Origin of the sequence: Ensifer sp., from assembly GCF_031989085.1 — a bacterium.
GTDB lineage: Bacteria > Pseudomonadota > Alphaproteobacteria > Rhizobiales > Rhizobiaceae > Ensifer.
Genome location: NZ_DALZXU010000001.1, coordinates 788,254 through 1,238,717 on the forward strand (window position 1 = coordinate 788,254; position 450,464 = coordinate 1,238,717).

436 protein-coding genes, 3 tRNA genes, 2 pseudogenes and 1 riboswitch (1 of these 442 running past the window's edge) are annotated in these 450,464 nt (G+C 62.9%); of the genes and pseudogenes, 234 read left to right on the top strand and 207 right to left on the bottom strand.

The annotated features are described in order from the left end of the window. On the top strand, positions 1-1,398 hold the 3' portion of the coding sequence (locus tag RTP54_RS03795; RefSeq protein WP_312361109.1) for an FAD-dependent oxidoreductase. 651 nt of this gene lie to the left of the window's left edge; only the last 1,398 of its 2,049 coding nucleotides appear in the window; the start codon falls outside the window, past its left edge; the stop codon is at positions 1,396-1,398. 57 nt (positions 1,399-1,455) lie between these two features. Here RTP54_RS03795 and RTP54_RS03800 read toward each other — a convergent pair whose 3' ends face one another. Then, the gene (locus RTP54_RS03800) at positions 1,456-2,097 is read right to left on the bottom strand and encodes a PRC-barrel domain-containing protein (protein WP_112809426.1); all 642 of its coding nucleotides are present in this window, start codon (positions 2,095-2,097) and stop codon (positions 1,456-1,458) included. A 364-nt stretch (positions 2,098-2,461) separates the two neighbouring features. On the opposite strand from RTP54_RS03800, the gene RTP54_RS03805 reads away from it, so the two are divergent. Next, on the top strand, positions 2,462-3,559 hold the full coding sequence (locus RTP54_RS03805; RefSeq protein ID WP_312361111.1) for a hypothetical protein: 1,098 nt from the start codon (positions 2,462-2,464) through the stop codon (positions 3,557-3,559). A 59-nt stretch (positions 3,560-3,618) separates the two neighbouring features. Here the strand turns inward: RTP54_RS03805 and RTP54_RS03810 are convergent, their stop codons facing one another. The 5 genes from RTP54_RS03810 to RTP54_RS03830 form a co-directional block, all read right to left on the bottom strand. Then, positions 3,619-5,343, bottom strand: a complete 1,725-nt coding sequence (locus RTP54_RS03810; protein ID WP_112808733.1) for an IlvD/Edd family dehydratase — start codon at positions 5,341-5,343, stop codon at positions 3,619-3,621. Positions 5,344-5,424: 81 nt separating this feature from the next. Then, positions 5,425-6,309 (bottom strand): SMP-30/gluconolactonase/LRE family protein, encoded by an 885-nt coding sequence (locus RTP54_RS03815; protein ID WP_312361115.1) that lies wholly within the window; start codon positions 6,307-6,309, stop codon positions 5,425-5,427. After that, positions 6,306-6,944, bottom strand: a complete 639-nt coding sequence (locus RTP54_RS03820; RefSeq protein WP_312361118.1) for a 2-dehydro-3-deoxy-6-phosphogalactonate aldolase — start codon at positions 6,942-6,944, stop codon at positions 6,306-6,308. Before RTP54_RS03820 ends, RTP54_RS03815 begins: the two co-directional genes overlap by 4 nt. A 16-nt stretch (positions 6,945-6,960) precedes the next feature. Next, complete coding sequence (locus RTP54_RS03825) at positions 6,961-7,881, bottom strand: 2-dehydro-3-deoxygalactonokinase (protein ID WP_312361120.1); 921 nt, start codon at positions 7,879-7,881, stop codon at positions 6,961-6,963. Then, the gene (locus tag RTP54_RS03830) at positions 7,878-8,648 is read right to left on the bottom strand and encodes an SDR family oxidoreductase (protein WP_312361122.1); all 771 of its coding nucleotides are present in this window, start codon (positions 8,646-8,648) and stop codon (positions 7,878-7,880) included. Before RTP54_RS03830 ends, RTP54_RS03825 begins: the two co-directional genes overlap by 4 nt. 172 nt (positions 8,649-8,820) lie before the next feature. Between RTP54_RS03830 and RTP54_RS03835 the strand changes: the two genes are divergently transcribed. The 12 genes from RTP54_RS03835 to RTP54_RS03890 all read left to right on the top strand — a co-directional run bounded on the left by RTP54_RS03835 (position 8,821) and on the right by RTP54_RS03890 (position 20,845). After that, a complete protein-coding gene (locus RTP54_RS03835) occupies positions 8,821-9,615 on the top strand; it encodes an IclR family transcriptional regulator (protein ID WP_312361124.1) in 795 nt (264 codons plus the stop codon). Positions 9,616-9,810: 195 nt separating this feature from the next. Further along, positions 9,811-10,551: a helix-turn-helix transcriptional regulator gene (locus RTP54_RS03840; RefSeq protein WP_112808721.1), complete on the top strand. Its 741-nt coding sequence runs from the start codon at positions 9,811-9,813 to the stop codon at positions 10,549-10,551. 169 nt (positions 10,552-10,720) lie between these two features. Next, positions 10,721-11,476, top strand: a complete 756-nt coding sequence (locus RTP54_RS03845) for a LuxR family transcriptional regulator (protein WP_312361129.1) — start codon at positions 10,721-10,723, stop codon at positions 11,474-11,476. Positions 11,477-11,987: 511 nt separating this feature from the next. Next, positions 11,988-13,163, top strand: a complete 1,176-nt coding sequence (gene apbC / locus RTP54_RS03850; RefSeq protein ID WP_312361131.1) for an iron-sulfur cluster carrier protein ApbC — start codon at positions 11,988-11,990, stop codon at positions 13,161-13,163. 403 nt (positions 13,164-13,566) lie between these two features. After that, positions 13,567-14,544 carry a magnesium transporter CorA family protein gene (locus RTP54_RS03855; protein ID WP_312361132.1) on the top strand — a complete coding sequence of 326 codons (978 nt, stop codon included), beginning with the start codon at positions 13,567-13,569 and terminating at the stop codon, positions 14,542-14,544. 17 nt (positions 14,545-14,561) lie between these two features. Then, positions 14,562-16,463, top strand: coding sequence for a potassium transporter Kup (locus RTP54_RS03860; RefSeq protein ID WP_112808713.1), 1,902 nt, complete (start codon positions 14,562-14,564; stop codon positions 16,461-16,463). 238 nt (positions 16,464-16,701) lie between these two features. Further along, positions 16,702-17,877 (top strand): cell wall hydrolase, encoded by a 1,176-nt coding sequence (locus tag RTP54_RS03865; protein WP_312361135.1) that lies wholly within the window; start codon positions 16,702-16,704, stop codon positions 17,875-17,877. Between the two features lie 297 nt (positions 17,878-18,174). Then, positions 18,175-18,534, top strand: a complete 360-nt coding sequence (locus RTP54_RS03870) for an AtpZ/AtpI family protein (protein ID WP_162703437.1) — start codon at positions 18,175-18,177, stop codon at positions 18,532-18,534. A gap of 59 nt (positions 18,535-18,593) precedes the next feature. After that, complete coding sequence (locus tag RTP54_RS03875; RefSeq protein ID WP_112808709.1) at positions 18,594-19,346, top strand: F0F1 ATP synthase subunit A; 753 nt, start codon at positions 18,594-18,596, stop codon at positions 19,344-19,346. An 81-nt stretch (positions 19,347-19,427) separates the two neighbouring features. Further along, positions 19,428-19,655, top strand: a complete 228-nt coding sequence (locus tag RTP54_RS03880) for a F0F1 ATP synthase subunit C (protein WP_025426100.1) — start codon at positions 19,428-19,430, stop codon at positions 19,653-19,655. A 76-nt stretch (positions 19,656-19,731) separates the two neighbouring features. Continuing rightward, the gene (locus tag RTP54_RS03885) at positions 19,732-20,346 is read left to right on the top strand and encodes a F0F1 ATP synthase subunit B (RefSeq protein ID WP_112808707.1); all 615 of its coding nucleotides are present in this window, start codon (positions 19,732-19,734) and stop codon (positions 20,344-20,346) included. Positions 20,347-20,359: 13 nt separating this feature from the next. Continuing rightward, positions 20,360-20,845, top strand: a complete 486-nt coding sequence (locus tag RTP54_RS03890) for a F0F1 ATP synthase subunit B (RefSeq protein WP_112808705.1) — start codon at positions 20,360-20,362, stop codon at positions 20,843-20,845. Between the two features lie 968 nt (positions 20,846-21,813). On the opposite strand, the gene RTP54_RS03895 is transcribed toward RTP54_RS03890, so the two are convergent. Then, positions 21,814-22,464, bottom strand: a complete 651-nt coding sequence (locus tag RTP54_RS03895; protein WP_312361149.1) for a ribonuclease HII — start codon at positions 22,462-22,464, stop codon at positions 21,814-21,816. A gap of 448 nt (positions 22,465-22,912) precedes the next feature. After that, positions 22,913-24,070, bottom strand: a complete 1,158-nt coding sequence (locus RTP54_RS03900; protein WP_112808669.1) for a PA0069 family radical SAM protein — start codon at positions 24,068-24,070, stop codon at positions 22,913-22,915. A 190-nt stretch (positions 24,071-24,260) separates the two neighbouring features. Between RTP54_RS03900 and RTP54_RS03905 the strand changes: the two genes are divergently transcribed. Beyond that, positions 24,261-24,788, top strand: coding sequence for a glycosyl transferase (locus tag RTP54_RS03905; RefSeq protein WP_112808667.1), 528 nt, complete (start codon positions 24,261-24,263; stop codon positions 24,786-24,788). Between the two features lie 303 nt (positions 24,789-25,091). On the opposite strand, the gene moaB is transcribed toward RTP54_RS03905, so the two are convergent. The 4 genes from moaB to RTP54_RS03925 form a co-directional block, all read right to left on the bottom strand. Beyond that, on the bottom strand, positions 25,092-25,634 hold the full coding sequence (gene moaB, locus RTP54_RS03910; RefSeq protein WP_312361153.1) for a molybdenum cofactor biosynthesis protein B: 543 nt from the start codon (positions 25,632-25,634) through the stop codon (positions 25,092-25,094). Further along, a complete protein-coding gene (locus tag RTP54_RS03915) occupies positions 25,631-26,545 on the bottom strand; it encodes a 4-(cytidine 5'-diphospho)-2-C-methyl-D-erythritol kinase (protein WP_312361155.1) in 915 nt (304 codons plus the stop codon). The genes moaB and RTP54_RS03915 overlap by 4 nt, the downstream gene beginning before the upstream one ends. A gap of 7 nt (positions 26,546-26,552) precedes the next feature. Then, positions 26,553-28,385, bottom strand: a complete 1,833-nt coding sequence (locus RTP54_RS03920) for a tetratricopeptide repeat protein (RefSeq protein WP_312361158.1) — start codon at positions 28,383-28,385, stop codon at positions 26,553-26,555. A 164-nt stretch (positions 28,386-28,549) separates the two neighbouring features. Continuing rightward, positions 28,550-29,566, bottom strand: coding sequence for a polyprenyl synthetase family protein (locus RTP54_RS03925; protein ID WP_112808659.1), 1,017 nt, complete (start codon positions 29,564-29,566; stop codon positions 28,550-28,552). 108 nt (positions 29,567-29,674) lie between these two features. Here RTP54_RS03925 and RTP54_RS03930 point away from each other — a divergent pair, with 108 nt between their 5' ends. The 6 genes from RTP54_RS03930 (at position 29,675) to RTP54_RS03955 (ending at position 33,569) form a co-directional block, all read left to right on the top strand. Continuing rightward, positions 29,675-29,896 (top strand): DUF2007 domain-containing protein, encoded by a 222-nt coding sequence (locus RTP54_RS03930; RefSeq protein WP_112808657.1) that lies wholly within the window; start codon positions 29,675-29,677, stop codon positions 29,894-29,896. 37 nt (positions 29,897-29,933) lie between these two features. Beyond that, the gene (locus tag RTP54_RS03935; protein WP_312361163.1) at positions 29,934-30,725 is read left to right on the top strand and encodes a methyltransferase; all 792 of its coding nucleotides are present in this window, start codon (positions 29,934-29,936) and stop codon (positions 30,723-30,725) included. Positions 30,726-30,801: 76 nt separating this feature from the next. After that, complete coding sequence (locus RTP54_RS03940) at positions 30,802-31,668, top strand: S49 family peptidase (protein ID WP_112816780.1); 867 nt, start codon at positions 30,802-30,804, stop codon at positions 31,666-31,668. Between the two features lie 92 nt (positions 31,669-31,760). Next, complete coding sequence (locus tag RTP54_RS03945) at positions 31,761-31,952, top strand: hypothetical protein (protein ID WP_112808653.1); 192 nt, start codon at positions 31,761-31,763, stop codon at positions 31,950-31,952. Positions 31,953-32,061: 109 nt separating this feature from the next. Further along, positions 32,062-33,024 (top strand): glycine--tRNA ligase subunit alpha, encoded by a 963-nt coding sequence (locus RTP54_RS03950; RefSeq protein ID WP_112808651.1) that lies wholly within the window; start codon positions 32,062-32,064, stop codon positions 33,022-33,024. Beyond that, complete coding sequence (locus tag RTP54_RS03955; protein WP_312361169.1) at positions 33,021-33,569, top strand: AAA family ATPase; 549 nt, start codon at positions 33,021-33,023, stop codon at positions 33,567-33,569. The genes RTP54_RS03950 and RTP54_RS03955 overlap by 4 nt, the downstream gene beginning before the upstream one ends. Before the next feature lie 98 nt (positions 33,570-33,667). Here RTP54_RS03955 and RTP54_RS03960 read toward each other — a convergent pair whose 3' ends face one another. Then, positions 33,668-33,871 (bottom strand): hypothetical protein, encoded by a 204-nt coding sequence (locus RTP54_RS03960; protein ID WP_112808647.1) that lies wholly within the window; start codon positions 33,869-33,871, stop codon positions 33,668-33,670. A 353-nt stretch (positions 33,872-34,224) separates the two neighbouring features. Here RTP54_RS03960 and RTP54_RS03965 point away from each other — a divergent pair, with 353 nt between their 5' ends. The 5 genes from RTP54_RS03965 to RTP54_RS03985 all read left to right on the top strand — a co-directional run bounded on the left by RTP54_RS03965 (position 34,225) and on the right by RTP54_RS03985 (position 40,948). After that, complete coding sequence (locus RTP54_RS03965) at positions 34,225-34,773, top strand: LemA family protein (RefSeq protein ID WP_312361172.1); 549 nt, start codon at positions 34,225-34,227, stop codon at positions 34,771-34,773. Between the two features lie 88 nt (positions 34,774-34,861). After that, positions 34,862-36,130, top strand: a complete 1,269-nt coding sequence (locus tag RTP54_RS03970) for a 3-phosphoshikimate 1-carboxyvinyltransferase (protein WP_112808643.1) — start codon at positions 34,862-34,864, stop codon at positions 36,128-36,130. Positions 36,131-36,237: 107 nt separating this feature from the next. Further along, a complete protein-coding gene (locus RTP54_RS03975) occupies positions 36,238-38,151 on the top strand; it encodes a DUF2207 domain-containing protein (RefSeq protein WP_409517113.1) in 1,914 nt (637 codons plus the stop codon). Between the two features lie 114 nt (positions 38,152-38,265). Beyond that, entirely contained in the window at positions 38,266-40,431 is a 2,166-nt protein-coding gene (gene glyS / locus RTP54_RS03980; protein WP_312361178.1) for a glycine--tRNA ligase subunit beta, read from the top strand. Between the two features lie 13 nt (positions 40,432-40,444). Next, on the top strand, positions 40,445-40,948 hold the full coding sequence (locus RTP54_RS03985; RefSeq protein ID WP_312361180.1) for a DUF523 domain-containing protein: 504 nt from the start codon (positions 40,445-40,447) through the stop codon (positions 40,946-40,948). Positions 40,949-41,080: 132 nt separating this feature from the next. On the opposite strand, the gene RTP54_RS03990 is transcribed toward RTP54_RS03985, so the two are convergent. The 5 genes from RTP54_RS03990 to RTP54_RS04010 all read right to left on the bottom strand — a co-directional run bounded on the left by RTP54_RS03990 (position 41,081) and on the right by RTP54_RS04010 (position 47,899). After that, positions 41,081-41,608, bottom strand: coding sequence for a plant virulence effector HPE1-like domain-containing protein (locus RTP54_RS03990; protein WP_312361182.1), 528 nt, complete (start codon positions 41,606-41,608; stop codon positions 41,081-41,083). Positions 41,609-41,714: 106 nt separating this feature from the next. Continuing rightward, on the bottom strand, positions 41,715-42,986 hold the full coding sequence (gene purD, locus RTP54_RS03995) for a phosphoribosylamine--glycine ligase (protein ID WP_312361184.1): 1,272 nt from the start codon (positions 42,984-42,986) through the stop codon (positions 41,715-41,717). A 148-nt stretch (positions 42,987-43,134) separates the two neighbouring features. Next, positions 43,135-45,498 (bottom strand): putative bifunctional diguanylate cyclase/phosphodiesterase, encoded by a 2,364-nt coding sequence (locus RTP54_RS04000; protein WP_112808631.1) that lies wholly within the window; start codon positions 45,496-45,498, stop codon positions 43,135-43,137. Continuing rightward, positions 45,495-46,535: a spermidine/putrescine ABC transporter substrate-binding protein gene (locus tag RTP54_RS04005; RefSeq protein ID WP_112816773.1), complete on the bottom strand. Its 1,041-nt coding sequence runs from the start codon at positions 46,533-46,535 to the stop codon at positions 45,495-45,497. The genes RTP54_RS04000 and RTP54_RS04005 overlap by 4 nt, the downstream gene beginning before the upstream one ends. Before the next feature lie 164 nt (positions 46,536-46,699). Continuing rightward, positions 46,700-47,899, bottom strand: a complete 1,200-nt coding sequence (locus tag RTP54_RS04010) for an MFS transporter (RefSeq protein WP_112808626.1) — start codon at positions 47,897-47,899, stop codon at positions 46,700-46,702. A gap of 108 nt (positions 47,900-48,007) precedes the next feature. On the opposite strand from RTP54_RS04010, the gene RTP54_RS04015 reads away from it, so the two are divergent. From RTP54_RS04015 to ubiA, 3 genes are all read left to right on the top strand, one after another. Beyond that, on the top strand, positions 48,008-48,823 hold the full coding sequence (locus tag RTP54_RS04015) for an AraC family transcriptional regulator (protein ID WP_112808624.1): 816 nt from the start codon (positions 48,008-48,010) through the stop codon (positions 48,821-48,823). Positions 48,824-48,986: 163 nt separating this feature from the next. Further along, the gene (locus RTP54_RS04020) at positions 48,987-49,793 is read left to right on the top strand and encodes a MipA/OmpV family protein (RefSeq protein ID WP_112816772.1); all 807 of its coding nucleotides are present in this window, start codon (positions 48,987-48,989) and stop codon (positions 49,791-49,793) included. A 74-nt stretch (positions 49,794-49,867) separates the two neighbouring features. Continuing rightward, positions 49,868-50,827 (top strand): 4-hydroxybenzoate octaprenyltransferase, encoded by a 960-nt coding sequence (gene ubiA / locus RTP54_RS04025; protein ID WP_312361187.1) that lies wholly within the window; start codon positions 49,868-49,870, stop codon positions 50,825-50,827. A 374-nt stretch (positions 50,828-51,201) separates the two neighbouring features. Here the strand turns inward: ubiA and RTP54_RS04030 are convergent, their stop codons facing one another. Beyond that, on the bottom strand, positions 51,202-51,768 hold the full coding sequence (locus RTP54_RS04030) for a DUF6101 family protein (protein WP_112808618.1): 567 nt from the start codon (positions 51,766-51,768) through the stop codon (positions 51,202-51,204). A 325-nt stretch (positions 51,769-52,093) separates the two neighbouring features. On the opposite strand from RTP54_RS04030, the gene RTP54_RS04035 reads away from it, so the two are divergent. After that, positions 52,094-54,544: a DUF1217 domain-containing protein gene (locus RTP54_RS04035; protein WP_312361188.1), complete on the top strand. Its 2,451-nt coding sequence runs from the start codon at positions 52,094-52,096 to the stop codon at positions 54,542-54,544. 9 nt (positions 54,545-54,553) lie between these two features. On the opposite strand, the gene RTP54_RS04040 is transcribed toward RTP54_RS04035, so the two are convergent. From RTP54_RS04040 to RTP54_RS04050, 3 genes are all read right to left on the bottom strand, one after another. Beyond that, complete coding sequence (locus RTP54_RS04040) at positions 54,554-55,987, bottom strand: FAD-binding oxidoreductase (protein ID WP_312361189.1); 1,434 nt, start codon at positions 55,985-55,987, stop codon at positions 54,554-54,556. Positions 55,988-56,031: 44 nt separating this feature from the next. Continuing rightward, complete coding sequence (locus RTP54_RS04045) at positions 56,032-57,006, bottom strand: L-threonylcarbamoyladenylate synthase (RefSeq protein WP_312361191.1); 975 nt, start codon at positions 57,004-57,006, stop codon at positions 56,032-56,034. Positions 57,007-57,086: 80 nt separating this feature from the next. After that, a complete protein-coding gene (locus RTP54_RS04050) occupies positions 57,087-57,686 on the bottom strand; it encodes a DUF6656 family protein (protein ID WP_112809422.1) in 600 nt (199 codons plus the stop codon). Between the two features lie 316 nt (positions 57,687-58,002). Further along, a riboswitch (cobalamin riboswitch) is annotated at positions 58,003-58,205 on the top strand. A gap of 105 nt (positions 58,206-58,310) precedes the next feature. Between RTP54_RS04050 and RTP54_RS04055 the strand changes: the two genes are divergently transcribed. Next, positions 58,311-59,555, top strand: a complete 1,245-nt coding sequence (locus RTP54_RS04055; RefSeq protein WP_312361194.1) for an aromatic ring-hydroxylating dioxygenase subunit alpha — start codon at positions 58,311-58,313, stop codon at positions 59,553-59,555. A 1-nt stretch (position 59,556) separates the two neighbouring features. Next, on the top strand, positions 59,557-60,654 hold the full coding sequence (locus tag RTP54_RS04060; protein WP_112816768.1) for a hybrid-cluster NAD(P)-dependent oxidoreductase: 1,098 nt from the start codon (positions 59,557-59,559) through the stop codon (positions 60,652-60,654). A 49-nt stretch (positions 60,655-60,703) separates the two neighbouring features. On the opposite strand, the gene RTP54_RS04065 is transcribed toward RTP54_RS04060, so the two are convergent. Continuing rightward, positions 60,704-61,765 (bottom strand): GH25 family lysozyme, encoded by a 1,062-nt coding sequence (locus RTP54_RS04065; protein ID WP_162703431.1) that lies wholly within the window; start codon positions 61,763-61,765, stop codon positions 60,704-60,706. A gap of 407 nt (positions 61,766-62,172) precedes the next feature. On the opposite strand from RTP54_RS04065, the gene RTP54_RS04070 reads away from it, so the two are divergent. Next, on the top strand, positions 62,173-62,616 hold the full coding sequence (locus tag RTP54_RS04070; protein ID WP_312363161.1) for a BA14K family protein: 444 nt from the start codon (positions 62,173-62,175) through the stop codon (positions 62,614-62,616). A 64-nt stretch (positions 62,617-62,680) separates the two neighbouring features. Here the strand turns inward: RTP54_RS04070 and RTP54_RS04075 are convergent, their stop codons facing one another. Beyond that, positions 62,681-63,670 carry a transporter gene (locus RTP54_RS04075; RefSeq protein WP_312361195.1) on the bottom strand — a complete coding sequence of 330 codons (990 nt, stop codon included), beginning with the start codon at positions 63,668-63,670 and terminating at the stop codon, positions 62,681-62,683. 197 nt (positions 63,671-63,867) lie between these two features. Between RTP54_RS04075 and RTP54_RS04080 the strand changes: the two genes are divergently transcribed. From RTP54_RS04080 to RTP54_RS04095, 4 genes are all read left to right on the top strand, one after another. After that, positions 63,868-65,646, top strand: a complete 1,779-nt coding sequence (locus RTP54_RS04080) for an acyl-CoA dehydrogenase (RefSeq protein WP_312361196.1) — start codon at positions 63,868-63,870, stop codon at positions 65,644-65,646. 10 nt (positions 65,647-65,656) lie between these two features. Next, positions 65,657-66,409, top strand: coding sequence for a crotonase/enoyl-CoA hydratase family protein (locus RTP54_RS04085; RefSeq protein WP_312361198.1), 753 nt, complete (start codon positions 65,657-65,659; stop codon positions 66,407-66,409). A 462-nt stretch (positions 66,410-66,871) separates the two neighbouring features. Beyond that, a complete protein-coding gene (gene mcpU / locus RTP54_RS04090; RefSeq protein ID WP_312363162.1) occupies positions 66,872-68,944 on the top strand; it encodes a methyl-accepting chemotaxis protein McpU in 2,073 nt (690 codons plus the stop codon). A 302-nt stretch (positions 68,945-69,246) separates the two neighbouring features. Further along, entirely contained in the window at positions 69,247-71,457 is a 2,211-nt protein-coding gene (locus tag RTP54_RS04095) for a methyl-accepting chemotaxis protein (RefSeq protein ID WP_312361199.1), read from the top strand. Between the two features lie 53 nt (positions 71,458-71,510). Here RTP54_RS04095 and RTP54_RS04100 read toward each other — a convergent pair whose 3' ends face one another. Continuing rightward, on the bottom strand, positions 71,511-72,761 hold the full coding sequence (locus tag RTP54_RS04100) for a class I SAM-dependent RNA methyltransferase (protein WP_312361200.1): 1,251 nt from the start codon (positions 72,759-72,761) through the stop codon (positions 71,511-71,513). Continuing rightward, positions 72,758-73,528, bottom strand: a complete 771-nt coding sequence (locus RTP54_RS04105) for a TlyA family RNA methyltransferase (RefSeq protein WP_312361201.1) — start codon at positions 73,526-73,528, stop codon at positions 72,758-72,760. Before RTP54_RS04105 ends, RTP54_RS04100 begins: the two co-directional genes overlap by 4 nt. A gap of 247 nt (positions 73,529-73,775) precedes the next feature. On the opposite strand from RTP54_RS04105, the gene RTP54_RS04110 reads away from it, so the two are divergent. Continuing rightward, the gene (locus tag RTP54_RS04110; protein ID WP_312361202.1) at positions 73,776-75,989 is read left to right on the top strand and encodes a HAMP domain-containing methyl-accepting chemotaxis protein; all 2,214 of its coding nucleotides are present in this window, start codon (positions 73,776-73,778) and stop codon (positions 75,987-75,989) included. 87 nt (positions 75,990-76,076) lie between these two features. On the opposite strand, the gene dxs is transcribed toward RTP54_RS04110, so the two are convergent. The 5 genes from dxs to RTP54_RS04135 form a co-directional block, all read right to left on the bottom strand. Continuing rightward, positions 76,077-77,990 (bottom strand): 1-deoxy-D-xylulose-5-phosphate synthase, encoded by a 1,914-nt coding sequence (dxs, locus tag RTP54_RS04115; protein WP_162703523.1) that lies wholly within the window; start codon positions 77,988-77,990, stop codon positions 76,077-76,079. Between the two features lie 237 nt (positions 77,991-78,227). Further along, the gene (locus RTP54_RS04120) at positions 78,228-79,151 is read right to left on the bottom strand and encodes a pirin family protein (protein ID WP_112808589.1); all 924 of its coding nucleotides are present in this window, start codon (positions 79,149-79,151) and stop codon (positions 78,228-78,230) included. 110 nt (positions 79,152-79,261) lie between these two features. Next, complete coding sequence (locus RTP54_RS04125) at positions 79,262-79,513, bottom strand: exodeoxyribonuclease VII small subunit (protein ID WP_112808587.1); 252 nt, start codon at positions 79,511-79,513, stop codon at positions 79,262-79,264. Between the two features lie 2 nt (positions 79,514-79,515). Further along, positions 79,516-80,445, bottom strand: a complete 930-nt coding sequence (locus RTP54_RS04130; RefSeq protein ID WP_312361204.1) for a histone deacetylase family protein — start codon at positions 80,443-80,445, stop codon at positions 79,516-79,518. Between the two features lie 63 nt (positions 80,446-80,508). Continuing rightward, the gene (locus RTP54_RS04135) at positions 80,509-81,483 is read right to left on the bottom strand and encodes a zinc-dependent alcohol dehydrogenase family protein (RefSeq protein WP_312361205.1); all 975 of its coding nucleotides are present in this window, start codon (positions 81,481-81,483) and stop codon (positions 80,509-80,511) included. 16 nt (positions 81,484-81,499) lie between these two features. Here RTP54_RS04135 and RTP54_RS04140 point away from each other — a divergent pair, with 16 nt between their 5' ends. After that, positions 81,500-81,901: a thioesterase family protein gene (locus RTP54_RS04140; RefSeq protein WP_312361206.1), complete on the top strand. Its 402-nt coding sequence runs from the start codon at positions 81,500-81,502 to the stop codon at positions 81,899-81,901. Between the two features lie 38 nt (positions 81,902-81,939). Here the strand turns inward: RTP54_RS04140 and RTP54_RS04145 are convergent, their stop codons facing one another. Genes RTP54_RS04145 through RTP54_RS04165 form a run of 5 tightly spaced genes read right to left on the bottom strand, consistent with a single transcriptional unit; the run spans position 81,940 to position 86,487 of the window. Beyond that, entirely contained in the window at positions 81,940-83,127 is a 1,188-nt protein-coding gene (locus RTP54_RS04145; protein ID WP_312363165.1) for a thiolase family protein, read from the bottom strand. Continuing rightward, entirely contained in the window at positions 83,111-84,604 is a 1,494-nt protein-coding gene (locus tag RTP54_RS04150) for an AMP-binding protein (RefSeq protein ID WP_312361208.1), read from the bottom strand. Before RTP54_RS04150 ends, RTP54_RS04145 begins: the two co-directional genes overlap by 17 nt. A gap of 3 nt (positions 84,605-84,607) precedes the next feature. Beyond that, on the bottom strand, positions 84,608-85,171 hold the full coding sequence (locus tag RTP54_RS04155; protein ID WP_112817386.1) for a biotin transporter BioY: 564 nt from the start codon (positions 85,169-85,171) through the stop codon (positions 84,608-84,610). A gap of 36 nt (positions 85,172-85,207) precedes the next feature. Next, complete coding sequence (locus RTP54_RS04160; protein WP_312361210.1) at positions 85,208-85,813, bottom strand: energy-coupling factor transporter transmembrane protein EcfT; 606 nt, start codon at positions 85,811-85,813, stop codon at positions 85,208-85,210. Beyond that, positions 85,807-86,487, bottom strand: coding sequence for an energy-coupling factor ABC transporter ATP-binding protein (locus tag RTP54_RS04165; RefSeq protein WP_112808573.1), 681 nt, complete (start codon positions 86,485-86,487; stop codon positions 85,807-85,809). Before RTP54_RS04165 ends, RTP54_RS04160 begins: the two co-directional genes overlap by 7 nt. Before the next feature lie 116 nt (positions 86,488-86,603). Between RTP54_RS04165 and RTP54_RS04170 the strand changes: the two genes are divergently transcribed. Then, the gene (locus RTP54_RS04170; protein ID WP_112808571.1) at positions 86,604-87,803 is read left to right on the top strand and encodes a winged helix-turn-helix domain-containing protein; all 1,200 of its coding nucleotides are present in this window, start codon (positions 86,604-86,606) and stop codon (positions 87,801-87,803) included. Between the two features lie 77 nt (positions 87,804-87,880). After that, positions 87,881-89,296 (top strand): metalloprotease TldD, encoded by a 1,416-nt coding sequence (gene tldD / locus RTP54_RS04175; protein ID WP_312361214.1) that lies wholly within the window; start codon positions 87,881-87,883, stop codon positions 89,294-89,296. A gap of 49 nt (positions 89,297-89,345) precedes the next feature. Here the strand turns inward: tldD and RTP54_RS04180 are convergent, their stop codons facing one another. Continuing rightward, entirely contained in the window at positions 89,346-90,611 is a 1,266-nt protein-coding gene (locus RTP54_RS04180; RefSeq protein ID WP_312363167.1) for a D-alanyl-D-alanine carboxypeptidase family protein, read from the bottom strand. 309 nt (positions 90,612-90,920) lie between these two features. On the opposite strand from RTP54_RS04180, the gene RTP54_RS04185 reads away from it, so the two are divergent. Continuing rightward, positions 90,921-91,970, top strand: a complete 1,050-nt coding sequence (locus RTP54_RS04185; RefSeq protein ID WP_312361216.1) for a polysaccharide deacetylase family protein — start codon at positions 90,921-90,923, stop codon at positions 91,968-91,970. 21 nt (positions 91,971-91,991) lie between these two features. On the opposite strand, the gene pdxH is transcribed toward RTP54_RS04185, so the two are convergent. After that, positions 91,992-92,612 (bottom strand): pyridoxamine 5'-phosphate oxidase, encoded by a 621-nt coding sequence (gene pdxH / locus RTP54_RS04190; RefSeq protein ID WP_112808567.1) that lies wholly within the window; start codon positions 92,610-92,612, stop codon positions 91,992-91,994. 140 nt (positions 92,613-92,752) lie between these two features. Here pdxH and RTP54_RS04195 point away from each other — a divergent pair, with 140 nt between their 5' ends. From RTP54_RS04195 to RTP54_RS04210, 4 genes are all read left to right on the top strand, one after another. After that, on the top strand, positions 92,753-93,205 hold the full coding sequence (locus RTP54_RS04195) for an RT0821/Lpp0805 family surface protein (protein ID WP_112808565.1): 453 nt from the start codon (positions 92,753-92,755) through the stop codon (positions 93,203-93,205). A 214-nt stretch (positions 93,206-93,419) separates the two neighbouring features. After that, positions 93,420-94,475, top strand: coding sequence for a DnaJ C-terminal domain-containing protein (locus RTP54_RS04200; protein ID WP_312361219.1), 1,056 nt, complete (start codon positions 93,420-93,422; stop codon positions 94,473-94,475). A gap of 205 nt (positions 94,476-94,680) precedes the next feature. Next, positions 94,681-95,499 carry an enoyl-ACP reductase FabI gene (gene fabI, locus RTP54_RS04205; protein ID WP_077498066.1) on the top strand — a complete coding sequence of 273 codons (819 nt, stop codon included), beginning with the start codon at positions 94,681-94,683 and terminating at the stop codon, positions 95,497-95,499. 49 nt (positions 95,500-95,548) lie between these two features. Further along, entirely contained in the window at positions 95,549-96,133 is a 585-nt protein-coding gene (locus tag RTP54_RS04210) for a histidine phosphatase family protein (RefSeq protein WP_112817390.1), read from the top strand. 115 nt (positions 96,134-96,248) lie between these two features. Here the strand turns inward: RTP54_RS04210 and RTP54_RS04215 are convergent, their stop codons facing one another. Continuing rightward, positions 96,249-96,509, bottom strand: a complete 261-nt coding sequence (locus tag RTP54_RS04215) for a DUF1344 domain-containing protein (RefSeq protein ID WP_112808559.1) — start codon at positions 96,507-96,509, stop codon at positions 96,249-96,251. A 296-nt stretch (positions 96,510-96,805) separates the two neighbouring features. Between RTP54_RS04215 and RTP54_RS04220 the strand changes: the two genes are divergently transcribed. The 3 genes from RTP54_RS04220 (at position 96,806) to ribB (ending at position 102,335) form a co-directional block, all read left to right on the top strand. After that, positions 96,806-99,985 carry an EAL domain-containing protein gene (locus tag RTP54_RS04220; protein ID WP_312361228.1) on the top strand — a complete coding sequence of 1,060 codons (3,180 nt, stop codon included), beginning with the start codon at positions 96,806-96,808 and terminating at the stop codon, positions 99,983-99,985. Between the two features lie 121 nt (positions 99,986-100,106). Then, on the top strand, positions 100,107-101,204 hold the full coding sequence (gene aroC / locus RTP54_RS04225; RefSeq protein WP_312361230.1) for a chorismate synthase: 1,098 nt from the start codon (positions 100,107-100,109) through the stop codon (positions 101,202-101,204). A 30-nt stretch (positions 101,205-101,234) separates the two neighbouring features. Further along, complete coding sequence (gene ribB, locus RTP54_RS04230; RefSeq protein ID WP_112808557.1) at positions 101,235-102,335, top strand: 3,4-dihydroxy-2-butanone-4-phosphate synthase; 1,101 nt, start codon at positions 101,235-101,237, stop codon at positions 102,333-102,335. Between the two features lie 131 nt (positions 102,336-102,466). On the opposite strand, the gene RTP54_RS04235 is transcribed toward ribB, so the two are convergent. Beyond that, positions 102,467-102,997, bottom strand: coding sequence for an invasion associated locus B family protein (locus RTP54_RS04235; RefSeq protein WP_112808555.1), 531 nt, complete (start codon positions 102,995-102,997; stop codon positions 102,467-102,469). Positions 102,998-103,352: 355 nt separating this feature from the next. Here RTP54_RS04235 and coxB point away from each other — a divergent pair, with 355 nt between their 5' ends. From coxB to rnhA, 13 genes and pseudogenes are all read left to right on the top strand, one after another. After that, positions 103,353-104,237: a cytochrome c oxidase subunit II gene (gene coxB, locus RTP54_RS04240; protein WP_112808551.1), complete on the top strand. Its 885-nt coding sequence runs from the start codon at positions 103,353-103,355 to the stop codon at positions 104,235-104,237. Positions 104,238-104,257: 20 nt separating this feature from the next. Next, entirely contained in the window at positions 104,258-105,946 is a 1,689-nt protein-coding gene (gene ctaD, locus RTP54_RS04245) for a cytochrome c oxidase subunit I (protein ID WP_112808549.1), read from the top strand. Between the two features lie 98 nt (positions 105,947-106,044). After that, positions 106,045-107,001 (top strand): heme o synthase, encoded by a 957-nt coding sequence (locus RTP54_RS04250; protein ID WP_112808547.1) that lies wholly within the window; start codon positions 106,045-106,047, stop codon positions 106,999-107,001. Further along, positions 107,001-107,141, top strand: coding sequence for a hypothetical protein (locus RTP54_RS04255; RefSeq protein ID WP_053250651.1), 141 nt, complete (start codon positions 107,001-107,003; stop codon positions 107,139-107,141). Before RTP54_RS04250 ends, RTP54_RS04255 begins: the two co-directional genes overlap by 1 nt. An 11-nt stretch (positions 107,142-107,152) precedes the next feature. Further along, positions 107,153-107,752, top strand: coding sequence for a cytochrome c oxidase assembly protein (locus tag RTP54_RS04260; RefSeq protein WP_312361234.1), 600 nt, complete (start codon positions 107,153-107,155; stop codon positions 107,750-107,752). A 64-nt stretch (positions 107,753-107,816) separates the two neighbouring features. Further along, the gene (locus tag RTP54_RS04265; RefSeq protein ID WP_112808543.1) at positions 107,817-108,695 is read left to right on the top strand and encodes a cytochrome c oxidase subunit 3; all 879 of its coding nucleotides are present in this window, start codon (positions 107,817-107,819) and stop codon (positions 108,693-108,695) included. Between the two features lie 98 nt (positions 108,696-108,793). Next, on the top strand, positions 108,794-109,288 hold the full coding sequence (locus tag RTP54_RS04270) for a L,D-transpeptidase family protein (protein WP_312361235.1): 495 nt from the start codon (positions 108,794-108,796) through the stop codon (positions 109,286-109,288). Then, complete coding sequence (locus tag RTP54_RS04275; protein ID WP_112808539.1) at positions 109,285-109,668, top strand: DUF983 domain-containing protein; 384 nt, start codon at positions 109,285-109,287, stop codon at positions 109,666-109,668. Before RTP54_RS04270 ends, RTP54_RS04275 begins: the two co-directional genes overlap by 4 nt. Beyond that, positions 109,637-110,401 (top strand): SURF1 family protein, encoded by a 765-nt coding sequence (locus tag RTP54_RS04280; RefSeq protein WP_112817396.1) that lies wholly within the window; start codon positions 109,637-109,639, stop codon positions 110,399-110,401. Before RTP54_RS04275 ends, RTP54_RS04280 begins: the two co-directional genes overlap by 32 nt. Before the next feature lie 51 nt (positions 110,402-110,452). Then, positions 110,453-110,818 (top strand): annotated as a pseudogene (locus tag RTP54_RS04285) (DUF1304 domain-containing protein). Positions 110,819-110,821: 3 nt separating this feature from the next. Further along, positions 110,822-111,829, top strand: a complete 1,008-nt coding sequence (gene ispH / locus RTP54_RS04290) for a 4-hydroxy-3-methylbut-2-enyl diphosphate reductase (RefSeq protein WP_312361236.1) — start codon at positions 110,822-110,824, stop codon at positions 111,827-111,829. Between the two features lie 37 nt (positions 111,830-111,866). After that, positions 111,867-112,847, top strand: a complete 981-nt coding sequence (locus RTP54_RS04295) for a homoserine kinase (RefSeq protein WP_312363169.1) — start codon at positions 111,867-111,869, stop codon at positions 112,845-112,847. After that, the gene (rnhA, locus tag RTP54_RS04300) at positions 112,844-113,311 is read left to right on the top strand and encodes a ribonuclease HI (protein ID WP_112817397.1); all 468 of its coding nucleotides are present in this window, start codon (positions 112,844-112,846) and stop codon (positions 113,309-113,311) included. Before RTP54_RS04295 ends, rnhA begins: the two co-directional genes overlap by 4 nt. A 46-nt stretch (positions 113,312-113,357) precedes the next feature. On the opposite strand, the gene RTP54_RS04305 is transcribed toward rnhA, so the two are convergent. Together RTP54_RS04305 and RTP54_RS04310 are read right to left on the bottom strand one after the other, a co-directional pair. Further along, positions 113,358-113,843 (bottom strand): peroxiredoxin, encoded by a 486-nt coding sequence (locus RTP54_RS04305; RefSeq protein WP_112808529.1) that lies wholly within the window; start codon positions 113,841-113,843, stop codon positions 113,358-113,360. Between the two features lie 142 nt (positions 113,844-113,985). Then, entirely contained in the window at positions 113,986-114,834 is an 849-nt protein-coding gene (locus tag RTP54_RS04310; RefSeq protein WP_312361239.1) for a protein-disulfide reductase DsbD domain-containing protein, read from the bottom strand. A gap of 180 nt (positions 114,835-115,014) precedes the next feature. Here RTP54_RS04310 and RTP54_RS04315 point away from each other — a divergent pair, with 180 nt between their 5' ends. Next, positions 115,015-115,608, top strand: coding sequence for a YqgE/AlgH family protein (locus tag RTP54_RS04315; RefSeq protein WP_409517088.1), 594 nt, complete (start codon positions 115,015-115,017; stop codon positions 115,606-115,608). Between the two features lie 114 nt (positions 115,609-115,722). Here the strand turns inward: RTP54_RS04315 and RTP54_RS04320 are convergent, their stop codons facing one another. From RTP54_RS04320 to thrC, 4 genes are all read right to left on the bottom strand, one after another. Next, positions 115,723-118,632 (bottom strand): EAL domain-containing protein, encoded by a 2,910-nt coding sequence (locus RTP54_RS04320; RefSeq protein WP_312361241.1) that lies wholly within the window; start codon positions 118,630-118,632, stop codon positions 115,723-115,725. After that, positions 118,632-119,243, bottom strand: a complete 612-nt coding sequence (locus tag RTP54_RS04325; RefSeq protein ID WP_112808523.1) for a GNAT family N-acetyltransferase — start codon at positions 119,241-119,243, stop codon at positions 118,632-118,634. The genes RTP54_RS04320 and RTP54_RS04325 overlap by 1 nt, the downstream gene beginning before the upstream one ends. Before the next feature lie 192 nt (positions 119,244-119,435). Continuing rightward, on the bottom strand, positions 119,436-120,737 hold the full coding sequence (locus RTP54_RS04330; RefSeq protein WP_112808521.1) for a M16 family metallopeptidase: 1,302 nt from the start codon (positions 120,735-120,737) through the stop codon (positions 119,436-119,438). Positions 120,738-120,753: 16 nt separating this feature from the next. Then, a complete protein-coding gene (thrC, locus tag RTP54_RS04335) occupies positions 120,754-122,154 on the bottom strand; it encodes a threonine synthase (RefSeq protein ID WP_312361242.1) in 1,401 nt (466 codons plus the stop codon). 279 nt (positions 122,155-122,433) lie between these two features. Between thrC and RTP54_RS04340 the strand changes: the two genes are divergently transcribed. Next, on the top strand, positions 122,434-122,982 hold the full coding sequence (locus tag RTP54_RS04340; protein WP_112809412.1) for a hypothetical protein: 549 nt from the start codon (positions 122,434-122,436) through the stop codon (positions 122,980-122,982). Positions 122,983-123,057: 75 nt separating this feature from the next. Here the strand turns inward: RTP54_RS04340 and RTP54_RS04345 are convergent, their stop codons facing one another. After that, entirely contained in the window at positions 123,058-124,164 is a 1,107-nt protein-coding gene (locus tag RTP54_RS04345; RefSeq protein ID WP_112817402.1) for an ABC transporter substrate-binding protein, read from the bottom strand. A 228-nt stretch (positions 124,165-124,392) separates the two neighbouring features. After that, positions 124,393-125,088, bottom strand: coding sequence for an HAD family hydrolase (locus tag RTP54_RS04350; protein WP_112808515.1), 696 nt, complete (start codon positions 125,086-125,088; stop codon positions 124,393-124,395). A gap of 179 nt (positions 125,089-125,267) precedes the next feature. On the opposite strand from RTP54_RS04350, the gene RTP54_RS04355 reads away from it, so the two are divergent. From RTP54_RS04355 to RTP54_RS04365, 3 genes are all read left to right on the top strand, one after another. Further along, positions 125,268-125,936, top strand: coding sequence for a GntR family transcriptional regulator (locus RTP54_RS04355; RefSeq protein ID WP_112808514.1), 669 nt, complete (start codon positions 125,268-125,270; stop codon positions 125,934-125,936). Positions 125,937-126,158: 222 nt separating this feature from the next. Further along, positions 126,159-126,752, top strand: a complete 594-nt coding sequence (locus RTP54_RS04360) for a biotin transporter BioY (RefSeq protein WP_312361246.1) — start codon at positions 126,159-126,161, stop codon at positions 126,750-126,752. Continuing rightward, positions 126,749-127,204, top strand: a complete 456-nt coding sequence (locus RTP54_RS04365; protein WP_112817404.1) for a DUF1284 domain-containing protein — start codon at positions 126,749-126,751, stop codon at positions 127,202-127,204. The genes RTP54_RS04360 and RTP54_RS04365 overlap by 4 nt, the downstream gene beginning before the upstream one ends. Here RTP54_RS04365 and RTP54_RS04370 read toward each other — a convergent pair. After that, positions 127,184-127,864, bottom strand: a complete 681-nt coding sequence (locus RTP54_RS04370; protein ID WP_112808511.1) for an ArsR/SmtB family transcription factor — start codon at positions 127,862-127,864, stop codon at positions 127,184-127,186. The genes RTP54_RS04365 and RTP54_RS04370 overlap by 21 nt on opposite strands. 80 nt (positions 127,865-127,944) lie before the next feature. Here RTP54_RS04370 and RTP54_RS04375 point away from each other — a divergent pair, with 80 nt between their 5' ends. The 3 genes from RTP54_RS04375 (at position 127,945) to RTP54_RS04385 (ending at position 129,886) form a co-directional block, all read left to right on the top strand. After that, complete coding sequence (locus RTP54_RS04375; RefSeq protein WP_312361249.1) at positions 127,945-128,265, top strand: NIPSNAP family protein; 321 nt, start codon at positions 127,945-127,947, stop codon at positions 128,263-128,265. Between the two features lie 4 nt (positions 128,266-128,269). Next, positions 128,270-128,617: an antibiotic biosynthesis monooxygenase gene (locus RTP54_RS04380; protein WP_312361251.1), complete on the top strand. Its 348-nt coding sequence runs from the start codon at positions 128,270-128,272 to the stop codon at positions 128,615-128,617. Positions 128,618-128,755: 138 nt separating this feature from the next. Next, positions 128,756-129,886 (top strand): site-specific DNA-methyltransferase, encoded by a 1,131-nt coding sequence (locus RTP54_RS04385; RefSeq protein ID WP_112808508.1) that lies wholly within the window; start codon positions 128,756-128,758, stop codon positions 129,884-129,886. A 141-nt stretch (positions 129,887-130,027) separates the two neighbouring features. Here the strand turns inward: RTP54_RS04385 and RTP54_RS04390 are convergent, their stop codons facing one another. From RTP54_RS04390 to mutY, 3 genes are all read right to left on the bottom strand, one after another. Then, positions 130,028-130,951 (bottom strand): hypothetical protein, encoded by a 924-nt coding sequence (locus tag RTP54_RS04390; protein WP_312361254.1) that lies wholly within the window; start codon positions 130,949-130,951, stop codon positions 130,028-130,030. A 78-nt stretch (positions 130,952-131,029) separates the two neighbouring features. Then, complete coding sequence (locus tag RTP54_RS04395) at positions 131,030-131,647, bottom strand: HAD family hydrolase (protein WP_112809411.1); 618 nt, start codon at positions 131,645-131,647, stop codon at positions 131,030-131,032. A 22-nt stretch (positions 131,648-131,669) separates the two neighbouring features. Beyond that, positions 131,670-132,758, bottom strand: a complete 1,089-nt coding sequence (mutY, locus tag RTP54_RS04400; protein ID WP_312361256.1) for an A/G-specific adenine glycosylase — start codon at positions 132,756-132,758, stop codon at positions 131,670-131,672. A 93-nt stretch (positions 132,759-132,851) separates the two neighbouring features. Here mutY and RTP54_RS04405 point away from each other — a divergent pair, with 93 nt between their 5' ends. From RTP54_RS04405 to RTP54_RS04415, 3 genes are all read left to right on the top strand, one after another. Next, complete coding sequence (locus RTP54_RS04405) at positions 132,852-133,358, top strand: DUF721 domain-containing protein (protein ID WP_112808504.1); 507 nt, start codon at positions 132,852-132,854, stop codon at positions 133,356-133,358. 221 nt (positions 133,359-133,579) lie between these two features. Then, on the top strand, positions 133,580-134,434 hold the full coding sequence (locus RTP54_RS04410) for a DsbA family protein (RefSeq protein WP_112817407.1): 855 nt from the start codon (positions 133,580-133,582) through the stop codon (positions 134,432-134,434). 102 nt (positions 134,435-134,536) lie between these two features. Next, entirely contained in the window at positions 134,537-137,998 is a 3,462-nt protein-coding gene (locus RTP54_RS04415; RefSeq protein WP_312361259.1) for a chromosome segregation SMC family protein, read from the top strand. Positions 137,999-138,003: 5 nt separating this feature from the next. Here RTP54_RS04415 and RTP54_RS04420 read toward each other — a convergent pair whose 3' ends face one another. Beyond that, complete coding sequence (locus RTP54_RS04420; RefSeq protein WP_312361261.1) at positions 138,004-139,824, bottom strand: caspase family protein; 1,821 nt, start codon at positions 139,822-139,824, stop codon at positions 138,004-138,006. A 365-nt stretch (positions 139,825-140,189) separates the two neighbouring features. Between RTP54_RS04420 and ppdK the strand changes: the two genes are divergently transcribed. Further along, positions 140,190-142,856 carry a pyruvate, phosphate dikinase gene (ppdK, locus tag RTP54_RS04425; protein ID WP_112808497.1) on the top strand — a complete coding sequence of 889 codons (2,667 nt, stop codon included), beginning with the start codon at positions 140,190-140,192 and terminating at the stop codon, positions 142,854-142,856. Positions 142,857-142,994: 138 nt separating this feature from the next. Here the strand turns inward: ppdK and RTP54_RS04430 are convergent, their stop codons facing one another. Beyond that, on the bottom strand, positions 142,995-143,276 hold the full coding sequence (locus RTP54_RS04430; protein ID WP_112808495.1) for a hypothetical protein: 282 nt from the start codon (positions 143,274-143,276) through the stop codon (positions 142,995-142,997). Positions 143,277-143,633: 357 nt separating this feature from the next. Beyond that, positions 143,634-144,023 carry a hypothetical protein gene (locus RTP54_RS04435; protein WP_112808493.1) on the bottom strand — a complete coding sequence of 130 codons (390 nt, stop codon included), beginning with the start codon at positions 144,021-144,023 and terminating at the stop codon, positions 143,634-143,636. Between the two features lie 259 nt (positions 144,024-144,282). Here RTP54_RS04435 and RTP54_RS04440 point away from each other — a divergent pair, with 259 nt between their 5' ends. Beyond that, the gene (locus RTP54_RS04440) at positions 144,283-145,191 is read left to right on the top strand and encodes a DUF1499 domain-containing protein (protein ID WP_312361265.1); all 909 of its coding nucleotides are present in this window, start codon (positions 144,283-144,285) and stop codon (positions 145,189-145,191) included. 24 nt (positions 145,192-145,215) lie between these two features. On the opposite strand, the gene RTP54_RS04445 is transcribed toward RTP54_RS04440, so the two are convergent. Genes RTP54_RS04445 through RTP54_RS04460 form a run of 4 tightly spaced genes read right to left on the bottom strand, consistent with a single transcriptional unit; the run spans position 145,216 to position 147,537 of the window. Next, the gene (locus tag RTP54_RS04445) at positions 145,216-145,848 is read right to left on the bottom strand and encodes a DUF4166 domain-containing protein (RefSeq protein WP_312361266.1); all 633 of its coding nucleotides are present in this window, start codon (positions 145,846-145,848) and stop codon (positions 145,216-145,218) included. Next, a complete protein-coding gene (locus RTP54_RS04450; protein WP_312361268.1) occupies positions 145,845-146,303 on the bottom strand; it encodes a thiol-disulfide oxidoreductase DCC family protein in 459 nt (152 codons plus the stop codon). The genes RTP54_RS04445 and RTP54_RS04450 overlap by 4 nt, the downstream gene beginning before the upstream one ends. Beyond that, the gene (locus RTP54_RS04455) at positions 146,300-147,223 is read right to left on the bottom strand and encodes an MBL fold metallo-hydrolase (RefSeq protein ID WP_312361270.1); all 924 of its coding nucleotides are present in this window, start codon (positions 147,221-147,223) and stop codon (positions 146,300-146,302) included. Before RTP54_RS04455 ends, RTP54_RS04450 begins: the two co-directional genes overlap by 4 nt. 17 nt (positions 147,224-147,240) lie before the next feature. Next, positions 147,241-147,537 carry a cupin domain-containing protein gene (locus tag RTP54_RS04460; protein ID WP_112808483.1) on the bottom strand — a complete coding sequence of 99 codons (297 nt, stop codon included), beginning with the start codon at positions 147,535-147,537 and terminating at the stop codon, positions 147,241-147,243. Between the two features lie 214 nt (positions 147,538-147,751). Between RTP54_RS04460 and RTP54_RS04465 the strand changes: the two genes are divergently transcribed. Beyond that, a tRNA-Gln gene (locus tag RTP54_RS04465) sits at positions 147,752-147,826 on the top strand. A 243-nt stretch (positions 147,827-148,069) separates the two neighbouring features. Here RTP54_RS04465 and RTP54_RS04470 read toward each other — a convergent pair. Both RTP54_RS04470 and RTP54_RS04475 read right to left on the bottom strand, forming a co-directional pair. Beyond that, the gene (locus tag RTP54_RS04470) at positions 148,070-148,504 is read right to left on the bottom strand and encodes a hypothetical protein (protein WP_112808481.1); all 435 of its coding nucleotides are present in this window, start codon (positions 148,502-148,504) and stop codon (positions 148,070-148,072) included. 350 nt (positions 148,505-148,854) lie between these two features. After that, positions 148,855-149,328 carry a hypothetical protein gene (locus RTP54_RS04475; RefSeq protein ID WP_112808479.1) on the bottom strand — a complete coding sequence of 158 codons (474 nt, stop codon included), beginning with the start codon at positions 149,326-149,328 and terminating at the stop codon, positions 148,855-148,857. 243 nt (positions 149,329-149,571) lie between these two features. Between RTP54_RS04475 and RTP54_RS04480 the strand changes: the two genes are divergently transcribed. The 3 genes from RTP54_RS04480 (at position 149,572) to RTP54_RS04490 (ending at position 151,575) form a co-directional block, all read left to right on the top strand. Continuing rightward, positions 149,572-149,648 (top strand) — tRNA-Pro (locus RTP54_RS04480). A gap of 289 nt (positions 149,649-149,937) precedes the next feature. Further along, positions 149,938-150,357, top strand: a complete 420-nt coding sequence (locus RTP54_RS04485) for a hypothetical protein (RefSeq protein ID WP_112808477.1) — start codon at positions 149,938-149,940, stop codon at positions 150,355-150,357. Positions 150,358-150,714: 357 nt separating this feature from the next. Further along, positions 150,715-151,575, top strand: a complete 861-nt coding sequence (locus RTP54_RS04490) for a glycosyltransferase family 8 protein (RefSeq protein WP_312361274.1) — start codon at positions 150,715-150,717, stop codon at positions 151,573-151,575. A gap of 51 nt (positions 151,576-151,626) precedes the next feature. Here the strand turns inward: RTP54_RS04490 and RTP54_RS04495 are convergent, their stop codons facing one another. Beyond that, positions 151,627-151,806, bottom strand: coding sequence for a hypothetical protein (locus RTP54_RS04495; RefSeq protein WP_112808473.1), 180 nt, complete (start codon positions 151,804-151,806; stop codon positions 151,627-151,629). Between the two features lie 207 nt (positions 151,807-152,013). Between RTP54_RS04495 and RTP54_RS04500 the strand changes: the two genes are divergently transcribed. Both RTP54_RS04500 and RTP54_RS04505 read left to right on the top strand, forming a co-directional pair. Next, entirely contained in the window at positions 152,014-152,973 is a 960-nt protein-coding gene (locus RTP54_RS04500; protein WP_312361276.1) for a bile acid:sodium symporter family protein, read from the top strand. Between the two features lie 351 nt (positions 152,974-153,324). Beyond that, on the top strand, positions 153,325-153,591 hold the full coding sequence (locus tag RTP54_RS04505; RefSeq protein WP_312361278.1) for a hypothetical protein: 267 nt from the start codon (positions 153,325-153,327) through the stop codon (positions 153,589-153,591). Positions 153,592-153,623: 32 nt separating this feature from the next. On the opposite strand, the gene RTP54_RS04510 is transcribed toward RTP54_RS04505, so the two are convergent. From RTP54_RS04510 to RTP54_RS04530, 5 genes are all read right to left on the bottom strand, one after another. Continuing rightward, entirely contained in the window at positions 153,624-153,815 is a 192-nt protein-coding gene (locus RTP54_RS04510) for a hypothetical protein (RefSeq protein ID WP_409517114.1), read from the bottom strand. Between the two features lie 152 nt (positions 153,816-153,967). Further along, on the bottom strand, positions 153,968-155,473 hold the full coding sequence (cysN, locus tag RTP54_RS04515) for a sulfate adenylyltransferase subunit CysN (protein WP_112808465.1): 1,506 nt from the start codon (positions 155,471-155,473) through the stop codon (positions 153,968-153,970). Further along, complete coding sequence (gene cysD / locus RTP54_RS04520; RefSeq protein WP_312361282.1) at positions 155,473-156,426, bottom strand: sulfate adenylyltransferase subunit CysD; 954 nt, start codon at positions 156,424-156,426, stop codon at positions 155,473-155,475. Before cysD ends, cysN begins: the two co-directional genes overlap by 1 nt. Before the next feature lie 44 nt (positions 156,427-156,470). Further along, positions 156,471-157,226 (bottom strand): phosphoadenylyl-sulfate reductase, encoded by a 756-nt coding sequence (locus RTP54_RS04525; RefSeq protein WP_312361284.1) that lies wholly within the window; start codon positions 157,224-157,226, stop codon positions 156,471-156,473. A 250-nt stretch (positions 157,227-157,476) separates the two neighbouring features. After that, positions 157,477-159,390, bottom strand: a complete 1,914-nt coding sequence (locus RTP54_RS04530) for a methyl-accepting chemotaxis protein (protein ID WP_312361286.1) — start codon at positions 159,388-159,390, stop codon at positions 157,477-157,479. Positions 159,391-159,751: 361 nt separating this feature from the next. On the opposite strand from RTP54_RS04530, the gene RTP54_RS04535 reads away from it, so the two are divergent. Together RTP54_RS04535 and RTP54_RS04540 are read left to right on the top strand one after the other, a co-directional pair. Next, positions 159,752-160,141 carry a DUF6152 family protein gene (locus tag RTP54_RS04535; RefSeq protein ID WP_112808457.1) on the top strand — a complete coding sequence of 130 codons (390 nt, stop codon included), beginning with the start codon at positions 159,752-159,754 and terminating at the stop codon, positions 160,139-160,141. Beyond that, positions 160,138-160,617, top strand: a complete 480-nt coding sequence (locus tag RTP54_RS04540) for a DUF2214 domain-containing protein (RefSeq protein ID WP_312361288.1) — start codon at positions 160,138-160,140, stop codon at positions 160,615-160,617. The genes RTP54_RS04535 and RTP54_RS04540 overlap by 4 nt, the downstream gene beginning before the upstream one ends. A gap of 35 nt (positions 160,618-160,652) precedes the next feature. Here RTP54_RS04540 and betA read toward each other — a convergent pair whose 3' ends face one another. Beyond that, positions 160,653-162,305 (bottom strand): choline dehydrogenase, encoded by a 1,653-nt coding sequence (gene betA / locus RTP54_RS04545; RefSeq protein ID WP_312361290.1) that lies wholly within the window; start codon positions 162,303-162,305, stop codon positions 160,653-160,655. 125 nt (positions 162,306-162,430) lie between these two features. Between betA and RTP54_RS04550 the strand changes: the two genes are divergently transcribed. Then, the gene (locus RTP54_RS04550; RefSeq protein ID WP_312361291.1) at positions 162,431-162,781 is read left to right on the top strand and encodes a hypothetical protein; all 351 of its coding nucleotides are present in this window, start codon (positions 162,431-162,433) and stop codon (positions 162,779-162,781) included. Between the two features lie 8 nt (positions 162,782-162,789). Here RTP54_RS04550 and betB read toward each other — a convergent pair whose 3' ends face one another. The 3 genes from betB to betI are packed head-to-tail and all read right to left on the bottom strand — an operon-like array spanning position 162,790 to position 166,389. Further along, a complete protein-coding gene (betB, locus tag RTP54_RS04555; RefSeq protein WP_112817426.1) occupies positions 162,790-164,253 on the bottom strand; it encodes a betaine-aldehyde dehydrogenase in 1,464 nt (487 codons plus the stop codon). A 1-nt stretch (position 164,254) separates the two neighbouring features. Then, a complete protein-coding gene (gene betC / locus RTP54_RS04560; protein WP_312361293.1) occupies positions 164,255-165,790 on the bottom strand; it encodes a choline-sulfatase in 1,536 nt (511 codons plus the stop codon). Then, positions 165,787-166,389 (bottom strand): transcriptional regulator BetI, encoded by a 603-nt coding sequence (gene betI / locus RTP54_RS04565; RefSeq protein WP_312361294.1) that lies wholly within the window; start codon positions 166,387-166,389, stop codon positions 165,787-165,789. Before betI ends, betC begins: the two co-directional genes overlap by 4 nt. Positions 166,390-166,534: 145 nt before the next feature. On the opposite strand from betI, the gene RTP54_RS04570 reads away from it, so the two are divergent. Next, positions 166,535-167,083, top strand: a complete 549-nt coding sequence (locus RTP54_RS04570) for an HdeD family acid-resistance protein (protein WP_112809410.1) — start codon at positions 166,535-166,537, stop codon at positions 167,081-167,083. On the opposite strand, the gene RTP54_RS04575 is transcribed toward RTP54_RS04570, so the two are convergent. Continuing rightward, positions 167,080-167,658, bottom strand: a complete 579-nt coding sequence (locus tag RTP54_RS04575) for a TetR/AcrR family transcriptional regulator (protein WP_312361296.1) — start codon at positions 167,656-167,658, stop codon at positions 167,080-167,082. The genes RTP54_RS04570 and RTP54_RS04575 overlap by 4 nt on opposite strands. A gap of 88 nt (positions 167,659-167,746) precedes the next feature. Here RTP54_RS04575 and RTP54_RS04580 point away from each other — a divergent pair, with 88 nt between their 5' ends. From RTP54_RS04580 to RTP54_RS04595, 4 genes are all read left to right on the top strand, one after another. Continuing rightward, a complete protein-coding gene (locus RTP54_RS04580; protein WP_312361297.1) occupies positions 167,747-168,148 on the top strand; it encodes a hypothetical protein in 402 nt (133 codons plus the stop codon). A gap of 34 nt (positions 168,149-168,182) precedes the next feature. Continuing rightward, positions 168,183-168,620 carry a DUF3995 domain-containing protein gene (locus RTP54_RS04585; RefSeq protein ID WP_162704371.1) on the top strand — a complete coding sequence of 146 codons (438 nt, stop codon included), beginning with the start codon at positions 168,183-168,185 and terminating at the stop codon, positions 168,618-168,620. 201 nt (positions 168,621-168,821) lie between these two features. Next, positions 168,822-170,618: a GGDEF domain-containing protein gene (locus RTP54_RS04590; protein WP_312361300.1), complete on the top strand. Its 1,797-nt coding sequence runs from the start codon at positions 168,822-168,824 to the stop codon at positions 170,616-170,618. Between the two features lie 113 nt (positions 170,619-170,731). Continuing rightward, positions 170,732-171,730 carry an NAD(P)H-quinone oxidoreductase gene (locus RTP54_RS04595; RefSeq protein ID WP_312361301.1) on the top strand — a complete coding sequence of 333 codons (999 nt, stop codon included), beginning with the start codon at positions 170,732-170,734 and terminating at the stop codon, positions 171,728-171,730. Between the two features lie 315 nt (positions 171,731-172,045). On the opposite strand, the gene RTP54_RS04600 is transcribed toward RTP54_RS04595, so the two are convergent. Further along, positions 172,046-172,525, bottom strand: a complete 480-nt coding sequence (locus tag RTP54_RS04600; protein ID WP_312361302.1) for an NUDIX domain-containing protein — start codon at positions 172,523-172,525, stop codon at positions 172,046-172,048. 96 nt (positions 172,526-172,621) lie between these two features. Beyond that, positions 172,622-173,359, bottom strand: coding sequence for a DUF3750 domain-containing protein (locus tag RTP54_RS04605; RefSeq protein ID WP_312361303.1), 738 nt, complete (start codon positions 173,357-173,359; stop codon positions 172,622-172,624). A gap of 72 nt (positions 173,360-173,431) precedes the next feature. Here RTP54_RS04605 and RTP54_RS04610 point away from each other — a divergent pair, with 72 nt between their 5' ends. Continuing rightward, positions 173,432-174,439, top strand: coding sequence for an asparaginase (locus RTP54_RS04610; protein WP_312361304.1), 1,008 nt, complete (start codon positions 173,432-173,434; stop codon positions 174,437-174,439). A 67-nt stretch (positions 174,440-174,506) separates the two neighbouring features. Here RTP54_RS04610 and RTP54_RS04615 read toward each other — a convergent pair whose 3' ends face one another. Next, entirely contained in the window at positions 174,507-175,259 is a 753-nt protein-coding gene (locus RTP54_RS04615) for a DeoR/GlpR family DNA-binding transcription regulator (protein ID WP_312361305.1), read from the bottom strand. 93 nt (positions 175,260-175,352) lie between these two features. On the opposite strand from RTP54_RS04615, the gene RTP54_RS04620 reads away from it, so the two are divergent. After that, complete coding sequence (locus RTP54_RS04620; protein WP_112817437.1) at positions 175,353-175,724, top strand: DUF4406 domain-containing protein; 372 nt, start codon at positions 175,353-175,355, stop codon at positions 175,722-175,724. 87 nt (positions 175,725-175,811) lie between these two features. On the opposite strand, the gene RTP54_RS04625 is transcribed toward RTP54_RS04620, so the two are convergent. Further along, on the bottom strand, positions 175,812-176,543 hold the full coding sequence (locus RTP54_RS04625; RefSeq protein WP_312361306.1) for a DUF4198 domain-containing protein: 732 nt from the start codon (positions 176,541-176,543) through the stop codon (positions 175,812-175,814). Between the two features lie 140 nt (positions 176,544-176,683). On the opposite strand from RTP54_RS04625, the gene RTP54_RS04630 reads away from it, so the two are divergent. Continuing rightward, positions 176,684-177,304: a glutathione S-transferase family protein gene (locus RTP54_RS04630; RefSeq protein ID WP_312361307.1), complete on the top strand. Its 621-nt coding sequence runs from the start codon at positions 176,684-176,686 to the stop codon at positions 177,302-177,304. 146 nt (positions 177,305-177,450) lie between these two features. Here RTP54_RS04630 and RTP54_RS04635 read toward each other — a convergent pair whose 3' ends face one another. Beyond that, on the bottom strand, positions 177,451-178,377 hold the full coding sequence (locus tag RTP54_RS04635; protein ID WP_112817440.1) for a bestrophin family protein: 927 nt from the start codon (positions 178,375-178,377) through the stop codon (positions 177,451-177,453). Between the two features lie 175 nt (positions 178,378-178,552). Here RTP54_RS04635 and RTP54_RS04640 point away from each other — a divergent pair, with 175 nt between their 5' ends. After that, positions 178,553-179,131: a dihydrofolate reductase family protein gene (locus RTP54_RS04640; RefSeq protein ID WP_312361309.1), complete on the top strand. Its 579-nt coding sequence runs from the start codon at positions 178,553-178,555 to the stop codon at positions 179,129-179,131. Positions 179,132-179,165: 34 nt separating this feature from the next. Here RTP54_RS04640 and RTP54_RS04645 read toward each other — a convergent pair whose 3' ends face one another. Both RTP54_RS04645 and RTP54_RS04650 read right to left on the bottom strand, forming a co-directional pair. Beyond that, positions 179,166-179,552 carry an MmcQ/YjbR family DNA-binding protein gene (locus RTP54_RS04645; RefSeq protein WP_112832627.1) on the bottom strand — a complete coding sequence of 129 codons (387 nt, stop codon included), beginning with the start codon at positions 179,550-179,552 and terminating at the stop codon, positions 179,166-179,168. Then, positions 179,549-179,752 carry a hypothetical protein gene (locus tag RTP54_RS04650; RefSeq protein ID WP_112808418.1) on the bottom strand — a complete coding sequence of 68 codons (204 nt, stop codon included), beginning with the start codon at positions 179,750-179,752 and terminating at the stop codon, positions 179,549-179,551. Before RTP54_RS04650 ends, RTP54_RS04645 begins: the two co-directional genes overlap by 4 nt. A 90-nt stretch (positions 179,753-179,842) precedes the next feature. Between RTP54_RS04650 and RTP54_RS04655 the strand changes: the two genes are divergently transcribed. After that, positions 179,843-180,784 carry a LysR substrate-binding domain-containing protein gene (locus tag RTP54_RS04655; RefSeq protein WP_312361310.1) on the top strand — a complete coding sequence of 314 codons (942 nt, stop codon included), beginning with the start codon at positions 179,843-179,845 and terminating at the stop codon, positions 180,782-180,784. Positions 180,785-180,806: 22 nt separating this feature from the next. Here RTP54_RS04655 and RTP54_RS04660 read toward each other — a convergent pair whose 3' ends face one another. Further along, positions 180,807-181,466, bottom strand: a complete 660-nt coding sequence (locus RTP54_RS04660) for a glutathione S-transferase family protein (RefSeq protein ID WP_312361311.1) — start codon at positions 181,464-181,466, stop codon at positions 180,807-180,809. Between the two features lie 207 nt (positions 181,467-181,673). Here RTP54_RS04660 and RTP54_RS04665 point away from each other — a divergent pair, with 207 nt between their 5' ends. The 4 genes from RTP54_RS04665 (at position 181,674) to RTP54_RS04680 (ending at position 187,032) form a co-directional block, all read left to right on the top strand. After that, positions 181,674-182,039, top strand: coding sequence for a hypothetical protein (locus tag RTP54_RS04665; RefSeq protein ID WP_312361312.1), 366 nt, complete (start codon positions 181,674-181,676; stop codon positions 182,037-182,039). A 152-nt stretch (positions 182,040-182,191) separates the two neighbouring features. After that, a complete protein-coding gene (locus RTP54_RS04670; protein ID WP_312361313.1) occupies positions 182,192-183,568 on the top strand; it encodes a PepSY domain-containing protein in 1,377 nt (458 codons plus the stop codon). 169 nt (positions 183,569-183,737) lie between these two features. Beyond that, positions 183,738-186,071 carry an EAL domain-containing protein gene (locus tag RTP54_RS04675; protein ID WP_112808409.1) on the top strand — a complete coding sequence of 778 codons (2,334 nt, stop codon included), beginning with the start codon at positions 183,738-183,740 and terminating at the stop codon, positions 186,069-186,071. 172 nt (positions 186,072-186,243) lie between these two features. Then, a complete protein-coding gene (locus RTP54_RS04680) occupies positions 186,244-187,032 on the top strand; it encodes a L,D-transpeptidase family protein (RefSeq protein ID WP_112817446.1) in 789 nt (262 codons plus the stop codon). A gap of 159 nt (positions 187,033-187,191) precedes the next feature. On the opposite strand, the gene RTP54_RS04685 is transcribed toward RTP54_RS04680, so the two are convergent. After that, entirely contained in the window at positions 187,192-187,668 is a 477-nt protein-coding gene (locus RTP54_RS04685) for a MarR family winged helix-turn-helix transcriptional regulator (protein ID WP_312361314.1), read from the bottom strand. Positions 187,669-187,785: 117 nt separating this feature from the next. Here RTP54_RS04685 and RTP54_RS04690 point away from each other — a divergent pair, with 117 nt between their 5' ends. Further along, complete coding sequence (locus RTP54_RS04690; protein ID WP_312361316.1) at positions 187,786-188,208, top strand: organic hydroperoxide resistance protein; 423 nt, start codon at positions 187,786-187,788, stop codon at positions 188,206-188,208. A gap of 138 nt (positions 188,209-188,346) precedes the next feature. On the opposite strand, the gene RTP54_RS04695 is transcribed toward RTP54_RS04690, so the two are convergent. Both RTP54_RS04695 and RTP54_RS04700 read right to left on the bottom strand, forming a co-directional pair. Continuing rightward, complete coding sequence (locus tag RTP54_RS04695) at positions 188,347-188,559, bottom strand: alkylphosphonate utilization protein (protein WP_025426258.1); 213 nt, start codon at positions 188,557-188,559, stop codon at positions 188,347-188,349. Between the two features lie 97 nt (positions 188,560-188,656). Beyond that, positions 188,657-190,219 carry a helicase HerA-like C-terminal domain-containing protein gene (locus tag RTP54_RS04700; RefSeq protein ID WP_112808402.1) on the bottom strand — a complete coding sequence of 521 codons (1,563 nt, stop codon included), beginning with the start codon at positions 190,217-190,219 and terminating at the stop codon, positions 188,657-188,659. 358 nt (positions 190,220-190,577) lie between these two features. Between RTP54_RS04700 and RTP54_RS04705 the strand changes: the two genes are divergently transcribed. Further along, complete coding sequence (locus RTP54_RS04705) at positions 190,578-190,970, top strand: DUF2780 domain-containing protein (protein ID WP_112808400.1); 393 nt, start codon at positions 190,578-190,580, stop codon at positions 190,968-190,970. Between the two features lie 87 nt (positions 190,971-191,057). On the opposite strand, the gene RTP54_RS04710 is transcribed toward RTP54_RS04705, so the two are convergent. From RTP54_RS04710 to wrbA, 3 genes are read right to left on the bottom strand one after another with little or no spacing between them, the layout of a single operon-like run. Then, positions 191,058-191,702 (bottom strand): MBL fold metallo-hydrolase, encoded by a 645-nt coding sequence (locus tag RTP54_RS04710; protein WP_312361326.1) that lies wholly within the window; start codon positions 191,700-191,702, stop codon positions 191,058-191,060. Then, positions 191,702-192,910 carry an MFS transporter gene (locus RTP54_RS04715; RefSeq protein WP_312361328.1) on the bottom strand — a complete coding sequence of 403 codons (1,209 nt, stop codon included), beginning with the start codon at positions 192,908-192,910 and terminating at the stop codon, positions 191,702-191,704. The genes RTP54_RS04710 and RTP54_RS04715 overlap by 1 nt, the downstream gene beginning before the upstream one ends. Next, the gene (gene wrbA, locus RTP54_RS04720) at positions 192,910-193,542 is read right to left on the bottom strand and encodes an NAD(P)H:quinone oxidoreductase (RefSeq protein ID WP_312361330.1); all 633 of its coding nucleotides are present in this window, start codon (positions 193,540-193,542) and stop codon (positions 192,910-192,912) included. Before wrbA ends, RTP54_RS04715 begins: the two co-directional genes overlap by 1 nt. A gap of 128 nt (positions 193,543-193,670) precedes the next feature. Between wrbA and RTP54_RS04725 the strand changes: the two genes are divergently transcribed. Continuing rightward, the gene (locus RTP54_RS04725) at positions 193,671-194,579 is read left to right on the top strand and encodes a LysR family transcriptional regulator (protein WP_312361331.1); all 909 of its coding nucleotides are present in this window, start codon (positions 193,671-193,673) and stop codon (positions 194,577-194,579) included. Positions 194,580-194,589: 10 nt separating this feature from the next. On the opposite strand, the gene RTP54_RS04730 is transcribed toward RTP54_RS04725, so the two are convergent. From RTP54_RS04730 to RTP54_RS04740, 3 genes are all read right to left on the bottom strand, one after another. Beyond that, positions 194,590-195,750: an MFS transporter gene (locus RTP54_RS04730; RefSeq protein WP_112808391.1), complete on the bottom strand. Its 1,161-nt coding sequence runs from the start codon at positions 195,748-195,750 to the stop codon at positions 194,590-194,592. A 115-nt stretch (positions 195,751-195,865) separates the two neighbouring features. After that, positions 195,866-196,702 (bottom strand): aldo/keto reductase, encoded by an 837-nt coding sequence (locus RTP54_RS04735; RefSeq protein WP_312361334.1) that lies wholly within the window; start codon positions 196,700-196,702, stop codon positions 195,866-195,868. A gap of 86 nt (positions 196,703-196,788) precedes the next feature. Continuing rightward, positions 196,789-197,970, bottom strand: coding sequence for an MFS transporter (locus RTP54_RS04740; RefSeq protein ID WP_312361336.1), 1,182 nt, complete (start codon positions 197,968-197,970; stop codon positions 196,789-196,791). Positions 197,971-198,109: 139 nt separating this feature from the next. Between RTP54_RS04740 and RTP54_RS04745 the strand changes: the two genes are divergently transcribed. Further along, complete coding sequence (locus RTP54_RS04745) at positions 198,110-199,003, top strand: LysR family transcriptional regulator (protein ID WP_312361338.1); 894 nt, start codon at positions 198,110-198,112, stop codon at positions 199,001-199,003. A gap of 33 nt (positions 199,004-199,036) precedes the next feature. Here the strand turns inward: RTP54_RS04745 and tam are convergent, their stop codons facing one another. The 4 genes from tam to RTP54_RS04765 all read right to left on the bottom strand — a co-directional run bounded on the left by tam (position 199,037) and on the right by RTP54_RS04765 (position 202,380). Then, complete coding sequence (tam, locus tag RTP54_RS04750; RefSeq protein WP_112832632.1) at positions 199,037-199,810, bottom strand: trans-aconitate 2-methyltransferase; 774 nt, start codon at positions 199,808-199,810, stop codon at positions 199,037-199,039. A 12-nt stretch (positions 199,811-199,822) separates the two neighbouring features. Further along, the gene (locus RTP54_RS04755; protein ID WP_077504090.1) at positions 199,823-200,485 is read right to left on the bottom strand and encodes a haloacid dehalogenase type II; all 663 of its coding nucleotides are present in this window, start codon (positions 200,483-200,485) and stop codon (positions 199,823-199,825) included. 180 nt (positions 200,486-200,665) lie between these two features. Further along, positions 200,666-201,226: a phosphatase gene (locus RTP54_RS04760; RefSeq protein WP_112817457.1), complete on the bottom strand. Its 561-nt coding sequence runs from the start codon at positions 201,224-201,226 to the stop codon at positions 200,666-200,668. A gap of 113 nt (positions 201,227-201,339) precedes the next feature. Beyond that, positions 201,340-202,380, bottom strand: a complete 1,041-nt coding sequence (locus RTP54_RS04765) for a zinc-dependent alcohol dehydrogenase family protein (RefSeq protein WP_112817458.1) — start codon at positions 202,378-202,380, stop codon at positions 201,340-201,342. 160 nt (positions 202,381-202,540) lie between these two features. Here RTP54_RS04765 and RTP54_RS04770 point away from each other — a divergent pair, with 160 nt between their 5' ends. Beyond that, a complete protein-coding gene (locus tag RTP54_RS04770) occupies positions 202,541-203,422 on the top strand; it encodes a branched-chain amino acid aminotransferase (RefSeq protein WP_112817459.1) in 882 nt (293 codons plus the stop codon). 21 nt (positions 203,423-203,443) lie between these two features. Here RTP54_RS04770 and RTP54_RS04775 read toward each other — a convergent pair whose 3' ends face one another. From RTP54_RS04775 to RTP54_RS04785, 3 genes are all read right to left on the bottom strand, one after another. Beyond that, positions 203,444-204,325: an aminoglycoside phosphotransferase family protein gene (locus RTP54_RS04775; RefSeq protein ID WP_312361341.1), complete on the bottom strand. Its 882-nt coding sequence runs from the start codon at positions 204,323-204,325 to the stop codon at positions 203,444-203,446. Between the two features lie 114 nt (positions 204,326-204,439). Further along, positions 204,440-204,769, bottom strand: a complete 330-nt coding sequence (locus tag RTP54_RS04780) for a hypothetical protein (RefSeq protein WP_312361343.1) — start codon at positions 204,767-204,769, stop codon at positions 204,440-204,442. Positions 204,770-204,937: 168 nt separating this feature from the next. Then, positions 204,938-205,282 carry a hypothetical protein gene (locus RTP54_RS04785; RefSeq protein ID WP_312361344.1) on the bottom strand — a complete coding sequence of 115 codons (345 nt, stop codon included), beginning with the start codon at positions 205,280-205,282 and terminating at the stop codon, positions 204,938-204,940. A gap of 215 nt (positions 205,283-205,497) precedes the next feature. On the opposite strand from RTP54_RS04785, the gene RTP54_RS04790 reads away from it, so the two are divergent. Together RTP54_RS04790 and RTP54_RS04795 are read left to right on the top strand one after the other, a co-directional pair. After that, positions 205,498-206,100: a superoxide dismutase gene (locus RTP54_RS04790; RefSeq protein ID WP_112808371.1), complete on the top strand. Its 603-nt coding sequence runs from the start codon at positions 205,498-205,500 to the stop codon at positions 206,098-206,100. Positions 206,101-206,220: 120 nt separating this feature from the next. Next, the gene (locus RTP54_RS04795) at positions 206,221-207,105 is read left to right on the top strand and encodes a metallophosphoesterase (protein WP_312361346.1); all 885 of its coding nucleotides are present in this window, start codon (positions 206,221-206,223) and stop codon (positions 207,103-207,105) included. On the opposite strand, the gene RTP54_RS04800 is transcribed toward RTP54_RS04795, so the two are convergent. Then, complete coding sequence (locus tag RTP54_RS04800) at positions 207,071-207,766, bottom strand: YafY family protein (RefSeq protein ID WP_312361347.1); 696 nt, start codon at positions 207,764-207,766, stop codon at positions 207,071-207,073. The genes RTP54_RS04795 and RTP54_RS04800 overlap by 35 nt on opposite strands. A gap of 132 nt (positions 207,767-207,898) precedes the next feature. Here RTP54_RS04800 and RTP54_RS04805 point away from each other — a divergent pair, with 132 nt between their 5' ends. The 4 genes from RTP54_RS04805 (at position 207,899) to RTP54_RS04820 (ending at position 211,023) form a co-directional block, all read left to right on the top strand. Continuing rightward, positions 207,899-208,537: a LysE family translocator gene (locus RTP54_RS04805; protein ID WP_112808365.1), complete on the top strand. Its 639-nt coding sequence runs from the start codon at positions 207,899-207,901 to the stop codon at positions 208,535-208,537. Positions 208,538-208,744: 207 nt separating this feature from the next. Next, positions 208,745-209,191 (top strand): c-type cytochrome, encoded by a 447-nt coding sequence (locus tag RTP54_RS04810; RefSeq protein ID WP_112808363.1) that lies wholly within the window; start codon positions 208,745-208,747, stop codon positions 209,189-209,191. A 169-nt stretch (positions 209,192-209,360) separates the two neighbouring features. Beyond that, the gene (locus RTP54_RS04815) at positions 209,361-210,275 is read left to right on the top strand and encodes a cytochrome c (RefSeq protein ID WP_312361348.1); all 915 of its coding nucleotides are present in this window, start codon (positions 209,361-209,363) and stop codon (positions 210,273-210,275) included. A gap of 73 nt (positions 210,276-210,348) precedes the next feature. Then, positions 210,349-211,023 carry a nitroreductase family protein gene (locus RTP54_RS04820; protein ID WP_112817462.1) on the top strand — a complete coding sequence of 225 codons (675 nt, stop codon included), beginning with the start codon at positions 210,349-210,351 and terminating at the stop codon, positions 211,021-211,023. Positions 211,024-211,033: 10 nt separating this feature from the next. Here RTP54_RS04820 and RTP54_RS04825 read toward each other — a convergent pair whose 3' ends face one another. From RTP54_RS04825 to RTP54_RS04835, 3 genes are all read right to left on the bottom strand, one after another. After that, positions 211,034-211,615, bottom strand: coding sequence for a DJ-1/PfpI family protein (locus RTP54_RS04825; protein WP_312361350.1), 582 nt, complete (start codon positions 211,613-211,615; stop codon positions 211,034-211,036). 10 nt (positions 211,616-211,625) lie between these two features. Continuing rightward, positions 211,626-212,129: a GNAT family N-acetyltransferase gene (locus RTP54_RS04830; protein WP_025426285.1), complete on the bottom strand. Its 504-nt coding sequence runs from the start codon at positions 212,127-212,129 to the stop codon at positions 211,626-211,628. A 257-nt stretch (positions 212,130-212,386) separates the two neighbouring features. After that, a complete protein-coding gene (locus RTP54_RS04835; protein ID WP_312361353.1) occupies positions 212,387-212,800 on the bottom strand; it encodes a helix-turn-helix domain-containing protein in 414 nt (137 codons plus the stop codon). A 259-nt stretch (positions 212,801-213,059) separates the two neighbouring features. Here RTP54_RS04835 and bla point away from each other — a divergent pair, with 259 nt between their 5' ends. Next, entirely contained in the window at positions 213,060-213,953 is an 894-nt protein-coding gene (gene bla, locus RTP54_RS04840; protein WP_312361354.1) for a class A beta-lactamase, read from the top strand. On the opposite strand, the gene RTP54_RS04845 is transcribed toward bla, so the two are convergent. From RTP54_RS04845 to RTP54_RS04865, 5 genes are all read right to left on the bottom strand, one after another. After that, on the bottom strand, positions 213,950-215,650 hold the full coding sequence (locus tag RTP54_RS04845; RefSeq protein WP_312361355.1) for an ABC transporter ATP-binding protein: 1,701 nt from the start codon (positions 215,648-215,650) through the stop codon (positions 213,950-213,952). The two genes, bla and RTP54_RS04845, sit on opposite strands and share 4 nt — an antisense overlap. A gap of 92 nt (positions 215,651-215,742) precedes the next feature. Beyond that, a complete protein-coding gene (locus tag RTP54_RS04850; protein ID WP_312361357.1) occupies positions 215,743-216,213 on the bottom strand; it encodes a hypothetical protein in 471 nt (156 codons plus the stop codon). A 105-nt stretch (positions 216,214-216,318) separates the two neighbouring features. Next, the gene (locus tag RTP54_RS04855; RefSeq protein WP_312361359.1) at positions 216,319-218,652 is read right to left on the bottom strand and encodes a glucose/quinate/shikimate family membrane-bound PQQ-dependent dehydrogenase; all 2,334 of its coding nucleotides are present in this window, start codon (positions 218,650-218,652) and stop codon (positions 216,319-216,321) included. 413 nt (positions 218,653-219,065) lie between these two features. Then, a complete protein-coding gene (locus RTP54_RS04860) occupies positions 219,066-219,365 on the bottom strand; it encodes a DUF6958 family protein (protein WP_312361361.1) in 300 nt (99 codons plus the stop codon). Then, the gene (locus RTP54_RS04865; RefSeq protein WP_312363173.1) at positions 219,349-219,858 is read right to left on the bottom strand and encodes a hypothetical protein; all 510 of its coding nucleotides are present in this window, start codon (positions 219,856-219,858) and stop codon (positions 219,349-219,351) included. The genes RTP54_RS04860 and RTP54_RS04865 overlap by 17 nt, the downstream gene beginning before the upstream one ends. A 170-nt stretch (positions 219,859-220,028) precedes the next feature. On the opposite strand from RTP54_RS04865, the gene RTP54_RS04870 reads away from it, so the two are divergent. Beyond that, a complete protein-coding gene (locus RTP54_RS04870) occupies positions 220,029-220,661 on the top strand; it encodes a TetR/AcrR family transcriptional regulator (protein WP_312361363.1) in 633 nt (210 codons plus the stop codon). Positions 220,662-220,705: 44 nt separating this feature from the next. On the opposite strand, the gene RTP54_RS04875 is transcribed toward RTP54_RS04870, so the two are convergent. Continuing rightward, positions 220,706-222,211: a protein adenylyltransferase SelO family protein gene (locus RTP54_RS04875; RefSeq protein WP_312361365.1), complete on the bottom strand. Its 1,506-nt coding sequence runs from the start codon at positions 222,209-222,211 to the stop codon at positions 220,706-220,708. Between the two features lie 164 nt (positions 222,212-222,375). Further along, a complete protein-coding gene (locus RTP54_RS04880; protein ID WP_312361367.1) occupies positions 222,376-223,332 on the bottom strand; it encodes a homocysteine S-methyltransferase family protein in 957 nt (318 codons plus the stop codon). Between the two features lie 240 nt (positions 223,333-223,572). Between RTP54_RS04880 and RTP54_RS04885 the strand changes: the two genes are divergently transcribed. Then, positions 223,573-224,190: a TetR/AcrR family transcriptional regulator gene (locus tag RTP54_RS04885; RefSeq protein WP_112807235.1), complete on the top strand. Its 618-nt coding sequence runs from the start codon at positions 223,573-223,575 to the stop codon at positions 224,188-224,190. A gap of 3 nt (positions 224,191-224,193) precedes the next feature. Here the strand turns inward: RTP54_RS04885 and RTP54_RS04890 are convergent, their stop codons facing one another. From RTP54_RS04890 to gstA, 5 genes are all read right to left on the bottom strand, one after another. Continuing rightward, the gene (locus RTP54_RS04890) at positions 224,194-224,721 is read right to left on the bottom strand and encodes a DUF1697 domain-containing protein (protein WP_312361370.1); all 528 of its coding nucleotides are present in this window, start codon (positions 224,719-224,721) and stop codon (positions 224,194-224,196) included. Positions 224,722-224,737: 16 nt separating this feature from the next. Continuing rightward, the gene (locus RTP54_RS04895) at positions 224,738-226,846 is read right to left on the bottom strand and encodes a S9 family peptidase (RefSeq protein ID WP_312361371.1); all 2,109 of its coding nucleotides are present in this window, start codon (positions 226,844-226,846) and stop codon (positions 224,738-224,740) included. A 162-nt stretch (positions 226,847-227,008) separates the two neighbouring features. Next, positions 227,009-227,221, bottom strand: coding sequence for a tautomerase family protein (locus RTP54_RS04900; RefSeq protein WP_112807229.1), 213 nt, complete (start codon positions 227,219-227,221; stop codon positions 227,009-227,011). A gap of 10 nt (positions 227,222-227,231) precedes the next feature. Continuing rightward, entirely contained in the window at positions 227,232-227,627 is a 396-nt protein-coding gene (locus RTP54_RS04905) for a nuclear transport factor 2 family protein (RefSeq protein ID WP_112817471.1), read from the bottom strand. Further along, positions 227,624-228,238, bottom strand: coding sequence for a glutathione transferase GstA (gene gstA / locus RTP54_RS04910; RefSeq protein ID WP_312361372.1), 615 nt, complete (start codon positions 228,236-228,238; stop codon positions 227,624-227,626). Before gstA ends, RTP54_RS04905 begins: the two co-directional genes overlap by 4 nt. A 135-nt stretch (positions 228,239-228,373) precedes the next feature. Between gstA and RTP54_RS04915 the strand changes: the two genes are divergently transcribed. After that, positions 228,374-228,775: a helix-turn-helix domain-containing protein gene (locus RTP54_RS04915; RefSeq protein ID WP_312361374.1), complete on the top strand. Its 402-nt coding sequence runs from the start codon at positions 228,374-228,376 to the stop codon at positions 228,773-228,775. A gap of 19 nt (positions 228,776-228,794) precedes the next feature. Here the strand turns inward: RTP54_RS04915 and RTP54_RS04920 are convergent, their stop codons facing one another. Next, positions 228,795-229,715 (bottom strand): LysR family transcriptional regulator, encoded by a 921-nt coding sequence (locus RTP54_RS04920; protein ID WP_162704373.1) that lies wholly within the window; start codon positions 229,713-229,715, stop codon positions 228,795-228,797. A gap of 149 nt (positions 229,716-229,864) precedes the next feature. Between RTP54_RS04920 and RTP54_RS04925 the strand changes: the two genes are divergently transcribed. The 3 genes from RTP54_RS04925 to RTP54_RS04935 all read left to right on the top strand — a co-directional run bounded on the left by RTP54_RS04925 (position 229,865) and on the right by RTP54_RS04935 (position 231,532). Beyond that, the gene (locus RTP54_RS04925; protein ID WP_312361375.1) at positions 229,865-230,137 is read left to right on the top strand and encodes a DUF2798 domain-containing protein; all 273 of its coding nucleotides are present in this window, start codon (positions 229,865-229,867) and stop codon (positions 230,135-230,137) included. A gap of 142 nt (positions 230,138-230,279) precedes the next feature. After that, on the top strand, positions 230,280-230,657 hold the full coding sequence (locus RTP54_RS04930) for an SH3 domain-containing protein (RefSeq protein WP_312361377.1): 378 nt from the start codon (positions 230,280-230,282) through the stop codon (positions 230,655-230,657). Positions 230,658-230,770: 113 nt separating this feature from the next. After that, a complete protein-coding gene (locus RTP54_RS04935; protein WP_312361378.1) occupies positions 230,771-231,532 on the top strand; it encodes a class I SAM-dependent methyltransferase in 762 nt (253 codons plus the stop codon). A 58-nt stretch (positions 231,533-231,590) separates the two neighbouring features. Here RTP54_RS04935 and RTP54_RS04940 read toward each other — a convergent pair whose 3' ends face one another. Continuing rightward, positions 231,591-233,750, bottom strand: a complete 2,160-nt coding sequence (locus RTP54_RS04940; RefSeq protein ID WP_312361379.1) for a right-handed parallel beta-helix repeat-containing protein — start codon at positions 233,748-233,750, stop codon at positions 231,591-231,593. Positions 233,751-234,025: 275 nt separating this feature from the next. Continuing rightward, positions 234,026-234,913 (bottom strand): VOC family protein, encoded by an 888-nt coding sequence (locus RTP54_RS04945; RefSeq protein WP_312361380.1) that lies wholly within the window; start codon positions 234,911-234,913, stop codon positions 234,026-234,028. A 305-nt stretch (positions 234,914-235,218) separates the two neighbouring features. On the opposite strand from RTP54_RS04945, the gene RTP54_RS04950 reads away from it, so the two are divergent. Both RTP54_RS04950 and RTP54_RS04955 read left to right on the top strand, forming a co-directional pair. Then, entirely contained in the window at positions 235,219-235,641 is a 423-nt protein-coding gene (locus RTP54_RS04950; protein WP_112807215.1) for a universal stress protein, read from the top strand. A gap of 64 nt (positions 235,642-235,705) precedes the next feature. Continuing rightward, positions 235,706-236,050 carry a TraR/DksA family transcriptional regulator gene (locus RTP54_RS04955; RefSeq protein WP_112807214.1) on the top strand — a complete coding sequence of 115 codons (345 nt, stop codon included), beginning with the start codon at positions 235,706-235,708 and terminating at the stop codon, positions 236,048-236,050. A gap of 51 nt (positions 236,051-236,101) precedes the next feature. Here the strand turns inward: RTP54_RS04955 and RTP54_RS04960 are convergent, their stop codons facing one another. Next, positions 236,102-236,515, bottom strand: coding sequence for a GNAT family N-acetyltransferase (locus tag RTP54_RS04960; protein WP_312361383.1), 414 nt, complete (start codon positions 236,513-236,515; stop codon positions 236,102-236,104). A gap of 293 nt (positions 236,516-236,808) precedes the next feature. Between RTP54_RS04960 and trhA the strand changes: the two genes are divergently transcribed. Continuing rightward, complete coding sequence (gene trhA / locus RTP54_RS04965; RefSeq protein WP_112807210.1) at positions 236,809-237,471, top strand: PAQR family membrane homeostasis protein TrhA; 663 nt, start codon at positions 236,809-236,811, stop codon at positions 237,469-237,471. A gap of 56 nt (positions 237,472-237,527) precedes the next feature. Here the strand turns inward: trhA and RTP54_RS04970 are convergent, their stop codons facing one another. Together RTP54_RS04970 and msrB are read right to left on the bottom strand one after the other, a co-directional pair. After that, positions 237,528-238,052 carry a hypothetical protein gene (locus RTP54_RS04970; protein ID WP_112807208.1) on the bottom strand — a complete coding sequence of 175 codons (525 nt, stop codon included), beginning with the start codon at positions 238,050-238,052 and terminating at the stop codon, positions 237,528-237,530. Positions 238,053-238,166: 114 nt separating this feature from the next. Further along, on the bottom strand, positions 238,167-238,574 hold the full coding sequence (gene msrB, locus RTP54_RS04975) for a peptide-methionine (R)-S-oxide reductase MsrB (protein WP_112807206.1): 408 nt from the start codon (positions 238,572-238,574) through the stop codon (positions 238,167-238,169). 631 nt (positions 238,575-239,205) lie between these two features. On the opposite strand from msrB, the gene RTP54_RS04980 reads away from it, so the two are divergent. The 8 genes from RTP54_RS04980 to RTP54_RS05015 all read left to right on the top strand — a co-directional run bounded on the left by RTP54_RS04980 (position 239,206) and on the right by RTP54_RS05015 (position 245,981). Next, a complete protein-coding gene (locus RTP54_RS04980; RefSeq protein WP_312361384.1) occupies positions 239,206-241,566 on the top strand; it encodes a putative monovalent cation/H+ antiporter subunit A in 2,361 nt (786 codons plus the stop codon). Next, positions 241,563-241,982, top strand: a complete 420-nt coding sequence (locus RTP54_RS04985) for a Na(+)/H(+) antiporter subunit B (RefSeq protein WP_312361385.1) — start codon at positions 241,563-241,565, stop codon at positions 241,980-241,982. The genes RTP54_RS04980 and RTP54_RS04985 overlap by 4 nt, the downstream gene beginning before the upstream one ends. Beyond that, positions 241,982-242,359, top strand: a complete 378-nt coding sequence (locus RTP54_RS04990; protein ID WP_312361386.1) for a Na+/H+ antiporter subunit C — start codon at positions 241,982-241,984, stop codon at positions 242,357-242,359. The genes RTP54_RS04985 and RTP54_RS04990 overlap by 1 nt, the downstream gene beginning before the upstream one ends. A 7-nt stretch (positions 242,360-242,366) precedes the next feature. Beyond that, positions 242,367-243,932 carry a Na+/H+ antiporter subunit D gene (locus tag RTP54_RS04995; protein WP_312361387.1) on the top strand — a complete coding sequence of 522 codons (1,566 nt, stop codon included), beginning with the start codon at positions 242,367-242,369 and terminating at the stop codon, positions 243,930-243,932. Further along, positions 243,932-244,405, top strand: coding sequence for a Na+/H+ antiporter subunit E (locus tag RTP54_RS05000; protein WP_112807247.1), 474 nt, complete (start codon positions 243,932-243,934; stop codon positions 244,403-244,405). Before RTP54_RS04995 ends, RTP54_RS05000 begins: the two co-directional genes overlap by 1 nt. Further along, entirely contained in the window at positions 244,402-244,785 is a 384-nt protein-coding gene (locus RTP54_RS05005; protein WP_312361388.1) for a cation:proton antiporter, read from the top strand. The genes RTP54_RS05000 and RTP54_RS05005 overlap by 4 nt, the downstream gene beginning before the upstream one ends. Then, positions 244,785-245,144 carry a monovalent cation/H(+) antiporter subunit G gene (mnhG, locus tag RTP54_RS05010; protein ID WP_312361389.1) on the top strand — a complete coding sequence of 120 codons (360 nt, stop codon included), beginning with the start codon at positions 244,785-244,787 and terminating at the stop codon, positions 245,142-245,144. The genes RTP54_RS05005 and mnhG overlap by 1 nt, the downstream gene beginning before the upstream one ends. 405 nt (positions 245,145-245,549) lie before the next feature. After that, positions 245,550-245,981: a MucR family transcriptional regulator gene (locus RTP54_RS05015; RefSeq protein ID WP_112807192.1), complete on the top strand. Its 432-nt coding sequence runs from the start codon at positions 245,550-245,552 to the stop codon at positions 245,979-245,981. Between the two features lie 758 nt (positions 245,982-246,739). On the opposite strand, the gene RTP54_RS05020 is transcribed toward RTP54_RS05015, so the two are convergent. The 3 genes from RTP54_RS05020 to RTP54_RS05030 form a co-directional block, all read right to left on the bottom strand. Further along, the gene (locus RTP54_RS05020; RefSeq protein ID WP_112807190.1) at positions 246,740-247,162 is read right to left on the bottom strand and encodes a SufE family protein; all 423 of its coding nucleotides are present in this window, start codon (positions 247,160-247,162) and stop codon (positions 246,740-246,742) included. 188 nt (positions 247,163-247,350) lie between these two features. Beyond that, positions 247,351-248,058, bottom strand: a complete 708-nt coding sequence (locus RTP54_RS05025) for a hypothetical protein (protein WP_312361390.1) — start codon at positions 248,056-248,058, stop codon at positions 247,351-247,353. A 243-nt stretch (positions 248,059-248,301) separates the two neighbouring features. Further along, on the bottom strand, positions 248,302-248,757 hold the full coding sequence (locus RTP54_RS05030; protein WP_112807186.1) for a DUF5330 domain-containing protein: 456 nt from the start codon (positions 248,755-248,757) through the stop codon (positions 248,302-248,304). Between the two features lie 635 nt (positions 248,758-249,392). Between RTP54_RS05030 and RTP54_RS05035 the strand changes: the two genes are divergently transcribed. The 4 genes and pseudogenes from RTP54_RS05035 to RTP54_RS05050 form a co-directional block, all read left to right on the top strand. Continuing rightward, positions 249,393-250,964 (top strand): HAMP domain-containing sensor histidine kinase, encoded by a 1,572-nt coding sequence (locus tag RTP54_RS05035; protein ID WP_312363176.1) that lies wholly within the window; start codon positions 249,393-249,395, stop codon positions 250,962-250,964. Beyond that, on the top strand, positions 250,936-251,901 hold the full coding sequence (locus tag RTP54_RS05040) for a peptidoglycan-binding domain-containing protein (RefSeq protein ID WP_312361392.1): 966 nt from the start codon (positions 250,936-250,938) through the stop codon (positions 251,899-251,901). Before RTP54_RS05035 ends, RTP54_RS05040 begins: the two co-directional genes overlap by 29 nt. Before the next feature lie 121 nt (positions 251,902-252,022). After that, positions 252,023-252,382 carry a DUF1491 family protein gene (locus RTP54_RS05045; RefSeq protein WP_312361393.1) on the top strand — a complete coding sequence of 120 codons (360 nt, stop codon included), beginning with the start codon at positions 252,023-252,025 and terminating at the stop codon, positions 252,380-252,382. 56 nt (positions 252,383-252,438) lie between these two features. Further along, positions 252,439-252,642: pseudogene (locus tag RTP54_RS05050) on the top strand (MerR family transcriptional regulator); the annotation flags it as partial. 753 nt (positions 252,643-253,395) lie between these two features. Here the strand turns inward: RTP54_RS05050 and RTP54_RS05055 are convergent. Further along, complete coding sequence (locus RTP54_RS05055; RefSeq protein ID WP_312363178.1) at positions 253,396-254,469, bottom strand: DUF2336 domain-containing protein; 1,074 nt, start codon at positions 254,467-254,469, stop codon at positions 253,396-253,398. Between the two features lie 294 nt (positions 254,470-254,763). Between RTP54_RS05055 and RTP54_RS05060 the strand changes: the two genes are divergently transcribed. From RTP54_RS05060 to RTP54_RS05070, 3 genes are all read left to right on the top strand, one after another. Next, on the top strand, positions 254,764-255,477 hold the full coding sequence (locus RTP54_RS05060) for an SH3 domain-containing protein (protein WP_112817487.1): 714 nt from the start codon (positions 254,764-254,766) through the stop codon (positions 255,475-255,477). A 134-nt stretch (positions 255,478-255,611) separates the two neighbouring features. Continuing rightward, entirely contained in the window at positions 255,612-255,896 is a 285-nt protein-coding gene (locus RTP54_RS05065; protein WP_112807172.1) for a hypothetical protein, read from the top strand. Positions 255,897-256,209: 313 nt separating this feature from the next. Beyond that, complete coding sequence (locus tag RTP54_RS05070; RefSeq protein ID WP_312361394.1) at positions 256,210-256,383, top strand: hypothetical protein; 174 nt, start codon at positions 256,210-256,212, stop codon at positions 256,381-256,383. 165 nt (positions 256,384-256,548) lie between these two features. Here RTP54_RS05070 and RTP54_RS05075 read toward each other — a convergent pair whose 3' ends face one another. The 3 genes from RTP54_RS05075 to RTP54_RS05085 all read right to left on the bottom strand — a co-directional run bounded on the left by RTP54_RS05075 (position 256,549) and on the right by RTP54_RS05085 (position 259,999). After that, complete coding sequence (locus RTP54_RS05075) at positions 256,549-257,094, bottom strand: DUF1254 domain-containing protein (protein ID WP_312361395.1); 546 nt, start codon at positions 257,092-257,094, stop codon at positions 256,549-256,551. Further along, a complete protein-coding gene (locus tag RTP54_RS05080; protein WP_112807166.1) occupies positions 257,087-257,674 on the bottom strand; it encodes a DUF1214 domain-containing protein in 588 nt (195 codons plus the stop codon). Before RTP54_RS05080 ends, RTP54_RS05075 begins: the two co-directional genes overlap by 8 nt. A 120-nt stretch (positions 257,675-257,794) precedes the next feature. Continuing rightward, complete coding sequence (locus RTP54_RS05085; RefSeq protein WP_312361396.1) at positions 257,795-259,999, bottom strand: transglycosylase domain-containing protein; 2,205 nt, start codon at positions 259,997-259,999, stop codon at positions 257,795-257,797. 262 nt (positions 260,000-260,261) lie between these two features. Between RTP54_RS05085 and RTP54_RS05090 the strand changes: the two genes are divergently transcribed. Both RTP54_RS05090 and RTP54_RS05095 read left to right on the top strand, forming a co-directional pair. Continuing rightward, entirely contained in the window at positions 260,262-260,729 is a 468-nt protein-coding gene (locus tag RTP54_RS05090; RefSeq protein WP_112807245.1) for a YcgN family cysteine cluster protein, read from the top strand. A gap of 105 nt (positions 260,730-260,834) precedes the next feature. Beyond that, positions 260,835-261,344, top strand: a complete 510-nt coding sequence (locus tag RTP54_RS05095) for a GNAT family N-acetyltransferase (protein WP_312361397.1) — start codon at positions 260,835-260,837, stop codon at positions 261,342-261,344. A gap of 21 nt (positions 261,345-261,365) precedes the next feature. On the opposite strand, the gene RTP54_RS05100 is transcribed toward RTP54_RS05095, so the two are convergent. Beyond that, on the bottom strand, positions 261,366-261,701 hold the full coding sequence (locus RTP54_RS05100; RefSeq protein ID WP_112807160.1) for an MmcQ/YjbR family DNA-binding protein: 336 nt from the start codon (positions 261,699-261,701) through the stop codon (positions 261,366-261,368). A gap of 323 nt (positions 261,702-262,024) precedes the next feature. Continuing rightward, on the bottom strand, positions 262,025-262,165 hold the full coding sequence (locus RTP54_RS05105; protein WP_312361398.1) for a hypothetical protein: 141 nt from the start codon (positions 262,163-262,165) through the stop codon (positions 262,025-262,027). A gap of 1,056 nt (positions 262,166-263,221) precedes the next feature. Here RTP54_RS05105 and RTP54_RS05110 point away from each other — a divergent pair. The 12 genes from RTP54_RS05110 to RTP54_RS05165 all read left to right on the top strand — a co-directional run bounded on the left by RTP54_RS05110 (position 263,222) and on the right by RTP54_RS05165 (position 277,305). Beyond that, a complete protein-coding gene (locus RTP54_RS05110; protein WP_112807158.1) occupies positions 263,222-263,476 on the top strand; it encodes a hypothetical protein in 255 nt (84 codons plus the stop codon). A gap of 42 nt (positions 263,477-263,518) precedes the next feature. Next, positions 263,519-264,190 (top strand): two-component system response regulator FeuP, encoded by a 672-nt coding sequence (gene feuP, locus RTP54_RS05115; protein WP_112807156.1) that lies wholly within the window; start codon positions 263,519-263,521, stop codon positions 264,188-264,190. Further along, positions 264,180-265,565 (top strand): sensor histidine kinase, encoded by a 1,386-nt coding sequence (locus RTP54_RS05120; RefSeq protein WP_112807154.1) that lies wholly within the window; start codon positions 264,180-264,182, stop codon positions 265,563-265,565. Before feuP ends, RTP54_RS05120 begins: the two co-directional genes overlap by 11 nt. A gap of 170 nt (positions 265,566-265,735) precedes the next feature. Then, positions 265,736-266,179: a hypothetical protein gene (locus RTP54_RS05125; RefSeq protein ID WP_112817491.1), complete on the top strand. Its 444-nt coding sequence runs from the start codon at positions 265,736-265,738 to the stop codon at positions 266,177-266,179. Positions 266,180-266,270: 91 nt separating this feature from the next. After that, the gene (ccmI, locus tag RTP54_RS05130; RefSeq protein ID WP_312361399.1) at positions 266,271-267,419 is read left to right on the top strand and encodes a c-type cytochrome biogenesis protein CcmI; all 1,149 of its coding nucleotides are present in this window, start codon (positions 266,271-266,273) and stop codon (positions 267,417-267,419) included. Beyond that, positions 267,416-267,868 (top strand): cytochrome c maturation protein CcmE, encoded by a 453-nt coding sequence (gene ccmE, locus RTP54_RS05135; RefSeq protein ID WP_065782179.1) that lies wholly within the window; start codon positions 267,416-267,418, stop codon positions 267,866-267,868. Before ccmI ends, ccmE begins: the two co-directional genes overlap by 4 nt. Further along, positions 267,865-269,853, top strand: a complete 1,989-nt coding sequence (locus RTP54_RS05140) for a heme lyase CcmF/NrfE family subunit (RefSeq protein ID WP_312361400.1) — start codon at positions 267,865-267,867, stop codon at positions 269,851-269,853. Before ccmE ends, RTP54_RS05140 begins: the two co-directional genes overlap by 4 nt. Further along, positions 269,850-270,305, top strand: coding sequence for a cytochrome c-type biogenesis protein CcmH (locus RTP54_RS05145; RefSeq protein WP_112807146.1), 456 nt, complete (start codon positions 269,850-269,852; stop codon positions 270,303-270,305). Before RTP54_RS05140 ends, RTP54_RS05145 begins: the two co-directional genes overlap by 4 nt. Before the next feature lie 211 nt (positions 270,306-270,516). Then, positions 270,517-272,073, top strand: a complete 1,557-nt coding sequence (locus tag RTP54_RS05150) for a Do family serine endopeptidase (protein ID WP_112807144.1) — start codon at positions 270,517-270,519, stop codon at positions 272,071-272,073. Between the two features lie 136 nt (positions 272,074-272,209). Continuing rightward, positions 272,210-272,911 (top strand): response regulator transcription factor, encoded by a 702-nt coding sequence (locus tag RTP54_RS05155; protein WP_112807142.1) that lies wholly within the window; start codon positions 272,210-272,212, stop codon positions 272,909-272,911. Then, positions 272,908-274,314, top strand: a complete 1,407-nt coding sequence (locus tag RTP54_RS05160) for a sensor histidine kinase (protein WP_112807140.1) — start codon at positions 272,908-272,910, stop codon at positions 274,312-274,314. Before RTP54_RS05155 ends, RTP54_RS05160 begins: the two co-directional genes overlap by 4 nt. Positions 274,315-274,347: 33 nt before the next feature. Beyond that, positions 274,348-277,305, top strand: coding sequence for a bifunctional [glutamine synthetase] adenylyltransferase/[glutamine synthetase]-adenylyl-L-tyrosine phosphorylase (locus RTP54_RS05165; protein WP_312361401.1), 2,958 nt, complete (start codon positions 274,348-274,350; stop codon positions 277,303-277,305). On the opposite strand, the gene RTP54_RS05170 is transcribed toward RTP54_RS05165, so the two are convergent. Further along, positions 277,284-279,644: an ATP-binding protein gene (locus RTP54_RS05170; RefSeq protein WP_162703328.1), complete on the bottom strand. Its 2,361-nt coding sequence runs from the start codon at positions 279,642-279,644 to the stop codon at positions 277,284-277,286. The genes RTP54_RS05165 and RTP54_RS05170 overlap by 22 nt on opposite strands. A 184-nt stretch (positions 279,645-279,828) precedes the next feature. Continuing rightward, complete coding sequence (gene pepN, locus RTP54_RS05175; protein WP_312361402.1) at positions 279,829-282,477, bottom strand: aminopeptidase N; 2,649 nt, start codon at positions 282,475-282,477, stop codon at positions 279,829-279,831. Between the two features lie 421 nt (positions 282,478-282,898). On the opposite strand from pepN, the gene RTP54_RS05180 reads away from it, so the two are divergent. Continuing rightward, positions 282,899-283,837, top strand: a complete 939-nt coding sequence (locus tag RTP54_RS05180; protein WP_112817497.1) for a DMT family transporter — start codon at positions 282,899-282,901, stop codon at positions 283,835-283,837. Between the two features lie 9 nt (positions 283,838-283,846). Here RTP54_RS05180 and RTP54_RS05185 read toward each other — a convergent pair whose 3' ends face one another. From RTP54_RS05185 to RTP54_RS05205, 5 genes are all read right to left on the bottom strand, one after another. After that, on the bottom strand, positions 283,847-285,139 hold the full coding sequence (locus RTP54_RS05185) for an MFS transporter (protein ID WP_312361404.1): 1,293 nt from the start codon (positions 285,137-285,139) through the stop codon (positions 283,847-283,849). 211 nt (positions 285,140-285,350) lie between these two features. Beyond that, positions 285,351-285,506 (bottom strand): hypothetical protein, encoded by a 156-nt coding sequence (locus RTP54_RS05190; protein ID WP_167590825.1) that lies wholly within the window; start codon positions 285,504-285,506, stop codon positions 285,351-285,353. A 57-nt stretch (positions 285,507-285,563) separates the two neighbouring features. Then, positions 285,564-285,740, bottom strand: coding sequence for a hypothetical protein (locus tag RTP54_RS05195; RefSeq protein WP_112807130.1), 177 nt, complete (start codon positions 285,738-285,740; stop codon positions 285,564-285,566). A 142-nt stretch (positions 285,741-285,882) separates the two neighbouring features. After that, on the bottom strand, positions 285,883-286,779 hold the full coding sequence (locus RTP54_RS05200; RefSeq protein WP_312361405.1) for a uracil-DNA glycosylase: 897 nt from the start codon (positions 286,777-286,779) through the stop codon (positions 285,883-285,885). 41 nt (positions 286,780-286,820) lie between these two features. Continuing rightward, the gene (locus RTP54_RS05205) at positions 286,821-288,119 is read right to left on the bottom strand and encodes an Hsp70 family protein (RefSeq protein ID WP_312361406.1); all 1,299 of its coding nucleotides are present in this window, start codon (positions 288,117-288,119) and stop codon (positions 286,821-286,823) included. A gap of 482 nt (positions 288,120-288,601) precedes the next feature. Between RTP54_RS05205 and RTP54_RS05210 the strand changes: the two genes are divergently transcribed. Further along, entirely contained in the window at positions 288,602-290,266 is a 1,665-nt protein-coding gene (locus RTP54_RS05210) for an electron transfer flavoprotein-ubiquinone oxidoreductase (protein WP_112817500.1), read from the top strand. Positions 290,267-290,353: 87 nt separating this feature from the next. On the opposite strand, the gene RTP54_RS05215 is transcribed toward RTP54_RS05210, so the two are convergent. Continuing rightward, the gene (locus RTP54_RS05215; protein WP_312361407.1) at positions 290,354-291,253 is read right to left on the bottom strand and encodes an alpha/beta hydrolase; all 900 of its coding nucleotides are present in this window, start codon (positions 291,251-291,253) and stop codon (positions 290,354-290,356) included. Between the two features lie 95 nt (positions 291,254-291,348). Here RTP54_RS05215 and RTP54_RS05220 point away from each other — a divergent pair, with 95 nt between their 5' ends. From RTP54_RS05220 to RTP54_RS05230, 3 genes are all read left to right on the top strand, one after another. Next, positions 291,349-291,915, top strand: a complete 567-nt coding sequence (locus RTP54_RS05220) for an ABATE domain-containing protein (RefSeq protein ID WP_312361408.1) — start codon at positions 291,349-291,351, stop codon at positions 291,913-291,915. Between the two features lie 282 nt (positions 291,916-292,197). Beyond that, positions 292,198-293,196 (top strand): ABC transporter substrate-binding protein, encoded by a 999-nt coding sequence (locus RTP54_RS05225; protein WP_112817503.1) that lies wholly within the window; start codon positions 292,198-292,200, stop codon positions 293,194-293,196. 118 nt (positions 293,197-293,314) lie between these two features. Continuing rightward, positions 293,315-294,202, top strand: coding sequence for a proline/glycine betaine ABC transporter permease (locus RTP54_RS05230; RefSeq protein ID WP_312361409.1), 888 nt, complete (start codon positions 293,315-293,317; stop codon positions 294,200-294,202). Between the two features lie 63 nt (positions 294,203-294,265). Here the strand turns inward: RTP54_RS05230 and RTP54_RS05235 are convergent, their stop codons facing one another. Beyond that, positions 294,266-295,177, bottom strand: coding sequence for a DMT family transporter (locus RTP54_RS05235; RefSeq protein ID WP_312361410.1), 912 nt, complete (start codon positions 295,175-295,177; stop codon positions 294,266-294,268). A gap of 151 nt (positions 295,178-295,328) precedes the next feature. Between RTP54_RS05235 and RTP54_RS05240 the strand changes: the two genes are divergently transcribed. Further along, on the top strand, positions 295,329-295,796 hold the full coding sequence (locus tag RTP54_RS05240; RefSeq protein WP_112807112.1) for an Lrp/AsnC family transcriptional regulator: 468 nt from the start codon (positions 295,329-295,331) through the stop codon (positions 295,794-295,796). A gap of 142 nt (positions 295,797-295,938) precedes the next feature. Then, positions 295,939-296,862 (top strand): diacylglycerol kinase family lipid kinase, encoded by a 924-nt coding sequence (locus RTP54_RS05245; protein WP_312361411.1) that lies wholly within the window; start codon positions 295,939-295,941, stop codon positions 296,860-296,862. A gap of 48 nt (positions 296,863-296,910) precedes the next feature. Here the strand turns inward: RTP54_RS05245 and RTP54_RS05250 are convergent, their stop codons facing one another. Both RTP54_RS05250 and RTP54_RS05255 read right to left on the bottom strand, forming a co-directional pair. Then, a complete protein-coding gene (locus RTP54_RS05250; RefSeq protein WP_312361412.1) occupies positions 296,911-298,413 on the bottom strand; it encodes a glycosyltransferase family 39 protein in 1,503 nt (500 codons plus the stop codon). Next, the gene (locus RTP54_RS05255; RefSeq protein ID WP_112807105.1) at positions 298,406-299,383 is read right to left on the bottom strand and encodes a glycosyltransferase family 2 protein; all 978 of its coding nucleotides are present in this window, start codon (positions 299,381-299,383) and stop codon (positions 298,406-298,408) included. Before RTP54_RS05255 ends, RTP54_RS05250 begins: the two co-directional genes overlap by 8 nt. 135 nt (positions 299,384-299,518) lie before the next feature. Here RTP54_RS05255 and RTP54_RS05260 point away from each other — a divergent pair, with 135 nt between their 5' ends. After that, positions 299,519-300,472 carry a lysylphosphatidylglycerol synthase domain-containing protein gene (locus RTP54_RS05260; protein WP_312361413.1) on the top strand — a complete coding sequence of 318 codons (954 nt, stop codon included), beginning with the start codon at positions 299,519-299,521 and terminating at the stop codon, positions 300,470-300,472. Between the two features lie 22 nt (positions 300,473-300,494). On the opposite strand, the gene RTP54_RS05265 is transcribed toward RTP54_RS05260, so the two are convergent. From RTP54_RS05265 to RTP54_RS05285, 5 genes are all read right to left on the bottom strand, one after another. Then, positions 300,495-301,997, bottom strand: a complete 1,503-nt coding sequence (locus RTP54_RS05265) for an AMP nucleosidase (RefSeq protein ID WP_112807101.1) — start codon at positions 301,995-301,997, stop codon at positions 300,495-300,497. A 77-nt stretch (positions 301,998-302,074) separates the two neighbouring features. Beyond that, positions 302,075-302,395 (bottom strand): YnfA family protein, encoded by a 321-nt coding sequence (locus tag RTP54_RS05270; RefSeq protein WP_112807099.1) that lies wholly within the window; start codon positions 302,393-302,395, stop codon positions 302,075-302,077. 94 nt (positions 302,396-302,489) lie between these two features. Continuing rightward, positions 302,490-302,666, bottom strand: coding sequence for a hypothetical protein (locus RTP54_RS05275; RefSeq protein ID WP_162703324.1), 177 nt, complete (start codon positions 302,664-302,666; stop codon positions 302,490-302,492). Between the two features lie 13 nt (positions 302,667-302,679). Next, complete coding sequence (locus RTP54_RS05280) at positions 302,680-302,853, bottom strand: hypothetical protein (protein WP_025426369.1); 174 nt, start codon at positions 302,851-302,853, stop codon at positions 302,680-302,682. A gap of 283 nt (positions 302,854-303,136) precedes the next feature. After that, positions 303,137-303,478 (bottom strand): DUF2147 domain-containing protein, encoded by a 342-nt coding sequence (locus RTP54_RS05285; protein ID WP_112807097.1) that lies wholly within the window; start codon positions 303,476-303,478, stop codon positions 303,137-303,139. 129 nt (positions 303,479-303,607) lie between these two features. Between RTP54_RS05285 and RTP54_RS05290 the strand changes: the two genes are divergently transcribed. Both RTP54_RS05290 and RTP54_RS05295 read left to right on the top strand, forming a co-directional pair. Further along, positions 303,608-303,784 (top strand): hypothetical protein, encoded by a 177-nt coding sequence (locus tag RTP54_RS05290; RefSeq protein WP_312361415.1) that lies wholly within the window; start codon positions 303,608-303,610, stop codon positions 303,782-303,784. Between the two features lie 289 nt (positions 303,785-304,073). Then, positions 304,074-304,340, top strand: a complete 267-nt coding sequence (locus RTP54_RS05295) for a tetratricopeptide repeat protein (RefSeq protein WP_112807095.1) — start codon at positions 304,074-304,076, stop codon at positions 304,338-304,340. 66 nt (positions 304,341-304,406) lie between these two features. Here the strand turns inward: RTP54_RS05295 and RTP54_RS05300 are convergent, their stop codons facing one another. The 3 genes from RTP54_RS05300 to RTP54_RS05310 form a co-directional block, all read right to left on the bottom strand. Beyond that, positions 304,407-305,528: a pyridoxal phosphate-dependent aminotransferase gene (locus RTP54_RS05300; protein ID WP_312361417.1), complete on the bottom strand. Its 1,122-nt coding sequence runs from the start codon at positions 305,526-305,528 to the stop codon at positions 304,407-304,409. A 135-nt stretch (positions 305,529-305,663) separates the two neighbouring features. Continuing rightward, positions 305,664-306,038, bottom strand: coding sequence for a PilZ domain-containing protein (locus tag RTP54_RS05305; RefSeq protein ID WP_312361419.1), 375 nt, complete (start codon positions 306,036-306,038; stop codon positions 305,664-305,666). 204 nt (positions 306,039-306,242) lie between these two features. After that, positions 306,243-306,767: a hypothetical protein gene (locus tag RTP54_RS05310; RefSeq protein WP_312361421.1), complete on the bottom strand. Its 525-nt coding sequence runs from the start codon at positions 306,765-306,767 to the stop codon at positions 306,243-306,245. A 151-nt stretch (positions 306,768-306,918) separates the two neighbouring features. Here RTP54_RS05310 and RTP54_RS05315 point away from each other — a divergent pair, with 151 nt between their 5' ends. The 3 genes from RTP54_RS05315 to RTP54_RS05325 all read left to right on the top strand — a co-directional run bounded on the left by RTP54_RS05315 (position 306,919) and on the right by RTP54_RS05325 (position 311,085). After that, positions 306,919-309,138, top strand: coding sequence for a caspase family protein (locus tag RTP54_RS05315; RefSeq protein WP_312361423.1), 2,220 nt, complete (start codon positions 306,919-306,921; stop codon positions 309,136-309,138). Positions 309,139-309,295: 157 nt separating this feature from the next. Beyond that, positions 309,296-309,385 (top strand) — tRNA-Ser (locus RTP54_RS05320). 662 nt (positions 309,386-310,047) lie between these two features. After that, entirely contained in the window at positions 310,048-311,085 is a 1,038-nt protein-coding gene (locus tag RTP54_RS05325) for a porin (protein WP_312361424.1), read from the top strand. Positions 311,086-311,312: 227 nt separating this feature from the next. On the opposite strand, the gene RTP54_RS05330 is transcribed toward RTP54_RS05325, so the two are convergent. Further along, a complete protein-coding gene (locus RTP54_RS05330; protein WP_312361425.1) occupies positions 311,313-312,209 on the bottom strand; it encodes an alpha/beta hydrolase in 897 nt (298 codons plus the stop codon). Between the two features lie 302 nt (positions 312,210-312,511). Further along, positions 312,512-314,584 (bottom strand): lytic transglycosylase domain-containing protein, encoded by a 2,073-nt coding sequence (locus RTP54_RS05335; protein ID WP_312361427.1) that lies wholly within the window; start codon positions 314,582-314,584, stop codon positions 312,512-312,514. Positions 314,585-314,879: 295 nt separating this feature from the next. On the opposite strand from RTP54_RS05335, the gene dapA reads away from it, so the two are divergent. Then, positions 314,880-315,764 carry a 4-hydroxy-tetrahydrodipicolinate synthase gene (gene dapA, locus RTP54_RS05340; RefSeq protein WP_112811807.1) on the top strand — a complete coding sequence of 295 codons (885 nt, stop codon included), beginning with the start codon at positions 314,880-314,882 and terminating at the stop codon, positions 315,762-315,764. Next, positions 315,764-316,243: an SsrA-binding protein SmpB gene (smpB, locus tag RTP54_RS05345; protein WP_112811806.1), complete on the top strand. Its 480-nt coding sequence runs from the start codon at positions 315,764-315,766 to the stop codon at positions 316,241-316,243. The genes dapA and smpB overlap by 1 nt, the downstream gene beginning before the upstream one ends. An 81-nt stretch (positions 316,244-316,324) precedes the next feature. On the opposite strand, the gene RTP54_RS05350 is transcribed toward smpB, so the two are convergent. Then, complete coding sequence (locus RTP54_RS05350; protein ID WP_112811805.1) at positions 316,325-316,906, bottom strand: NYN domain-containing protein; 582 nt, start codon at positions 316,904-316,906, stop codon at positions 316,325-316,327. Between the two features lie 470 nt (positions 316,907-317,376). Here RTP54_RS05350 and rpoZ point away from each other — a divergent pair, with 470 nt between their 5' ends. The 8 genes from rpoZ (at position 317,377) to era (ending at position 324,197) form a co-directional block, all read left to right on the top strand. Beyond that, positions 317,377-317,784 carry a DNA-directed RNA polymerase subunit omega gene (gene rpoZ / locus RTP54_RS05355; RefSeq protein WP_025426382.1) on the top strand — a complete coding sequence of 136 codons (408 nt, stop codon included), beginning with the start codon at positions 317,377-317,379 and terminating at the stop codon, positions 317,782-317,784. A gap of 103 nt (positions 317,785-317,887) precedes the next feature. Further along, positions 317,888-320,113, top strand: coding sequence for a RelA/SpoT family protein (locus RTP54_RS05360; protein WP_112811804.1), 2,226 nt, complete (start codon positions 317,888-317,890; stop codon positions 320,111-320,113). Between the two features lie 200 nt (positions 320,114-320,313). Beyond that, positions 320,314-320,466, top strand: a complete 153-nt coding sequence (locus RTP54_RS05365; protein WP_065787305.1) for a DUF3563 family protein — start codon at positions 320,314-320,316, stop codon at positions 320,464-320,466. A gap of 213 nt (positions 320,467-320,679) precedes the next feature. Then, a complete protein-coding gene (locus RTP54_RS05370) occupies positions 320,680-321,213 on the top strand; it encodes a DUF2062 domain-containing protein (protein ID WP_409517089.1) in 534 nt (177 codons plus the stop codon). Further along, positions 321,210-321,629, top strand: a complete 420-nt coding sequence (gene acpS, locus RTP54_RS05375; RefSeq protein WP_312361437.1) for a holo-ACP synthase — start codon at positions 321,210-321,212, stop codon at positions 321,627-321,629. Before RTP54_RS05370 ends, acpS begins: the two co-directional genes overlap by 4 nt. A gap of 170 nt (positions 321,630-321,799) precedes the next feature. Further along, positions 321,800-322,543 (top strand): signal peptidase I, encoded by a 744-nt coding sequence (lepB, locus tag RTP54_RS05380; RefSeq protein WP_112811811.1) that lies wholly within the window; start codon positions 321,800-321,802, stop codon positions 322,541-322,543. After that, positions 322,543-323,259 (top strand): ribonuclease III, encoded by a 717-nt coding sequence (gene rnc, locus RTP54_RS05385; RefSeq protein WP_112811801.1) that lies wholly within the window; start codon positions 322,543-322,545, stop codon positions 323,257-323,259. Before lepB ends, rnc begins: the two co-directional genes overlap by 1 nt. 8 nt (positions 323,260-323,267) lie before the next feature. Next, positions 323,268-324,197, top strand: coding sequence for a GTPase Era (gene era, locus RTP54_RS05390; protein WP_112811810.1), 930 nt, complete (start codon positions 323,268-323,270; stop codon positions 324,195-324,197). A 71-nt stretch (positions 324,198-324,268) separates the two neighbouring features. Here era and RTP54_RS05395 read toward each other — a convergent pair whose 3' ends face one another. Further along, positions 324,269-325,246 carry a glycerophosphodiester phosphodiesterase family protein gene (locus RTP54_RS05395; protein ID WP_312361440.1) on the bottom strand — a complete coding sequence of 326 codons (978 nt, stop codon included), beginning with the start codon at positions 325,244-325,246 and terminating at the stop codon, positions 324,269-324,271. 171 nt (positions 325,247-325,417) lie between these two features. Between RTP54_RS05395 and RTP54_RS05400 the strand changes: the two genes are divergently transcribed. The 4 genes from RTP54_RS05400 (at position 325,418) to RTP54_RS05415 (ending at position 331,203) form a co-directional block, all read left to right on the top strand. Next, on the top strand, positions 325,418-326,458 hold the full coding sequence (locus RTP54_RS05400) for a glutathione S-transferase family protein (RefSeq protein WP_312361442.1): 1,041 nt from the start codon (positions 325,418-325,420) through the stop codon (positions 326,456-326,458). A 292-nt stretch (positions 326,459-326,750) separates the two neighbouring features. Continuing rightward, positions 326,751-328,007 (top strand): SAM-dependent methyltransferase, encoded by a 1,257-nt coding sequence (locus RTP54_RS05405; protein ID WP_112817518.1) that lies wholly within the window; start codon positions 326,751-326,753, stop codon positions 328,005-328,007. A gap of 167 nt (positions 328,008-328,174) precedes the next feature. Further along, a complete protein-coding gene (locus RTP54_RS05410) occupies positions 328,175-330,481 on the top strand; it encodes a Tex family protein (RefSeq protein ID WP_112817519.1) in 2,307 nt (768 codons plus the stop codon). 404 nt (positions 330,482-330,885) lie between these two features. Further along, entirely contained in the window at positions 330,886-331,203 is a 318-nt protein-coding gene (locus RTP54_RS05415) for a hypothetical protein (protein ID WP_112811796.1), read from the top strand. An 87-nt stretch (positions 331,204-331,290) separates the two neighbouring features. Here RTP54_RS05415 and rkpK read toward each other — a convergent pair whose 3' ends face one another. The 3 genes from rkpK to RTP54_RS05430 form a co-directional block, all read right to left on the bottom strand. Beyond that, a complete protein-coding gene (rkpK, locus tag RTP54_RS05420; RefSeq protein WP_112832643.1) occupies positions 331,291-332,604 on the bottom strand; it encodes a UDP-glucose 6-dehydrogenase in 1,314 nt (437 codons plus the stop codon). Between the two features lie 65 nt (positions 332,605-332,669). Further along, positions 332,670-333,692: an NAD-dependent epimerase gene (locus RTP54_RS05425; RefSeq protein WP_312361445.1), complete on the bottom strand. Its 1,023-nt coding sequence runs from the start codon at positions 333,690-333,692 to the stop codon at positions 332,670-332,672. A gap of 69 nt (positions 333,693-333,761) precedes the next feature. Then, positions 333,762-334,094 (bottom strand): ArsR/SmtB family transcription factor, encoded by a 333-nt coding sequence (locus RTP54_RS05430; protein WP_112810077.1) that lies wholly within the window; start codon positions 334,092-334,094, stop codon positions 333,762-333,764. 49 nt (positions 334,095-334,143) lie between these two features. On the opposite strand from RTP54_RS05430, the gene RTP54_RS05435 reads away from it, so the two are divergent. Beyond that, the gene (locus tag RTP54_RS05435; protein ID WP_112810076.1) at positions 334,144-334,626 is read left to right on the top strand and encodes an SRPBCC domain-containing protein; all 483 of its coding nucleotides are present in this window, start codon (positions 334,144-334,146) and stop codon (positions 334,624-334,626) included. Between the two features lie 13 nt (positions 334,627-334,639). Then, complete coding sequence (locus RTP54_RS05440; protein WP_112810075.1) at positions 334,640-334,996, top strand: hypothetical protein; 357 nt, start codon at positions 334,640-334,642, stop codon at positions 334,994-334,996. Positions 334,997-335,012: 16 nt separating this feature from the next. On the opposite strand, the gene RTP54_RS05445 is transcribed toward RTP54_RS05440, so the two are convergent. Further along, positions 335,013-335,750, bottom strand: coding sequence for a L,D-transpeptidase (locus RTP54_RS05445; RefSeq protein ID WP_162704378.1), 738 nt, complete (start codon positions 335,748-335,750; stop codon positions 335,013-335,015). A 247-nt stretch (positions 335,751-335,997) separates the two neighbouring features. Between RTP54_RS05445 and recO the strand changes: the two genes are divergently transcribed. The 5 genes from recO (at position 335,998) to RTP54_RS05470 (ending at position 341,878) form a co-directional block, all read left to right on the top strand. Then, positions 335,998-336,744 carry a DNA repair protein RecO gene (gene recO / locus RTP54_RS05450; protein ID WP_112810103.1) on the top strand — a complete coding sequence of 249 codons (747 nt, stop codon included), beginning with the start codon at positions 335,998-336,000 and terminating at the stop codon, positions 336,742-336,744. Positions 336,745-336,758: 14 nt separating this feature from the next. Beyond that, complete coding sequence (locus RTP54_RS05455) at positions 336,759-337,268, top strand: PaaI family thioesterase (protein WP_312361449.1); 510 nt, start codon at positions 336,759-336,761, stop codon at positions 337,266-337,268. A 190-nt stretch (positions 337,269-337,458) separates the two neighbouring features. Then, positions 337,459-340,281: a DUF2339 domain-containing protein gene (locus RTP54_RS05460; RefSeq protein WP_312361450.1), complete on the top strand. Its 2,823-nt coding sequence runs from the start codon at positions 337,459-337,461 to the stop codon at positions 340,279-340,281. A 9-nt stretch (positions 340,282-340,290) separates the two neighbouring features. Continuing rightward, positions 340,291-340,947, top strand: coding sequence for an HD domain-containing protein (locus RTP54_RS05465; RefSeq protein ID WP_312361452.1), 657 nt, complete (start codon positions 340,291-340,293; stop codon positions 340,945-340,947). 79 nt (positions 340,948-341,026) lie between these two features. Continuing rightward, positions 341,027-341,878 (top strand): MOSC domain-containing protein, encoded by an 852-nt coding sequence (locus RTP54_RS05470; RefSeq protein ID WP_312361453.1) that lies wholly within the window; start codon positions 341,027-341,029, stop codon positions 341,876-341,878. Between the two features lie 123 nt (positions 341,879-342,001). On the opposite strand, the gene RTP54_RS05475 is transcribed toward RTP54_RS05470, so the two are convergent. After that, positions 342,002-342,925 (bottom strand): phytanoyl-CoA dioxygenase family protein, encoded by a 924-nt coding sequence (locus RTP54_RS05475; protein WP_112817526.1) that lies wholly within the window; start codon positions 342,923-342,925, stop codon positions 342,002-342,004. A gap of 128 nt (positions 342,926-343,053) precedes the next feature. Between RTP54_RS05475 and RTP54_RS05480 the strand changes: the two genes are divergently transcribed. The 5 genes from RTP54_RS05480 to nadC all read left to right on the top strand — a co-directional run bounded on the left by RTP54_RS05480 (position 343,054) and on the right by nadC (position 349,129). Next, on the top strand, positions 343,054-343,920 hold the full coding sequence (locus tag RTP54_RS05480; RefSeq protein ID WP_112810071.1) for a helix-turn-helix domain-containing protein: 867 nt from the start codon (positions 343,054-343,056) through the stop codon (positions 343,918-343,920). 106 nt (positions 343,921-344,026) lie between these two features. Then, positions 344,027-345,265: an MFS transporter gene (locus RTP54_RS05485; protein WP_312361455.1), complete on the top strand. Its 1,239-nt coding sequence runs from the start codon at positions 344,027-344,029 to the stop codon at positions 345,263-345,265. Positions 345,266-345,434: 169 nt separating this feature from the next. Further along, positions 345,435-346,514 (top strand): quinolinate synthase NadA, encoded by a 1,080-nt coding sequence (gene nadA, locus RTP54_RS05490; protein WP_112810069.1) that lies wholly within the window; start codon positions 345,435-345,437, stop codon positions 346,512-346,514. Between the two features lie 54 nt (positions 346,515-346,568). Beyond that, complete coding sequence (locus RTP54_RS05495; protein ID WP_312361456.1) at positions 346,569-348,167, top strand: L-aspartate oxidase; 1,599 nt, start codon at positions 346,569-346,571, stop codon at positions 348,165-348,167. A 53-nt stretch (positions 348,168-348,220) separates the two neighbouring features. Continuing rightward, on the top strand, positions 348,221-349,129 hold the full coding sequence (nadC, locus tag RTP54_RS05500) for a carboxylating nicotinate-nucleotide diphosphorylase (RefSeq protein ID WP_312363182.1): 909 nt from the start codon (positions 348,221-348,223) through the stop codon (positions 349,127-349,129). Positions 349,130-349,241: 112 nt separating this feature from the next. Here nadC and RTP54_RS05505 read toward each other — a convergent pair whose 3' ends face one another. From RTP54_RS05505 to RTP54_RS05545, 9 genes are all read right to left on the bottom strand, one after another. Then, entirely contained in the window at positions 349,242-349,640 is a 399-nt protein-coding gene (locus tag RTP54_RS05505; RefSeq protein ID WP_312361457.1) for a hypothetical protein, read from the bottom strand. Between the two features lie 145 nt (positions 349,641-349,785). Further along, a complete protein-coding gene (locus RTP54_RS05510) occupies positions 349,786-350,778 on the bottom strand; it encodes an NUDIX hydrolase (RefSeq protein ID WP_112817531.1) in 993 nt (330 codons plus the stop codon). Beyond that, positions 350,765-351,304, bottom strand: coding sequence for a tyrosine phosphatase family protein (locus RTP54_RS05515; protein WP_312361459.1), 540 nt, complete (start codon positions 351,302-351,304; stop codon positions 350,765-350,767). The genes RTP54_RS05510 and RTP54_RS05515 overlap by 14 nt, the downstream gene beginning before the upstream one ends. A 1-nt stretch (position 351,305) precedes the next feature. Further along, entirely contained in the window at positions 351,306-351,914 is a 609-nt protein-coding gene (locus tag RTP54_RS05520) for an HD family hydrolase (RefSeq protein WP_312361460.1), read from the bottom strand. Beyond that, positions 351,911-352,756, bottom strand: coding sequence for a folate-binding protein YgfZ (locus RTP54_RS05525; protein WP_312361461.1), 846 nt, complete (start codon positions 352,754-352,756; stop codon positions 351,911-351,913). The genes RTP54_RS05520 and RTP54_RS05525 overlap by 4 nt, the downstream gene beginning before the upstream one ends. 103 nt (positions 352,757-352,859) lie before the next feature. Then, the gene (locus tag RTP54_RS05530; protein ID WP_312361463.1) at positions 352,860-353,630 is read right to left on the bottom strand and encodes a hypothetical protein; all 771 of its coding nucleotides are present in this window, start codon (positions 353,628-353,630) and stop codon (positions 352,860-352,862) included. 16 nt (positions 353,631-353,646) lie between these two features. Beyond that, positions 353,647-353,916 (bottom strand): hypothetical protein, encoded by a 270-nt coding sequence (locus tag RTP54_RS05535; protein ID WP_112810062.1) that lies wholly within the window; start codon positions 353,914-353,916, stop codon positions 353,647-353,649. A 159-nt stretch (positions 353,917-354,075) separates the two neighbouring features. Then, positions 354,076-354,522: a TIGR02301 family protein gene (locus tag RTP54_RS05540; protein WP_112810098.1), complete on the bottom strand. Its 447-nt coding sequence runs from the start codon at positions 354,520-354,522 to the stop codon at positions 354,076-354,078. Then, the gene (locus tag RTP54_RS05545; protein WP_112810061.1) at positions 354,522-354,968 is read right to left on the bottom strand and encodes an NUDIX hydrolase; all 447 of its coding nucleotides are present in this window, start codon (positions 354,966-354,968) and stop codon (positions 354,522-354,524) included. The genes RTP54_RS05540 and RTP54_RS05545 overlap by 1 nt, the downstream gene beginning before the upstream one ends. Before the next feature lie 61 nt (positions 354,969-355,029). On the opposite strand from RTP54_RS05545, the gene RTP54_RS05550 reads away from it, so the two are divergent. Further along, complete coding sequence (locus RTP54_RS05550; RefSeq protein ID WP_312363184.1) at positions 355,030-355,809, top strand: SOS response-associated peptidase; 780 nt, start codon at positions 355,030-355,032, stop codon at positions 355,807-355,809. Positions 355,810-355,821: 12 nt separating this feature from the next. On the opposite strand, the gene RTP54_RS05555 is transcribed toward RTP54_RS05550, so the two are convergent. Next, positions 355,822-355,968 carry a hypothetical protein gene (locus tag RTP54_RS05555; RefSeq protein WP_162703548.1) on the bottom strand — a complete coding sequence of 49 codons (147 nt, stop codon included), beginning with the start codon at positions 355,966-355,968 and terminating at the stop codon, positions 355,822-355,824. Positions 355,969-356,385: 417 nt separating this feature from the next. Here RTP54_RS05555 and cysS point away from each other — a divergent pair, with 417 nt between their 5' ends. The 8 genes from cysS (at position 356,386) to rarD (ending at position 363,515) form a co-directional block, all read left to right on the top strand. After that, positions 356,386-357,777, top strand: coding sequence for a cysteine--tRNA ligase (gene cysS, locus RTP54_RS05560; protein ID WP_312361465.1), 1,392 nt, complete (start codon positions 356,386-356,388; stop codon positions 357,775-357,777). A 107-nt stretch (positions 357,778-357,884) separates the two neighbouring features. Then, positions 357,885-358,265 (top strand): VOC family protein, encoded by a 381-nt coding sequence (locus RTP54_RS05565; RefSeq protein ID WP_312361467.1) that lies wholly within the window; start codon positions 357,885-357,887, stop codon positions 358,263-358,265. Between the two features lie 12 nt (positions 358,266-358,277). After that, positions 358,278-358,769 carry a GFA family protein gene (locus tag RTP54_RS05570; protein WP_312361468.1) on the top strand — a complete coding sequence of 164 codons (492 nt, stop codon included), beginning with the start codon at positions 358,278-358,280 and terminating at the stop codon, positions 358,767-358,769. Continuing rightward, complete coding sequence (locus RTP54_RS05575) at positions 358,766-359,242, top strand: GFA family protein (protein ID WP_312361469.1); 477 nt, start codon at positions 358,766-358,768, stop codon at positions 359,240-359,242. Before RTP54_RS05570 ends, RTP54_RS05575 begins: the two co-directional genes overlap by 4 nt. Next, entirely contained in the window at positions 359,239-359,736 is a 498-nt protein-coding gene (locus RTP54_RS05580) for a GFA family protein (RefSeq protein WP_112810056.1), read from the top strand. The genes RTP54_RS05575 and RTP54_RS05580 overlap by 4 nt, the downstream gene beginning before the upstream one ends. Positions 359,737-359,738: 2 nt before the next feature. After that, positions 359,739-360,701 carry a prolyl aminopeptidase gene (gene pip, locus RTP54_RS05585; protein ID WP_312363186.1) on the top strand — a complete coding sequence of 321 codons (963 nt, stop codon included), beginning with the start codon at positions 359,739-359,741 and terminating at the stop codon, positions 360,699-360,701. Between the two features lie 26 nt (positions 360,702-360,727). Beyond that, a complete protein-coding gene (cimA, locus tag RTP54_RS05590) occupies positions 360,728-362,344 on the top strand; it encodes a citramalate synthase (protein ID WP_312361470.1) in 1,617 nt (538 codons plus the stop codon). 232 nt (positions 362,345-362,576) lie between these two features. Then, a complete protein-coding gene (gene rarD, locus RTP54_RS05595) occupies positions 362,577-363,515 on the top strand; it encodes an EamA family transporter RarD (protein WP_112810054.1) in 939 nt (312 codons plus the stop codon). A 76-nt stretch (positions 363,516-363,591) separates the two neighbouring features. On the opposite strand, the gene RTP54_RS05600 is transcribed toward rarD, so the two are convergent. Further along, positions 363,592-364,212: a TIGR00730 family Rossman fold protein gene (locus RTP54_RS05600; protein WP_312361472.1), complete on the bottom strand. Its 621-nt coding sequence runs from the start codon at positions 364,210-364,212 to the stop codon at positions 363,592-363,594. Between the two features lie 243 nt (positions 364,213-364,455). On the opposite strand from RTP54_RS05600, the gene RTP54_RS05605 reads away from it, so the two are divergent. The 4 genes from RTP54_RS05605 (at position 364,456) to pssA (ending at position 370,044) form a co-directional block, all read left to right on the top strand. Next, positions 364,456-366,249 carry a LysM peptidoglycan-binding domain-containing protein gene (locus RTP54_RS05605; protein ID WP_312361474.1) on the top strand — a complete coding sequence of 598 codons (1,794 nt, stop codon included), beginning with the start codon at positions 364,456-364,458 and terminating at the stop codon, positions 366,247-366,249. Between the two features lie 208 nt (positions 366,250-366,457). Continuing rightward, complete coding sequence (locus RTP54_RS05610; protein ID WP_312361475.1) at positions 366,458-368,350, top strand: ABC transporter ATP-binding protein/permease; 1,893 nt, start codon at positions 366,458-366,460, stop codon at positions 368,348-368,350. A 112-nt stretch (positions 368,351-368,462) separates the two neighbouring features. Beyond that, positions 368,463-369,161: a phosphatidylserine decarboxylase gene (locus RTP54_RS05615; RefSeq protein WP_112810050.1), complete on the top strand. Its 699-nt coding sequence runs from the start codon at positions 368,463-368,465 to the stop codon at positions 369,159-369,161. Positions 369,162-369,171: 10 nt separating this feature from the next. Beyond that, positions 369,172-370,044: a CDP-diacylglycerol--serine O-phosphatidyltransferase gene (gene pssA / locus RTP54_RS05620; RefSeq protein WP_112810049.1), complete on the top strand. Its 873-nt coding sequence runs from the start codon at positions 369,172-369,174 to the stop codon at positions 370,042-370,044. 107 nt (positions 370,045-370,151) lie between these two features. Here the strand turns inward: pssA and RTP54_RS05625 are convergent, their stop codons facing one another. From RTP54_RS05625 to alr, 5 genes are all read right to left on the bottom strand, one after another. Further along, positions 370,152-370,892, bottom strand: a complete 741-nt coding sequence (locus RTP54_RS05625) for an SDR family NAD(P)-dependent oxidoreductase (RefSeq protein WP_112810048.1) — start codon at positions 370,890-370,892, stop codon at positions 370,152-370,154. Positions 370,893-370,904: 12 nt separating this feature from the next. Next, on the bottom strand, positions 370,905-372,395 hold the full coding sequence (purF, locus tag RTP54_RS05630) for an amidophosphoribosyltransferase (RefSeq protein WP_112810047.1): 1,491 nt from the start codon (positions 372,393-372,395) through the stop codon (positions 370,905-370,907). Positions 372,396-372,539: 144 nt separating this feature from the next. Beyond that, positions 372,540-373,163 carry a CvpA family protein gene (locus tag RTP54_RS05635; RefSeq protein WP_112810046.1) on the bottom strand — a complete coding sequence of 208 codons (624 nt, stop codon included), beginning with the start codon at positions 373,161-373,163 and terminating at the stop codon, positions 372,540-372,542. A gap of 134 nt (positions 373,164-373,297) precedes the next feature. Beyond that, entirely contained in the window at positions 373,298-374,701 is a 1,404-nt protein-coding gene (radA, locus tag RTP54_RS05640) for a DNA repair protein RadA (protein ID WP_112810045.1), read from the bottom strand. Between the two features lie 157 nt (positions 374,702-374,858). Next, complete coding sequence (alr, locus tag RTP54_RS05645) at positions 374,859-375,998, bottom strand: alanine racemase (RefSeq protein ID WP_312361480.1); 1,140 nt, start codon at positions 375,996-375,998, stop codon at positions 374,859-374,861. Between the two features lie 155 nt (positions 375,999-376,153). Between alr and RTP54_RS05650 the strand changes: the two genes are divergently transcribed. The 3 genes from RTP54_RS05650 to RTP54_RS05660 all read left to right on the top strand — a co-directional run bounded on the left by RTP54_RS05650 (position 376,154) and on the right by RTP54_RS05660 (position 378,093). Beyond that, on the top strand, positions 376,154-377,011 hold the full coding sequence (locus RTP54_RS05650) for an AraC family transcriptional regulator (RefSeq protein ID WP_112810043.1): 858 nt from the start codon (positions 376,154-376,156) through the stop codon (positions 377,009-377,011). Between the two features lie 123 nt (positions 377,012-377,134). Beyond that, on the top strand, positions 377,135-377,791 hold the full coding sequence (locus RTP54_RS05655; protein ID WP_312363188.1) for an AzlC family ABC transporter permease: 657 nt from the start codon (positions 377,135-377,137) through the stop codon (positions 377,789-377,791). Continuing rightward, entirely contained in the window at positions 377,788-378,093 is a 306-nt protein-coding gene (locus RTP54_RS05660) for an AzlD family protein (protein WP_112810042.1), read from the top strand. Before RTP54_RS05655 ends, RTP54_RS05660 begins: the two co-directional genes overlap by 4 nt. Before the next feature lie 18 nt (positions 378,094-378,111). On the opposite strand, the gene RTP54_RS05665 is transcribed toward RTP54_RS05660, so the two are convergent. Beyond that, positions 378,112-379,614 carry a replicative DNA helicase gene (locus RTP54_RS05665; protein ID WP_112810041.1) on the bottom strand — a complete coding sequence of 501 codons (1,503 nt, stop codon included), beginning with the start codon at positions 379,612-379,614 and terminating at the stop codon, positions 378,112-378,114. A 331-nt stretch (positions 379,615-379,945) separates the two neighbouring features. Between RTP54_RS05665 and RTP54_RS05670 the strand changes: the two genes are divergently transcribed. From RTP54_RS05670 to RTP54_RS05680, 3 genes are all read left to right on the top strand, one after another. Next, a complete protein-coding gene (locus tag RTP54_RS05670) occupies positions 379,946-380,389 on the top strand; it encodes a MarR family transcriptional regulator (RefSeq protein WP_312361482.1) in 444 nt (147 codons plus the stop codon). Positions 380,390-380,517: 128 nt separating this feature from the next. After that, positions 380,518-382,086 (top strand): MFS transporter, encoded by a 1,569-nt coding sequence (locus RTP54_RS05675; RefSeq protein ID WP_312363189.1) that lies wholly within the window; start codon positions 380,518-380,520, stop codon positions 382,084-382,086. Between the two features lie 5 nt (positions 382,087-382,091). Then, positions 382,092-383,156, top strand: coding sequence for an HlyD family secretion protein (locus tag RTP54_RS05680; protein ID WP_112810093.1), 1,065 nt, complete (start codon positions 382,092-382,094; stop codon positions 383,154-383,156). 134 nt (positions 383,157-383,290) lie between these two features. Here RTP54_RS05680 and rplI read toward each other — a convergent pair whose 3' ends face one another. The 6 genes from rplI to RTP54_RS05710 all read right to left on the bottom strand — a co-directional run bounded on the left by rplI (position 383,291) and on the right by RTP54_RS05710 (position 387,618). Next, positions 383,291-383,866 carry a 50S ribosomal protein L9 gene (gene rplI, locus RTP54_RS05685; protein ID WP_112810039.1) on the bottom strand — a complete coding sequence of 192 codons (576 nt, stop codon included), beginning with the start codon at positions 383,864-383,866 and terminating at the stop codon, positions 383,291-383,293. A gap of 31 nt (positions 383,867-383,897) precedes the next feature. After that, entirely contained in the window at positions 383,898-384,851 is a 954-nt protein-coding gene (locus RTP54_RS05690) for a DUF2232 domain-containing protein (protein ID WP_112818468.1), read from the bottom strand. Between the two features lie 197 nt (positions 384,852-385,048). Continuing rightward, positions 385,049-385,297, bottom strand: coding sequence for a 30S ribosomal protein S18 (gene rpsR, locus RTP54_RS05695; protein ID WP_025426448.1), 249 nt, complete (start codon positions 385,295-385,297; stop codon positions 385,049-385,051). A gap of 27 nt (positions 385,298-385,324) precedes the next feature. Then, the gene (rpsF, locus tag RTP54_RS05700) at positions 385,325-385,771 is read right to left on the bottom strand and encodes a 30S ribosomal protein S6 (RefSeq protein ID WP_112810037.1); all 447 of its coding nucleotides are present in this window, start codon (positions 385,769-385,771) and stop codon (positions 385,325-385,327) included. 284 nt (positions 385,772-386,055) lie between these two features. Beyond that, positions 386,056-386,568, bottom strand: coding sequence for a ClbS/DfsB family four-helix bundle protein (locus RTP54_RS05705; protein ID WP_312361488.1), 513 nt, complete (start codon positions 386,566-386,568; stop codon positions 386,056-386,058). A gap of 6 nt (positions 386,569-386,574) precedes the next feature. Further along, the gene (locus tag RTP54_RS05710; protein WP_312361490.1) at positions 386,575-387,618 is read right to left on the bottom strand and encodes an aldo/keto reductase; all 1,044 of its coding nucleotides are present in this window, start codon (positions 387,616-387,618) and stop codon (positions 386,575-386,577) included. Positions 387,619-387,864: 246 nt separating this feature from the next. Here RTP54_RS05710 and fabD point away from each other — a divergent pair, with 246 nt between their 5' ends. The 7 genes from fabD to gmk all read left to right on the top strand — a co-directional run bounded on the left by fabD (position 387,865) and on the right by gmk (position 394,839). Then, positions 387,865-388,809, top strand: a complete 945-nt coding sequence (gene fabD, locus RTP54_RS05715) for an ACP S-malonyltransferase (protein WP_112818465.1) — start codon at positions 387,865-387,867, stop codon at positions 388,807-388,809. Positions 388,810-388,836: 27 nt separating this feature from the next. Further along, on the top strand, positions 388,837-389,574 hold the full coding sequence (gene fabG / locus RTP54_RS05720) for a 3-oxoacyl-[acyl-carrier-protein] reductase (RefSeq protein ID WP_077498685.1): 738 nt from the start codon (positions 388,837-388,839) through the stop codon (positions 389,572-389,574). Between the two features lie 334 nt (positions 389,575-389,908). Beyond that, the gene (locus tag RTP54_RS05725; protein ID WP_003531676.1) at positions 389,909-390,145 is read left to right on the top strand and encodes an acyl carrier protein; all 237 of its coding nucleotides are present in this window, start codon (positions 389,909-389,911) and stop codon (positions 390,143-390,145) included. A gap of 219 nt (positions 390,146-390,364) precedes the next feature. Beyond that, positions 390,365-391,630, top strand: coding sequence for a beta-ketoacyl-ACP synthase II (fabF, locus tag RTP54_RS05730; RefSeq protein WP_112818464.1), 1,266 nt, complete (start codon positions 390,365-390,367; stop codon positions 391,628-391,630). Between the two features lie 367 nt (positions 391,631-391,997). Beyond that, entirely contained in the window at positions 391,998-393,185 is a 1,188-nt protein-coding gene (gene mltG / locus RTP54_RS05735) for an endolytic transglycosylase MltG (RefSeq protein ID WP_312361493.1), read from the top strand. Positions 393,186-393,288: 103 nt separating this feature from the next. After that, positions 393,289-394,176 (top strand): YicC/YloC family endoribonuclease, encoded by an 888-nt coding sequence (locus RTP54_RS05740; protein ID WP_312361494.1) that lies wholly within the window; start codon positions 393,289-393,291, stop codon positions 394,174-394,176. A 3-nt stretch (positions 394,177-394,179) separates the two neighbouring features. Beyond that, positions 394,180-394,839, top strand: coding sequence for a guanylate kinase (gmk, locus tag RTP54_RS05745; protein WP_112810031.1), 660 nt, complete (start codon positions 394,180-394,182; stop codon positions 394,837-394,839). Positions 394,840-395,166: 327 nt separating this feature from the next. Here the strand turns inward: gmk and rsmA are convergent, their stop codons facing one another. The 6 genes from rsmA to lptF form a co-directional block, all read right to left on the bottom strand. Continuing rightward, entirely contained in the window at positions 395,167-395,994 is an 828-nt protein-coding gene (gene rsmA, locus RTP54_RS05750; RefSeq protein ID WP_312361495.1) for a 16S rRNA (adenine(1518)-N(6)/adenine(1519)-N(6))-dimethyltransferase RsmA, read from the bottom strand. Continuing rightward, positions 395,994-397,022: a 4-hydroxythreonine-4-phosphate dehydrogenase PdxA gene (gene pdxA, locus RTP54_RS05755; protein WP_312361496.1), complete on the bottom strand. Its 1,029-nt coding sequence runs from the start codon at positions 397,020-397,022 to the stop codon at positions 395,994-395,996. Before pdxA ends, rsmA begins: the two co-directional genes overlap by 1 nt. Positions 397,023-397,037: 15 nt before the next feature. Further along, on the bottom strand, positions 397,038-397,979 hold the full coding sequence (locus RTP54_RS05760) for a peptidylprolyl isomerase (protein WP_162704517.1): 942 nt from the start codon (positions 397,977-397,979) through the stop codon (positions 397,038-397,040). A gap of 185 nt (positions 397,980-398,164) precedes the next feature. Next, complete coding sequence (locus RTP54_RS05765) at positions 398,165-400,513, bottom strand: LPS-assembly protein LptD (protein ID WP_312361498.1); 2,349 nt, start codon at positions 400,511-400,513, stop codon at positions 398,165-398,167. Next, positions 400,513-401,595, bottom strand: coding sequence for an LPS export ABC transporter permease LptG (gene lptG, locus RTP54_RS05770; RefSeq protein ID WP_112810026.1), 1,083 nt, complete (start codon positions 401,593-401,595; stop codon positions 400,513-400,515). The genes RTP54_RS05765 and lptG overlap by 1 nt, the downstream gene beginning before the upstream one ends. Then, positions 401,592-402,761: an LPS export ABC transporter permease LptF gene (lptF, locus tag RTP54_RS05775; RefSeq protein WP_312361500.1), complete on the bottom strand. Its 1,170-nt coding sequence runs from the start codon at positions 402,759-402,761 to the stop codon at positions 401,592-401,594. Before lptF ends, lptG begins: the two co-directional genes overlap by 4 nt. A gap of 325 nt (positions 402,762-403,086) precedes the next feature. Between lptF and RTP54_RS05780 the strand changes: the two genes are divergently transcribed. Beyond that, positions 403,087-404,577 (top strand): leucyl aminopeptidase, encoded by a 1,491-nt coding sequence (locus tag RTP54_RS05780; RefSeq protein ID WP_312361503.1) that lies wholly within the window; start codon positions 403,087-403,089, stop codon positions 404,575-404,577. Positions 404,578-404,618: 41 nt separating this feature from the next. Then, a complete protein-coding gene (locus RTP54_RS05785; RefSeq protein ID WP_312361504.1) occupies positions 404,619-405,068 on the top strand; it encodes a DNA polymerase III subunit chi in 450 nt (149 codons plus the stop codon). A 79-nt stretch (positions 405,069-405,147) separates the two neighbouring features. On the opposite strand, the gene RTP54_RS05790 is transcribed toward RTP54_RS05785, so the two are convergent. Next, complete coding sequence (locus tag RTP54_RS05790; RefSeq protein WP_112810021.1) at positions 405,148-406,074, bottom strand: Gfo/Idh/MocA family protein; 927 nt, start codon at positions 406,072-406,074, stop codon at positions 405,148-405,150. A 211-nt stretch (positions 406,075-406,285) separates the two neighbouring features. Between RTP54_RS05790 and RTP54_RS05795 the strand changes: the two genes are divergently transcribed. Beyond that, positions 406,286-407,128, top strand: coding sequence for a GNAT family N-acetyltransferase (locus RTP54_RS05795; protein ID WP_312361505.1), 843 nt, complete (start codon positions 406,286-406,288; stop codon positions 407,126-407,128). A 42-nt stretch (positions 407,129-407,170) separates the two neighbouring features. On the opposite strand, the gene RTP54_RS05800 is transcribed toward RTP54_RS05795, so the two are convergent. Further along, the gene (locus RTP54_RS05800; protein ID WP_312361507.1) at positions 407,171-409,060 is read right to left on the bottom strand and encodes an ABC-F family ATP-binding cassette domain-containing protein; all 1,890 of its coding nucleotides are present in this window, start codon (positions 409,058-409,060) and stop codon (positions 407,171-407,173) included. A gap of 325 nt (positions 409,061-409,385) precedes the next feature. Here RTP54_RS05800 and RTP54_RS05805 point away from each other — a divergent pair, with 325 nt between their 5' ends. The 3 genes from RTP54_RS05805 to RTP54_RS05815 all read left to right on the top strand — a co-directional run bounded on the left by RTP54_RS05805 (position 409,386) and on the right by RTP54_RS05815 (position 410,580). After that, positions 409,386-409,673, top strand: coding sequence for a hypothetical protein (locus RTP54_RS05805; RefSeq protein ID WP_312361508.1), 288 nt, complete (start codon positions 409,386-409,388; stop codon positions 409,671-409,673). A 69-nt stretch (positions 409,674-409,742) separates the two neighbouring features. Continuing rightward, complete coding sequence (locus tag RTP54_RS05810) at positions 409,743-410,021, top strand: hypothetical protein (RefSeq protein WP_312361510.1); 279 nt, start codon at positions 409,743-409,745, stop codon at positions 410,019-410,021. An 88-nt stretch (positions 410,022-410,109) separates the two neighbouring features. Continuing rightward, positions 410,110-410,580 carry a MarR family winged helix-turn-helix transcriptional regulator gene (locus tag RTP54_RS05815; protein WP_112810017.1) on the top strand — a complete coding sequence of 157 codons (471 nt, stop codon included), beginning with the start codon at positions 410,110-410,112 and terminating at the stop codon, positions 410,578-410,580. A 66-nt stretch (positions 410,581-410,646) separates the two neighbouring features. On the opposite strand, the gene RTP54_RS05820 is transcribed toward RTP54_RS05815, so the two are convergent. Then, positions 410,647-411,654 (bottom strand): GGDEF domain-containing protein, encoded by a 1,008-nt coding sequence (locus tag RTP54_RS05820; RefSeq protein ID WP_312361511.1) that lies wholly within the window; start codon positions 411,652-411,654, stop codon positions 410,647-410,649. 327 nt (positions 411,655-411,981) lie between these two features. Here RTP54_RS05820 and RTP54_RS05825 point away from each other — a divergent pair, with 327 nt between their 5' ends. Further along, complete coding sequence (locus RTP54_RS05825) at positions 411,982-414,636, top strand: AMP-binding protein (RefSeq protein ID WP_312361512.1); 2,655 nt, start codon at positions 411,982-411,984, stop codon at positions 414,634-414,636. Here RTP54_RS05825 and RTP54_RS05830 read toward each other — a convergent pair. After that, entirely contained in the window at positions 414,577-415,089 is a 513-nt protein-coding gene (locus tag RTP54_RS05830; RefSeq protein ID WP_312361513.1) for a DinB family protein, read from the bottom strand. The two genes, RTP54_RS05825 and RTP54_RS05830, sit on opposite strands and share 60 nt — an antisense overlap. A 141-nt stretch (positions 415,090-415,230) precedes the next feature. Here RTP54_RS05830 and RTP54_RS05835 point away from each other — a divergent pair, with 141 nt between their 5' ends. After that, positions 415,231-415,920 carry a glutathione S-transferase family protein gene (locus RTP54_RS05835; RefSeq protein WP_112810013.1) on the top strand — a complete coding sequence of 230 codons (690 nt, stop codon included), beginning with the start codon at positions 415,231-415,233 and terminating at the stop codon, positions 415,918-415,920. 103 nt (positions 415,921-416,023) lie between these two features. Beyond that, positions 416,024-416,446 (top strand): nucleoside-diphosphate kinase, encoded by a 423-nt coding sequence (gene ndk, locus RTP54_RS05840; protein WP_025426476.1) that lies wholly within the window; start codon positions 416,024-416,026, stop codon positions 416,444-416,446. Positions 416,447-416,521: 75 nt separating this feature from the next. On the opposite strand, the gene RTP54_RS05845 is transcribed toward ndk, so the two are convergent. Next, complete coding sequence (locus RTP54_RS05845) at positions 416,522-417,028, bottom strand: hypothetical protein (RefSeq protein WP_312363191.1); 507 nt, start codon at positions 417,026-417,028, stop codon at positions 416,522-416,524. Continuing rightward, on the bottom strand, positions 417,028-417,582 hold the full coding sequence (locus RTP54_RS05850) for a CGNR zinc finger domain-containing protein (protein ID WP_312361514.1): 555 nt from the start codon (positions 417,580-417,582) through the stop codon (positions 417,028-417,030). Before RTP54_RS05850 ends, RTP54_RS05845 begins: the two co-directional genes overlap by 1 nt. A gap of 66 nt (positions 417,583-417,648) precedes the next feature. Here RTP54_RS05850 and RTP54_RS05855 point away from each other — a divergent pair, with 66 nt between their 5' ends. Continuing rightward, entirely contained in the window at positions 417,649-418,545 is an 897-nt protein-coding gene (locus tag RTP54_RS05855; RefSeq protein WP_312361515.1) for a branched-chain amino acid ABC transporter permease, read from the top strand. A 17-nt stretch (positions 418,546-418,562) separates the two neighbouring features. Here the strand turns inward: RTP54_RS05855 and RTP54_RS05860 are convergent, their stop codons facing one another. The 5 genes from RTP54_RS05860 to RTP54_RS05880 form a co-directional block, all read right to left on the bottom strand. Beyond that, on the bottom strand, positions 418,563-419,027 hold the full coding sequence (locus RTP54_RS05860; RefSeq protein WP_112810010.1) for a molybdenum cofactor biosynthesis protein MoaE: 465 nt from the start codon (positions 419,025-419,027) through the stop codon (positions 418,563-418,565). 4 nt (positions 419,028-419,031) lie between these two features. Then, positions 419,032-419,292, bottom strand: coding sequence for a molybdopterin converting factor subunit 1 (gene moaD / locus RTP54_RS05865; protein WP_112810009.1), 261 nt, complete (start codon positions 419,290-419,292; stop codon positions 419,032-419,034). Then, complete coding sequence (gene pgsA / locus RTP54_RS05870; RefSeq protein ID WP_077498627.1) at positions 419,289-419,876, bottom strand: CDP-diacylglycerol--glycerol-3-phosphate 3-phosphatidyltransferase; 588 nt, start codon at positions 419,874-419,876, stop codon at positions 419,289-419,291. The genes moaD and pgsA overlap by 4 nt, the downstream gene beginning before the upstream one ends. Before the next feature lie 201 nt (positions 419,877-420,077). Then, positions 420,078-422,102 carry an excinuclease ABC subunit UvrC gene (gene uvrC, locus RTP54_RS05875; RefSeq protein ID WP_312361517.1) on the bottom strand — a complete coding sequence of 675 codons (2,025 nt, stop codon included), beginning with the start codon at positions 422,100-422,102 and terminating at the stop codon, positions 420,078-420,080. Continuing rightward, positions 422,099-422,863, bottom strand: coding sequence for an SDR family oxidoreductase (locus RTP54_RS05880; RefSeq protein ID WP_112818443.1), 765 nt, complete (start codon positions 422,861-422,863; stop codon positions 422,099-422,101). Before RTP54_RS05880 ends, uvrC begins: the two co-directional genes overlap by 4 nt. 365 nt (positions 422,864-423,228) lie before the next feature. Here RTP54_RS05880 and RTP54_RS05885 point away from each other — a divergent pair, with 365 nt between their 5' ends. Then, entirely contained in the window at positions 423,229-423,867 is a 639-nt protein-coding gene (locus RTP54_RS05885) for an outer membrane protein (protein WP_112810006.1), read from the top strand. 48 nt (positions 423,868-423,915) lie between these two features. Here the strand turns inward: RTP54_RS05885 and RTP54_RS05890 are convergent, their stop codons facing one another. The 4 genes from RTP54_RS05890 to RTP54_RS05905 form a co-directional block, all read right to left on the bottom strand. Next, on the bottom strand, positions 423,916-424,506 hold the full coding sequence (locus tag RTP54_RS05890) for a glutathione S-transferase (RefSeq protein ID WP_112810005.1): 591 nt from the start codon (positions 424,504-424,506) through the stop codon (positions 423,916-423,918). A gap of 109 nt (positions 424,507-424,615) precedes the next feature. Then, positions 424,616-425,332 (bottom strand): ribonuclease T2 family protein, encoded by a 717-nt coding sequence (locus RTP54_RS05895; protein ID WP_312361521.1) that lies wholly within the window; start codon positions 425,330-425,332, stop codon positions 424,616-424,618. A gap of 2 nt (positions 425,333-425,334) precedes the next feature. Beyond that, positions 425,335-425,781 (bottom strand): hypothetical protein, encoded by a 447-nt coding sequence (locus RTP54_RS05900; protein ID WP_312361522.1) that lies wholly within the window; start codon positions 425,779-425,781, stop codon positions 425,335-425,337. A gap of 47 nt (positions 425,782-425,828) precedes the next feature. Further along, positions 425,829-426,701 (bottom strand): 23S rRNA (adenine(2030)-N(6))-methyltransferase RlmJ, encoded by an 873-nt coding sequence (locus RTP54_RS05905; RefSeq protein WP_112810002.1) that lies wholly within the window; start codon positions 426,699-426,701, stop codon positions 425,829-425,831. 69 nt (positions 426,702-426,770) lie between these two features. Between RTP54_RS05905 and RTP54_RS05910 the strand changes: the two genes are divergently transcribed. The 5 genes from RTP54_RS05910 (at position 426,771) to RTP54_RS05930 (ending at position 434,552) form a co-directional block, all read left to right on the top strand. Then, positions 426,771-428,906, top strand: a complete 2,136-nt coding sequence (locus tag RTP54_RS05910; protein WP_312361523.1) for a molybdopterin oxidoreductase family protein — start codon at positions 426,771-426,773, stop codon at positions 428,904-428,906. A 15-nt stretch (positions 428,907-428,921) separates the two neighbouring features. Beyond that, positions 428,922-429,815: a cation diffusion facilitator family transporter gene (locus RTP54_RS05915; RefSeq protein ID WP_312361525.1), complete on the top strand. Its 894-nt coding sequence runs from the start codon at positions 428,922-428,924 to the stop codon at positions 429,813-429,815. Positions 429,816-429,860: 45 nt separating this feature from the next. Continuing rightward, on the top strand, positions 429,861-430,457 hold the full coding sequence (locus tag RTP54_RS05920; RefSeq protein ID WP_112834084.1) for an NUDIX domain-containing protein: 597 nt from the start codon (positions 429,861-429,863) through the stop codon (positions 430,455-430,457). A 103-nt stretch (positions 430,458-430,560) separates the two neighbouring features. Next, positions 430,561-433,170, top strand: coding sequence for a bifunctional lysylphosphatidylglycerol flippase/synthetase MprF (gene mprF / locus RTP54_RS05925; protein ID WP_312361529.1), 2,610 nt, complete (start codon positions 430,561-430,563; stop codon positions 433,168-433,170). Beyond that, positions 433,167-434,552 (top strand): AcvB/VirJ family lysyl-phosphatidylglycerol hydrolase, encoded by a 1,386-nt coding sequence (locus RTP54_RS05930; RefSeq protein WP_312361531.1) that lies wholly within the window; start codon positions 433,167-433,169, stop codon positions 434,550-434,552. The genes mprF and RTP54_RS05930 overlap by 4 nt, the downstream gene beginning before the upstream one ends. A gap of 7 nt (positions 434,553-434,559) precedes the next feature. Here RTP54_RS05930 and purN read toward each other — a convergent pair whose 3' ends face one another. Further along, positions 434,560-435,234, bottom strand: a complete 675-nt coding sequence (purN, locus tag RTP54_RS05935) for a phosphoribosylglycinamide formyltransferase (protein WP_112809996.1) — start codon at positions 435,232-435,234, stop codon at positions 434,560-434,562. Beyond that, positions 435,231-436,301, bottom strand: coding sequence for a phosphoribosylformylglycinamidine cyclo-ligase (gene purM, locus RTP54_RS05940; protein ID WP_112809995.1), 1,071 nt, complete (start codon positions 436,299-436,301; stop codon positions 435,231-435,233). The genes purN and purM overlap by 4 nt, the downstream gene beginning before the upstream one ends. Before the next feature lie 260 nt (positions 436,302-436,561). Here purM and RTP54_RS05945 point away from each other — a divergent pair, with 260 nt between their 5' ends. The 4 genes from RTP54_RS05945 (at position 436,562) to ppx (ending at position 442,206) form a co-directional block, all read left to right on the top strand. Continuing rightward, complete coding sequence (locus tag RTP54_RS05945) at positions 436,562-437,683, top strand: AI-2E family transporter (protein ID WP_112809994.1); 1,122 nt, start codon at positions 436,562-436,564, stop codon at positions 437,681-437,683. A 46-nt stretch (positions 437,684-437,729) separates the two neighbouring features. After that, positions 437,730-438,419, top strand: coding sequence for a DnaA regulatory inactivator HdaA (gene hdaA / locus RTP54_RS05950; protein WP_312361535.1), 690 nt, complete (start codon positions 437,730-437,732; stop codon positions 438,417-438,419). Between the two features lie 65 nt (positions 438,420-438,484). After that, positions 438,485-440,671, top strand: coding sequence for an RNA degradosome polyphosphate kinase (locus RTP54_RS05955; protein ID WP_112818431.1), 2,187 nt, complete (start codon positions 438,485-438,487; stop codon positions 440,669-440,671). 11 nt (positions 440,672-440,682) lie between these two features. Continuing rightward, positions 440,683-442,206 carry an exopolyphosphatase gene (gene ppx / locus RTP54_RS05960; protein ID WP_112809991.1) on the top strand — a complete coding sequence of 508 codons (1,524 nt, stop codon included), beginning with the start codon at positions 440,683-440,685 and terminating at the stop codon, positions 442,204-442,206. A 57-nt stretch (positions 442,207-442,263) separates the two neighbouring features. On the opposite strand, the gene RTP54_RS05965 is transcribed toward ppx, so the two are convergent. Then, positions 442,264-443,622, bottom strand: coding sequence for an esterase-like activity of phytase family protein (locus tag RTP54_RS05965; protein WP_312361537.1), 1,359 nt, complete (start codon positions 443,620-443,622; stop codon positions 442,264-442,266). Between the two features lie 114 nt (positions 443,623-443,736). Continuing rightward, positions 443,737-444,657, bottom strand: a complete 921-nt coding sequence (locus tag RTP54_RS05970) for an AraC family transcriptional regulator (RefSeq protein ID WP_312361538.1) — start codon at positions 444,655-444,657, stop codon at positions 443,737-443,739. On the opposite strand from RTP54_RS05970, the gene RTP54_RS05975 reads away from it, so the two are divergent. Then, entirely contained in the window at positions 444,656-445,063 is a 408-nt protein-coding gene (locus tag RTP54_RS05975; protein WP_112809990.1) for a DUF2000 family protein, read from the top strand. The genes RTP54_RS05970 and RTP54_RS05975 overlap by 2 nt on opposite strands. On the opposite strand, the gene RTP54_RS05980 is transcribed toward RTP54_RS05975, so the two are convergent. From RTP54_RS05980 to RTP54_RS05995, 4 genes are all read right to left on the bottom strand, one after another. Continuing rightward, positions 445,035-446,111, bottom strand: coding sequence for an adenylate/guanylate cyclase domain-containing protein (locus RTP54_RS05980; RefSeq protein ID WP_112818479.1), 1,077 nt, complete (start codon positions 446,109-446,111; stop codon positions 445,035-445,037). The genes RTP54_RS05975 and RTP54_RS05980 overlap by 29 nt on opposite strands. Before the next feature lie 171 nt (positions 446,112-446,282). Continuing rightward, positions 446,283-447,434 carry a ribonuclease D gene (gene rnd / locus RTP54_RS05985; protein ID WP_112809989.1) on the bottom strand — a complete coding sequence of 384 codons (1,152 nt, stop codon included), beginning with the start codon at positions 447,432-447,434 and terminating at the stop codon, positions 446,283-446,285. A gap of 78 nt (positions 447,435-447,512) precedes the next feature. After that, positions 447,513-448,913 carry a multicopper oxidase family protein gene (locus RTP54_RS05990; RefSeq protein ID WP_312361541.1) on the bottom strand — a complete coding sequence of 467 codons (1,401 nt, stop codon included), beginning with the start codon at positions 448,911-448,913 and terminating at the stop codon, positions 447,513-447,515. A 101-nt stretch (positions 448,914-449,014) separates the two neighbouring features. Continuing rightward, the gene (locus RTP54_RS05995) at positions 449,015-450,253 is read right to left on the bottom strand and encodes an MFS transporter (RefSeq protein WP_112809987.1); all 1,239 of its coding nucleotides are present in this window, start codon (positions 450,251-450,253) and stop codon (positions 449,015-449,017) included. Positions 450,254-450,464: the final 211 nt, after the last annotated feature.

Genomic DNA, 450,464 nt, shown 5'->3' on the forward strand with positions numbered 1-450,464 from the left:
ATCGTCGGCATGCGCATGGTCGCGGACGAGGATTGGGACAAGGGCCTTTCGAAGGCGGAGGGCATCGAGATCGCCCGCCGTCTGGCAAATTCCGGCAAGGTCGATTTCCTCAATGTCATTCGCGGCCACATCGACCATGACGCGCCGCTCACCAAGGTAATCCCGATCCAGGGCATGGCGGCCTCGCCGCATCTCGATTTTGCTGGCGAAGTTCGGGCGGCAACCAAGTTTCCGGTGTTCCATGCGGCCCGCATCGCCGATGTCGCGACCGCCCGCCACGCGATCGCCGAGGGCAAGCTCGACATGGTCGGCATGACGCGCGCCCATATCGCCGATCCGCATATCGTCCGGAAGATCAAGGAGGGCAGGGAGGCCGAAATCCGTCCCTGCGTCGGCGCTACCTACTGCCTCGATCGTATCTATGAGGGCGGCGGCGCACTTTGCATTCACAATGCCGCAACCGGACGCGAGGCCATCGTCCCGCATGTCATCTCAAGGAGCGATGGTGCAAAGCGGAAGGCCATCGTTGTCGGTGCCGGACCGGCCGGTCTCGAGGTGGCGCGCGTGCTGGCCGAGCGCGGCCACGCTGTCGAGATCCTCGAGGCCACTGGTCAGGCAGGCGGTCAGATCCTGCTTGCCCAGCGCAATCCGCGGCGAAGAGAACTGATCGGCATAGTCGACTGGCGGCTGTCGGAGCTGGAGCGGCTCGGCGTGCCCATCCACTACAACGTCTTTGCCGGTATCGATGACATTCAGGAACGCGCGCCCGATCTCGTCGTCGTCGCCACCGGCGGCATCGCGCAGAACCCGGCGCTTGAAGCCGGCGACGACCTGGTCATATCGAGCTGGGATATCATCGCCGGTGCAGTCAAGCCCGAAGGGCCGGTACTGCTCTATGACGACAACGGCGCCCATAGCGGCATGACCGCCGCCGAGCTGATTGCGCGCGCCGGCGTCGAGCTGGAAATCGTGTCGCCCGAGCGCATGTTTGCACCGGAAGTTGGCGGCATGAACCATGTGCCCTATGCCAAGACGTTCGCCGATCACGATGTGCGCGTGACGATCAACACGCGCCTCCGCTCGGTTCGGCGCGAGGGCAACGGGCTCGTGGCGACGCTAGGATCGGACTTTTCAGACAGCGCGTCGAGCGAGCGACGGGTCGCGCAGGTCGTGGTCGAGCACGGCACTGTGCCGATGGATGACCTGTATCGCGAATTGAAACCGCTGTCCCGCAATCTCGGCGCCGTCGACTACAAGGCGTTGCTGCGCGGCGAAAACCCGATTCCGTCGCGCAACCCGGCCGCCGGCTTCGACATGTTCCGCATCGGCGACGCGGTCGCCAGCCGCAACATTCATGCCGGTATCTACGATGCGCTGCGTTATGGCGTTCTGATCTGAAAAAAGAGCGGCGGTGAAAACACCGCCGCTCCATCTCCTGGTCGTCGCTGATCCAGCTTACTGCTGGGTACCCTCAGCCGGTGCCGGCTGCATCGGAGTAGCCGGTGCCGTTCCGGTGGTCGAGGAGGTCGTCGATGCATCAACCGGCTGGTTGGCATTCTGCTCGGCAACCTGCTGCGCCTTGGTCTTGAATTCCGGAGCCGCCTTCAGCGTTTCAGCGGTTTCCGTGGTCGTCAGTTTCAGAGCATCAGTGTTGGCCTGCTCGGAGATCTGGATACGATCGAACGGGACCGCGACATTCTTCTCGCCGAGGCCAAGGAAGCCGCCGACACCGATCACCGCGGCCTCAACGCCGCCGTCCTTCTTGATGATCAGGTCGTTGATCTCGCCGACCTTCTCGTCGCCGGCGTTATAGACGGTCTGGCCGACATAGGTGCTGGTCGCGATCTGGTCGCTGGCCTGCTCGGTTATGTAGGTGCCGTCAGACTGTGCCATGGCTGCAGGCGCTTCGGTGGTCGCAGGCGCGGTCGTCTGGGCCTGGTCCGCAGGGGCCGTCGCATCCGGAGCCGGCTGGATTTCCATGGTCTGCGGTTCAGCGGGCTTAGGCTGGGTCGCGTCCTGTGCGAAGGCCATCGGGGCAAATGCAACACTTGCGATAAGCGCACCGGCCGCAACGGAAGATACAAGTTTCTTGGTCATGTCAAAATGCCTTTCCTTGACGTTGTCGATCAAGGCGCGGTCCTGAGTATCGCCAGGTTTCCACCGCACCGGTGATACCTAAGCAACGCCTCGCGGCAGAAACGGTTCCAGAAAAATTGTGGGCACGGTGCCGGAAATTCAGGAAGTCATGCGGCGAATTCCCGTGGCGAAGGCTTAATATCTTTGGCCCGCGGCGCACGTCATTGGCACATATCCGGGCGCCAGCCCCAGCTCAGCGTATTTTAGTGTTTTATTAATTTCTTCTGTACATTCACACAATCTTGAGTGTTCTTACCTATACTTCCAAAAGCACAGGGAGAGTGTCCTTAACGATATTCCGGCCTGTCGATCTGGACGGTCTTTCATGTTTCTGCCGCAGCGATTTCTCTCGATTTCCCTGATTTCCATCGTGGTGATGGTGTGCCTCGTGTCGATCGAGCGCCGCCTGTTCGGCATCAGCTATTTTTCAGAACGAATGCCCGAGACCGAGCCCTACAACCTCTGGCATGCCTGGGTAGCGCTCAGCCTCTCGCTTGCGGCCATTCACGGGTTTACGCGGGACGCATCCTGCTTCGGGGTGCCGGTGCTTCGGCTCGCCCTACGCCGCGAGTTCGGGGTCTGCATCGGCAGTCTGGCTCTTGCGGTTGCCGTCGCTGTGCTTTTCTGTCTCGATGCAGATACCTTCAGCGCGCTCGCGCGGGAGGACAACGTCTTCGAGTGGCTGTCTGCCCTGCTGATCTTCGCTGCCAGCGCGTTTTTCGCCGCGGCGGCGACCGGTCAGTTGCGGGCGGCGCGCGGCGGAGCGGGTCGCGTGGCATGGCTCGCCGCCGGCGGTGCCGGGGGCTTCGGCCTCGTCCTCTTCGTCGTCGGCATGGAGGAAATCTCGTGGATGCAACGGGTCTTCATGATCGAGACGCCCGGTGCGCTGCTCGCTCTCAACAAGCAGCAGGAGTTGAACCTGCACAACATCTCGACCGGCCTCTCCGAACTCATCTACTATAGCGGCAGTTTCGTGCTGCTGACGCTTGCTCCCTTTATCTGGCTCTATCTCCGCAAGGGTTTTTCCCTCGGGCGGCTTGAAGCTTTTGCTCCAAGTGTGCTGGTGCTTGTGGCAAGCGCTCCGATGGCGGCCTTCAACAGCGACAACTGGAGCATGCTGCCGACCCAGATGATGGTGATGATGACGGTGATCATCCTGCTGGTAATTGCCGATCTCGCGCTGCGGAGTGGGCTCTGGCGCGAGTTCGTCGTTTTGACTGCCACAGCGATCCTGATCGTCGCCATCCAGCAACTGTTCGTGCTCCAGGCGCACAAACTCGTGCGTATCTGGGACCCGACCGAGTACAAGGAACTGTTCATCGCCTTCGGTCTGGCGATCTATGGCTATCAGACCTGGGCGCGCCTGCGGGCATTGGCGCCGACGGCCGAATTGCCCATCGGCCGGCGGGCAATAGCTGGATAGCGGAGATCCCGCCGAACGGGCGGGGTCTCGTTGTCGATGCCCGAGGGTAGCAGTCGCCCTCAGTGGCTTTCGCGCAGAACCTCGCTGCCGCTTGCGCCGACGAGGAAATCGAGGTCCGCACCCTTGTCTGCCTGCAGCACCGTGTCCTGGTAGAGCTTGTAGTAGCCGCGAGTCCATTTCTGCTCCGGCGGCTGCCAGGCGGCCATGCGGGCGGCGAACTCTTCCTCGCTGATCATCAGGTTGAGTTCACCCTTCAGCGCGTCGAGGCGGATACGGTCGCCTGTCTTGACGATCGCGAGCGGACCGCCGGCGTTCGATTCCGGGCTGACATGCAGCACCACGGTTCCAAACGCCGTGCCCGACATCCGGGCGTCGGACACGCGCACCATGTCGCGCACGCCCTTCTCAACCAGCCGTCGCGGGATCGGCATGTTGCCGACTTCGGCCATGCCCGGATAGCCCTTGGGGCCGCAGCCCTTGAGCACGAGGATCGTATCCTCGGTCACCGGCAGATCGGGGTCGTCGATCTTGGCCTTCAGGTCCTCGATCGTCTCGAACACATAGGCCGGCCCCTCATGCGCCAGGAGATGTTCGCTTGCCGCCGACGGCTTGATGACGGCGCCGTTCGGCGCAAGGTTGCCCTTGAGCACGCGAATGCCAGCCGCGGCCCTCAGCGGATTGTCGAGCGGGCGGATGACGTCGTCGTTGAAGACTTCGGCATCTTCCCAGTAGCGGCTGATCGGCATGCCGAAGACGGTGGGCGCATCCGGATGCAGCAGATGCTGGATCCGGTTCATGACCGCCGGCAGGCCGCCGGCATAGGCGAGGTCCTCGATCAGGTACTTGCCCGAAGGCATGCAATTGACGATGCAGGGCACCTGGCCGCCGACCCGGTCGAAATCCTCAAGACAGAGATCGACGCCAGCCCGGCCGGCAATCGCCAGCATGTGCACCACCGCATTGGTCGAGCCGCCGACGGCGGCGTTGGCGATGATGCCGTTCTCGAAATTCTTCCTGGTCAGGATCTTCGACAGGCGCAGGTCCTCGTGCACCATTTCGACGATGCGCTTGCCCGTCATGTGCGACAGCGCCATGCGGCGCGCATCGACGGCTGGAAGTGCCGCATTGGTTGGCAGCGACAGGCCCATCGCCTCGACGATCGAGGCCATGGTGGTGGCCGTGCCCATGGTCATGCACACCCCGGGCGAGCGCGACATGCCGCTTTCGGCCGCCATGAATTCCTGAACACTCATCTCGCCGGCGCGAACGGCCTCCGAGAATTTCCACACGTCGGTGCCGGAGCCGATGTCCTTGCCCTTCCACTTGCCGTTCAGCATCGGGCCGGAGGAGACGACGATTGTCGGCAAGTCCACCGACGCAGCGCCCATCAACTGGCCCGGGGTCGTCTTGTCGCAGCCGCCGAGCAAGACGACGCCGTCGATGCCGTAGGCGCGGATCGCCTCCTCGACATCCATGGCGAGCAGGTTGCGAAACAGCATTGCCGTCGGCCGCATCTGCGTTTCGCCGAGCGAGGACACCGGAAACTCGACGGGAAAGCCGCCAGCCTCCCAGACGCCGCGCTTCACGCCTTCCGCCAGAATGCGCAGGTGGCTGTTGCAGGGCGTGAGTTCCGACCAGGTGTTGCAGATGCCGATGATCGGGCGCCCGTCGAAGACGTGATCGGGAAAGCCCTGGTTCTTCATCCAGGAGCGATGGATGAAACCGTCCTTGTGGGTGCCGCCGTACCAGTGACGGCTGCGCAGTTCTTTCTTCTTGTCGCTCATGCGCGCTTCCTCCTCACCATGCGATCAATCGCGTGGATGAATTGTATGATTTTTTATTGGCCTTTTGCCAGGGGATTCGGTTCAGAGCCGGAACGACGGCTCAAAGCGGCCCTTGACGCTGACGCCGAGTTCGAAGGTCTTGCCGGCATGCGGATCGGCGGCGCGCTGAGCGTCGTCAAGATCCTGCCAGGCAGACGTCACCAGCATGCGGTCGGCCTTCGGCCCGATGAAGGCGGTGCAGCTTGGCTGCGTTGTCGGCATGGCATGGCGCGCGACCCTTTTGCCGTCGGGGCTGTAGACGTCGACCGTGCCGCTGCCCCAGCGCGCATTCCAGATCAGGCCATCGGCATCGCAGACCGAGCCGTCGATGCCGCCAACCTCGCCACTGCCGTCGACGAGGAGGCTCGGCTCGCCTGTCGGCAGGCCGGTCTCGGCATCGATGTCGACGCGCATCAGGTGGTTGATATCGGTATCGACGAAGTAGGCGACGGTGCCGTCAGGTGAAAAGCAGATGCTGTTGGGAATGGTGATCCGGTCGTAGAGCCTGGTCACCTTCGTGCCGGCGACGTGATAGATCGCGCCCGCACTTTTTTCGGCGGCGCGGCCCATGGTGGAGACCCAGAGCGCGCCGGAGGCATGGACGCGGCCGTCGTTCGAGCGATTGCCGGGCTTGTCTTCGAGTGTCGCCAGCAGGCTGAACACGCCCGTCTGCGTGTCTCTCACGAACAGCCCCTGGTCGGAGGCGACCAGCTGCCGCGAAGGGTCGATCACGGCAAGCACACTGCCGAGGAACGGCAGCGCGTGCACAGTCTTGCGGCCGCTCTCAAGGTGCAGTTCATGCAGTTCCTGGCCCTTGATGTTGAACCACCAGGCGGTGCCGCTGCCCGGATCGTAGGTCGGGCCTTCTCCGAGCATCGAGGGGGATTGGCAAAGGATGCTGCCGGAAAAGGCAATCGTGTCGCTCATCGACCCGCTCCATAGACGGCGTCATAAGCGCTGACGGTCGCGATGGCGCGCTTGCCGACGTCGGCAGCGCTCATGCCCGGCTTGTAAAGGCTCGATCCGAGCCCGAAGCTTCTGATGCCGATCCTGGCGTAGTCGGCGAAGTTCTCTTCCGAGACGCCGCCGACGGCGGCAACCTCGACATCCGTCGGCAGCACGGTGCGGATCGCGGCGATGCCGGACGGGCCGAGCACGCTTGCCGGAAAGAATTTCAGGCCCGTAGCACCCGCTGCCGCGGCTGCAAGCGCTTCTGTCGGGGTGAAGACGCCGGGCATGGTCACCATGCCCTTTTGCGCTGCCAGCCGGATCACCACCGGCTCGACATTGGGGCTGACCATCAGCCGGCCGCCGACATCCGCAAGTCGCTCGACCTGCTCTGTCGTCAGCACCGTGCCGGCGCCGATCAGGCAGCCTTCCGGCGCCATCTTCACCGCCGTCTCGATCGACCGGAACGGGTCGGGCGAATTGAGCGGGATCTCGATCGCGGTGAAGCCCGCTTCGATCAGCGTGCCGACGACGCCTTCGGTTTCCTCGGGCTTCAGGCCGCGCAGAATGGCGACCAGCGGGTACTTCATCGGCGGGAAGGGGATACGGTTCATGGCAGCAGTCTTTCGGTCAGAGGGGCCAGATTGCCTGGGCGGCAGTCGAAAGGCCGGCGCGCACGGCCTCGTCGGCATCGACGATCCGTGGGCTAAGGTCGAGGCTGGTGAGTGCGGCGCGGTAGAGCGCGCCGAGGGATCCGGAGGCGACAAGGCAGACGCTGTCGACGGTATCGACTGTCGCCAGGGCGCCGGCAATCTCGAGCCCTATCAACGTGCCCGAAAGCGTCGCCTTGGCGTCGGTCGCTGTGGTTCCGTGAAGCAACTGGCCGGCGCGCACGCCGAAGGTCAGGTTGGTGGCGAGCGCCGGATTGGCACGCGCTGCGGCAACCGCGTCGAGAAACGCTGGATGCTCGCCCGAAAACACCTGCGCATCGGCGATCGAGTGGGTAAGGATCGAGTGCTTCGAGACGACGTCGAACAACTCGCCGGTCATGAAGGTCGAGAAACCGGTGACCTTGCCGTCCTCGAGGCGCACCCACTTGCTGTGCGTGCCGGGCATGCAGACGAGGTGGCGGCCGTCACCGAGGCTTGCCGCGGCGCCGAGCAATTGCGTTTCCTCGCCGCGCATCACGTCGGGATGCCGAGTGTCGCGCTGGGCGAGGCCGGGCAGGATGCGGATGTCGCGGCCGACGTCGGGCACTGCAACCGCGCCGCCGGCGATTTGCGAAAGAGCGGCGGGCGTGTTGAGATAGCCGGCCTCGAGCCAACCCTGTTTGGCGCCCGCCATGCCGCAGATGATCACCGGCAGGTGGCCGGGTGCGTCAACCGCCGAAAGATGCGCCTCCAGAACACGCGAAAAACCGGTCTTGGCAGCGGTCGTCATGCCTTCGCCGCTGCGGCGCTCCGCAAGCACCGTGCCGTCTTCGGCAATGATCCAGAGCCGAAAGCTCGTGGTTCCCCAGTCGACTGCGGCATAATAGGCTGCCGTCATCACAGTGCGCCTCCATCAATGATCATCGTTTGGGCGGTCATGCCCGCAGAACAGTCCGAAGCCAGATAAAGGCAAGGTCCGATGAGATCCGAAGCGGTCAGGCTTCGCTTCAGGCATTGCTTTTCCAGCATCGCCGCGATTGCCGCCTCGTCAAGCCAGAGCTTCTTCTGGCGCTCGGTCACGATCATGCCGGGCAGGATCGCGTTGACGCGGATGTTGTCGTGGCCGAGCTTGCCGGCGAGCGACTTCGTCAGTCCGATGATGCCGGCCTTGGCCGTCGCGTAGGCCGGAATTTCCGCCATATTGAGCAGGAAGGCGATGGACGAGAAGTTGACGATCGATCCGCTGCCGGCCTGACGCATATGGGGCGCCACCGCCTGGCTCATGAAGAACAGGTGCCTGAGATTGACGGCCTGGCTCTCATCCCAGCTCTCTTCGGTCACGGCTTCAAGCGGCTGCCGGTCGTCGCGGGCGGCATTGTTGACGAGCACGTGGATTGCGCCGAGGGCAATTGCCGCCGTTTCGGCAGCCTGTCTCACCGCGGTTATATCGCGCAGGTCCGCGTGAATGAAGGAAGGCCTGGAGCCTGTCTCGGCGAAAAGCTTGTCAACGAGGTCCAAGCCCGCCCTCTCGTCGATGTCGACGAAGGCAACCTTCGCGCCCTGGTGGATGAAACCTTCGACAAGGGCCGCGCCGATGCCGGCGCCGCCGCCGGTCACAAGCACACAGCGATCCCGCAGGTCGTGGAACTGGGCCGCAGACAACGGCATATGGCACTCCCCCTTCGCGCAACAGCGCGTTCGCCACTCTATCCGTTCCAAAATGTGGAACTTGATTTTATTATATGGAATTATCGGGCGGCGATGGCTATTTTGTCAAGATCGGATGGCGCCCTTGCGCTTCTCCGCCGAATGAAGCGGACCGCAGGTTTGGAGAACGGCGATGGATAGGGATGGCGAGACGATGGGCACCGGCACGCTCGGCAAGGCGATGGCCGTCCTCGAGGCGGTGGTCACCGCCGAAGGGCCGCAGCGCTTTACCGATATTCTTGCGCGGTCCGGGCAGCCGCGCGGCACCCTGCATCGCTTGCTCAGCCATCTGGTCGAGGAAGGCCTTCTCGTGCAGCGGCGCGATCTCAGCTACGAGCCAGGGCTGCGGCTATTGACGCTTGCCTACCGATCCTGGTCCGGCAATCGTTTTCGTGACGTCGCCGAACCGCATCTGCGCAGCCTGCACGCGCTGACAGGCGAAACGGTCCATCTCGGCATCCTCAGGCAAGCCGAAATCGTCTATGTCGACAAGGTCGAAAGCCAGCAGACGGTGCGTATGAGTTCGCAGATCGGCAAGGCTTCGCCTGCGTATTGCACCGGCATCGGCAAGGCGGCGTTGTCGCTGCTGCCGCAACCGGAGCTTGAACGCATCGTCTCGGGAATGGCTTTTCATGCGTTCACGCCGCACACGCATCGCTCGGCCGAAACGCTGCTTGCGGAAATTGTCGACATTCGCCGTCAAGGACATGCTTTCGATCGGGAAGAACATGAGGTAGAGATCCGCTGCGTGGCTGCGCCGATCCGTGTTTCGGGCAGCGATCTGACGGCTGGAATCTCGGTTACGGGGCCAGCCTATCGGGTCAGCATGGAGCAACTGACCGCCTGGTCAGGGGCGGTTCGGGAAGCGGCGGCGGCGATCGGGGAGGAGGCCGCGATTCGCCTCGGTCCGGGCCGCGGTGGACCTTGAGTTCACTTTACGGTAAATTAGAAACATCGACTGGACGTAGTGTCCCAAGCTCGATAACGTTAATATATCAGGCTCGTTGTGCGTTTTTTCAGCGACGGGGCCTGGTCTTGTCATTGATAGAAATTTTGACGTGATCTTCATGCGGCGTCAGCGGCCGTGCTCCTCCCCGGAGCCGGATGTGGAGAAGGGCGGAAGATGATCGATTTCAGCGCGAATATGGCGTCGTTGAAGCTCCCCGACGGGCGCTCCGTGCGAGGGCCGATCTGTTGCGAGGACGATATCAGGCGGGTGATCGGGCAAGTTGCGGATGCCTATGGTTTCCGCGGTTTCCTCGTGCTTGCCGTTCCGGACACCGGCTGCAGCAGTCTTGAAGAAAACGCGATCATGACGACCTATCCGGGCGAGTTCCTGAAGGGCTACGACAGTGCCGGCCTGATCAATGGCAGCCCGGTGATCCAGCGGCTGCGCCGCAGCACCATCCCGTTCACCTATGATGCCCATCAACTGGCGCGCCGCCGCGCCGACGGCAAGGGCGATGCGGCGATCTGCGTCTTCGAACAGGCGGGCATGCCGCGTGGCATCTATCTTCCGGTGCACGACGCCGGCGGCCACCGCGCAGCGATCGCCTTCGGCGGAGATCGGCCGGTGGTGTCGAACGACGAAATGCAGGAGCTGAACCTTTGGGCTGGCATTCTCTACAGCAAGCTGGCCGAGGTGCGTGAGCGTGAGCGCCGCGGGTCTGGAAGCCTGTCGCGCCGCGAGGTCGAATGCCTGCGCTGGGCGGCCGCCGGCAAGACCACGAGCGAGATGGCGCGAATCCTTGCGCTATCGGAGTACACGGTGAACCACTATCTCAACCGGGCGACGCGAAAGCTGGATTCGGTCAACCGCGTGCAGACGGTCGCCAAGGCGATGCGCGCCGGATTGATCAACTGAGAATTGGCACATTGCGCACAGCGAAGCTGGCTGCTGCGACGTGGCGCGGTTCGTTTTCGGGGAAATACACAGGCTTTTGGGCGCGTAGGGCAGGGAATCTCGATCATCTGTTGGCATTGGCCCACGGGTCGGTCTATCAGATAATTGATGAATGCCATGGAACGCGCGAATGCAGGATACGATGACCACCGGGACGACTGACGCAGATCTGCCCCGTGGCGGTGACTTCGCGTCCGAGATCGCAAAGCTGGAGACCCAGTTCGACATCATCCGCTATATGCGGCGGGTCACGCAGATGTTTGGCTTCAAAACCTTTCTCATCTGTTCGATCCCGTCCATCGATGTCGAGCGCCTGGCCGCGACCACCGTCATCTCCAACATGCCTGCCGAACTGCTCAACAAGTATGACAGCCTGTCGATGCTGCGCTTCAGCACCGGCGTCAAACGGCTTCGGGAAACGACGACCCCGTTCCAGGTGACGCTCGAGGCGTGGGAAGACGAGGGTGGCAAACCCGATTCGGCCCGCGAATACATCACGATGCTGCGCGAGAACGCCATCTTCCAGGCGAGCTACTTCCCCGTCCACGATGCCGAGGGCGGCCGCGGCGCCGTCATCCTGATGGGCCCGGAAGCCGAGCTGCCGATGACGGTGACCATGGAACTGCAGATGATCGCGATCCATGTCTACAATCGGCTGGCCGAGATCGGCTCCGTGTGGAAGAACAGCAGCGCGTCGCTCTCCGAGCGCGAGATCCAGTGCCTGAGCTGGACGGCTGCGGGAAAGACCAGCGCCGAGATCGCCGGCATTCTCGGCCTCTCCGAGCACACGGTGAACCACTATCTCAACCACGTCACCAAGAAGCTCGATGCGGTGAACCGCACGCAGGCCGTCGTCAAGGCGATGAAGAAGGGCTACATCAGCTAGCCTTGTTCGCCACGGGGTTCGCGATGTTCGAACCCTCGCCATCTTGGCGCTGTGGCCACGAAATGCACCGCTCCTGTGCGAATTTGGGATCATTGCTCATAAACTGGGCAGAAGCTCCGTGTTCGTGAACCCTCTAATGATCCTCATATCTATCTGAAAATACTCACTGTTCTTGTTCTTTTCGAATCTGGCACGCATCCTGCATTGGTAGGGGCATGTCCAGAGGGGACTAAAAACAAGACAGCGCCCAAGAAGGTCGCGACAAAAAGGGCCGCCACCCAACCCCGCATGATCCCGGATCGCCGTTACGATCTCGGATTATGCTTGTGATCCCGGATGTACGGACACAAGGGCACGGGTGGCGGCCCTGCTTTTTGTTTTTGCGTAATGTCGCATTGGCGAAGCGCTCCGCCTCGATTATCTAAGACATGACAACGTTATCTCGGAGATAACGAGCCGATCCCGGAGATAACGAGGTTATCTCGGCGATGGCGAGGAATGAGAGGGCGCGATGCCGGAAGTCACCAGAGACGTGGTTCTTGATAAGCTGCGCACCGTGCGCGGTCCTGACATGGAGGGCGATATCGTCGCGCTCGGGCTGGTGTCGGACGTCTTCATCTCGGATGGCAAGGCCTATCTCTCGATCACCGTACCGGCCGATCGCGCCAAGGAGCTGGAGCCGATGCGGGCCGCGGCCGAGCGTGTCGTGCGTGAAATTCCCGGCATCAGTGCCGCCATGGTCGCGTTGACGGCCGACCGCAAGGCCGCATCCGGAGCCGCCCCGGTGCAGCGTCCGCAACCGGCCGCTGCGCCGGCTGGCCATGCCCATGTCGGTCATTCCCATGGGCAGCGCCCTGCAGGCGGTGCGCCCGCCAAGGCCGGTATTCCGGGTGTCGGCGCCATCATCGCCGTGGCCTCCGGCAAGGGCGGTGTCGGCAAATCCACCACATCCGTGAACCTGGCGCTGGCGCTGAAGGCCAATGGCCTCAAGGTTGGTCTTCTCGACGCCGACATCTACGGACCGTCGATGCCGCGCCTCCTGAAGATTTCCGGACGGCCGCAGCAAATCGAAGGCCGGATGATCCGGCCGATGGAAAACTACGGGCTCAAGGTCATGTCCATGGGCTTCCTCGTCGACGAGGAGGTGGCGATGATCTGGCGCGGCCCGATGATCCAGTCGGCGCTGCTGCAGATGCTGCGCGAAGTCGCATGGGGCGATCTCGACGTGCTTGTGGTCGACATGCCGCCGGGCACCGGCGACGCGCAACTGACGATGGCCCAGCAGGTTCCGCTTGCCGGCGCTGTCATCGTTTCGACGCCGCAGGATCTGGCGCTCATCGACGCCCGCAAGGGACTGACCATGTTCCGCAAGGTCGAGGTGCCGGTGCTCGGCATCATCGAGAACATGAGCTACTTCGTGGCGCCGGACACCGGCAAGCGCTACGATATCTTCGGCCATGGCGGCGCGCGCAAGGAGGCCGAGCGCATCGGCGTTCCGTTCCTCGGAGAGGTGCCGCTGACCATGGGGATCCGCGAGACGTCGGACGCGGGCACGCCGCTGGTCGTCTCCGACCCTGACGGCGAGATCGCGCGGATCTATCGCGACATCGCCACCAAGGTCTGGGCGGAGGCGTCGGCCGCCCGCGACGACAAGACCCGCGCAATGCCGAACATCGTCTTCGAATAGACCACGACCGACCACGGCGTGCGATCACGCCACACGAGCCTGTCGCGGCAAGGGCCGCACGCGGCAGGCCCCTTTGAAACAATGGCACAATTTTGTCCGCGGACCGATTTCGATTCGCCGGGACATGCAGTAGGGTGACGCCGGAACGATAGGCGACACCGTGCCATGGATCGAGGGGGCATTGATTTTGCGTCTGTGTTGCGCCATATGCCGTGCCGCACTTGCGAAGGTGCCCAACTTAGCGCCCTCTCGCCGGAGACCGTGTTCTCCCGCGATGACCGAGTTGAGGATTTTGTCCTGACTGGGAACGCTCTGTCCGATGGATTTCGACTGTGGGAATAATGTGGCGCCGATCGGGTTGCTCACTTTCGTTCGGCTACGCGCCAGCGGGAAGGGCGCCTGAATGATCACCGGCTATTGTTCCAATGGCGAGACCGTCACTTTTTCGGTGGCAGACAAGCCCGTCGCCCTGCGTCCCGACATCGTCTGGATTGATCTCGTAGAGCCGAGCAAGGACGAAGACCTGATGATGGAGGCGCTGCTTGGCATCTCCATTCCGACACGCGATGACCTGAAGGACATCGAGCCGTCGAGCCGGCTCTATATCGAGGCCGACGCCGTGTTCATGACGGCGTCGCTGGTCTATCGCTCGGAGACCGAGATACCCGATCTCACCGACGTGGCCTTCATCCTGCACGGCGGCCGTCTGGTGACCATTCGCTATGCCGAGCCACGCGCTTTCGTGCTGTTCAAGGCGGCGATGCATCGGATTCCGGGCGGCTGCCCGAGCGGCGTGGCGATCCTGACCCGGCTGCTCGAAACGATCGCCGACCGCACCGCCGAAATCCTCGAGCAGGCCGTCGGCAAGCTCGACGACCTGTCGCTGCAGGTCTTCGGCGACAAGGCCGTCGTCAAGCGCCGGCCGCCGCATTTTCTCGAAGCGCGCCTGCGCGACGTCGCCGGCCATCACCGGCTGGTGGCCAAGACGCGCGACAGCCTTGCATCGCTTTCTCGGCTTTTGACCTTCGTCTACACGGTGCCCGTGGTTCAGGCGGACAAGGATAGCCGCGAGCTTTGCCGCTCGATCTCGCGTGACATCCAGACCCTGTCGGAGCATGCCTCCTTCATCTCCGGCAACATCACCTTCCTGCTCGACGCCTCGCTCGGCCTCATCAATGTCGAGCAGAATGCCATCATCAAGATTTTCTCGATCGCATCCGTGGTATTGTTGCCGCCGACGCTGGTCGCCTCAGTCTACGGCATGAACTTCAACGTCATGCCTGAGCTTCAATGGCAGTTCGGCTATCCCTTCGCCCTGGTCGCTATGGTGATATCCGCCGTGATACCGTTTTTCTTCTTTCGCTGGAAAGGCTGGCTTTAATCGCCAGTAGGACACGCATGACCCAATCCCATGCCCCTTCCGCACAAGGGTCGAAGGACCTGCGCCGGCTGCTCGTCCTCGGCCTCGGCTCCATCGGTGTTGTCTATGGCGACATCGGCACCAGCCCGCTCTACGCGTTTCGCGAAGCCTTGCGCCCGGTCTCCCACGATGGCGTGACGGATGTCGAAATCATCGGCCTGATCTCACTGATGATCTGGACGCTGACGATCATCGTCACCATCAAGTATGTGCTGTTCCTGCTGCGGGCCGACAACCAGGGCGAGGGCGGGACGCTGTCATTGCTGGCGCTGTTGATGAAGACGGGCAACGGCCACACGGCGATCCTGTTCTTCATGGGCATTGCCGGTGCCGCGCTGTTCATCGGCGATGCGATGATCACGCCTGCGCTGTCGGTGCTTTCGGCGGTGGAAGGCCTGAAGCTGGTGACACCGGCGCTATCGGATTATGTCGTTCCCATCGCCGTCGTCATTCTTCTTCTGATGTTCGCCGTCCAGTCCAAGGGAACGGCTGCCGTCTCCAACTTCTTCGGCCCGATCACGCTTGTCTGGTTCCTGGTTATGGGCGGCATCGGCCTCGTTCATATTTCCGACGACCTGTCGATCTTCAAGGCGTTCAATCCCTATTATGCCTTCAGCTTCATGTTCAACGAGGGCTATGTCGGCATCATCGTGCTCGGTGCCGTGTTCCTGACGGTGACGGGTGCGGAAGCGCTTTATGCCGACCTTGGCCATTTCGGCCGCCGCCCGATCCAGTGGGCCTGGTTTCTGATCGTCTTTCCGGCGCTGACGCTCAATTATCTCGGCCAGGGCGCGTTCGTCCTGAAGAACCCGGAGGCGATGTCCGACCCGTTCTTCCTGATGTTCCCGAAATGGGCGCTGCTGCCGGTCGTCATTCTGGCGACCTTCGCGACGATCATCGCCAGCCAGGCGGTGATAACGGGCGCCTTCTCGCTGACGCGCCAGGCGATCCACCTCGGCTTCCTGCCGCGCATGGCGATCTTCCACACCTCGGAAACCCATACGGGCCAGATCTATCTGCCCAACGTCAACACGATGCTGATGTTTGGCGTCATGGCGCTGGTCTTCGTGTTCGGCTCTTCCGAATCGCTGGCTACCGCCTATGGCATCTCGGTGACGGGCGCGATGGTGGTCACCACCGTTCTCTCCTTCGAGTTCCTGCGCGCGCGCTGGAAGTGGTCGGCGCTCTGGGCCGGTGCGGTTCTGCTGCCGCTGTTTGCGCTGGAATGCGTCTTCCTCGGGGCCAACATGCTGAAGATCCATGACGGTGGCTATGTGCCGGTGATGATCGCCGCCACCTTCATCGTCATCATGTGGACCTGGAAACGCGGAACGGAGATCCTGCACGCCAAGACCCGCCACATCGACATTCCGCTCGCAAGCTTCGTCAAGTCGATCGAGCGCAAGAGCGAGCACGCCCCGGTCTCGGTGCCGGGAACGGCGGTGTTCCTGACGAGCGACCCGGAATCGACCCCGGCCGCGCTGCTGCACAACATCAAGCACAATCACGTGCTGCATCAGCAGAACTTCATCCTGACCATCCGCACCGCCAATACGCCGAAAGTGCCCAAGGCCGAACGGGTCAGCGTGCAACCGCTGTCGGAACGCTTCACCCTGCTCGAAATGCGCTTCGGCTTCATGGAGACGCAGAACGTTTCGCAGGCACTCGGCCTCTTCCGCAAGTCGGGGCTGAAGTTCGACATCATGTCGACGTCATTCTATCTCGGACGGCGAAAGCTGGTGCCCGACGCCCAGTCCGGCATGCCCCATTGGCAGGACCGGCTGTTCATCGCGCTCGCCAACGCCGCGATCGACCCGTCCGATTATTTCCGCCTGCCGACCAACCGCGTCGTCGAACTCGGCTCGCACGTCATCATCTGACGCCATGAGCCCGATAAGGCCCGCGAACGGCCGGGATGCCGGCCCTTCCTGTCTTTCAGCGAGCACGCATTAACCAAACATCAAGGTTAATGCTTCATTTTCAAGGCTCGAACGAAGCGTCGCCGACAGAGCGTCCGGCAGCTTCATTGTCCTAGCGTCCCGCGCGGAAACTGTCCGTTGGCTCATCGCCGGCGCGGGCAGAGCCGTGCCTTCGGTAAGCGTTGCGTGGAGTGGATTGGTGCGTAACAGTAAAAAACTGCGTCGCGAATCTCGTGTGAACGTCTCCGCCTGGCTGGCTCCGGCCATTATCGGTCTGGCGGTCTATATCGGTTTTCCGACTGTCGCGGCCTATTCGGACCTCGCGACCTTTCTCTCCGGCATCAACCGTGGCGGCGAACGCTGGCGAATGTACATGACGCCGTCGCCTGCCGGCTCGATCCACGAGGTTGAAATGGTCTTTACCGATCCGGTCACCACGGGCGCGCTCGATGGCGGCGCCGGCATCGATCTGCCCGATGGCAGCCGTGTCGCATTGACGGCGGAAAACAAGCACGCCGGCACGCCGGACGAGGACCGCGTCAACCGCCGCGGCAAGAAGGGCCGCATCGTCGCGGTCACGCCGATGACGCCGCCGAAGGATTTTACCGCCGGCTCCATCCTTCAGCGCACCAGCTCGCTGGTCGAGCCCGGCTTCGAGGGCGCCGAAAAGATGGTCTTCGCCAAGCCGACGATCAAGGGCAAGGAGATCGAGATCGCCACGGCCTTCTATAAGAAGAAGCCGCCAAAGGCCGATCCCGGTGTCTCGCCGATGCTGGCAAAGCTTGTCACCAACGACAAGTCCGACATTCTTGCGACTGCCTATGTCCGGCCCGAGCCGGACTATGCGCGTGAATCGCCCTTCGATTCGATCCTGCGCGAGGACAAGAACGCCGGGCGCTTCATTCCCGATATCTCGCCTGAAGATCACGCCTGGGCTGCAACCGCGCTGCCAGCGGGCGTTTTCGGCAAGGAAGAACAGACATGCCTGGCCGAAGGCATCTATTTCGAGGCACGCAGCGAACCCTTGAAGGGGCAGGCGGCCGTCGCGCAGGTGATTCTCAACCGGGTGCGCAATCCGACCTATCCGAAGACGATCTGCGGCGTCGTCTACCAGAACAAGGCGTGGCGCAACCGGTGCCAGTTTTCCTTTGCCTGCGACATGATCCGCGACCTGGTCTATTCCCGCTCGCACTGGAAGGAAGCAAAGGAAGTCGCCATGGCGGTGACTGCCGGCAAGATCTGGCTGCCCGAAGTCGGCTCCGCCACGCATTACCACGCGACCTATGTGAACCCTGCCTGGGCAAAGACGATGAAGCGTGTCGGCAAGATCGGCCTGCACATCTTCTACCGCACCTATGGCGGCGGCTGGAGCTGACGCCGTTCTGTTCTTTAGCCTTGGCGCACAAGCATCGATCGCGGGTCGGAGATTCTGGCCCGCGATCTGCCGATTCCTGGGATTGTCTGACCTTCGGCAGCCGGGGATGCAGTCAAGTCGATGAAATTGTTGAAAAATATTGTCCACGCCGAAGCGCGTGGCACGCCTTGACTATGCGGAAGCCTAAAACTATGTTGCGCGCGACTTCAAATGGGGCTGAAACGTGGCTTGAACGACAGCCCTTTGTATGGCCGAAATCACGGTCGAGACCGTGTTGGACAACAAGGGAGTGGCCACGTGACGGAGAAACCCGAGGAAAGTCTGGAAACGAGGCTCAAGCAGCTCGGTGACAAGATCGAGGCCAAAAGGCCCGCTTCGTCAGACGCAGCAGAGGCCCGTGCCACCGCAAGCCGCAAAGGCTACGCGGCGGCAATGAAGCTCTCCAGCGAGTTCATCGCTGGTATCGTTGTCGGGGCGTTTCTGGGCTATCTTTTGGACCACTTTGCGGGTACAGGGCCGTGGGGCATGATCATTTTCCTGCTCCTTGGCTTTTGCGCCGGTGTGTTGAATGTACTGCGGTCGGCGGGAATGGTGGCAACACTCGACTCGGTCAAGCGCAGTTCGGGGAATGACAAGACGGACGGAGATGGCGCCTGAGGCGTCGCCCGGAGTAACGGTATCCGCTCTAACGGCGGGCAGAACGAAAGAGAAGCGCGGTGTCAAACGATCCGACCCACCAGTTCCTGATCAACAAGATTGTCCCGATCGAAATTGGCGGAATTGACTTTTCCTTCACCAATGCGTCGCTTTTCATGGTTGCGACCGTGGGTGCCGCTGCCGGCTTCCTTTACCTGACGACGTCGCAGCGCGGGCTGGTCCCGACGCGCCTGCAGTCGGTTTCGGAAATGTCCTATGAATTCATCGCCTCGATGCTGCGCGAAGGTGCGGGCAACGGCGGCATGAAGTTCTTCCCGATGGTGTTCTCGCTGTTCATGTTCATCCTGACGGCGAACCTGCTCGGCATGTTCCCCTACTTCTTCACCATCACCAGCCAGATCATCGTCACCTTCGCGTTGGCGCTCTTCGTTATCGGCACCGTCGTGTTTTACGGTTTCTACAAGCACGGCTTCGGCTTCCTCAAGCTCTTCGTGCCCCATGGCGTGCCCGGTGTGCTTCTGCCGCTGGTCGTCGCCATCGAAATCATCTCGTTCCTTTCCCGTCCCATCAGCCTCTCGGTCCGTCTCTTCGCCAACATGTTGGCCGGCCACATCACGCTGAAGGTTTTCGCGGGCTTCGTGACCTCGCTGAGCGCCCTTGGCGCGCTCGGTATCGGTGGCGCGATCCTGCCGCTCATCATGACCGTCGCTATCACCGGTCTTGAATTCCTCGTCTGCTTCCTCCAGGCCTATGTCTTCGCGGTACTGACCTGCATGTACCTCAACGACGCTGTCCATCCCGGAAGCCACTAAGGAATACAGTCGCTTGCTTCCGGCCGGTCCTCCGCCGGAAGCGCAATCCTAAGCCGCAACACCATTCGAAGGAGTTCAATCATGGAAGCGGAAGCAGCAAAGTACATCGGCGCAGGTCTGGCTTGCCTCGGTATGGCCGGCACGGCTCTCGGCCTCGGCAACATCTTCGGCAGCTACCTCTCTGGCGCGCTGCGCAACCCGTCGGCTGCTGACGGCCAGTTCGGCCGCCTCGTATTCGGCTTCGCCGTTACGGAAGCTCTGGGCATCTTCTCGCTGCTCGTAGCCCTGCTCCTCCTCTTCGCCGTCTAATAACGGCTGGAGTTTCGGCCGCGGCCCGTCAAAGGGTCGCGGCCGCGCATATTCTTGAGTGCACCTGGAGGTGAGCATGTTTGTGACCGCGGCCTATGCCCAGCAGTCAACCACCACTGAAGGCGCCGAAGCACACGATGCCGCTGCGGCCGGTGAGGTGCACACCGAAACGGGTGTGGCCCACGAAGGCGAGGCTGGCTCCGGCGTGTTCCCGCCCTTTGATTCGACCCATTTCGCATCGCAGCTGCTTTGGCTCGCGATCACGTTTGGCCTCTTCTATCTCTTGATGTCGAAGGTCATCATTCCGCGCATCGGCGGAATTCTGGAAACCCGTCACGACCGGATCGCTCAGGATCTCGACGAAGCGTCGCGCCTGAAGGGCGAAGCTGACGCCGCAATCGCTTCCTATGAGCAGGAATTGGCAGCTGCCAAGGCCAAGGGTCATCAGATTGCCGACGGCGCCCGCGAAGCCGCCAAGTCGAAGGCCGTCGCCGATCGCAACGCCGTCGAGGCCGATCTGTCCAAGAAGATCACCGCTGCGGAAGACCGTATCGCCGATATCAAGACCAAGGCACTTGCGGACGTCGGCGCCATCGCCGAAGAAACTGCAACCGCCGTCGTCAAGCAGCTCATCGGTGGCACCGTCACCAAGGCTGAGATCGTCGCTGCCGTCAAGGCATCGGGTAACTGAGGAGCACTGAACCATGCATCTTGATGCGACCTTCTATGCCCTCGTCGGCTTGATCCTTTTCTTCGTCCTGATTGCCTATCTCAAGGTTCCGGGCATGATGGGCAAGGCGCTCGACGCCCGTGCCGACAAGATCACCAACGAACTGGCGGAAGCCAAGCGCCTGCGCGAAGAAGCCCAGGCCCTCGTTGCCGAGTACCAGCGCAAGCGCAAGGACGCCGAAGCGGAAGCTGCCGGTATCGTTGCCGCCGCTCAGCGCGAAGCCGAAATGCTGACCGCCGAAGCCAAGCAGAAGACGGAGGAATTCGTCGCCCGCCGGACCGCGCTGTCGGAACAGAAGATCAAGCAGGCCGAAAGCGACGCGATCAACGCCGTTCGCTCCGCAGCCGTCGATCTGGCCATCAGTGCTGCCGAAAAGGTTGTCGCTGCCAAGGCTGATGCCGGCGCGCAGAATGAGCTGTTCAAGAAGGCACTTGGCGAAGTCAAGTCGCGCCTGAACTAAGCTTCGGCCACATACACGATCTGAAAGCCTCGCCTCGTGCGGGGCTTTTTTCATTTCCGGGCCGGTTCCTTGGAGCGTATGAACTTCAGCCCCACATGCGGTTGCGGTGGGCTCGGGTTTCCCAGGCAGTTCGCCAACTCACCTCCGACCCAGACTGGCGATACGACACCGGCGCACGCGCGAAAGACCAATCCGGGCGCAAGCGGCGAGCTTTCCCTCTAGACTGTGCGAGGGTGGCGTTTATCCGCGCGCTGCCGCGGCACCGAAGATCCCTTGGCGCGTCCCCGATCGCCTTGCGCGCAGATGAGCGATGATGCAGCCTTTGGGGCCGCTTGACCGCAACGGTTAAGGGCGGCCGCGGCATCACGCGTCACGGTGCCTTGCGGCAACGCCGCATGCAGGCTTGCGCTGGGCTGTGCTCGCGTCCGGCGGCGATTGGTGGGAGAGACGCTGGCCCGGCTTTGCTGATGTCGCCCGCCAATCCTTGCGCAGCGGCCGGAAGCTCATGCAGCGCTAATGGCAGAGCCCGTGGCATCGAGCGCCGTGCAATGTGCCACTGTCGCGTATCTGCAGTGCGCGCCAATCGCTGCCGCGGTAGGCGAACTTGGCGCGCAGCATCATGCGGTAGCGAGCCGCCTGTTACCCGTTAATCCTTGCGCAGTGGGCGAAAGGGCGTGCGATGCGGCAGGTGGGTTCCTTTGGTGTTAATAGCCCCGCAATGCGTCAGGTTTACCTCACCGGCATGGACGGCAAATCGTCGCCGCGGCGGGCGATATCGGCGCGCACGGTGTCGCCTGACGCCCGTCAATCCTTCTGCAGCCGATGGAAGCACATGCGGGGCAGCGGCCAGCTTTCCTCAGGCGTTGATCGCGTCGCAATGCGCCAAGGTTGTCTAACCGGCACGGACGGCAAACTGCCGCCGTAGTGGTGACAACGGCGCGCATCACCATTCGGTGGCACGCCGCCCGTCAATCCTTGCGTAGTGGGCGAAAGCTCATGCGATGCAGCGGGCAGGGGCCTTTGGCATCGATCGCCTTGCGGTGCACTACGGTCGAATAGCCGGCATGGACGGCAAAGCCGTATCCGGGATGCGCGAGGTCGGCCCGTTCCATCATCCGGTCGCGCGTCACTTTGGCGACGATTGACGCGGCCGCGATCGACAGCGAACGGGCGTCGCCCTTGACCACGGCCTTGGCGTGGCAGCCAAGGCCGGGTGGTACGTCGCGGCCATCGACCAGCACGAAACGCGGCGTTACAGACAGGCCGTCGACGGCCTTGCGCATGGCCTCAAGGCTCGCCTTGCGAATGTCGATGGTATCGATGGTTGCGGCGGACGACGAAGCGATGGAAACGGTGGCGGTCGCCAGGATCTCGTCGAACAGTTTTTCGCGCGAGGCGGCGCTCAGCTTCTTGCTGTCATTCAGGCCCTGCGGGATGGCATCGGGGTCGAGGATGACAGCGGCAGCGACGACCGGGCCTGCAAGCGGTCCGCGTCCGGCTTCGTCGGCACCTGCGACGGGCCAGGCCCCATCCTTGCGGGCCGCCAGTTCGAAGCTGAAATCCGGCTCAAGGACAATTTCCGGGAAAAGGGGAGAATCGGTCGATCTGCGATGTGACATGCGGCGAAACTCGCATGATCGACCGATTCTCTTCAAGTCCCCCGATCTGAGTGCGGCAGCAGTCGGGGGGTATGCCAGCGCCGTCCCGAGGCACGAGGGAGACGCCGGAATTCAGATTTGCCGTCAGGCGACGACCATGACGGCCTGTACCTGCATTGTTTGGCGCCGCTGCCTGGCGACATCGTGGCAGCCGTCGGTCCAGGAACCCGGCCATCGCGCCAGCACCGGCAATTGCCGGTGTCCGGTCCAACGACCGAGGGATGGTCGAGACAGTCACTGTCCGCCCGTCATGTCACGTTCTTGCACGCCCTCTCTCAACACGTCCTGCGTCCAGCGGCATACGCAAAACCCGATGCCACCAGAGCGTTTCCAGTTCCAATGGAAGCGCAAAAGCAATCCAACTCATTGCTCTTTGCCTCCCTGGGCGGAAAATCACTTCACACCTCTCCTAAAGCAGCGAAAGCTGGACTCCGGTCCCGAGCGGCGGAACGAAGATGTCGTCACGCAACTGCCGGCGGTTGAGGTTGAGCCCAAGGCGTTTGGCGGCAAGCTCGAACCGTCGGCCAATCTGCCAGGCATAGGGGCCGGCTCCCTTCATCCGCTTGCCGAACTCAGCGTCGTAGTCCTTGCCGCCGCGCATCGAGCGGATCAGCGACATCACGTGGCGATAGCGGTCCGGATAGTTCCGCAGCAGCCAGTCGCGAAAGAGCGGGCTGACTTCGAGCGGCAAGCGCAGCAGCACATATGTCGCCTCCTGAGCACCTGCCGAGCGGGACGCTTCCAGAACCCTCTCGATCTCATGGTCGTTCAGTGCCGGAATGATCGGCGAGACCAGGACGCCCGTCGGGATGCCGGCTTGCGAGAGCGAACTCATCGCTTCCAGGCGCTTGGAAGGGGTCGAAGCGCGCGGTTCCATGGTGCGCGCCAGCTTCCGGTCGAGCGTCGTCACGGAAATGCCGACCCGCGCAAGGCCTTTTTCCGCCATCGGCGCCAAGATATCGATGTCGCGCGTCACCATCGCAGACTTGGTCACGATCATGACCGGATGGTTGGCGGCCTGCAGCACCTCGAGGATCTGGCGCATGATCCGCCACTCCTTCTCGATCGGCTGATAGGGATCGGTGTTGGTGCCGATCGCGATCGGCCGTACCTTGTAGTCCGAGCGGGCAAGCTCGCGCTCAAGGAGGCGCGGCGCGTCGGGCTTGGCAAAGAGCTTCGCCTCGAAATCAAGGCCTGCCGAGAGCCCCATGAAGGCGTGCGTCGGACGGGCAAAACAATAGATGCATCCATGCTCGCAGCCGCGATAAGGGTTGATCGAGCGATCGAATGAAATATCGGGAGAATCGTTGCGGCTGATCACCGAACGCGGTTTTTCCACCTGCACTTCGGTCTTGAAGGGCGGAAGGTCTTCGAGGCTCTCCCAACCATCATCGAAAGCTTCACGCGCCTGCGGTTCGAAGCGGCCGGATATATTGAGCCCGGCACCGCGCCCACGGCGCCGGTCGACATCGATCCTGAGACCGTTCCCGCTCATCATGGCTTCGGCGACCTCTGCCGTGTTGGCGGGGGCTAGAGCCCCCTGCCTGATTTCAGACAGCTCGTTCATCGGAATCTCCGAGGGATCTCTGGAGTTTTGATCCCGTTTTGTTCTGATTATTTTCCTATCGCGATTAAGGGAACAATTCAAGAACAAAAACACTGGAGCTGAAAACACCGATTGCGCGCGTTATCGGGGGGAGAGGGAAGGGCGCTGACGTCGCTGTAGCAATCTACGCTGCAATGCGGTAGGAAAAGCGATGCTGACGATCATCATGGAAACGCGCGACAACGAGACGGAACTGGCACAGACGCTGTCGGTGCTCGTGGCTGGCGCCGTGGAGGGTCTGGTCAGCGACGTCATCATCCTCGATCACGGCTCGAGCGACGGTTCCGCGCATGTGGCGGATGCGGCCGGGTGCCGCTTCTGCGTCGATTGGGATCTGGGTGAGATCGTGCGCTCTGCGCGCGGCGAGTGGCTGATGCTGCTCGAGCCCGGTGCCCGGCCGATCGGGCGCTGGGTGGACGAACTCGTCGAATATGTCTCGCTGCACAAGAGCCCGGCGCGTTTTTCACCGTCGCGGCTGCACCGCAAGCCGTTGCTGCATCGTCTGGCGCGGCGCGGCAAGCCTCTGGAGGCGGGCTTCCTGCTGCGCAAGGGCGACGCGCTTGCCGTTGCACGCGGAAAAATGCAGCTGAGCGAGATGACCAATATTCGCGCGGTGCGAAAACTTTCGACCGAACTCGTCCCTGCCTGGGTTGCCGTCGACAGCAGGCAGAGCGCCTGAAGATTGGGCTGCAGCCAACAAAAAAGGTGCCTGTCCAGCGGACGGCACCTCCAGGCGGCTACCAAATATCCTTGTTAGCAAATACCTGTCCGAGCGACCGGGCGAGCCGCGCGTCGTATGGTTATGTTCCCATCGCTTGGGGGACATCAGCGATGGGCTCGTCTTTGCTCCGGTCGAAGGACTTGCTCGGGTCTCTTTGCGATCCTTCAATGCGAGCTGACGAAAAAAGGTTTACCAGGTAGCAGCCAGCCTGGCAGTTCCCCAGGGAACAGGCGGTCGCCGGTCGCGTCGCTGCCGTAAGGATCAGCCGCGTTTCAAATGCTCGGAGAGGCGCGGCATGATCTCGACGAAGTTGCACGGCATGTGCCGGTAGTCGAGCTGCTGCCTGAGGATACCGTCCCATGCATCCCTGCAGGCGCCGGGCGAGCCCGGCAAGACGAAGATGAAGGTGGCGTTGGCGACGCCACCGGTCGCGCGCGACTGGATCGTCGAAGTGCCGATCTTGTCGTAGGAAATCCGATGGAAAACTTCGGAGAAGCCATCCATGCGCTTTTCGAACAGCGGCTCCAGCGCCTCCGGCGTGACGTCGCGGCCGGTAAAGCCGGTCCCGCCCGTCGTGATCACCACATCGATCGCGGCGTCGAGCGTCCAGGCTTCCACCTGATCGTGGATCGCTTTCCTGTCATCGGGCACGATGGCGCGCGCCTGGAGGCGGTGGCCGGTGTCCAGCACCCTGGCTTGCAGCGTGTCTCCGGACTTGTCGTCGGCAAGCGTGCGCGTGTCGGAGACCGTCAGGATGGCGATGCCGACGGGAATGAAAGGGCGGTCGTCTTTGGTTCCGGTCATCTGTTGGCTCTGCCTCTTGTCCTTGCCGAAAGAACGTACCATTCGGGATGCGCAGCAGAAAGCGCGTGCGCTGCACGCGAAGCGCGCTCGTCGCTGTCGAACAGACCAAAGCAGGTGGCACCCGAACCGGACATGCGCACCAGAGCCGCTCCGCTTGCGGCCAGCGCCCCGGATACGTCGGCGATGACAGGCTGCAACTGGCGGGCGGGCGGCTCCAGATCGTTGCGCATCCCGGCCAGGGCTGCCAGCCAGTCCACGGTAGATCCACGGACTGCCGGAACGACAAGCGGCGGGTTGCTCTTGTTTTCCAGCATCCGAAAGATCACCGGCGTCGACACGGCGACGCGCGGATTGACCAGCACGATCGGGAAGGAAGGAAGGTCCGGCGTGGGGGTGATCTCTTCGCCGATCCCCCTGGCGACAAGCGGTCGGCCGTCGAGGCACATAGGCACATCGGCACCGAGCTTGAGTGCGAGGGCGGCGAGCGATGCCGGCTCGATCCGAAGGTCCCAAAGGTCGATGAGCCCGCGCAGGGTCGCCGCCGCATCGGCGGACCCGCCACCGATGCCGGAGGCGATCGGCAGGTTCTTTTCGAGGTGGATATGGACTGGCGTCGTTTCGACGCCCTGCGCCGACAGCACCTGTCGCAGCAGGTCGCGTGCCTTGAGCACCAGGTTGCCGCTCTGATCGTCAACGGGTGCCGACAGTTCGGCGGCGAAATGGCCGGACAGGGTAAACCTGTCCTCGCTCGATGGAACGAGACCGATCCGGTCGCCGCGATCAGCAAAAGTGACAAGGCTTTCGAGGAGATGATGGCCGTCGGCCCGTTGGCCGACGACATGCAGTGCCAGATTGATCTTGGCGGGCGCCGCCCGTGTCAGCGCAAAGCCCGCAATCCCGCCTTGAAGCATGCTGCGATCAGGATTTCTTGTCCGGCGCGGGCGCTTCCGGGGTCACCTTCTTCGGCGCCGTCTCCTTGGCGTTGGCAGAGGCCGGCACGACTTCCTTCAGCGCCGGCAGCCCGTTTTCGATCTTGACCTTGATCTTCGGGATCTCGGCTTCCTCGGGCTTCAGCTCAAGCGTCTGCGTCCACTGGAACACCGCTTCGAGCTTGCGGCCGACGCGCCAGTACGCATCACCGAGATGATCGTTGATGGTCGGATCGCCAGCCATCAGCTCGGCGGCTTTCTCAAGCTCGACCACCGCATCGTCGAAGCGGTTCATGCGGAAATAGGCCCAGCCGAGCGAATCGACGATGTAGCCATCATCCGGCTTCAGCTCGACCGCCTTGCGGATCATGTCGAGGCCTTCTTCCAGGTTGATGTTCATGTCGACCCAGGAATAGCCGAGATAGTTCAGCACCTGCGGCTGGTCCGGGTTGAGTTCCAGCGCCTTGCGGAAGTTCGGCTCGGCCTTCTCCCACAGCTTCTGGCGCTCATAGGCGATGCCGCGCTGGAAGAACACGGTCCAGTCGCTGCGCTTCGGCACGGGACCGATCTGGTCAACCGCCCGGTCGTAGAGTTCGCCCATCTCCTTGTAGTCCTTGGCGTCGGAAAGCACGCTGCCATAGGCGAGATAGTTGCGGATATTCTTCGGGTCGACGTCGATCAGCGCCTTCAGGTGCTTCTTGGCTTCATCGACCTTGCCGATGGAGGCAAGGCTGAGGCCGAGCTGCAACTCCGACAGGCGGCGCATCGGCGAGGCCTCGGGCACGCTCTGGTAAAGCTCGATCGCTTCCTTCGGCTTCTTCAGGTTCTCGGCGATGCCGGCGAGCATCACCAGGATATCTGCACTGTCAGGGTCGAGACGGCGGGCCGTCTGCAGGTAGAGCGAGACGATGTCTTCGGCGCCCTCGCGGTTGAGCGCACCACCGATGGAAAAGAGCACGGCCGCCGCCCCTTGCGATGCGGTCTTGACCTGCTGCTCCTGCGGCACGCCGGTTTCGATGCTTTTCCTGAGCGCTTCGAGCGGCGTGTAGTTGTTGACCATGTTCTCGCCGACGGCGATCGTGTCGAGCGCCTTCTGCTTGTTGTTTTCCCGTGCTTCGAAGCGGGCAAGCGCCTCGACTGCCCGCATGAAGGTGTCGGGTGCGGCGGCGCCGCCTTCGCGATCGAGGATCGCGTCGTTGAGCTTGGCGCGCGCCGTGGTCTTGTCGCCGGAGGCGATGGCAATCGCGCCGGCATGGTAGTTCTTGAACACGCGGAACCAGTCCGGTCCATCAAGTCCATTGACCTCCGCCAGCGCTTCCTTGGGCTTGCCCTGGCCAAACTTGGCCCATGCGGACAAAAGACCGTTCATCAGCCGGTCGAGATCGTTGGGGCCTTCGTAGTTCAAAAGCTTCTGCGCGTTGCGATACTCGCGCTTGCGGATCGCCTCGATCGCGCGGATCACGGTGGTAATACGCTCGACGGCGGGGTCCGATTTCAGCTGCTCGGCGATCTTGGCGCCTTCGTCGAACTTGCCGGCCATCAGCAGCGTGATCATCAGCCGCTGCTTGACGTCGTTGTTGCCGGGTTCGAATTGCAGGGCGATGCGATAGAGTTCGTTGGCGGTCGCAAAATCACGATCGGTATCAGCTGTGCGGGCAGCGAGAAACGCGCCGGAAAAAGTGTTGACGGACGTGATGTCGAAAGGTTCGGTCTCTTCGACGGCGGCCTTTTCCTCGGCGAAAGCCTGGTAGCTGCTGCCGACCGTGGCAAAAGCCATCAGTGCAGCGCCGGAGAGAAGGCGCAGGATCGTCTTTTGCCGCATGTCAAACCTTTCATAGCCGATCTCTCGGCCTTGCGCACGACTGAGGGTTGTTTTGGAATCAGCCACGTATTGCCCGGCACAACTCTTGAGGAACAGAATGGCTTTTTTGGCGCAATGCGGCAAGAAATTCCTCTTGGGTGTTCGGGCCGGGCAGCCGTACCGGGTCAGCTGACCCGGTCGATGCAGAAGTCGATGACCTCGGTGAGTGCCGATTTCCACGGCGAAACCGGAAGCGGCGCCAAGGCATCACGCGCGATCGTGCCATAATGCTGCGCCCGGGCAATGGTGTCGCTCAGGCCGCCGTAGCGCTTGATCAGGCCGAGCGCCTTTTCGAGGTTGGCGTCGCTGCTGTCGCCACCTTCGATCGCCTCGCGCCAGAAGGCGCGGTCTTCCGGCGTACCCCGGCGATAGGACAGGATCACCGGCAGGGTGATCTTGCCCTCGCGGAAATCGTCGCCGACATTCTTGCCGAGCTCACTGGCCGAGCCGCCATAGTCGAGCACGTCGTCGACGAGCTGGAAGGCGAGGCCGAGATTCATGCCGTAGGATTTCAGCGCGTTGCGATCGGATTTGCTGGTCTGGGCGACGATCGGGCCGACTTCGGCAGCAGCGGCAAAGAGCGCTGCCGTCTTGGCGCGGATGACCTGCAGATAGTCGTCCTCGGTCGTTTCCATGTTTTTGGCGACGGAAAGCTGCAGCACCTCGCCCTCGGCGATGACCGAGGCTGCGGTCGACAGCACGTCGAGCGCATCGAGCGAACCGACATCGACCATCATGCGGAAGGCCTGGCCGAGCAGGAAGTCGCCGACGAGCACGCTTGCCTGGTTGCCCCAGATCGTGCGTGCGGTGGATTTGCCGCGCCGCAGGTCGCTCTCGTCGACAACGTCGTCATGCAGAAGCGTGGCCGTGTGCATGAACTCGACGCTGGTGGCGAGCTTGACGTGGGCATCGCCCTCGTAGCCGAACATCGCCGCCGAAGCGAGCGTCAGCATCGGGCGCAGGCGCTTGCCGCCCGACGAGATCAGGTGGTTGGCAACCTCAGGAATCATCTGGACGTCGGAACCGGCCCGCGACAGGATGAGCTGGTTGACGCGTTCCATGTCGGGAGACGTCAGATCAACGAGCGGCTTGACGGACGCCTGTTTGTTTTTGCTGTCTTCCAGCGGTATCACTACGCCCAACACCGGGACTCCTGTTTTCATTGTCGCTTTCGACAATAGGAAGGGGGGGCACGTGCGGCAAGAGGCGAATTGTCCCGCTTGCTGAAATAGGACAGGAAAAACCGCTGGATGAAGGAATTGATCCGCACCAACGACGTCGTTCTGCTCTCTTTCGTCGAGAGCCTGATGAAGGACGCCGGTATCAACAGCCTGATCGCCGATCAGGGCATGAGTATTCTCGAGGGATCCTTGGGTCTGTTGCCGCGCCGTTTCCTGGTGTCGGACGACGATGCCGAAGCCGCCCGCCGCATCCTGGTCGAGGCCGGTCTGGAAGCGGAGTTGAGGGCATGATTGCTGGCGCATTGCCGTCCATGACAGGCGCTCTGCCATGAGCGAAGAACCGATGGCGCCAGTCGCCACTGAAACGGTGGATGCGTTCCACCGCGGCCGGTTCCATGTGGTGCAGCCGCTGGGGCAGGGCCATCGCTCCGGCATGGACGCGATGCTGCTAGCCTCCCTGGTCGCCTCCGACCGCGCCTGCCGCGTCGCCGATCTGGGCGCCGGAGCGGGCGCTGCCGGCATGGCGGTCGCCTCGCGGCTCGATCTGGCCGAGGTCGTGCTGGTGGAACGGTCACCCACCATGGCGGCCTATGCGCGCCGAAGCCTGGCGCTTGCCGAAAACGGACGTTTCGCCGCGCGCCTCAGCGTGATCGAGGCCGATGTCGCGCTTGCCGGCAGGGCGCGCCGCGCCGCCGGCCTGCCGGACGATGCCTTCGACCATGTGATCATGAACCCGCCCTTCAACGACGCCTCCGACCGCCGCACGCCCGACAGCCTCAAGGCCGAGGCGCATGCGATGAGCGATGACCTCTTCGAGATCTGGATCAAGACGGCGGGCGCGATCATGAAGCCGGGTGGGCAATTGTCGCTGATCGCTCGGCCGGAATCGATCGCCGACATCATTGCGGCCTGCCGCCGCCGTTTCGGCGGCATCGAGATCACGGCGCTGCATCCACGTGCCGGGGAGAATGCCGTGCGCATCCTCGTCACCGCGATCAAGCAGAGCCGAAAGCGGCTGGTGCTGCGCGCGCCATTGATCGTGCACGAGGAGGGAACCCACCGCTTTTCCGCTGATGTCGACGACCTCAACAACGGGCGGGCGGCCTATCGACGCCGCTGATTTACCGTATGCGGCATTGCGTTTGGGCGGTCAGTGCATACATGCAGTCACACGGTTTCGTATTGCAGGAGTTGACATGGCCGGGTTCTTCAAAAGGCTGATGCCGAAGCGTTTTCGGCGGGATGGCATCGCGATCCCCGTGGTGCGCCTTCACGGTGCCATCATGGCCGGCGGCGGCCAGTTTCGCCCGGCGCTCAATATCGCCTCGGCAGCGCCTCTTCTGGAAAAGGCCTTTGGCGTCAAGGACGCACCGGCCGTTGCGATCTCGATCAATTCGCCCGGCGGATCGCCGGTGCAGTCGCGGCTGATCTATCAGCGTATCCGCGACCTCGCTCAGGAAAAGAAGAAGCGCGTGCTGATCTTCGTCGAGGACGTGGCGGCATCCGGCGGCTACATGATCGCGCTTGCCGGCGACGAAATCATCGCCGACCCGACCTCGATCGTCGGCTCCATCGGCGTTGTCTCCGGCGGTTTCGGCTTCCCGGAGCTGTTGAAGAAGATTGGCGTCGAGAGGCGCGTCTATACCGCCGGCGAGAACAAGGTCATGCTCGATCCGTTCCAGCCGGAGAAGGAACGCGACATCGAGTTCCTGAAGAGCTTGCAGCTCGATATCCACGATACCTTCATCCAGATGGTGAAGGCCCGTCGCGGACAGCTGCTGGCCGATCATCCCGACGTCTTTTCCGGCCTGTTCTGGACCGGGCGGCGTGGATTGGAGCTCGGTCTGATAGACGGTCTCGGCGATCTGCGTGGCGAAGTGAAGAAGCGTTACGGCGAGAAGGCGCGGCTCGAGCTGATCCAGCCAGCCCGCAGTCTTTTCGGGCGCCGCCAGACGGGCGCATCGATTTCCGGCGATATCGCCGCGCCGCTCGCTGCTTCCGCGATGGCGGGTCTTGCAGAAGCAGTAGAAGAAAGGGCATTGTGGGCGCGCTTCGGACTTTGAGGCGCGACCGGCGCAAAGGGTCTGCAGCGCCGCGTGTCTTGTCAGGCGCGCAAATGTGGCTTCAGCATTTGAATATGCAGTAGAGAGGAAAAATGCCGCAGCTTATCCTGCTCCTGATCGCAGGCTTCGTCCTTTGGATCGGCTACCGCAAGTTCATTGCGGACGCACAGAAACTGACTCGCCAGCGCGATCAGACGCGCCGCGAACAGCAGACGGGCGCGAGCGGGACCCTGGTCAAGGATCCCGAGACCGGCGAATACCGGCTGAAGCGCGACGACGACTGAGGTTTTCGCGCATCTTTGCCTATACGCAGATCGGCTTGGGCGCTTGACCCCTGTCGCCCGTCGTGGCACCTGTCCGGCTCTCATTTCGTGAAGAATTCGGACGTTCCCCATGACCACCGCCTCGCTGCCCGACCACATGAACCCCAAGCGCTCGTTCCAGGCCCTGATCCTGACGCTGCACAATTATTGGGCCGACAAGGGTTGCGCCGTGCTGCAGCCCTACGACATGGAAGTCGGCGCCGGCACCTTCCATCCGGCAACGACGCTGCGCGCGCTCGGTCCCCGTCCGTGGCGGGCTGCCTACGTTCAGCCGTCGCGCCGCCCGACCGACGGCCGCTATGGCGAGAACCCGAACCGCCTTCAGCATTATTATCAGTATCAGGTGATCCTGAAACCGAACCCATCGAACCTGCAGGAACTCTATCTCGGCTCGCTCGAGGCAATCGGCCTTGATCCGCTGCTGCACGACATTCGCTTCGTCGAGGACGATTGGGAAAGTCCGACGCTCGGCGCCTGGGGCCTTGGTTGGGAATGCTGGTGCGACGGCATGGAAGTGTCGCAGTTCACCTATTTCCAGGCGGTCTGCGGCATCGAGTGCTCGCCGGTTGCCGGTGAGCTGACCTATGGTCTCGAGCGGCTGGCGATGTATGTCCAGGGCGTCGACAATGTCTATGATCTGAACTTCAACGGCCGCGAAGGCGCCGAGAAGATCAGTTACGGCGACGTCTTCCTGCAGGCGGAACAGGAATATTCCCGCTACAACTTCGAATACGCCAACACAGCGATGCTGCATCAGCACTTCATCGATGCGGAAACGGAATGCCAGGCGCTTCTGGCAGCCGGCGCGCCGGGTGACGGCAACAACAGCCACCTGCACAAATGCGTCTTCCCGGCCTATGACCAGTGCATCAAGGCGAGCCACGTCTTCAACCTGCTCGATGCGCGCGGCGTGATTTCGGTGACCGAGCGCCAGAGCTACATCCTGCGTGTGCGCACGCTGGCCAAGGCTTGCGGCGAGGCATTCCTGTTGACCGATGCCGGCGGCGCCAACCTCAATCGGGACGCCGCTTGACCATCGACCAAGCCAGCCGCATCGTTCACATCAATGGCTGGCCGGGCACCGGAAAGCTCACCATCGCGCGCCATCTCGCCGAACATCTCGGCGCGAGGCTCGCGGACAATCACACGCTGATCAATCCGGCCGAGGCGCTGTTTGCGAGGGGCACGCCGCTCTATCGCTCGCTGCGGGCGACCGTCAGGACGGCGGTCCTCGACCATGTTCGCCAGGCCGAGGCTCAGCAATCGTTTCTCTTCACCGATGCGCTGTCGGACGACGAGTTCGACAGCCGGGCCTTCGACGACTACGCGACACTGGCAGCCGATCGCGGCGCTCGCTTCGTGGCCGTCGTTCTCGACTGCTCTATGGAGGAGAACCTGAAGCGGCTGACGCGCGCTGGTCGCTCCAAGGCACACAAGCTGACCGATCCCGATGTGTTGATGGATCTGAGAAGCCGGCATGTTCTGTTGAAGGGCAAATGCGACCAACTGATCGAGCTGGACGTCACCGCGCTCGGCGCTGACGAAGCGGCGCGCGAAATCCTGATGCGGATGGCTTGACGTCATAGCACCTGCCTCAAGTGGAATCAGGCGACGCAGGTGCCCCAGACTTAATGTGCCAGAGCGCACCTTGTGCGTTCAAGGCAGCGCACGGCGCTCTAGGCTTCAGCGGCCTGGCGCGGGCAGCCGCTTTTCTTCGATATCTGTTCCAGTGTGGGGTAGGGGCTGTCCTGAGACTGGCTGGAATAGGTCTGCAGCGCACGGCGGACGCCTGAGGGTCTTTCGATCGAACCGAGGCTCGCATAGGCAACAAACAGCGCTGAAAAAGCGACGACGTTGGTGAGGGTTGCGAGCGTTTTCATGGTCTTCACTTCGTCTTCGGGGTTATTCGATATCCCGACTATCGCCGATCACCCGGATCCTCGCCGTTCCCGATGGAACAGGAGTGAGTGTGTTTTGGCGTCGAGATGGCCCCCCGCTGTGAACGGTTCGTTCACAGCCTTTGGCCGGTATGTCGCAAGGGGTGTCCTTCTTTGTCCGGATGCTGCATAAGGCGCGCTGGAGCCGAGGAGCCGGTTTATCGCTCCACGCATGGAGCGCGACGGGATAAGGGCGCTTTAACGCGTTAGACTTGCTGCATAATTTTGCCCTTAAATCGATTCCGGTTTAAGACGTTATGCAGTAGTCTCTGCCGAGCTTTTTTGGAGGGTATCCCATGATTGGTCTGGCCATCGGCGTCGCCGTGATCCTGTATCTGGTTTTCGTCTATAACGGCCTCGTCAAGGCGCGGCAGATGGCCGAGGAAGCCTGGTCCGGCATCGACGTGCAACTGAAGCGGCGCGCCGACCTCATCCCCAACCTGATCGAAACCGTGAAGGGCTATGCCGCCCACGAAAAATCGACGCTCGAGGAGGTCATTGCGATGCGCAATCGCGCGCAGGCGGTGCCATCGGGCGATGTCGAGGGGCGGGCTGCCGCCGAAGGGGCCCTGTCGCAGGCCCTTGGGAAGCTCTTTGCTCTTGCCGAAGCCTATCCGGACCTGAAAGCGAACGAGAATTTCGCCGAGCTGCAGCGTTCGCTGGAGACGATCGAGGGCGAGATCCAGATGTCGCGCCGCTACTACAACGGTGCTGCGCGCGACTTGAACGTCAAGGTCGAGAGCTTTCCGTCTAACCTCATCGCCAACGCCTTCCGCTTCGTCAAGGCGGGCTATTTCGAGATTACCAACGAGGCGGACCGCGCGGTGCCGCAAGTCAAGTTCTGATCGGGCGTTACCCGATACTGCCACTAGATGATAAGAGACACGCCTGCCGAGCCCGAAAGCCCGGCCAATCGCATCAAGAGACCCGAGCATGAGTGAACCCGTGAAGAAGCTGACCATCCTGCCGACCGACCATCCGCTGCGCGGCAATGTGCGCCCACCGGGCTCGAAGTCGATCACCAACAGGGCGCTACTTCTTGCAGGGCTTGCCAAGGGCACGAGCCGGCTGACCGGCGCGCTGAAAAGCGACGACACACGCTATATGGCCGACGCGCTCAGGGCGATGGGCGTCGAGGTCAACGAACCCGATGATACCACCTTCGTCGTCACCGGCACCGGTCGGCTTGCCTCGCCTTCGGCACCCCTTTTTCTCGGAAACGCCGGAACCGCCACGCGCTTCCTGACGGCCGCGGCCGCTCTCGTCGATGGCCCTGTGGTCGTTGACGGCGACCAGCACATGCGCAAGCGACCGATCAAGCCGCTGGTCGATGCGCTGCGCACGCTCGGCGTCGAAGCGACGTCGGAAACCGGCTGCCCGCCCGTCACCGTCAACGGCAAGGGTGGCTTTCCGGCGGGTCGCATCGAGATCGATGCCGGCCTTTCCAGCCAGTATGTCTCGGCGTTGCTGATGGCTGCCCCCGGTGCCAAGGGCCCGGTCCGTATCGAGCTTGCCGGCGACGAGATCGGCGCGCGCGGCTATATCGACCTGACGGTCGCCGCGATGCGCGCTTTCGGAGCCAAGGTCGAGCAATTGAGCCCCTCCGTGTGGGAGGTCGCGCCGACCGGCTATAGCGCCGCCGATTTTGCCATCGAGCCGGATGCGTCGGCTGCGACCTATCTCTGGGCCGCTGAAGTCTTGACCGGCGGCGCCATCGACCTCGGCGTGCCGGCGTCGGTATTTTCGCAGCCCGATGCACGCGCCCACGACGTCATCGCCCAGTTCCCGCATCTTCCAGCCGTCATCGACGGGTCGCAGATGCAGGACGCGATCCCGACGATCGCGGTTCTGGCCGCGTTCAACGAGACGCCGGTGCGTTTCGTCGGTCTTGCCAACCTGCGCGTGAAGGAATGCGACCGCGTCCGCGCCCTGTCGCTGGGCCTGACCGCCATCCGCCCGGGGCTGGCGCATGAGGAAGGCGACGATCTGATCGTCTCTTCCGATCCCGGCCTTGCCGGGCAGACATTGCCGGCCTCCATCGACACGTTTGCCGACCATCGCATCGCCATGAGCTTCGCCCTTGCCGGGCTGAAGATCCACGGCATTGCCATCGAGGACCCCGGTTGCGTTGCCAAGACCTACCCGGCCTATTGGGACGCGCTGGCCTCGCTCGGCGTCGCCTACACCGGTGACCGTCCTTGATATCGCGCCTCAAGCCTGGTCGGGAAAAGCACAAAACCATGAAATCGTTCCTGAAGATCGATCGAAAGGTCTGAGATCGTATGGCCCGTTTCGTCGCCCTGGTTGGCATGTTGTTTTTCCTGCTGGCGACGGCGGGCGCCGGGCGGGCGGACGAGGTATTCTCGTCCTATCATTCGGTGATCGACGTCGCCAAGGACGGCACGCTGACGGTCACCGAAACGATCACGGCCAACGCCGAGGGCAACCAGATAAGGCGGGGGATCTTCCGTGATCTGCCGCTGACCTTCACCGACGCGAAGGGACGGCGCAGCAAGGTCGATTTCAAGCTGCTTTCGGTCGAGCGCGACGGCGAGGAGGAGCCCTACCGCACGGAATCGATCTCGGGCGGCATCCGCATCTATACGGGATCTGCCGAGGTTCTTCTGCCGCACGGCCAGCATACGTTCCAGTTTACCTATGAGACGAGCCGGCAGATCCGCTTCTTCGACGACCACGACGAACTCTACTGGAACGTGACCGGCACCGAATGGGCCTTTCCGATCGATGAGGCGAGCGCCACTGTCAACCTGCCGGAAGGCGTGCGACCGCAGGCGCTCGACATCTTTACCGGCGGCTATGGCGCCACAGGCAAGGATGCGCGGGTATCGGAGGAAGGCAGCGAGATCTTCTTTGCGACCACCCGGCGGTTGGAGCCGAGGGAGGGGTTGACGATCGCGGTGAAGATGCCGAAGGGCAGCATCGAACAACCATCCGCAAGCCAGGAAAACGCCTGGTGGATGCGCGATCACATGGCGCTGTTGATAGCCGGAGCGGGCCTGGTCGTCGTCGCGCTCTATTATGGCCGCGCCTGGCTGAAGGTCGGGAAAGACCCGGCCCGCGGCGTCATGGTGGCGCGCTGGGATGCGCCGGAGGGCATTTCCCCGGCACTCGTCAACTACATCGACAACCGGGGATTTTCCGGCGAAGGCTGGACGGCCCTGTCGGCCTCTGCGCTCAGCCTGGCGGTCAAGGGACATGTCGTTCTCGAGGATCTGAAGAGCGCGATCGTCATCGCTACGACCGGCAAGGGACGCGGCGAAAAGCTGCCGACCGGCGAGGCGAGCCTGATGAAGGCAGTCGATGCCGCCGGCGGAAAGCTGAAGATCGACAGGGCCAACGGCACGAAAGTGCAGGCAATCGGCGCCGACTTCCGCAATGCCATGGAGCGCGAGCATCGCGGCAAGTATTACCTGGAAAACACCGGTTATATCGTCGCTGGCGTGCTGCTTTCGGTTCTGGCGATCGCAGCCGTATTCCTGTTCGGCGATCTCAGCGAGGACAGCATCCCGCTGGTGATCGTCCCGGTCTTCATCGCGTTTTTCGTGTCGATCCTTGCCGTCTCCGTCGGCAAGTCGCTGCGCCGCGAAAAGAGCCTGATGAGCCGCATCATGTCGATCGTGGTGCTTGCCTTCATCGGCTTTGTCGCCTTCACCATCTTCTCGAGCATTCTCGCAGTGGTCTTTTATAGTGCCACGGAGGCCGACGAACTGCCGCTGCTGTTTGCGATCGGCGGCATCGTGCTGCTCAACGTGTTGTTCTTCTTTCTGATGGGCGCGCCGACGCCGCTCGGCAGCCGGCTGATGGATGGCATCGACGGCCTCAGGCAATACATGACCCTTGCCGAGAAGGACCGGATGAACATGCAAGGGGCGCCGGAAATGTCGCCCCGGCATTTCGAGACGCTGCTGCCCTATGCCGTTGCGCTCGGCGTGGAAAAGCCGTGGACGCAAACCTTCGATCGCTGGCTGCTGGCGGCGGCCGCCGGCGCCGCGGCAGCAAGCGCCTACCAGCCGGCCTGGTATCATGGCGATGGTTTCGGCTCGACCTCATTCGGGGATCGCATTGGCGGCTTTGCCGGTTCCATGGCCGACACCATGACCTCCTCTCTGCCACCCCCGCCGAAATCTTCATCGTCGGGCTTTTCGACCGGTGGCGGCTTTTCCGGTGGTGGCGGCGGCGGCGGCGGTGGCGGCGGCTGGTGATCTCGCCGAAAGCCTCGCGGCCGCGGGGTCAAATTCATTGCCGCACTTGGTGACATTTTCGCCAGAGCTTGCTAAGTCGGCGGCAACCGTCCGGAACAGAAAAAGTCATCTCCCATGCCCGATCTTCTTATCGAACTCCGCTCCGAGGAAATTCCTGCCCGCCTGCAGCGCAAGGCGGCCGGTGACCTCAAGAAGCTCTTGACCGACGCACTCGTCGAAGCGGGTTTGACCTATGAGGGTGCGCGCGAATACTGGACGCCGCGCCGGTTGACGCTCGACATCCGTGGCCTCAACGCCCGTTCCGCCGATGTGCGCGAAGACCGCAAGGGTCCGCGCACCGACGCCAACGAAAAGGCGATCGAAGGCTTCCTGCGTGGCGCCGGCCTGTCCTCGATCAGCGAGGCGCATGTCCATAGCGATCCGAAGAAGGGGGATTTCTACGTCGCCCACATCGTCAAGCCGGGCCGCCCCGCCGAAGAGATCGTCGCCGAGGCGATGCCGGAGATCATCCGTAACTTCCCCTGGCCGAAGCCGATGCGCTCGGGTGCCGCCTCCGCCAAGCCGGGGTCGCTGCGCTGGGTCCGGCCGCTGCAGTCGATCGTCTGCACCTTCGGTTCCGAAACCGATGAAACCCATGTGATCCCGTTCGAGGTCGACGGCATCGTCGCCTCCAACGTCACCTATGGCCACCGCTTCCATGCGCCCGATGCAATCACCGTGCGCCGCTTTGCCGACTATGCCGAGAAGCTGGAGCGGGCGAAGGTCGTGCTCGACGGCGAGCGCCGCAAGCAGATGATACTCGCCGACGCGCACAATGTCGCTTTTGCCAATGGTCTCGAACTGGTCGAGGACGAAGGCCTGCTCGAGGAGGTCTCCGGCCTCGTCGAATGGCCGCAGGTCCTGATGGGGAGCTTTGAAGAGAGCTATCTCGAAATCCCGTCGGAAATCATCCGCCTGACGATCAAGACGAACCAGAAGTGTTTCGTCACCCGCGCGCCGGGCGCCGAGACGCTCTCCAACAAATTCATCCTCGTCTCCAACATCGAGGCGAAGGACGGCGGCAAGGAGATCGTGCACGGCAACGGCAAGGTCGTTCGCGCCCGCCTGTCGGACGCCACCCACTTCTGGCACCGCGACCAGGGCAGCCTGCCTGACCTCGAGACCTTGAAGCCCTCGGCTGAAAAGTTCGGCCTCGATCTTTCAAAGCCGCTAGACCAGCGCATGGCCAAGCTCGACGCGCTCAACGTCACCTTCCATGCCAAGCTCGGCACCCAGGGCGAGCGTGTCGCGCGCATCCGCGCACTCGCCGCCGAACTTGCCAAGGTGACCGGCGCCGACGGCAAGCTGGTCGACCGTGCCGTGGTGTTGGCAAAGGCCGACCTGCGCACCGAAGCCGTCGGCGAGTTCCCCGAACTCCAGGGCATCATGGGCCGCAAGTACGCGCTGCTCCAGGGCGAAGACGCCTCTGTCGCCGCAGCGATCGAAGATCACTGGAAGCCGAACGGCCCGTCTGACCGCGCGCCGACCGATGCCGTTGCCGTCACCGTGGCGTTGGCCGACAAACTCGACACGCTCGTCGGCTTCTGGGCGATCGACGAAAAGCCGACCGGCTCGAAGGACCCTTACGCCCTGCGTCGCGCCGCCCTCGGCGTCATCCGCCTGATCCTCGAAGGCAAGGCGCGCCTGCCGCTCGTGCCGTTCTTCGAGATCGCGCTGACTGCAATCAGGGCGCAGAAGCCGGCGCTGACCGGTGATGTTTCGGCGGATCTGCTTTCCTTCTTCCACGATCGTCTCAAGGTCTATCTGCGTGATCTCGGCGCCCGTCACGATCTGATCGACGCGGTTCTGACGCCGGACGCAGACGATCTCCTGATGATTGCCCGCCGCGTCGAGGCCCTGACTGCCTTCATCACCGACGAGGAGGGCAAGAACCTGCTCGCCGGCACCAAGCGTGCGACGCAGATCCTCGCCGCCGAGGAGAAAAAGGGTACGGCAGTGGCCGATGCGGTCGACGCTGGTCTTTTCCGCCTCGATGCCGAAAAGGCGCTGCACGCCGCAGTCGAGCTCGGCTCCGGCGAGGCCCGCGACGCGATCGCCAAGGAAGACTTCCGCTCGGCCATGCAGGCCCTGTCGAAGCTGCGCGAGCCGGTCGACCAGTTCTTCAACGACGTGCTCGTCAACGACGACGACGTCTCGATCCGGGCAAACCGCCTGGCGCTGCTCGGGCTTGTTCGCTCGGCAACCGGCACGGTTGCCGATTTCTCCAAGATCGCGGGATGAACGGGAGGGGCGCATGACGACGAAGATCCTCGTCAGCGCCTGCCTCATGGGCCACGCCGTGCGCTACGACGGCCAGTCGAAGCCGCTTCTCCATCCGGCGATCGATCGCTGGCGCCAGGAAGGGCGGCTGGTCACCATCTGTCCGGAAATGTCGGCCGGCATGCCGGTGCCGCGCCCGCCGGCCGAGATCGCATCGGGACTGTCTGGTCCTGACGTGCTCGACGGTGCGGCAATTGTCGTCGAAAACACCGGCCGCGATGTCACCAGAGAGTTCCTCGAGGCTGCGGAAAATGCACTGGCGCTTGCGCGCGAAACCGGCTGTCGCTTCGCTCTGCTGATCGACGGCAGCCCGTCCTGCGGGTCGGGTTTTGTCTATGACGGCACGTTTTCCGGCGCGCGCCATAAGGGGCAGGGGGTTACGGCCGCGCTGCTGGCGCGAAACGGCATCGAAGTCTATTCCGACAGGGAGATCGAAGCCTTGATCGAGCGTGTCGACGGACCGCACGAGACCGACTGAAAGGCCAGGACAAAAAAGAATGCGCCCCTGCTTCTCTCAGGGGCGCATTCTCTCGCCTTAGCAGCGAATTTGCCCGTCAGCCTTCAAATGCTGGAGCGGCTGAGGGGGCAGGGAACGTTTAAGTTTCGACCTTCAGTTTAGCCGAAGTTCGAGGCTTGCCGGATCAAATTGCCGTGAGCCGGCCACTACTGCCGAGGCGGCGATCGCCGGTTTGCCTTCAGTGATGGTCGCCACTGCCGCAGTTTTGGCAGTCTCGTCGATTGCCGGTGGAACGACGGCATGCGCACTCTGGTCGGCCAGATCGCCGAGAGCCGCGGCGGTCGCCATATCAGCGTGATCGGTTGCAGCCGCATCGGTCTTGACCGCGCTCTCCGCCGGCTTGCTGACGAAAACGACCGGCGAGCCGCCGAGCCATGCTTCGGTGCGCACAAGCCGCATCTCGCCGTTGATTTCCTTGAGCTCGACCTTCTCGCTGCCTTTCTCGATTTCCGGCACCACATAGGTGACCTTCTTCTTGATCTGCAACGGCGGGCACTGCGGGCAGGAAACGGTCGCGACGCTGGAATTGACAGCCTGTCCGGAAACGACGTCCTCGATCGACGATGCCCAGGCGCTGCCTGCAGCAAGTGCAACGGCGGTGGTGATCAGCAGCATGCGCATCGGACTTCTCCCGAGATTGTTCTCGGTGAGAATATGCGTTCTCTCTTACCTTCCCGTCAGGAGAATTGGTAAAAATTGAATGATCCGGCGTATTTGATGTCGCCGATCAGGCCTTTTCGCGGGCGACCGCGCGCCAGCCGATGTCGTGACGATAGAAACCGTTGTCCCAGGAAACGCCGTCGACCGCCGCATAGGCTAGCGCCTTGGCCGCGCTGGCGCTTTCTCCGATCGCGGTCACGTTCAGCACCCGCCCGCCGGTCGCGACCAGGCCGCCGTCCTTCATCGCTGTGCCGGCATGAAACACCTTGGTTCCGGCCGAAGCATCCGGAAGCGCCGCGATGGGCGTGTTCTTGTCGTAGGCGCCCGGATATCCCTTCGACGCCATCACGACGGTCAGCGCGGTCTCGTCGCGCCATTCGGCGTACATGCCCGCAAGCGTACCGGTAGCAGCCGCATGGAGCAGCGGCAGCAGGTCGCTTTTCATCCGCATCATCAGCACCTGGCATTCCGGATCGCCGAAACGCACATTGTATTCGATCAGCTCCGGCCCCTTCGCCGTGATCATCAGCCCGGCGAAGAACACGCCGGAAAAGGCATGGCCGCTCTCTGCCATGCCGCGCATGGTCGGCTCGATGATTTCCTTCATCGTGCGTTCGGTCATTTCGGGCGTCATGACGGGGGCTGGCGAATAGGCGCCCATGCCGCCGGTGTTCGGGCCGGTGTCGCCGTCGCCGACCCGCTTGTGATCCTGCGCCGAGGCGAGCGCCAGCGCGGTCTTGCCGTCGCTGAGGCAGAAGAAGCTCGCCTCCTCGCCGTCGAGATAGGCTTCCACCACCACTTCCGCGCCGGCAGCGCCGAAGGCGCCGTCGAAACAATCGTCGATCGCGGCAAGGGCCTCGTCCAGTTCCATGGCGACGGTTACGCCCTTGCCGGCGGCAAGGCCGTCCGCCTTGATGACGATCGGCGCGCCCTCAGCGCGCACATAGGCCTTAGCGGTTTCCGCGTCGGTAAAGCGGCCATAGGCGCCGGTCGGGATCGCGTATCTGGCGCAAAGATCCTTGGTGAAGCCCTTCGAGCCTTCAAGCTGTGCCGCCGCAGCCGACGGGCCGAAAACGGCGATGCCGGCAGCGCGCAACACGTCCGCCAGACCCGCCACCAGCGGACCTTCCGGCCCGACGACGACGAAGTCGATTGCTTCCTTCAGACAGAAGGCCACAACATCAGAATGATTGTCGGTATCGAGCGCAACGAGTGTCGCTTCCTCGGCAATGCCTGGATTGCCCGGCGCGGCATAGAGCCTGGTTAATCTGGGGGACTGTGCGATTTTCCATGCGAGCGCATGTTCGCGTCCGCCCGATCCGATCAGAAGAACCTTCATTGCCTGCCCCCGACATGCCGAAATTGTTGCGTTGCGGTTAAGGCGAGGCGGCTTTCAGGTCAAGAGGGCAGGGGGCGCGCAGGCACGATTCCCGTTATCCGGCGCAGCGTCCATGGGAAACCCGCATGACGGCAGGCGTCAGGCGCAGCTAGGCGATTGCCTGCTGGCTCCGGCGATCGTCGGGCGCATTGCCGTAGCGGGCAGTGCGCGTCAGCGCCCAGATGCCGAGGTCCTCGAGAGGCAGCGGCTTGCTGATGAGATAGCCCTGAAAGAGATCGCAGCCCGCAGCCGTCAGCATCGAGAGCTTCTCGGGTGTATCGACGCCTTCTCCGACTACGGCGACGTCCTTGGCGTGGCACAACGCGATCAGGGCCTTCAGGACCGGTAGCGATTGCGAGGCCGTCAGGTTCGAGACGAGTGCCCGGTCGAGCTTGATCGTGTCGGCGGTGTATTCGATAATCTGCTGCACCGAGGTGTAGCCCGCGCCGAAATCGTCGATCGACAGGCGGAAGCCCTTGCTGCGCAGGTCGTCGATGTTGCGGCGAAGCTGATCGCTGAACTTGACCGCGAAGGTTTCTGTCAGCTCGATCTCGATCGACTGCGGCTGCAGCCCGTGGCGGTGCAGGCAATCGGAGAAATAGTCCGCGATCGCCTTCGAATGCAGTTCGGCCGAAGAAATGTTGATGGCGAGGATCGTGTCGGGCCCGAACAGAGCTTTCAGCTGGTGGCAATCGGACATCGCCTGGTTGATCACCCACCAGTCGATCTTGGTGAACAGGCCGGAGCTTTCGGCGATGGGCACGAATTCGTCGGGCGTCACGTTCCCGAGCACCGGCGAATACCAGCGAAGCAGTGCTTCGCAGCCCATCACCCGGCCATCCGGATCGACGATCGGCATGTAGACCAGGTGGAACTGCTCGTCCGGATCGAGCGAGCGCAGCTCGTCCTGGATCTGGCGCAGGCGGGTGCGTTTGTCGTGCAAGGCGCGCGAGAACCGGGAAGAGCGGTTCTTGCCGCTGGTCTTTGCCTGGTACATCGCCGCGTCGGCGTTCGAGATCAGTTCGGCGAGGTTGGTCGCATCATCGGGGCAGATCGCCGCGCCGATGCTGGCGGTAACCGGATAGCTCTTCCCGGCAACGTCGAAGCCGTCCTCGAACAGCGCGAGGATTGCGGCGGACACTTCCCGTACCGTTCCGTCTCCCGGTCGCGAGCGGACCAGCACTGCGAATTCGTCGCCCGAGAGCCGCGCGAGGATCGCGGGTTTCTGGCCGCGCCGCGCGGTGATCGCCTCGACATTCGCGGCGATCCGCATCGCCAGGGTTTTCAGGAGCTCGTCGCCGATCTCATGGCCGTGTTTGTCGTTGACGAACTTGAAGTTGTCGATGTCGATGAACAGCAGGCTGCATTTTTCGTCCGAGACGATGGCCTCGCGCACGATGCCGGCGGCCACGGCATTGAAATGGCCGCGATTGCTGATGCCTGTCAGCGTGTCGGTCCAGGAACTGCGCTGCACGAGCTTCAGCGACTGCTCCGATTGACGGTGCAGCTCCCTGATGTTTTCTGTCAACCGGCCGATCTCACCCTTCTCGTCCATGTTGCGGATTTCGTCATGGGCGCCGACCATGACGGCCATGACGTTGGCATCGAGCGTGGCGATCGGGTCGGTGATGAAACGCCGGATGAGAACGATGATCAGCCAGATCGAAAACAGGCTCATCGCCACGGCGCCAAGCGCCAGCAGCATTTTCTGCTGTGCCATCAGCAGGTCGAAATGATTGTCCGAAACCGTCAGCGTCGCATAGAGCGAAGGTCCGAGATGCACGCTTGCCGAGAGGTCGTCGGTGACCGCCAGCGGCCACGGTTGAAGCACGACGTCCGCACCGTATTCCTGCTTGAGCGTCTGCTGCATGTCGAGGAAACGATCCGGCTGGATCGCCACCTGAACCAGGAGCGCGCTCGACTTCTTGCTCGGCAGCGGCCGGGTGAAGGTCACGGGATCGAGGAAGTAGGAATAGACGATCCGCGCCTTGTGTCCGGCGTCATATATGTAGGTCCAGTCGGCGAGCTTGTCCTCGCGCACCAGTCGTCGCGCCAGGTTGAGCTGCGCCTCGTCGATCTCGGCGAAGGGATCCCAGCTGTTTTCGAAGTAGTATTCCGATTGCAGGTCCGATGTCAGGATCGCCAGCGACACGTAGCCCATCGGATCGTCGGAAAGCGACTTGACGCTTTCCTGCAGTCGCACGCCGAGCGCGTTGGCGCGATAGTTCTTGTCGGTTTCCGAGATGTACTGGCGCAGCGAGTTGCTGTTCAGAAGCGCATTGAGGAAGCCCTTGCTGCGGCCGATTTCATTCTGGAACACGGCGGCTGCGTGTTCCAGGCGCTGAGACAGTTTGGCGTGTTCGAGTGCTCGGATGGAGCGGCTCTGGGTGACATGGACCGAGATCGCCGCCAGCAGATAGCCGGCCAGCACCACGGGGAAGATCAGGATGAGTGCGCGCTTGCCGAGGGTCACTGGAAATTCGCCAATGTGCTGATGATGCGCCGGCGCAGGAGCACCGACGTCGTTGACAGTTCCTGCTGGTACTGGCTCTTGGCCAGAATGTCCGGCGACGGATAGATCGTCTCGTCCGCACGCATCGCATCGGGCAATTGCGTGAAGGCGGCCTTGCTGGCCGTCGGCATGTTGAGCGCGATCGCATTGGCGGCAGCACTTCCGGGCGAGCCGATATAGTCGAGGAAGGCCAGCGCGCGGGCCTTGTTCGGCGATTTGGCGACAACCGACATGCAATCGAGCCAGGAGAGCGTGCCTTCCTTCGGCACCACGTAGCGCCAGGTCCCGGGCGTGCCGGCTTTCTCGTTCAGGACATGCTGGTCGCCGCTGTAGCCAAGCGCCAGATAGATGTTCTTGCCGATCGCCTGGTTCTGGATCGAGCTGATGACATACTCATAAGTCAGGACTGCCGGTGCCTGCTGCTTCATCATGTTGAAGGCGGTCTTCAGCGTTTCCTGCTCGTTGGTGTTGATCGATTCGCCGAGCAGCATCAACGGGGCGACGAAAGCCTCGTTGTGGTCGTCATACATGGCAATGTGCTTGGTGAGCGCCGGTGCGGGCTGCATCAGGTCGCGCCAGGATGTCGGCGCGTCGGGCAACTTGTCCGACCGATAGAGAATGCCCATCGTGCCCCAGAGATAGGGGAGGCCATGGTTGGAGCAGCGCTTGCGCCAGCTCTCGTCATAGTCCCTGAGCGAGGCGACGTTGTTTTCGTCGACCGCTTCCAGCACGCCCTTGCGCCCGAAGATTGCTGCGCCGTTTTCGCCTGTGACCACCAGGTCGACGATGCTGTTCGGATCGGCCAGAACCTCGTCGCGGGTATCGCCGCTGTCGTAGTAGACCTGATGGATTCCGACGCCGGTGATCGCCGTCCAGCGATCGAGGATCGCCTGGTCGATATAGGATTCCCAGATCAGCAGGTTCAGCGTCTCGGCTTGCCCCGCCGTCGCCATCAGCAACGTCGTCAAAAAGGCAGGAATCGCCGCTCGCCCTCGCATTGTCTACCCCTGCCCATTCCCCATCCAGCGACCGTAGCGCGCAAAAATTGATGAATGATTACGCAGGGCTGCGGGAATTAGCATGGCCTCACGCAGGCTATTGCGGGAAACACAACGGGCGCCGCATGACGGCGCCCGTTCGATGGTCCAGTGCGGAGTGCTGGCTAGTGCCGCGCCGGCATCTTCGGCAGCAGGATCGTCAGAATGCCGAGCAGCGGCAGATAGGAGCAGACGGTGTAGACGAACTCGATGCCCTGCCGGTCGGCGAAGATGCCGAGGAGCGCTGCCCCCATGCCGCCGAACCCGAAGGCGAAGCCGAAGAAGACACCGGCGATCAGTCCGACGCGGCCCGGCACCAGTTCCTGCGCGAAAACGACGATCGCCGAAAATGCCGAGGAGAAGATGAAGCCGATGATGATCGACAGCACGCCGGTCCAGAAGAGGTTCGCATAAGGCAGCATCAGCGCAAAGGGAATGACGCCGAGGATCGAGAACCAGATGACGAAGCGCGCACCGTAGCGGTCGCCGATCGGCCCGCCGAGGAACGTGCCGGCGGCGGCAGCGCCCAGGAACAGGAACAGCATCAGCTGCGCCTCCTGTACGGAAACGCTGAACTTCTCGATGACGAAGAAGGTGAAGTAGCTGGAGATGCTCGCCATGTAGACGTTCTTGGTGGCGGTCAGAAGCACCAGCACGGCGACAGCCCAGACCACGCGGTTCTTCGGCAGCGGCAGCGCTCGGCTCGGAGCCGGCTTCATCATCGACGAGCGGCGGTGGCGCACATACCATGTGCTGACCCAGGAGAGCACGAAGAAGCCGATGATCGCCACGATCGAGAACCAGCTGAGGCTGCCCTGACCGAAGGGGATGACGATGAAGGCGGCAAGCAGCGGCCCCATGGCGCTACCGGCGTTGCCTCCGACCTGAAACAGCGACTGCGCCAGGCCATGCCGCCCTCCCGAAGCGAGACGGGCGATGCGCGAGGACTCCGGGTGGAAGATCGCCGAGCCGACACCAATCAGGCTGGCCGCCAGAAGCAGCATCGTGAAGTCATGGGCGTTGGCGAGCAGGATCAGGCCCGAGCAGGTCGACAGCATCGCAACCGGCAGCGAATAGGGCAGCGCCCAGCGATCGGTGATGATGCCGACGGCCGGCTGCAGCATCGAGGCCGTCAGCTGGAACGTGAATGTCAAAAGCCCGATCTGCACGAAATCGAGCGAATAATTCGCCTTGAGCAGGGGATAGAGTGCGGTCAGCAACGACTGCATGATGTCGTTCAGCATGTGGCAGAAGCTGACTGCCAGGATGACGGAGAATGCCGTCTTTTCAGGGGTGATGCCCCCGCTCGATGTAACCGTTGCCATGGATTTGTCCCTGCCGTCTCGATGGTTGTGTGCGGCGTGGGATATCTCTACTGATCTTGCTCGTGGCCTGCTTTTGTGATGTGGTCGACTTCTTTCGAGAGTGGGCCAATGCCGATCTATCGCGTCACCTTGCCTGAATTGCCCGACGCCGACCACTTCAGGAACCTGGACTGGATCGAGACCGGGAACTCCGCAGTGCTCGCGCTTGGCCGCGACTATCGCGCGGGTCTGACCGTTCCGTTGCACAGTCACACCCGCACGCAGTTGTGGTGGGCGCGCCAGGGCGTCGTCCTCGTGCGCACCGCCCACGGGCGCTGGCTCGTGCCGCCCGGCCACGCGCTTCTCATCCCGGCCGGCGTCGAGCATTCCACAGAAATGATCAGCGACGTGCGCATGCACTCGATCTATTTCGCGCCGTCCCTGTTGCGCGCCGAGCGGCCGATGGTCATGGAGATCACACCGCTTGCCGGCAGCCTCGTCGACGCATTGGTCAGCGTCGACAGCGAAACGATGTCGGAGCGTCGCGAACAACTGATCATGGACCTGCTCCTCGAGGAGATCGGGCTTCTGCATGAGCGCCCGCTCGGCCTGCCTTTCCCGCGCGAGCAGAAACTGGCGCTGCTCTGCCGGCAGTTTCTGGAGGCACCCTCGGCGTCGGCCAGCATCGACCAGTGGGCGAGCCGCCTCGGGCTCAGCCGGCGCACGTTCACGCGGCTGTTCCGCAACGAGACGGGCGTCAGCTTCGTCACCTGGCGCCAGCAGGCCTGTATCTTTGCATCGCTTCCGCGCCTTGCCGACGGCGAGCCGATCACCAACGTCGCGCTCGATGCCGGCTATGAGAACGTTGCGGCCTTCACCACGATGTTTCGGCGCATGCTCGGCAGCGCCCCGAGCCACTATCTGAAAATGTACCAGGATCGGTGACGTATCGGCTGCATGGCAAACGGGAGCTGAATTGACCTGGTTAACGGAATCGTAGGATCAAAGGGCAATAAGTCGCCCTCGTGTCCTTGAAATTGCGCCAATGTCCGGCGCCGGGGCACGGTTCAAACTTCGCCCCGGCGAATGATTTTTCCGGAGTTGTTCCTTGCGTATCCGTTCTCTTCTCCTCCTTTCTGGAACTCTTTTGTTGTCCGCAGGCAGTGCCGCGGCCGCTGACGGCCCGTACTTCTGGTCCGGCGACTGGTATCTGAAGGTCGGCGCCACCGGCTTTCTCGGCCCGAAATACGAAGGTGCGTCCAAGCGCATGTTCCAGGCGGCGCCTCTCGTCTCGCTCGGCAAGGCCGGAAGCACCGTTCGCTTCTCCTCGCGCAACGACAACATGTCCTATGCGCTGCTCGACCAGGGCGGCTTTCGTGCCGGCGTCGTCGGCAAGCTCATCTTCGAACGGGATTCCGGCACTTCCAGCGATCTGAACGGGCTTGCCCCGGTCAAGTTCGGTGGGGAGCTGGGTGGCTTCGCCGAAGTCTACCCGGCCGACTGGCTGCGCGTGCGCGCGGAAGTCCGCCAGGGTATCCGCAGCCATCACGGCGTCGTCGCCGACGTGACCGCCGATGCCTTTACAGACGTCAGCAGCAACGTGCGCGTTTCCGCCGGTCCGCGGATGACGGCCGCCACCAGCGACTATTTCGGCGCCTATTACGGTGTCAACGATGCGGAATCGGCCGCCTCCGGCCTCAGCCCCTATAGCCCGCATGGCGGCATTCACTCCGCCGGCGTCGGGGCTGCGATCAACTGGCAGGCGACGGAAAAACTCGAGACCGGAGCCTATGCCGAATACCGCAGGCTGATGGGGTCTGCCGCCGATTCCAGCCTCGTGCGCGAACGCGGCAGCCGCAACCAGTTCCTCGTCGGCGTTTCTGCCACCTACCGTTTCGACTTCACGCTTCACTGAATGATGCGTCCGCCGTCGGGACGGTGCGGCATCGAGCCGCTTGACCGTCCCGACGTGGAGCGTCAAACAGGGGCATGAACACGTCTTCCGCCGATTCCGGGCGCGTCCACGACGCGCCGTCGAACAACTGGGTCTATCGCGTGCTGCCGCGCGCGCTCTGGCCCTACGCGCAACTTGCCCGCTGGGATCGTCCGATCGGCTGGCAGCTGCTGATGTGGCCATGCCTGTGGTCGGTCGCGCTAGCCTCCGGCACCGCGGCCGCGGCGGGAGAGTTCTCGGCCGGGCGGTTCGTCTTCCACAGCTTCCTCTTCATCGCCGGCGCCATCGCCATGCGCGGGGCCGGCTGTACGTTCAACGACATCATCGACCACGACATCGACATGGAAGTGGCGCGGACACGCTCGCGACCCCTGCCATCCGGTCGCGTTTCACGCTTTCAGGCAAAGGCCTTCATGGTGTTGCAGGCGCTCGCCGGGCTGTTGATCCTGCTGCAGTTCAATGCCTTCACCATTCTGCTCGGCATCCTGTCGCTGGGGCTCGTCGCGATCTATCCCTTTGCCAAGCGCTTCACCGACTGGCCGCAGTTCTTCCTTGGCCTTGCTTTTTCCTGGGGGGCGATCATGGGCTGGTCGGCCGAGTTCGCTGCACTTTCGCTGGCGCCGGTCCTGCTCTATGGCGCCGCCATCGCCTGGACGATCGGCTACGACACGATCTACGCCTATCAGGACCGGGAGGACGATGAACTGATCGGCGTCCGCTCGACGGCGCGCCGCTTCGGCGACAATCCCCGTCCATGGCTGATCGGGCTCTACGGGCTGGCGGTCGTCCTGATGCTGCTTGCGTTTCTCGCAGCCGGCGCGGGGCTCTTTGCCTATGCGGGTCTGCTGGTCGCCGCCGTGCTGCTCACCTATCAGATCCTGGTTCTGAACATTCACGATCCGGCCCAATGCCTTGTATTGTTCAAGTTCAACGGCGTCGTCGGGCTCATCGTCTTTGCGGGGCTGGTCGCGGCGCTTTTTGTCCGCCTGATGTGAAAAATCCTCCGTGTTGACGGAGGATCGGCAGTTCAGGCGGATGGACGAGGGTGGTCCTGGTTTCCGTCGAAAGGTCGAGCGTGCGGGATGTTCAGGCCCAGCTGACTTCGGCCACGGCCTTGCGCGTCTTGGCAGCGGTCCGCGCACGGAAAATGCCAGCGATGGCCTTGATGGTGGCGGCGAGCGACTTGCGCATCAGGTATCTCCTTCTTTCGTGACCCTGGCTAGGAGCCGGATATGGCATGAAGAAGGCGAAGCGGCTGTTTCCGAAGGAACATTCCGATTTCTGATGGCTGCCAATCGGCGATGCGCCGAAAACAAAAAACCGGTCGCAGGGAACGACCGGCTTTTGCACTGGAGGTATTCGGACAGGCCTAGCTTCGGGCGATGATTTCGCGTCCGTCGATCTTCATGGCGACGCCAAGTCGGCCGGTGGAGCGACGCACCAGGAAACGCGGCCGGCGGTCGGCGAAGAAGGAGTGACGGCGTCGCGGCTTGATCGGCGCGGTGCGCACGTCGCCCAGATGCTCTTCGAGTGCGCGGGCGACGCCATCGGCTTCGACCATCAGCATCGGAATGCGATAGGCTTCGGCCCAGGCGCGCCAATCGGCGGCGATATCGGAAAGATCGTGGGCGACGAGCAGCGGTACGCAAAGGTCCGGATCGTCATGATGAAGTTCAAGCGTCACTGTAACGTCTCCGTCGCCGTGGTCGATCGCGCGTGCCGCGACCCCTTTGAATGCCCGCGCCGGCAATGCGATCGAAAGCGGCAGGCCGCTTGATGGTAGCACCTTGCGCAGAACCGCGCCACGCTCGTCCAAGCTGATCGTTACATTGCCTGTGTGGCCGCGCAGGACGTAGCTAGCCTGCTGAGGAAAACGCTTCGGGTCGAGCCGGAGCGTGTTTTCGACCCATGCGGGTTGAGAGAGTGTATTGCGCATTTCAATCGCCCTTGTTTTACCTTGAGAGCCGGTTTCCGGTCTTCTCGTCGGGACTTTTCGTCCTCTGTGGGCTGGAGAATAGGCGGCCCTCCTTCCGGCCAACTTAAAAATCGCGGTTAAGAAAACTTTGCGTTTTTCGATGGTTAGCAAAAGCCGACCGGCCAAGGTTTCCGTTTCGTCAACGCCGGCGCTCGCATTTTCGGCAATGGCGCGGCGCGGGCGGCGAAAAGCCACACACAAGCCTGTCGTGCAATCATGCCGTGTCAGAATTCTGTTTTGGGGATTGGTGCGACCTGTCCCTCGGTTAAGCGACGGGGCAGCAGCCATGGTTTCGACCTATCTCAACTACAGCCGGATTACGAGCGACCTGAGGGCCAGCCTCGATCGGGTCGCCCAAAGGCCGCTGGTCGCGCGAGAGGCCGAATACTACAAGGAAAACATCGGCAATGTGAAAACGGTCGACGAGTTCCTCGGCGATTATCGGCTGTATTCCTATGCGATGAAGGCCCATGGCCTCGAGGACATGATCTACGCCAAGGCCTTCATGCGTCAGGTGCTGGAAAGCGACCTGAAGGACAGCAACAGCTTTGCCAACCGCCTGACGGATGACCGCTATCAGAAGTTCGCCCAGGCGTTCAACTTCAGCACATCGTCGGCGGCCGCGCAGACGACGGCCCAGCAGGATGCGCTGATCGGCCTCTACAACGAGCGGGTCGCCAATCTCGACACTGTGCTCAAAGGAGACAACGCCTATTTCAATGCGGCGATGGATCAGGTCACCGACGTCGACCAGCTGCTTGGCAACGAACGCCTGCGTTCATACGCGTTCGGCATCTTCGGCATCGATGCGCGCAACTATTCCTACGATCAGGTCCGCTACGCGCTGACGGCCGAGCCTTCGGACCTGACCAATTCCCATACCGCGGCGCAGACCCGACGCGCCGAAGTCAGCAAGACGTTGACCGATTTCGACACGCGCGCAATCGCGATGAACGACAACAACAAGCTGACCGCGGAACTTGCGGAGGCACCGGCTGCCGACAAGCCCGCGATCCAGGCGAAGATCGACGCCAACAACGCCACCATCGCCGACCTCAACACCAAGCTGCCGCCGGTCGGTAGCGAATCGAATGCGATGATCAATCAGCTGTCGACGGAATTCAGCATGCTGGACCGGCAGATCGCCATGCTCGACCGTTATCGGCAGCTGAACGGCGCCTTCAACTTCGAGGCGGATGGCAGCGTGGCGGCGGGCGGCAAGGCGATTACCGACGAAAAGAAGAAGATGCTGAACGAGGCATACATCTTCAGCAGTCCGCGCCTGACCCCTTCGGGAGCGGTCCTCAACCGGGATTACTTCGAGCAGAAGATCGGTTCGATTACGACCGTAACCGAACTCCTCGCCGACTCGCGCATGGTGAACTACGTCAGAACGGCGTTCGGCTTGCCCATCACGGCGGTGAACGCGACGATCGAAAACATCCTCACCAGCGACATCAACGACCCGAACAGCTACGTCAACAAGTTTGGCGGTGAATACAACAAGGCCTACAAGGCCCTGCATGCCGCCTTCAATTTTCAGCCGGACGGGACGCTGGCTGCCGGCACCAAGGCCCAGACGACCGAACAGACCAATACGACCACCAGCGGCTACATGGTCCACTACAACGACGCCGACGACGAAGCGGACGAGGGCAAGATCAGCCGCTACAAGCTGCAGATCAAGACGATGAGCTCGGTCGACGATCTCGTCGGCAACAGCGAGCTGCGCTCCTTTGTGCTGAGTGCCTTCGGTCTGGAAAAGGAAGGCCTGACGCCGCGCAAGCTGAAGGAGGTGCTGATCAGTGACCTCAACAATCCGGCAAGCTATGCCAATTCCCTGCGCGACGAACGCTACGTCAAGCTGGTGAAGGCTTTCAATTTCAATCCGGACGGCACGCTCGGTTCCCCCAAGCTGGCGCAGAACGAGGCCGACATCGTCAACACGGCCAAGGCCTACATCGTCGAAAAGTCGCGCTTCGGCACGGAAGACGAAAAGAAGGCCGCCAAGACCAAGGCGGAAGAGGAAAGCAAATACTACACGACGCAGATCCAGAAGATCGAGACGCTCGACGATCTTCTCAAGGACAAGCGGCTGGTCGATATCGTGCTGATCGGCGCCGGCATCGATCCGGAAAGCGTGACGACCGACTACCTCAAGAAGATGTTCACCTCCGACCTCAACGATCGCAAGAGTTTCATCAACACCGATCCGAACGGCATGAAATACCGCGAGATCGTCTCCGGTTTCAACTTCGACAAGGACGGCAAGATCGTTACGGGCGAAGCCGGGCAGATCCAGACGCGGCGCGGTCTGACCATGACGTTCGATCTCTATCTCAACCAGACGCTGGAGGAGAGCGAAGGTGAGGACAATGCCGGTGTCCGCCTGGCGCTCTATTTCAAGCGCAAGGCGCCGGAGATCACCACTCCCTACGACCTGCTCGCCGACAACGCGCTGATGCAGGTCATCCGAACCGCCTACAGCATGCCCGAAGGGTTGAAGAGCGCCAAGATCGAGACGCAGGCCGCCTATATCGAGCGCCTGATGGACATCAAGGATCTTCAGGACCCGGCGGAACTCGAGAAGCTGATGAAGCGCTTCACGGCCTTGTATGACGTCGAGAACAACACCGACGTCAATCCGGGTCTCGCCATCCTGACGGGCGGCGGTGGCGGCGGCATCAGCGCTGACGCCCTCTTCTCGCTGGCGCAGTTGCGCGCCGGCGGCCGATAAAAGCGGCTATCAGTCCGCCCGCAGCACCTTGTCGGGGTTCATGATCCCGGCGGGATCGAAGGCGTGCTTGATGCGGCGCATCAGCTCTATCTCGATTTCAGGGCGCACCTCGGCAAGCTCGTCGCGCTTCAACTGCCCGATGCCGTGTTCGGCCGAGATCGAGCCGTTGTAACTGGCCACGATACCGTGAACGATGGCGTTGATCTCTCGCCAGCGATCGAGAAAGGCCTGTTTGTCGGCGCCGACCGGTTGCGAGATGTTGTAGTGAATGTTGCCGTCGCCCATATGGCCGAACGAGCAGATCCGCGCGCCCGGTATCGCCTTGATGACGGCGGCGTCGGCCTCCTTCATGAAGGCAGGGATGCTCGACACCGGAACCGACACGTCATGCTTGATCGAGCCGCCTTCGGGCTTCTGCGCCGGTGACATGCTTTCGCGCATGTGCCACAGCGCCTTGCGCTGTTCTTCGCTGGTCGCGATCACCGCGTTCTCGACCAGCCCGGCGGCGATGCCCTGTTCCAGCAGTTCATGCACCATGCGCTCGGCGCTTTCGGCGGAATCGGACGTGGAAATGTCGATCAGCGCGTACCAGGGGTGAACTGTTGCCATCGGGTCGCGCACGCCGGGGATATGCCGGGTCGTGAACTCGACGCCGAGGCGCGGCATCAGTTCGAAGCCGGTGAGTGCCGCACCACAAAGGCTCGACGCCTTGTTGAAGAGGGCAAGCGCATGCTCGACACTGCCGACGCCGGCAAAGGCGACCTGGTGGCCGAGCGGCCTTGGAAACATCTTGAGAACGGCACCGGTGATGACGCCGAGCGTGCCTTCGGCGCCGATGAACAGGTCGCGAAGGTCGTAGCCGGTATTGTCCTTCTTCAGCCGCCTCAGCCCATCCCAGATCTCGCCGGTCGGCAGCACGACCTCGAGGCCGAGGCAGAGCTGGCGCATGTTGCCATAGGCAAGCACGGCGGTGCCGCCGGCATTGGTCGACAGGTTGCCGCCGATGCGGGCCGAGCCTTCAGAGCCCAGCGACAACGGAAACAGCCGGTCGTGCTCTTCCGCCGCCTTCTGGATGTCTGCAAGGATGCAGCCGGCGTCGGCCACGATGACGTTGCCGATCGGGTCGATATCGCGGATCCGGTTCAGCCGCTGCAGCGACAGCACGATGTCGGCCTTGCCCTCGCGGGGGATCTGTCCGGCCACGTGTCCGGTGTTGCCGCCCTGTGGCACGATTGCCGTGCGGGTGGCGCTCGCAAGCTTCATGATGCGTGACACCTCCTCGACGGTGCCGGGGCGCAGCACCATCGGTGTCGTGCCCTTGTAGAGCCCGCGCGATTCCACGAGGTAGGGGACAAGGTCGGCCGGGTTGGTCAGCGCGTTGGCGCTGCCGACGATATCGATGAAGGAGGCGATCAGTTCGGGAGAGGGGAGCGTCGTCGTCATGGCCCTGCCTTCGCAAATGCGCCCGCAGGCGCCTGGTATCCTGGTCAGTCTCTGGGAGCGGCGGCGCGCTGCAGCCGATCGAGGATCGCTTCTCCCAATCCTTCGGACGGGATGGGGCCGAAGGCGATGGTTGCAGCACCGCTCGCATCCGCCCGCTTCATATAGTCGAACAGATTGGCGGCCGCCTCGCGCAGGTTGGCCGTCGGGCTGAGATCGAGCACGAGCGCCGCCTGTTCCTCGCCGGGCAGCGCCGATCCGCCGAGGCGGATCAGGGCTTCTCCCGGGCGCACGTCGCGGGCATCGAGCCGGACAGCGGCACCCGGCGCGTAATGGGAGGCGAGCATGCCCGGAGCCTCGATCGTCGCGCCGGCGCTCTCAGGCCTTGCGACGGCAAGACCTGTCAGGTTTTCGATATCGGATACGTCCAGACCGCCGGGACGTAAGAGCCGAAGCGCGCCGTCCTCGACCTTGATGATCGTCGACTCGAGCCCGATCTGCGCCGCGCCAGCGTCGAGAATGAGCTTCAGTCTGGGGCCGAGATCGGCCTCCACATGGGCAGCGCTCGTCGGGCTGATCTTGCCCGATGTATTGGCGCTCGGGGCGGCGAGCGGGCGGCCGAAGCGCTCGATCACCCGGCGCGAAAAGCCGTCGGGCATGCGGATGCCCAGCGTGTCGAGGCCGGCCGAGGCAAGCGCATGGACCGAGCTTGCGGCGCGCTGCGGCAGGATCAACGTTAGTGGGCCGGGCCAGAATGCCTCTGCCAGTTGTCGGGACAGGGGATCGAACGTCACATGCGCTTCGGCCATCGCCATGTCGGACACATGCGATATCAGCGGGTTGAAGCGCGGACGCCCCTTCATTTCGTAGATGCGGCCGATGGCATCGGGATTGGTGGCGTCGGCCGCAAGGCCATAGACCGTCTCGGTGGGGATGGCGACGGGCTCGCCTTCGGCAAGAACCGCGCAGGCGCGCTCGATCGCCCGTTCCGGCTCGGTCCGTGTATCGATGATTTCGGCCATATCGCTTCCCTTTCCGTGGCTTCCTTAAAGGAGCGCCGGCGAAAACAGAATGATTTTCTTTATGGAGGCGTCGCCGCCGCTCAGAGGCTGCGGATGATGCGCCGCAGCGCCTCGTCGCGCGCACCGAGCATCAGCACGTTCTTGAGCGCCACCTTTGGATCATCGGTGCGAAAGATGAGGCCGTTGTCGCTGACGCTGCGGTTGATCGTCATCTGTCCTTCCTGCGCGTCGGGTTCGATTGCGACGGCGAAGTACATCCGCGAATAGCCGGTCTGGATGCGTTCGAAGAAGTGTTTTTCGTCGCCGAGGTCGCAGAAGAAATTGGCGAAGTAGAAAGACCAGGTGACGTCCTTGGATTGGGCGAGATGTGTCCTCGCCGCCGTCACGTGGCAGTAGCCCAGATGCGGCCGCCCGGCGAGCGTGCGGTGGAAGATCATCTTGGGAAACTGGATCGAGGTATGGAAGCCGTTCATCCGCTTGTGCGTCGTTTCGCCGGCGGTCGTCAGCTTGTGGCCGGTGCGATTGGCAACTTCGTCATAGCTCAGATAACGCCGCTCGCGTTGCGACCACTGTCGCCGTTCGATACGGCCGGTGCGCAGGAATTCGGTGTGGACCGCCGTCTTCGCGGCGATCGTGGGCAGCTTCTCGGCTGCGGCGTCGTAATATTTGAGCTTTGCCATGAACTTCAATGCGCTGTTTGCCGGTTCTGCCGGTTTCTCCGTCAGGCGACGCTAATGCATTATGGTTAAGAGACTATTTCGACCGCGGCCGGGAAACTGGTACCACGGTGGGGGACGGCATGTCGCAAACCGGCGAAGACACCGCCCTTTCGCGCCGGTATCGCCGGAAAAAGCGACAGATGCCCAAAATTTCGTCTAACCGATTGTTTGCAAGGGGAAATAGTCGATGCCGAGGCGTTTATGGCACAGCATGCACTGTGTCGTCTTTCAGGAATCCGATGTCGTTAACCGGCAGCTGCGACGGTGGCTTCCGCGATTAGATATGCCTACTCAAGGTGCCGCCTTTTAGGGAAGGCGGAGAATTGGGAAGCCGGTCAAAACCCGGCGCTGCCCCCGCAACGGTGGTGGAGCGAAAGCCACGGCAGAAAGCCACTGGACGGGTCCGTCCGGGAAGGCGCCGGGCTGGTCCTTGCGGATAGCTCCTGAGCCCGGAAACCAGCCTTGACACGAACAGACCGTAACGGGTTGCGGCGGGCAGCCGGATCGGAGCCGTCATCGCACAGGCAATGCGCCTGCGCGGGTTCCAGTCCTGCCTCCGCGAAACAAGGCGAACGAGGACAGGACATGGACATCAAGGGCGATATGCTCCGCAAGCTGAAGGGTCGACGCGACGGCTACAGCCTCGACCGGGCCTTCTACATCGACCCCGACTATTACAGGCAGGATCTCGAAAACATCTGGTACAAGGACTGGCTGTTCATCGGCCACGACTGCGAGATCCCGCGCGCCGGCAACTATTTCACCGTCCAGGTCGGCGACTACCCCGTCGTCATCGTGCGCGACCGGCAGGGCACGATCCGCGCCCTGCACAATTCCTGCCGGCATCGCGGCTCGCGGGTCTGCTCGCAACACAAGGGGGCTTCGGCCAAGCTCGTCTGTCCCTACCATCAGTGGACCTACGAACTCGACGGTACGCTGCTCTTTGCCCGTCAGATGGGCGAGGATTTCGACAAGGCCGCGCATAGCCTGAAGCCGATCCATTGCGAAACCGTCGGCGGCTACATCTTCATCAACCTGTCCGAAAAGCCGATGGATTTCGGCCCGTTCCGCGACATGGTTGCGCCCTATCTGGCGCCGCATCGTCTCGGCGAGACAAAGGTCGCCTTCGAAAGCACGATCATCGAGAAGGGCAACTGGAAGCTCGTCTGGGAAAACAACCGCGAATGCTACCATTGCGCCGCCAACCATCCCGAGCTTTGCCGCACCTATCCCGAGGCCCCGTCGGCAACGGGCGTGCAGGGCGCCAAGGATGATCCTGTCATCGCCGCCCACTGGGCCAAATGCGAGGCGACGGGGCTGCCAAGCGAGTTCCGCATGTCCGAGAGCGGCCAGTTCCGCTCGGCGCGCATGCCGTTGATCGACGACGCCGAGAGCTACACCATGTCCGGCGCGCGCGCCGTACGTCGGCAACTGTCGGCTGATGTCAGCCAGAAGCATATCGGCACGCTGCTCCTGTTCCACTACCCGTCGACATGGAACCACGTGCTCGCCGACCATGCCATCACCTTCCGCGTCCTGCCGCTCGGGCCTGAATTGACGCAGGTGACGACCAAGTGGCTCGTCAACAAGGACGCGGTCGAAGGCGTCGACTACGATCTGGAAGAATTGACCCACGTCTGGACCGAGACCAACGACCAGGATCGCCAGATCGTCGAGGAAAACGCCTTCGGCATTCGCTCGCCGGCCTATCAGCCGGGGCCCTATTCGCCCGATCATGAAGGCGGCGTGATGCAGTTCGTCGAGTGGTACTGCAACTTCATGGAACAGCGCCTGCAGGGCGACGCCATGCCGCTCTTCAGGGTCGCCTGACATGCAGATGGCATCCTCCTTCCATCACTTCGACGAGCTGCACGTCTGGATCGACCGGCAGAACATGCTCGAATGCACATCGGCGGTCGTCGAGACCGCCGATGTGATGACCTTTACGTTCCGCGCCGAGAAGCCTTCATGGTTTCGTTATCTGCCCGGGCAGTTCGTCACGCTCGAACTGCCGGTGGCGGACGACGAACCGGTGATGCGCACCTACACGCTGTCGTCAACGCCCTCGCGGCCGCTGTCGATCGCCGTCACCGTCAAGGCACAGGCCGACAGCATCGGCACGCGCTGGATGTTCGATCACCTGAAACCCGGCATGCGGCTGAAGGCTTTCGGACCGCTCGGCGACTTCAGCTTCGTGCGCCATCCCGGCGAGAAGTATCTGTTCATCTCTGCGGGCTCCGGCGTCACGCCGATGATGTCGATGACGCGCTGGATGGCCGACTGCATTCCCGAGACCGACGTCACCTTCATCTCCTGCGCCCGCCGGCCGGACGACCTTCTGTTCCGCTCGGAACTGGAAGTGCTGGCCCGCCAGATGTCCGGGCTGAACCTTGGCTTCGTGGTCGAGGGGCACGAGGCCCGGCATGGATGGCATGGGCTGCGTGGCCGCATCGACGGCGCCAAGCTGCCGCTGCTTGCGCCCGACTTCATGGAGCGCACGGTGTTCTGCTGCGGTCCGGAGCCGTTCATGCGTGGCGTGCGCGAGCTGTTGAAGGCGGCTGGCTTCGACATGAGCCGCTACCATGAGGAAAGCTTCCAGCCGGCGGCAGCGCCGGCCGCCGAGGAGATCGCGGTCAGGGCAGGAGCGGCATCAGACGGCGAGGCCCAAGGCGCCAAGGTGGTGTTCACCATGAGCGGCAAGGAGATCGAGGCCAAGCCCGGCCAGACGATCCTGCAGGCGGCGCGCGCCAATGGTGTGCGGATCGGGGCTGCCTGTGAAGGCGGCATCTGCGGCACGTGCCGGGTGATGAAGGTCGCGGGAGAGGTCGAGATGAACCACAATGGCGGCATTCTCGACGACGAAATCGATGAGGGTTACATCCTCGCCTGCTGCTCGCGGCCGCTCGGGGACGTCCAGATCGAAGCCTGACCGTGGGCGAACATGAATGAGAGCAGCGGCGCTGCTGTTGCGGGACCCGTCAGCGGCCGGCCGCCGCCAGTCGCACCGCCCGCTCGTGCCGACCGAAATCGATCGATCCCGTCGCCATCATGTCGACGCCTTCGCCGGCAGCGCTTGCGGCGTCGGCGCGGCTGATGAGCAAGGGCGCCTCGATCGTCGCCGTTGCCCGGGCCACACTCGACGCGCCGACCCCTTCATCGGCCTTTGCGATCAGGATCAGGGGCATCGGTTTTTCCGGTAGCAACGTGCCCCCGGCCCAGACCGATCTGAGGGCGGCGCTCGTCATTGCGGCGACGTTGACGTCGATGTCGTCGAGCGTGCCGGGAACGCGGTAGGGGCAACGGCGCTTGCCGCAATTGATCCCCGAGGAGAATTGCCACAGCGCGTAGCTGTCCCAGTTGCCCATCGGAAAGACATTGCGGATATCGGGCTTGTAGCGCGCATACCAGAGCGGCAGGCGTGACAGAAGCCGGTGCTTTTCACGGTTGGCGGCGATGTATTTCGCCGTCACGTGATTGGTGTAGAGCATCGGGTAGCGGCCGGTGCGGGTCTTGATATGTCCGGCAAAGATCGCCGCGTCTTCGAGCGACATGTACTTGTCCGGGTCGATGCCTTCGAGATCGAGCACCATCAGTTCGTCGTCGCGTGGGCTCGCATAATCGAGGAAGTGGTTGGCCTGGTCGACCGGATTGCCGGGCCGGGCGAGATGGTAGGCGCCCCACAGCATGCCGTGCGAGCGGGCGATCATCCGTCGGGTCTGGTAGAGTTCCCGGCTGACGGCATATTTGCGCCACATCGTCTTGCAGTGAGCGAAGGTGTCGCCGTTGTGATCGCCGGTGCAGGAGAAGCTTTCGGGCAAGCCGTCGGAGGCCTTGGCGATGAAGCCGGAGATGCGCTTGTCGACGAGCATGGCCTCCCAGTCGATGCTGTTCAGCTCATAGGCATCGACGACGATGGCGTTGGATTTCGTCTTCCAGGGTTCGAGCTCTCCGGCGCGTGCGTTCGCCGCCGCGAAAACCAGACCCAGAAGGGTCGCGAGGCGCAGAATCATCCGTGACGTGGAGATATGCCGCTTTGCCATTCAGAGAGATTGCCGACACTACAGTTAATGGATCGTAAATCCCGGTCCCCGCGGCGACTGTGCTTGAGACGGTGGCGAATGTATAGAGACTTATGGATGTATATTAGGGATTGCTTCGATATCTGTTTCGAAGCCCGGCGCCAGGGGCCTTAGCGCCTCCACCCTGGTCTGGCGTTGCCTATCACGATAGTCGCGCCAGCCTCTCACGATAGTCCGTTTTGCATTGCCTGAACATGGAACAAAACCCGACACTTAACCGTTATGAATCGGTTTCATTGCTCTCGTTGAGCCATCGCCCGGAGCGGTATCGACATCAGGATGAAATCGGGTGAAGCTTTCGGTTGTGCTGATGGTCGCTTGCGCCGAGTGGCGCGCGCGGCGTCCTTATGGAGGTTTATATGAGAACAATGAGTGGCAAGTGGTTTTCCGCTGTGGTTGCTGCGGCCGTCTTAATGACGTCGGCGGCTCCGTCACAGGCCTTCATGCCGGCTCCGCCGCGCGTTGAGCGGCATAGCGAAGCCACCGAGATTCAGTATCGCCGGCCCGGATACGGGTCTGGGTACGAACGGCGCGGTAATTACTATTATTACAATGGCTATCGCGGGTATAACTATCGCCGTCCGGGCTACCGTTACTACAATGGCTGGTGGTATCCGATGGCCGCCTTCGGCGCCGGTGTAATCATCGGTGGTACGGTTGCCCAGCCGCCGCGCTACCAGCGGCCGGCCCCCGTCTATGGCAGCCGTCACGTGCAATGGTGCTACGACCGCTATCGCTCTTACCGGGCATACGACAACACGTACCAGCCCTATGGCGCGCCGCGCCGGCAGTGCTACTCGCCCTACAGCTAAGACGGTCAGGAAACACACTGCGATGAAGGCTGGGCATCGCCCGGCCTTTGTCATGTCGGCAAGGTCACAGAATACCGATCCGCCAGAGGATCCACCACGCTAGCCCCATGGAAAGCGCGATGAGCAGTGCCGCATAGAGCGTGCCGCCGCCATCGGCAAAGGGCAGTGCGCCGGTGTTCATGCCGAAGAAGCCTGTGACCAGCGTCGGCGGCAGCAGGAAGGCTGTCATCAGCGACAGGATGTAGAGGTGGCGGTTGGTTTCGGACGAAATCTTGCTGTCGATTTCCTCGTGCAGCAGCCGGGCACGTTCCTGCAGCGCAAAGACGTCGCGATCGACCGCCTCCAGCCGGTCCGAAAGGCGCTCGGTGGCGTCGATGAAGCCGGGCGGCACCTCGTCCTCATCAGACGCGCCGGCGCGGCGTAAAAGGGCAAGCACCGTGCGCAGGTGCCGGTGAAGGCGAACGACCGTCCGGCGCAGCGGCGCGAGACCCGGCTGCTGCCGGTGGCCGGCCTCGCCATAGACATGGTCCTCGATCACATTCAGCTCTTCCGTCAGCTCCAGCACCAGCGAGATCAGCGTGCGCTGGAATTCCACCACCAGCATTTCGAAGAGATCGATCGGCCGCGCGCATTTCGTGCTCTTCTCGACCGCGGCCTTGACCCGGTCGATGCTGCGCAGCGGGTGCAGCCGGGTGGTGATGATCACCCGGTCGCTGACGGCGAAATGCAGCCAGCCGATGGTCTTCGTCACCGCGTCGAAGGTCCGCTCGAAATCGACCAGCGTGCCGTGAACGATATCGTCGGACACGGTGATGGCGGCCTGGGTGTCGTGGCTGGTCAAGGTCGTGACAGCGGCCACGGGCAGGCCAGCGATGCGCTCGATCAGCGCCGGCGTGCGCGCGTCCGAAAGCGCCAGGTGCAACCAGATCCAGCCGTCACCGTTGATAAGACCGTCGATTGCGGCATCGTTGGCGATGCGCTGGCATCGGCTTTCGCCCGGCAGGAAGCGGTAGGCCCAGACGAGGCCGGGTATTTCTGGGGAAATCAGGTTCATGTGAACGCCTTGGCGAGGGCCATATCCCTTGGCTTCTATGCGCCGTTGATGACAGTTTTGTTACGGTGCCGCCCGTGACGCCAGCGGCGGCATGAGGGGGTGAATTGACGTTGACGTTTACGTAAAAATCAATAGTGTTCGGCCAAACGAAGATGCGCCGGAGCTGTCAACGCGCCCCGGCATCTGGGAGGATCAGCATGTACAAGGCACCCGTCGACGAGATCTCATTCACCCTGAAGCATGTGGCCGGCATGGCCGGCGCGCTGGAAAGCGGCGCCCTCGGCGATCTCGGCGAGGATCTGGTGGATGCTATCCTGTCGGAAGCCGGACGCTTTGCGACCGAGGAAGTGGCGCCGCTCGGCGACGTCGGCGACAGGCAGGGCTCGCGCCTTGTCGATGGCAAGGTCGAGACGCCGGACGGCTGGCGCGATCTTTACCACAACTGGATCGGCGGCGGCTGGAACGGCCTGACGGCGCCGGAAGAATTCGGCGGCCAGAACCTGCCGCACATGCTGCATGTGGCGGCCATGGAAATGTGGAACGCCGGCTCGATGGCCTTTGCGCTCGGGCCGACGCTGACCATGGGCGCCGTCGAGGCGCTGGAGAAGCATGGCTCCGAGGCACTGAAGGCCACCTACCTGCCGAAGATGGTGTCCGGCGAATGGACCGGCACCATGAACCTGACGGAACCGCATGCCGGCTCCGATCTCGGCGTTCTGAAGACGCGGGCCGAGCGCCGCGACGATGGCAGCTATCGCATTTTCGGCCAGAAGATCTTCATCACCTGGGGCGAACACGACTTCACCGACAACATCGTTCATCTCGTGCTGGCACGGTTGCCGGATGCGCCCGCCGGCACCAGGGGCATTTCGCTTTTCCTCGTGCCGAAATTCCTGGTGAATGCCGACGGCTCGCTCGGCGAGCGCAACGACCTGTTCTGCCATTCGCTCGAACACAAGCTCGGCATTCACGGCTCGCCCACCTGCACCATGATCTATGGCGACGGCAGGTTCGGGGCTGAGAAGGGGGCTGTCGGCTACCTCATCGGTGAGGAAAACCGTGGCCTGGCCTGCATGTTCACCATGATGAACAACGCCCGCCTTGCCGTCGGCATGCAGGGCGTTGCGATCGCCGACGCTGCCACGCAGAAGGCGATCGCCTTTGCCAAGGAGCGTACCCAGGGCAAGGCGCCCGGCTGGTCCGGCCAGGGCATGAGCCCGATCATTGAGCATCCCGACGTTGCCCGCATGCTTTTGACCATGAAGGCCCTGACGCAAGGCTCCCGCGCCATCGCCTATGCCTGCGCCCACGCGGTGGACATGGGCCATGTCGAAGGTGACAGGGCCCCCTACTGGCAGGAGCGCTCCAGCCTTCTGACGCCGATCGCCAAGTCATTTGCAACCGATGCCGGCGTCGACGTCGCCTCGCTCGGCGTCCAGGTGCATGGCGGCATGGGTTTCATCGAGGAAACGGGTGCGGCCCGCTATCTGCGCGACGCCCGCATCGCCCCGATCTACGAGGGCACCAACGGCATCCAGGCGATCGACCTCGTCACCCGCAAGCTGCCGCTTTCGGGCGGTGCCCATGTGCGCGGCTTCATTGCCGAGCTGCGCGAGATCGCTTCTGCGGTCAGCGCCTCCAACCGCGAAGGCTTCGGCCAAACCGCAGCGCGGCTCGATACGGCACTCGACGATCTCGCCGGTGCGACGGAGTGGCTGCTTGCCGCCGTCTCGGCCGGCCAGCTCTCCGAGGCGCTCGCGGGCGCGACCGCCTATCAGCGCCTGTTCGGCCTCGCTCTCACCGGCGCCTATCTCGCCAAGGGCGGCCTTGCCGAAGCGTCCGATGGCAGGGACGAGCAGCGCATCGCGCTCAGCCGGTTTGCCGCCGAAAACATGCTGGCGGAGACGTCCGCCTTGAAGGATCGTGTCGTTACCGGCGCTGACAGCCTGGCTGCCGCGCGCGCCGTCTTGGGTTGAGGGAAAAATCATGACTGACCACGTACTTATCGAACGTCCGGAGGCCTATCCGGGCGTACAGGTCATCCGCCTCAACCGGCCGGAAAAGAAGAACGCCATCACGCGTGACATGTACGCGAAGATGACCCATGCCCTGACCGCCGCCGGCAGCGATCCCGCCGTTCGCGTCACCGCGTTTCTCGGCACCGACGGCTGCTTTTCGGCCGGCAACGACATGGCCGACTTCCTGGCGTTCGCCATGGGCGGGACGATGGGCACCGAGGTCATCGATTTCCTGAAGGCGTTGGCAAGCGCTGCCAAGCCTGTCGTCTCCGGTGTCGACGGCCTGGCGATCGGCATCGGCACGACGATCCATCTGCACTGCGATCTGACGATTTCCTCCGCCCGCTCGGCCTTCAAGACGCCGTTCGTCGATCTCGCGCTCGTGCCGGAAGCCGCGTCCAGCCTGATCGCGCCGCGCGTCATGGGTCATCAGCGCGCCTTCGCGCTCCTGGCTGCCGGTGAGCCGCTTGAGGCGCGTGACGCGCTCGAGGCGGGGCTGATCTGGAAGATCGTCGGCCAGGATGCCGTCGAAGACGAGACGCTGTCTCTGGCCGCCCGCCTTGCCAAGAAGCCGCCGGAGGCGCTTCGCATTGCCCGCGATCTCGTGCGCGGCGACCGCAGCGACGTGCTTGCCCGTATCGACGAGGAAGCCACGCATTTTGCTGCCCAGCTTAAAAGCGCAGAGGCAAGGGCGGCCTTCGAAGCCTTCATGCGTCGCTGACGCATCCTGGGTTAAGTCGAACGCCTTTGCGAAGCAGGCATATGCGATAAAAATCAGGGTCTTGTGGCTCGATGCCCCCGCGCTGGCGATCACCGCCGGCGCGCTTTGTCGTCGCCGTCCTTCAGGGGCGGAGCTGGCAAATTCGGGGCGGTCTTTTAGGCGAGCGATTGTAAAGATCAGGTTGCCGCCGGCATCGCGAACTTGCACATGTCAATTTTAATCGCTTCTTAAATAGCCATCGCTAGCGTTCGGCGCGATAGGCCTACCCTTACGAGGGCGGCCCCGGCCGCATGACGCATGGCTGCTCCCGCCTCTTAGGCATGTTCAACGTTTTCCCGAGGCTTGACTGTCCGCCATCCCGGCGGCTGGGCGATGCTGCGCGCGAAAATCATCGAGAGCTCATGTCCGGCGAAGCACGCCGGCCCCTGTTAGGAGCCCATCTTGTCCAAGCGATCGAACCTCATGACGCGCATTCTGGTTGCCGCGTCCGGTGTCGTGGTCACCGCCTTCGTCGGCTTTTCCGTCTATATCGACAGCCTCCAGTACGACACCACGACGAAGGCTGTGGAAGAAAACATAGCGTCCTCCGGCGATCAGGCCGCGCAGAGCGTCGCCAAGTGGCTGAACGGCCGCGTCACCCTGACGGCGATGGTGGCCGATGCCGCTGGCCGCGCGGCTGACGACGCCGGTGTCCAGCCGATCCTCAAGAACGATGTGCTGACCAACGAATTCATGTCGACCTATGTCGGCAACGAGGCGGGCAAGTTCATCACCTGGCCTGACAACCCGATGCCGGCGGGCTACGACCCGCGCCAGCGTCCGTGGTACCAGCAGGCGGTCAAGGCCGACGCACGCGTGCTGACCGAGCCCTATGTCGACGCCTCGACCGGCGACCTCATCATCAGCGCGGCCATCCCGGTCAAGCGTGACGGCAAGCTCTACGGCGTCGCCGGCAGCGACTTCTCGCTCGAAACGCTGGTGCAGATGATCAAGGGCATCGACGTTGGCGGCGAAGGCTTCGCCTTCCTCGCCAGCAAGGACGGTCAGATCCTCGTGCATCCGGACGCCAAGCTCGTCACCAAGACGCTGTCGGACGCCTTCCCGACCAACACGCCGACGATCAGCTCCGGCATCATGAACACAGAGCTGGACGGCAAGCCGATGATCGTCAGCTTCGTGCCCGTCGAGGGGCTGCCCTCGGTCGAATGGTATGTCGGCTTCGTCATCGACGCCGATGTCGCCTATTCCGCCATCGACCAGTTCCGCATTGCGGCCACCGTCGCGACCCTGCTTGCGGTCGGCGTGATGCTCGTCTTCCTCGCGACCTTCCTCAACCGCCTCGTCATCCGTCCGGTGACCGATATGACCGGCGCGATGGAAAAGCTGGCTTCGGGCAACCACAACGTCGAAATCCCCGGAGAAGAGCGCACCGACCAGATCGGCTCGATGGCCGCCGCTGTCGCCGTTTTCAAGGCCAATGCGGTCGAGCGCGCGCGTCTCGAAGATGAAGCGGATGCCAATCGTTCGCTGTCGGAGCGCGAGCGCCTTGAGCGCGAGGCGCAGAAGGCCCGTGACGCCGCCGAGATCCAGCAGGCCGTCGACGGTCTGGCGACCGGTCTCGGCCGTCTTGCCGACGGCGATCTCGCCTATCGCATCGACAATCCCTTCGCCGATCGTCTCGACCGCCTGCGTGCCGACTTCAACAATTCGGTCGCCAAGCTGCACGACACGCTCTGCGCCGTCGGCGCCAACGCCCGCGGCATCGATGCCGGCGCGACGGAAATCCGCTCGGCCGCCGACGATCTCGCCCGCCGCACCGAACAGCAGGCAGCCTCCGTCGAAGAGACGGCAGCAGCGCTTGAAGAGATCACCACCACGGTCAAGGATTCCGCCCGTCGCGCCGAGGAAGTCGGCGCGCTGGTCGCCCGTACCCGGGCGGGTGCGGAAAAGTCCGGCGAGGTCGTCGCCAATGCGGTCGAGGCGATGCATGCGATCGAGAAATCGTCAGGCGAGATCTCCAACATCATCGGCGTCATCGACGACATCGCCTTCCAGACCAACCTGCTGGCGCTGAATGCCGGCGTCGAGGCGGCGCGGGCAGGGGATGCCGGCAAGGGCTTTGCGGTCGTCGCCCAGGAAGTGCGCGAGCTTGCGCAGCGTTCGGCCAATGCGGCCAAGGAGATCAAGGCGCTGATCACCACCTCGGGCAACCAGGTGCGCAGCGGCGTGACGCTGGTCGGCGATACCGGCAAGGCGCTGCAGACGATCGTTTCCGAGGTGCAGGAGATCAACAAGCATGTGAGTGCGATCGTGACGGCGACGCGCGAGCAGTCGACAGGCCTTCAGGAGATCAACACCGCGGTCAACACGATGGACCAGGGCACGCAGCAGAACGCGGCGATGGTGGAAGAGCAGACGGCGGCAAGCCATGGTCTGGCGTCGGAAGCAGCCTCTCTCAACGCGCTTCTCGCCCAGTTCAACCTCGGCAACACCCAGAGCGCCTATGCGCCGGCGCCCCGTCGTCGCGCAGCGTAAAGCTGCGATAGCGGCACGAACAATGAGAAAAGGCCCGGGAAACCGGGCCTTTTTGCATGATGCGTCAGGAATCTCGCCGGATTTGGCGTCATGTCCTTGCTTTTTTAAGCTTTGATAAAGCGCTCACGCATACCGTTTGCGAGCTGCGAAATGACTTCGCCCCGCATGTCGCCTCCAGGTCTTCACCACCGCGACGTGTTCCAGACACCTGTCCCATGCTGCGCGTACCGGCGAACCCGCGACGCTATCGATGATTTGGCCGCGCGCGACCGGAACGGCGCAAGCGCGAGGGGAGACATACGGTGATTCTCAAGACTGCAACGGCACGAAACATGTTTGCCATTGTGATGACCGGCCTTTTGACCTGCATGGTCACTGCCGCCATCGTGTTCTGGCTATCCTACCAGCAATTGCGTGAGCGCAGCATCGCCGAGATGACGAGTGCCGCTTCCGCCAGTGCCCGCAGCGTCGAGACGAAATTCGCCGAAGGCAAGACGCTCGCCAACAACATCCGGTCAGCGCTTTATGCCGTGAAGGGCACCGGCGCGCCGTCGCGCGCAGACATCGAAACCCTCATGAAACGGCTGATCATCGATAATCCGCTCGCCGTCGGCATGAGCACGGGCTGGGAGCCCAACGCTTTCGACGGCAAGGACGCCGACTATGTCGGCAAGCCCGGCCATGATGCGACAGGCCGCTTCGTCCCCTACATCGCCCGCTCCGGCGATAAGGTGATCCACGAGGCACTCGCCGACTACGACAAGCCGGGGCCGGGTGACTATTATCAGATCCCGAAGAAAACCGGTCTCGACATGGTCACCGAGCCCTATGTCTATCCGATCAACGGCCAGGACGTTCTGATGACGTCGATCATGGTGCCGTTGAAGAAGGACAGTGCCTTCATCGGCGTCGTCGGCGTCGACATGGCGCTTGGCGAACTCTCCACCGAACTTGGCAAGCTGAAACCGTTCGGCACCGGTTTCGTGTCGCTCATCAGCAAGGACGGCAGCATCATCAGCCATCCCGATGCCGCGGTTCTCGGCAAGGTGATGAAGGACACGCCCTTGCAGGCCGAAGGCTGGGGGCAGTTGCTTGCAAACACCGGCCACGCCTTCGCGTTGAAACACACTGACGGTAGCGAGCACCTCGCCGTCGCCGTGCCGGTCAATCTGCTTCCGGACACTGTCTGGTACGTGGTGGTCTCGGTTCCCGAAGCAACCGTCTTTGCCGGTCTATCCCAGCTCGCGATGATTTCCGTCGCCGTTATAGCGGTCGCCGCATTGGTGATGATCCTGGTCGGCTGGACGCTGGCCACCCGGTTCCGCAAGCGTGTGGCCAACGTCATCGGCGTCACCGGCAAGATCGCTGCGGGAGAGACCGATGTCGATCTGTCCGAGGCTGAGCGCAAGGACGAGATCGGCGATCTCGCCCGTTCGCTTCGGGTGTTGCGCGACGCCACCATCGCCAAGCTGAAGCTGGAAAACGAAGCGGATGCCAATCGTTCTCTGTCGGAGCGCGAGCGTCTGGAGCGCGAGGCGCAGAAGGCCCGTGACGCCGCCGAGATCCAGCAGGCCGTCGACGGTCTGGCGACCGGTCTCGGCCGTCTTGCCGACGGCGATCTCGCCTATCGCATCGACAATCCCTTCGCCGATCGTCTCGACCGCCTGCGTGCCGACTTCAACAATTCGGTCGCCAAGCTGCACGACACGCTCTGCGCCGTCGGCGCCAACGCCCGCGGCATCGATGCCGGCGCGACGGAAATCCGCTCGGCCGCCGACGATCTCGCCCGCCGCACCGAACAGCAGGCAGCCTCCGTCGAAGAGACGGCAGCAGCGCTTGAAGAGATCACCACCACGGTCAAGGATTCCGCCCGTCGCGCCGAGGAAGTCGGCGCGCTGGTCGCCCGTACCCGGGCGGGTGCGGAAAAGTCCGGCGAGGTCGTCGCCAATGCGGTCGAGGCGATGCATGCGATCGAGAAATCGTCAGGCGAGATCTCCAACATCATCGGCGTCATCGACGACATCGCCTTCCAGACCAACCTGCTGGCGCTGAATGCCGGCGTCGAGGCGGCGCGGGCAGGGGATGCCGGCAAGGGCTTTGCGGTCGTCGCCCAGGAAGTGCGCGAGCTTGCGCAGCGTTCGGCCAATGCGGCCAAGGAGATCAAGGCGCTGATCACCACCTCGGGCAACCAGGTGCGCAGCGGCGTGACGCTGGTCGGCGATACCGGCAAGGCGCTGCAGACGATCGTTTCCGAGGTGCAGGAGATCAACAAGCATGTGAGTGCGATCGTGACGGCGACGCGCGAGCAGTCGACAGGCCTTCAGGAGATCAACACCGCGGTCAACACGATGGACCAGGGCACGCAGCAGAACGCGGCGATGGTGGAAGAGCAGACGGCGGCAAGCCATGGTCTGGCGTCGGAAGCAGCCTCTCTCAACGCGCTTCTCGCCCAGTTCAACCTCGGCAACACCCAGAGCGCCTATGCGCCGGCGCCCCGTCGTCGCGCAGCGTAAAGCTGCGATAGCGGCACGAACAATGAGAAAAGGCCCGGGAGACCGGGCCTTTTCTATTTCTCCAGCGTGGCAACGGCCTCGACATGGGCCGACCAGAGGAACTGGTCGATCGGTGTCACCGAGGTGATGCGGTAGCCGGCGGCAACAAGGATCGCGAGATCGCGGGCAAGGGTGATCGGGTTGCAGGAGACGGCGACGACCTTCTTGACGCCGGAGCGGGCAATCTCCTGGCACTGCACGTCTGCACCGGCGCGCGGCGGGTCGAAGACGATGGCGTCATAGACCTTCAGTTCCTGCGCCATCAGCGGCCGGCGGAAGAGATCGCGCTTCTCGATCGTCACCGGCTTCAGCCCTTGCGTATTGCGAGCAGCAAAGTCGAGCGCCTTCAGCGCCTTGTCTTCGCCTTCGACTGCGTGCACGCGGGCCTTGCGGGCCATGCGCAGCGCGAAGGTGCCGCTGCCGGCAAAGAGGTCGGCGACACGCTTTGCCTTGCCGATATGCGCGAGCACCAGGGCCGCCATCACTTCTTCGGCCGCAAGCGTCGCCTGGGTGAAGCCGCCGGGCGGCGGCGACACGGCGACGCCACCGAATTCGATGATCGGCTTCGTCGGCTCGACGATGATCTCGCCATTGAGGCTGACGCGGGCAATGCCGCGTTCGCCGAGAACAGTCTCGACCGTGCGCCGGCGTTCGCGGTCGCCAAATCCCTTGATGCCGTCGACCGAGAGATCGAGGCCGGAGAGCGTTTCGAGGACGGTAATGCGGAACGGTTCGGCGTTGACGGCCATGGCCGCGCCGATCTTGCCGATGGTGGCGAGCCGCGAGACGATGCCCGGGCTCGCGACGGGACATTCCGAAATTGCGACGATGTGGTGGCTTTCCGCCTGGTTGAAGCCGAGAAGCAGATCCTTCTCGGTCTTGCGGGCGGTGAAGACGGCGCGGCGGCGCTCGCCCGGATGAGCCGTGATCAGCGGCGCGACCTCGGGCTTCAAGCCTTTGGATTTCAGAGCGTTGATGACCTGGTCGCGTTTGAACGTCTGATAGAGGGGATCGGCGGCATGTTGCAGCGTGCAGCCACCGCAGGTGCCATTCTCGCCGTCCGGGCCGAAATGGCGACAGTGCGGTTCGACCCGCTCGGGCGACGCTTCGCGCAGCGAGATCAGCGTGCCGTGAGACTTGTTGACCGCAAGGGCCGCACTTTCGCCCGGCAGCGTGAAGGGGGCATAGACCGGACCGTCCTCGGTCTCGGCGATGCCGTCGCCCTGCGCGCCGAGGCGGGCGATCGTCAGGGTCTGCGTGCTCATGGCTTCCTGCCCGCCAGCAGGAATTCGACGTTGCCGTCTCCGCCTGCGATCGGCGAGGGGATGAGGCCAAGACTCTGCCAGCCCATGTCCTCGACCAGCCAACGCTCCAGCTCGGCGGCAACTGCCGGCGCGCTGTCGGGGTCCTTCAAGAGGCCGGCCTTGCTGATGGCATCGCGGCCTGCCTCGAACTGCGGCTTCACGAGGAGGATGCAATGGGCGCCGGAAAGCGCCATTTCGAGTGCCGGCGGAAGCGCAAGCTTCAACGAAATGAAGGAGACGTCGGAGACGATGAAGGTGACGTCGCGGTTGTCGATGTCGTCCTCGGTCATCGCCCGGGCGTTGAGGCCCTCGATGCTTGTGACGCGCGGATCGCTCTCGATGCGCGGATGGATCTGGCCGTGGCCGACGTCGATCGCAACCACATGCTCGGCGCCGCGCTTCAGCAGCACTTCGGTGAAGCCGCCCGTCGATGCGCCGATATCGACGCAGCTTTCGCCCGAGGGATCGAGCCCGAAGTGATCGAGCGCAGCCGTGAGCTTCAGCGCCGCGCGCGACACATAGTCCTGCGCCGGATCGTCGATGGTGATGGTCACGCTTTCGGCAAAGGCGAGCGACGGCTTGGTGACCGTGCGGCCGTCGACCTTGACGGTGCCACGCTGGATCGCGTCGCGAGCGCGGGCACGGCTGGCAACCAGTCCGCTGTTGAGCAGCAGCTGGTCCAGGCGCACCCTGTTCTTGTGTTCTTCATTCTGACGATCTTCTGACATGCGTTTCTCATGGAGGGTTGCCGGCCGGATGGCAAGCCCCTTCACTGCACAGCAGGCCCGCGCGGGCAGGGCATTCGGAAATAAAACCCCTAAGGAAATAGGGTAATATTCACGCGTCCTTAAATGATCCGTGGCAATTCTGCCGAATGTCGCACGCTGCATGATGCAGGCCCCCGTCCCAAAACCGGATTTCCCGACACCTCTGATCATCCCCCACCTGACGCTATCAGGCGCAAGGAGCCCCCGCATGTCCCGCTTCCATCTCAGGCTTTCGCACCGCATCGGCCTGCTCGTTCCGATCGCGGTCGCCGGCATTCTTGCCATTGTCGGCATCTTCATCGTGGAGCGGGATATCGAGGAGGGTTATCGCCAGCAGGTGCAGGTCCACCGGGACGCCGACCGGGCGCTGCTGGTGCTCGAAAGCCAGTTCCTGCAAAACCGCCGCGCGGAGAAGGACTTCCTGCTGCGGCGCGAGGAAACATATGCCGCCTCGCATCAGGAGATCGCCGCCAAGGCAACCGAGACGATCGCTACGCTCGGCAACCTGCTCGACAGCCAGTCGACGCGGGCACAGCTCAAGCTGATTTCCGAGGGTTACGAGCGCTATCTTGGTGAATTCGCGGCCGTTGCCGAAGCCAACCGTTCGCTCGGTCTCGAACCTTCGGCCGGCAAGGAAGGCGCCATGCGCGCGGCAGTCCACACGATCGAGCAGGCGTTGAAGTCCGTTTCAGACAAGGGGTTGCTCGCGAGCATGCTGACGATGCGACGCCACGAGAAGGACTTCATCATGCGGCGTGACCACAAATACGTGGAGAAGCATGCCGAAGAGGTGAAGGCCTTCGCCGGCTTCCCGGCCGAAACCTTCGGTGGCAAGGAGAGCCAGAGCAAGATCCTCGCCGCCCTGCAGAATTACAGCGTCGCTTTTGCCGACTACGCCGCGCTGGCGGAAAACGAGACCGCCTTGCGCACGCGGATGTCGGAGACGTTTTCGACCGTCGAGCCGATCTTCGAACAGATGGCGACGGCCATCGCTGCAGAGAAGGTGGAGGCCGAGGCCGAGAGCGCCTCGATGCAGGCGTTCGTGGAAAACATCGCGCTCGGCGCTATCCTCGCTGCAATCGCCATCATCGCGGCCACGGTCTTCCTCGTCGGCCGCACGATTTCCAAGCCGATCGTCGCCACCACCCGGTCGATGACCCGTCTCGCCGAGGGCGACACGGTGTCGGCCATTCCCTATGCCGGCCGCAAGGACGAAATCGGTGAGATGGCCGGCGCTGTCGAGATTTTCCGGCAGGCGGCGATCGCCAACCAGAGGCTCGAGGCGGAAGCCGCCGAAAACCGCGCCCGCGCCGAGGCGGAGCGCGCGCGGCTCCAGGAAGAGGCCGAAGCGTCGGCGCAGGCGCGTCTGCGCCAGGCAACATCAGGCCTTGCCGGTGGCCTGCAACGCTTGGCGGCCGGCGATCTGGCCTTCCAGTTGAACGAGCCGTTTGCACCTGACTTCGAGCAGCTGCGCCATGACCTGAATTCAGCCGTGTCGCGCCTCGGCGATGCGCTGGCGGCGGTTGCCGATTCCAGCGGCTCGATCGACGGCGGCTCGCGCGAAATCAGCGAAAGCGCCGATGACCTGTCGCGCCGCACGGAGCAGCAGGCTGCCTCGCTGGAGCAGACCGCGGCCGCCCTCGACGAGATCACCGCCAATGTCACCTCCTCGACCCGGCGGGCTGAAGAGGCGCGCATCGTCGCCGGTGAGGCAAATGCGAGCGCCGAAAAATCCGGCGTCGTGGTCGCGAGTGCCGTGGAGGCCATGCGCCGGATCGAAAGCTCGTCCGGCCAGATCTCCAACATCATCGGAGTCATCGACGAGATTGCCTTCCAGACCAACCTGTTGGCGCTCAATGCCGGCGTCGAAGCGGCGCGCGCTGGCGAGGCCGGCAAGGGGTTTGCCGTCGTCGCGCAGGAAGTGCGCGAACTGGCCCAGCGTTCGGCGAAGGCTGCCAAGGAGATCAAGGAGCTCATCCGCAATTCGAGCGTCGAGGTCGAAGGCGGCGTCAAGCTGGTGCGCGATACCGGTCAGGCGCTGAAGGCGATCGGTGAACACGTCGTCACCATCAACCAGCACATGGACGCGATCGCGCTGTCGGCGCGCGAGCAATCGGTGGGTCTCAGCGAAGTCAACACTGCCGTCAACCAGATGGACCAGGTGACGCAGAAAAATGCGGCGATGGTCGAGGAGGCCAATGCCGCCAGCGCCCAACTCGCCAACGAAGCCGGCCGCCTGCGCGAACTGATCACCCGCTTCACGCTGCCCGGCCGCGCGAATGCCGCCACGGCGGCAAGCGATCTGCGCGCCATGGCCCGCACGATGGCGGCGCCCTCGGCGCCGGCGCGTGCGGCGGTTGCCGCCCGTCCGATGTCGCGCGGCAACGCGGCGGTGGCCCAGGACGACTGGCAGGAATTCTGATCGTCGCCGACGCTCGACAGGAAAACAAAAGACCCCGGTTCATCGCCGGGGTCTTTTTTATTTCAGATGTTCGTCGGTCGCGCGGGTTCAGCCAGCGGCGCCGATGCCGATATCCTGCTTCTGGCCGAGCGCCTTGAACACCGTCGAAACGATGCCGGCGCGGTCGAGCCCGGCGGCGGCATACATCGCTTCCGGCTTGGCCTGCTCCATCCAGATGTCGGGCATGACCATCGGGCGAACCTTGAGCCCGCCGTCGAGCAGGCCGTCTTCCGCGAGGAACTGCAGCACATGGCTGGCAAAGCCGCCGACGGCGCCTTCCTCGATGGTCACGAGCACCTCGTGGTGGCGCGCGAGCTGGCGGATGAGGTCATGGTCGAGCGGCTTGGCAAAGCGCGCATCGGCAACCGTGGTCGAAAGGCCGGCCGCGTCGAGATCTTCGGCCGCCATCAAACAGTCGGCAAGGCGGGTGCCGAAGGAAAGCAGTGCCACCTTGGAGCCCTGCTTGACCACACGGCCCTTGCCGATTTCGAGGATCTGGCCGCGCTCGGGCATTTCCACGCCCACGCCTTCGCCACGCGGATAACGGAACGAGATCGGGCCGGCGTCGTAGGCCGCCGCCGTGCGCACCATGTGCTTCAGTTCCGCCTCGTCAGCAGCCGCCATCACGACGAAGCCGGGCAGGGTGGCGAGATAGGTGGTGTCGAAGGAGCCGGCATGGGTCGGCCCGTCGGCGCCGACGAAGCCGGCGCGGTCGATCGGGAAACGCACCGGCAGGCCCTGGATCGCCACGTCATGGACAACCTGGTCGTAGCCGCGCTGCAGGAAGGTCGAATAGAGCGCAGCAAACGGCTTGTAGCCTTCGGATGCGAGGCCGGCCGCGAAGGTGACGGCATGCTGTTCGGCAATGCCGACGTCGAAGCAGCGCGAGGGATGGGCGAGCGCGAACTTGTCGAGCCCGGTGCCCGACGGCATGGCGGCGGTGACCGCGACGATCTTGTCGTCAAAACCGGCTTCCTGCGTCAGCGCTTCGGCAAACACCGAGGTGTAGGCGGGGGCGTTCGGCTTGGCCTTGGCCTGCGCACCGGTGATGACGTCGAACTTGTTGACGCCATGGTATTTGTCGGCGGCGGCTTCCGCAGGCGGATAGCCCTTGCCCTTCTGCGTCACCACATGGATCAGCACCGGGCCCTTGGCGTTGTCGCGCACGTTGCGCAACACGGGCAGCAGGTGCTCGAAGGAGTGACCGTCGATCGGGCCGATATGGTAGAAGCCCATCTCTTCGAACAGCGTGCCGCCGGTGACATAGCCGCGCGCATGCTCGACGGCGCGGGTGATCGCCCGGTCGACCGTCTTGCCGAGATAGGCCGTCAGCTTCTTGCCGACCTCGCGGATGCCCATATAGGTGCGGCCGGAGGCGAGACGCGCGAGATAGGCGCTCATCGCGCCGGTCGGCGGCGCGATCGACATGTCGTTGTCGTTGAGGATGACGATCAGGCGGGCGTCGAGCGCCCCCGCGTTGTTGAGCGCCTCATAGGCCATACCGGCCGAGAGTGCGCCATCGCCGATGACGGCGATGACGTTGCGGTTCACGCCGTCGAGGTCGGCGGCGACCGCCATGCCGAGGCCGGCGGAGATCGACGTCGAGGAATGCGCGGCACCGAAGGGGTCGTATTCGCTTTCGGCGCGGCGGGTGAAGCCGGAAAGGCCACCCTCCTGGCGCAGCGTTCGAATGCGATCGCGGCGGCCGGTGAGGATCTTGTGCGGGTAGCACTGATGCCCGACGTCGAAGATCAACCGGTCATGCGGCGTGTTGAAGACCTTGTGGATGGCGATCGTCAGCTCGACGACACCCAGGCCCGCGCCGAGGTGACCGCCGGTGCGCGAGACCGCATCGATCATCTCTGCCCGAACTTCGCCGGCAAGCTGCGGCAGGTCCCTGTCGTCGACCTTCTTCAGATCGTCGGGATAGGTCACCTTGTCGAGCAAGGGGGTTGCCGGCATCGGGTTGGTTGGCAGTTGTGTCACGCTGCATGCCTCATGCGCACCGCACGGATCGGGTGCGCGGATAGTTGGTGGTACCGTCAAAGCGGCTCTTTAGACGCAATTGTTGCTGAATGCAAAAGTAGGCTTTCCTGCGTCGTCATCCAAGACACTACCGCATGATTCCCTGAATCGAAATCGATTTAAGGCAACATGCGGCAACACGAAGCGGTAATCCGTCGCGTTTATCCCCTGCGCTCAGCCGGTGGGCAGAGGCACGAATTCCTCCTCGTCGCCGGGCACGATATCGAAGCGGCCGGTCCGCCATTCCTCCTTGGCCTTCTCGATCCGCTCCTTTGACGACGACACGAAATTCCACCAGATGTGGCGGGCCGAGCCGAGCGCGGCACCGCCGAACAGCATGATATGACAGCCGAGTGGACCGGCGGTGACGGTGATGTCGTCGCCCGGACGAAACACCAGCAACTGGTTGTCGGCAAAATGATCGCCGGCGATGATCGCCTCGCCCGAGAGAATATAGAGCGCGCGCTCTTCCCACCGGGCGGCAAACGGTGCGCTCTTGCCGGGGGCGATGTTGAGGTCGACATAGATCGTGTCGGTGAAGACCGAGACCGGCGACTTCTGTCCCTCGAAACTGCCGATGACGACGCGGGCATCGATGCCGCCGTCCTTGAGCTGCGGCAGGTTGTGCCTTTCGGTATGGTCGAAGATCGGATCGATCTCTTCCTTGTGTTCGGGCAGCGCCAGCCAGGTCTGCAGACCTGAGATGGAGCGTTCGTGCCCGCGCTGGTTTTCGGGCGAGCGCTCGGAGTGAACGATGCCGCGCCCGGCCGTCATCAGGTTCACGTCGCCGGGGCGGATCACCATTTCCGTGCCGAGGCTGTCGCGATGCTTGATCTCGCCGTCAAAAAGATAGGTGACGGTCGAAAGGCCGATATGCGGATGGGGGCGGACGTCGATCGCCTCGCCGGCACGCAGCAGCGCCGGGCCCATGCGGTCGAAAAAGATGAACGGCCCGACCAGCCGCCGCCTGGCGGTCGGTAGCGCCCGGCGGACTTCCAGGCCGCCTATGTCGCTGGTGCGCGGGATGATCAGATGTTCGATGGCGTCGCAGGCGGGCTTGTCGCCGGCAAGCGGATCGGGACCAGGAAAGAAGGACATGGTGGGCGCTCCCGTTGTTCAAAGGCTCAGACCCTAGCCCCGAACCCGGCTAGCCGGTAGGGGCGAGGGAAAGACGCAGCGTTTCCCGACGTCGACCAATCCCGGGCGGGTTATTCCGCGTCGAGCGGCTCCACGCCCTGTGGCTTGCCGGCGCGGTCGAGCCTGATCTTTTCGATCCGGTCCTCGGCCGCCTTCAGCAGCGCGCCGCAATGATTTTTCAAGGCTTCGCCGCGCTCGTAGATCTCGATCGACTTGTCGAGCGCCACATCGCCGCGCTCCAGCGCCGAGACGATGCGCTCGAGCTCCTCGACGGCTTGCTCGAAGGAGAGGGCCGAAACATCCGGTTGCGTGGTGGTGGTCATGATTACCCTCTCATCAATCTCAGGATATGCAGGCCAGCCGACTCGGCCAGCCCCTGCAGGTCATAGCCGCCCTCGAGCAGGCTGACCATGCGGCTGCCGGCGCTGCGGTCGGCGATCTCGTGCAAGCGACCCGTTGCCCAGTCGAAATCCTCGGCGACAAGGTTGATCTGCGCCAGGGGATCGCGGTGGTGGGCGTCAAAGCCGGCCGAGATCAGGATGAAATCCGGCCGGAAGTTGGTCAGCGCCGAAAGCACGCGCGACCGGAACGCCTCGCGAAAATGCTCGCTGCCGACATTGGGCGAAAGCGGGGCGTTGACGATGTTGCCCTTGACGCCGGTCTCGTCCTTCGCCCCGGTGCCGGGATAGAGCGGCATCTGGTGGGTGGAGCAGAAGAGAACCGATGGATCGTCCCAGAAGATGTCCTGGGTGCCGTTGCCGTGATGTACGTCCCAGTCGACGATGGCGACGCGCTCGGCGCCGTGGGCTACCTGCGCATGCCGGGCAGCGATCGCAACGGTGTTGAAGAAGCAGAAGCCCATCGCCTTGTTCTTTTCGGCGTGGTGGCCGGGCGGGCGGCCGGCGACGAACGCGTTGTCGGCCTTGCCGGTAAAAACCGCATCCACCGCTTCGACGGCGCCGCCGATGCCGGTCAGCGCTGCATCGAGGCTGAACGGGCTGGCATAGGTATCGGCTTCGAGGTCGTTGATGCCTTCTTCGGGGATCGCGCGCTTGACGGTGCGCAGGTGCTCTTCCGGGTGGGCGAGCAGCACAAGGTCTTCGCTCGCCTTCTTCGCCTTGACGCGTTTGAGTTCGGCGAAATTAGGGTGCTCGAGCGCAAGGTTCAGCGCCTTCAGCCGGTCCGGCCGTTCGGGATGCCCCTCCGGAACCTCGTGTTCCAGGAAGACCGGATTTTCATAAAGCAGCGTGGTCATGCGCCGAAACTAGTGCTGCGACCGGCCAAGGTCCATGGCACGCGCGATGGAAAGTCCCGATTTTCAACAGCGCGTGTCGAGCAGCAGCTTGCCGTCGCGTTTGGCATCCGCCTGATGCGCAAGCGCCTCGTCAAGACGGCTGAGCGGATAGGTCTGCGCGATCCGGCTCGAAAAGAGACCGGATCGCAGACCGGCAAAGCTCGCAGCGAAAGCCGCTTCGATGGATGGCCTGCCGGCGGCATGCACCCAGGTCCTCAGCCACAGGAAGGAGAAGCGCACGTCCGCCCGCGCCTGGATCGCCGGGATAGGCACCGGCACGCCGCTCAAGGCGCCGTACTGGATGAAGGCGGCCCCGGGTTGCAGCGTCTGGCCGATCAGGTCGCCGGCAAAAGGCCCACCGACTGCGTCGAGAATGGCGTCGAAAACCAAAGGCGAGGGGATATTGCCTTCGTCGGCAACGACGATTTCGCCGGCCGTCTCGGCAGCCAGCCGCACGGCGCTGCGTTCGCTGCGCACGATCCCGACCGGTTCGGCGCCTTCACCTGATATCAGCTTCATCAGCATGCCGCCGATCGCCGAACCAGCTGCGGTAACGCCGATCCTGCGGCCGGCCAGCGATCCGAAATGCGCTCTCAGCGCTTCGATCAGCCGAAGCGCCGTCAGCGGATTGACGTAGCTCACCGCCGCCTGGCGGTCGTCGATATCGTCGGGCACCAGGAAGCACCAATCGGCGGGCCGCAGCAGATATTGCTGCCAGAGGCCGCTCGCACCGATCGGGATCACCCGGTCGCCGGGCTTCAGGGTCGTAACGCCGGCACCGACGCGCGAAACCGTACCGACGCCTTCGAAGCCGGGCACGAAGGGCAGGCTGGTTCGCGCGCTATAGGCGCCGGTGACGGGGATGAGGTCGGAGGGGTTGATCGCCGCGAGGCACAGCGCGATCTCGACCTCGCCTGGGCCGGGCGGCAGGCGCTCGGCATCGACGAGCGCAATCACTTGTCGCGGATCGCCGAACTGGCTAACGAGGGTGGAGCGCATTTGAAGAGGACCTCGCATGGACGGCAGGGAGAGGGACAACGTCACGGAAATCCGCATTCCGTTTCGCGATATAGACATGCATGGCCACATGCACAATGCCGCCTACTATGCCCATGCCGAAGCCGCCTTGTCCCATCTCTGGCGCCACCGCCCGTCGGTCGTGCATGAACCTGCCTATCTCGTTCGCCGCTCGGCCTGCGTCTTTCATCGCGGCTTGCGCTTTGACGAACCCGCCCGCTTCGTCGTGACCGTTGCCAAGATCGGCGGCAGTTCGGTGAGTTTTGCCGTGCGGGTGGAGGCGGGCGGCCAGCTGGCGGCCGAACTGGAGATCGTCTGGGTCGCCGTCGATCGCGAGCGGCACACGCCGCTGGCCGTGCCGGCGGCAACGCGCGAATGGCTCGGCAGCTACATTCTCTGAGGCGCTCTTGCTCTGAGATGCTCTTGGGCCCTGCAGGGCTATTCGACCAGCCGCAGGCTGCGCAGCAGCGCGACGCCGCCCATGCCGCCGCCGATGCCCATCATCGCCAGACCTTCGGTTTCCTGGCGGGCCGCCAGCATCTGCGTGAACAGCCGCACCACGAGGATGGCGCCGGACGCGCCATAGGGATGGCCGAGCGCGATGGCGCCGCCATCGAGATTGACCCGCTCCGGCGAGATGTCGAGCTGGTCGAGGCTGCCGAGCACCTGCGAGGCGAAGGCTTCGTTGAACTCGATGAAGTCGACCGCATCGACGTCGAGCGTCGGATTGCGTGCCTTCAGCTTAGCCATCGCCGGCACCGGCCCGAGCCCTAGCAGATCGGGATGCACGCCGGCGGTTGTGGCGTCGATGAATTCGAGCGCGAAGGAAAGCTTCAGGCGCTGCGCTTCCGCAAGGCTGGTGACCAGCACCATCGCAGCCCCATCGTTGATCGGGCAGGCATTGCCTGCCGTCACAGTGCCATCCGTGACGAAGACGGGTTTCAGCCGTTGCAGGGTCTCGAGCGAGGCGTTGGCGCGCGGACATTCGTCCGCATCGACGATGCCGGCTGTGGTCTGGATCGGCACGATCTCGCGCGAAAACCGGCCGGCAGCCTGGGCGGCGACGGCGCGCCGCTGACTTTCGAGCGCAAAGTCGTCCTGCCGTTCACGGGAAATGCCGCAGGCGGTGGCGACGTTTTCGGCGGCAACGCCCATATCGGGATCGCCGATCTCGTCCGGCGCCATGCGCGAGCGCTTGATCGGATGCGGCTCTTCGCCAGGGATCGTCGGCGGCCGCAGGCGAATATGGGCGCGGCTGGCGCTTTCGGTACCGCCGGCGAGATAGAAGCTGCCGGCGCCCGATTGGATGAGCCGGGCGGCGAGCGTGATGGCCTCCAGGCCGGCACCACACTGCCTGTCGATGGTGAGCCCCGGCGTCGAAACCGGGAGCCCGGCTTCGAGCGCTGCCAGCCGCCCGAGATTGCCGGCGCAGTTGGCGGCATTGCCAACGATGACGTCGTCGATCCGCTCGGCAGGCAGGCCCAGGTCGTCGAGGATACGGCGGATGAGCGGTGCGGCGAGCCGCGCCGGTTCGACCTCGGCAAGCACGCCGCGCACGCGTCCGACAGGCGTGCGCAGTGCGGCCACGATCACCGGCGTGCGCGAAGGGTCAGGCGAAGGTCTCAAGGGCATCATGTCCATCCACGATCCATTGCTTGAGGGTGCCGGCCGCCACCTTACCAGATTGCGTCATCGGCAAGTGACGGCAAAGCCAGATTCTCCTGGGATGTTTGTAGCGCGGCAGATTGCGGTCGAGATGACCGCTGAGTGCTGCTGGCTCGATCGCTGCGCCGTTCGGTTCGATCACCGCCACGAGTTCGCTGCCGAGATCGGGATGATCGAGGCCAAGCACGCAGGCTGCGTGCACGCCGGCGTGGCCGACGAGTGTGGCTTCGACCTCCTGAGGGTAGATGTTGTTGCCGCCTGACAAAACCATGCCGCCTGAGCGCCCGACCAGATGCAGCGTGCCATCGGCGCCGAGGAAACCGAGATCGCCGACGGTTGCGAGCCGGCCCACGCGCCTGAGGCCGGCGCCATCGCCGGCGCCGATATAGCCGCTCGAAATCAGGTCGCTGTCGACGAAGATCGTGCCGGTTTCGCCTGGCGGCAGCGGGCGCTCATTTTCGTCGAGCACGACGAGGCCGACGCCTCGAAAGGCGCGGCCGACGGCGGTCGCCGATGCGGTGTCGTCACGGCCGGCAACGCTGATGAAGCCGAGTTCGGACGCGCCGTAATATTCTATGACGTCGGCCTGCGGGAAGGCGGCCGCCGCGGCTTCCCGGTCGGCCGGTGTCAGCTTGGCACCGGCAACGGTGATCTTCTGAACCGAGGTCGATTTGGACGGTGTCGTGCTGAGCCGCCGCAGCATTGTCGGCACCAGCACGAGCCGCCTGACCTCGAGCGCTGCGATAGCGCCGGACGCGCGCGTCGCATCGAAATGCTGCATGCCGATGAATTCAGCGCCGGCAATCAGCGTCTCGGCGAGCGCATAGAGCGTCAGCCCATGGGCGAGCGGGCCGGGCGCAAAGGTGCGGGTTTCGTGGTCGAGACCGAAAAACGCCTGGCCGGTCGCAAGGCTGCGCCGCCAAGAGCCGCGATCGCGCACGATCGCCTTCGGCATGCCTGTCGTGCCGGAGGTGAAGACGATGAGAAACGGCTCGTCATCGGCGCCGATGGCAAGCGGCGCGCTGCCGCTTCCCGAGCCGATTGTGAAGCCTGCACTTTCGCCCGTCGTCGCATCGAGCCGCAGCCCGTCGCCATCGGCGCGAACGATGACATCCGGCCTGAGACGCGCACGCATCGCATCGCGGGTGACATCGGGCAGATGCGGATCGATCAGCGCCACGCAATGGCCGCCGGATGTTGCGGCGAGGAAGGCTGCGGCGAAAAGCGGGTGGTTGCCGATCTCGAGTGCGATCAGCCGTGTGGCGCCGGAAAGCACGCTGTCATGGGCCGTGCCTGCCGTCAGTTTCCCGAAGATGGAAACGAGTTGGCCGGTGCAAAGCGCAAGCTCGGCGAATGTGAAGACCCGGCCCTCCATACGGAAGGCCGGGGTGTCAGGGGTTCGCTCCGCATGGCGCGCGATGGCGGCGGCAAACGGCATCGGTCAGGCGCGGACAGGCAGCAGCGGATAGCCGGCAAAGACCGCCCGTGCGGCAAGCGTCGCGATCGCGGCCTTCAGGAAGTCGCCGGGCAGGAATGCGAGCGAGCCGGTGGCAACGGCCAGGAGAGGCGTGCCGGTGACGGCCGATACCCAGGGCATGCCGATCGCATAGAGCACGACGATGCCGCCGACCACGGAAGCCAGGAAGAAGCCGACGAACTGGCGGACCTCCGGCTGGCCTTCACGGACGAAGCGCTGCGCGATCAACCCGGTCACAAAGGTGGCAACGACCCAGCCGAGGATGAAGCCGCCCGACGGGCCGGCAAAAACGGCGAGGCCACCACGGCCGCCCGACAGAACCGGCAGGCCGATGGCGACGAGCAGAAGGAACAGGAGGAAGGCGAGCGCCCCACGCTTGGCGCCCAGGATGCAGCCGGCCAGCATCACGCCCATCGATTGCGCGGTGATCGGCACGGGGATGAAGCCGAGCGTGATCGGCGGGATCAGGCCGAGCACGACGACGATCGCGGCAAAGAGGGCGATAAGGACGAGGTCTCTGGTGTTCATGCTGTTCCAGTTCCTTGCTTATTAGGATGGATGAATTTATTGGCGCCGAAATCCGCGGGCGTCAATCGCTGCGGCGATCGTATCCGCATCCTTGAGCGTCAGGATGATCAGCGGTCCGATGATCGTCAACGGCCGCACCGGCAACCCGCGCGCCCTGTGCGCCTCGCGGATCGCCTGGTAGCGCGCGAAAATATCCGGCACGAAGCGCAGCACGAGCCCGAGCGCCAGGCTGACGTCGGCAGCGCGCACCCATCCGAGGCGCTCAAACGGCGTCAGGAGCGCAGTGACCTCGTCCATGAATTCGCTGATCGTCGTCGTCGCCGTCACGGTGGCGGCGAAGAGCACCAGCGCCATCAGTCGCAGGGTCAGGACGGCCACGTCGTTCAAGGGGAGAAGGAAAAGGTTTACGGCCGCGAGAAAGAAGATGGTGAAGAAGACGAAGCCAACGCGCTTCAGAGCTTCGCGCCACGACAGACCGACGGAAAGATAGAGCCCGGCCGAAATGACAAACGCAGCCAGTTGTACGAACAGCGAGCCGCTGAGGAAAAGCAGGATGCTGAGTGCCACCAGGGCCAGGAGCTTGGCGCGCACTGGAAGCCGGTGCAGCCAACTATTGCCGTCGATATGCAGGCTCGTCAGCATCCGACGATCTCGTGGTAGCGTCGGATCGTCTCGTGCGGGCTGCCGTCGGCGGCAAGGCGCCCCTCATGGAAGAGCAGCAGGCGCTCGACATTCTCAACCAGCGGCAGGTCATGGGTGATGACAAGCGTATCCTCGTCCAGCGTCGCGATCGTATCGGCAACGCGGCGGCGGTTGCGGAGGTCGAGCTGGTTGGTCGGCTCGTCGAGGATGAGGATCTTCGGGTCGGTGACGACGACGCTCGCCATCGCAATCAGCTGGGTCTCGCCACCGGAGAGTTCGTGCACCCGGCGCCGCGCCAGATGTTCGACGCCGAAGCGCGACAGGACGGCTTGCGTTCGCCGATCGATTTCCTCGCTCTTGAGGCCGCGGTTCTTCAGCCCGAAGCCGATGTCGTCGGCAACGACGGGCATGATCAGCTGGTTCTGCGGGTTCTGGAAGATGAAGCCGGCTTCCGAAAGAACGGCGCGTTCGTCCTTGACCGTATCGAGACCGTTGACGGTCACCTGACCTGCTGAAGGCTTCACCAGGCCGTTGATCAACCGCGCGAACGTGGTCTTGCCGGAGCCGTTGAGGCCGATAATGCCGACACGCCGTTCGGTGATCTCAAGCGTCAGCGGCTGCAGCGCCACCCGTTCGCCGAAGCGGACCGAGCAATCGGTAAAGCGGATGTCCATCCCGTCCCTCGCGGTTTGCGGTCTGCTCTATAGGCTAAGACGACGGAGAAGGGCAATGCTGCTGTGCAGCATGCTGCCCATTTGAAATATGGGAATAAAAGCCTACTCTTTCTCTCATGACGATTCGGCTCACGAACAGCGATGCCCGGCGCATCTTCCTCGCAAGGCAGGGCCTTTCCGGCGCGCCGCACCGCGCGCTCGGCAAGGACGGCCTCCTGAAGCTGATCCATGACATCGGCTTCGTGCAGGTCGACAGCATCGCGACTGTGGAACGCGCACACCATCAGATCCTGTTTTCGCGCAACCAGACCTATCGCCGCGAACACCTGACATCGCTTCTTGAAGATGACGGCGAATTGTTCGAGCACTGGACCCATGACGCGTCGATCATCCCCAGCAGCTTTTACCGCTACTGGAAGCACCGGTTCAAATGGGAAGGTGAGACCATCGTCGAGCGCTGGAGCAAGTGGCGCGGCGAAGGTTTCGAGAAAAGCTGCGACGACACCTATGAGCGCATCGCCAAGGGCGGCCCGGTGCTTGCGCGCGAGCTCAAGGAGGCCGAGCACACGTCGGGCGGTTGGTGGAACTGGCATCCCTCGAAGACCGCGCTCGAAATCCTTTGGCGCACCGGCAAGCTGGCGATCGCGCGGCGCGAGAATTTCCAGAAGGTCTATGACCTGACCGAGCGGGTGATCCCGCCGCACCATCACGGCGCCGAGGTGGAGCATCACGAATTCATCGACTGGGCCTGCCGCAGCGCGCTGGAACGCCTGGGTTTTGCCACCCACGGCGAGATCGCCGCCTTCTGGGACCTGGTCTCCCCCGAAGAGGCGAAGACCTGGGTTGCCGAGCATCGCGACGAACTGATCGACGTCACGATCGATCCGATCGACGGCGGCAAGCCGCGATCGTCCTATGCGTTTTCCGGCTTTGGCGACACGCTCGGCGATATTCCCGATCCGCCGGGGCGCGTGCGTGTCCTGAGCCCCTTCGATCCCTTGCTGCGCGACCGCAATCGCACCGAGCGGCTGTTCGGATTTTTCTATCGCATCGAGATCTTCGTGCCCGAGCCCAAGCGGGAATATGGCTATTACGTCTTTCCGCTGATCGAAGGCGATCGGCTGATCGGCCGCATCGACATGAAGGCCGACCGCAAGCGCGGAAGCCTCGACGTGCGCCGGCTCTGGCTGGAGCGCGGCGTCAAGGCGTCTTCGGGCCGCATGGAGCGCATCGACGCAGAGCTCGAGCGTCTCGCTCGCTTCACCGGCGTGGAGCGTATCGAACGGCTCGACGGCTGGAACGCATCGCTCTCCTGATCGATATTTTCCTTGGCTTGAACCGCTCGCCTTCCTAAATGGAGGCCATCGAACCTATGACGCGGGAGCGCACGACCATGAACACCGATCTGATGAGCCTCTTCGATGCCGATGAGGCGGCGATCCGCAAGGTTCTGTCGCAGACGCTTGCCGGCGCCGACGACGGCGAACTGTTCCTGGAGCATGCCCAGGCCGAAGTGCTGTCCTTCGACAACGGGCGGCTGAAGGGCGGCAGCTTCAACACCGACCAGGGTTTTGGCCTGCGCGCGGTCGCCGGCGAGGCGGTCGGTTACGCCCATGCGGGCGAACTGTCGCTTTCGGCACTTCGCCGTGCAGCGGACGCTGTCGGCCAGGTGACGCGCGGCTATGCCGGCTCTTACGCGGCGGCTCCCCAGCGCACCAACAAGAAGCTCTATGGTGACGAAAACCCGATCGGCGAGCCGAGCTTCGAGGCGAAGGTCGCGTTGCTGCAGGAGATCGACGCCTATCTGCGTGCGCGCGACCCCAAGGTCCGGCAGGTGACGGCCTCGATTGCCGCAAGCTGGCAGCTGGTCGACATCCTGCGTGCCGACGGTCACCGCGTTCAGGACATAAGGCCGATGACGCGCATCAACATTTCCGTGGTTGCCGGTGACGGCGACCGCCAGGAGAGCGGTTCCTACGGTATCGGCGGGCGTCGCGGCTTCGGCGATTTCATCACCGAGGAAAACTGGAAGAAGGGCGCCGACGATGCGTTGCGCCAGGCGCTCGTCAATCTCGACGCAATCGACGCACCTGCAGGCACCATGGACGTCGTGCTGGCGTCGGGCTGGCCGGGCGTCATGCTGCACGAAGCCGTCGGCCATGGCCTCGAAGGCGATTTCAATCGCAAGAAGACCTCGGCCTTTGCCGGACTGCTCGGCGAGCAGGTTGCAGCCAAGGGCGTGACCGTCGTCGACGACGGCACGATCGAGGCTCGCCGCGGGTCGATCTCGATCGACGATGAGGGAACGCCGTCGGGTTACAATGTGCTGATCGAGGACGGCAAGCTCGTCGGCTACATGCAGGACCGCCAGAATGCCCGGCTGATGGGCATGCAGCCGACCGGCAACGGCCGGCGCCAGGGCTATGCTCATGTGCCGATGCCGCGCATGACCAACACCTACATGCTCTCAGGCGACAGGACGCCCGAGGAAATCATCGCCTCGGTGAAGAGGGGTATCTACGCCGTCTCCTTCGGTGGCGGCCAGGTCGACATCACCTCCGGCAAGTTCGTCTTCGGCTGCACGGAGGCCTACATGATCGAGAACGGCAAGATCGGCGCCCCGGTCAAGGGAGCTATGCTGATCGGCAACGGCCCCGACGCGATGAAGCGCGTGACCATGGTCGGCAACGACACCCAGCTCGACACCGGCATCGGCAACTGCGGCAAGGCCGGGCAGTGGGTTCCGGTCGGCGTCGGCCAGCCGCATCTGCGCATGGACCAGATCACCGTCGGCGGCACCCAGGCGTAAAGCCCATGGCGGTCTTCGTGCTTCCGTCCCCGGAGACCGCCTGCCGCACTCAGCCGCGTGATGGCAGCAGCATGCAGTCGTAGGAGCGTTTCTTCAACGCGCTGCAGGCTTCGGCCGCCGCGTCCCGGCTGGTAAAGCCGACGAAGCGGGCGCGGTAGACGGTGCCGGCGCCCTTGCCGACGGCTTCGGTGTAAGGCGAGGCCTGCGCCAGTCTTTCGCCTCCGGCCGCTTGGGCCTGCGCGAGCAGCGCACGCGCCGCGTCGGCCGAAGGGGCCGCCGAGATCTGGATCTGCCAGCCGCTGGCAGCGCGAACCGCAACTGGTTCTTCGACCGCGGCCATGACCGTCGGGCGCTCTGCCGGAACGGCCGACGTGGACGATGCCGCGATCAGGGCCGCGACGCTGTCGCCCTTGGCGCGATGCGGGGCGGTAAAGGGCAGCGGCACGTCCGACATCGTGGCGGCGGACGCGATTTCGACTTCAGCCGGCGCCGTGCCGCGCGTCCTGGCGGCAGCCACCAGCTGGCGGCCCGTCGATGCCTTGCCGAGATGGCGGTTGAGCAGGGCCGCCATCTTGTCGTCGCGGCTGCGCGCCGTGCGGCCGCCCAGGACGACGCCGATCACGCGGCGGTTGCCGTCCCTGACCGCGCTGACCAGATTGAAGCCGGAGGCATTGGTGTAGCCGGTCTTGATCCCGTCCATGCCGTCATAGCGGTACATCAGATTGTTGTGGCCGCGGATCTTGCGACCGCGAAACGTGAAGCTCGGAGTGGCAAACAGCCGGTATTCCCGGGGATAGTCGCGCATCAGCGCGACCGCGAGCGTCGACATGTCGCGCGCCGTCGTAACCTGCTTGGATGCGGGCAGGCCGGAGGCGTTGATGAAGACGGTGCGGCTCATGCCCAGCTGACGCGCCTTGGCCGTCATTTCCCTGGCAAAATTCTGCTCCGAGCCGCCCAGCTTCTCGCTCATCGCGGCGGCAGCGTCATTGGCGGAGCGGACGATCATGCCATAGACCGCCTCGCGCACGGTAATGGTGCTGCCGGCTTTGAGGCCCAGCTTCATCGGCGGCTTGGCGGCTGCAGCCCTCGACACCTTGATCTGGCTGTCCCAGCTGATCTCGCCGCGCCGGAGCGCCTCGAAGGTGAGGTAGAGCGTCATCATCTTGGTCAGCGATGCCGGGTGGTTGAGCGTATCGGCATTCTCCGATGACAGGACCTTGCCCGTGCGCGCATCGAGCACCAGCGAAGCGTTGCCGGCAAAGGCCGGCGCAGTGCTCAAGGTCAGAGCACACATCGCCACGAGCAGGCGGCGGATAATGTTCATGTCGGTCCCCATCGAAAAGCGCCGCCGGGCAGGCGCTGAGCTGTGTCGTTTTGTGACAAGGGCGTGTCTTTGCTGCAACTTTGAGGCAGAATGCGATTTTTCCCTACGACTTTCGTCGCGGTGGTAAACGAAAAATGAACGTCACACGCCTTCAGCAAGGTTTAACGCTGCTTCCGTTAACGTCCCAGGTGACGCGTCTGATCTGACGCGCGAGGATGCTGCTGCAACACACTCTCTCTCGGTCGATCCTGATCGGAGGCGCCGTGCTGCGGCCGACGGGGTAGGGTTGAGCAGACTGATATGGCGGGTGGCTTCAAGGCTGACATCAAGACGCGGGCGCGACGCGCGGCGATAACAGCCGGGCTCGAACTGGCAGGCGGTCTCGGACGCGCCGGCCTGATGCCGGGCGCGCGCGGGCGCGGCGCCATCTTCACGCTGCATCACGTCCGACCAAAGGTTCCGCGCGCCTTCGATCCGAACGCTCATCTCGAAATCACCCCGGAGTTTCTCGATGGGGCCATCACCCGGCTGAAGCAGGGCGGCTATCGTTTCATCGCTCTCGACGATCTGCCAACGGTGCTTGCAGTGGGAGATGAAGCGCCATTTGCCTGTTTCACACTCGATGACGGCTACCGCAACAATCTCGATCACGCCTTGCCGGTCTTTGCCCGGCACGGCGTTCCGTTCACGGTTTTCGTGTCCGGCGGCTTCGTCGATCGCAGCCACACGCTTTGGTGGGAAACGCTCGCCGATCTGCTTTCGGCGACCGGCCGCTTCCGATTCGATTTCGGCAGAGGCATGGAGACGCTCGACGTTGAAAGTCATGCGGACAAGCAGGCGATGTTCGCCCGCATCGCAAGCCATATTCACAGCCGCGAGGAAAGCGGGGCGGTTGCAGCGGTCGATGCGGCAGCGCTGGAGCAGGGGATCGATGCCTTCGCCATCGCCAAGGCGTTGACGCTCGATGAGGCCGGCTTGCGCCGCCTTGCCCAAGGTCCGCTCGCGAGCCTCGGGGCGCATACGATCAGCCACCGCGCCATTGCGCGGCTCGACGATGACGAGGCCGTCCGGGAGATCGAGGCATCCGCCGCCCGCGTCGAAAAGATCACGGGCAAAAGGCCGCGTTGCTTTGCCTATCCCTATGGAGACCGCCCGGCTGTATCACCGCGCGATCACCGGCTTGTCGCCGGCCTGGGGTTCGAGGTCGCCGTCACGACCATGCCGGGCACGCTAACGGCGGCGGCGCCGCTGCACGCCTTGCCGCGCATTTCGCTTAACGGCCATTTCCAGCGGCCCCGTTACGTCTCTGCGCTCGCCTCCGGCATTCCGTTTCGCCTCGGCGGCCGCTGAAGCCGCATCGTCGATCGCCCGTCAGGGGTACATCCGCACCTTCTCCCAGCCGCCCTCTGGCGTCTCGCGTCGGAATTCCAGCCGGTCGTGCAGTCTGAACGGCCGGTCGTGCCAGAACTCGATCGAAGTCGGGCGGATGCGAAAGCCGGACCAGTATTGCGGACGGGGAATGTCGCCGAGCGCATGGCGGGCGGTGTATTCGGCGACCGCCTTTTCCAGCGCGAAGCGGCTCTCGAGCGGGCGGGACTGTTTCGATGCCCAGGCGCCGATGCGGCTGCCGCGCGGCCGCGACTTGAAGTATTCGTCCGCCTCGGCATCCGAGACGATCTCGACAGGTCCGCGTACCCGCACCTGGCGGCGAAGCGATTTCCAGTGGAAACACATGGCAGCCTTGCGGGCGCTGAGCACTTCCTGGCCTTTCTGGCTCTCGAAATTCGTGTAGAAAACGAAGCCGCGCGCGTCGAAATCCTTCAACAGAACCATGCGCACATTCGGCAGTCCGTCCGGGTCGACGGTCGCCAGTGCCACGGCGTTGGGGTCGTTGATCTCGCTGCCTTCCGCATCCTTCAGCCATGTGCCGAAAAGGGAAAAGGGCTCATTTGCTTCCGTGAAGTCACCGCTTGTTAACTCATTCACCGCCATATTGCCTTCTAACGCCGTGATGTCTGGCGCGGAAACGCTTCGGGATGAGCCCGAGCGGTGTTTCCGCATCGAAAATGTCAGAGCCTGCTTGTTGACTTCCTCGGGAAACGTGCGGCTCTTGCGAGTCTGACAGGATTGCCGTGCAAGACATAGCAAAGTGGATCGATGGCAAGAAGGGTTTTTCCTTCTCGGTGATGCGTGGCGCGGCAATTTGCCTGCCAGTGTTGATCCTTTCCGGTTGCATGGGGGCCGGCTTCGACATGTTCGGAACGAGCGTCGATCGCACCGTATCGACAGGCACCGTTCCTGTCGCCAAAACCTCCGACGGCCTTTCCGACGCGGTCCTCGTCCGCAATGCCGTAACCTCGGCCGAGCTCGGGCAAGGGTCGCTCAACCCCATTCCCTGGGCGAATTCGACGTCCGGCAGCGCCGGCGTCATCAGCAGCATCCAGGAAGACAACGCCAGCGGCATGCTGTGCCGTCGCTTCACCACGACCCGCCATTCCTATGAGGGCATCGCCAAGTTCGACGGCAGCACCTGTAAGCTCGGCGATGGCGAGTGGTATCTCACCAGCTTCGGCCCTCGCGCCTGAAATCGCATGTTAACCACATTTCGGCAAACCGCGGCACGAAGGCTTCGTTCTCGGTCCTGACCGGCTTCGCGGTCCTTGCGGCTAACCGATCTTTAGCAAGTTCTGCCCATCCTCGCCGCTGAACGGGACAGCCATCGCGGCATGTTTTCCCCGGTTTGAGGCATAAGGCGGGCATCTGGGAGAGGCCGCCGATCAGAGAAGATGGTAGCAAACCATGCGTGATCCCTATGCAGTTCTCGGCGTCCGGCGCACCGCTGGTCAGGACGAAATCAAGGCGGCGTGGCGCTCGGTCGCCAAAGCCATCCATCCCGATCACAATCAGGACGACCCGACCGCGGCCGAGCGCTTTGCCGAGGCCGGCAAGGCCTATGAGCTGCTGCGCGACCCCAAACTGAGAAGCCGCTACGACTACGCCCGGCGCGAAGCCGAGTTGCGCCGCATGGAGGCGATGAAGGCGAAGATGCGCCCCGAGCCCGAGGAGCAGCCTGTGGGAGCGGAGACCGCCGAGGAAGCCGCCTCTCAGATCTTCGGCGCTGAGCCGCGCGCGAGAACCGCAAGGCCGGCCCCGAAGCCCGCCGCGGCGAAGGCGCCGGAACGGCCTGCCGCATCGCCTGAACCGAAGCCCGAGCCTGCAGTCGAGCTGAAGCCGGATGCCGTGGCAAAGACCGAGCCGCCGCTGATGCAGCGCGCGGCAGCCCCCGCCGCCGAGCTCGTCGCCGCCATTGTCCGGCGCATTCGCGGCCGCGCCGCCAAGACCGCCGACAAGGTTCCTGACCTCGCCGTCGACCTCAGCGTCTCGATCCAGGACCTGATCGATCGCCAGCGCCTGTCGCTCGAGCTGCCGGACGGCGAAGCCGTCAAGGTCCAGATACCGCCGGGTGCGGTCGACGGCCAGACGATCCGTCTGGCGGAGCAGGGCTATCGCGTCACCGGGATGACGCGCGGCGACGTCGTCGTCACCTTGCGCGTCGATCAGAGTGGGCCATTCCGCACCAATGGGCTTGACCTGCTGACGACATTGCCTGTCGATCTGCAGAGCGCGGTGCTCGGCTGCGAACACACGATATCGACGCCGATCGGCGAAGCGACCGTTGTCGTTCCGGCCTGGTCCGGGTCGGACAAGGTCATCCGTATGGCAGGTTTCGGGTTGCCGGGCGCCTATGGCACGCATGGCGATCTGCTCGTCGAGTTGCGCCTCGTCCTGCGTGACACGCCTGACGACAAGGTCACGGATCTGATGAAATCGCTGCGCGACGGCCTGTATTTGTGACCGTTTTCTAACAGTCTGACCCAATATTACGGGGACTAACAGTTCCTGATCCCGGCCGCGCTTGAACCACCCGGGCGGCTATGCCATAGGCAATTCTCGACAATTTGCCGCACGTGCGCTAACCGCGCCGGCTTGGCCTATTTGAATTTTGTGAAGTCTGGCGTCGGCCGTTGTCGATGCCGGCATTTAGTATTGGGGACAATGCATGGCTCAGGCATCGGGTTTGATGAAGGGCAAGCGTGGCGTCATCATGGGCGTCGCCAACAACCGTTCGATCGCATGGGGGATCGCCAAGGCGATCCACGCCCAGGGCGGCGAAGTTGCGCTGACCTATCAGGGTGATGCACTGAAGAAGCGCGTCGAACCGCTTCTGGCCGAAATCGACGGCTTCATGGCCGGCCACTGCGACGTCAGCGACGAGGCCTCGATCGACGAGGTGTTCTCCGCGCTTGAAAAGCACTGGGGCAAGATCGATTTCGTCGTGCACGCCATCGGCTTCTCCGACAAGGACGAACTGACCGGCCGCTACGTCGACACGTCGCCGGAAAACTTCGCCAAGACGATGCAGATTTCGGTCTATTCGTTCACCTCGGTTGCCCGTCGCGCTGAAAAGCTGATGACGGACGGCGGCTCGATGCTGACGCTGACCTACTACGGCGCCGAGAAGGTGATGCCGAACTACAACGTCATGGGCGTCGCCAAGGCGGCACTCGAGGCAAGCGTCAAGTACCTCGCGGTTGATCTCGGCCCGAAGAACATTCGCGTCAACGCGATTTCTGCTGGTCCGATCAAGACGCTGGCCGCTTCCGGCATCGGAGACTTCCGCTACATCCTCAAGTGGAACGAGTATAACGCCCCGCTGCGTCGCACCGTCACCATTGAGGAAGTGGGCGATGTCGGCCTCTACATGCTGTCCGACCTGTCGCGCTCGGTTACCGGTGAAGTCCACCACGCCGACAGCGGCTACCATGTCGTCGGCATGAAGGCCGTCGACGCCCCGGATATCTCCGTTATCAAGGATTGACCGGCGCCGCCGACCGGCCCGAATAGCCTGCTGCCCGGAGCGAAATGTAGTGCTGATCTATGTGATCCGTCACGGACAAACAGACTGGAACGCGGAAAGCCGCCTCCAGGGGCAGAAGGATATCCCTCTCAATGATACCGGCCGCCAGCAGGCGACCGGAAACGGGGTGGCGCTGGGCGCCATCCTCGGCGCTGACGCCGAGCAGTTCGACTTCGTCGCCAGCCCGCTTGGCCGCACCCGTGAGACCATGGAACGCCTGCGCCAGGCCATGGGCCTTGACCCCATCCTCTACCGTACCGACGACCGGCTGAAGGAAGTGTCCTTTGGCGACTGGGAAGGCTTCACGCTGCCGGAGCTGAAGCGCTCCGTGCCCGAGCGCATCGCCGAGCGACGCAAGGTGAAATGGGACTTCATTCCGCCGGGCGAGGATGCCGAAAGCTACGAGATCTTGTCCTGGCGCATCGCCGCCTGGCTCAAGGACGTGAACAGGCCGACGGTCTGTGTCAGCCATGGCGGCGTCATCCGGGCGCTGTTCAAGCTGTTTGGCGAGATGGACGAGGATGAAGCGGCATCGGCCGCCATCCCGCAGGATCGTCTGTTGCGCATTGCCGGCAACACGATCGGCTGGATCTGAAATTTCAAAACATTTCCGATGAAGGACAGCTGCGCGCTTGTCCTTTTGAGGCGCCGGCGATGCCCGACCGGAAAGCTTGCGCCCCGCGTAAGGCGGGGCGGCGTTGCCATAAGTCCTACTGGATGATCTCGAGATCGTTGATCACACGCTTGCCGTCGACCTCGGTATAGAACACGACGACTTTTACGCCGGCGGTGAGGCCTTCGAAGTTGAACTCTTCCGGTGCCTGGTAGCTCTTTCCGTCGTCCAGCTGAAGGCTGAGCCGATCTGTATCGACACCGGTAATGACGGCTTCGACGTCGGCGCTTTCGGCAAGTGCCGACAAAGGCGAAAGCAAGCCGGCGGTGGCCATGAGCGCGGCAATGACAAAACGCATCTTTCTTGCCCTCTTCAATGTATCTGCGATTCTTCTTGTCATCACCCTTTGATCCCCGATTGTGGCAAAAATTGCCTTGCACCGTAGCTTTTGACAGGCATTTCCCGTGTTTCGGGTTGCCCGGCCGGCAGAGGGAGACTGAACGCCAAACGTGCAGTTTTCAAGCGTTCCGGCGCTGGAGCCGACGGCGCTTCCGCATTGTATCCCCATGAATTATGGGGTTTTCCAAAGAAATGTCACGAAAGCCAATCTTAAGACTCCCTCGCTACCTTTGGTTGGGGATCGAGGGAATTAGAGTGAAGATTGTTGACGTTCTGCGCCAACGCATTCGGGCGGCAGCCAGATTTGCGAAACCATCGCTGATACCGGCTGCTATCGCGGGCATCGTTGTGTTCAGCGGCGGCCATGTCTACGAGCGCCAAAATCGGGAAAACTTTCGAAGCGATCTGGCGATCGATGTGGAAAACGAGCTGAACCTGATCGCCAACCGTCTCCAGTCGGAGATCAATACCAACATCGCCGCGCTCAACGGCTTCGCCAACAGCATCGGCGTTCATCCGGAGATGTCCGCCGACGATTTCACCATCATGTCGACCAAGTTGCTGCTGCAGAACCCGCAGATGGTGCGCGCATCGGCAGCGCCCGGCGGCGTGGTGCGCAACGCTTTCCCGCGGGAAAGCCAGCAATGGTTCGTCGGCACCGACTTCAACAAGTTCGGGGCGACCCGTCGTGCCGTCGAGCGGGCGTCGTCGACGGTCAGGCCGGTCATGATCGGCCCGGTCCGCCTGCCGAGCGGGCGCAGCGGCTTCGAGCTTTTCCTGCCGGTCTTCGCCAAGATACAAGGACGTATGGAGCGCTGGGGTTACGTCGAGGCGATCATCGACGAGAAAGCTCTCTATCGATCCGCTCGTCTGCTGGAAGAGGGTGTCGAAACGCCGGAGTTTACCAGCGATCATCGTCACGTCGACGTGCATCTGGCGATCCGCGATATCTCGGAGCCGGAGCGTATCCAGGACGCGTTCTTTGGCGACGACGGCGTTTTTCGAACGTCGCCGGCCAAGCGTCAGCTGGCCCTGCCGGGCGGGGTCTGGGAACTGGCGGCAACCCCGATCGGCGGCTGGGATCAACTGCCGGAAAACAGCCGGGACCTGCGTCTGGCGATCGCAGCGGCGGTCGCGGTCGTCGTCATTCCCATTCTGCTGACCGGCGGGCTCGTCAACGAGCGCCAGCGCAACATTGCCAAGCTGAGGGCGCGCGAAGGGGAGGTGATGACGCTGTCGCATCGCCTCAACCTGGCGCTCGAAGCCTCCAAGATCGGCATCTGGGAAATCGACCAGGAAACGCAGGAGCGCTCCTGGGACGATCGCATGTTCCACCTGCACGGGCTGACCGTCCACGAGGACGAGCCGACTTACGACGAATGGCGCGCAACAGTTCACCCCGATGATGTCGGCATCGCTGCCAATGCGCTTTTCCGCAGCCTCGACGAGGGGCTCGAATACCGATCGCAATACCGGGTGGTGCTGGCTGACGGTAGCATCCGCCACATCCGCAATGTCGGTTCCGGCCATCAGGGCGTGGACGGCCGCTCGAAGATCACCGGCATCAGCTGGGACGTGACGGACGATGTGCTGAAGAACGAACGGCTCGCGGCCGCCAAGGCCCAGGTCGACCAGCAGAACCTGGAGCTCGAGCAAGCCCTGAAGGGGCTCTACGAGCGCGAGCAGGATCTGGAAAAACTGTCGCGCCGGCTGGACCTTGCGCTCGACAGCTATCGCTGCGGCATGTGGGAGGCCGATCTCGACAACAATGTCGCCTATTGGGACGAGCGCATGCACCAGCTCTACGGGCTGGTCTACACCGATGGCGCCACCAACGAGGAAATCTGGCTCGATGCCCTGCATCCCGACGATCGTGGATCTGCCCTGCTCGCGGTCAACACGGCGATCGGCGCGCGCGAGACCTATGTCCATCAGGCGCGCGTGGTCATGGCCGAAGGCGCGGTTCGTTACATTCGCTCGGTTGGCAAGCTGCATATCTCTCCGGAGGGACGGCGAAAGCTGGTGGGCATCGCGCTCGATGTGACCGACGACGTGGTGATGACCGAGCAGTTGCGCGCCGCCAAGGCAATGGCCGACGCCAAGAACGCCGAGCTCGAGCAGGCGCGTATCCGCATCGAACACAATTCGCTGCACGATCCGCTGACGGGGCTCGGCAACCGCCGGATGCTCGACAAGGCGCTCGAGCACTTGACCGGCGCGGGCGCCGATGCGCCCCAGAGCATTGCCATCCTCCACATCGATCTCGACCGCTTCAAGCAGATCAACGACACGCTCGGCCATGCGGCCGGCGACGCGATGCTGGTCCATGCGTCGGAGATCCTGCGCTCGAACATCGCACCTGGCGATATCGTGGCGCGCATCGGCGGCGACGAGTTCGTGGTGGTCATAACCGGTGCGCCGGGTGATGCGGCGCTGGCGGCCCTGTGCGACCGGATCATCGCGGAAATGCGCCAGCCGGTCGACTACAACGGTTTTCCCTGTCGCTTCGGCGTCAGCATCGGCGTTGCCGTGGCGCGCCAGGTCCATGCAGACGCGCGCAAGCTGCTCGTCAACGCCGACATGGCGCTCTACCGCGCCAAGGAAAACGGCCGCAACCGCTATCAGTTCTTCACGCAGATCCTCCAGGCCGAGGTCGTCACCGCCAAGCGCGTCGCCGACGAAATCCTCGAAGGCATCGAACGCGACGAGTTCGTGCCCTGGTATCAGCCGCAATTCGACGCTTCGACGCTGGCACTTTCCGGGGTGGAGGCGCTCATCCGCTGGCGTCATCCGCGCCAGGGTATCCTGACGCCGGACAAGTTCCTGGCAATCGCCGACGAACTGAACGTCACCGCCGCCCTTGACCGTCTCGTGCTTGAAAAATCGCTGGCCGACCAGATGCGCTGGGCCGCCGCCGGCCTGAGGGTCCCGAAGATTTCCGTCAATGTCTCGGCCAAGCGTCTTCAGGACGAACGGTTGCTCGCCTCGCTCGAGGGGTTGAGCATCGTGCCGGGCCAGCTTTCCTTCGAACTGGTGGAATCGATCTTCCTCGACGAGAGCGACGACATCGTCACTGCCAATATCGAGGGCATCAAGAAGCTTGGCATCGACATCGAGATCGACGATTTCGGCACCGGGCATACCTCGATCGTCAGCCTGTTGAAGATCAAGCCGAAGCGGCTGAAGATCGACCGCCAGCTGGTGGTTCCGGTTCTCAGCGCCCGGACCGAACAGGCGCTGATCCGGTCGATCATCGACATCGCCCGTTCGCTGGGGATCGAGACGGTGGCGGAAGGCGTGGAGACGATGGCGCATGCCGAGATGCTCGGCATTCTCGGCTGCGACCTGTTGCAGGGCTATGCCTTCTCCAAACCGCTCAGCGCCGAAAACTTCCTGGCATTCGCGACGGAGCGCGGGCTCAAGCTCGCCTCCTGAAGCGACTGCAAAATCCCGGTGCGCATCGGAAGGACTTTCCCCTGTCCCGGCTTTCCACTATGAGGGTTGCGCCCGTACATGAAAGATGTACGGCCGTTGCTTCTCAGAGTTCGGTTGCCTCATGTCTCACAACACGTTCGGTCATCTCTTCCGCGTCACCACCTGGGGTGAAAGCCATGGACCAGCACTTGGCTGCGTGGTCGACGGGTGCCCTCCCGGCATTCGTTTCACGCTCGCCGAACTGCAGGCCTGGCTCGACAAGCGCAAGCCGGGCCAGTCGCGCTTCGTCACGCAGCGCCGCGAGGAGGACCTCGTGAAAATCCTCTCCGGCGTCATGCTGGACGAGGACGGCGAGACGATGATCTCGACCGGTACGCCGATCTCGATGCTGATCGAAAATACCGACCAGCGCTCGAAAGACTATTCGGAAATCTCCAAGCGCTATCGCCCGGGGCATGCCGACTACGCCTACGACGTCAAATACGGCATTCGCGACTATCGCGGCGGCGGCCGGTCGTCGGCACGCGAAACGGCAGCGCGCGTCGCTGCCGGCGGCATTGCCCGCAAGGTCGTTCCGGGCCTCGTCGTGCGCGCGGCACTCGTCCAGATCGGCAAGCACAAGATCGACCGCGCCAACTGGGATTGGGCCGAGGTCAACAACAATCCGTTCTTTGCTCCCGACCCGGCGATCGTGCCTGTCTGGGAAGCCTATCTCGATGGTATCCGCAAGTCGGGATCGTCGATCGGCGCCGTCGTCGAGGTGGTGGCCGAGGGCGTGCCTGCCGGGATCGGCGCACCGATCTACGCCAAGCTTGACCAGGACATCGCTTCGAACCTGATGTCGATCAACGCCGTCAAGGGCGTCGAGATCGGCAACGGCTTCGGCGCGGCCGAAATCACCGGCGAGGAAAACGCCGACGAGATGCGCATCGGCGACGACGGCCAGCCGGTCTTCCTCTCCAACCATGCCGGTGGCATCCTCGGCGGAATTTCGACCGGACAGCCGGTCATTGCCCGCTTTGCGATCAAGCCGACCTCGTCCATCCTGACCGAGCGCCGCTCGATCGACAGCGACGGCAACGAGGTGGATGTGCGCACCAAGGGGCGTCATGATCCTTGCGTCGGCATCCGCGCCGTACCGATCGGCGAGGCGATGGTTGCCTGCACGATTGCGGATCACTACCTGCGAGACCGCGGCCAGACCGGCCGGCTCAAGTAATTAGGCCCAAGACAAATCGGGAAGATCATCATGTCCTATGACCAGAAGCGCGTCGTCGATGCCATCAGGGCCTTCGAGGCCGGCGAGATCGTCGTCGTCACAGATGATGACGGTCGCGAGAACGAAGGCGACCTGATCGTCGCCGCGGTTCATTGCACGCCCGAAAAGATGGCCTTCATCGTGCGCCACACCTCGGGCATCGTCTGCACGCCGATGCCGCGCGAGGAGGCAAAGCGGCTCAATCTGAATGCCATGGTGGCGGAAAACGATTCTGCGCACACCACCGCGTTCACCGTCTCGGTCGACTTCAAGCATGGCACCACCACCGGCATCTCGGCCGACGATCGCACGCTGACCGTGCGCAATCTCGCCAACCCGAATGTCGGACCGACCGATTTCGTGCGCCCCGGGCATATCTTTCCGCTGGTCGCCCGCGAAGGCGGCGTCCTGATGCGTTCGGGCCATACGGAGGCTGCCGTCGATCTGTGCAAGCTCGCAAGCCTGCCGCCGATCGGCGTCATCTGCGAACTGGTCAATGACGACGGCACGGTGACGCGTGGACCCCAGGTCAGCGCCTTTGCCGAAAAGCACGGCCTGAAGCAGGTCTCGGTCGCCGATCTCATCGCCTATCGCCAGCGCAAGGAAACGCTGATCGAGCAGGGCGGCTCGTTCGACATCGAGACGCCCTATGGCAAGGCCAAGGGACATTCCTATTCTCTGCCCTGGGATCCGATGCAGCACCTGGCCGTGATTTTCGGCGACATTCGCGACGGCGTCGACATCCCGGTCCGCCTGCACCTTGAAAATGTCGGCGCCGATGTTTTCGGCAAGGACTGCCAGATCGATCGGATCATGAAGCGCATGGCCGAAGAGGGCAGGGGTGTCATCGTCTACCTGCGCGAAGGCTCGGTCGGCGTCGGCGTGTCGCAGACCGCACGAAAGGGCAAGCATGACCGCGAAGCCCATGACGAGGCGCAGGCTCGCGAAAGCGAATGGCTGGAAATCGGTCTCGGCGCGCAGATCCTGAAGGATCTCGGCATCAGTTCGATCCGGCTGCTTGCCTCGCGCGAGCGCCACTATGTCGGTCTCGAAGGTTTCGGCATCAAGATTGCCGCGACCGACATCATCTGACGCTCAGGCGATTGCCGCTCTCAAGACGTTTCAAGCCCGGGCCAGCGCCCGGGCTTCTGCTTGTCTGGAACCCGGAAACGAAAAAGCCGCGCACGGGGCGCGGCTTTCGAAAACAGTAGGCGGCAGGCGGATCAGGGCAGGGCGTCGTAGCCTTCGCCGAACCCCTTCAGGTCGACGGGGATGCCGATGCCTTCTTCGGGAGACTGGAAGACGATGAACGTCGCCGTCGCGCCGGCGCGGAAAGTCTTCAAGAGTTCGTCCTCGAGCACGACTTCGGCGTAGCAGCCGTCCGAGAAGCAGCGCACGAAATAGGCGCGGCCGATATCCTTGCCGTCGACATTGAGCCCAAGGCCGTTCGGCAAGAGCACGCCGAGCGGCGCCAGAACGCGCAGGATCTTCGCCTTGCGGTCGGCAGTCTTGAGGACCACGACCGAGAGGCCGACTTCCGGCCGGTCTTCGGCGATGACGTTCTGCATCAGGGCGCATTGGTCGGTCGAGGCACCTGCTGGCTGATCGCAGACGATCGACCACGCCCCATGGTTTGACTTGACCGTTCCGGGCGCGCCAGCGGGTTGTTGGGCAGCGCTCGCCGTGGGGAGGGCGAGGACGGCAAATCCGAGAGCGGCAAGAGCCGACAGTCGGGAGAAGAGGGGCAGGCCCATGTAAACCTCAAAACGTCGAATCATCAGGGCTATTCTTGGAGCGCGCGGGGAGAAATGAAAAGCCCTGCGGGGTACATTCCAGCGCCATATGGCGGAAATTGGGCTCGCGGAACGCCATTGTCGCGCTGACGTGGCGCAGTTGCGTCTTCAATGGCGCGGATTGGCGCATATAAGTCGATTCGCCGGGGGTTCGAAGGGGCGCCTGTGAGAAAAGTCGTATTTGTGCAAAAATGCCGCATGGGGTTGATTGCACAGATGTTGCGGCGTTGGGCAAACTGTGGTTTGAAGCGCTGCAGTATCGCAGGGATTCTGCGTTCCGGTTTGATCCTGATCAAGCGCATTGGGGAGACATATTGTGAAAAACAAGGCCTATGCAGTTATGGCAGCGCTTGCCTGTCTGCTTTTTGCTTCGAGCGCCTACGCTGACAAGCCTGTCGAATGGCAGACGAACTTTCAGGCGGCTGCTACGGGCATTATGGAAGAAATCACGTGGTTTGAGCACTACACCCTGTGGTTCATCATTCCGATCACTCTCTTTGTCCTCCTGCTGCTGATTGTTGTGGTGGTCAAGTTCCGTGAGAGCGTCAATCCGGTTCCCTCCAAGACCAGCCACAACACCGCTATCGAGGTTGTCTGGACCGTCGGTCCGGTCATCATCCTGCTGTTCCTGGCCATTCCGTCCTTCCAGCTTCTGACCGCGCAGCTGACGCCGCCGGCCAATCCGGATCTGACGGTCAAGGCAACGGGTAATCAGTGGTACTGGTCCTATGAATATGAAGTCGGCGAAAGCCCGCTCTCCTTCGACAGCCTGCTGATGAAGGAAGAGGATCGCGCCAGCCTCGGCAAGGAAGACAAGGTCGAATATCCGCGTCTTCTCGCTGTCGACAACGAAGTCGTCGTTCCGGTCGGCAAGACCGTTCGTCTGCTCGTCACGGCTGCCGACGTCATTCACGCTTTCGCGATGCCTGCCTTCGGCGTTAAGATCGATGCCGTTCCCGGCCGCCTGAACGAGACTTGGTTCAAGGCTGACCGCGAAGGCCTCTACTACGGCCAGTGTTCCGAGCTCTGCGGCAAGGACCACGCCTATATGCCGATCGCCGTCCGCGTTGTTTCGCAGGAAAAATACGACGCCTGGCTCGCAGCCGCCGCTACCAATATCGGCGATGCGAACAAGGCGCTCATGGCGTCCATCGACGGCGCGGCCAAGGCCGTTGACGTCGCCGCCAACGCCGCACAGTAATCGGAAGGGGAGCTCGACCCATGGCTGGCACAGCCGCTCATCACGACCACCGCCATGATCACTCCGATCATGGCCACGCAGATCACGCGCACAAGCCTTTGAGCTTTTTTCAGCGCTGGTTTCTGTCGACCAACCACAAGGACATCGGCACGCTCTACCTGATCTTCGCGATCTTCGCGGGCATCATCGGCGGCACGCTGTCGATCTTCATGCGCGCCGAGCTGCAGGAGCCGGGCATCCAGATCTTCCACGGTCTGGCACAGATGGTCTACGGCTTCGAGGGCGACGCTGCCATCGACGGCGGCAAGCACATGTTCAACGTGTTCACGACCGCGCACGCGCTCATCATGATCTTCTTCATGGTCATGCCGGCGCTGATCGGCGGCTTCGCCAACTGGATGGTTCCGATCATGATCGGCGCCCCGGACATGGCGTTCCCGCGCATGAACAACATCTCCTTCTGGCTGATCATTCCGGCCTTCCTGCTGGTCCTGCTTTCGATGTTCGTCGAAGGTCCGGCAGGCGCCTATGGCGCAGGGGGCGGGTGGACGATCTATCCACCGTTCTCGACATCGGGCATGCCCGGACCGGCGATGGATCTCGTGATCCTCGGTCTGCACATCGCCGGCGCTTCGTCGATCCTCGGTGCGATCAACTTCATCACCACGATCCTGAACATGCGCGCTCCGGGCATGACGCTGCACAAGATGCCGCTGTTTGCATGGTCGGTTCTCATCACCGCCTTCCTGCTGCTGCTCTCGCTGCCGGTTCTGGCAGGTGGCATCACCATGCTTCTGACGGACCGCAACTTCGGCACGGCCTTCTTCGCGCCTGAAGGCGGCGGCGACCCGATTCTGTTCCAGCACCTGTTCTGGTTCTTCGGTCACCCGGAAGTGTACATCCTGATCCTGCCGGGCTTCGGCATCGTCAGCCACATCGTTTCCACCTTCTCGCGCAAGCCGATCTTCGGCTACCTCGGCATGGCCTACGCCATGGTCGCGATCGGCGCCGTCGGCTTCATCGTGTGGGCACACCACATGTACACCGTCGGCATGTCGCTCGACACGCAGCGCTACTTCGTCTTCGCGACGATGGTTATCGCGGTTCCGACCGGCGTGAAGATCTTCTCGTGGATCGCGACGATGTGGGGTGGTTCGATCCGCTTCACGACCCCGATGGTCTGGGCGATCGGCTTCATCTTCCTGTTCACCGTCGGTGGCGTTACGGGCGTACAGCTCGCCAATGCCGGCCTCGACCGTTCGCTGCACGACACCTACTACGTGGTTGCCCACTTCCACTACGTTCTGTCGCTCGGCGCGGTGTTCGCCATCTTCGCTGCCTGGTACTACTGGTTCCCGAAGATGACCGGCTACATGTACTCCGAGTTCGTCGGCAAGCTGCACTTCTGGGTCATGTTCATCGGTGTGAACCTGATCTTCTTCCCGCAGCACTTCCTCGGCCTCGCCGGCATGCCGCGCCGCTACATCGACTATCCGGATGCCTATGCCGGCTGGAACATGGTGTCGTCCTACGGCTCGTATGTCGCAGCCGTCGGCGTTCTGATCTTCCTCTACGGCGTTGCCGAAGCCTTCGCCAAGAAGCGCGTCGCTGGCGACAATCCGTGGGGCGAGGGTGCAAACACGCTCGAATGGCAGCTGTCTTCGCCGCCGCCGTTCCACCAGTGGGAACAGCTCCCGCGCATCAAGTGATGAGCAAGAAACAGAAGCCGCCGGTTCCGGCGGCTTCACCCCGCCGGAAAACCGGCAACAGACGGCCCCTATGGGCAAAAGACGATCAAGGACGAGACATGACGGTCATCGACAATCACGAAGCAATGGGCATGGATGGCGCGCCGCGCCTGTCCGAAGCCTCTGCACGCGATTATTTCGAGCTACTGAAGCCACGCGTCATGTCGCTCGTCGTCTTCACCGCGCTTGCGGGCCTCGTGCTCGCACCCGGCCATATCAATCCCTTCATCGGTTTCATTGCGATCCTCTGCATCGCCGTCGGGGCTGGCGCCTCCGGCGCGCTCAACATGTGGTATGACGCCGATATCGACGCGGTCATGACCCGCACCGCCACGCGCCCGATCCCGGCAGGCAAGATCCTGCCCGAGGAAGCGCTCGCCTTCGGTCTGACGCTCTCCGCCTTTTCCGTGATCATCCTTGGGCTTGCCGTCAATTGGCTCGCAGCCGGGTTGCTCGCCTTCACCATCTTCTTCTACGCCGTTATCTATACGATGTGGCTCAAGCGCTCGACGCCGCAGAACATCGTTATCGGCGGCGCTGCCGGCGCCTTTCCGCCGATGATCGGCTGGGCCTGCGTCACCGGCGGCGTGTCGGTCGAGAGCATCGTTCTCTTCCTCATCACTTTCCTTTGGACGCCGGCGCATTTCTGGGCGCTCGCGCTGTTCAAGATGGGCGACTACGGCGCGGTCGGCGTGCCGATGCTGCCCAATGTAGCCGGCCAGGCGACCACCAAGAAGCAGATCGTCATCTATGCGGTGCTGACGGCGCTGATCGGCATCTGTCCCACCTTGCTCGGTTTTGCGAGCATCGGTTACGGCGCGGTTGCGGCAGCACTTGGCCTCGGCTTCATCTGGTATTCGATCGGCGTGCTGCGCATGCCTGAGACGGATGAGCGCATGCTGCCGGCGAAGAAACTTTTCGCCTTCTCGATCATGTATCTGTTCGTGATCTTCTCCGCCCTGATGGCGGATCACCTGATCGTCAATATCTGGCTGAATGCCGGGAGTGTTGCCTGATGGAAACCGTCAAGCTGAACGAAGCCCAGAAGAAGTCTCGTCGCGGTCGCAACATTGCGCTCGGTGTCGTGCTGGCTGGCCTCGTCGTCCTCTTTTACGTCGTCACGCTGATCAAGTTCGGCAACGGCATGGTCAACTGAGGAGCCGCGATATGACGACCTCCGAGAACCCAGAGCTGAAGCAGCGCTCGAACGGCGTCATCGTCGGCACCTGCGTTGCCTTCGTCGTCGGCATGACCGGGATGGCCTATGCGGCCGTGCCGCTCTACGACATGTTCTGCCGTGTCACCGGCTACAACGGCACCACGCAGCGCGTCGAGCAAGCGTCTGACGTCATCCTCGACGAAAAGGTCAGGGTCACCTTCGACGCCAACACGTCGGGTGGTCTGCCCTGGGAGTTCAAGCCCGTACAGCGCGACATCGACGTGCGTATCGGCGAAACGGTGCAGGTGATGTACCGCGCCAAGAACCTTTCGTCGAAGCCGACGACGGGTCAGGCGACGTTCAACGTCACGCCGATGCAGGCCGGCGCCTACTTCAACAAGGTTCAATGCTTCTGCTTTACCGAGACGACCCTGCAGCCGGGAGAGGAGATGGAGATGCCGGTGGTATTCTTCGTCGATCCGGACATGGTCAAGGCGGTGGAGACCAAGGACATCAAGACACTGACGCTTTCCTACACCTTCTACCCGCGCGAGCCGTCGAAACCGGTCGCCCAGGTGAAGACGGGCGAAACTGAGAACAAACTTTGACTGGAGGCCTGTTTCGGCTAAGCCGGAAGGGCGACAAGAGAAAGACCTATCGGGGATTACTGACATGGCCGATGCGCATCAGAAGAATCACGACTACCACATCATCGACCCGAGCCCCTGGCCGTTGCTTGCCTCGATTGGCGCATTCGTCATGGCCTTCGGCGGTGTCGGCTACATGCGTTATCTCTCGGGCGGCTCGTTCAAGCTGTTCGGCGCCGAGCTTGCCAATCCGTGGGTCTTCTTCATCGGCCTCGTTATCGTTCTCTACACCATGTACGGCTGGTGGTCTGACACGGTGAAGGAAGCCCACGAGGGTCATCACACCCGCGTCGTCTCTTTGCACCTGCGCTACGGCATGATCATGTTCATCGCTTCGGAAGTGATGTTCTTCGTCGCCTGGTTCTGGGCCTATTTCGACGCGAGCCTGTTCCCGGGCGAAGCCATCCAGGCGACCCGCACCGCCTTTACCGGTGGCGTCTGGCCGCCGAAGGGCATCGAGGTTCTCGACCCCTGGCACCTGCCGCTCTACAACACCGTCATCCTGCTTCTTTCCGGCACGACGGTAACCTGGGCGCACCACGCTCTGCTGCACAACGATCGCAAGGGCCTCATCTCCGGCCTGTCGCTGACGGTCGTGCTCGGCGTGCTGTTCTCCTACGTTCAGGTCTACGAATACGCGCACGCTCCGTTCGCCTTCAAGGACTCGATCTACGGCGCAACCTTCTTCATGGCGACCGGTTTCCACGGCTTCCACGTTCTCGTCGGCACGATCTTCCTGCTCGTCTGCCTGCTGCGCGCGCTGCGCGGCGACTTCACGCCGAAGCAGCATTTCGGCTTCGAGGCGGCTGCCTGGTACTGGCATTTCGTTGACGTCGTCTGGCTGTTCCTCTTCTTCTCCATCTACATCTGGGGTGGTTGGGGCGCGCCGATCGCTCACATGTAAGACGGATAGAGCGCATGCTCTTGACGATGAGGCGGCTGCAACCATGCAGCCGCCTTATTTTTTGTCTGTCTTGCGTGTGGCAAGCGAGGGGAGGCGGCATGGCAATGCGGGTGGCGACGATGACGGTGGCATGGCTCCTGGCGGGCTGCGCCCCAGCGTTCTCAGGCGATATCGCCGACCGGGTGGTGGTGCACAAGGAAAAGCGCGTCCTGCAGCTCTACCGCGGGAGCGAGATGCTGCGTCAATACGCGGTTGCCCTCGGTGGCAACCCTATCGGCCATAAGCAACGGGAAGGCGACCGGCGAACGCCCGAGGGCCTCTATGTTCTCGACTGGCGCAACAACAAGAGCGGCTATCACCTTTCGATACACGTCTCGTACCCTCGACCCGAGGACGCAGCGGCTGCGGCCGCAAGCGGCGTCGATCCCGGCGGCATGATCATGATCCATGGTCAGCCCAATTATTTCGGCTGGCTGGCGTTTTTGACGCAGATGTACGATTGGACGGATGGCTGCATTGCGGTTACCAATGCCGAAATGGACGAAATCTGGGACATGGTTCCCAACAACACGCCGATCGAGATCAATCCGTGAGCGACGACAAAGCCCTCTATCCGCCGGTCGACCCGGTCATGACAGGCATCAAGGGCCTGTGCCCACGCTGCGGCCAGGGCAAACTCTTTGATGGCTTCCTGACGGTCAAGCCCGTCTGCGCCAGCTGCGACCTCGACTATCGCTTTGCCGATTCCGGCGATGGCCCCGTCGTCTTCGTCATCCTGATCGTTGGCTTCGTCGTCGTCGGAGCAGCGCTTTGGACGGAGATCAATTTCAATCCGCCGCTCTGGCTGCATTTCCTGCTGTGGATACCGTTGGCGATTGCCTTCAGCCTGGGGCTGACGCGCATGCTGAAGGGCATCCTCATCAACCTGCAGTATCGCAACAATGCGCGGCCGGGCGAGATCGATCGTGGCTGAAGTCTTGACCAAGAAAGCCAGCCTTGCCGGGCGCATCGGTGCCTTCATCCTGCTTGCAACCACCTTCGCCATCCTCATCTCGCTCGGCACCTGGCAGATGCAGCGGCTGCACTGGAAAGAAGGCCTGCTTGCCGCGATTGCCGAACGTCGCTCGGCACCACCGGTCACGACGGCCGAGATCGAAAGGATCCTGGCCGAAGGCGGCGACATCGATTACCGGACCGTCACCGTGCCCGGCCGGTTCGACCATGGCAAGGAGCGACACTTCTTTGCGACCTACAACGGCCGCACCGGTTACTATGTCTTCACGCCGCTGATGCTCGATGACGACCGTTTCCTGTTCGTCAATCGCGGTTTCGTGCCCTTCGAACAGAAGGATTCATCGACCCGACTGGCGGGCGAGCTTCCGGCCTCGGTCGCGATCCATGGCCTCGCCCGGGTCAGGCTCAGCGAAAAACCGTCGTCGATCGTTCCTGACAATGACGTCGCCAAGAACATCTTCTACTGGAAGGACCTCGACACGATGGCATCGTCGGTAGGGCTTCCCGCCGACAAGGTGCTACCGTTCTTTGTCGACGCCGATGCCACGCCCAATCCAGGGGGCTTGCCGATCGGTGGCGTCACGCAGTTCGACCTGCCCAACAGCCATCTGCAATACGCGCTGACCTGGTACGGTCTGGCCGCGGCACTGGTGGTCGTCAGCGGTGTCTTCATCATCAGGCGCAAGCCATAGGCGGCCCGTCGGGGCCGTGCTATCCCTGACGAAGGCAGTTGGGGAAACATGATGGGTTTGATATCGACGATCCTGATCGCGCTGACAGCGCTGCTGCACCTGGGCTTTCTGGTGCTGGAGATGTTTCTGTGGACCTAGCCGCAGGGCCGCTCGGTGTTCCGCATGACGGCCGCGCAGGCGGAGGCGACGCGGGTGCTCGCCGCCAATCAGGGGCTCTACAACGGCTTTCTCGCCGCCGGGCTCTTGTGGTCTCTCATGCAGCCGGACGCGTCATTTGCGTTCGAGTTGAAGGTGTTCTTCCTTGTGTGCGTGATCGTTGCCGCTATATATGGCGCGTGGTCGGTCAAGCCGCGCATCCTGCTGATCCAGGGCGGCCCGGCTATCGCAGCCCTTGTTTTCGTTCTACTGGCATCCTGATCCATGGCATCATCCGCGGCAAAATCCCCGATCACCATCCGTCTTTGCGGGCCGCGCGGCTTCTGCGCCGGCGTCGACCGGGCGATCCAGATCGTCGTGCTCGCGCTGAAGGAGTTCGGCGCGCCGGTCTATGTTCGCCACGAGATCGTGCACAACCGCTATGTGGTCGAGGGGCTCGAGGCCAAGGGTGCGATCTTCGTCGAGGAACTCGACGAGATCCCGCCGGAACATCGCAAGCAGCCGGTGGTGTTCTCCGCCCACGGCGTGCCGAAATCAGTACCCGCAGATGCCGACAGCCGCAATCTCTTCTATCTCGACGCCACATGCCCGTTGGTCTCCAAGGTCCACAAGCAGGCGATGCGCCACAACCGCCTCGGCCGCCACGTGGTGCTGATCGGCCATGCCGGTCATCCGGAAGTGATCGGGACGATGGGGCAGTTGCCAGAAGGTGCTGTCTCACTGGTCGAGACGATCGAGGATGCCGATGTCTACATGCCAGCCGATCCCGACAATCTCGGCTTCGTCACTCAGACGACGCTTTCGGTCGACGACACTGCAGGCGTGATCAAGCGGCTGCACGAGCGCTTCCCCAATCTGACGGCGCCGGCGGCCGATTCGATCTGCTATGCCACCACCAACCGCCAGGAGGCGGTCAAGCAGGCGGCACCGGGGTGCGACCTGTTCCTGGTCGTCGGCGCCCCGAATTCGTCCAACTCCAAGCGGTTGGTCGAAGTGGCGCTGAAGGCGGGTGCGAAAAAGTCGGTGCTGGTGCAGCGGGCGTCCGAAATCGACTGGGATACGGTCGGCGATATCTCCACCGTCGGTCTGTCGGCGGGTGCCTCGGCGCCGGAGGTGATCGTCAACGAGATCATCGAGGCTTTTCGCGAGCGCTACGACGCCGTGGTCGAACTTGCCGACACGGTCGAGGAGAACGAGAATTTCCTCGTCAACCGCGAGATCCGTCACGTGCCGCTGACGGCTGCCGACATGGCCTTCGTCAACGGCGAATAAGCCGTACATCTTGCCCGCATATTGAAAGTGAATGACCGTGGCAGTTTATACCGATATCACGGAAGACGAGCTGAGCGCCTTTCTCGAGGCCTATGACGTCGGCCAATTGACCTCCTACAAGGGCATCGCCGAGGGCGTCGAGAACTCCAATTTCCTGCTGCACACGACCAAGGGCTCCTACATCCTCACGCTCTATGAAAAGCGGGTGAACGCGGATGATCTGCCATTCTTTCTGGGGCTGATGCATCACCTGGCCGACCGCGGGCTTTCCTGCCCGTTGCCGCTGCCGCGCGCCGACGGCGCGCTCCTGGGCGAACTTTCCGGTCGTCCGGCCGCCGTCATTTCGTTCCTGGAAGGCATGTGGCTGCGCAAGCCCGAGGCCAGGCATTGCCGCGAAGTCGGCAGGGCGCTGGCCGAGATGCATGTCGCAGGCCAGGGCTTTGGCCTCAAGCGCGCCAACGCGCTCTCCGTCGACGGATGGCGGCCGCTGTGGATCAACTCCGAGGCGCGTGCCGACGAGGTGCAGACCGGCCTCAAGGACGAGATTTCAGCCGAACTCGCGCATCTCGAGAACCATTGGCCGAAGACGCTGCCGGAGGGTGTCATCCACGCCGATCTCTTCCCGGACAATGTTTTCTTTCTCGGCGACCAGCTTTCCGGCCTGATCGACTTCTATTTCGCCTGCAACGACTATCTCGCCTATGACGTCGCCGTCTGCCTCAACTCCTGGTGCTTCGAGAAGAACGGCTCCTATAACATCACCAAGGGCATGGCGCTGCTTTCGGGCTACGAGAGCGTGCGCAAGCTGTCGGCAGACGAGGTCGAAGCCTTGCCGCTGCTGTGCCGCGGCTCGGCGCTGCGCTTCTTCCTGACGCGCCTCTATGACTGGCTGATGACGCCTGCCGGCGCTTTGGTCGTCAAGAAGGACCCGCTGGAATATCTGACGAAGATCCGCTTCCACCGCGCGATCGTTTCGAGTGCCGAATATGGCCTGCGTCTCGAAGGGGCCTCAGCATGAAGCAGGTACAGATCTACACCGACGGTGCATGCTCGGGCAATCCGGGGCCGGGCGGCTGGGGCGCGGTGTTGCGCTACGGCGAGGTGGAAAAGGACATGTGCGGCGGCGAGGCGGAAACGACCAACAACCGCATGGAGCTTCTGGCGGCGATCTCGGCGCTCGACGCGCTGAAGAGCGAGTGCGAGGTCGACCTGCATACCGACAGCAAATATGTGATGGACGGCATCTCCAAGTGGATCCACGGCTGGAAGAAGAACGGCTGGAAGACCGCTGACAAGAAGCCGGTGAAGAATGGCGAACTCTGGCAGGCGCTGGATGCCGCCAACCGCCGTCACAAGGTGACGTGGCACTGGGTCAAGGGCCATGCCGGCCATCCGGAAAACGAACGTGCCGATGAACTCGCCCGCAAGGGTATGGAGCCCTTCAAGAAGAAGCGCCGTCCGGATTCTCTGCTGGTAAAATGAAAAACGGGCCGTAAAGGCCCGTTTCCATTTGTATTGTCGTCTGAACTCAGAGTTGTTCCAGGATCGCAGCAGCGCCCGATACGGTCGCCTGGCCGGGGCTTTCCTCGAGGTTGAGCTTCGTGACCACGCCATCCTCAACGAGCATGGAGTAGCGCTTCGAGCGAATGCCGAGCGTGCCGGCCGACAGGTCAATGTCCATGCCCAGCGCCTTGGTGAAGGCGGCATTCCAGTCGGAGAGGAAGTGGATCTTGCCCATGCCGCCCGACGTGGTCGCCCAGGCACCCATGACATGCAGATCGTTGACCGCGACGACGGCGATATCGTCGATACCGCGTGCCAGGATCGCGTCGCGGTTTTCCAGATAACCTGGCAGGTGGTTGAGCGAGCAGGTGGGCGTAAACGCACCCGGCACGGCAAAGAGCACGACGCGCTTGCCCTTGAAAAGCTGCTCGGTCGTCACTTCCACCGGACCATCGGCGGTCTTTTCCTTGAAGGTCGCGGTGGGCAGCTTGTCTCCGACGGCAATGGTCACGGCATTCTCCTTGCGTTGCGCTTATGGCCAGGCCGGCATTCCGGCAGGGCGTTTTCGCGGCTCTGAATTGTCTTGCGTCCGACTGTTTCCTTCGGTCGTCTCTGGAGACAACTGCCTGAAACGCCTGGACTATAGAGGGGCGTCAATCAAAGGCAAGGGTCGTTTCCATGGCTCGGGCCCCGGCGCGAACCGTCAGGATGACCGGCTTTCCCTCGAGCGTGTTGTCCTTGGTCGAAAGCCGAACGGGGATCTCGGCCTCAAGTTCGGCGCCTCGCGTCGTGGCGATGACCGGCTTGCCGAAGGAGACGCCGGAAGGGCCCGCGAGAAACAGGTCGCGATGATCCGTTGCCGTATCCGGGGGCAGTCGCAACGAAAGCCGCACCGTTGACGTCTGTACGTCGTAGACGGCCGTCGTCACCGCAAAATCGTCGGCGGGCGCTTCCGGCAGGGCCGCGACAGCACCTTCGATGCGGGCGGCATCGAGCGGGTTGTCAAAGTCGCCGTGCTTGAGCGTCAGGTCGAGCTCGCCCTGCACCGGGATACAGATGTCCTCGCAGATACCGAGAAAGACGGAGGCGCGGATGTTCACGTCGCCCTCGCCGGAAACGCGCTTTAGCGTCAGCGGGAACGACACGGACTTGTCGTACCCGATATAGCGCACCGTGCCGTCGTCGAAGGTCTTGGGAACGGGGAAGCCGATCTTTTCGAGGACGATGCCTTCGGCCGGGTCAAGGGTGATCTGCGGGGGGATGCCGCTGGCGCCCGGTTCGCGCCAATAGGTCTTCCACCCGGGGTTCAGCTTGATTTCGAGGCTGGCCGGGATCGTGCCGTCCTTATTTAAAGGTGCTGCAACGATCCGGATCATGCCGCCCGTCGACGTCACCCATTCGCTGGTCGCTGCCTGCGCCACAGCCGGCAGAAAAAATGCGGCAAGCAGGCTTGCCCTGCCGATGCGCTGGACCATGTTCTGATATGTGGGGCGTTTGATCATGGCCAAAGCCATATCGCTTTTGGCCGCAACGCTCCAGACGCCCCTTGGGCGCGCAGATCATAAATGTTTGATCAGACATGGCACGGCAAACGCGGTACGTGCATTATTTGGCGGTCGCGACGTTGAAGCGCTTTTCATTTCGCGGCGAATTGGTAGGCTGTCCCCATTATGGCAATAACCATGGCACAGAAGAAGCGGGAACGTGGTTTCCTTGACGGTCAGTTCCTGATCGCCATGCCTGGGATGTTTGACACGAATTTTGCCCGGACCGTCATCTTCATCTGCGCCCATTCCGACGACGGCGCCATGGGGTTCATCCTCAACCGGCCGCAGCAACTGACCTTCCCCGACGTCCTGATGCATCTTGAAATTCTTGACGAGGACGAGGCGATCCGGCTGCCGGCGATGACCCGCGACTTCCAGATCCAGGCCGGCGGGCCGGTCGAGACCGGGCGTGGTTTCGTGCTCCACTCCGACGATTATCTGAGCGATTCCAGCATTCCCGTCAGCGACGATATCTGCCTGACGGCGACGCTCGACATCGTGCGCGCGATTTCGCGCGGGGAGGGGCCGCACCGCGCCACGATGATGCTGGGCTATGCCGGCTGGGGCCCGGGGCAGCTCGAGGCAGAGATTACCCAGAACGGCTGGCTGACCTGCCCGGCGCGCGAGGAGCTGATCTTCGACAAGGGGCTCGGCGACAAGTACGACCGCGCCTTGGCTTTGATGGGCGTAAGTCCGGCGATGCTGTCGATCGAGGCCGGCCACGCCTGATACAAGGCGATCAATTACCGAAACATTTCTGTAAGACGCGCACGCCGCCAAGGCGGGGGCGCTTCGGCTTGGGCTGCGCTCAATTCGCAGCCCGGTATCGCTTGCGATTGACCGTCAGGCCCGCTTCATCAGCGGAAAACGCTCCTTCAACAGCCGCTGGATCGATTCAGAACCGATCGGCGGGCCGAACAGGAAGCTCTGGCCGTAGTCGCAACCCATCTGGGATAGCTGGATCGCGTCCTCTTCGGACTCGATACCCTCGGCGACCACCTGCATGTCGAGTTCGCGCGCCATGGTGATCACCGAGCGCAGCAGGATGCCGCGCTTGTCGCTCGGGTCGCGCACCAGCGCCTTGTCGATCTTGATCGTGTCGAAGGGGAAGCGGGTGAGATAGGAGAGCGAGGAGTGGCCCGTGCCGAAGTCGTCGAGCGCCAGCTTCAATCCGGCTTCCTTCAATTTCTCGAGGACGAGGCGTGCCTGCTCCGGGTTCTCCATGACGAGGGACTCGGTGAGTTCCATCTTCACCTTGGCCGGGTCGCAACGGTTCTTGTTGAGCACTGCGCGAACGTCGTCATAGAGCTCGTTGTTGAGCAACTGGGCACTCGAAAGATTGATCGACACGAAGATCGGCAAGTCGCCGGTCTGGATCTGCCATTCGGTAAGGTCGCTCGTTGCCTTGTCGAAGGCGAACATGCCGAGCTGGTTGATCAGGTCTGAATTCTCGGCGATCGGGATGAATTCGGTCGGCGAGACATTGCCGCGCTTGGGGTGGTCCCAGCGCATCAGCGCCTCGAAACCGGCAATCTCGGCGTCGCTGAGGCGGACGATCGGCTGGTACACCAGCGACAGTTCCTTGCGTTCGATGGCGCGCTTGAGATCGGCTTCCAGCTGCATGCGGTCCGAACCGGAGGTTCTGAACGCCGGGCGGAAGGGCTCGACGCGGTTGCCGCCTTCCTTCTTGGCGCGGAACATCGCCAGCTCCGCATCGTCGATCAGGCCGGCAGCACTCTGCTCCTGCTCGAGCCAGGAGACGAGGCCGATGGAGGCAGTGAGGTTGATTTCCCGGTTGCCGTAGTTGAGCGGCACCATGATCGCCTTGCTGACCGCATCGGCGAAATCGGCGACCTTGGCCGGGTCGCGTTCCGACATCAGGATCAGCCCGAACTGGTCGCCGCCGAGGCGCGCAAGCGTATCCTGCGGCCGCAGCAGCCGGCGCAGGCGGCGCGTCAGTGCGATCAGGATGTTGTCGCCGGCCGCAATGCCAAGCAGGTCGTTGACCTGCTTGTAGCGGTCGATGTCGATCGCAAGCACGGTCGGGCGTGCCGTCGTCGCGCTGTCGGACATCAGGAGGATGGACTGCAGCCGGTCGAGGAAAACCTGGCGATTGGGCAGGCCGGTCAGGTTGTCGTGCAGCGCGTTGTGCAGCAGGCGCTCGACCGAGTTGCGCTGCTCGGTGATGTCGATGATCGTGCCGACGCAGCGGATGATTTCGCCATTGGCGCCGAGCACCGGCCGAGCACGGATCGATAGCCAGTGATAATGGCCGTCCTCGGCGCGCACGCGGAATTCATGGTTGAGCTTGCCGCGGCGGTGTTCGAGCAGCACGTCGAGCGTGGCGCGGAAGCGATCGCGATCGTCCGGGTGCAGCCGCGGCAGCCAGTTGCGCAACGGCCCGTGCATGGATCCCATGGAGAGCCCGAGCTGCAGCGAGATGTCGGGAATGGTGACGACACGGTCGCGCGCCACGTCCCAGTCCCAGACCGTGTCCCCCGAACCCGTCAGTGCCAGGGACTGGCGTTCGAGATCGGAAAACAGCCCCTGCTGATAGGCGCCACCGGCAAAGGCATGCTGCATGACGGTGAAACCGATCAGCAGCACGATGAGAACGAGGCCGCCGCCAAGCGCCGGCTGGACGATATCATTGGCCAGCTGTCCGGTGACGGTCAGCCACGCGCCGAACAACCACACCAGAATGAGCAGCCAGGCGGGCACAAGCAGGATCGCGCGGTCGTAGCGGTTGAAGCCGAGATAGGCGATCAGCACGATGCCGACGGTCGCCGTCAGCGCGAAGGAGAGGCGGGCGATGCCCGACGCAATCGCCGGATCGTAGACGGCCACGCCGAAGAGAAGGCCGAGGCCGAGGATCCAGGCGAGCGTCGCATAGCCCAGATGCTGGTGCCAGCGATTGAGGTTGAGATAGGTGAAGAGAAAGATCACCAGGCCCGCCGCCAGGAAGACTTCCGTGCCCGCGCGCCATATTCGCTCGTCGCCTGCCGTCACGCTGATGAGCTTGGACAGAAAGCCGAAGTCGACGCAGATATAGGCAAGGACCGCCCAGGCAAGTGCGGCCGTCGCCGGCAGCATTGACGTTCCCTTAACCACGAACAGGATGGTCAGGAACACCGCGAGAAGGCCGGCGATGCCGAGCACGATGCCGCGGTAGAGCGTGAACGCGTTGACCGTGTCCTTGTAGGCGTCCGGCTGCCAGAGATAGATCTGCGGCAGTTCGGGCGTCGCCAGTTCTGCGACGAAGGTGATGACGGCGCCCGGGTTGAGCGTGATCTGGAACACGTCGGAATCGTCGCTCGGCAGCCGTTCGAGTGCAAAGCCCTCGCTCGGCGTGATCGACAGGATGCGCTGCGAGCCAAGGTCGGGCCAGAACAGCTTGGAGTTCACCAGGCGGAAATGCGGTGCGACGATCACGCGGTCGAGCTGTTCGCCCGAGACGTTGGCCAGCGCGAAGACCGCCCAGTCGCCCTGGTGGTTTTCGGTACTGGAGCGCACTTCGATTCGCCGCACGATGCCATCGGCGCCCGGCGCCGTCGAAACCTGGAAGGCTTCGCTGCGGCCGCTGTAGATCTCGGTCGTTGCCGTCAGGTCGAGTGCGGTGTCTTCGCGCGAGATCTTGACCGGCTCTAGCGCGTGGGCAATGCCTCCGAAGGCGCAGAAAAGCGTGGTGAGCGCGATCAGGAACGCTGCCAGCTTCGAAACTGACCATGCGAAGGGCGAGCGGGCGAGAGGCATCAAAGGGGCAATTTCCTGTTCGGTACGGCATCGTCGGACAGGAGGGAGAAAAGCACATGGTCCCGCCATTGCCCGTTTATCCTCAAGTACTGTCTCAAGTAGCCTTCACGCTCAAAACCGGCCTTTTCAAGGAGCCGGATGCTTCTTGAGTTCTCCGGAATACAGGCTGCTTCAATACGGTGCAACTCAAGGCTCGAAAAGATATAGGGAATAGCCAGCTTGAGGGCGGCGAACATGTGGCCGTGGCCGGCATGGCATGCGCCCATCCAATAGCCGATCATGCAGTTTTGCCCGGCACCGCGGCGGATATGGCCGATGGTCAGCCCGCCGAGCAGGATCTCGGCAGGCTTGTGGAAAAGAAACAGCGGTACGGCCTGACCGGAGGCGAATTCCTGCTCGTTGCGGATGACGCGGCCGCGAAAGGCGCTTTCGGTCATCTCGTCCGCCCGCCAGCTCGGTTCCCACGGCTCAAGAAAACTGCGGCTTTCGCTGCGCAGCTGATACCATTGGCGGTAATCGGCATAGCGGGGGAGGCGGAGGAGGTAATCCTGATTGGCAATCTCGACCGTCTCGGGCTGCCGCGACAGGAACCGAAAAACCGATCGTGTCATGTGTGCCTCCGAGGCCTTCCGGTTGAACGCGCGGAAGATCCTTAACCGCCCGGCGCACAGTGCCCCTCGCGCTGCCGCAACTCCAAGCGTTGCACAAGTTTGCGCACAAATCGAATCCGATTTTACGAAAAGTCGCAAACACTTCGCCGACCGGGCGCAAACAATTGGCCCGGTCGAAAGCCTGCGGCCGTATCAGCTCGCGACGGCGTGGGGGACGCTGGTTTTTCCTGTCAGTGTCGACAGGATGTCGCTCATCGGCGCCAACTGCTCAAGCGGGCCGATTGCCGACAGCGTCGGCGTGGTGTCGAAGAACAGGCGACCGGCGAGATCCGTCAGGCGCTCGATGGTGATGCCGGACAGGCGCTCCATCAGCTCCTCGTTCGGGATCGGGCGGCCGTAAAGCATCATCTGCCGGGCGATCTGTCCGGCGCGCGCCGCCGGGCTTTCCTGGCCCATCAGCAATTGCGCACGGATCTGGGCACGGGCGCGCTCGATTTCCTGCTGTTCGATGTTCATCGACGACTTGCGCAGCTCGTCGACGATCACGGGCATCAGTTCCGGCAGGTTTTCGCCGCCGGTTGCAGCATGAACACCGAAGATGCCGGTGTCGGAGAAGCCCCAATGGAAGGCATAGACCGAATAACACAGGCCGCGATGTTCGCGCACTTCCTGGAACAGGCGCGAGGACATGCCGCCACCAAGAATGTTGGCGAGGATCTGCGAACAGTAGAAATCGCGGGCGTGGTAGGCCTTGCCCTCGAAGCCGAGCAGGATCTGCGCGTCCATCAGGTCGCGGGTTTCGCGGCTCTCGCCACCGGTGTAGATCGCGGTCTCGAGAACCGGCGTTGCCAGCGGCGTGCGCGGCAGCGTCGCGAAGCGTTCCTCGACCTGGCGAACGAAAGCCTCGTGCTCGACGGCGCCGGCGGCCACGACGAACATGCGGTCGGTGGTGTAGTTGCGTCCGAGATACTGGCGGATCTGGTCGGCGGAAAACGACATCACCGTGTCCGGTGTGCCGAGGATCGGGCGTCCGACCGTCTGGTTGCGATAGGCGGTTTCGGCGAAGCGGTCGAAAACGACGTCGTCAGGCGTGTCGTCGGCAGCGCCGATCTCCTGCAGGATCACCTGCTTTTCGCGACGCAGTTCTTCCTCGTCGAAGCTCGACTCGGTGAGGATGTCGGCCAGGATGTCGACCGCCAGCGGCACGTGATCCTTGAGGACGCGTGCGTAATAGGAGGTTGTTTCGGTCGAGGTCGCGGCGTTGACTTCGCCGCCGACATTCTCGATTTCCTCGGCGATCTGGCGGGCGGTGCGCCGGCCGGTGCCTTTGAAAGCCATGTGCTCAAGCAAATGGGCGATACCATGCTCGCCCACGGTTTCGTTGCGTGAACCCGATTTGATCCACACGCCGAGCGCCACGCTTTCGAGATGCGGCATCTGCTCGGTCACCACCGTCAACCCGGAAGGGAGCCGGGTGCACTCAACTTTCATCATACGTTTCTTCTCGTTCTTACCCCTGGAGACGGGTGCGCTCGCCGATAAAGGTCTCGACGCTCTTCAGATCCGCATCCAGGATATCGAAACGCTCCTCCCTGTTCATCAGGTCAGCAAGCCACGTCGGAAGCGCCGGGTCAATACCACTGGCCGATTTTACGGCGGCAGGGAATTTCGCCGGGTGAGCCGTTGCAAGCGTCACCATCGGGGCCGACGGCTTCTCGTGCTTGGCCGCCACGAAGACGCCGATGGCGCTGTGCGGGTCGAGCAGGTAGCCGGTTTCCTGCAGGGTGCTGGCAATGGTCTTGGCGACCTCCTTCTCCGACGCGCGGCCGGAGCGGAACTCCTTGCGGATCGCCTTCAGCGCACTTTCGCGAATGGCAAACGAGCCCGATTGCTTGAGGCTGTCCATCGCCGAGCGCACTTCGGCCGGGTCGCGGTCGTTCGCCTCGAACAGCAGCCGTTCGAAATTCGACGAGATCTGGATGTCCATCGACGGCGAGGTGGTCGCCTTGACCTCGCGCATTTCGTAGCGGCCGGTCTTCAGCGTGCGGGCCAGAATGTCGTTTTCGTTGGTGGCGACAACGAGCTTGTCGATCGGCAGGCCCATGCGCTTGGCGACGTAGCCGGCGAAGATGTCGCCGAAATTGCCCGTAGGCACCGTGAAGGAGATCTTGCGGTCCGGGCCGCCGAGCGCGATCGCGGTCGTGAAGTAGTAGACGATCTGGGCCATGATCCGCGCCCAGTTGATCGAGTTGACGCCCGAAAGCTTGACGCGATCGCGGAAGGCCGCGTCGTTGAACATGCCTTTGACGAGGTTCTGGCAATCGTCGAAATTGCCCTTGACGGCGATCGCATGCACGTTGCCGGCCTTCGACGTCGTCATCTGCCGCTGCTGCACCGGCGAAACCTTGCCGTGCGGGAAGAGGATGAAGATGTCGGTGCGCTCCCGTCCGGCAAAGGCGTCGATGGCCGCGCCACCGGTATCGCCCGATGTCGCCCCGACGATGGTTGCCCGCTGGCCGCGCTCGGCAAGCACATAGTCCATCAGCCGCGCGAGCAGTTGCATCGCCACGTCCTTGAAGGCGAGCGTCGAACCGTGGAACAGCTCCATGACGAAGGCATTGGGACCGGTCTGGACGAGAGGCGCGATCGCCGGATGGCGGAACGTGGCATAGGCTTCGTCGATCATCTCGCGAAATTTCGCTGGCGGGATCTCACCGTGGATGAAGGGCTCGAGGACGGCAAACGCGATATCCTGGTAGGACTTGCCGCGCAGTGCCCGGATCTCTTTCTTCGACAGCGTCGGCCATTTCTCGGGAAGGTAGAGACCGCCGTCGCGCGCAAGGCCGGCAAGCAGCGCGTCGCAGAAGCCGAGGGGAGCGGCCTCGCCGCGCGTCGAGATATACTTCACCATCCTAATCCTTCGTCCTGCCTTCGGATCGCGGCGACCCTATGCCAGCCGGCCGCGGTGCGTCTGTCTTATTGCGTCAGTCCTTGACAAAGTCCCCACGCATTCTTGTCACCCGTGCAATTTCCGATCCGAGCGTCATCTCGGAAAAAACCGATCGAGGCGGCCGACCCGATCGATTTTTCAATTCGCCGCTGCTATAGACGATGCCCGAAGGCCACGAAAGGCCTTCCGGCCGAGATTTCGGTCAAGGAGTCTCAACCGGTTCAGCAGAGGTTGTTCAACGTGTTTGGCAAAGTATCCCGGCCTGTCCTCGCAATATCCTTACTCGCGGTCCTCGCCGGCTGTAACAAGACGCAATCCGGCGGAGCGATCGAAACTGGTGGCAGCGCTGCCGCCCCGACGCCCGCCGTCGTCCAGGCCTCTTGTCCGCAGGTGGTCTTGAGAGACGGAACGTCCTCGTTCCGCACCTATGCCAAGGGCGGCAAGGACGATCCCACCAAGGTCATCTATCAGGTGTCGCTTGCCGACACGACGCGGCAATGCGTGCTGAGCGAGACGGCGATGACCGTGACCGTCGTGGTGCAGGGCCGTGTCGTCAGCGGGCCCGCGGGCGGCCCTGGAAAGGTCACCATGCCGATCCGCGTGGCGGCAACCGACGAAGACAAGACGCTCTATTCCGAACTGGTCCAGCACACGGTCGAAGTACCGGCAACAGGCTCGACCCAGTTCGTCTTCACCAAGGCTGATGTCACGCTGCCGGCCGGTGCCGGCTCGACCGTCAAGGTCTTCGTCGGCTTCGACGAAGGTCCGCCGGCCAAGCGCAAGAAGTAAGCGGCCGTAGCGACTGCCTGAAACGAAAAACGCCGGGGCTAGCCCCGGCGTTTTCATTTGCAGCTTGCTGCGCGATTATTCGGCCGGAACGCTCTTGCCGCCTTCCCACTTGTAGAGCGAGAAAGCCTGCGAGGTCAGGTCGCCCGCTTCGCCGTAGGTGACCTTGCCGAGCACGGTGTCGATGGCCTCGCCCGACTTGATGGCGGTCGCAACCGCTGTCGCATCCTCGGCGGAGCCGGCCTTCTCGATGCCGGCCTTCAACACCTGCATGGCGGCATAGGCATTGAGGGTGAAGGCTTCAGCCGGAATGTTCTTGGCCTTCAGCGCTTCGACCGCCGGTGCCGACGCCGGGTTGCGGGTCGCGTCGCTGGCGTTGGTGTAGATCGTGCCTGCAGCCGCTTCCCCGCCGATTGCCCAGAATTCGGTGTTCGACAGGCCGTCGCCGCCGAAGATCTGTGCGGTCACGCCCTGATCGCGCATCTGGCGTGCGAGCAGGCCGCCTTCCGGATGGTAGCCACCGAAGTAGACGACATCGACCTTTTCGGCCTTCAGGCGGGTGACGATGGCGCTGAAGTCCTTGTCACCAGGGTTGAGGCCTTCATAGACGACCTCAGTGATGCCGCCGGCGTTGATGCCCTTCTTGAAGCCGTCGGCGAGACCCTTGCCGTAAGGCGCCTTGTCATGCAGGACCGCGATCTTCTTGTCCTTGAGGTTCTTGACCACATAGGCGGCAGCAACTTCGGCCTGCTGGTCGTCACGACCGCAGGTGCGAAGCACGTTCCAGAGGCCGCGCGTCGTCAGGTCAGGCGTGGTCGCCGTCGGCGTCACCATCAGGATGCCGTTTTCGGCCAGAACGTCGGATGCTGCCATCGAGGTGCCCGAGAGCACAGGACCGACGACGAAGCGGATGCCTTCGCCGGCTGCCTGGTTTGCCACAGACACGGCCTGCTTCGGGTCGCCGGCATCGTCCATCATCTTCAGGACGATCTTCTCGCCGTTGATGCCGCCGGCCTTGTTGATCTCGTCGGCGGCCGCTTCGGCGCCGTTCTTGACCTGCTCCCCATAGGCCGCGACCGGGCCGGTCAGCGGCGTGATGACGCCAACGGTGATATCGGCAAAGGCGAGCGGGCCGAAGGCGACGCTCGCCGCCAGGGTCAGGCCCGTCAACATTGAAAGACGCATGGTGTTTCCTCCTAGAAATACCCCTTGTGGGGCTTGGCTGATATGGCCCTCGTGCGCGGTGCGAAAACCGGGGAGATCTTCGGAGCGACAGCGACGACACATCAATGTGACATCGTGTCCCTCGGCGCCTAATCGGACGCCCGCCGTGATGGCCGAGAGCTTTTTCCCGCCCCGGCATGATCCGGGGCGAAAGGGGTTTGCGGGCGGTCCGCGCCCGGGCCTTGCCGATCAGGCCGTCATCGATTCCGACCACTCGGAAAGAGCGGCGATCACGCCCGGCAGCGCCGACATCCGCGAAATCACCGTTTCGGCGCCCGCCTCTGTCAGCTGGTCGGCATGTGAGGGATGGGTGTGCGAGCCGCCGGTAAAGCCGACGACGCGCATGCCGGCCGCGCGCGCACCATGAATGCCGTGCACCGAATCCTCGATGACGAGGACGCGGGAAGGGGCGACGCCCATCTGCTTGGCGCCGTGCAGGAAGATGTCAGGCTTCGGCTTGACGCGGTCGGCGCCGAGGTCGCGGGCGGAGTAGATGTGACGGCCGAAATGGTCCTTGATGCCGACCTTGCCGAGCATCATGGCAAGCCTGGCCGAGGTCGAGTTGGAGCAGATGCAGTGCGGCAGCGTCAGCTGCGCCAGCATCGGCTTGACGCCGTCGATGATGTTGAGGTCGCGCGCGAGGCGCTCGTCGAGGATGGCATCGACCTTGCTGATGAGCTGGGCCGAAAGCGGGACGCTCGCTTCCTTTTCGATCTGCAGCAGCGTGTTCTGCCAGGTCATGCCGGCGAAGCGCTCTGCCATTTCCTCGACGCTGATCGGATAGCCTGCTTCGGTCAAAAGGGCCGCTTCGACTTCCGAGGCGATGATTTCTGAATCGACGAGAACGCCGTCGCAATCGAAGATGATGAGATCGATACCGTTCATTTAAGTCAGTTCCCTGGGAGAAGGAGGCGCCGCAGGCAGGGGGAGGGTCTCTTTCGCGGCGCGTGCTTTTGTACGCGGAAGGTTTATACGATGGCGGCCAAAATCTCAACCTTTGGAAATCGTCGAAAGGCCGCTGTCGCTTGCTCGACAGGCCCTGCCGGCCCCTCTAGATGTAGCCGATGGACAAGCAACGGGACGATACGATCGCAAGCCGCATCAGCCGGGCACTGGCCGAGAGGATCATCTCGGGCGTGCTTTCGCCGGGAGAGCGCCTGCGCCAGGATCATATCGCCGAGGAATTCGGCGCCAGTCACGTGCCGGTGCGCGAAGCGTTCAGGCTGCTCGAAGCCCAGGGGCTTGCCGTCAGCGAGCCGCGCCGCGGCTTTCGCGTGGCGGCGTTCGACCTCAAGGAGGTCCGTGAGGTTGCCGAAATGCGGGCGGTTCTCGAAGTGCTGGCGCTGCGTCACGCTATCCCGCATCTGACCGCTGCCATCCTCGAGCGTGCCGAGGCTGCCACGGTCGCCGCCGATACGTCACGCGACGTCCGGTCCTGGGAGGCCGCCAATCGCGCCTTCCATCGGTTGCTCCTCGAGCCCTGCGGCATGCCGCGGCTGCTGGCCTCGATCGACGATCTGCATGCGGCGAGCGCCCGCTTTCTGTTCTCGGCCTGGCGAACCAGTTGGGAAGCGCGCACCGACCACGATCACCGCGCCATCCTTGCCGCCTTGCGCGAAGGGCGCGGCGACGAGGCGGCAAAGATCCTCGAGCGTCATGTCGGCTGGATCGGCAAGACACCGGTGCGGACCGCCGCAGGCGAGACGCGTGAGGCGTTTTCGATCGTCGGATAGGCGTTCGACCACAATCGCGGCCTTCGTGCCAGCGTCCAGGCGTAAAATTATCTATAGTTTTATTTCGTTGTTTCGCAGGAGGTTGCGGGCATCCGTGCGCGATCGCCTGTGACTTATCAGTGTTGTTCCGGATTGACCGGGCGGTAGTGGAGCGGTATCGGGTCATTATTATAGATAGAATAGAAAATTATCTATAATTTGAAAACAACCACGGAGACCCAGATGTCCAGTCTTGCTTCCGCCCATGCGCCTCTCTTCGATCCGCTCCGCCTTGACGGTAAAACCTGGCCGGTGAAGGCCTTGTTCGTGCTGCTTGGAACCGGCTTCCTTGCTCTTTCCTCGCAGATCAGCGTGCCGATGATCCCGGTGCCGGTAACCATGCAGACCTTCGCCGTCACGATGATCGGCGTCGTCTATGGCTGGCGGCTCGGCGTCGCCACCATCCTTGCCTGGCTGGCCGAAGGCATGGCCGGCTTGCCCGTCCTGGCCAATGGCGCCGGCGGTCTTGCCCATTTTGCCGGGCCGACGGCCGGTTATCTCGCGGCCTTCCCGCTGGTCGCAGGTCTTGCCGGCTGGCTGGCGCAGCGTGGCTGGACCGGCGATCGGCTTGCGCTGAGCTTCTGCGCCCATTTCGCCGCTAACATGCTGTGCCTTGCCGTCGGCGCCGCCTGGCTCGCCACGCTGATCGGTTTCGAGCAGGCGATCGCGCTCGGTGCCGCACCCTTCGTGCTCGGTGCCGCGCTGAAGTCGGCACTCGCCGCAGCCGTGTTGAAGGCCATCAAGCGCTATGCGCAAAAGCCGACGGACCTCGTTTGACCGTCCGGCTGCGCGGGCATCACCTGTTGTGCCTGCTGACCTTCGTGGGCGAGGGCTATACGCCCTCGTTCACCCGCAACTATAGGCGGATCGCAGAGCGCCTTTCCGCCGGTGAAGCCGTCACTGTGGTCGATGGCCCGGACGATATCTGCGGGCCCATGCTGTGCGAAGCCGGCGCCCATTGCCATGACGAGAGCATCTCACGGCGCGACAGCCTCGCGCTTGCGGCGGTTTCGGATAGTCTCGACCGGCAGGTGACGGCAGGATCGGTGCTGGTGCTCGATGCCGGCAGGCTGAGGCGGTTGCGTTCCGCCTTCGCCGAAGGGAAGACGACGGCCGCCTGCGCCGAATGCGAATGGGCCGGCCTCTGCAGCCGCGTAGCTGGAGGTGGTTTCCGGGATGTGCTCGTGCGCGCCGCCGATGATCCCTGCCTATTGCGGGAAAAGGTTTGAGAAGGCTTTCTCACCGCTATCGGTGAAGCGGATGATGCGGCTGTCGTTTTCGCGCTTTGCCCAGCCCTTGTCGATGAACAGCGCCAGCAACGCCTCGCCGAGCGTGCCTGCGAGATGCGATCGGCGCTCGCTCCAGTCGAGGCAGGTCCGGCAGATCGGCCGCCGGGATTTCTTCAGGGACGAATAGTTGATGCCGAGCGCCTCGATGCGGACCTGGCCGGCATCGGTCAATGCAAGATCGTCGCCGGCGACCTCGATCTGCTTGGCGGCGATCAGGCTGTCGAGCATGCGCACGCCGTAGTCGCCGGCGAGGTGGTTGTAGCAGACGCGGGCCTTGCGCAGCGCCGGGTCCTTCGGGCCGGGACGATGCCGGTTCATGCCGCGGCTGGCGGCAAAGCCCATGAGGTTTTCAAGCATCAGCCCGACCTCGTCTTCGGCGAGCTGATAGTAGCGGTGCCGGCCCTGTTTTCGCTGGCTCAAAAGACCACCGGCCTCCAGCTTGGCAAGATGAGAACTGGCCGTCTGGAGCGTGATGCCGGCATGGCCGGCAAGCTCGGTCGGCGTCAGCGCCCTGCCGCCCATCAATGCCGTCAGCATGTTGGCGCGGGCCGGGTCGCCGATCAGCGAACCGATGAGAGCGATGTCTGGACCTTCTTTCATACTTCGATGGTAATCGAAGCATCGATGCCCGGCAAGCGGGCATAGTGGGCTCATCGAAAGACACCGACGAGGAGCCCAAAATGATCACCTGCTTCATCCGCTATGAGATCGATCCCTTCAAAAAAGAGGAATTCGCCGCCTATTGTCGCACCTGGGGCGAGGTGATCCCGCGTTGCGGCGCCGATCTCATCGGTTACTTCGGGCCGCACGAAGGCTCGGCGACGACGGCCTATGGTGTCTACAACATCGAGAGCCTTGCCGCCTATGAGGCCTATCGCACCCGGCTCCTTGCCGACCCGCTCGGCCGTGAAAACTATGCGTTCGCCCGAAAGGAACGGTTTATCCTCAACGAGAACCGGATTTTCCTGAAGAACGTTTCGTCACCAACTGGAAGGGATTGAGCTCATGATCGCCGTCATCTTCGAAGTCCTGCCGGCCGAAGGCTGTCGTGAGACCTATCTCGGCATCGCCGCCGACCTGCGCCCGCTGCTCGACGGCATCGACGGCTTCATCTCGATCGAACGCTTCCAGAGCCTTGCCAACCCCGACAAGGTTCTGTCGCTGTCGTTCTGGCGCGACGAGACCGCCGTTAAGGAATGGCGCAACGGCGCAGAGCATCGCGCCGCCCAGGATGCCGGCCGAAATGGCGTCTTTGCCGACTACCGTCTGCGCATCGCCTCGGTCGTGCGCGATTATGGCCTGAACGAGCGCCATCAGGCGCCGCCCGATAGCCGCGCCTTCCACGCGGCGTGACGACGATCGGCAGGCGAAGCGACTGGCCCGGCATCGCAATTTCGAATTTTTTCCGGATGGCCTTCAGGCTTTGGTAACCATCTTCGGTAACCATAAGCTCCATAGTCCGTCCCGAGTAAGCGTATTTGCGAGTTGTCCATGTCATCAGTTGTTTCGCTTGCCGAAGTCTCCCGTGCCGCCCGCCCGCTGGGCTGGCTCGATTCCATCATCAAGGGTGACTGCGTGGCCGCGCTCAATGCGCTTCCCGACAATTCGGTCGATGTCGTTTTCGCCGACCCGCCCTACAACCTCCAGCTCGGCGGCATGCTGACCCGCCCCGACCAGTCGGTGGTCGACGCCGTCGATGACGAGTGGGACCAGTTCGCCTCCTTCGAAGCCTATGATGCCTTCACTCGCGCCTGGCTCCTAGCCTGCCGCCGCGTGCTGAAGCCGACCGGAACGCTCTGGGTCATCGGCTCCTACCACAACATCTTCCGCGTCGGTGCCATCCTGCAGGACCTGCATTTCTGGATCCTCAACGACATCATCTGGCGCAAGACCAACCCGATGCCGAACTTCAAGGGCCGCCGGTTCCAGAACGCCCACGAGACCCTGATCTGGGCGACGCCGAACGCCAATGCCAAGGGCTACACCTTCAACTACGATGCGATGAAGGCGGCCAACGACGATGTGCAGATGCGCTCCGACTGGCTGTTCCCGATTTGCTCGGGCCATGAGCGCCTGAAGGGCGACGACGGCAAGAAGGTGCACCCGACGCAAAAGCCGGAAGCGTTGCTTGCCCGCATCATGATGGCATCGACCAAACCCGGCGACGTCATCCTCGACCCCTTCTTCGGCTCCGGCACGACCGGTGCCGTTGCCAAGCGTCTCGGCCGTCACTTCGTCGGCATCGAGCGCGAACAGGACTATATTGACGCGGCATCGGCGCGCATCGACGCCGTCGAGCCGCTAGGCAAGGCCATGCTGTCGGTATTGACCGGCAAGAAGGCCGAGCCGCGCGTCGCCTTCAATACGCTGATCGAAAGCGGATTGATCAAACCCGGCACGGTGCTCACCGACGCCAAGCGGCGCCACAGCGCCATCGTGCGTGCCGACGGTACGCTTGCCTCCGGCGGCGAAGCCGGCTCCATTCATCGCCTGGGCGCTAAGGTCCAGGGTCTCGATGCCTGCAACGGATGGACATTCTGGCATTTCGAAGAAGGGAACACCCTGAAGCCCATCGACGAACTCAGAACCGTCATTCGAAATGACCTGGCAAAACTGAACTGATCAACCAGTTCCGTCAGGTCCTTCGAAGAGCGCTCCGACCGGTTTTTGTACCTTCAGTCCCGCAAGGAACGCTTTAAAAACGCCCGGAAACCGCAAGGTTTCCGGGCGTTTGTATGTTGGTTGCAGCAAGGCGAGATCCGGCTATGCCGGCAGGCGCGCCGGTTCGCTGGCCGGGCGCAGACGAAAGAGTGCGCGCGTTCCCTTTTCCTCAAAACCCACAGCCGCGAACGCCGGACCGAGAACCGGCATGTCTTCAGCGTAAAGCTGAACCATGGCCGCCCGTATCGCCGGGCAATATACGCTCACGCGCTTGAGCAAGGCGGCGACGAGTGTGGAGAGCCCGGCGGCGCTGCGCGCAGCCCGATGCGTAACGGTTATGCACATTTCGTCACCAAGGGGAAAGGCATAGGCTTCCGCGACCAACCCATCCGTATCGAGGAGCACTTCGGTGTAAACGCTGCCATCGCGCGCGGCCATTTCCTCACCGACCATCGCCGCGTCCCAGGTCGTCGTGCAGCCTGTCTCCCCACATTGCTTGACCCCGGCTGCGGTGTAGAATTCGGCATACTGCGAGGTCAGTGCGTCCGACAGGGGAACTCGCACTTCCATCGTGGAGGCGGGCGGGAGTTCGTCTACGCTTCGCCAGTGATGTTTCGGGGCATGCCAGATCCTGAACAGCTCCTGATGGACCTTGGCCCCGATGTCGGCGGCGATGCGTTCCTGAATGTCGCCCGTGGTCGCCGCCCAGTAGATGCCTTCTGCGCCGGAATCCACCCCGGCCGCAAGCAGCAGTTGGCTAAGGCAGACGGTGTCCTGGTCTGCTGCGTGGAAGGCGACACGCCTGCCAAGCAGCGCGTCCTCCTCACGGCTTTCGCCGATCTGTACCCATGCGATCACGCGGCGGTTGCGCCGAGCCAGGACGACAGGATCCTGGGCAAATTGATGCCTGTAGTCTTCGAGCGATACCGCGTCGCGGAAGTCCGCGTCCGCGGCATCGTAAATTTCCGCAACAAGCCGATCGAGCCCATCGCTGTCGCGAACCCATTCCAAGTCGTAGTCGACCATGTATCCACCTTCCGCATATGCACTCATAGGTGGTATTGTCGATTTGTGGCGAAATTTGAACGAGCGGCGAGCGGCTCGTCAGCGCTGGATGCCGTAGGCGGAAAGATCGGCCTTCAGCTTCTCCGGATCGGTGAAGTGCACCGCGTGCCAGCCGGCGAGACGCGCGCCCTCGACGTTGGGCATGCTGTCATCGATGAACAATGTGGCCGACGGGTCGAGGTCGAAGGTGCGGGCATGAGTTTCGTAGATCGCCACGTCCGGCTTGATCAGGCCGACGTCGCCCGACACGGTGACGCCGCGCGGCATCGTCAGGAACGGATAGAGCTGCTGTGCCTCGCGGAAGGTGTCGGAGGCGAAATTGGTCAGCATCGTCACGTCGCGGCCCTCGGCAATCAGGTTCTCCATCAGCGAGACCGTTTCGACATAGGCATGCGGCACCATTTCCTGCCAATGCTTGCGGAAGGCGCGGATCTGTTCTTCGCGATCGGGGTGATCCTTGATCAGCAGCGCTTCTGCCTCTTCCCAGGAGCGGCCGCGATCCTGCTCGATGTTCCAGTCATGGGTGCAGACATTGGCGAAGAACCACTGGCGCTCGGCCTCGTCGGGGATGATGCGGCTGAAAGGCAGGTTCGGGTCATAATGGATCAGCACCTTGCCGATGTCGAAGACGATGTGGCGGATTTCGCTGCTGCTCATGACCTGTTCCTCTTTGACCTTCTCAGCGCTCGGCCCTGAAGGCATCCGGGATCGCCTGCGCGATCGCTTTTTTCATAACTGTCGGCAATGCCTGCGCTTTCAGCGACGAGACCGGCTCCCACCAGCCGTCGTTTCCGGTTTCGGCGCGCGCGACATTGGCGCGATAAACCGACAGGCGCAACTCGAAATGCGTGAAGACATGGCTGATCGTGCCGCAGTCTTCCCAGGCAGCTTCAAAGGGTTGCGCTGCGAGCGACGTGTCGCCATCCTGCCGCGCCGTCCAGGCGGTGCCGGGGACTTCGGTCATGCCGCCGAGCAGGCCGGTTTCGCCACGCTTGCGCAGGTAGACGGTATCGCGGGCATCGATCGCCACGAAGGCGGCGCCGAGCCGGAGCGGCCTGTCCTTCTTCTTCGCCTTGCGCGGAAAGGTCTCGGGATCTGCGACGGAAAGGGCCCGACAGTGCGGCCGATAGGGACAAAGCGAACAGGCCGGCCGTTTCGGTGTGCAGATCGTCGCGCCGAGATCCATCATCGCCTGTGCAAAATCACCGGGTCTGTCGGCCGGCGTGAGCGCTGCGACGAGGCCGCGCATTTCCGGCTTTGCCGCCGGCAGCGGCGTTTCGATCGCATAGAGCCTCGAAATCACCCGTTCGACGTTGCCGTCGAGCACGGCGCTCTTTCGATTGAAGGCGATGGCGGCAACGGCTGCGGCCGTATAGTCGCCGATGCCGGGCAGGGCCTTCAGCCCTTCCTCCGTGTCGGGGAAGCGGCCGCCATGGTCGCGCGCAACGGCCTCGGCGCATTTCTTCAGGTTGCGGGCCCGCGCGTAATAGCCGAGCCCCGCCCAGGCCTTCATCACGTCCTCGTTGTCGGCCGCGGCCAGATCCTCGACCTCGGGCCAAAGCGCCAGGAACTTCTCGAAATAGGCCTTCACCGCCTGCACGGTCGTCTGCTGCAGCATGACTTCCGACATCCAGATATGGTAGGGATTGGCGACCACGCCGTGTCGCGCCATCGACGGCGAGACCCGCCACGGAAGCTCGCGGTGGTGCCGGTCGTACCATTCAAGAATGAGCGGGGCGGCCTTCGCCGCCGTGATCGTATTGTCCATGATTTGCCGGAGGTTCCTTTTCAGGCTTATACTTGGCGAAGGCGAGCCGGCGCATCAAGGCTCAATCGACATTGCATACAGAAAGTCGCGTTCGTGAGTGAACAGAAGTCCCGCAGGGGTGTCATCCAGATCGCCGAAGTCGCCAACGGCCTCATCGATCCGGTGCTTGCCAAGCGCGCCGGCATCAACACCATGCTGCTCGGCTCCTGGGATGAAATCGCCGGCGCCGATTTTGCCGATTGCACCCGGCCGGAAAAGATCGCCTGGCCGCGACGCGCCTCGGAAATCGCCGGCGAAGGCGGCCACCAGCCGGGCGTGCTCACCGTCGCCTGCGAGGGCGCGCGCGCCCTGTTTCTCACCCATGCCCAGGGCGAATTGATCCAGCGCATCAACGGCTTCTTCGGCTTTTATGCGATCGGGCAGCTGCGCATCGTGCAAAAGCCCGTCTCACCGCCGCCCAAACGCAATCGCACCCCGCGTCCACTCACCGGCGAACCGGCCCGCAAGCTCGAAACCATGGTCGAGGGCATTGAGAGCGAAGAGTTGAAGGCCGCGCTGCGGCGGCTTGGGACCGCCGTCATGTCGCCGCGCCGGCGCTGATCCCCGCGATCTCAACGCTTCGTTTCCTCCGGGCATGTTCGTGCACGTACGGCTGTGATTATACCCGGACCGTCTCACGCCTTGGCGCGACATGCCTTCAAGGGCGCACCATCAGCCGGTCACAATTCTTTGAATTCTGTTGAGAAGCTGCCCCTTGCCGCCCTGCGCGCGGCAAGATATCGAATCCGCACTGCAATTCCCTCCGAACACGGGTAAAATTCATGTCCGCTTCTGCAATGAACCTTTCCAAGCGCCTGCTCAGCGGCGTTGCCATCGCGACTGTCGCTCTCGTGCTTGCTGCCTGCAGCGACGAGAAGAAGGAGCAGGCTGCGGCGACCCCGACCGAAACCACGGAAACGGCTGCCAAGACCGATGCCAAGCCTGCTGATGCCAAGCCTGCCGATACCATGACCACCGCGTCGACGACGGCGACTGCGCCGGCGACGACCGAAGCCAAGCCTGCCGGCACCGAAGTCGCCCAGACGACGGCCGCTCCGGCCGCCAAGGTCGAGCTTCCGACGTCGGAAGGGTCGGTCGACGCTGCCAAGTTGATGGAACCGGGCGCACTGCCGGAAATGGCCATCGGCGATGCCAACGCGCCGGTCACGATCGTCGAGTACATGTCGATGACCTGCCCGCATTGCGCTGCCTTCCACAACAACACCTTCGAAGCGATCAAGACGAAGTATGTCGACAGCGGCAAGGTTCGGTTCGTTCTGCGCGAATTCCCGTTCGATCCGCGCGCGGCTGCCGCTTTCATGCTGGCGCGTTGTGCACCTGAGGGCCAGTATTTCCCGATGATCTCGATGCTGTTCAAGCAGCAGCAGCAGTGGGCTGCCGCCCAGAATGGTCGCGATGCATTGCTGCAGATGTCCAAGCTTGCCGGTTTTACACAGGAGAGCTTCGAGTCCTGCTTGACGAACCAGAAACTTCTGGATGATGTGAACGCAGTTATGCAGAAGGGCGCAAAGGACTTTGGCGTACAATCGACGCCGACCTTCTTCGTCAATGGAGAGCACTATTCTGGGGATATGTCGGTTGACGTCATGTCGGCCCTCATCGACAGCAAGCTCTGATCCTTCGCTTTTCCTGAAAACGGGCGACGGCGGTAGCCGCTCGCCCGTTTTTTATGCCCGCAGGTTGGATGACAAGGGGCGTTCTGCGCCAGCGTCTACCGCATGAAGTTCAACAAGCTTCGCCTGCTCGGCTTCAAGTCTTTCGTCGAACCCAGCGAATTCATCATCGAGCGCGGCTTGACCGGCATCGTCGGCCCGAATGGCTGCGGCAAGTCGAACCTTGTCGAAGCATTGCGCTGGGTGATGGGGGAAAACTCCTACAAGAACATGCGCGCGTCCGGCATGGACGACGTGATCTTTTCCGGCTCGGGCAATCGTCCGGCGCGCAACACCGCCGAAGTCGGCCTTTATCTCGACAACAGCGATCGCACGGCACCTGCCGCCTTCAACGACAGCGACGAAATCCAGGTGACGCGCCGCATCGAGCGCGAACAGGGGTCGGTCTATAGGATCAACGGCAAGGAAGCGCGCGCAAAGGATGTGCAGCTCTTGTTTGCCGACGCCTCCACCGGCGCCCGTTCGCCGTCGATGGTCGGCCAGGGGCGCATCGGCGAACTGATTTCGGCAAAGCCGCAGGCGCGCCGCCAGCTGCTGGAAGAAGCGGCCGGCATTTCCGGTCTGCATTCGCGCCGGCACGAGGCCGAGCTGCGGCTGAAGGCTGCCGAGACCAATCTCGAGCGCCTCGATGATGTGACCTCACAGCTCGAAAGCCAGATCGAGAGCCTGAAGCGTCAGGCCCGTCAGGCAAATCGCTTCAAGATGCTGTCGGCCGATATCCGCAAGCATGAGGCGATCCTGTTTCACATCCGCTGGGTCCAGGCCAAGGAGGCCGAGGCCGAGGCGACCAGCCAGCTCAACCAGGTGACGGCGCTGGTTGCGGAAAAGGCGCAGGCGCAGATGCAGGCGGCCAAGGATCAGGCGATTTCCAGCCTGAAACTGCCGGAGTTGCGCGAGAACGAGGCGAAGCTCGCCGCCGCCCTGCAGCGCCTGCAGATTGCCCGCTCGCAGCTCGAAGAAGATGCCGGCCGCATCCTGCGCCGCCGCGACGAGCTGCAGCGCCGCCTGGCGCAGCTGGCCGAGGATATCGCCCGCGAGGAACGCCTGGTTGCCGACAATGCCGGCATCATCGCCCGCCTCGACGAAGAGGACGAGGAACTGCGCGAGGCGCTTGGCGAGGCTGATGATCGGGCGAGCGAAGCCCGGGAGCGGCTCGAAGAGGCTAACGAGAAGTTGTCCGCAAGCGAAGCGGATCTGAGCCGGCTGACGGCCGAGCGTGCCGAGGCGCAGGCCGGCCGCAACCAGCTCGAGCGCGCGTTGCGCGATCTGTCGGAACGCCAGGCGCGGCTGGCGCGCCAGTTGTCCGACCAGGCCCGCGATCTCGACGAACTCGACCGACAGATGGCATCGCTGCCCGACCCGCACGAAAAGCAGGGGCAGGTGGAGGTGGCCGAGGCGGCGCTTGAAGAGGCCGAAGCGAACGTCGCCGATATCGAGGAGGCGCTCGCCGAAACCCGTCGTGCCGAGGCAGACGCGCGCCCACCGGTCGATCGGGCGCGGGCCGTGCTCAATGGCATCGAGACCGAGGCGCGCACGATCCGCCGGATGCTCGAAGCGGCAGGCGGCGGCGACTATCCTGGTGTCGTCGAGGAGATGAAGGTCGATCGCGGCTTCGAGACGGCACTTGGAGCCGCGCTCGGCGACGATCTCGATTCGCCGCTCGACAATGCGGCTCCCGCCCACTGGCGCACACCGGGCGACCATTCCGGCGATGCCCCTTTGCCGCCGGGCGTGCGCTCCTTGATCGAGCACGTTCGCGCGCCGCAGGCGCTGGCCCGTGCCTTGAGCCAGATCGGCATCGTCGACAGCGAAGCGGAGGCCGAGCGGCTGATGCCGGCGCTGAAGCCCGGCCAGAGCCTGGTGACGAAACAGGGTTCCGTCTGGCGCTGGGACGGCCATGTGACCGGCTCCGAAGCGCCGAGCGCTGCGGCGCTGAGGCTCGCCCAGAAAAACCGCCTTGCCGAGCTCGATGCTGAAGCCGATGACGCCGGCGAAGCACTGAGCCGAGCCGAGGCCGATCTTGCTGCTGCCGGTTCGCGCATCCGCGCCGAGGACGAGCGGCTCAGGCTTGCGCGCGACGCGCAGCGCATGATCACGCGCCAGCTGGGCGAGGCCCGCGATGCGCTGGCTGCCGCCGAGCGCGCCTCCGGCGATCTCTCGCGCCGCCGTGCTGTTGTTGCCGAGACCAAGAGCCAGCTCGAAAGCCAGCTGGAGGAAGTCGCCGAGCAGATCGAGACCGCCAACGACGCGCTTGCCGATGCGCCCGACCTTTCCGAGCTAGAGCTGAAACTGCGGACGCAGACGGCGGATGTCGCAGCCGACCGCGCCGCGGTTGCCGAACGGCGCGCCGCCCATGATGGCCTGGCGCGCGAGAACGAGGCGCGGCAGCGTCGCATTGCGGCAATATCGGGCGAACGCCAGACCTGGAAGGCGCGGGCCGCGAGCGCAGACGAGCACATCGCCACCCTCAGGGACCGCGAGGCGGAAGCCCGCGAAGAGGTCGAAGACCTGATGGATGCGCCCGACGAGTTCGACGACAAGCGGCGCGCGCTGATGAACGAATTGCAAAAGGCTGAAGCGTCACGGCGCGAGGCCGCCGATATTCTTGCCGAGGCCGAAGGGCGCCAGCGCGAGGCTGACCGCATGGCCGCGACGGCGCTGTCTGAGCTGGCGGAATCGCGTGAAAAGCGCGGCCGCGCCGAGGAGCGGCTGGTGTCTGGCCGCGAGCGGCGCGTCGAGATCGAGGCCCGGATCCAGGAGGCGCTGTCCTGCGCTCCGCACGAAGTGATGCGATTGACCGGGCTTGCCGTCGACGAAGCGTTGCCCGACATGCGCAATGTCGAGCGCGAGCTGGAACGACTGAAGATCGAACGCGAACGTCTTGGCGCCGTCAATCTGCGCGCCGAAGAGGAACAGAAGGAGCTGTCGGAGCGTCTCGCCCTGCTCCTGAAGGAACGCGACGACGTCATCGAGGCGATCCGCAAGCTGCGCAGCGCCATCCAGAACCTCAACCGCGAGGGGCGCGAGCGGCTGATCGTCGCATTCGACGTGGTCAACGCCCAGTTCCAGCGGCTTTTCACCCACCTCTTCGGCGGTGGCACGGCCGAACTGCAATTGATCGAGAGCGACGACCCGCTTGAAGCGGGCCTTGAGATCCTCGCCCGCCCACCGGGCAAGAAGCCGCAGACGATGACGCTGCTGTCGGGCGGCGAGCAGGCGCTGACGGCGATGGCGCTGATCTTTGCCGTCTTCCTCACCAATCCGGCGCCGATCTGCGTGCTTGACGAAGTCGATGCCCCGCTCGACGATCACAATGTCGAGCGCTATTGCAACCTGATGGACGAGATGGCGGCGTCGACCGAGACCCGCTTCGTCATCATCACTCATAACCCGATCACCATGGCCCGCATGAACCGCCTGTTCGGCGTGACGATGGCAGAGCAGGGCGTGTCCCAGCTCGTTTCCGTCGATCTGCAAACCGCGGAGCGGCTGAGGGAAGTGGTGTAGGCGGGTCACTCGAATTCGAGAATGAGACCGCCGGTTCCGTCGGTCGACCCCATGTCATCCCAGGTGTCGACATAGACGGACTTCGTGTCGACCTTTCCGCGGCGATGCGCGTAGTACATGCCGATATCGTCGCCCTTCTTGTCTTCGTTCGGCATGTCGGCGAACCACTTCGTGTAGGTCATGCCGGTGCCGTTATCCCACCGCCAGCCGCCCTTCGGCTCCTTGCCCTGGGGGTCCTGCGTGAGGCCGATCCAGGGACCCATCTTATAGCTGACGTTTCCCCTTGGGTCGTAGCCCACCTGAAAGAAGCTTTGATCGGCATTGAACAGCGACGCCACGAAGGCGTTCTCCTCCTCGGAGGAAATCGCCGCCAGATGCGCCCCGCAGCCGCTGGCGATCCCGCGCGCATAAACCGCCAGGATCGTGCCGGTTCTGACTGCCACATAGAGATGCCCGCCGAACACGCCATAGACGGTATCGAAATGACGCAGGCAGGTGAGGGCCTCCAGAACACGCTTGTCCGGTTCGAGGCCCTCGAGGTTGGCAACGTCGTAGCGCCGGGCTTTCGGCGCGCTATAGAGGCCCTCCGCGCTGTCATTGACGGCAATGCCGAGGGATTCTGCCGTGCGTTCGGTGATGAAACCACTCGCCGGCTGCCTTTCGGTGCTCTGGAAGAGTTTGATCGCCTCCCGTGTCAGTCCGCCGAAAACGCCGTCGGCGGTGCCGACGGTAAAGCCCTTGGCGACGAGTGCCAGCTGCACGTTCCGTCGCCGGTCCTTGTCGGGCAGAAGTCGCGCTTCGACCGATTGCGGCAGATGCGACTGGTTGCGGACTGCCGCGGGCTCGATCTGCGCCAGCGTCTGGCGTCCGAGGTCGGCATATTCGCCGCTGCGATGCTTTTCGACAAAGAAGTGCCAGATCCGTGGTGTCCCGACCCGAAGCGCCTTCTTGAAATCCCTTTCCGCTTCGAGTGCATCGGGATCTTCTGCCGGAACCGGTAGTGCCGGTGCGGCTGCCTCGATCCGTGGGGCCGCTTGCTCTTGCCCGAAGTAGAATTCGAGCGACAGCGAGGAGAGGATCTGCGGTGACTGTTTGCCGTCGGTATCCTTGCGCACATCGCGCACCACGCGCTTGAAGGCAGTGCCGACCTCGAGCCCGGCGCCGGACAGATTGGCAATCAGGGCGCGGGTGAAAGGTGAATGGCCGTCGGTGCCGTCGGCGGCCACCTGTCCCGGCGCTGCTGCAAACGCAACGAGAGTGCCGGAACCTTGCGTTTCGATCGGTGCGAGACCGCGGGTGGCACTGCCGCGCGTGGCGCCGTCGACATCGACGTTGAGTTTGTTGGCCAGCGGATTGTTGCGGCAGGCGTCGAGAAAGACGAGCGATATCCGCGCACGCTTTTCGAGCGCATTGATGATCTCTGTGAGAGCCACGGTTTCCGCCGGAACGTCGAACTCGCTTTCGAGCCTGGCGTCGGTGCCGATCAGGAAATTCTCGCCGCGAAGCTGCATGCCATGCCCGGCAAAATAGAACAGCGCTGTGTCCTCTGGCCCGATGTTGCGGGAGAAACGCGACAGCGCCTCGGCAAAATGACGGCGATCGGCATTGACCACCAGTTCCGCTTCAAAACCCTGGCTCTTGAGAAAGTCGCTGAAGGCTTCGGCGTCGCGCGCCGCGTTCGGTAGCGTGCCGGCAACGGCGTAGTCGCTCATGCCCACGACCAGCGCCATCCGTTTGCCGGCGTTTTCAGCCAAGGCGAAGCCCGGGGCGAGCAGCAGCAGCAGGAGAGAAAGCACCGAAAAGCCAAGCTTCGCACGACATTCCATGGCATTCCTCCAAGCCTTCAGGATTGAAACGAGCCGGTAGCGTGGGATGTTCGCCGATGGCGCCCGCATCGTCTCATTATATTAGATGTTGATCATTGAAGCGGCAACGGGCTGCTGGCGATCTGTGCTGCCCTTCGTTGAGATCCGACGGAAGAAAGTGGTTTTCAAATGTGGGCGCGGCGGCCGATGAGATCGCCCCGCAATCGCGCACGTCGCCGCTCTGCCGAACGTTACGTTTTTTGCCGCATTGCAGTCGCCGACTGATAAAATGATGCGCTGCAGCATAAATCTTCGGCGAGTGCATTTCCAGGCTGAAGCATATACTGTAAATCGTCATAAAAGACTGTTTTGGGTGGAGAGCAGGCATGACGAAATGGGTTTACACCTTCGGTGGGGGCAAGGCCGAAGGTCGGGCGGGCGATCGTGACCGGCTGGGTGGCAAGGGCGCGAACCTTGCGGAAATGTGCAGCCTCGGCCTGCCGGTGCCGCCGGGACTGACGATCATCACAGATGCCTGCAACAGCTATTTCGACAATGGCCGCGAAATACCCGCCGGGTTGCACGATCAGGTCCGCGAAGGCATTCGCCGGATGGAGGAGATCACCGGCCGGGTCTTTGGTGACATCAACCGTCCGCTGCTGCTTTCCGTGCGTTCCGGTGCCCGTGCGTCGATGCCGGGCATGATGGACACGGTCCTCAATCTCGGCCTCAACGATCAGTCCGTACATGCGCTCGGTCACGATGCCGGCGATGCGCGCTTTGCCTGGGACAGCTATCGGCGTTTCATCCAGATGTATGGCGACGTCGTCATGGGCGTCGATCATGACGTGTTCGAAGAGATCCTCGAGGACGAGAAGGCCCGCCTCGGCCACGAGCAGGATACCGAGCTTTCCGCGGTCGAGTGGCAGCATGTCATTTCCCGCTACAAGGAAGCGATCGAGGAAGCGCTCGGCGAGCCCTTTCCCCAGGACCCGGAAATCCAGCTGTGGGGCGCGATCGGCGCCGTGTTTTCAAGCTGGATGAACCCGCGCGCCATCACCTACCGCCACCTGCATTCCATCCCGGCGGCCTGGGGCACGGCGGTCAACGTCCAGGCGATGGTGTTCGGCAATCTCGGCAATTCGTCGGCAACCGGCGTTGCCTTTACCCGTAACCCATCGACGGGAGAGAACGAGCTTTACGGCGAGTTCCTCGTCAATGCCCAGGGTGAGGACGTGGTCGCCGGCATCCGCACGCCGCAAAATATCACCGAGGCCGCTCGTATCGCGTCGGGCTCCGACAAGCCGTCGCTTGAAAAGCTGATGCCGGAAGCCTTTGCCGAGTTTCGCGCCATCTGCGACAAGCTCGAGCGGCACTATCGCGACATGCAGGATCTCGAATTCACCATCGAACGCGGCACGCTCTGGATGCTGCAGACCCGCTCCGGCAAGCGCACGGCCAAGGCCGCGCTCAAGATCGCCGTCGACATGGCGGACGAGGGACTGATCTCGACGAACGAAGCGGTCGCCCGCATCGATCCGGCCTCGCTCGACCAGTTGCTGCACCCGACGATCGATCCGCATGCACGCCGCGATATCATCGGCTCGGGCCTTCCAGCGTCGCCGGGGGCGGCGACAGGAGAAATGGTCTTCACCTCCGAGGAGGCGGTCCAGGCCGACAAGGAAGGCCGCAAGGTCATTCTCGTGCGCATTGAAACCAGCCCTGAAGACATTCACGGGATGCATGCCGCCGAGGGAATTCTGACGACGCGCGGCGGCATGACCAGCCACGCCGCGGTGGTCGCGCGGGGGATGGGCACGCCATGCGTTTCCGGCGCGGGCAGCATTCGTGTCGATCTGCGCAACGAATTGCTGATCACCCCGAGCGTGACGCTGAAGAAGGGTGACATCATCACCATCGACGGCTCTTCGGGTCAGGTGCTGAAGGGGGCGATCGCCATGCTCCAGCCGGAACTCTCCGGCGATTTCGGAAAGATCATGGCCTGGGCGGATGCGAGCCGCCGCATGACCGTGCGCACCAACGCCGAAACGCCGGCCGACGCGCGTGCTGCGCGCTCCTTCGGCGCCGAAGGCATCGGTCTTTGCCGCACCGAGCACATGTTCTTCGAGGACGGGCGCATCAATGTCATGCGCGAGATGATCCTTGCGGAAGACGAGGCAGGCCGGCGCATGGCGCTTGCCAAGCTGTTGCCGATGCAGCGCTCGGACTTCGTCGAACTCTTCTCGATCATGCACGGCCTGCCGGTGACCATTCGCCTGCTCGACCCGCCTCTGCACGAATTCCTGCCGAAGACCGACGAGGAAATCGCCGATGTCGCCGGCGTGCTTTCACTCGATCCGTCAGCCCTGCGCCAGCGCGTCGATCAGCTGCACGAGTTCAATCCCATGCTCGGCCATCGTGGTTGCCGGCTCGCCATCTCCTATCCGGAGATCGCCGAGATGCAGGCTCGCGCCATCTTCGAGGCGGCCGTCGAGGCCGCGCGCGAAACCGGTGCTCCCGTCGTGCCTGAAATCATGGTGCCGCTCGTCGGCCTGCGCGCCGAGCTCGACTACGTCAAGGAACGCATCGATGCGGTGGCAAAGGCCGTGATCGGCGAGGCCGGCATCGAGATCGACTATCTCGTCGGCACGATGATCGAGCTGCCGCGCGCAGCCCTTCGGGCCCATGTGATTGCCGAGGCCGCCGACTTCTTCTCCTTCGGCACCAACGACCTGACCCAGACGACCTTCGGCATTTCGCGCGACGATGCCTCGCAGTTCCTGGCGACCTATCAGCAGAAGGGCATCATCGAGCAGGATCCTTTCGTCTCGCTCGATTTCGACGGGGTCGGCGAGTTGATCCAGATTGCTGCCGAACGTGGACGCCGCACCAAGAACGGGCTGAAGCTCGGCATCTGCGGCGAACACGGCGGTGATCCGGCCTCGATCCGTTTCTGTGAGGATGCCGGCCTCGACTACGTCTCCTGTTCGCCGTTCCGCGTGCCGATCGCCCGGCTGGCAGCTGCGCAAGCGGCCATCAACGGCAAGGCGTGAAGCGACAACGACGCCCTTGAAAGATCAGCGCCCCGGAACCGTGATGTTCCGGGGCGCTGTCGGATCTGGAAACGGCTGCATCGTTTTCTCCCTGAACCCGGTCCGGTCCAACGAGCAAAGCAGTCTGGTGTTGGCCCGTTAATTTCCCTGCACGATAACAGGGCGCGTTACCACGACCGGGCGGCTCCAGCCCCATATCATCACATCGTTGTCATAGCGAAAGGCGCGCGACTCGGCGCGGCGGTCGAGTTCGATACGCTGCAGGCAGGTGGCAAAGGCGTCGGTGCCGCGCCGAAAGCCGTAGGAGGCGCAGGTGTTGCCATCAGCGGCGCGTCGTTCTTCCGGTGTCATCGTCTGGCAAGCCGCGAGCATCAGCCCCGCGGCGGCAAGGATCAGCAGTTTGGTCTTCATCGTCTTCATGCCTCCTGAGCGGACGCAGATCGGATCGGCGAAAGCGCTTCGTTGCGTGTGCCCGTACCTCACAATGGCAAGGTCGTCGGGCACGCCGCGTCGCTCGGCACTTCGCCACCGGCTGCGGGACAGAGCTCTGCCGCATGGTGAGCCGTCATGTCCACCCTGATTATTTCGGGGATCTGCACAAAGACCCGCGTGGCGGCTCTTGCAATCGGCGGTCGAGGCTTGGCAAGGGCCAGAAACCCGAGCCGGGGTTTCGGGCAGAAAGACACCACACGGATATTGCGGTCACGATTCAATTGCATACGGGCATGATGAGCCCGCCCGCAGCCCGCCGTCAATCCGTTTCCTTACCGTGAAGGATCAGATGCGCTCGAGCACGCCGACGAAGGATTCGGCAAAGCTTTTCAGGTCCTGGGTGTTTTCGCCGGGGGGCTCGAGCCGGATTGTCGAGCCTTCCTCTTCGAGGCAGACGAACAGGATCGGCGATGTCTCGCCGTCGGCTTCGCCGATGCGAAGCACCGCGATGCTCAAGCAATTCTCGATCAGGCCAGAGGCTGGAAGCGCGAAGAGGAATTCGCCGCCGACATTGTCGGCAACGGTGCGGATGAAAGCGGTGAAATCGTCCTTGCTTCCGGAGAAACCGTCGAGGGAAAGCTCCAACTCCAGCAGCGCCATCGGTATGCCGCTGTCGGCTGGCGAGGGCGGTGCGGCATGGGTGGCGGGTGCCACGGCTACCTGCGATGCGACCATGATGTCTCTCCGTCTTGCCGTGCCGGATCTGTTCCCGGTCGTCGGCCGTTGCCTCCGATTGACGTTGCACGACAGATTTGCCGCCGTGCGAGCATATTCCTGATGTCTGATAGGTGGTTAACGAGAATGGCGATTTTGCGGCAGGGGCGCCCGGGTGTCCACCCCCCGCCGCGCGCCGGTGTCTATTGCCTGTTTTCACGGCCCCGGCCATGGTCTAAGAATGCAGGTCTGTTTCGATGCAGGGGATTGATTCCGTTACATGATGGTCCGGTACGAGCGCCCCTATTCCCATGCCGCCCATTGGGCGCGCCGCTTTGCCCGCATCGCCTTTGCGATCTTCGCCCTGTCCCTGGCTGCGCATCGGTTCGGTCCGTTGACCACGCCGCATTTCCTCGGCCTTGTCGGGCTGTCGGGCGCCTTCGCGCTGCTTGGCGTCCTGTTGGCGCTGGTCGGGCTCGCGCGTCTCTGGCAGGTGGCTGCGATCGGCGGCCTCGCTTCGGCATCGGCGCTCGTCTATGCGGCGCCCACGCTCGCCTTCATCGGCTATGGTGCCACCCAATATCTGACACGGCCGAAGATCTACGATGTCAGCACCGACACGGTGACGCCGCCGCCCTGGCTAAAGGTGCCGCAGACGGAGGAAAGCTGGCTGAAACGCAATCCGGCCGTCACGCCTGAAGACCGCGAAGCACAGATCGTCGCCTATCCCGGCCTGACCGGGAGACGGTATGACGGCGCGCTCGACCGGGTGTTCCAGGGCGTGCGCAACGTCGTGGAGAAGACGCGCGTTGGCGTGACCCAGGAACTCGGCGTCGAGAATGCCCGCGCCGACCTGGAGGATCTGGCCGTTCGGCCGAATGCCGGGGCGGATGCTTCTGCCGAACCGGAGAATATCCCCGTGCCGGAATCCCGGCCGGAGGTCGCACTCGAAGGTGCAATTCCCGGGCGGCGCGCGAGCGATGTCGTGCTCCAGGGCGAGTGGCGCACGCTGATTGCAGGTTTTCGTTTCGACGTGCTGATCCGCCTGCGCGAAGAGGCGGAGACGACCTTCGTCGATCTGCGCGTCGCCTCGCGCTACGGCCAGCACGACCTCGGCATCGGTGCCGCCTTTGCCGACCAGTTCCTGCGGGCGCTCGATGCCGAGTTGCTCGGCATTGCCGGCGACTGACCGGAAAAGACTTGCCTGGACGCCTCAGTCTTGGGTGAGGGCTCCGGCACTGTCGGATCTTGCCGGCATGTTCGTCTTGATCGGCGCTGCCGGCTCGAGCCAGCCGCGATAGCGCACGATCAAGCCGGTCAAGGGGCTTTCGACTTCGACATGGAAGTGAAACACACCGTCGCGATCCTCCTCGAAAGTCCGGCCACCCGACGCGAGAAATAGCGGAAGCGGAAGGCCGAGAACGGACCAGCCACGAACCTTGAGGTGCAGGCGGTCTGCTTCGGGCGCCAGGCTGCAGAGAATGCGAAACGGCCCCAAATCCTCTGCGAGCAATCGTTCTTTTCGTTTCTCGACTTTTTGCAGGGAACTGCGCAGAACCTTGTCGCCGAAGCGCCGGCTCCAGATTTCGCGGCAACTGGAGCAGGCGAAGTGGATCTCGACGGGCACATCTTTCCCGGCGGCGGGAAAGCCGGCGATGAAGGCTGCAAGGCGGGCCAGTGGCGCCCGACCGCGCTCGACGGTCGCACGCCCCCTGAAGGCAACGTATCCGTCCGACGTCTCATGCACGGCACGGATCGCCGCGGGCAGGCGGTCCCAATCCCGGCCGAGAACCTGTCGGTAGAGGCTTTGCCGATGGATTGAACGTTCGGCTTGCGGATGCGTCATGCGATGAAGCGCCCGCGTTCTTCCACAGTCGGCACCATGCAACTCTGCCGGCGCCCGGCGATCCGGTAACGGTTACGTGCAACCAGATCGTAAATCGGATCGCGAAGCGCTGCAGGCAGGATGCGGCAGATGTTGACCAACGACCACGGCAGGCCGAGGCCCGCAAGCGTGCGGATCGACCCATCGGACTTGAAGCGTGCGATGCCGTCCTCGATCAGCATATTGCTCTCATAGTTTTCGTCATCGAGGCCGTAGTGCCGGTAGAGCGCCCGACCGAGCGGCGATTGTGCCGTCAGGTAGCGGTAGCGCGCCTTGCGATCATGGCGCAGCATGAAGCGTACCCAGCCCGAGCAGAAGATGCATTCACCGTCAAAGACGATCACCGGCCGATCGTCGGGAAAGGATGGGACCGACGGGTCGTTGCGGTAGCTGTGGGCTTGCCGGCGGGTGCTCATCCGGCCCCGCCCGGTGCCAAGCGATAGTCGCCGAGAAGGGAAGGCGGACCGTCGGTCACGACACGCCCCTGCTCGACCAGATCTTCCAGATGCGCCAGCACCGAAAGGGCGGCCGCGCCATGCAGGCGCACGTCGGTCGAGGCATAGATCACCTTGACCATGTCGGGGATGTTGCCGTCGCCGGCGCGCACGCGTTCGAGCACCGCGCGCTCGCGCATGCGGCGGTGGGCGCGCAAGCCGCGCAGGAACGCCGCCGGCTCGATGACCGGGCCGCCGTGACCGGGCAGATAGAGCCGATCGTCGCGTGCAAGCAGCGCCTCCAGCGAGGCCATATAATCCGCCATGGCGCCATCCGGCGGCGCGACGATCGTCGTCGCCCAGGCCATGACGTGATCGGCGGAAAAAACCGTACCGGTGCCCTCGAGCGCAAACGCCATGTGGTTGGCGGTGTGACCGGGGGTGGCGAGCCCCGTCAGCACCCAGCCGTCGCCCTCGATCCGTCCACCGTCGGTGAGGCTGACATCCGGCGAGAATTCCATATCGGAACTCTCGGCAAAGGGGTTGATCTCGCCGACATGCAAGGGGCGTGCGGCGCGGTGCGGCCCTTCGCCGACGATCGTTGCACCGGTTGCGGCCTTCAGCCGGCGCGCCAGCGGCGAGTGATCGCGGTGCGTGTGGCTGACGGCGATGTGCGTGACCTCCCGGCCCGCAAGTGCCGCCATCAGCGCCTGAAAATGCGCTTCGTCGTCCGGCCCCGGATCAATGACCGCTACCGATCGTCCGCCAACGATATAGCTGTTGGTGCCGTGGAAGGTGAAAGGCCCGGGATTGTTGACGGTGATGCGCTGAATGCCGTCGGCAACGATCACGGCTTCCCCGTGCGCCGGCTTGAAATCGAGATCGAAGGCCGGCCCCTGCATGCGCCTGTTCCTGGCCTTCACTTGTATTCGATCTCGATGAAGGCCATCGGTTCGCTGCCGGCATTGACGACGTTGTGGGCCATGCCTGCCTCACGCCGGTAAGCGGCCCCCTTGGCGATATCCACGCGCCGGCTGCCGCCTTCTTCCTCCAGCAGGAACTGGCAATCGGTCATCGGCACGACGACATAGCCGAGACCATGGACATGATGCCCGGTGTCGGCGCCGGGCTCGAAATCCCACCGTGTAATGCGCACCACCGCGTCGTCGACAAGGATCGTAGGCATGGCTGGCGGGCGGGCGCGAAACTGGCTCATGAAGGTCTCCATTCGCGCCGCAGAATAGGAGGTGACAGTGGGGAAGGGAAGGGCGCCGCCGCGCTGAGCGCCGGTCTTTCACTGGAGGTGGAGAGAATGTGCGCGGACAAAGCCGAACAAAACCGTTCAAACGGCAAACTTAATCATTGTGACGCGGCACGAGCTTTGATAATCAGGCGCTCGATTTGACGAGTTTATGTTTCGTCAACTCCGTTGGGGCGTCGCCAAGCGGTAAGGCACCGGTTTTTGGTACCGGCATTCCCAGGTTCGAATCCTGGCGCCCCAGCCATCTCTTCATCGCAGACATCGCACCTGTCGTTCGCTTCCGCTGTAGCGTCCCGCTGACGTTTGGGGTCCTTCAATTTTCCTGGCCCGCACTTCGTTCGTGCGTGTCGCAGCGCTACACGGCTGCCCGGATGGCCCCAACAACGGTCGCGCTCGGTTTCGGCGCGGCCGCGTCCCTTGGGATGCAAAAAACCCGCCGACTGACGTCGACGGGTTTGCAAAAGTCTGGCGTTTGTCGCTACGGCGATCAGCTTGCCGGTGTGGCCGGCTTGTCCTGCTTGGCGCCGCCGAGGAATTCCTCGCACCAGCTCGGGCCGTCGGCGCGCTTGTGATCGCCGACGAGGCGGATCGAGCGGATGACATAGTCCGAAGAAACGGTCAGCTGCACCGAGCAGCTCAGGTATTCCGTGCGGGCCGAAGAGATCCGCTTGCCGCGCTTGCCGTCCTTGCCGGTTTCGTACTGGGCCGCGACCTTGCGGGTCTTGTAGCCGCCCTTCCAGTTGTAGACGGTGGAGCTGCCGCTTTCGACATCGGAGAGCGGTGGGCCGTAGAGGGCGAAGAAGCCGCCGGCCGGCTGGCCGAGCCAGCGCGATTCCACCGCGTTTCTGGAGATCCCCGTCGTGGTGGTGCAGCCTGCGAGCGCAAGCGCGAGGCCTGCCACCGTCATCATGCGGAAGTTCATGTCTTCGTCCCTTTGGCTCTCGTTCGGAAATAGGTGTGTCGCGCAAGCTCAATCCCCTGAGTTTGCGCGCTTTCCGCTGAGCCTCTAGCGCCAAAATCCGGTAAAGAAAATCCGCCGTCCGCATTCTGTTTAAGGAAATTGCGAAGCGTTGCAGAAAGTCCCTATCTGGCCCGGCAACCTCACGGCAACGTGATGGATCACGGCTGCTTTTCGGTGAGCACGACCAGGGCATCGGGCATGAGACGTCATGCCCGAAGAACGAGGCGAATCACCATGCGGGGGCGGGCGCGGGCAAGAGAAGGGTTTGCGCTGGCACGGGCTGCTCCGGGCGACCCGCCTTCGCTTTACACCTACTCGCCAATCAGCTTGCAGCCGATTTTGGTGGCGTTGCCGGCGATCGCCTTCAGCGGGCCGTCATAGACGTCGCAGTCGAGCAGGTTGTCCGGACCGCTGCGGCGGGCCGAATAGACGTTGATGTTGACGAGGGGCTCGCCATCCTTGACCCAATGCAGGCGGGTCTCGATGTCGCCCTTGCCTGGGATCGCCACCACGGCGGGCTCGCCGTCACGCTCGGCTCTGTCTTCGCCAAGGTTGATCATGCCGATCTGGTCGGCATGTTCTTCGGCGCCGGTAGCCGGCTCGCCGGAATAGTAGGCAGCGATCACGACCCCCTCCTTGAGCGCCTGGAGTTTGCTCGCCGCCGCCTGCGAGAAGGTCAGGTCAACCTGGAAGCCCCATGGGCCGGCGATATCGGCAGCGGCCGGCCCGGACAGAAGGCTGATCAGGATCATGGCTGCAAGCGGCACGGGACGGATGGTCGACACGGTTGCACTCCTTTGGGGCAGCAGGCAAAACCTGAGGCGGACGCGACAGACAACCAATCTGTACGTCACGCGTCAATAGCTCGGGCGTTTGCCTTTTCTGGGGCCGTGACATCCGGTGCTGTGTGCAGGAAGGGTTGTGCTCGGGTTATCCACCGGCTCAGCTTTTTTTCGAGGACCGGACGGTTTTTCGAATTAGGCGCTTGTGCAATCCAAATGCCTGTTCTATAGAGGCGCCGCTGGTCACGGAGTGTAGCGCAGTCTGGTAGCGCACCACGTTCGGGACGTGGGGGTCGCAAGTTCGAATCTTGCCACTCCGACCAGCTAAATCAATCCCTTATTGTCATTCATCCCGATACTGCATCTCGATGCGGCATGGCAGGTGCGTGTGGACAGATCCGCTGTCAATCGCATCAGCGACACCCGATCGGCTTTCTCAATCGGACCTCCGCTCAGCCGCAGTGCTGCCTTCCGGCCGGCTTGCGGCGCTTTGCCCTCCGAGTTGCGCATCCTTGCGAAAAGGCTGCATGACCGGATGTTCGGCTTGCACGACTGCAACTTGTGAATGTAGTCTGTATCCCTCAATTGTCGTCTTTGTCTGGGGGTAGGGGAATGTTTATCAAGCGGGTGATCGTCGCATCAGCGCTGGTTCTTGCGAGCCATGGTCTGGCGCAGGCACAGAGCTGCGAGAAGAACTTCAAGGTATCCGGCGTGCCGCTGGTTACGGCCATCAGTTACAAGACCTGGCAGGAGTTCGCCAAGCTGAAGCCCGAAGCTGCCTTGCAGCGTTTGGCCCAGGGCGTCGCTGCCGAGGGATTTTCGGGCATCAAGGTCGACAGGTCGCTCGGTACAGTCGACGCCTATCAGGAGACGACCGGTTCCGGTCGCATCCAGACCTTGCGTGTCGTCGCACGCAAGCGCGGTGCCGGCACGCGCGTCGATGCCATCTTCGATATCCAGGCAGGGCAGGTGACCTCCAAGGACATCGTGCGCGACGGTCTCTGCAACATCATCCGATCGGCAACGCAGTAGTTGCTGGCGACCTGGCAGAGCGCATGCTTGGTTGACGTCCACAGAAAATACGTGGTCCTGCGCAAAGCTTTCTTGACACCACGACGAAGTATGCGAATGCGTTGTAACAAAGAAGAATGCATCGATTCAGTATCTTTATTCAAGGTAATAAATGTCTGATTAATATACGTAATATTTCCATTGAGCATTGCCCGTAGATAACGCGTCTGGCTGCGTCGTAACCGGGCCAATGATCTTCCAATTCATGGCGAACAAAAAGGCTGCGGGCGTTGCCCCGTTCAGTCGCGACCTTGCCTGTCACTGAAAGTTGCATGCTGCCGTTTCGGCAGGGCATTGCGTTGTTGGAAATGAAATCGAATGATTGTCGCCTGCTCGATCGATCGGCACTTCGCGGAACTCGCCGGGGTGATGCTTTATTCCCTTGAAAAGAATGGCGGCGTCCCCGATGCCGAAATCTATATTCTGAGCGACGGGCTGCGGCCCTCCGACAAGGCGATGTTGCAGGAATGTACCAAACGACCGCTGCGCTTTGTTGATGTCGAAGGCGACATTCTCTCCAGAATTTCCAAGCTGAAGACGACGAGCTATTGGAGCCGGGCAACCTATGCGCGGCTATACCTGCCGGAACTGCTCGCCGGGCAGCATCGTCGCATGCTGTATCTGGATGCCGACACGCTGGTCAAAAAAAGCCTGTCGCCGTTGTTTGAAATGGCACTGGATGGAAAAGCCGTCGCGGCCGTTCCTTACGATGACCCGACCCGATTCAACCTGTCGCTGTCCCGGGGGCTCGCCATGCCCTATTTCAATGCCGGGGTACTGCTTGTCGACATCGATGCCTGGAACGCGCGCGACTATACCGGTCGCATCACTGCGATGCTGAAGGACAGTTCGTTCAAGTTTCTGGACCAGGATGTGCTGAACGTCGCTGCGGAAGGCGACTTTGTCTTGCTTGCCGACCACTGGAATGCGCGCAAGGGATGGGACGATTACTCCGACGCGTCGATCGTGCACTTCATCCACGCCAAGCCGAACACCGAAGAATGCGTGCACCCGGAAAAGGCGACCTTCCTCGCCTATAGAAGGCATACGCCCTGGCGCAAGGTCCGGCTGAGGACCAAACACGACCGGCGGATCCGCACGCTGCTGCTTTCCGTCCGGAAAAAATGGCAACGGTTCTCCGCCGCTTTCCGGCCGAGCATCTTCAGCAAAGCCGACTAGCGGCGCTCGGGTGGACCGGCAGGGCGCTGCCGGTCATCGCCGACGACCTGCTTAGCCCCGCTTTTCCAGCGCCTTCAGAACCGACTGGCCAACCGCCTGTGCCTGCAGCATAGAGGAAAAGTTGCCCTCCGCAGGATGGGTGACGCCGCGGTATCTGACGACGAAGCACCATTTGCCGTTCGCTCGCTTTTCCACGGTCACGGTCGTTTCTGGCTTTTTCTCCGTGGTCATCTTTTTCTCCTCGATTTCGGGGCGTCGTCGCCTGAAAGCTGGATATCCCCCATGCTGCCATGGATGTCCAGATGTGTGCCGCTCGTGCCGGCAGTCATGGCGAAGGCGACACAAAATTGCGACGTCAGCGCGTTTTTTATTCGAAGTATGTTGAGGCGGCCGCCCGCCGCGCCTAGACAGCCTTTCATTACGCCAAGGAGTAAAGTTTTGAAGGCAGTCGCATCGTTTTCCCAGTTTGTCGGACGCACATTCGCGCTCTGGGTCATAGTTTTCGCCGTTCTCGGTTTCGTCTTTCCCGATATTTTCAAGCAGGTAACGCCCTATATCGTCACTCTGCTCGGCATCATCATGTTCGGAATGGGCCTCACGATTTCGCTCGATGATTTCAAGGAGGTCGCCAGGCGCCCCCTTGAGGTCGGTATCGGCGTCATCTCGCAGTTTCTGATCATGCCGCTGCTTGCGGTCCTGTTGACGGCGATCATTCCGATGTCGCCGGAAGTGGCAGCCGGTGTCATTCTCGTCGGCTGCTGCCCGGGTGGCACGTCGAGCAACGTGATGACCTATCTCTCGAAGGGGGATGTCGCGCTATCGGTCGCCTGCACCAGCGTCACCACGCTGCTGGCGCCAATCGTCACGCCCTTCCTCGTCTGGACGTTTGCCAGCCAGTACCTGCCGGTCGATGCGGCGGCGATGTTCATGAGCATCGTCAAGGTCGTGCTCCTGCCGTTGGCGCTCGGCTTTCTGCTGCAGAAACTGCTTCCCGGCGTGGTCAAGGCGGCGGTTCCGGCCCTGCCGCTCGTCAGCGTCGCTGGCATTGTCCTTATCGTCGCAGCCGTTGTCGGCGCCAGCAAGGGTGCGATCGCCAGCTCCGGCCTGCTGATCTTCGCCGTTGTCGTCCTGCACAATGGCCTCGGCTATCTCCTCGGCTTCTTCGCCGCCAAGGCAGCCGGTCTTTCGCTTGCCAAGCGCAAGGCGATCGCCATCGAAGTCGGCATGCAGAACAGCGGCCTCGGGGCAGCCCTGGCCAATACCTACTTCTCGCCGGTGGCAGCGGTTCCAAGCGCAATCTTCAGCGTCTGGCACAATATTTCAGGTGCGCTGCTTGCCAATTACTTTGCAAGCCGCACCGAAGACGACAGCGCTGAACCGGCGATCAGTACACGCTGATAGTCGGCAGTTCTATGAAAGATTGGAGAGGGCTCGCAAGGGCCCTTTTTCTTGCGCCGGGGCCGCGCAAGAGCCGCGCAGGCGCGGGGTGGGCGGACTGTTTCACGGCGTCAGGAAACGGTGAAACAGCCCTATCGATCATCATGATCGACGCGCCAACTTACAAATGCGCCGACACATTTGAACCCCTGAATTTTACGGGCCGTGCAGATGGTGAAGCAATTGCCAGGCGTGCGCCATTTCCACGCAACATGGGCCGTGCAGACAGTCGTTGCAGTCCGCTGTCCGACGGCGTGCGCAGACAGACACTGCGGTCGCAGACTGCCCGTAACGCTTAGAGGACATGCGCGCTTGATCCGTCTCTACCTCCATTATTGTCCAATTGGAGACGGCCTGTTCACGAATAGGCGTCTTATCGGAGTGAACAATAAAGGCGATATTGTTCTCAACAATCGTTCTCCCCGTGAGGCTCAAATGTTGAAGGAACGGATATTCACATTTCGCGAAATCGCCATATGGACTGCCATCCTCGGTAGCGTGGTCGGCTATCAGCTTTGGCAGCGCGCAGATCCGGCTCCGTTGACGATGGCGCTGCCGGGCATCGAGCAACGGTCGTAACTTTCGCAAGCGCGCCGAAGTGGGTTGCGGCGCTATTCCTCGGGCATACCGTTGCGGCGCGCTGCCTGGAGCAACTCGATCTCCCTGGCCGCCAGGCCAAATTGGCCCTGAAGTCGCTTGGCTTCGTCTGCATCGAGCCGATACTTTCGCGCAAAGGCCTCGATGGTCACCGCCCGTCCAAGAAAATCTCGGCGCGGCGCGTCCTCCCGTTCCTGGTCCAGCATCATGGCTGCTCCTCCTTCCCGGTCCCTCGGATGTAGTGCAGCAAGGTTTTTCGGAAAGAGTGGCGGCAACAATTCGATGGATACCGCCGAGGCCGACAGCGATAAACAAAAGGGCCCTCGCGGGCCCTTTTCCTTGATGTTGGTGATCGGCGTCAGCCGTCGATCGTGTCGATGATCTCGCTGGCCCTGCCAGCGCTGACGCGGCGCACTTCAGCATCTTCACGACGGCTGACGAACAGCTCGGTCGCCATCAACTGATCGGCGAGATCGGCCGGCAGCGACAGGATCACGCGGGCGTCTTCGGTATGGATACCACCGAGCGCCGAGCGCTTCGCCGTGATCATGCCGCCGGCCACCGTGTTGTTGGTGTCCGGATCGATCAGGATGAACGCACCCGTCGTGCGGTTCTGCTCGTAGGGGTCGAAGACGGCCTGTTCGTCGAAGGCAAGATGAACCTTGCCGATCGCGTTCATCGGCAGCTGCTCGGCCTGTTCCCACTTGCCCGTCTTCAGGTCCAGCTGGCTTGCCGGCTGCACCTGGACGCGCTGGCGGCGGCTGCCGCTCTTCAGCCAGTAGCGTTTTCCCGGCTGGACGCCGTCCGGCTGCAGCGCCACGATGTGCGCGTCGAAGGAAAGCCCCGTCAGCGGCTGGCTGTCGATGGCGACGATCATGTCGCCGCGCGAAACGTCGACCTGGCGGTCGAGAACCAGCGTGATCGCGTCACCGGCCACGGCCGCGTTGCGCACGAGGTCGAACGTGACGATCTTGGTGACGTTGGCGACCATGCCCGAGGGCAGGATGACGACGCTGTCGCCCGGCTTCACCGAACCGCCGGCAACCGTTCCCTGATAGCCGCGGAAGCTTTCGCCGGGGCGGGAGACGCGCTGGACCGGCAGGCGGAAGCCAACGGTCTGCGAGGAGCGTGTCGTTGCCAGCTCCAGCACTTCGACCAGGGTCGGCCCATCGTACCAGGGCATCGAGGCGCGACCGTCATAGACGACGTTCTCACCCTTCAATGCCGAAAGCGGGATTGCCGTGACCTGACGGACGCCGAGCGACAGGGCCAGCTCGCGAAACTCGTGGCTGATCTGGTCGAACCGGGCGCGGTCATAATCCGTCAGGTCGATCTTGTTGACCGCCAGCACGAACTGCTTGATGCCCATGAGCGTCGCGATCGTCGCGTGGCGCCGGGTCTGCTCGAGCAGGCCGACGCGAGCATCGACGAGCAATATCGCAAGGTCCGCCGTCGAGGCACCGGTTGCCATGTTGCGCGTATATTGCTCGTGGCCGGGCGTGTCGGCGACGATGAACGAGCGTCGGTCGGTCGAGAAATAGCGATAGGCGACGTCGATGGTAATGCCCTGTTCGCGCTCGGCCTGAAGACCGTCGAGCAGCAAAGCGAAGTCGGGCAGGCCGAGATCGTTCTGCTTGCCGTTGGAATCGCGCCTGAGCGTGGCAGCCTGGTCTTCCTTGACCGCCTTGGTGTCCCAGAGCAGACGGCCGATCAGCGTCGATTTTCCATCGTCGACAGAGCCGCAGGTGATGAGACGAAGGGGACGGCTGTCGCGTGCGGCGCGCGCCGTTTCTGTGGCCGGAAACGTCACGACGTGGCCGGCTGCGTCTTCCTGAACGGCATTCGCGGTTGCTGGTGCGGTCATCAGAAATATCCTTCGCGTTTCTTCTTTTCCATCGAACCGGATTGGTCACGGTCGATGGCGCGGCCCTGGCGTTCGGATACGGTCGCGGTTTCGAGTTCGGTGATGATGTCGTCGAGCGAGGTTGCCTCGGAGCGGATGGCGCCGGTCAGCGGGAAGCAGCCGAGCGTGCGGAAGCGGATGACCTCCTCGCGCTTGGTTTCACCCGGCAGCAGTTCGAGGCGCGGGTCTTCAGCAAGGATCATCATGCCGTCGCGTTCGACAACAGGGCGCTTCTTGGCGAAGTAAAGCGGCACGATCGGGATGTCTTCGGCCTGGATGTAGCGCCAGATATCCACCTCGGTCCAGTTCGACAGCGGGAAGGCGCGCACGCTCTCGCCCTTGCGCACCATGCCGTTGTAGACGTTCCAGAGCTCGGGACGCTGGTTGCGCGGATCCCAGCGATGGTCCGGGGTTCGGAACGAGTAGATCCGTTCCTTGGCACGCGAAGCCTCCTCGTCGCGGCGCGCGCCGCCGAAAGCGGCATCGTACTGGCCGGCGTCGAGCGCCTGGCGCAGCGCTTCGGTCTTCATGATGTCGGTATAGAGCGCCGAACCGTGGCTGAACGGCGTGACGTTCTCTGCAGCGCCACGCGGATTGACGTGCTCGATCAGGTCGAGGTCGTAGCGCTTCACGATCTCGTTTCGAAACCCGATCATCTCGGCGAACTTCCAGCCGGTGTTGACATGCAGCAGCGGGAAGGGAACGCGGCCGGGATAGAAAGCCTTGCGCGCCAGGTGCAAGAGCACCGATGAATCCTTGCCGATCGAATAGAGCATGACAGGGCGCTCGAACTCGGCGGCCACTTCACGGAAGATGTGGATCGCTTCGTTTTCCAGCGCCTTCAGATGCGGATCAAGCGGCGGCTTGGTGCTCTGCGGGTTGTGCAGTTCCGTTTCCGGATGGGTCAGGGGCATTTCAGTCTCCGGGAGGATTTTGTCTTTGATGCGCGCGCCTGCCCTCAGGCGGCGCTGCTCGTGTTCGGGATGGTCGAGGCGGCTGCCTCCGGGACGTGAAGGCCGCATTCGCGCTTCTCGTCGTTTTCCCACCACCATCGGCCGGCCCGTTCGGGCTCGCCCGGCTTGATGGCGCGGGTACAGGGCTCGCAGCCGATGGAAGGATAGCCGCGGGCATGCAACGGATTGACGGGAACGGCGTGGGCGGCGACGTAGGCACGGATGGTTTCGATGTCCCAATCGGCCAGCGGATTGATCTTGATCAGGCCGCGCTCGGTATCGGCTTCGGCAAAGGGCGTTGCCGCCCTGTTGCCGGACTGTCCGCGGCGCAGTCCGGTGATCCAGTAGCTGGCGCCTTCGAGCGCGCGCGCAAGCGGTTTAAGCTTGCGTGCGTCGCAACAGGCGTGCCTCGCTTCGACGCTGTCGTAAAAGCCATTGGCGCCGTACTGCGCCGCATAGGCGTCGACATCTGCTAGCTCCGGGTGAAAGCGCTTGATCAGGATGCCATAGGCCTCTTCCGTCTTGTCGATCAGCGCCACCGTCTCGTTGAAGAGGCGACCGGTCTGCAAGGTCGAGACGTCGATAGAAAGGGCGTTGCTGCCGATGGCGGCGGTGATCACCTGATCTTCGATGCCGAGCGACGTCGTAAAAACCGCGCGTCCTTCAAGACCGGCAACGAATGCCAGCCGGCCGGCGAGATCCAGGCCTTCGAGCGTTTCGTTCAGGGCTTTCGCGGTGGCATTGAGGGGTGACGTGGTCATGGCTGCGTCCTGTTCCAACTTGGTCGGAATATCGCAGGCGGGTGCGCCAAGGGACAGAAATAGCGGTTTCTAATGCTGCGCGTTTGGAGCAAATCTGCCTCTCAGATCGAAAAGCAGCGAAAAACACAAGATAAGCTAGTAAATTACTAGACTTTATACTTCCGCTGGCGTCTCCGGTCCGGTCATTACATGAGAAAAGCGCGGGCCTTTCGGTCCGCGCTTCCATTCATCACCTGCCGATGCGTATCGGTCAGAACTCTGCCCAGCCCTTCTCCTGCTCGGCAGCAGGGCTGCGATAGGCGGCGGCAAGCCGGCGGCCAAGCGCGCGCGCCGGGGAGGGGGGCGCAGGCGCGGCCGAAGCGGTCGCTACGCGAGCCGCCGGATGCCCCTGAGGATTGCCGGTCCTGAAGCGCGTCAGCAGCTCGCTGAGCGCGCCCGCCTCGCGCGCAAGGCTGTGGCTTGCAGCCGTCGATTGTTCCACCATCGCGGCATTCTGTTGCGTGCCCTGATCGATGGAGTTGACCGCGGTGTTGATCTGCTGGATGCCGGCCGACTGTTCGCGGGCGCTCTCGACGATCGCCGTCACATGCACGCTGATTTCCTGCACTTCGGCAATGATGCCTTCGAGCGCGGTTCCCGTCTCGCGCACCAGGCTGACACCGGACTTGACCTGGGCGCCGGAGGTGGCAATCAGAACCTTGATCTCCTTTGCGGCCTGGGCCGAGCGCTGTGCCAGCTCGCGCACTTCCTGGGCAACGACGGCAAAGCCCTTGCCGGCTTCACCGGCGCGCGCGGCCTCGACGCCGGCGTTGAGCGCCAGGAGATTGGTCTGGAAGGCGATATCGTCGATGACGCCGATGATGCTGGAGATCTCGCGGGATGAAGCCTCGATGCCGCTCATGGCGGTAATGGCATTGCCGACGATCTCTCCGGATTTTTCCGCCGCCCCCCGGGTCCGGGTCACCAGGCTGCCTGCCTCCTCAGCGCGTCTACTTGCATCCGCAACCGTTGTTGCGATCTGGTCGAGTGCAGCCGCCGTCTCCTCGACGGAGGCTGCCTGCTGTTCGGTTCGTTTCGACAGGTCGCCTGCCGCCGCGCGAATTTCGCTGGCGCCGGCATTGATGCTGCGGGCATTGTCGCCGACAGAGCGCAGGGCATCCTCAAGGTTGTCGACCGAACTGTTGAAGTTGGTGCGAAGCGCGTCCAGCCGTTCGGCAAGTTCGGTGCCGATGCGATAGGTCAGGTCGCCTTCGGCCAGGCGCTGAAGCCCGAAGGCGAGCGATTCTACCGCCGCCTGGACTTCGGCCGTTTCCCTGGCCTTCTGCGCCTCCCGTTGCTCGCGCTCGCGTTCAGAAAGCGAGCGGTTTTCCTCGGCCTGCTGCTCCAGCCGCTGTCGTTCAAGCGCATTGTCGCGGAAGACGGCGACGGCGCCTGCCATCTGGCCGATTTCGTCCCGGCGGCCTTCGCCGGATATGGCCGCCTTGAGGTTGCCGGCGGCGAGCTGGCGCATGGCTTCGCGCAGTCGCGTCAGCGGCCGGAAGAGACCGGAGACGACGAACCACACGGTCGCTGCGAGGATTGCAAGGGCGAAGCCGGCAATCACCGTCTGCCAGAGCGTCAGCGTGTCCTTCTCTGCCTTGGCCGCCTTGAGTTCGCTGTTGGCTTCGGAGAGCTGCAGCTTGATCAATTCGCCGATCGGCGCGGCGAGAGGATCGACGGACGCGTAGAGCCGGGTGTCGACGAATTTTGCCAGCTCCGCCTTGTCCTGCCGCTCCATGATCGCCATCAGGTCCCGGATCGAGGCGTCGCTTGCAACGCGTGCGCCGTCGAAGATTTCAGTCAGCTTCTTTTCCTCCGTCGTCAGCTTTGTTGCTTCATACGTGCGCCATTGCGTATCGATGCTTGAAAGCGCGGTCCCAATGGCGTCCTTGCCGGCGTTCCAGCCGAGCGCGCCGCTCCTGACCTTGTGCGTGGTGTCGACGATTTCGACGGCATACATGTCGGAGACGGTTTTCAGCTGATCGACCGGCAGGAGCCGATCGGCAACGATGGATTCGGTGCGGTTTGAGATCGAGGTCATCGCGTTGAATGCCGTGACGATCATGACCAGCATGGCCACGGCGAGCAGCGACAAACAAATGAGCAGGCGTGCTTTGATTGTCATGGGAACGCTCTTCGGTTGCCCGCAAGGCAAATTCGTCCTCGTCCGATGACTGCGGACGCGCCGCATAGCCATCAGGTGGCGTGCTTGCCTTGGCAAGGGAGATGACGATGGTTCGATGGAGCACGCAGATCGTTGCAGCCGATTGCCGTCATGGCACATCCGCCAAGCGTTCACTCCGTCTAATATAGACATAACAACCGGAGATTAAGAATCGCTAAATTGTAAGCTGTCGAGCATTTTCAGTGCAACCGCCAGTTCGCGATTGCGACGTCTCTTCAAGAAGTGTTGAACGACGGGCACTTTCCCATCTGCTGCTTCGGGTCCAATCTTTCGGCCTTCAAGGCAAATGAGGGAGTGGCAGATGTTCGCATCCTTTCCCCGCCGCGCGGTTGTCGCAAGCATGGCGGGCATGCTGCTGGCGGGCGCCGCCTATGCCCATCACGGCTGGTCCTGGGCCGAGGCCGACCAGATCGAGCTTTCGGGCACGATCCGCGAGATCTCGATGGCACCGCCGCATCCGACGCTGCACGTCGAAACCGGAACGGATGGGCTCTGGCGGATAGAGCTCGGCAATCCCCGGCAGACGGAACGGTCCGGCTTCGTCGAAGGTGTTGCCAATGTCGGCGATCAAATCGTCGTACTCGGCAATCGTTCGCTCGACCCGGGCGAAAAACGCCTGAAGGCGGTCCGCGTCAGCGTTGGCGGCAAGACCTTCGATATCTACCCGGATCGCATCCGGACCGGTGGATGAGCGCGGCCGAGCTGCTGGAAGGGATCGCAGCTTTTCCGTTGGCGACGGCAATGCGTCGCTCGGCGATCCTCTATCTTGTCGTCAATGCCACCCACATCCTCGCGGTTGCGCTTCTGGTCGGCGCGATCGTGCCGCTCGATCTGCGGCTGCTCGGCTTTTTCGGCCACGCCTCGCTTGCTGTGCTTGGGCCGTTTCTGTCGCGCGCGGCGGCGGTCGGGCTGGCGCTGGCGATCGTGACCGGCTTCTGTCTCTTCAGCGTGCGGCCGTCGGCCTATGCCGGTAATCCGGCATTCCTCACAAAGCTCGCCTTGCTCGCGGTCGGTGCAGTCAACGCCATGATCCTGCAGTCGAGCAGCGTCTGGCGGGCAGCCGTCGATGGCGACCGTGCTGTCGGCGCCGTCCGCCTCTCAGCCGGTATTTCGCTCATTGTCTGGCCGGGTGCTTTGCTCGCCGGCCGCTGGATCGGCTTCCTCTGAGGTCACCGCTCCAAGCCAGCCGCCCTCGACCGATCCTACCTGTCGCTGATTGCCCAGCGTGGATTGATCCATGGCTCCTGGTTGGACCGGGCAAGCGGCTGCCTGCCGAGGATATGATCGGCGGCCTTTTCGCCGGTCATGATCGAGGGGCTGTTGAGGTTGCCATAGGTGACGTGCGGGAAGATCGAACTATCCGCGACGCGCAAACCGTCGACGCCGATGACCCGGGTCTCCGGGTCGACCACGGCCATCGGGTCGTCCTTGGCGCCCATCCGGCAGGTGCCGCAGGGGTGATAGGCGCTTTCCAGATGCTCGCGCAGGAAGGCGTCGATCTCGTCGTCCGTCTGCACCTTCTCGCCCGGCTGGATCTCCGGCCCGCGATACTGGTCAAAAGCCTGTTGGCCGAAGATCTCGCGGGTGAGGCGCACGCAATGGCGGAATTTCTCCCAGTCTTCCGGGTGGCTCATATAGTTGAAGCGGATCACCGGATCGGCCATCGGATCGGAGGAGCGCAGGGTAACGTTGCCGCGCGACTTCGACAGGTTGTAGCCGACATGCACCTGGAAGCCATGGCTCTTGGCCGCCGCCTTGCCGTCATAGCTGATGGCGACCGGCAGGAAGTGGTACTGTATGTCGGGTTGCCTGACACCCGGCGCCGAGCGCAGGAAGGCGCAGGCCTCGAACTGGTTGGAAGCGCCAAGCCCACCTTTCGACAGCAGCCACTGCGCGCCGGCGACGCCCTGCCAGAACCAGGGGAGCCAGGAGTAGAGCGACACCGGCTTGGTCGATACCTGCTGGAAATAGAACTCCATATGGTCCTGGAGATTGGCGCCGACGCCGGGTCGATCGACCTTGACCTCGATGCCCATGTCCTTCAGGTGCTGCGCCGGGCCGATGCCCGAGAGCATCAGCAGTTTCGGCGAGTTGAAGGAAGAGGCCGAGACGATCACCTCGCGGTTCGCCCTGACGATCTCGATCTTGCCGCCGCGCTCGATCTCGACGCCGGTCGCCCGGCCGTTCTCGATCACCACCTTGCGGGCAAAGCATCGGACCAGGGAAACATTCGGTCGCTTCATCGCCGGCCGGAGATAGGCATTGGCCGCCGACCAGCGGCGCCCCTGCCAGACGGTCTGCTCCATCAGCCCGAAGCCTTCCTGCTTGGAGCCATTGTAGTCGTCGGTAAGCTCGAAGCCCGCCTGCTTTCCGGCCTCGATGAAGGCGTGAAACAGCGGGTTTTTCACCGGCCCGCGCTTGACGTGCAGTGGCCCGTCGGTGCCGCGCCAGCCGGCCTCGCCGCCATGCGAGTGCTCCATGCGCTTGAAGTAGGGAAGCACGTCGGCATAGGCCCAGCCGCGTGCGCCGAGATCCTCCCAACGGTTGAAGTCTTCGGCATGGCCGCGCACATAGACCAGCCCGTTGATCGAGGAGGAGCCGCCGATGACCTTGCCGCGCGGCGCGGTTATACGCCGGTTGTTGAGGTTCGGCTCGGGCTCGGAGTGATAACCCCAGTTGTAGCGGTCCATGCTCATCGGCCAGGCAAGCGCTGCCGGCATCTGGATGAACGGCCCGATATCCGAGCCGCCATATTCGAGCACGAGCACGGAATTCTTGCCGTCTTCCGACAGGTGGTAGGCGAGCGCCGATCCGGCCGAGCCAGAACCGATGATGATGTAATCTGCCTGTTGCATTGGTGGTCCGTTCGATTCTTTAACTCTGCCTTGAACTTGGTGACGTGGAGAGGTTTGGACAGATTGAGGTTAAATGCAGCCTTTGATAGTTAGGATGCCTGGTCTCAATCAGAGGGATTGTTCCAATGCGATCAAGAAGCTTTAGCGACGCTATCGCGGATCGCCTGAAGCAAGTCGAAGACGAGCGCGCCAGTATTGAAGCTTTTCGGGAAAAGGCGGCAGTCAACACCGTCAACGTCTATCGCGATACACGCGACACGACCGGGCCGGTTTTGGAAATGCTTCGCGCCCGTAACAGAAGATACTTCGTCGGGTTGCTCGTTTTCATCGGAGTGGTTCCCCTTCGTGTCTTGTTTGGCCTTCCTCTCGAAATATGCCTGACGATTTCAGCAGTGCTTGGCTTTTTCTATTGGCGCCACATTGAGCGCCGCTACCGCAGATCGAAGCTTCTTCCGAAGCTCCGACACTACGATTGATTTTATCTTCAATACGGCGCCTGCACCGGCCCCATGCCGACATAGACGGTCTTCAACTCGCTGTAGTGGTTGAGGGCGGCAACCGAATTCTCGCGTCCGAAGCCGGATTGCTTGGAGCCGCCGAACGGGATCTCGACCGGGCAGAGATTGTAGGTGTTGATCCAGAGCGTGCCGGCCTCGAGCTGGTCGACCACCCGGTGGGCGCGGGTGATGTCGGCGGTGAAGACGCCGGCCGAAAGACCGAATTCGGTGGCATTGGCGCGAGCGACGACCTCCGCCTCGTCGTCGAAGTCGAGCACGCACATCACCGGCCCGAAGATTTCCTCGCGCGCGATCGTCATCTCGTCGGTGACGTCGGCAAAGACGGTCGGCTGGATATAGGTGCCGTCGGCGCTGACGGCATTCGGGATGCCACCGCCGGTGACGAGGCGCGCGCCTTCCGACTTGCCCTTTTCGATATAGGAAAAGACCTTGTCGCGCTGCGCGCCGGACACCATCGGTCCGAGCTGGGTCGCCTCGTCCATCGGGTCGCCGATGACGATCGCCTCGGTGCGGGCCTTCAGGCGATCGAGGAACGCGTCCTTGATGCCCTTCTGCACGAAGACGCGGGTGCCGTTCGAGCAGACCTGGCCGGTGGAATAGAAGTTGCCCAGCATGGCGCCGCCGATGGCGCTTTCCAGATCGGCGTCTTCGAAGACGATCAGCGGCGACTTGCCGCCGAGTTCCATCGTCACGTGCTTGAGTTCGGCGGCGGCTGCACCCGCTACCTTCTTGCCCGTCGGCACCGAGCCGGTCAGCGAAACCTTGGCGACGTCCGGATGGTTGACGAGCAGCGGGCCGGTGGTGCGATCGCCCTGGATGACGTTGTAGAGGCCCTTCGGCAGGCCGGCCTCGATCAGGATCTCGGCGATCTTCAGCGCGCCGAGCGGGGTGTTTTCCGATGGCTTGAAGACCATGGCGTTGCCGGCGGCAAGTGCCGGGGCGCCCTTCCAGCAGGCGATCTGCTGCGGATAGTTCCAGGCGCCGATACCGACGCAGACGCCGAGGGGCACGCGCTTGGTATAGGCGAAGTCGCCGCCGAGCGGGATGTAGTCGCCATTGAGCGCCGTGGCGATGACGCCGCCGAAGAACTCGAAACTGTCCGCACCCGATGTCGGGTCCGCGACGATCGTCTCCTGGATCGGCTTGCCGGTGTCGAGCGTTTCGAGCTCGGAAAGTTCGCGGTTGCGCTCGCGCATGATCTCGGCGGCGCGCTTGAGGATGCGGCCGCGGGCGGTCGGGCTCATGGCCGCCCATTCCGGCTGGGCGCGCTTAGCAGCGGCGATCGCTTTCTCGACGATGCCAGGCGTTGCCGCGTGCAGCCGGGCAATCACTTCGCCGGTCGCCGGATAGATGCTCTCGATAACGGTGCCTGAGATATCCTCGACATATTCGCCGTCGATGAAGTGCGAGGCTTGCGGTTGGGCTCTCATGTCATTCTCCTCGCGGATAGCGTTTGGATTCCTCGAGATTGTCGAGGTTCATATGGTTGCGCATGTAGCGCTCGGATGCCTTCTGCAGCGGCTGGTGATCCCATGGATAGTAGGCGCCATTCCGCAGCGCTTCGTAGACCACCCAGCGACGGGCCTGGCTTTCACGCACGGCCGCGTCGAAGGCTTCCATGTCCCAGTGGGCGGCGCACATGTCCTGGAACGCCTGCAGCGTTGCCGCCTGCACCGGCGTTTCGGGATTGGCGGCCAGGTTCTTCAGCTCCAGCGGATCGGCTTCGAGATCGTAAAGCTGATCCGGGTCGAGCGCGCAGTGGATGTATTTCCACTTGCCCTCGCGAATGGCGACCAGCGGTGCGTAGGAGGCTTCGGCCGCATATTCCATCAGTACCGGCTCGGTTCGTTCCTCGCCGTTGATGAGGGGCACCAGGCTGACGCCGTCCGTCCACGGCTTCACCGCGTCCATGGAGATGCCGGCGAGGTCGCAAAGCGTCGGCGTCACGTCGAGGTTCGACGTCGGTGCCAGGTGCAGGCCGGGTGCCACGCCCGGACCGGCCACCATCAGCGGCACGCGGGCCGAGCCCTCGAAGAAGTTCATCTTGAACCACAGGCCGCGCTCGCCCAGCATGTCGCCATGGTCCGAGCAGAACAGGATCAGCGTGTTGTCGAGCATCCGGGTGCGCGTCAGCGTGTCCAGGAGCTCGCCGACCTTCTCGTCGAGATACGAAATATTGGCGAAATAGGCGCGACGCGAGCGGCGGATATTGTCTTCTGTGAGGTCGAAATTGCCGTAGTCGCAGGAGTGCATGATCCGCTTGGAATGCGGGTCCTGCTCTTCCTCCGCCAGCATGCCGACTTCGGGCAGAAGATGGGCGCAGTCCTCGTAGAGATCCCAGAATTTTTTGCGCGCGACATAGGGGTCGTGCGGATGGGTGAAGGATACGGTGAGGCACCACGGGCGGCGGCCGGCATCGTCGTTTTCGCGCGACAGCTGGTAGAGCTTCTGGTTGGCGAGGAAGACGACTTCGTCGTCATATTCCATCTGGTTGGTGATCTCGGCGGTGCCCGCTCCGGTGACCGAGCCGAGATTGTGATACCACCAGTCGATGCGTTCGCCCGGCTTGCGATAGTCCGGCGTCCAGCCGAAGTCGGCGGGATAGATGTCGGTCGTCAGTCGCTCCTCGAAGCCGTGCAACTGGTCCGGTCCGACGAAATGCATCTTGCCCGACAATGCGGTGTAGTAGCCGGCGCGGCGCAGGTGATGGGCATAGGTCGGGATCGACGACTGGTATTCGGCGGCGTTGTCGTAGACGCGGGTGCGGCTCGGCAATTGCCCGGCCATGAACGAGGCGCGGGCCGGCGCGCAGAGCGGCGACGACGTGTAGTTGTTGCGAAAGCGGGCGGAGCGCGCGGCAAGCGCCTTCATGTTCGGTGCATGCAGGAATTCCGCCGGGCCGTCGGGAAAGAACTTCCCGTTCAGCTGGTCGACCATGATGATCAGGATATTCGGTCTGGCGGTCATATGGCCCGTCCTTGGCGGTGGAGCTGGTCGAGGTGCGAGGTGACGTAGTCTTCCGTCAGCGCGATCGAGGCTTCGATGCCGATCGGCGCGGAGCGCAGACTCTGGCGGATGTAAAGCCCGTCGATCATCGCAGCAGCGCCTTCGGCAATGCGTTCCGCGTCATCCGTGGGGCAAAGGACTTTCAAGCTCGCCATCAGGTTTGAGCGCAACCGCCGGGCATAGACGACGAGGAAGCGGCGCACGTCCTCCGAGCGCTGCGCTTCGGAATAGAAGGCGAGCCAGGCGGCGATGGTGTCGGGCGCAAACTGGCTTGCCTGGAACGACACCCTGATCAGGGCGCTCAGTTTTTCGCGCGGCGTTGCCGCCGCATTGAGCGCCGTCACCGTATCGTCGCGCAGCTGCCTTAGAAGGCTGCGCACGGTCTCGATCAGCAATTGCTCCTTGCTGCCGAAATAGTGATGGGCAAGGGCAGGGGAGACGCCGGCGCGGCGGGCAATGTCTGACATGGTGACGGCAAGCGTGCCCTGATCGCCGATCACGCGCAGCGCCGCATCCACCAGCGCCTTGCGGCGCACCGGTTCCATTCCGACCTTGGGCATCCGTCTCTCCCTTGACGATTGCAAGTTTATTTTTGATTGACTCATCAATCAATAAAAATCTGCGATGTTTTTCCTTTCTTTTTGCCGAGAAATCCGGCTCAATCCGGTGGTGGCGTTCAGGATAATCGAAGAACTGGAGGTTGAAATGACCTATGCATTCGATCCGGCAGGCAAGGCGGCGGTTGCCGGAAAATGGGGATGGTTCGTCGCACTCGGCGTGCTCTTGATCATGTGCGGCGGTCTTGCCTTCGGCAACCTGCTGATGGCGACGGTGGCCTCGGTCTATTATGTCGGGCTGATCATGCTGATCGGCGGCCTGTTCAATCTCGCCCATGCTTTCCAGGTCAAGGGCTGGGACAGCGTGCTCTATTGGGTCTTGAGCGGTGCCTGCTACGCGATTGCCGGGCTCTTCGCCTTCATCAATCCGGTGCTGGCCTCGTCCGTGCTAACCTTCCTGATGGCGATCGCGCTCGTTGTCGCCGGGTGCTTCCGCATCTGGGTCAGCTTCAAGCTGAGGCCGATCCAGGGCTGGGGATGGGTCGCGCTCGGTGGTCTGGTGACGCTGGTCGCCGGACTGATCATCGCCGCCGGCTGGCCGGTCAACAGCCTTTGGATCCTCGGCCTGTTCCTGGCGGTCGACCTGGTGATGCAGGGCCTGTCGCTGATTGCCTTCGGGGTTCTGGCAAAAGGCTAGACGCCCCGCCGGCTCTCGCCCTCAAGAAGCGCCGAAAGCAGCGCATGCATTTCGGCGCGCAGATCGACAAGCTCGCCGGAGGCGAGCGCCTCCAGGCCGATCAGGCCGCCGTAAAGAATATTGGCGCCGCTTCGGCTTGATGCGGGGGAGTGGCCGCACCGCGCAAGCAGTAAGGCGACATAGGCGAGCCGTTGCTCGTCCACCGCCTTCAGCACCGCTGCGGCAGCGCCGTCGTAGCGCGCCCACTCCCGGATTGCGCCTTCCGCTGGCACGCCGCCATAGGCGAGATTGCGGTCCCCGGTCGCCTCGTCGACCAGCCGTCTCAAGCGTTCCTGTCCCGAGCCGCCCGCGCCCTCGACATCGGCGATGATCGCGTCCGTGGCCTGTCCGGCCCAATGGGCGAGCATCTGTGCCTTCAGATCCGGCACGTCCTTGAAATGCCAGTAGAAGGAGCCCTTGCTGACCTTGAGGTCGCGGGCGATCGCTTCGGCGCGGATCGCCTGCACACCGCCTGAAGACAGTGCGCGGAAGCCGGCCCTGATCCAGTCGTCACTCGAAAGTGTTGCCTTTGTCATCATGTCGCACCCATACGCCACCGTATTGACTGGCGCAAGCCGCGCCGGTACATACGCTGACGTATGGTGGATTTTGGGAGACGACATCATGAATCTCTGGCTTCTTTCGGCCGCCGCCCTTTCCTTGGTGACAACAGGCGTTCACGTGCTGGCGGGCGGGCCCGACGTGCACGATCCCTTGCTGGCGCTCGATATGCCGCCGATACTCAAGGTCTATGTCTCGTTGCTCTGGCACGCGTCATCGGCGGTTCTTGCCGTCAACAGCATCGCATTGCTGTGGGCGTCGATCCGCCGCCGCCACCGCGAGGCGCTCGCCGCGGCAGTCGTGGCGCAATATCTCGCCTATGCCGGTCTCTTCATGGGTTACGGGCTCGCCTATGTCGGCAGCCTTTGGCAGACGCCGCAATGGGTGGTCTTTCTGTTGATTTCGGCGCTCGCGCTTCTGAGCCTGCGTCCGGCGCATTCACGGCCCGACACCTCGGCCGCCTGAACATGGCCGCCCAAACCTTTGATGGAGCATGACGATGGCGACGCTTGCGCTGGCATGGGCAATCTGCCTTGTTCTCACGGGCGTTGCAGCCCTTCACGCCTATTGGGCCCGGGGCGGGCTCTGGCCGGGTCGCGATGAAGCGTCCCTGTCAAGAGCCGTCATCGGCGCGCGCGGACTGGAGGTGATGCCGCCGGCCGGGTTGACGGTAGCAGTCGCGATCCTGATCTTCGTTGCAGGCCTGTTTCCGTTGATGTTCGTTTTCGGCCCACCCCTGGGTTTGCCGACGAACCTCATCAGGATCGGGATGGCGACGCTCGCCTTCATCTTCCTCGCGCGTGGCGTCTTGCCCTTCACCCGTCTCTTCCGCAGCCGCCACCCGCAAGAGCCATTCGCCACGCTCGACCGCCGCCTTTACGGGCCGCTGTGCCTGCTGATCGGTGCCGCCTATGTCGTCGTTCTCGCGACGGCCTGAACTCGCCGTCCGCGCGTTCTCCGCAAGTTCGCAAAGCCTGATGAAATTGCTGATTTCATTAGGGAGTTCGACAATGCTCAGTGCTGGCGACGATGTCATGTAGCTTTCATCAAAGCTTCATATTGGGGAAAGACTTCGTTGACCGTTGGCCACCATTCTGCGGCCGTCCGATCGTTCGTTCTCAAGTCTTTGGAGCCCGGCATGTCCGCCGCCCCCGCCGAATTTCTCTCGCTTCGCCGGTTCGGCGACGACCAGATCGTAACGCTTGCAAAGCTTGTGATCGAAAGCGCCTTCCAGCCGATCGTCGAAGCGGCGACTGGCGCCGTCTTCGGCTACGAATCGCTGATGCGCGGCTTTCAGAAGCTCGGCTTTGCTTCGCCGTTGGAACTGCTCGACAAGGCGGAAGAGGCGGGGCAGCTGCTGGCGCTCGAACACATGGTCAGCAGCCGGGCTGTCGCCGCCTTCGCGACCTTGCCGGAATTTTCTACCCGCACCCTGTTCCTGAATTTCGATTCCCGCCTGGTCGGCGGTGAAAACGCCATCGTCGAGCGCCTCGTCAATCACCTGAAGCGCGCCAACATCGCGCCTTCGTCCTTGTGCTTCGAGCTGTCGGAGCGTTTCGACAGCGGCAAGATGCCGGATTTCTCGGCGCTCGTGCGAGAGCTCCGCCTTGCCGGCTTCAAGCTCGCCATCGACGATTTCGGCGCCGGCTTCAATGGCCTCAAACTGCTCTGCGACCAGCCCGTCGACTACGTGAAGATCGACCGGTACTTCGTTTCCGGTATCGATGCCGATGCCCGCAAACGCCATCTCGTGCGCCACACCGTCAACACCGCCCATGTGCTCGGCACCCGCGTGATTGTCGAAGGCGTGGAAACCGAAGCGGAGTTCCAGACCTGCCGCGATCTCGGCTGCGACCTCGTCCAGGGCTATTTCATCGCCCGGCCGACGACGCACCTGAGCGAATTGCAACCGGCCTATCCGCATCTCGCCTTGAACGGCGGCGGTCACCGCTCGTCGGCCACGCTCGACAGCATTCTCATCCGCAAGCAGATCGAGCAGTTGCCGGCGGTACGCGAAAGCGACGAACTCGAATCCGCCTTCGATCTCTTCCGGCTCAATCCGCGCCAGGCGTTCTTTCCGGTGCTCAACGCCAATGGCGAGCCGCGCGGCATTCTGCACGAGTATCACGTCAAGGAGCTGATCTATCACCCGTTCGGCCGCGATCTCCTGAAGAACCGGCTCTACCAGCGCCGAATCTCGCATTTTGCGAGCCCGGCGCCGATCGCCGATCTCGACACGCCGGCCGACGAGATGTTGAAGATCTTTGCCGGCATGGACGGCAGTGACTGCGTGATCCTGACCGAGAACATGCGCTATTCCGGCATCCTGTCGGCATCCTCACTGTTGAAGATCATCAACGAGAAGCAGTTGAAGACGGCGCAGGAACAGAACCCGCTGACCGGGTTGCCCGGCAATCGCGCCATCCGCGATTACGTCCAGGATGCGATCCTCGACGGCGACCAGCCGCGCTACTTCTGCTACTGCGACTTCGACAATTTCAAGCCGTTCAATGACACCTACGGCTTCCAGAAGGGCGACCTGGCGATCTCGCTGTTTGCGGCCTTGCTCAGGCGGCACTTCATCGGCGAGGAGAAATTCCTCGGCCATGTCGGCGGCGACGATTTCTTCATTGGCATCAGCGGTTGTTCCGTCGACGATCTGCAACTCGTCCTTCAGCGCCTGCTTGACGATTTCGCCACCGATGTGCGCCAGCTCTACCTGCCGGAACACCAGGCGGCGGGACAGATCCACGGCCATGGCCGCGACGGCACGGCGAGGGATTTTCCGCTGATGCGCTGTTCGATTGCCGTGCTCGGATTGCCGGAAGGTTTCGTCTACTCGGACGGCCAGGCCGTCAGCGCCCGCATCGCCGAAATCAAGTCGCGCGCCAAGGCCAGCCCCGACGGTCTGGTTCTGGAGGCGCTGGGCGTCTGACGGCGGATGGCCCGTCGCTGATTGGCGCGGCGGCGCGGCCGGATCAATATCGGTCTTTTCGGAGCCGACGTCCGGCGCTAGGTATGGGGCTTCAGACATCTCGAGGTTTAGCCATGCCCATGCCGACTGAAATGACCTACGTCGACCTTGCCTCCCCCGGTGGCCCGGAAAACATGGCGCTCGCGAAGGGGCCGCTGCCGACGCTCAAACCCGGCGACATTCTGCTGCGCGTCAAAGCCGCCGGCATCAACCGGCCCGACGTGCTCCAGCGCAAGGGCGATTATCCGCCGCCGCCCGGCGCAAGCCCCGTTCTCGGGCTGGAAGTTGCCGGCGAGATCGTGGCGGTCAGTGAGGGCACGCAAGGTTTTGCCGTCGGCGACAAGGTCTGCGCACTCGCCAATGGTGGTGGCTATGCCGAATATGCGGCGGTACCGGCAACGCAGGCGCTGGCCTGGCCGAAAGGCTATGACGCGGTGAGGGCGGCGGCGCTGCCGGAAACCTTCTTCACCGTCTGGGCCAATGTCTTCGACATGGCGGGGCTGAAGGCTGGGGAGACGATCCTCATCCACGGCGGATCGAGCGGCATCGGCACGACCGCGATCCAGCTGGCAAGGGCATTCGGGGCGGAGGTCTTCGTCACCGCCGGCAGCACTGACAAATGCCGGGCTTGCGAGGCGCTCGGCGCAAAACGCGCGATCAACTACCGCGATGAGGACTTCAAGTCCGTCGTGCTCGAGCAAACCGGCGGTCGCGGTGTCGACGTCATTCTTGACATGGTCGGCGGCCGCTATTTCGATCGCAACATCGGATCGCTTGCCAAGGATGGCCGGCTGTCGATCATTGCGTTCCTGGGCGGAGCAAAGGTCGAGGCGGCGAACATCGCGCCGATCCTGACGAAGCGCCTGCATGTCATGGGCTCGGCGCTCCGCCCGCGCACGGGCGCAGAGAAACAGGCGATCCGCGACGGATTGGTGGCGAAGGTCTGGCCGTTGCTGGAGGCGGGCAAGGTGGCGCCGGTCATCCATGCGGTGCTGCCGCTCGAAAAGGTCGCGGACGGACATCGGATGATGGAAGAGGGCGACCATATTGGCAAGATCATCATGACCATGTGATGCGGTCGTAACCTTCCGCCATGACCTCCCTCGTCAGAACGGCCTTTGCATTACGACCTTCGTCGACCTTGCAATCCCGCAGAAATCACCTACCTTGAATTTATCGGTAACGAACAGAAAGGAAGGTGATCCAATGTCTAATGAGATTTCGGTCGTCGTGACAGGCATGGGAGAGGTGAACACGTCGAGGCAACCTTCGACCTGATCCCCGCCTTCCTTCGGGTCCCAAACCCGGGCCAGCCACTTGGCCAAAACTCATGGAAGGGTCGCCTCGCGCGGCCCTTTTCCATTTTCAGCGCGCCGCATCTTGTCCCCTCAGCGTTCGGCGGTGGCGGCCTCTCGGATCAGCAGCCAGGCGCTCGGTTCGTTGTCGACGAACTCCTCACGAATGTGCTTCAGGACCTTGCGTTGACCGGCAAAGGGCACCATTCGGATTGCATCCTCAAACGTCAGCCATTTGAATTCGCTGTGTTCCGCATTGAGCGTTACGGTCGCGCCCGGTGATACGTAACCGACAAAGACTGGCAACAGGCTGATGGCGTCGCGGTCGGCCTCGTAGAATTGTTCGCAGATATCGGCGGAATAGAAGCGACTGGGCTTGAGCCCGGCTTCTTCCTCAACCTCGCGCAGCGCCGCGTGCCGGGCGGTCTCGCCCGCCTCGATCGCGCCGGCGATCTGGCACCATTCTCCGGCCAGCGATCCGTTGCGGCGCAGGAGAAGAACCTCGTGCGTGCCGCCAGCTTCGCGCAGGATGACGACGGAGACGGCGAAGCTCCGGATCGGGATTTCATGCATGGGGCGGTCCTCGTCGCAATGGCGGCGGGACCATGTATTGTCTCCTTCCGAACTTCAAATGCATTGTGGACCGGTGCGGGCCCGCGCTGTGGCCGGTCAGATGCCGAAACGCCCGAGCGCCGGGATCTTGATGCCCGGATTGGCGATGTCGATGCCGGCGACCAGACCGAAGAAATGCAGCTCCAGGCCGCTGCGCATGCCCGCCGAAATGCCCGCGATCCCGTAAAGGGTCGCATGCAGGTCACGCCCGTCGGCGTCGATCTGGAGCAGCTTTCCTTCCGGCAGATAGTCGCGCCCGACCGCATCCGGTGGCAGGACCGCATTCAGTTCCGGCACCGAACGCAGCACATGGGCAACGAAGGTGTTGGAGTTCGGCCCCGGCCAGATCCTGTAGCCGCCGGCGGACGAATAGGGGTAGGCGGCGATCGCCGCTTCGATCTTCGGGATCAGCCTGTCCGCTTCGGCCCCTTTCGCGGTCGCGACCAGCCTCGGCTCGTTCGAATACCAGCGGGCATCCGCCGGATAGCCGTTCCTGCGGATCGGCTTGCCCCACCCGACCTTGTCGTAGCGGTTGTAGGCTGCGGCCCCCTGTTCCTTGGTGACGATCCAGGCGTGGCTGGCGACCGCACCTTTCAGTCCGCCGGTGGTGGCGGAGAAGATGTAGACGGCCGCATCCGGGCTTTGCGCCGGCTTCGGCAGGATGCCTGCCGACGACCAGTCTGCGTCGCGCCAGCTCTGCGGGCGTTCCTTCATGTACCACCATCCGGCCGATGCAAGTGCCGGCAGAAGGTAGATCACCAGAAAGGCGGCAACGAGCCTGCGGACGAATTTCATGGATGCCCCGGTTTCCTGTCGTTCGATTCCTGCTAAATGCATGCACCAATCTAGGAAATTTGAGGGCAAGGCATGTCGAATCCCGTTCTCGTCGAAGTCACGCGCGGAAATCTGGTCGAAAGCCGCCACCGCGGCCTGGTTATTGCCGTCGACGCCGACGGCCGGACGATCTTTTCGCTGGGGGATACCGAGAGCGGCGTGTTCCCGCGCTCGGCCTGCAAGGCGATGCAGGCGCTGCCGTTGATGGAAAGCGGCGCGGCCGACGCCTACGGCTTCGGCAACAAGGAGCTGGCGCTTGCCTGCTCCTCTCACTCGGGCGAGCCGGAGCACGTGGCGCTTGCCGCAAAGATGCTGGCCGCTGCCGGCCGCGACCTCTCTGCGCTCGAATGCGGCGCCCACTGGTCGTCCGACCAGAAGACGCTGATCGGCCAGGCGCGCTCGATGGAAGCGCCGACAGCGCTTCACAACAATTGCTCAGGCAAACATTCCGGCTTCATCTGTGCCTGCTGCCACTCCGGCACGGAGGTCAAGGGCTATGTCGGCTATGAGCATCCGCTGCAGCAGGAAATCCGCGGTGTTATGGAAAGCCTGACCGGTGGTGTCCTCGGCCGCGACAATTGCGGCGTCGATGGTTGCTCGATCCCGACCTATGCGGTGCCGCTGAAGGGGCTTGCGCATGGCTTCGCCAAGATGGCCACCGGCGTCGGCCTTGCGCCGGAGCGTGCCCGCGCATCGAAGCGGTTGATCGAGGCCTGCATGGCCGAGCCCTTCTACGTCGCCGGCACCAAGCGCGGCTGCACGCGGCTGATGGAAACGGCGCCCGGTCGGATCTTTGCCAAGACCGGAGCGGAAGGCGTGTTCTGCGCCGCGATCCCGGAAAAGGGCATCGCCATATCGGTCAAATGCGAAGACGGCGCCACCCGCGCGGCCGAGGCGATGGTGACGGCCACGCTTGCCCGCTTTTTCCGCGACGAGCCAGAGGTGCAGGCGGCGCTGATGGCGCAGGCCAACCACACCATGAAGAACTGGAACGGCATCCCGGTCGGCGACGTCAGGGTGACGGACGCTTTCGCGGCCTGAAACCTGCAGGTCTGGCAACATGCGGGCAGGACATTGCTCGCGTTGCGCAGCCAATGCTGTTCCACCCTCAGGCGGGCAGTAGCGTGACGCCCTTGTCACGGTAGGGTTCGAGCGCGCCGTCGTCCATGTCTGCCTCCACGATCAGGCCGGCAATATCCTGTGGGCTCGCCACGCGATGCGGCGAAGCCGCGCCGAATTTCGATGCCGTCGCAATGACGAAGGCCTCGGCTGACTGGGCGAGGATGGCGCGCTTGACGGTTGCCTCCTCGTAGTCTCCGGTCGAAAAGCCGTGGGCCGGATGGATCGCGGTAACGCCGAGAAAGAAGACGTCGATGCGAATGGCCGCAATCGCCGCCACTGTGGCCGCCCCCGTCGCTACCATCGAGTGCTTGTAAAGCCGGCCGCCAATCACGATCACCTCGGCCTCATGTCTCTCCAGTTCGGCGGCGATCGTCGGGCTGTGGGTGACGACGGTCAGCCGCATGTCGCGCGGCAGCGCCCGGGCGATCTCGGCGTTGCTGGTGCCGCCGTCGAGAAAGATCGTTTGCCCCGATGACACGAGCCCGGCCGCCTTCTGGCCCAGACGTCGCTTGACGTCGCCCCCGATCGCCAGTCGTTCGGCAAAGTCCGGCAGGGGCGGGACCAGCGGCAGTGCGCCGCCATGGACCCGCTGCAGCAATCCCTCTGCCGCCATCTCGCGGAGGTCGCGGCGGATCGTATCTTCGGAAAGCTGCAGCTCATCGGCCAGTCGCTTGGCGACGATTTCACCATCACGGTTCAGTCGCGCCGAAATCAGAGCCCGTCTCTGTGTGGTCAGCATTCTTTCACTCCTTGACTCTTCACGATATTGCACGAATTATCATGAATATTCCAGAAATATCTGGATGTATCGTGCAATAGTGAGGAGAAAATCATGCTGATTTTGATCGCGGGGCCATACCGCTCCGGTACGGGCGACGATCCGGCCAAGATGGCGGACAATCTGAAACGGCTGGAAGAGCCATCCTATGCTCTGTTCAGGGCCGGGCACGTGCCGATGATCGGGGAGTGGGTGGCGTTGCCGGTCTGGCGCGCGGCCGGCGGTGCGAGGATCGGCGACGACCTTTACGAAGAGATCTTCCATCCCGTCGCAGGACGGCTGCTGTCGCTCTGCGACGCCGTGCTGCGTCTGCCGGGCGAAAGCAAGGGGGCGGACAACGATGTGCGCATCGCCAACGAGCGCGGCATCCCGGTCTATTACAGCCTGCAGGATGTTCCCGGTTGCGGCGAGGCGCGGGTCGCCTGAATGGAGGCGGTCCCGGCGGTCAAGGCCGACGGGACCGTCGCTTGTCATCGCGCGCGCCGAGGGGCGACGCCAGCGCGGAGCCAACGACTATTCGTGCACGTGCGGCTCGGCGACGAAGGTCAGCGTCGCAGTCAGACCCTTCTTGTCGGCGGCGGTATCCCCTTCCAGGGGAATGGCATGGCTGACGGCAAGAATATTCACGCCGGCATTGCGCAGCGCCACTTCGGTTTCGCCTTTCGCGTCCGTTTTTTCGGTAACGAGCTCCGGCAGTCCGGCGTAGTCGATGGTGATTTCCTTGCCTTCGAGCGGCTTGCCGTCAAGCAGCAGGCGGACGCGAAATTTCTCGCCCGGCTTCAGGCCGATCGGGTTGTAGAGCGGCACGATCTGCAGTGGCTGGGCCGGGAAGGCGGGCATGTCGCCATGCACGTGCACGAGCGCGATGCTGTATTTCACCGAGTGACTGGCCTGCTTGGCGCCGGGAACCTCGCTCTTCGGCTTGTTGACCCATTTGCCGTCGGAGCCCTCGCTCCAGTAGCCGTTGTCGAATTCGAGCGCGAGCAGGGCCGGTTCGCCGTCGAGCTTCAAAAGCGCATGGCTGCCGGCCGGCTCGATCGTGACCGGCAGGGCCTTGCCGTCTTCGCCGAGCGCAGAAACGGATTTCACTTTGGATGGGTCATAGGCTTCGTCGGCGGGGCCATGGCCGTAGATGACGGCCAGATCGCCCCAGCGCTCGCCGATCCAGGCGCCGTGGGCAAATGCCGGCGTGGTTGCGGTGGCCAGCAGGCCGGCGGCAAGCAGGGAGGAAATGAAGGCTTTCATGAGCAACTCCGAAATAATGTTATAACGTAACGTTCACTTTGTATTGAAGTCGGATTTGGCTTGTCAACCGGGGCGACTTCATTTCTTCTGCGGCGCGAAAGACGGCCTCACGGCCGAGGTTGAATGGCAAGGAGAGTAACGTGCTGAAATTGTTCTACACCCCGGGAACCTGCTCGCTGGCCTCGCACATCGCGCTGGAGGAGACGGGCGTCGATTACACGGCCGTGCCAATCGATTTTTCCAAGGCCGAGCAGACCAAGCCCGATTATCTCGCGGTCAACCCGAAGGGCCGCGTGCCGGCGCTCGTCACCGATCGGGGCACGATTACCGAGACGCCGGCGATCCTGACCTATATTGCCCAGAGCATGCCGCAGGCGAAGCTGGCGCCGCTTGACGATCCCTACGAATTTGCACGGATCCAGTCGTTCCTGAGCTATCTCTGCTCGACCGTGCATGTCGCCCATGCCCACGGCCGGCGCGGTTCGCGCTGGGCCGACGACCCGGCGGCCCACGAGGCGATGAGAGCCAAGGTTGCCACCAACATGACGGATTGTTTCCAGCTGATCGAAACGTCCATGCTCGCCGGTCCGTTCGTTGCCGGGGACAGCTACTCGATCGCCGACCCCTATCTGTTCACGATTGCCGGCTGGCTCGAGCCGGATGGCGTCGACCCGGCCCGCTTCCCGAAAATCCTCGATCATCGCAATCGCATGACGCAGCGGCCAGCGGTCGCCCGGGTTCTCGAGGTGCTGAAGGGCTAGGTGCGCGGCCGCCGTCCGGCCAGTCTCTCCGGCAGGTCGAGCGGAGGTTCGTCCGCCCAGGCGGCGAACTCCTCGTAGCTGATCTTGTCGTCGATGATGGCGCGGACGAACAGCCAGCAATAGGCTGCCGGAACTAGGCCTGCACGCTACATCAGCATGTAATCCTTCGGCTTCGGCAGTGGAGGCAGGTCCGTCTCCCCCAGCGCTTCGCGCAGGTTGATCTCGATCGTATCGGCAAGCGCGACGATGGGCAGGTCGTTCGGCAGGGTGCCGAACGGTTCTTCAAGTTCGTCGCCGAGCGCATCGAGACCGAAGAAGGTGTAGGCGACGAGTGCCGTGACGAATGGTGTCGCCCATCCGAGCGCGTCGGCGAAGCCAAAGGGCAGCAGGAAGCAGAAGAGATAGGCGGTGCGGTGCAGAAGCAGCGTGTAACCGAATGGAACCGGCGTGTTGCGAATGCGCTCACAAGCGGCAAGCATCGCCGACATGCGCCCGACCGTGGCATCCAGCATCATAAATTGGATATCGCTGATCCTGTCGGTGGCGCGAAGCTCGGCGAGAATGGCGCCCATTTCGCGCAGCAGCAGGTCGGGAGCGTTGCGGCTGGTCCCGTAAGCGGGCAACAGGTCTGGCGGCAATCTCTGCAGCGCCTTGTCCGTCGGGCTGCCTGGCCTGAGGTGGCAGACCAGCGTCTGCGCAAAGGCGATCGCCAGATTGAGCAGCTGCGCACGCGCGTTGTCGCCGCCGTCTCGTCCCCTTTCGTCGAGGATCAACGTCTGGCGGGCGAGATCGCGGGAGACGAAGATCAGCTGTCCCCAGTCCTTGCGGGCCTCCCACCAGCGGTCGTAGCAGGCATTGTTGCGAAAGCCGAGAAACACGGAAAGGGCAATACCGAGAAGCGCGAAGGGGCCGCTGTTGACGCTCGGAACCGCATCGGGGAAGGCCTGGTGCGACCAGACGACGGCAGCCGACAGCGCAAAGACGAACAGCACCTGCGGGAAGATCCGCTGGATCACCGAACCGCGCAGGATGAAAAACAGCTTGAGAAGACTGGGGCGGTCGCGAACGATCATCGGTGAATACCCGTACGGCAAGGATCAGGCATCGGTATAGGCGGGCGGCGAAAATTGGAAGAGTGCGCGATGTCGCGCCGCTTCGGATGATCGGACCCCGATATTATTTCCGGCACCGTGTCGGCGTGCCGGCGTCCCGCTCGTCCTTGCCATGAGGATGGTAGAGGAGACGACGATGCGCAAGGTTGTTGCCGGCATGCAGATGTCCATCGACGGCAAGATCGATGGTCCCGATGGTTATGCCGATTGGGTGGAATCCTGGTCGGACACGTTTGATCTCCTGCCCGAGATCGATGCCTGTGTGCTGGGAAGGGGCATGTACCAGGGCTACGAGCAGTACTGGACGGCCATCAAGGCCGACCCGCTGAGCCCGCTCGAACTCAGCGGCCAACTGCCGACGGCGGAGGAAATCGAATACGCCGATTTTGCCCTGAGCACGCCGCACTATGTGCTGTCCGGGACGCTCGACGGCGTCCGTTGGGCAAACACGACGGTGTTGCGCGATGCGGGCGACGTCGATGCTCTGCGGCGGAAGCCCGGCAGGATCATCTATGTCGTCGGCGGCGCGCAGACGGTGTCCGGCCTGCTCGACCGTGGACTGATCGACGAATTGCGCCTGACCATTCATCCCTTGGTGGCGGGCGAGGGCAAGGCGCTGTTTGCAACGATCGCCGGGCGTCATCGGCTGAAGCTGACGGATGCGCAGTCGCGTGCCGACGGCACCGTCAGCCTCGTCTACGCCGTCGGCAGTTGACCTCAGCCATGGCGGTGCCCGACGCTGGCTTCCTCTAGCCGGGGAAGCCAGCCGACAGTTTGCGCGGCGCTTTCTCGCGCCAGGCGGCAATCAGCCTTTGCGTCAGGCTGGCGTCGTCGATCGCCTGCAGGCGCACCAGCATGGCCGGCCAACCCTTGTAGTGATCGGTTTGGAAGAACAGCGCCGGATCGAGCTCCAGCAACATGTCCTTTTCCTCCAGCGCGCACATGACCACGAGGGTTTCGGCATCCTTCATGCGCGCGAAACTCTTACCCTTCACGAGCAGTGCGGGTGTGCCGTAGGAGGTGCCGAGCGACACCTCCGGCAGGCCCGCGGCTTCAGCCAGTTTCGCCACCCGGGTGAAGGGGCCTTCGAGGTCTGCGACCATGCCGGCACCGGGCGCTGCGGGCGGATGGCTCATCGTCCACCTGCCGGCGTTCCGTCGCAGTCGGCGGCCTTGGGCCAGGGCCAGCCGGGGAAGGGCAAGTCGCCCAATTCGCGACCGTCCATCCGTTCGAGGTCGGGATGTCGCAACGGATCGCGCGCCCAGAAGAGCAAGGTGTCCTGTCGGCTTTCGCTCAGAAATCGGGTCGGTTTCAGCAGGGAGAAGATATTCAGCATGGCGGACCGTCCTTTCCATGACTGAGAGCATCTGCCTGTCCGGCCAATCTTTCAATTGAGATTGCCGAAGATCAGGTTTAGAAAAACTAAATGAGAGAACTGAACGCCATCCACCTGAACGGCTTGCGTGCGGTCGAGGCGGCGGGGCGTCTCGGCTCGCTGGCTTCAGCTGCCGACGAGCTGGGAGTGACGCCGGGCGCCGTCAGCCAGCAGATCGCCAAGACCGAGGCCCAGCTCGGGCGTATCCTGTTCGAGCGCACGGCGCGCGGGCTGGTGCCGACGGATTTCGGGCGGCTGTTCCTGCCGCGCCTCAGCGGCGCTTTCGGCGAGCTGGCAGAGGCGGTCTCATCGGCGCGTCGACGGGATGAATCGGTGCTGACGATATCGGTGGCCCCGGTCTTTGCCGCCCGCTGGCTCGTCTATCGGCTCAACCGTTTCGCCGAGCGCCACCCGGACATCCGCCTGCGCATCGACGCGACCACCAGATTGGTCAATCTCGACACGTCGGATGTCGATGTCGGCATTCGCGTCGGCGACGGGCGCTGGCCCGGGGTCAGGTCGGAGTTGCTGTTGGAGCAGGAGGTGTTTCCCGTCTGCTCGCCGGCGATGGCGGAAAGCCTGCGTGAGCCTGCAGATATTCTAAAGATCCCAGCCGTCATCGACGGTCATTCGATGTTTACGTGGGAGATCTGGCTTCGCGAGGTCGGGCTTTCCGGCGCCGAACTCGGGGTCCGCCATATCTTCAACGAGGCTTCGCTCGTGCTCGACGCGGCGATCGCCGGCCAGGGCGTGATGCTCGCCTGGCAGACGCTAGCCGGCTTTGCGGTGACCGAGGGCCGCCTCGTCGTTCCCTTCGGCATTCGCGCCAGTACCGGCTTTGGCCACTATTTCGTCAGCTCGCCCGCAAGGCGCGAGAGCAAGGCGGCCGCGGCCTTCAAGCGCTGGGTGCGCGACGAGGTCGAAGAGGGCATGCGGTTGCTCGACCTCAAGGCGCCACGCGCCAGTTTTGTGCGACCCCCGACGGACCGCTGATGTCGCTCTGATCGCCGCAGACCTATGCGGCCTCGTGTGACCGGGCCTCCATCATCGCCTTGAAGGCCGGGCGCGACTGGCATCGCTCGAGCCATGCCTTGACCCTGGGGTGCAGGTCGAACAACACGGTCTGGCTCATGGCATAGCGGAAGACTTCCGACAGGTTGAGGTCGGCGACGGTGAAACGCTCACCGACGATATGGTCGCGGCCATCGAGGTGGTTTTCGAGAAAGGCGAAGGCCTTGCCCAGGGCGGCGACGGCCGTCGTGATCTTGGCCCTGCCTTCGTCGGAGTTTTGGGTGCCGGCGTCATGGGTCAGGATGATGCGAACGGCGTGCGGCTCGACCTCGGTGGCCGCCCACATGGTCCAATTGCCCATCAACCCTTCTTCGCGCAGATCGGCCGGTGCCAGCGGTCCGCCATACTTGCGGGCGAGGTAGAGATTATTGGCAAGCGATTCCGTCAGCACTAGGCCGTCGTCTTCGATCGCCGGGATCAGGCCCATCGGGTTGATGGCGAGAAAGCTTGCCGACCGGGTGTTGACGGGCGCGTCGGCTGCCAGCGGATCGGCCAGCCGGTATGCCTGCACGACCGGAACGGACTTGAAGGCGATGCCGAGTTCGCCCGCCATCCAGTAATTGCGCGACGCGCGCGAGCGATAGACCCCATAGATCGTCAGCATGTTCGGTTCCTCCCCGTTTTCCTGTTCCACGTCATAGGCAAACGCGCGGGCCAGAAGAAGTGGCAGGCGCAGATACCGGACATGAATTCTTTTGATGAAACGATTGCTGCGGCGCCTTGCCCGCTTGTCATTCAAGCCTTCGCGCTCTAGCAATCCCCACAACGATCGGGGGCTTGATTGACGCGACAGCGGCGAGAATGGGTGAGGATGGACCTGCCGGCGCGCATCTTGTGCGCGCTGCTGCTCGTCCTTTCCATCCTGGCTCAGCCGCCCGCCAGCGCTGCCATGCCGGCCACGCCGGAAATGGTGGCCTATATGCTGCCCGACGGATCGTTTGCAGACCTCTGCCTGACCGGGCACGACGAGCCCGATGGCAAGGGCGGCACCAGAAGCCATGGCTGCCAGTCCTGCTGCATCGCTACACCCGTGGCCCTGCCGACTCCGCAGGCGTTCCACGGCAGGCGCTCGTCCGAGGTTTTTGCGCGCTCGCTGCTGGCAGCCGAGCTTTTGCTTGCCCGACCAGTGCTACTGACCGGCCTGGGGCCGCGCGCGCCACCACAAATCCCCGCCTGATCTCAGCCTGACGGCTTGAGCCTCAGACAGCGGCGCCGCCATCGAGAGTAGCTCGACAGGCGCGGCCGCCCCTGGTCCGGCTCAGCCGACGCATTCACTCATCAGCAAGGGGAAGTCGCTGTCTTCATGTCGACCTTCCCCGGGGGACACCCATGACGACTGCATCTTTTTCCGGCGCCAAGCGATTGCCCGATGTTGCTGCGCGCGGCATTTCGCTCTATCGCGCCATCTGGCGCTGGCATTTCTTCGCCGGCCTGCTGGTCATTCCCTTCATGATCAGCCTCGCCGTGACCGGTGGGCTCTATCTCTTCAATGACGAGATCGACGAGACCCTGTTTGCCTACCGCAACATTGTTCCCGTCGGGGAGGCCACGTTGCCGCCATCGGCCATTGTTGCCAATGCCATCGAGGCCGTGCCCGGTAGCGCGGCCGTTGCCTATCGCACGCCCGCTGGCGCCGACCGGTCGGCGCGCGTGACCGTGGGTGTCGGCCCGGGCCGGATGATGGTCTATATCGATCCCTATACCGCCGACATTCTCGACATGGTCGCACCGAACGACGAGTTCAATCGGGTGGTCGAGGATCTGCACAGCCTCGACTATTTCGGCAAGCGCGTGGAAACGATCATCGAGATCGCGGCCGGCTTTGCGATCCTGCTCGTTTTCACCGGCATCTATCTCTGGTGGCCGCGACAGCAGACCGGGGGCGTGATCAGTGTGCGCGGCACGCCGGCGCGGCGGGTATTCTGGCGCGACCTGCATGCCGTCACGGGCATCGCGTCGGCGCTACTGATCGTCTTTCTCGCCTTTTCCGGCCTGCTCTGGTCCGGCTATTGGGGATCGACCGTCAACGGAAAGCTGACGGCGGCCGGCATGGGCTATCCGGTCCAGCTCTGGGACGACGTGCCGACCTCGCAGAAGGTGTCGACCGATGTTCTCTCCAAGGCCGGCTGGCTCGTGGAAAACGCCCCGGTCCCGATGTCGACCACCGGCGGCAGCCCGCTGCCACCCATCGGTATCGATAGGGCCGTCGCCATTGTCGACGGGGCGGGCATGCTGCCCGGCTACGAGCTGGCAATGCCGGGCGACGACACCGGCGTCTATACCGCAGCGATTTTTCCGGCGGATCTTTCGCGCGAACGCACGATCCATATCGATCAATATTCCGGCAAGCCGTTGGTCGATATCGCCTTTGGTCAGTATCCGCCGCTCGGCAAGGCGATCGAGTGGAGCATCAACGTCCACAAGGGGCAGGAATGGGGGCTGTTCAACCAGATCCTGATGCTCGTGACCTGCGTGGCGATCATATTCGTGTCGGTCTCGGCGGTCGTGATGTGGTGGAAGCGGCGCCCGGCAGGCCGCATAGGCGTGCCGCCGATGCCACCGCGACGCAGCGTCTACGCAGGATTGTGGCTGATGGCGCTGGTGTTCGGCCTGGCCTTTCCGCTGACGGGCATCGCCATCGTTGTGATGATCATTGTCGACCAGGCGCTGATGCTGGTTCCGGCATTACGCCGAATTCTATCCTGATCTGGCATGGGGCGGCTCGCGCCGCCCCATGTTTCCGGCTATGCTGGGAGGCGAAATGCAACCTCAACACGATTTCATCCGGCTTATTTAGGGAAGACTAACCTTTCGCTGCCTATCGTAGGTTGGAGAAAATCAGACCGCTTTCGACAGTGCGCTCCGGAGGCCTTGCTTGGCGAAGAACCCGTCCCGCAATCCGCGCTATGCGGCCCTCAACGCGGGCGGCAACCAGGACACGCGTCGCCTGATCGATGCGAGCAATCGTCTGGCCGACGAGATGAGCCGGATCTTCCCGGCCGATCCCGATATCGCCGACCGGCACTACTGGCTGGAAACCATCATCAATCACGTGCCCGACTATATCTACGCCAAGGATATCGAGGGCCGGTTTCTCATCGCCAACCAGGTGACCGTCGCCGACAATGGCCTGGAGGCTCTGAGCGACATCATCGGCAAGACCGATTTTGACCTGCATCCGCCGCATCTGGCCAGGATCATAGCCGACGTCGAGCGCCGGGTGATCGAGACCGGCGAGCCGATCTTCGGCATCGAAGAGCGTGCGCTGATCAGCAAGGGGCGCGACCGCTGGCTGATGACCTCCAAGGTGCCGCTGCGCAACAAGGCCGGCAAGGTCATCGGCATCGTCGGCGTGTCCCGCGACATTTCCGATCGAAAGGCCTCGGAACGGCTGCTGGAGGGGCAGGCGCATCTCCTGGAGATGATCGCCAACGGCCGGCCGCTGGAAGAGTTCTTCCGGGAACTGATCCTGCTGATCGAGGCGCTGGTGCCGCGCATCCGCGGTTCGATCCTGATGCTTTCGGCCGATGGTCGCCACCTGCTCCATGGCGCGGCGCCGAACCTCGACGAAACCTATTGCGGCATGATCCACGGCCTGGAGATCGGGCCGAAGGCGGGCTCCTGTGGCACCGCCGCCTGGCGCGGCGAACAGGTGATCGTTGCCGATATCTTCGAGGATCCGCTGTGGGAGGATTGTCGCGAGGTCGTGCGGCCTTACGGCTTCAGGGCCTGTTGGTCGACCCCCATCCACTCTCGCGAGCGGAAGGTGCTCGGAACATTCGCCCTCTATTCGGAAGCGGTCTGCGTTCCCGACGACCAGCAAAAGGAGCTGATCGCCATGGCCGCGCATCTGGCGGGTATCGCGATCGAGCGCAAGCAGGCGGAAGACCGCATCAGCTTCATGGCGCACCATGATGCGCTCACCGGTTTGCCGAACAGGGCGTTGTTCGAAGAGCAGGTCGCCGAGGCGCTGGAAACGTTGCGCGGGACCGCGCAATGGGCGGTGCTCGCCTTCCTCGATCTCGACAACTTCAAGCTCGTCAATGACACGCTCGGTCATGCAGCCGGCGACGAACTGCTGAAGGTGACCGCGGTGCGCATGCGCGCGTCGGTGCGCAAGTCCGATATGGTCGTGCGCGTTGGTGGCGACGAGTTCATCCTGCTCCTGAACGGCTTGCCCTGCGAGCGCGATATCGTGCTCGCCCGCCTGGAGGATATTCGTGCGGCAATCGCGGCCCCCATGCAGATCAACGGCCACAGCCTTCAGATCACCTGCAGCATGGGCGTTGCCTGTTTCCCCAATCAGGGCAGGACGGTGGGTGAATTGCTCGCCAACGCCGACATGGCGATGTATCGGGCTAAGGAGCTCGGTCGCAACAATCTGCAGGTCTTTACCGAGGAGATGGCGGCCAAGGCGCACGAAAAGCTGCTGAAGCAGGCGGAGCTGCGCCAGGCGATCGCCCGCGACGAGTTCCTGCTGCATTTTCAACCGCAGTTGAACCTCGAGACCGGTCGTGTGTTCGCCGCCGAAGCGCTGCTGCGCTGGCGCCATCCCGAGCGCGGCATGATTTCGCCCGGCGATTTCATTCCGCTTGCCGAAGAAACCGGGCTGATCGTGCCGATCGGCGATTGGGTGCTGCGCGCCGCCTGCCGCCAGTGCAAGGCGTGGCATGAGGCCGGTCTGCCGCTGTTGATCGTCAGCGTAAACGTGTCCGCGCGCCAGTTTCGCGAACGAAACTGGGCGACCCGTGTCGAGGCGGTGCTGGCCGAGACCGGGCTTGCGCCCCGGTTCCTCGAGCTTGAGCTCACAGAGAGCCTGATCATGCAGGACGTGCCGGGGGCGCTTGCAACCATGCACGAGCTGGAGGCGATCGGCGTCCATCTGGCGATCGACGATTTCGGCACGGGTTATTCGAGCCTCAGTGCCTTGAAACGCTTTCCCGTCCGCCGCCTGAAGATCGACCGCTCCTTTGTCGAGGATATTCCGGCCGATGCCGACGACATGGCGATTACCGCTGCGATCATATCGCTGGCGCAAAATCTCGGCCTCAGGGTCATTGCCGAGGGCGTCGAGACCCAGGCGCAGGTGGATTTCCTGCGCCGCAGCGGGTGCGACGAGATCCAGGGCTATTTCTTCAGCCGGCCGCTTGCGCACGCCGACTTCGAAGCGTTGTTGCGACAGCCTGCCATCAGGGCCGAAGCGCTCTGAGCAACGACACCCCTGCGCTGTCGGAAACGTGATCCGGCGTTTGCTGACACAAGCTTCGGTCCAGCCGTAGATGCCAACCTTCTTGAATTGGGCGGGTCTGCGCGAATCGTTTCGTTAATCAATTTCGTGCAGCACTCCAGTTCGTCGCCGCACTCAAGCCTTTCAGAGTTCGATGTCCTCTTCAGCCATTTTCTCCCGCCGCCAGTTCCTGCGCACCTCCGGCATCGCACTTGCCTCGGCAGGTCTCGCGAGCTGCACGTCCTCGATGAACACCGACCGATTCCGTCAGGAGACGGCGCCGGTGTTCCGCAACCCCGCGCTTGAAGGGCGCTGGGTCGATCCGCGCGACGGGCGCGTCCTTGAAGGTCCGATCAATGAGGGGCTGCAGCCGACGGGCCTGCCGCCACAGAGCGCCTATTACGGCGACATCTATGCCGCTGTCGACGATGGCGGCTACCAGATCCCGGCCGTGCCATACCGCCAGATTGATGCGCGCTTCTACCGCCAGGAAGTCAGCGACCCGTTCGGCGAGCGCCCGGGCACCATAGTGGTCGATACCGGCGACCGGTTTCTCTATCTGATCCAGCCAGGTGGGCGCGCCTTGCGCTACGGCGTTGGTCTCGGCCGCGAAGGATTTGCCTGGAACGGCCGCGGCGTCATCCAGTGGAAGAAGAAGTGGCCAACCTGGACACCGCCCGATTCGATGATCGCCCGCCAGCCGCAGCTGGCGCGGTATTCCGCCAGCAATGGCGGCATGGCACCGGGGGTCAGCAATCCGCTGGGCGCCCGCGCGCTCTACATCTTCCAGAACGGTCAGGACACGTTGTACCGCGTGCACGGTTCGCCCGAGTGGAAGTCGATCGGCAAGGCCGTGTCCTCGGGCTGCGTGCGCATGCTCAATCAGGACGTCATGGACCTCTATGATCGCGTGCGCGGCAAGGCGCCGATCCTCGTCGTCTGATCGGCGCTGCTGGCACATGCTTCAGAATTGACCGGGTGCTAAGACAAGGCGCCCGAGAGATGGCGCCGGTTTTTGCATAGGCAAATCAGGCGCGCGTCACGCGGTCAGAGAGCCTCGATACATCTGAAATGGAAACGTGCCCGGCCTTCGGCGCTGCGGTCAGCCTTCGCTGGCTCCAGTGGAAAGCCGCCGCGTCAGCTGATGCAGGGTTTCCCTGATCTCGCCGGCTTCCTCCAGGCTGCAGCCCGACATCTTGCCGATATCGGCGAGAATGCCGAAGGCCTCGGTCTTGAGATCGCGGCCCTTGTCGGTCAGGCTGACGATCACCTGCCGCTCGTCACCGGGATCGCGCTTCCGCCCGACATACCCGGCCGCCTCCAACCGCTTGAGCAGGGGCGACAGCGTGCCTGAATCCAGGCCGATCTCCTCGCCGATCCGCTTCACCGTCATTTCGTCCCGTTGCCAGAGCGCCAAAAGCACGAGGTACTGCGGATAGGTGAGGCCGAAACGGTCGAGCAGGGGCTTATAGGCCCGGTTGAAGGCGTGCGCGGCGGAGTAGACGGCAAAACAGAGCTGTTTGCCGAGCGTCAGCGCCTCGTCGGAAAGCGCTTCGAATTGTGCCGCCTTGGTCGTCATGGCACTATTGTCGCAAATTCGGGCCTGAAGTGCAATTTGCAAAATTAATTTGCGTGCAATTTAATTTTGCGATATCAAATCTGCATCGACAACGGAAATGCAACGGAGACCCCGCCAATGCCTATTCTTTATCGCACCACCGCATCCGCAACCGGCGGCCGCGCCGGCCAGGCCAAGAGCGCCGATGGCGTTCTCGACGTTACGCTGACCGTTCCGAAGGAACTGGGTGGCGATGGCGCCCGCGGCACCAATCCCGAACAGCTCTTCGCTGCCGGCTACTCCGCCTGCTTCCTCGGCGCGCTCAAGTTCGTCGCCGGCAAGGAGAAGGTAAAGCTTTCCGACGACACCACGGTGACGGGAACGGTCGGCATCGGCCCGCGTGAAGACGGCACCGGCTTCGGTATCGACGCTGCGCTCGAGATCACGTCGCCGGGCGTCGACAAGGCGGTTCTCGAAGATCTGGTCCAGAAGGCGCATATCGTTTGCCCCTACAGCCACGCGACCAAGGGCAACATCGACGTCAAGCTGACGGTCGCCTGAGGCCTTTCTCCCATCCGGAAACAAGAAAGCCCGGCGGGTCGGTTCCCGCCGGGCTTTGTCTTATTGCCTGGTTGCCAGCGCGCACAATCGAAGGACGGGGAGGGACGCGATCGTCTCCTTGATCCGCCGGCGGCGGCATCAGGCCTTCTTCAGGAATTCGGTGCGCAGCACGAGGCCCTTGATCTTTTCGACCCGGCACTCGACCTCGTCGGGATTGTCGGTGAGCCGGATGCCCTTGACCACCGTGCCGCGCTTCAGCGTTGTCGAGGTGCCCTTGACCTTCAGGTCCTTGATGAGGGTGACGTTGTCGCCGTCGTTGAGGATGGCGCCGTTCGAATCTTTCACGTCCATGGTCTGTTCCTTTCAAAAAGCGGCGACGCCCTGATCCGGAGGGACCAGGGCGTGTCGAAATCGTCATTCGTGTCGACTTGGTCGACGAAGTTCGCCGTCAGCGCCTGCTGAGGCTGCCGAGGATGCCGCGCACGAGCGCGCGGCCCACCTGAGTTGCAACTGTGCGGGCGACCGATTTCATCGCCGCTTCCACCACCGTCTCGCGCTGGTATCCTGATGACTTCGGGCGGGCCTGTTTTCCGGCGGGTGCCGCCGGCTCGTCGTCGCCGAAGCCCGGAAGTGTCCAGCGGCTACCCCCGGTGTTGGCCTCGACCGGTTCCGGCTCGGACTGCTGCTGCGCTTCGGCTGCCTTCTTCGCCCGCGCCGTCAGCATTTCATAGGCGGATTCCCGATCGAAATCTTCGTCGTACTGGCCGCGCACGGGGCTGACGTCCATCACCTTTTGCCGCTCCTCCGCCGTCAGCGGGCCGACGCGCGATTGCGGTGGGCGCACCAGCGTGCGTTCCACCATTGACGGCGCGCCCTTGCCCTCGAGCGTAGAGACCAGCGCCTCGCCGGTGCCCAGATTGGTGATGACGGTCGCGCAGTCGAACGCGGGGTTGGGCCGGAAGGTGTCGGCGGCGGTCTTGACCGCCTTCTGGTCGCGCGGCGTATAGGCGCGCAGCGCATGCTGCACGCGGTTGCCGAGCTGGCCGAGGATCGTTTCCGGTACGTCGAGCGGGTTCTGCGTGACGAAATAGACGCCGACACCCTTGGAACGGATTAGGCGGACGACCTGTTCGACGCGCTCCGTCAGCACCTTCGGCGCATCGTTGAAGAGGAGATGCGCCTCGTCGAAAAAGAAGACGAGCTTCGGCTTATCGGGATCGCCGACTTCCGGCAGTTCCTCGAAAAGCTCCGACAGCAGCCACAGCAGGAAGGTCGCATAGAGGCGCGGGTTCATCATCAGCTTGTCGGCGGCCAGCACCGAGATCGCACCGCGCCCGTCATTGGTCGTGCGCATGATGTCGGTGATCTTCAGCGCCGGTTCGCCGAAGAAATGTTCCGCACCCTGCTGTTCCAGGATCAGGAGTTCGCGCTGGATCGAACCGACCGACGCCTTGGAGATGAAGCCGAACTGGTTGGAAAGCTCGGTGGCGTTCTCGCCCATGTAATTGAGGAGTGCCTGCAGGTCCTTGAGGTCCAGAAGTGGCAGTCCGCCCTTGTCGGCGATCTTGAAGGCGATGTTGAGGACGCCTTCCTGTGCGTCGGTCGCGTTCATCAAACGCGACAGCAGGAGAGGGCCCATTTCCGACATGGTGGTGCGGACGCGGTGACCCTTTTCGCCGTAAAGATCCCAGAAGATCACCGGGAATTCCTGGAACTCGTAGGGGTTTGTCGGCAGGCCGATCTGTTCGGCACGCTTGGTGATGAAATCCTTCGGCTCGCCGATCGCGCCGATGCCCGAAAGGTCGCCCTTGACATCGGCGCAGAACACCGGAACACCCGCGTTCGAAAACCCTTCCGCAAGAATCTGCAGAGTGATGGTTTTGCCGGTGCCGGTTGCGCCGGTGATGAGCCCGTGGCGGTTGCCGAATTTCAGATCGAGGTACTCGCCTTTGTTGATCGTATCGTCCGGCTTGCGGCTGGCGCCGATAAAGAGCTTGCCTTCTTCCACCATGTGGGCTTCATCTCCGTTTCATCAATGAAAGCGGGCGGTTCGCGGCTAACCTGCCGAGGCCCGTCATCGAAATGTGGCTCGCCCCTGTTATAGGCGGTGGCGCCTCACCCGGCAACAAGGCGATTGCGGCGCGCAACCGCGAAAGACGCCGGTACGGCAGAGCCGATCGGTCGCATTGCCAAGCGATCGCGCGCGTGAAACGATCGCCGCGACCTTGTGGAACCGTGTTGCGGCGGACGGCGCAAAGGACCGCTTGAATGCCGGTGGATTGCCCGGCATTCCGTCCATCGTCGCTTGTTATTTGAGATGTGATCATTTACCTTGACGTCAACGTCAAAATTCAATGAGGGAGTTTTCCATGAATGAACTGGTCACGCGCGTAGCGGAGAATGTCGGTCTGGAGCCTGCGACGGCTGAAAAGGCTGTCGGCATGATCCTCGGTTTCCTGCAGCGCGAAGCAGCTGACGGTCCGGTCGCCCAGATGATCGCATCGATCCCGGGCGCGACCGACCTGATCGCCCAGTACAACGGCGAAGGCTCGGGCGGCGGCGGTCTGCTCGGTGGTCTGATGTCGGCGATCGGCGGCGGCGGTGTCATGGCGCTCGGCCAGCAGTTGATGAGCCAGGGCCTCGGCATGGGCGAGATCACCTCGCTTGCCAAGGAAACCATCGCATTCGCCAAGGAAAAGGCCGGCGCCGACGTCGTCGACGAAGTCGTCGCCTCGGTCCCGGGTCTCAGCCAGTTCGTCTGATCCCGTTCCGACGTGATCAAGAAAAACCCACCGGCGCCCGCGCCGGTGGGTTTTTTTGTTGCAGGACGTTGCCGCCGCGATCGAGGTTCAACCGTCAGCGCCGTGTTCCAGTCGGCGCATCATCGCATCGATCTGTCGCTCCGTTTCCCTTGCACTTGTTTGATGAAACGGCTGCCCCTTGGCCAGGCTCGGCACCAGCACGTCGAAGGAGAGCGTCTTGATCAGCGCCAGCGAGGCGAGATAGGCGAGCCGGTCGCTGCCGGGCAGGACGGCGCCGATCCACCGCCCTTCCGTGAGGAAGACCGTGTCGCCGCTGAACAGATACCGTCTTCGGCCATCGTCCCAGAGAAAGCAGGCCGAGCCCGCCGTGTGCCCCGGCGTGGCGACGACTTCGAAATCCGCGAAATGCGCCTCATGGTCGGCAAAGCCACCACCCATACGGCAATGGGCGAGGATCTGCTGTCGTTCGCGTTCCGGCCCGAACAGCGGTGCGTTCAGGTTCTCGCAGGCCCAATCGCAGGAGGGCATCGCCTGGTGGTGGTGGTTGATGTATTGCCGGGCGAACGGGCCGGCCGCCAGCAACCCGTCGGCCTCTTCGGCCAGCCGCCGCGAGGCGTAGACGAGGAGGTTGCCGCCCTGACGGCGAAGAACGAAGGCGCGACCAGTGAAGTCCGGTGCAAAGCTCAACCGCTCGGCGCCGGCAGCGTAGAGGGTGTCGAACAGATGCTCCATCACGCTTTCCCTTTAGCGGTGTTCCGAAGAACGCGATCGAGGGTGGTGGCAAGAAAGACTGACAAGGCCGCACCCGCGGCGATGAAGGCCGCGCCCGACGTCCAGCCGTAGGCGTCGATTGCGGCTCCGACCGCGACCGGACCGACGAGCTGCCCGAGATTGCTGCCCTGCATCAACAGACCCATCGCCATCGGCGCGAGCGCCGGCCGGGGCGACAGCATCGGGACTGTCGAGATCAAGGTTGCGGGGATCAGGCCGCCGACGGCCGAAAACAGTACACACAGTGCAAAGGTTAGCGTGTCACCGGATTGAGACAGGAAGATCCAAATGCCGGTGGCCCCCATCAGCGTTGCGGCAATGATGACCAGACGGCCGCGGCCGACGCCCCGAGACAGCATTGTGCCTGCTGCAAGATTGCCGATGACATTGGCAAAAGTGATCAGGGCACCGAGCACCCCGGCCGTTCCAAGCGACACGTTCATGCGCGTAACGAGCAGGATTGGCAGGAAGCTCGACAGTGTGAAGGACATCAGGCTGAAGAGGGCAAAAAGGGAAAAAAGCAGGACGGGTCCGCGGCTTGTCAGCGTCGTCGTCGCATCGGCACGCAATCCGGCGACGGAGGCGCGTGGCCCGGCCAGCGAGGGCGAAATCACCGCGATGACGGTCAGCAGGCTGACAAGCGCGACGAGGCCGTTGACCCACCAGATCGTCTGCCAGCTTTGAAACAGCGGCCCCGAAAGCATGGCAATCGCCATGCCCGCCGGCATGAAACAGCTCCAGAGTGCAAAGACGATATCGCTGCGCGCGGGAGCGACGATGCGCATCAGGATCGCCGGGCCGGCGACGACCACGAGCAGGAAACCGAAGCCCTCGAGGATGCGCGACAGGATCAGCAGCGTGAAATTTGGGCTCGCTGCGCCGATCAGGATGCCGACGAGCAGAATGCTCATGCCGACGGCAAGCATGCGCCGGTCACCGACGGCGGCAACCATGGCGCCCGCCGGCATGCCGCCGACCACGCCGACGATCGCAAAGACGGAGGTGATCCAGCCGAGTGCCGTCAGGTCGAGCCCGAGATCGGCCATGAGCAGCGGACCGGCGATCAGCCCTTTGCCGACCTGCATCGCTGCGACCATGCCGGCCGCAACGACAGCGGTGACGGCGATCCAGTCGGTTCTGTGCGAGCCGGAAGCAATGACCGCCGACATCAGGCAAGCTCCGCCACGCGCGCCCTGCCGGCAACCAGCGCCGCCGCCAGTTCGGCGACGTGGCGGCCCTGGAAGCGCGCGCCATCGAGTTCGTTGGCGCTCGGCTGCCGGTCGCCGCCATGGCCGTCGTCGGCAAGCGTCGAGGCGCCATAGGGCGAGCCGCCGCTGATCTCGTCCATGCGCATCTGCCCCTTGAAGCTGTAGGGCAGGCCGACGATTACCATGCCGAGATGAAGCAGCACGGTGTGCGTCGCCAGGATCGTCGATTCCTGGCCGCCATGCTGGCTGCCGGTCGAGGTAAAAACGCTGCCGATCTTTCCGACGAGCGCGTCTCTGGCCCAGACGCCGCCCGCCTGATCGAGAAAGTTCTTCATCTGCGCCGCCATGTTGCCGAAGCGGGTCGGGGTGCCCAGAATGATCGCGTCGTAGTCGGCGAGTTCGGCCACGTTTGCGATGGGCGCATCCTGGTCGCGCTTGTAGCCGGACTTGATCGCGACGGCGTCGGGCACGATCTCCGGCACCCGCTTCAACGACACGCTTGCGCCCGTGGCGCGGGCACCTTCGGCGACGGCCGCGGCCATCGTCTCGATGTGGCCGTAGGATGAGTAATAGAGCACGAGGATCTTGGCCATGTCGTTTTCCCTTGTTCCGCTTGCGCCGACGTCGGCGTGTTTGCTGCTGCTGGTGTCAGGGAGAATGGCGGCTTTGATTGATCTGAAAAGTGAGATAAAATGCATCAAACTGATCTATAGGATCGATCATGATTGATGCTTTGACCCTCGACCAGATGCGGACATTCGTGGTGGTGGCCGAAAGCGGCAGCTTCCGCTCCGGGGCCGCCAGGCTTTCGCGCGTCCAGTCCGCCGTCAGCCACGCGATCGCCAATCTCGAAGCCGGGCTCGGCGTTTCGCTGTTCGATCGTTCCGGTCACCGGCCGGTCTTGACACCGGAAGGACGTGCCTTGCTGGCCAACGCCCGCGATATCCTGCTGCGCGTCGATGCCATGCGCGCCCGCGCGCGTGGTCTTGGCGAAGGGATCGAGCTGGAACTGTCCCTGATCGTCGATACGTTGTTCCCGATCGCGACCGTCGGCGCTGCGTTGAAGGAAATGCGGGTCGCCTATCCGTCCGTCGCCATCCGACTTGCGGTCGCGCCGCTCGGCGCACCGCTGGACGGTCTGATCGAGCGGCGCTTCACGCTCGGCATCATGGTGGGCGAGGATTTTCGCGATCCGGCCATCGGCCGGCAGGCGCTGGCAGACGTTCACCTGACCGCGGTCGTCTCCGCCGGGCATCCCCTCGGCCTGAGCGCTGTCAACGGCGTGCTCGGCAGCCCGGAACTCGCCGACCATCTGCAGATCGTCCTGTCGGACCCTTCGCAGCGCTCCGAGGGGCGCGACTTCGGCGTGATTTCGCCACAGACCTGCCGCGTCGGCAGCCAGGATGCCAAGCATGCGATGATCCTCGCTGGCCTCGGCTGGGGGCGGCTGCCGCTATGGCAGGTGGAGCGGGATCTGGCCGAGGGCCGGCTCGTCCGCTTGCCGACGGCCTCGCTCGGCCGCAACAGCCAGGTGGCGGCGGAAGCCTATCTTGTTCACCGGATCGATGAGCCGCTCGGGCCGGCGGCCCGCGTCTTTGGCGAGGCGCTTGCCCGGCTTTGCAGGGCCTGATCGCCGGCTGCTATCGCCGACCGGCGACGGCGAAGATCAACGTGGACACCACCAGCACCAGGCCGACGCCGAGCGGACCGGCCGCGGGATTGATCAGCGTCATGAGAGAGCCGGTGGCGCCCGAGCCGGCCGCACTGCCGGCGGCATAGGCAAGCGCGAAGGCGGCGCTTCCGGCCACCAGCATGCTGCCGCGATACTGCTCGCCGAGCATGGTCAGCGCCGCCGTGTAAAGCGCGAAGCTGGCAGCGCCGATCAAGGCGAACAGCGCCAGAAGCAGCGGCGCGGACGCTACAAGCGGAATGGCGAGATAACCGGTCGCCGCCACGGCCGCCGCCGAGATTGCGACGCGTCGGCGGGGCAATTTGTCGAGCAGCACCCCGATGAAGGGCTGCGCCAGCGCTGTCGGTACGGCGAGCACGGTGACGCTCAAGGCGGCAAAGGCCTGGCTGTGGCCGGTCTTGACGAAGTAGACAGGCATCGCCGAGATCGCGGCGATATCGGCAAAGCCGAACATCAGCACCATCAGGATCAGGATCGGCGCATGCCGGAAGAAGGCGAAAAGATCGCGCGTCGACGACGGCTCAGGCCGTGTCCGTGCCCCCATCGTCAACAGCCCGGTGAGGAAGGCGACAAGCGCTATGTAAATGGCGAGCAGCGCAAAGCCGAGCCCGCCGCTGGTGCCGAGAAGCGGGATCGCCAGCGGCCCGGCGGCAAAACCGCCGCACATGCCAGCGCCATAAAGGCCTGACACCCGTCCGCGCAGCCGGTCCGGACAGGCCGTGTTGAGCCACGCTTCGCCCAGCATGAACACCATGCTGACGAAGAAGCCGAGCGCGAAGCGGGCGATGAACCAGACCGGAAGCGACGACGTGGACGCAAGCGTCGCCAGGCAGAGCGAACAACCGCAGAGGCTGGCGATGATCAGCCTGTCGGCGGAGGCAAGCCGTGTCAAATGTCCGAGCAGCAGGGTCGCCGCCGCAAGCCCGGCGGCAAAGCCCATGGCATTGAGGCCAATCGTGGCGGCAGAGACGCCGCGGCCCTCGAGCGAAAGCGAGATCAGCGGATAGGTGAGCCCTTGCGCGACGGAAAAGGCGGTGACGCCCAAGACGACGGCGATGATCGCCGGCCAGTCGGGAGCGAAGTCGCCCACCTCAACGGTTTTCGACGTCATCGGCCCCTCCCTCAGACGGTGCGTCTCCTCGGGAGATCGGCTCCCGCCAAGGGATCTGCATAGATCATCCGCCGCCGGTTGGGAACTCGACCGGCGACGGATCGGCAAACAATTGTCAGGCGGCCCTATCCCAGACCGGTGACAGGCCCTCGGGGCTGACGATGCGGCCATCCGGGCGGGCGAGGCCGTGGATTGCCGCCATCTCGCCGTCGCCGAGCGCGAAGTCGAAGATGTCGAAGTTTTCCTTCAGCCGCTCGATCGTGGCCGTCTTGGACAGCGTGATCACGTCCTTCTGCTGCACCAGCCAGCGCAAGGCCACCTGAGCGGCGGTCTTGCCGTGGCGCGCGCCGATTTCCTTCAAAAGCGGATCGTTGGGGATCTTGCCGTTGGCCATGGCGTAATAGGCCGTGATCGACATGCCGTGCTTGCGGGCGGTATCGAGCACCTTCGTCTGGTCGAGATAGGGATGGTATTCGACCTGGTTGGTGGCGATGGGCGCATCGCTGAGTTTCACCGCCTCTTCCATCTGAGCGGTGTTGAAGTTGCTGATGCCGATATGGCGAACCTTGCCGGCCTTCTTCACCTCGTTCAGCGCGCCGATGCGTTCGGCCATCGGAACGTCGCTACCGCCCGGCCAATGCAGCAGAAGCAGGTCGACGTGATCGGTCTTCAGCTTCTGCAGGCTTTCGTCGACCGAAGCGACAAAGTCGCGGTGGGCGTATTTGTCGACCCAGACCTTGGTGGTCAGGAAGATGTCGGCGCGGGCGACGCCCGATTTGTGGATGGCTTCGCCAACCTCGGCCTCGTTGCCGTAGATCTGGGCGGTATCGACGTGGTGGAAGCCGAGTTTCAGCGCTTCCGGCAGCACGCGCAGCACGTCGGCGCCGGGCATGCGAAAGGTGCCGAAACCGAGCGCCGGGATATTGGCGCCGTTGGAATTGACCGAGTGCATGGGGAACTCCTTGTTTTCAAAGTGCGCCCGGCCAGCGGCCGGGCGGGAAAGAGGCGAAGCTATAGGTGGGCCAGATGGCCGCCTGGTCAAGCCGGCTGGGCGACGGTTTCTGCCTTGCGGTCGAGTACGCCGCTCAGAAGCGTCAGGAGAAGGGCGCCGACCACCAGGACTGAACCGACCATCGGCGTCATGCCGAGGCCGAGCGACGAGGCGACGATGACGCCGCCGAGCCAGGCGCCGATGGCGATGCCGAGGTTGAAGGCGGCGATGTTGAGCGCCGAGGCGACATCGACGGCGCCGGGACGGTGCTGCTGGGCGAGCTGCACGACATAGAGCTGCAGGCCGGGGACGGTTGCGAACGACAGGAAGCCGAGGCTCGCCAGCGTCACCAGCGTCAGGACCTGCGACGTCGCCGTGAAGGTGAAGAGCGCAAGCACGATGGCTTGCGCCAGGAACAGGCCGACCAAAGCCTTGACCGGATCGCGGTTGGCGATCTTGCCGCCGGCGATGTTGCCGATGGCGATCGCGACGCCGTAGAGCACCAGGATCAGGCTGACGGCGCCCGCGGAAAAGCCGGTGATCTCCTGCAGGATCGGCGCCAGGAACGTGAAGGCGACGAACGTGCCGCCGTAGCCGAGTGCGGTCATGGCAAAGACGATCAGCAGCCGGCCGGAGCCGAGAACGCGGACCTGGTCGATCAACCTTGCGGCCGGTGCCTTTGTCAGCGTGTTGGGCAGAAGGGTCGCGATGGCTGCAAGGGCGATGACGCCGAGCGCGGTCACGGCCCAGAAGGTGGCGCGCCAGCCGAAGGTCTGGCCGATCCAGGTGCCGAGCGGCACGCCGGTGACGATCGCGACCGTCAGGCCCATGAACATCATGGCGATGGCGGAAGCGCGGCGATCCTCGGGCACGAGGTCGGCGGCAATGGTGGCGCCGACCGAGAAGAAGACGCCGTGGGCAAAAGCGGAGATGACGCGGGCGACGAGCAGCAGCTCGTAGCTCGGCGACAGGGCGGCTGCGGCATTGCCGATGATGAACAGTGCCATCAGGCCGACGAGCAGCGGCTTGCGCTCGATCCGACCGGTCAGCGCCGTCAGGACAGGCGCCCCGAAGGTGACGCCGAGCGCGTAGACGCTGACGATGAGGCCGGCAAGCGGCAAGGTGATGTGGAGGTCGTCTGCAACCGTTGGCAACAGGCCGACGATGACGAATTCGGTGGTTCCGATCGCATAGGCCGCGACCGTCAGGGCAAAGAGCGCAATGGGCATGGCAAGACCTTTTCCCGTCCGGCTGGGAGGGGCCGGGCGTTTTGGCGTTGATGTGTTGAGCGGAATATGAGGGCGGAGAGCTTGCGCGATAATCCGCATAATCGGATAAATGGCTATGAATTGATTTCAAAGGCGAGTGATGGACAATCGGGCTGGTGAAATGGAAGTGTTCGTCGCGGTCTGTGAAACGCGCAGCTTCTCGGCTGCCGGCCGGCGGCTGAGGCTATCGCCGTCCGCCGTGAGCAAGCTGGTCACGCGCATCGAGGACCGGTTGGGCACGCGCCTGCTGGTTCGCTCTACCCGGACCCTGCAGCTGACGCCGGAGGGCGAGGTCTACCTGCAGCGCGCCCAGCGCATCCTCACCGAAATTGCCGAAACCGAACAGCTGGTGGCTGCCGGCGGCAGGCTTTCGCCGCGTGGCCTGTTGCGAGTCAACGCCTCGGTTGGCTTCGGCGAACGCTACATCCTGCCGCTCGCGCCCGAGTTCCTCGAGCGCTATCCGGATGTCAGCCTCGATCTGACCCTGACGGACAGTCTGATCGACGTAGTCGGCGAACGGGCCGACGTGGCGATCCGCACCGGCCCTTTGCGCGATTCGTCGCTCAAAGCCCGCAAGCTGTTGGAGAGCCGGCCCGTGGTCATTGCCTCGCCGGCCTATCTCGAAAGGCATGGCGTGCCGCGGACGCCGGCCGACCTGCAAAATCACAATTGCATTCGCTTCAATTTCCGCCGCAGCGTCGACGAATGGGCGTTTCGTGCGCCTGGCCAAAGCGCGATCGAGCTTCTGTCGGTCTCCGGAAACCTTCATGTGTCGAGCGGCGCGATCGTGCAGCAACTCTGCCTTGCCGATGTCGGCATCGGCCGTATCGGCCGCTTCCACGCAGAGCCGGATCTGGCGGCGGGACGACTGGTGGCACTTCTGGAGGATTACCGGCCCGACGAAATCGAGACGGTCTACGCCGTCTATGCTGGCCACGAACATCTTGCCGCCCGCATCCGGGCATTCATCGATTTCCTGGTCGAGCGGATCTGATGCCGGCCGGCCATGTGCGTCCGGCCGACCAACCTAGTCGGCCTTGACGGCGACGACGAAAAACCGGGGAAAACGCAGGAGCACCCGGCCGTCGCTCAGGGCCGGGTAGGCCTCACGGATCCGGTCCGTGTAGGCTGAGGAAAAGGCGTCGCGCCGCTCCGGCGGCAGCGCGTCGAGATAGGGGCGCAAGCCCGTGCCCTTCACCCATTCGACGATCGCTTCGGCGTTTGCCAGCCGGTGATAATAGATCGTGTGCCAGACTTCGATGTGGGCGGCGTGCTTGGACAGGCGCTCGACGTAGGCCGATGGCGCCGGCAGCGGATTGCGCCGGATCGTGCGGCCGGCGAAGGCATCGGCGAATGCAGCGCTGCGAGCCGTTTCTTCCATCAGCAGATGGGTCGCCTGATCGACATTGTCGGGCATCTGGACGGCAAGCGTGCCACCGGGCGCAAGCGAAGCCGTCAGTCTTTCGAGAATGTCGAGATGGTTCGGCAGCCACTGGAAGACGGCATTGCCGTAAAACAGCGAAGCGCCCTTGGGGGGAGCCCAGGTCGCGAGATCGGCCTTCTCGAAGGTCAGGCCCGGCAGCCGCTTTGCGGCCGCAAGCAGCATGTTGTCGTCGCTGTCGAGGCCGGAGAGGGTGGCGTCCGGAAACCGCTGGTGGATCAGTTCGGTCGAATTCCCCGGACCGCAGCCAAGGTCGAAGGCTGGGCCAGACGGCAGGTCCGGAACCTGCGCGAGCAGGTCGCGCGCCGGGCGCGTGCGTTCGTCTTCGAATTTCAGGTATTGCGATGCCGACCAGGCCATGGAGACAAATCCTCAGATACCGAATTGCAGGCTTTCCAGCGAAGGCAGGATCAGGGCCGGGCCCTGGTCGCGATACTCGTCGGGCATGTCGGCGCGGTTGATCCACACCGTGCGAAAACCGAACTTCGTCGCGCCGGCGATGTCCCAGCGGTTGGACGACTGGAAGGAGACCGCATGCGGATAGAGCCGGTAGCGGGTGGTGACGAGATCGTAGACCGCTGGCGCTGCCTTGTAGGTCTTGACCGTGTCGACCGAGAAGACGTCGTCGATGACGATCTCGAGCGCCGCGTTGCGCACGGCGGCAGCCAGCATGTCGGGAGAACCATTGGAGAGAATGGCAAGCCGCGCTCCGCGTTCCTTCAGCCCCTTCAGGACGGCAGGAACCTCCGGGTAGCAGTCGAGCGTCCAGTAGGCGTCGAGCAACGGCTTCCGCAACTTGCGATCAGCCGAGGGAAAGCGGGAAAAAGCGTAGTCGAGCGACTGCTCGGTCAGCTGCCAGAAATCCTGGTAGGCGCCCATCAGGGACCGCACCCAGGAATATTCGAGTTGCTTGGCGCGCCAGAGTTCGGAGAAGGCCTGTCCGTCCGGGCCGATTTCGGCGGCGTGGCGCCGAACCGCCGCATGCACGTCGAAAAGCGTGCCATAGGCATCGAACACATAGGCCGCGTGGGACATGCTTTCCTCCCGTCCGTCATCTTCGGCGGTGCTTTAACAAGACCTGTCTTCCAGTCAAAGCACGCCCCGAAAACAAGGGCTTACCGCATCGTGCCGGCGGAGGCACGCAAGCGAAGTCAGTTCTTTTGCGTGATCATGTCAAAGATTTGTGCATCGCACAACGACATTGCGTAAGCCGTATCAGCCCTTGCCGGGTTTCCAGACCTTGGCGGGGAAGCGCAGGGCCTGTTTGGCAAGCTTGCCTTTGAGCCCTAGCGCCGCATCGCAAAGGCCGACCACGTGCCGGTTCGGCTTTGCCTCCGGCCGCAACGCATGCAAGGCGGCAGCCGCATCCTCAGGCGCCATGTAGCGGGCAAGAATGCCAAGGCTGAGCGCCGTTGCACGACCGATGCCGCGCAGGCAATGGACCAGCAGGTGAGCGTCGGCGGGCAGTCCGTCGATGAACGTGAAGGCCGCTTCGATTGCTTCTGCCCGCGCGGCATCGGGCGCGTCGGGATCAGTGGCATCGCCGAAGTAAAGTTCGAGATGCCTTTCCGGCGGCAGGTCGATCATCGACAGCAGCCGGCTTGCCGGCGCCCGCATCGAGATCAGATGCGTCGGCGCCCAAAGTGCCCGATTGTGCCGGGCTTCGGTCTGCGAACTGATGATCATCCGAACGGGCCACCCCTGCGGGTGGGCCGGATTGGCTGTGAGAACAGGGCTGTAGAGTTCTTCCCCGGTGGCAGCTGCCGCTAGCGCCATGACAGGACCTCGTCGTGATTCTTCCTGCGATGATTTTGCCCTGAAACCAGGTTTCGCTTAAGAGCAAAATCGTGTCACCATGCGGATGCAAACAACCTTCGAGCGGAGCACGTTCAGAAGCGGGTGATTACGCTGATGCCAAGATCGGTGGCGCGGTCCATCGAGACGAGGGCAGGGACCGCGTCTTCGAGGGAAATCTCGCGCCCGATCAGTTGTTGCGGCTGCAGCTTGCCGCTGTCGATCATCTGGAGCATGGCGTCGTAGCGCCAGGCCTGCATGCCGTGGCTGCCGTAGATTTCAAGCTCGTGGCCGATCACCTGCGCCATCGGGATTACAGGCGTCGCATGATCGGCAAGCATCAGGCCGACCTGCACATGGCGTCCGCGGCGCCTGAGGTTCTTGATCGAGTTGAAGCAGGTGACGGGATGGCCGAGCGCGTCGATCGACACATGCGCGCCGCCACCGGTAATCTCCCTGACCGCGCCGGCGACATCGTCCGTGTCGCGGCCATTGACGGTGGCGACAGCGCCGAGCGTCCTGGCGAAGGCGAGCTTGTCCTCGGCAATGTCGATGGCGATCGGATGTGCGCCGAGGGCGGCCGCGATCATGATCGCCGACAGGCCGACGCCGCCGCAGCCGTGAACGGCCACCCATTCGCCACCCTTGACCCGCGCCTGGTCGGCTACGGCGCGAAACGAGGTGGCAAAGCGGCAGCCGAGACTGGCGGCGGTCTTGAAGTCCATGCTCTCCGGCAGGTGCACCAGGTTCTGGTCGGCGAAATCGAGCGCGACATATTCGGCAAACGAGCCCCAATGGGTGAAGCCCGGCTGGAACTGCGCCTCGCAGACCTGCTGGTTGCCCGATCGGCACTCGCCGCAGCGGCCACAGCCGGAAACGAACGGCACTGTCACCCGGTCGCCGACCTTGTAGCGCATCACCCCGCGGCCGGTGGCCGTGACGACGCCGGCAAGCTCATGGCCCGGCACGTGCGGCAGGCGGATGTCGGCGTCATGTCCCATCCATCCATGCCAGTCCGAACGGCATAGACCCGTGGCCTCGACCTTGACCACCACGCCGTTTTCGCTCGGCGTCGGATCGGCAAGCGCGCGGATCTCGGGCGTCTTTTCGAAGGCGTCGTAGTACATCGCTTTCATCGGGGCATGGCTCCATGGCTGATCGTCGGGCATTCTGGCATGTGGCTTCGGGTGGTTCCAGAATGGACGCCATGACATTTTTTGATGTACCCATTCACCCCCATGCTGCTTTTTCGAGCTATGCGGATGCTCAGAAAGACAAAACGTGAAGGAGACGCCGATGGCCGTCGATACATCCCCCCGCTCAGTGACCTGGACCTATGTCGACGGCGAATGGCTGTCGGGCAATCCGCCGCTGATCGGCCCGACCTCGCACGCCATGTGGCTCGGTTCGACCGTGTTCGACGGCGCGCGCGTCTTTGACGGCATCGCGCCGGATCTCGACCTGCACTGCCAGCGCGTCAACCGCTCGGCCATCGCGCTCGGCCTGAAGCCGACGATGAAGGCGGAAGAGATCGAGGCGCTAACGTGGGAAGGCGCCAAGAAGTTCGACGGCCAGACGGCACTTTACGTCAAGCCGATGTACTGGGCCGAGCATGGCGCCGCAGGCGTCGTCGCTATCGATCCGGAATCGACCCGATTTGCCCTTTGCCTGTTCGAGGCGCCGATGGGCAACGGCCATGGCGGCTCGTCGCTGACGCTGTCGCCGTTCCGCCGGCCGACGCTCGAATCCATGCCGACCGACGCCAAGGCCGGCTGCCTCTATCCCAACAATGCCCGCATCCTGACCGAGGCGCGCTCGCGCGGCTTCGACAATGCGCTGGTGCGCGACATGCTCGGCAACATCGCCGAGACCGGCTCGTCCAACGTCTTCCTCGTCAAGGACGGCGTCGTCTTCACGCCGGCTGCCAACCGCACCTTCCTGGCCGGGATCACCCGCTTCCGCGTCATCACGCTGTTGCGCGAGGCCGGGTTCGAGGTTGTCGAGGCGACACTGTCGATGGCCGACTTCCAGGGCGCCGACGAGATCTTCACCTCGGGCAACTATTCCAAGGTCCTGCCGGTGACCCGTCTCGACGATCGCGACCTGCAGGCGGGCCCGATCGCCGCCAAGGCCCGCGATCTCTATATGGATTGGGCCCATTCGAGCCAGGACGCCTGAGGCCGAAAGACGTGGCGCGGGTCAGCTTGCCCGTGCCACCGATGCCGCCCATGCCTCGACGCTGCGCAGCATCGTCGGGGCATGTTCAGGATCGTCCACGAGTTCGGCCAGTTCCGAAAGTCGATGCATGCCGGTGAGAACTGCGATGCGTTTCCGGTCGAGCACCCGGCCGGTCAACTCCTCGTATGTTTCGACAATCCGCGATGTCAGATCCGGCGAAATGAAGTTCGAATAGATAAACTCGCGGTGAAGCGGGCCAATCCCCGAATCTGCAAAATCATAGATGCCGTTCAGTCGGCGCTTCGCATGGTCAAAGGCCATGTTCCAGCCATGGCCGTCGAAGAAGCCGTAGGTCGTGCCATGCGGATCGGGTCCCAGGCTCTCGAAGGATGAGATCGTCGCGGCGGCGAGCGCGCGAAGATCCGGCGCAAGAGCCGGCAGCGCCTTGGCCCGGATTGCTTCCACCGTTTGCCACGGTTCGACGCGCCCGGCGCCTGCAGCAGCCATATGTTCATCATCGAGCCGATGCAACTCGGCGTAAAACTGTCCAAGGTCCCGGCCGAGCTGGCGGCGCTCCGCCTCAGCGAGCCTGTCGTAGTCGTCGGTAACCAGATGCTCGCCTTTCAGCTTCCCGTGCACCGAGAAAAGCGGCTGGCCCCGGTGGAGTTCGAGATCCGGAACGGCCATCGACACACTGGGACGGACGAGCGCAAGCAGGGACGCTTCCTTGACCAATGCCTTTTCCGCGACCGCGTGGCGCGGGAACTTGAAGATCAGGCGGTCATCGACATCGACGGCGGTCGAGTGCCAGCCGTCGGTTGCAAGCGTGAATGTCGACCCGGCAAGGTCAGGAAAGGTGGCCAGGATCGTGTTGCGCAGGCTGTCGAGGGTCTGATGTTCCATAATGTTCCTTGGCTACGTGAGCTTTGCTTTCTGTTCCTTCGGCAGTCAACGGCGGTAATGGCGGGCGGGGCGCCGGCGGTTGCCATCGGCGCCCCTAAATCCTTGAAAGGGCGCCTAGCGTCCCTGCATGATCTTGATGAGGTTGACCGTCGGCTGGCTGGCGCGCACGTCGGCATATGTCAGACGGCCCGTGGCCAGCGCACTGACCATGCGCTTGCAGGTGAGCGTTTGGACCTTGTTGACGGGGACGCTCAGCAGCAATGCGCCGGCTTCAAGTTCGGATTTCGTCCATCTCGCGGCGAGGCAGTCTTTCAGAACAGCGCGCTGCAGGGCTGGGCTTCCCTGAACCGCCGTCTGCACCTTCTCGTATTCACCCTGGCTTGGCGCGCAGGATGCAAGGGTCAGAAGGGCAACGGCGAATGAAGCAAAACGTATCGATCTCATGGCAATCTCCGGTTGGAGAATTGCCGGTAAGTGTAGCGCTGGCGATTCGCAACTCATTGTAGCGCTCAGCGAAGCGATATCTGCCGGTCGTTGGATGGACGACGCCGGCGGCCATTTGCATCAGCGCCTGTGTGCACAGGCGCTGATGGCCAGATCGCGGACGGCAACCTACTTGTCGGCGGGCGGCGCCACGACCGTAACGGTGTCACCCGCCAGTTCGCCACCGATTTCCACGGTCTTCTTTTGTTTGTCGTAGACGCATATCTGGGTCACGGCATTTTCGGCACCCTTCGGCTTGCCGGAAACCAGCGCCAACCCGAAACTTTCCGAGCCGAACGGGTCGACGACGACGACCGGCTTGTCGAGGGAAGGGGCGGCCGCGATGCATTTTTCCGATACATCGGCCCGGAACTCCTCCCAGGCATCGCCGGAGGATGCTTGCGCGCCGGTTGCGGCAAACCCGGTGGCGGCGACGAAAGCAAGGGTCAGGATCGGGCGATGCGGCATGTTCATTCCTTGATCTCCACTGGTTGAAGTGCGCGCACGCTGCCCGCCAAACGTGGCGCCAATGTGCCCGGGCACTTGGCGCCTTCAAAATGATCTTGAAAGTATATTCCGTGGGTTGAGGAAAATTTGGCATTGCATCGGTTGCCTCCGTGAAGGCCGGTGCCTATGTTCCCGCTCACAGATTTCCCTGATGAAATCCCATGCCAAGAGGAGATGCCCACATGGCTTTCGAATTGCCGAACCTTCCCTATGACTACGATGCGCTGGCGCCCTACATGTCGCGCGAGACGCTCGAGTACCACCACGACAAGCATCACCTCGCTTACGTCACCAACGGCAACAAGCTTGCCGAGGAAGCCGGCCTTGCCGACCTGTCGCTCGAGGAAGTCGTCAAGAAGTCCTATGGCACCAACCAGCCGCTGTTCAACAATGCCGGCCAGCACTACAACCACATCCATTTCTGGAAGTGGATGAAGAAGGGCGGCGGCGGCACCAGCCTGCCGGGCAAGCTCGACGCGGCCATCAAGTCGGACCTCGGCGGCTACGACAAGTTCCGTGCCGATTTCATCGCAGCTGGCACCGGCCAGTTCGGTTCGGGCTGGGCCTGGCTCTCCGTCAAGAACGGCAAGCTGGAGATCTCCAAGACCCCGAACGGCGAAAACCCGCTCGTTCACGGTGCGTCGCCGATCCTCGGCGTCGACGTCTGGGAGCACTCCTACTACATCGACTATCGCAACGCCCGTCCGAAGTACCTCGAAGCGTTCGTCGACAGCCTGATCAACTGGGACTACGTCCTGGAAATGTACGAAGCGGCTTCCAAGTAAGCCGTTCCGCATACCGCTTTCGAGGCCCGGCGCTTGCGCCGGGCCTTTTCGTTTGGGGGCAGCGACCGGCACGCGCTTGCGTCACCAAAGTGTCATCGCATGGCGCTAGGGAGAGGCATCATGCACGCAGACACCCAGCCTCTCCTCCGCTTCGGCGTCATCGCCGACCCGCAATATGCCGCCGTGGAACCGAACCTCGTCCTCGGCCGCCATTATGCCAACAGCCTGACCAAGCTCGCCGAGGCGATCGACACCTTCAATGGCGAGGACCTCGCCTTCGTCGTGACGCTCGGCGATATCATCGATCGCGACTGGCAAAGCTTCGACGCCATCCTGCCGCTGTATGAAAGGCTCCGTCACCCCAGGCATTTCCTGCTCGGCAATCATGATTTCCGGGTCGAACCCGAGCGGCTCGCTGAGGTTTTTGTCCGTGTCGGCATGCCGGCGGCCTATCAGGCCTTTGCGGCGGCCGGCCATCGGTTCGTGCTGATCGACGGCAATGAGGTCAGCCTCTTCGCCCCGCCGCCGGGCGATCCGCGCCTTGCCGACGCCGAGAGATGGCTGCAGGCGCTGAAGGCTGCGGGTGCAGACAATGCCCAGCCGTGGAACGCCGCGCTCGGCGATCGGCAGCTCGCCTGGCTGGAAGGACAATTGCGCGCGGCGCAGGCGGCCGGCGAAAAGGTGGTGGTGATGGGACACTATCCGGTCTATCCGCCCAACGCCCACAACATGTGGGATAGCGACCGTATCCTCGATCTCTTCGCCCGCTTCGACAACGTCGTCGCCTATTTCTGCGGTCACAACCATGACGGAAACTATGGCCTTGCCGGCGAAACGCATTACGTCACCGTCAAGGGCATGGTCGAAACCCCTGATACGACGGCCTATGCGATCGTCGATGTTCACGAAGACCGGATGGAGGTCCGTGGCTACGGCCGCGAAATTGACCGCACACTGTCGTTGATGCCTGTCATGCCCCGCCTGGCAGCGACCGCCAGCCGCTAATCCAGAGATCCCGCAGACCTTCGCCTTCTCCGGGGAAGTAGGCGTCGATCTCTTCGCAGTGCTCGAAACGATCGGCGCGGAAGTTGCGGATCGCCTGGCGCAGTTCGCACCAGGCGACGATGTTGGCGGTTTCCGAATAATAGATGAGCGCGATCGGACGGATCGTGCGTTCTGTGGCGCGGCCAAGTTCGTCGCGATAGTCGACGCCGAGCTTGCGTTCGTCCCGGATCGCCCGGCGCACCAGGGCGAGATCGACGCCAGCCGGGGAGGGCGCGACTGTTCCCCAGGCATGCAGCGCCTGATTGCGAAAGGCAAGCCTGAGCGGCTCGGGCACGGCGCCGGTGATCTTCTGGTTGACGCGGCCGGCGGCCGCCTTCAATTCCTCGTCTCCGGTGCGCGCCAGCAGCGCCAGCGCCAGCACGATCGCCTCGGTTTCCTCGATCGAAAACATCAGTGGTGGCAGGTCGAAGCCGGGGCGCAGGATGTAGCCGATGCCGCGCCCGCCCTCGATCGGCACGCGCATCGCCTGAAGTGCGGCGATATCGCGGTAGATCGACCGCGGCGTCACCTCCAGCGTTTCTGCCATCTGGGCGGCCGTGAGCGGTTTGCGGGCCAGCCTCAGGATCTGGATGATCTCGAACAGGCGCGAGGCCTTGCGCATCGAAAAAACTCCGCCGTTCCCAAACGCTCCTGACAACACCCTGTCAGTTGACGCCGCTTATAGCATCCGGCAACGGATTGAAAAATAAGCAATCCACTCACGAAACGATCGAACGCACCCAGGACAACTGACATGAGTTACGCGGAAAATCTCTGGCTTTTCTTCACTCTCCTCTTTGGCATCATCATCGTGCCGGGCATGGACATGATCTTCGTTCTGGCGAATTCGCTGACGGGTGGGCGAGCTTCCGGCCTGTTGGCGACAGCCGGCATCATGGCCGGCGGCGTGTTGCACACGCTCTACGCGGCACTTGGTGTCAGCGTGATCCTCCATCTGGTGCCGCAACTGTTCAACGTCCTGCTCGTCGGCGGTGCCATCTACATCGCCTGGATCGGATATTCGCTGATCCGCAGTTCCATCACCATCGGCGGCATCGACGGCACCGGGAGGCTGTCGCGCTGGGCGAGTTTTCGCCAGGGCGCGCTCACCAGCCTGATGAACCCCAAGGCCTATCTGTTCATGCTGGCGGTCTATCCGCAGTTCCTGAAGCCGCAATTCGGACCCGTCTGGTCGCAGGCCGCCGTCATGGCGGTGATGATCGCGGCGACCCAGCTTGCCGTTTATGGTGGCCTGGCGCTCGCTGCCGGCCGCGGTCGGGATTTTCTCGTCGGCAGCCCCGCAGCGACGGTCCTGATCGGCCGCATCGCCGGCATTGTTCTGGTGCTGGTGGCGGCGTTGACGGTCTGGCAGGGATGGGCCGGAACGCGATAATGCTTCAAGTATAAACATGATTATTATAATCATGTTATAAGTTCGAAGAAGGTAAGGTGGCCGTCAACGGTCCTGAAGCGCCAAATTATGCTGCTGTGACAAGGACATCAAAAAAATGTTACTTCCGTCGAAAGGCTAAAATGCCATCATGCCGGCGCATTCAACACGAAGGCCGCGAAGGCGGATTCGAATGACCGGGAGATCACGATGAAGATACGCGCCCTTATGCTTGCCGCCGCGCTCGCGGGCCTCGGCGTTACCGCCGTCACGGCGGCGGACGAACCGCAGGCGGTCCGCCAGCAACTGATGAAGAAGGTCGGCGCGGCCACGGGTGCGCTCGCGGGCATCGCCAAAGGCGAAAAGCCCTATGATGCCGAGATCGTCAAGGCATCGCTGACCACCATCTCCGAGACGATGAAGACGTTCCCCGATCACTTCCCGGCCGGCTCCGAGACCGGGATGGAAACGGAAGCCAGCCCGAAGATCTGGGAAAACATGGACGATTTCAAAGCCAAGGCGGCCAAGCTCGGCAGCGACACCGCAGCAGTGCTCGCGCAGCTTCCCGCCGACCAGGCCGGCGTCGGCGCAGCGCTCGGCGGCATCGGCAAGGATTGCGGCAGCTGTCATGAGACCTATCGTCTGAAGAAGAACTGACGATAGGTCATTCTCCCCGGGGATCTGCGGATGGCGCGGCGGCCTTGCCGGCGCGCCATGATGCCGTTGGCGCCAGGCGCGCCGCGGCAGCGGCCTCTTGGTTGTCTTGAGTGATGAAGAGCCCTTTCGATCCCACGCGGTTCAAGGGTTGCCGTTGAAAGGGAGCTTGATGGGCCGACGGATCAGGAAACTTGTCTCGGGTCTGGTGGTTCTGGGCCTGGTCGGTGGCGGTGCCTTCTGGTGGCTGACGAAGCCGGCGCCCTGGCCGGCAGCGCATTGGGAAGGGCTGGGCGAACCGGATCTTGCCAATGGCGAACAGGTCTTCTGGGCCGGCGGCTGTGTCAGCTGTCACGCCAAGCCGGGCGGCGAGGGCGATGCCCGTCTTGTTCTGTCGGGCGGCGCCCCGCTAAAGAGCCCGTTCGGCACGTTTCATGCGCCGAACATCTCGCCGGACGAAACCGCCGGCATCGGCGCGTGGACGCTGGCCGAATTCGGCAATGCGATGACGCGCGGCGTCGGGCGAAACGGCGAGCACCTCTATCCGTCGTTTCCCTACGCATCCTATGTCCGGATGACGCCCAAGGATATCAATGACCTCTGGGGCTACATGAAGACGCTGCCGAAGGCGAGCGACGTCGCGCCCGGCCACGAACTGCCGTTCCCCTACAATCTGCGGCTGGCGCTTGGCGGTTGGAAGCTGCTGTTCCTCACCGATACGCCGCGCGCAGCCGTCGATACGGCCGATGCCAAGCTCGCGCGCGGGCAATATCTGGTCGAAGGCCCCGGCCATTGCGGCGAGTGCCACACGCCGCGAAACGCGCTTGGCGGCTTTGAGGCGAGCCAATGGCTGGCGGGCGCCCCCAACCCGGAAGGCGAGGGCCGCATCCCCAACATCACACCCGGTTCGAAGATCATCGGCGGCTGGAGCGCGTCCGATATCGCCTCCTATCTCGAAAGCGGCTTCACACCGGAATTCGATTCCGTCGGCGGCTCGATGGTCGAGGTGCAGAAGAACATGGCGAAGCTCTCCGCTGCCGACCGTGAGGCGATCTCCGCCTACCTGAAGGCCGTCCCGGCGCTCTGAGGGTGGGACCGGCCGCTTGATTCCCGTAGACCGGTGCGCTCTAACTCTTGCCAAAAGCAGGAGGAGATATTCGATGCGTGCCCATGAGACCTTGCCCTACGACCAGTGGATCGAGCGCAGCCCCGAGGAAATGGTGGCGCGTGCGGCGGATTTCTACGCGGACGTCAACCGTAGGCGCACGACGCGCTATTTCAGCGATCGGCCGGTGCCGCGCGCGGTGATCGAGACCTGTCTGCTGGCCGCCGGCACGGCGCCGAGCGGCGCGAACCACCAGCCCTGGCATTTTGCCGTCATCGAAAGCCCCGATATCAAGGCGAAGGTGCGCGAAGCGGCGGAAGAGGAAGAGCGTGTCTTCTACCAGGAGAAGGCTCCGCAGGAGTGGCTCGATGCGCTGGCGCCGCTCGGCACCGACGACGAAAAGCCCTTCCTTGAGACCGCGCCCTATCTCATTGCCATCTTCTCGCAGAAGCGCGGCGGGCCCAATCCGGGCGACATGAAGAAGAACTATTACATCAACGAGAGCGTCGGCATTGCCACCGGCATCCTGATCACTGCCTTGCATCATGCGGGGCTTGCGACCCTGACCCACACGCCGGCTCCGATGAATTTCCTCAACGAGATCTGCGGGCGGCCCGACAGCGAGAAGCCGTTCCTGATCCTGGTGGTTGGTTATCCCGCGCCGGACGCGACCGTTCCGGTCGCCGGCAAGGTGAAGAAGCCGCTCGAGCAGATTGCAACCTGGCTCTGAGGTCGCCTGTTCATGCGGCAGTCGTTGCGGCCGCATGTTCGCGACCATGGAGCGTCGCATAGTGGTCGAGTTCGGCTGACCCCAGGCCGAGCGCGCGAAAGATTTCGACCGCAAAGGTGACGGGTGCAGTCCCGGCCGCCGTGACGACGCGGTTGCTGCTGACTGCCTGCGGTTGATCGCGATAAAGGCCATGCCCTTGGTAGCCGTCGAGCGAGGCGAGGCTGTCGGCGCTGTTTGCCGTGTGGCTCGACCGGTCGAGAATCCCGCTCGCCGCCAGCGCATCGACGCCGCCGCAGATCGCCGCAATCAGCCGTTTCTCCCGATGGAACGAGCGGATCGTGGCGGAGAGATCGGGAGCGTCGGTGGTTCCCCAGATCGCGCCGCCACAGATGACCAGCCCGTCAAAGCCTGCGGGGTCGAGCGCGTCGGCCGACAGGTGCGCCGAGACGTCGAGGCCACCCATCGACGTCACCGGCGCGCCATCAGGGGTGACGACCTCGATATCGACACCCAAATGCGCCCGCGCCGTTGCCATCAACAGCGCGCATTCCCAATCCGCGAAGCCTTCGTGAAGTACGATTGCAAGCCGCATCGCCCCGTCCTCAGCCAAGTTTCTGCATATAGCGCATGCCCGTCACCGGACGAGGCACGAAGCGTTCGGATTCGTAGAAATGATGGGCCTTGAAATTGCCGGTCGCAGCACTGACCGACAGGTAGTCGCAGCCGGCCATTTTTGCCTGCTCGCGTGCCTTTGCGACGAGATGGCGGCCGATGCCGGTGCCGCGATTGTCGGACCGCACGAACAGATGATGCAGCTCCATGCCGCGCGCGCCTTCAGCAGCCCGGTAGATCGGCACGAGGATGGCGTAGCCGATCAGCCGGTTGCCGGCCTCTGCGACAAGGGCAGTGATCCAGGGCGTGCGGCCGAAGAGGTCGCGCTCGAGCTGTTCCGGGGTGATCGGGGCCGCATCACCGTGATGGGCGGCGAGTTCGGCGATCATCTCGCGCAGTTCGGGAAGGTCGCGCTGCTTGGCGCAACGGATCGTCACCATCGGCGGGCGCGTCGATGGCAGCGGATGGAGAGAGGGTATGGCGGTCTGTAGCATTGTCGGCTCCTCATGGTTTTCTCGCCATCAGGTGCCGTGAAAAACAAAAGCCGCCTGATGGCGGCCTTGTTGAATATGATCAGCAGGCCGCTCCTATGGGAACAGCCAAAAATACACGCGGCAAATGGGTGCGCTCTTGATCATGCGCGTAGATTGTCCGTTTCCGCGCATTTGTCAACGAGGAATTTTGCGCAAGCGCTGGAGATCGGGGCGATAACCTCTGTTCGACGTCGGCCCATTCTGCCATGCGCCGCCACTCAATGATCGCTGCCGCACATCGAATGGTCGGCAAGCGCGCGGATGACGTAGCAGTCGCCGATGGTATGATCGCCGTTGCAGGCGACGATGCGTTCGAGTTCGCGCTCCAGCTTCTGCAACTGGGCGATCTTTTCACGCACGGTAATGAGATGTTCCTTGGCGATACGGTCGGCTTCACCGCAGGGGCTCTCCGGGTGCTGGCTCAATGCCAGCAGATCGCGGATCGATTCGATCGACAATCCCAGGTCGCGCGCATGGCGGATGAAGGCGAGACGTTCCAGTTCGCGCTTCTCGTAGCGCCGCTGATTGCCTTCCGACCGCTCGGGTGCGGCAATCAACCCCATCTGCTCGTAATAGCGGATCGTCGGAATTTTCACGCCGGTGCGGCGGGAGAGATCGCCGATGGAATACATGTGCAGGCTCCAAACCTATAGCTTCTGGAGCATTAGATAATCGCTTTGCGGCAGCCGTCAATATCCTGTTGGCTCGAAGGACTGGTTCGCCTGCAGCGCGGGCGCTGGCACGCAGAAGAAGTCGGCACAAGGACGCCACAATCGGCACCTAGCGATCACTGCAGAATTCGAATCGGCATCGTGTTGATCCGGATGCTTGTTTTGCAACAGTCAGTTGGAACGTCGGCATGGAATGGCGGCGCTCGACGGAAGGAACCCCGTGACGCAGCTCATCAATCGCCGTCAATTGCTCGTCGGCTCAGCGCTCATCTACCCCGCAATCGCCTTCGGGTCGGTGGCCAAGGCGTCCACTGCTTCAGCCGGCGACGACATCGAGGCACGCCTGGCCGAACTCGAAAAGCGCACTGGTGGCCGGCTCGGCGTTTCCGTTCTCGACACGGCAACCAACATATCGTTCGGCTGCCGCGAGGATGAGCGTTTTGCCATGTGCTCGAGCTTCAAGGCGCTGGCCGCCGGCTTCATTCTTGCGCGCGTCGACCAGGGAGCCGAAACGCTCGATCGCCGCATCGTCGTCGCGCAGAAGGATATCATCGCCCATTCGCCGGTGACCGAGAAGCATCTCGGTGGCGAGGGCATGACGATCGCCGACCTCTGTGCCGCGACGATGACGACCAGCGACAACGCGGCCGCCAACCTCCTGCTGGAAAGTTTCGGCGGGCCATCGGCGCTGACGGCCTGGTTGCGCATGATCGGCGACGAGACCACGCGTCTCGATCGCAACGAGCCGACGCTGAACGAGGCGAAGAAAGGCGACCCCCGCGATACGACGACGCCGGCCGCGATGCTGGAAACGCTCGGCAATCTCGCTTTCGGCCCCGCACTGACAGCCGACTCGCGCAAGCGCCTGATCGAATGGATGGTCGCCAACACCACCGGTGATGAGCGTATCCGGGCCGGCTTGCCGAAGGGCTGGAAGGTCGGCGACAAGACGGGTACCAACGCAACCGGCTCGGCGTCCGACATCGCCATCGTCTGGCCCGAGGGGCGGGCGCCACTCTTGATCGCGGTCTATATCGCCGAAGCGACCGCGCCTCTTTCCGTGCTGAACACTGTCTTTGCCGATGTCGGCCGGATGGCGGCGGAATTGGTCTAGCTGTCGGTTGCCACCACGTCCTTCGTCGCCTCATCTTCCGCCGCGCGCCGTTTCCTCAGGCGGATGACCTGGTCATCGACGCCGATGACGCTTTTGCGGTGGGTGATGGCAATTACCGTCACCTGGCCGCAGACGGCGCGGATATGCGCCATGATATCGCGCTCGGTCGCCTCGTCGAGCGCCGAACTCGCTTCGTCGAGAAACAGGAACTCCGGATCGTCGTAAAATGCGCGCGCAATCGCGATGCGCTGGCGTTCGCCGCCGGAAAGCTTGAGGCCACGTTCGCCGACCGTCGTGTCGAACCCTTCGGGCAACGCCTCGATGAAATCGAGGATGGCGGCCTTGCGGGCGGCTGCGACCATGCGTTCGTGATCGCGCGGCCGCCCGAGAGCGATGTTGGTGGCAAGGCTTTCATTGAGCAGGACGATGTCCTGCGGCACGACGCCGACCTTCGCGAACCAGTCCGTGCGGGCGATGCTCGTCAGGTTCCGGCCATCGACATCGATGCGGCCCGCGGTCGGCTCGATCGACTTCAGCACCAGCTTGAACGCGGTCGATTTGCCGGCGCCCGTGGGGCCAACGAGATAGGTGATGCGCCCGCGCTCCGCCGTGAAGCTGAGCGCCTCGAGGCCGCGGCTCGCTCCATAGGAAAAACCGACATTATCGAATGTCAGGCGTCCGTCGGTGGGGGCAAATGGCGCGGATCGGCTCGCATCGGCTTCGTCTTCCGCATGCCACATGGCAGCAAACGGGCCGAACCGAGCCTTGGATTCCATCAGGGTGCTGACGGCGCGTCCGATCATCTCGAAGGGCGAATTCAACTGAAGCAGCAGCATGTTGAAAAGAACGAGGTCGCCGGTCGAAAGCTCCCCGGCCTGCAGGCGTGGAACGAGCAGAACGAAGGTGACACCAAGTTGTAGCCCCAACGCTGCAGCCGAGGCAGCGCCGCCCAGGGCTTCGGTCCCGAAGAACCGGCGCCATCCGTCCCGCGAGACCGCTTCCTTCTCGATGAAACGAGCGTTCATCCAGCGCTCGCTGCGGAAGTGCCGCAATGTCTCCATCGCGTTCATCGCGTTGCCCGTGAACTTGGCGTTTTCCTGCGAGGCCTTCATCGCGGTTCCGATGTGGCGGGCGGCGATCTTTGAAGTGTAGTAGCGCAGTCCGATGAAGACGCAGCCATAAAACAGCGCCACAAGGATGAGTTCGCTGCTGATCGTCGCGCCGAGCATGACCAGCGTCACGCCGATCTGCAGCGTGCCCGGGATGAAGCCGCCGAGAAGTGTCGTCGAGATATTGTTGAGCGCCCGTTCGCCGCCGACGCCCGCCTGCTGGATCTGTGCCGGGTTATGTTCGACGTAGAAGGCTGCGGTCTTCGTCAGCAGCCGATCGAAAAAGGCAGTCCGGACGATGAAGCCGAGTGCCTGGCCCTGACTGGCGGCGAGGTACATCACGCCGTTTTGCATAGCAGTCGAGACCGCCATGACGAGCGCATAGAGCAGGAAGCCGCCGATGACGGAAGCGAAAGGGTCCCCCAGTGCGTCGATCTGCCTTGAAAACAGATATGGGCCGGCGACGAAACTCACCGAAGCCACCAACGTAATCGTGACCAGCAACAGGATCGACGGCCATTCAGTTCGCCAGTAGCGCGCAAAGATAATCGCCATCGGCTCGCCCGCAAGGCGCCAATCGTCCCTCATGTCGCTGTTCTCCTGAGAATCGGCAGGCGAGCAATGTCGCGTCTCTCATCGGCCGGTTCAAGGAAAAGTTGAGATTCTTAAGCGGGTTTATTTCAGGCTGCGGCACTTCCATCTGAGATGTCGGATGCCGTATCATTGCGCTGCTGCTCGATGCCGAGCGCCCGCTCGATCGCCTTGCGAATTTCCTCCTCGATCGCCGCGCGCTCTGTCGGATCCATCGCCTTGAGCTCGTCTTCGCAGATGCCGTGCGCTTCCAGGATCTGCGCGCGGATCTGCTCGGCCAGGCTCATCTTGGCGCGCTTCAGGAATTCGTCGCTGACCGAGCCTCCGGACGCCGTCTCGTCGCCCGAACTGATCGAAGGTCTGGTTTGGTCTTCCCGCACCGCGCTGTTCCAGAGCGCGCTCGACAGGGATGCGGACACCGACGCTTTCGCCGGCGCGACCGTCGGCGAAAGCCGCGGTCTCGCATCGCCGGGGGCGTTTTCCTCGAGCGGGCTGGCTGTTCCCGCATGCGCGCGGCGCTGGGAGAAGTAGTAACTCGAGATGCTGTTGTCGATTTTCAAGGGAATCTCCCGGAACCTGATGTCCGGGAGACGCTGCTGTCGATGGCTTGCGCGGAGCTTGCCGATGCAACCCAATAGCGAGAATTAGGGATGCCTGCTCGCGGTTCAGGGCAGCGTATAGGCGATGACGTAATCGCCTGGCTTGGTGCCGACCGAACCATGGCCGCCGGCGACGATCAGCACATACTGCTTGTCGCCGACCGTGTAGCTCATCGGTGTCGACTGGCCGCCGGCCGGAAGCCGGGCTTCCCAGAGTTGATCGCCCGTCTTCAGGTCATAGGCGCGCAGATAGTCGTCGACCGCAGCCCCCAGGAAGGCGACGCCACCTTTGGTGATCATCGGTCCGCCGATGCCGGGAACGCCGACCTTGAAAGGCAGCGGCAGCGGCGTCATGTCCTCGACGGTGCCGTTCTTGTGCTTGTAGGCTATCTTGCCGGTCCTGAGATCGGCACCGGCGACATAGCCCCATGGCGGCGCCTGGCAGGGGATGCCGAGCGGCCCCAGGAACGGACCCATGAAGACGCCGTAGGGCGCGCCGTCATTGCGGTTGAGGCCCTGTTCTGATCCCTTTTCGTCCTGGCCTTTCGGCGGGATCTGGTCGCGCGGAACGAGGCGCGAGGTGAAGGCGAGATAGGTCGGCATTCCGAACATTACCTGGCGTTCCGGATCGACCGCGACAGAGCCCCAGTTGAACGTGCCGAAATTGCCGGGATAGACCAGCGTCCCTTCCAGTGACGGCGGCGTGTAGCGCCCCTCGTATTTGAGCGAGCGGAACGAGATGCGGCACGCGAGCTGGTCGAACATCGTCACGCCCCACATGTTGCGCTCCTGCAGCGGCGCGGGCATGAAGGTCAGGCCGGACACCGGCTGTGTCGGGGCGGTGAAATCTTCCGGGATTGCGCCCTTGGGGGCTGCAACTTCCTCGACCGGGATGATCGGCTCGCCACTCCGGCGATCGAGCACGTAGATATCGCCCTGTTTCGTCGGCCCGACCAGCGCCGGCACCACGGTGCCATCCTCCTTGGTGATGTCGAGCAGGGCCGGTTGCGCCGGCACGTCCATGTCCCAGAGGTCGTGGTGCACGGTCTGGCGCACCCAGCGCACGGCGCCGGAGGTGATATCGAGTGCGACGATCGAGGAGGAGTATTTCTCCACATGCTCGCTGCGCCCCATGCCGAGCTGGTCGGGAACCTGGTTGCCCATGGGGACGTAGACCATGCCGAGCCCTTCGTCGTAGCTGAATACCGACCAGCTGTTGGGTGAGTTCGTGCTGTAGGTCTGACCCTCGGGAAGCGGGGTGGTGACATCGGGATTGCCGCTATCCCAGTTCCAGATGAGGGCGCCGGTGTTGATGTCGAAGGCGCGGATGACGCCGGATTGCTCCTGGGTCGAATAGTTGTCGTTGACCGCGCCGCCGATGATCAGCTTGCCGGCAACGGCGATCGGCGGCGATGTCGAATAGTAGTAACCGGCCGGATTGTACTTCATGCCCTTTTCGAGGTGCAGCACGCCATTATCGGCAAAGCTGGTGCATACGGCGCCTGTTTCGGCGTCGAGCGCGATCAGCCGAGCATCCGACGTCGGCAGGTACACCCGTTCGGCGCAGGCGCTGCCGGCGGCGGCGGCCGGGTCGGCCCAATAGGTGACGCCGCGGCAGGTCTGGTGCTGCCGGTCCGGGTTCATGCCGGAGTTGCTGTCATACTTCCACTTTTCCTCGCCGGTTGCCGCATCGAGCGCGATCGCCCAGTTGTGCGGCGTGCAGGCATAAAGCGTGTCCTTCACCTTGATCGGCGTCACCTGATAGGTGGTCTCGCCGACGTCATCGGGACGTCTGACGTCGCCGGTCTGGTATTGCCAGGCAACCTTGAGGCTTGCGACGTTCTCCGGCGTGATCTGGTCGAGCGGCGCGTAGCGCTGGCCGAACGGCGTGCGCCCGTACTGATGCCATTCGCCCGGAGGCACGTTGCCGCCGAGCGGCGGGTTGGCGGCGATGACGTCGCTCGGCAGATCGCCGCGGATGTCGTGTGGATCCTGGGTGATCGAGTAACCGGCAATCCCGATCGACACCAGGACGGCGAGCGCCAAGGGCCACACGCCGGCGGAATAGCGCTCGCCGGTCGGGCTCTCGAAGCCGAGCGGACGACGGATCGCCGGCAGCATCAGCCACAGGCCGAGCAGCACGATGAGCCCGCCGCGCGGCCCGAGCTGCCACCAGTCGAAGCCGACTTCCCAGATAGCCCAGGCGAGCGAACCGAGGATGACAAGCGCGTAGAGCCAGATGGCGGCAGCCTTGCGCAGGAAGAGGAGGACGCCCGTCAGCAGGAAGCCGACGCCGGCGATGAGATAGTAGGGACTGCCCCCCAGCATCAGGAGCTTGGCTCCGCCGCCGCCGAGCGCAAGGCCGATCAGAGCGAAGACGGTGGCCGTCAGAATAAGCATAGCGGAACTCCCGAATTGAAGACCGGCGCCGTGGAGTGGCTTTTCATTGCGGCGGCCCGGATGAAGGGACGCACCGGAAAGGTTGGTAGCGGGGTCGGCGGTCGCGAGGGGGGCCGCGGCCGTCAGATCGGGCAAGGGCGCGTCTCCGACGGCCCGTCCCCTAGCACCTAACGCGGCCAACGTGCCTTTCAATGGTCATGATTTCGCAATGCAAAATTTTGGTGACCGCAATGAAGTTGCGCCCCGCCGAGGCGATCGGAACGACGTTTCCCGCCGGGCATGCGAGATCGTGCTGAAAGGTGGTCAAGACCGGGGTGGGGCAATCTCAGCAGGAGTGCGAAGCGGTTTTCCGTCGGGCAACAGGTGGAAACAAGGAGGTTGATGCTTCCTGTTTCGCTCGGACCGGCAATGATCTAGACGATCCGCAGGCGCAAGGGCTTGGTATTTTCCCGGCGCAGCACGCCCCTGGCCTCGAGATCGAGCTGGACGGCCTTCAGCCACCAGCCGGCTTTCGCGCCACCCGGGAAGAGATCTTCTGGCAGTAACGGCAGCAATTTCTGCTTTGCTTGCGCAACTGTGAGCGGTACCTGCTCGCTGGAGAGCGCGGTGAGCAGCGCCTCCTTCATGGCGTCGTACTTGATCTTGTCGACCCGCGTGACGTGCCCGGGAGAAACAATGTTGCGGATCTCGATCTTTTCACGTTCCATGGCCATCAAGCGCTCCCTTCACGTAATCGACCTTGGGCGCACGGAATGCCATCGCCGCCCATGCGCCTATGAGCTTCAGCATGAACCTTCCCGAATGTCCTGTATGATTGGGCAGGTCTGGCGCGATGGTGACGCCTTCGCGGCGATCTCGCGTCATCACCCGCATTTCTACCGGCGGCCGCGCGCTCGGATCGAAGCGGTCCCGGTAAAGCGTCAGCCAATGCCCGCCAGTGAACTCGAGAAACATCGGCGTGTTGCAGCAGGTGGCGACAACGCGTCGGGTTTTCGATGTCGCCGTCAGCCGATGTTCGCCGAGCCGATCGGCGCCCTTCGCGCAGGCGATCCGGTCCTTGCGGAAAAGAACGTAATCCGTGGATCCGTCACTGTTGCGCACGCGGCCAGCACCGGGCAGCGCCTCGAACAGCCCGCCCGCTTTCCGGCAGCTTTCGCAATAGCAGGCCGTCGATACGATCGGCCTGCCGACCGCGCGCAAGTGCACCTGCCCACAATGGCATCGTGCATTCAGGGTTCGGCTTTCGCTCCCGCTCACCCGCAATCTCCATGGGTTCATCAAAATCAAACTGTACCGTCCAGTTTGATTTGTCAATGCGGTCGTGCTAGCCGTGAACCTGTGTTATCGCGTGCTCATAAGAGGGAACGTGGGTGAGAATGACGGAGCCTGCCAAGCCGCGAATGACGAGAAAGCGCCAGTCGATCCTGGCCGCTGCCACCGATCTTTTCCTGCAGCGGGGCTTCCTGGCTACAAACATGGACGAGGTGGCGGCGATCGCCGGCGTGTCGAAGCAGACGGTCTATGCCCATTTCGGCACCAAGGAGGCTCTGTTCCTCGAGATCGTCACCGGCATGACGGGCGTGGCCGGTGACGAGTTGCAGGAGCAGGTGGCCGACCCTGTCGACGGGCGTCCGATTGAGGCGTTTCTCCTGGATTTCGCCGAGCAACAGCTGGCGATCGTCATGACGCCACGGCTGATGCAGTTACGGCGCCTGGTGATCGGCGAGGCGGAACGGTTTCCGGAGCTTGGCAAGCGATTGCACGCGAAGGGGCCGGGCCGGTCGATCGCACGGCTCATGAAGGCCTTTGCGCACTATGGCGAGACCGGCGACATCGAGGCGGCCGACTTGGCGGCCGCTGCCTCCTTCTTCAACTGGCTGGTGATGGGCGCGCCCGTCAACGATGCCATGCTGCTCGGCGATCAGGCCATTCCCGACGCAGAAGCGCTTCGCGTGCATGCGGTCGAAAGCGTGCGGATCTTCCTGTCGGCCTATGGCCGTAAGCCATAGGCAACGAAAGCGGGAGGCGGGGAAGAGCGCTCGTCGATCTTGCCTCAGGTGCCGCAGAAGGTTTGCTGCACCTCTTCTTCCGGCTGCGGCGGGTCGGCATAGGCAGCAAAGCGCGGCTGGTCCTCGTATGGTCTGGACGTTACGTCGACAAGCGCCTCGAACAGTGAGAAGTCGGCTTCCTCGGTGGCCGCGACAATCGCCTGCTCGATCCGGTGGTTGCGCGGGATGAAGGCCGGGTTCACCGCCCTCATTGCCGATGCCCGTTCGTCGGAGGCGCCCGATTCCCGCGCAAGACGCTTTCGCCAGTCGGAAAGCCAGGTCGTCAGGCCCGCAGGGTCGGCAAACAATGAGGCGAGGGTCGCGTCAGCCGCCGGGTCGGCGGCACTGTCGCAGAGTTTTCGGAAGGTGAGCGTAAAATCCGCTTCGCCCTGGTGCATCGCCGTCAAAAGCGCCTGGACAAGATCGAGATCGCCTTCCTCTTCACCGACAATCCCAATCTTGCGACGCATGCCGTCGAGCCAGTGACGCTGGAAGATGGCGCCGTATTCGCCGAGCACATCGTTGGCAAGGTCGACCGCCGTTGCCGCCACCGGATCGAACAGCGGCACCAGCGTCTCGGCGAGCCGCGTCAGGTTCCACTGGCCGATCGCCGGCTGGCTGGCATAGGCGTAACGCCCGAACTGGTCGATCGAGGAGAAGACCTTTTTCGGATCGTAGGCGTCCATGAAGGCGCAGGGGCCGAAGTCGATCGTCTCGCCTGATATCGTCATGTTGTCGGTGTTCATCACTCCGTGGATGAAGCCGACATGTAGCCACCGGGCAATGAGCGCCGCCTGCCGCGCCACCACCGCCTTGAAGAAGGCTAGATAAGGACGCTCGTCATTTTTGGCGTCCGGGTAGTGGCGGTCGATCGCATAGTCGGCGAGCGCCTGCACCGAGGCCATGTCGCCGCGCGCCGCAAAGAACTGGAAGGTTCCGACGCGAATGTGGCTTGCCGCCACGCGGGTAAAGACGGCGCCCGGCAGGATCTGCTCGCGATAGACCGGCTGGCCGGTGACGACGGCGGCAAGTGCGCGCGTTGCCGGGATGCCGAGCGCGTGCATCGCTTCGCTGACGATGTATTCGCGCAGGACCGGCCCGAGCGCCGCGCGTCCATCACCGCGGCGCGAAAAAGGGGTCTGCCCCGGCCCCTTCAGCTGGATGTCGCGCCGTCTGCCGTTGCGGTCGATGACCTCGCCGAGCAGGATCGCGCGACCATCGCCAAGCTGTGGCACGAAGGTGCCGAACTGGTGGCCGGCATAGGCCATGGCAAGCGGTGCTGCACCCGCAGGTACGCTGTTTCCGGAAAAGATCTGCGCCCCATCGCGCTCTAGGGTGCCGATGTCAAGGCCGAGCTCTTCGGCAAGCGGCCGGTTGAGCTTGATCAGCCACGGCTCGGCAACTGGCGTCGGATCGACCCGCGCGAAAAACTGCTGCGGCAGCTGCGCAAAGCTGTTGTCGAAGGGGAACGCATCGGTATCTGCGGATGGCGAAGGAGGCACGTAGTTCATGGTTCGGCGATCAGCGGTTCCTGCCGGGACATTCCGGCCGCCGCCCTTTCGAACCAAGTCTACACGAGCCGTCACCGTTTCGCGAGGGTTGGCCGGTAGAGGGGCGGTGCCCTCCCGCGAGAGGTCTTCGCGGGAGGGCTGGGAGGGCGAGTGCCGTCGTCGCTTCAGGCGCTCAGCGCCGTTGGCGACAGGCAGGCCTCGCAAATCGCCGCGATATGGCGATGGTCGGTGCCGCAGCAGCCGCCCAGAACGCGCAAGGCTGGCAGGCGATCGGCCAAGGTGCGGTAGCGTTGCCCGAGGTCGGCCGGATCGCCGGCATCGAGCGTCACGCTTTCGTCGAGTTCGCTGTGGCTCTTGGCCGATGCATTGGCGCGAATGCCGCCGATCCTGTGCACCCAGGCGCTGCCCGTATCGAGGCTGGCCTCGAAATGATCCGGATGGGCGCAGTTGATCATGTAGTAGTGCGGAAACCGACCGGTGGCCGCATCGACCGTTTCGATCGCGCTCCTGAGCGTGCGGCCGCTCGGCAGTCGCCCGTCGGTCTCCACCGTGAACGAGATGACGCAGGGCATGCCGTGGCTTTGCGCCGAGCGGGCAATGCCGATCGCCTCGTCGACATTGGTAATCGTATAGGCTGAGATCATGTCGGCATCGCTGACCGCAAAGGCGGCCACCTGTGCGGCATGGTAGTCCTCCGCCTCGTCGGGGCTCATCCGGCCCGCCCGGTAACCGTCGCCACGGGGCCCGATGGCGCCGCTCAGCACGATCGGCGCCTGTGGCCTTTCGTATTCGGAGCGCAGCTCCGTCAGCAGGTAGATGGCGTCCTGGTTGAGTTCGGCCAGCGCTTTGGCATCGTAGCCGAGTTTCGAGCCCCAATCAGCGCTCGCCCGCCAGGTCGCCGAATCGAGCACGAAGCCTGTGCCGTGATGCTGCGCGATGTCGAGGTAGCGCGTGTAGTAGCTTAAGAGGCGTCGCCGCCCTTCCGATGTCGAAAGCAGGACGAAGGAGGCAAAGTGCGGGAGCGCGACGCCCTCATGAAAGATGAGCGTCGTTTCCATGCCGCCGTCGCTGAGAAAGGTTCCACCTTTCATGAGCGGCAGGCTGCGTCGGTATTGGGCCATGTCGGTCTCCACCCGTTTTTGGTCGCGTTGGATCCCGGCGGAGCGCTCCCATTCCCGCAAGGATGGTTAACGTTCTGCCTCTTTATCATCTTCTAAACTAGTCGGCTTAAGGTATACTATTGTTAATATACGTAAGTATCTCAGTGAAATCATAGGGTTGATTGTTTCGTTTGCTGCGGGCGCTGCTCGCTGGTCGTGGAGTTGTTGGCGAAAACTGTACCGACGGTAGGGAACCGGCTAATGCGAAAGGGTGAGGAAACACGCGCCAAGATCCTGGACGCCGCCGAAATCTCGGTACTGGCGAAGGGGTTTGGCGGAACCTCGATCGATGAGTTGATCGCCGAGACCGGCATCACCAAGAGCGGTTTCTTCTACCATTTTCGCGACAAGAACGAGCTGGCAAAGGCGCTGCTCGAGCGCTACGTGGAGAACGACGAGCGGATTTATGACGAGATCTTCAGCCGTGCGCGCGAGCTATCCGACGATCCGCTACAAGCGTTTCTGCTCGGTCTGAAGCTGCTGTCGGAACTGCTGTCCGACCTGCCGAACGGTCATCCCGGCTGCCTTGTTGCGGTGATCTGCAGCCACGAGCGCGCCTTCGATCGCGATATCCAGGAGATCAACCGGCAGGCTGCGCTGATGTGGCGAAGGCGTTTCGGAGCGATGTTTCGCGATATCATGCAGGTCTATCGACCGCGCGAGCCGCTGGATGTAGATCAGCTTGCCGACATGGTTTCGACGGTGATCGAGGGCGGCATCATCCTGTCGAAGGCGCTGAAGGAGCCGCAGAACCTGCCGGCCCAATTGCTGATCTTCCGAACCTTCGTCCGGCTGCTGTTCCAGCCGGCGACGCTGTGAACATCAGCCCTTGTCGTCTTCCATCGCCTTTGCCAGTTCGGCGAGTTTGCGCACGGTGTTGAGGTTGCGCGCCGTGCCGGTCCTGAGCGCCGGCAGCTTGAGCTTCGACTGACCGGCGCCGTTTGGAAAGTGGATGTAGATTTCGTGACCGGCGACATGCACCTCTTCGCCATCGGGTGCGACAAGCGCGTCGAGGGCGTTCGCCGGTGCCGCATTCGCCAGGAAGACGACATGCAGAAAATTGCCTTTGGCATCGGGGAAGGGCGAATTCTGCGCAATCGAATGCAATTGCCCGGCGTCACGGATCATCACGCCCGGCGCCTTGCCGAGCTTTTCGCGAAGGGCCGCCTCGAGCCTTGCGGCCGCGTCCAGGGCCGGCAAGTCCGAGCGGAACAGCACGTTTCCGCTCTGGATGTAGGTCTTCACATCGCCGAAACCGATCTCCTCGCAGAGCGCTCTGAGATCGGCCATCGCCAGCTTGCCGGTACCGCCGACATTGATGGCGCGGAGAAGGGCGACGTGAACGGCCATGGTCTCGTCCTTGATCTTACATCCTGCCCGCGACCTTGATGGCGAAGGCATATTCGAAGGCAATCTCTTCCAGCCGCTGGAAGCGGCCGGAGGCGCCGCCGTGACCGGCGTCCATGTTGGTCTTCATCAGGATCGGTTCGCTGCCGGTGGTCTTTTCGCGCAGGCGCGCCACCCATTTCGCCGGTTCCCAATAGGTCACGCGTGGATCCGTCAGCCCGCCGAGCGCCAGGATCGCCGGGTAGGGCTTGGCCCCGACATTGTCATAGGGCGAGTAGCCGGCGATGATGTCGTAGAATTCGCGGCTGTCGATCGGATTGCCCCACTCCGGCCATTCCGGCGGCGTCAGCGGCAGGGTGTCGTCGAGCATCGTGTTGAGCACGTCGACGAAGGGTACGGCTGCGATGATGCCGGTGAACTTTTCCGGCGCCATGTTGGCGATCGCGCCCATCAGCATGCCGCCGGCCGATCCGCCTTCGGCGACGATGTTCGCGTAAGAGGTGAACTTCTCCTGATTCAGATAGTCAGCGGCGGCAACGAAGTCCTTGAAGGTATTGGTCTTCTTGGCCATCTTGCCGTCTTCGTACCACGAAAAGCCCCGGTCCTTGCCGCCGCGGATATGGGCGATGGCATAGACGAAACCGCGGTCTGCCAGTGAAAGGCAGTTGGTGTTGAACCCGGCGGGAATGGTGATGCCATAGGCGCCGTAGCCATAAAGCAGGCACGGTGCCGAGCCGTCGAGCGGAGTGTCCTTGCGATAAAGCAGCGTCACCGGCACCTTGGTTCCGTCCCACGACGGCGCGAAAACGCGGCGGGTGACGTAGTCGTCGGGATTGTGTCCCGATGGCACTTCCTGGGTCTTCAGGAGGGTACGTTCACGCGTCGCCATGTCGTAGTCGAAAAGCTGCGACGGGGTTGTCATCGACGAATAGGAAAAGCGGATGACGTCGGTGTCGTATTCGGCAGCGCCCGAAAGCCCGAGCGAATAGGCCTCCTCGGCAAAGGCGATCGCGTGCTCCTCGCCGGTCTTGCGGTCGCGCACGACGATTTCCGGCAGGCCCTCGCGACGTTGCAGCCAGACGAGATGGCGGGCATAGGCCATATGGCTGAGGATCAGCGTGCCGGGCTTGTGCGGTACGAGCTCGCGCCAGTTCTCCTTGCCCGGCGCATTGACCGGCGCTTCCATGATCTTGAAATCCTTGGCGCCGTCGGCATTGGTCAGGATGTAGAAGACGTCGCCGCCTTCGGTCATCGCGTATTCGAGGCCGGTGACGCGGCCGGCGACGAGCTTCGGCTCGGCAGTCAGGTCGGTGGTCGAAAGCAGCCGGTACTCGCTGGTCTCGTGATCGTGGATGTCGATGTAGATGACGTCGTCGAGCAGCGAGCCACCGACCGACATGAAGAAGCCCGGATCCTTCTCCTCATAGACCAGCCGGTCGTCGGATTGAGGGGTGCCGACGATGTGGTGGAAGATCTTCGACGGGCGATGATTGTCGTCGAGCACTGTGTAGAAGAAGCTCTTGCCGTCGGGTGCCCAGGCGCCGCCACCGCCGGTGTTCTCGATCACGTCGGCAAGATCCTCGCCGGTCGTCAGATCGCGCACCTTCAGCGTGAAATATTCCGATCCCTTGTCGTCATAGCCCCACAGGCCGCGGGCGTGATCGGTCGAGTGATCGAGGCCGGCAAGGCGGAAATAGGCTTTGCCTTCGGCTTCCTTGTCGCCGTCGAGCAGAACCTGACGGATCGTCTCATCCTTGCCGTCGGCATTGCGCGGAATGCGGAAATAGCGCGGCTGCTCGCCGCCGGTGACATAAAGGCTGCCATAGGCGAAGGGACCGTCCTTCACCGGAATCGAGCTGTCGTCTTCCTTGATGCGGCCGCGCATCTCGGCAAACAGCGTCTTCTGCAGCGCCTTGGTGTCGTCCATCGCCGCGTTCATGTAGGCGTTTTCGGCCTCCAGATGCTTGCGGATTTCGGGATCGAGGATCGAGGGATCCTTGAACATCGCCTGCCAGTTGTCGTCCCGCAGCCAGGCGTAGTCGTCGGTGCGGGTGATGCCGTGGCGCGTATCTGTCACCGGCTTTTTGGCGGCAACGGGGGCTTCGGGCAGGTTCTTGAAAACGGACAAGGCATGTCTCCGGGATTTCTGCGGCGGGAGACAATGAGATAGAGAGCGCGGCTGCGCCGATCAAGCGGAAAGGGTCTCGCGTCCGGCCCGTTGCCCGCTATTCCTTCTCTCCCTGTGTTGGGCAGAGGGAATGGCAAGCGCAGGGCCGGATGCGATGTGGCGCTAGCCCTTCGCCTTCACCTGGCTTCGATATTCGTCCACTGGCAGGCCGCCGACGCCCCAGTCTTCGAAGGCCACTTCGTCGATGACGACGAAGGTGGTGGCCGGGTTCTTGTCGAGCACGGTAACGAGCAGATCGGTGACGCCCTTGATGAGTGCGGCCTTCTGTTCGCGGGTCGCGCCTTCGCGGGTGATCTTGATGTTCACATAGGGCATGGATGGCTCCTTAGCCTTGTTGTCGAATGTCGTAATGAAAGACCTTGGCGATGATCTGCCAGCGGCCGTCGACGAAAATCAGCGACAGGAAGTCGGTAAACGCCTTCTCGCCGATGGCGCATTGTACCTTGGCCAGCGCCGTCACGGGTCCGGCAAACTCGATCGAGACGATCCTGTCGGCGCGCTCTTCGCCGCGGCTTGCCGGTGACGGGCGTTTGTCGACAACGGGGAAGTACCTGTTCATGTCGAGTTCGAGCAGCTCGCCCCCGGTCGCCGTGGCATAGTGGGCCTTGGGATGAAAGACCTCGCGAAGGATCGCCGTGTCGCTGAAATGCAGGCCGTCGAAATAACGTCCGAGCACGTCGATGACGGCTGCGAAGCGCGGATCGCTGTGGGTGCCGCTCATGCCGCAATCAGCCCTTCGGCCCTCATTGCCGCCTGCACCGCCGGGCGTTGGCCGACCCGCTGCATATAGGCCGTCAGATGGGGGAAGGCACCGAGCGAAATTCCGGTGACGCTGGTCCAGTTGACGACGGTGAAGAGATAGGCGTCGGCAACGGAGAAGGCTTCGCCAAGCACATGGGCGCGACCGTCCGACAGCAGCGCCTCGACGTTGGCGAGGCGCTTTGTAACCTGTGCTGCCGCGGCCTGCTTGGCGTCGGCGCTCGCGGTCTTGCTGAACAGGGGCGAAAACGCCTTGTGCAGTTCGGAGGCGATGAAGTTCAGCTGCTCCTGCAGGCGTGTGCGCTCAAGGGTGCCGTTGGCGGGGGCCAGTCCGGCATGCGGAAAGCGGTCGGCGATGTACTGCACGACGGCCGCACCTTCGGTGACGACATCGCCGGTCTCCAGCACCAGCGCCGGCACATAGCCCTTGGGGTTGATCGCCGTGAAATCGGCGCCGCTTTCGGTAAGGTGGGTGGCGGTGTCCACCTTGACGATCTCGAAGTCGACGCCGGCTTCACGCAGGCTGATATGGGGCGAGAGCGAGCAGGCGCCGGGGGCGTAGTAAAGCTTCATGGTCACATTCCTTTTGCAACGGTGGTCTTTGTCGAAGACGGCGGAACCTAACCCCAAGCGATAACTTTTGTATATGAGGTAACTTTATGTTACTGACGTTTCCGGTTTCCCTGGGGTAACTGGAGAATTTCGCCCATGAGCTTGAAAATTCGAAAGAATAGGGCTGCTGCATTGCCGCCGAGCTGCCCGGTGGGCGAGTGCATGGTCATGCTCGGCGGCGCCTGGGCGCCCAACATCATCTGGTATCTGAGCGGCGGTCCTCGCCGCTTCAGCGAGCTGAAGATCGACATCCCCGGGATATCGGCCAAGGTGCTGAGCACGCGGCTGAAGGACATGGAAGAAAAGGGCGCGATCGAACGGCGGATCATGCCGACATCGCCGCCCTCGGTCGAATACCGGCTGAGCGAGCTTGGGCAGGAGTTCGTGCCGGCAATCCACGCGATTGTCGAGGTCGGCTACAAGCTCAAGCTCCGCCGCGAGGCAAAGCTTGCAGAGGAAGCAGCCGTGGCGAACGCCGGGCAAGCGATGCCGGCCTGACGGCGCGCGATCGTGACCGCTACCACCGGCCCTTGAGCTTTTGTGCGGCGTGCTCGATGAAGGCGCGTACCTTCGGTGTTTCGGCCTGGCGGTCGACGAAGCAGGCGTAGAAGTCGAATGGCTCGTGGTCGGCCTTGGCAACGCCCACTGACGGTGTGCCGCCAAACAGCGGAACCAGCAGGCCGCGGGCAATCAGGTCCGTGGCGATGAAGGCGCCGAGCCGCGTGATGCCGGCACCGGCGATCGCCATTTCCGCCAGCGTGTCGATGTCGTTGCTGACGATCGTCGCCTTCAGTTCCGGTTCGAAGCGAAGCCCGTCGCGCACGAAGCTCCATCGAAAGATCCGCCCGTGCCCCGCATAGCGGTAGACGAGGCAGTCGTGGTGGATCAGGTCTTCCGGCTGCTCGGGCAAACCGCGCCTTTCGACATAGGATGGTGCCGCACAGATGACCATCGGCACCGAGGCGAGCTTGCGTGCGATCAGGCCCGGCTCCAGCTGCAGCCCGAAGCGCACGCTGATATCGATGCCTTCGCCGATGTGATCGATCTCGCGGTCGGTGACGACGAGTTCGACCGAGACTTCAGGATGGCGAGCAGCAAAGGACGGCACCAGCGGCGCGACCACATGGCGGCCGAAGGCGACTGAGGATGCGATCTTCAGCGATCCCCGAGGCTCCGGGTTCAGCGATGCCACCGCAACAGCCGCGAGTTCGAGATCGTGGACGACGCTGCGCACCCGGTCGAAATAGATCCGGCCGCTCTCGGTCAGGCCCAGTTGCCGCGTCGTGCGGCTGAGCAGGCGCGTGCCGAGCGCTCGCTCGAGGCGGGCGATATTCTGGCTCGCAGAGGCCGGCGTGATCCCAAGCTTGCGCGCCGCGGCGGCGATGCTGCCTTCCTCGACGCTCCTGACGAAACTCTCGACGCCGCGTAACGTATCCATAATGACATCCATCGAATGGTGATAGGCATTCGATGGTTTTGCCTAATTCTGAACAAGGCTGCAATGGCCTACCTGCGCGGGGCGCCCTCCGTATAGTGGCTGCCATCCCGCACGGATGATCGCTGCGGATAGGCCATGGAGGTCTTCTCGTGGAAGATACGATACCCTCGCTGCGGGTGGCGCGTAGCCGCAAGCTGTCGCCGCGCGCCGTCCCCATCGTCTTTGCCTTCTTCATGTCGGCGATTATGGCGTTCCTGATGTGCTGCGTCATCGTCGGCGTCAACACAGGCATAGACGCCGGCTACCCAGGCCGTGTCCTTGGTACCTATGTCCTGGCGATGCCGGTCGCCTTCCTTTGCGTGCTGGCCGTCCGTCCCTTCGTCCTGAAGCTCGTCGGTGCCGTCTGCCGGGTATCCGGCTGAGCGCATTCAGCCGTCCCCGATCGTGGGGACGGCCATCCGGATGGTATCCACGCGTTCGTCCGCTTCCGGATCGCGTGCCTGTTCAGCCGCAATTCAGCCTTGCGCCACTATGCTGCGATCATCGTTGATGGAGGGGTTCGTGATGACCGGCTTTCGAAGGATCCTGATTTCGCTGGCGGTGGTGGCCGTCGGAGTTGCCGCGAGGGTGGAGATCGCCTCTGCCAGCACCTTCGTTGCCTGGGAGGTTTCCGGCGTCGCCTGGAACGACGTGCTCAACGCGCGCGCCTGGCCATCCTCCTCGTCTGCCGTGCGCGCCGGCTATCCGAACGGAACCAGGCTGCAGATGACCGGCCGCTGCATGAACGGCGTCGACCTCCGGCGGATCGCGCGCTGGTCGGCGCAACGGCAGAGCAATGCGGTACGCGCCACCTGGTGCCAGATCTGGCACGACCCGCAGCAGAACGGTCGCTGGCAAGAGGGCTGGGTCTACGGAAAGTTCATCCGGCCCGCCCGCTTCTGACGAGCCTCGGCTCATGACAGGTGCGGCAGATGTTGCACGCGCACGACATCCAGTCGGTACGTGTTGCTGTATAGGATAGGTTTTTCGTCGATTGCAGCAACTTGGACCGATGCATGTTGAACAATACTTACGGCAACCTTGCCTCGCATGTTTATAATTTAGACAAATATATTGGAAAGTCCTTTGGCGACGTCGAGTACTATCTCGAGCGGCTGAAGGCGTGTTCGGGGCCGATCCTCGAGCCTGCCGTGGGCAACGGCCGCGCTTTGATCCCGCTGCTCGAAGCCGGCCTCGACGTCAGAGGCTTCGATGCCTCGCGGGACATGCTCGGCTATTGTCATGCGCATTGTGCCGAACGGGGGCTCGCAGCGGATCTGTCGCAGCAGACCTTCGAGGCCTTCGCCTATGAGGAGCGCTTCGACGCGATCGTCGTGCCCGCCGGCTCCCTGCAACTGATCGCTGACCATGGAACCGCAATCGCCATCCTCGCGCGTTTCCTCGATCATCTCAGGCCGGGCGGCCGACTGATCTTCGACCTCTATCCGCATGATCTTCCGGCCGATATCAAGCCGACCATCAGGAGTTGGCAGACGGAAGCGGGCGACCTGCTGACCTTGACCAGCCAGCGGGTCAAAGCCGACGTCATCGCACAGACGACGGTGTCGCACCTGCGCTACGAGCTGTGGCGCGAGGGCAGGCTTGCGTCGAGCGAGCTTGAATTCTTCACCATGCGCTGGTGGGGCGTCGAGGAAATGGCGCTGACGTTGCGCGCCGCCGGCTATGTCGATCTCGTCGTTTCCGGAAATTACCACTTCGGTCGTGCGCCAAGAGATGGCGACGAGGTCGTCACCTTCGAATGCCGCCGGCCACGGTAGCGGCAGCCGCGCCGCGAAGAAAGCCACGCCCCCGGGGTCGAGGGCGTGGCGGCAGCTGTTAGCGGCAACGGCTGGCGGCGTTGGCCTGATCCAGCCTGGTGCCGTTCACCGTCAGCACCGAGCCCGGCGACTGGGTGATGGTTCCGGCCGACCAGCCGGTGTCGAGCACGCAATCCTTCGGCGTGTTGGTCACCGTGACATTGCCCTTTATGTCCTCGGCCGGGCCCGAGAAGTGCAGGCCTGCGATGCCGGCATTGTCGACCGACATGTTGTTGAATACGACGTTGCTCACCGGGCCGCCCAGGAAGCCCCAGCTGTCGCCGTAGATATGGGCCCCGTAGGTGCCGGCATTGGTGATCCTGACGTCCTGGAACGAGATGTTGGAGACCGGGTTGAAGAAGATGCCGGCCTTGAGCGCGCGGTCGACCTGCAGGCCTTTCACGTTCACATTCGTCGTCTCCACGTTGAGATTGGGGCTGGCAACGAGCATCAGCCCGTTGATGCCGCCAACGAGCCGCATGTCGTTGATGAGGACGTTGGACGTGCCCTGCAATGCCACGAGATCCATGTCGCGGTCCTGCTTGGAGTTGTCGACGGTCACGCGGTCGAGCTTGACGCCCTTGCCCGCGACCAGCAGTACGCCTTCACGGCGCGAGTTGCTGATCGTCACGTTGTCGAGCGTGACATTCTGCGTGGCGCTGACCAACTCGTGTTCGGTCCTGCTGATCTTCTTGAACTCACCGCCGGCGAACACGCCATAGGTGACCTTGTCTATCGTGGTGTCGCGTACCGTCACGTTGTTGCTGCCGACGGAGCTGACCGCCGCATATGGAGCCTTGTTCGGGCTGTAGATCGAGAACTCGCAGCTCGTATTGTTCTCGCAGATGTAGAGGTCGTGGATGCGGCTGTTTTGCACCACCGCGCCGTTGACCCGCGTGAAGCGAATGCCGTCATGGTTCGTGGCGGAGATGTCGACATTGTCGATGGTGACGTTGGCCGCGTCGGTTGCAGCGATGCCGGCAAGGCCGCCGCGGATCGACAGTGATGCGATGCGGCTGCCGGACGCCATGGTGACGACGTCCTGCGCCGGGTTGTAGCCGGTCAGCGTCGTGGCAGCGCCCCGGTTGACGAAGGATGTGGTGGCGCCGCTTCTGGCGCCGCGCACGGCAATGGAGCCGCCGCCGCCGACGAGCGCCTGGCCGGAGCCGAGCGTCAGCGACTGGTTGAGGCCGAGATTGCCGTCGGCAAGGATGAGAGCATCCGCGCCGGCCGAGGCGATCAGTGCGTTGATAGCAGTCGCATCGCCATTGGCCGAGGAGATGTTGACGACCTTGCCGGTGTTGCGTCCGTTGACGACGAACTGCGCAGCTTCGACGTCGCCGGTCGCGCCAGCATGGGTGCGGATCTTGGCTGAACGCTCGACGCGCTGGAGCATCGGATCGAAGGCATCGCCTGATTTGGCAGTCGCGCCGAACGGTATGCGCAGACGCGCCATCACGGCGCCCTTGAGCTTGTCCTCGTTGTCATAGGTGCCGGTCACGCCGAGCGAGACGGTCGAGCCCTCGGAAAGGCCGGGCAGGTCGGAAAAGGTCAGCTCGGCGCGCAGCTTGGCGCCGAACATGTCGCCGAGGTTCTTGCCGCCATACCAGTAGCTGCCGCCGAAAACCTTCAGCTGGACGTCGGATCCTTCGTCGAAAACGGGCAGACGGCCGCCGATTTCGGCGTCGAGACCGCGCCGGCCGCGCTCCTTGCCTTCCTGCATGACCAGCACATGGTCACGAACATAGGCGGCGTTGAAGGCGCTGAGCGTCTTGGCCCCCGACAGCGGCAGATAGAGGTTGCTGCGCATCTCGAGATCGCCGCTGAGCGCTTCGAGGCCGAAGGACACCTGGTTGAAGGAGTTGCCGTATTCGCTCTTCAGATAGTCGTAGTAGCCGTAGGCGCCGATGACCCACTGATCATTGGCGCGGAAGCGGTAACCGGCGCCGATCGAGCCCTGGCGGACCTTGTCGCTTTCGATCGTTCCGCGTGTATCGATGAAAATGGCATTGCCGGAGTCGAGCAGGAAGGGCAGGAAGAAGCCGCCGCTGGCAGCCGAGCCGCCGCTGAAGAAACCGCCCTCGATTTCGGCCTGCGGCCGGAAGTCCACGGCAAGGGCAGGGGACGAAAGCATCGTGCCGCTTGCAAGAGCAAGCGCTAAAATAGTGTTGTTTTTCATATTATTAACTCCGCATACACCGGGCGCTGGCGCGCCTTGGCGGTGCGGATAAATTATACGACTGTATTACTCAAGTTTAATGATCGGTTATCCCGGATCTTTCCAGCGGCGTGATGACGCAGCGCATCGGTCGCCCGCGCCATCACAATCCTGGCGCTAGCAGGCAGCGTGCCGTCGAATTGTTCCGCCGGCCGATCGGGCCGGCTGAATTGGCCATTGGTGTTCCGCTCAGGCCGTGGAAGACCGGAAGGGAGGAAGACGACGTCCAGGCGATATCAGGCGGCGAGCTTGAGGCCGATGCCCCAGGGGTCGACGAGACTGTAGGTGTCGCCGTTGCGGTCGACGGCGATGCCCAGCGTGTCGAGCTTGGCCACCGCCCTGGCGCGTTCCGTCGCGTCCTTGAACTGGATCGTGTAGTCCGAAAGACCCGTCATCTGCGTCTCGCGCTTCGGTGCGCCGCGCGAGTTCCAGATATTGGCGGCCACGTGATGATGGTACTTGCCCGAGCCGAAGAAGCTCGCGCCAGGATAGCGCGCCATCAGCCCGAGGCCGAGCACGTCGCGAAAGAAGGCATCCGCCTCGGGAATATCGGAAACCTGCAGATGAATGTGGCCGATGCCGGTGCCTTGGGCCATGCCGTGCCATTCGTCCTTCGGTACCTCGTCGTAGAGCGCCTGCAGGTTCAGCGGCAGCGTATCCATGCCGACGGTGCCGTCAGGCTTGAAATTCCATTCGGAGCGCGGACGATCACGATAGACCTCGATGCCGTTTCCTTCCGGATCGGCGAGGTAGATCGCCTCGCTGACGAGGTGATCGGAAGCGCCTTGCAGGCCGACATTGTTGTGGGCGGCATGGGCGAGCCAGCGGCCGAGTTCCTCGCGGTTGGGCACGAGGAAGGCCGTGTGGAAAAGACCGGGCGCATTGCGCGGCGCCTTCCTGGCGTCGCCTGACGTGGTCAGCGTCAAGAGCGGCCGGCCACCGACGCCCAGGGTCTCGCCGCTGGCGCTCGTTTCGAGTGGTTTCAGCCCCATGATCCGTTGATACCACGTGGACACCATCGGCAGGTCCGCGACCACCAGGTGCGAATGGTCCACATGCGCCGGCATCGCCAAGGCATGGTCGGCGGCAATCTCGGTAGGCTGCATGGTCTGGCTGGATGTCATGTGTTGCTTCCTTGGGACTGAAACCGGGAGCCCTGCCGCGTGCTCAGCTTCGCTGAAACTGTGAGGTGAATATGGGCCGAACCTGGCGTTCACGAAAGACTGTCAGTCGTTTGATGTTGTGTTCGATGAGCGTTGACAGTGGCCCCTGTCGCCCTAGCTCTTTTGTATAGGGCAATGCGGTCGCGGCGCTTTCGATTTGATTTCAATCAATGCCGGAAGAGCCATCTGGGCTCAGTCTTGGAAGTGAGGGATTTGCCCCCGCATCTGGCGCGGCGATCCGGGTAGGCAACGCAAAGGAGCGCAGTATGTACAAGAAGATCATCGTCCCGATTGCCATGGATCAGTTGGAGCATGGCGAAAGCGTGCTCGGCATTGCCGAGAAGCTGATCGATGAAGGGGGCGAGATTATCCTGCTCAATGTCGTCGAGGATCTGAACGCCTATGCCCAGGGCTACATGATCGTTGATTTTCCGCTGGAGATGGTCGAGGAATCGCGCAAGCACGCCTTGAAGACGCTGGAAGCGATGAAGGCCAAGCACGGGATCAACGGTCGTATCGAGATCCGCACTGGAGGCGCCGCCGGCACGATCAATGCGCTTGCCAAGGATGAAAATGCCGATCTCGTCATCATCGCCTCGCACCGGCCCGGTCTGATCGATTATTTCATCGGCTCGACCGCCAGCCGGGTCGTTAGCCATTGCCCCTGCGCCGTTCTCGTCGATCGTTGAGCCGCCAGCAAACACGAACAGGAGCGTGGCGCGTCCGAACGCCACGGCTTCGAGGAGCTTTCCCATGGACAAGCCTGCGCTTGACGCCTTTCGTGAACGGCTCAGCAGCCGCAAACGCGAACTCTACGGTCGGTTGGTGAAGATCGAGCACGATCTCGATGAGCCGATGAATGCGGACGTGCCCGACCGGGTGACCGAACGGGAAAACGATGAGGTGCTGGAAGGGCTCGGCCTTGCCGGTCAGGAAGAAATCCGCGGGATCGACGCAGCACTCGATCGCATAGCGGCCGGAACCTTCGGAACCTGCGTGCGCTGTGGCCTGCCGATTTCCGCCGAGCGGCTCGATGCCGTGCCTCACACTCCGCTTTGCCAGGAATGTGCCGCCGAGGTCGCGGCCGGCGCAAAGTGACGATCGCTTAGGCCCGATCTAGGGCCGGGTGCTCCCGGCGCGCCGCCTGCCTCAGGCCGCGCGGACACCCGCCAGATCGAGCTTCAATCGTGGCAGAAAACGTCCCGGGATGACCGTTGAAGCGATGACGCCGTCATCGATCGCGCCGAGGCGGCGGTAGAAATCCGCAGCTCCCGGATCGGCATCGATGGTCATGATCGTCGCGCCCTTGCGCCGGGCTGCCTCCACGCTCCAATCGAACAGTTTTCGACCGATGCCGCTACCGAGAGCCTCGGGCTCGACGAACAGCTTGTCGAGTTCGGCAATCTCGCCGTGGCATAGGACCTGCGCGATGCCGACGATCCTGTCACGCCGTATTGCGATCTGCAGCTCCGACTGCTGAAAGTCGTCTGCCGTCACCGTCAATGCAGGGCGGCAGGCGGCCATGAAGGTTGCGTCATAGCCCCAGATGGCCTTGGACCTCATGCACAGCTCCGTCAACAGTTCGGCCTGGTCTGGATGCGGCATGCATAGCGTCGTCATCGGGCACTCCGGGGCGTTTGTTGTCCAAATCTTCGCGAAATGTGGTTGCAGTTCGGGCATAAGACAAGGGTGAGCCCGGTTCGCAAACACGTCATGACTTTGTTGTAATGCGTTGCAAAAGTTGATGCTTTCACCTTCGCCTTGCTCTTTGCCAAGGCGTCTGGCTGTGGCAGGATAAGGCAAGCAAGAAAGTCGACCGCCGCTTTAACGCGCAGGAAGGTCGGAAGTGGGGGCACGTGGAATTCGCCGGCGTCAAGTGGAACTACGATCGATCTGAGCTGATCGCCGACGGGATCGTGCATGGCGTTGGCCTTGCCGCGGCACTCGTCGGCGTTACCGCGCTGATTTTCTACGCGGTGCTCTGGAGTTCGGCCGGCCAGCTTGCCGCGGCCGCGATTTATGGCGCGGGACTGTTGGCGACCCTGTCGATTTCGTTTCTCTACAATCTCTATCCGGTTTCGCGGACCAAGTGGTTCCTGCGCCGCTTCGACCACTCGTCGATCTTCGTGCTGATCGCCGCCACCTATACGCCCTTCCTGCAGCGCGGCTGGGAGGATCCCTTCCTGTTTGCGATGCTGATCGGCATCTGGGCGATCGCAATCCTGGGCGTGGTGATCAAATGCCTCTTCCCCGGTCGTTTCGACCGCTTGGCGATCCTGCTTTATCTCGCGATGGGATGGAGCGGCGTGCTTGCCGTCGGGCCGCTGCTGTCGGCGCTATCGCCAACGACACTGGTGCTGATCCTCATCGGCGGCATCATCTATTCCGCCGGCGTGATCTTCCATGTCTGGGAGAAGCTACGCTTCCAGAACGCCATCTGGCACGGCTTCGTCGTCACCGGTGCCGCCGTGCATTATTCGGCGGTCATAAACTGTCTGGCCGGCACGACGATATCGTGATCCCGTTCGCACCGGGCGTTTCGAGCAACAGTTCAAGTTGAGTGAATGATCGCCGGTCAGTTCGGTGCGGCCACCGGTGCAGCTGCCACGGGCGTCTGCTGACATCCTTCCGCGGGCCTCAGTGCTTCTGCCATGCGCGAAATCACGCCATCGAAGCTGGTCAGCCGTGATTTGCGATACTGGAGACGGAAATACGCGGCGCTGCCGTCGCAGAGCGCAATCGCGCGTGTGTAAAACACCTCTTCGCCGCGCACGCCCGAAAAACTCGCCCAGGCTGCGGTGACGCGCGAGTAGGAAATCCGCCACTGGTCTTCCCGCTCGCTCGCCATGCGATCATTGACGTCGATTTCAAAATCGCCGGCCACCAGTTCGCTGCCGAAAACCGCGAGCGTGGCGCCGTTGTCGTCGGCATGGAAGCTGACGCCGTCGCCATTGTCGGCTTCGCCCTGTTGTTTGAAGCCGGGCGGGATGTCGAGGATATAGCCGAAGCGCGGGTTTGCGTAGGCGTGCCAGTCATTGTCCGCTGCGGCCGGCAAGGCGGCCGGGAACAGAAATACGAATGCAGCCAAAATGCGACGCATGCGGATCTCCTCCCGACTTGCCTCGTCCGTTGCGGTATTAATAGCACATCCGCGACCGGGCTACTGTTTCTATCGGAACAGCGCCAGGGCCGCGACTGCGCCTGTCTGTTTGCGTTAATCCTCGATGAACGTCATTGCGTGGCCGTTGAGGCAATAGCGCAGCCCCGTGGGCGGCGGACCGTCGGGAAAGACATGGCCGAGATGGGCATCGCAGTCGGCGCAGCGGATTTCTGTGCGCACCATGAAATGCGATCGGTCCTCGATCTCGCGGATCGCCTGGTCGTCGATCGCTGCGAAATAGCTCGGCCAGCCGCAGCCGGAATCGAATTTGCTGTCGGAGCGAAACAGCGCCCTGCCGCAACAGACGCATTCGTAGGTGCCGACCTTCTTGTTGTCGAGGTACGGGCCGGTGAAAGCGCGCTCGGTGCCGTGCTCGCGGGTGATGCGGTATTGCTCGGGCGACAGTTGCGCGCGCCACTCCGCATCCGTCTTGATCACCTTCGGCGTCCGTGTGTCTCTCATCGAAGATCTCCCTGTGATTTCCTGCGTGTATATAGGAGCGTCGACGTCGTCCCGCAAATCACGCTCGCGTGCCATCCTGTGTCGGAACGCGCCCGCGCTGTGGTGCCCGTTTGCGCGGGCGCCTGCGGGCTGCATCTTCAATCGCCGTCGCTGGTCGGCAAGGGTTGCCAACCGGGCACCGGACCACAGTCGACCTGATGTCGCGTCATGCTTTCACGAGCAGGGCTTGAGCTTGCGACCGCACGCGCTTGCGTGCCGCAATCGGATCGTTGCGTTGCGTCAGCAAGAAGTCATTCGACGGTCAATATTGCCAGACAAAAAGTATATGCTGCGCCATCATCGCCACTTTGAATTTCCGTTGGTAGTCTAAAGCGGCTGGCGGCGATCGCACATGAGTATCCATTGCCGACGAACGGATAGTCCATCCCGAGAAAGTTGCATGAACTGACCGCCGAAACGGAAGATATCCACGCTTATCACAGAAAAAACCGTCGATTTTCCGGTTGTTTGTCGGGATTCGGAACAGATGACGCCGATTTTACCGATTTGGGGTTGAGGCGCATCGACCCATCTTTTATGTCGGAGGTTCGTTTGATCCGACAATCAAATTGCAAAGGAGCGCGCCCGGAAGATGGATGCTGCCGCCCTGACATTGCTGGCCCTGTCGCTTCCGTTTCTCGGTGCGCTCGTCGCTCCGCTGCTGACCCGACTTCTGGGACACAACGCGGCCTGGCTTCTCGCGCTTTTTCCAGCTGCGATCGTTCTGCATTTCCTGCGCTTCTGGCCGGAAGTCGCGCGCGGTGAAATCGTCACTGGTGGTTATGAGTGGATACCGTCCTTCAATGTCAGCTTCTCCTGGCTGATCGATGGCCTGTCGCTGACCTTCGTTCTGCTGATCGCCGGCATCGGCGCACTGATCGTGCTTTATTCCGGAGGTTACCTGAAAGGGCACCCGCAGCAGGGGCGTTTCTTCTCGTTCATCCTGATGTTCATGGGCTCGATGCTCGGGCTTGTGGTCTCCGACAGCTTCCTGATGCTCTTCGTTTTCTGGGAGCTGACCTCGATAACGTCGTTCCTGCTGATCGGCTTCGATCATTCGCGCGAGGCAGCCCGGCGCGCGGCGCTGCAGGCCCTCGTCGTTACGGGGGGAGGCGGGCTGTTTCTGCTTGCCGGCCTCTTGATCATCTGGAACGTGACCGGCGTCACCCAGCTTTCGCTGCTTTCATCCTTCGGCGCGGAGATGCGCGAAAGCCCGTTCTATCTGGCGGCACTTTTGCTTGTGCTCGGTGGAGCCTTCACCAAGTCGGCGCAGTTTCCGTTCCACTTCTGGCTGCCCAATGCGATGGAAGCGCCGACACCGGTGTCGGCCTACCTGCACTCCGCAACCATGGTCAAGGCAGGGGTGTACCTGCTGATGCGCCTCAATCCGGTGCTTGGCGGCACGACGGAATGGCAAATGCTGCTGCCGCTCTTCGGTGGCACCACGCTCGTCATCGGTGCGGTTCTCGCATGCCGGCAGACCGATCTGAAGCTGATGCTGGCCTACACCACCATGGCATCGCTCGGCCTGCTCGTGATGCTGACCGGCCTTGGTTTTCCGCACGCCATCGAGGCGGCGGCGCTCTATCTCGTGGCGCATTCGCTGTTCAAGGGCGCGCTGTTCATGGTTGCCGGCATCATCGACCATGAAACCGGCACGCGCGATGTGACGAGGCTTGGCGGCTTGCGCTCCGCCATGCCGCTGACATTCGTCATTGCGCTTGCCGCAGCCCTTTCCATGGGGGGACTGCCGCCATTTTTCGGCTTCCTCGCCAAGGAAGAGATCTACTACGCGCTGGCTGGCCCCGACCGTCGCGCGATGGTCTTCGCCGCCCTTGCCATCCTCGGCAACGCACTGATGTTTGCCGTCGCTTTCGCGGTTGCGCTGAAGCCTTTCGTGGGCACAAGGGTCGAAACGCCGCGACCCGCGCACGAGGCGCCGCTGCTGCTCTGGCTCGGTCCGGCGCTGCTCGCAGCCAAGGGATTGTCGGCCGCCCTGTTGTCCGATCTCACCCATGAGCTCGTGTCGACACCGATGGCGACGGCGATTGCCGGCGCGCCGCGTCAGGTCACCATCTCGGTGATACCCCATGTCGGCGTGCCGCTCGCCCTGTCGCTCGCAACGGCCCTGCTTGGCATCGTCTTCTATCTCAACCTTTCGCGCCTGCGCAGCTTCGTTGCGACAATCCTCGCCGATATCGGGTGGGGCCCGGATCGCGGCTTCGATCAGTTCATGCGCGGTCTCGTCCGCTTTTCGGTCGCGCTGACGCGTCGCCTCCAGTCCGGTCGCCTCGACGTCTACATGACGACGACATTCGTAGTGGTCGCCGCCGTCCTCTGGGGTGCGCCGCTTTATTATGGCGAACTGCCCAACGCGCCGTTCTTTGCCGGCGACGTGCCGCTGCATGAACTGGCGATCATGGCGATCGCCGTCATCGGCCTCCTGGCCGTCGTGCTTGCCGCCGACCGGCTGACCGCGATCGTCTCGCTCGGTATCCAGGGTTTTGCCGTCGCCGTCATCTTCCTGCTCTACGGTGCGCCGGACCTGGCCTTTACCCAGTTCATGATCGAGACCCTGTCGGTGGTGGTGCTGGCTCTGGTGATGACCCGGCTCAGGCTCTCGCCGTCGGACCACCGCCCGCTCGGCCAGAAAATCCCCGATGTTGCCGTTGCGCTCGCCTGTGGTCTCGGTTTCGGGTTGATGCTGCTGAAAGTGACCGGCATTCCCTTCGATGCCTCGCTGACCGAGTTTTTCAATCTCTACTCAAAGACGATCGCGCACGGCGCCAATGTCGTGAACGTCATCATCGTCGATTTCCGCGGCACGGATACACTGGGAGAAATCGCCGTCGTCATGATCACCGGTCTTGCCATCCTGTCGCTGGTTCGCCTCAGGGCCGGCTCGATGCGGCGCATCGCCGACAATGACCCGGATGCGGAGGATCGCGCATGAAGTCCCTGATTTTCCGGGCCGTGGCGCCGTTTCTGACGAGCCTGATGGTGCTGTTTTCGATCTTCGTGCTGTTGCGTGGCCACAACGAGCCCGGCGGCGGCTTCATCGGCGGTCTGATCGCCGTATCGGCGCTGGCGATCTATGGTATCGCCTGTGGCGTCGAAACCGTGCGTCGCGCCATCTATTTCCATCCGATGGCGATCGCCGGTGCGGGCCTTTTTGCCGCCACCATCGCCGGCGTGATCTCGATGGCAGCGCGCGTGCCGTTCATGACCGGGCTTTGGATCTATCCGTCCCTGCTGGGCGTGGAGGTTCCGCTGTCGACGGTGACACTGTTTGATTGCGGTGTCTATCTTGTCGTCGTCGGCGCCATCAGCTCGATCGCGCTGTCGCTCGAAGAGCGGGGAGGTGAATGATGGAAGCGTGGTTTGCGCTGCTCGTCGGCATCTTTTTTACCGTTGCCATCTACCTGCTTCTGTCGAAGTCGATCATCCGCGTCCTGCTCGGCGTGGCGATCCTCGGCAATGGCGTCAATCTTCTGATCTTCACCGGCGGCCGACTGACGCGCGGCGTGCCGCCCGTCATTCCTGAGGGAGCCGATGCGCTCGCAGGGCCCGCCGCCAATGCGTTGCCGCAGGCGCTGATCCTGACGGCGATCGTCATTTCCTTCTCCTTCTTCGCTTTCCTGCTGGTTCTGGCCTGGCGCGCATACGAAGAGCTTTCGACGGATAACACCGACGAGATGCGCGTCGCCGAGCCACAAGGCGAGGCGGCGCCGCCGCTTGGATACTGACAGACCCATGGCTGTTTCGACTTCCCCTCCTGCCGATCTCTCTGCCGCACTCGTCCTCGAGCCGGTCGCGGCCGCCGACTGGCTGGTGATCCTGCCGGTTGCCTGGTGCCTGGCGATCGGTGCCTTGCTCGTCATGTTGCGCCGACCGATCGGCCTGCATCCGTTCATCGCAGTGGCCGGACTCGCCGGCCTCGTGGCGATCGATGGGCTGCTCCTGCAACATGTGATCGCGAACGGTCCGGTGACGATGGTGATGGGCCGCTGGCTGCCGCCCTTCGGCATCGCCTTTACTGTCGATCTGACCGGCGCGCTGTTTGCGTTGACGGCAGCCGTCGTCGCGCTCGCGGGCGGTGTCTATTCGCTCGCCGACGTCAACGACAGCGGCCGGCGCTACGGGTTCTACCCATTCCTGATGCTGCTGATGGCCGGCGTTTCCGGCGCGTTTCTGACGGGCGATATCTTCAACCTCTACGTCTGGTTCGAGGTGTTGCTGATCTCGTCCTTCGGCCTCATCGTGCTCGGTTCCGAGCGCGAGCAGATCGACGGCGCCGTGAAGTACGGTTTCCTCAATCTGGTCGCGACGACGCTGTTCCTGGTCACGACAGGTTATCTTTATGCGAGCTTCGGCACGCTCAACATGGCCGACATTGCCCAAAAAGCGGAAGGCCTGCGCGGCACCGCGCCGTTGATGACGCTGACGGCCTTGTTCCTGCTGGCCTTTGGCATGAAGGCGGCGGCCTTCCCCGTCAACGTCTGGCTGCCTGCCTCCTACCATACGCCACGCGTCGTCGTTTCGGCGCTCTTTGCCGGCCTCCTGACCAAGGTCGGCATCTACGCGCTGATCCGCGTGACCGTGATGCTGCTGCCGGTGGAGCGGGAAGAGCTCAGCCTCGTCATTGCCGCCGTCGGGGCGCTGACGATGCTGGTCGGCGTTTTCGGCGCGCTCGCCCAATCGGATTTCCGGCGCATGCTCGGCTATCTCGTGATTTCGGGCATCGGTTCGATCCTTGCGGGCATCGCCGTCGGCGGGCCGGGCGGTATCGGTGGCGCCATCTTCTACGCCCTGCATTCGATGCTGGTAATGACCGCGCTCTACTTCGCCTCGGGTGTGGCGGCACAGTTGGGCGGTAGTTTCTCGCTGTCGTCGCTTGCGGGCCTCTATCGTCGCCATGCGGGCTTTGCGGCGATCAGTCTGATGCTGGCCTTTGCGGTGTCGGGCCTGCCGCCGTTCTCGGGTTTCTGGCCAAAGGTGATGCTGGTCAAGGCAGCACTCGATATCGGAGCCTGGTGGCTTGCCGCGGCGCTGCTCGTGACCGGTTTCCTGACGACGATCGCGACCGGCCGCTTCTTCCTGCTGGCCTATTGGCGCGACAAGGCCGATGACGGGCTGGCCGGTACGGTCAAGGCCCGGATCCCGGCGGCGATCCTGCTGCCGCTCGTGGCGCTGACACTGCTTACCTTGACGATCGGCCTCTATCCCGAGCCGCTGCTGGCCACCATCCAGGATGCCGCTGCGGGCCTCTCCGAACCGTCCGCATATCTGAACTCGGTCTTCCCGGGGGGCGTGCGATGATCAAGTTTCTCTGGATCAACCTGATCTTCACCGCGGTCTGGGCCGCGATCAGCGGCAGTCTCAGCGTGCCGAATCTGTTGCTCGGTTTTGCCGTCGGAAGCCTGTCGCTGTGGCTCATCCGGCGCGAATTGCAGCCTGTCGCCTATCCGGTCCGGCCGCTGAAGATATTGCTTCTCACGGCCCTGTTCTTCAAGGAACTGGCTGTCTCGGCAACCAAGGTCGCAGTGCTGGTGATCCAGCCCAAGATGCGACTGAAGCCAGGCATCTTCTCTTACCCGCTGACGGTGCGCAGCGATTTCGAGATTGCGCTGCTTGCCAACCTGATCACACTGACGCCCGGAACGCTTTCAGTCGACGTCTCCGACGATCGCAAGACGCTCTATGTCCATGCACTCGACTGCGCCGATCCCGGCGGCCTCCGGCGCGATATCGCCAATGGCTTCGAGCGCCGGATCAAGGAGGCCTTTGAATGACGATGCCGGCTCAGATCCTTGCTGCCGCAACCGGCTTTGCGCTGGTACTTCTGTCCATCGCGCTGCTGGTAACGGTGTGGCGCATCATCCGTGGCCCGACGCTGCCCGACCGGGTTCTGGGCCTCGACATGCTGGTCGCCATAGCCATTGGCCTGATAGCGGTCGTTGCCATTCGCACGGGCTTCAATCTCTATATCGACATCGCCATTGCCCTCGGCCTGGTCGGCTTCCTTGCGACTGTCGCCTTCGCCCGCTTCGTTCTGGCGCGCGGTCTTGCGCCGGAAGCGGCAGGAGCGGCGCCGGACACGCCGCGCAACGTCCGCCGCGGCCCGATGCCGCAAGCGAAAGTTGCCAGGCGCAAACACAAGAGGGCGCGCTGATGGCATCTGCGTTCGAGACGATCATCACGCTCTGCGTCGCTCTGCTCTTGGTCAGCGGGGCCATCTTTTCGCTTTTGGCCGCGATCGGGATCGTGCGTTTTCCCGATCTCTACACCCGCATGCATGCCGCCTCGAAGGCCGGTACCGTCGGCTCGGGCCTGCTGCTTTTGGCCGCGGGACTGCATTCGCTTGATGTCGCTATACTGTTCCGGGCGCTTGCGGGCTTCTTCTTCTTCGTACTGACCGCGCCTATTTCCGCCCATCTCTTGGCAAAGGCTGCGCATCAGGCGGGTTACAGGCTGACGAAACAGTCGGTCGTAGATCAGCTTCCGCAAAAGGAAGAGCCGCGCCGGCATTGAGCGGCAACGTTTCTGTTTTTGTATTTCAGAACATTCCGATAGACCGCGACCATGCCAGCAATTTCGAAATAAAGTTGCTAGTGGCGGCCAAATTTATGTTTGGTATTTTCGCGGATCAATGTTAATCGAGTAAATGTAAAGTGTCGTTGTGGAAAATACTTAGAGCTGAAATTCCAGCTTGAGTTGTGAATATTGGCTTTTGCTTTGAGAGGTTGGTTGTTCCAGCGACTCGGCAATAGGTTTCGTGATCAAAATTCCAACTCTTGATATTGCGGCAAGAATTTGTCCTTGCCGAACTATTGATGGTCTATCCCAAGGCAGCGAAGGCTTCCCGACGGCATTTGCATGCATTCCTCCCCCCGAAACTTGTTTTGGGATTGTGCCGAATTCCGATAGGAGAAAGAAATGACTGAAACAACGCTTGGCGCGAGCCATGAACTTCTGGTTGAGCTGACAGCTGAAATCGTTTCCGCTTATGTCAGCAACCATGTCGTTCCGGCCGCCGAGCTTTCCGTGCTGATCGCTGACGTCCATTCCGCGCTCAACAACACGGCGGCACCCGCGCCGGTCGTGATCCCCGTTGAGAAGCCGAAGCCGGCCGTGTCGGTCCGCAAGTCCGTCCAGGACGATCAGATTACCTGCCTCGAATGCGGCGGCACCTTCAAGTCGCTGAAGCGTCACCTGATGACACATCACAGCCTGTCTCCGGAAGAGTATCGCGAGAAGTGGGACCTGCCGACCGACTATCCGATGGTTGCGCCCGCCTATGCCGAAGCGCGCTCGCGCCTGGCCAAGGAAATGGGCCTCGGCCAGCGTCGCAAGCGTCGCGGCAAGTAATACGCGCACCGTTCGTTGCCGAACCGCGCGCTGCGCCGGTCCGGTTTGACCGACGGTCCAGAAACACAAAGGCCGGGCTGAAGCCCGGCCTTTGTGTTTTGTCGACTATGAAAATATCCCTACATGAAACTCTGCCGTGACGTCGGCACTCGGGGCCGTGCCTTCGACCTACCTCCTGACGGGAAAGGAGTGCTATCAGGAATAGACCAGTAATATCAGAGAATTTCGTCTCAACGCCTTCCAGTCTTGAGTGCCGTGGCAAAGGGTGGAAAGAGCCCTGTCCTCCGATACGCAAAGTCGGCAGGAATAAATTCCGATGCTAAGGGGCCAGTTGTGCGCTGTCGCCGCTGGGGGCGAACGCGGTTTTTCAGTCGTTGTCGGCCAGCTGAAAGTCGCCTGGCGCACGCGGGACCGCAAGGCCACCCTGGCTTTTGGGGGGCTGTGCTATCGACGCGGTTCATCACCGCCTCGCGCAAAATCCGACCGACGACGGCTTCGTTCGCGCCGCTGAGCGAATGCCGCTTCGGCGTGGCTGCCTGCACGCCAAGCGCCGCAGGCGCCGCATCATGCCGCAGATCACCCGACGCGATCTTGCCAGCGACCTGCGTCCGAGGTCGACCGGCTCTCCGTCACCCCGGGTTGCGCGTCGTGGACCGGCGGTATGTCGCCGATGTCGATGGGGTATCGCGGCGCTCGATGCCCGCGCGAATTCGGCTTGCCCTGGCGTTTGCGGAGGCTGTCGAGCGGCCGTACCCGGCTCAGGCGGCGAGGCGCGCTTCTGCCTCTGCCTTGATACGTCGGATCATCGAGCGAAGGCCGTTTGCGCGCTGCGTCGACAGATGCTCGATCAGGCCGATCTTGCCAAAGGTTTCGAGCGCGTCCAGCCTGGCAATTTCCGAGGCGTGCTTGCCGGAGTAGATCGCCAGGACGATGGCAACCAGTCCGCGCACGATATGTGCGTCCGATTCGCCTTCGAAGATCAGCAGCGGATCGTCCGGGTCGCCGGTCGTGCGCGTTGCAAGCCAGACCTGGCTGGCGCAGCCCTGCACCTTGTTCTCACTGGTGCGCTCGGCCTCGGGCATTTCGGGCAGGGCCTTGCCGAGCTCGATCACATAGCGGTAGCGATCCTCCCATTCGTCAAGAAAGGCGAAATCGTCGATGATCTGGTCAAGCGTGGTCATGGTCCGGTCCGATTGTCGATCTCACCGGGCAGCGTTCGTCGCCGGGTGATGTCGATGCCTGTGCTCGATCCTGGCGGCCATTTCGGTGTCAGGACGTCGTGCCACTCATATAGGCGATGGTAACACGGATGAGAACCGCGAATTGCCACTGCTTTGCCGTAAGGCACGATTGGGCGGCAGATGTGCTGTCAGATCGAAACGCTCGTCGGAATCGCGAGCGTGGGGGCGGCCCCGCCTGCCATTCTCGCCTGGTCGAGAGATGCGACCGAAGCGGCGAGGGCGGCGCCCACCTTCCTCGCATCGTCCGCGTCACTGCCGGCGCCCTTGGCGCGCAGATCCTGTTCTGCCTTCCGCAGGATCTGCTTGAGCTGTTCGGCAAGTGCCTTGAACTCCGCAACCGTTCTTGCGTCTGATCTGTCTTCCGCGTTGTCGGCTCCAAATTCACGGTAGGCGCGTTCCGCGAAGGATGTTGGCGTGCTGTCTTTGCTGCCTTTGGCTTCCTGTGTGCCGGCATCTGCCGCATGTTCGGCATCGGCGTGCATCGCTGCTGCCGCCGCTGATGCTGCAGCGGTCGCCGCGGATGCGGCACCTGTTGCAGCGCCATCGCCCGTGGGCATGCCGGGCGAGCCGCCGCCGGCGAACTGTTGTGCCGCGGCACCCAACTGCTGGGCCAGCTGCTTTGCAAGTCTTGCGAGCGTCTCGGGATCCGACGCCCAATACCGCAGCATCTGCAGCTGTTCCTTGATCTCATCCAGCTTCTTCTTGGCCAGCGCCTTGCGGCTGGCGGCGACTTCGTCGTCAACCCGCAGCAGCTTGAGAGATAAGGATCCGGTATTTTTTTCCAGCGGCGCGGCATCGATGCCAACGGGCGATCCGGCGGTCGCGCCACGTGCCACGCCCGTATTTGAAAAGAACCCGTATATTTGCATCGGGGGCAGTCTCCGCTGAATGTGCGGCGACCTAAACAGCCATGTCTTGTGCGAGCCTGTCGCAAGACCGCCCTTCGGTTGCATTCCGAAAAAGAAAACGCCGCGAGGGGATGGGATCCTCGCGGCGGCCGCGACGGGGCGGCAAGTCAGGCAGTGTCAAAGGATGTCTCTGCAATGGTCGCGCGCAGCGACCAGCACAGCGGGAAGAGTTTACTGGACGAGCGTTGCCTTGGGGTCGAGGCGCTTTTCCGGGACCGGCGTGCGCTTGAATACGGGAGCGGCGTCGGCAGCGGTCTGTTCGGCTGGCGTGGCCAGTTCAGCATCCGTTGCGGCCGGCTGGCCGACCGTACCGGTCTTCACCTTGGCATCGGGCTTGATTGCATCGGTTTCGGCGAACTGCGTGTCCAGGAATTCATAGGCAATGCGGGCGCCTTCGCGGGCCCGATGGCCGAGAGCGACGAAGGTTTCAGCACCCTTCTCGCAAACCTCGGGCTTCTCGATGCAGATGGCGCTGATGTAATGGAACGCCTCGTTGGCGGCCGAGAAGGTATCGCCGAGCTCGACCTTAGGGCCGTGCTCCAGCTTCTCGGCGCTCGACGGATCGAGGAACGGCAGCAACACCAGAACCATCGAAAACCAGAATGTCGCCTTGATGAGAAACCACATGTTCTGCCCATCCTGTATTCGGCTGCCGCGGCCCCCGGTCTTCTAGCCGGTTTTTCCGCTTTCGGCATCCTGGAGCGCCGCAGTATCCCCTGATACCCGTTCACGCCCGCCGTCGTTTCATCTGGACCGCCGTCTTTCGTCGTTCGGCCCTTTGTTGAGGCAGACACTAGGCAGAGAATCACAAGGGCGCTTTTCAAAAACCCGCAGCATTTGTTTCGAATTTTAATGAAACGCCTGCTCTTTGCGATTTGCAGTGCATTTGTGTCGCATTTTAGCTTTTGCCGTTAAGGTTCGTGGCAGCGGGGCGCCGGCAAAGCCCGAAAGCGTGGGCCACGGCACCGGAGCGGCTTGCCCAAATCCTTAACGTGAGACGGAAAATGCACCAAAATCCGTTGCTTACGCCCCGTTAACCACAAGAAATGAAGGTCGCCGGAATTGCCTCAAATCGGGATTTTTCAGGCATTTGGCGCCGTTCCCAGACGGTCCCGTTTATTCTTTCATTAAGCCGGGGATGCGAGATTCCGACATGTCACGAGGCAGTTCGAATGGCGGCCCGCATGAAGCGGAAAACGGTCACGCGCAGTCTCGCAAGAACAACAAATGTGGCAGGGTAAGGCGTGAGCGTATTGCGTGACATGGTTGGCAGATGGACGTCCTGCGTGGACGAGGCCGCTGCCCTATGGTTGCCCCGCCGCGAGGCAGGCTCGGCCGTCGGCCGTCGCGACCTCAAGCGCCTGCGCATCGTTGCCGCCGTTTCGCTGACCGCGCTTCCGACCGTGCCGTTGGCGCTCGCGCTCGCCATGCCCGTTTCCTCCGCATTGCCGCTCGGCACGGCTCTCTGGGCCTCCGCCTCGCTGCTGGCTGCTGCGGCGGCCATCGCGCGCGGCCGCGGCAAGCAGGATGACGAGGCGCTCGACGCTGCCGCCTACGTCCTTCCTGATCTTTCCGCCGCCTACGATCTCTTCGCCGGCCTCGTCACGGTGCACGACCTGCGCGGCAACGTCCTGTCGGTCCATGGGCGGGACGCTGCCGAGCATCTGACGCTGATGCGCGATCCGGCCGGTCGAGGCTTCATCGAGCAGATCCACGTCTCCGACCGCATCACCTTCCTGAGCGCGATCGACACTCTGCGCCAGGGTGGCGAACGGGCGACCGTCAACATCCGTATCGAACGCCGGTCACTGCCGCCGGAAGGCGAGCAATTCGTCTATATGTGCTGTGAACTGGCACCGCTTCTCGACGGCAACGGCGCACTGACGGCGATCCTCGCCCAGTCGCGCGACGTGTCGCAGGAGGCGCGGCTTCGCGCCGAAGCGGCCGCAAGAACCGCAGAGGCTGAATCGGCCAACGACGCAAAGACCCGTTTTCTGGCCGCCGTCAGCCACGAGCTGCGCACGCCGCTCAACGCCATTCTCGGCTTCTCCGACGTGCTGACCGGAGAATATTTCGGTCGCCTCGAAAACGATCGCCAGCGCGAATATGTCGGCCTGATCCACAAGTCGGGCGAACATCTTCTGTCGGTGGTCAACACCATGCTGGACATGAGCAAGATCGAGGCCGGCCGCTATGAGCTGGTTCCCGAACCATTCCGCGTCGCCGAGGCGGTCGCCGCCTGCGAAGCGATGCTGTCGCTTCAGGCACAGGAAAAAGGCGTCAAGCTCGCCAGCCGCGTCACCCGCGCCGTCGGCGAGATCAATGCCGACCAGCGCGCTTTCCAGCAGGTTCTGATCAATCTCGTCGGAAACGCCATCAAGTTCACCGACCAGGGTGGTCTGGTGACCATCGACGCCGAGGTGGTAGGGGCGACGCTGAAGCTGACCGTCAGCGACACCGGCATCGGCATAGCCGCCGACAAGCTGCAGATGCTGGGGCAGCCTTTCGTCCAGATCCAGAACGATTACACCCGCCGCTACGAAGGCACCGGTCTCGGTCTTTCGTTGGTGAAGGGGCTTGTGGCGCTGCATGGCGGCGAGATCGGCATTCGCAGCCGCGAGCGCGAGGGCACCGTAATCACCGTGACGCTGCCCATGGACGGCTCCGGCATCGTCGAGGCGAACCGCGAGGAGCAGCATTCGGCGGTCACCGTCGAATTTCCGCCGCGGCTGAGAGATAGTGACACGCAGCCGGCTGCCGATGGCGACCGGCTTGAAAGGACGGGTTTGAACGAGGATCGGGGATATGGCGCCGCGCAAGCGAAAACAGCCTGAACGCAAGAAGGCGGCGCGCACGGCGCCAGGCCTTGCCATGCGTGGGTTGGCACTCGCCGGCCGCGGTGCTGCGCTTGCCGGGCGGCTGGTCGCCCGTCACCCCTTGAGTGCAGGTGGCACGGCTGCCTTTGTCGTCGTCTTCTCCTTCGTTGCCGCCAATGCCATGTGGTACCAGCACGGCGTCCACCCGTCGCCCCTGCTGCGCACTCGCGTACCGCTTGTGAGCCCGCAGACGGCCGAGCGTATCGCAGCCGCTGAAGGTGCCGAGATCGAGCCGCGCAACGTCACGACCTTTGTCATCAAGCGCGAAGACGAAAAGAGCGCCGAAAGCGTCGAGGACGTGATCGCAGCCGCAGCATCCGAGACGACGATCGAAAAGCCGTCGCCCGAGCGTGTCGCCACCGTGCCGGATACGTCGGCTTCGCCGCTTGTCGCCGACGTTCAGAAAGAGCTGGGCCGTATCGGCCTTTACGATGGTGTGCCCGACGGGCGCCCGGGACCGCTGACGGCGGCTGCCATCCTCAGATTTGAGAAACAGTCAGGACAGACAGGGACCGGCATCGCGAGCGCCGAGTTGCTGCGCGCGCTGCGCGCCACGTCCGGTCAGAAGCTGGCGGCCGTCATGCCCGCGAGCCGGCCCTATGCCGACCCGAAGCGGGCGGTTGCCGACGTCGACCCGGTCGCTGCCGCCATTCGCTCGGCCGAGGGCGACAAGATGTTGACCCCGAGGGCCGAAATCCCGGTTTCGAGCGAAATGGTGCTGAACATCCAGAAGGGGCTGAGCAATCTCGCCTATGCCGACATCGTCGTAGACGGGGTCGCCGGCGATCAGACACGCGCCGCGATCCGCCATTTCGAAAAGCACTACCGCTTGCCGCAGACCGGCGAGCCCAATCCCAAGGTGCTGAAAAAGCTGAAGGAGATCGGCGCGCTCTGACGCGTCGTCGCTTTCAAGGGCTAAGTCGCGGGCAGTGCAGGTCGCACGTTCGGCGGTGACCATGGCGCGCTGGCGCCGCAACCGATTTGCAAGCGCATGCCCGCCCGTGTACAGCCTCTGCATGCGCCTCAAATCCGATATCTTCGTCTCCGCCCTTGTGCGCCGTGCCTTCGCGCTCGGGGGCTACGCGGCCGTCCTGCGCAAGGGTGCCGAGGATGCCGGTGCGATCTTCATCCGCCAGCGCACGCGCATGGGCACCGAGACGCTGTTTGCGCCGGCACCGCAGAATTTTTTTGCCGACGACGCCGATGGTGGCCGCAAGTTCGAGACCCGTTTGAAGGATAGCGATGGCGATGCGGTGGAGGATGCGCTTGCCCGCGAGATCCGGTTCGATCCGGATTGCTGGATCGTCGAGATCGAGCTGGACGATCGCTCCGACCTGTTCGACGTCGTGCCGGACGAGGCGAAAGGCCGCTCTTGAAACATCCGTGAGAGCTGCTTGACTCTCCACCTGGTGGAGGCCGTAGGACGCTTGTCATGGATGATCAGATCTACTCAATCGGCGAACTATCGCAGCTTTGCGGCATCTCCGTCAGGCGCCTTCGCTTCTACTCGGACAAGGGCTTGCTGCCGCCATCGGCGCGGACCGAAAGCGGCTACCGGATGTATTCCGGCGCCGACCTTGCACGGCTCGACCTCGTCCTGGCCCTGCGCGACGCCGGTGTCAGCCTCGAACAGATCCACAAGGTTCTGGGCAAGCGGGAAAGTCTGGCAGAGACCCTGGCGCTTCGGCTTAAGACGATCGAGGCCGAAATCAGGACCAAGCGCCGGATCGCTGCCGCCCTGCGCGCCACGCTGGCCATCCATGATCCGACACCCAACGATCTCAGGAGGTTATGGACCGTGACCCGACTTTCGCAGACTGAATTCCGCGCCGCCGTCGAACGCTTTTATGACGAGGTGACGGGTGATGCCGGTATGGATCCCGCCTGGAAGAAGCAGATGGTCGACGCCGGCATGCCTGATCTGCCCGACGATCCGACGCCAGAGCAGCTCGATGCCTGGAGCGAACTGATGGGCATCCTGTCAGACACGGACTATGTGAGGGCGATGCGCGCCGACATGGCGGCCATGTGGAACGGCGATTTTGATCCCGTCGCCTATGCAGAAGCGTCGAACGCCGTCTTTGCGCGCGTGCGCGCCGCACTTGCCGAGGGGCTGGAGCCGAACTCGGCGATCGGCAAGGAAATCGCCGAGGATTGGCTGGACCGATCGGCACGGGCGATGAAGAAGGAACCGGACCGTGCCTTCCTCGACTGGCAATTGAACGCGTATCGAAAGCATCACGCCCGCTCGGCGCGCTATCAAGAACTGATGGCGATCCTCCAGGGCGAGAAAGCGCCGCATCCGGCCGGACGCGAATGGAACTGGATCGTCGATGCGTTGAGGCAACGTCTCGGAGGGGACTGGGCGCTGGCCCTGTCAGCGGTCGATCTACCGGCGGCCGAACACCCGTTGTGTCTTGAAGCCACCAAGGGCGCCTGCGACCTTGCGTGCTGCCGGTTGCCGCGCATCGTTGGCATGATCATCGGCAAGATAGGCCTGATGGCGCGGTGCCGGCCCTTCGTCCCGTTCCTCTGATTGCAGCCAGCTGTCGAGTTTCTCGCGGCTTGACGTCGGATCCATGGAGCCGGTCAGGGCTTCGGCACGCGTGGTGCCGCCGATGCGCTCGGCGAGGTGTGGGTAAAGCGATTGCAGCACGAAGGTCAGGTCGTCGCCTGGCAGCGACAGGGCGATCAGGCTCGTGGCCAACTGCTGGCCGGAGACGTCCAGAAGAATGCGCTCGACCAATGGGCCGCGGGCATCGAGAGCGGTCGCCAGCGCCCGAGCGAAAAGAATGATTTCGCCGCTGCGCGCAAAGCGAACCAGGAGCGCACCATGGGTGGAGCTGATCGGCACGATCGTTGATGCGGCTTGAGCGGCCTCCGACGAGCCGGCGCGGGCGAGCGCCTTGATTTCGGCGCGCAGGGTCTCCTCGCGCGCGGTTCGTTCAGCGTCGGGTGCGGGCGCTGGCGGGAGAGAGGGCTCGTTGAGCTCGCGCTGACGCAACTCCGGGCGGGCGGAAAGCCCGGCCGGATTGTGGTGTTCGACCAATGCATCGATCACGGAGGGGGAAAGAGTGGTGCGCCGCGCGATCGCGCCGGCATGGGCAGCACTCTGCTGGCGGATAACGGCAATCAGCGTTCGGTCCGACACCGCCTGCGAGCGGGTGAGGAAAATCGCGGCGATCGAGATCGGCATGCTGCCGATCAAGGCGGCGACCGGCTCGGGAACATGCGGGCACTGTGACAGGGCGGCGGCGGCCTGGCGGCGCGCTTCGCTGCTGGAACCGAGGAACAGGGGTTCGAACAATTCGGAAAACTGTTTCATGTCGGATTTGCGCGGGATCCGCAGGCTTTCGAAACCGCTGACGGTTGCCATCAGGACCACGTCCTTCAAGCGGCCCGTTTGCGGCCTTTCCAACTCACGAAACCGATCCGTCACGATAAATCCTTGCACGCAAAACATGATTGCCATCGCCGGCGACCCGGAACGGCACACGTCACTAAAAATAAAAGAAAAGCGTTAGCGCACTGTTAACTATGGACGTTGGGGCTTTATTCAGGCTTGCGGCGCCGACAAGTTCATCCGTTTTGTGCCGTTTCGGCCCGAATGCGCCACTTGCTGTGGGCATGGCCCGATGCAGCCTTAAAAAATCCACAAGCGGCTTTAAGTGATCGCGGTGACGGTGAAGGGCTCCGGACGCCCGCCGACGCAAGAAGGCTTGTTGAAGAGGGGCCTTCCGATGGGAGACAGCTTATTGTGAAGAAAGTCATGTTGCGCGCGATGACCATATGCGCGCTTTTTCTGGCGCCGGCGATCGCCGAGGCGGCGGAAGGATTTGCAACCGCCAACGTCAATATGCGGTCCGGGCCGAGTACGCGTTATCCGGCGGTGTCGATGATCCCGGCGGGTGAATCCGTCGAAATCCACGGCTGCCTTGCGGATCTGCCCTGGTGCGACGTCTCCTTCTATGGCGGCCGAGGATGGGTCGCGGGACGCTATGTGCAGGCGAATTACCGTCGCAACCGGGTCTATGTCGAGCCGCAATACTACCGGCCGCTCGGCATCCCGACGGTGGTCTTCCAGTTCGATCGCTACTGGGACCGCAACTATCGCGGCCGCGACTTCTATCGCGACCGCGACCGTTGGCGCCGCGGGCCGGACTGGGTCGACGACACCCGCAGGCCGCGGGACTGGGAGCGCCAGCGCGACCGGGATCGCCGCGAATGGGAGCGCGATCGCGCCCGCCAGGAGCGTGAGTGGACGCGCGATCAGCGTGAGCGGGATCGCGACCGGCAGAACTGGGAGCGCAACCGTCGCGACGGGGAGCGCTGGGATGATCGTGACGGTGATTATGGCCGTCGCCCCGGCGACGACAATCGCGGTGACTGGGACCGCCGCCGCGAGCGGGACGGCGCACGGCAGGATCCGGTGATCCGGTGCCAGGCGATGGACCCATCCTGCGTGGAATGAGGCGGTGACATCCTGACCTTTCTGACGGGCGGCGCGAGCCGCCCGTTTTTGTTCGTGCCGCCGCTTTCGACAGGCCGCCTCGGAACCAATGCGGCCCCGAAGCGTTGAGACCGGGCAAGAGAAGGAGCGTTGCAATGGTTGAAAAGAAACTGCAGGCAGTCCGTGACACGGTCGAGGGCGAAGTCGAAGCGTCGGCAGCGCGGATCGAACTGGAGGCGCAGATCGCCGAACTGCGCGCAGAGATTGCTCGGCTGACCGATAGCGTGTCGGCAATCGGTAGCGGTGCCAAGGCTGTTGTTCAGAGCGAGGCGGAGGTGATGGCGGAGAGGGTGCGTGAGCGCGTCCGCGAAGAGCCGATTTCAACGCTTCTGGCGGTTGCCGGCGCTTCCTTCCTTTTCGGCCTGCTGTCCAGGCGTTGAGGCACCGTCCGTACCGCCAAAGCTGTTACCCCGGATACAGTGTTTCGTTTTTCCGGGGGACATACTGCAACCAGGTTAGGGGCATGGATGTGGCGTTAACCATCTATTAACCAGCCTATGGCTCAATCGAACCGGACCGTCTATGATTGGTCTGTACCACTTGAGCAGCAGCAACCTCCGGGCGACCGGAAGAAGGAGTAGACGAGAAAAGCGCGCCTGTCCGGGCAAGCCCGGGAAAATGCGCTGGCCCCCGAAAGGGCAGGGTGAAATCTGTACGGTAGTTCATCCGTCTCAAGCCTTTATGGAGACGAGCATGGCAGACGTGATCAGAATGGAGGACCGCAAGGTCCAGATACCTCCACGCAGGCCTCCGGCCATATCGGGCGGAGCGAAAGTGCTTCTCTTTACCGGAATTCGCTATGAGCGTCTCGATGGCCGCGATCCGCAGCCGACGGCGCCTGACGGACGCCGAATCAAGAAGCAGTAAAGGCGTTCCCATTGCCGTGTGCCGGCCACTTTTGGCTCGGCTTGAGCGCGGGTTAGCTCGTGCGCTCTGCGCTCCGCATCAGCGGTCGCATTCATTTTTCCACGATCTTTTGGCAGATACGGCGATGCTCGATGTTCGCCAGTCCCGCGACCGGATGGCGTCAGCCTAGCGACGGAACGGCTCGCAGCTCGATTCCGCCAGAAAATTGCGGACCTGATCCTCGAAGCTGTCAAGCGGCGCCATCGCGCGCAGCACCGCATAGCCGTCCTCTTCCTTCATCTCCACCATGATCGATTGCGCCAGGGCTTCAGGCGGCGTCTTGCGCAGTTCCACCAGCTGGATCGGCGTCGCGACCACGAGGTCGAGCCGACCATTGACGGCGGTGTGGTCGTTCATGCTGAAGACTTCGTTGGAGCCGCTGTCGAACACCGAAAGCGACCAGAAGGGCACGGAGCCGCTGGCGAGGAAGCGCGCCGGTCCGTCGGCGATCGAAAAGCTGCAGACGGCCGTGCGCAGATACGGGTCGTCATTGCTGAGACCGGTCGGCCCTGGCGTGCTCGTCAACGAGAAGAAGCTGTCCATCTCGAGAAGGCCCAGAACCCGCGTATAGGCATCGCGACCGGTGAACTGCGGCAACACCAGCACGATGATGATGTGCAGGAGGGCCGCACCGACGAGGCCGAGCAGGGCCGCGAACAGGACACTACGCATCGCCGCATCCCGTCTTGACCACCTTCGGCATGGCAAGATCGATCAGGCCGGACGAACCTGCCGTCGGTGTGTCGAGCAGTGTCAGCACCAGCCGGAAGGTGCCGGAATGCCGCAGTGCCAGCCAGTTGTCAGGTTGGGCATTCGGCGAAACGTGGATGGTGAAGGAGCTGTCCTCGGCACGCAGCACGGTCCAGGAGTTGAGCGCCGAGGGCAGATCCGAGCCGGGGCGCAACGGCACGCCGTCGGCGTTGACCGCATAAAGCGTCCAGAACCGCGCCTGCGGCGTCAGCCCGGAAACATCGTAGGAGCAGGCGGCCGATAGCTTTTCGCCCCTGTCGTCCACCTGGGCCGCGAACATCAGCCCCTCGGCGCCGCCGTAAAGGAGTTCGCCGGCCCGCGCGCGGTGTGCCTTGGCGTAAGGATCGGCATTCTCGGTTTGCGCCTCAGGGAAGGCGACCCACGAACCGATCGAGATCGCGCCGAAGCCGACCGTCGCCTTCAGCGCCCAGACGGCCGAAGCGATGCCGCCGCCGAAGGCGATGGCAAGGGCAAGGGCGACGAGGAGGGGAATTCGGAACAAGGGCGGCTCTATCGAATACGGTTATGCGTCGGCGCGACGGCGAGCGTCGCCCATGTCTCGCCCAAACGGACGCGCGACGCAACGGCGTTCATTGCGCCGGCATTGCGGAGACCTGCCCGTTCAATTGCTTGCGGCATGCGTCAGACCTTGTTGCGCAGACGCGCCGTCGGCGGGCCCGAGGACTGCGACCTTGCCGCCGTTCCGGTCCGGTGCCTTCAATGCCGGCGCTTTCTCGAAAGTTTCGCCGACGGATCGCAACAGTCGCGTCACATCCGCCGAAAGCGACCGGGGCCGCACCAGCGGCGGCAGCGCATTTTCGTCGGGCTTGGCATTGGCGACCTGCGGCTGCTTGCTCGGGGCAGGCGCAGGCGTGGTGATCCCCGGAATATGGCGATGCTCGATGCCCTGTTCGGCATAATCCATCAGCCGCTTGAAGGTCATGGCGGGCAGGGAGCCGCCGGTCATGTTGTTGGTCGATGTATAGTCGTCGTTTCCGAACCAGACTGCCGTGGTGTAATCGCCGGTATAGCCGACGAACCATGCGTCGCGGTAGGCCTGGGTCGTACCGGTCTTGCCGCCGGTGACGATACCGTTGTCGAGCGCTGCCTTGCGGGCCGTGCCGATGACCGGAATCTGCGTCAGCATCGAATTCATCGAAGCGCTGGCCTGCTCCGACAGGACACGCTTGGCCGGAGGCTCGTCGCGGGAAAAATCGTAGAGGATGTCGCCGTCGTAATTGAGGATCTGGCTGATGCCGTGCCGGCGCGATTGCAGGCCGCCGGCGGGGAAGACGGCGTAGGCCGTTGCCTGGTCGAGCACGGTCACTTCCGACGTGCCGAGGGGCATCGTCTTGTCGGCGCGCAGCGGCGTCTCGATGCCCATGCTCTTGGCCGTTTGCACGATCAGGTCCGTGCCGAGCTTGTCCTTGGCGAGACGCACCGGGATCGTGTTGATCGACTTGGCGATCGCGGTGAGGATGGTGACGCGGCCGGCATAGCTGCGGCCGTAATTTTGTGGCGACCAGCCGCGCCAGGTGATCGGCGCGTCGACGACGATCGTCTCCGGCGTCATGCCTTTTTCCATTGCCGCCGCGTAGGTATAGACCTTGAAGGAAGAGCCCGGCTGACGTAGCGCCCGCGTCGCGCGGTTGAACTGGCTCTCGCCATAGTCGCGGCCGCCGACCATCGCCCGCACTGGCCCGCCGTTTTCGACCATGACCAGCGCGCCCTGCTTCACATGGAAGCTTTCACCATACTGGCGCAGGCTGGACTCGACCGAATCTTCGGCCGCGTTCTGCAGGCCCATGTCGATGGTGGTGCGCACGATCAGCGAATGCTGGGCGAACGGGCGGGCGATGCGCTGCACTTCGTCGAACGCCCAGTCGAGGAAGAAGTCCGGCGCCTTGACCTGCGCGCGGTCGACGACGGTGGCCGGGTTGAGCCGGGCGGCAATCACCTGGCCCTCGGTCATCAGGCCGCCCTGGACGAGGTTGGTCAGAACCTCGTTGGCACGGCCGCGGGCGGCAGGCAGGTTGACGTGCGGCGCGTAGCGCGCAGGTGCCTTGAACAGGCCGGCGAGCATGGCCGATTCCGCCAGGTTGACGTCGGTGATCGCCTTGCCGAAGTAGAACTGAGCCGCAGCCGCCGCGCCAAACGTGCCGCCGCCCATATAGGCGCGGTCGAGATAGAGCCGCAGGATTTCCTTTTTCGACAGGTTGGACTCGAGCCAGATCGCCAGAAACGCTTCCTTGATCTTGCGCTCGATGGTGCGCTCGTTCGACAGGAACAGGTTCTTGGCAAGCTGCTGCGTCAGCGTAGAGCCACCCTGGACGACGCCGCCGGCGCGCGCATTTTCCGTCATCGCGCGGGCAAGGCCGAGGAAATCGATGCCGTAGTGATCGAAGAAGCGGCGGTCTTCCGTTGCAAGCACCGCCTTGATGAGGTGGTCGGGCAACTCGTCGATCGGCACCGAATCTTCGTGAATGATGCCCCGATGGCCGATTTCATTGCCGTAGCGGTCAAGGAAAGTGACGGCGAAATCGCTCTGCGCCCGCCAGTTGCCCTTGGTTTCCTCGAAAGCCGGAAGTGCGAGCGCGAGCATCAGCACCGAGCCGGCCGTGCCCCAGGTCATGCCTTCGCCGAGAACTTCGAAAACCGCCTTCTTCCAGCCGGTCACGCGGAAGCGGCGGAAGAAAATCGTTGTGTCTTCCCACCATTGCGAGAGTTTGAAACCGGCATTCCAGACCGTCGAATCGATCCAGGAATCGATTCTCAGAAAGATGTGCCGTTTTTTCGGCCGGTTATCGTCTTTCCTCGGTTCCCGCACGGTCTCAACGTCCTGAAGGCTTCTGGCATCATGCCGACGCCGGGCGATAGTTGCACGGCCATAAATTCCAATCTACTTGCATATCGCGCCGGCGGCCTTAAAAAACCGGCAATTTTCTGCGAAATTTCTCTTCTGCATATTTCCCTTGGTCGTCGCGGATGACAGGACATAGGCAGCAACTCAAGCCGCGACCGTCGCCTGTGCCCGCCTGACCGGACGTGCGACGCAGTAGCGCGATGGATTTGACGAAAGTGTGATGACCATGGGCGAAATGCCTTTCTGGAAGGCGAAGAGCCTTGATGAGATGAACAATGCCGAGTGGGAAAGCCTCTGCGACGGCTGTGGGCTCTGTTGTCTCAACAAGCTCGAGGATTGGGAGACGGCCGAGATTGCCTGGACCTCGATCCGATGCACGCTGCTCGACGGAGAGAGCTGTCGGTGCAAGGATTATCCGAACCGCCAGGCAACGGTGCCCGATTGCATCCAGCTGACGCCGGACGCGGTGCGTGAAATAACCTGGCTGCCGCCGACCTGCGGCTACCGGCTGGTGGCGGAAGGGCGTGACCTCTACTGGTGGCATCCGCTCTTGTCGGGCGATCCGGATACCGTGCACACGGCCGGCATTTCGGTGCGTGGCCGCACCGTTGCGGAAGACGGCATCGACATCGAGGATTATGAGGATTACCTGGTGACCTGGCCGCTGGAAGTCGGGGAGAAAAGCCTGGGTTGACAGTGCCTTGGCGGCTTTCGCGGAATCAATCCCGCAGGCTCGTCATTGCGGGCGCGGGTCGGAGCGGCTAGAGATCCCCGGTCGCCATCATTCCCAGGCATTCCGATGATCAGCACCGACCGCCTCGTTCTGCGCAGACCGCAACTGGAGGATTTCGAACCCTATCGCCAGATGTGGCTCGATCCCGAGATCCTTCGCCATATCGCGCCGGGTCCGTTTTCCGATGAGCGGATGTGGACGCGCTTCCTGCGCCAGGAAGGCGGCTGGCAGTTTTTCGGCTTCGGCTATTTCGTGATCGAAGAGAAAAGCTCCGGCCGTTTCGTCGGGCAGGTCGGCTTCCAGGATCTGCACCGCGAGATTTCTCCAGCCCTGACCGGCACGATGGAGACCGGCTGGACGATCGCGCCGCAGGCGCAGGGGCGGGGTTACGCGAGCGAAGCCGCGCAGGCGGCGTTCGCCTGGGCACGGGAACACCATGTGGGGCGCCGTGTGACGGCCATTGTCAGCCCGGCCAATGCCGCATCGCTCCGGATCGTGGAAAAGCTCGGCATGCGGCCCTTCGCAAACACCGAATACCACGACAAGCCCGTGACGCTGTTCGACTACACTCTTTGAAACGGTGAGCGTCTGGCCGCGTCAGTGGCGGCCGTTCTTTTTCACCAGGCTTTTGGGCGCGACGTTGCGCCAGGCGGTTTCCATCGACTGACGAATGAGATCGTCGTCCGCCTCGACGAAGTAGAACGACGTCCAGCCCTTGCTTCCCCATCCGCCGGGAACCGCGGCGCAGATGCCAGGCTCCATTTCCAGCAGCATGCGCTGCTGGTCCGGGGTGAACTTGAAGACCGCCCTGCCGGCCTCTGGCAACGACATGAAGATGCGCTTGCCCACGCGGAAGTCCCGCGTGCCGAAATGGGCATTTTCTTCCGTTCCCGGCAGGCTCAGCGCCAGTTTTTCGATCTCGTCGGTCAGCATGAAAAAAGAGTAACACGGTTTTTCCGATTGGCCAAAAGCGCGGGGATCGCCCCGGAGCCGACCGAAGGAGCGGCCTTGCCGGCGGCCGCGCGATCAAATCTCCTGTCATGCCGGCGTGTTTGATAACGGCAGGAAAGCCGTCGGAGCGAGGCTTGCGCGCGGCCTGATCCCGCCGCAATCACGCGTCTGTTCCAGCCCGGGGCACGAGCCTTTTCCTCGTTCGCGAACCGTAAAAAAGATCGCCCGCGGCGTTAGCTGCGGGCGACCTGAAGGTCTATGGAAATTGTGCTGTCGCGCGCTTGCGCTCGGGCTCTCGCCGACGCTTACTCAGCCGGCTGAACGGGCTTTTGTGGCGTCTGGCTGGCCGTGCGCATTTCGCGCCATTCGCTTTCGAAACGGTCCAGCAGCGACTGCGGTACCTTGGACTGCTGAGATGCCTGCTGGTTGTTTACGAGCGTCTGCATCCGATCCTCCCGGGCCTGTTGCAATTTCATGACAAGTTGATGGGCGGACAATTTCACATCGTAAACGCTTTGTAAATCAGTAGCTTAAATCATTTAAACGATTGAAAAATATTTAAATCGATTAATTTTTCGGTGATCCACAGTTGCATTCGTGCGGCGTCGATCGGTCGCCCGGTTTCCGGCCGAACGTCCTGGTGTGGACCTCGTCCAAAGAAGGTCTTGGCAAGCAGGCGGACATGCCGGAGCCTGCTCAACGACCGTTGCCGCAGGCTTGTAAAAGGAGCGGCGCCGTGGCGCGTCGTAGCCGGACAAGGCAAAACAAAGGCTTGGGCGGTTGGCCGGACTCTGTGTCCGAGCGTGTTCACTCAACCCGGCAAGCAGCGGACTCAACTTTGAAGGATGCGCGGCCAAGGGATTCAAAGCGCTGGAGAATTGCGCCTGCTTCAAGTCTTGCCGTTGGCAGATACGAAGGCATTACGCCAATCTGCTCCCTGACCGACCGCTTGACGATAGCAGAAAGGGTTTAACAAATGGCTGACTGCCGGCGGGAAGGGTGATGCCGCCTGTTGCACGACAGCAATACTGTCGCCGCCAGTTTGCTGTCGAAGCCAACGGAAACTTGGCGGCGAGACTGGATCTTTTCCGGACCCGCCCGAGATACTTGCGCTATGCCATCGCGCAGGCGCGCTTTCGTGCCGCCGCGCGGCGGGCGGACGCAGTAACCCTCCCACTGCGTCCGCCCGCATTTCCTTAGGCGTTGATAAACCCACTGGAACCGCCAGGTGGCGGGCACCGACGTCTGATGCCGTGGCACACCCTGGTCCGTTGCAAGATCCTTGTGCCGACATCCTGCTGGTCAAAGCTGCTGGCCCGGGTGCGTTTTCGGCCGTTGGGTTTCGCAGGCGAGGGAATCGTTGCAATCTGTGGTCAGGTCGACGTGGATGCGTGCATCCGCTGGCGGCCGTTCGCCGGGCGGGGTGGCCGACATTCATTTGCCATTCAGCCTCTATCCGTTATTGCTTTGGCCATGATGCTTCCCAAGTCGAAAGTGCGTTCATGTCTTCACCAGTGATCATAGCCGCGCTTGCCGCAGGTCTTGCAGGCTTTGCGCCGCCTCAGATCAGCGGACCCACGGACCTTGTCGTGCGTGTGGCCGGCGATTGCAGCGCGGCCGCTCAGCAGGTCGTGTCGGAAACCGGCGGCGAACTGTTGTCGGCGCAACCGACGTCCGATGGCCAATGCGTGATCACCGTGCTCGTACCCGGCAATGGCGGGCGGCCGAAGAAGGTGACCGTAAGGGTGCCGATGTAATTCGCGCGTGACGACGCTGCGAAAGAGGGGAAATAGTCAAGAATGCGCATTCTGGTAGTCGAGGACGACGTCAACCTGAACCGGCAGCTCGCCGAAGTTCTGAAGGAGGCCGGCTACGTCGTGGATCAGGCCTATGACGGCGAAGAGGGGCACTATCTCGGCGACGCCGAGCCTTACGATGCGGTGATCCTCGATATCGGCCTGCCCGAAATGGATGGCATTACCGTGCTTGAGAAATGGCGTGGCGGCGGCAAGACCATGCCGGTGCTGATCCTGACGGCGCGCGATCGCTGGAGTGACAAGGTCGCCGGCATCGATGCCGGTGCCGACGATTACGTCGCCAAGCCTTTCCATGTCGAGGAAGTGCTTGCCCGCATCCGCGCCCTGATCCGTCGGGCCGCGGGCCATGCCAGTTCGGAGATCGTCTGCGGTCCGGTGCGGCTCGACACCAAGGGGTCGAAGGCAACCGTCGACGGCACGGCGCTGAAGCTGACGTCGCACGAGTTCAGGCTGCTCTCCTATCTGATGCACCACATGGGCCAGGTCGTGTCTCGCACGGAGCTGGTCGAGCACATGTATGATCAGGACTTCGACCGCGATTCCAACACGATCGAGGTTTTTGTCGGCCGACTTCGCAAGAAGATCGGCAACGACCTGATCGAGACGGTGCGCGGCCTCGGCTACCGCATGCAAGCGCCCGGCAATGGCAATTAGATCCCTTACGGCCCGTGTATTGGCGGTTTCGACCGTCTGGGCCGTCGTCGCCCTGGTGGTGATCGGGGTCGTCATCTCGGCCCTTTACCGTCAGGGCTCCGAGCGCGGTTTCAAGGACCTTTTGCGCGCCCAGCTCTTCAACGTCGTCAATTCGATTTCGGTCAATGAGAAGACGGTGCTTGCCGGCAGTCCGCAGTTAGGCGACCTTCGGTTCTCGCAGCCGCAGACCGGCTGGTACTGGATCGTGGATCCGATCGGCGAGTTCGATACGCCCCCCTTGATCTCGACATCGCTCGGCAATGCGAAGCTGCCGATTGCCAGCGTCGACGAAGTGCCCTTCGATACCGGCTATGTCCGCTTCTATACGACCAAGGACCCCTTCGGTAACGAAGTCGAAGTGGCCGAGACGGAGGTCGTTCTCGACATTCAGGGCCACACCGCCCGTTTCCGCGTCGCCGGCAACCGCGACGTGCTGGAGGCGGATATCAACCGCTTCACCCGCAATCTGACGATAGCGCTCTCCATCTTCGGTCTGGGCGGGCTCGGCATGAACGCGTTGACCATTCTCTTCGGCCTCCGTCCGCTGGACCAGGTTCGCCGCTCGCTGGAGAAGGTCCGGGCGGGCGAAAGCGAAAGGCTCGACGGCGCGTTCCCGCGCGAGATCCAGCCGCTTGCCAACGAAGTGAACGCGCTGATCGACAGCAATCGACGCATCGTCGAGCGCGCCCGCATGCAGGTGGGAAACCTCGCCCATTCGCTGAAGACACCGATTGCGGTCCTTCTCAACGAGGCGCGTGTGCTGGAGGCGTCTCATGGCGAGCTCGTCCGCACGCAAGTTGATGCGATGCAGATGCAGGTTCAGTCCTATCTGAGCCGCGCGCGGATCGCCGCGCAGCGCGAGTCCGTGCTTGCCCGCACCGAGGCGCAGCCGGCGCTGGAGCGGCTGGTGCGTGTGATGCGCAAGCTCAATCCGGAGAAGGAAGTGCATCTGTCGATCAATCCGCCCGGCCTGGTGCTGGCGATGGAACTGCAGGATGTCGAGGAAACCGTCGGAAACCTGCTCGAAAACGCCGCCCGTCATGCCAAGGGCGAAGTCTGGTTAAACGTTCGTGCGGCGCCGGGCGAGCAGCATGCCAAGGAAGGCGGGCGTCATTGGATCGTGCTCGACGTGGACGATGACGGGGCTGGTCTCGACCCGGACCAGATCGCGCTGGCCATGAAACGCGGCAAGCGTCTGGATGAAAGCAAGCCGGGAACGGGCCTTGGGTTGTCGATCGTCAGCGAGATCGTGCGCGAGTACCAGGGCACGCTGACACTGTCGCGGCGGGAAGAGGGCGGGCTGAGGGCCGAGCTCGTGCTGCCGGCTGCGGTTTAGGGGCCACACTCGGGCGCGAAAGTGTCGGCTGGGCCGCCGTCCCGGTTGCCTCTGTCAACCGGGAATGCCAAAAGAAAATCAAGGGGAAGCCCCTTCGGTCCACATTGACGGAGCCGGGTCGGCTTCGCAGCGGGAAGTGCATGTCGCGGATCATGAGGAACCAGGCAGAAATGACACGAACTATTGTCGTCAGCGGCAGGATCGCGGTGATCGCGTCGGCGGTGGCTCTGGCCGGCTGCAGCACCACGTCGGGCGGGCAGTCCGCAGCGGCAGGGCTGGGCGCGAGCGCGACCCCGAAAGTGTCTTCGACCACCTATATCGCAGCGCTCCAGGGGGGCGTTATCGGTCGGCTGAGCAACCTCGATATCGGAACATCCGACCGCCAGCGCGCGCTTGAAGCCGAGTACCGTGCGCTGGAGGCAGCGCCAGGCGGCCAGCCGGTCAATTGGCAGGGACGCAGTGTCACCGGATCCGTGGTCGCCAACGCGCCCTATCAGGTGGGCTCGCAGAATTGCCGCCAGTATAGCCACACCGTCACCGTCAAGGGACAGCCGACGACGGCGCGGGGTGCCGCGTGCCGCAATCCGGACGGCAGCTGGACGCCGCTCAGCTGACCGGATTTCCGGTTGCGGCGAAACGCCTCAAATATCTGTCATTGCAGGTTTTCGAGTTGGAATGGCATGGGTGGCATAGTATTGAGCATCCATGTTGTTCTGGATCCTTGTCGCCACCCTGACGGCGGCTGTCGCTGCCGTGCTCATCCTCCCGCTGCTGCGGGCGGCAGCACCCGCGTCGTCTCCCCACAGTCATGATATCGAAGTCTATCGCGATCAGCTCGAAGAGCTGACGCGTGATCAGGAAAGCGGCCTGATCAACGGCGACGATGCCGAGCTTGCACGTGCCGAGGTCGCGCGTCGATTGCTGGCCGCCGGCGAGATCGATCGTGCCGCGGAGCCGGCCGCGCCGACGCGCCGCAGCGTCAACGTTCTGGCGCAGGCCTTCGTGCTGCTCTGTCTTCCCGCCATCGGGCTCTGTCTTTACTTGCTTACCGGCAGCCCGGGTGTTCCGGCGCAGCCGCTGGCCGCGCGCCTTGCCGATCCCGGTTCCGACATCAACATTCTGATCGCACGGGCAGAAAACCATCTGGCGCAAAACCCTGATGACGGTGCCGGCTGGGAGGTGCTTGCGCCGATCTACATGCGCAACGGTCGCGTCGAGGAGGCGGTTGCCGCCTATGATAGCGCCGTGCGCCTGCTCGGGCCGACGCCGGCACGGCTCGGAGGCTATGCCGAGGCGCTGATCACGCTGTCGGGCGGTCTGGTGACCACCGAGGCACAGGCGGCGCTGCGCAGATCGCTTGCCATCGATCCGAACGATCCGCGCTCCGAGTATTATCTGGCCCTCGGCCTGAAGCAGGAAGGCAAGAAGGACGAGGCGCTGGCCGCGTTCAACCGGCTGATCGCCGGCTCTCCGGCGGATGCGCCGTGGGTGCCGCTGGTCAAGCAGCACGTGGCGGAGCTTTCGGGCGGAGCTGCCGGAAGTGTTGCAGCGGCGGCGCCTGGAAACCCGAGCGCTGACGATATCGCTGCCGCGCAGGATATGAGCGCCGGCGACCGCCAGGAGATGATCCGCGGCATGGTCGAGAGCCTCGCCAGCCGTCTCAAGGAGGATCCTGCCAATCTCGAAGGCTGGGCGCGGCTGATCCGGTCGCATGTTGTGCTTGATCAGAAAGATCAGGCCGCTGCCGCCCTGAAGGAAAGCCAAAAGACCTTCCCCGCGGATGGCGACGAAGGAAAACAATTGCTGGCGCTCGCCCGGGAACTCGGGATCAAGACGGACGGAGAAACGCAATGACGCGCAAACAGAAGCGGCTGGCGATCATCGGCGGCGGCGTCGGCTTTCTGACGTTGGCCGTCCTGCTGGTGATGTTCGCCTTCAGCCAGGCAATCGCCTATTTCTATGTGCCAAGCGATCTCGCCAAGGCCGACGTGCCGCCGGGAACGCGCATCCGCCTCGGCGGTCTGGTCGAAGCGGGATCGGTCAAGCGCGGCGACGGCAAGACCGTGACCTTTACCGTCACCGATACACTCGGCCAGGTGCCAGTGACCTACACCGGTATCCTGCCGGACCTGTTCCGCGAAGGGCAGGGCGTGGTGACCGAAGGCACATTCGTCGCTGGAAGCTCCGTCTTCGTTGCGGATTCCGTACTTGCCAAGCATGATGAAACCTACATGCCCAAGGACGTCGCCGATCGCCTCAAGGCGCAGGGTGTCGAACTCAGCGGGAAGGAAACCGTTCGATGATCATCGAACTCGGACATTACGCGCTGGTTCTGGCGCTGGCGACCGCCTTCGTCCAGGCCGCCCTGCCGATCATGGGCGCCCGGCTCAACGATCGCGCCCTGATGGAGCTTGCGTCGAGTGCGGCACTCGCCTGCTTCCTGCTCGTCGCCTTCTCCTTCGCGGTGCTGACCTTCGCCTACGTGACCTCCGATTTCTCGGTTCGCAACGTCTGGGAAAACTCGCATTCGCTGAAGCCGCTGATCTACAAGATCTCGGGCGTCTGGGGAAACCATGAAGGATCGATGCTGCTCTGGCTCCTGATCCTTGTGTTCTTTTCGGCGCTGGTCGCCACATTCGGCCGCAACCTGCCAGAAACGTTGAAGGCGAACGTGCTCGCTGTCCAGGCCTGGATTGCGGTGGCCTTCACGCTGTTCATCCTGCTGACGTCGAACCCCTTTGCCCGCCTGATCCCGGCGCCGGGCGAAGGCAAGGACTTGAACCCGATCCTGCAGGACATCGGCCTCGCCATCCACCCGCCCTTGCTCTATCTCGGCTATGTCGGCTTTTCCGTCTGCTTCTCCTTTGCCATCGCCGCCCTGATGGAAGGCCGCATCGATGCCGCTTGGGCGCGCTGGGTGCGCCCATGGACCCTTGCCGCCTGGACGTTCCTGACGGCAGGCATCTCGATGGGCTCCTACTGGGCCTATTACGAGCTTGGCTGGGGCGGCTGGTGGTTCTGGGATCCGGTCGAGAACGCGTCCTTCATGCCGTGGCTTGCCGGCACAGCGCTGCTGCATTCCGCGCTCGTCATGGAGAAGCGTGAGGCTCTGAAGATCTGGACCGTGCTGCTGGCGATCATGACATTCTCGTTGTCGCTGCTCGGCACCTTCCTCGTGCGCTCCGGCGTGCTGACGTCGGTCCATGCCTTCGCCACCGATCCGACGCGCGGCGTCTTCATCCTCGCGATCCTCGTCTTCTTCATCGGTGGCGCATTCTCGCTGTTCGCCTTCCGCGCGTCGCGGCTGAAGTCCGGCGGCATCTTCGCGCCGATCTCGCGCGAGGGCGCTCTCGTCTTCAACAACCTCATCCTGACGACGGCGACGGCAACTGTCTTGACCGGCACACTTTATCCGCTGGTGCTCGAGGCGCTGACCGGCGACAAGATTTCGGTCGGGCCGCCCTTCTTCAACATGACCTTCGGACTGTTGATGCTGCCGCTTCTGTTTGCAGTCCCCTTCGGTCCGCTGCTGGCATGGAAGCGCGGTGACCTCGCGGGCGTTTCCCAGCGGCTGTTTGCCGCCGTCGCAGTCGGCCTCTTCTTCGGCTGCATCTACTATTACGTCATGAACGGCGGCCCCATCCTTGCGCTGTTCGGCATCGCGCTCGGCGTCTATGTGATCGTCGGCGCGCTGACGGACCTGGCGTTGCGCTCGGGACTCGGCAAGGTAGCGGGCAATGTTGCCTGGAGACGCTTCTCCGGCCTGCCGCGCTCGGCCTTCGGCACGGCGCTTGCCCATATCGGTCTCGGCGTCACGCTGATCGGCATCGTCGCTGTCACAGCCTTCGAGACCGAAACCGTGGTCGAGATGAAGCCGGGCATGACGGTGGATGCCGGTGGCTACACACTGCGCTTCGACGGCATGCGCAACGGCAGCGGTCCGAACTATTCCGAAGAATCCGGTCATTTCACCATCATGAGCGGCGGCGTCGTCGTTACCGACATCTGGTCGTCCAAGCGCCTCTATCAGGCGCGGCGCATGCCGACGACCGAGGCCGGTATCCGCACCTTCGGTCTCAGCCAGCTCTATGTCTCGCTTGGCGACCAGATCAGTGAAGGCGGCATCGTCGTGCGCATCTGGTGGAAGCCGATGATCCTGTGCATCTGGGGCGGCACGCTGTTCATGATGGCGGGCGGGTTCGTGTCACTCAGTGATCGTCGCCTGCGTGTCGGCGCGCCGACACGCGCCAAGCGACCGAAAACCATCCCGGTGGGGGCGGCCGAATGAACCGTTTCCTGCTGGCGTTGTTTCTGCTCCTGGCGTCGTTCGGTCCGAGCTTCGCCGTCAATCCGGACGAGGTTCTGGCCGATCCGGCCCTTGAGGCGCGGGCACGGGCACTTTCAGCCGAGCTGCGCTGCATGGTCTGCCAGAACCAGTCGATCGACGATTCCAATGCCGAGCTTGCCAAGGACCTGCGCGTGCTGGTGCGCGAGCGGCTGGTCAACGGCGATAGCGACGCGGCGGTGATCGACTATGTCGTTTCGCGCTACGGCGAATTCGTGCTTTTGAAGCCGCGGCTGGAAACCAAGACCATGATCCTCTGGGGCATGCCGATCCTGCTTCTCCTTGCCGGTGCCGCGACGCTGCTGGTGGCTTCGGTCAAGCGCAGTCGTCAATCGCGGGGAACGCCGCTATCGGACGACGAGAAGGAAAAGCTGAAGAAGCTGCTTCAGCCCTGATCCCTATGGGCGAGGCGCTGTCGCCTCGTCCCAACATTACCAAAAATTCACTTTCCGGACAGAACTCAGTAAGGTCCCATCCGTTACATCTTTCGTCATCGGCTGTTCCTCCAGTCAGCCAACAGCGAGATCGCCACCCCCGCGGCGACCCTCGAAATCACGATGTCGAAGCCGCCTGTCCGCGGCTTCCAGGAAAGAAAAGGCAAAACGGATGTTTACGACCAAATCCCTGCGTCCCTCTCTCAAGACTGTCCTGAAGGCTTCGACGGTTGCGGGTCTTGCGGCCGTCATGTTGACCTCCGGCCTGCCGGCCACGATCACCCAGTCCTTTGCCGATCCCGTCAAGGTCGATGCGCCCCAGGTGCCCAGCTTTGCTAACGTCGTCGAGGCCGTTTCTCCGGCCGTCGTCTCCGTGCGTGTTCAGTCGCGCGCCAAGCCGGTTGCCGACGATGGCAACAACTTCACTTTCGATTTCGGCGGCCGCGGCCTGGATGAGCTCCCCGACGATCACCCGCTGAAGCGTTTCTTCAAGGAATTCGGCCCGCGCGGCGATGAGCGCGCAGAGCGCGGTCCCGGCCGTCGCAGTCCGCATGGCGAAGGTCGCCTGCGTCCGACGTCTCAGGGCTCCGGCTTCTTCATCTCCGAAGACGGCTACCTCGTCACCAACAACCACGTCGTTTCCGATGGTGCCGCCTTCACGGTCATCCTCAACGACGGCACGGAGCTTGATGCCAAGCTGATCGGCAAGGACAGCCGTACCGATCTGGCCGTGCTGAAGGTCGATGACAAGCGCAAGTTCACCTATGTCAGCTGGGCAGACGATAACAAGGTCCGCGTCGGCGACTGGGTCGTCGCGGTCGGCAACCCCTTCGGCCTCGGCGGCACGGTGACATCCGGCATCATCTCGGCCCGTGGCCGCGATATCGGCTCCGGCCCCTATGACGATTATCTGCAGGTGGATGCAGCCGTGAACCGCGGCAACTCCGGCGGCCCGACCTTCAACCTCTCGGGCGAAGTTGTCGGCATCAACACGGCGATCTTCTCGCCGTCGGGCGGCAATGTCGGCATCGCCTTCGCCATCCCGGCGTCCGTCGCCAAGGACGTCGTTGCCGACCTGATCAAGGACGGCTCGGTTTCGCGCGGCTGGCTCGGTGTTCAGATCCAGCCGGTGAGCAAGGATATCGCCGAATCGCTCGGCCTGTCCGAAGCCAACGGCGCCCTCGTCGTCGAACCGCAGGCCGGTTCGCCAGGCGAGAAGGCCGGCATCAAGAAGGGCGACGTCGTCACGGCGCTCAACGGTGACACCATCAAGGATCCGCGCGATCTGGCCCGCAAGGTCGCCGGCATCCGCCCGGGCACCACGGTCGATGTCGCGCTGTGGCGCAACGGCAAGTCCGAAACCGTCAAGCTGGAGATCGGCACGCTGCCGAAGGACGACAAGGAAGCGGCCAAGGACGAGGGCGCCCAGTCCGAGGAAACCCAGCCGTCTAGCGAGCAGGCGCTCGCCGATCTCGGCATGACGGTCGTGCCTTCCGAGGACGGCAAGGGCGTGACGATCGCCTCGGTCGACGAGGAATCCGATGCCAGCGACCGCGGTCTGAAGCAGGGCGAAAAGATCGTTTCGGTCAACAATCAGGAAGTGAAGTCGGCCGACGATATCCTCAAGGTGATCACCACCGCCAAGAAGGACGGTCGCAGCAAGGCGCTCTTCCAGATCGAGGCCGAGGGTGGCAGCCGCTTCGTGGCGCTTCCCATCGACCAGGGCTGATCGCGGCAGCGAATGAATGACCAGGGCGCCGCGATATCTGAGCGATTTCGCGGCGCTTGCCGTTTGGGGCGAAGTGATCGCCATTCCGGTTGTCGGAAAGCCCGAAACCGGTTGAGACAGACAGGGGTCCGGGACTATGGTCACGCGTATGAAGATTCTGATCATTGAAGACGATATCGAGGCTGCCGCCTATCTGGCAAAGGCGTTCCGGGAAGCCGGGATCGTCTGTGACCACGCCAGCGATGGCGAGAGTGGCCTCTTCATGGCGAGCGAGAACAGCTACGACGTGCTCGTGGTCGACCGCATGTTGCCGCGCCGAGACGGCCTGTCGGTGATCTCGGAGCTGCGTCGCAAGGATATCCACACGCCGGTGCTGATCCTGTCGGCGCTCGGCCAGGTCGACGACCGGGTGACGGGCCTGCGCGCCGGCGGCGACGATTACCTGCCGAAGCCCTATGCCTTCAACGAGCTTCTCGCCCGTGTCGAGGTGCTCGGCCGCCGCAAGGGAACGCCGGAACAGGACATGGTCTATCGGGTCGGCGACCTCGAGCTCGACCGCCTGTCGCACTCGGTCCGCCGCCAGGGCAAGGAAATTCCGCTGCAGCCGCGCGAGTTCCGGCTGCTCGAATATCTGATGAAGAATGCCGGCCAGGTCGTCACCCGCACGATGCTGCTCGAAAACGTCTGGGACTACCACTTCGACCCGCAGACCAACGTCATCGACGTGCACGTCTCGCGGCTGCGCTCGAAGATCGAGAAGGACTTCGACCTGCCGCTGCTGCGAACCGTGCGGGGTGCCGGCTATATGATCAAGGATGACCGGACCGCGACCGCATGAGCAAAATCGGCGTCCTGTTCCGGACAACTGCGGTTCGGCTGTCTGCGCTCTACCTGATCCTCTTTTCGCTCTGCGCCGCCTTTCTCGTCTTCTACGTCACCGGCATGTCGGAGCGGCTGCTGCAGCAGCAGACGCGCGATGCGGTGACGGCGGAGGTGACGCAGATCGAGCAGGTCTACACCCGCGCCGGGATCAACGGCCTGCTGCGCTCGCTCGAGAGGCGCGCGCGCCAGCCGGGTGCCAATCTCTATGTGATCGCCGGCCCGAGCGGTGAAATCCTTGCCGGCAATGTCGCCAGCCTCGAGCCCGGCCTACTCGATCGTGAAGGCTGGACCGACAAACCCTTCGCCTACCAGCGCTATACCGACGAAACGCGCCAGGACAGCCATGTGGCGCTTGCCCATGTGCTCGTGCTCGACAACGGCCTGCGCATCCTGGTCGGCCGTGACCTGCAGGAGCCGCAGAAGTTTCGCGCCCTCGTGCGCCAGGCGCTCATGGTGGCGCTCGGCATCATGGGGATCGGGGCGCTGATCATCTGGTTCGCCATCGGTCGCAACGCACTGAAGCGCATCGACCGCATGTCCGAGGCTAGCACCAAGATCATGGCGGGCGATCTGTCGCAGCGCCTGCCGATGAGCGGTTCCGGTGACGAATTCGACCGGCTTTCGGAATCCCTGAATGCGATGCTCGAACGCATCGAGAAGCTGAACGAAGGCCTGCGCCAGGTCTCCGACAATATCGCCCACGACCTGAAGACGCCGCTGACGCGGCTGCGCAACAAGGCGGAAGCGGCATTGGCGCGCAAGGGCACGAGCCAGCGCGGCGCGCTCGAGGAAATCATCGGCGAATCGGACCAGCTGATCCGCACCTTCAATGCGCTCTTGATGATCTCGCGCGTCGAGGCAGGTTCGGCGGCAGCGGAGATGAGCGAGGTCGACCTGTCGCAGATCGTGTCGGACTGCGTCGAACTCTATGAACCGGTCGCCGAAGATGTCGGTTTGCGGCTGGAGGCAGATGTCGAGCCGGGCATGGTCATTTCGGGCAATCGTGAACTCGTCGGCCAGGCGCTCGGCAACCTGCTGGACAACGCGCTCAAATACGCTGAAGGCGCCACCGATCCGCAGATCAAGGTTTCGCTCGGCAAGCGCGACGGCAAGGTCGTCCTGTCGGTCGCCGATCACGGCCCCGGTGTTCCCGAAGACAAGCGCGAGGACGTCGTCAAGCGCTTTGTGCGGCTGGATGAAAGCCGCTCGAAGCCAGGCACGGGCCTCGGCCTGTCGCTGGTCGAGGCCGTGATGGAGATGCACCACGGTGACCTGGATCTGGCCGCGACCGATCCCGATGCGGCCGAGAACGGCAAGGGATTGACGGTGCACATGGTTTTCCCGCCGCCCGCGAGCTGATAGACCGGTTTGCGGAGAACAGGGGGAGACGGCATGCAGGACATGATGGCGGTGCAGGGATGGGGTCTGGAAACGGTGCCGATCAAGCCGGCAAGCCAGGCAGATGCCAAATCCGCGCTGTCGGTGCTGAAGGACATGGCCAAGGGCCATGTGCAGATCAGCCGTCTGCTTTCGTCCGAAACCCCGTTCAAGGCTTTCGTGGTCGCCGCCTTTGCCTTGTCGCCGTTCCTGCGTGATACCGGCGGCAGCCAGCCCGGCATTCTCGAGCAGATCCTGTCCGAGCCGCTGCAGGATTTTCTGACCGAGCGCGTGCGGCGCGCGCGGGACGCCTGGGTGCCGGCGGAGCCCGGCGTGGCGCTCGCCGATACCGAGATCATGACGCGCCTTCGCAAGGCCAAGCGGGAGCTTGCCTTCGCGGTCGCACTTGCCGACCTCGCCCGGCACTTCGACGGGCGCGAGACAACGCGCTGGCTGAGTGAATTTGCGGGAGCTGCGGTCTCGGCGACGATCGACCATCTGCTCCTGAGCGGCCATCAGGGCGGCAAGCTGGTGCTCAAGGACGTGGCCGCGCCGAGCGTCGGCTCGGGGGTCGTCGTTCTCGGCATGGGCAAGCTCGGTGCCTTCGAGCTCAACTACTCCTCCGATATCGATCTCGTGGTATTCTACGATCCGCAGTCCGGCATCATCGTCGATCGCGACGATGCCTCGGAGACTTTCGGCCGCTTGCTGCGCCGCCTTATCCGCATTCTCCAGGAGCGCACCGGCGACGGCTACGTCTTTCGCACCGACTTGCGGCTGCGCCCGGATCCGGGTTCGACGCCGCTCGCGATCCCTGTCGAGGCGGCAATGCTCTATTACGAGGGCAGGGGCCAGAACTGGGAGCGTGCCGCCTTCATCAAGGCGCGGCCCGTCGCCGGTGATATCGCCGCGGGCGAGGCCTTCCTGAAGGAGCTGACCCCCTTCGTCTTTCGCAAATACCTCGATTATGCGGCCATCGCCGACATCCATTCGATCAAGCGGCAGATCCATGCTCACAAGGGCCACGGCGAGATTGCGGTCAAGGGCCACAACATCAAGCTCGGCCGCGGGGGCATCCGCGAGATCGAGTTCTTCGTCCAGACGCAGCAACTGATCGCCGGCGGCCGCATGCCCGATTTGCGGCTGAAGGCGACCGAACCGATGCTGCGGGCGCTGGTGAAGGCCGGCTGGATCGACGAGACGACGGCAGACGAACTGGTGGAGGCCTACTGGTTCCTGCGCGATGTCGAACACCGCATCCAGATGGTGCGCGACGAGCAAACCCACGTTCTGCCGGAGACCGAGGCGGAATTGAAGCGCATCGCCTTCATGCTCGGTTTCGATGACACGGCCGGTTTCTCCAAGGCGCTGTCGAAGGTTCTGCGCACGGTCGAGCGTCGCTACGCCCAGCTCTTCGAGCAGGAGGCGAAGCTTTCGAGCGAGACCGGTAATCTCGTCTTCACCGGCCAGCGCGACGATCCCGACACGCTCGACACCTTGAGGAAGCTCGGCTTCCAGCGGCCGTCCGACATCTCGCACACGATCCGCACCTGGCATTACGGGCGCTATCGCGCGACGCAATCAGTGGAGGCACGCGAGCGGTTGACGGAACTGACGCCGCAGCTGTTGCGCGTCTTCGGCGAGAGCCGGCGCGCCGACGAGGCGCTCCTGCGCTTCGATCACTTCATTTCCGGCCTGCCGGCCGGCATCCAGCTGTTTTCGCTGCTCGGCAACAATCCAAGGCTCCTGTCGCTGATCGTCAACGTCATGTCCTCGGCGCCGCGGCTTGCCGAGATCATCGCGGCGCGGCCGCATGTGTTCGACGGCATGCTGGATCCGGGCCTGCTGGCGGAGCTGCCGACGAGGGACTATCTCGCGCCGCGCATCGCCAACTTCGTAGCCGGCGGTCGCCATTACGAAGAGGTGCTCGACCGGCTGCGCATCATCGCCGCCGAGCAGCGCTTCCTGATCGGCATTCGCCTTTTGACCGGTTCGATCTCCGGGGCGCAGGCCGGCCGTGCCTTCACCGATCTCGCGGATCTGATCATCGCTGCGGCGGTCGATGCGGTGCTTGCCGAAATGCGTTCGGTCCACGGCGATTTCAAGGGCGGGCGCATCGTCGTCGTCGGCATGGGCAAGCTCGGCAGTCATGAACTGACGGCTGGCTCCGACGTCGATCTCATCCTGCTCTACGACTATGACGACGCCGCCTCGGAATCGGACGGCGGCAAACCGCTCGATCCGACGCGCTATTTCACCCGACTGACGCAGCGCCTGATCGCGGCACTTTCGGCTCCGACCGCCGAGGGCGTGCTTTACGAGGTCGACATGCGGCTGAGGCCCTCCGGCAACAAGGGGCCGGTCGCCACCCGGATCAATGCCTTTGCCAAGTATCAGCGCGAAGAGGCCTGGACCTGGGAGCATCTGGCCCTGACGCGCGCCCGCTGCATCTGCGGCGACGGCAGCCTGAAGGCCGAGGCCGACGCGATTTTTGCCGAAGTGCTCGGAAAGAAGCGCGATATCGCCAAGGTCAGCGCCGACGTGATCTCGATGCGCGAGATGATCGACAGCGAGAAGCCGCCGCGCGACATCTGGGACTTCAAGCTTATCCCCGGCGGTCTCGTCGATATCGAATTCATCGCGCAGTATCTGGCTCTTGTCGCGCCGGCAAAGGGCGTGGCGCCGCTTGCCGCCGGTGCCCACACCGCCGACGCCTTGAAGGTGCTCGGGGCCGAGCTGATGAACCCCAACGATCTCGACACGGTGATGGAGGCGCTCAGCCTCCTGACCGAGCTGTCGCAGATCGTGCGCCTGTGCATCGAAGGGGAGTTCGACCCGAAGGAAGCGCCCGCCGGTCTCGTTGACCTCGTCTGCCGGGCCGGGGACTATCCCGACCTCAAGACGCTGGAGGCCGACATCAAGCGGCTGTCGAAGTCCGTTCGACGGATTTTTCAGTCGGTGGTTTCGGGGTAGGACTGCGGGTCGCCGTCGCGATCCGGCATGCGCAGTGAAATGATCGTGCCGATGTTCTCGGTGGAATGGATCTTCATCGTTCCGCCGTGAAGGCGCGTCAGCGACCGTGAAATCGCCAGCCCGAGGCCGGAGCCGCCCTTGCTCTTGGCGTATTGGCTCTGCACCTGCTCGAAGGGCTGGCCGATTTTCTGGAGCGCGTCACGCGGGATGCCGATGCCGGAATCGGCGATCGTCAGCGTCACGGCACCCGTGACCTTGCGGGCGCGCAGCGAAATCCGTCCGCCTTCGTTGGTGAACTTGACGGCGTTCGACAGGAGGTTGAGCAGCACCTGCTTCATTGCCCGCCGATCGGCAACGACGGTCAGGCCCGCGGCGATATGCTGGACCACGTGGATGTTCTTCTGCAGCGCCGGGATCGTGGTGAAGCGGATCGTCTCCTCGATCAGCGGCGCGAGATCAATCGTCTCGCGGCTGATGCGCATGTGCCCGGCCTCGATCTTCGACATGTCGAGGATGTCGTTGATGACGTTCAGCAGATGCTTGCCGCTCTCGTGAATGTCGCGCGAGTACTCGTCGTATTTCTCCGAACCGAGCGGCCCGAACATCTGGGTCTGCAGGATCTCGGAAAAGCCCAGAATGGCGTTGAGCGGGGTCCTGAGTTCATGGGACATGTTCGCCAGGAATTCCGACTTGGCGCGGTTTGCCGCCTCGGCGCGTTCTTTTTCCGCCTGGTAATTGGAGTTGGCGATCGAAAGCTCGGTCTTCTGCCGCTCCAGCGTCATGCGCGAGGCAGAGAGGTCGCCGATGGTGGCCATCAGCCGTCGCTCGGATTCGCGCAGCCGCACCTGATGCCGTTTCAGAAGCGTGATGTCGGTGCCGACGGACACGAGACCGCCGTCGCGCGTGCGCCGCTCGTTGATCTGCAGCCAGCGCTCGTCGGCGAGCTGCACCTCGGTCGTCTGCGAATGGTTGCTGCGGTCGGGGTCCGCGATGCGGCGCTCCACCACCGGGCGGGCCGCCGCCGCGTGAACGGCGATGCGCTCCGTGCCGGGCACCAGCACGTGGTCCGGAAGCTTGTAGGCTTCCTGGTAGTGTGTGTTGCACATCACCAGCCGATCCTGCTTGTCCCAGAGCACGAAGGCTTCGGACGTGCATTCGATGGCATCGGCCAGGCGCTGGTCTGCCTCCGCATAGCGCTGGGCAAGGCGATGCTGCTCGGTGACATCCATGGCAATGCCGATGAGATGGGCGCGGCCGGAGACGGTGCGAATGATCTCCGCGCGCGCGCGCAGCCAGACATAGTGGCCGTCCGCATGGCGCATGCGAAACACCTGGTCGATCTGGCGTGCATCGCCGCGGGCGATCGTGCGCGCGACCCCGTAGATGCCGCGATCATCAGGGTGCATCAGCCGCGCGGCATCGCCGAAGGAGAGCACGCTGCTTTCGCCGGGCATGCCCAGCATTTCGTACATCGAACGCGACCAGAACAGCCGCCGGTTGGCAAGATCGAAATCCCAGAGACCGCAGCGTCCGCGCGACAGCGCGGTCTCCACCCGCAGGTTGGATTCCACGAACACCGAGTCGGCGTCGCGGGCGCGCTTGGCCTGGATGTAATAGGCGTAGAGCACCACCAGCAGGATCGCCGATATGCCGGCAAACAGCGTCACATTGAGCGAGACCTCGTCGCGCCACGCCGTTTCCAGCTGGGTCACCGGCGTTGCCGCCAGGATGACGCCGGCCGCATCCGGCAACTGCGCCAGCGCGACGATATGGTCGATGCCGTCGATCGCCGTCTTCATGACGCTGGAATGCTCGCCGTAATATTGCAGCGTGGCGATGTCGGGCGCCACCGAGGCGAGTGTGCGGCCGATCAAGGGCACGCCATCCGGCGTGCTGGCAAAGATCCTGCCATCCTTGCGCACGGTGAGAAGGTACATGCCCGGGTCGAGCATGGCGGTCGGCAGGAACTGGGTCAGCCGTTGTTCGGCGTCCCAACGTCGTCCCTCTTCGAACAGAGTCGATCCGTCGGCCTGGAATGCTGCGACAGCCGTGGCGGCGGCAAGCCCGACGGTCTGGCGCGAGCTGTCCTCCATACGGCTGTGCTCGTCCATGATGCCCGACATGCGCGAAACGGCGACAATGATCAGGAACGCGATGATGAGGATCGGGATGGAACGCTTGAGAATAGGCTCCGCGCTCGCCAGACGCTGCGACGTCGGCTCGGCGAAAATCTTCGCCTGCGATATGAACTCGCGCTCGAGGCCCGTGAAGCCTGGAAGCCTGAGTCGCAACCGCCCGTCGGCTGCGCTCGCTGGTCGCGCGTCCGCCATCTTACCCAATGTGAAACCCTCTGATGATTCGGCGCGCCGCTCGCCCGAATCTGACTCAATGAATCACAGGGCGATTCGCCTTGTCCAGAGCAAAGGGTAAAGATTTGTTAACCATTTCTTATCGTTGGAAAATAATAGGCCGGGTCGCGCGAGCGACCCGGCCTATCGATAACACCCGTTTTTCCCAGGCTTTTCAGGCCTTGAGCATGCGCTCGACGATATCGCTGACATCGGCCGAAAGCGTCGTCGCAGCGGCGATTTCCTTCAGCGCATTGCGCGCATGGTCGGCGCGCCCGTCCTCGAGCGAGCGCCAGGAACGCATCGACGTCAGGATGCGGGCAGCGAGTTGCGGGTTGCGCGGATCGATATCGAGGATCTGCCCGGCGAGGAAACGGTAGCCCTCTCCGTCGGCACGGTTGAAGCCGGTCGGATTGGCAAAGGCATAGCTGCCGACGAGCGAGCGCACGCGGTTGGGATTGTTGCCGTTGAAGAGCGGTTCGGTCATCAGGGTCTTGATGCGATCGAGCGTCGCGGCTCCGGGGATCGTCGCCTGGACCGCGAACCACTTGTCGATGACGAGTGCGTTGTCGGCGAACCGCTGGCGGAAGGTCGCCAGTGCCTCGCTCGTCTCGGAGGCGTCCGGGAACCGGTGTGCGAGCAGGCCCAGCGCATGGCTGAGGTCGGTCATGTTGTCGGCGGCGGCGAAAGCTTCGGCCGCCCGCGCCGGATTGTCCTCGCCATGGATGAGATAGGTGAGCGCGGCGTTGCGCAAGGCGCGGCGCCCGGCACTTTGTGCGTCCGGGCTGAAGGTGCCCGACGACGCCATTTCGCCAACCAGCCGAAGGAACGTCTCGCGGCCGGCCACGGCGATCGCCTTGAGCACCTGTTGGCGGGCAGCGTGGATCGCGTCGGGATCGTTGTCGGCGCCGATCTCGCGGGAGATGTCGGCCTCGCTTGGCAGCGACAGCGCCTGCGAGCGGAAGGCCGGTTCGAGATTGTCGTCGGCCGCCGCATCGATCAGGCCGTCGATGAGAGCGCTTTCGACAGTGACGACCTTGCCCGCGCGAACGCTTGCCGTGGCCTTTACCAGATTGGCCAGCGCAATGGCGTTGAGGGCCTGCCAGCGGGCGAAGAGATCGCTTTCGTGCCGGGCGATCAGCGCCAGATCGTCGTCGGTCTGCTCGATATGCAGGTTGATCGGCGCGGAGAAGCCGCGATTGAACGAAGGCACGGGCCGCGACGTGACGCCCGAAAACACCACCGTCTGCTTGCGCTCGGTCAGGTGCAGCACGTCGCCGGTGATGTCGGCACCCGAAGCGTTTGAAAGGTCGGCTTCCGCACCGTTCTCAAGCAGCAGGGCCATGCGCAGCGGAATGTGCATCGGCTCCTTGGCGCTTTGCCCCGGCGTCGGCGGCAGGGTCTGTTCGAGCGAGAGAGTGAAGGTCCGTTTGGAGGCGTCATAGGCGCCGGAGGCCGTCACCAGCGGCGTTCCCGCCTGGTGATACCAGAGCGAGAACTGGCCAAGGTCGCGGCCGCTGACCTCGGCAAAGCACGCGATGAAATCCTCGATCGTCACCGCCTGGCCGTCGTGGCGTTCGAAGTAGAGATCCATGCCCTTCTTGAAAAGGTCGCGACCGAGAAGGGTCGCGATCATGCGGGTGACCTCGGAGCCCTTCTCATAGACTGTCGTCGTGTAGAAGTTGTTGATTTCGCGGTATTTCGTCGGCCGTACCGGATGGGCGAGGGGGCCCGCGTCTTCGGGGAACTGCTCCGATTTCAGGTGCCGGACCTCGGCAATGCGCTTGACGGCGCGCGAGCGCATGTCGGCGGAAAACTCATGGTCGCGATAGACCGTCAGTCCTTCCTTGAGGCACAGCTGGAACCAGTCGCGGCAAGTGATGCGATTGCCGGTCCAGTTGTGGAAGTACTCGTGGGCGATGATCGCTTCGATGTTGGCGTAGTCGGCGTCCGTCGCCGTTTCCGGGTCGGCCAGCACGTATTTGTCGTTGAAGACGTTGAGCCCCTTGTTCTCCATGGCGCCCATGTTGAAGTCCGAGACGGCGACGATCATGAAGATATCCAGATCGTATTCGCGACCGAACACGTCTTCGTCCCACTTCATCGAGCGCTTCAGCGCGTCCATGGCGTAGGATGCGCGCGGCTCCTTGCCGTGCTCGACATAGATCTTCAGCGCGACCTCGCGGCCCGACAGGGTAGTGAACGTGTCTTCGACGACGCCAAGGTCGCCGGCAACCAGCGCGAAGAGATAGCTGGGTTTCGGATGCGGATCGAACCAGGCGGCGAAATGCCGGCCGTCGCCCATGTCGGCGCCACCGAGATAGTTGCCGTTGGAAAGCAAGAGCGGTGCGGATTTCTTGTCGGCGATGATGTTGACCGTATAGACGGCGAGAACGTCGGGACGATCCGGGAAATAGGTGATGCGGCGGAAGCCTTCCGCCTCGCACTGCGTGCAATAGACGCTGTTGGTGCGGTAGAGACCCATCAGCTTGGTGTTGGTCTCGGGCGAGAGCATAGTGGTGATCGTGACTTCGAACGGCGCGGTCTCGGGCAGGCCCCGGATCGTCAGCGTGTCGTCGGTCACGTCGTAGAGCGTGGTTGCGAGCTCTTCCTGGTCAAGCAGCAGGCCGGTCATGACGAGTTCGTCGCCGTCGAGCACCAGGGCCGCCGATGCGTCGACGCCCTCCCGCCGATGCAGGATCAGCCGCGCTTCGACCTTGGTTTCCTTCGGGTCGAGTTCGAAGGTCAGATCCACTCTTTCAAGAACGAAGTCGGTCGGCCGGTAGTCTTCCAGATGAATGATCTGGCCAGTATTTGTCCGCATGGTCAGTCCCGCTCGCGCCTTGCTACTGGTGGATTTGTAGAGGGCGCTTGTGATGGTGAAAAGGCCAAAGGGCGAAAAGCCGGATATGCCACACGATTGTGATGCCGGCGACCGCACTTCCGGCAGAAAAGACATGGTGTCCGGTGTTCTTCCCGCTCCCTTATCTCCCTGACGTGTATCGAAGTGGCACTAACAAGAAATAAACCGGAAAGGTTTTTTTCGACCTCGCTAAAGAAATCTTCATCCACGGCGCCATGACTTCGAATTCATCAAGAAAAAACGCAAGTCATCAAGAAGTTTGATCCGACTTTCGGTGGCAGCGCGGCTAGAGTGGCGTGGTTCTCCGGTGAGCCTCTCACCAAATCTCCCAAACTGTCGCCGCTGCGGTCCTTGTCCGCGGAGGCTTGAAAAGTGCTTTTCCATGGATGCCGAAGTCGAAGACCCGATGAAGGGGATCCTGCTCAAGGTCCTGTCGGTCGTCATTTTCGTTTGCATGTCGACGTTGATCAAGGCGGCCGGGAGCGAGATGGCCACGGGCCAGATCACGTTTTACCGCTCCGCCTTCGCCATGGTGCCGATCCTCGGCTATCTCGCCCTGCGGGGGAAATTGCGCGATGCGTTCAAGACCAAGGACATCGTCGGCCATATCACCCGCGGTTTCGTCGGTATCCTGGCGATGAGCTTCGGGTTTTACGGCCTCGTCCATCTGCCTCTGCCCGAAGCCATTGCCATCGGCTATGCCATGCCGCTGATCGCCGTCGCCTTTGCCGCGATCTTTCTCGGCGAGACCGTCCGGCTCTATCGCTGGTCCGCCGTCGTCATCGGTCTGGTCGGTGTCATGATCATCACCTGGCCGCGACTGACGCTGTTTCGCGATGGTGGCCTTGGATCCTCCGAGGCGCTCGGGGCGGCGGCCGTGCTGGTCTCGGCTGCCCTCGGCGCGATCGCCATGGTTCTGGTCAGAAAGCTGGTGAAGGCCGAACGCACCCACACGATCGTGCTCTATTTCTCGCTGTCGGCCTCGGTCTTTTCGCTCGCAACACTGCCTTTCGGCTGGCCGAGCATCTCGACAGAGGCTTTCCTGCTGCTGATGGTTGCGGGTTTCTGTGGCGGCGTCGCGCAGATCCTGCTGACGGAAAGCTACCGTCACGCGGACATGTCGACGATCGCGCCGTTCGAATATACGTCGATCGTGCTTGGCCTGATCATCGGCTATTTTCTGTTCGAAGACGTTCCAACGAGCACCATGCTGATCGGCACTGCCATTGTCGTCGGCGCCGGCATCTTCATCATCTTTCGAGAGCATAAGCTTGGTCTGGAGCGCAGGGGCGCCCGCAAGCATGTCACGCCGCAGGGCTGACGCGCGCGCCTATTCCGGCTGGCGCTCCCAGGCCGGCACCGTGTCGTCCTCGATCAGATCGTCCTGTGACGCCTGCTGGGCGACTGGACTGGTGACATCTGGCCCTGGGGTCGGCAGCACCGTCGTCGCCTGAAAGTCGGTCTTGGCGACGAGACCCTCGTGCTGGCCGCGCTGCATGATGCGCCAGGCGGCATACCCGCCATAGAGCGCGAAGTAGACGGCAAGCACGATGAACAGCGAAGCGGGCCCGAACCGGTCCATGACGGGCCCGACCATCAGCGGGCCCGAGATCGTGCCGAGCCCATAGGTAATCATCAGGCCGGAGGAGATCTCCACATATTCGTCGGGCTTGGCGAGGTCGTTGGCATGGGCGACGTTGAGCGCATAGATCGGGAACAGCACCGAGCCGACGAAGGCGGCGATCACATAGAGCACCGTCGGGCTGCTGCCGATGGACGCGGACATCACCAGGCACGAGATCGTGCCGACGATGCCGCAGCCGACCATGACGATGCGCCGGTCGATACGATCGGATGCCCGGCCGATCGGGATCTGTGAAATCGCGCTGCCGGTCAAAAGCGACGCCAGCAACGTGGCGCCTTCCGCCGTCGACAGGCCGATCTTCTGGGTGAACACGCCACCGAGATTGAGCCAGGCGCCGGAGAGCGCGCCGGCGAGAAAGCCGCCGACGACGGCAACGGGGGAGCGGCGAAACAACCCGGGAATATCGAACCGCGCCTGCGCCGGCGGCGCCGGCATCGCAGAGGAGGAGAGCGCCGTCGGCAGCAGTGCCAGGGAGAACAGCACGCCGCACAGGATGAAAAGCGACGTGTTTGTCGGGTCTCCAAGCGGCACCATGTATTGCCCGCCGATGGTGCCGACCATCGTGGTGATCAGGTAGAGCGAAAACAGCATGCCGCGGTTTTCATTGGTCACCCGCTCGTTGAGCCAGCTTTCGATCACGAGATAGCTGCCGGAGATGGCAAAGCCGGATATCGCGCGAAAGACGATCCAGAGGCGCCAGTCGACGACAAGCCCGCAGAGCAGGATGGCAATCGAAAGCAGGGTGATGAGTGCGGTGAAGACGCGCACATGGCCAACGCGCAGGACGAATTTCGGCGTGATGATGCAGGACAGCGTGAAGCCGACCGTATAGCCGGTGGCGATGACGGAGACCGTCAGCGTCGACCAGTTCTCGGCAACCGAGCGAACCGGGATCACGTAGCTCTGGAGGCCGAAGGCCACCATCATCAACAGGGTCGACAGCATAAGGCTGAAGACGGAAGCGAGACTGGCCAGCATCGGCGCTCCTGAAACCGAACATGGCGCCGAGTTGACCAGCGGGAGGGCTGGCAACGAAGGCGCGATGCGGAGCGAGGGCGGTCTGGCGGAGGTGCCGGATGGGCCGATCGCTTCGAACTCGAAACGAGTGTGGCTCTATCCAGTTTTCAAGGCGCTGTCGATTGCGACAGCCGATAGCAAAAAGACGGTAACGATCCGTCGTCTGGCCGTATCAGTTCGGCAAAAGCGGGCTGATCGCCGAGCGATGGGCGCGGCGCGCGTCCTTGGTGGTGCTGAGCGCGGTGTATTCCCGCGAGGCACGAACGGCGGTGCCGATATCGGCAATCGAATCGAACAGGACCTTGAGGCTTGCGATGGGCTTGGTCATGATCTTGTTCCTTATCCTTTGACGTCGGCTCATTCACGCGGACAAGCCGCGTGGGGATCAGCGCTGGATGAAGTCGGCGAAGAGCTGCGACGGACGGGTGGTCCGGGCAAGGCCGATTGCAGTCATCTGCTCGTTGGCTGCCGTGCCGAAACGGTTGAATGGCGTCCGAAGAGCAGCGCCCGTGTGACGGAGCGTCTCAAAGCTGCTGTGGATCGGGCGAAAGCGGGCAGTCATGGTTCTTGTTCCTTATTCCATTCCTCCCGTTCCGATATATTGCGCTGCAACATGGATTTTGCAATGCATCAGAACGCTGCGCAGATATGCGCAAACCGCATGGCTTTCTTCATACTTTGTTCATGAAGCGGGCAGGTGGCCGTCAGCCGTTGATACGGGCCCTGAAGGCGAGCATATCCTGCCAGGCGAAGCGCTTGTTGATCGGCGCCGTCACCAGGTCCTGCGGGTGCAGGGTCGCAAGGGTCTGGACGGTGTGTCCGCCCAATTGCAGCTCACGCCATTCGCCGCGCAGCTGGTGGATGGTGTCACTACCGCCGAAGAAGAAGCGCGCCGTGAAATTCCCGAGCAGCAACAGATGCTTGGGTTCGGCAAGCGCAACCTGGCGCTCGATGAAGGGGCGGCAGATATCGGCCTCGCGCGCGGTCGGCACGCGGTTGCCTGGGGGGCGCCACGGCACGACATTGCTGAGGAGAACGCTTTCACGTGACAGGCCGATGCCCGCGAGCATGCGGTTGAGCATATCGCCGAGCCGGCCGGCGAAGGGCATTCCGTCGCGGTCGTCATCCGCATAGGGCATGGGGCCGACGATCATGATGCCGTTCGACGGATCGCCTTCGGCAAAGACGAGATTGCGGGCACTGTTTCTGAGATTGCAGCCGACGAAGCCTTCCATCGCAGTCCGCAACTCCGCAAGCGACCGCGCCGATTCGGCGGCAAACTGCGCCTCCTTGACGGCCTGGGCGTCCGGGATGGCAACCGCAGGGGCATTGACGGCGGGTGCCGGAGCGCGCGTCGTGTCGCGGGCCTGGGCACTTGCCTGGCTTGCCTGTTGTCGTGGCGCAGGCGCAGCCTCCGAGCGGGCAGAGGGCTGGCTTGCGCCCGCCTGCTGGCGCTGCTCTGAACGGGCTGCCTTCATCGCTTCGAACTCGGCGAAGCGATCGACCGGTTCCTCCTCCATCAGCCACTCGACGCCTGCATCCGCATGGAAGGCGAGCAGGGCGGCGAGTTGGCCGGGAGAAAGGGTGTCGGCAGAGATCATAGGCGCCAACCTAGCACGTCAGAAATTGGCGTCCAATGGCTTCACGCCGCATTCGCCGTCCAGTGACCGATATCCTCATGATCTCCGATCAGCGCCAGGCCGTGCGCGATCGACAGCAGTTCGCCGCCGCTTTCGATCCGGTCCTTTTCGAAGCGCCGCTCGAACAGGTTGCGCACCGCCGGTACGAAGGAAGTGCCGCCGGTGAGGAAGACCTTGTCGATGCTGGCGGCCGGCGTTTCCGTCGTCGTCAGCACCTCGTCGAGCGCCTCTTCGATGCGCGCAAGCTCGGGCGCGATCCAGCCTTCGAAATCGGCGCGGCGCACGGTGCGGCGCGACATCTCGCCGAGTGGCGAGAAATAGAACTCGGTCTCTTCCTCCTGCGACAGGCGCATCTTGGTCGCCGAGATCGCCTGGTAGAGCGGGTAGCCCTCGTCATGCTCGATCAGGTCGACGAAGGCCTCGAGCTTTTCCGGCTCCAGGCTCTGTCGCACCAATTTTTTGAGATCCGTGAAATCTTTCAATGTCTTGAAGATGGAAAGCTGATTCCAGCGGCCGAAGTTCGCATAGTAATTCGACGGCACTTCAAGCAGCTTGTCGAAGCTCTTGAACAGACTCCCCTTTCCAATCAGCGGCGAGATCACATTGTCGATGATGCGGAAGTCGAAATGATCGCCGGCGATGCCGACGCCCGAGTGGCCGATCGGCGTCGCCGTCAGGCGTCCCGCCTTGGTCTCGAACCGGATCAGGGAATAGTCGGTGGTGCCGCCGCCGAAGTCGGCAACCAGCACCGTGGCATCGCGCTTGAGGTTCTGGGCGAAGTAGAATGCCGCCGCCACCGGCTCGTAGACATAGTGGATCTCGGGGAAGCCGAATTCCGCAAGCGCGGCGCTGTAGCGCTCGAGTGCCAATGCCGGATCGGGGCTTGAGCCGGCGAAGCGAACAGGTCTTCCGACGACGATGCGGCTGTACTGGCTGGCCCAGTCGTCGCCGGCATAATCCTTCAGCTTCGTCAGGAACACGCGCATCAGGTCTTCGAAGCTGTGACGCTTGGCATAGATCTGGGTGCCCTGGAACAGCGGGCTTGCGGCGAAGGTCTTGATCGATTGCAGGAAGCGACAGTCGCCGGGATTGTCGATGAATGAACGGATGGCCGCCTGTCCCGCTTCTACCTTCAGCGCGGATGCACCGAGGTTCGGGTCCTTCATGAAGGAGAGTGCCGTGCGCATGGCGTCTGTGCTGCCTGCCAGGCTTTCGAAGTTCATCGAATGGGTGGTGTCGCCTGCCGAAACCGCGAGGACCGAGTTGGTCGTGCCGAAATCGAAGCCCAGTGCTCTGGCCATGTGAAGTCTCCTGACGTCTGTGTCTCTGGTGTCGTTGCGCCACGCCCGGTGAGGGCTTCGCAGGGCGACACGGCTCTATTCCGCGCGCCACGTTCAAAAGGCATGCCGGGGGAGGCCGGCAGCGCCTGGAATGTAGCGAAAGGCATGCCGTTCCGGCGCCATGGGGCGCCTTGCCGAAATGCCGGTTGCGGATGGGATTGCCGGCGTTTTCCGCCGGTAAGTCGAATGCCCGGCCTCGTGACATGGCTATTCGGCAAAAGCAAGGCTGGAAGGTGGGCGGCCCACAATCACATGGGTGAAATCACATATTTACGTTTACGTTCACGTCATATAGACATTTGTGCTAAACTCATGACCTCATGCGCAAAAGCGGGCATCGCCTGTCGCATCCCGGCTCGACAAGCCAAACGGCATTTGCCATGACGACATGATATGGCCTGGGAACTGAGCTGGCAGAAGACCGGCGGGACTGGAGAGACGGAATGAGCGAGCGACAAGAGCTACCCGAGCGCGAGAGCATGGAGTTCGACGTGGTGATCGTCGGTGCGGGCCCTGCGGGTCTCTCGGCGGCAATCCGGTTGAAGCAGATCAATCCGGAGCTTTCGGTCGTGGTGCTGGAAAAGGGCGCCGAAGTCGGCGCGCATATCCTGTCGGGCGCCGTCGTCGATCCCATCGGCATAGACCGCCTGCTGCCGGGCTGGCGCGAGGAAGCCGACCATCCGTTCAAGACCGAAGTCAAGGACGACCAGTTCCTGCTGCTCGGCCCGGCCGGCTCCATCCGCCTGCCGAACTTCGCCATGCCGCCCTTGATGAACAATCACGGCAACTACATCGTCTCGCTCGGCAATGTCTGTCGCTGGCTCGCCGGCCATGCCGAAGCGCTCGGCGTCGAGATCTATCCGGGCTTTGCCGCGACCGAAGTGCTCTATAACGACGAGGGTGCCGTGATCGGCGTCGCCACCGGCGACATGGGCGTTGAGCGCGATGGCGAGCCAGGCCCGAACTTCGCCCGCGGCATGGCGCTTCTCGGCAAGTACACGCTGATCGGCGAGGGCGTGCGCGGATCGCTCGCCAAGCAACTGATTTCGAAGTTCAACCTTTCGAAGGACAGCGACGTCCAGAAATTCGGCATCGGCCTGAAGGAACTCTGGCAGGTCAAGCCCGAGAACCACCGGCCCGGCCTCGTGCAGCACTCGTTCGGCTGGCCGCTCGGCATGAAGACCGGCGGCGGTTCGTTCCTCTACCATCTCGAAGACAACATGGTCGCCGTCGGCTTCGTCGTGCACCTCAACTACAAGAACCCCTATCTGTTCCCGTTCGAGGAGTTCCAGCGCTTCAAGACCCATCCGGCCATTCGCGGCACCTTCGAGGGCGGCAAGCGGCTGTCCTATGGCGCACGCGCCATCACCGAGGGCGGCTACCAGTCGGTGCCGAAACTGTCGTTCCCGGGCGGCGCGCTGATCGGCTGTTCGGCCGGCCTCGTCAACGTGCCGCGCATCAAGGGCAGCCACAATGCGGTGCTGTCGGGAATGCTGGCGGCCGACAAGCTGGCCGAAGCGATCGCCTCGGGCCGGGCCAATGACGAGCCGGTCGAGATCGAGAACGCATGGCGCCAGAGCGACATCGGCAAGGATCTGAAGCGGGTCAGGAACGTCAAGCCGCTGTGGTCGAAGCTCGGAACGGTGCTCGGCGTGACGCTCGGCGGTCTCGACATGTGGACCAACCAGCTGTTCGGCTTCTCGTTCTTCGGCACGCTGAAACACGGCAAGACCGACGCACAGGCGCTTGAGCCCGCGGCGCAGCACCAAAAGATCGACTATCCCAAGCCCGACGGCGTCCTGACCTTCGACCGGCTGTCTTCGGTGTTCCTGTCGAACACCAACCATGAGGAAGACCAGCCGATCCATCTGCAGGTGAAGAACCCGGAACTGCAGAAGACGTCGGAGCTCGACGTCTTTGCCGGTCCGTCGACGCGCTACTGTCCCGCCGGGGTCTATGAATGGGTGGAGAAGGACGGCAAACCGGTCTTCGTCATCAACGCGCAGAACTGCGTGCACTGCAAGACCTGCGATATCAAGGACCCGAACCAGAACATCAACTGGGTGCCGCCTCAGGGCGGTGAGGGGCCTGTCTACCCCAACATGTAAGGTTCGATTTTCGGGGCCGTGCGCAGCGCGGTCGTCCGGGCATCATGATTTCGAGGCGCCGCGCCAATGCCCGGCGCCTCTTTCGTTTCAACTGCGCGCCGAAATCCGATCGACGAAGTCGGCAATCAGCGGCGCGATCTCCGGCAGGCGTTCCTCAAGGGCGAAATGGCCGGTCTCGAACAGATGAAGCTCGGCGCCCGGCACGTCGGCCAGAAAGGCGCGGGCGCCGGCCTCGGTGAAGAACGGATCATGGCGCCCCCAGGTGATCAGAGCAGGCGGACGCGCATCGCGCAGCCATTGCTGCCACTCCGGATAGCGCGCGAGATTGCTCTTGTAGTCGAAGGCGAGATCGATCTGCGGCTGGCGGCGGTCCGGCCTGTCGAGGAAATGCTGGTCCATCGTCCAGCCATCGGGCGCGACCCGTTCCGGATCGGATGTGCCGCCCTCGTATTGCGCGCGCGTCATCTCCAGCGTCAGCAACTGTCGAACCTGTTCTGTAGCGCCGTCCTCTTCGGGGCTGAGCGCGATGAAGTCGCGCGCCGTGTCGGACAGGCCTTCCATGTAGGCGTTGCCGTTCTGGACGATCAGGCCATCGATCAGCTCCGGGCGGCGGCTTGCAAGCCGGAAGCCGACCGGTGCGCCGAAGTCGAAGGCGTAGAGGAAGAAGTGGCTGAGCGAGAGCGCATCGACAAAACCTTCGATCAGGTCGGCCAGGCGATCGAAACTGTAGACGAACGCGCCACCTTCGTTCGCAGACGTCGGGGCGTCGCTGTGGCCGAAGCCCGGATAATCCGGCGCGATCAGGCGATACCGGCCCCCAAGCGCGTCCATCAGCCGGCGGTATTGAAACGAGGAGGACGGAAATCCATGCAAAAGGAGCAGCGTCGGCGCGTCCGCGGCGCTCGGCACGCTTTCGCGGTAGAAGATCTTGATGCCGTCTACGACCGCAAAGCGGTGACGAATGACGGGGACGCTGATCATGCTCATGTCACACTCCTGTTGAGACGGTTCATGCATTAGGATTGCGCCTGAAAAACTAATGTGTCAATGTAAAAAACATGCATTAGAGAGATGGTTGTGAGATGGATCTGATCCCCTTCATTGGAGAGCCCCTGGCGCTGGACCTGATCAATACGCGTCCGTTGACGGGGGAAGGGCATGTCGACCTCATCGGCGACGCGAATGGGCTTGCCATGTGGGTGGAGCAGCAGGCGGGCCGGTTGCCGGAGACTTCACTCTGCCGTGCCGGCACGCTTTCGGACGAAGAGCTGGCGCCCGTCCACGCGGTGCGCGATCACGTCGCCTCGGCGGTGCGCAGCCTGATGGATGGTGGGGAGGTGTCGCCGGCCGATATCGCCGGCCTCAATGCGGCGATGGCTGCAGCGCCGGTGACGCGGCAGCTGGACTGGGGGGAAGCACCTTCCCTCAAAACCCACAGGACGGGTACACCCGTCGTCCGGCTGGCGGGCTTCCTGGCGGAGGACGCTGCCCTGTTGCTGACGGGCCCGGATGCCAGGCTCATCCGCAAATGCGAGGCTGACGACTGCGTCATGCTGTTCGTCGGCAACAATGCCCGTCGCCGCTGGTGTTCGGCCGGCCGCTGCGGCAACCGCATAAGGGTGCAGCGCTATTATCAGCGCAACAAGTAGAGCTGACAATACGGCCATTGCCTTGCCCATGCGCCGACCGCCTGCACGGTTTGGTGCGAGAATATTAGGAAAGGCAATCCTTGACGCAAATGGGAAAGTCCTTGCCGGAAAGACCCTATAGCCTTGAGGTTGCCGTCGGTTCGTGGAGCGTTCCGGCGGGCCTGCAGGCCGTTCGGTTCCTGTTGTTCTTGCGTCGGACCGAACCCTGTTGACACGCGACCGATCCCTGCGGTGAGATCGGTCGTCCGACGGGACGTACCGCCAGAACAAAAGGGAACAAAAATGCACAAGCTTCTTGCAACGACGTGCCTGGCCGCCGGCCTTCTGGGCCTTGCCGGCGCAGCCTCGGCAGCCGAATGCGGCGACGTGACGATCGCCAACATGAACTGGCAGAGCGCCGAGGTTCTGGCGAGTGTCGACAAGATCATCCTGACGGAAGGCTATGGCTGCAACGCCGAACTCGTCGTCGGCGATACCGTGCCGACGATCACCTCGATGATCGAAAAGGGTCAGCCCGATATCGCGCCGGAAGGCTGGGTCGATCTGCTGCCGGATGTCGTCAACCGCGGTCTTGAGGAAGGCAAGCTGGTCGGCGCGGCCGTCGCGCTTTCCGATGGTGCGGTGCAGGGCTGGTGGGTGCCGAAATACATCGTCGACGCCAACCCGGACATCAAAACCATCGACGACGTGCTGAAACACAAGGACCTGTTCCCGGATCCGGAAGACGCGAGCAAGGGCGCCGTCTTCAACGGCCCGCAGGGCTGGGGCGGCACCGTCGTCACGACGCAGCTCTACAAGGCCTATGGCGGCGAGGCGGCCGGCTTCACGCTCGTCGACACCGGTTCGGCCGCGGGCCTCGATGGTTCGATCGCCAAGGCCTACGAGCGCAAGCAGGGCTGGGTCGGCTACTACTGGGCACCGACGGCGCTTCTCGGCAAATACGAGATGGTGAAGCTCGGCCATGGCGTCGAAGCCGATGCTGCGGAATGGAAGCGCTGCAACACTGTTGCCGATTGCCCGGACCCGAAGAAGAACGACTGGCCGAAGGACAAGGTCCAGACGCTGGTGACCAAGACCTTTGCAGATCGCGCCGGTCCGGCCATGGACTACCTCAACAAGCGCGCCTGGACCAACGACACCGTCAACAAGCTGATGGCCTGGATGACCGACAACCAGGCGAGCGGCGAGGAAGGCGCAAAGCACTTCCTGCAGGAGAACCCCGATATCTGGACCACCTGGGTCTCGCCTGAGGTCGCTGAAAAGGTGAAGTCGGCGCTCTGATCGCCCTCGACTGACGAAAACGGGCGGCGCGCTGTTGCGTGCGCCGCCCTTCGAATGATGGCTGGCAGACACAAGACAACAAGAGGTCGCCGCCCGGGAGCAGTTGAAGGGGAATGGAATGGATTGGCTGACCCAGTTTCCACATATGGATGACGACCGCCTGCGGGCATTGAAAAAAGCGATCGACGAGGGCTTCCGCACCTTCACGCGCGCCTATGGCGACGGTATCGAGGCGTTCTTCGAACCGCTGCAATTCTTTCTGATCCAGTCGGAGCGCTTCATGACGCGCACGCCCTGGCCGATCATCATCCTGCTGATTGCCGTTCTCGCCTGGTTTGCCAGCCGGAACTGGAAGATCGTCGCCGGCTGTATCGGCACGCTGCTCGTCATCGGCTATTTCGACATGTGGGACGACACGATGAAGACGATCTCGATGATCTTCGTCTGTACCGTGCTGTCGATCGCCATCGGCATCCCGCTCGGGATCGTCATGTCCCGCTCCGACCGGGTCCAGAACATCGTCAACCCGATCCTCGACGTCATGCAGACCATGCCGAGCTTTGTCTATCTGATCCCGGTCGTGATGCTGCTCGGCATCGGCAAGGTTCCGGGGCTGATCGCCGTGGTGATCTACGCGATCCCGCCGATGATCCGGCTCACCAATCTCGGCATACGCCTGGTCGACAAGGATGTGCTGGAGGCGGCCGACGCCTTCGGCTCGTCAAGCTGGCAGAAGCTGAAGAACGTGCAGATGCCGCTCGCCCTGCCGACGATCATGGCCGGCATCAACCAGACGATCATGATGGCGCTGGCGATGGTCGTCATCGCCTCGATGATCGGGGTGCAAGGGCTTGGACAGCCGGTGCTGAAGGCGATCGCCAACCAGTACTTCACCCTTGGCATCTTCAATGGTCTGGCCATCGTCGGCATTGCCATCATCTTCGACCGCGTCAGCCAGGCCTATGGCCACCGGCTACAGAAGCATCGCGAAATCGTGCACGGCTAAGAACGAAACGGAAGCGCAAGAAGGCCCGGAGCCAGTCGGTTCCGGGCCTCTTCTTTTCCAGCCTCAGGCTTTGCGTGGCGAGAGGATGCCGGTCGAAAGCGCGACACCGGCGGCCGTGATGATGGCGGCGACGATTTCGAATGGCCCGATCTGTTCACCGAGAAGCATGGCCCCTCCGATCATCGCCAGAACCGGCGTCAGCGCCGTGAAGGCGGCAGCCTGGGTACCCCCGAGGCTGCGGACCGCAACGCCATAGGCGACCATGGCGACGAGGCCCGAAAGCAGGCCCTGGCTGGTGACCTGCAGCGCGATCTCCTTCAGCGGGACGCTGGCAAGCGTGCTGCCGTAGATGCCGGCAAGCAGCAGGTGGATTGCAAACGACCAGACGGCGATCAGCGCGCTGCCTTCAAGCGGGCTGAGGCCGGAGCGGCGGAAGGCGTGGGTGTAGATCGCCCAGAGCGTGGCCGCAGCCGGGAGCAGCACATAGCCGGTCCAGCCCGTACCGGTCGTCCCGGCAAGGCTGCGGGCAAGCAGAAGGACGACGCCGGCAACGATGGCGGCAAAGCCGATGACGCGCATGCGATCGGGGCGTTCGCCAAAAAGCGTGATGCCGATCAGGGCGGTTGCCAGCGGCATCGAGCCACCGAGCAGCACGCCGACCGACGAGGCGGGGGTGGCGTGAATGGCGAAGGCTGCGACCTGGAAAAACAGCGCGCCGGAGCCGGCGACCATCAGCACGAGCAGGTGTGCCGGCAGTTTGCGCGGCAGCAGCCCTGATTTCAGCCACACGGGCATAAGCACCAGCGCCGGAACGCCGTAGCGGATGAGGCCGAGATCGATCGTGCCGAGCGCGGTGCCGGCTGTGTGCCGTGTCGCAAGGATCCATCCTGCCCAGATCAGGACGGTGACGAAGGCGCCGGCGTAGCCGGTGGCAACGGGCGCGGCGCCGCCGCGGCCAAGTGTGAGCGCAACCATCTGAATTTCCTTCCCGATTTGAACGCCCGCGATTATCTGGGGCCGGGAAGAAGATTACTGCTTCGGGGCAGGGCATGTCCTTGCGAGTTGTGCTATCAATGGCCTATGGTGCGCAATCATCTGCCAAAACAATAACGCTGGAATGCAGACTATGCCAAATCTCGATAAATTCGATCTCGCGATTCTCAAGATACTACAGGAGGATGCTCGGGCAACGAACGTGGAGATTGCCGAACGTGTCAATCTGTCGCCTTCGCCATGCCTGCGGCGCATCCGCAATCTGGAGAAGTCGGGCATCTTGCGCGGCTATCGCGCCGATATCGATCGCAAGGAGGTCGGGCTCGGCCTGACCGTGTTCGTGGAGATCAAGGTCGGGCAGCACAGCCGCGAGAACGCGCAGCGGCAGCAGGAGGTACTGCTTGCGATCCCCGAGGTCGTCTCCTGCTTCCTGATCTCGGGCAATGCCGACTTCCTCGCTGAAGTCGTCGTCGAGGACTTGTCGGCCTACGAGAGATTGCTGACCGAGACGTTGCTGACCATGCCCGGCGTCACCGACATTCGCTCCAACTTTGCCATCCGCTCGATCAAGACGGGCGGCCCACTCAAGCTGCCGGAGTGATGCCGGCCCGCGCCGAATGCGGCGGGCGTCTTCGGTGCGCTAACCGCGTTAAGTTTTGGTAAGGCACTGGAAACGGCGCTAATCGCGATTATCTGTTCGCTGTGGACGCACGTGCCACGGCAATGGAGCCTGTAAGCCTTTCATGAAAATAAAAGCGATCTTCAATCGGGACGGGGGAACCTTCCGAACGACGGACATGACCGCCTATGGCGACAGGGTTCAGGCGATCTTTCGCGAGGCGGGGCATGAGATCGAGATTGCAACCGTCTCGGGCGCCGAAATGCAGGAGACCCTCGAAAAGACGTGCCGGCGCGACGATCTCGATGCGATCGTGGCCGGCGGTGGCGACGGAACAATTTCGGCAGCCGCAGGCGTTGCCTGGAAGACCGGCATGCCGCTCGGGGTCGTGCCGGCCGGAACGATGAACCTTTTCGCCCGCACGCTGAAATTGCCGCTCGACATCTGGAAAGCGCCGGAGGTTCTGGCAAACGGGACGATCATCGACGGCGACATCGGCAGCGCCGATGGCCGCGCCTTCGTACACCAGTTCTCGATGGGCCTGCATGCGCGCATGGTGCGCTACCGCGAATCGTTCAGCTTTCGCTCACGGCTGGGAAAGATCACGGCGAGCACCCGCGCCGCCGTCGGTGTCATCCTCAATCCGCCGGATTTCGAGATCGAGTTCGACGTGGACGGACATCACGAGACGCGCCACGTCTCCGCCGTGTCCGTGTCAAACAATCCGTTCGGACGCGATACGCTGATGTATGCCGACGATGTAACGGCCGGCCACCTCGGCTTTTATACGGCGCCGCCCCTCAGTCCGCCGGGCGTTGCGAAACTCGCCCTCGACGTGCTGCGCGGCAAGTTCCGCGATAATCCCGTGATCACCGAAATGAACGGCCACGCGCTGGATCTGCATTTTCCGAAAGTCGATCGCAAGATCAACTGTGTGATCGATGGCGAACTGCTGCCGATGGGGAAAGACGTGGCCTTGAGAATCCATCCGGGTGAACTCAAGCTCCTCGTCGGCGCCGACCGCGCCGGTGCCGGGGGCAGTCCGTAATCCCGGGATCAGTTTGTGATCCCCAGGATCAGTTCGTGATCCCCGGGATCAGTTTGTGATCCCGGGTGCCTTGTCGATCCAGAGATAGCCGAAGCTGTACTGGTCTTCCGGTTTGCCATGCAGGAAGGGCAGGGAGAGAACCTGCGGCGAGGCGGTCGTGGCCGAAATTCCGCGCGCCTCCATGGCTGCGGCGAACGCCTCCGGCAGAACCGGTTCAGCCTTGCCACCATCACTCCACACGACCAGCAACGGTGTCTTGGTCGCGACCGACCTTGTTGCGACGTCGTCCGGGATGATGACGTTCGCACCGCGAAGGCGTGTGCGCAGGTTGCCGGCGATCATCTTGTCGGGCGCGAGGATGAGGGCCGGCTCGCGCCCCTCACGCTTGACGAGGGCATCGGCCAGCGTTTCATAAGGGATGCTCAGCCGGGAGTATTTTCCGAGATATGGTTGCACGATCGCCCGCGCGGAAACGATCACCAGCGCCCCAAGCACGATGAAGGCGACGATGAGCAGGAATGGACGAAGCATCGGCCTGGCGTCGATTCCGGCGGCGTCCACCTTGAGGCAGAGATACAGCGGCAGCAGCACCAGGAACAGCACAAGCCATTTTTCCCGGATATGGGTGGCTGCGACGGTGAGAATGACCACCGCTACCGCCGCAAGGCAGATCAGCAGCATGCGGCCGATCAAGCGGGTCCATTGGTTCTCCGCCGCCCAGATCGCGGCAAGGTGCTTGCGAAACACCAGGCCGAACACCACGAGCGGCACGGCACTGCCGCGGATCGTCGCGGAGATGAACGAGACCAAGCCGTCGAACGCCTGCGCAAGCCGACCTTCCGCGTGGTGCTCGCGCATTTCGATGAGCGTGCCTTCCGAGGCGGAGCGAATGTTCTGCAGGATCCACCATCCGTGCGGCAGCGCGATCAATGCCGCGATGGCGAGTGCGACGAGAATTCGCCAGTCGAAGAGCCGCGCGCGCAGGCCGGGCTCGCAAAGGACCGCGATCACGGCAGCGGCCGGCAGAAGCACGAAATTGTATTTGGCGATGAAGCCTATGCCGACGGCGAGCCCGGTCAGTGCATAGGCGGCCAGGCTCGGCCGGGTCAGGGTGCGCAAGAACCCGTAGAGAAACAGCGAAACGGCAAACAATGCCGCCACCGTGTGGGAAAGGTCGCGCTGTGCCAGCAGGAAGATCGGCGGCAAGGTCAGAACGCCCAACATGGCGATCGAAACAAGCCGCTGTTGCGCCACGATCTCACGCGCGGCAAGGCCATAAAACAGACAGCAAAGAAACAGAAGCAGGTTCTTGAGCGCCGTCATGGTTGCAAGCGAGGGTCCGAGGACTGCTCCAAGCCCGTACTGCAGCCAGTTGTAAAACGGCGGCTGCGAGCCATAGCCAAGCTGGAGGAATTGCGACACGAAGGCCTGCTCCGCCTCGTCGATTTCGAGCGAGGTCGAAACGGAAAGACGCAGGCACACGCACAGCACGAAATAGCCGGCAAGCAGGGCAGTGATCCGGTTTGCTCGTCCCTCGACGATATCAAACATTCGTCGGATCCCGCACGAACACCTCGCGCACGATGTAGCTGGTAGTTTCGTCGTCGCGGAAATAGGCTCGCGCCATCATCTCGGAAAGGATGCCGGTCGTCACCAGCTGCACGGATGACAGGAACAGCATCACGCCGACGATCAGCAGCGGACGGGTGCCGATATCGTTGCCGAGGATGAATTTGTCGAAGGCAAGGTAAAGCAGGATGAGTGCGCTGATGGACCCGGTTGCAAGCCCGATCGAGCCGAAGAAATGGCCTGGCCGTGCCTTGTAGCGCATGAAGAACAGGACGGAGAGCAGGTCGAGAATCACGCGGAACGTGCGCGATATGCCGTATTTCGAGTGGCCATGCTGGCGGGCATGGTGGGTGACGGGCATTTCGCCGATCCGGCTGCTGGGCACCACGCCTGCGACCCAGGCGGGGATGAAACGGTGCATCTCGCCCATCAGCTTGACCTGCTTGATGATCGAGGCGCGATAGACCTTGAGGCTGCAGCCGTAGTCATGCAGCCGGACGCCGGTGATCTTGCCGATCAGCCGGTTGGCGCACCAGGACGGGATCTTTCTGAACAGCAGTCCATCCTGGCGGTTCTTGCGCCACCCGACGAGAAGGTCGAGTTGCCGCTCCTCGATCGCCTTGACCATGCCGGGAATATCGATCGGGTCATTCTGCAGGTCGCCGTCGAGGGTCGCGATCAACCGGCCGGACGCAGCGTCGATACCGGATTGCATGGCGGCGGTCTGGCCGAAGTTTTTCTGCAGTTCGATGATCTTCAGCTGAAGATCGGGGCGACAGAGCGCCTTTCTGGCGTTGGTCAGGGTTCGATCGGTGCTGCCGTCATCAACCAGAATCAGTTCCCACGGCGCTGGAAAATTCGCCATGGCGTCACTGACGCGTGCGATGAGGGGCTCAATACTATCCTCTTCGTTGAAAACCGGAATGACGACGGAAAGCTCTATGGACTGCATTGGCTCGCTCGTGCATTCGGCGCGTCGTGCACGCGCCGGAAGAATTGGAATGCGCTTACATAACCATTTTCTTGCACAGTTATCGGTGATAACCAACGTGTAAAGTTGCGTTTCAACACGGGAAATTGGCACCTGATGAATTCTGGCTGCGAGTCCGGGCGGCGAACTTGGCTTGCGCGCAACCGGGTGACGGTGATCGCGGCCGGCGCGATCGTCGCCTATGCGATTTTTGTCGAATGGGTCTGGGGCTGGCAGCACCTGCTCGCACAATGGACGAAAATCGGCCTCGGCCACGGTGTTGCGGCCCTGGCGCTGCTCGTTGCGACCTACTTCATCCGCGGCTACCGTATCTACGATTATTTTCCGATGGAGACGGCAGGCCGGTTCCTGGCGCTGTTTCGCGTCACGCAGGTGCACAATCTCCTCAACATCATGCTGCCTTTTCGCACTGGCGAGACAAGCTTTCCGTTGTTGATGCGATCGGAATTCTCGATTCCGCTGGCGCGTGGCACGTCCGCGCTTCTGGTCATGCGCCTTCTCGACCTGCACGCCCTGTTGACGGTCGCAGCGCTCGGCGTGGTCCTCGCGCACGGGTCAGGCGCCGCCTGGGCATTCTGGGCTGCGGCGCTGGTCGCGCCCCTTCCGGTGTTTCTGTTGAAGGATCGCGTTGTCGCGCTGGCACGGCGTCTGCTGCCTGCAAAACTGGATCGTATTGTCGAAGAGCTCAACGCCGGACTGCCCGGTACGACAGGTGCATTCCTGAGGGCCTGGGCGATGACCATCCTGAACTGGGCGGTCAAGGTCCTCGTTCTCGCGTGGGTCCTGGCGATCATGGGCGTCGCACCGCTTGCGGCCTGTTTCGGTGGCGCTCTCGGCGGTGAACTGTCCTCGGTGCTGCCGATGCATGCGCCGGCGGGCGTCGGCACCTATCCGGCAGCGATCGCTGCCGGCGCCGTTTCTTTCGGCGCGGGTACGGACCGCGCCACGCTGGCGCAACTGGCCGGTGCCGGAGTCAACGCGCATCTGTTGATCATCGTGTCCGCGGTCGCGGGCACGATGCTTTCAATGTTTCTCAACAGAAGGCCCTGAGCGCCGTCTTGGTGACTGGGCGCTACTGGAACGATGTCTCGTAGAAGCTTCTGAGCTTGCGCGAGTGCAGCTTCTCGGGCGGCATTGCGGCGAGCTTCTGCAAGGCGAGGATGCCGATCTTCAGATGTTGGCTCACCTGCGTGCGATAGAAGGCCGTGGCCATGCCGGGTAGCTTCAACTCGCCGTGCAGCGGCTTGTCGGAAACACAAAGCAGCGTGCCGTAGGGCACCCGGAAGCGAAAGCCGTTGGCGGCGATCGTCGCCGATTCCATGTCGAGCGCGATGGCGCGCGCCTGCGACAGGCGCTTGACCGGTCCGCGCTGGTCGCGTAGTTCCCAGTTGCGGTTGTCGATGGTGGCGACCGTGCCGGTGCGCATGATCTGCTTGAGATCGTAATCACGGTAGCCTGTGACCTCTGCCACGGCGTCCTGCAACGCCACCTGCACCTCGGCAAGCGCCGGTAGCGGGATCCAGACAGGCAGGTCGTCGTCGAGCACGTGATCTTCACGCATATAGGCATGGGCAAGCACGTAGTCGCCGAGCCGCTGGCTGTTGCGAAGGCCGGCGCAATGCCCGAGCATCAGCCACACATGGGGGCGCAAAACGGCGATATGGTCGGTGATCGTCTTGGCATTGGACGGGCCGACACCGATATTGACCATCGTGATGCCGCCGTGGCCCTTTTTCTTCAGGTGGTAGGCAGGCATCTGCGGCAGGCGGGCAAGTGTGTGGTCCGTTTCCGGCTTGTCGGCGCCGGCAGGCGTGATGATGTTGCCCGGCTCGATGAAGGCCGTATAGCCGTTGCCGCCCTCCGCCATCTGCTGGCGTGCCCAGGCGCAGAATTCGTCGATGTAGAACTGGTAATTGGTGAACAGCACGAAGTTCTGGAAGTGGTTTGCACTCGTGGCGGTGTAGTGGCTGAGGCGGGCGAGTGAATAGTCGATTCGCTGCGCGGTAAAGGGCGCCAGTGGCGAGGGCTCGCCCGGGCCCGGCTCATAGGAACCGTTGGCGATCTCGTCGTCGGTGGTCGTCAGATCTGGCGCGTCGAACAGGTCGCGCAGCGGAATGTCGATGGATTCGCCGGCCGCCGCCTCGACATAGGCGCCTTCGCCAAAAGCAAAATGCAAGGGGATCGGCGTCGAGGATTCCGACACGGTCACGCCAAGGCCATGGTTGCGGATGAGGTGCCCCAGCTGTTCCTTCAGATAATGCCTGAACAGTTTCGGCCGGGTGATCGTCGTGGTGTAGACGCCGGGCGCGCTGACATATCCGAAGGACAGCCTGGAGTCGACATGGCCGAAGCTGCTGGTCTCGATGCTGACCTGCGGATAGCAGGCGCGATAGCGCGTCAACGGGACGCCGTTCTTGCCCAGCCCCTCGAAAGCCTCGGTGAGGAACCGGGTATTGCGTTCGTAAAGCGCCTCCAGGCAATCGACCGCGGCGGCAGGATCATCGAAGAACTGCGGCTCGAACGGCTCGGGCGTGGAGACGGAAAGGACGGAGTGGGAAGAGATTCGCTTGTTCATGTCGCATTATAGGCTGAGGCCTCTGACAAGCAAACGACAAGATGCGAACATGCACAACCGCCGCGAACGGATGCAACCTAGCGCGGGCCTGCAAGAATGATGGCGCTGCCGACGAGTGCGACGGCCATCCCGGTCAGGTCCCAGCGGTCGGGCCTGATGCCTTCGGCAAGCCACAGCCACAACAGCGATGCAGCGATATAGACCCCGCCGTAGGCGGCATAGGCACGACCTGCGGCTTCGCTGTCGATCAGGGTCAACAGCCAGGCAAACAGCGCCAGTGACGCGACGCCCGGGATCAGCCACCAGATCGGCTTGTCAAGTTTCAGCCAGGCCCAGAAGGCGAAGCATCCGGCGATTTCAGCAAGGGCGGCAAGGGCGTAGACGGCATAGGCTGGCATAGGCGGCGGGTTCCTTTCAGCGGTGAAGGGATAGGAAGCCGCGCGGGGATGCAAGCGATAAAGGCAAATTAAAAGGCGCCGGTGGCGCCTTTGGTCAGCTCATGGCTTGACGCTGAAGCGTCACGAAGAGAACGAGGCCAGCCCCCTGCTTGCCGATGCCAAGGCCACTGGCCTTGCTATAGGCGAGTGCCCCAACCGGCGCCATCAGCAGGCTGGCAAGTGCAAGAACACGCAGCGAGAGAAAGGCGGATGTGGAAAGGGCGGCCAGCATGTCGGCTACTCCGTTAGAGCTTGGCTTGGCAATATTGCGCCGTGTGCGCGGTGCAATCCGTCAGCGAACCGAGATAGGTGTTGCTGCGACGGCGTTCGGTATCTGCGCTGACTGCGGCGGCAAGGGTCATCGCAAAAACAACCATCAGAAGGCTGATAATGGTGAGGCGCCGAGCAAGAATGTCCATGGTTCTGTCCGTTGGTCTGGAGGCGGTTCAAATCGATTGAGTGTGTTTTCGCACACCCAAACTGAACTCTTGCTGATATCGTCGTTCATCTGGCGTTCATCTTGCGATTGAAGCCACCGCCGTTTTCGCGGGCAGGCGCGTCAAACGGCAGAATCTCGACAGTTCCGTCGCGGGCGCCGCGATCACCGCGCGACATCAAACAAAAAACCCGCCGAAGCGATCGACGGGTTTGTTCATGGTTGGACAGCGACCGTGAGGCCGCTTCAGCAAGCTCAGGCGAACCTTAAAGGCGCGACCAGGTCTGCGATTTGCAGAGAACCTTGAGCACGCAGCCCTTCATCTTCAGCGAGTTGCCGTTGACGTCGCCTGAGCCACTATAGGTCTTGTCTGTTTCGGGGTCGGTAATTTCGCCGGAATAGCTGCCGTTCGTGCCGGACAGGTTGCCAATGCGCTTGCCGGCATGTTTGCCGGTCTTCAGCGTGACGCAGAAGGCGCCTCCGCAGGGAGCGATCTCGGCCGTCGCGCCGGTTGCGGTCTTCCAGTTGCCGACGATCGGTTCGGCGGCACTGGCCGTTCCGGCGACGCCAAGGGCGAGAGCCGCTGTCATGAGCAGGGTGCGTATCATTCATTCCTCCAGATAGAAGGGTCCGGCGCGGTCCGCTTCGCCGGTATCCCTGCAGATATCCTCGTTTGAAAGGCAGTCTCCTCACCGCCGCGGGCACGATAGCTTACGCGCACGTAAAGGTAAACTGGCTTGGACGCGGCCGTTTATGCTTTTTCTTTGCCGGGTTCCGACCGGGAAAAGCCTGAGAAATGCAGCGGCCTGAAGATGGCAGCTTTTTTCGTGGTTACCGTTTGGTTGAAATCGGCGGTTGAATATTTCGTAAATTTTTATGCGAATGCGCCGGATTTCCTGCCTTTCGATGTTTAACAAAAACTCAAGTTTACCAAGTGTTTGAACTTTGTTTGTCGCAAATTAATCATGCATTTTAAGCGCGCATTGAAGGACCTCCTGCATAGTAAGACCCATAAGACGAGCGGAGAAATTCACCCCGCCGAATGACCGAAGACGACGCTGCAAAAGATGGCGCGGTTCGGAAAGGCCCTCAAAGAGGCACGGTCGAACAGGGACCAAAAAACGAATGCTGATCTGGAGCAGGGCCCGCCTCGAAAGGGCGGGCCGCTTCGGAAAACCAACCAGGCAAAACAGGGACAATAAAATGGCACGCTTTGATATGCAGGTTGCTTCCAATAGCGCGATGGGCGGTGAAAACCAGGCTGAAGTCTTTTGCGAGATGGGTCTGGCCTACGCGACCGGTCGCGGTCGTCCGGTCGATCTGGTCGCCGCCCACAAATGGTTGAACATCGCGGCGATCAAGGGCTGCGATCGCGCCGTCGATCTGCGCGCCGACCTTTCCATGACCATGAGCAAGGCCGACCTCGCGGCAGCCCTGCGTGCCGCCCGCGAGTGGATGACCGTCCACTGAGCGACAAGGCGGGGCCCAAGCTCCCATGGCGGCGCCCGCAAGTGAGCAGGCGCCCGATATCGAGGCCTACCGGCCGGCGAGTTTCGCCAGAACCTTTGGCAAGGCGGCCTCAAGCAGTTCCATTTCCGCTTCCGGCCCGGTGCTGACGCGAATGCAGCGGTTGAGCGGGGCAACGCCGGGCATGCGGATGAAGATGCCATGGTCGCTCATCAGCGTATCGACGATCGCGCGCGCATGGACCGCATCCCGACCACAATCGATGGCGACAAAGTTGGTCGCCGATATGAGCGGCAACAAGCCGTTCTGCCTGGCAATCTCGGCGATGCGCTCGCGCGATTGCGCGATCCGTGCCGTGACCGTTGCCAGATAATCCTGATCGCCAAGTGCCGCGATTGCCGCGGCCACGCCGATCCTGTTCATCCCGAAATGATTGCGGATCTTGTCGAACGCCTGGGCCGTTCCGGGTGTGGCGATGACATAGCCGACGCGTGAGCCTGCGAGGCCATAGGCCTTGGAGAAGGTCCGCGTGCGCAGGACGTTGGGCATGTCGATCAACGTGTCGATTGCTGGCAAGGCTTGCCCCGGTGCCGTCTCGCAATAAGCCTCGTCCAGAATGAACAATGTGGTTTCCGGTAGCGCCTTGGCGAACTCGACGATCCGCTCGGCATTCCACCAGCTTCCCATCGGATTGTCGGGATTGGCGAAATAGACGAGCGGGGCATTCTCTTTTTTCACGGCGGCTAGCAATCCCTCGAGATCCTCGCGGTCGCCGAGATAGGGCACTGTCACCAGCCGGCCGCCATGGCCGACGACATGATAGTTGAAGGTCGGATAGGCGCCGAGCGACGTCACGACAGGCATGCCCGGCTCGATGACCAGCCGCACGATCTGCCCGAGCAGCCCGTCGATGCCTTCGCCGATGGCAATGTTATCCGCAGAAACGCCAAGCTGGGTTGCCAGCGCCTGCTTCAGATCATGGTTTTCCGGGTCCGCATATCGCCATGTCGTTGCCGCCGCCTCACGCATCGCCTGAAGGACGCTCTCGGCCGGGCCGAAGCCGCTTTCGTTGGCACCGATGCGGGCCGCGATCGCCCGTCCGCGCTGTCGCTCGATGGCCTCTGGCCCGACGAAGGGAATGGTGGACGGTAGGGATTGGATAAGTGGCGTGAAACGAGAAAAGGCGGACATGCTGGATAATTGGCCCCGTTCGAACAAAGTTCGCGGAACTTACTGCATAAATCCCCAAATCGGAATCGATTTCAGGACAAGCTGATCCGGCAACTCGACGTGTCGAGGCGAGCCGCTGTTTTGCCCGCAAAGGCCCTAGCGGCGCTTGGGCGTCTTGGCGTTCTCGCCGGTAAAGAACTCCTGCCGGATGATCTCGCGCAGCAGTGTCTGTTCGATCGGCTTGATGAACTGCACGCCGACGCGATCGCCGTGGCGATAGACCTCGGCGCAGCCGATGCGAAGTGACGTGCCGATAATATGGAGATAATAATGCTGCGGCAGGCCAATGGTCGTCTGTACCGAGAAGCTCGCGCCGCCGCGGGAAATGTCGATCATCCGACAGGTCCGCACCGAAACGTTGCCAAGGCCCGGCTGCACCGTCGTCAGCGTGGCGGCATGGCCGATGGAGAAGCGCTCGTAGCGACGCTCGTAGAACGGCGAGGGCACGCAGGAATACATCGTCTGCTGCATCTGTCATTCTCCGCCAACGCCGGATCGCGACATGCGATCATTTCGGCCCTCGAGCGTCGGCAACTCATTTGCCCACGCTTGATCTTCGCCCGACTATCCGGGTTAAGTCGAGGGCAGTCTCGGCTGAGAAGTTTGCAATCCCCTGAAAGAGATCGATAAAAATCTAACTTCGGCGATTTTCCTTTATCCGGCGGGCTTTCGCAGTCAAAAGCCGCCGCTCGAAAACTGCATGCGAATGAGCCGGCTGACGAAATCCGGCGCGAGCAGCATATTGAAACGCACGCCGAGTTCGGCGCCGCTGCGATGGACTTGAGAGCAGCCGATTTCCTCCTTGAAGCCATCGATCTGCAGGAAGAAGTGTTTCGGCACCATCAGCGCGGCGTTGAAATCGAGCATCGCACCCGCGATCGAGATGTGACGCAGCAGGCACTGATACTTGGTCTTGGCCTTGAGGTGCTCGCCGATGATCAGAATTCGACAGGGGCGCTCAATAAAGTAGTGTTGGTGGGTCGTTGCCAGCTGTCCTGGCTTTGCCTCCGCAACGTGCATTTTCATCGACATGGCAAGCTCCGGAACGCATAGCCTTTCATTGGCACAAGGATGGGCACCGCAAGGCGCTGGAATCAGCGGCCGCGAGCGATGCGCTGACCGAGTTAAGATTGCCGACTTGCTTAGACCTTGCGGCAGGCGCTCGGGCGGTCTTGCGGAAAAAATATGGCGAACGGGCACATTGAAAGCCTATGGCTCATACGTAATAGTTTCAGAAGGGCACGATCGTGGGGCGGTGGCATCGTCCGGACGTGCCGCAAATGGGGTTCGCGCCTCCTCATCCCCGCTTGAACAGGGCGGATGAAGCGGAGGTGACGGCGGAGGGCAGAGCATGGTTACGGGGCATTCGTCGCGCTGGCGGTCGTTCGTCATTCTTTTCGTGGCATTGCTCGCCTTTGCGCCCGACGACGTCCTGGCCGCAAAGCGCGTCGCTCTGCTGATCGGTAACGAAAAGTATGAGGCAACCTCGCAGCTCAACAATCCCGCCAACGACGTGGAACTGATGAAGGCCTCGTTCGAGGAGGCCGGATTCGATTCGGTCACCACCGTGCACGACCTCGGGCGACAGGACATGGTCAAGGCGCTGCGCGATTTCGAGGACCTGGCAACCGGCGCCGACGTCGCCATCGTCTATTATTCCGGCCACGGCATGGAAATGAACGGCCAGAACTTCCTGCTGCCGACCGATGTCCAGTTGAAGACGGACAAGGATATAGAAGACGAAGCGATCGGCCTTGATCGGGTCCAGCGGGCGCTCGAGGGTGCAACCAAGCTGAAACTGGTGATCCTGGACGCCTGCCGCAACAATCCGTTCGAGCAAAGCATGACGCGCTCGATTTCCACGCGCGCCGTTTCGCGGGGGCTTGCGCGCGTCGAGCCGGAATCCGCCGATCTGCTGGTCGCCTTCGCGTCCAAGGCCGGGACGGTCGCCCTTGATGGCGAGGGCAGGAACAGTCCCTTCGCCACCGCACTTGCCAAATACCTGACCGAACCGGGCGTGGATGTCCGCATCGCGCTCGGCAAGGTGCGGGACGAGGTGGTGGCGGTCACCAACCGCGGCCAGGAGCCCTTTGTCTACGGATCGCTCGGTGGCGCGCAGATCTTCCTGAACATCAGGGAAGTCAACATCAACATCACCAATGGCGGCGGGCAGCTCTCGCCCAACAGCCAGTCGGCGGCCGCGGCCGACTGGCAGAATATCCGCGATCTCGCGGACAAGGACCTGATCGCAGCGTTTCTGGCCAAACACGGCTCCGACCCCGTCTACAAGATGCTGGCGGAAAAGAAACTGAAGCTCCTGACCGAGGCCGAACAGACCTCGAGCGCGACGCCTGACGAAATCGCCTGGGATGCTCTGAAGCAGTCGACCGATGCGGCGGCACTCACGCGTTTCCTCGAACGCTATCCAGACAGCAAACATAAGGTCGAGGCAGAGCAGCAGATCGCGGCCCTCGAACCGCAAAAGGGTCTCAACATCTCCAGGACCGGCAAGGATACCCAGGCTTCACGCGATTGCTATCTCTTGGCCGGCGAGCCGCAGTCCATGCCCGGCTTCGTCGGCGTCAACTTCCTGAAGCTTGATTCTGCCCGCGCGTTGACGGCCTGTGCCCAGGCGGTCAACGAGAACCCGGACGACATGATGCTCGTCAACATGCTCGGCCGGGCGCAGGACGCCGGACGCGACTACGTCGAGGCCCGCCACAATTATCAAAAGGCGGCCGATCGCGGCAATATGTATGCGCTGACCAATCTTGCCTGGTTCTCCGTCTACGGCACTGACGGCGCTATCGACGTCGATCAGGGCAAGCGGATGTTCGAACAAGCGGCAAGGGCCGGCAATGCCTACGGCCAGGCATCGCTCGGATGGCTCTATCGCGAGGGCTACGGCGGTGTAGCGCAGGATTACGAGGAGGCGGCGCGCTGGTACCAGCTGGCCGCCGACCAGGGCTATGCCAATGCCATGGCGACCGTTGGCTGGTTCTATCGCGAGGGGCTCGGTGTGCCGAAGGATCTGGCGCAATCGCTCGTCTGGTACAAGAAGGCGGCCGAAGGTGGCGATGTCAACGCGATGTCGTCGCTTGGCTGGGCCTACCAGAACGGGCTCGGCACCGGGCAGGACTATGTCGAGGCCAAGACCTGGTACGAGAAGGCAGCGAACGTCGGCGATTCCTATTCGATGGCATTGCTCGGCTGGTTCTATGATATCGGAACAGGTGTCGAGCAGGACTATGGCCGCGCCCGCACTTATTATGAGATGGCGGCGAACGCCGGCAGCGCCTATGCGATGGGAAACCTGAGCAGACTTTATGACTATGGGCTTGGCACCAAGGCCGATGCCAAGGAGGCGGTGCGTTGGGCGGCCGCCAGCGTCGAGGGCGGTGATCCGGCCAAGCTTCAAGAGCTGAAGGCGCAACCGAACAATTTCACGCCGGCGTTCCGCAAGGAAATGCAGGCGCTGTTGAAGGATCGCGGTTTTTACAGCGGCCCTGTCGACGGCGACTTTGGGGCCGCGACGCTCGATGCGATCGACCGGCTGTCGCGCAAGTCTTAAGGAATGGGGAAAGGCTGGCGCGCCTAAACCACGAGCGGCTCTTCAGGCACCTAAATGGGCGCCTTTGGCGGGCGCCCACATGAAAATGAGACGAATTGTCGGAAACCGACAAAAAAATCTTGCATTGCCCGCGGTCTGACACTAGTCAGGCGCTAACGGAGAGGTGGCCGAGTGGTCGAAGGCGCTCCCCTGCTAAGGGAGTATACCCGGAAGGGTATCGAGGGTTCGAATCCCTTCTTCTCCGCCATTACCTTTCAAGGTTGAATTTTCCCCATTCGTCTTATCGCAGCGATCACTCATTGAGCGGGCGCATCGCATTTCGTCCAGCGGGCCGACCCTGGGGCAGGCCGGACGTGCGGCCATCGCGCAGCCTCAGTCAAAGTTCAAGAAATTCCATCGCTTTTCCGTGTCGAGAATCGCAGCGCTCGATCGGTCGCGTGCGAATCTCGTGATTTGATTCTGGCGATTCCTGCCGTCTGCGGGGCATCCCGTGGCGGCGAATCCGCAAAACGCGACGATGTACTCCATCGTCCCTCGATCAGATTCTGACTGGAGAACCGGCTTTTCCTCGCAATTTGGACCGGTTTCTGCCTCTTTCTGAAACAGGCGAGGCGTTGTTTCCTTATGCTAAGCATTGGGGAATAAAGGGTTTTCTTAATCCTTTGTTAATTTCTTCAGCCCGCCTGCGGCGATTTTGTGTCGTTTCAGCAACAGGGTTCGGCGAAGGGCGATGCAAAGGACGTCATCTCGCCAGTTGGACGTTGCGCCGATGAGCGCGTCTTGTATTTTCAACTCCGGAAGCAAGGGCGGTTGATCGTCCGACTTCTTGAACGTTGGGGATGGGGCAGGGAACGCTGTCCTTCAGCAAAATACCCAGACCCGTTTGAAACTTTTGACTGGAGGTCAGAAATGAACATCAAGAGCCTTCTTCTCGGCTCCGCTGCAGCTCTCGCAGCAGTATCCGGCGCACAGGCAGCCGACGCAATCGTCGCAGCCGAGCCGGAGCCCATGGAATACGTTCGCGTTTGCGACGCTTTCGGCACTGGCTACTTCTACATCCCGGGCACGGAAACCTGCCTGAAGATCGGCGGCTTCCTGCGCTTCCAGACCTCGTTTGGTCGTGACGCAGCTGACAGCCGTTACAACCAGGAAGACTTCGGTGGCCAGTCCACGTCTGACTGGGATGCCTTCTCGCGCGCTTACATCTCGTTCGATGCAAAGAGCGACACCGAGTACGGCACGCTCACCGGCTTCTTCGCCGCTGAATTCAACGCCGACAACGACACCGACGCTGGCGACAGCTTCATCGACGTCGACGAAGCCTACATCCAGCTCGGCGGCCTGAAGGCCGGCTTCTTCTACAGCTGGTGGGATAAGGGCATCAACGGCGAGTCCGATTCGCTCGGCAACAACACCGAGTTCAACTCGATCGCCTACCTCTACGACGGTGGCTCGTTCCAGGCTGGTGTTGCAGTTGACGAACTCGAAGGCACTTCGACGAAGTCCAACGGCGTTGGCGTTCAGGGTATCGTTTCGGCTTCGGTCGGCGGCGTATCGTTCGACCTGCTCGGCGGCTACGACACCGAATTCGAAGAAGGCACGATCCGCGGCCTGCTCTCGGCTGACCTCGGCCCGGGCGTCTTCCAGCTCGCTGGTCTCTGGGCTTCCAACCCGAACGCTTACTGGGCACGCTCTGAGTGGTCGGTTGCTGCTTCGTACCGCTTCAACGCTACGGACAAGCTCGCCATCACTCCTGGCGCTCAGTACTTCGGCAGCCTGCAGGACTCGCTCACCAGCTTCGGCAGCGACGATGCATGGCGCGCTGGTGTAACGGTTGACTACAAGATCACCGAAGGCCTCGCTACCCGCGTGTCGGTTCAGTACGAAGATGAAGACAATGGCGACGACCAGGTCTTCGGTTTCGTCCGCCTGCAGCGCGACTTCTAATCTGATCTGACCTCGGTCAGTTTAGAGAAGCCCGGCTTTCGAGCCGGGCTTTTTCGTTTGAGCAGATATCCGGACCGGTGTTCCTCAAGCGGTACAAGGGGCTGAATTCACCAGGTCGCGGCGCTGACGACCTGACGGGGTTCGCGCGGTTGTACCGCACGGCGGGGGCACGCGGTGCCGAGTTTACGCGATTGCAGTCTGTCGATGACGAATGCCAAGGCCCCTGTTCAGGCGTCTTTGGCGATCGCCGCCAGGAAAAGCACGATGTCTTGCCTCGGGCCATCAAGATGCAACAGCGGCGCATGTCCCTGACCTTGCGCGGTCACCGATACCATCCCGACATTTCGACGCTGCATTTCGGCCGCTGTCTCGCTTGAAAGTAAACGCGAGTTCTCGCCGCGAATGAGCAGAAGCGGGTGCTGGCTGAGAGCCTGAAAGGCTTGCCACAGATCGGGCAGGGTCGTCTTGGCACTGAGAGACAAAAGCGGCGCAGCTATTGCCAAATCGAAGTCGGGAACCGCGTGCCCGTGTTCATTGCGATAGATCGCGACCGCCATCTCCTGCCAGTCGGCGGCGCCGAGTACCGGAAACTCTGCGCCGTGCACCGCGCGGAGATAGGCTGGCGCCTCTTCCCAGGTCTTTGGTGTCGTGCCGCGGTTGAGATAGTCTCGAATTGCCAGCAATCCATCGAGCTCGATCACCGGTCCGATATCGTTCAATACCACGGCAGCGATCAGGGACGGCACCTGCTGCGCGAGCAGATGCAGGATCAATCCACCCCGCGAAGTGCCGATGAAGACAGCCTTTTTAATGTCGAGCGTGCGGCAGGCGGTGATCACGTCATTGGCTTCGACAGGGACGGTATAGTGGCTTTTGTCCGGGTCGCGGGCCGATTGCCCACGGCCACGATAGTCGAGGCAAACGACGGTGCGGTTGCTGCCTTGCGGCGATGAGAGAAACAACGCCAGCGAGTGAAAATCCCGGCTGTTTCTGCTGAGGCCGGGAAGGCAGACGATCGGCAGATGGCTATCGCTACCGGATGACGTGCGACCATAGATCCGGGCGTAAAGCCGCAGACCGTCATCCGATAAAAAATAGTGCTCACTGAAGCCGTCCTGCTGCATATGTTCCACCGCTCTCGCTGTTTCACCGGACCTGCTGCGGCGCGCCCCAGGCCGTCGTGGAGCGTCGGACCGTTGCAGGTCGCCGACACTAACCTGGATCTCGCGGAGCGGGATATGCAAAAGGCACGCAAGGTCAGCCAGTCGCCCGACACGAGACGTCGATCCCAGACAGGTGACGGATCTGGCTTGGGAGCAAGAAGCAGCTTCAAGGCTGATCCTATGAGCCCCAGGAGCGGCAGGCTCATTGACTTCGGCTAGGGCGCTGCCGATATGGCTCAGGATTTTTGGGCCGCTCGTGCGGATTATGAAGGCGAACGCCCCACTCTGAGATCTTCAACGATATCAGCGCTTTGCCCAAGTCTGACCTTGTAGACCTGATAGTTTTCCATGACGCGCTGGACGTAGTTGCGCGTTTCCTGGAACGGGATCCGCTCGATCCAGTCGACGACCTCGTCGATCGGCTTTCCGCGCGGATCGCCATAGCGGCTGAGCCAGTCGGGAACGCGGCGCGGGCCGGCGTTATAGGCGATGAAGGTGAGGATATAGGAGCCGCCGAAGCTGTTGATCTGCTCGCCGAGATAGTGGGCGCCGAGCGTGGCGTTGTATCCGGCATCGCTCGTCAGCCGATCCTTCGAATAGGCAAGGCCATAGCGGCTGGCGACGCCTTTGGCGGTTCCCGGCAACAATTGCAGAAGGCCGCGGGCATTGGCGGTCGAGACCGCTGCCGGATTGAAGGCGCTCTCCTGGCGCGCGATCGCATAGGCGAGGGCCTTGCCCGAGCCGCCGATATTGGCAGTCGGCGGAATGACGCCAACGGGGAAGGCGAGCGCGGCGACATCGATGCCTCTACCGAATGCGGTCTTGCCGATCTGAAGCGAAAGCTGGTGGTTTCGCGTTTTTTCGGCGCGGGCCGAAAGGATCGCCAACTCGCCGGGGCTGGTCAACTCTTCTGCCAGTGCCCGATAAATGCTGTCTGCGCGCCAGCCGTGGCCCGCGGTCTCGAGCCGTGCGATGGCCCGCACCGCCTCGCGTCCCTCGAAGCGGGCACGATCTTCCGACGAAGGTGCTGGATAGGCGACATTGAGCGCCTTGCGGCCAAGCCGGGCAGCGGCGAGCTGACCGTAGAATGTTCCGGGAAATTTGGCCGCATTGGCGAAATAATCCTTGGCGTTGCCCGGCCCGCCTGCCTCCGCCGAGCGACCGAGCCAGTACCAGGCCCGCGACGCTGAAAGCGGCCGGCTGGAAACATCGAGGATGCGACGGAAATGCCGGGCGGCCGCGGCCGGGTCTTCCATGCCGCGCAAAGCGTACCAGCCGGCGTGAAACTCCGCATCGACTATATCGGTTGCCTCGCTCGCCTGATGGTTGGCGGCGACGCGGTAGGCGCCGCGGAAATCGCCCTTGTCCAGCAGGCCGCGGCTAACGATCCGCTGCTCCGTCCACCACTCGCCGGGATTGACCAGCGCGTCCTGATCCCTTGGCATCGCCGCCAGCAGCTTGGCTGCTTCCGCATACTTCTCCTGCTTGCGCAGGCTTTCTATGCGGATGAAGAGATAGGCCGGATCCTTATGCCATGAGGGGTCGACCGCCGATATCAGGGCGGGGGCGTCTGATGAACCACGGCTGGCGGCGGCCCAGGCGCGAAAGAGTGACTGCGCCTTGCCGAGTTCGCTGAAGCGCTCGGCCTGCTCGACGCGATTGCGATAAAGCAGCATCGTCATCCGTCGCCTGTGATCGGCAACGGTCAGCAGGCCGGAAAACTCCGACAGGATCTGTGTTTCGACACCTTTGTCGAGCCCCTGCTTGAACCAGAGCGCGCGCAACCGCGTCGCCGCCGCCGCATTCTGTCCCTCAGCGACAAGCGCGCGGGCAAGAACGAGCGTTCCTTCGGTCGTCTCGGGCTCGGTCTGTCCGAAGGCGGCGAGAATGTCGGCTGCCGGCGGGTTCTCGCGATAAAGCGCGCGCTCGGAGTTGGCGCGCAGCGATTTCAGGCCCGGCCATCCCTGCAGTTCGCGCTGGGCGTCGGCGATTTCAAAGGAGGGAATGCCGCGCTGTCCCGAGACGGCGATCGCCCAGGTCAGGATATGGCGGTCGAGCGTGCCTTCGCGCATGCCGTTGCGAACAGCGAGTGCCTTGGCGGGATCCTTGTTGGAAAGCGCATCCAGTCCGAGCTTCAGGTCACCCTGGATGGGTGAAATCGTCGCGGGTATCGCTCCGGTGACGTCCTTGGTCGAAACGCCACTGGGTCTATCAGAAATTGCGGGCTTGTTGCCCGGCACGGGCACTTTGTTGGCGGGCTCGGAAGACAGGGCCGACGAGGCCGAAAGCGCTGCGCCGAGAATGGCGGCGACAGACAGAAAGATTGATCCGCGCATCAAGAGCCCCACGTTACCCCGTGTCTCGCATTCATTTGCCGCCGGATTGCCTAACGAAACGTTACCGGTGTTTACCGATCATGGCAATCGAGCCGTCGTCACCACTGCACCGGATGGCAGGCGACAAGGATTATGTGGCTTGAGCGTCAAGCTTTTGCGTGAAAACCGGCATGAAATGCCGTGTCACGGCGCTTGCCGCAGCCCCCTCACATGATTATGGTGCGGCAGTTTTTTAACCGTCGAATACGGCCAAAGCGTGAGTGTATTTGCGCCTTTGGTCCGTCAGGAGTTGTGCATGTTCAAGGGTTCCATTCCCGCTCTCGTAACACCGTTCACCGCCGCGGGCGCAGTGGATGCGGAAGGTTTCGTCGCGCATGTGGAATGGCAGATAAAAGAGGGCAGCGCCGGTCTCGTTCCCGTCGGGACGACAGGCGAATCCCCGACCCTTTCGCATGCCGAACACAAGCAGGTGGTCGAGCTTTGCATCGCCGCCGCTGCCGGTCGCGTGCCGGTGATTGCCGGCGCCGGTTCGAACAACACGATCGAAGCGATCGAACTGGCGCAGCACGCTGAAAAGGCGGGTGCGAACGCGGTGCTCGTCGTGACACCCTACTACAACAAGCCGACGCAGAAGGGCCTGTTCGCCCACTATTCGGCAATCGCTCAGAGCGTGAAGCTGCCAATCATCATCTACAACATCCCCGGCCGTTCGGTCGTGGACATGAGCGTGGAGACGATGGCGGCGCTCGCCAAGGCGCACCCGACCATCGTTGGCGTCAAGGATGCGACTGGCAAGATCGAGCGCGTGTCGGAACAGCGCATGGCCTGCGGCAAGGATTTCGTCCAGCTTTCGGGCGAGGACGCCACCGCGCTCGGTTTCAACGCCCATGGCGGCGTCGGCTGCATCTCGGTGACCGCGAATGTCGCGCCGCGCCTCTGCGCCGAGTTCCAGGAAGCGACGCTCGCCGGCGATTACGCCAAGGCGCTCGAATACCAGGACAAGTTGATGCCGCTGCACAAGTCGATCTTCATGGAGCCTGGTCTCTGTGGCGCCAAGTATGCGCTCAACCGTCTCGGCCGCATGAGCCGTTCTGTCCGCTCGCCGTTGCTTTCCACGCTGGAGCCGGCGACGGAGGCTGCGATCGATGCAGCGCTCAGACATGCAGGATTGATGAACTGATGGCACCAAAGGGAAGCCAGCGCACGGTCAAGAAGATTGTCGCGGAGAACCGCAAGGCCCGTTTCAACTACGAGATCGTCGATACCTACGAGGCCGGTATGGTTCTGACCGGAACCGAGGTGAAGTCGCTGCGCGAAGGCAAGGCGAATATCGCCGAATCCTACGCCACGGACGAGGGCGGGGAGATCTGGCTGATCAATTCCTACTTGCCGGAATACCTCCAGGCAAACCGCTTCAACCACGAGCCCCGCCGTCGGCGCAAACTCCTGCTATCGAAGCGTGAGGTCAACCGGCTGCAGGGCGCCGTCAATCGCGAAGGCATGTCGCTCGTTCCGCTCAAGATCTATTTCAACGATCAGGGCAGGGCCAAGCTCGAGCTGGCGCTCGGCAAGGGCAAGAAACTGCACGACAAGCGCGAAAGCGCCAAGGAACGCGACTGGAACAGGCAAAAGAGCCGGCTGCTCAAGGATCGCGGCTGAACAGGCCGCGCTCCTTGCTGAGGCGTATCGCAGCCTGGCCGCGGCAAATTAGGTCATTGTCTTGGGGATGTGGCCGATCGCTTAGATGTCGACTGGGTCGGCCACGGGTTCGACGTGCTGCCGGGGCGTGCGTTCCGACGGATCGCGGCCGATTTCGGCGCGCAGCGTCACAAGGTCGATGAAGTGGTCGGCCTGACGGCGCAGATCATCGGCAATCATCGGCGGCTGGGTTGACATCGTCGATACGACCGAGACTTTACGACCCTTGCGCTGCAATGCTTCCACGAGCGTCGTAAAATCGCCATCACCCGAAAAGATCACCAGATGGTCGACAGTCTCGGACTGTTCCATGGCGTCGATCGCGAGTTCGATGTCCATGTTGCCCTTGATCTTGCGACGGCCGAGCGAGTCCGTGAATTCCTTCGCCGGCTTGGTCACGACCTTGTAGCCGTTGTAATCAAGCCAGTCGATCAACGGGCGGATCGACGAGTATTCCTGATCTTCGATGAGCGCCGTGTAGTAATAGGCGCGCAAGAGATAGCCGCGTTTCTGAAAGGCTTTCAGCAGCTTGCGGTAATCGATGTCGAAACCGAGACTCTTCGACGCGGCGTAGAGATTTGCGCCGTCGATGAAAAGAGCGATTTTCTCGCGGGGATCAAACATCGTTATTCCTTTTAAGTGCGCATCGCATTGCGGTAAGCCGCCCATCGGCGGATGCGCGAAAATACGTCGTTTACATTAATAATTGCTGATATTGCAAATAATGTAGTTAACCACTTGCATTATTCCAAGCGGCATCGCGCGAATATAGCTAGTTTTAGCAGTTGCTGCAGTTCGTCCACATCGGAAGTCTGCAGTTTCTACCAGGCGTCTCAGGTCTCAATCTAGATATGCAACTAGGATGTGTGCGTGCGAATTCCAGCCCGTTCGTGTGGCATTTTATCACGCAGTACCGGATGATGTGAGCGCCTTGTGCAGGAAAAACTTGAACTTGTGCTGTTTTGATTGTATCCGGGCGGCTAATTCCAGAAATCGGAGCCGACGAGGCCGTCACCCGGCGGCCGTTCCGGTCTCGTGTCGTTAATCCGTGCTGCGGCGATGATCGCCGCGCTTTGAGCCCAAAAGGACAGGCAATGGCCCGCGTCACCGTCGAAGATTGCATTGACAAGGTCGACAACCGTTTCGAACTCGTGCTGCTCGCCAGCCACCGCGCCCGCCTGATCTCGCAAGGCGCAGCCATCACCATTGATCGCGACAATGACAAGAACCCTGTCGTTGCGCTCCGCGAAATCGCGGACGAAACCCTTTCGCCCGGCGACCTCAAGGAAGACCTGATCCATTCGCTGCAGAAGCATGTCGAAGTGGACGAGCCCGAGCCCGATCCGGCTTCGCTGGTTCAGGCCGATGCCGATACGACTTTTGCCGAGACGGCGGAAGACGACGATCAGCCGGAAGCAATCACCTTCGACCGCATGTCGGAAGAAGAACTGCTTGCCGGTATCGAGGGCCTCGTGCCCCCGGAAAAGAGCGACGACTACTGAGATCCGTAACGGAACAAACGTTCCCGCGTGTTATCAAAGCAGTGCGCCACTCGTATGATTGGCGCACTTTTTTTATTGTCTTTTGCCACGGAGCCGCCCGCGAATGATGCGCCAATACGAGCTCGTTGAGCGCGTTCAGAAGTACAAGCCCGACGTCAATGAAGCCCTGTTGAACAAGGCTTACGTCTACGCCATGCAGAAGCATGGGCAGCAGAAGCGGGCAAGCGGCGACCCCTATATTTCCCATCCGCTCGAAGTGGCGGCGATCCTGACCGAGATGCACCTCGATGAATCGACGATCGCGGTCGCGCTTCTGCACGACACGATCGAGGATACGACCGCCACACGGCAGGAGATCGACGATCTCTTCGGCGAAGACATCGGCGCGCTCGTCGAGGGTCTGACCAAGATCAAGAAGCTCGATCTGGTCACCAAGAAAGCCAAGCAGGCGGAAAACCTGCGAAAGCTGCTGCTGGCGATTTCCGACGACGTGCGCGTTCTCCTGGTCAAGCTTGCCGATCGCCTGCACAATATGCGCACGCTCGACCATATGACGGCCGAGAAGCGGGCGCGTATCTCCGAAGAGACGATGGACATCTATGCGCCGCTCGCCGGCCGCATGGGTATGCAGGATATGCGCGAGGAGCTGGAAAACCTCTCCTTCCGCCATATCAATCCGGAAGCCTTCGAAACCGTAACCCGTCGCCTGGAAGAGCTGTCCGAGCGCAACGAGGGCCTGATCAAGAAGATCGAGGACGAGTTGACCGAGCTGCTGCAGACCGAAGGGTTGAAGGGTGCTCAGGTCAAGGGCCGTCAGAAGAAGCCCTATTCGGTCTTCCGCAAGATGCAGTCGAAGTCGCTGTCGTTCGAGCAACTGTCCGACGTCTGGGGCTTTCGCATCGTCGTTGACGACATTCCCTCGTGCTATCGCGCTCTCGGCATCGTGCACACGCGCTGGCGGGTCGTGCCGGGGCGCTTCAAGGATTACATCTCGACCCCGAAGCAGAACGACTACCAGTCGATCCACACGACCATCGTCGGCCCTTCGCGCCAGCGCATCGAGCTGCAGATCCGCACGCGGCGGATGAACGATATCGCCGAATACGGCATCGCCGCCCATTCGCTTTACAAGGACGGTGAGGGGGCATCGACCGAGACGGCGCTGTCGCCGACATCGAATGCCTATTCCTGGCTCAGGCGCACGATTGAATCTCTGGCCGAGGGCGACAACCCGGAAGAGTTTCTCGAGCACACCAAACTCGAGCTCTTTCAGGACCAGGTGTTCTGCTTCACGCCGAAGGGGCAGCTGATCGCGCTACCGCGCGGCGCTACGCCGATCGATTTCGCCTATGCCGTCCACACCAACATCGGCGACACCTGCGTCGGCGCCAAGATCAACGGCCGCATCATGCCGCTGGTGACCCGCCTCAACAACGGCGACGAAGTGGAGATCATCCGCTCCGGCATCCAGGTGCCGCCACCGGCCTGGGAAGAGATCGTGGTGACCGGCAAGGCGCGCTCTGCCATCCGGCGTGCAACGCGAGCTGCCATCCGCAAGCAATATGCCGGCCTCGGCTACCGCATTCTCGAGCGCACGTTCGAGCGGGCGAGCAAGACCTTCTCGCGTGAGGCGTTGAAGCCGGCGCTGCATCGACTCGGTCACAAGGAGGTCGAGGATGCGATCGCGTCGGTCGGCCGTGGCGAACTGTCGTCGCTCGACGTGCTGCGCGCCGTCTTCCCCGACCACCAGGATGAGCGCGTCACCGTCAAGCCGAACGCGGACGATGGCTGGTTCAACATGCGCAGTGCCGCCGGCATGGTGTTCAAGCTGCCGGGCCGGTCTAAGGAGCCGGGCGAGCCTTCGCAGGCGGAAGGTCCGGAAGCGCTGCCGATCCGTGGGCTCTCGGGCAATGCCGGCGTGCATTTCAGTGCTGCGGGTGCCGTCCCCGGCGACCGCATCGTCGGGATCATGGACAAGGACAAGGGCATCACCATCTATCCGATCCAGTCGCCGATCCTGCAGAAGTTCGACGAAGAGCCGGAGCGCTGGATCGACGTTCGCTGGGACCTGGATGAAGCCAACAGCAGCCGCTTCATGGCGCGCATCGCCATCAGCGCCTTGAACGAGCCCGGTACGCTGGCGGAAGTCGCCCAGTCGATCGCCACCAGCGATGTTAACATCCGTTCGCTCTCCATGGGGCGGGTAGCAGCCGATTTCAGCGAGCTGCAGTTTGATCTCGAGGTCTGGGATCTCCGGCAGCTGAACCATCTGATCACTCAATTGAAGGAATTGCCGAGCATTTCCACGGTCAAGCGCCTCTTCGAGTAAGGGGCGCTTGTCGGTGCAATGCGTCTTCCCGGCCGCGGCAACGCGTCTGCTTTGCGCAGTTGCCTGGAAATCAGGCAGGTTCTGCTCTTAAAATCAGCCAGGCATGCTTTGCGTGCATGGCTGCTGTCTTTTCCTGGCTCTGGTGGAACAGGAACCTCTAAACTATCTTCTGGATCGGGAGGTAAACGAAGAGGTTTGCCATGTTTAATCAGTTGAAGAAGATCACCCGCGCTCTGCGCGTTGCCACTCAGGAAGAGCGCGAGCTCGCCTATCTCAATGGCTCGGTCGACCGTATCGACCTCGAATATCGCCAGCGCCAGATCGATCGCGGCCTGTTCCGTAACGGCTACTAAGCTGCTGCTTTTCCCGCATGATGGTGGGAATAGCGAGCCATGCGCCAAGCGAATGGCTCGTCCGGATGGCCACATCGCCGGTCAGCGGGTTGCAAGCAGAGGGCATGACGCCTATCTTGCGGCCTTTCAACAGGCGGACACGCCGTCTTGCGCCGACTGGCGGTTTCAAGATGCGGTCATGACGGCATAATGTTATTCAGACGTAGAAAACCGGTGACGATCTCCGAAAGGCTTCGCGCGCTTGTCTGGCCACGCAAGGGGTTTCGGCGTGGCCCGCGTTACATGGCGCTGCGTATTCTGCGCCTTTCGTCGTCGCCGCACTCGATCGCTGTCGGCGTTGCGGCAGGGGCCGCATCCTCGTTCACGCCCTTCTTCGGGCTGCATATCGTCATCGCAGTCGCGCTCGCTTCGGTTTTCTCCGGCAACCTGCTGGCCGCAGCCATTACCACCGCGCTTGCCAACCCTGTGACGATCCCCATGATCCTGACCGCGTCCTACGAGCTCGGGACCGCCATCATGGGCCCGCAGGGTTCCAGCGTCGCGACCAGCGCCGATGTCGCGCACATGATCGAGCACCTCGAATTTTCCGCTCTATGGGGCCCTGTGTTCAAGCCGATGCTGGTCGGCTCGCTCCCGCTTGCCGCCGCCGGCGCCCTGATCTTTTATCCCCTGGCCTATCAGGCGGCCCGTCTCTTCCAGTCTCGCCGGCAGCGAGCCCGCTCGCCCGGGGCAAGGTCCACATCATGATCATCGGCATCGGCAGCGACCTCATCGACATCAGGCGGATCGAAAATTCGCTGTCGCGCTTCGGCGAGCGTTTCGTCAAGCGCTGCTTCACGGACGTCGAGATTGCCAAATCCGAAGGCCGCAAGAACCGGGCGGCCTCCTATGCCAAGCGTTTCGCAGCCAAGGAAGCCTGTTCCAAGGCGCTTGGCACCGGAATAGCGCATGGCGTCTTCTGGAAGGACATGGGCGTCATCAATTTGCCCGGCGGCAAGCCGACGATGCATTTGAGCGGTGGCGCTGCCGAAAGGCTTAAGGCGATGATGCCCGGGGGGTATCGCGCGGCGATCCATCTGACGATCACCGACGATTTTCCGCTGGCGCAGGCCTTCGTGATTATCGAGGCACTCCCCGTTGCTCCGCCAGAGGGAACGGTTTAGAGCATTCCGTTGAGAAAATCGGGCATGCCCGTCCGCAACGACGCCGGCGCCCTCGCGGAACAGATTTTTTTGCGCATGCTCCGCCCTTAAGGCTGGAACAGAATGTGCGAACGACAGTTGATTGGGCGGCACGCTTCGAGTGCGCGCCGATGACAAAGGAAAACAGCAGCGTGGCAGAAAAGACAGAAGCGAAGCAGAGCGGTCTCTGGGAGAATGTGAAGGTCATCATCCAGGCGCTGCTCCTGGCCGTAGTCATTCGCACCGTCTTCTTTCAACCCTTCACCATTCCGTCAGGCTCGATGATGCCGACGCTGCTTGTCGGCGACTACATCTTCGTCAACAAGTTCGCCTACGGTTATTCCAAGTACTCTCTGCCGTTCTCGCCTGACCTGTTTTCGGGCCGCATCTTCGCAAGCGAACCCGAGCGCGGTGACATCGTCGTTTTCCGCTTCCCGCCCAATCCCGATATCGACTACATCAAGCGCCTGGTCGGCCTTCCCGGTGATCGCATTCAGGTTCGCAACAGCATTCTCTATGTCAACGACAAGCCGATCGAGCGCGCGCCTGACGGCGCCTTCCGCGCCGACGACCAGTACGACACCGGTGGCGACGTGCCTGTCTACCGCGAAACGATGGACAACGGCGTGTCCTACGACACGCTCGATCAGTTCCCCGATTCGCGTGGCGACAACACCCGCGAGTTCATCGTGCCCGAAGGCCATTACTTCATGATGGGCGACAACCGCGACAATTCGGCCGACAGCCGCTTCGACGTCGGCTTCGTGCCCGCTGAAAACCTGGTCGGCCGCGCCAGCCTGATCTTCTTCTCGCTCGGCAACGACACCTCGTTCCGCGAGATCTGGAAGTGGCCGGCGAACCTGCGCTACGACCGCCTGTTCAAGGCGGTCGAATGATGAAGGCGCGGTCGCTGAGCGCGGAGGATCGGGCCAAGCTCGAGGCCGTGATTGGCTATCAGTTCAGCGAGAAGGAGCGGCTGGATCGGGCACTGACCCATTCCAGCGCCCGCAATGCCAAGGGGTCGAACTACCAGCGGCTCGAGTTCCTCGGGGACCGGGTACTTGGGCTTTGCATCTCCGAACTGCTGTTCCAGACATTTCGCGATGCCAACGAAGGCGAGCTTTCGGTGAGGCTGAACCAGCTCGTCAGCGCCGAAAGCTGCGCCCAGGTCGCCGACGACCTGGAGCTGCACCAGTTTATCCGCACCGGTTCCGACGTGAAGAAAATCACCGGAAAGGCGATGATGAATGTGCGCGCCGATGTGGTAGAGTCGCTGATCGCCGCCATCTATCTCGACGGCGGGCTCGAGGCGGCGCGTTCGTTCGTGCTGCGTCACTGGAAAGAGCGTGCGACCCGCGCCGATGGCGCCCGTCGTGATGCCAAGACCGAATTGCAGGAATGGGCGCACGCCAAGTTTGGCATCGCGCCGGCATACCGGACGGACGATCGCTCCGGCCCCGACCACGATCCGCGCTTCACCGTGACCGTTGAGGTCGGGGGCGTAGCACCCGAGACGGGGACGGATCGATCCAAGCGCGGCGCCGAGCAGGTGGCCGCGACGAAATTATTGGAACGCGAAGGCGTGTGGCGGAAAAACTCCGCCGGAAATTGACGGAAAACATGACGGATATGGAAAAAGATACGGCCGCTGAAAGCGCGCCGACACACTCGGGTTTCGTGGCGCTGATCGGCGCCACCAATGCCGGCAAGTCGACCCTGGTCAACCGCCTCGTCGGTGCGAAGGTTTCGATCGTCAGCCACAAGGTACAGACGACCCGGGCGATCGTGCGCGGCATTGCCATCCACGACAACGCACAGATCGTGTTCATGGACACGCCCGGCATCTTCAAGCCGCGGCGCCGGCTCGACCGGGCCATGGTGACGACGGCCTGGGGCGGCGCCAAGGATGCCGATGTGATCATGCTGTTGATCGACAGCGAGCGCGGCCTGAAGGGGGATGCGGAAACGATCCTGCAAGGCCTGAAGGAAGTCCACCAGCCGAAGATCCTGGTCTTGAACAAGATCGACCAGGTGCGGCCGGAGGATCTGCTGAAGCTAGCGGCAGCGGCCAACGAGACAATCCAGTTCGAGCGCACCTTCATGATCTCGGCGCTGACCGGCTCCGGCTGCAAGGACCTGATGGATTATCTCGCCGAAAAGCTGCCGGAAGGTCCCTGGTATTATCCCGAGGACCAGATCTCCGACCTGCCGATGCGTCAGCTCGCTGCCGAAATCACCCGCGAGAAGCTGTTCCTGCGTCTGCACCAGGAGCTTCCCTATGCATCGCATGTGGAAACCGAGAAGTGGGAAGAGCGCAAGGACGGATCCGTTCGCATCGAACAGGTGATCTACGTCGAGCGTGAAAGCCAGAAGAAGATCGCGCTCGGCAAGAACGGCGACGCGATCAAGGCGATCTCCACCGCATCGCGCAAGGAAATCTCCGAGATTCTCGAGCAGCCGGTGCACCTCTTCCTGTTCGTCAAGGTTCGGGAAAACTGGGGCGACGATCCCGAGCGTTTCCGCGAAATGGGTCTCGAATTCCCGCGCTGATCGCGCGTTTTTGAAGCTGCATTGACGCCGCCCGCCAGCATTGCTGGCGGGCGGTCTTGTTTCAAGGGTGATCAAAGCGCCTGCTGCCTCTTTGCCAGCAGCGGACCGATCGTTTCGGCGCGGTTTGTCCACACGTAGCCCGAGAAAGTCTCCGGCACCAATTCGAGATCCTCCGGCCTGTCGATGCCCGTGGTGAAGTCGCCGCCGGCATAGGGGCCGAACAGGATCACGTCGCTGCCAGCCGATTTCATCCGCTGGGCAAAGCGGTCTGGCCAGCCCCAGAGCCAGGGTGCGTAGTTGCCCGGAACGACCACCAGCGTGTTCTGGCAGGCGGCCGGAACGATGCCGGTCCAGCCATAGGCAGCATAGCGGGTGAGGCAGCCGACCGCGGATTCCCGGTCGTAACCTCGCATGCCTTCCACCAGTTTCAGCGTCTCCCGTGTCGGCCGGTCGCCCCCATAGACCCCGAAGACGGCATTGCGCCACTCAGGCCGCGCTTGAAGGAGGGCCGCGAGCGCCGTGCCTTCCTCGGCGCGGCGGCTCTTGAAATTGACAAGGAACTGGCGATCGGGCAGGGCGGCAAAGACCTCCTCGAGCGTCGGCATCTGGCCGATGCCCTTGCCGCGGAACGGAAATGTCTTGCCGCCGTCGGCCGTGTAGCCGTGGCCGATATCAAGGGTCTTCAACACCGGCATCGGCGTTTCCTCGGTGACGCCCTTGCCTTCGGTGCGGCAGTCGAGCGTCCAGTCGTGGAAGACGGCGAACTGGCGATCGGGGGTCAGGTGGATGTCGAGCTCGACCACGGCAGCGCCGGCATCGAAGGCGGCCTGCATCGAGGCGATGGTGTTCTCGAGATAACCGTGCCGCGGTTGTTCGATGATATCCGCCGTGCACGTATCTTTGCCGACATCAGCCTTCGGATAGGTCTGGTGAATGCCGCGGTGGGCGAGAATTTTAGGCGCGCCTGCGGGCGGGTTTGCCAGCAGGGATGTGTTCAGAAGCCAGACGACGGCGGCGAACAGGGCGGTGATGACGGCGAATCTCTTCATTCGGTTTCTCCCTCTTTGCACCGGATTGCTCGACATTGTGGCGCCAGGATGGTGTTGCGCGCCCCGCGTGTGGTCGTCGATTTGCGAACGATCTGTCACCCCACGGTCGAATTGACCGGTTTGCGCGCGCGTGAGAGGGATTGGCGTCCCATGAGGTTCAGGAGAAAAGTCATGCCGCAACTCGTCGATGGAAAATGGGTGAAGGGCGACGTTGCCGCGAGCGAGATGAAGGGGGGAGCCTTCCACCGCGAGCCGACCCGTTTTCGCAGCTGGATCACGGCCGATGGCAGCCCGGGCCCACAGGGGCAGCCGGGGCTTCCGGCAGAAGCGGGACGCTACCGGCTTTTCGTCTCCTATCTCTGCCCTTGGGCGTCGCGCACGATCGCCTTTCGCAATCTGAAAGGACTTCAGGACATCGTCGGGCTGACGGTCTCGAGCCCCGTTCTCGGAGAGGACGGCTGGGTCTATGGCGCACCCGTGGACGCCGGTCCTCGCATCGGCAAGATCCGCTATCACCACGAACTCTATACGGCGAGCGATGCCGGTTACACGGGCAAGGTATCCGTCCCCGTTCTCTGGGATATGCAGGAAGGCCGCATCGTCAACAACGAATCCGCCGACATCATCCGCATCCTGAACACGGCCTTCGACGGCTTGACCGGCAATCGCCTCGATTTCTATCCGCAGGCGCTGCGCGCCGAGATCGATCGCTGGAACGATCCGATCTACGAGCGCGTCAACAACGGCGTCTATCGCGCGGGCTTCGCCAAGACCCAGGGCGCCTATGATGACGCCGTCGCCAGCCTGTTCGACATGCTCGACGAACTCGAGCGCCATCTGACAGCCAATCGCTACATCGCCGGCGAACATCTGACCGAGGCCGACATCCGCCTGCTCGTGACGTTGGTCCGGTTTGATGCCGCCTATCACGGCGTCTTCAAGTGCAACATCCGCCGGATCGAGGATTATCCGGCGCTCTCCAACTATCTGAGAGAAATCTACCAATGGCCGGGGATTGCCGAGACGGTGCGCATCGACCACATCAAGCAAGGCTATTACGGCATCGCGCACGTCAATCCCACGCGGATCGTGCCAGCCGGTCCGATGCTCGATTTCTCCCGGCCGCATGATCGGGATGCTTTGCCAGGCCGCGGCGTCGTCGGTGCTGACGCTACCAATTTACTAAGCAAACAAATCTTTGAGGGCGCATAAAGAGCCCATTGCCAATCGATCGAAGCTTACTACGTTAGTGTAAGTTCTGATGGATTGGAGCCCGATGGCGGCTGACCTGACGACGTTCCGATAGCGCGCGCACGAGGAGCGCGACATGCTTTCCGGAAGCCGTGAGGCGACGCCCGCGCCGGTTATTACCGCTTCCGGACAGACGTCGCGCGGTGCGCCACATATCGTGTCACGCCGCATCGTCCTTCGAAGCACCGGTAGAACCGAGAGCGTAGCTGCACTTTTCGCCAGGACGCAGGTGTCCGTTTGGCAGAGGTTGGCTATGAATGCGGCATTGTTGAACATGCTTCGCCGTCTGGTGCGCAAAGGCAATCTGACGGTGTTTTTCTCCGGCGGCGAAGAGCTTATTCTGGGTGACGGCTCGGGAAAGCCGACGACGATCCGCATCGCAGATCCAGAGGCCGAAAAGGCGATCGCCATCGATCCGAGCCTGCGCTTCGGCGAGCTTTACATGGACGGACGGGTGGTTATCGACGACGGCGACATCTTCGATGTCATCACGATTGCCAAGCTGAACGGGATGGAGCACGCCGCGACCCTGCCAAACATGCTGGTCGCTTTGCAGCATGTCTTGCGCCAGCAGGTGAAGAGCCGAATGCCGGTCAATCGAAACCGGCACAATGTCGCCCATCACTATGACCTCGATCGCAAGCTCTTCAATCTCTTTCTCGACGATGACTGGCAATACTCCTGCGCCTATTTCGAGCCGCCGGGTATCTCGCTCGACGAGGCACAGCTCGCCAAGAAGCGCCATATCGCCGCCAAGCTGCTGCTCGAGCCCGGGCAGAAGGTGCTGGAGATCGGCTCCGGCTGGGGCGGCATGGCGATGTACCTGGCCGAATCCTCCGGTGTGGAGGTGACAGGCATCACGCTGAGCGAGGAGCAACTGAAGATCTCGCGCGAGCGCGCAGCCAAGCGCGGCCTCTCCGATCGTGTCCGCTTCGAGCTCCAGGATTACCGGACGATGCAGGGGCGGCAATTCGATCGCATCGTCTCGGTGGGTATGTTCGAGCATGTCGGCATCGGCAATTACGGCCGGTTCTTTCGCAAGATCAAGGAGCTTTTGAAGCCGGAAGGTGTGATGCTGCTGCACTCCATCGGGCAGGTCTACAAGCCCTGGGCAACCAATCCCTGGATCGAGAAATACATTTTTCCCGGCGGTTACATTCCCGCACTCTCTGAAGTTCTGCCGTCGGTGGAAAGGACGCGTCTTCTGGTCAAGGATGTCGAGATCCTGCCGATGCACTATGCCTGGACATTGCGGGCATGGAGGCAGCGCTTCCTGGCGCGGCGCGACGAGGTGGTGAAGCTGTTCGACGAGCGCTTCTTCCGCATGTGGGAGTTCTATCTCGCCGCGTCCGAAGCCGCCTTTCTGTATGACAAGCACTTCATCTTCCAGCTGCAGTTGTCACCGTCGCTTGAGGCGGTGCCCTTCGCGCGCGGCTACATCGAGGCGAAAGAGCGCGAGCTGATCGAATTCGAGAAGACCCGCCCGCCGCTCGAGCCGGTCGATATCTGAAATCTGACACCTACCCCGTCAGAAGGCACCCGCGCTTCGACGGCCCCGGCCGTGCCCCAGGGGGCACGTCTTCTGTGGAGTTCCGGTTTTGCCGCGCAGGCCTTCACTTGGCCTTGAAGAGCTGCGCCTTTATGGTCGCGACTGAAAACAGGAAAGACGGATCCCCCATGGCCAGCCCAGCAAAACCCATCGCCGCCATCATTGCCAGCGAGATCAAGGCATCGACCTCCCAGGTTGTCGCCGCCGTCGAACTGCTCGATGAGGGCGCGACCGTGCCGTTTATCGCGCGCTACCGCAAGGAAGTGACCGGCGGGCTGGACGATACGCAATTGCGCACGCTGGCCGAGCGCCTGACCTATCTGCGCGAACTGGAGGCAAGACGGGGTTCGATCATCGAATCCATCCGCGGGCAGGGCAAGCTGACCGACGAACTCGAAGCCAAGATCGCGGCAGTCGGCACCAAGGCCGAGCTCGAGGATATCTATCTGCCCTACAAGCCGAAGCGGCGGACCAAGGCGGAAATCGCCAGGGAACGTGGCCTCGGCCCTCTTGCGGAGGCGATCGTCGCCGACCGGACCATCGCGCCCGCCGATCGCGCCACGGCATATCTGACGGCGGATGTGCCCGACGTGAAGACGGCTCTCGACGGTGCCCGCGACATCATCGCCGAAGGCATGACCGAGAACGCCGACCTGCTCGGCCGTCTGCGTAGCCACATGAAGGGGGCGGCATTCCTCAGGGCGAAGGTGGTCGACGGCAAGCAGGAGGCGGGCGCCAAGTTCTCCGACTATTTCGACCACACCGAGCGTTGGGCGACGACACCGGGCCACCGGGCGCTCGCCATGCTGCGCGGCTGGAACGAAGAGGTGCTGAGCGTCGATATCGTCGTCGACCAGGACGACACGTCTCCGGTCAAGCCGGTCGAGCGGATGATCGCAGCCGCCTACACGGTCGGCGGCCATCTGCCGGGCGACAAGTGGCTGTCGGAGGTCATCGGCTGGACCTGGCGGGTGAAACTGTCGATGTCCCTTTCGCTCGACCTGATGCGCGAGTTGCGCGAGCGGGCGGAAGAAGAGGCTATCCACGTCTTTGCCCGCAACCTCAAGGATCTGTTGCTGGCCGCGCCGGCCGGATCGCGCGCCACGATGGGGCTCGATCCGGGCATCCGAACCGGGGTCAAGGTTGCCATCGTCGATGGCACCGGAAAATTGCTGGAGACGACCACCGTCTATCCGTTCCCGCCGAAGAACGACGTGCGCGGCACGCAGGCCGAACTGGCCTCGCTGATTCGCAAGCACAAGGTCGAGCTGATCGCGATCGGCAACGGCACCGGCAGCCGCGAGACTGAAAAACTGGTCGCGGACATGCTGGCGCAATTGCCGGCGCCGAAGCCGACCAAGGTTATCGTTTCGGAGGCCGGCGCATCGGTCTATTCCGCATCCGAGACTGCCGCTCTCGAATTTCCCGGCCTCGACGTCTCGCTGCGCGGCGCGGTGTCGATCGCGCGGCGCCTGCAGGATCCGCTTGCCGAACTCGTCAAGATCGAGCCGAAATCGATCGGCGTCGGCCAGTATCAGCATGATGTCGACCAGTCGAAGCTCAGCCGTTCGCTGGATGCGGTGGTCGAAGACGCCGTGAACGCGGTCGGCGTCGATGTGAATACGGCGTCCGCACCGCTGCTTGCCCGTGTCTCCGGTCTCGGAAAGTCATCGGCGGAAGCGATCGTCGCGCACCGAGATGCCGCAGGTCCCTTTGCCAGCCGCAAGGATCTGCTGAAGGTCGCCCGTCTCGGCGCGCGCACTTTCGAGCAGTGCGCCGGCTTCCTGCGCATTCCCGATGGCAAGGAGCCGCTCGATGCGTCTTCCGTCCATCCGGAAGCCTATGGCGTCGCCAAGAAGATCGTCGCTGCCTGCGGGCGGGATGTTCGTTCGCTGATGGGGGACAGTGCGGCGCTGCAAAAACTCGACCCGCGCGTGTTCGTCGACGAGCGTTTTGGTCTGCCGACGGTCAAGGACATTCTGGCCGAACTCGAAAAGCCCGGCCGCGACCCGCGCCCGAGCTTCAAGACCGCGACTTTTGCCGAGGGAATCGATGACATCAAGGACCTGAAGGTCGGCATGCAGCTCGAAGGCACGGTCACCAACGTCGCCGCTTTCGGCGCCTTCGTCGATATTGGCGTGCACCAGGACGGTCTCGTCCATGTCTCGCAGCTGGCCGACCGGTTCGTGAAGGATCCGCACGAGGTGGTCAAGGCTGGCGACGTCGTCAAGGTGAGGGTCACCGAGGTCGACGTGCCGCGCAAGCGCATCGGCCTGACCATGCGCAAGGACGGTGCCGACGCGGGTCGTGAGCCCAGGGCAGCTGCGCCCAACAACGGCAATCGCGGCGCACCCGCCCGCCCGCAAAAACAGCCGCAGCAACCCGCGCAAGGCGCCTTCGGGGCTGCGCTCATGGAAGCGATGAAGCGCAAGTGATTGTGCCATTGTACCGCGCGGCCAGACGGGCGCACGGTACCGGAGCGCTCGGGTGCGTTTCCGATTTGGACGCAAAGACGGAAACGCTCCCGTCTCTGTCTTACGCATCTCTTGGCCGAAAACCGCTCCGCACTTTGCCTGAAAGTGCCCTGAGTTGCCTCGTCAAAGCCTTTGCTCGCACCCGACCTGCGCGCCCGTGCCTTAGCCCGGAAGTCGTAGCGGAACCGGGCAACTCTCTATGAATTAGGTAATTGTAATATATGGGTGGCGCCGCCATACTGACGATGTGGCGGCACATGTACCGTGTCGCGAGCAAGTGCCGATCATAACAATGCCGGTCTACGGCGGACGAGGTCAGCGGAAACTCCTTTTCCGCCGGGTTTCCCGGCCAAAGGTGGTGCGTCATGCAACGCAATGTGATCCGTGTCCTCGCTCGAGCCGTCATGTTGGCGGCCGCAGTGACGGCGCATCCAAACCCTGCCGCTTCGCAAGTCGCGGCCAGCTGCGCCCAGCGATCGGAAGTGATTGAATTTCTGTTGCGACAGTATCAGGAAAGGCCGGCGGGGATCGGATTGATCAACCCGCATGCGGTGATGGAGTTTTACGCCGCCGACAGCGGCACCTGGACCCTCGTCGTCACGGATGTCAACGGTCGAAGCTGCGTCGTTCTCGCGGGCAAGAGCTGGGAGGTCCTGCCGCCCCAGCCGGTGCCAAAGGCCTGAAGCGCGTGTGCTGCAAGCCTGTTACCGGCGATGATCGGTGGCTATTGCCGGGCAGGGCGCCCGGCAAACATTTCCCGTTGACGGGTGTTACTGCGGTCGTCCGACGCTGGCATAGGCAAAGCCATGCTTTGCCACCTCGTCCGGACGGTAGATGTTCCTGAGATCGACCAGGACCGGTTCCTTCATCACCGACTTCAGCCGCCGGAAATCGAGCGCGCGGAACTCGTTCCATTCGGTCACGATCACCAGCACGTCGGCTTCCGTCGCGGCCTCATAGGGATCCTTGGCATAGTCCATGCCCTCGATCAGCTTGCGGGCGTTGTCCATGCCCTCGGGATCGTAGCCGACGACGTGGGCGCCGGCGTCCTGTAGCGTCTGGACCACGGTGATGGCAGGGCTGTCGCGCATGTCGTCGGTGTTCGGCTTGAAGGTGAGGCCGAGCACGGCGACCTTGCGCCCGCGCACGTCGCCGCCGGCCGCCGCGATCACCTTGCGGCCCATGGCACGCTTGCGGTTGTCGTTGATGGCGACGGTGGTCTCGACGAGGCGCACCGGGCTGTCGAAGTCCTGCGCGGTCTTGACCAGCGCCAGCGTGTCCTTCGGAAAGCAGGAGCCGCCATAGCCGGGACCCGCATGCAGGAACTTGCCGCCGATGCGGCCATCGAGGCCGATGCCACGGGCCACGTCCTGGACGTTGGCATCGACCTTCTCGCAGAGGTCGGCCATCTCGTTGATGAAGGTGATCTTCATCGCCAGGAACGCGTTGCCGGCATATTTGATCAGCTCGGAGGTGCGCCGCGAGGTGAAGACCAGCGGTGCCTGGTTGAGGTAGAGCGGGCGGTAGACCTCGGTCATGACGTCGCGGGCGCGACCGTCATCGTCGGCAAGGCCGATAACGATGCGGTCGGGCCGCTTGAAGTCCTCGATCGCTGCACCTTCGCGCAGGAATTCCGGATTGGAGACGACGGCGAAATCGGCGTTGGGATTGGTTTCGCGGATGATGCGCTCGACCTCGTCGCCGGTGCCGACCGGGACCGTCGACTTCGTCACGATCACCGTAAAGCCCTTGAGGTTGACGGCAATCTCGCGGGCTGCGGCATAGACGTAGGAAAGGTCGGCATGGCCGTCGCCGCGCCGCGACGGCGTGCCGACGGCGATGAAGATCACGTCGCTGTCGGCCACCGCCGAAACGAGATCCGTGGTAAACGACAACCGGCCGGACTGGACGTTGCTGGCGACAAGCTGCTCGAGGCCCGGTTCGAAGATCGGGATATGCCCCTGCATCAGCGCATCGATCTTGCTTTCGTCCTTGTCGAGACAGACCACGTCATGGCCGAAATCGGCAAAACACACACCCGATACAAGGCCGACGTAGCCGGCGCCGATCATCGTGACTTTCATCTGCTCTTCCTTTTGTTGCGAGAGCTTCGCCCATGCAGAACACCGTCGGCGGCAGACGCCGCCGATCAGGCCTTTACAGCACGACCGTAATATTCGTCATACCATGCCGCAAAGCGCGAGACGCCATCGTCCACCGAAATCGACGGCTTGAAATCGGTGAGCGCCTCCAGCAGATCCGGCGACGCATAGGTGCGCGGCACGTCGCCCTGCTGCATAGGCAGCATGTTGCGAAGCGCCGGACGGCCGACGGCCTTTTCGATCGTCTCGATGAAGGTCATCAGTTCGACCGGCTGGCCGCCGCCGATGTTGACCACGCGGAACGGCGCCTGCAGCGACAGCGTGTCCGCGGCCTTTTCGGATGGCACCCGGTTTTCCTCGGAGGGAACGACATGGGAGAGCCGCAGGATGCCTTCGACCAGATCGTCGATATAGGTGAAGTCGCGGCTCATGCGGCCTTCGCCGTAGATGTCGATAGGCCTGTCGTTGTGGATGGCATCGATGAACTTGAACAGCGCCATGTCAGGCCTGCCCCACGGGCCGTAGACCGTGAAGAAACGGAAGGCAGTCGTCGGCACCTTGTAGAGATGGGCGTAGCTGTGCGCCATCAGCTCCATCGATTTCTTCGTCGCCGCATAGATCGTCATCGGTTCGTCGGCGCGGTCGGTCTCGGCGAACGGGACCTTCTCGTTTGCGCCGTAGATCGATGAGGTCGAGGCCAGCATCAGGTGCTTCGGGCCAATTTCGCGCGCCAGCTCCAGCATGTTCCAGGAGCCGATGAGGTTGGAATCGACATAGGCCTTGGGGTTTTCGAGGCTGTAGCGGACGCCCGCCTGGGCGGCCAGGTGGATGATGACTTCGGGCTCGGCAAGCTCTGCCGCACGGTTCAGCGCGTCGCGATCCTCCAGCATGCCGACAACAGCCTTGAAGCCGTTCGAACGGGCGAGGATCGCGTGCCGCTGTTCCTTGAGCGTCACGTCGTAATAGGGCGTCATGCCGTCGAAACCGACGACGAAATGTCCCTCGTCGATCAGGCGCTTGGCAAGGTGAAAACCGATGAAGCCGGCCGTGCCGGTGATGAGGTAGCGCAAGACGATATCCCCAGATTGCGTTGTCGCGCGTTCATACGAAGAAAGCGGGGCGATGGAAAGCCGAAACCGTTACTCCGGGACGCGGTCCAGCCCTTGCTGCAGGGCGGACAGGATCGACATCGCCTGGCCGGCATACTGGCTGATCCAGCGATTGTGGATGGCCTGGATCGGCATGGCGTTCAAGTGGTTCCAGCGCTCGCGGCCCTCGCGTTGGACGATCACGAGATCGGCCTCCTCGAGGACTTTCAGGTGCTGCATCACGGTGCAGCGGTCGAGGCTGGAAAACTGCTCGCAGAGCATGCCGGTCGTCTGCGCCTTGTTCTTGAGCGCATCGAGGATCTGCCGGCGCAGGCCGTTGGCGAGTGCCTTGAAAACGAGGTCGTCTTTCGAATCGGTTGACATGTTATATTTCTATAACATATGCTGTGTCAGCACAATGGGAGAAGAGGTCATGTCTTTCGAGTTTCGCGTGAATGGGCGCATCGACCGGCCTGTCGCCGAGGTCTTCGATGCCGTCGTCAACCCGGATCAGATCAGCAAGTACTTCGTGACGCTCGGCGGGGTCAGCGGCCCGCTGGTCGCCGGCAGCACTGTGACGTGGTGGGGCAACGTGCCGATCGAGGTCGAGACGGTGGAGCCCCCCGAGCGCATCGTCTTTCGCTGGGATGCCATGGTGGAGAAGGGGGAGGAGCCGTACCGCACCAATGTCGAAATGCGCTTCAAGGCGCTCGATGACGGTGCGACCATGGTGACGATCGCCGAGACCGGCTGGCGCGAGAACGCCCGCGGCCAGAAGAGTTCATACATGAATTGCGAAGGGTGGTCGCAGATGCTGGCCTGCATGAAGGCCTGGCTCGAATACGGCATCAACCTGCGCCAGGGATATTACGTCAGCGAGTTGTCCGGGCAGCCGGCTACGGAATCAGGGATTTAAGGGAGGTCACGCAATGGCAATGACAGGTGGTATCAATATCGCGATGAAAGTGCCTTCGCATCAGTACGAGGCGGTTGTAGCCTTTTACCGCGATACAGTGGGTCTCGAGCCCTTCGACGAGAAGGCGCCGGCCAAGGGCTTTATCCTCGGTCCCAACCGGCTCTGGATCGACGAAGCGCCGAACTTCAGCCAGGCCGAGGTATGGCTCGAGCTCTTCACCGACGACCATGAGGCAGCGCTCGGCGGACTTGCCGAAAAAGGGGTCGTGCGCTGCGATGCGGTGGAGGACCTTGGCGAAGGCTTTCGCGGCGGCTGGATCATGAACCCGGCCAACATCGTACACATGGTGCGAACGCCGGACGCCTGGTAGGCGCCCGGCATCGAGATCAATACATCAGCGGTTCGCCGGCGTTTGCCGGTGTCGACATCGGGGCAAGCATCTCGTTCACCGGTGCTTCCGCCTGAAGCACGACGACGCGCGAATCCTTCGGCACGCGGTTGTAGAGGTCGATGATATCGGGGTTGAAGAGCCGGATGCAGCCACTCGAAACCGCCTTGCCGATCGACCAGGCCTCGGTGGTGCCGTGGATACGAAACAGGGTGTCCCGGTCGCCCTGGAAGAGGTAGAGCGCGCGCGGCCCGAGCGGGTTGCGCACGCCCGGTTCCATGCCGCCGGCAAGCGGGCCGTAACGCTCCGGTTCGCGCGCGACCATGCTGGACGTGGGCGTCCAGCGCGGCCATTCGGCCTTGCGGCCAATGCGCGCCTCGCCTTCGAATTCGAGACCTGCCTTGCCAACGCCGATGCCGTAACGCATTGCCATGCCGCCGTCCTGAACGAGGTAGAGGAAGCGGTTCTGGGTGTCGATCACGATCGTGCCCGGCGGCTCATGCGTCGCATAGGCGACCTGCTGGCGCAGATAGCGGGTATCGACCTTGCTGATGTCGATGGCATCGAGCGGAAACTTCTCATCCGGCTTCGGTCCGTACATCGCGACATAGTAGGGATCGGGTCCCTTCGGCTTCGCCGGTCCGCCGCTGGTCACGCAGCCTGCGAGCGTGGCGGTGGCAAGAAGAAGGGCGAAGAGCTGCGCCAAGCGGCCGGCGCTGTTCCGGGACACACACATAATCGGATCAATATTCCTGCTGATTGCATTTCATGAAGGAGCGGACGTTGCCGCCGTGTAGTGCCGTTCTAACGCCGAACATGGCCTCGGGTGGGCGCGAATGTGGCAAAAAAGAGGCAATCGGTGTGTGTGGCGACGAGTGTAGCCGAAAGGCGACAGTTGCAAGCTGAGCGAAAAGCCGCCGTCGTCGACGCCCGACGGGCTTCATTGCTTGATCCTCTTTCCATCGCGGGTGTATGCCTTTTCCATGCAATGGAGCGATCAGGCCATCATTCTCGGGATCAGGCGGCACGGCGAAAGCTCTGCCATCGCCGAAGTCATGACCGCGTCCCGCGGCCGGCATCTCGGCATGGTCCGGTCCGGTCGTTCGCGCGCCATGCAGCCCGTCCTGCAGCCGGGAAACACAGTCGAATTGACGTGGCGGGCGCGGCTCGACGAGCACATGGGCGAGTTCCGCATCGAACCGCTCGAACTGCGCGCAGCAAGGCTGATGGAGGCGGCGACGTCGGTCTATGGCATCCAGGCGCTGGGCGCGCTTCTGCGCCTGCTGCCGGAGCGCGATCCGCATCCCCATCTCTACGAGGCGCTCGCGGTCATCGTCGACCATCTGGAAGATCCGGCCGATGCCGGCGAGCTCTTCGTCCGCTTCGAGCTCGCCGTCCTGAACGACCTCGGTTTCGGGCTTGACCTGACCGAGTGTGTGGCGACCGGCGTGCGCGAAGATCTTGCCTATGTCTCGCCGAAGTCGGGAAGGGCGGTCTGTCGGGCGGCCGGTACGCCCTATGCCGACCGCATGCTGGCACTGCCGGAATTTCTAGCACTCGAGGCGCGACGTGCGGCCGATCATGACAGCCTTGCCGCCGCCTTTCGGTTGACGGCCTTCTTCCTCAACCGCCATGTCTATGAGCCGCGCGGCCTCAAGGTCTCGTCCGCGCGCGATGGTTTCGTCAACGCCGCGCTGAAGGCATTGAAGCCTTCCTCATCCGCCGCGTGAGCAAGGAGCATTCGATGTATCAAGAGCTTTTTCCCGGCATGCCGGTGTCGGGCATCGGCGTGCTGCCGCTCGATCGTGTCGCCCGCGACGGGGGCCTCAAGGTGATGCAGGATCTCTTGAAAGGTGACCTGCCGGCGCCGCCGATGTCGGCGACGCTGAAGTTCGGCCTGACCGAGGTCGAGGAAGGGCGCGTGGTTTTCAAGGGACTGCCGACCGAGGAGCATCTGAACCCGCTCGGAACCGTGCATGGCGGCTGGACGGCAACGGTAATGGATTCGGCGCTTGGCTGCGCCGTCTTCACCACCCTGAAGCCGGGCGAGGGGTACACCACCGTCGAATTCAAGGTGAACCTGGTGCGGCCCCTGCTTCCCGGCATGGGTGAGGTCTTCTGCGAAGGCAAGATCGTCCACCGCGGCCGAACCATCGCGACATCGGAGGCCTGGCTGCGCGACGCGCGTGGCAAGCTGTTGGCGCATGGTACTGAAACCTGTGCGATTTTCCCGATCGACAATCTGCGCCGATAACGGCGGATCGCAGCGGTCCCGTCCGCCGGTTGGATGATCGTCGGACGCCCGCGCCCGTCATCGGGCGCGACAACAGAATTTATCCATTTGCGCGAAGAGATCTGGGTGCTCAACCGTCTATGCCTTTGGCGGCCGTGCAAATATCTGTATGGTCGCGCTCGGCTCGACAATTGCGCTGCCAGGGGAAAACATGATTGAACTGATTGCCTTAGTCGCGTTTGCTCTGGCGCTCTCCGCCTTCGTCAGGGGGCGTCAGACCGCGGAACGGTTGGACAGCGAAGTCACCGCGCTCAAGAAAGAAATCGCGCGGCTGAGCGCTTCGGGGCTTGCACCGTCGGACGGTGCCGTTGCCTCGCTCGAGGCGGCTGCAAATGCCGATGCTTCCGCCGAGACGACGATCGAAGACGACGAGAGCGTCGAAGGTCTATCGGCAAGCGCACGGGAAGGCGCAAGGATCTTCGGCGATGCCGAAGCGCCGCAACCGGAAAGCACGGCCGACGAGGTGTTGGCGGCACGTGCCGAGGCAGACCCCGTCGCCGTGGAGCAACCGAGCCCGAAGGAGAGCCTCGAAAGCCGCCTCGGCGCGCGCTGGGCGGTCTGGGTCGGCGGTATTGCGCTCGCGCTCGGCGGCGTCTTCATGGTCAAGTATTCGATCGACGCCGGCCTCCTGAGCCCCGCAGTCCGGCTGACGCTCGCAGCCCTCTTCGGGCTGCTTCTGGCCGCGGGCGGAGAAGTCATTCGCCGTCGCGCAGTACCAGTCATCGCCAACGAATTCCAGAACGCGATGATCCCCGGCATTCTCACGGCCGCCGGTGCCGTTACGCTTTTCGGTGTCGCCTATGCGGCCTACGACATCTATGGCTACATCGGCACGACGACGGCCTTCGTCCTGCTGGCGTTGATTTCGCTTGCGACCGTCGGTCTGTCGCTGCTGCACGGGCAGGCGCTGGCGGGCCTTGGCCTGCTCGCCTCGCTGGTCACGCCGCTCCTGGTCTCCAGTGATGCGCCGCGCCCCTGGGTTCTCTTCGGCTTCCTGTCGATTGTCTGGCTGGCGACGCTTTTGGCGTCGCGTTTGCGGCGCTGGATGGTGGTGCCGACGCTTGCCAATGTCGGCATCGGGCTCTGGGGGCTTGCCTATGTCACTGCCGTCTCGCCCTTCGAGGCGATGCCTGTCGCCTTCGCGCTCTTGGTGATGCTCCTGGGTGTCGGTTTCGTTTGGCCCGGCGCCGAAACGGATGCGCCCGATGCGCCGCTGCCGACGCCGACGAACCGCCCGGTTGTCGTCGCAGGCGCATGGGAGAAGCTGTTTACGCCGGCCTATGCGGCAATCAGCGTGTCTGCAGCCATTGTCGCGACCGTTCTGGCGCTGATCTTCATCAGCCCGGCGGTCAGCGCCGTGAGCTATCCCGTCAAGGAGTTCTTCGTCGTCATCGCGGCGCTGGCAGCCCTTGGCGCCTGGCGGACGAATGGCGTCTATCCCGCACTTCTGGCTGCCCTCGGTGCGATCGCCGGCATCGCCAGCCTGACGGCACTGAGCGGCGTGCTTGCCTATCTCGATCCTTCGCTTGCGGGTGTCTCGCCTGAGATCGTTCTTCCGAGCCGGACCGCGACCCTGACGGCGCTGCTGCTGGCAACACTGTTCGTGCTGTTCGGTGCGGCGGTTTTTGCCCGGCACCTGCGCGAACATCCGCAATTCGCCATCCTGTGGGCCGGCATTGCTGCCGCCGTTCCGGTTGCTCTGACGACGATGTCGTTCCTGATGACCGGCAACTACGCCTTCGACCTGCCGCACGGCCTCTATTCGCTCGTCGTCGGCGGCGGTCTGCTGGTGCTTGCGGATTGGCTCTATCGTCGCGATGGCGAAACTGAAGGCATTGATATCGCTGCGAGCCTTCTTGTCGGCGGCTCCTTCGCGCTGTTCGTCATTGCCTTGCACGCCTGGACCGAAGGCCTTGCGACCACGCTGGCGATCGCGCTGCTCGGGACCGCCTATGCGGTTGCGACCCGTGTTCGCACCTGGCCGATCCTGCCCTGGGTCACCGGAGCGGCAGCGCTCGTCGTTCTCGGTCGCATCGCCTGGGAGCCGACGATCGTCGGCACTGAAAACCTCGGCACAATGCCGGTCTTCAACGCGTTGTTGCCGGGCTACGGCATTCCGGCGCTGCTGCTCGTCGCGTCCGCCTATCTCGTCCGCTCCTGGCCGGACGCGCGGGTGCGCAACCTGTTGCAGGCGCTGGCAAGCCTTTTCGTGCTGCTGACGCTGGCGATCCTCGTCCGCCATGCCATGAACGGCGGCGTGCTGGACAGCGCAGTGCCCACGCTCGGCGAACAGTCGATCTATACCTTGCTGGCGATCGGCGCTTCCGGCGTGTTCATGACGCTTGACATGAAGTCGCCAAGTCCGGTCTTCCGCTATGGCGGGATGGCGCTCGGCGTCCTCTCGATGCTGTCGGTGTTGTCGGCGCATCTCTTCGGGCTCAATCCCTATTTCAGCGGCGAGTTGCTCGGGCGCATTCCGTTCTTCGACCTGCTGTTGATCGGCTATCTCCTGCCTGGTGTCGGCTATGCCGCTCTCGCCTGGTATGCCCGCGACAAGCGCCCGCTGCCCTATGTCATGGCGCTCGCCGTCAGCGGCGCGATCCTTGCCTTCGCCTGGGCGACGCTTTCGGTCCGGCGCCTCTGGCAGGGCGAAAACGTCGCCGACTGGAAGGGTTTCCTGCAGGGCGAGACCTACACCTACTCCGTCGTCTGGCTGGTGCTCGGCGTCGTTCTGTTGGTGCTCGGTTCGCGCTTCAATGCCAAAAGCATTCGCATCGCCTCGGCCGTCCTCGTCTTCATCGCCGTGCTGAAGGTCTTCCTGATCGACATGTCCAATCTCGAAGGCTTCCTGCGTGCGTTGTCGTTTATCGGTCTCGGTGGCGTCCTGATCGGCATCGGACTGTTTTACCAGAAGATCCTGTCGGGCGTCGGCGTGACGCGGCAGCCGTCTGCCGTGCCCACGCAGCCACAATAGGAAACAGTGATGACACGCAATTCTGCACTGGCGGCGGCGTTCGCGCCGCATGCCGAACTCGCCGCCATCTTGCTGCCGCATGCCTTTGCCGCAGACGACGGTTCGCACGACGCATCCCACCTGATCCGCGTGTGGAAGAACGCCGCCCGGATCCAGGCCGAAGAGGGCGGCGACCAACGGGTGCTTGCTGCTGCCGTGTTGCTGCACGATTGCGTTTCGGTCGAGAAGAATTCGCCGCACCGCATGCAGGCTTCCAGGCTCGCCGCGGAAAAGGCCGAGGGCATCCTGCGCGAGCTCAGCTGGTCTGAGCAAGACACGGCGTCCGTTGCTCACGCCGTCCTCACCCACAGTTTTTCGGCCAACATCGCGCCCGAGACGATCGAGGCGAAGATCCTGCAGGACGCCGACCGGCTGGATGCGATCGGCATGGTCGGCGCCGCCCGCTGTTTCTACATTGCCGGGCGCATGGGCAGCGGTCTCTACGACCCACTCGACCCCTTGGCCGAGGATCGCGAACTCGATGACAAGGCGTTCGCAATCGACCATTTCGAGGTCAAGTTGTTCAAGCTCGCCGATGGCTTCCAGACGGCTACGGGCCGCAGGCTGGCGCTTGAACGCCAGCAGCGGCTGCGCGATGTGCTTGCCATGATGCTGGATGAAATCTAAGCGTTTCAATCCATTGCCGCCGTTCGGTGAATCAGATCGAGAGCGGCCTGAATCAGTTTCTGAACGGGAGGCGTTTTCGATGAAGGTGACCGGACTGAACATTCATCCGCTGAAGAGCGGCAGGGCGATCCCGCTTGAAACGGTCACGGTCAACCTCGATGGCTTCGAAGGTGATCGGCGTTTCATGCTGGTGGAGCCGGACGGACGCTTCATCACCCAGCGCGAGCTGCAGGCGCTGGCACAGGTCGAGGCGACCCACATCGATGGTGGCGTCCATCTGAAAATGGGCGACAGGGCGCTCGCCGTGCGCTTTGACCCGGATCAGCGGCTCGGCGTTCGGGTCTGGGCCAGCGACGTCGATGCGGCCGTGGCGGACGGCGAGGCCAACGACACGCTGTCGACCTGGTTCGGCCGGCCGGTCAAGCTCGCCCATATGGATGCGTCGGCAGAACGTCTGGTCGGTGCCGAATGGGCGGGCACTCCGGCGCCCGTCGGCTTTGCGGACGGCTTTCCAGTGCTGATCACCACCACCGGCTCGCTTGCGGATCTTAACAGGACGCTTGAGCAAAAAGGGCAGGAGCCCGTCGGCATGGACCGCTTCCGCACCAACATCCTGCTCGATTGCGACGAGGCCTGGGACGAGGACTTCTGGGAGAGCCTGGAGATCGGCGGCATCCGCTTCGATTTCGTCAAGCCCTGTGCCCGTTGCATCATGACAACCCAGGACCAGATCACCGGCGAACGCATCGGCGGCAATCCGATCCAGGGCCTGGCGGAAAAGCGCATGTCGGCCGACCGCCGCGTCGCCGGCGTGCTGTTCGGCTGGAACGTCGTGCCGCGCGGGGAGGGCACATTGAAGCTCGGCGACGAAGCCCGGGTCATCGGCCGGCGCCAGGAACGCTGGCCGATGAAGGTGCGCGCCTCCGCTTAGAGCATTTCCGGGAAAAGTGCGGAGCGGTTTTCCGTCAGGCAATGCGTAAGGACCGAGGCATAGCGTGTTTCGGTGCCTCCGCCTGAATCGGAAACGCTCACACAAGCGCAAGCAGCGTCGACCTTAGAACCAGGGCGTGACGCCCAGCAATTTTGCTCCGAGGTCCGAGAGATTGGCGGGCGTCGCGTTGTGCTTTTCCCATTCGCGCGGGTCGCCCGGAAACGCATCGCGCTTTGGATGGTCAAGCTCGCGCCAGAGCCGTATCCGCTCTTCCCGTTCGGCCCTGTTGTCCCATTCGGCCGGATGCATGGAAATGTATTGCGCCATGCGCACCCGCCCGTCGGAATGGTTGGGGCGCACGCCATGGGCAAGCAGACTGTTGAAGATCATCAGGTCCCCGGCCTCCATCTCGATGTTGACGGTGGAAAGGCCCGTCATGTCGGGATGCATCGGGTCTCGGTCTTCGGGTTGGGTCCTCTCCCATGCCTCGAAATTTTCAAACAGCTCGGGCACGCACTGAAAGCCGCCGACATCGCCGTCCTGTTTCTTCAGGCTGAGCACGCCCTGGACGCCGATCGGCAGGGGCCGGATCGACGTGTCGACGTCCCAGTGGATGAAGCCGTTGGGGTTTCCCTTGATCTTCTTCGGCGGGTTGAGATTGGCCCGGTCGATGGTCACCCACAGGTCTTCGCGGTCCCAGATGTCGACGAAGGCGCCGTAGATGCGCTGCTCCTGGCGATTGTCCCAGAGATACTGGTGATTGTAGATTTCGAGCATGCCTGTGCCGTTGAGTTCCTTCATCTTGTGCTCGCGGCGCTGCGGCGCGTACCAGGTCGAAGGGTCGGCAGGATCCTTGTCGTCGAAGCGCCAGAGCAGATCGACGAGACGCTCGACATTGGCGGCCGGCACGGCCTGCCGGACGATGACATAGCCTTTGGTGATCCAGTGCTGCCAGTCCTCCTCCGAAAGCACACGCAAGGGCAGGCGCTTCCTGATGTCCTTCAGCTGAGTGTCGGCGGCGGATGTGGGGTGACTGTCTCTGAGCATGCGCACAAGCTCCTCTGCGTCTGCGTTTGTTGTCGATGCAGAAAGATTAGGCGTTCGGCGCCGGGCATGTTGTCTTTCAGCGGCAATAATTGATACTAATCTGGCTTCATTTAGAGATGGGGCGCAATATGAAGGCCGTTCTGCAGAAGATTGCCCGGCCGACGGACGCATCGTCGATCCTGCTCGATCGTCGGCTCGACGATTGCATCCCTTTTCAATGGCACCACCATCCGGAATTCGAACTGACGCTGACCCTGAATTCGCGCGGCCAGCGCTTCGTTGGCGATCACATCGGCACCTATGACGATGGCGACCTTGTGCTGGTGGGATCGAACCTGCCGCACACCTGGCTTTCCACCTCCAAGGTTGACGAGGCAGCGCCCCATGTCGCGCTGGTGCTTTGGTTTCACCCCGAATGGGTGGAGCGGATGCAGGACGGGTTCGTCGAGCTTGGTGCCGTAAGGGCGATGTTCGATCGCTCGGGGCCCGGCTTGCAGTTCTCGCCGGAGACCGCGCAGCGCATCCGGCCGGTGTTCGAACGTCTGCGCAAGCTCGCGCCGGAGGAACGGCTCCCGGACGTCCTCGCCTTGTTGACGATCCTGGCGCGTGATCAGCATGCAGCCCCCTTGTCGGAACGGGTCGTCGCGCCCTCGGGCAGATCCGCCGACCGCGGTCGCCTCGACCGCGTGCTCGACCATATCCATCTTGCCTATGCCGAAAATCCCTCGATGGGCGAGCTTGCCGACATTGCGGCCCTCAGTCTCTCCGGCCTGCATCGCCTGTTCCTGCGCCATCTGGACATGCCGATCTCGGAGTATCTGATGCGCCTCAGGATCGGGGAGGCGTGTGCGCTCTTGTCTGGAACCGGAAAATCCATTGCCCATGTGGCCGAAACGGTCGGATATCGTTCGATCGCCAATTTCAACCGCCAGTTCAAGGCGCAGAAGGGAATGACCCCGCGGCAGTTTCGCCAGAGGTTCAAGGCAGCCAGATGAGCGGCTTCTGGCGCCATCAATTCCGGTGATCGCGCCGTCAATTTAATTGGCTTTTATCTAATTTGACGCCCGGATAGGATCGCGTTCCGTCATCAGGAGAATACCCATGTCCGCCCTATCGGGAGCATCCGCGCCGTCGAGCGTGCGCCAGGAAATGCCCTGGCTGATCATCGTCGCCGGTTCGATCGTTGCGATGCTCACCTTCGGCCCCCGTTCGGCGATGGGCTTCTTTCAGCTGCCGATGCTGGCCGAAACCGGGTGGGACCGAACCACCTTCGGCCTGGCGATGGCGTTGCAGAACCTGTGCTGGGGCGTGAGCCAGCCGTTCTTCGGCGCGATCGCCGACAAGTTCGGCACCTGGCGGGTGCTGACGATGTCCGGCCTTCTCTACGCCTCGGGCCTGATCATCATGGCCCATGCCGACGCGCCGATCTGGCTGCACATCGGTGGCGGCGTGCTGATAGGCATGGCGGTCGGCTCCGGCTCGTTCGGCATCCTGCTTTCGGCCTTCGCCAGAAACGTGACGCCGCAGCAGCGCTCGATGGCCTTTGGCATCTGCACGGCGGCGGGCTCGGCCGGCATGTTCCTGTTCGCGCCGCTGAGCCAGGGGCTGATCTCGGCCTATGGCTGGTCCGACAGCCTCGTCTATCTCGGAATCCTGATGCTGCTCGTGCCGCTCTTTGCCATTCCCCTTCGTGGCAACTCGTCTTCCGGCAGCCAGTCGGAGGCGCAGTACAAGCAGTCGATCGGCGAGGCGCTGAAGGAGGCGCTCGGCCACAGGAGCTACCTGCTGCTTGTCTCGGGTTTCTTCGTCTGCGGCTATCAGGTGGCTTTCATCACCGCACATTTTCCCGCCTACATCGGCGACATCGGCATCGACGCCCGCTACGCGGTGATCGCGCTGGCGCTGATCGGCTTCTTCAACATCATCGGCTCGCTTTCGGCCGGTTTCATCGGGCAGCGCTATTCCAAGCCGTATTTCCTGGCGTGGATCTATATCGCCCGGTCTGTGGCGGTCACCGCCTTCCTGCTTTTGCCGCAGTCGCCGACGTCGGTCATCGTCTTTGCGATCGTCATGGGCCTGCTCTGGCTTTCGACCGTGCCGCCGACGAACGCGCTTGTCGCCATCATGTTCGGAACGCGCCATCTCGGCCTGCTGGGCGGCATCGTCTTCCTGTCGCACCAGGTCGGTTCGTTCCTTGGCGTGTGGATGGGCGGATATCTCTACGACCACTTCGGCTCCTATGATCCGGTGTGGTGGCTGGGCGTGGCGCTCGGCCTGTTTGCTGCCGTGGTTCACTGGCCGATCGAAGAGAAGGCCGTGCCGCGGCCGGCCCTGGCCTGACGAAATCCATCGACGGGACGTCGCGAAATGCGACGTTCCGTTCTTGAAATCTGTCACAAAACTTTCTAAATCAACCCATGCGGCTTTGCCGCTTTTGTTTTGGTTCAATTATGCTCAGTTTGAGCATAATTGAGGAGCCGCCCGAGAGAGGGGCGGAGAGGAGACTTCGATGACGCAGCTTGATTCCCTGACGCAAGGCGTGGCGAACCCGGTTTTCGTAAGCGCCGCCCAGCGCTTCGGCATCATCGAAAGACCCGAGCTTGCCTTCACGCCGGCAGTCGCGCGTGAGACCGAGCACCTCTACGAGAAGGTGAAGGACTTCATCCCGGCGATCGAGTGGCCGGTCTATGCGCCTTACGTTCATGCCATCAACCGGCTGAAGAAGGAGCGCAACGCCGTCATCCTCGCACACAATTACCAGACCCCGGACATCTTCCATTGCGTCGCCGATATCGTCGGCGATTCGCTCCAGCTCGCCCGCGATGCAGCCAAGGTCGATGCCGAGATCATCATTCAGTGCGGCGTTCACTTCATGGCCGAGACCTCCAAGTTGCTCAGCCCGGAAAAGACCGTGCTGATCCCGGACGCCAAGGCTGGGTGCTCGCTGTCGGAATCGATCACCGGCGCGGACGTGCGGTTGCTGAAGCAGCGCTATCCCGGCGTTCCCGTCGTCACCTATGTCAACACCTCCGCCGATGTGAAGGCCGAAACCGATATCTGCTGCACCTCGTCGAACGTGCTTGCGGTCGTCGAGAGCTTCGCTTCCGATACGGTGCTGTGTATTCCGGACGAATATCTGGCGATGAACGTCGCCCGCCAGACCAACAAGAAGATCCTGACCTGGAAGGGCCACTGCGAGGTTCACGAGCGCTTCACGGCGGCCGAACTGCTGGCCTACAAGGAAGCCAACCCGGGGATCGAGATCATCGGCCATCCGGAATGCCACCCGGATGTGATTGCCGTCTGCGACTTCGCCGGTTCGACGTCGGGCATGATCAATTACGTCAAGGACAATCGTCCGTCGAAGGTGCTGCTCGTGACCGAATGCTCGATGGCGTCGAACATCCAGGCCGAGATCGAAGGTGTGGAGTTCATCAAGCCGTGCAATCTCTGTCCGCACATGAAGCGCATCACGCTGCCGAAGATCCTCGATAGCCTGCTCACCATGACGGAAGAGGTTCTGGTCGATCCTGCTATCGCCGATCGCGCCCGCCTTGCAGTCGAGCGCATGGTCAACCTCAAGCAATAACACCTGGCGGGCGAAGGCCCGGCATACAAGCATGCGCTGGAGGAGAGCCGCACCATGCTGAGAGATCATTTCCGCCCGCAGTCCTTCAACGGGATTGACGACATCGTCATCGTCGGCGGTGGCCTTGCAGGCCTCTTCTGCGCGCTGAAGCTCAGCCCGCGCCCGGTGACCATCCTTGCCGCCGCACCCATCGGCCACGGCGCCTCGTCGGCCTGGGCGCAAGGCGGCATCGCTGCCGCGATGAGCCCGGGCGACACCTTCGAAAAGCACGTCGCCGACACGCTGACGGCGGGTGCCGGCATCGTCGACGAGAAGATGACGCGCATGATGGTGGCGGAAGGCCCCGCGCGCATCCACGACCTGCTCGACTATGGCGTTCCTTTCGACCGCGATCTCGAGGGCAAGCTGATCCTGTCGCGCGAGGCAGCCCATTCCGAACGCCGCATCGTGCGCGTCAAGGGCGACATGGCCGGCAAGGCGATCATGGAAGCGCTGATCACGGCCGTGCGCAACACGCCCTCTATCCGCGTCATCGAAGGCTATGTCGTCGAAGAGTTGGTGCGCGAAGGCCGGTTCATTTCCGGCGTCATTGCCCGGCCGGATGCGGGCCAGTCGAAAAAGCGCGTTTCGTTCCCGGCACGCGCCGTCGTCCTTTGCTCCGGTGGCATCGGCCATCTCTATGCGGTGACGACCAACCCTTGGGAAGCCTGTGGCCAGGGCCTCGGCATGGCGGCAAGGGCGGGGGCGATCATCGCCGATCCGGAATTCGTCCAGTTTCATCCGACGGCCATCAACATCGGCAAGGATCCGGCGCCGCTTGCGACCGAAGCGTTGCGCGGCGATGGCGCCCATCTCGTCAACGCCGCCGGGCATCGGTTCATGCTTGACATTCACGCCGACGGCGAGCTCGCTCCGCGCGACATCGTCTCGCGCGGCGTCTTCGCCGAGGTTCAGGCCGGACGCGGTGCGTTTCTCGACTGCACCAAGGCGGTCGGCAAACATTTTCCGGATATGTTCCCGACGGTCTATGCTTCCTGCATCGGTGCCGGTATCGACCCCGTGACGCAGCCGATCCCGGTCGTGCCGGCGGTCCACTATCACATGGGTGGCGTGCTCACGGACGCCGAAGGCCGCACCTCGATCGACGGCCTGTGGGCGGCGGGAGAGGTGACGTCGACCGGCGTGCATGGCGCCAATCGACTCGCCTCCAATTCGCTGCTGGAAGCGGTGGTCTTTGCTGCCCGCATCGCCGAAAACATCAAGGGTACCCTGCCGACGCCGCAATTGACCCAGTGGGGCGACAATGCCGGCGAGAACGACGATCCGGTAACGGTGGAAGACAGTCCGCAGCTCACAGTGCTGCGTGGCCTGATGAGCGAGTGCGTTGGCGTCGTCAGGACGCGCGAAAGCCTCACGCGGGCGATCCGCGAAATCGCGGCACTGGAGCGCGACAACGCCCGCATGCGTTTTACCAATATCCTCACGACCGCCAAGCTGATCGCGGTCGGCGCCCTTCGTCGTACCGAGAGCCGCGGCGGGCACTACCGTGCGGATTGCCCGACCGAAGTGCCGGAATGGCGTCGCCGCACCTATCTGACGCTTTCCGAGGCGAACCGATTTGCCGCCGAAGTTGCGGAAACCGAAACGGTCTGACGGCGACTTCGTGGCGACCATGATCCGAGATGATGACAGGGAATAACGACGAGATGACCGCAGCCCTTCGCCCCGAACTGCCCGCCCTCATGGTCGAGGACCAGGTGCGCGCCGCCTTGCTCGAAGATCTGGGCCGGGCCGGCGACATCACCACCCTGTCGACGATCGGGCCGGATCTGACGGCAACGGCCGAGATGGCCGCGCGCGACCCGGGCGTGATTGCCGGGCTCGAGCTGGCGCGCACCGCGTTCCGCCTCGTCGATCCCGCGATCGCCTTCGAGGCTCTGGTAAACGACGGCGACCGCGTCGCGCCGGGAACGAGGATTGCCCGGATCTCCGGTCGCGCCCGCGGTCTGCTCTCGGCCGAACGCGTCGGCCTGAACTTCCTCATGCATCTCTCGGGTATCGCCAGCTACACGGCGAAATTCGCCGACGAGATCGCTCACACGCGCGCAAAAGTCTGCTGCACCCGCAAGACAATTCCCGGGCTGCGGGCGCTGGAGAAATACGCCGTGCGTCTCGGCGGCGGTTCCAACCATCGCTATGGCCTCGATGACGCCGTGCTGATCAAGGACAACCACATCACCGTATCGGGCAGCGTTGCCGGCGCCGTGCACGCGGCCCGCGCCTATTGCGGTCATCTGGTCAAGATCGAGATCGAGGTCGATAGCCTGGACCAGATGCGCGAGGCGCTGTCGGCGGCGCCCGATGTCATCCTGCTCGACAATATGGGGCCGGAGCGCTTGCGCGAAGCGGTGGCGATCAATGCCGCCTACTGGCAGCTTTCCGGCGATGCCTATGCTGTGGACCCGCGGCGCGCACGTCTTGAAGCGTCCGGAAACGTGAAGATCGACACGGTCCGCGCCATCGCCGAAACTGGCGTCGACTATATCTCGACCTCCAAGATCACCATGGCGGCACCGACGCTCGACATCGGTCTCGACATCGCGATCAAGCGCTGAATCACACGATCCGTAGCCGCCGCGACAACGCTTGAAACGTGTCACGCAACGACTTGAATCGATTCCGGTTTAAGGAATTATCCAGTGACCGTCGGCGCAGTTGAGGCGGGCGTTATCGCTGCTGAATGAACGGACAGACGACTCGTTGGTCGATGGTGATCTCCGTACCGCAGTCATAGCGGCAGATCTTGAACTGCCCTCGCATATCCTGGCCGTTGAGATTGCAGATTCTCTGGCCACCGCCCAAACCAGATTGGCCGCCGCCGCCGCCGATCTGATTGTTGTTGAAGTAGTCGGGGATCGCCCTGTTACCCTGCGGGTTCGGCACGACAGGCTGGTCCGAACGGTTGTTGAAATAGTCGGGGACCGCCCTGTTACCCTGCGGGTTCGGCATGACAGGCTGGTCCGATCGATTGTTGAAATAGTCGGGGACAGCATTGCTCCCCTGCGGGTTTGGCAGGATAGGCTGATCGGTCAGGAGGCTGGTGAGCAGCGCAAGCGCAAGCAACATTTATTCTTCCTCGGCCGGCAGAGCCGGCGCTTCATCCAAGTGAAGGAATATAGCGCTTACCGGCCGAAGTGTTAGATGCGGCCAGCATTAAACGCTGAAACAGCCATGTTATCGCCACCAAGACTGCACGGCCGCTTTCCGAATGCTAAGCGGACGACGAGCGACCTCCGACCTTGAGGCCCGGGGCCGGACGCTCGTCGAGGATCTGGCGGCGGAAACGGAAGAGTGCGGCCGGTCTGCCGCCGGTCGAGGCGAGCGTCATGCCGGTCGGCTCCACCAGTTCGGCGCCTTCAACCAGCCGTCGGAAATTCTGCTTGTGCAGATGCCGGCCGGAAATCGCCTCGACGGTCGCCTGCAGGTCGGTGAGCGTGAACTCGGGCGGCATCAGCTCGAAGATCACCGGCCGGTACTTGATCTTGCCACGCAGACGGGCGATCGCCGTCGCGACGATGCGGCGGTGATCGTGGCGCATGGCTTGTCCGGCCGCGGCATTGTCTTCGCGCGAGCGGCCGTCGATTGCCGCTTCGCGCACGAGACCAGCCTCGTAGAGCAGTTCGTAGCGCTCGAGCACCCGTTCCTCGTCCCAGGGGAAGTCGCCGAGACCGAACGCAAGTCGGATGCGGGCGCGCCGCTGCGCGCCCGGCGCCATGCGCTCGTCGTCGGCGACACCAAGTTCCCACCGCGACAAAGCAGGCAGGATCACCTGATCAAGGATGACAGGCCGACCCTGCCGCCAGTCTTCCCAGGGCAGATAGCCGTACCAGTCGCGCCAGTGTGCGCCGGCTTCGGCCAGTCGTTCGGTGTTTTCGGTGTCGGTCCGCGTCAAGGCAAGGTAACCGACCGAGACCATGTGCTTGCCTTCTTCACCTGGCAGTCGCTGGCGACCGCGGTCGCCGAAGGTATAGAGCTGTTCGATATAGCCGAGCTTGAGGGCGGTGCGCTTTTCCACCCGGTCGCGCAGGCTGGTCTCGAAGGTTCGGTGGCGGGCGGGATCGAAGGGACCGAAGGGCAGGCTGTCGCGCGCGTCGCCATCCGCCTCGTTGATCGCCAGAATGCGCGGGCTGCGGTTCACCACCGCGACGATCGCCGCATTGAGGCCGATTTCGACCGTGACCGCCTGCGTCTCAGTCGCCAGCATGGGCGGGCTCGGCAGCAAGCGACAGCACGAAGGGCACATTGCCGTCGGTATCGGCGCCACGGCCGATCGAGCGCACGGCCGCGACGAGGCGCCCGCCGCGCGACAGGACGGCGTCGCCGATTTCAACGAGCCTCGAGTTCGGGGTCGCATAGGGCGAGGCGAGCCTCAGCCGGTCGACCAGGGCCTGGTCGTCCTGTTCGGGCTCGACGGCGAGGGCCGCGATCAAAGCGGCGGCCGGTGAGCGCGACACGCCCATCCAGCAATGCACGAGCAGCGGACGGGCCCGGTCCCAGTCCTTGGCAAAGGCGACGATCGCCTGGACATGCTCTTCCTGCGGCGCGATCAGCCCGCCGGTCCCGGCAAAGCTGATATCGTTCATTCCAAGCGTCAGATGCCGCGCCTTGGCGATGACGGCGGGGCGATGAAAGTCCTGACCCTTGGCGACCAGGCTCAGCATTTCCGTGCAGCCATGGCGCACGGCCATTTCGGCGATGCGGGCAAGCGGCGCTACGACGATTCTGGACATCTCAGATATCTGCTTTCGTGATGGTGCGTTCCGTTTCGAGCGCCGCGAAGCGCTCGGTGAACAGACGCTGAGCCTCGGTCGCCGGCAAGGGGTCGATCAGCAGCCCGTCCCGGGTAATGCCGCGCGGCTGACCGAAAAACTTCCGGGCTTCCTCCGTCGAGAAGCCGGCAAGCACAGTTGCCTCGAAATAGGCGGCGATGTGGTCCGCCTTCTTGATCCGGTCCTTCAGATCCTTCGAACAATGGGCGGGCAGTCCGAAGCGCAAATGAATGGCGCTTTCCAGCCGGCTCTCGACCAGCTTGTAGCCGCCGCCGACCACCGCCTTGAAGGGTGAGATCATGTCGCCGATCACATATTCGGGCGCGTCATGCAGCAATGCGAACAGGCAGTCGTCGGCATTGCACTTATGGATGCGCCGGAAGATGTCCTCGACCATCAGGCTGTGCTGGGCGACGGAAAAGGCGTGGTCGCCGGCCGTCTGGCCGTTCCAGCGGGCAACACGGGCAAGGCCGTGGGCGATGTCGCTAATCTCGACGTCGAGCGGCGAGGGGTCGAGCAGGTCGAGGCGCCTTCCGGAAAGCATGCGCTGCCAGGCACGCGTCGACGTCATGCGCTTGCCTCGTCGGCGGTGGTCGGAAAGGCAAGCCCCGTCCAGGCTGGCAAAGTCAACGTCACGGGAACGTCGCCGGCCAGAAGGGGAACGCCGTTGGCCATCGCTTCGCCAGCCTTGTCGATGCGCACGATCGCGAGCGCTGATGCGCCGCGCACCGTGCCGAGCGTTCCGATCGACTTGCCTTCGGCGGTGATCGCCGTGCCGCTGTCCGGCAGGGCCGACGCGCCGGCAACGATGACCACGCGGCGGCGCGGCGTGCCGCGGTGCTGCATGCGCGACACCACTTCCTGGCCGACATAGCAGCCCTTGCGGAAGGAGAGCGCACCGTTCTTGTCCATCAGCACGTCATGCGGGAACGCATCCTGCAATGCGAAATCGAAGCCGGAAACCGCAATGCCGGAAGTGATCCTGAGCTGGTCGAGATCGCTGGCGGACGCCGCATCCGTCGCGGCCTCGCCGTAGGAGCGGAACACGGAAGCGCCGGCCTTCTCGAATCGGTGGTCGCGATAGCCTGATGCCTGGGGCTCGTCGAAGGTTATGACCGTGGGCGTCTCGGTGTCGAGCGCAAGCGTCACCGCTGAGCGCAGCTTGTACATGGTCAGCCGCTTCAGCAGCGCTTCGGCCTGATCTGCTGCTGTCTCGAGCCTGAAACCGTCGCCGTCGCGCGAAATCATGAAATCGAACAGGATCTTCCCCTGCGGCGTCAGAAGCGCGCCGGGTCTCGCCTCATCGGCGGTGAGGGCGTCGAGATCGGTGGTGATCAATCCCTGGAGAAGATCTTCCGCATCCTTGCCGGAAACGGAGACGATCGCGCGGTCGTCGAGGCGAACTCTGGGCATGGCTCAAATCCTGTTCACATTGCCGAACAGGTAGGATGTTCAGGGATGAACGGCAAGCGTGTTGCCGGCGCTTAGGGCGCTTCCGTTTGAAAGATGAAGCGCTTTAGTCCCCGGCGATGAAAAATTTCCACTTGCCGTCGGGCATGATGCCGACCCGGTAGAAATTGTAGCTGCCGAACTCTTCCATGTCGGCGAAGTCCCCCGCCGTCACCAGACGGAAAAGATCGACTTTTTCAGGGGCCGTCAGCGATGCCAGCGGCTTTTCGGCGAAATACGGCCAGACATAGGCTTCCTGCGGCGTACCCTTGTCGACCTGGACGAAACCGGTCGAAAGCACGTCGAGCAGGATTGCCAGGATCTCGACGCCATCCTGGTCGCCGGACAGGCTTTTCAGGATCGCGATCGGATCTTCATCGGCGCTGACGCCAGTAACCTGGGTCTGTGTCGGGCCCTTGCCGAGTAGCGGGCGCAGCCGCTCTATATCGCCGGAAGCAGCGGCCTCGACGATCAGCTCGCGCATGCGCGCCACGGGCGCCGGTATCTTGGAGACGTCGCTCAGCACTTCGACGGGTTCGACCGTCTTCGGTTCTTCTGCGGGCTGGCTGTCTTTCGTTATCGTGATCGTCTTCTTGATCAGCGGGTCCGGCATCGGGATTTCGAGCGGGAGCTTTTCTTCCTGATCCGCCTCGTCTTCCACGGGTTGGGCTGGTGGAGGGACGGGATTCTGGTCGCTCGCGACTGCTTTGGGTTCGTCCTGCAGCTCACTCAGTGCGAATGCGGGCGACGTCGTAACCGGAACGCTGAGCGCGACACCGGCCAGAAGCAGCGTAACAAGGCGAACCGGAGTGGTCCGGTTGGCATGGTTCCGGCTCATAAGGGCAGTCCTGATATTACTGAAGCGAGCGTTGGGGCGAAAATTCACCGGCGAGCATGCGCTCGCGAAGCGAATTAAGCATCGCTTCCGCGCCGTCTTCACCATGAAGCCGAACGGTTTCCCGCATGGCGTGCGCGATGGCCGCATCGGCGATGATCTCGGGCTCGATGCCATCAGCCATGCCGTCCGCCCATGCCTCGCTCTGGTGTTCCAGCGCTGCCTGCATTTTCTCGTGGACGATCATGTCATCGATGTCGGTCAGGCTTGGTTCCATCATTCGTTCCATGCGACTTCCATTGCTGCAAGTGGCTCACTTTAGCGTCGTCCCGCTGAACCTCAACTGAACGACCGTGACCCGGTTGTCACTTCTTACCACTCTCTTAACGAACTTAGCAGCCTTTTCCCGAAACGACACGGGGTCGTGAGAAAAGAGGTTAATTTATTGCTAATTTCCAAAGCGGGCGACGATTTCTGACGCAAGTGTTGCTCCTTCGGCACGATAGCGCTGCTCCGCGACGATCGCCGGCTGGGTGCAGGCGGTATATACGGAGGCAAAGGTGCGATACCCCCGGTTGAAGGCGGCCGTCATCCGCTCGCGCCGCTTTTCCTCGTTGACCGTTTCCTTGTCGATCAGCTCCTGCATCGAGCGCCGCCAGACATCTTCTGGCTCCTTGACGCAGAGATTGCGCAGATAGTGGACCGATCCGAGCACTTCCGCGAGGCGAATCAGTCGCTGATCATAGGGTGTCGGCTTCTCCTCGACTGCAACGGGGGCCGGCGCCTGTGCCTTGTCCTGCGGTGGTGCCGCGGTCTTCTGGGCGGCGGCAGTCGTCGCGGCAGCGATGACGACTGTCGCCACGGTGAGGCGGAGGAGGAGCGGGCGGAATGTCATCATTCCTTCAAGTCCGAATCGGCGGCTGTTTCAAGGCGACGGCGTTCGTCAGCCAGCTTTTCCACGCATTCGCGAACGCTGTCGGGAATCGGAAGCGCAAAGATTTCGTGCGGCGTGAACCAGCCAAGGCCGGCCGCATCGTCGCTGGCAACGGCGACGGCATCGGCATCCGCCTGCGCCCGGAACACGGAGAGAAAGAAATGTCGTCCCTCTGATTCCTTTCCCGGCAGGTCATAGGTCTCAAACAGCACCGGGTCGTGGGCGTCGATGCCGGTCTCTTCCTGCAATTCGCGCAAGGCGGTCTGTTGCGGTGTCTCGCCCGGCTCGGCCCGCCCGCCCGGAAACGCATACATGTCCGCCGACGGCGGATTGGCGCGTCGCACCAGGAGGTAACGGCCATCGCGTTCGAGGATGACGGAAGAGGCGAGTTCGGGCGGCTTCGGCATGAAGGAATCAATTTCGATCGATATCGTTGACCCATCCTACGTGAAGTGCCACATCCATGTCATGTGCGGACGTTTTGCGCTGACGGCGACGCCGGAAGAATTGATCGAACTGTTCGGGCTGCTGGAAAGCGATGACTTTCCGGCGCGGTTCAATATTGCGCCGACGCAACCGATCATCGTCGTTGTGGCGGCTGACGGCGCCGGGCCGGGCAGCAACCTGCCGCAGCGCCGCGCACTCCTGGTGCGCTGGGGGTTCACGCCCGGCTGGGTCAAGGATCCCCGGGACTTTCCGCTTCTGATCAATGCTCGCGCCGAGACGGCGATCGAAAAGGCATCGTTTCGCGCAGCGATGCGTCATCGACGCGTGCTGGTCCCGGCTTCCGGTTTCTACGAATGGCATCGTCCGGCAAAGGGCAGCGGCGAGGCCTCGCAGGCCTATTGGATCCGTCCGCGCAAAGGCGGCATCGTCGCCTTTGCCGGCCTGATGGAAACCTGGTCTTCTTCTGACGGTTCGGAGGTCGATACCGGTGCCGTGCTGACGACCAGCGCCAACGCGGCGATAGCGCCCATCCACGACCGCATGCCGGTGATCATCCAGCCGGAAGATTTCGCCCGCTGGCTGGACTGCAAGACGCAGGAGCCGCGCGAGGTGCTCGATCTGATGGTGCCTGCGCCGGAAGACTACTTCGAGGCGATCCCCGTCTCCGACAAGGTCAACAAGGTCGCAAATGCCGGGCCGGATATTCAGGAGGCAATTGTTCCGCAGTCGCTGCCCAAGGCGCCGGCAAAGGACGACAAGAACGGGGACAAGCCCGACAACGGGCAGATGTCCCTGTTCTGATCCGCGGCGTGTTTACGCCGGCTGCTTCTTCAACGTGGCCGCAGGCTTTGCCTTGGCCTGCAGGGCAGCGGCGAGCACGGCCTTCAGGCCGAGCGGTCGATACTGCTCGACCAGGTCGGCGGATGTCTTGGCGATATCGGTGGTCTTGACGGCCTTCACGTGCATGCACTCCCTGATGCTATTCCTGACCGGAAACGTCTCGCTGCCGCGCGTCTGGGCGACAACGACGCTCCTCCTCATTTTCCCCGGCGACAGGAGCCGTGCTGCAGGGCCATCCGCATCACGATTCGCTCTCCCGTGTGGCGATCCCAGATAAGCCAAATCATGACAAATCCATGACCATGCCGTTGCCTTGATCGCCGGCTGTGCTTCGCATGGGGTTGGCCACTTGACCGAGGCGATGTGAAGCGCGATAAGTGAGCCCATGAAAACGGTTACCTGCATTATCTGCCGGAAGATTATTCGCTAGCGCTTCGCTGGCCTGGCCGTTTTCGTCTCCCGAAATCCAAGATGACAAACGCGCGGGCCTCCCGGGCGCCGTATTTCTGACGGTCGCATGCGTATTGGAGATTTGGAATGGGTGGAGTGCCGACACTTAAGCTGTACAACACGCTGACGCGGGAGAAGGTCGAGTTTCGACCGATCGATCCCGACAACGTCCGCATGTATGTCTGCGGCCCCACCGTCTACGACTATGCCCATATCGGCAATGCGCGTCCCGTCATCGTCTTCGACATCCTGTTCCGGCTGCTGCGCCATGTCTATTGCGCGCAGAACGTGACCTATGTTCGCAACATCACCGACGTCGACGACAAGATCAACGCGCGGGCGTTGCGTGACTATCCGGGCCTTCCCCTGAACGAGGCAATCCGGCATGTGACGGAGAAGACCGAGACGCAGTTCCTGAAGGACGCCAATGCGCTCGGTTGCCTTGATCCTGACGTGCAGCCGCGCGCCACCGACAACATTCCGCAGATGATCGACATCATCGAGAAACTCATTGCCAAGGGCCATGCCTACAAGGCCGGCGGCGAGGTGCTGTTCGATACCAGGTCGATGCCGGACTATGGGCAGCTTTCCAAGCGCAATCTCGACGAGCAGCAGGCCGGCGCCCGCGTCGCCGTCGAGGTGCACAAGAAGCATCCGGGCGACTTCGTGCTATGGAAACTTTCGGCCGACCATGAGCCGGGTTGGGAGAGCCCATGGGGCCGGGGGCGTCCGGGCTGGCACATCGAGTGCTCGGCCATGAGCGGGCGCTATCTCGGCGAGGTCTTCGATATTCATGGCGGCGGGCTCGATCTGATCTTCCCGCACCACGAAAACGAGATCGCCCAGTCGCGTTGCGCCCACGGCACCGATGTGATGGCGAATGTCTGGATGCACAACGGCTTCCTGCAGGTCGAAGGCCGCAAGATGTCGAAGTCGGAAGGCAATTTCGTCACCATCTATGAACTGCTGCACACCGAGAAGTTCGGCGGCCGGAAATGGCCGGGCGACGTGCTGCGCCTTGCCATGCTGATGACGCATTATCGCGAACCGATCGATTTCTCGATCAAGCGGCTGGAAGAGGCCGAGCACCTGCTGTCGAAATGGCCGGTGCCGGGCGATGTCCAGGGCGAGGCAGATCCGGCGATCGTCGCGGCATTGTCGGACGATTTGAATACGGTGGCGGCCGTACAGGCGCTGCATGCGCTGGCGCAGAAAGCGGCTGGCGATACGGCGTTCAAGGGCAGCTTTGCCGCAAGCGCAACGCTGCTCGGCATCGTGCCGCAGGCGGTGGAGCTCGACGAGGCCGTCGTTCACGAGGTCGATGACCGGGTGCGCGCACGCCTCGAATTGCTCAAGGCCAAAGATTTCGCCGCCGCCGACAGGATCCGCGACGATCTCTTGTCCCAGGGAATCCAGCTGAAGGACGGCAAGGATCCGGCGACCGGTGAGCGCGTGACGACCTGGGATGTGAAGCGGTGAAATGTTTTGCCATCCCTTGCACCATCAGAGACCAGTGATGACAGGGCAAGGGATGGCAGTCGCCGCCTTGTGGCGTAAGCCAAGGGGCATGAGGGAGGGTTCGGGCAATGATCGACCATACGGGCATTTCGGTTGCGGACTTCGACAAGGCGAAGGCCTTTTATGACCAGGCCTTCGCGCCACTTGGAGCCTCGTTCCTGATGATGGTGCCGCCAGAGCATACCGGCGGCGTCAAGGTCGGCGGCTATGGTCGCGAGCGCCCGGTCTTCTGGCTGCATGAGGCCTCTGCGGGCCCTGGCCGGCATTATGCCTTCACGGCGCGCAGCCGCAGCGAAGTCGATGCCTTCCACGCGGCAGCAATTTCCGCCGGCGGCCGCGATAACGGCAAGCCGGGACTGCGGCCACACTACCATCCAGACTATTATGGCGCCTTCGTCTTCGATCTCGACGGCAACAACATCGAGGCGGTCTGCCATGTGCCGGCCTGAGGAGATGTCGCGATGAGCCTCGACAACCGGCCACACTATGCCGGCGGCTGCCAGTGCGGCGCCGTGCGCTTCCGCGTCGAGGGCGCGCTCGGCGATGCCTCCGTCTGTCATTGCCGCATGTGCCAGAAGGCGAGCGGCAATTTCTATCTGCCGCTGGTGTCGGTGCGCGGTGCAACCGTCACCTGGACCCGCGGCGAGCGCAAGCGCTTCCAGTCGTCCAACTTCGGCTGGCGCGGGTTTTGCGGCGATTGCGGCACGCCGCTGACGTACGAGGCGCCCGATGGCATGGCCCTGGCGATCGCCGCCTTCGACGAGCCGCAGGGCATCGTGCCGACGATCCAGTGGGGCATCGAGGCCAAGCTGCCCTATGTCGACCGGGTTCCCGAGTTGCCTGGAGAAGACACGATGGCCGATGTCGATGCCGCGTCGTTCCTCACCGATCTCGTTTCCTATCAGCACCCCGATCACGACACCGAAACCTGGCCCCCGGAGAAGCAAAAATGACGGAGACTGTTCGAACAGGCGGGTGCCAATGCGGCGCCGTGCGCTTCCGCATTCGCGGACAGCTCGGCCGTCCGTCGATCTGCCATTGCCGCATGTGCCAGAAACAGTTCGGCTCCTTCTTCTCCGCACTGGTGACAGCCCCGAAAGATGGCGTCGAATGGACCCGTGACGAGCCGAGCTATTTCCAGTCTTCGGTCAACATCGATCGCGGCTTCTGCCCGAAGTGCGGGACCCCGATGATCTATCGCCATCCTGGCGGTCTGGAGATCGCCATCGGCACGTTTGACGATCGCAGCGACCTCGCGCCACAGATCCAGGTCAACCACGCCTCGCGGCTCCCCTGGGTCGAGACCATCTTCGACCAGCCGGCGCTGACGGACCCGGATTTCTACAGCCGGCAGGAGAGCATCATCTCTTTCCAGCACCCCGATCACGAGACCGAGCACTGGCATGAGCCGGGAGCGTTCAAATGACGATCGCGCGTATCTTTACCGGCGGCTGCCAGTGCGGAGCGGTCCGCTACCGCGCCGAAGGCGTGCTGGCGGATGCGCATATCTGTCACTGTCGGATGTGCCAGAAGGCGTCCGGCAACTACTTCATGCCGCTCGCCAACATCGCCCGCGACAATTTCGACATCACGCGCGGGCAGCCGTCCTGGTTCCGCTCGTCGCATCTGGTGCGGCGCGGCTTCTGCCACGATTGCGGAACGCCGCTGTTCTATGACATGCCCGACGAGGACTTCCTGAACATCGTGCTCGGCTCGCTCGACGATCCCGACGACCTGCCGCCGGTTTACCAGTCGGGCGTCGAATCGCGCATGGTCTGGTTCTCGCGCCTGTCGAAACTTCCAGAAAGTCAGACCGACGACGGCAGCGAGCTGTCAGCCACCCGGCATCTGCTGGTGCTTGAAACCAACCGCCAGCATCCCGATTACGATACGGTGCACTGGCCACCGATGAAAGACTGATGATGACCACTGAATTGCGCACGCTCTACCCGGAAATCGAACCCTATGCGTCTGGCCACCTCGACGTCGGCGACGGTCACTCCGTCTATTGGGAACGGGTGGGAACACCGGGCGGAAAGCCGGCCGTGTTCCTGCATGGCGGACCCGGCGGAACGATCTCGCCCAGCCATCGCCGGTTGTTCGACCCAGCGCTCTATGACGTGACGCTGTTCGACCAGCGCGGCTGTGGCCAGTCGACGCCGCATGCGCAGATCGAAGCTAACACCACCTGGCACCTCGTTGCCGATATCGAGCGTCTTCGCGAAATGGCAGGCGTTGAGAAGTGGCTTGTGTTCGGCGGCTCCTGGGGCTCGACGCTGGCGCTCGCCTATGCGGAAAAACACCCGCAGCGAGTGACGGAACTGGTGCTGCGCGGCATCTACACGCTGACCAAGGCGGAACTCGACTGGTACTATCAGTTCGGCGTCTCGGAGATGTTTCCGGACAAATGGGAACGCTTCATCGCGCCCATCCCCGAAAACGAGCGTCACGAGATGATGCATGCCTACCACCGGCGGCTGACCAGCGACGACAGGGCGACGCGACTTGCCGCGGCCAAGAGCTGGAGCATCTGGGAAGGTGAGACGATCACGCTGTTGCCGGAACTGTCGACCAGCGGCCGCTTCGAGGAAGACGAGTTCGCCGATGCCTTTGCGCGCATCGAGAACCACTTCTTCGTCAATGCCGGCTGGATGGAGGATGGGCAACTGCTGCGCGACGCCCATCGCCTGCACGGTATTCCCGGCGTCATCGTCCAGGGCCGCTACGACATGCCGTGCCCGGCCAAATATGCCTGGCAATTGCACAAGGCCTGGCCCGAGGCGGAGTTTCACCTGATCGAGGGGGCAGGGCATGCCTATTCCGAGCCCGGCATCCTCGACCGGCTGATCCGCGCCACCGACACCTACGCAGGCAAGACCGAATAACGACCGACCATCATTGGAAACGAGCCATGACCAGGGAACGCATCTACCTCTTCGACACGACGCTACGGGACGGGCAGCAGACGCCCGGCATCGACTTTTCCGTCGAGGACAAGATTGCGATTAGCACCCTGCTCGACGATTTCGGCATGGACTATGTCGAGGGCGGCTATCCCGGCGCCAACCCGACCGACACGGAGTTCTTCAAGCGCAAGCGCACGAAGAAGGCGGCCTTCGTCGCCTTCGGCATGACCAAGCGCGCCGGCGTTTCCGCCTCGAATGATCCGGGCCTTGCCGCCCTGATCGAGGCAAAGAGCGACGCGATCTGTCTGGTCGCCAAGAGCTGGGACTATCACGTGGCCGTGGCGCTCGGCTGTTCCAACGAGGAGAACCTCGACAATATCAGCCTGTCCGTCGCAGCCGTCGTCGGTGCCGGCCGCGAGGCGATGGTCGACTGCGAGCATTTCTTCGATGGCTACAAGGCAAACCCGACTTATGCGCTTGCCTGCGCCAAGGCCGCCTTCGAAGCGGGCGCGCGCTGGATCGTGCTGTGCGACACCAATGGCGGCACCCAGCCGCACGAGGTGCGCGAGATCGTCGCGGCGGTCATCGCCGCCGGTATCCCCGGCGCCAATCTCGGCATCCACGCCCATAACGACACCGGCCAGGCGATCGCCAATTCGCTTGCTGCCGTGGAGGCCGGCGTCCGCCAGATCCAGGGGACGCTGAACGGCATCGGCGAGCGCTGCGGCAATGCCAATCTGGTGACGCTGATCCCGACCCTGGCGCTGAAGGAGATCTATGCCAACCGGTTCGAAACGGCGATCGATGCCGACCGGCTGCAGGAGTTGACCAAGCTCTCCCACGCTTTCGACGAACTGTTGAACCGTTCGCCCGACATGCAGGCACCCTATGTCGGCGCATCGGCCTTTGCCACCAAGGCCGGGATCCATGCCTCGGCGCTTCTGAAGGATCCGCGCACCTATGAGCACATCGCGCCCGAAAGCGTGGGCAACCTGCGCAAGGTCATGGTGTCGGATCAGGGCGGCAAGGCCAACTTCATCAACGCGCTGAAGCGCCGCGGCATCGCCGTGAGCAAGGACGATCCCAAGCTCGACAAGCTGATCGCGATCGTCAAGGAGCGCGAAGCGACCGGTTATGCCTATGAGGGCGCCGACGCGAGCTTTGCGCTTCTGGCAAGCCGCATCCTTGGAACCGTGCCGGACTTCTTCCACGTCGAAAGCTTCCGGGTGATGGTCGAGCGCCGATTCGACGCCAACGGTCAGCTGAAGACCGTGTCGGAAGCGGTCGTGCGGGTGGTGGTGGATGGCGAGACCATGATGTCGGTTGCCGAGGGCCACGGTCCGGTCAACGCGCTCGATCTGGCGCTGCGCAAGGATCTCGGCAAGTACCAGTCCGAGATCGAGGATCTGGAGCTGGCCGACTACAAGGTGCGTATCCTTAATGGCGGGACCGAGGCGATCACCCGCGTTCTGATCGAATCGACCGACGGTACGGGCGCTCGCTGGTGGACGGTGGGCGTCTCCGACAACATCATCGACGCGTCGTTCCAGGCGCTGATGGACAGCATCATCTTCAAGCTGCTGAAGAATAGAGACCATGTCGGCCTGATTGCGGCCGAGTAAGCCGCGGTCAGGCGAAAAGGCGAGCGGCGCACCGGATTGACGTCGCTTAGCCTGCCTATACCATGAGCAAAATTCACCATCCGTTCACGGAAATGAATTGGTGCATCGCGGGGCGTTGGAGTACGACGCCCCATGGAAGGGTCTGCCAGCCACATGGGCTACGCCCTTTCTTGCGACCGGAGCCGGCGTCAACGCCCTGAAAACCTCCGGTGAACATATCAGGAAAAACACCATGGCCGAGCCGAACGCGAAAGTACCCGCAGAAAACACCGATTCCGCTCAAGGCTTCGCCTTTGCGCTGACGGCCTATTTGCTCTGGGGTTTCCTGCCTTTCTTCATGAAGGCGATCGCCCACATCCCGGCGCCGGAGGTGGTCGCGCACCGCATCGTCTGGTCGGTTCCGCTCGCAGGTCTCGTGCTCGTCTGGCTCGGCCGCACGGAAGACGTCAAGGTTGCGCTGCGTTCGCCGCGCATGCTGCGCATGGCGGCGCTGACGGCCGTGCTGATCACCATCAACTGGGGCATCTATGTCTGGGCGATCGGTGCCGGCCGGGCGATCGAGACGGCGCTCGGCTATTACATCAATCCGCTGTTTTCGATTTTCCTCGGCGCGCTGCTTCTGAAGGAAAAGCCGAGCCCGGCGCAGATGGTGGCGATCGCGCTCGCCGCATCCGCCGTTGCCGTGCTTGCCTTCGACGCCGGTGGCCTGCCCTGGGTGTCGATCGGGCTCTGCCTCTCCTGGGGCTTCTACGCCTTCTTCCGCAAGACGCTGCCGATCGGCCCGAACCAGGGCTTCTTCCTCGAAGTGCTGCTGCTCAGCATCCCGGCGATCGGCTACATTATCTGGCTCGAGGCGACCGGCCAGGGCCACTTCGGCGATACCGGCATGACCGACGTGCTGTGGCTGATGTCCTGCGGCGTCGTCACTGCCATCCCGCTGATGATCTATGCCAACGGCGCCAAGCTGCTGCGGCTGTCCACCATCGGCATCATGCAATACATCGCCCCGACGATGATCTTCCTGATCGCCATCTTCGTCTTCCACGAGCCTTTCGGCACGGCGAAGCTGATCGCGTTTGGCCTGATCTGGGCAGCGCTCGTCATCTATTCCGGTGCGATGCTAGCCCAGAGCCGCGCACGCCGTGCCGAGCAGGTCAGCGCGGCGGAGTAAAGCATCCGCTCAAACGAAAAAGGCGCGCCCGAACGGCGCGCCTTTTTTTGTTTGGGAACAGTGGACGCGCCGCCGCCTAGAGACGCGAGATGATCTCGGCTTCGCCCTCGCGACAGTTCGCTCCGCCTGCGGCAGCAAGGATCGCCGGCACGATGTCCTCGGCCCTTTCGACGACCAGCGGCTGCACGAGATGGGCAGTGTGCACGAAGCCTTCGCCGCGCATGTGCTGCAACAGGTCGAGCATCGGCTTCCAGAAGTTGTTCATGTTGCCGAAGACCATCGGCTTGCGGTGACGGCCGAGCTGCGCCCAGGTCATGATCTCGACGATCTCTTCCAGCGTGCCGATGCCGCCCGGAAGCGCCACGAAGGCGTCGGCGCGCTCGAACATCGTGTGCTTGCGTTCGTGCATGTCGGCCGTCACGATCAGTTCGTTCAACTGGCCGAGCGAATGGCGGGTCGCTTCCTTGTCCATCAGGAATTCGGGGATGATGCCGGTGACTTCGCCGCCATTGGAAAGCACGCCGCTGGCGACCGCTCCCATGATGCCGCGCGTGCCGCCGCCATAGACCAGCCTCAGGCCGTGGTCGGCGATCGAGCGGCCGAGCGCGCGGCCGGCTTCCATGTAAATCGGGTCGCGCCCCGGCTGCGAGCCGCAGTAGACGCAGATGGATCGAATCGTGGTGTTTTCGGTGTTCATCCGATCAAAAAACATTGCACCGCAGCAAGGGTCAAGAAAAATGAGGGGAAAGCCGGGTTCGCAACGCTTGCAGAGCAGGGGGCTGCTTGTCTGCTACTTCCGGAAACGCTAGCAATTTCAGGGATCGATTGAAGAAATTGGGCGGGTTGCTCGCAGTTGCGCTATAATGATTGCGCAAGCCCCGCGCCTTAGGCCGATGAGAGGGCATGCGCGGAGCATCGCTCCGCTCCTGTGGAGAGTGGCATGATCAAGAATAAGGCCGGCTGGGTGGCCCTTACTGTCCTTGCGGCAGCGACAGCGTTGATGGTTTTCGTGGTTCAACCGAATTTGCGTGGCGGCAAGGAAGCGTCTGCGGACAGTGCGTCGAACGCGCCGGCCCAAACCGGTGAAGCGGTTTCGTCGAGCGGCGGGCCTCAGCCCACTGCGGACGCGAACGCGCAGCCTTCCGCAAAGCCCGCCGAGACAGCCAAGGCGGCCGAACAGCCCGCCGTCGGAACGGAGGCGAAGCCGCCGGTCGAAGACGCATCCATTCCCGGATTTGACGTTCTGCGTGTCGAGCCCGATGGTTCGACCGTGGTCGCAGGCCATGCCGCCCCGGGCTCGAAGCTCGAAATCCTCAACGGCGCTGCGGTGGTCGGAACGGCCGATGTCGGCGTCACCGGCGATTTCGCCGCGGTCTTCGACAAGCCGCTCCCGGCCGGAGATTATCAACTGACCCTCAGGGCAGTCGGAAAGGACGGCGTCGCCAAGACCTCTCAGGAGGTCGCGACGGTTTCCGTGCCCAAGGATCCGACCGGCCAACTGCTCGCCATGGTCTCCCGGCCGGGCGAGGCCAGCCGGCTGCTGACCACGCCGGAAGCGTTGGCCGGCACTGCCGCCAAGACGACGGAAACGCCAGTCGCCGCAGCGACCGCTCCGGCTCGGGCCGAACTCGCATTGGCGACGCCTCAGACAAGCAATGATGCGACGGCCGCCTCGGCCAAGCCCGGCTCAGCCGTAGGGTTGCAGGTTACCGCCGTCGAGATCGAGGGCGCGAAAATGTTCGTCGCGGGTAGCGCCAAGCCGAAAGCCCTGGTGCGCATCTATGCCGACGACAAGCTGCTCGGCGAAATGAAGGCCGACGACAAGGGGCACTTTGTCGTCGATGGCCAGATCGAGCTTTCGGTTGGCAGCCACATCATTCGCGCCGACATGCTGAACGAAGACGCAAGCAAGGTGGTCATGCGTGCATCCGTGCCGTTCGACCGTCCGGCAGGTGCCCAGGTCGCAGCCGTTGCCGGTCCGGTTTCGGCCGCAGCGACGGCCGGCCTTGATGGCTTGCGTGCCGAAGCCGGCAAGGCACTGGCGCTCCTGAAGGGGCTCTTCTCCGACGGCAAGGTGCCGACGGGCGAACAGCTCGCAGCCGCTCGCTCGGCCAGCGAATTTGCACTGAAGTCGCTTGCCGATTTCCGATTGACCGACACTTCCGATCAGGCCCTTGCCAGCGACGTTGCCCGGACGGCGAAGGCCGCCGCCGATGCGCTTGCCGTTCTGAAGGAAGCACCGCAGGACGCTTCGAGCGTTGCAGCGGCGCTGACCAAGGTTGAAGCGTCCGTTGGCGCGATCCTTGCCGAACGCGGCACGGCTACGCCGGCCGTGGTGGCTGTTGCCGCGCCGTCCGCCACAGGTGAGGTCGCCGACGCGTCGGGGACATCGAAGGTCAAGGGCGCGGGCAGCGAGGTCGCCAGTGACGTTGCTGCCACGCAGCCTGTCGTCGCCTCCGCTGAACCCCAGGCCCAGCCGGAAACGGTCGAGCAGGCGCCGCTGAAGGAAAGCAAGAGTTCCGTGATCATCCGTCGCGGCGACACGCTCTGGCAGATCTCGCGGCGGGTCTATGGTGCCGGCGTTCGCTACACCACGATCTATCTTGCCAACCAGGCCCAGATCGAAAACCCAGACCGGATTCGCCCGGGCCAGGTCTTCGGCGTTCCGGACCAGGCGCTTCCCGACGAAGAATCGCGGGAAATTCATAAGAAGCACATGAAACAGGAGCAATAGGCCGTTCATCGACGCCGTTCGCATTGCGACGGCGTCGGTGGAGACCTATCTGTCGAACAGGGCGGCGTCTTCAACAAGGCGCCGCTTTTCATTGGATGGCAATGGTGCCCTGAAGCCCTTTCGAGGGTGAGGGGCCTGATGCCATGACTGCGCAACGATGATGGCCTGATCGTCCCTCGGCGCGCGAAAGAGTGAAAGCGGACCAGACGTGGCACCTTCAAACCAGACGAAGACGATTTCGGCCGATACGAGCAACCCGTTTCGAACCATCGTCAACCTGTGGCCCTACATGTGGCCGACGGACCGGGCAGATCTGAAGCTGCGGGTCATCTGGGCGACACTCATCCTGGTGGTGGCCAAGGTCGTCCTGATCCTCGTTCCCTATTTCTTCAAATGGGCGACGGATGCGCTGAACAACAAGCCGGATGCGCTGGGTTTCCTGCCGCAATTCCTCAGCGGCGCGGTCATGCTGGTGCTTGCCTACAACCTCGCGCGCCTGCTGCAAGCGGGGCTCAACCAGCTGCGCGACGCGCTGTTTGCCAGCGTTGGCCAGCATGCGGTGCGGCAACTGGCCTATAAGACCTTCGTGCACATGCATCAGCTGTCCTTGCGCTTCCACCTGGAGCGGCGCACGGGCGGCCTGTCGCGCGTGATCGAGCGCGGTACCAAGGGCATCGAGACCATCGTTCGCTTCACCATCCTCAACAGCGTTCCGACACTGATCGAGTTCCTGTTGACGGCCGTGATCTTCTGGTGGGGCTATGGGTTCAGCTACTTGCTGGTCACGGCCATCACCGTCTGTCTCTACATCTGGTTCACGGTCAAGGCGAGTGACTGGCGCATCGCCATCCGTCGCTCCATGAACGACAGCGATACGGACGCCAACACCAAGGCGATCGACTCGCTGCTGAATTTCGAGACCGTCAAATACTTCGGCAACGAAGAGATGGAAGCCAAGCGCTTCGACCGATCGATGGAGCGTTACGAGAAGGCCGCGACCCAGGTCTGGACCTCGCTCGGCTGGCTCAACTTCGGCCAGGCAATGATCTTTGGTGCCGGTACGGCGGTGATGATGATCATGTCGGCGCTCGCCGTGCAGCGCGGCGAGCAGACGCTTGGCGATTTCGTCTTCATCAATGCCATGTTGATCCAGCTCGCCATTCCGCTCAATTTCATCGGTTTCGTCTACCGCGAAATCCGTCAGGGCCTGACTGACATCGAGCACATGTTCGACCTGCTCGACGTCGAAGCCGAAGTCATCGACCGTCCGGATGCGCGGCCGCTTGCCATTGCCGACGGCGCCATCGCCTTCAAGGACGTTCATTTCGCCTATGATCCGAAGCGGCCGATCCTCAAGGGCATTACCTTCGAAGTTCCGGCAGGCAAGACCGTCGCCGTCGTCGGCCCGTCGGGTGCCGGCAAGTCGACGCTGTCACGGCTTCTCTATCGCTTTTACGATGTGCAGCAGGGTACGATCACCATCGACGGCCAGGACGTGCGCGATGTGACGCAGAAGAGCCTGCGCGCCGTGATCGGCATGGTGCCGCAGGACACGGTGCTCTTCAACGACACCATCGCCTACAACATCCGCTACGGTCGGGTCTCGGCAAGCGAGGAAGAGGTGGTTGCGGCCGCCGAGGCAGCGCAGATCGCCACCTTTATCCAGTCGCTTCCCGAAGGTTTCCAGGCGATGGTCGGCGAGCGGGGCCTGAAGCTTTCTGGCGGCGAGAAACAGCGTGTCGCCATTGCCCGCACGATCCTGAAGGCGCCGCCGATCTTGATCCTCGACGAGGCGACCTCCGCGCTCGACACCCGCACGGAACAGGAAATCCAGTCGGCGCTCGACGTCGTGTCACGCAATCGCACGACGCTGGTCATCGCCCACCGACTTTCGACCGTGATCAGCGCCGATGAGATCATCGTGCTCAAGGACGGTGTCATTGCCGAGCGCGGCACGCACGGGGAACTGATCGATCGTGACGGACTTTATGCTTCCATGTGGAGCCGCCAGCGCGAGGCGACCCAGGCGGAAGAACAATTGAAACGTGTGCGCGAGAGCGACGACCTGGGCATCGTGACCCGCGGCGAGCCGGCGGTATGACGGCGGTCCATTGGCTGATCGCGACGCGTATTGTCGCTGTCGGGCGGGCAACGTTGCCGCGGGCGGCATTTCGCGCTAGGTCACGTTCCACAGCAAATCTGGAGTAGAGTTCATGAGCTTGATCAATACGGTGCGCAACACGCTCGTCCCGGTGCACAAGGAAGGCTATCGCTTCATCGCGATCTTCTTCGTCGTGTCGCTGGCGCTGGGCTTCCTGTGGGAGCCGTTGATGTGGATCGGCTTCCTGCTCACCGCCTGGTGCGCCTATTTCTTCCGTGACCCCGAGCGCATGACGCCGATCGACGACGACCTTGTCATCAGCCCGGCCGACGGCCGCGTTTCGTCGATCGCCATGGTGACGCCGCCGGACGAGCTGGGCCTCGGTTCCGAGCCGATGCTGCGCATCTCCGTGTTCATGAACGTTTTCAACTGCCACGTGAACCGTGCACCGATGGCCGGAACCATCAGCCGCATCGCCTATCGCGCCGGCGCGTTCGTCAACGCCGAACTCGACAAGGCCAGCCACGAGAACGAGCGCAACGGTCTCGTCATCCAGACCAAGCATGGCGCCATCGGCGTCGTGCAGATTGCCGGCCTCGTTGCCCGTCGCATCATCTGCTGGAAGTACGAGAATGCCTCGCTCGACGCCGGCGAACGCTTCGGCCTCATCCGCTTCGGATCGCGTCTCGACGTGTTTCTGCCGGAAGGTGTCGAACCGCGCGTCAGCCTCGGCCAGACCGCGATTGCCGGTGAAACCGTGCTTGCCGAATTCGGTTCGGCCAAGGGCCCTGTCATCAGCCGCCGCGCATAAAGGAGTTCCCATGGAAGGTCCTCAACAGGAAAACTCGAGCGAACCGACGAAAATCGCGGCCGAGGCGAACGGTTCAAGCGACACCGGCCGTGGCCCCCGGCTGCGGGAGATACCGCTGCGGCTGATGATCCCGAACATGATCACCGTGCTCGCGATCTGCGCGGGCCTCTCCGGCATCCGGCTTGCCTTTGAAAACCGCATCGAGCTTGCCGTTGCCATGGTGCTGCTTGCAGCCTTTCTCGATGGCATCGACGGTCGCGTCGCGCGCCTTTTGAAGGCGACGTCGAATTTCGGCGGCCAGATGGATTCGCTCGCCGATATCATCAATTTCGGTGTTGCGCCGGCGCTGGTTCTCTACGTCTTCATCCTGGATCAGGCGCGCTCGATCGGCTGGATCGCCGCACTGGTCTACGCGATTGCCTGCGGACTGCGGCTGGCGCGCTTCAACGTCATGGCGGAACGCCAGTCGAAGGCAGCGTGGCAGTCGGAATATTTCGTCGGCGTGCCGGCGCCCGCAGGTGCGATGCTGGTGCTGCTGCCTGTCTATCTCGGCCTGCTGGGCCTGGCGCCCGAGCGTACCATGGCGCTGATCGCATCGGCCTACACGGTCCTGATTGCCTTCCTGCTGGTCAGCCGCCTGCCAGTCTGGTCGGGCAAGTCGGAAAGCCGCGTGCGCCGCGATCTCGTGCTGCCGGTTATTCTCGTCGTCGTCTTCTATGTGGCGACGCTGATGACCTATACCTGGGAGACCATGGCGGTGACGGCGCTTGGCTATCTGATCACGCTGCCGTTCGGCGCGCGCTCATGGCAGCGCAAGTATGGCGGCGACTGGCCCGCCCATCCCGCCCATGGCGGCGATGGCCTGCCGGGCGACAAAGAGTAAGACGGCTGGCGCGAAAGCGCCGACCCGCTTGTCGACAACGACAGTACAAACAGGAAGGCCACCGTGGAAACACGGTGGCCTTTTTCATTCCGGTTCTGCGGCGATCGTTACTCCGGCATGCGGTAGTCGACGATCTTGTCTTCGCGAACGATGTAGAGCTTGCCGGTCTCGGTCTGATCGGGGCCGACCAGTGGCAGAAGCTTGGCTGCGACCTCGGAGGGATGTGGCACGGTTTCCGGATCTTCGCCGGGCATCGCCTGGGCACGCATCGCGGTGCGTGTCGCACCCGGATCGACGCTGAGGATACGCAACGGAAGCCGCTGGGTCTCGCCGGCCCAGGTGCGGGCCAGCGCCTCGACTGCGGCCTTCGAGGCGGAGTAGGGGCCCCAGAACGGCTTGCACTTGTGCGCAGCGCTTGACGAAAGGATGAGCGCGCGTCCGGCGTCGGACTTGATCAGCAACGGCTCGAGCGTGCGGATCAGGCGCCAGGTGGCGTTGACGTTGATGGTCATCACCTTGTCGAACACCTTGGCCTCGACATGGCCGATCGGCGAGATCGTGCCGAGCACGCCGGCATTGGCCACCATGATGTCGAGCTTGCCCCAGCGCTCGTTGATCGCGCCGCCGAGCTTGTCGATCGCAGCCATGTCGGCGAGATCGAAGGGAACGAGCGTGGCCGAGCCGCCGACAGCCTTGATGGCGTCGTCGAGTTCCTCGAGGCCGCCGACGGTGCGGGCGCAGGCAACCACGTGGGCGCCAGCCTTGGCAAGTTCGAGGGCCGTGAAATAGCCGATACCGCGCGATGCGCCGGTGACGACGGCGACCCGGTCTTTCAAATTGATCGTCATTTTATTGTCTGATTATCCGTTGCTGGCGAGAACCGAGAGTTTGCGGACGTTGCTGGCGCCTTCCTGGTCGAGAAGGCGGGTCGGATAGTCCCCGGTGAAATAGTGGTCGGTAAACTGCGGCGCCTTGGGGTCGCGCTTGACGCCGCCGACGGCCTCGTAAAGCCCGTCGATCGACAGGAATTCGAGCGAGTCCGCACCGATGAAGCGGCACATGGAGGCAAGGTCGGCGTGCTGGTTGGCGAGCAGCTTGTCGCGGTCCGGCGTGTCGATGCCGTAGAAATCGGGATGGAAGATCATCGGGCTGGCGACGCGCACATGCACTTCGCTGGCGCCGGCATCGCGGATCATCTGCACGATCTTGACCGACGTGGTGCCGCGAACGATCGAATCGTCGACCAGCACGACGCGCTTGCCCTCGATCATCGCACGATTGGCCGAGTGCTTCAGCTTGACGCCGAAGGCGCGGATCTGCTGCGTCGGCTCGATGAAGGTGCGGCCGACATAATGGTTGCGGATGATGCCGAGTTCGAACGGAATGCCGCTCTGCTGTGCGTAGCCGATCGCGGCGGGCGTGCCGCCATCAGGCACTGGCACGACGACGTCGGCTTCGACAGGCGCTTCCTTGGCGAGATTCTGGCCCATGTTCTTGCGCGCGACATAGACGTTGCGGCCGCCGACGACCGAATCCGGCCGGGCGAAATAGACGTATTCGAACAGGCAGAGCCGCTCCGGTTGCGGGGCGACCGGCTTGCGGGCGTCGATCGAGATCGAGCCGTCGGCCTGGATCTCGCAGATGATGATTTCGCCGTTCTCGACGTCGCGAACGAACTTGGCGCCGATGATGTCGAGCGCGCAGGTTTCCGAGCAGAAGATCGGCTTGCCGTCGAGCTCGCCCATGACGAGGGGACGGATGCCGTGCGGGTCACGGGCAGCGATCAGCTTGGTGCGCGTCAGCGCCAGCATCGAGTAGCCGCCTTCGACCTGGGCGATCGCATCGGCGAAGCGGTCGGTGGTCGAGGCGTGCTTGGAGCGGGCGATGAGGTGAAGCACGACTTCGGTATCCGAGGTCGACTGACAGATGGCGCCGTCGGCGATGATCTGGCGACGCAGCGTCAGGCCGTTGGTGAAGTTGCCGTTGTGGGCAATCGCAATGCCGCCTTCCTGCAACTCGGCAAAGAGCGGCTGGACGTTGCGCAGCGCCACTTCGCCTGTGGTCGAGTAGCGGGTGTGGCCGATGGACATGAAGCCCGGCAGCTTTGCAAGCGTCGCGGGGTCGGTGTAGTGATCGCCGACGAGACCCATGCGCTTTTCGGTGCAGAACTGCTTGCCGTCGAAGGTGACGATGCCGGCTGCCTCCTGGCCACGGTGCTGGAGCGCGTGCAGGCCGAGCGCCGTGAGCGCCGCTGCATCCGAATGCCCGAGGATGCCGAACACACCGCACTCTTCGTGCAGGGTATCGCCATCGATTTCGTCATGGATTTCCGTGGATCTCAGATCGGTCATCACAGTCGCCTTTGCTCCGTGCCGGTGCGCATATCGTGATCGGGCCCGCCGTCTTCAAGCAATCTTAGCTGAAAACGGACGTTAGCGTTATTCCCAAAAGGACAAAGCCCGCGCAGCGGGCTTTGTCGGCAGTTTTTCCTTGTCTCAGCCGTTGGTGGCCGGGGCGTCGTTGACCGGCGCCTGGTCGGGCGAGCCAGCAGGTGCCTGTCCGGGCGTGCCGGCCGGAGCCTCGCCTTCGCCTTCGCCGGTCGTGTCCTTGCCGCGCAGGCGGTCGAGGATCGTGGCATCGGCTTCTTCGGGCAGAAGGGCAATCAGCTTGTTGCCGAGATTGTCGAGCAGCGGCTTGGATTTCGCCTGCGTGACCCAACCCGGCTGCTGCTGCGGAGCGACCAGCCAGTTGAAGAACAGCATGGCGACGACGACAAGTAGGATGCCGCGCGCGGCGCCGAAGAGAAAGCCGAGTGTACGGTCAAGCGCGCCGATGCGGCTGTCGATGATGAAGTCGGCGACGCGCATGGTGATGAAGGAAATGATGATCAGTGCGACCAGGAAGATGACTGCCGCCGAGCCGATCAGCGCGACGGTGTCGCTGCTGGTGTATTGCTTGGCGTAGGGCAGGAGGTGCGGGTAGAGGAAGTAGGCCGCCGCCGCAGCGCCCACCCAGCTGGCGACCGACAGGACTTCGCGCGAGAAGCCTCGAACCATGGCCAGGATGGCTGAAAACAGCGCGACGCCGAGAACGATACCGTCGAGAATTGTAATGGGCATTTTGTCCTTACTCCGAACCCGGTTCGTCCGGGTCTCCTCAAGCCTATCCGCCGTCGGCCCTGGCTGACATTCAGGGCGTTGTTCCAAGCCTGCCTAAAAGCCGTCTCTTGGAGCCGCTTGCAGCAACCGCACCATCAATCTGCGTCCTCGACCGGCCTCAGCGCGTTTCGCGATCCTGCGATGCGCGCCACCAGATCCGGCAGGCTTTCCAGCTCGCTCCACCGGCCATTGCCGTTCTTCGGCAGTTCGGTCGATGCGGCTGGCAGAACGGCCTGCGAGAAACCGAGTTTCTCGGCTTCCTTGAGGCGTTGAGCGGTATGCGCAACCGGCCGGATGGCGCCCGACAAGCTGACTTCGCCGAAATAGACGCAATCAGCAGGAAGGGCAAGCCCGGCAAGCGACGAAACCAGTGCGGAAGCCACAGCCAGGTCGGCCGCCGGCTCGGAAATCCGGTAGCCACCGGCGATGTTCAGGTAGACATCGTGCTGGCCGAGCCGGACACCGCAATGGGCTTCGAGCACGGCCAGGATCATCGACAGCCGGGCCGAGTCCCACCCGACAATGGCGCGGCGCGGGGTGCCGAGCGAGGTGGGCGCCACCAGCGCCTGCACTTCGACGAGGATCGGCCGCGTGCCCTCCATGCCGGCAAAGACGGCCGCACCCGGCGACTTCTCATTGCGCTCGCCGAGGAACAGTTCCGACGGGTTGGCGACCTCGCGCAGGCCCTTGTCGGACATTTCGAAGACGCCGATCTCGTCGGTCGGCCCGAAGCGGTTCTTGACTGTTCGCAGGATCCGGTAGTGATGGCCGCGGTCGCCCTCGAAGTAGAGGACTGCGTCGACCATGTGTTCCACGACGCGAGGTCCAGCGATCTGGCCCTCCTTGGTCACGTGGCCGACGAGCACGACGGCGGTTCCGGTCTGCTTGGCAAAGCGGATCATCGCCTGCACGCCGGTGCGCACCTGGGTAACTGTTCCCGGCGCCGAATCGACAATGTCGCTCCAGAGCGTCTGGATGGAATCAATGATCACGAGGTCGGGTCGCTTGCCCTCGGAAAGGGTGGCGAGAATATCCTCGACATTGGTTTCGGCAGCCAAAAGCACGTCGCTGTCGGCAGCGCCCAGACGCTGCGCCCTCAGGCGTACCTGGGCCACGGCCTCTTCGCCCGAGACATAGATGATGCGATGCTTCTGGCGGGCAAGGGCGGCTGCGGCCTGCATCAGCACCGTCGACTTGCCGATGCCGGGGTCGCCGCCGATGAGGAGCGCCGAGCCGCGAACGAAGCCGCCGCCGGTGGCGCGGTCGAGCTCGGCGATGCCGGTCTGGATGCGCGGGGCATCCTCGATTTCGCCGGACAACGTGGTGAGCGCGACGGGACGTCCCTTTTTCGGGGCACGGGACGGGCCGCCGCCGATGCCGGCGGTCGGGTCATCCTCGATGATCGTGTTCCATTCGCCGCAGCCTTCGCACTTGCCGGCCCAGCGGGTGTGGATGGTGCCGCAGTTCTGGCAGACGAATTGGGTGCGGGCTTTCGCCATCGGAAACGACTTTCACAGGGCAGGGACGTCGGCGCATCGCCAGCGGCGATGCAGCCGATGATCGGAGAATCACTTTTGCCTTCACATAATGCCGCTAAACGCGGAACAAAAGGTGATTTTCAGCGACGGACCGTCAAGTATCGGCGCAAGCTTCGTCTCAGACGGCGCCGATATAGTGACGCTCGTAGCGGTGGCCGAGACTGGTCAGCATCTCATAGCCGATCGTGCCGCCGGCGCGTGCCACGTCGTCGACGGCGATATGCCGGCCGAAGAGCTCGATATAATCCCCGGGGCGGACAGCATTTTCCGGGAGGTCGGTGACATCGAAGAGGCTGAGATCCATCGTCACGCGGCCGACATGCGGCACCTTGTGGCCGTGCAGAAAACCGAAAGCGCCCGAAGGTGTCGCCTGCCTGAGGGTGACGCCGCCGCCGGAGACCGAGCGGTGGTAGCCATCGGCATAACCGACGGAAACCGTGGCGATGCGGCTGTCGCGGTTGAAACGCGCCGACGCGCCGTAGCTGGCGTGGCCGCCGGAGGCGACGCTGCGTATCTGGATGATGCGCGCTTCGGCGGTGACGACCGGTTTCATCGGGTTGGCCACGTCATTGACCGCTTCGCCGCCATAGACGGCGATGCCCGGCCGCGTCAGTTCGAAATGATAGTCGCTGCCCAGGAAGACGCCGCCGGAATTGGCAAGGCTCGCGTCGACGCCTTCGAATGCGGCGCTCGCTTCGCGGAAGCGCTTGAGTTGATACGCATTGAGCGGGTTGTGCGGGTCGTCGGCGCAGGCGAGGTGGCTCATGATCAGGACGGGAGAAAAGCTCGCCGGGCGGGCCGGATCGTTGGCAACAGCGACGGCTTCCTCGACCGACAGCCCCAGGCGGTTCATGCCGGTATCGACATGCAGCACGCAAGGATGGTCGCCCCGCTCGGAAAGCGCTGCCATGAAGACGGCCAGCTGCTGCTCGGAGTTGATCACCGGCACCAGGTCGTTGTCGAAGAACAGCGCCTCGTTGCCGGGCCACATGCCGGCGAGGATGTAGATGCGGCTTTCGGGCAGGAGCGCACGCAGGTAAGCCCCTTCTTCCGCGTTGGCGACGAAGAAGTCGCGGGCGCCGGCAGCGTAGAGTGAGGGGGCTGCGTCTTCGATGCCGAGCCCGTAGGCATCGGCCTTCAGGACGGCTGCAGCGCGCGCCTTGCCGGAGCGGGCGTTCATGAAACGCCAGTTGTCTGCCAATGCGTTGAGGTCGATCGTGAGGCGATTGGAGGCGGAGAGAAATTCTGGACTGAGCATGCCTGGCACTCTGCGTGAACGATGGAGAGAGCAATACAGGCAACCACGCCCGGCCGCAAATGCCGTCCTGTCGCATCGAGACATGCGGTCGAGAGGGAGAGCCGAAGAGCACTTTTGTGCAAGACGTTCCCTGTCGGGGACGCTAGGATTGTCCGATGCATACGATTTCGCAGGAACAGGCTCTGGATGTCATGCCGCTGGAAGGCGCGGAGAGGACCCGCTTCTGGCGGGACCAGCGTTTTGACGGCATGGAATGCCTGACGGCAACCTTCATCACCCACGAATTTGCGCCGCACGCGCATGACACCTTCAGCATCGGCGCGATCGAGGCTGGCTCGCAGATCAGCAAGATCAGGGGTGAGCGGTCGCAGGCGGGGCCTGGCGATTTCTATCTGATCAACCCGGACGAAATCCACGACGGCCATCCGGGCGGCGGCGGTTATCGCTACCGCATGGTCTATCCGAGCATCGAACTGCTGGTGAACATCCTGGAAGACGTCACCGGCCGGCCGTTCAAGGGAACGCCGTCCTTTTCACGGCGCATGCTGCGTGACCCGGATCTGGCTCACGCCTTCTATCACGCACATAGGGCGATGGAGCAGGCAACGGGTGCGCTCGAGGCCGAGGAGCGCATGTTCGGGGTGCTTGCCACCATGTTCGAGCGGCACGGCAGTTCGATCATCGTGCCGGTCGAAACGCGCGAACAGTCGGCGGTGCAACGTGCTCGCGACTACCTGACCGAGAATTACGCCGAGGACATCGGCCTCGACGAACTGGCGAAGGTTGCCGGCCTCAGTCGCGCCCATCTGATCCGGGCTTTTCGTCGGCAATTCCACATCACGCCGCATGCGTTCCTGACGGACAAGCGCGTGCGGGCGGCAAAGACATTGCTGCGCCATGGCTGGTCGGCGGTCGACACGGCCTATCAATGCGGCTTTGCCGATCAGGCGCATTTCAGCCGCCACTTCAAGGCCCGAACCGGCGTTACGCCGGGTGCTTTTCGCGCCGGTTGATCACTTTCGTTCAATACGCTCCACCCGACCGCGCCTAAATGTCCTGCGTTCGCCATCGACCAGGAGACAAGAGCATTGCGCGATACGGGATTCTTTCCAGAGTTTAGGGCCGGGGCCATGGCGATGGCGCCGTTGATCGTTGCGGTCATGCCGATCGGGCTGGTGTTCGGCGCTGTCGCCGCCGGCAAGGGGCTTTCGGGTGCAGAGGTGACATTGATGAGCGCGCTGGTTTTTGCCGGTGGCTCGCAATTCGTCGCCATGGACATCTGGACACACCCGGCAACCTGGGCCGCACTCGCCTTTTCCGCCTTGCTGGTCAATATCCGGCATGTGCTGATGAGCGCATCGCTCGGCGCCAGGCTGCAAGGTTTCTCAGGTCCGGCGAAATACGCCTCAATGCTGCTGCTCGCCGACGAGATCTGGGCGATGGCGGAAATGCGGGCGAGAGAGGGCAAGCTGACACCAGCGTGGTTTGCCGGGCTCGCCGTGCCCTTCTATCTCGTGTGGGTGACGACCAGCCTCGCGGGTGCCCTGCTCGGCGCGTTTCTCGGCGACCCGAAGGTGACGGGGCTCGATTTCGCCTTTCCCGCCGTCTTCATCGTGCTGGTGATGAGCTTCTGGAAGGGGCGGGAGACCGGGGCTGTGCTGGCCGCCAGCGCCGCTGCCGCGGTGCTGACACATCATTTCCTGCCCGGCGTCTGGTACATCGCCGCCGGCGCGGCCGCAGGTGTCGCAGTCGCGATCCTGACGGGCCGTCGCCGTGAGGAGGCACACGCATGACGATCGATCCGAACACGCTTCTTGCCATCGTCGCGATGGCGATCGCAACCGTCGCCACCCGCATCGGCGGGCTGGTGCTCATTCGGTTCGTGACGATCGGGGAAGCACAAAGGCGCGCGCTGGAGGCGATCCCGCCCGCCGTGTTGATGGCGGTGATCGCGCCGACGGCGCTGGTCACCGGTCCGGCCGAAACCATCGCGACCGTTGTGACGGCGCTGGTCGCCATGCGCCTGCCGCTGCTCGCCGCAGTCGCTGCCGGCGTCGTGACCGTGGCGATCCTCAGGATGGCGCTGGGGGCGTAAAACGCCCCCAGAGATGTCTCAGTGTTCTTCGTACTGGGTGAAGGACGGATCGGCGAGATCGGTAAAGCGGGTGAATTCCGACTGGAAGGCGAGCTTTACCGTGCCGGTCGGTCCGTGACGCTGCTTGGCGATGATCACGTCGGCCGTGCCCTTCACCTGCTCCATCTTCATCTTCCACTCGTCATACTTCGGGTCGAACTCGTCGCGGGGCTCGAGGTTCTTCACGTAGTATTCTTCGCGGAACACGAAGAGCACCACGTCGGCGTCCTGCTCGATCGAGCCTGATTCGCGAAGGTCGGAGAGCTGCGGGCGCTTGTCTTCACGGCTTTCCACCCCACGGGAAAGCTGGGACAGCGCGATGATCGGCACGTTCAGTTCCTTGCCGAGCGCTTTCAGGCCGGTGGTGATCTGGGTGATTTCCTGCACGCGGTTGTCGCTCGACTTGCCCGAGCCGGTCATGAGCTGGATGTAGTCGACCACCAGGCAGTCGAGACCACGCTGGCGCTTCAGGCGGCGGGCGCGGGCCGAGAGCTGGGCAATCGAGATACCACCGGTCTGGTCGATGAACAGCGGCACCTTCTGCATCATCTGCGAGCAGGCGACGAGCTTTTCGAAATCGGCTTCGGAGATGTCGCCGCGGCGGATCTTCGAGGAGGACACTTCGGTCTGCTCGGAAATGATACGGGTTGCCAGCTGTTCGGACGACATTTCGAGCGAATAGAAGCCGACGACGCCGCCGTTCTTGGCCTTGAACGAACCGTCCGCCTGCACCTCGGGATCATAGGCGGCGGCGATGTTGTAGGCGATGTTGGTGGCAAGCGATGTCTTGCCCATGCCGGGGCGTCCGGCAAGCACGATCAAGTCGGAGCGCTGCAGACCGCCCATGCGGGCGTCGAGCGACAGGATGCCCGTCGAAATGCCGGAAAGGCTGCCGTCGCGTTCAAAAGCCTGGCCGGCCATGTCGATGGCCAGCGCCACCGCGTCGTTGAAGGACTGGAAGCCGCCATCGTAGCGACCGGTCTCGGCAAGTTCGAACAGGCGGCGTTCCGCATCCTCGATCTGGCCCTGCGGCGGCATGTCGAGCGGCGCGTCGAAGGCGATGTTGACCATGTCCTCGCCGATGGTGATCAGCGAGCGGCGCAGCGCCAGGTCGTAGATGGCGCGGCCGTAGTCTTCCGCGTTGATGATCGAGACGGCGCCAGCGGCCAGACGCGCGAGGTATTGTGCAACCGTCAGGTCGCCGACCTTTTCGTCGGCCTTGAGGAAGGTCTTGATCGTCACCGGGTTGGCGGTCTTGCCCATGCGGATGATGTCGCCGGCAACCTCGTAGATGCGGCGATGCAGCGGCTCGAACAGATGAACGGGCTTCAGAAAGTCCGAGACGCGATAGAAGGCGTCATTGTTGACCAGGATCGCACCGAGCAGTGCCTGTTCGGCTTCAAGGTTGTTCGGCGCCTCGCGGTAATGCTGGTCCGACTGATCCTTGCCGATAGGGGCGAGCTTTCGCGCTGCGTCGTTCATGGTTGTTTGTCTCTGCCTTTTCTGGTGTGCACCCGGTTTGCTGTCTGGGGCTCTGCCGGTCAAGTGCATCAGGGACACAGTCGCTGGGCTTGTCGCGCCACCTGCCGCCTTTGCCCGTTGTTCGACTGATCCACAGGTTGACGCCACAAAGCGGAAAAAAATTAAGGCTGCATGAAAAACGACATTGACGCTGCGAATCGCTGCGACCCGCGGCTTGCGACAATTCTAGCGCCGTTCGCCGTCTCCCTCAAAACTCCGTCTTGAAAATTTCCACCGGATAGATTAGATAGGAATAAAATAATTAGCATGCTACTAATATGGAAAAGGAACCATGTACCAGCCCATAGTCAATCGGGAATTGTTCGACGCCTTGTCGATAGTCAATCGCAAGCTGCGCGCCGTCTTCGATGCCAGGGTGAAGGAGCGCGGGTTGACCTTGCCGCGGGCGAGGGCGCTGTTCGCGTTGACCAGGAAGGATGGCTTGAACCAGCGGGAACTTGCCGACGAACTCGAGATCGAGACGCCGACGATCGTGCGTCTTCTGGACGGCATGGAAAAGCAGGGGTTTATCGAGCGCCGGGTCGAAGTGTCGGACCGCAGGGCCAAGCAGATCCACATGACCGAACTTGGCCGCAACATTGCTGATGAAATCCTCAAGCTCGCAGATGAGATCCGCGCAGACGTCCTGCGCGGTGTCGAGCCTGGCGAAGTTGCAGCGACCCTGAAGGTCGTTCGCACCATCGCCGACAACGTTCAATTGCTCGCCAAGGACTGACGGCGATGCGTGCCGCCACGACCAGTCCAGCAAATGACAACCGGCACGGCGATGTCGAGGATGCAGCGGCGGCGGAGGAGCCAGTGCCCACGCCGCCCGCGGCGGCATCGGCACCCGCGCCGGAGCCGATGAGTGTCGCAAGATCCGCCACCTACATGGTCTGTTCTGCGTTGCTGTTCCTCACGCAAGGTCTCGGCATGAACCTGGCGCTGGCCAATCTCACCCAGCTTCAGGGCTCGCTTTCCGCAACCGCGATCGAGGCCGCCTGGCTGTCGGCCGCCTATATGGCGCCGAACGTTTCGCTCTCCATCGCGCTGGTGAAGATCCGCGCACAATACGGGCTGCGCCGGTTTGCCGAAATCGGCATCGTCGGTTTTGTGGTCGTGTCCTTGATGAACGTCTTCGTTTCCGATCTGCAGTCGGCGATCGTCGTGCGCTTCATCAGCGGCATCGCGGCGGCGCCGATGTCGACGCTCGGTTTCCTCTACATGCTCGAGGCCTTCCCGCCGGCGCGCAAGCTGACGGTCGGGCTCGCGCTGGCCCTGACCTGCACGACGATTTCTGCACCGATCACGCGGCTGATTTCGCCGACGTTGATCGAGTATGGCCAGTGGCATGGGCTTTATACGCTCGAAATGGCGCTGGCGCTGATGGCGCTGCCGATCATCTACCTGCTGCCGCTGACGCCGGTGCCGCATGCCAAGGTAATCCAGCGCACCGATATCCTCAGCTACCTGTTGGTGGCGCTGGGGTTCGGCTGCATCGCCATCGTCCTGACCATGGGCCGGCTCTACTGGTGGTTCGAGGCCCCGTGGCTCGGCGTGCTCCTGGCCGTCGCGATCGTGGCGCTGACGACAGTGGTGCTGATCGAACTCAACCGCGCGCTGCCGCTGATCGACATTCGCTGGCTCGCTTCCAAGGAGATCCTGCATTTTACCGCGGTTCTGCTGGTCTTTCGCCTTGTCGCCTCCGAACAGTCGGCGATCGCCGCAAACTTCTATCAGCTGCTGGGCTTGCAGTTCGAGCAGGTCGCGACGCTCTACTGGATCATTCTCGGCGCATCGATTGCCGGCGGGCTTCTGTGCGCTGCGCAGATGAACCCCGGCCACGCCGAATTCGTGCATGTTCTGGCGCTAAGCCTACTGGCCGCAGGCGCCTACATCGACAGCCAGGCGACCAACCTGACGCGGCCCGAACAGATGTATCTGAGCCAGGCGATGATTGCGGGGGGAACCGCGCTGTTCCTGCCGCCGGCCATGGCCAGTGGCTTCAAGGCGGCGTTGATGAAGGGGCCGAGCTACATTCTGAGCTTCATCGTCATCTTCCTCTTCACGCAGAGCATCGGCGGCCTGATCGGCACGGCAGCCTTCGGCAGCTTCGTCACACTGCGCGAAAAGTTCCATTCCAACATGCTGGCCGAACAGGTCGTCATGTCGAACCCGCTGATTGCCCAGCGTATCAGCCAGCTGGCATCGGCCTATGGCCGCGTGATCGGCGACAGGGCCCTGCTCAGCGGCGAAGGCGTCGCGCTCCTCGGCCAGCAGGTCACGCGGGAAGCCAACATCCTCGCCTACAACGACGCCTTTCTGCTCGCATCCGGCATTGCGCTATGCGCGCTTGCCGGCCTGCTTGCGCATATCGTCTACAAGCGGCTTGCACCTCGCGCGGCCGCTCTCTCCACCAACGAACAGAGTTGACCGCCATGCTGAAATCCTTGCGCTCACCCACCACGATCATCGTGCTGCTGGCAGGCCTTTGCGGCTTGTCCCTGGTTCTCTACGCCTGGCGCCTGCCGCCGTTTCACAGTTCGGTGGAAATGACGGAGAACGCCTATGTCCGGGGCTACCTGACGATCATGAGCCCGCAACTGTCCGGTTATGTCGCCGAGGTTGCGGTCCACGATTACGAGGAGGTCAAGGCCGGGCAACTGCTCGTCAAGATCGACGATCGCATCTACGCGCAGAAGCTGGCGCAGGCGCAAGCCACACTCGCCGCCCAGCAGGCAGCGCTAGCGAATTCGCGCCAGCAGGAATTGTCGGGCAAGGCGGGCATCGCTGCCAGCGATGCGCAACTCGACAGCGCCAAGGCGGCCTTCAACAGGGCGAGCGCCGCCTGGGACCGGATCCGGCCGTTGGCCGAAAAAGGCATCTCCACCCGCAGCGAGGCGGATCAGTCGAAAGCAGCGTTCGAGCAGGCGGTCGCGGCGGTCAGGCAGGCCGAGGCCGGACTGGAGGTCTCCCGCCAGGCGCTTGCCACCACGCTCGGCGCTCGCGCCGGCCTGCAGGCCACCGTTTCGGGCGCTGAGGCCGCCGTCGAACTGGCACGGATCGATCTCGAAAACACGCGCATCGTCGCCCCTCGCGACGGCAAGCTCGGCGAGATCGGCGCGCGCCTTGGCCAGTATGTCACGCCCGGCTCGCAACTGCTGTTCGTCGTGCCGCACGATGTCTGGGTGCTTGCCAATTTCAAGGAAACACAGCTTGACGGCATGAAGGCCGGCCAGCCGGTGACCATCTCGGTCGACGCCCTGCAGAAAAACACGCTGACCGGGCACATCGAGCGCTTTTCGCCGGCTGCCGGATCGGAGTTCAGCATCATCCGTCCGGACAATGCCACCGGCAATTTCACCAAGGTCGCCCAGCGCGTCGGTGTCCGGATCGCGGTCGATCCCGGCCAGCCGCTCGCCGATCTGCTGTCGCCCGGCTTGTCCGTCGTCGTGCGCGTCGACAAGGATATGGCACCGTCGGCTGTGCCTGCCCGGACCTGAGACGTTTCCGTTTCTGCGCATGTCCTGACATAGAACCGCTCCGCGCTCTTCCTCGCAAATGCTTTGAGCCCACGGCAAAGAAAAAGCCCGGATCGTGAGATCCGGGCTTTCGCAATCAGAATGGCCTATGAGGCTTATTCTTCTTCGCCGTCGAATTCGGCTTCCGGGTTGAAGAAGTCTTCCGGCTTCAGGGCATCTTCGTCAACGCCGTAGATGGCGTCGGCCGAGGTCAGGCTTTCGCCCTTAGCCTGGCGCTCGGCTTCTTCTGCCGAACGGGCAACGTTGACTTCAACTGCGATTTCGACTTCCGAATGCAGGTGCAGCGTGACGTTGTGCAGGCCGATCGACTTGATCGGGTGGTTCAGGTCGACCTGGTTGCGGCCGATGTTGAAGCCGCCGGCAGCCAGAACTTCGATAACGTCGCGCGCAGCAACCGAACCGTAGAGCTGACCGGTTTCGCCAGCCGAACGCACGATGATGAAGGACTTGCCTTCGAGCTTCTCGGCAACCTTCTGGGCTTCCGACTTGCGCTCGAGGTTACGGGCTTCGAGCGTCGAGCGCTCGGATTCGAAGCGTGCCTTGTTGGCAGCGTTGGCGCGCAGTGCCTTGCCGAGCGGCAGCAGGTAGTTGCGTGCGAAGCCGTCGCGAACCTTTACGGTTTCGCCCATCTGGCCGAGCTTGGCGATACGTTCGAGAAGAATGACTTCCATGATCTTGTCCTTTCAGAGTTCAGGTTTTGGGTCAGTTTTTTCCCACGGGGGTGACCGCGATGGTGCGTCGCGTATCGGTCAGTCCCGTAAGGAGGAAGAAGATTGCCGGGATCGTGAACACGAGCACCGACAGGTATGCGATCCACAGCACGGGAAGCCGCCAGGACTTGCCGCGGGTGCGGAAATGGAAGGAAGCAAAGCCGGCCAGCAGGAAACCTGCGCCGAATGTGCCGCAGACGAGCGCGCCGATCGTGGCCGGTGCACCGCCGAGGAACGTCAGGACCAGGCCGCCCAGAAAGATGAAGATCGCGTTGCGGTGCATGCGCAGCGTCGAGGGAATGTCCTCGCGCGGGCGCAGCGACTTGCCCGACATCTGTACGATGCGGGTAGCGACATAGTAGGCGGTAAACAGCATTACCACCCAGACGGCACCCTGGATCAGCGGCAGTGCCAGCGTGAAGATCGACTTGATCTGGGCGATCGCTGCGGGATCCGGATTGTAGAGCGGTTCCTGTGCTTTCACCGCCTGGATGACGATGTCGACCATGCGGTCGGACACGGCGGAATCATATCCGACGATGAAGCCGACGATGATCATGCCGGCCGTCACCAGTCCGGCGAGGTGGCTCAATATGTCGGAGAGCGGATACCAGGCAAGCGCGCCGTCCGGGCCACCGAGTTCGCTCGCGGGGCGCGCAAGGTTTGCGAGATGGCTGAGCCAGCCGGCCGGGATCAGCGTCACGACCAGGATCAAAAGCGCGAAATACGGGGAGATCAGCGCGGCAGCGGCAACGCCGGCGCTGACGATCGCCGTGATCGCGGCTGCATTGCCCCAGCCGAGGCCGGCAATGAGAATGGGGAGTGCCGAAGCGGCATAAAGAACGATCGCAAGCGACGACTGCGTATTCGCGCCCATCGACAGGAGGGCAGCGGTAACGCCGGCGAGGCCACCGGTCAGCAGCGATGTCTTGTTCAAGGTCTTCACGTTCGCTGTCCTGCTTCGTGCAGTTAGGGGTTGGCTGAAAGCTCAGCCCCAACATGGGATTTTCGATGTGTCTCCACATCGGGGTTCCGATCCGCGCCCAACGCGGAAGGGAGAGGGCAAGGCATCACGTAAAGCGAGCGCCTTGCCCAGATTTCGGTTTCCGTCGAGTCAGGCGACCGACGGAAGGTCAGCCGATCTTACGAAACGACGTAGGGCAGAAGGCCGAGGAAGCGGGCGCGCTTGATCGCCTGGGCGAGTTCGCGCTGCTTCTTCTGGGAAACGGCCGTGATGCGGGAAGGAACGATCTTGCCGCGCTCGGAAATGTAGCGCTGCAGAAGACGGATGTCCTTGTAGTCGATCCGCGGTGCGTTTGCGCCCGAGAAGGGGCAGGTCTTGCGGCGACGGTGGAACGGGCGGCGAACCGGAGCGGAAGAAACTTCAGCCATTGTCTTTAATCTCCTAAAGCTTCTTGATTACGCGCGGTCTTCGCGCGGACGACGCGGGCGGTCTTCGCGGTCGCCACGGTCCGGACGCGGACCACGGTCGCCGAAGCCACGCTCCGGACGGTCGCCATCGCGGCGCGGACGGTCGTCGCGGTCGCGCTTCTGCATCATTGCAGACGCACCTTCTTCGTGCTTCTCAACGGCGATCGTCATGTAGCGCAGGACGTCTTCGTTGATGCGCATCTGACGCTCGATTTCGTGAACAGCCGCTGCCGGAGCGTCGATGTCCATGAGAACGTAGTGAGCCTTGCGGTTCTTCTTGATGCGGTAGGTGAGGGACTTGAGGCCCCAGTTCTCGACGCGACCGACCTTGCCGCCGTTTGCTTCGAGAACGCCCTTGTACTGCTCGACGAGGCCGTCGACCTGCTGGGGCGTGATGTCCTGGCGGGCCAGGAATACGTGTTCATAAAGAGCCATTGTGGCTTACCTTTCTTGCGTTAATCAGCCCGGACATCGGCGGCTAAGCCTCAACGACTGTTCTTAGTGGCTGCGGACAGCCGGCAAGAAAGTGTTGTATCGAGACGGTCGAGAGCGGAGACACGGGAGGCCGGAAAGACTTGCAATCCTAAACGGCTCCCCTCGAGGAAGCCGGCCCTCCGTTCAGCCACCAGCCAGAAGACCGGGCATTTCGAACAGCGCGCTTATACGCATATTTCGGCGAAAGGCAAGGCTTGCGCGGTCATTTCGCAACGCTTTGCCTTTCAGATGCCGATTCTGACCTTCTTCCACTTGCGCAAACGACCGCGCGCGTTGGCATACGGCGAGGACGTGTTGAACTGGATCATCCGGCCAAGCGGCCATTTGCCGTACCACGCGTGACCATAGAGCGCATGGTCATCGCGCGCCTCGATCAGGCGAACCAGTGTCTCTTTGCTGGCTTTGAGGCGCGACAGGCGTTCGGCGGGTGAAAGCGCCCCGTACTCATTATAGAATTTCTGCGCGAGCCGGCCGAGTTCATTCCACTTGTATCCCACCTCGGGAAAATCGACCGGCAGGCCCTGTGCGTCCCGTTCGATCCACTTGATCACCAGTTCGCCCCAGCCAATGAGGTAGGCGACGAGGTCGCCAACGCTCATTATCGTGCCCTTGGCGTGTCCTTCCAGCGACGGATCGGCGAATCGCTCCGGCGAAATGTTTTCGAGTTCGCGCCAGAGTTTGGAGAATTCCCTGTCGATGGCGGATAGAAGTTCCGCTTTGCTCTGGGGAACGGCCATGCGTGCTCAGATCGGCATGGGGTAGAGCCGGTGCAGGCGGCGGATGCCGTTCATGACGTCTTGGGACAGGGTGATGCCGGCGGCGCCGATGTTCGTCTTCAGCTGCTCCATCGACGTCGCGCCGATGATGGCGGAGGCCATGAACGGCCGTGCAAGGCAGAAGGCGATCGCCAGCTGTGACGGGTCGATCCCATGCTCGCGGGCAAGCGCCACGTAGCCGGCGACGGCCGGTTCCTGGTGCGGCGTGAAGCGGCCGCCGAGATCGCCGTTGATGGCAAGGCGCGAGCCGGTCGGGCGTGCGCCGTCCAGATACTTGCCGGTCAAGAGGCCGGCGGCGAGCGGCGAGTAGGCGAGAAGGCCCACATCTTCATGATGCGAAAGCTCGGCGAGATCGAGATCGTAGGCTCTATAGAGAAGATTGTATTCGTTCTGGATCGAGGCGACCCGTGGCAGGCCGTGTTGCTCGGCCATGTCGATCAGCTTCATCGTGCCCCAGGCAGTGTCGTTCGACAGGCCGATCGCGCGGACCTTGCCTGACTTGACCACTTCGCCGAGCTTTTCGAGGATAGCCTTGAGGTCGGCGGCCACATGGGCCTTGTTCTGTTTGGCCGGATCATAGGACCAGGCATTGCGGAAATGGTAGTGGCCGCGGTTCGGCCAATGGATCTGGTAGAGGTCGATGTAGTCAGTCTTCAGCCGCTTGAGGCTGGCATCGACGGCCTCGCCGATGCCTTCGGGCGTGATCGGGCCGCCGTTGCGGATATAGGGCCGTCCGGAGCCGGCAACCTTGGTGGCGACGACGACGTCATCGCGGCGGCCGCGCTTGGTCAGCCACGTGCCGATGAAGCGCTCGGTATCGCCGTAGGTCTCCGCGGAAAGGGGTGTCGTCGGGTAGAGTTCGGCGGTGTCGATGAAGTTGACGCCGCTCTCGAATGCGTGGTCGAGTTGTGCATGCGCCTCGGCCTCTGAGTTCTGCGAACCCCAGGTCATGGTGCCCAGGCAGATTTCGGAAACCTTGATGCCGGTCCGGCCAAGCGTGTTGTAACGCATTGCGTGATGGTCCTTGTGGAGAGCGGGTCTCGACCCGGGAAGAAGGGGTGCCCGCGATAGAAATGGGTGAGGGCCGCGAGCCCGTCGAGGTCTGTCGGGTAGGGCGGCGATGCGCGGCAAACTTACGCCTTGATTGGCGAAGATCAAGGGCAAAAGGCCGGCCGAAGCCCGCAAAGCCGGGCCTGCGTGCTTGACTCACCGTTCAGGAATGTGAATGGAGAGGAAAACTAGGGAAGGGACAATCCCATGAGTATTGCATTCACATTCCCGGGCCAGGGCAGCCAGGCTGTCGGCATGGGCAAGGATCTGGCGGACGCGTTTCCGGAAGCAGCCGCGGTGTTTGCCGAGGTTGACGACGCGCTCGGCGAGAAACTCTCCGACACCATGTGGAACGGCCCCGAGGAAACGCTGACGCTGACCGCCAACGCCCAGCCGGCGCTGATGGCCGTGTCGATGGCGGTCATCCGCGTGCTCGAAGCCAAGGGGCTCGACCTGAAGAGCAAGGTCTCGTTCGTGGCCGGACATTCACTCGGCGAATATTCCGCCCTCTGTGCCGCCGGCACCTTCTCGATCGCCGACACGGCACGCCTCCTGCGCATTCGCGGCAACGCCATGCAGGCGGCCGTGCCCGTCGGCAAGGGCGCGATGGCGGCGATCATCGGTCTTGAGCATGCCGACGTCGATGCCATCTGCCGCGAAGCGTCCGCTCTCGGTTCCTGCCAGATCGCCAATGACAATGGCGGCGGTCAGCTGGTGATCTCAGGCGAGAAGGTGGCTGTCGAAAAGGCTGCCGCGCTGGCATCGGAGAAGGGCGCCAAGCGTGCCCTGATGCTGCCGGTCTCCGCCCCGTTCCATTCGAGCCTGATGGCGCCGGCGGCCGACGCCATGCGCGAGGCACTGGCCAAGGTCGCAAAGCACAATCCGTCCGTGCCTGTCATCGCCAATGTCCTGGCCGCCCCGGTCAGCGACGCCGACGAGATCGCGCGCCTTCTCGTCGAACAGGTCACCGGCCAGGTTCGCTGGCGCGAGACCGTCGAGTGGTTTGCCGCCAACAACGTCACGACACTTTATGAAGTGGGTTCCGGCAAGGTGCTCACCGGACTTGCCCGCCGGATCGACAAGTCCGTCACCGGCGTCACCGTCAATTCGCCTGCCGATATCGACACCGCGCTCTCGGCGCTTCTGGCCTGAGTGCTCCAGTTATAAGGAATCAATCCGATGTTCGATCTTTCCGGCCGTAAGGCTCTTGTCACCGGCGCATCCGGTGGTATCGGCGAGGAAATCGCCCGCATGCTGCACGCCCAGGGCGCAATCGTCGGCCTGCACGGCACGCGCGTCGAAAAGCTCGAGGCGCTTGCCAATGAACTTGGCGAACGGGTCCAGCTGTTTCCTGCCAACCTGTCCGACCGTGCCGAGGTCAAGGCGCTCGGCGAGAAGGCTGAGGCCGAGCTCGGCGGTGTCGATATCCTCGTCAACAATGCCGGCATCACCAAGGACGGCCTGTTCGTTCGCATGAGCGACGAGGACTGGGACAATGTGCTCGAGGTCAACCTGACCGCCGTGTTCCGTCTCACCCGCGAACTCACCCATCCGATGATGCGCCGCCGCTTTGGCCGCATCGTCAACATCACGTCGATCGTCGGCGTCACCGGCAATCCCGGCCAGGCCAACTATTGTGCATCGAAGGCCGGCATGATCGGCTTTTCGAAGTCGCTCGCCCAGGAAATCGCGACCCGCAACGTCACCGTCAACTGTGTCGCGCCGGGCTTCATCGAAAGCGCGATGACCGGCAAGCTGAACGACAAGCAGAAGGACGCCATCATGGGAGCGATCCCGATGCGGCGCATGGGCACGGGTGCCGAAATCGCGTCTGCGGTCGCTTATCTCGCTTCGAATGAGGCGGGCTACGTCACCGGCCAGACCATTCACGTCAACGGTGGCATGGCAATGATCTGATGCGGTGTTCCGGGTCTCGATGCCGCGCCTGGGAACGGGCGCGATCTTGCCCGGCAATGCTTCGGCTTACCGCCTGCAAAATGCCTGAAATTCAATGTTGAGCAAGCGATTGTCAGGCAATTTCGCACTTTGCGGCAGAGTTAAACCGTGTTAATCGGGCCATGACTGTTAGCAGTCGACCGGCCCCGCCAGGTGACCGGCAGCCTTGGCTGTCTTGGGTTTGCCGCGGTTCTGGTTGGATGGATTGCCCGGTGGGCCGTCTTGGTCTATCAGGCTAATTGAGAGTACCGGTGCCAGAAGGCGCCCAGAGAAACGAAGGTCGAGGAACTCCGACATGAGCGATATCGCAGAACGCGTAAAGAAAATTGTTATTGATCATCTTGGCGTCGACGCCGAAAAGGTCAGCGAAGGCGCAAGCTTTATCGATGACCTCGGCGCGGACTCGCTCGACACCGTCGAATTGGTCATGGCATTCGAAGAAGAATTCGGCGTCGAAATCCCGGACGATGCTGCTGACTCGATCCTGACCGTCGGCGACGCCGTCAAGTTCATCGAAAAGGCCCAGGCCTGATCTTTACGGTCTAGCCTTTGGCGGGCCGCGTTCAGCGGCCCGTACCAGCCCAGGGGAAGTGGGCTGTCCCGCGCTGAGCGCGGGTTCTCGATCAGCAATGCGGTCCGGCATTTCCCTCTGATCGTTGCTACAAGAACTTAAAATGGATGCACGGATCGGGTTCGTTACGCGTGGTCCGATCCGGCTCTGAAATTGAACAGTCAGGGTGGGTCGCGGACTATGAGACGTGTCGTTATCACCGGTACCGGCATGGTATCTCCCTTGGGTTGCGGAACCGAGGCAACTTGGGCGCGCCTGATCGCAGGCGATAATGCCGCGCGCAAGGTCACGGAATTCGAGGTCGAGGATCTGCCTGCGAAGATCGCGTGCCGTCTTCCGTTCGGCGATGGCTCGAACAACACCTTCAATGCCGATGACTGGATGGAGCCGAAGGAACAGCGTAAGGTTGATCCTTTCATCGTCTATGCGATGGCGGCCGCCGACATGGCGCTGGCCGACGCCGGCTGGAAACCTCAAAACGACGAAGACCAGATTGCAACCGGCGTTCTGATCGGCTCGGGTATCGGCGGTCTCGAGGGCATCGTCGAGGGCGGCTATACGCTGCGCGACAAGGGCCCCCGCCGTATTTCGCCCTTCTTCATCCCCGGCCGTCTGATCAACCTTGCTTCGGGCCAGGTGTCGATCCGCCACAAGCTGCGCGGTCCCAATCATTCCGTCGTCACGGCGTGCTCGACCGGTGCGCATGCCATCGGCGATGCGATGCGCCTGATTGCGCTCGGTGACGCCGACGTCATGGTGGCCGGCGGTGCCGAATCGCCGATCTGCCGCATCTCGCTTGCGGGCTTTGCCGCCTGCAAGGCGCTGTCGACGCAGCATAACGACGATCCGCAAAAGGCATCGCGCCCCTACGACATCGACCGCGATGGTTTCGTCATGGGCGAAGGCGCGGGCATCGTGGTCCTGGAAGAATTGGAACATGCCAAGGCTCGCGGCGCCAAGATCTATGCCGAGGTTGTCGGCTACGGCCTTTCCGGCGATGCCTACCATATCACCGCACCATCGGAAGATGGCGACGGCGCGTTCCGCTGCATGCAGATGGCGCTGAAGCGCGCGGGCCTGACGGCGGCCGATGTCGACTACATCAACGCCCATGGCACCTCCACCATGGCCGATACGATCGAGCTCGGTGCTGTAGAGCGGCTGGTCGGAGAGCATGCCTCGAAGATCTCGATGTCCTCGACCAAATCGGCGATCGGTCACCTTCTGGGCGCTGCCGGTGCCGTCGAGGCGATCTTCTCGGCGCTGGCCATCCGCGACAATATCGCGCCGCCGACGCTCAACCTCGACAATCCTTCCGTCGAGACGAAGATCGATCTGGTGCCGCATGTCGCCCGCAAGCGCGAGATCAACGTCGCGCTTTCGAATTCCTTCGGCTTCGGGGGCACGAACGCTTCGCTGGTCCTGCGCCGCTACACCGGCGTTTGATCCTGCCGGGGTTTATCAACGGGCGGTGTTGATCATCGGCCCGTTGATCCTGCTTTTGCCGCATTGCTCGCTAAAAGCATGTAGCGGGAGGACGTGCCGTCTTTCTAAAGGGATTGGCGCTGCCTGACGGCTATGTTCGCGCAAGGCACATCTGACAGTTTGTTGTATTGCTATTGCCGGGCTTGTGCCGGGCCGTCTCTGAGCCAAAACGCCGTTGACCGGCGGGCGCTGCGAGACCATTTATTCCACGGCCCTCTAATGCGGATGGCTGCGGTCCAAACGTTAGTTTTATACCTGCCACGGTCCAGGCCGAAATTCGCACCGCGGCAGTTAGAATGAGGATGCGAATTTCGGGTTCGGGACAATCGTGAGCGACTCAAACGAGAACGGCGCGGCGCAATTCGGCCGCAGTGACACCGGGAGCAACGGGCCGATCATCCCGAAATCGGCAAGCGAAGCCCTGCGGCCCGAGAAGGCGCCGCAGCCGCCGAAGCGGTCGCGCAAGGCGCGCAGCCAGGTCGTGATCTTCCTGAACTTCGTCATGACCGTCATCGTTTTCGTGGCACTCGCAGCGGCCGGCACGGTCTATTACGCGATGCATCAGTACGAAAAGGCCGGGCCGCTGGAGGCCAACAAGAATTTCATCGTCCGGGGCGGCGCCGGCATCAGCGAGATCGCCAGCGGTCTTGAGCGCGGCAACATCATCACCGACGGCCGGGTCTTCCGGTTCGTTTCGGAGGCTTACCTCGACAACGACACGCTGAAGGCCGGCGAGTACGAGATCAAGGCCGGATCTTCGATGCAGGAGATCATGCAGCTGTTGAAATCCGGCAAGTCCATTCTCTATTCCGTGTCGATGCCGGAAGGCCTGACTGTCAAGCAGATGTTCCAGCGGTTGTCCGATGACGAGGTCCTCGTCGGTGACCTGCCGAAAGAATTGCCGGTCGAGGGCTCGTTGAAGCCGGATACCTACAAGTTTACCCGCGGCACCAAGCGGGTGGAAATCGTCCAGCAGATGGCGGCCGCGCAGAAGGCTCTAGTCGATCAGATCTGGGAGAAGCGCGATCCGAACCTTCCGGTCTCGACCGTCGAAGAATTCGTGACGCTCGCATCGATCGTTGAAAAGGAGACCGGTCGCGCCGACGAGCGTCCGCGCGTGGCATCCGTCTTCATCAACCGGCTCGACAAGGGCATGCGGCTGCAGTCGGACCCGACGATCATCTACGGCATTTTCGGCGGCGACGGAAAGCCGGCGGACCGGCCGATCCTGAAGTCGGACCTCGACAAGAACACGCCCTATAATACCTACATGATCAAGGGGCTGCCTCCGACACCGATTGCCAACCCCGGTCGCGCAGCGCTCGAGGCAGTCGCCAATCCGTCGCGGACCCCGGAACTCTACTTTGTTGCCGATGGTACGGGCGGGCACGTCTTTGCCGTGACGTTGGACGAACACAATGCCAACGTTCGCCGCTGGCGCAAGGTGGAAGCCGAAAGGGCAGCCGAAGCGGCAAAGGCCGCCCAGGATGCGGCGACGACGGCCCAGCCCCAGTAACAATCGCCTGGATTGTGGACGGATCTATCGCGGCGCGGATATCCCTTGCGGGATGCCGCGCCGTCGCCTTATTGCTTTTCGAGAAAATGCCACGGAGGTGATGATGCCGCTCCAATCGATGACCGGCTTTGCCCGGAGAGAAGGCAGCAGTGGCCGCCATCGCTGGGCCTGGGAGCTGCGCTCCGTCAACGGCAAGGGTCTCGATGTCAGGCTGCGCCTGCCGCAGGGGCTCGAGCGGTTCGAACCGGACGTCCGACGCCTTGCCGCCGAAGTCTTCTCACGCGGCAATTTGCAGATCAGCCTGTCGGTCAGCGGCGCGGAGAGCGCTGTCGAGGCGGTGGTCAACCAGGCGGCATTGACCGCCGTTCTGAACCTGCGCGAGCAGCTCGGCGACCTCGTCGATCCCGCGCCGCTCAAGTTCGACACACTGCTGACGATCCGCGGCATCGTCGATTTCCGCGAACCCGAAGAGAGTGAAGCGCAGCGTGCCGCGCTCGACGACGATATCAAGGACGGCCTGAAGCGGGCATTGACGGATCTGCGCGACATGCGCACGGAAGAGGGCGGAGCGCTTTGTCAGATCCTGCTGGCGCAGGTCGATACCATCGAGACATTGACGGCAACGGTCGAATCCGATCCTTCGCGCAGCCCGGCGGCTATCGCCGACAGGCTGGCGCAGCAGGTGGCGTTGGTGATGGGCAACGGCTCGTCGCTCGACCGCGACCGGCTGCATGCGGAAGTGGCGCTGCTTGCCACCAAGGCCGATCTCAGGGAAGAGCTGGACAGGCTCGGTTCCCATGTTGCCGCCGCCCGTGAGCTGCTGTCGAAAGGCGGGCCGGTTGGTCGAAAGCTTGATTTCCTGGCACAGGAATTTAACCGCGAATCGAATACGATCTGTTCCAAGTCGAATGCGGCCGCGGTCTCGGCCGCCGGCATCGAGTTGAAGGTTGTGATCGATCAGTTCCGCGAACAGGTTCAAAATCTGGAGTAACGCATGAAACCGGCGACCCCTTCGCCCATCAAGATCGCCCGCCGTGGGCTGATGCTGGTCATTTCCTCGCCTTCGGGCGCAGGAAAATCGACCATCGCGCGCAACCTGCTTGAAGCCGATCCGGAGATGAGCATCTCGGTCAGCGTGACCACCCGTCAGCGCCGTCCGAGCGAAATCGACGGCAGGCACTATCACTTCAAGTCGATCCGCGAGTTCGAAGCGCTGCGCGCCACCGACTCGCTTCTGGAATGGGCCGAGGTTCACGGCAATTTCTACGGCACGCCGCGCGACGCCGTCGAGGCGGCGATGGCAGCCGGCCGTGATATGCTGTTCGACATCGACTGGCAGGGCGCGCAGCAGCTCCAGGAGAAGATGGCCGGCGACGTGGTCTCGATCTTCATCCTGCCGCCGTCGATGGCCGAGCTGCAATCGCGCCTGCATCGCCGCGCCGAGGACAGCGAGGAAGTGATCGCGACGCGTCTCGCCAACTCGCGCGCCGAAATCGAGCACTGGCGCGAATACGATTATATCGTTCTCAACGATGATCTCGATCGGGCTTTTTCGTCCGTGCGGGCGATCGTCGAGGCGGAACGCCTGCGCCGCGACCGCCGCCCCGGCCTGTTCGAATTCGTCAACGGCCTTCTGACCGAAAACCCGTTCTGACTATATTTGACGGCCGGCACAAGCCGGCCGTTCACAGCCGAAAACGCGTGTCCCGAAAGCGTGCGTTCACGTATACGCGGCTGAAGCCCTTTCAAGATGTGCAGAGACAGCTTCGCCGGGAAAACGCGCGGAAACAAGGGGAAGGCCCGTTTTGGTGAATCCGTTTGGCCGGATGCGAGGGTATCGCCTTTCCAGCACGGCAGAGCCTTCCTATGCTCGAATGCCCTGGGCGTTCCCGAATTCGACGAAAACACAGAAGCGCTTGATGTCTCTGACCTGACGCAGTTCCGGTCATGAAAAGCCGCGTTGCGCCTGGTCCGCACACGCCTAGAGGCAGTTTGCCAGCCTGCAGAACTCTTCCACGGACAGCGTTTCTGCCCGCCGCTGCGGATCGATATCGGCTTTCGCCAGCAGGGCCTCGCCGCCAAGAGGCTTCAGGCTCTGGCGCAGCATCTTGCGGCGCTGCCCAAAGGCCGCATGTGTGACCTTCTCTAAGGATGACACGGCACACGGTATCGGATTGGCCACCGGCTCGAGATGCACCACTGAAGACGTGACCTTGGGCGGGGGCGTGAACGCCTGCGGCGGTACGTCGAAGGCCATGCGGGCGTTCGTCCGCCAGCCGCAGAGAACGCCGAGGCGTCCATAGTGATCGTCGTCTGCGTCCGCCACGATCCGTAGACCCACTTCACGCTGGAACATCAGCGTCAGCGATTGCCAGAATGGTGGCCACGTCTTCGGCAGCAGCCAGTCGACGAGCAGCTGCGTGCCGACGTTGTAGGGCAGGTTGGCGATGATCTTGACCGGTCCACCGCCGCTCAACGCTTCAAAGTCGACCTTGAGTGCGTCGCCCTCGATGACTTCGAGCCGGTTGGGGTAGTGGTCGGCGATCTCGGCAAGCGCCGGCAGGCAGCGGGCGTCCCGCTCGATCGCCACGACCTTGCGGGCGCCGAGCGCTAGGATCGCCCGTGTCAGGCCGCCTGGTCCAGGTCCGACCTCGATGACGGTGACATCTTCCAGTGGACCCGCCGTCCGGGCAATCTTCTGCGTCAGATTGAGGTCGAGCAGGAAGTTCTGCCCGAGCGCCTTTTTCGCGTCGAGCCCGTGGCGCTGAATGACGTCGCGCAGTGGCGGGAGACCATCGAGAGCGGCCATCAGGCAATCACTCCTGCAGTATTGTGGGACAGTTCCGCCGCCAGCCGCAGTGCTGCAAACAGGCTGTCGTCACGGGCAATGCCCCGGCCGGCAAGGCTGAAGGCCGTGCCGTGGTCGGGCGACGTGCGGATGAACGGTAGTCCGAGCGTGACATTGACGCTGTCGTCGAAACCGAGCGCCTTGGCGGGAATCAGTGCCTGATCATGGTACATGCAGATTGCCACATCGTAGGTTGCGCGGGCGCGGTCGTGGAACATGGTGTCGGCGGGCAGCGGCCCGGTCGCGTCGATGCCCTCGGCTCGCAGCCGTTCGACGACCGGATAAATCACGGCATCGTCTTCCGCGCCCAGCGCGCCGCCTTCGCCCGCATGGGGGTTGAGCCCGGCGATGGCCAGCCTCGGATTGTCGAGACCGAAACGCGTGCGAAGGTCCGTCGCGGTGATGATGCAGGTCCGATAGATCAAATCTGCCGTGAGCTGAGCGGGCACGTCCTTCAGCGGGATATGGATCGTCACCGGCACGGCGCGAAGCTTCGGGCCGGCGAGCATCATCACTGGCAGCAGCGCGGCGCCTGTGGCCTTCTCTGCGAGATCGGCGAGGTATTCCGTGTGGCCGGGAAAGCGGAAGCCTGCTTCATAGAGCACGGCCTTGGCGATCGGGTTTGTCACGACGGCCGAAGCCTTGCCGTCCATGACCAGCTTGACCGCCGTATCGATGGCGGCCGTGACCGCCGATGCATTGGCCGAAGACGGCTCGCCAGCGACGACAGGGGAAGGGCAGCGCACCGGCAGCACCGGCAGCGCATCGGCAAAAACCGACGTGGCGTTCGCACAATCGGTCTCGCGGACCGGGACCGCATGACCGAGCAAGGCAGCACGCGCCGCCAGTGCGTCGGGGTCACCGATGAAGAGAAATGGCGGGGTGGCGCTTTCACGGCGGCCAAGCCACGTGGTCAGGCTCAGATCCAGCCCGATCCCGGCAGGATCGCCCATGGTCAGGGCGAGGGGCCCGCCGGTCATGTCACGCATGTTTACCCGCTGATCTTACTTGTTGACGATCTGCGCCTTCTTGCGCAGTTCCTCGATGTATTTCTCGCTGTTGGGATCTTCGCCGCCGGCCTTCTTCTTGCCGAGATCCTCGGCGCGGAAGACGATTTCGGCCGCCGTGTCGTCGTTGACCTGACGCTTCTTGCAGATCGCCAGGAATTCGACGCCCTTTTCCGTTACGCGCGTTCCGGTCGTGTTGCCGTCGCCGGCCTTCTCGACCAGCGGCTTCCATTCGTCCGGAAGCTGCTGGACGAGCATGCGACCGAGATCGCGCACGGAGACGTCACGGTAGTTCGCTGCAAACACCTTGGCAGTGTCGCATCCCGGGAACTGGCCTCTTGCCGCGTTGGCCTCGGCCTGGCGCTTGCCGGTGATGGCGCCGCGCTTCTTTTCAGGAATGACGAAGATGACCTGCTTCAGATAATATTCTGTTGTTACCGGCTTGTTGCCGCCGCCTTCCATCATGCGCTTGACGAGGTCAGCGCCCTGCAGGCGGTTGCCGCTGCCGAACCGGAAATTGACGGCGCGCGGCCAGCTCATCTGCACTGCGATGAACTGCTTGAAATGGTCGGAGCCGACACCGGCCTGGTCGAGGATCTTGCCGAGCTGCTCGGGCGAGAGCTTGTTGCCGGAAGCAAAGCGCGCATAGGCGGCTTCCACGTCCTGGGTGCTGACCGACTGTCCGATGCGCGCGATCTCGGCACGCTTCAAGACTTCGTCGACGAGTTGCTTCTTGGCTTCCTCTGCGCCGCCGTTCTGGCGCTGCAGGCGCAGGAACGCGACGCGCTTGGCGATGTCGCCGGACGTGATCACGGTGTTGTTGACCGTTACCTTCACCTGGCTCGCAGCCTGCGCGCTCGCGCAGACGGCAATGCTCAGGCTGCCGGCCAGCGCCAGTGCCGAAAGCGTCCTCAACATCGTCATTTTCCCGCCCATCATCGTTTCCTGTCCTTCGCACGGCCAAAAGCCAGCTGCCTGGTCCGCATCCCGGCTCACGCCGTTGTTTTATCTCGTCGGAGGGAATGCATAATACATGCGGCCAAACGATGACAAGACCGTCTGGCCGGCCCGATTACGGGCAAGAGGGGCAATCGCGCGGCGAATGCCCCTCTGATCGAAGCGTATCAATAGTAGTCCAGCTCGTCGAACTTCGTATCGCCGACATTGACGTCGCCGAGGGTACGGAAGCTGATGCGCGCGCCGATCGACCAGTCGTTGGCAAGCGTGCTGTCGGTATCGCGTTCCTGTTTGTAGACGATCGAGAACAGCGTGTCCTGATCGTCATAAGTGATACCGAAACCGTTGCGCGAGATGACATCACTGTTGATGTCATAGGTGATCGCGCCGAACACGGACCAATAATCGTGGAACCGGTATGCGGCAGCCGTCTGGATTTCGTCCTGATCGCTTTGCGAGCCATAAAGCGGCTGCGCCTCGATGCGGGTGTAGGTCATCGCCGCCTGCCAGGTCAGGCCAAGATAGCCGACGGTCGCATCGGCGCGACGCAGAGCCAGATCCTTTTCGTCTAGGCGGCCCGAAAGACTGGCCATCAGGCCGGACGGTGCGTCGATCCCGAACATCGCAACATAGTCGGACCGCTTGCTCTCCAGGCCGGAGTTCGCTCCCGCCTTGACGAGATCGTCGGTCGCAAACGAGTTCAGGCCACCGAGGTGGTAGGACTGGCCGACGATACCGCGCAGGCCATAGCCGCTATCGAATGTTCCGGTATAGCGAAGACCGACATTGGCGCGGGTGCCGCCTTCGATGCGGTCGAAGCCAGAGAACTTGTCGCGATCGAACAGGTTTGTCGCGTCGAAGACGAAGCTCTGCGCGTCTTCATTGGGCAGGCCGCCGGCATATTGCTCGTCCGGGCGGGCATAGATCTGGGCGATCGGCTCGACAACATGACTGCTGTTGTCGCCGACGAACAGGATCGGATACCGTGCTTCGAGACCTGCCGTCAGCATGCGCCGCGTCGCCGCATCACTGTTGTTGTAGTCCCCGGTGTATCCAACCGGAGCCGTCATGTTGAGGCCGATGGCATCACCACGCGCAGCGAGCAGGGGCGTCAGCACGATCCCGCCGGGAGCGATGTAGGTCCGCTTCCATTCGAGTTCCGCCGTCAGGCGATGCGACGTGCCTTCAAGGCCGCGATAGCGGTTGACCACGCCCGGGATGGAATCGAGGTCGAGCCGGTTGCGCTTGATGTTGGTGAGGTTCACCGTGCCCGAAAGCTCGCCGCCCAGCACCGGTTGTGGTGCCTTGTAGGAATAATCCAGGACCTGTGCGGCAGGCTGCTGGTTTTCAGCAATGCTGTTCGGATCGGCGTCCTGGATGTCGAAATAGAAGGCGCGCAGGTCGAAGTAGTTTCGCTTGCCGAGCCCGGTCAGATAGGCCTGGTTGACGTAGGTCGTGCCGTCGAAAGTCGACAGTTCGTAGGTCTTGGCAAAGTTGTTGTCGGTCTGGACGAGAACGTCCCAGCCGAACGTCCAGCGCGGGTTTATGTCGAACTTGGCCTTCGAGCCGATCATGCCGCGGTTCGTTTCGAGCGCGTCGACCGTTCCGGGCGTAAAGCGCTCCTTGTCCATCTGGCTGATGCCAGCAAAGCTCAGGGTATGGAGACCGTTGTGGAAACGTTGGCGGAATTCGCCTTCGAGCAGGAAGCCCTGCCGGGTGAGACCCGTCACAGTGGCGGTGGCGTCCATATAGGGCGAGATTGCCCAATAATAGGGAACGCCGACGCCGAAACCGAGCTTCTGGGTGTAGCGGAACTTCGGAAACAGGAAGCCGCTCTTGCGCTTCACCGTATGGTCGGGAATTTCCATGACGGGGATATAGGCGATCGGCTTGCCGAAAAGCTCGAAACGGGCGTTTTCCAGCCTGATCGTCCGCGTGCGTCCGTTCTGGACGATACGTTGGGCCTTGATGTGCCACAGCGACCGGTGGTCGGGCTTTGTCGAACAGGGCGTGCACGCGGTGTAGACGGCCTCGTTCAAAATGAACTCTTCGCCGTTCCTGCGCTCGCCGCTGGTCGCTGCAAGCCGGGTCAGGTCGGTCGTCTCGATGCGCATGGCATCGACGAAGCCGTTGCCGAAGTCGTCGGTGACGTCCATTTTCTCCGCATAGACGACGTTGCCACCCGGCTCGACCAACTGGATGTCGCCGAGGGCGTGAATGCGGCCCGACTTCTGGTCGTATTCGACCTGCCGGGCGACCATCTTGTAGCCGCCGTAGTCGATCTGCACGTTGCCGCGCACGATGACCTTCTCGGCGTCCTTGTTATAGACAAGCTCATTGGCGGAGAGAAGCAGCTTGGCATCTTCCGGCATGTTCGGGCGCAGCGAATCAAGGCGCTCCGAAGTCTGCTGTGCGAGCGCGGGCGCGCCCATTCCCATGGCAAGTGTCTGCAGCGCCACGCCTGCGAACAGGGCAGCGTTGATCAGCTTTTTACGTTTGCGGTTGCCTGCCGCCACTAGCCATCCTCCTGGTTTAATAGAATCGTCGAACCCAGCGCCATCGCTACAACAACTGGCAACCAGGCTGCAACGAAAGGAGGCACAATACCGCTGCTCCCGAATGCTTTTACAAGCACGGTGACGACATAAAGCACGAAGCCCGAGAGGATTCCACCGAGAATTACCGAGCGCGATTGGTTGAACCGGCTAAATTTCAGCGACACGCACGCCGCAATCAGCGTCATGGCTACGAGAAGCAGAGGCAGTGACAAAAGAGAGTGGAATTGGGTTTCCATGCCGTTGGTCGAGAAGCCGAAGGAGCGGGCCACTTCAATCTTCCGCAACAGGTCGAAAAACTGAATAGAATCAGCTTTCGCAAGCCTTTCCTGAACAAACTCAGGCTTCAGGTTGGTGCGCAGCTGTGCCGTTTGCAGACGCCTTGGAAGCTGTCCGCTGATCGTTTCCGTGACGTCGTTAAGAAGCCAGTAACCATCTTCCAGTTTCGCAGAGGCCGCATCCTGTCTCAGATTGATCGAACCCTGTGGATCGAAGTGGATGACGGTGACGTTGAGAAGCGTCGTGCCGCCGTCCTGAACCGAGCGTGCGCCGATGATCGTATCGGTGCCTTCGTAGATCTGGCGCAGCCACGGGATCGAACCCGCATCCGACGTGCGCGAGGAGCCAAGGGCCGCAAGCATCGCCTCTTCCTTCTTGGCGCCCCAGGCGGCAAGCGGATTGAGGGCAAGCACGGCGAGGACGCCGAACAGGAATGCGCCAAGGACAAACGGACGCAGGAACTGCCAGACCGAGATGCCGGCTGCCCGGGTGACCACGAGCTCGTATCGCCGGTTGAGCGAGATCAGCGCCGCCATCGCCGAAAACAACGCCACGAAGGGTATCGTCTGCTGCAGAATGGTCGGAATGCGGAAGGCGCTGATCAGCAGCGCGCCCATGATCGAGTACTTCGGAAGGCCGGACAGGCGGCTTGCCTGTTCGCTGAAATCGATGATGAAGACCAGCGAGAAGATGCCGACCAGAAACCAGAAGGTCGTGACAACGTAGCGCGTCAGGAAGTAGCGGCCGAGCGTGGTGAAGATCATGATGCGTTACCCCCGTCGGACGTTGGCCGGACGAGGCGAAGCCGAACCATGAGCTCCGACAGCTTTTCCTGCCAGGTCATCGGGATGTCGAGGCGACGGTTGCTGACGAGCTGATGAATGGCAAGGGCGCCGGTCGCCAGAGGCACGATATACATCAGCGGCACGAACCAGACAGAATCCTCGGCGCTGTTGCCGGCATAAAACGTCATCCACCGGATCACGAGCGCTGAGCCGAGCGCGCTGACCATCGGATGGACGCGCGCCTCGCGGTGCGACCGCGCATCGCTGCAAAATACCAGCGCGATCAGGCCGAACAGCAGCGGGAAGGTCCACTCCGTCAGGCGGCGATGAAGCTCCGCGGTGAAGGCAAGCGGATTGTTCTGGTAGACCGGATCGTTCGGGTCCGGGTTGAAGAGATTGGGAAGATCGCGATCCTTGGCCCGGATCGTCGCTTCGCGCGTTGCCTTGGTCATGTCGGCGAGGTCGAAGGCGTAGGAATCGAACTTGATGATCGACACGCCGCCATCCGGCAGCTTGCGCTGCACTTCGCCGTCCTTCATCACCAGCGCCGAGCTCTTTTCGTCCACCGCGCCTTCGCGGGCGTAATAGACGAGCTCAAAAGCGGGGTTGCGCGAATCGGCAACGAAAATCCCCTCGAGCACGCCGCCGCCGCGCCGTCCGCCCACCTGGACATAGAGACCGTCGGCGATCTTGCGGAAAGCATTCTCCTGGACGACCGAGGAAAGCAGGTCGGCATTGGCCGTCGCCAGCATCTTGCGCACCGCGACGCGGGAATAGGGCTCGACAAAATTGTCGACCACGAAGGAGAGCACGCTCAGGCCGGCTGCCAGATAGATGATCGGGCGAATGATCGTCATGCGCGAGCTTCCGGCGGCGTTGAGCACCGTGAGCTCCGAATCGGTATTCATCGTCGACAGCGTCTGTGTCACGCCGATGACCAGCGCGAAGGGCAGGATGATCGGCACGACCGAAGGCAGGATGAGTGTCGCGAGCTTGAGAAAGGCGAAGACGGACTGTCCGCTATCGGTAACGAGGTTGACGTTGGTCAGGGCCTGCGTCGTCCACACGATGCCGAGCAACGGCAATAGTGTTGCGAGGAACATGGTCAGGGCACGCCGGAAAATGTAGCGTTCGATCAGCTTCATGTCCGTTTCCGGTCCAAATCCCTGCTCATGTTTCTGTGCCGCACCGCCGCATCGAAACGCTTCTTTCTGCCGCCGCCATCAGCGGGAACCGCGCTTCCGTCTCACGTCCGCGGTTGCTCAAATTGTAAAGCAACTGGGATAATTTAAGGCGAAGAACCTCGGTTAACCGCATGTAAACATCTGCGGGCATCTTGCCAAGCTGTTGAAAAGCGAGAAGGGTGCGGACCACAGCTTTGACGGTGACAAACGCAGCGAATGTTCGTCACTGTAACCGCCCGGTAACAGGGTGCGTCGTGTCAGACCGAGAAATTCCCGGAGTTTTGTAATGTCCATGAAATTTGAGTTCACCTTCGCCAAGTCTCATCGCCTGGCGGGGGGAGCTGCCGTATTGCTGATGGCCGCCGCGGGGCAGGCCGCCGGCGCCGATATCGCCGACCCGGAAGGCGTTCTGGCCAAGGCCTCCAAGGTTAAGAAGTTCAGCGGCAAGGCGTTCTCGACCCTCGACATCATAGCCCCGCATGGCTCGCCGGCCGACCGCATCGTCGTCCTCGGTCTCGGTGAAGCCGATGCGCTGACCGATCATGACTGGCTGAAGGCCGGTGGGGCTGCGGCTGCAAAACTGCGCGGCGCCGACAAGGCGACGATCTTCATCGACGTTCCCGATCTCGAAGTCTCCGGCAAGGCGGCGGCGGACTTCGCGCTCGGCATGGAAATGAACGCCTACAGCTTCGACGGCTACAAGACGAAGAAGGCCGACGACAATGCCAAATCGGCAGGCAAGCCGATGAAGGTCACCATCGTGACCGCCGCGGTGATCGCGGCCAAGAAGGCCTTTGCGACGGCCCAGGCGGTCGGCGAAGGTGTCTTCCTCGCCCGCGACCTGGTCAACGAGCCGGCAAACGTGCTCGGCCCGCTCGAATTTGCCGCCAAGGCGAAGGAACTGGAGGAACTCGGCGTCGAGGTGGAAATCCTCACCGAGAAGGACATGAAGAAACTTGGAATGGGTGCGCTGCTCGGCGTTGCCCAGGGTTCGACCCGTCCGCCACGGCTGGTGGTGATGCAATGGAAGGGTGGCAAGGCCAAGGATCGGCCGATCGCGTTTATCGGAAAGGGCGTCGTGTTCGACAGCGGCGGCATCTCGATCAAGCCGGCGGCCGGCATGGAAGAGATGAAGGGCGACATGGGTGGCGCTGCGGCGGTAACCGGACTGATGCATGTGCTGGCTGCCCGCCACGCCAAGGTCAACGTCGTCGGCATCATCGGGCTTGTGGAAAACATGCCGGATGGCAGCGCCCAGCGCCCGGGTGATATCGTGACGTCGATGTCCGGACAAACGATCGAGATCATCAACACCGATGCCGAGGGGCGTTTGGTACTCTGCGATGCGCTCTGGTATTGCAACGACCGCTTCAAGCCGCAGGCGATGATCGATCTTGCGACGCTGACCGGCGCGATCATGGTCGCGCTCGCCACCCATCACGCCGGCCTGTTTTCCAACGATGACCGCCTGGCCGGGCAACTGCTTGCCGCTGGCGTTGCCACGCAGGAGCGCCTCTGGCGCATGCCGCTCGGCAAGGAATACGACAAGATGATCGACAGCAAGTTCGCCGACATGAAAAACACCGGCGGGCGATATGGCGGCGCGATTACCGCGGCCCAGTTCCTGAAGCGCTTCGTCGGCGATACGCCCTGGGCGCATCTCGATGTGGCAGGCACCGCGATGGGCTCGCCGATTGACGAGGTCAACCAGTCCTGGGCCTCAGGCTTCGGCGTCCGCCTGCTCGACGAGCTGGTCCATGCGAGCTACGAGTCCTGAGTGTCGCGCTCAGCCGTGGTGACGTCCGGGGAGGCATCGGCATGACCGAAATCCTTTTCTATCACCTGACGGAATCGAAGCTCGAGGACGCGCTGCCGCCGCTGCTCGACAAGAGCGTCGAGCGCGGCTGGCGGGTGACGGTGCAGACGGTCGACGCCGATCGGCGCGATGCGCTCGACACCCATCTCTGGGTCTACCGGGACGACAGCTTCCTGCCGCACGGCACCGATGCCGGAGAACAGGCGGCCGCACAGCCGGTGTTGCTGGTGGCCGACGATGGCAACCACAATGCCGCAACCGTTCGCTTCATCATCGACGGCGCCAATCCGCCGCCGGTCGAAGCCTATGAACGCATCGTCTTCATGTTCGACGGCTACGACCAGCAGCAGCTGGAAGCAGCGCGCGGCCATTGGAAACGGCTGAAGGGGGAGGGCCACAGCCTGACCTACTGGCAGCAGAATCGCGACGGCCGCTGGGAAAAGAAAGCCTGAGCGGTGCGTGCGCCGTATCGCGCAAACGACAAAGCCCGCGGGAAACCGCGGGCTTTGTCGTTTCAGGCGTTTTCAGCGCTCAATCGTGAAAGGCCTCGACGAATTTGCGACGGCCGAGCATGAACGCATCCGCCACATGGCGCAGCGGCGCCAGGTCGACGTCCGATGTCTTGGCCCTGATGATCTCGGCGAAGCGCTTGTAGAGCATCGGATATTCCTGCTCCGGCTCCTCGTGCACGATCTTGCCGTCGACGGCGAGTTTCGCGCCACCCTCCGAAAGCACCATTTCGCCGGCATCGGTGTTGGCGACGATATCCCAGCTCTGCTTGCCGGTCTGGCGCCAGTCGAACTCCGCTGAGACCGGCAGCTTGTTCGCATCGGTAAAGGCGATCGCGGCGGCGATCGGAGCATCGCGGTTTTCCGGGAATTCCAGCGTGGCGGCGGTGATGAACAGCGGCCGCGGCAGGATATGGGTCACGATCGACAGCGCGTTGATGCCCGGATCGAAAATCCCTAGACCGCCGGCCGCCCAGATCCATTCCTGGTTCGGGTGCCAGTGGCGCACGTCTTCCTTCCAAATGACTTTCACGTCGCGGATGGTGGTCGCGGCCAGAAACGCCTTGGCGGCCTCCACGGCCGGCGCATAGCGCGAATGCCAGCTTGCAAACAGCGATAGTCCCTTGGACGTCGCCAGCGCTTCCAGATCCGCCACTTCGCTGAGCGTGGCGCCCGGCGGCTTTTCGAGGAAGACATGTTTGCCGGCGTCAAGGGCTGCGCGCGCTGCCTCGTAACGGTACTGCGGCGGCATGCAGAGCGACACCGCTTCGATGGCCGGTACGGCCTCCAGCATCGCTTCGATCGACTTGAAATTGTCGATGCCGTCGACGGTGCCGTGGCGGCTTGCAGCCGCGATCAGGCGGTAGTCGCCATTCTTGGCAATCGCCGGCAAATGCTGGTCACGAACGATCTTGCCGATGCCGACAAGCGCAATCTGGATAGGAGGCATGGTGTTTCGCTCATATTAGTATGATTTATTATCGGTTCTTGTAGCAGATTGCGCGAAGCGGGCAAGCACCGGCGAAGGGGCTTGCCGCTCTGCAAACAAACCGGATCGATGCCCATTTTCTCCGATTGTCTTCGCCCTAGCTACTACAATCCATGATACCGGTTCGCGACCGAGCAGGCCGGAGCGACGTTCGGGAGGACGAGGAGAGGTTATGCAGCATCACATCCGCAACGCCCGCCGCGACGAACTCGATGCCCTCATCGATTGGGCGGCCCGCGAGGGCTGGAACCCTGGGCTCGATGATGCCCCGGCATTCTGGGCCGCCGACCCGGATGGATATTGGGTGGCGGACCTCGAGGGCAGGCTCACGGCCTCGATCTCGATGGTGCGCTACGACGAGGCTTTCGCCTTCCTTGGTTTCTATATCACCGCGCCGGAGTTTCGGCGGCAGGGCATCGGCAGCCAAATGTGGCAGCAGGCGCTGGCGGCAGCCGGGCAGCGCGTCGTCGGTCTCGATGGTGTCGTTGCCGAACAGGAGAACTATCGCCGGTCGGGTTTCGCGCTCGCCCACGCCAATATCCGTTACGGTGGCATCGTCGATGTGGTCGAGCCCCCGGGAACGGAACTGGTGGAGGTGGCGCCGATCCACATGCCGATGTTGATCGACTACGACAGCCGGTTCACGCGGGCCCGGCGCGAAACGTTTCTTGGCGAGTGGTTGAGACCGGGGCGGACGCGGCGAAGCATGGTTCTCCTCCGGGACGGTGCGATTTCCGGCTATGGCACGCTGCGCGCGTGCCGGCAGGGCTACCGGATCGGTCCGCTGTTTTCCGAAAGCGAGACGGCCGCCGATCTGATCTTTCGCAAGCTTGCGACGACGGTGAAGGGCGAGGAGATCTTTCTCGACATTCCCGAGCCGAATGCCTCGGCGCGGGCGCTTTGCGAGCGTTACAACATGAAGCCGGTATTCGAGACGGCACGCATGTATCGCGGCGCCGCGCCCGATCTGCCGCTTGCCCGCATTTACGGCGTCACCACCTTCGAACTCGGCTGACCAGCGCCTCTGGCATCGATAAGCCGGCTCCTGCCGGCTGTATCAGCCTGCCATCGCCTCTTCGTACTCGGACGAAAGTTCGAGCCATTGTTCCTCGGCATGGGCAAGCTTGTCGACCGCATCCGAGCGTTCCTTGGCTTTCTGTGCAGCCTTTGCCGGTGACTTTTCGTAGAGCGCGGGGTCGGCGAGTTCCGTGTCGAGCGCTTGAATCACTTTCTCCAGCTTTGCCGTCAGCGATTCGATTTCATTGATCTTTTTCCTGAGCGGCGCCAGCGAGGCGCGCTTGTCCGCATTGGCCTTGCGCTGGTCGGCCTTCGACAGCGAATCGTCCGCGCCGGCACTCTTCGCCTTGTCGTCCTTCGCCTTCGGGCCGCCGACGATCAGGCTACGGTAGTCTTCGAGGTCGCCATCGTAGCTCGTCACGGTCCCGTCGCGCACCAGCCACAGCCGGTCCGCCGTCGCCTCGATCAGGTGGCGATCATGCGAGATCAGGATCACGGCGCCGGAATAGTCGTTGAGCGCGGTGATCAACGCATTGCGACTGTCGATGTCGAGGTGGTTGGTTGGCTCGTCGAGGATCAGCAGGTTGGGGGCGTCGAAGGCCGCAAGCCCCATCAGCAGGCGCGCCTTTTCACCGCCCGACAGATCCTTGGCCGGCGTTTCCATCTTCTCCGTCGCAAGGCCCATCTGCGCCACGCGGGCGCGCACCTTTGCTTCCGGTGCTTCCGGCATGCGGCGACGCACGTGCTCGACGGCGCTCTGGGTCGGGATCAGATCGTCCAGCTGATGCTGGGCGAAGAAGCCCACTTTCAGGTTCGGCGCGATTTTCAGTTCGCCGGATTCAGGCGCAAGCCGCCCGGAAATGAACTTGGCGAAGGTCGACTTGCCGTTGCCGTTCGAGCCGAGCAGGGCGATGCGGTCGTCGGTGTCGATGCGAAGGTTCAGGCGCTTGAGGATCGGCTTGCCCGGCTCGTACCCGACGGTGCCGCCGGTGACGGCGATGATCGGGGAAGCGGCTTCTTTTTCCGGATCGGGGAAGGAAAAGCCCTGGACGTGATCCTCGATCACGGCCGCGATCGTGCCCATGCGCTCTAGCGCCTTGACGCGACTTTGGGCCTGGCGAGCCTTGGTAGCCTTGGCCTTGAAGCGGTCAATGAAGCTTTGCAGGTGTTTGCGCGCCGCGTCGTTCTTGGCCTTGGCCTTCATCTGCAGTTCGTCGGCTTCCGCCTTCTGTCGCTCGAACTGGTCATAGGGCCCACGATAGAAGGTGAGCTTTTTCTGGTCGAGATGAACGATGGCGTTGACCGCCGTGTTCAACAGGTCGCGGTCGTGGCTGATGATGATGACGGTGTGCGGATAGCGGCGGATGTAATCCTCGAGCCAGAGCGTGCCTTCAAGGTCGAGATAGTTGGTCGGCTCGTCGAGCAACAGCAGGTCCGGCTCGGAGAACAGCACGCCCGCCAACGCCACTCGCATCCGCCAGCCGCCGGAGAAGGAGGAGGCGGGCCGCAACTGCGCTTCGTGGTCGAAGCCGAGGCCGGCAAGAATGCTTGCGGCGCGCGCTTCGGCCGAGTGGGCGCCAATATCGGCAAGCCGCGTCTGGATTTCGGCGATCCGGTGTGGATCGGTGGCGGTCTCCGCCTCGGCGACGAGTGCCGTGCGTTCCTTGTCGGCCTTGAGCACGATCTGGATCAGCGGTTCTTCCGTGCCGGGCGCTTCCTGCGCGACTTGGCCGATCCGCGCATTCTTGGGTAGCGCTATCGTGCCGGCTTCCGAGGCGAACTCGCCGGTAATGATACGGAACAGTGTCGATTTCCCGGCGCCGTTTCGCCCCACAAGCCCGGCCTTCGTGCCGGCGGGCAGCGTTACGGATGCGTTTTCGATGAGGAGACGGCCCGCGATGCGGGCGGAAAGGCCGGAAATCTGGATCATTGCGGCCTTTTGCCCGGACTCAAGGCGGAAGGCAAGTGCCGCGCGGCGACTGCCGTTTCGAGCCTGCGCGTTGAGGTGAAGTTCGTGGTTTTCAAGGGGGCATTGTTATCGATTTTTGAACAACGCGTTCCGAACAGAGATACTACACATCCTCATCGTGAGGGACCATCTGTTTAAGCGAAGGGCAGCGAAAGGCTCTTCGGACCGCTTCGATCGACTGAACGCCATCGGCAAGGCCACCGCGTTTAAGGAAAGACCGATCCGGCCAGACGTAGTTTTGATGAAACGCGCGTTCAAGGGAACGCGCCTCCCAGGAGCAAAGACGATGAAAACCACCATCCACACCGCACTCGCCGCAGCCCTCGTTGCCACTGCCGTTCTCGGTGGTGCCTCGGCCGCCTTTGCCGGCGGCAGCTACTACGAAGGCATCAGCCCGACGCCGCTCTTTACCGAGCGCGGACCCAGCGCCGCCGGAAGCTCCAACTTGAACATTCGCGGTTCGGAAGCCGGTTATGTCGACCGCACCGCAACCGGCTCGGTCAGCAACTACAGTGTTGCCCCGCGTGTCGTTCGCGGCGGCGAAGGCGAATACTACCAGGGCATCTCCCGCTAAGGCGCAGTGCTTCGATGGTCATGGGGCGTCCTGCCCCATGACACCTCATCTCCTTCAAGGAAGACTCCCATGAACAAGTCCATCGCAACGCTTCTCGTTGCCGCTGCAACGCTTGCCGGCGCGTCCACGGCCTTTGCCGGCGGCAGCTACTACGAGGGCGTCAGCCCGACGCCGCTGTTTACCGGCCGCGCGGCCGCTTCGGCAGGTGCGGGCGCCTCCGCAAGCACCGTTGATAGCGGCGACTACTACGCCGGCGTCGAGAACAAGGCGGTCGATACCACCGCGACCGGCGCAATTGCGCGCGGTCAAGCAAAGGCCTTCGGCAAGGTCAGCCAGGACAATCAGTAAACCACGCCAGACGGACGACCTGATAACCCGGTCCCGCCATGCGGGGCCGGGTTATCTCGTTTTGGCGTTGCCAAAGAGGTGATTTGCCATGACAGAAAAAATAGAAGTCGCTGAACGGCTCTTCGAACTTTACCACCGCGTCCATCGCCTGGTGAACGTGTCGATGAGTGAAGAAGGCGTATCGCTGGCGCGCAGCAAGTTCCTGTTCTACCTCAGCGAACTCGGCCCCTGTCGCTGCGCCGACATCGCCTCGGCGCTCAGCTTTGCGCCGCGAACCGTAACCGAGGCAATCGACGGCCTGGAGCGGGACGGCATGGTGATCCGTGAGCCGGACCCGGACGACCGGCGGGCCAAGATCATCTCGATCACAAACCTCGGGCGTGCTGGCCTCGAAGCCGCGCTCCAGCCGCGTCGCCAGATGATCGAGGAGCTTTTCTCCGCCCTCGACGACAAGGAGCGTTCGGATCTTTATCGCCTGCTCGGTGTGCTGGGCGATAAGGCTTGCGAAATCGGCTCGAGCCGGATGATCGGCCAAGAGCTGCCGGCAGAGGCCGCCTAGGCCTATAGGCGCGACGAAACCGCGTCGCACAAGGGGCTTTGACGGTTCGCGATCGCGCCGCCCGGTTCAGGCGGCGTGCGGCGAATAGGTCTTGGTTCGTTTACCGCCGAGCTCGGCCGAATAGGCAAGAATGCCCGAGCGGGAACCTGCGCGCGCGGCGGCAAGCGCCAATTCGGCCTTCTGGATGAAATCACTCGGCGCATCCGTCGGCTGGGCCATCGCGATGCCGGCGGAGAGCGAAAGTGCCTCCGGGGTGAAGGCGCGGCCGGGCAGGGCGACGCGGAGCGCCTCTACCGATTGCCGGATACGCAATGCGATCGCTGCGGCGTTCTCCTGCGTGACATTGCTGCAGATGAACGCAAATTCCTGTCCGCCGACGCGGGCGACGAAGTCGTTCTTCTTGATCGACTTGCGAAACAGCGTCGAAAGCTTGCCAAGCGTCTTTTCGACGGCGGCGGGGCCATGCTGTTCGGCAATGCCGCGCAATCCTTCGACCGATACGGCGAGCAGGGCATTCGTCTCGGACTTGTCTTCGGCCTCAAGCAAGGTTTTCAGGCGCGCCGTCAAAGCCAGGCGATTGGGCAGGCCGGTGACGGGATCCCGCGTCAATGGTTTGCGGCTTTCCTCGAACGCGCCTTCCAGCTCGGCAAAGCGCTCTGCGCCTGCCTCGAGTGCCGCTTGAAACGCCAGTTCTTCATTCACCAGCAGGCCTGCCGCGTCCCGCAGCCTTGCCGCGTCATCGGCAAATTCCGAGAGACCGGCAACCGGGTCGGCAGCCAGGCGCTCTCTGAAGCGGTCGAGTTGGCTTCGAAAGGCATGTTTCTGGGCGAGCCCATGCCTGAGCTGCATCGCGAGTTCGCTGAGCGCCTCCTGGGCTGCAACTCGCGCGCGGTCGGCGGCAAGCGCTCCATGGGTGACGAGCATGTGCCTCAGCCCGAGTTCGTCGAGGGCATCCTGCTGCGGTTTGGAACCAAGTGCCATGAGGTCGCGCGAAAGCTGCGGCCGCCGGCCCGAGAGCGCCTCATAAACGAGCTCGTAGTTGCGCGGCAGCGCCGTGATCCCGAGCTGAGACATGGTTTGCGCCACTTTCAAGATGATTGCGGTGCTTTTTGTCTGTGATCCGCCGGTGTCTGCGGGAGCTTGCCTGGTCATGCCGTGGTCGTCCTCGATGCCTCTATCGGATCCGCAATCACTATGACCGGACCGTATTTAAGGGAGTCTGAAGGCAACCGCCGAGTCGACGAAACAGCGCGGTATGGTTGCTGAATTGCGACTGACCGGTGAGCGGCACAACCGCTTGGAGCAAGGAGGAAAAAAACTTGCTGTTTTCGTTCATGTTTATAGTTGACGGACTTTCCCGGCGATTATATTCCGCCTTGCTAAATCGGGCGGGAGGCTCGAATGCTGAGCAGCGAATTGACGACGCCCCCTTCGTTCATTGCGGATCTGGCTGCGTGGGGCGAGCGTCCCGCGCTGGTGTTTCCCGATGGGCGCGTCATCAGCTATCGCGAACTGGACGAACGGACACGCCGCCAGGCCCTGTCGTTTCCGCGCAGCCGCTGCCTGGTGTCGCTGGAGCCCGAGCTTTGCGAACACGCGGTCATTGCCTATCTCGCAGCTCTCGGCGCCGGGCATGTGGTTGCCATGCAGGCGCCGCGGACAAATGGCGGCGCGCCCTGGACCGACGGTTTTGCACCGGACTGTGGCTATCGACGGATCGAAGATCGCTGGCGAACTGAACATCTCGATGGCAGCGTCACGCCGCTTCATCCCGACCTCGGCGTTTTGCTGTCGACATCTGGCAGCACCGGTTGCGGCAAGGCCGTACGGCTTTCCACCACCAACATCTCGGCCAACGCCCGATCGATCGCCGAGTATCTGACGCTCGGTGCCGATGATCGCGCCTGCCTGATCCTGCCGCTGCATTACTCCTACGGTCTATCGGTGCTGAATGCGCACCTCAGCGTCGGTGCCAGTCTCTACATTCCTGATGGCTCCATTCTTGATCCCGGCTTTCTGGATGGTCTGGCGGCCAGTGGCTGCACCAATCTGTCCGGCGTGCCCTATTCCTATGAGCTTCTGGAAAAGGTTGGGTTTCGCGAGCGCGTCTTCCCGCAGCTGCGCTTCATGACGGTTGCCGGCGGGCGCATGGCACCGGCACGCGTGCGCGTCTACGACGAGCATCTTCGCGCCCGCGGTGCCGACCTGTTCGTCATGTACGGCCAGACCGAAGCGACGGCGCGCATCGCCTTCGTGCCTCCCGCTCGACTGAAGGGAAATGAGGATCGTATCGGCATTGCCATCCCGGGCGGCGCGCTGTCGATCGAGGATGAAGAGGGCCGGACGATCGCCGGCAGCGGTACGGCGGGCGAGCTTGTCTATCGCGGGCCCAATGTGATGATGGGTTACGCCTCGTCGCGGCAGGACCTTGCCCTGGGTGCCGGGCTCGGAAAACTATATACGGGCGACCTGGCGGTTCGTGAGGCCGACGGTCTTTTCCGCATCGTTGGGCGCATGAAGCGCATGTCCAAGATCGCGGGACAGCGTATCGGTCACGATACCCTTGAACAGGCGCTGGAGCAGCACGGCCTGGTGGCGGCGATCACAGGCGACGACGATGGGCTGCACGTCTTTGTCGAGGGCGAGGGCAGGGTCGAAGACGCTCGGCGTCTGATCGTTGCCGCCAGCGGTCTGACGCTCTCCCATATCAGGGCGAGCGAGGTTGCCGGCCTGCCGAGGCTGCCGTCGGGCAAGATCGACTACAGTGCCCTGAACCTTGCCGCCAAGCAGGTGGTCGCCGCCGGAAATGGAGATCGCGCGGGAGTTGAAGACCTCTTCCGGCAGGTCTTTTATCCCGTGCGGATCAGGCCTGAGGACAATTTCGTCTCGCTCGGCGGCGATTCGCTGCGCTTCGTGCAGCTCTCTGTCGGCCTGGAAAAGGCGCTCGGCCAGGCACCGGAGATGTGGGAGACCATGTCGATTGCAACGCTCGCGGCGCTTGAGCGGCGCGAAACCGCAACGATACGCATCGGCACGGATTTGCTCATCCGTACCTTGGCGATCCTGCTCGTCGTTCTTCATCACGAGACGCTGTGGCCGTTGCCGGGTGGATCGGCAGCCATGGTCATCCTTGCCGGCTTCAGTCTCGCCCGCTTCCAGACGGGGCCGCTCCTGGCGGGCCAAGGCTTTGCCATCCTGCGGCCGCTGGCGCAAATTCTGGTGCCCTATTATCTCATCGTCGGCGCCTATGCCGCCGTCTGGCGCGAGGTTCCCTGGGCCTCGGTCTTCCTCGTCGGCAATTTCGGCTTTGCCCTGCCGGAAGCGCGTGACATGGTGCCTTATCTCTACTGGTTCATCGAAGCCTATTGTCAGATGATGCTGGTCTTCGTGGCGCTGTTTGCCGTTCCGCGCTTCCGGCGCCATGCCGCGCGGCGGCCGTTTGCAACCGGCATGCTGCTGCTCGGGGTAGCGTTGATCGCCCGGCTGGCGTTGCCGCTGCTGTGGCCCATGGGCAATCGCCAGATCTTCACCCTGCCGTGGATCTTCTACCTCGCCGTGATCGGCTGGTGCGCGGCGATCGCCGAAACGCATCGTCAGCGATTTCTGCTGGCGGCGGCGGGAACGGGCAGCTTTCTGTTTTTCGGCCTTTACGAGGGTGTCTGGATCGGGACAAAGATCAAGTATCTGCTCTTGATCGTGGTGCTTGTCGCGCTCGTCTACTTGCCGCGCGTCAGCGTGCCGCGCCGGGTCGCGCGGCTGGTGCTGCCGCTATCGGCGGCCGGTTTCCATATCTACATCCTGCATCGTTTCGTGCCCGAATTGCTGATGGCGCCGTTGCAGGGACAGATTCCGGGCATGCTTTTCTCGACAGTGTCGATCGCTGGCGGCATCGGGCTTGGTCTTGCAGGCTGGCTGCTGCAGGGCAGGCTGCTCCGCATGGCCGCAGATGGCCGGCTGTCGGTCGACCGCGTGCTGCCGATCATCCCGCGAGCCGTTCTAACGCGCCCATTTCTCGCCGTCGGACCACAGAAAGAACGCGAGATCCAGCACAATTGACGGACGCCCGAGCGCTGTCAGCGTTGCATGCACCTGACCGCGATGATGGGTCTGGTGGTTGAAGACATGGGCAAGCGTCGGTCCGAGCCTTTGCGTGATACCGTTGGACGAGCTAAGCGGCGTGTAGGTGAAGGTTGCTCCAAGCCGCGCCGGGTCGAGGCCCGCGAGCCAGGCGATGATCCGCGCATCTTCCCGCTCGCGCGCGGTCGCGAGGCTGGCAAGATCGTCGTGAAGCGTCACGTCGAGCGCCGTCGGGGCATCGCCTTCGCCGGTGAAGCGCTTCATCCAGATCCGGTCGGCCGCGAGAATGTGATTGAGGGTCGCGAGTGCCGATCCGAAGAACGCGCCTCTGCTCTCCCTCAACTCGCTTTCAGTCAGTTGTGCTACTGCGGCATAGAGCCGGCGGTTTGCCCATTCGTTGTAGTCGGCGAACATGCGGAAATGATCGAGCATCTGTCTCTCCTGTGAACCCGCAACCGTAGCGCAGATCCGCATTCCTGTGGCGAATGCCACCCATGAAATTAAATCATTTGATCGTTCTGCGCGTCTGGCCTCGAATGCACGAAGACGACCTCATTGCCGCCAGGAGATTACGTGAGCAGGAAACTTTATTCGCTTTGCGGCGCCGACAGGACCCGCTCTTTTTCGCCGCATGTCTGGAAGACCAAGATGTCGCTTGCGCACAAGGCGCTCGATTTCGATGTCGTGCCGGTCGGGTTTGCGGAGATCCCGCAGGTCGAAGAAGGCGCGCCCAAGCTGGTTCCGCTGTTGCGCGATGGCGATCGGCTGGTGCAGGACAGTTTTGCGATCGCGGTCTATCTCGAGGAGACCTACCCGGATCGGCCGTCACTGTTTGGCGGCCCTGGAGGCATGGCCATGGCCCGCTTCGTCGAGGGATGGTCGCAGACGACACTGCATCCGACGATCGTCCGGATCGTCATCAAGGATATTCACGACAGCCTCGATCCGGTCGATCGCGCCTACTTCCGCGAAAGCCGCGAGGTCCGCTTCGGAACAACGCTCGAAGCGGTGGCTGAAACGGGGCGTGCCAGCCTTGCGACCTTCTCCGAAAAGCTCGAACCGCTGCGCCACATGCTGAAGTTTCAGCCCTATCTCGGTGGCGAACGTCCACTCTTTTCCGACTACATCGTCTTCGGCGCGCTGCAATGGCCGCGCATCGTATCGCCTCAGCGCCTGCTGTCTCCCGGCGATCCCGTCACCGACTGGTTCGAGCGCTGTCTCGACCTGCACGATGGCATCGGACGCACTGTGACAGCGGCGTGAAACCCGCGGGACCGGCCGCGAATCATGAGCGAACCCCCTTGTTTTGCGCGGGATTGGCGGCTAATGAACCGCCACTTCTCAAGACAACAAGGGAATTGAGCCAATGGCGATTGAACGTACCTTTTCGATGATCAAGCCGGACGCAACGAAGCGTAACCTGACCGGCGCCATCACCAAGATGCTTGAAGACGCCGGCCTGCGCGTCGTTGCTTCCAAGCGCGTCTGGATGAGCCGCCGCGAAGCCGAAGGCTTCTACGCCGTTCACAAGGAACGTCCGTTCTTCGGCGAACTCGTAGAGTCCATGTCCTCTGGCCCGACCATCGTTCAGGTTCTCGAAGGCGAAAACGCCATCGCCAAGAACCGCGAAATCATGGGCGCCACCAACCCGGCAAACGCTGACGAAGGCACGATCCGCAAGGTTCACGCTCTTTCGATCGGCGAAAACTCGGTTCACGGTTCGGACGCTCCGGCAACGGCTGCTGAAGAAATTGCGTACTGGTTCTCCGGCACCGAAATCGTCGGCTGATTCAAGTTCTGCATTTCCGGCCGCAACGGCGTGAAATGATTCAGATTGAACCGGAGCGGAAACGCTCCGGTTTTTTCATGTCGGGCACTTTGCCGTTTCAAAATGCTCCGGCGCCTTGCCATCCCTGAAGACCGCCGGGTTCTTGTCATAGGCGGGGCCCTCCACAAGCGCTTTTGCCGGCATCATGTCCTGGTCGATGTCGGAGGTCACGGTCGTTTCGAGCGTCTGCAACGCCTCTCCGGCCGGCCCCTTGACCTCGATCGTCACCGCATAGGGACGTTCTTTTTTCACGCAGGTGATATCGGGGCTTTCCAGCACCACCTTTTCCAGCTTCGCAAACAGCTTGCGCGTGAGGGTCAACGGCTCACCGCCGGCCGGATTCTCGAATGTGGCAACGACGGTGCTGCCTTCCGGCACCGGTTCAAGCTTGCTGAGGGTAATCATGTAGGTGGCGTAGGCGAGCCGGTAGTTGAAGACGAACATCTTGCCCGTCAGCTTCAGCGGATCGGGGCCAGTTTCCCTTTGACAACCCGATATCAGCGCCGCAGCCGTCAATGTCGCAAGCAGCGCGATCATCCTCATCATCCCTGAACCTCCTCCTTGCTGCGGTGATAGTGACGCTTGGCCTTGCTGCGGTTGCCGCAGACCGCCATGTCGCACCAGGTACGACTGCGATTGCGGCTCCTGTCCAGAAACAGCCAGCCGCAATTGGGGCAGATCTTCAGCCGGTCGGGCTCGGGATTGGCGGCGAGGCCAAGTGCGGAATGGGCCGTTGCCGTGTCGAGCGCGCTCCCGTCCTTGCCGTTGCCACGCAGGATCGCGGCGATCACTTCCAAAAGGTCGGCCAAAAACTCGGGCCGCTGCTCGTCTCTTGCAAGTGCGCGAAAATGCCGGTCGGTCGCCTCGCGCAATGTCAGCAGTCTTGCACGGTTGCGCTCGGCGACAGGCAGAAGCGCACCGAAGCGGGGGGCTTCGACGCAGAACCGGTTTGCCGCGCCAGCGAAAGTGTCGAGCGTCGGCACGTCGGCGAAACGATCGACACGCCGTGCCGGGTCGAAGCGCAGGATGACCGAATTGGCGACATCGAGCGCCAGCGCGCCGCCAGAAAATCGATGTGCGGTCCAGGTGAAAACCATAACTTACCCTAACTAGTAAAAGCGATTTTACCAGTTATATTGGTGTTGTCACGCTCCGGATGTGCCATGCTCTATTTCCTGCAGCAGATCGCCAATGCCGTCCCGATCGCCGCGCTCTACGCCGCGCTGGCCTTCGGCTATGCCATTGCCTTTGCCGTGACGCGCCGGGCGGACCTGACCTATGGTGCACTTTTTGCCTTTTCCGGTCAGATGTTCGTGCTGTTTGCCGATTTCGGATGGAACCAGCTGTGGCTGGTGCTGCCGGCGGCGCTCGGCCTCGGGGCCGCCGCCGGGCTGACGTTCGGAGTCGGGGCAGGGCTCGTCGCCGGGCGCTATGTCATGCGGCCGCTCGCCTTTTCGTCGGCAAACACCGTTGTCGTCGCGTCGCTCGGCTGCCTGCTGGTGCTGATGGAAACAGCGCGGCTTGCCTCGGATACGAAGAGCCTTTGGTTGCCACCGTTTATGAACCAGAACATCGTCTTTTGGTCCGATCCGAAATTCCCGGTAACGCTGACGGCGATCCAGTTGCTGAACACGTTCCTGATGGCCGCGCTGGTCGGTGCCGGTCACTGGGTGCTGACGCACAGTCGCGCCGGTCGCTCGTGGCGTGCCGTGTCGGAGGATCGTGGTGCGGCTGCCCTGTGCGGCATCGATGCGGCCCGGGTCTATATTGCCGCCTACGGCACCGCGTCGCTGCTAGCCGCCTGCTGCGGCATCCTGGCGGCCTCCTACTACGGCAACATGGATTTCGGGACCGGGCTCACCTTCGGCGTCAAGGTGCTGTTCATTGCGGCGATCGGCGGCCAGAGTTCGCCCATCCGTGCGGCGCTCGGGGCCGCTGCCATCGGCCTTATCGAAACGCTCTGGGGCGCTTACGGGCCGATACTCTGGCGAGATTTTGCAATCTTTGGCTTTCTCGTCATCGTGCTTGCGGTGACGCGGCAGGAGAAGGCGATACCGTGATGACGGCGTGGTGCGCGTCAGCGCTGCCAGCGGTCGCGCGCGGTATCGTCGGCATCCTTGGCGCTGACCCAGCCACCGGTCGTGCCATCGGCCAGGTGTTCCTTCTTCCAGAAGGGCGCGGAGGTTTTGAGGAAATCCATGATGAAGTTGGCACCGTCGAAAGCTGCTTGCCGGTGCGGCGATGCGGTGACGACAAGCACGATGTTTTCGCCAGGCGTGATCCGGCCATGGCGATGGATCGCCGTTGCCGCCTGCAGTCCGAAGCGCTCGATCGCAAGGTGGCAGATGCGGGCGATTTCGGCTTCCGCCATCCCGGGATAGTGCTCCAGCTCGAGAGCGGCAAGGGTGCCGGCTTCGTCGCGGCAGAGGCCCGAAAACGTCACGACCGCCCCGATGTCGGGGCGGCCGGATGTCAGTCTGGAAACTTCGGCCGAAAGGTCGAAGTCGTCGCGCTGAACGCGCACGGTGACGGGCGCGCCCATGGTATCAGCCACCGGTCATCGGCGGAAAGAGGGCAATCTCGCGCGCGCCGGCGATCGGTTCGCCATGCTCGACATGTTCCTGGTTGATCGCGGCGCGAATGACGTTCTGGTGCTCCAGTGCGCTCTCGTATTCTTCCCCCAGCGTCTTCAGGTGCGCAAGAAGGTCGGCAATGGTGACGACGCCGGCGGGAACCTCCAGCGTTTCCTCGCCCTTGCCGATGCGTTCGCGCACCCAGGAGAAATAGACGAGATTGACGGTGTTCATTCGTTGACCACGTGCTTCAGGCCGGCGCGGAAGTAGTCGTAGCCGCTATAGAGCGTGATCGCGGCGGCGATCCACAGCAGGCCGATACCGATTTCCGTCGTATAGGGCAGGATCTTGTCGCCGGCGGGGCCAGCCAGAAGGAAGACGATCGCCACCATCTGGATCGTCGTCTTCCACTTGGCGATGCGGGTTACCGGCACGCTGACCTTGAGTGCTGCCAGATACTCGCGCAGGCCGGAGACCAGGATCTCGCGGCACAGGATGATGATCGCGGCCCAGATCGACCAGCCGGCGATCGTGCCGTCGGCGGCAACGAGCAGCAGGATGGAGGCGACCAGCAGCTTGTCGGCGATCGGGTCGAGCATCTTGCCGATGTTCGACGTCTGCTTCCAGATGCGTGCGAGATAGCCGTCGAAGAAGTCGGTGATCGAGGCAATGGCGAAGAGAGTGACCGCCGTCCAGCGCGCGAAGTCCGAACTGTGCAGCCGGCCCTCGATGAAGAAGCAGAGCACGATCAGCGGCACGATCAGGATTCGGAAATAGGTGAGCAGGTTTGGGATGCTGTAGGCGACGGGCGTGGGCATGGTATCGGGTTCTCTGTCTTCCTCGGAGGTACAGAATGACTTTGCGGCCCTCAGGTCAACAAATCATTGTGCGAAGGGTGTCATAATTGGCGCATCGCACCTGAACGTCCGGTGAATTGCCATGCCATAAATGCGGAAATCCCCATTGATTTCCGGCCAAAATCATCCGGTTCGAGCCCGTGGTTCGCAGCGCTGCCAGGGTCATTTTGCCGCGTCCTCGTGGAAATGCTCGTAGACCAGTCGCGCCACCGCTTCGGAAATGCCGCTGACCGCCATGAGGTCGTTCATGCCGGCGCGGGAAACGGCCTTTGCGGTGCCGAAATGGGTGAGCAATGCCCGCTTGCGCGTCGGCCCGATGCCCGCGATCTCGTCGAGCGGGTTCTTCACCATTTCCTTCTTGCGCCGCGCGCGGTGCGAACCGATGGCAAACCGATGCGCTTCGTCGCGCAGGCGCTGGATGAAGTAGAGCACGGGATCACGCGGCGGCAGCGTGAAGCTGTCGCGGCCGAGCGCAAAGAAGCGTTCGCGCCCGGCGTCGCGGTCGACGCCCTTGGCGACGCCGATTGCCGTTACGCAGTCCTCCACGTCGAGTTCTTTCAGGATCGCCCGCACCGCCGTCATCTGTCCCTGGCCGCCATCGATCAGGATGACGTCGGGCCAGGCCGGGAACGCAGCGTCCTCGGCGATCTCGGCTGTCCGGTCCGGCTTGCCCTCTTCCTTGAGCAGGCGCGAGAAACGGCGGGTCATCACCTCGCGCATCATGCCGAAGTCGTCGCCGGGCGTGATGTCCGTCGATTTGATGTTGAACTTGCGATACTGGCCTTTGACGAAGCCCTCAGGGCCGGCGACCACCATGCCGCCGACGGCATTGGTGCCCATGATGTGGGAGTTGTCGTAGATCTCGATCCGGCGTGGCGCGCGTTCGAGCTTGAAGGTTTCGGCAAAGCCGTCGAGCAGTCTCGACTGCGATGCCGTTTCCGCCAGCTTGCGACCATGCGCCTCGCGGGCATTGGCAAGCGCGTGGTCGACCAGGTCCTTCTTCTCGCCGCGCTGCGGCACCTGGATCGAAACCTTGTAACCGGATTTTTCGCTCAGCGCCTGGCCGAGCAGTTCCTGTTCCTCGACCGCCTCGCAGAGCAGGATCTGCCGCGGACAGGGCTTGTCGTCGTAAAACTGGGCGAGAAAGGCCGAAAGCACTTCGGCCGTCGACAGCGACGGGTCCGCCTTCGGGAAATAGGCACGGTTGCCCCAGTTCTGCCCTGTGCGGAAGAAGAAGACCTGGATGCAGGACGTGCCGCCTTCGTGGTGGATGGCAAAGACATCCGCCTCTTCGACGCCCGATGGATTAATGCCCTGATGGCTTTGCACATGGCTGAGGGCGGCGAGCCGGTCGCGATAAAGTGCTGCGCGTTCGAAATCGAGGTTTTCCGCAGCCTCGCCCATCGCCGTCGCGATCGTCGCCTTCACCGCCTGGCTCTTGCCGGAAAGGAAATCCTTGGCCTCGGAGACCAGCTCGGCATAGCCGTCGTTGCTGATCTCGCTCGTGCAGGGCGCCGCACAGCGCTTGATCTGGTGCAGGAGACAGGGACGCGTGCGCGTCTCGAAGACGCTGTCGGTGCAGGTGCGCAGGAGGAAGGCGCGCTGCAGCGAGTTGATCGTGCGACCGACGGCGCCCGCCGACGCGAACGGGCCGAAATAATCACCCTTCCGGCTGCGTGCCCCGCGGTGCTTGTAGAGCGCGGGCGCCCGGCTGTCGCCGGTCACCAGAATATAGGGAAAGGACTTGTCGTCGCGCAAAAGCACGTTGAAGCGCGGCCGGAGACGCTTGATCAGGTTGGCTTCGAGCAGAAGCGCCTCGATCTCGGTGCGCGTGGTGACGAACTCCATGTTCGCGGTTTCGCGAATCATCCGCGAAATGCGGTTGGAGTGGCCACGCCCCTGCGCATAGTTGTTGACGCGCTTCTTCAGGCTGCGCGCCTTGCCGACATAAAGGACGTCACCGTCCTCGTTGAACATACGATAGACGCCGGGTCCGTTCGGAAGACGCTTGACGAAGGCCTGGATCAGTTCGGCGCCCTTGAGGCCTTCGACCTCATTGCGATTTTCAGCCCATTCGATGGCCGGGGCTGCCGGTACGCCTTCTGACGTCTCGATCGCGTCATCGTCGTCTTCGACATCGTTGCCGTCATACAGGATGCCGCCGTCTGTCGGCACGCGTCCGTTCATTCCACTATCTCCCTGATGTCAGGCGTTTCCCAGGCGAGGTGCTGGCCACCGTCGAGAGCGATCATCTGCCCGGTAATCGACGGCGTGTCATAAAGAAACCGGATCGTCCGCCCGAATTCGTCGAGCGCCGGACCGCGCTTCAGAATCACAGCGTCGACCTGTGCCTGGAAATCGCGCGGATCCTGCCGCTCGTTCGGCAGTGTCGGCCCGGGGCCGATGCCGTTCACGCGGATATCCGGTGCGAGTGCCTGTGCCATCGTTTGTGTTGCTGTCCACAATGCGGACTTTGACAACATATAGGAATAAAAACGCGGGTTTGGAGACCAGACGCGCTGGTCGATCACGTTGACGACGAGGCCCGACATGCCACGCGGCAGCTGGCGTGCAAAATCACTGGCGAGCAGGGAAGGCGCCTTCACATGCAGGGCGAAATGTCGGTCCCATACCGTTTCATCGAATGCGTCGAGGCTGTCCTTCTTGAACAGCGAGGCATTGTTGACGATCACGTCGATCGGTCCGAGCGCTGCGTTGACCTGCGCCATCAGCGCCAAGGTTTCCCGCGTGTCGGTCAGATCCGCCTTGACCGCAACGGCGATCGTTCCATTCTTGCCAAGCGAAACCGCGAGCGCCTCCGCTTCGTCGAGCGAACCGTTGGCATGGATGGCGACCGCGAAGCCATGCGCCGCGAGGTCTTCAACTATAGCCTTGCCGATCCGTTTGGCGCCACCGGTTACGAGTGCCGCCTTCAGTGCTTTCTTCAACGTTTCATCCCGCGTTTCGAATCTTCGTGCCAGCGGTCGAAGATATAGGCAAGAAACGCCGCGCTGAAACTCTCCCTGATGAATCATTTCGCAAAAATTAATGGAATTCGCGTAAATTGTATTATTTTGAAGTTATATAGTATAGCTTTCGTTAATCTTGAAACGTGGTTAATAAAACCCCTGTGGCGCGAAAGCAACATCAAATTTTCGGCATGATTGTGCCACCAAAATTTCACATTTTGGCTCTTGTGAATCCTCATTTGCTGGCCAATTTCAGGTCAACCGGGCGGGTTAATTGAAAGTTGCCCGATGTTTCATTGAGGGATCCCAACCCTTGGGGCATCGGGTCGAAAAGGAGAATATTTATGCGTACGCTCACCACCACCCTCATGGCTTCGGCCGTATCCCTCATCGCCTTCCAGGCCGCCCAGGCTGCAGACGCGATCGAAGACGTACCGGCAGCTCCGGCAGCCGAGTACACCGAGCCGGCAGTCAAGAACTGGTCGGGCGCCTATGTCGGTGGTACCGCTGACTGGCATCACGGTCAGCACGACGCGACCGGCAACAACACGGCAGCCGGTTTCGGTGGCGGCCTGTACGGTGGTTACAACATGCAGAGCGGCCAGATCGTATACGGCGGTGAAGCCGACATCGGTTACTCCGGTCAGGACTCGACCGCAGGCAACCTGCGCATGAAGCAGGGTGTCAACGGCTCGCTGCGCGCTCGCGTCGGTGTCGATCTGAACCCGGTTCTGCTCTACGGTACGGCAGGTCTCGCCGTTGGCCAGGCCAAGGCATCGACCTCGGCTGGTTCCGACAAGAACACCATGGTCGGCTGGACCGCCGGTGCCGGTGCTGAAACCTTCGTCACCGACAACATCACCGCACGCGTCGAATACCGTTACACCGATTACGGTTCGAAGAACTTCAACGTTGGCGGCACGAACGTTTCGTCCGGCTACGACGAGCACAGCGTGCGCGTCGGTATGGGCGTGAAGTTCTGATCGGCTTCTGCCAGATCAAGGAAAAGCCCGGGTCACCCCGGGCTTTTTTTATGCCTTGAACTTGGAATATTCGGGAAAGTGCTTCTCGAATTTGCTCGGCCAGTTCTTGAGCTTGGCGCGGCCGCGCTGCCACTCTCCGCTGAAGCGCAATTCCACATAGCGAAGCAGCGCTGCGAGCGCGAAATGTCCCGCGTGCAGCTTGGCGCCGGTCTTGGGCAGGTTTTCATTCAGAAGGTCGAGGCCGCGCTCCACCTTCGTCCACTGCATGTCAATCCACGGCTGATGCACCTTTTCCGGCGGGTGAATGCGCTTCTCGTAAACGATTGCCAGCAGGCAGTCGCAGATGCCGTCGCAAAGCGCCTCGAGGATCTCGACATCCAAACGTTTGCCGGCGTTCTTCGGATAGAGCTTGCCTTTCGTTTCCCGGTCGATGAAGTGCATGATCGTGCGGCTATCGTATATCGACTTGCCGTCGCCGGTAATCAGTGTCGGGATCTTGCCGAGCGGATTGCTGCCGACAAGCTCCGGCGAATTGGCGCTGGTGTCGGTCAGCACGCTCTCGGCCGCAAAGCCGGCATAATGCGCCGCCATGCGGACCTTGTTCGAGTAGGGTGAGGTCGGCGAATAGAGTATCTTCATCGAGCGTCTTTCTTTTTCGCGTCGGATCGTCCGAAAGAGGGTGTACGGACGATCGGGGGCAGTTTCAACGGACGGAAGCGGCACGGCGTCAAAGGTGAGCCGCGACCGCTCAGGATGCGGGCGGCAGGATCACCGTGTCTCTTCGGCAGGCCTGGCGATCGACCTCGGGGCAGGGCCGGAAGTTCAGCGCCTTGTCGAAGCAGATCCGGATTTCCTCCAGCCGCTTGCCCTCGCAGGTAACAGCCAGCGCGTTGGTCGTCATGCCCGGATTTCTGGCCACGAAACCGGCTTCGATGGCGCTGACGGACAGCGCATTTTCCCGGCGTGGCTGGTTGAGTTCGGCCGGCAACTCGACGCGCTCGCGTGCCGCCCGTGTCACCGCGAAGTAATCCTGCTGGCTAAGTCCCGAACAGGTGCCGTGTTTGCGCCATTGATGGCCGATGAGCCCCATGGACGGAATGAGATCGAGATACTGGCGGCCAAGTGTTTCGGGCACGCGGTCGGATTGTCGCGTCGGGCAGAAGTCCGGGTAGCCGCGGTCGTTCTGCGGCCACAGGCCGTGGACGATCAGCCCGCGATTGCTGCCGACCCGGCATTGGCTGGTCTTGCCCGAGGGGTCGTTGTCGTCGCACCAGGTCGGTGACCACGATAGCGAGAGAACATAGAAATCAAAGCCCTGGCCGATCGGAACGGCGATAGTCGCTTTCGTTTGGCCTGGGGTTTGCTGAGGCGGCTTCTTTTCTGCTCCATTGTCGCTGCAGCCCGCGAGCGCCAGAGCAAAGAAAAGCGCCGGCAGGAGCCGGCGCTGTCGGCAAAGTCTCGGCATGATCAGCGAAGCGAAGCGCAGTGGGCGCCGTAGACGTACCAGGGGTCGAGACCGCCGACGCAGAACTCGATGCTGCGACCGACGCCGGCAAAGCCCCAGTTGCGTTCGATGAGATAATAGAGCGACCGTTGCTCTCCGTCGGTCATGACGGCCGTCGCACGGCAATACTCGCGCTCGACGCTGTGTGTGTAGTCGCGCAGCTCGAGCCGGTTCTGGCCCATGTTGCGGATCTCGGCGATCGAGAGATTGGCGTGCAGATAATTCGCCGCCCGGTATTCGAAGCGCGAGGTGATGAAACCCAGAACCGAGGCATCACCGCATACGCCGATGCTATAGGAGGTCGGCTGGTCGCGGTAGGTCCCGAGATAGTCGGCCGCCGAAGCCGCGGGTGCGGCCATCGTAGCGAAGGAAAGCGAGGCCAGAAGCGTTGCAGCGAGCTTGCGAGTCATGGGCGTCTCCCTTAATCGTCAAAGGAGATTGCTGCTTTCCGAGCCTGTCAGTCAAGGCCCCGGGTTGCTGCTTCTTCGCCGCGCAGCCAGAAGCAGCGACTAGACGCGAAGCGGTCCTGTCCCAACCGGGTCTTCAGGAACGGCAACAGCAGATCGAGTTCACCCTTGAGCGTGAACGGTGGGTTGACGATGATGAGGCCCGATCCCGACAGTCCCGTCGTTTCGCGGTCGCTGCGCACTGAAAGCTCGGCACAGAGCATCTTGGGGATTTCGAGCGCCTTCAACGCCTCATGGAAAGCCTTGATCGGTGCGTTCTTCTTCAGCGGATACCAGAGGCAGAAGGTGCCGCCGGCAAAGCGGCGATAGCCCTTGGCAAGACCGTCGGCCAGTCGCTCGTATTCGCCCTCGATCTCGAAGGGCGGGTCGACAAGGATCAGGCCGCGCTTTTCCTTGGGCGGCAGATGGGCGCCGAGCGCCAGCCAGCCGTCGAGTTCGGTGACGCGACTCTGGAAGTCACCGTCGAAGAGGCGGTGCAGCGTCTCATAGTCGTCCGGGTGCAGTTCCATCGCCGACAGGCGATCCTGCGGGCGAAAGAGCATGCGGACCAGCTTCGGCGATCCCGGATAGCGCGTCAGTTCCGAGTCGGGGTTCAGCTCGCGAACGGTCGCCAGATAGGGTTCGAGGATTGCCGCAATCGGCGCCGGTAAGTCACCTTCGAGCAGTCGGCCGATGCCGTCGCGCCATTCGCCGGTTTTCTGTGCCTCTTCGCTAGAAAGATCGTAAAGGCCGATGCCGGCATGCGTATCGAGAACCCGGAACGCCTTCTCCTTCTGCTGGAGATAGGTGACGAGCCGGGCCAGCACCGCATGCTTGAGAACATCGGCGAAATTGCCCGCGTGATAGATATGCCGATAGTTCATGAGGGCCGCCGATGGCTGTTATCAATTGTTTCGATGGGTGCAAGTTTGGCTCTTTGAGCCCGATTGTCGATGCCATATAGAAAAGCCATGAACGTTGCGACCCCCATCAAAGCAGAAAAGTCGATCGGCCACTCCGTCTGTCCGCACGACTGTCCCTCGGCCTGTGCACTGGAAGTCGACCTGACGGCCGAAGGCCGGATCGGCCGCGTGCGTGGCGCCGCCGCCAACACATATACCGCTGGCGTCATCTGCGCCAAGGTCGCGCGCTATTCCGAGCGCATTTATCATCCCGACCGGCTGATGGTGCCGCAGCGCCGCGTCGGCGCCAAGGGGAGCGGTAGCTGGCAGGAGATTTCCTGGGATGCAGCCCTCGACGAGATTGCCGACCAGTTTATCAAGGCTGAGCAACGGCATGGGGCGCAGGCGATCTGGCCGTATTTCTACGCCGGCACCATGGGGCAGGTGCAGCGCGATTCGATTGACCGCCTGCGTCACGCCAAGCGCTATTCCGGCTTCTTCGGATCGATCTGCACCAACATGGCCTGGACCGGTTTCTCCATGGCGACCGGCTCGCTGCGCGGTCCCGATCCGCGCGAGATGGCGAAGTCCGATTGCGTGGTAATCTGGGGCACGAATGCGGTTGCCACCCAGGTCAACGTCATGACCCACGCGATCAAGGCCCGCAAGGAACGCGGCGCCAAGATCGTCGTGATCGACATCTACGACAATCCCACCGTCAAGCAGGCCGACATGGGCCTGGTGCTGAAGCCGGGCACCGACGCCGCACTTGCCTGTGCGGTGATGCATGTCGCCTTCCGTGACGGATACGCCGACCGCGCCTATATGGCTGAGTTCGCCGACGATCCGGCGGGGCTCGAAGCCCATCTGAAATCGCGGAACCCCGAATGGGCGTCCGCGATCACAGGCCTGTCCGTCGAGGAAATCGAGGCGTTCGCCAAACTCGTCGGCACGACGCCGAAGAGCTTCTTCCGTCTCGGCTACGGCTTTACCCGCCAGCGCAACGGCTCCGTGGCGATCCATGCGGCCGCCTCTGTCGCCACCGTGCTTGGCTCCTGGAAGCATGAAGGCGGCGGCGCGTTTCATTCCAACAACGACATCTTCAAGCTCGACAAGCGCGAGCTCATCGGCACCGCGTTCCACGACCCCGATATACGCATGCTCGACCAGTCACAGATCGGGCGCGTGCTGACCGGTGATGCAGAGGCGCTGCGCCACGGCGGTCCGGTGACGGCGATGCTGATCCAGAACACCAACCCGGTGAATGTCGCGCCGGAACAACGGCTGGTGAAACGCGGCTTCCTGCGCGACGATCTCTTTGTCGCGGTGCACGAGCAGTTCATGACCGACACGGCGCAGCTTGCCGATATCGTGCTGCCGGCGACCATGTTCCTTGAGCATGACGATCTTTACCGCGGCGGCGGCCATCAGCATATCCTGATCGGTCCGAAGGTGGTGGAGCCGCCATCGACCGTGCGCACCAATCTGTTCGTCATCGAGGAACTGGCAAGGCGCCTCGGCGTCGCCGATCATGCCGGCTTTGGCCTCAGTGAGCGTCAGCACATCGACCGGCTGCTTGCCAATTACGGCATCGGCTACGACGAGATGAAGCGGGAGAAATGGCTCGACTGTCAGCCGGCGTTCGAGGACGCACATTATCTCAATGGCTTCGGTCATCCCGACGGCAAGTTCCGCTTCAAGGCGGACTGGACCGGCACCCCGGCGCCGAACCGCCCGCCCAAGTCGATGGGCCTGCAGGGACCGCATGCCGCGCTGCCGGAATTCCCCGACCATGTCGACCTGATCGAGGTCGCAGACGCTGACCATCCTTTCCGCCTGGCGACGTCGCCGGCGCGGTCCTTCCTGAATTCGACCTTCGCGGAAACCCCGTCTTCGGTTCAGAAGGAAGTCCGCCCTGCGGTGATGATGCACGCGGACGATGCGGCAGCGCTCGGCGTCGGCGACGGCGATATCGTCATGCTCGGCAATCGACGCGGCGAGGTACGCCTGCATGTGATGGTTGGCGGCGGCGCGCGGCGCGGCGTTGTCATCGCCGAGGGGCTCTGGCCGAACGGCGCCCATCTCGACGGCGAGGGCATCAATGTGCTTACTGGCGCCGATGCGGTTGCGCCCTACGGCGGGGCCGCGTTCCACGACAACAGGGTCTGGGTCAGACCAGCCCCCTAGCCACCGGGTGCGTGTATGAGCGGCGACCACCAGCATGCGGATGTCAGCAACACGCCGGTCTCGCGCCTCTGGGGTGCGCTCGCGCTGACGGGCAGCTTCATGCTCGCCGAGGTCGTCGGCGGTATTCTGACGGGCAGCCTGGCGCTGATTTCCGACGCGATGCATATGCTGACCGACGCGGCGGCACTGGCGATCGCGCTTGTCGCCATTCATGTCGGGCGGCGGCCATCCGATCTGCTGCGAACCTATGGCTATGCCCGCTTCGAGATCCTGGCGGCGGCCTTCAACGCCCTGCTGCTGCTCGCCGTCGCCTTCTACATTCTCTACGAGGCGTGGCAACGGCTGTCGCTGCCGCAGGAAATCCAGTCCGGCGGCATGCTGCTGATTGCCGTCGTCGGCCTGGTGGTCAACCTGATTTCGATGCGGCTGCTGACCAGCCACAAGGACGAAAGCCTCAACGTCAAGGGCGCTTATCTCGAGGTCTGGGCGGATATGCTCGGCTCGGTGGCGGTGATGGCAGGTGCGGCGATCATCTGGTTCACCGGCTGGCAGTGGGTCGATTCGCTGCTGGCTGTCGGCATCGGCTTCATGGTCTTTCCGCGTACCTGGGTGCTCTTGAAGGAGTGCGTCAACATTCTCCTGGAAGGCGTGCCGCCGGGCATGCGCCTGGCCGACGTACATGCGGCGATCACCGCCGTGCCGGGTGCCGCTTCGGTGCACGACCTTCACCTCTGGGCGATCACCCAGAGCCAACCGTCGTTGACCGCCCATGTGGTGCTGGCAGAGGATGCCGACGGTGAGACCGTGCGCCGCGCGGTGGAGCAGCGTTTGCGCGATGCGTTCGATCTGCACCATACGACCCTGCAGATGGAGCGCGAAAGCTGCGCGCCGTCGGAGCACATCCATTGACGGTCGAGTGCGATCGCATCTTCCTCTTCCCATGAAGGACCTCTCATGACGAAAAACCACGATCCGCGCGTCAGGATCATCGATCGGCGCACGCTTTCGGACGGCTTCATCCATCTGGAGGAAATCACCCTTGAGCAGGACATGTCCGACGGCGAAACGGTGACGCTGAAGCGTGAAGTGCACGACCATGGCAGCGCCGCGACCATCCTGTTGTTCGATCCCAGGCGCCAAAGCGTTGTGCTGGTGCGCCAGTTGCGCGTGCCGGTGCTGCTGCAGGGCGATCCTGCCTATATGATCGAAGCCCCCGCCGGCCTGCTCGACGACGATACGCCGGAGGTCGCGATCTGCCGCGAAGCGATGGAGGAAACGGGATATCACGTCGAGAAGGCCACGCACCTCTTCGATGCCTATATGAGCCCGGGGGCGCTGACCGAGCGAACGAGCTTTTTCGTCGGTCTCATCGACGTTGCCAGGAAAGTCGGGGAGGGTGGCGGTCTTTCACATGAGGGCGAGGACATCGAGGTGCTCGAAATCCCCTTCGATGCAGCCTTCGAAATGATCGCGACAGGCGAGATCTGCGACGCCAAAACCATCATGTTGCTGCAATGGGCCCGGCTGAACCGCTCCAGCCTCGGGCCGTAAAGCCTTGTTTATTAAGAACACAATACATTACGGATATTTCACTTTCTGATCGTTATCCGTTAGGCTACAGCGCTGGTGTCTTCATCAATGACATGGGCAACCCATGACGTCCTCCCTCTCGGAACGTGCAGCCAACGATGATCAGCAGATCGAGGCAGGGTGGATGCCTTTCCTGCGTCGCAACCGACGCTATCTGCAGGCGCTTGCAACCTTGCTGGTCATCGGCCTCTTCGGCCTGGCGATCTTCCACCTGACCTCGGAAGTGCAGTACGACGACGTGGTCAAGGCGCTTGCCGACACCAGCTGGACCGCCATCGCTGCGGCTGTTTTCTTCACGGCCTTGAGCTTTTTGGCACTGACCTTCTACGACGTCGGCGCGCTCGACTATGTCAGGCGCAAGCTGCCCTATGCCGACGTCGCCTTGACGGCGGCTTGCGCCTATGCGGTCGGCAACACCGCCGGCTTCGGCGCCTTGAGCGGCGGCGCCATCCGCTACCGGTCCTATTCGCGCCTCGGCATCGAGCCGGAGAACATCGCGCGCATCATCGCCTTCGTCACCTTGGCCTTCGGCCTCGGGCTTCTGACGGTCACCTGCCTGAGCCTGCTCGCCGTCGGTGAATATGTCGCGCCCCTGACGGGGCTCGACCCGTTCTGGCTGCGCATGATCGCCGTCGCCATTCTCGGCACCGTCTTGGCCATCTTCGTCAAGGGCCGAGACGGGCATGAGGTGACCATCGGACGCTTTGCGCTGCGCATGCCGGATTCGCGCACGTCCTCGCGCCAGTTCCTGGTCACCGCGCTGGATCTGGCAGCGTCGGCAACGGTGCTTTACGTGCTGCTTCCGGCGGGCACCATCGGCTGGCCGGCCTTTCTGGCGATCTATTCGCTCGCCGTCGGCATCGCTGTCCTCAGTCACGTGCCGGCCGGTCTCGGCGTCTTCGAAACGATCATCATCGCCACGCTCGGCCATAACACTGACATCGACACGATCCTTGGCGCCCTGGTTCTCTACCGCGTCATCTATCACGTGCTGCCGCTTCTGATCGCGATTGCCGTCGTCATCGGTATCGAACTGCGGCAACTGTCCGGCCATCCCGTCGCCTCCAGCGTGCGCCGCATCGGCGGCCGCATCACGCCGCTTCTTCTGGCAACGCTCGGCATCGTCCTGGCGATCATGCTGGTGCTGTCGAGCGTGACGCCGACGCCGGACGAAAACCTAGCCTTTCTCGAAGGGCTGCTGCCGCTGCCGATCGTCGAGGGCGCGCATTTTCTGGCGAGCCTGCTCGGCCTTGCGCTCGTCATCGTCTCGCGCGGCCTCGCCCTCAGGCTCGATGGTGCCTGGTGGGCGTCTGTCGTCATCGGTGTCGCTGCATTGCTGCTTTCGCTGATCAAGGCGGTCGCAGTCGTCGAGGCCGGCATGCTTGCCTTCTTCCTCGTCGGCCTTCTTGTCAGCCGCCGGCTGTTCGTGCGGCCGGCCTCGCTCTTCGGCCAGGCGTTGACGCTGCCGTGGCTGACGGCGCTGGGCGTCATCTGCCTTGGCGGGCTCGTCGTCCTCCTGTTCGTCTATCGCGATGTCGATTACAGCCATGAACTCTGGTGGCAGTTCGAGTTTTCCGCCGAGGCCCCCCGCGGCCTGCGTGCACTGCTCGGCGTGACGATCGGCGCCAGCGCCATCGCCATCTGGAGCCTGATGCGGCCGGCGGCTGCGAGTGCTGAGCCGGCAAGTGACGACGCCATGCAGCGGGCACTGGCCATCGTCGAGGCGCAGGACATGTCCGATGCCAATCTGGTGCGCATGGGTGACAAGAGCCTGATGTTCTCCGCCGACGGCCGCGCTTTCATCATGTATGGCCAGAGGGCCCGCTCGTGGATCGCGCTGTTCGATCCGGTGGGGCCGGTCGATGCCTGGCCGGAGTTGATTTGGCAATTCATCGAGACGGCCCGCGCCAGCGGTTGCCGTGCGGTGTTCTACCAGGTCTCGCCGCTGGGGCTTGCCTACTACGCCGATGCGGGGCTGCGCGCCTTCAGGCTTGGCGAACTTGCCCATGTCGACCTCGCGCGGTTCGAGATGAAGGGCGGAAAATGGGCCAACCTTCGCCAGCAGGTCAGCCGCGCCCAACGTGACGGGCTCGAATTCAGGATGGTTGCGGCCCAGGACGTTCCCGCGATCATCGACGAGCTGACGGCGATTTCCGATGCCTGGCTTGCCCATCACAATGCCAAGGAGAAGGGTTTTTCCCTTGGAGCCTTCGATCCCGAATACCTGGTCGAACAGCCTGTCGCGGTTTTGACCTATGAGGGCCGCATCGTCGCCTTTGCCAACATCCTGGTGACGGCGACGAAGCAGGAAGGCACCGTGGATCTCATGCGCTTTGCGCCTGACGCTCCCAAGGGATCGATGGATTTTCTCTTTGCCCAGGTGATGGAACATCTGAAGGCCGAAGGGTACCGTAGCTTCAATCTCGGCATGGCGCCGCTCTCGGGCATGTCGTCGCGCCAGATCGCTCCGGTCTGGGACCGGGCGGGTCGAACCTTCTTCGAACACGGGGAGCGCTTTTACAACTTCAAGGGCCTTCGCGCCTTCAAGTCGAAGTTCCACCCGCACTGGCAGCCACGTTATCTCGTGGCGAGTGGCGGCATCAATCCGATCCTTGCCCTGATGGATGCGACATTCCTGATCGGCGGCGGCCTCAGGGGAGTGATGAAGAAATGATGCGTATCCGTAAAGTCTTGAAGTCAGTCGCAGGCGCACTCCTGGTGGCAACCATGGCGGTTGCTCCGGGCATGGCGCAGGACAAGCCGGCAGCCTACGATACGGGCATGATACCGTCTCCGCACATCCTTCTTCCAAACGACACGGCGTCCGCCCTCGTCGTGCTCCTGTCCGGCGCGGATGGGTGGGGCGACAGGGAGGACACGGTCGCGCGTGCGCTGGTTGACGACAAGGCTGCCGTCATCGGCATCGATCTCAAGGCCTATCTTGCCTCGCTCGCCAGGGACGATGGCGACTGCATCTACATGGTTTCGGATATCGAGGCGCTGAGCCAGCAGGTGCAGCGCGCGCTGAGAAGCGATGCCTATCTTCCGCCGATCGTTGCCGGCGTCGGAGCGGGTGGCGCCATGGCGCTGGCGATCGCGGCGCAGACCCCTGCCGCGACCATCGGCCAGACACTCGCGGTCGATCCGGAAGAAGGCATCACGCTGCAAAAGCAGCTCTGCACGCCGGCCGAGAAAACCCGCAAGGGCGACCGCATGGTCTACGGTCTGACGGACGGTGCCTTGCCTGACCCGATTTGCGTCGTCTTTACGCCAGCGGCATCCGACGACGGTCGCAGCCATGTGGCGGCCCTCATCGAGAAACACGCCGATATCACCCAGGAAGACAGCGACGACGACGCCTACGATGCATTGACCAGCCATCTGACCGACCTGATTGACAGCGAGGCTGCATCCGACAACCCGTTCGGCCTACCCCTGACCGTGCTCGATACCAAGCCGACGCGCGACACGATGGCGGTGATCTATTCCGGCGACGGTGGCTGGCGCGACATCGACAAGCAGGTCGGCGACGTCTTGCAGCAGCAGGGCGTGCCGGTCGTCGGCATCGATTCGCTGCGCTATTTCTGGTCCGAACGCGATCCGCAGGCGACTTCAGACGATCTCGCCAAGGTGATGGACTATTATCGCAAGCGCTGGAATGTCCGGAACGTCTTGCTGATCGGCTATTCCTTCGGTGCCGACATCCTGCCGCGCACGTTCAATCTGCTCCCGCCGGCCGAACGCGCGCGGGTACGGCAGGTGACGCTGATGGCGCTGTCGCATCAGGTCGACTACAAGATTTCGGTTCTTGGCTGGCTCGGTGCAGCCGGGCAGGGCAATGGCGGCGATCCGATAGACGACATCAAGCGCATCGATCCCACCCTGGTGCAATGCATCCATGGCACGGAGGAAGAGGACGATGCCTGCCCTGATCTGAAGGGCACGGGTGTCGATGTCGTCGCCATCGAAGGCGGCCACCATTTCGACGAGGATTATCCGGCGCTGACCCGGCGCGTGCTCGACGCACTCGACCGGCGGCTGGCTTCGGCGAAATAGTTGGCCCTCAGGCCGCCGGCGAGATCAACGTCGAGGACGCGGGCGCGGGGTCGGTGTTTTCGGTGACGACCCTTCCGCCTTCCATGCGAACCTTGCCTTCGGCCAGGAGCCGCAGCGCCATCGGATAGGTACGGTGCTCGACCGTCAGCACGCGGGCGGCCAGCGTGTCGGCGGTGTCACCGTCGACGACGGGAACGACGGCCTGCGCGACGATCGGGCCCTCATCCATGCCTTCGGTGACGAAATGCACGGTGCAGCCCGCCACCTTCATGCCGGCGTCGATGGCGCGCTGGTGGGTGTGGAGGCCGGGAAAGAGCGGCAGAAGCGACGGGTGGATGTTGATGATCCGGCCTTCGTGGCGCTTGATGAAGGTCGCCGACAACAGTCGCATGTAGCCCGCAAGGCAGATGATGTCGGGCGATAGCCGATCGAGCTCTACAAGGATCGCCGCTTCGTGCGCATCCTTGCTCTCGAAATCCTTGCGCAGGAACGAGCGGGTCGGAATGCCGAGCGCTTCAGCCTTGGCAAGGCCACCGGCATCCGCCTTGTCGGCGATCACGGCAATGATCTCGGCCGGAAAATCGGGCTCTGCTGCGGCTTTCGCGAGCGAGAGCATGTTGGAGCCGCCGCCTGAAATGAAGACGACGACCTTTTTCCGGACTGCCGCCCCGTCGTTCCTCATAGAGCGAGGCTGCCCTTGTAGATCGTGCCATGGGCGCCCTCGGCGCGGGCGACCATGCGACCGAGCGTGAAGACGGTTTCGCCTTCTGCCTCGAGCACGGCTGCCACGTCCTTGGCCTTTTCGGCCGGCACGACGGCGATCATGCCGACGCCGCAGTTGAAGGTCCGCAGCATTTCGTTGGCGGCGACGCCACCGGTCTGTGCGAGCCAGGAGAAGACCTTCGGCGCCTTGATGGCATCAAGGTCGATTTCAGCGGCAAGGTGCTTGGGCAGCACGCGCGGAATGTTCTCGGGGAAGCCGCCGCCGGTGATATGCGCAAGCGCCTTGATCGAGCCGGTTTCGCGGATCGCCTTCAAGAGCGGCTTCACATAGATGCGGGTCGGCGTCATCAGGAGGTCTGCAAGCGTGCCTTCGCCGAAGGGGGCGGGCGCGTCCCAGGCAAGACCGGACAAAGCGACGATCTTGCGCACGAGGGAATAGCCGTTGGAATGAACGCCCGACGAGGCGAGGCCGAGAATGACATCGCCTTCGCCGATATCGCCGGCCGGCAGCAATTGCCCGCGCTCGGCAGCGCCGACGGCAAAGCCGGCAAGGTCGTAGTCGCCGCCAGAATACATGCCCGGCATTTCCGCGGTTTCACCGCCGATCAGCGCGCAACCGGATTGGCGGCAGCCGTCGGCGATGCCGGCAACGATCGCGGCGCCCTGATCGGGGTCGAGCTTGCCGGTTGCAAAATAGTCGAGGAAGAACAGCGGTTCGGCGCCCTGGACGACCAGGTCGTTGACGCACATGGCCACGAGGTCGATACCGACGGTGTCGTGCTTGTTGGCGTCGATCGCAATCTTGAGCTTGGTGCCGACGCCGTCATTGGCGGCGACGAGCACGGGGTCGGTAAAGCCGGCCGCCTTGAGGTCGAAGAGCCCGCCGAAGCCGCCGATCTCGCCATCGGCACCCGGGCGCCGGGTCGAGCGCACATGCGGCTTGATCTTTTCCACCATCAGATTGCCGGCATCGATATCCACGCCTGCATCACTATAGGTGAGGCCGTTCTTTCCCGACTGGCTCATGCTGGTTCTCCAAGGCTGGTCGTGCGACAGGTATTTTGCGGATGCGAATTGCACGGCGGGCAAGGGAGTGCAAGCCGACAGCCGTCCTTCTCCGCCATTTTTCACCATTTTGCCCATATCCCACCGGCAAGAAGGGAGCGAAAGGTGCAATTTGTCGGGCTCGGAAGCGCGCGGACTTGACCGTCGCGGCATGGGGCCCCTATCTCCTCAAACAGATGATGATGCGGCAAAGGCATGCTCTGCGTGCTACAGGGAACACAATGGACATAAAGGTCAGCGGTTCGGGACTTCAGCGCCAGGTGATTTTCTGGCTGCTTGTGCTTGCCGCCTTCATCGCCTTCCTGATGGTTTTCAGCTCGATCCTGCTGCCGTTCCTTGCGGGCATGGCGCTTGCCTATTTCCTCGATCCGATCGCCGACCGCCTCGAGCGCCTCGGCCTCAGCCGGCTGATGGCGACGGTGGTCATTCTCATCGGCTTCGTGGTGATCTTTGCCCTGTCGCTGATGATCATCATCCCCGTGATCTTCACGCAAGCCGCCGACTTCATCCAGAAGATGCCAGGCTATATCTCCAAGCTGCAGGCGCTGTTGACCGACAGCCAGTCGACCCTGTTGCCCGACTGGCTCGCCGAGCAGATGACGGCGATCAAGCAGAATTCGGCCAAGCTCCTCGAGCAGGGCGCCAGCTTCCTCGGCACGCTGTTCCAGCAGCTGTGGAATTCCGGCATGGCGCTGCTCGACATCCTGTCGCTGTTCGTCATCACGCCCGTTGTCGCCTTCTACCTGCTGCTCGACTGGGACCGGATGGTCGACCGGGTTGATAGCTGGGTGCCACGTGACTACGTCGGCGTGGTGCGCCAGATTGCGCAGGACATGAATTCGACGATTGCCGGCTTCGTGCGTGGCCAGGGTTCGCTCTGCATCATCCTCGGCCTTTACTATGGCATCGGGCTGTCTCTTGTCGGCCTCAATTTCGGGCTGCTGATCGGCCTCTTTGCCGGCATGATCAGCTTCATCCCCTATGTCGGCTCGATGGTCGGCCTGGTGTTGGCGGTTGGTGTCGCATTGGTCCAGTTCTGGCCGGATTATCTCTGGATCGGTGCCGTCGCTGCCATCTTCTTCAGCGGCCAGTTCCTGGAGGGCAACATCCTGCAGCCGAAGCTGGTGGGCAAGAGCGTCGGCCTGCATCCGGTCTGGCTGATGTTCGCGCTTCTCGCCTTCGGTGCCCTCTTCGGTTTCGTCGGGCTTCTGGTCGCCGTTCCGGCCGCCGCTGCCATCGGCGTCCTTGTTCGCTTCGGCATCCAGCGATACCTTGATAGCGATCTCTACCATGGACATGGGAAGGTCGCGGTGAAGAAGACAAAGGGCAATCAGCCCGGCTGATCTCAATCAGGCCGACTGATCGTCCCATCCTTGTCCCGAGTACAGCATGACAAAACGTCCCTTCGAACAATTGCCCCTGGCATTCGACCACGACCCGGCGACGGGTCGCGAAGATCTTCTCGTTTCCGATCGCCTGAGCGCGGCGATCGCGATCGTCGACCATTGGCCCGACTGGCCATCGCCGGTCGTTATTATCGCCGGCCCCGTCGGCTCCGGAAAATCGCATCTCGCCAGCATCTGGAAGGAGAGGGCGGGCGCACGCGCGATCCATCCCGTCGCCGACACAGATGCGGCGCTGATGGCGGCGCAGGGCCCCGTTCTGTTTGAGGACGCCGACCGGCAGGGGTTTGACGACACGACGCTGTTTCACGTCATCAACAGCGTCCGTCAGCATGGCACCGGTCTGCTGATGACCTCACGGCTCTGGCCGATGTCCTGGCCGGTCACGCTGCCGGATCTTCGTTCGCGTCTCAAGGCGGCGACCGTCGTCGAGATCGGCGAGCCCGACGACGAACTGCTGACGCAGGTGCTGATCAAGCTGTTCTCCGATCGCCAGCTTTTCATCGACGAGAGGCTGGTCGGTTACATCGTCCAGCGCATGGAACGCTCGCTCGGGGCGGCCCAGACGATCGTCGAGCGCATCGACCGGCTGGCGCTTGCCCGCGGCGTCAGGCTGACCCGCTCGCTGGCCGCCGAAGTCCTGGAAGAGCTTGGAAATCAACGCCATTCCGATTGACTGTCACAGTTCCGTCGTCAAACTGTTATAGTTCCTGCCTGCGGCGAAATGGGGTCTGATCGGTAATGGATAATGCGACGTCGGCGGTGAACGAAAACAAACAGACGACGGAGGATGTCGACCTGCTCACAAGTCCGGAGCGGTTCATCAATCGTGAATTTTCCTGGCTGCAGTTCAATCGCCGCGTGCTCGAGGAAACGCTTAATACGGCGCATCCGCTGTTGGAGCGTGTCCGTTTCCTGTCGATTTCCGCCGCCAATCTCGACGAATTCTTCATGGTGCGCGTCGCCGGCCTCGAGGGTCAGGTGCGCCAGGGCCTCGCCATGCGCTCGCCCGACGGCAAGACGCCGGCCGAACAGCTCGAGGATATCCTGAAGGAGATCGACAACCTGCAGATGGAGCAGCAGGCATCGCTCGCCGTGCTGCAGCAGTATCTCGCCAAGGAAGACATCCTGATCGTCCGCCCGGCGTCGCTATCGGCGCAGGACAAGAGCTGGCTTGCCAACGAATTCGACCAGTCGATCTTTCCGGTGCTGACGCCGTTGTCGATCGATCCGGCCCATCCGTTCCCGTTCATTCCCAATCTCGGTTTCTCGATGGGCCTCCAGCTCGTCAGCAAGACCGGCCGCGAGCCGATGACCGCGCTGTTGCGCCTGCCGGTCGCACTCGACCGCTTCATCCGTCTGCCCGATGTCAAGAACGTCATCCGCTACATCACGCTCGAAGACATGGTCAGCCAGTTCATCGACCGGCTGTTCCCGGGCTATGAAGTCCGGGGCTCCGGCACGTTCCGCATCATTCGTGACAGTGATATCGAAGTCGAGGAAGAGGCCGAAGATCTGGTGCGCTTCTTCGAGACGGCGCTGAAGCGCCGGCGCCGCGGCTCGGTGATCCGCATCGAGCTGGATTCGGAAATGCCGGCCTCGCTGCGACAGTTCGTCGTTCAGGAACTGAGTGTCCCGGAAAACCGCGTCGCCGTGCTGCCGGGTCTTCTGGCGCTGAACACGCTGTCGGAAATCACCAAGGCACCGCGCGACGACTTGCGCTTCGAACCCTACAACCCGCGCTTCCCCGAGCGCGTGCGCGAGCATGCGGGCGATTGTTTCGCCGCGATCCGCGAAAAGGACATGGTGGTCCACCACCCCTACGAATCCTTCGACGTGGTGGTGCAGTTCCTGCTGCAGGCGGCGCGCGACCCGGAAGTGGTGGCGATCAAGCAGACGCTCTACCGCACCTCCAATGACAGCCCGATCGTGCGCGCGCTGGTCGATGCCGCCGAGGCCGGAAAGTCCGTGACGGCGCTGGTCGAACTGAAGGCCCGCTTTGACGAAGAGGCCAATATCCGCTGGGCGCGCGACCTGGAGCGCGCCGGCGTGCAGGTTGTCTTCGGCTTCATCGAACTCAAGACCCACGCCAAGATGTCGATGGTGGTGCGTCGCGAGGAGGGGCGGCTGCGCACCTATTGCCATCTGGGCACCGGCAACTACCACCCGGTTACCGCGAAGATCTACACCGACCTCTCGTTCTTCACCTGCAACCCGGTCATCGCCCACGACATGGCGAACATCTTCAATTTCATTACCGGCTATGGCGAGCCGGAGGCCGGGATGAAGCTGGCGGTCTCGCCGCATACGCTGCGCCCTCGCATTCTCAAGCATGTCGAGGAAGAAATCGAGCACGCCAAGGCCGGTCGCCCGGCGGCGATCTGGATGAAGATGAACTCGCTCGTCGATCCCGAGATCATCGATGCGCTCTACAAGGCAAGCCGCGCCGGTGTTGAAATCGACCTGGTGGTGCGTGGCATCTGCTGCTTGCGGCCGCAGGTTCCGGGCCTTTCCGACAACATTCGTGTCAAGTCCATCGTCGGCAGATTCCTCGAACATTCCCGCATATTCTGCTTTGGCAACGGTTACGGCCTTCCATCCGAGAATGCGCTTGTCTATATCGGCTCGGCGGATATGATGCCGCGAAATCTGGACCGGCGGGTTGAGACGCTCGTGCCTCTTATCAACCGGACTGTGCACGAACAGGTTCTTTCGCAGATCATGCTGGGTAATCTCATAGACAACCAGCAGAGCTATGAAATTCTTCCCGACGGCACGTCTCGCCGGATGGAAGTCGGCAAGGATGCCGAACCGTTCAATGCGCAGCATTATTTCATGACCAATCCCAGCCTCTCCGGCCGGGGTGAGGCCCTGAAGTCCAGTGCACCGAAGCTGATCGCCGGCTGGAAGAGCAGCTGGAACAAGTAAACTGGTTTTGCATGGTCGAATCTGAAGCGCAGGGGCGTTTGCCCGGCATCCGCCCGGTTTCCGTTGTGGATATCGGCTCGAACTCTATTCGCCTTGTCGTCTACGAGGGCTTGAGCCGCGCCCCGGCCATGCTCTTCAACGAGAAGGTTATGTGCGGTCTCGGCAAGGGCATCGATGCCACCGGACGCATGGACGAGGAGAGTGTCGAACGGGCGCTCAGGGCGTTGCACCGTTTTCATGCTCTTTCGCAGCAGGCGCGCGCCACCTCCATGTATGTGCTCGCGACCGCGGCCGCGCGCGAAGCGAGCAACGGTCCGGCCTTCATCGCCAAGGCCGAAGCCATTCTCGGCCACAAGGTGCGCATTCTGACTGGCGAAGAGGAAGCGTATTTCTCGGCGATGGGCATCGTCAGCGGTTACCACGATCCCGATGGCGTGGTGGGCGACCTTGGTGGCGGCTCGCTGGAACTGGTCGAAGTGAGCGGGACAAAGATCGGCAAGGGGATCACCTTGCCGCTCGGGGGTATCCGTCTCTTCGAGCACAGCGGCGGCTCGCTGCCGAAAGCCCGCACCTGGGTGCGCAAGTTCATGAAAAGCTCGCCGGTGCTGAAGACCGGTACAGGCCGAACCTTTTATGCCGTTGGCGGCACCTGGCGCTCGATCGCCAAGCTGCACATGGAGATCCGCAATTATCCGCTGCACATGATGCAGGGTTACGAGATTTCCTATGACGAGGCGATGGCGCTTCTGCCGGAGGTGATCGAGCCGAAGAATATCAAGCCGTCGGCCTATGCGACCATCTCCAAGAGCCGCCGCAGCCTGCTTCCGTTCGGTGCGATCGCGATGCAGGAGGCCCTCTCGATCATGAAGCCGGAGCGGATCTCGTTTTCGGCACTCGGCGTTCGCGAAGGCTATCTCTTTTCTCTTCTGAGCGAGAACGAACGGGCGCAGGATCCGCTGCTGACGGCCGCCGGCGAGATCGCGATCCTTCGCGCGCGTTCGCCCGAGCATGCCCGCGAGCTTGCCGACTGGACCGGCCGCATGGTACCGTTTTTCGGCGTCGAGGAAACCGAAGAGGAAAGCCGCTACCGCCAGGCGGCCTGCCTGCTGGCCGATATCAGCTGGCGCGCCCATCCGGACTATCGCGGCCTTCAGGCGCTGAACATCATAGCCCACTCGACATTTTCCGGCATCACCCATGCGGGGCGGGCCTATATCGCGCTTGCCAATTACTATCGCTTTGAAGGTCTGAACGACGATGGCGCCACCGGTGCCTTGACCGGCATCACCACACCACGGCTGCTGGAACTGGCCAAGCTGCTCGGCGGGCTGCTGCGTGTCGCCTATCTGTTCTCGGCATCGATGCCGGGTGTGGCGAAGAACCTGACGTTCCGCAGGTCGTCCCTGCCGGATATCGACCTGGAGATCGTCGTGCCTACGGCCTATTCGGAATTTGCCGGCGAGCGCCTCGACGGCCGCCTGCAACAGCTCGGCAAACTCACCGGCAGACGACTGGCATTCCACTTCGAGAGCTGACCGGCAATGAACGTCTAAGAAAGGGCGCGCGGAGCAAAATCTGCGCGCCCTTTCTTGTTATTCGGCGTTCAGGAAGTCGCCGACTTCGAGCAGCACGAACTCGTTGTCGTCAGCCTTGTCGAGTGCGCGGCCGGCCGAGAACGGCAGGTTGTTGTCGTTGCCGACGATGATGTGCGTGGCATCGACGCGATCGACGTTTTCGATCGTCACGAACGGCATGTCGTAATAGCCGTCGCCGCCACCCTGGCGCTTCCTGTTGTCAGGGTCTGCGATTTTCAGGAGGTCGATGTAGCCGATCTTGCGCACGGCCTTGCCGACATTGCTGTCGTCGAAAGCGATCTTGTAGACGCGCTTCACCTTCGAACCGACGGCAAAGCAATCGGGCTTGGGATCCTTCGGATCGGCGCAGGCCTTGTCCAGCGTGCCGGCACCGTTGTCGCGTTCGATGACCAGGGCCGTCTTGTCGTCGAGCATGTTGAAGTCGCCGATTGCCTCGCCGCCTTCGGCCAGTGGATAGAGCCAGCTGCGGCCCGTCCATGCCTTGGTTGCGACATCGAGCTCGATGACACGCAATGCCGGACGGCCATCGGCCTGTTCCACGGTTTCGCTGTCGGTCCAGATCGGACCTTCAAGCATGCCGTAGAGCCTGGTCCCGTCCTTCGACAGCGCCATGCCCTCGTAGCCGCCGGAGCGCTTCAGGTTGAAGGCAGGCGTCTTCTTCGAGGGGTCGCCCTGGAGCGTCAGGGTCGGGTTGTCGGGAGACATCACGGGCTTGCCGTCGACAACCGTCGCGATAACGTCAGTCAGCTTTCCGTCGACATCGAACTTCAGGATGTAGGGACCGAACTCCTCGCCGACCCAGAAGCCGTCGGCGACAGGCTGGATCGATTCGACGTCGAAATCGGCACCGGTCAGGTAGCGCTTGTCGGAACCTTCCATGACGATCGGGAAGGGAGCCTTGCGGTCCGGGTCCGTCAGGAACACCGTCTTCAGCGCCTCGACCTTGCCGGCGTCCCAGTCCATCTTGACGTGGTGCAGCATCAGCATGGCATCGGTGGAGTTCAACTTGCTGCCGAAGCCGTTATCGGAAAGGCTCCAGAACGTGCCGTCTTCCATGGCCTTGATGCCGGAGAAGCCCTGCATCGGCTGGCCGTTGAACGGTAGCGAAAGACCGGTCGGGCGCACGCCGTCCTTGCCGGGCACGGTGCCGAGCGCGTCCGCGCGCTTGCGGTCGGCGGTGGTGAACTTGCCGGATGTCTTCAGATAGTCCGGTGCGTCGGACGGTGCGGCCAGGATGGTGTTCGCCGGCAGGATCGCGTGTGCCTTCAGGGTTGCGGGAAAGGCCTTTTCCTCAGCCAGGACGGTCGTCGTCATCAAAAGGGTGAGCGCCGCAGTGGCGAGAAGCGTTTTGGTCATGAAAGTCACCATGGGTTGGATGCCAGAGTACGCAAACCCGATAGGCGGCTTTGATGACGGTTGGGTGATGTCTGGCTAACAGGCCGGTGAAGCTTTGATGACAGGGCGCTGGTGTTAACCGGCAAGGGCAAGTGTCGCCCAGCGGCCGGGCGTTACGCCATAAGCGCGCTTGAAGTGGCGGGAAAAATGGGCCTGGTCGGCAAAGCCGGTGTCGAGTGCCGCGCCTGCGAGGCTATGGCCGGTGGCGATCATCCGGCGTGCCTGTTCCAGGCGGCGCATCAGGAGGTAACGGTGCGGGCTGGTGCCGAGAATTTTTCGGAACTGGCGGGCGAGTGTGAAACGGTCGAGGCCGCTGACGGATTCGAGCTCCTGGGATCCTACGGGCCGATCGAGATTTTCCCTGAGATAGTCGGCCGCCTCGAAGACCGCCCGCTTCGCCGATCGGCTGCCCACCTTGCCTGGCATTCCGGCATGGCGGGAAAGGCCTTCTGCGATGCGCGTCAGAATGTCGTCGAGCGCCAATTCGTCGATGCCGCCGTCCAGATCCATCACGGCCTCGCCGATCGCCTGGCGCAAAGCAACGTCACCGACAACCGGTGCGGCGATAAAGGGCAGGGCGCCGCCATTGTCGCCGAGCGCTGCAATCAGCCGCTCGGGCTGCAGATACATCATCCGATATCTGAGCGTTGCCTCCGTTCCCGCGCCACCATCATGCACCTCATCGGGGTGAATGATGATGATGCTTCCAGGCGTGCTGTAGCGGCTCTCGCCGCGATACTGGAAGGTCTGGATGCCGCCGAGCGTGACGCCCAGCGCATAGGTGTCGTGGCGATGCGGCTCGAACACCTTGCCGTGCAACCGAGCCTCGATGCGCTCGATGCCGTTGAGCGGCGCGGCAACGCGGATGCCATCGCCCGGCGCGGCACGCAGGCCGTCGCCCGGCGATCCGCACAATCGTTCAAGATCGATCGCCGCGTCTTCGGTTAAGGCCTGCTCGGGCACGCCCTGATGTCTTGAAATGGAGAAACCCGTCATGTTCGACACCAAGTTCGCGATCGTGTTGCGCGAGGATCTGGCCACCTGGCAGAAGCTGAACGTCACCGCCTTTCTGGCCACCGGCATCGCCGGACAGAAGCCGGCAATCATCGGCGAAGCCTATCGCGATGGCGCCGGCAATGTCTACAACGCGCTGAGCGTTCAGCCGATCATCGTGCTTTCCGCAGATGGTGCCACGCTTGGGCAAATTCAACGCCGCGCGATCGAAAGGGACGTGCAAACTTCGCTCTATGTCGACGCCATGTTCTCGACCGGCCACGACAGCGCCAATCGCGCGGTCTTTGCCGAGACCCGACCCGAGGACGCGGCCGTCGCCGGCATCGCCGTACATGCCGACAAGAAGCTCGTCGACAAGATCACGAAGGGTGCGAAGCTGCACCGGTGAAACCGGGCTCGGCGGCGGTTGAAGGGACGGGCGTTCCGCCAGCGCGCAGCGCCAGCACGCCGATTTTCTGCCCGCGGCCCTTGACGGCATGCTCGCCGAGATCTTCCACGCGCACGTAGTGCGGCAGCCTCATCTTGCGGGCGAGGTCGGTGGAAATCAGCACCTGGTGGTTCAGCGTCTTGCAGAAGCCTTCGAGCCTGGCTGTCGTGTTAACCGTATCGCCGAAATAGGTGATCTTGTGTTTGTCGACGCCGATCTCGGCCGCGACGATCGTTCCGCCGTGAAGTGCGGCCCTCAGGCGCGGAACTTCGCCGAACTCCTTGCGCCACCTGTGGCTCTCTGCCTCGATGACATCGAGGATATCGAAGACGCAATGAACGCAGGCCGCGTTGTTGACGGCACGGTCGAATGGCCAGGTGATGATCGCAGCGTCGCCGACGTAGTCGTCGATCGAACCGCGGTATCGCAGCACCGGATCGGCAAGCGTGGTGAACAGCTTGCCGAGATACTCCTGCATCCTCAGGTCCCCGTTCCGCTCGGCATAGGACGTCGAGCCGGCAAGATCCAGAAACAGGAAAACGCGCTCCTCCTGGATCGGCTTGCGATAGCGGCCGGTCAGCAGGCTGAGGAAGACGTCCCGGCCCAACAGCTCCCGCACGCGGAGGATGAAGACCAGCGGACCTGCGATTGCGAACGTGAAAAGTAGCACGGTGCTCGATGGCACCAGGGCATCGAGCCAGTCTTCGCGCAGATGTCCCGTCATCTGCATGATCAGGCCGGCCACAGCGTAACCGACGTCGATCAAGACGAAATACACGGCAAGGGTGGCAAGAAAGAAGATCGGTGTCGAGAAGGAATGGATCCTGCGGTAGAGCCGCCGGAAGATGATGTGGCGCTCAAAGGCAAGGATCGGCATGCAGATGAAGACTGCGTAGGTGGCCCCGATCAGGCCGCCGCCGCCAAAGGTGACCCAGGCATAGACCGCACCAGCTCCGCCGACGATCAGCAGCAGCAAAATTCCCTCGAACGTGGAGAAACGCCAGCGCATGCGGAAGAGCCTCGAAACCCTAAAGCCAAAGAAAGGCGCGTTGGCCAACATCGGTGAGCCATGTCGCGTCAGCGCGCCGAACCGCCGTGATCGGGGTTGCGAATCGGTCTTGCTAAGGGGCCTTGGCTAGAGCCGGATTCGGGCGGAAAGTTGTTTTCCGCCCGCCCGTAATCAGGAGCCGATTTCCATCGCTTCGATCTTCTTGTCGACGAAGCGCAGCGCCACTTCGCCGTTGATCAGTTTCAGCGCCGTGTCGCCGAACAACTCGCGCCGCCAGCCCTTGAGCGCGCCGACATCGGCCTTCTCGCCCTCGGCCGCGATCTTGTCGAGGTCGTCGGAGTTGGCGATGATCTTGGCGGCCACGCCCTGCTTTTCAGCGATCAGCTTCAAGAGCACCTTGAGCATCTCGGTGGCAGCGGCAGCACCTTCGGGCGTATGGCTCTGCCGCGGTAGCCGCGGCAAATCGGTCTTGGGAATGGCCAACGCCTCGTTGACAGCTTCGATCAGCGCAGTTCCGGCGCTCGATCGTTCCCAGCCCTTCGGAATGGTGCGCAGCCGCGCCATCGCCTCGGTGTCCTTCGGCTGCTGTTGCGCGACCTCGTAGATGGCATCGTCCTTGAGAATGCGCCCGCGCGGAACGTTGCGGTTGCGCGCCTCGCGTTCCCGCCAGGCGGCGACCTTCTGCAGCACGGCAAGCTCGATCGGCTTCTTGACGCGCATCTTCAGGCGCTGCCATGCGTCGTCGGGATGCAGGTCGTAGGTGTCCTTGGCTTCGAGGATCGCCATTTCCTCGGAGAGCCACAGCGAGCGCCCCTCGCGCTCGAGCTGGGCGTTCAGGTGCTGGTAGACGTCGCGCAGATGCGTGACATCGGCGAGCGCATAGTCGAGCTGCTTCTCGGTCAAGGGCCGGCGGCTCCAGTCGGTGAAGCGCGAGGACTTGTCGATCTGCTCGCCCTTGATCCGGTTGACGAGCTGGTCATAGGAGACGCTGTCGCCAAAACCGCAGACCATGGCTGCGACCTGTGTGTCGAAAATCGGGTGCGGGATCAGGTTGCCGAGATGGAAGATGATCTCGATATCCTGGCGCGCAGCATGGAAAACCTTGATCACATCAGGGTTGGCCATCAGCGCGAAGAACGGCGCAAGGTCGATACCCTTGGCCATCGGATCGACGATCACGGCCATATCGGGGTTGGCCATCTGGATCAGGCAAAGCTCGGGCCAGAAGGTGGTCTCGCGCAGGAATTCCGTGTCAATCGTAATATAACTTGAGCGGGCCAGCTGCTGGCAGGCGGCCTCTAGATCTGCGGTTGTTTCAATCATCGGATTTAAATCACTGTGGCAAAAATGCGGCTTTCGTTTTCGTGTAGCCCTTCATGCCATCCGTCACAATCAAAAATCTCAGACCACCTTGAAATAACCGGTCATGCCGGTCTTCTGATGCTCGATGATGTGGCAGTGGAACACCCAGTCGCCGAGATTGTCGGCGACGAGGGCGATTTCCGCCTGTTCGTCGGGCAGAAGCAGGATGGTATCGGTCGGCGGCGGCAGGAAGGTCCGCTTGTTCGAGCTTAGAATGCGGAAGCTCATGCCGTGCAGATGGATCGGATGGGCGTGCGGCGTCCGGTTGGCGATCTGCATCACATAGCTCTTGCCAAACTTCATTTCCTCGATCGGCGCGATCGGGTCAGGCGTGTCGCCCGGCCACGGCACCTTGTTAATCGCCCAGAATGTGTATCCGAGCGAGCCGCAGACCGAGGGCGCTGCCTTGTGCTCGGCGGTGGCCGTCAGTTCGATCGGGATGCGGGTTGCAACCGAGAGATCCGCCTCGGCGATAGGATTGGCGGGAAGGGCGGCGACATCTCGGATGTCGCGCTTCAAGGAGGCGCCGGTCGCCCGGAAGCTGGCGATCGTCCAGGGATGCGAGCCGCGCAGATTGCCGAGTGTCACCGTGGTGCCCTCGCTGTCGGGCATGCGCATGACGAGGTCGATGCGCTGACCCGGACCGACATCGTAGCGGTCGAGCAGGAACGGTTTGTCGACCGGATTTGCGTCGAGTGCCACGACCATGGCCTCGGCGCCTTCCAGCCCCACCGTATAGATCCGGGTGACGTCCGTCGCCGCGATCCGGATCCGGACAAGGCCGCCGGCGGGGGCATCGTAGCTCGGCTCCTGCTGCCAGTTCGCCGTGCGCACCGTACCGTATGTGCCGCCGCGCGCGGCATCTCTCGGTTTGAACGGATCGATGAAGGCGCCGCCCTTGCCGAGCCGCCAGTCGCGCAGGTTGAGGACGATCTCCGCGTCGAACACAGGATCGGCGGGGTTTTCGACGACGATGACGCCGGTGAGGCCGCTTCCCATCTGCGTCAGCGTGTTGCAATGCGGGTGATACCAGAAGGTTCCGGCATCCGGCGGCGTGAAGGCATAGTCGAAGGGATCGCCCGGATAGACATAGGGCTGGGTCATTTCCGGCACGCCGTCCATGGCGTTCGGAATGCGTAGGCCATGCCAGTGCACGGTCGTCGGCTCGTCGAGCCGGTTCATCAGCCGTGCCGCGTAGGCTTCGCCCATGCGCATGCGCAGGACAGGCGGCACGCCGTTGCTCGCGGCGTCCCCCAGCCCATAGGTCATGACCTTGGGTGTCACGCCGTCTGCGGCGAGCTGCGCCTCGGCGAGTTGCGCCGTCAGGATCTGCGGATCGGGCGCCGCACCGGCGCGCGCCGCCATGCCGGCACCGAATGCGAAGGCGCCACCCAAAGCGGCGGAGCCCTGGAGAAACGTGCGGCGGCTGATCAGGGGCATTTTGGCGATCTCGACGACAGAACAGGTTGGTTGCTCAGGTTCTAAACCTGATCGCCGCAATCAGCAATTCGCTCGCGCAGCCACATCTTGCCGCAGGGGCTTCAGTCGTCCTTGCGCGGCTGGTTGCCGCCCGCGAGCTTGTTGAAGAAGGACGAGGTTCGCAGCAGGTTGCGGAACGGCATGGCGCGGGCCTCGGTCGGCACGCCGCTTCGGGCCGTCATGCGCCTGATCGTATAGAGCATGAAGAGGAAGAGGATGGCGGCGGTATAGATGAACAGTGCCTGCGGCCCGAAGATTTCGAGCAGGAACGAAGCAAACAGCGGGCCGATGATGGCGCCGAGCGACCAGAAGAACAGCATGCCCGCAGACACCAGCGCATGCTGGCCTTCGGCCGCATGGTCGTTGGCGTGGGCCGAGCAGAGCGAATAGAGCGGCATCGCGAACGCGCCGAACAGAAAGATGCCGGCGAAGTTGAGCAGCTCGTCGTTGCCGGCGCCGAAGGCGAGGAAGAGCCCGGCGAGCAGGGACCCGAAGGTGGCGATCAGGATGATCAGGCGGCGGTCGATCTGGTCGGAGTAGTGGCCGAGCGGATACTGCAGTACGACGCCGCCGATAATGCCGGCGCTCATGAAGGTGGCGATCGCCGTGACCGATAGCCCGATCCCCTGCGCATAGATCGGCCCGAGCGAGCGGAAGGCGGCATTGGTGAGGCCGACGACGATGCAGCCGACGGTCGCAAGCGGCGAGATATTCCAGAGCGCCTTGACGTCGAAGCGGATGGCTTCCGGCGCGACTGGGCTCGACCGGTCCGCGAAGGAAATCGGCACGAGCGACAGGGTCAGCGCCATCGAGATAATGGCAAAGAGCTCGAAGCCGCCGATGCCGACGCCGGGAATGACATATTGCGCGGCGGTCACCGAGCCGAGATCGACCAGGCGGTAGACTGACAGCGTTCGCGCGCGGTTGGTATTGGTAACACTGGCATTCAGCCAGCTCTCGACTGTCGCAAACAGGCAGGCAAAACAGATGCCGGCGACCAGCCGCATCAGGAACCACACGAATGGATTGATGACGAGCACCATGGCGATCGCCGCCGCCGAGGCGATCGCCGCCATCGCCGAGAACGTGCGGATATGGCCGATCGATCGCAGGATACGGGTGACGTAGACGCAACCGAGCGCAAAGCCGATGTTGTAGCCCGTGCCGATGACGCCGATCAGCGACGTCGAGAAGCCTTCTTCCAGTGCCCTGAGCGAGATGAAGGTGCCTTGCAGGCCGTTGCCGCCGATGAGGATGCCTGCGGTGACGAGAAGCGGAATGAGCGGACGAATTTGCGACATGGGGCAGGCGACTTCCGAAGGGCTCGCGAGTCGGGAGAAAGGCGGACGCAATATGTGTAGCGGCGCATCCCCACGGCGCACAGTCGCGAATTGTGACGGTATCCGTTCTTTTCGCGCCGTTTGGCCGAAAGCCTTGTCTTTGGCCGGTGAACAGGGTGGAATTTGCAAGCCGCCGGTGGCGCTTCCCGAAGGGAACGCAGAGGTCTCGGCT

Coding starts and splice junctions, on each gene's coding strand:
- RTP54_RS05260 (WP_312361413.1), top strand. CDS start 299,519: ATGAATTCTGGCTGCGAGTCCGGGCGGCGAACTTGGCTTGCGCGCAAC.
- RTP54_RS04870 (WP_312361363.1), top strand. CDS start 220,029: ATGACGGAGCCTGCCAAGCCGCGAATGACGAGAAAGCGCCAGTCGATC.
- RTP54_RS04185 (WP_312361216.1), top strand. CDS start 90,921: ATGGCGGGTGGCTTCAAGGCTGACATCAAGACGCGGGCGCGACGCGCG.
- RTP54_RS05065 (WP_112807172.1), top strand. CDS start 255,612: ATGGTTGAAAAGAAACTGCAGGCAGTCCGTGACACGGTCGAGGGCGAA.
- RTP54_RS04780 (WP_312361343.1), bottom strand. CDS start 204,769: ATGAGATCGATACGTTTTGCTTCATTCGCCGTTGCCCTTCTGACCCTT.
- nadA (WP_112810069.1), top strand. CDS start 345,435: ATGACGCAGCTTGATTCCCTGACGCAAGGCGTGGCGAACCCGGTTTTC.
- RTP54_RS04530 (WP_312361286.1), bottom strand. CDS start 159,390: ATGACAATCAAAGCACGCCTGCTCATTTGTTTGTCGCTGCTCGCCGTG.
- RTP54_RS05405 (WP_112817518.1), top strand. CDS start 326,751: ATGAATGCGGCATTGTTGAACATGCTTCGCCGTCTGGTGCGCAAAGGC.
- mnhG (WP_312361389.1), top strand. CDS start 244,785: ATGGCATCTGCGTTCGAGACGATCATCACGCTCTGCGTCGCTCTGCTC.
- RTP54_RS04485 (WP_112808477.1), top strand. CDS start 149,938: ATGTTTATCAAGCGGGTGATCGTCGCATCAGCGCTGGTTCTTGCGAGC.
- ispH (WP_312361236.1), top strand. CDS start 110,822: ATGGCATCATCCGCGGCAAAATCCCCGATCACCATCCGTCTTTGCGGG.
- RTP54_RS04030 (WP_112808618.1), bottom strand. CDS start 51,768: ATGCGCAATACACTCTCTCAACCCGCATGGGTCGAAAACACGCTCCGG.
- RTP54_RS04890 (WP_312361370.1), bottom strand. CDS start 224,721: ATGGCCGTTCACGTCGCCCTTCTCCGCGCCATCAATGTCGGCGGTACC.
- RTP54_RS04985 (WP_312361385.1), top strand. CDS start 241,563: ATGAAGTCCCTGATTTTCCGGGCCGTGGCGCCGTTTCTGACGAGCCTG.
- RTP54_RS04935 (WP_312361378.1), top strand. CDS start 230,771: ATGTTGAACAATACTTACGGCAACCTTGCCTCGCATGTTTATAATTTA.
- RTP54_RS04735 (WP_312361334.1), bottom strand. CDS start 196,702: ATGCACTCGGTCAATTCCAACGGCGCCAATATCCCGGCGCTCGGTTTC.
- rpsF (WP_112810037.1), bottom strand. CDS start 385,771: ATGGCTCTTTATGAACACGTATTCCTGGCCCGCCAGGACATCACGCCC.
- RTP54_RS05400 (WP_312361442.1), top strand. CDS start 325,418: ATGCCGCAACTCGTCGATGGAAAATGGGTGAAGGGCGACGTTGCCGCG.
- RTP54_RS05415 (WP_112811796.1), top strand. CDS start 330,886: ATGCAACGCAATGTGATCCGTGTCCTCGCTCGAGCCGTCATGTTGGCG.
- RTP54_RS04940 (WP_312361379.1), bottom strand. CDS start 233,750: ATGAAAAACAACACTATTTTAGCGCTTGCTCTTGCAAGCGGCACGATG.
- rpsR (WP_025426448.1), bottom strand. CDS start 385,297: ATGGCTGAAGTTTCTTCCGCTCCGGTTCGCCGCCCGTTCCACCGTCGC.
- RTP54_RS05300 (WP_312361417.1), bottom strand. CDS start 305,528: ATGTCCGCCTTTTCTCGTTTCACGCCACTTATCCAATCCCTACCGTCC.
- RTP54_RS04885 (WP_112807235.1), top strand. CDS start 223,573: ATGCGAAAGGGTGAGGAAACACGCGCCAAGATCCTGGACGCCGCCGAA.
- RTP54_RS05890 (WP_112810005.1), bottom strand. CDS start 424,506: ATGAAGATACTCTATTCGCCGACCTCACCCTACTCGAACAAGGTCCGC.
- RTP54_RS04440 (WP_312361265.1), top strand. CDS start 144,283: ATGATGGTCCGGTACGAGCGCCCCTATTCCCATGCCGCCCATTGGGCG.
- tldD (WP_312361214.1), top strand. CDS start 87,881: ATGAACACCGATCTGATGAGCCTCTTCGATGCCGATGAGGCGGCGATC.
- RTP54_RS04045 (WP_312361191.1), bottom strand. CDS start 57,006: ATGGCCGAAATCATCGATACACGGACCGAGCCGGAACGGGCGATCGAG.
- RTP54_RS05790 (WP_112810021.1), bottom strand. CDS start 406,074: ATGCCTCCTATCCAGATTGCGCTTGTCGGCATCGGCAAGATCGTTCGT.
- RTP54_RS04755 (WP_077504090.1), bottom strand. CDS start 200,485: ATGTCCCACGCGGCCTATGTGTTCGATGCCTATGGCACGCTTTTCGAC.
- RTP54_RS04745 (WP_312361338.1), top strand. CDS start 198,110: ATGGACAATCGGGCTGGTGAAATGGAAGTGTTCGTCGCGGTCTGTGAA.
- RTP54_RS05365 (WP_065787305.1), top strand. CDS start 320,314: ATGTTTAATCAGTTGAAGAAGATCACCCGCGCTCTGCGCGTTGCCACT.
- RTP54_RS05680 (WP_112810093.1), top strand. CDS start 382,092: ATGCTGAAATCCTTGCGCTCACCCACCACGATCATCGTGCTGCTGGCA.
- RTP54_RS04125 (WP_112808587.1), bottom strand. CDS start 79,513: ATGACCACCACCACGCAACCGGATGTTTCGGCCCTCTCCTTCGAGCAA.
- RTP54_RS03830 (WP_312361122.1), bottom strand. CDS start 8,648: ATGCCGTTGTCTGCGGCCCAGTTCCACGACCTGCGGGATCGCTGTGTG.
- RTP54_RS05655 (WP_312363188.1), top strand. CDS start 377,135: ATGGCGCCGTTGATCGTTGCGGTCATGCCGATCGGGCTGGTGTTCGGC.
- RTP54_RS04570 (WP_112809410.1), top strand. CDS start 166,535: ATGACCTATGCATTCGATCCGGCAGGCAAGGCGGCGGTTGCCGGAAAA.
- RTP54_RS04130 (WP_312361204.1), bottom strand. CDS start 80,445: ATGACCACGCTGCTTTATGAAAATCCGGTCTTCCTGGAACACGAGGTT.
- RTP54_RS04140 (WP_312361206.1), top strand. CDS start 81,500: ATGGACGGCAGGGAGAGGGACAACGTCACGGAAATCCGCATTCCGTTT.
- purF (WP_112810047.1), bottom strand. CDS start 372,395: ATGACCGATCTGAGATCCACGGAAATCCATGACGAAATCGATGGCGAT.
- ppx (WP_112809991.1), top strand. CDS start 440,683: ATGGTCGAATCTGAAGCGCAGGGGCGTTTGCCCGGCATCCGCCCGGTT.
- RTP54_RS05660 (WP_112810042.1), top strand. CDS start 377,788: ATGACGATCGATCCGAACACGCTTCTTGCCATCGTCGCGATGGCGATC.
- RTP54_RS04640 (WP_312361309.1), top strand. CDS start 178,553: ATGCGCAAGGTTGTTGCCGGCATGCAGATGTCCATCGACGGCAAGATC.
- RTP54_RS03965 (WP_312361172.1), top strand. CDS start 34,225: ATGATTGGTCTGGCCATCGGCGTCGCCGTGATCCTGTATCTGGTTTTC.
- RTP54_RS05785 (WP_312361504.1), top strand. CDS start 404,619: ATGACCGAAATCCTTTTCTATCACCTGACGGAATCGAAGCTCGAGGAC.
- RTP54_RS04510 (WP_409517114.1), bottom strand. CDS start 153,815: ATGCTGGACCAGGAACGGGAGGACGCGCCGCGCCGAGATTTTCTTGGA.
- RTP54_RS05675 (WP_312363189.1), top strand. CDS start 380,518: ATGAGTGTCGCAAGATCCGCCACCTACATGGTCTGTTCTGCGTTGCTG.
- RTP54_RS04060 (WP_112816768.1), top strand. CDS start 59,557: ATGCAGATGGCATCCTCCTTCCATCACTTCGACGAGCTGCACGTCTGG.
- RTP54_RS04760 (WP_112817457.1), bottom strand. CDS start 201,226: ATGGCGCTAGCGGCAGCTGCCACCGGGGAAGAACTCTACAGCCCTGTT.
- RTP54_RS05805 (WP_312361508.1), top strand. CDS start 409,386: ATGAAAACCACCATCCACACCGCACTCGCCGCAGCCCTCGTTGCCACT.
- RTP54_RS04765 (WP_112817458.1), bottom strand. CDS start 202,380: ATGAAAGCGATGTACTACGACGCCTTCGAAAAGACGCCCGAGATCCGC.
- RTP54_RS04255 (WP_053250651.1), top strand. CDS start 107,001: ATGGAAACCGTCAAGCTGAACGAAGCCCAGAAGAAGTCTCGTCGCGGT.
- RTP54_RS05005 (WP_312361388.1), top strand. CDS start 244,402: ATGACGATGCCGGCTCAGATCCTTGCTGCCGCAACCGGCTTTGCGCTG.
- RTP54_RS04015 (WP_112808624.1), top strand. CDS start 48,008: ATGCCGATCTATCGCGTCACCTTGCCTGAATTGCCCGACGCCGACCAC.
- feuP (WP_112807156.1), top strand. CDS start 263,519: ATGCGCATTCTGGTAGTCGAGGACGACGTCAACCTGAACCGGCAGCTC.
- RTP54_RS04600 (WP_312361302.1), bottom strand. CDS start 172,525: ATGCATGAAATCCCGATCCGGAGCTTCGCCGTCTCCGTCGTCATCCTG.
- RTP54_RS04830 (WP_025426285.1), bottom strand. CDS start 212,129: ATGCTACAGACCGCCATACCCTCTCTCCATCCGCTGCCATCGACGCGC.
- RTP54_RS04525 (WP_312361284.1), bottom strand. CDS start 157,226: ATGACCACGTCACCCCTCAATGCCACCGCGAAAGCCCTGAACGAAACG.
- RTP54_RS03880 (WP_025426100.1), top strand. CDS start 19,428: ATGGAAGCGGAAGCAGCAAAGTACATCGGCGCAGGTCTGGCTTGCCTC.
- RTP54_RS05305 (WP_312361419.1), bottom strand. CDS start 306,038: ATGCAGCAGACGATGTATTCCTGCGTGCCCTCGCCGTTCTACGAGCGT.
- RTP54_RS05815 (WP_112810017.1), top strand. CDS start 410,110: ATGACAGAAAAAATAGAAGTCGCTGAACGGCTCTTCGAACTTTACCAC.
- RTP54_RS04790 (WP_112808371.1), top strand. CDS start 205,498: ATGGCTTTCGAATTGCCGAACCTTCCCTATGACTACGATGCGCTGGCG.
- RTP54_RS03835 (WP_312361124.1), top strand. CDS start 8,821: ATGGATAGGGATGGCGAGACGATGGGCACCGGCACGCTCGGCAAGGCG.
- RTP54_RS03940 (WP_112816780.1), top strand. CDS start 30,802: ATGGCCGGGTTCTTCAAAAGGCTGATGCCGAAGCGTTTTCGGCGGGAT.
- thrC (WP_312361242.1), bottom strand. CDS start 122,154: ATGGTGAAGTATATCTCGACGCGCGGCGAGGCCGCTCCCCTCGGCTTC.
- RTP54_RS05095 (WP_312361397.1), top strand. CDS start 260,835: ATGATCAGCACCGACCGCCTCGTTCTGCGCAGACCGCAACTGGAGGAT.
- ubiA (WP_312361187.1), top strand. CDS start 49,868: ATGAACACGTCTTCCGCCGATTCCGGGCGCGTCCACGACGCGCCGTCG.
- RTP54_RS04080 (WP_312361196.1), top strand. CDS start 63,868: ATGTACAAGGCACCCGTCGACGAGATCTCATTCACCCTGAAGCATGTG.
- RTP54_RS04420 (WP_312361261.1), bottom strand. CDS start 139,824: ATGGAATGTCGTGCGAAGCTTGGCTTTTCGGTGCTTTCTCTCCTGCTG.
- RTP54_RS04625 (WP_312361306.1), bottom strand. CDS start 176,543: ATGAAAGCCTTCATTTCCTCCCTGCTTGCCGCCGGCCTGCTGGCCACC.
- moaD (WP_112810009.1), bottom strand. CDS start 419,292: ATGAACACCGTCAATCTCGTCTATTTCTCCTGGGTGCGCGAACGCATC.
- RTP54_RS05920 (WP_112834084.1), top strand. CDS start 429,861: ATGACGAAAAACCACGATCCGCGCGTCAGGATCATCGATCGGCGCACG.
- RTP54_RS03975 (WP_409517113.1), top strand. CDS start 36,238: ATGTTGTTTTTCCTGCTGGCGACGGCGGGCGCCGGGCGGGCGGACGAG.
- RTP54_RS04380 (WP_312361251.1), top strand. CDS start 128,270: ATGATCGCCGTCATCTTCGAAGTCCTGCCGGCCGAAGGCTGTCGTGAG.
- RTP54_RS05545 (WP_112810061.1), bottom strand. CDS start 354,968: ATGCCGAAGCCGCCCGAACTCGCCTCTTCCGTCATCCTCGAACGCGAT.
- RTP54_RS04855 (WP_312361359.1), bottom strand. CDS start 218,652: ATGCTTATTCTGACGGCCACCGTCTTCGCTCTGATCGGCCTTGCGCTC.
- RTP54_RS03970 (WP_112808643.1), top strand. CDS start 34,862: ATGAGTGAACCCGTGAAGAAGCTGACCATCCTGCCGACCGACCATCCG.
- RTP54_RS05915 (WP_312361525.1), top strand. CDS start 428,922: ATGAGCGGCGACCACCAGCATGCGGATGTCAGCAACACGCCGGTCTCG.
- ndk (WP_025426476.1), top strand. CDS start 416,024: ATGGCGATTGAACGTACCTTTTCGATGATCAAGCCGGACGCAACGAAG.
- RTP54_RS05140 (WP_312361400.1), top strand. CDS start 267,865: ATGATCATCGAACTCGGACATTACGCGCTGGTTCTGGCGCTGGCGACC.
- purD (WP_312361184.1), bottom strand. CDS start 42,986: ATGAAGGTTCTTCTGATCGGATCGGGCGGACGCGAACATGCGCTCGCA.
- RTP54_RS04360 (WP_312361246.1), top strand. CDS start 126,159: ATGTCCAGTCTTGCTTCCGCCCATGCGCCTCTCTTCGATCCGCTCCGC.
- rarD (WP_112810054.1), top strand. CDS start 362,577: ATGGCCGAGCCGAACGCGAAAGTACCCGCAGAAAACACCGATTCCGCT.
- RTP54_RS05120 (WP_112807154.1), top strand. CDS start 264,180: ATGGCAATTAGATCCCTTACGGCCCGTGTATTGGCGGTTTCGACCGTC.
- RTP54_RS04880 (WP_312361367.1), bottom strand. CDS start 223,332: ATGGCCCAATACCGACGCAGCCTGCCGCTCATGAAAGGTGGAACCTTT.
- cimA (WP_312361470.1), top strand. CDS start 360,728: ATGACCAGGGAACGCATCTACCTCTTCGACACGACGCTACGGGACGGG.
- RTP54_RS05860 (WP_112810010.1), bottom strand. CDS start 419,027: ATGGGCGCGCCCGTCACCGTGCGCGTTCAGCGCGACGACTTCGACCTT.
- RTP54_RS04680 (WP_112817446.1), top strand. CDS start 186,244: ATGTCCTCTTCAGCCATTTTCTCCCGCCGCCAGTTCCTGCGCACCTCC.
- RTP54_RS03805 (WP_312361111.1), top strand. CDS start 2,462: ATGTTTCTGCCGCAGCGATTTCTCTCGATTTCCCTGATTTCCATCGTG.
- RTP54_RS04265 (WP_112808543.1), top strand. CDS start 107,817: ATGGCCGATGCGCATCAGAAGAATCACGACTACCACATCATCGACCCG.
- RTP54_RS04370 (WP_112808511.1), bottom strand. CDS start 127,864: ATGAAAGAAGGTCCAGACATCGCTCTCATCGGTTCGCTGATCGGCGAC.
- RTP54_RS05410 (WP_112817519.1), top strand. CDS start 328,175: ATGGCCAGCCCAGCAAAACCCATCGCCGCCATCATTGCCAGCGAGATC.
- RTP54_RS03815 (WP_312361115.1), bottom strand. CDS start 6,309: ATGAGCGACACGATTGCCTTTTCCGGCAGCATCCTTTGCCAATCCCCC.
- RTP54_RS05505 (WP_312361457.1), bottom strand. CDS start 349,640: ATGTTGCTTGCGCTTGCGCTGCTCACCAGCCTCCTGACCGATCAGCCT.
- RTP54_RS05845 (WP_312363191.1), bottom strand. CDS start 417,028: ATGAGGATGATCGCGCTGCTTGCGACATTGACGGCTGCGGCGCTGATA.
- ccmE (WP_065782179.1), top strand. CDS start 267,416: ATGACGCGCAAACAGAAGCGGCTGGCGATCATCGGCGGCGGCGTCGGC.
- RTP54_RS04250 (WP_112808547.1), top strand. CDS start 106,045: ATGACGGTCATCGACAATCACGAAGCAATGGGCATGGATGGCGCGCCG.
- RTP54_RS04135 (WP_312361205.1), bottom strand. CDS start 81,483: ATGCGCTCCACCCTCGTTAGCCAGTTCGGCGATCCGCGACAAGTGATT.
- RTP54_RS04325 (WP_112808523.1), bottom strand. CDS start 119,243: ATGACACGATCGGTTTTTCGGTTCCTGTCGCGGCAGCCCGAGACGGTC.
- RTP54_RS04970 (WP_112807208.1), bottom strand. CDS start 238,052: ATGCGTCGCATTTTGGCTGCATTCGTATTTCTGTTCCCGGCCGCCTTG.
- RTP54_RS05850 (WP_312361514.1), bottom strand. CDS start 417,582: ATGGTTTTCACCTGGACCGCACATCGATTTTCTGGCGGCGCGCTGGCG.
- RTP54_RS05525 (WP_312361461.1), bottom strand. CDS start 352,756: ATGCCCAGAGTTCGCCTCGACGACCGCGCGATCGTCTCCGTTTCCGGC.
- uvrC (WP_312361517.1), bottom strand. CDS start 422,102: ATGAACGGACGCGTGCCGACAGACGGCGGCATCCTGTATGACGGCAAC.
- RTP54_RS04150 (WP_312361208.1), bottom strand. CDS start 84,604: ATGCCGTTTGCCGCCGCCATCGCGCGCCATGCGGAGCGAACCCCTGAC.
- RTP54_RS04390 (WP_312361254.1), bottom strand. CDS start 130,951: ATGGTCGACTACGACTTGGAATGGGTTCGCGACAGCGATGGGCTCGAT.
- RTP54_RS03800 (WP_112809426.1), bottom strand. CDS start 2,097: ATGACCAAGAAACTTGTATCTTCCGTTGCGGCCGGTGCGCTTATCGCA.
- mprF (WP_312361529.1), top strand. CDS start 430,561: ATGACGTCCTCCCTCTCGGAACGTGCAGCCAACGATGATCAGCAGATC.
- RTP54_RS04990 (WP_312361386.1), top strand. CDS start 241,982: ATGGAAGCGTGGTTTGCGCTGCTCGTCGGCATCTTTTTTACCGTTGCC.
- rpoZ (WP_025426382.1), top strand. CDS start 317,377: ATGGCCCGCGTCACCGTCGAAGATTGCATTGACAAGGTCGACAACCGT.
- gmk (WP_112810031.1), top strand. CDS start 394,180: ATGAAACCGGCGACCCCTTCGCCCATCAAGATCGCCCGCCGTGGGCTG.
- RTP54_RS05230 (WP_312361409.1), top strand. CDS start 293,315: ATGGATTGGCTGACCCAGTTTCCACATATGGATGACGACCGCCTGCGG.
- RTP54_RS05885 (WP_112810006.1), top strand. CDS start 423,229: ATGCGTACGCTCACCACCACCCTCATGGCTTCGGCCGTATCCCTCATC.
- RTP54_RS04845 (WP_312361355.1), bottom strand. CDS start 215,650: ATGAGGGACGATTGGCGCCTTGCGGGCGAGCCGATGGCGATTATCTTT.
- RTP54_RS03810 (WP_112808733.1), bottom strand. CDS start 5,343: ATGAGCGACAAGAAGAAAGAACTGCGCAGCCGTCACTGGTACGGCGGC.
- RTP54_RS04595 (WP_312361301.1), top strand. CDS start 170,732: ATGCCCATGCCGACTGAAATGACCTACGTCGACCTTGCCTCCCCCGGT.
- RTP54_RS05210 (WP_112817500.1), top strand. CDS start 288,602: ATGAGCGAGCGACAAGAGCTACCCGAGCGCGAGAGCATGGAGTTCGAC.
- RTP54_RS04665 (WP_312361312.1), top strand. CDS start 181,674: ATGGACCTGCCGGCGCGCATCTTGTGCGCGCTGCTGCTCGTCCTTTCC.
- RTP54_RS04385 (WP_112808508.1), top strand. CDS start 128,756: ATGTCATCAGTTGTTTCGCTTGCCGAAGTCTCCCGTGCCGCCCGCCCG.
- RTP54_RS05235 (WP_312361410.1), bottom strand. CDS start 295,177: ATGGTTGCGCTCACACTTGGCCGCGGCGGCGCCGCGCCCGTTGCCACC.
- RTP54_RS04415 (WP_312361259.1), top strand. CDS start 134,537: ATGAAGTTCAACAAGCTTCGCCTGCTCGGCTTCAAGTCTTTCGTCGAA.
- RTP54_RS04065 (WP_162703431.1), bottom strand. CDS start 61,765: ATGGCAAAGCGGCATATCTCCACGTCACGGATGATTCTGCGCCTCGCG.
- RTP54_RS04900 (WP_112807229.1), bottom strand. CDS start 227,221: ATGCCCTATGTGAACATCAAGATCACCCGCGAAGGCGCGACCCGCGAA.
- RTP54_RS05910 (WP_312361523.1), top strand. CDS start 426,771: ATGCCATATAGAAAAGCCATGAACGTTGCGACCCCCATCAAAGCAGAA.
- RTP54_RS05190 (WP_167590825.1), bottom strand. CDS start 285,506: ATGACCAAGCCCATCGCAAGCCTCAAGGTCCTGTTCGATTCGATTGCC.
- RTP54_RS04825 (WP_312361350.1), bottom strand. CDS start 211,615: ATGCGGCTTGCAATCGTACTTCACGAAGGCTTCGCGGATTGGGAATGC.
- ppdK (WP_112808497.1), top strand. CDS start 140,190: ATGACGAAATGGGTTTACACCTTCGGTGGGGGCAAGGCCGAAGGTCGG.
- pdxA (WP_312361496.1), bottom strand. CDS start 397,022: ATGCGTGACATGACCGGCGGGCCCCTCGCCCTGACCATGGGCGATCCT.
- RTP54_RS03950 (WP_112808651.1), top strand. CDS start 32,062: ATGACCACCGCCTCGCTGCCCGACCACATGAACCCCAAGCGCTCGTTC.
- RTP54_RS05430 (WP_112810077.1), bottom strand. CDS start 334,094: ATGTCAACCGATTCGAAAGACGACCTCGTTTTCAAGGCACTCGCCAAC.
- tam (WP_112832632.1), bottom strand. CDS start 199,810: ATGGCCTGGTCGGCATCGCAATACCTGAAATTCGAAGACGAACGCACG.
- RTP54_RS05980 (WP_112818479.1), bottom strand. CDS start 446,111: ATGCGCTGGCGTTTCTCCACGTTCGAGGGAATTTTGCTGCTGCTGATC.
- RTP54_RS04105 (WP_312361201.1), bottom strand. CDS start 73,528: ATGTCAGAAGATCGTCAGAATGAAGAACACAAGAACAGGGTGCGCCTG.
- RTP54_RS04795 (WP_312361346.1), top strand. CDS start 206,221: ATGCACGCAGACACCCAGCCTCTCCTCCGCTTCGGCGTCATCGCCGAC.
- RTP54_RS05705 (WP_312361488.1), bottom strand. CDS start 386,568: ATGGCCGTTCCCCAGAGCAAAGCGGAACTTCTATCCGCCATCGACAGG.
- RTP54_RS04710 (WP_312361326.1), bottom strand. CDS start 191,702: ATGGAGCATCTGTTCGACACCCTCTACGCTGCCGGCGCCGAGCGGTTG.
- RTP54_RS05045 (WP_312361393.1), top strand. CDS start 252,023: ATGCGCCTCAAATCCGATATCTTCGTCTCCGCCCTTGTGCGCCGTGCC.
- RTP54_RS04235 (WP_112808555.1), bottom strand. CDS start 102,997: ATGGGCCTGCCCCTCTTCTCCCGACTGTCGGCTCTTGCCGCTCTCGGA.
- RTP54_RS03890 (WP_112808705.1), top strand. CDS start 20,360: ATGCATCTTGATGCGACCTTCTATGCCCTCGTCGGCTTGATCCTTTTC.
- RTP54_RS04580 (WP_312361297.1), top strand. CDS start 167,747: ATGAATCTCTGGCTTCTTTCGGCCGCCGCCCTTTCCTTGGTGACAACA.
- purM (WP_112809995.1), bottom strand. CDS start 436,301: ATGAGCCAGTCGGGAAAGAACGGCCTCACCTATAGTGATGCAGGCGTG.
- RTP54_RS05185 (WP_312361404.1), bottom strand. CDS start 285,139: ATGCTGGCCAGTCTCGCTTCCGTCTTCAGCCTTATGCTGTCGACCCTG.
- glyS (WP_312361178.1), top strand. CDS start 38,266: ATGCCCGATCTTCTTATCGAACTCCGCTCCGAGGAAATTCCTGCCCGC.
- RTP54_RS04215 (WP_112808559.1), bottom strand. CDS start 96,509: ATGCGTTTTGTCATTGCCGCGCTCATGGCCACCGCCGGCTTGCTTTCG.
- RTP54_RS03840 (WP_112808721.1), top strand. CDS start 9,811: ATGATCGATTTCAGCGCGAATATGGCGTCGTTGAAGCTCCCCGACGGG.
- RTP54_RS05945 (WP_112809994.1), top strand. CDS start 436,562: ATGGACATAAAGGTCAGCGGTTCGGGACTTCAGCGCCAGGTGATTTTC.
- fabI (WP_077498066.1), top strand. CDS start 94,681: ATGGCTCAGGCATCGGGTTTGATGAAGGGCAAGCGTGGCGTCATCATG.
- RTP54_RS05335 (WP_312361427.1), bottom strand. CDS start 314,584: ATGCGCGGATCAATCTTTCTGTCTGTCGCCGCCATTCTCGGCGCAGCG.
- RTP54_RS05030 (WP_112807186.1), bottom strand. CDS start 248,757: ATGTGGTTTCTCATCAAGGCGACATTCTGGTTTTCGATGGTTCTGGTG.
- RTP54_RS05485 (WP_312361455.1), top strand. CDS start 344,027: ATGTCCGCCCTATCGGGAGCATCCGCGCCGTCGAGCGTGCGCCAGGAA.
- RTP54_RS04445 (WP_312361266.1), bottom strand. CDS start 145,848: ATGACGCATCCGCAAGCCGAACGTTCAATCCATCGGCAAAGCCTCTAC.
- RTP54_RS04820 (WP_112817462.1), top strand. CDS start 210,349: ATGCGTGCCCATGAGACCTTGCCCTACGACCAGTGGATCGAGCGCAGC.
- RTP54_RS05900 (WP_312361522.1), bottom strand. CDS start 425,781: ATGACTCGCAAGCTCGCTGCAACGCTTCTGGCCTCGCTTTCCTTCGCT.
- RTP54_RS04915 (WP_312361374.1), top strand. CDS start 228,374: ATGAGCTTGAAAATTCGAAAGAATAGGGCTGCTGCATTGCCGCCGAGC.
- RTP54_RS04615 (WP_312361305.1), bottom strand. CDS start 175,259: ATGCTGACCACACAGAGACGGGCTCTGATTTCGGCGCGACTGAACCGT.
- RTP54_RS04800 (WP_312361347.1), bottom strand. CDS start 207,766: ATGCGCAAGGCCTCGCGCCTGTTCGAGATCATCCAGATCCTGAGGCTG.
- RTP54_RS05855 (WP_312361515.1), top strand. CDS start 417,649: ATGCTCTATTTCCTGCAGCAGATCGCCAATGCCGTCCCGATCGCCGCG.
- RTP54_RS05760 (WP_162704517.1), bottom strand. CDS start 397,979: ATGATGGGCGGGAAAATGACGATGTTGAGGACGCTTTCGGCACTGGCG.
- RTP54_RS05515 (WP_312361459.1), bottom strand. CDS start 351,304: ATGTCCAGAATCGTCGTAGCGCCGCTTGCCCGCATCGCCGAAATGGCC.
- lptG (WP_112810026.1), bottom strand. CDS start 401,595: ATGATCTTCACCACGCTCGGCCGCTACTTCCTGACGCGCTACGTTGTC.
- era (WP_112811810.1), top strand. CDS start 323,268: ATGACGGATATGGAAAAAGATACGGCCGCTGAAAGCGCGCCGACACAC.
- RTP54_RS04160 (WP_312361210.1), bottom strand. CDS start 85,813: ATGCTGACGAGCCTGCATATCGACGGCAATAGTTGGCTGCACCGGCTT.
- RTP54_RS04860 (WP_312361361.1), bottom strand. CDS start 219,365: ATGGCCATGGAACGTGAAAAGATCGAGATCCGCAACATTGTTTCTCCC.
- RTP54_RS04700 (WP_112808402.1), bottom strand. CDS start 190,219: ATGGTGGAAGAAGGCAAGCTCTTTATCGGCGCCAGCCGCAAGCCGGAC.
- RTP54_RS04375 (WP_312361249.1), top strand. CDS start 127,945: ATGATCACCTGCTTCATCCGCTATGAGATCGATCCCTTCAAAAAAGAG.
- pssA (WP_112810049.1), top strand. CDS start 369,172: ATGGAAGGTCCTCAACAGGAAAACTCGAGCGAACCGACGAAAATCGCG.
- RTP54_RS03820 (WP_312361118.1), bottom strand. CDS start 6,944: ATGAACCGTATCCCCTTCCCGCCGATGAAGTACCCGCTGGTCGCCATT.
- RTP54_RS05540 (WP_112810098.1), bottom strand. CDS start 354,522: ATGACATTCCGCCCGCTCCTCCTCCGCCTCACCGTGGCGACAGTCGTC.
- RTP54_RS05780 (WP_312361503.1), top strand. CDS start 403,087: ATGTCCATGAAATTTGAGTTCACCTTCGCCAAGTCTCATCGCCTGGCG.
- RTP54_RS05605 (WP_312361474.1), top strand. CDS start 364,456: ATGATCAAGAATAAGGCCGGCTGGGTGGCCCTTACTGTCCTTGCGGCA.
- RTP54_RS05465 (WP_312361452.1), top strand. CDS start 340,291: ATGACACGCAATTCTGCACTGGCGGCGGCGTTCGCGCCGCATGCCGAA.
- purN (WP_112809996.1), bottom strand. CDS start 435,234: ATGAGGAACGACGGGGCGGCAGTCCGGAAAAAGGTCGTCGTCTTCATT.
- recO (WP_112810103.1), top strand. CDS start 335,998: ATGCAATGGAGCGATCAGGCCATCATTCTCGGGATCAGGCGGCACGGC.
- RTP54_RS05255 (WP_112807105.1), bottom strand. CDS start 299,383: ATGCAGTCCATAGAGCTTTCCGTCGTCATTCCGGTTTTCAACGAAGAG.
- RTP54_RS04350 (WP_112808515.1), bottom strand. CDS start 125,088: ATGAACGGTATCGATCTCATCATCTTCGATTGCGACGGCGTTCTCGTC.
- RTP54_RS05350 (WP_112811805.1), bottom strand. CDS start 316,906: ATGTTTGATCCCCGCGAGAAAATCGCTCTTTTCATCGACGGCGCAAAT.
- RTP54_RS05710 (WP_312361490.1), bottom strand. CDS start 387,618: ATGCGTTACAACACGCTTGGCCGGACCGGCATCAAGGTTTCCGAAATC.
- RTP54_RS04435 (WP_112808493.1), bottom strand. CDS start 144,023: ATGGTCGCATCGCAGGTAGCCGTGGCACCCGCCACCCATGCCGCACCG.
- RTP54_RS05550 (WP_312363184.1), top strand. CDS start 355,030: ATGTGCGGACGTTTTGCGCTGACGGCGACGCCGGAAGAATTGATCGAA.
- RTP54_RS04200 (WP_312361219.1), top strand. CDS start 93,420: ATGCGTGATCCCTATGCAGTTCTCGGCGTCCGGCGCACCGCTGGTCAG.
- fabD (WP_112818465.1), top strand. CDS start 387,865: ATGAGTATTGCATTCACATTCCCGGGCCAGGGCAGCCAGGCTGTCGGC.
- RTP54_RS05570 (WP_312361468.1), top strand. CDS start 358,278: ATGAGCCTCGACAACCGGCCACACTATGCCGGCGGCTGCCAGTGCGGC.
- RTP54_RS05520 (WP_312361460.1), bottom strand. CDS start 351,914: ATGACGTCGACGCGTGCCTGGCAGCGCATGCTTTCCGGAAGGCGCCTC.
- RTP54_RS05145 (WP_112807146.1), top strand. CDS start 269,850: ATGAACCGTTTCCTGCTGGCGTTGTTTCTGCTCCTGGCGTCGTTCGGT.
- RTP54_RS04605 (WP_312361303.1), bottom strand. CDS start 173,359: ATGAAATTCGTCCGCAGGCTCGTTGCCGCCTTTCTGGTGATCTACCTT.
- RTP54_RS05265 (WP_112807101.1), bottom strand. CDS start 301,997: ATGAACAAGCGAATCTCTTCCCACTCCGTCCTTTCCGTCTCCACGCCC.
- RTP54_RS05435 (WP_112810076.1), top strand. CDS start 334,144: ATGTCTTTCGAGTTTCGCGTGAATGGGCGCATCGACCGGCCTGTCGCC.
- RTP54_RS04730 (WP_112808391.1), bottom strand. CDS start 195,750: ATGACGTCGAAAACCGTTGAGGTGGGCGACTTCGCTCCCGACTGGCCG.
- msrB (WP_112807206.1), bottom strand. CDS start 238,574: ATGAGAGACACACGGACGCCGAAGGTGATCAAGACGGATGCGGAGTGG.
- RTP54_RS03845 (WP_312361129.1), top strand. CDS start 10,721: ATGCAGGATACGATGACCACCGGGACGACTGACGCAGATCTGCCCCGT.
- RTP54_RS05740 (WP_312361494.1), top strand. CDS start 393,289: ATGCCGCTCCAATCGATGACCGGCTTTGCCCGGAGAGAAGGCAGCAGT.
- RTP54_RS03900 (WP_112808669.1), bottom strand. CDS start 24,070: ATGAACGAGCTGTCTGAAATCAGGCAGGGGGCTCTAGCCCCCGCCAAC.
- RTP54_RS04270 (WP_312361235.1), top strand. CDS start 108,794: ATGGCAATGCGGGTGGCGACGATGACGGTGGCATGGCTCCTGGCGGGC.
- RTP54_RS04585 (WP_162704371.1), top strand. CDS start 168,183: ATGGCGACGCTTGCGCTGGCATGGGCAATCTGCCTTGTTCTCACGGGC.
- RTP54_RS05150 (WP_112807144.1), top strand. CDS start 270,517: ATGTTTACGACCAAATCCCTGCGTCCCTCTCTCAAGACTGTCCTGAAG.
- RTP54_RS05895 (WP_312361521.1), bottom strand. CDS start 425,332: ATGCCGAGACTTTGCCGACAGCGCCGGCTCCTGCCGGCGCTTTTCTTT.
- RTP54_RS04945 (WP_312361380.1), bottom strand. CDS start 234,913: ATGACATCCAGCCAGACCATGCAGCCTACCGAGATTGCCGCCGACCAT.
- RTP54_RS05360 (WP_112811804.1), top strand. CDS start 317,888: ATGATGCGCCAATACGAGCTCGTTGAGCGCGTTCAGAAGTACAAGCCC.
- RTP54_RS05725 (WP_003531676.1), top strand. CDS start 389,909: ATGAGCGATATCGCAGAACGCGTAAAGAAAATTGTTATTGATCATCTT.
- RTP54_RS05220 (WP_312361408.1), top strand. CDS start 291,349: ATGGATCTGATCCCCTTCATTGGAGAGCCCCTGGCGCTGGACCTGATC.
- RTP54_RS04775 (WP_312361341.1), bottom strand. CDS start 204,325: ATGGAACATCAGACCCTCGACAGCCTGCGCAACACGATCCTGGCCACC.
- RTP54_RS04650 (WP_112808418.1), bottom strand. CDS start 179,752: ATGCTGAATATCTTCTCCCTGCTGAAACCGACCCGATTTCTGAGCGAA.
- RTP54_RS04120 (WP_112808589.1), bottom strand. CDS start 79,151: ATGTCCTTCTTTCCTGGTCCCGATCCGCTTGCCGGCGACAAGCCCGCC.
- betB (WP_112817426.1), bottom strand. CDS start 164,253: ATGAGAGCCCAACCGCAAGCCTCGCACTTCATCGACGGCGAATATGTC.
- RTP54_RS04315 (WP_409517088.1), top strand. CDS start 115,015: ATGGCACAGAAGAAGCGGGAACGTGGTTTCCTTGACGGTCAGTTCCTG.
- RTP54_RS03960 (WP_112808647.1), bottom strand. CDS start 33,871: ATGAAAACGCTCGCAACCCTCACCAACGTCGTCGCTTTTTCAGCGCTG.
- RTP54_RS05100 (WP_112807160.1), bottom strand. CDS start 261,701: ATGCTGACCGACGAGATCGAAAAACTGGCGCTGAGCCTGCCGGGAACG.
- wrbA (WP_312361330.1), bottom strand. CDS start 193,542: ATGGCCAAGATCCTCGTGCTCTATTACTCATCCTACGGCCACATCGAG.
- acpS (WP_312361437.1), top strand. CDS start 321,210: ATGATCATCGGCATCGGCAGCGACCTCATCGACATCAGGCGGATCGAA.
- RTP54_RS04085 (WP_312361198.1), top strand. CDS start 65,657: ATGACTGACCACGTACTTATCGAACGTCCGGAGGCCTATCCGGGCGTA.
- RTP54_RS03930 (WP_112808657.1), top strand. CDS start 29,675: ATGAAGGAATTGATCCGCACCAACGACGTCGTTCTGCTCTCTTTCGTC.
- RTP54_RS05820 (WP_312361511.1), bottom strand. CDS start 411,654: ATGTCTCAGCTCGGGATCACGGCGCTGCCGCGCAACTACGAGCTCGTT.
- RTP54_RS05240 (WP_112807112.1), top strand. CDS start 295,329: ATGCCAAATCTCGATAAATTCGATCTCGCGATTCTCAAGATACTACAG.
- RTP54_RS05245 (WP_312361411.1), top strand. CDS start 295,939: ATGAAAATAAAAGCGATCTTCAATCGGGACGGGGGAACCTTCCGAACG.
- RTP54_RS04310 (WP_312361239.1), bottom strand. CDS start 114,834: ATGATCAAACGCCCCACATATCAGAACATGGTCCAGCGCATCGGCAGG.
- RTP54_RS05455 (WP_312361449.1), top strand. CDS start 336,759: ATGTATCAAGAGCTTTTTCCCGGCATGCCGGTGTCGGGCATCGGCGTG.
- rkpK (WP_112832643.1), bottom strand. CDS start 332,604: ATGAAAGTCACGATGATCGGCGCCGGCTACGTCGGCCTTGTATCGGGT.
- RTP54_RS05270 (WP_112807099.1), bottom strand. CDS start 302,395: ATGCCAGCCTATGCCGTCTACGCCCTTGCCGCCCTTGCTGAAATCGCC.
- rplI (WP_112810039.1), bottom strand. CDS start 383,866: ATGGAAGTCATTCTTCTCGAACGTATCGCCAAGCTCGGCCAGATGGGC.
- gstA (WP_312361372.1), bottom strand. CDS start 228,238: ATGAAGCTTTACTACGCCCCCGGCGCCTGCTCGCTCTCGCCCCATATC.
- RTP54_RS05470 (WP_312361453.1), top strand. CDS start 341,027: ATGAAGGTGACCGGACTGAACATTCATCCGCTGAAGAGCGGCAGGGCG.
- RTP54_RS03860 (WP_112808713.1), top strand. CDS start 14,562: ATGACCCAATCCCATGCCCCTTCCGCACAAGGGTCGAAGGACCTGCGC.
- RTP54_RS04495 (WP_112808473.1), bottom strand. CDS start 151,806: ATGACCACGGAGAAAAAGCCAGAAACGACCGTGACCGTGGAAAAGCGA.
- RTP54_RS04460 (WP_112808483.1), bottom strand. CDS start 147,537: ATGAGCCAGTTTCGCGCCCGCCCGCCAGCCATGCCTACGATCCTTGTC.
- RTP54_RS04740 (WP_312361336.1), bottom strand. CDS start 197,970: ATGCCCATTGCGCTCTTTGCCCTGACGGTCGCGGCCTATGCGATCGGA.
- RTP54_RS04950 (WP_112807215.1), top strand. CDS start 235,219: ATGTACAAGAAGATCATCGTCCCGATTGCCATGGATCAGTTGGAGCAT.
- RTP54_RS05015 (WP_112807192.1), top strand. CDS start 245,550: ATGACTGAAACAACGCTTGGCGCGAGCCATGAACTTCTGGTTGAGCTG.
- RTP54_RS05440 (WP_112810075.1), top strand. CDS start 334,640: ATGGCAATGACAGGTGGTATCAATATCGCGATGAAAGTGCCTTCGCAT.
- RTP54_RS04670 (WP_312361313.1), top strand. CDS start 182,192: ATGACGACTGCATCTTTTTCCGGCGCCAAGCGATTGCCCGATGTTGCT.
- RTP54_RS05800 (WP_312361507.1), bottom strand. CDS start 409,060: ATGATCCAGATTTCCGGCCTTTCCGCCCGCATCGCGGGCCGTCTCCTC.
- RTP54_RS04660 (WP_312361311.1), bottom strand. CDS start 181,466: ATGCTGACGATCTATGGGGTCTATCGCTCGCGCGCGTCGCGCAATTAC.
- RTP54_RS03895 (WP_312361149.1), bottom strand. CDS start 22,464: ATGTCACATCGCAGATCGACCGATTCTCCCCTTTTCCCGGAAATTGTC.
- rnhA (WP_112817397.1), top strand. CDS start 112,844: ATGAAGCAGGTACAGATCTACACCGACGGTGCATGCTCGGGCAATCCG.
- RTP54_RS04995 (WP_312361387.1), top strand. CDS start 242,367: ATGGCTGTTTCGACTTCCCCTCCTGCCGATCTCTCTGCCGCACTCGTC.
- pgsA (WP_077498627.1), bottom strand. CDS start 419,876: ATGCCCACGCCCGTCGCCTACAGCATCCCAAACCTGCTCACCTATTTC.
- RTP54_RS05215 (WP_312361407.1), bottom strand. CDS start 291,253: ATGAGCATGATCAGCGTCCCCGTCATTCGTCACCGCTTTGCGGTCGTA.
- RTP54_RS04005 (WP_112816773.1), bottom strand. CDS start 46,535: ATGCGAGGGCGAGCGGCGATTCCTGCCTTTTTGACGACGTTGCTGATG.
- RTP54_RS04070 (WP_312363161.1), top strand. CDS start 62,173: ATGAGTGGCAAGTGGTTTTCCGCTGTGGTTGCTGCGGCCGTCTTAATG.
- RTP54_RS05315 (WP_312361423.1), top strand. CDS start 306,919: ATGGTTACGGGGCATTCGTCGCGCTGGCGGTCGTTCGTCATTCTTTTC.
- RTP54_RS04260 (WP_312361234.1), top strand. CDS start 107,153: ATGACGACCTCCGAGAACCCAGAGCTGAAGCAGCGCTCGAACGGCGTC.
- RTP54_RS04040 (WP_312361189.1), bottom strand. CDS start 55,987: ATGACGACGACGCTCCCCTCTCCCGAACTGATCGCCTCCTTCATCGAT.
- RTP54_RS04330 (WP_112808521.1), bottom strand. CDS start 120,737: ATGATGAAAGTTGAGTGCACCCGGCTCCCTTCCGGGTTGACGGTGGTG.
- RTP54_RS04905 (WP_112817471.1), bottom strand. CDS start 227,627: ATGAGCGGCACCCACAGCGATCCGCGCTTCGCAGCCGTCATCGACGTG.
- RTP54_RS05650 (WP_112810043.1), top strand. CDS start 376,154: ATGCATACGATTTCGCAGGAACAGGCTCTGGATGTCATGCCGCTGGAA.
- RTP54_RS03915 (WP_312361155.1), bottom strand. CDS start 26,545: ATGCTTCAAGGCGGGATTGCGGGCTTTGCGCTGACACGGGCGGCGCCC.
- RTP54_RS04110 (WP_312361202.1), top strand. CDS start 73,776: ATGTCCCGCTTCCATCTCAGGCTTTCGCACCGCATCGGCCTGCTCGTT.
- mcpU (WP_312363162.1), top strand. CDS start 66,872: ATGACGCGCATTCTGGTTGCCGCGTCCGGTGTCGTGGTCACCGCCTTC.
- RTP54_RS05600 (WP_312361472.1), bottom strand. CDS start 364,212: ATGAACACCGAAAACACCACGATTCGATCCATCTGCGTCTACTGCGGC.
- RTP54_RS05445 (WP_162704378.1), bottom strand. CDS start 335,750: ATGTGTGTGTCCCGGAACAGCGCCGGCCGCTTGGCGCAGCTCTTCGCC.
- RTP54_RS04550 (WP_312361291.1), top strand. CDS start 162,431: ATGCGATCAAGAAGCTTTAGCGACGCTATCGCGGATCGCCTGAAGCAA.
- RTP54_RS05105 (WP_312361398.1), bottom strand. CDS start 262,165: ATGCAGACGCTCGTAAACAACCAGCAGGCATCTCAGCAGTCCAAGGTA.
- RTP54_RS05625 (WP_112810048.1), bottom strand. CDS start 370,892: ATGACGATCAATTTGAAAGACCGGGTCGCCGTCGTCACCGGCGCATCG.
- RTP54_RS04875 (WP_312361365.1), bottom strand. CDS start 222,211: ATGAACTACGTGCCTCCTTCGCCATCCGCAGATACCGATGCGTTCCCC.
- RTP54_RS05460 (WP_312361450.1), top strand. CDS start 337,459: ATGATTGAACTGATTGCCTTAGTCGCGTTTGCTCTGGCGCTCTCCGCC.
- lptF (WP_312361500.1), bottom strand. CDS start 402,761: ATGAAGCTGATCGAACGCTACATTTTCCGGCGTGCCCTGACCATGTTC.
- ccmI (WP_312361399.1), top strand. CDS start 266,271: ATGTTGTTCTGGATCCTTGTCGCCACCCTGACGGCGGCTGTCGCTGCC.
- RTP54_RS05020 (WP_112807190.1), bottom strand. CDS start 247,162: ATGACCACGCTTGACCAGATCATCGACGATTTCGCCTTTCTTGACGAA.
- RTP54_RS04100 (WP_312361200.1), bottom strand. CDS start 72,761: ATGAGCACGCAGACCCTGACGATCGCCCGCCTCGGCGCGCAGGGCGAC.
- RTP54_RS04635 (WP_112817440.1), bottom strand. CDS start 178,377: ATGATCGTTCGCGACCGCCCCAGTCTTCTCAAGCTGTTTTTCATCCTG.
- RTP54_RS05825 (WP_312361512.1), top strand. CDS start 411,982: ATGCTGAGCAGCGAATTGACGACGCCCCCTTCGTTCATTGCGGATCTG.
- pepN (WP_312361402.1), bottom strand. CDS start 282,477: ATGCGGACAAATACTGGCCAGATCATTCATCTGGAAGACTACCGGCCG.
- RTP54_RS05205 (WP_312361406.1), bottom strand. CDS start 288,119: ATGGCCAGAGCACTGGGCTTCGATTTCGGCACGACCAACTCGGTCCTC.
- RTP54_RS04810 (WP_112808363.1), top strand. CDS start 208,745: ATGAAGATACGCGCCCTTATGCTTGCCGCCGCGCTCGCGGGCCTCGGC.
- RTP54_RS04655 (WP_312361310.1), top strand. CDS start 179,843: ATGAGAGAACTGAACGCCATCCACCTGAACGGCTTGCGTGCGGTCGAG.
- RTP54_RS04805 (WP_112808365.1), top strand. CDS start 207,899: ATGAGTTACGCGGAAAATCTCTGGCTTTTCTTCACTCTCCTCTTTGGC.
- RTP54_RS04055 (WP_312361194.1), top strand. CDS start 58,311: ATGGACATCAAGGGCGATATGCTCCGCAAGCTGAAGGGTCGACGCGAC.
- RTP54_RS05930 (WP_312361531.1), top strand. CDS start 433,167: ATGATGCGTATCCGTAAAGTCTTGAAGTCAGTCGCAGGCGCACTCCTG.
- RTP54_RS05395 (WP_312361440.1), bottom strand. CDS start 325,246: ATGAAGAGATTCGCCGTCATCACCGCCCTGTTCGCCGCCGTCGTCTGG.
- RTP54_RS04320 (WP_312361241.1), bottom strand. CDS start 118,632: ATGCCTCTCGCCCGCTCGCCCTTCGCATGGTCAGTTTCGAAGCTGGCA.
- RTP54_RS04455 (WP_312361270.1), bottom strand. CDS start 147,223: ATGCAGGGGCCGGCCTTCGATCTCGATTTCAAGCCGGCGCACGGGGAA.
- RTP54_RS04645 (WP_112832627.1), bottom strand. CDS start 179,552: ATGAGCCATCCGCCCGCAGCGCCCGGTGCCGGCATGGTCGCAGACCTC.
- RTP54_RS04430 (WP_112808495.1), bottom strand. CDS start 143,276: ATGAAGACGATGAAGACCAAACTGCTGATCCTTGCCGCCGCGGGGCTG.
- RTP54_RS03945 (WP_112808653.1), top strand. CDS start 31,761: ATGCCGCAGCTTATCCTGCTCCTGATCGCAGGCTTCGTCCTTTGGATC.
- RTP54_RS05970 (WP_312361538.1), bottom strand. CDS start 444,657: ATGACGGGTTTCTCCATTTCAAGACATCAGGGCGTGCCCGAGCAGGCC.
- RTP54_RS03920 (WP_312361158.1), bottom strand. CDS start 28,385: ATGCGGCAAAAGACGATCCTGCGCCTTCTCTCCGGCGCTGCACTGATG.
- aroC (WP_312361230.1), top strand. CDS start 100,107: ATGTCTCACAACACGTTCGGTCATCTCTTCCGCGTCACCACCTGGGGT.
- RTP54_RS04355 (WP_112808514.1), top strand. CDS start 125,268: ATGGACAAGCAACGGGACGATACGATCGCAAGCCGCATCAGCCGGGCA.
- RTP54_RS05615 (WP_112810050.1), top strand. CDS start 368,463: ATGAGCTTGATCAATACGGTGCGCAACACGCTCGTCCCGGTGCACAAG.
- RTP54_RS05275 (WP_162703324.1), bottom strand. CDS start 302,666: ATGCTGGCCGCCCTTTCCACATCCGCCTTTCTCTCGCTGCGTGTTCTT.
- RTP54_RS04035 (WP_312361188.1), top strand. CDS start 52,094: ATGGTTTCGACCTATCTCAACTACAGCCGGATTACGAGCGACCTGAGG.
- radA (WP_112810045.1), bottom strand. CDS start 374,701: ATGGCGAAAGCCCGCACCCAATTCGTCTGCCAGAACTGCGGCACCATC.
- RTP54_RS05795 (WP_312361505.1), top strand. CDS start 406,286: ATGCAGCATCACATCCGCAACGCCCGCCGCGACGAACTCGATGCCCTC.
- RTP54_RS05480 (WP_112810071.1), top strand. CDS start 343,054: ATGAAGGCCGTTCTGCAGAAGATTGCCCGGCCGACGGACGCATCGTCG.
- RTP54_RS03855 (WP_312361132.1), top strand. CDS start 13,567: ATGATCACCGGCTATTGTTCCAATGGCGAGACCGTCACTTTTTCGGTG.
- RTP54_RS04165 (WP_112808573.1), bottom strand. CDS start 86,487: ATGGACATCCGCTTTACCGATTGCTCGGTCCGCTTCGGCGAACGGGTG.
- fabF (WP_112818464.1), top strand. CDS start 390,365: ATGAGACGTGTCGTTATCACCGGTACCGGCATGGTATCTCCCTTGGGT.
- RTP54_RS05530 (WP_312361463.1), bottom strand. CDS start 353,630: ATGAGCCGGAACCATGCCAACCGGACCACTCCGGTTCGCCTTGTTACG.
- RTP54_RS05180 (WP_112817497.1), top strand. CDS start 282,899: ATGGATGCCGAAGTCGAAGACCCGATGAAGGGGATCCTGCTCAAGGTC.
- RTP54_RS05565 (WP_312361467.1), top strand. CDS start 357,885: ATGATCGACCATACGGGCATTTCGGTTGCGGACTTCGACAAGGCGAAG.
- RTP54_RS05510 (WP_112817531.1), bottom strand. CDS start 350,778: ATGCTGGCGACTGAGACGCAGGCGGTCACGGTCGAAATCGGCCTCAAT.
- RTP54_RS04695 (WP_025426258.1), bottom strand. CDS start 188,559: ATGGACGTGAAAGATTCGAACGGCGCCATCCTCAACGACGGCGACAAC.
- RTP54_RS05975 (WP_112809990.1), top strand. CDS start 444,656: ATGTTCGACACCAAGTTCGCGATCGTGTTGCGCGAGGATCTGGCCACC.
- pdxH (WP_112808567.1), bottom strand. CDS start 92,612: ATGGCGGTGAATGAGTTAACAAGCGGTGACTTCACGGAAGCAAATGAG.
- betA (WP_312361290.1), bottom strand. CDS start 162,305: ATGCAACAGGCAGATTACATCATCATCGGTTCTGGCTCGGCCGGATCG.
- cysS (WP_312361465.1), top strand. CDS start 356,386: ATGGGTGGAGTGCCGACACTTAAGCTGTACAACACGCTGACGCGGGAG.
- RTP54_RS04490 (WP_312361274.1), top strand. CDS start 150,715: ATGATTGTCGCCTGCTCGATCGATCGGCACTTCGCGGAACTCGCCGGG.
- betI (WP_312361294.1), bottom strand. CDS start 166,389: ATGCCCAAGGTCGGAATGGAACCGGTGCGCCGCAAGGCGCTGGTGGAT.
- RTP54_RS04610 (WP_312361304.1), top strand. CDS start 173,432: ATGTCGAATCCCGTTCTCGTCGAAGTCACGCGCGGAAATCTGGTCGAA.
- RTP54_RS05475 (WP_112817526.1), bottom strand. CDS start 342,925: ATGCTCAGAGACAGTCACCCCACATCCGCCGCCGACACTCAGCTGAAG.
- RTP54_RS04770 (WP_112817459.1), top strand. CDS start 202,541: ATGGCCGTCGATACATCCCCCCGCTCAGTGACCTGGACCTATGTCGAC.
- RTP54_RS04715 (WP_312361328.1), bottom strand. CDS start 192,910: ATGTCGGCGGTCATTGCTTCCGGCTCGCACAGAACCGACTGGATCGCC.
- RTP54_RS05040 (WP_312361392.1), top strand. CDS start 250,936: ATGGCGCCGCGCAAGCGAAAACAGCCTGAACGCAAGAAGGCGGCGCGC.
- RTP54_RS04980 (WP_312361384.1), top strand. CDS start 239,206: ATGGATGCTGCCGCCCTGACATTGCTGGCCCTGTCGCTTCCGTTTCTC.
- RTP54_RS03935 (WP_312361163.1), top strand. CDS start 29,934: ATGAGCGAAGAACCGATGGCGCCAGTCGCCACTGAAACGGTGGATGCG.
- RTP54_RS05325 (WP_312361424.1), top strand. CDS start 310,048: ATGAACATCAAGAGCCTTCTTCTCGGCTCCGCTGCAGCTCTCGCAGCA.
- RTP54_RS05280 (WP_025426369.1), bottom strand. CDS start 302,853: ATGGACATTCTTGCTCGGCGCCTCACCATTATCAGCCTTCTGATGGTT.
- RTP54_RS05070 (WP_312361394.1), top strand. CDS start 256,210: ATGGCAGACGTGATCAGAATGGAGGACCGCAAGGTCCAGATACCTCCA.
- RTP54_RS05155 (WP_112807142.1), top strand. CDS start 272,210: ATGGTCACGCGTATGAAGATTCTGATCATTGAAGACGATATCGAGGCT.
- RTP54_RS04410 (WP_112817407.1), top strand. CDS start 133,580: ATGTCCGCTTCTGCAATGAACCTTTCCAAGCGCCTGCTCAGCGGCGTT.
- RTP54_RS05110 (WP_112807158.1), top strand. CDS start 263,222: ATGTCTTCACCAGTGATCATAGCCGCGCTTGCCGCAGGTCTTGCAGGC.
- cysD (WP_312361282.1), bottom strand. CDS start 156,426: ATGCCCCTGACCCATCCGGAAACGGAACTGCACAACCCGCAGAGCACC.
- ribB (WP_112808557.1), top strand. CDS start 101,235: ATGTCCTATGACCAGAAGCGCGTCGTCGATGCCATCAGGGCCTTCGAG.
- RTP54_RS05990 (WP_312361541.1), bottom strand. CDS start 448,913: ATGCCCCTGATCAGCCGCCGCACGTTTCTCCAGGGCTCCGCCGCTTTG.
- RTP54_RS05965 (WP_312361537.1), bottom strand. CDS start 443,622: ATGACCAAAACGCTTCTCGCCACTGCGGCGCTCACCCTTTTGATGACG.
- RTP54_RS04590 (WP_312361300.1), top strand. CDS start 168,822: ATGTCCGCCGCCCCCGCCGAATTTCTCTCGCTTCGCCGGTTCGGCGAC.
- RTP54_RS05330 (WP_312361425.1), bottom strand. CDS start 312,209: ATGCAGCAGGACGGCTTCAGTGAGCACTATTTTTTATCGGATGACGGT.
- RTP54_RS05670 (WP_312361482.1), top strand. CDS start 379,946: ATGTACCAGCCCATAGTCAATCGGGAATTGTTCGACGCCTTGTCGATA.
- RTP54_RS04170 (WP_112808571.1), top strand. CDS start 86,604: ATGACGATTCGGCTCACGAACAGCGATGCCCGGCGCATCTTCCTCGCA.
- RTP54_RS05495 (WP_312361456.1), top strand. CDS start 346,569: ATGCTGAGAGATCATTTCCGCCCGCAGTCCTTCAACGGGATTGACGAC.
- RTP54_RS05125 (WP_112817491.1), top strand. CDS start 265,736: ATGACACGAACTATTGTCGTCAGCGGCAGGATCGCGGTGATCGCGTCG.
- RTP54_RS04725 (WP_312361331.1), top strand. CDS start 193,671: ATGATTGATGCTTTGACCCTCGACCAGATGCGGACATTCGTGGTGGTG.
- RTP54_RS05295 (WP_112807095.1), top strand. CDS start 304,074: ATGGCACGCTTTGATATGCAGGTTGCTTCCAATAGCGCGATGGGCGGT.
- apbC (WP_312361131.1), top strand. CDS start 11,988: ATGCCGGAAGTCACCAGAGACGTGGTTCTTGATAAGCTGCGCACCGTG.
- betC (WP_312361293.1), bottom strand. CDS start 165,790: ATGACCGCCAGACCGAATATCCTGATCATCATGGTCGACCAGCTGAAC.
- RTP54_RS05250 (WP_312361412.1), bottom strand. CDS start 298,413: ATGTTTGATATCGTCGAGGGACGAGCAAACCGGATCACTGCCCTGCTT.
- RTP54_RS05580 (WP_112810056.1), top strand. CDS start 359,239: ATGACGATCGCGCGTATCTTTACCGGCGGCTGCCAGTGCGGAGCGGTC.
- RTP54_RS04540 (WP_312361288.1), top strand. CDS start 160,138: ATGAGCGCGGCCGAGCTGCTGGAAGGGATCGCAGCTTTTCCGTTGGCG.
- RTP54_RS05075 (WP_312361395.1), bottom strand. CDS start 257,094: ATGCGTAGTGTCCTGTTCGCGGCCCTGCTCGGCCTCGTCGGTGCGGCC.
- RTP54_RS05810 (WP_312361510.1), top strand. CDS start 409,743: ATGAACAAGTCCATCGCAACGCTTCTCGTTGCCGCTGCAACGCTTGCC.
- dapA (WP_112811807.1), top strand. CDS start 314,880: ATGTTCAAGGGTTCCATTCCCGCTCTCGTAACACCGTTCACCGCCGCG.
- RTP54_RS04920 (WP_162704373.1), bottom strand. CDS start 229,715: ATGGATACGTTACGCGGCGTCGAGAGTTTCGTCAGGAGCGTCGAGGAA.
- RTP54_RS04690 (WP_312361316.1), top strand. CDS start 187,786: ATGCCTATTCTTTATCGCACCACCGCATCCGCAACCGGCGGCCGCGCC.
- moaB (WP_312361153.1), bottom strand. CDS start 25,634: ATGACCGGAACCAAAGACGACCGCCCTTTCATTCCCGTCGGCATCGCC.
- RTP54_RS03990 (WP_312361182.1), bottom strand. CDS start 41,608: ATGCGCATGCTGCTGATCACCACCGCCGTTGCACTTGCTGCAGGCAGC.
- RTP54_RS04535 (WP_112808457.1), top strand. CDS start 159,752: ATGTTCGCATCCTTTCCCCGCCGCGCGGTTGTCGCAAGCATGGCGGGC.
- RTP54_RS05995 (WP_112809987.1), bottom strand. CDS start 450,253: ATGTCGCAAATTCGTCCGCTCATTCCGCTTCTCGTCACCGCAGGCATC.
- hdaA (WP_312361535.1), top strand. CDS start 437,730: ATGACAAAACGTCCCTTCGAACAATTGCCCCTGGCATTCGACCACGAC.
- RTP54_RS04815 (WP_312361348.1), top strand. CDS start 209,361: ATGGGCCGACGGATCAGGAAACTTGTCTCGGGTCTGGTGGTTCTGGGC.
- alr (WP_312361480.1), bottom strand. CDS start 375,998: ATGCTCAGTCCAGAATTTCTCTCCGCCTCCAATCGCCTCACGATCGAC.
- RTP54_RS05285 (WP_112807097.1), bottom strand. CDS start 303,478: ATGATACGCACCCTGCTCATGACAGCGGCTCTCGCCCTTGGCGTCGCC.
- RTP54_RS05535 (WP_112810062.1), bottom strand. CDS start 353,916: ATGGAACGAATGATGGAACCAAGCCTGACCGACATCGATGACATGATC.
- RTP54_RS05200 (WP_312361405.1), bottom strand. CDS start 286,779: ATGATCTCTGCCGACACCCTTTCTCCCGGCCAACTCGCCGCCCTGCTC.
- RTP54_RS05195 (WP_112807130.1), bottom strand. CDS start 285,740: ATGACTGCCCGCTTTCGCCCGATCCACAGCAGCTTTGAGACGCTCCGT.
- smpB (WP_112811806.1), top strand. CDS start 315,764: ATGGCACCAAAGGGAAGCCAGCGCACGGTCAAGAAGATTGTCGCGGAG.
- RTP54_RS05055 (WP_312363178.1), bottom strand. CDS start 254,469: ATGTTTTGCGTGCAAGGATTTATCGTGACGGATCGGTTTCGTGAGTTG.
- cysN (WP_112808465.1), bottom strand. CDS start 155,473: ATGACCGCACCAGCAACCGCGAATGCCGTTCAGGAAGACGCAGCCGGC.
- rnd (WP_112809989.1), bottom strand. CDS start 447,434: ATGATTGAAACAACCGCAGATCTAGAGGCCGCCTGCCAGCAGCTGGCC.
- RTP54_RS04705 (WP_112808400.1), top strand. CDS start 190,578: ATGAATGAACTGGTCACGCGCGTAGCGGAGAATGTCGGTCTGGAGCCT.
- RTP54_RS05225 (WP_112817503.1), top strand. CDS start 292,198: ATGCACAAGCTTCTTGCAACGACGTGCCTGGCCGCCGGCCTTCTGGGC.
- ctaD (WP_112808549.1), top strand. CDS start 104,258: ATGGCTGGCACAGCCGCTCATCACGACCACCGCCATGATCACTCCGAT.
- mutY (WP_312361256.1), bottom strand. CDS start 132,758: ATGGACAATACGATCACGGCGGCGAAGGCCGCCCCGCTCATTCTTGAA.
- rsmA (WP_312361495.1), bottom strand. CDS start 395,994: ATGGCCGCTCTCGATGGTCTCCCGCCACTGCGCGACGTCATTCAGCGC.
- RTP54_RS04960 (WP_312361383.1), bottom strand. CDS start 236,515: ATGAGGTCCAAGGCCATCTGGGGCTATGACGCAACCTTCATGGCCGCC.
- RTP54_RS04930 (WP_312361377.1), top strand. CDS start 230,280: ATGACCGGCTTTCGAAGGATCCTGATTTCGCTGGCGGTGGTGGCCGTC.
- RTP54_RS04075 (WP_312361195.1), bottom strand. CDS start 63,670: ATGAACCTGATTTCCCCAGAAATACCCGGCCTCGTCTGGGCCTACCGC.
- RTP54_RS04395 (WP_112809411.1), bottom strand. CDS start 131,647: ATGAGCAGCAGCGAAATCCGCCACATCGTCTTCGACATCGGCAAGGTG.
- rnc (WP_112811801.1), top strand. CDS start 322,543: ATGAAGGCGCGGTCGCTGAGCGCGGAGGATCGGGCCAAGCTCGAGGCC.
- RTP54_RS04470 (WP_112808481.1), bottom strand. CDS start 148,504: ATGAACTTCCGCATGATGACGGTGGCAGGCCTCGCGCTTGCGCTCGCA.
- dxs (WP_162703523.1), bottom strand. CDS start 77,990: ATGCCGGCAACCCCCTTGCTCGACAAGGTGACCTATCCCGACGATCTG.
- RTP54_RS03985 (WP_312361180.1), top strand. CDS start 40,445: ATGACGACGAAGATCCTCGTCAGCGCCTGCCTCATGGGCCACGCCGTG.
- RTP54_RS04280 (WP_112817396.1), top strand. CDS start 109,637: ATGCGCGGCCGGGCGAGATCGATCGTGGCTGAAGTCTTGACCAAGAAA.
- RTP54_RS05665 (WP_112810041.1), bottom strand. CDS start 379,614: ATGAACGACGCAGCGCGAAAGCTCGCCCCTATCGGCAAGGATCAGTCG.
- RTP54_RS05035 (WP_312363176.1), top strand. CDS start 249,393: ATGGTTGGCAGATGGACGTCCTGCGTGGACGAGGCCGCTGCCCTATGG.
- nadC (WP_312363182.1), top strand. CDS start 348,221: ATGACCGCAGCCCTTCGCCCCGAACTGCCCGCCCTCATGGTCGAGGAC.
- RTP54_RS04450 (WP_312361268.1), bottom strand. CDS start 146,303: ATGAGCACCCGCCGGCAAGCCCACAGCTACCGCAACGACCCGTCGGTC.
- RTP54_RS05635 (WP_112810046.1), bottom strand. CDS start 373,163: ATGCCCATTACAATTCTCGACGGTATCGTTCTCGGCGTCGCGCTGTTT.
- RTP54_RS05090 (WP_112807245.1), top strand. CDS start 260,262: ATGGGCGAAATGCCTTTCTGGAAGGCGAAGAGCCTTGATGAGATGAAC.
- RTP54_RS04010 (WP_112808626.1), bottom strand. CDS start 47,899: ATGGCAACGGTTACATCGAGCGGGGGCATCACCCCTGAAAAGACGGCA.
- RTP54_RS04685 (WP_312361314.1), bottom strand. CDS start 187,668: ATGACGACCAAGGCGGCACAATTCGAAGCGCTTTCCGACGAGGCGCTG.
- RTP54_RS04575 (WP_312361296.1), bottom strand. CDS start 167,658: ATGACAAAGGCAACACTTTCGAGTGACGACTGGATCAGGGCCGGCTTC.
- RTP54_RS04050 (WP_112809422.1), bottom strand. CDS start 57,686: ATGGCAAAGCTCAAATATTACGACGCCGCAGCCGAGAAGCTGCCCACG.
- RTP54_RS04345 (WP_112817402.1), bottom strand. CDS start 124,164: ATGCGTCTTTCAATGTTGACGGGCCTGACCCTGGCGGCGAGCGTCGCC.
- RTP54_RS05905 (WP_112810002.1), bottom strand. CDS start 426,701: ATGAACTATCGGCATATCTATCACGCGGGCAATTTCGCCGATGTTCTC.
- RTP54_RS03885 (WP_112808707.1), top strand. CDS start 19,732: ATGTTTGTGACCGCGGCCTATGCCCAGCAGTCAACCACCACTGAAGGC.
- RTP54_RS05830 (WP_312361513.1), bottom strand. CDS start 415,089: ATGCTCGATCATTTCCGCATGTTCGCCGACTACAACGAATGGGCAAAC.
- RTP54_RS05955 (WP_112818431.1), top strand. CDS start 438,485: ATGGATAATGCGACGTCGGCGGTGAACGAAAACAAACAGACGACGGAG.
- RTP54_RS03905 (WP_112808667.1), top strand. CDS start 24,261: ATGCTGACGATCATCATGGAAACGCGCGACAACGAGACGGAACTGGCA.
- RTP54_RS04785 (WP_312361344.1), bottom strand. CDS start 205,282: ATGAACATGCCGCATCGCCCGATCCTGACCCTTGCTTTCGTCGCCGCC.
- fabG (WP_077498685.1), top strand. CDS start 388,837: ATGTTCGATCTTTCCGGCCGTAAGGCTCTTGTCACCGGCGCATCCGGT.
- RTP54_RS04155 (WP_112817386.1), bottom strand. CDS start 85,171: ATGAACACCAGAGACCTCGTCCTTATCGCCCTCTTTGCCGCGATCGTC.
- RTP54_RS04620 (WP_112817437.1), top strand. CDS start 175,353: ATGCTGATTTTGATCGCGGGGCCATACCGCTCCGGTACGGGCGACGAT.
- RTP54_RS05575 (WP_312361469.1), top strand. CDS start 358,766: ATGACGGAGACTGTTCGAACAGGCGGGTGCCAATGCGGCGCCGTGCGC.
- RTP54_RS05165 (WP_312361401.1), top strand. CDS start 274,348: ATGCAGGACATGATGGCGGTGCAGGGATGGGGTCTGGAAACGGTGCCG.
- pip (WP_312363186.1), top strand. CDS start 359,739: ATGACCACTGAATTGCGCACGCTCTACCCGGAAATCGAACCCTATGCG.
- RTP54_RS04955 (WP_112807214.1), top strand. CDS start 235,706: ATGGACAAGCCTGCGCTTGACGCCTTTCGTGAACGGCTCAGCAGCCGC.
- RTP54_RS05160 (WP_112807140.1), top strand. CDS start 272,908: ATGAGCAAAATCGGCGTCCTGTTCCGGACAACTGCGGTTCGGCTGTCT.
- RTP54_RS04835 (WP_312361353.1), bottom strand. CDS start 212,800: ATGTATTCCATCGGCGATCTCTCCCGCCGCACCGGCGTGAAAATTCCG.